The following is a 459477-nucleotide window of genomic DNA, read 5'->3' as shown; positions in this document are numbered from 1 at the left end:
TGGGAGGGAAGCAAGCGCGGCGGCGGATTGCACTTGCAGACGCACAGATCGTCGCTCAACGCACCTTCCCTGCCATCGGGTCCTCTCATCGATATGCGCGCGCCATCGCACACAATGTGTCCCGTCGACTGACAGACAGGACACCAGACCTCATCGCGCTCGTATGCTTGCTCGCGATCGCCAATTCGGTCGTTCGAATCTCCACCTAACACGGTTCCGTTCGATGTTGTCGTGTCGCCTTTCAGAATGTCGTACCGTCTGACCATGACGTGATCTCCTTACCAGCGGCGTAATTCGTCGTTCGTCGCACAATGCAGTTATGCGGCGCGTTGAGAAAGTCACACGCCGGCATCGTTGGAATTGATATTTCTCACAACGGAAAAACAAGGGCCACGCTCTCCGCCAGTGATAAAAAGCTGTGACGAACCATCGTGAGCCACCGCCTTGGCAGCGCACGCCACGCCAAACCAGACCGCAGCCTTGCCTGCGTGACCGATCATGAAATCAAGGTTCGCCAGTTTCGCGGCGATACCTGCCTTGACCAGAACTGCGGTTACCTCATTCCCCGTGGCGGCACCAAGTCCGCCTTGCCAGATGCGGCTGACGTCTGCGGCTTCCAGCCTTCCCCATCGCAACGCGCGACTGAGGGCGACGTCCAGCGAACAGTCGTATGTCTCGTTCGGTCGATGCGCGAGAGCAATCGACGCAAGCTTGAACCTGCTGCGCACGTCTTCCGGCGTGACCAGGATCGCAACAGCAGCCTCCGCGCACCCTTCCGGCGGGAGTGCTTGAAGCAACGGGTTCAGTTGCACGAACACAAGCAGACGGGCCTCTTGATCCGATCCCTGGTTGCTTCGATCGAGCCACGTGTCGAAATACATCAGTTCGGGTGGCTCAGGCAGGACTTCGGCCTTGAGTAGCCGGAGATCGGACTTCCGCCACTGCTTGTCCCATGCATCCGATGCCTCGGCGGTGTTCGCCATTTCCGGCAGCACTAACCCGACCGCCAACTTCAGGTCCGACGGCAACGCGCGGACCGCTTCGGCAACGTCAGTGATTAACGCGCCAAATACGCTCTCGAGCACGTTCAGATATCGCTCGCTATCAGTCTTGAATGGCTTCCCCTCTTTGTCGGCGTGGGGCTCCTCGAACCAGCGGGCGGTCACAGGTGGCGTATCGGGTTTCGGTGTGGTCCGTGGCTCAAGCTTGACGGACCCAGCCAGCAATTTGTCGAATTCGTTTTCCTTCGCGTCGCTGGAGAACCTGTACGCCGCAGCGACGACGGCAAGCGGCCGGCTCGCCTGCTCGAATACGCCATTCACATACCTCGTGCAAGCCTTGTTCCATTCGATGACGTCCGATCGACGACCCTCGTAAACGCTATAGCGCCGCAGCACGACAAAAGTCGCGACTCCGACCGGATACGCCGTAATGCATGTCCAGAACCAAGGGGTCTGCGTCGGCTCACCTTCGGGCCAGAGAAGCAGCACGGTGAATATTCCGGCAACCACGATGACGCAAAACACGATGGCCCAGACGACGCGTGACGGTGGATCGTCAGGTTCCGGTTTTTCGGGCGGCAACTTGTCGAAATCAACGGCCATCTTCGACCTGCTTTCCGAGAGATTCCAGCGCCATCAGGACATCGCGGCGGGACAATGTCTTCATACGGCCCCCGGACGCAGACGAATGGAATCCACGACCGCATCCCACAATTCCAGCGCCTCACCATCGTTGGCGAACGATTCCTTGTTGGTGGGGTAGGCGCTTTCGCCAACGCGAAGCGAGGCGTTCAGGTTTGGTTCGGCCAGCGAGTACGCCTTGCCTGGTGCTTCCCATTTGAAGCCGTAGGTGCGTTTGCCATCTTGTGTGCCGGCCACCAGAATCTCGTCGGCTTCGATCGGGCCGACGGGTCGTGCGCGGTTACGCAACTGGCCAACACCTGCCACCGCCCCCAGTAGCGCAGGCAGAATGCCGCCCGCGCGGGCTCGCAAGCCGGGCCCGACGCTCTCTTGCGCATAGGCCGTCAGTCGGAGCCAGACATCGGGCTTGTCGGGTAGCCGGATGTTCAGTTCCCAGCTTTCGAGGTTGAAATCCCTATCGACCAACATGACGTCATCGGCGACGAAGCCGATGCCTGCCAGTAGCTCACCTGACGCGATTTCCCGCCATTCGCGGGACAGGTCTTGACGTAAGGCTAGCGCAGTGGCCCTCCGGTCCGGCGACACCTCTCCCGAGTACTTCACGCTTTTTGATCCAACCCTAAAGTAGGTATCGAAGCGGTACAGTATGTTTCCCGTCGGGCGATTCCATGAGATTAGCGTCACCGAGCCGTTGGCATGCGTCACCCGATCGATGAACATGCTGTCCCCAGTATTGCGCTGGAATTCGTGCAGTTGCCGTTCCAGTTCTCGCTTCTGTTCTAATTCTCGCTCCTGTTCCGATACAGGTACCGCGATCTGCCGCCACGCACGCTCTTCCTGCTGATGCCGCAGTTCCCACAGTTTCCGTTCGAATTTCCGTTCCTGGTCCTGTTCGTGTTTCGAGGTATGCCGGGTCGCGCGCAGTTGCCGCTCCCGTCCCGAGATCAGATGATCAAAGTCGGCCTGCGTTTTGATTTCGGGCAGCAGCTCAATCTTCACCTCGTTGTACTTGTACGTCTCGACTGTAGCTGCCTCAGCTGGCAGATCCACCAGATGCCGCCCGATTGCGCACGTTCTCCAGCCTTGTTTCATGCCGACTCCTTTTGGTGCCGGCGGTCACCGGAGCAATGCATTTCATTCCGCTTCTCGCAAGGCGACAGGAACACTACCCCGGTCAAGTACCGCATGGCTTCGGCCACCGTCATGGCATGCGGCGCTCCAAACGTGATGCAAGGTGCCAACATGACAACCGGCGCGGCAACCAGCGCCATCAGGACATCGCGGCGGGACAGCGTCGTCATACAGCCCCCGGGCGCAGGCAAATGGAATCCACCACGGCATCCCACAACTCCAGCGCCTCACCATCGTCAGCAAAGGATTCTTTGTTGGTCGGGTAGACGCTTTCACCAACACGCAGCGATGCGTTCAGGTTCGGTTCAGCCAGCGAGTACGCCTTGCCCGGCGCTTCCCATTTGAAGCCGTAGGTACGTTTGCCGTCTTGCGTGCCGGCCACCAGAATCTCGTCGGCTTCGATCGGGCCGACAGGTCGTGCGCGGTTGCGCAGTTGGCCCACACCCGCCACCGCTCCTAGCAGTGCCGGCAGAATACCCCCCGCGCGGACGCGCAAACCGGGCCCTACGCTCTCTTGCGCATAGGCAGTCAGCCGGAACCAAGCATCGGGCTTATTGGGCAGCTTGATGTTCAATTCCCAGCTTTCGAGGTTGAACCGCTTCGCTGCCAGGATCGTGTCCCCGGTCACGAAGCCAATACCTTCCGGCAGTTCGCCGGGCGGGATTTCTCGCCATTCACTGGACAGGTTTTGACGGGTGGCCAACGCAGTTGCCTTGCGGTCCGGCGACACCTCTCCCGAGTATTTCAGGCACTTAGATCCTGCCCGAAAATAAGTGTCGAACTTGTAGTATTCATAGTCCAGGTCCGGATCACTCCACGATATCAGAGTAACCGAACCATTGGCATTCGGTACCCGCTCGACAAACATATTCCCACGCGAAATGTGCTTTGTAGAACGAAGTTCAATTTCCTTACGAGAAATCAAATCGTCGAAACTCGCCCGCGTCGTGATCTCGAGTAGCGGCTCAATCTTCACCTCGTTGTATTTGTACGTCTCGACAGTGGTCGCCTCAGCAGGCAGATCCACCAGATGCCGCCCGATGGCGTGAGTGCTCCAACCTTGTTTCATGCCGACTCCTTTGTGTGCCAGCGGTCGGCGGAGCAATGTGCTTCAATCCGCCTCTGGCAAGGCGACGGGAACACTTCCTCGCACACGTACCGCATGACTTCGCCTACCGTCATTGCACGCGGCGCGCCAAGCAAGATGCGCGGTGTCAGGATGACTACCGGCGCTGCAATGAGCGCTATCAGGATTTCGCGGCGGGACAGTGTCTTCATACGGCCCCCGGGCGCAGGCGAATGGAATCCACCACGGCATCCCATAACTCCAGCGCCTCACCGTCGTTCGCGAACGATTCCTTGTTGGTGGGGTAAGCGCTTTCGCCCACGCGCAACGAGGCGTTCAGGTTCGGTTCGGCCAGCGAGTACGCCTTGCCCGGCGCTTCCCATTTGAAACCATAGGTGCGTTTGCCATCTTGCGTGCCAGCTACCAGGATCTCGTCGGCTTCGATCGGACCGACGGGTCTGGCACGGTTACGCAACTGGCCCATCCCCACCACCGCCCCCAGCAACGCTGGCAGAATGCCGCCGGCGCGGGCGCGCAGGCCGGGTTCTACGTTCTTTTGTGCATATGAGGTTAACCGGAGCGAGACGTCGGGCTTGTTCGCGAGCCGGATGATCATCTCCCAGCTTTCGCGGTTGAAATCCTTGTCGACCAATATAGCGCTCCCGGCCACAAAGCCGATACCTTCCGGCAATTCGCCGGATGGGACTTCTCGCCATTCTCGGGAGAGTTCTTGACGTAAGGCCAGCGCAGAGGTTTTACGGTCCGGCGACACCTCTCCCGAATACTTTAGGCCTTTTGAGCCTGCCCAGAAATAGGTATCAAATTTATAGTATTCATAGTCCAAGTCCGGATCACTCCACGATATCAGCGTGACCGAACCATTGGCATGCAGTACCCGCTCGACGAACATGTTGCCGCGCGAAATATGCTTTGTATAACGAAGCTCATTCTCCTTACGAGAAATAAGATAGTCAAAGCTCGCCTGTGTCGTGATTTCGTGTAGCGGCTCAATCCCCACCTTGTTGTATTTGTACGTCTCGAAAATCGTCGCATCAGTTGGCACATCAACCAGATGTCGTCCAATTGCGCGAGTTCTCCAGTCTTGTTTCATGCAGACTCCTTTTTATGCCATCGGGCTTGCTGAGCGATCTTGACGATGGCGTACATGGTGGCGTACAGCGATCGCCCGTGCTCGTCGCCATAGCTGCCCTGATGGTCATAACCGAAATGCTCGTTACGTTGACCGGGGTTGCCTTGCCCGTGGACGAAACTCATAGCAATTCCGGCCTTGCCCGGCGCTGCGCCGGAATACACCGGCACGGTGCCATCCCCGGGGCAGTCGGGTTGGCTGATGGTGAGTTTGATGCCTGATGAAGTCACGAGCGTGCCATCGCCCTTGTCACTAGCAATGCCCGTTCCGGCAACATCAAGACTATCCAGGGCACGTCCTTCCCATGACACCTCGCCCCAACTGAAGCGGTCCTTGCTTGCCAGCAATCCCGTACCAAGAAGGCCCCCCGCCCCCTTCTCAGTCTCACGCCTGCCCTGCGCGCCGTAGTGGGCGTAAGTCGGGAATGCGTACTTTCCCTGAACTCCCACATGAAACTCGCGGACTTTTGCGATGACTTTGTTCATTGCATTCCGTAAGGATCCGTCCTCAGATTTTGAACTATCCGCTGATTTCGCCTCTGCTTTCTTCTCCCCCGGATTCATCAACCCCAGGTTCCCCTCCGGCACCAACCCATACCACGCGGACGAGCAATAAATCTCGTTGTAAGGGTCGCCGTTCCGCGGCAGCGCAAAAATCTCTTTCCCACTCCCCTTGTCCCGCACCTTGAGCCACGGCTTGCCGTCGTTGTAATCCGCTGTCGGTAGCAGTTCGAGGCCCCCCGGTGCTTGCGAGAGAATCGCAACGACATCTGCCGCATTGCGCCCGAGGAACAGCTTTTCCCCACCCTCAAAACCCGACCGCATGCGCTTATAGGTGGCGGGCGCACCCGTGGCGGGCTGCACGCCGTGCGAGACGCCGAGCACCTTGTCGCATTTGTGCAGTTCCGTGAGCGCGCGGCTGACCAGCCCGCCCATCGAATGGGTGACGACGATCACTTTTTCCGCCATCGGCCGGCTGGGCGCCGGGCGCTCGTTGTAGCAGTACGACCCACCCTTGCCGTCAGGCGTGTCATGGACAACGACGCCTTTGCCTTCGTTGTAGAACGGCAGGATGGTTTGCTCGATCAAATCCTTGATGGCAGCACCGGAATCCCGATTGCTTTGCAGCCAGTTGTACCCGCCTGCCCAGACGTCAAACTGGTAGTTGGCAGCATGCAGGATCTCTTCACGCGTGAGGGCGTCGCCTTCTTTTGCGCCCCATTCTGTGGGTGCGTCCTGGCCGGCTTCGGCAGCCCATTTACGGAGGTCGGCCTCGCACCGCTGGAAGTCATACCGGGACAAATCGTTCAGCAGATGCTGAAGCTTTGCCATGAACGGGTGGTAGCTCGAGCGCATCAACGCGCCCCAACCACGCGCGACCAGCACGCTCTTCGGCAGGCCGCTCTCGCCACCATCGATCGGCCCACTGGGGTCGATCTCTACCGAATCCGTCACCAGGTCAGCGGCACGTTCATTGGTATTCTTGAAAAGATAGATGAACAACTGTGCGATCAAGTCCGCCGCGCCGCGCAAATCGAGATTGGGCGGCTGCCAGGCGCTGGCCTTGCCTACTTTCTTGCGCAAGTTAGTGCCCATGATCCCGGGCAGGAAAAGGACAGGGATGACATAAGGCTTCGCAAGCACGATCTTCTCGCGCTGATCCTCCGTGGAAGTCAGCGTCGCCATGCTGTACTGGTCACCGTTCTCGTCGACCATGCTGTGATGCAGAACGGGAGTGGCATCTGTCATGATGTTCTTCCGAAACAGGGATTGACGGGTTCAGTCCAACACGCGAATACGAACGTGCTCAGTGAAAAGGCTCTTCTGATGTGGCGTCTTGCCAAACTCGTCAGTCAACACCTTGAGCACACTGCCATCGTCCCGCTTGATCTCGGCGCTTGCATTGGCAAGCGGCTCTCCAGTCGAAGGATTCCGGACAACATAGGTATCGGCGAATTTCGCGTGCTTCCACGTATTCATCGATTCGGCGAGTGAACTCGGTCCATGGCGGCCAAAGGCGGCAGATTTGATGGTTCGATGACCTCGGGTGCCATCCTCGATGCCCGTTGCGGAAATCCGAATGTACGAACCGCCGCATTTGAGGATCAGTTCTTCCTTGGCTTCCACCGTGACGCGGCCATTAGCGCTGGTGATGCGCATATCCTTGTCCGACATCAGGTGCATCTCATCGCTCTGCGCTTGTATCTCCACTTTTCCCCGGGCGGCAAAGAGCCTCAGCCCGAGCTTTTGCGCAAAGAGAGATACCAGTTCGCCAGCAGCGACCGTGAAGCGCTTCATGACGCCAAAATCGGCGTTTCCACCGGCAGTTGCGAACAGGTGGTTGTTCGCCGTCAACTGGAGATCAGTTCCGGAGGTAAGGCCCATGCCATCCGGCGCGCTCACGAGTACACCGGATTTTTTCAATTCCTTGAGCGTTCCGTCGAGCAGCGCACGTTGGCGCTCGTAGTCTGCCGCCACGGCCCGCGCTGCACTCGCTGCATCACCGAGCGAGCGCATCTGTTGCAGCGCCAAATCGAGCAATCCTTGCGCGCCCTGCATGGCAAGCTGTTGACCGCTGTCGCCAGATTGAGCTTCAGCAGTGACCAGAACACCCTTTTCGCCTCGAACCGTGGCGTGCCCACCCGTGCGAAGTTCCGCACCCTGGCCGCGTTCCTTTCGGTTCTCGTCGACCAGGTGCCCGAGATTGAGCTCGCTGACCTGATGCGGTGTAGTCAGGTGAATGTGCTCGACACCCTCCTTGTCCTCCATCCGCATCTCGTTCTGCCCCGCGGTGCGGATGAGATTCCGAGTGTGATTGAGGTTGTTGACGAGGTCGGGATGCAAACTGTCGTGCATGGCCCCGATAATCACGGGCCGGTTCGGATCGCCCCCCGTGTGGATGATCGCCACCTCGGCACCATCAATCAGCGGGAAGTGGTGGCCATAGTTGTCGCCACTGTACGGTTTCGCGAACCGCACTGGCCGACTCGTACCGCCAGGACTCCACTCGTCCAGGTCGAACGGCAGCTTGATCACGTACCAGCCCTGTTCGGTCAAGTACGCATACTTGTAATTGCTGGGCGATGTGATACGCGCCGGCAAAATTCCGTCGATCACCGGGCGCCGAATCAACGCCGTCGGCGTGCGCCACACCCGATCGGACGGAATCCCCTCGAACGACACCCAGTACGACTCGTTACGCCCGCCGTGCGACTCGACCGACGTCACGAATATCCCATGCTTCGCATCGGCCGGCTTCGGATCGACCCGCATCACCTCGCCTGCTTCGAGCGCGAACGGATTGCCCGTACCCTTGAAGGCGATCTGGCTGGCCAGATACGCGTCGTGCCTCAGGCGCGCAACGCGCTTGCCTTCCTCCGGCGTCTCGTAGTGCTCGCCCCAGCGATAATCGATGGCGTTGGTCGTCTTGTCGTCGGGCGCAACGCTTTCGTCCACCAGCAGCGACACGCCCGCCTGCCGATGGTTGTAATCGTGCAGGCGCACCGCCTCCGGCACGCGCCGAGTTTCGCGCCCGATCGTCTTGATCGCATCCGCGCCGACACTTTCGAGCCCCGAGTCGCGGCGATACGGAACCGTACGCTGCTTGCGCGCATACGCATCCAGATCATCGCCGAACACGACCACCGCGCGATCCTTCTTCTGCTCCCAGCGAAACCAGATCCCTTCCTCCGCACAGATGCGCTGGATGAAGGCAAATGTCGTCTCGTGATACTGCGTCACGTACTCGCGGCGTTTGTACTGCCCGCGCAACTGGAACACGAAGTCGACGCCCGCGCGGTAGCCGTAATGCCGCAGCGTATCGGTAACGATCTCCTCGACCGACTGTTTCTGGAACAGCCGGCTGGTTACACCGCGATTGAGGTCCGCCAGCATCGGCTCCAGCACCACCCGATAGCGTGTCTCGTCGGCCGAAGTCTCGAACTCGTCGAACTTCGTGATGATCCCGTGAACCGTATACACCGGCGGCTTCTTGCTGAACTGCGCCGCATTCTCCCCGAACATCTTCCTCAGATAGTCCATGTTCGGGTCGATCGGATCGACGATGAACTTGGCCGGTCGCCCAAGCACCTGGTCCATCGGAATGCCGGCCACCGGGCTCGTGAATTCAATCTCGTACCTGTACGGCTCGCTGACCTGGTCGAGTCCAGTGAATTTCAGGATCGAGAACGGCGCCGGGTGCGGCGCCAGCTTCAATTCATAAGCCTGCGAGGGCAAAATCATCGCCATGGAATCCTCTCGTGTGCGCGAACGCAATGCACCGCCGGGGCAACCATCAACACCCCGGCGGCGCATGCGACAGACGTCAGATCAGCTCTTCGCCTTCGGCATCTGCGAAACGAGCGACAGCCCGATGTCCATCCCTTCCACCTGGAAGTGCGGCACGATGAACAGCTTGATGCGGAAGAAGCCCGGGTTGTCCTCGATGTCCTCGACCGTCACCTTCGCCTCGCGCAGCGGATGCGACGCCTGCAGTTCGTCGCCCGGGTCCTTCATCTCGGTCACGAGCCCCTTGATCCAGTTGTTCAGCTCGAGTTCGAGCAGACGACGGTCCTTGGTCGTGCCGATGTTTTCGCGCTGGATCAGCTTCAGGTAGTGCGCGATGCGCGACAGCAGGAAGATGTACGGCAGACGCGCATTGATGCGGCTGTTCGCGGTCGCCTCCTTGGTCTCGTACAGCGCAGGCTTCTGCGTCGAGTTCGCCGAAAAGAAGCACGCGAAGTCGTGGTTCTTGTAGAACGACAGCGGAATGAACCCCAGATTCGCAAATTCGAACTCGCGCGTTTCCGGAATCAGCACCTCGGTCGGAATCTTCGGCTGATAGCCGGTGCCGAGGTCGTACAGGTGAACCGGCAGATCCTCGACCTTGCCGCCCGCCTGCGGCCCGCGAATCTGCACGCACCAGCCGTTGCTCACGAAGCTGCGCACCATGTTCGCCGCGAACGCGAACGATGCGTTCATCCACAAGTACTTGTCGTGATCGGGGCCCTTGACGGCTTCCTCGTAGTTGAACGCCCGCACCGGCGCCGTATCCTTGCCGTACGGCAGACGGCCGAGCACGCGCGGCATCGTCAGGCCCACGTAACGCGCATCGTCGGTATCGCGGAAGCTCTTCCACTTGATGTACTCGGCCCGGTCGAAGTAGTTGCCGATGTCCTGAATCGCCGCGACTTCTTCCATCGACTGCTTGCCGAAGAACGCCGGACCGACCGAGCCGATGAACGGCATGTGCGCGGCAGCGGCAACCTTCGAGATATTGCGCAGCAGCGCAACGTCCATCGGCGAGTTGTTGAATTCGAAATCGCTGATCATCGCGCTGATCGGCTGACCGCCGGGCGTGTCGTACTCCTCGATGTACGTCAAACGGTACAGGCCGCTCTGAATCAGCTCCGGCGTATCCTCGAAGTCACGCTGCAACGCGTCCTTCGACACATCCAGCACCTCGATCCTGGCGTTCTTGCGGAAATCGGTGCGGCTCACCAGCATCTTCAGGCCGCGCCAGCGCGCTTCGAGCGCCTGGAACTCCGGTGTATGCATCACGGCATCGAGCTGGCGGCTGATCTGCCGGTCGATCTGGCCGATATGGAAGTCGAGCAGCGACTTGTCGAGCCGGTCGACCGGCTGGCTCGCGCCGGCAACGAGCTCGAGGAACGCGCCCATGCCACGCGCGATCCGCTCGTCGGCGGACGCCTCGGACAGCATGTCGTTGTCGCGGAACGCCTCGAGCGGACGCGCCTCGCTGACGGGCTTCAGGTTGATCTTGCTGCACAGCGATGCATACACGCTGTCGATGTCCCCGTGCGGGGCGTCGAGCACGACGGTCTCGGTCGCGCCGGTCTGCTGCGTTTCAGTGGATTTCATTTCGTGTCCTGTCTGCGATCGAATCGCAACCTGTTTTCGGAATGCGGTGAAGGCGCGCTTGGCCCAGCTCCGCTCACGCATGCCCTTCCGGTTGCGTGGCGGCGGTGGCGATCTGCGACAGTTCACCGCGCAGCTTGTCAGACAGCCGCTTGTCCTTCAGCACCTTCTCGAATTCGCGGCGGAACGTGCCGTTGTCGAGGAGGTTCGATTTCAGGTCGCGCAGCAGGTTGCGCATCGCAAGCAGTGCCTGCAGTTCAGGAATCTGTCGTGCGACCTGCTCGGGCTCGAAGTCCTTCATCGAGCGGAACGACAGATTGACCGGCAACTCCGATCCGTCGCCCGCCAGCGTGTTGTCCGCGGCGATCTTCAGGTCCGGCGCATAATCGGCGAGCACCGCGTCGAAGTTGTTCTTGTCGATGTTGACCTTCTTCCGCTCGGCAAGCGGCGCCTGCTCGCGGCCGGCGCTGAAGTCGCCCGCGACGAGCAGCTTCAGCGGCAGCTCGACCTTCTTCTGCGCGCCGCCGGTGTGCAGGTCCAACGTGATCGAAACCCGGCTCTTCGGGATCTCTCTCTGAAAGCTATCCAATTCGTTCTCCTTATCTCATGATGCTTGAAGATTCCGCAATGCACGTCCATGGTACGTGGCCAGCAGATGCCCAGTCGCTCGCGACGCCGATGTCCTCGGCCCCACGGTGCTCATTGCGAAAGACTGACTCGGATACCCCGTAGCACTGCATCCGATTCACGGATTCAGGAAATTACCACGACACATTACATGCAGTAAACATCAATCCATCAATTCACATTAATTCAACAATTAAGACAAGTCATAACATCAAGCACATACTCCAGAAATTTTCTCAAAAACCACTCACAAACCAGCCTACCCTGCCGCCCACCCCCACTGACACAGATGCAAACATCACACACAACACCATGATTTTCATGACATATTTCACTTAATCCCTGCCACGAAACAGCACCACATTCTCAAAACTTATTGCGACAATATCTCAATAAATATTCCGCATACAAACCTCGATTATCGCCACCCGCAATATCTCAAAATAGACCCATCTCAACAAAACATGAATTTCCACAAAATTAGGTATACGAAATCAACATCTAGACCATAGAATCTCCTGACCATAATTCCTAAATTTCGATAGACCACACCATGCGGATCGAAAAACCGCTCTGGCATGAAGGGCTGATCCTGACGCAACAGCATTTCCAGCAGCAGGACCGCTGGGCTGCGTTCGCATTGCGCCAGCTCGCAAATTCCGTCGTTTCGTCTCCGTGGGGAACGCTTGGCGTCGATATCGACGAAGACGCACTATCGTCAGGACGCCTGAAGCTGACGCGGCTCCAGTTGCGCCTGCCGGACGGCACCCCCATCGACACGACCGTCGCCGACACGTTGCCTCCCGCACGGGATCTGACTCATGGAATACCTTCCGACGCGCAGAGCGTCGTCGTGCTCGCGGCGCTGGCGCTGCCCGACGCCAACGGCGGCAACTGCCGCTTTGACGAGACCACGCTGGCCCGGCCGAAACGGGCGTATCGCGAGTTCGTCAAGGTGATCGATCTCAACGGCGGCGGCGAATCCGAAATCGCCGCGGAACGCCACGCCGTACGTCTGCTGTTCGATTTCGAGCCGCACGACGACGATACGGTGTGCGCGATTGCGCAGCTGACACGCACGATGAACGGCCAGTTCCAGATCGATCGCCGCTTCGTGCCGCCTTGCCTCACGCTGTCCGCACATGCGCTTCACGTCGAACGAATCCAACGCCTCGCCGATATCCTGAGCGCCAAAAGCGCCGCGCTCGGCGCGCGCCGCAGCGAACGGATCGAACAAGTGGCCGAGTACGGCGTCGCGGACGTCCAGCTCTTCTGGCTCCTGCATTGCATTCACAACGCGTGGCCGCAACTCCGCTTTCTCGCATCGCATCCGAGCCAGCCGACCGACCGTCTTTATCAGGTTCTGTCTCAGCTCGCGGGCACGCTGATTACGTTCTCGACGGGCACACAGCTCACCGACATTCCAGCCTATGACCACGCCAAGGCCGACGAGGTGTTCACGAAACTCGAGATGCTGATCCGCGACCTGCTCGATGCGATCATTCCATCACGTGTCGTCTCGATCGGCCTGACGCACACGAGCCCGACGACGTGGCTCGGTCAAGTTCTCGACGAACGCCTCGCCGAGGACGCGGCGGATTGGTATCTGTCCGTCAATGCCGTCTTGCCCGCATTCGAACTCGTCGAACAATTCCCGCGCCTGTGCAAGGTCGGCGCCCCCGACGACGTCGAGCACATCGTCAATTCCGCCGTCGCGGGCATTCCGCTCAAGGCGGTCCAGCGCGTCCCGGGCGCCATTCCGGTTCGGCTCGACAATCACTATTTCGCGCTCGATCCGGCGGCGCCGGCACTTGCGAGAATGCTCGCCGCACGCGCCTGCCAGATCTATTTGCCCGCGTCGATCCCCGACGCATCGATCGAACTCTACGCGGTGCTGCGCTCATGAACACCATCATTTCCACGCGCGCCCAGGCAGCGCTGCTCGAGCGCGAGCCGGGCGCCGGCCACGCAACCGGCACGTCGATTCGCGCATTGCTGCGCGACACGGCCCTGCTCGTAACTCATTTGTCGAACGAAGGGCAGGTCCAGGACGTCGGCGAATTGCGCCAACGCTGCCTTCAGCTCGTCGCGCAATTCTCGGCCGCGCTGGATGCACTTGGCATCGCCCCGGACGTACGTGACGATGCCGCAATCGCCCAATGCGGCCTGATCGACGAGGCTGCCCTGCGGCACCTGCCTCCCAGCGACCGCGCGCAGTGGGAACCGAAACCCTTGCAGGTGGAACGGTACGGTATTCATGATGCAGGCGATCGCGTGTACGAGCGAATCGAATACCGGATGCGCGAGGCCGCACCCAATGTCGAATTGCTCGAATGCTACGCCGCCATTCTTGGCGTCGGATTCCGGGGCCGCTATGCGTCTCCGGCTGGAGCAACGGCGGCATCACATGACGGCGAAGCGAAGCGTCAGGCCGTGATTGCGGCGCTCGCCGAGCAGATCGACCGGCTGCGTCCGGCAGCGCCTTCGCCGTTCCTGACCGACCGATCCACGACGCGGCTGATCGACCGGCTAAAGCGGCTTTCACCCTGGGCGATCGCGGGCATCGCCTGCGCCGCTGCCGCACTGACATGGCTCGTCTGGCACCAGGTCCTCGATGCGCAACTGGCGCACCTCATTCAGCAGGCGAAACGGCCGTGAGTTCCGATCCGTACGCTCGCCCCGGCACGCCAGGCCCGGGGGCGACGCTTAAAGGGCTCGGATATCCGCTGCGCACCGTCGTCACGTTAACCGCCGTACTGGCGCTCACGATCATATGGCTCGTCCTGCCGATCGACCGTGGCGTGGCGTGGGGATTGACTACAGTCGTCATCGCGGCTTCGCTTCTGGTCGGTTGGCTGCACATGCGCAAGCTGGCGCGCTTGCGCGAGCAACACGCACATGTGTTGACCCAACTCGGCCCCGCAACGGTTGACCTCCCGGTGAGCCTCAGAACCAGAATGCCGGTCGCGCTGGTCGTCGGCGACGGTCTGGCTGCGCTCTTCGATCGCGAAAACACCATCACGCGCTACGTGCATGTCGGCAACGGCGCCATCTGGTTGCGCGTGGATCAACCGCAGGACCTGCCGCGGCTCGCCGTCGCGATCCGTCAATGGCGCGATGGACATGCGCCCGATTGCGTCGTGCTGTCGGTCGCTCCCGCAATGCATGCGAACAGCGATGTCCTGGCACAAAGGTTGCGCGTCGTCCGTCAGGCGGCGGCCGATGCGTCGAAGGCGCTGGGTACGGCGTTGCCCGGCTACGTCGCGACCTATCAGCTGCTGACGGACGATCCGGCGACGAGCCCGATGCAGTCCGACAATACCGCGGCTCAGTGGTACGGCACGTCAGCCGCGTCGCCCATCGTCGACGCGCACTGCTTCGACACGGCGATCGAAGCCGCCGAATCGGAGGTGATCCATTCCGGCGGCACCAGTGCGACGGCCGCGCGCGCCGCCGGTCTGGCCGCCCTCGTCGTCTGGACGCAGCGAAACGTGTTCGATGTGCTGGCCGACTTGCGGCAGCCGGCGCCGGTATGGCGCCTGTTCGGCGCGGGCTGGATCGATTGCGGGCCGGCCACCGGCCCCGGCAAGCCGTGGGAGCGCGATGTCCGGACGCACATCGCCATCGTGCCGCGCGCCATTCCCGGCTCGACGGCGCCGTGGCCGCTTCCCCAGCCGTTGATCGAAGCCGCGCCGCGACGGGCGTGGCGTTCGCCGCGAACCGCAGCCGTCGGACACGCGTTCGCGATCGTCGCGTGTGCTGCCACCGTCGCCATCTGGGGAGCCGCGAAAAACAACGAAGCGCTGGCGGCCCGCGTCGGCGAGCACCTCGCACGCTACAACGCGATTTCCGCAACCCACGACGCGGCAAAACGCGATGCGCTACGGGCACTGGTCGCGGATCGCGATCAACTGGATCGCTACGCGCGTACCGGGGTGCCGCTCCGGCTGTCGTTCGGCATGTATCACGGCCACGACCTGCTTGCGCCGCTCAACGAGGCCATCGCGTCCTATGAGCCGCCCCCACCGCCACCGTCCGTCGTGACGCTGGACAGCATGTCGCTGTTCGACAGCGGCAAGGCGGCACTGAAATCCGATTCGACACGCGCGATGGTGGGTGCGCTTGAACTGATCAAGGCTCATCCGGGCAAGCGGATTCTCGTCGCCGGGCATACCGATGATGTCGGCAAGCCGGATCGCAACCAGAAACTCTCGATCGATCGCGCGGCCGCCGTGCGGGACTGGCTCGTCGACGCATCCGGCATTGCGCCGACCCAGTTCGCGATTCAGGGCTACGGCGATACCCGGCCTGTCGCGGATAACGCGACACCGGAAGGCCGGGCGAAAAACCGTCGCGTGGAAATCACGCTCGTGCCCGACGCTCCGGCGAAGATGCCTTCGGGAAATCCGGCGAGATAACAGCGTAGTTGGGTTCCCGAGGCGAGCACCTCGGGTTTGGCAGCGCCGGACTCCGATTCCGGCGATTCGTAGTACGAACAAGGAGTGAACAAATGGCAATTCCGGCCTACATGTGGCTCAAAGACGACGGCGGCGCGGACATCAAGGGTTCGGTGACCGTGCAGGACCGTGAGGGCAGCGTGGAGCTTGTCGCGTTCGATCACGGCGTCCACATCCCGACCGACGGCAACACCGGCAAGCTGACCGGCACGCGCGTCCACAAGCCGATCACGCTGACGAAGGAGACGGACGCGTCGACGCCGTACCTGTACAAGGCCGTCACGAGCGGCCAGACGCTGAAGTCGGTCGAGATCAAGTGGTACAAGATCGACGACGCGGGCAAGGAGAAGGAGTACTTCAACACGAAGCTCGACAATGTGAAGATCGTCGCGGTGAAGCCCAAGATGCTCGACATCAAGAACCCCGACTTCGAGAAGCACAATCACCTCGAGGACGTCGAGCTGCGCTACGAAACCATCACGTGGTCGTACAAGGACGGCAACATCATCCACAAGGACACCTGGAACGAACGCTCCTGATGTCCTGACCGACAGGCGGAAACCGGCTGCGGCGCAACCGGATTCCGCCGGGGGCGGTCGGCAGATTCGCACTGACCCGGCCGCCGAAAGCGGGCGCCAATGAACGCCCGCCCTTTCCTCTTCTTTTCCAGCCCTCGACATGACGCTGCGCGACGACCGAACGCCCGCCCTCCGGGACGCCACTCACCTCCTTCGCCGCCTCAATCCCCATTGCGCGCAGGCGCTTGAAGCCGCCGCGAGCCTTTGCCAGACACGACTCGCGGACGAGATCGCCGTCGAGCATTGGTTGCTGAAGCTGCTGGAAGCGGACGACGGGGACATCCCCGCAGTCCTTCGGCACTACGATCTCGACATCGACACCGTTTGGGATGCACTGATCCAGGTGATCGATCGCGTGCCGCGCACGTTGCGCGGCAAGCCCGCGTTGTCGCGACAGCTCGCCGCCGTCGTCGAGGACGCGTGGGCGCACGCATCGTCCGACGATCCGGACGGCACGATCCGCTCCGGCCATCTGCTGCAAGCCGTCGTCGATGCGCCACATGTGCTGCGCACGCAACGCGCGTGGCCGCTGCTGTCGCTTTCCAGAGCCCAGATTCGCCGCACGCTGCCGCGTTTGGGCCGGCGGTCCAGCGAGAACGAAACTGAAGACACTGCGCCACCGCAAGGCGATGCTGCTCATGCGGCTCAGGTAGCCGGCCAGCAGGCGCCAACCGCCGACGCACCGGTCAAGCATGTTCCGCAGCGTTCGATCGACGGCGAGGCACTCGCACGCTTTGCGCTCGACCTGACGGAAAAGGCCAGGAACGGAGACATCGATCCCGTATTCGGGCGTGACCGCGAAATCCGGCAAATGATCGACGTGCTGGCACGCCGCCGCAAGAACAATCCGATCCTCGTCGGCGAACCGGGCGTCGGCAAGACGGCGCTCGTCGAAGGGCTTGCGTTGCGGGTGGTCGAAGGCAGCGTTCCGGAGACGATTCGGGACACGCGCATCCTGACGCTGGACCTCGGATTGTTGCAGGCGGGCGCGGGCGTCAAGGGCGAATTCGAACAACGGCTGAAGAACGTGATCGACGAAGTGCGCGCGTCCGCCACGCCGATCCTGCTGTTCATCGACGAGGCACACACGCTGATCGGCGCCGGCAACGCGGCCGGCGGCGCCGACGCCGCAAATCTGCTCAAGCCGGCGCTCGCGCGCGGCGAACTTCGCACGATCGCGGCGACCACGTGGGCCGAATACAAGGAATATTTCGAACGCGATGCGGCGCTCGAACGGCGCTTTCAGGTCGTCAAGGTCGACGAGCCGGACGACCACACTGCGTGCCTGATGCTGCGCGGGCTTGCCGACCGATACGCACGCCATCACGACGTCCATATCCGCGACGAGGCGATCGTCGCAGCCGTCAGGTTGTCGCGCCGCTATATCCCGGCCCGGCAACTGCCGGACAAAGCCGTCGACCTGATCGACACGGCGGCGGCACGCGTGCGCATGGGTCTCGACGTGCCCCCGACCGAGCTGCAGCATGTGCGCGCAACGCTGGCAGCGCTCGCACTGGAGCGCGCCGCGATCGATGCCGACACACGCGCAGGGCTCCCGGACGCGACGGCCCGACGCGAATCGATCGACGCAACGCACGATGCCATGCACGCCAGCGCCGACGCCCTGGAACGCCAGTACGCGTGCGAGCGAGAACTCGTCGAATCACTGCGCGCCATCCGTCGCGCCGGGAATGCGCAATCCGATCCCGGGCCGATCGCGACAACGCTCCAGTCACTGTCGACCGTTCAAGGCAAGGCCCCGATGATCTTTCCAGACGTCGATGCACAGGCGATCGCGCGCGTCGTCGCCGAATGGACCGGCGTGCCGGTCGGCAACCTGGTCGAAGACGAACTGCGCAGCCTGCTCACGCTCGAATCCGCGCTGGCTGCGCGCGTGGTCGCCCAGGACGATGCGATCGCCGAGCTGGCGGAAAGCCTGCGCACGGCAAAGGCCGGGCTGAAAAGCGAGCACGCGCCGCTCGGCGTGTTTCTGCTCGCCGGCCCGTCCGGCGTCGGCAAGACCGAGACGGCACTGGCGCTGGCCGACCTGCTGTTCGGCGGCGAAGCCGCGCTGACGACCATCAACATGTCCGAATACCAGGAAGCGCACACGGTATCGCAACTGAAAGGCTCGCCGCCCGGTTATGTCGGCTACGGGCGCGGCGGCATCCTGACGGAAGCCGTACGTCAGCGGCCCTACAGCGTCGTCCTGCTCGACGAGGTCGAAAAAGCGCATCGCGACGTGCTCGACCTGTTCTACCAGGTGTTCGACCGCGGCATGATGCGCGACGGCGAAGGGCGCGAAATCGATTTCCGCAACTGCGTGATCGTGATGACGTCCAACTTGGGCAGTGCGCAGATCGACGATGCGACGGCCGTCGATCCCGAAATCGCGCAAACGGCGCTGGGCGAAGCCATTCATCCGCAATTGCTCGCACGCTTCCAGCCCGCGCTGCTCGCACGCTTCCAGACGCTGGTGTATCGGCCGCTCGACGCTACGGCGCTTGCGTCTATCGTGCGGATCAAGCTCGCCAAGGTTGCCGAACGCCTGCATCGGCAACACGCCGTGACGCTGACGTGCGCGGACGACCTGATCGATTCGATCGCGCAGCATTGCGTATCGCGCGAGTCCGGCGCACGCAACGTCGATGCGTTCATCAACCAGCGCATTCTGCCGACCGTTTCGCGTGAACTGCTGACGCGCATGGCGTCAGGCATCACGCCGCAGGCAATCGGCCTTGCTGCGGACACGGACGGCAGGATGACGATCGATTTCGTCGATGCGCCGTTGCCGGTCGATGTCGACCTTCCGTCACGGCACTCCGCATGACCGCCGGCCCGTCCCTCTACGACGTGCTGCTCGGCCAGATCGGCGGCGAGCCGATCGACGCGTACGACGACAGGACGCTCGAATGCCTGAGCGTCCAGCAGAACGTGCGACGCATCCTGAATACGCGCGCCGGCGCGCTCAAGCATCTGCCCGACTATGGGCTGCCCGACCTGACCAACATCTACAAGGCGCTCCCGGCATCGGCACACGTCCTCAAGCAGCAGATGGAAGCCACGCTCTTGAGATACGAGCCGCGAATCCGCTCGATCGACGTCGAGATCATCGACAACCAGGACCCGGGAATCCTGGTCAGCTTCGAGATGACGTGCCATCTGAAGAACGCGGGCCTCGTCCGGTTCGGCACGTACTTCGAGCCGCCAGGGCGCCTGCGTGTCGAGCGGCGCCTCCGCGACCGGCATTGATCGGGCCTCAGCGCCCCGCCCCATCCACATGCGCCGCGAATCCCACCCTTTCCGGCGCGATATCGTCCTTCAGCGTCAATGCCGGAATCTCGTAGTCGCCCGCGTTCTGACGGCGGAACGGAATCGGCGGCGTCGCCCACAGACTGTCGAGACGTTCGCCGAGCGCGTCGCGCGCCTGCGCAAAGCGCGCATCGTCCATCTTCCCCGACCGGTGGATCAGGAACGGCGGCAGCACGTCGAACCCGGGGTAATACAGGATCCCGTGCTGGATCGGAAACAGCACGTCGTCGATCGGCCCGTTGATGCCGCGCGGGCTGTAGTGCGATTCCCAGCCGCCCGTCGTGACGACCAGCATCGCGCGCTTGCCCGCGAGCGACCCTTCGCCGTACCGGACGCCCCAACGCGTGTCCGAGTGCTCGCCGACGCCATACGCGAACCCGTACGCATACACGCGCTCCACCCAGCCCTTCAGGATCGCCGGCATCGAGAACCACCACATCGGAAACTGCAGGATCACCGCATCGGCCCACTTCAGCTTCGCCTGCTCGCGCGCGATGTCGTCGCGTTGCGTCCCTTGCGCGAATGCGCGCTTCGAGTCGAGCGACGGGTCGAATCGCGCGCCGGACGGCCGGTCGGTGACGTCGTCCGCATCGAGCGTCGCCTTCCAGTTCATCGCATACAGGTCGGACACCTGCACCGCATGGCCGGCAGCCTCAAGACGCTGCACGGCGAAATCCCGCAGCGCGCCGTTCAGCGACCGCGGCTCGGGATGGGCGTAGACAATCAGCATATTCATCAGTTGCTCCGAGAAGCCCCGCCATTTCCCCCAAGGGGACTTCCTTCGGGGCGCATGGCGGGGAGGAAAGGAGTGCTCTTGACAGGCCGCTTCTTCCGCGGGTTAGGATGGCCGGCATGATCCTTGTCTATCGCTACCGGGTGAAATCGCTCAACGGACTCCTGAACAAACAGAGCCGTGCAGTGAACTACGTCTGGAACTTCTGCAATGACACGCAGAAGCACGCGCTCAAGTGGGGCAAGAAGTGGCCGACGGGGTTCGACCTGAACGTGCTGACAACCGGCAGCAGCAAGGCACTCAGCATCCACTCCGGCACGGTCAACGCCGCGTGCGAGCAATACGCGAAGTCGCGCAGCCAGCACCGTCGCCCTTATCTGCGCTATCGCGGCCGGAAATCGCTGGGCTGGGTACCCCTGAAGGGCCGCGACCTGAAGCGCGAGGGCGACGCGTTTCGCTTTGCTGGCAATACCTTCCGTGTCTTCAACAGTCGCCCGCTTCCTGAAGGCAAGATCAAGGACGGCACCAACTTCGCGCAGGATGCGCGCGGCAACTGGTTCCTGAATATCGTGGTCGAAATGCCCGAGGTTGCGGCGCGTCCGATCCGTTCCGGCGTCGGCATCGATCTCGGCCTGAAAGACTTCGCCACACTGTCGACCGGCGAGAAGCTGCCCAATGACCGGTTCGGCCGGCGTGCGGCCGACACGCTGGCGAAGGCGCAGCGGGCGCGCAAGCACAAGCGGCATATCGCGAAGCTGCACGCCAAGGTGGCCAACGCCCGCGCCGATTTCCAGCACAAGCTCGCACTCGATCTGGTGCGACGCTTCGATTACATCGCGGTCGGCAACGTGTCGGCCGTGAAACTCGCCAGAACCAGGATGGCGAAGAGCGTCTACGACGCAGCCTGGTCGTCCTTCCGGGACAAGCTCCGTTACAAGGCGATGGCGCACGGAGCCACGTTCGAGGAAGTGGACGAAAGCGGTTCGACCCAGTCCTGTTCGTCGTGCGGGTCGAAAGACAGCACGACGCGGCCGAAAGGTATCGCGGGACTGCGAATAAGAGAGTGGACCTGCAGTGGCTGTGGTGTCGTGCATGATCGTGATACCAATGCTGCGTTGAACATTCTCCGATGCGGACGTGCATCGCCAGTTGTGGAAATCGCCCGCCTTTAGGCGGGCGAGGACGTCAAGACCAGACACTCCGTTGCTTGAATGTCGGCAGGATGCCGCGCCGGCAGGTATATTGGAAATGAATTTCCGGAATTCCAGGTATAGCGATGAACAATCTCAGACGACTGGACCTGAACCTGCTCGTCACGCTCGACGTGCTGCTGTCAGAGCACAACGTCACGCGCGCGGCCGAGAAGCTGAGCATGTCGCAGCCGTCGGTCAGCGTGCAGTTGCAGAAGCTGCGCGACGTGTTCGGCGATCCGCTGCTGCTGCCCGGCCCGCGCGGGATGCGACCGACCGCGCGCGCCGAGGCGCTGCGCGAACCGCTGCGGGAAGCGCTCGACGCGGTCGAGCGCGCGGTCCTGCCCGCCACGCCGTTCGATCCCGCGACCGCGACGCACACCTGGAACGTGGCCGCCACCGACTACGGCGAATCGACGATCGTGCTGCCGGCGCTGCGCACGCTGCGGTCCGCCGCGCCCGGCACGCGGCTCGCGGTCGTCGAGCTCGCGCCGCCGCGCATCGAAAAACAGGCGGAACGCAGCGAGATCGACCTGGCGTTCCACACGACCGAAGGTTCGCCGGCGGGCATGCGGCGCCTGCCGCTGTTCGTCGAACGCTACGTGCTCGTCGGCCGCGCCGGGCATCCGAAGCTCAGGCGTCGGCCCACGCTCGCGCAGTTCGGCACGCTCGAGCACGTGATCGTGTCGCCCGACGGCGGCGGCTTCGTCGGCGTGACGGACGACGCGCTCGCGAAGCACGGCGCCGCGCGCCGCGTCGTGCTGTCCGTGCCGCATTTCCTGTTCGTGATGTCGGCCGTCGCGAACACCGATCTCGTCGCGATGCTGCCCGAGCGTCTCGTGCGCGACGCACCCGCGCTGCGGATCGTCGACGCGCCCATCGAGGTGCCCGGCTATGAAATGTCGATGCTGTGGCACGAACGCTCGCATCGCGATCCGGCGCACCGGTGGCTGCGCGAAACGATCGCGGCGTCGGTCTGAAGCCGGACGCATTGCCGGCAGCCGTCGCCAGTCGCCCCAACGAATTCGTGTGATTCAGGGCTTGAAACCAATCGAATCACTGTATATATTTACAGTGCTTTTGGCCATATGACCCGATTTCAATCACTTTCGACGAACGGACTTTGTGAGGCGACCATGTTCCAGCCATCCGCTTTCGATCCCGAACAACCCGGCTTCAATCCCGTCCACTTCGAGCGCGCCGCGCAGCGGGCGGCCGTCGACCTGCAACGCGTCGTCGGCGGGCCCGCGCAGCGCGCGCTCGGCCTGCGCCGGCGCACCCACCCGGCCGCGGTCCGCACGCTCAGCTGGCAGGCGCTGCTCGACGTCGAGGACCTGGCGTTCTCCAATGCGGGGTTTCTGAACCGGAACGATCCGGCGGTGGTCGACGCGTTCATCCGGCTGCGCGACAGCCGGATGGTGGCCGTGGATGTCGAGGAACCAGTCGACTGGCGCCGCGACGACGACGACCTGCCGGCCGTCTACCTGATCGTGCGGGCCATGCTCGAGGCCGAAGCGGAGGAACGGGCCGAAGCCGCGTAACCGGAAACAGCGCGGTCACAGCCGGCTCACAGCCCGGTCACAGCCGTGCCGCCAGCCGCGCGCCCTGGTCGATCGCGCGCTTCGCGTCGAGCTCGGCGGCCAGTTCCGCGCCGCCGATCAGGTGCACCGTGCGCCCCGCCGCCTGCAGCGGCTCGACGAGCGCACGCTGCGGCTCCTGGCCGGCGCACAGCACGATCGTGTCGACCTCGATCAGCTCCGGATCGGTGCGCTTCTCGCCGTACGACACGTGCAGCCCGCGCGCATCGATCCGCTCGTAGTTCACGCCGCCGATCATCTTCACCTGCTTCATCTTCAGCGTCGCGCGGTGGATCCAGCCGGTCGTCTTGCCGAGCCCCTTGCCGAGCGGCGCGGCCTTGCGCTGCAGCAGCGTCACCTCGCGGGCCGGCGGCGCGACCTGCGCACGCGTCACGCCGCCGCGCGTCGCGGCCGGATCGGTCACGCCCCACTCCGCCTTCCATTCGTCGAGATCGAGCGCAGGCGACACGCCGTCCTGCACCAGGAACTCGGCGACGTCGAAGCCGATCCCGCCCGCGCCGACCACCGCGACCCGCTTGCCGACCGGCCGGTTGCCCGCGAGCACGTCGATGTAGCTGAGCACGTTCGGCCCGTCCTGCCCCGGAATCTTCGGATTGCGCGGCGACACGCCGGTTGCGAGCACGATCTCGTCGTAGCCGCCCGCGATCAGGTCGTTCGCGTCGACACGCCGGTTCAGGTGCAGCGCCACGCCCGTCAGCTCGATCTGGCGGCGGTAATAGCGCAGCGCTTCATGGAATTCCTCCTTGCCCGGAATCCGCTTCGCCATGTTGAACTGGCCGCCGATGTCCGCTGCCGCGTCGAACAGGTCGACGCGATGGCCGCGCTGCGCGAGCACGGTCGAGCACGCGAGCCCGGCCGGCCCCGCGCCGACCACCGCGATGCGCTTCGCCTTCGGCGTCGGCGCGTATTTCAGTTCCGTTTCGTGGCACGCGCGCGGGTTCAGCAGGCATGACGCGATCTTGTTCTTGAACGCATGGTCGAGGCACGCCTGGTTGCAGCCGATGCAGGTGTTGATCTCGTCGGCGCGGCCCCGGGCGGCCTTGTTCACGAACTCGGCATCGGCAAGCAGCGGGCGCGCCATCGACACCATGTCCGCGCAGCCGTCCGCGAGGATCTGCTCGGCGACTTCCGGCCGGTTGATCCGGTTGGTCGTCACGAGCGGAATGCCGACCTCGCCCTTCATCTTCTTCGTCACCCACGCGAACGCGCCGCGCGGCACCGACGTCCCGATCGTCGGCACGCGCGCTTCGTGCCAGCCGATCCCCGTGTTGATGATCGTCGCGCCCGCGCGCTCGACCGCCTTCGCGAGCTGCACGACCTCGCTCCAGTCGCTGCCGTCCGGGATCAGGTCGAGCATCGACAGCCGGTAGATCAGGATGAAGTCGCGGCCGACCGCCTCGCGGGTACGCTCGATGATCTCGATCGGCAGGCGGATGCGGTTCTCGTACGAGCCGCCCCACGCGTCGGTGCGCTTGTTCGTATGCATCGAGATGAACTGGTTGATCAGGTAGCCCTCGGAGCCCATGATCTCGACGCCGTCGTAGCCCGCTTCGCGCGCGAGCTTCGCGCAGCGCACGAACGCGCCGATTTGCCGCTCGACGCCGCGCGCGGTCAGTTCATGCGGGGCGAACGGCGAGATCGGCGACTTGATCTTCGACGGCGCAACCGCGAACGGGTGATAGCCGTAGCGGCCGGTATGGAGGATCTGCAACGCGATCTTGCCGCCCTCGGTGTGCACGGCGTCGGTAATCGCGCGGTGCCGGCGCGCGGCCGACGACGTCATCAGCGTGCCGCCGAACGGCTTGGTCCAGCCGGCCACGTTCGGCGCAAAGCCGCCGGTGACCATCAGGCCGACGCCGCCGCGCGCGCGTTCCGCGAAGTATTCGGCGAGCCGCAGCAGCGTCTTGCGGCTGTCCTCGAGGCCCGTGTGCATCGAGCCCATCAGCACGCGGTTCTTCAGCGTCGTGAAACCGAGGTCGAGCGGGGCAAGCAGGTGGGGAAACGGTGTCGTCATGATGGCGTGGCCGGAAAAGCGGTGAGCATCATCGTAGGGCGCGCACCACGTTGAACGTGAGGGGGCAAACAGCCATAATGCTTGTCATTTCCGGCCAAATAGACATGACTTCCCCGCTTGCCAAGGACCGCCTCGGGCTGCGCCGGCCGACGATTCCGGTCGCCTATCCGCGCCTGCTGCTGCAGGTGCTCGACGCGCGCGGCGTCGACCTCGCCGCGGTGCGCGCCGGCACGGGCCTGCGCGACGCAGTGCTGGCCGAACCGGACGCGCGCGTCGCGCCGTCGCAATGGGGGCGGCTCGTGCTGAACGCGATCGAAATCGGCGGCGATCCGGGTATCGGTCTCGCGTTCGGGCTGCAGCTCAAGCCGACCGTGCACGGCTTTCTCGGCTACGCGACGCTGACCGCGCGGGACATCCGCGCGTCGCTGCAGGTGACGATCCGCTACTTCCGGATGCGCAACCGCCAATATCGTCTGACCTATGCCGAGGATGAAAACGGCGCGACGCTCGAACTGCACGGCGTGCAGGCGAGCCCCGTGCTGCAGCATCACGTGATGTTCGAATTCGTGCTGACCGGGCTCGCGCGGAACATCGCGCAGCTGTCCGGGCGCGCGTCGCCGGACATCGCGCTGCGGTTCGCGTGGCCGGAGCCCGCCTACTTCGCCCGTTACCGCGACCAGTTGCCGCCGGTGCGCTTCGGCTGCGCGGCGAATGCGCTGCGGATCGCGCGCGACGTGCTGGACTGGCCGCTGCCGCTGGCCGACGAGGTCGCGCACCGGCAGGCGCTGGTGCAGGTCGAGCGGGAATACGCGCAGGTCCGGCAGGAGGAAGGCGATCTCGTCGAGCGCGTGCGGGCGGAGCTGGCGCGCGCGGCGGGCGGCTATCCGGGGCCGGAGACGCTCGCGCAGCAGTTGCTCGTGTCGACGCGCACGTTCAGGCGGCGGCTCGAGGAAGCCGGCGCGAGCTACCGGCAATTGCTCGACGAGGCGCGCTATCGGGATGCGAAGCAGTTGCTCGCGGCGTCGGATCTCGACCTGAAGACGATCGCCGAGCGCCTGCAGTTCACCGACCCGGCGAATTTCACGCGCGCGTTTCGGCGCTGGGCCGGGCAGACGCCGAGCGCGTATCGGGAGGCGGCCGCCGGGCTGACCGGCGCGGCCCGGCATCGCGAACGCGAAGGCGCGTGAGACGTTGATCGCGGCGACCCAGCGCTATCTATTCATACCGTGTACTGATCGGCCACGAACCGCGACCTCGGCAAACGCCGGCCGGCTAATCTCGGCGCGCGGCGTCGCCGAGGCTGATCGTCGCGCCGCCGATTCCGCCGGCCGCCTCGATCCGCAACGGCCCCGACGCGCGGACGATCGCGTCGTACACGTGCTCCGCGACACACACGACGGGCACCTCGATCGCATACAGCTCGGCGGCGACGATCGCGCCGATCGAGATGATCAGGTCCCGCTCCTTCAGGACGATGCCGACGGGCCCCGTGCCATTCCGAACGGCTTCCGCAAGCACGCTGCTGCTCGAACTGGATCCCTTCGCATGCGCCATCACCATGACCCTGCCGGCGAGGCTCGCGCCAGCGAGCGGATGGCCACGGTCGATGATCCGCCCCTCGACCGAATCGTAGCCGCCCCAGAAACTGAGCGGCTTGTCGAGCACGAGCGTGTCCGCGAACGCATTCCCTGCGACGAGCGTATCGCCTGTCAGCACCGTGCCCGTCGCACCCGAACCGCCACCCACTGTTTCAGTCATCGAATCGCACCTTTCCTTCGAACGCGGACCTGACACACTCGCTCATGCTGCCGTACGCCACCGTCACGCCGATGTTCGCGGGTGCATACGACGCCCATTTCCCGGAATTGGTCATGACCAGTCCGGACAGCTGCTTCATCACGGGCGTGATGTACGTGCACGTATCGACGACGATCTGGACGCCGCGCGCCTCGAAGCGGCTCGCGAGGCCAAGCTCGCCCAGCTCCCACAGGATGAAGCGGCTCGTATTCACGTAGAAATCGCATGCCGGCTTGCCGTCGAAACGGTCGAGCAATTCGTCGAGCCGGCGGAATTCCGCCAGCGAGAAATGCGGCGTGCCGAGCGCCACCGCGACGAGTGCGTCGCCCGCCTTACCCTGGTTCAGCGTGCGACGGATCTCGTCGAGATCGGCCATCGACACGTCGACCGTTCGCTGCGGCGCGCGTCCATGCAGCGCGGCGTCCAGCGTCGGCGCCTCGGGCGTCACGCCGACCGCGTGGAACAGCGCAACGGCCCCGCTCGACGCGGCTGCCGCGCCGAGCGCCTTCAGTTCGTCCTCGCTGGTGTCCGCCGGCAGGCCGACGATCACGGGCACGATCGCGCCCGCGACCTTGCCCACCAGCAGGCCAAGCGCGGCGAAGTAGATGTCGCGCGACGGCAGACGGCTGAAGTCGGGCGCCGTGAACACGATCCGTCCGGCCCGGTTCGCGTCGACGTGCAGGCCCGCGTACGGCGCGCGGCCCGTGATCGCGGCGGCGAGATCGAGAAAGTCGCCGTACCGGCTCGTGCGCGCACCGAGCACCGAATTCGCGAACACGATCGCATTGGATTCGGCCCACGCGATCTGCTGGCCCAGCGCGGGACGGTTCTTCAGCTGATACGGGGCGCACGTGAAGCTGGATTCGCAGCCGAGCAGCAGATGGGCGTCCATCAGGCGCTGCGCATCGCGCTGGATCGCACGGTCGCCGTGGTACAGCTCGGGATGGATCAGGTCGAGCGACCCGACGTTCAGCGTCGTCGGCACCGCGACTTTCACGCCCGTCGCGACGAAATAGTCGACGAAGTCGAGACTCGTCCGGCCGTGATACAGGCAGCCGTCGATATGCGCGGACGTGATGTCGATGAGATGCGGCGCGGCCATGACCTCGGCCGTGCGCGAGACGATCCGCATCGCACGCGCGACGCCCTCGCCGAAATCCCCATGCAACATCGCCTGATCGCGATCGCTCAATTGCAACATCGGGTTGCTCCTCCTGACTCGCTCGACCGTTCCGGCCTGTGTCACGCGTAGGAGGAATCTACAACTGGCAATGAAATATGTCCAGGCCGGTCTATGACCGGCCACCCATTCAGACCAAATCACCAGTTCGGCCGGCTGACTCGCCCGAAACAGGTGGAAACCCGGCATCAATGGCTCGAATTAGGTTCCAGTTGATTGGAGTGCGATCGCACCCGATGGACGCGGCAGCGATGAAAGCCGGGAAAACCGGCAGGGCCATGCCTGTGCCTTGTCGCCGGATGTCGAACGGGTCGCAAGGACCAATCTGCGCGGGTCGAGCTTGCGCCGCGCGTTTCGCCTACCGCTTCCCCGTCAGGGTGAACAGTTCGTCGCGCAACGCCTGCGCGCGGCCTCGGCCGAACTGCGCCTCGAATTCGTCCTGCGCAGCCTGCCATGCGCGCTTCGCGTGCCCGAACGTGCGCTGCCCGAGTTTCGTCAGGTTCAGCGCATGCGCGCGCGCGTCGTGCTCGGACGCGCCCGTCTCGACGAGCCCGTCGCGCTGCAGCGGCTTCAGCGCGCGCAGCAGCGTCGTGCGGTCCATCACCAGCGCGTCGGCCAGGTCGCTCATCAGCACGTCGGGCCGGCGCGACAGGATCGCCATGATCGAAAACTGCGCCGGCGTGACGCCGAGCGGGCTCAGGTGGCGTTCGTAGATCTGCGTGACGAACCGCGTCGCCTGACGCAGCGCGAAGCAGTTGCACGCACCGGCAATCTGAATATCGTCCATGCGTTGCAATCTATATGTGCATATGCATAAAGTCAACGTATACTCCGCCGTACGGGTTCCGCCTTCGACCCCGAGGACACGCACATGGACTACTTCGACAAGCTGCGGATTTTCCGGTCGGTGGTGGAACTGCGCAGCTTCACCCGCGCCGCCGACGTGCATGGACTCGCCCGCCCGGTCGTATCGCGCGCGATCGCCGAGCTGGAGGCGCGCTTCGGCAGCCGCCTGCTGCACCGCACGACGCGGCAGGTGTCGCTGACCGAGACGGCCGAGCGCCTCTACGAGCGCTGCGCGGCCGTGCTCGACGAGCTCGACGCGCTCGAGGCGGAAGCCCAGACGCAGACCCGCGAGCCGGATGGCCTGCTGCGGCTCGTCGCGCACACGACCGTCGCGCTGAACCGCCTCGTGCCGCTGATCGCCGGCTTCAAGGCCGCGCATCCGAAAGTGCGCCTCGACGTGACGCTGACCGAGCGCCCGGTCGACCTGGTCGGCGAAGGCTACGACATCGGCATCGTCGTGCCCTACATGCTGACGAGCGAGACGACCGTCGTGCGGCTGCTCGAGCGGATTCCCGTCGTGATCGTCGCGACGCCGCGCTATCTGGAACACCACCCCCGCCCGGCCACGCCCGCCGACCTCGCCGACCACCTGTTCGTGTCGCTGTCGCCGACGCTGCGACGCCCGGCGCTGACGTTTCGCGTCGGCGGCGACACACTGACCGTGCCGTTCCGCTTCGACGTCGCGTCCAACAGCCCCGTGTTCAACCGGGAAATGGTGCTGCGCGACTTCGGGATCGGCGTGGTGCCGCGCGCGCTGGTCGAGCCGGAGCTCGCGTCCGGCGCGCTCGTGCGGCTGCTCGAGGACGCCGATCTCGTCGACGCGTTCGTCGAGATCAAGCTGGCCTACGCGAACCGCGCGCTGCTGCCGGCGAAGGTCAAGGCGTTCATCGCCTATGCGGCGGCCTATGGCAACGCCGGAGCGCCGTCTCTTCCAACCGATTGATACAACCGGCGCACCAATCTGATTGCGCCCCGCGCATCGCTTCGCGCCGCCCCGCTCACTAACATGTGCACATGCACAAGTACACGCTCACCGATGACGACTGTTTCGCTGTCCGGCAGGCCGCCCGCCGGATCTCGCAGTTCTACGAGCGTTACCTGTCGCAGGCGGGCGTCACCGCGTCGCAGTACAGCATCCTCGCGCTGCTGCGCGAACGCCCCGGCCTGACGATGGCGGCGCTGTCGGCCGTGCTGGTCATCGAGCGCACCGCGCTGCTGCGCGCGCTCAAGCCGCTCGTCGGCGCGGCGCTGGTCACGGGCCGCTACGCGGGCGACGGCCGGCGGCTGACCTTCGCGCTGACCGGCGACGGCGAAGCGAAGATCGCGCAGGCGCATGCGCACTGGCTCGAAGCGCAGGAAACGTTCGAACAACGGTTCGGCCCGTCGGAAGCGGCGCGGCTGAGAGACGAACTGTTCCGGATCACGCACAACATCCCGGAGCGTTGAGGCAATCCCCCGATCGACGCGCCGCGCCGGTCGTTTCAAAAAGTGCATATACATAGGTGAATCGATGGATACGACCCAGACTCCTGTTTCCCGAGAAGCGGCGCCGGCGCAAGCCGTCGCGCGGCAGCGCCGGCGCGTGCCGTGGATGACCGTCGCGGTGCTGGCCGTCGTCGCCGTCGTCGCGTCGGCGGCGCTCTACTGGGATCTCGTGCTGCGCTTCGAGCAGAGCACCGACGATGCATATGTCGGCGGCAACGTCACGGTGCTCGCGCCGAAGGTGAACGGCTTCGTCGACGAGATCCTCGTGACCGACAACCAGCGCGTGAAGGCCGGCGACGTGCTGGTGCGGCTCGACGCCCGCGACTACGACGCGAAGCTCGCGCAGGCGACGGCCGACGTCGACGGCGCGCGCGCCGCGGTGACCGAGCTCGAAGCGAAGCAGCAGCTGCAGTACGCGGTGATCGGCCAACAAACAGCGGAGAAAGGCGCGTCGGCCGCCGAACTGACGCGCGCGGCGTCCGACAGGGTGCGTTACCGCGAACTCGTGAAGTCCGACGCCGTGTCGAACCAGATCGTCGAGCGCGCCGACGCCGACTATTCGAAGGCGAGCGCCGCGGTCGACCGCAGCGACGCCGCGCTGCTCGCCGCGAAGCGGCAGCTCGACGTGCTGGGCGCGCAGCTCGCCGACGCCCGCGCGCGCGTAAACACCACGCTCGCCGCGCAGCGGGTCGCGGCGCTCAACGTCGAATACACGACGATCCGCTCGCCGGTCGACGGCTACGTCGGCAACCGCACCGGCCGGGTCGGGATGCTCGCGGGCGTCGGCGTGCCGCTGCTGACGATCGTGCCCGCGTCGGGCCTGTGGATCGACGCGAACTTCAAGGAAGACCAGCTGAAGAAGATGCGTCCGGGCGACCGCGTCGACGTGTCGCTCGACGCGTCGAGCCAACGCGTGCACGGCCGCGTCGAAAGCCTCGCGCCCGCGACCGGCGCGACCTTCAGCGTGCTGCCGCCGGAGAACGCGACCGGCAACTTCACGAAGATCGTCCAGCGCGTGCCGGTGCGCGTGCATCTCGATGCGCAGCCGGGCCTCGAGAACGTGCTGCGTCCCGGCCTGTCCGCGGTCGTGACCGTGCATACGGCGCGCGCGGACTGAGCGGCATGCCGAGCGAAATACGGAGCGGATCATGACTACAGGCTTTATCGGCGACCCGGCGTCGCAACCGATGCGGCAGCGCGTGTTCGCGTTCGCGCTGATGTGCGTCGGGTTCTTCATGGCGACGCTCGACATCCAGATCGTCGCGTCGTCGCTGCGCGACATCGGCGGCGGGCTGTCCGCGAGCCAGGACGAACTGTCGTGGGTGCAGACCGCGTACCTGATCGCGGAGATCCTCGTGATCCCGATGTCGGGCTGGCTGTCGAAGGTGCTGTCGACGCGCTGGCTGTTCGTCGCGTCCGCGGTCGGCTTCACGATCACCAGCATGCTGTGCGGCCTCGCGTGGGACATCAACTCGATGATCCTGTTTCGCGGGCTGCAGGGCGCGCTCGGCGCGGCGATGATCCCGACCGTGTTCACGACCGCATTCGTGCTGTTTCCCGGCAAGCAGCGGCTGGTCGCGTCGACGACCATCGGCGCGCTCGCATCGCTCGCGCCGGCGATCGGCCCGGTGATCGGCGGCTGGATCACCGACCAGTGGTCGTGGCACTGGCTGTTCTACCTGAACCTCGTGCCGGGCATCGTCGTGGCCGCGCTGGTGCCGCGCTACGTGCATATCGACCAGCCCGACCTCGGCCTGCTCAAGCGCGGCGACTATCTCGGCATCGCGCTGATGTCCGGCTTCCTCGGCTGCCTCGAATACGTGCTCGAGGAAGGCCCGCGCAAGAACTGGTTCGGCGACGACGTCATCGTGCTGTGCACGTGGATCTCGGCGATCTGCGGCTTCCTGTTCCTCGTCCACGCGCTGACCGCGAAGGACCCGATCGTCGACCTGCGCGCGCTCGTCGTGCGCAACTTCGGGATCGGCAGCCTGCTGTCGTTCGTGACCGGGATCGGCATCTTCGTGTCGGTGTTCCTGACGCCGCTGTTCCTCGCGCAGGTGCGCGGCTTCAGCTCGCTGCAGATCGGCATCGCGCTGCTGTCGGTCGGCGCGTTCCAGATGCTCGCGCTCGGCGCCTACGCGTTCGCGGCGCGCTTCTTCAGCATGCGCGTGCTGCTGGTGTTCGGGCTCGTCTGCTTCGGCCTCGGCATCTACCTGTACACGCCGATCACGCACGACTGGGGCTGGCGCGAACTGCTGCTGCCGCAGGCGCTGCGCGGCATCGGCCAGCAGTTCAGCGTACCGCCGATCGTGACGATGGCGCTCGGCTCGCTGCCGCAGTCGCGGCTGAAATCCGCCAGCGGCCTGTTCAACCTGATGCGCAACCTCGGCGGCGCGATCGGCATCGCGGTCAGCGCAACGATGCTCAACGACCGGCTGAATTTCCACTACCTGCGCCTGAACGAGCACGTGAGCGCCGGCCAGCCGCAGGTCGCGGCCCTGCTCGACGGGCAGACCGCGCACTGGACGGCCGTCGCCGGCGACACGCTGAACGCCGCGCAGGCCGGCCTCGCGAACCTGCATCGGCTCATCTATCGCGAAGCGCTGACGCTCACTTACGCCGATGCGTTCTACGCGCTCGCGTTGTGTTTCCTCGTCGCGCTGGTCGCGGTGCTGTTTTCCAAACCCATTTCCACGAGCGCGCCGCCGCCGGACGCGCACTGAGGTGATCACCATGAAAAAGCTTCTCGTCGCCCTCGCCGTCAGCGCGCTCGCTGCCGGTTGCGCGGTGCAGCCCGCGCAGCACCCCGCGCTGCACGAATCGGTCGGATCGCTCGCGCCGCACGCGTGGGACACGGACGTGCCGCGCGCGGACGTCGATGCCGCGACGTGGTGGGCGCAGTTCCACGACCCGGTGCTCGACGAACTGATCGCCACCGTGCTCGACGCCAACCTCGACCTGCAGGCGGCCGCCGAGCGCGTGAAGCAGGCGCAGGCACTGACGGTGCAAAAGCGCTCAGTGCTGTTGCCGGAACTGGACGCGAACGCGCACGGCGCTTACGCGCGCCAGAACACGCCGCCGCCGCTCGGCTACGTGAAGCAGGCCGGCGCGGGCCTCGCGCTGAGCTGGTCGCCGGACGTGTTCGGCGGCGAACGGCTCGACCTGCTCGCCGCGCAAGCCGAACTCGTCGGCCAGAAACACGCGGAAGACGCGATGCGGCTCGCGCTCGCGGCGGACACCGCGTCGGCCTACGTCGACCTGCGGTGGGCGCAGCAGGAACTGCGGATCCTGCGAGACAACGCGCAGATCCGCCAGCGCGCGCTCGACCTCACGCGCAAGCGCCAGGCGTTCGGGCTGTCGACCGAACTCGACGTCACGCGTGCGCAGAACCAGCTCGACGCGCTCGAAGCGCGGATTCCGCCGACGCAGGCGCAGGTCTCGCACCAGCTCAACCTGATCGCCGTGTATTCGGGGCGCACGCCGGAGTCGGTCGACAAGCTCGTGCTCACGCAGGCCGGCGACATCCCGGCGCCGCCAGACGGCTCGCCCGCCACGCTGCCGTCGCAGGCGCTGCTGCGCCGCCCCGACGTGCTGACCGCCTACGCGCGCGTCGAGCAGCGCGCGGCCCAGGTCGGCGTCGCGAAGGCCGAGCGCTATCCGAAGTTCTCGCTGAACCTGACCGACGGCCTCCTCGCCGCGTCCTATCTCGGCCTGCCGACGCTGACCGACAACCTGTTCAGTGCGGCGCTGAGCGCGACGAGCCCGATCTTCAATGCCGGGCGCATCACCGCCGACATCGCGCAGAGCGAAAGCCGCATGCGCGAATCGGAGCTCGGCTTGCGGCAGACGATGCTGCAGGCGCTGCGCGAGGTCGAGGACGCGCGTGCGGATCTCGTCAGCACGACCGCCGCGACGCAGCGCCTGAACAGCGCGCTTGCCGCGTCGGACAAGGCGCTCGGTCTCGCGAACCAGCTCTACAAAGGCGGCGCGACGGATTTCCTGGACGTGCTGTCGGCGCAGGAGGTGTATCTGCGCGATTCGGACGCGCTCAATCAGGTGCGGCGCGAGCACGCGCTGTCGGCGGTCGCGCTGTATCGGTCGCTGGGCGGCGGGTGGAGCCGGAACGATGCGGCGGACGGCGCGAAGGCTGACGCCGTGGCCACGAACTGAGCGAGGCGGGAGAAGATCGCCGCGCAGGACGAGCGGCGAGACGGGAAGCAACGGGCCGGACCGGTCCGTTGCGCACGGCCGCGCCGGTTACAGCGACGGACGCTTCAGCTTCACCCATTGCTGCACGGACGGCCGCTCCCACTGCGCGCGCGCATAGTCCGCCAGGCGCTGCGGCACCGGATCGTCGTTCATCACGAGGCGGTTCAGCATCAGGGCGAGGTCGACGTCCGCGATGCACCAGTCGCCGAACAGGTTTGCGGCGCCCGGCGCGAGCAGCTTGTCGGCGGCCGCGAACAGCTTCTGCGCGGCGGCCTGCGCGAGATTCGACAGCGGTTCGCCCGACGGGCGATAGAACAGCACTTCGGTCGAGCGCTCGGTGCGGATCGGCATCAGGTCGCTGCGCAGCCACGCCTGCACCTGCCGCGCCCGCGCGCGCTGGCGGAGATCGGCCGGATACACGCGCGGCGCGGGAAACGCTTCGTCCAGGTACTCGGTGATCGCCGACGATTCCGACAACGCGAAGTCGTCGTCCACGAGCGTCGGCACGCGCTGCGTCAGCGACGTCGCCGCGTAGTCCGGCGCGAAGTGCGCGCGATTGCCGAGGTCGACCGTGACCAGTTCGAAAGGCAGTGATTTTTCCTGAAGCGCGACGTAGACCGACATCGCGTAGGGGCTCGTGTATTGCGCGTCGACGTAAAGACGAAGATTACCGCTCTGCACTGCGCTCTCCTTGTTCATTTTCATGGGGACCCGGGCGCGTGCGATGGGCCGCCGCGACCGAGGAAGCGAAAAGCCGGCAGGATGGTGCAACCAGCCTGCCGCAGTGTAGCAATCCGCAGGCGAGCGCGTGCGACGGTTGGCGACCTGAACGCCCGCTACGCGGGCCACCGGTAGCCGAGCACGGTGTCGAGCGGATACGCGAGCGCGCGCACTTCTTCGAGCTGGTTGCCGCCGAACAGGTAGACGTTCTCGTCGTCGTGACGCAGATAGAAGCCGACGTGCCCTTTCCAGCTCGCGGGATCGTCGCGCGTCAGCGCGGCCGGTCGCGACGCAATCCAGAGCGGCGACGCAGCCGCGTATGACGTCGGTGGTGGTGACGCAGCCGGGTGCGGAGTCACGGCCAAACGTTACGACTCAACCGGGAACGGCGGCGCAATCCGGAACTGTCGCGCAACAAGGAGCGGTGCGCGCGACCGCGCCGTCGGTGACGACAACACGCTCGGTTGATTCGTCAGGCGTCACCGCAATCACCGAGACAACGGTTACGCCCGGCACCACCGGCGGTGTGGCAACGCCCGGTCAGTAACGGACGGACGTCACATCAAAGGGCCGCGAACTTCGCGGCCCCACGGTGCTTGTTGACCACAACGGAAATTCGGACCGTTGCGTCAGCAGGGTTACGGACTATCCGCTCGCCGATTCGGATCATCGCGGCGGCAGCGGCCTTTCGTTTGCGCGCGATAGTCGGTAGATTGCCGGCCTATATAGGTAGTCCTTAAGTGTTCGTGCGAGGCAAATTTCAGCCAAGGCCCTGTCAGAAGAAGGAGACCCAAACGACCGCTGTCGAAGGCGCGTCAAGAAGCAATCGCTCGACAGCGATCGGCCAAAACACTCAACCTACTGTCTTTTCAGGATCCACATAGTACCTGTGCCAGGGCGGTACAAATCGAGGTGGTCCTGCCGGCCACTGTGGTCATAGTCGAATGCGAACGCGCGATCGGCCGGAGACTTCAAATCGTAGCCACCAATTCCGCTCCCGGGATCGCCCTGGCGATACACGGGCGCAAACTCTCCATGAACGTGCCTGAGAATCCAGATCGTCCCTGTACCGGGTCGATACAGCGCGAGATGATTCGGTTTGCCTCTGCTGTCATAGTCGAACGCGAACACGCGGTCGGCAGGCGATTTCAGGTCGTAGCCGCCAATTCCGTTGCCGGGGTCGCCCTGGTGATACACGGGCGCAAAGGTCCCGTGCGTGTTCTTGAGGATCCAGATCGTCCCGGTGCCGGGCCGATACAGCACGAGATGATCCAGCTTGCCGCTGCCGTCATAATCGAACGGGAACACTTGATCGGCCGGAGACTTCAAATCGTAGCCGCCAATTCCGCTCCCGGAATCGCCCTGGTGATACACGGGCGCAAAGGCTCCCTGTGTGTTCTTGAGAATCCAGATCGTCCCGGTACCGGGTCGATACAGCGCGAGATGATCCAGTTTTCCGCTGCTGTCATAGTCGAACGCGAACGCGCGGTCGGCAGGCGATTTCAGGTCGTAGCCGCCGATTCCGTTGCCGGGGTCGCCCTGGTGATACACGGGCGCAAAGGCTCCCTGCGTGTTCTTGAGGATCCAGATCGTCCCGGTACCGGGACGATACAGCACGAGATGATCCAGCTTGCCGCTGCCGTCATAATCGAACGGGAACGCTTGATCGGCGGGAGACTTCAAATCGTAACCACCAATTCCGCTCCCGGGATCGCCCTGGTGATACACGGGCGCAAACTCTCCGTGCGTGTTCTTGAGAATCCAGATCGTCCCGGTGCCGGGCCGATACAGCGCGAGATGGTCCAGTTTTCCGCTGCTGTCATAGTCGAACGCGAACGCGTGGTCGGCAGGAGACTTCAGGTCGTAGCCGCCAATTCCGTTGCCGGGATCGCCTTGGGCGAAAACAGGCGTGTACGTGTTCGCGAGCGTATCAGGGGGGACAATTTGAGTGGGCTGAGTCGTCATACGTTTCTCCTTTAAGGTTGTCGGAGAACTGTTCATTGCGGGGGGTGCAGTGGCAGCCCTTTGGTAACCTGACACCAACACAGCAACTGCAACTGACTGCTTCTTGCACGGCGATTGTCGACGCCACGGAGCCCCGGACGACAATCCACCGATTCACAAGCCTCTTCGTGGCGAGAAATGCCTAAGAAATCTAGTACATCCAGAAACCAATATAAAGAATGCAGTGCTAAAAAATCACTATTGAGATTTACCATATCCAACACAATCAATTCAGTGCGAGCGCGATCTACGTCCATCACGCTGAAGGGGAACCGGGTTGATGGTCATGATGGGCGAAGCTACGCGCACGCAGGCGCGCGCCGGTCGCCTGCCCCCGGCAGGCACGAGGTCGCCGAGGCTGCCAGGGTGGTCAGCGTGGCGCAACAAACCGCATGCATTTTGAAAGCCTGCTCGACGAAGGTGGCATCAACGTCCTTCGCATTATCGCCACCGGGCGGCCGGCATGTTCGGGCTGGGCATGCCGCCGTACAGTGAATCGAAGCCCTTGCGGGACAAACGACCTTCGAAGACGTTCCGGTTCACTCGCGCCAACCCGGCGCCTCATCTTTTCCACCGTTACCGTCGCGACGCCAATCCCAAGAATCATTTCGATAAATCGAGCAATCTGCGCATCACGTCACCCCGCAATTTCTCCGCACCGCAAGACCCATATTTTTCTTGCGGAAACAAATTCCGTTTGCTTTATTTATCCATATCAAAAACATGAATAGACGCTACGGGATATGACGGAGACCTTACTACTGTAATTGCGCGTGGCGAATGAGTGCCGATCCGCCGCGGCCTTTCCCGCGATTCGAATGCGTCGCGCCTTTTTCCCGAGGGCGCGTGGCGCCGTCGCGCACGTCCGCGTTACTCATGGAGGTGGTCGCAAAACCGCCGGGGCCTGCCTATGCCCTGCCGGGCGATGCATTTCAAAATGCCTGCCCACATGGAGACAAAACGAATCTGATTGGACGTGAGCTCCGATTGTCCGCCGCGTCGACCGCACACGTTCAGAACCTGGCAGTCATACCGCAACGCTGCTTACAAAAGAGAGAGAGGCCGAGTCATGAAAAGCGCAACTGGAGTCCGGGTCCGCCGGTCGATCGAATCGCTGCAGGCCGAGTACCTGAGCGGCAACAAGAAGCCGCTCGAGGACCTGATGCGAGCGTGGAAAGGCATCAAGGAACTCCCGCCTGACGATCCGAACTCGTTCTTCATGATCGGCGGCTTCCACGGTGAGCCTTTCCGGGGCGCAGGCTGGGGATCGCCCTCTTACTGGGGCGGCTATTGCAATCATCGCAACGTGCTGTTTCCGACCTGGCATCGCGTTTACCTGCTGAGGCTGGAAGAGGCTTTGCGGAGCATCCCGGGCTGCGAACAGGTCATGTTGCCCTACTGGGACGAAACCAGCGACGAGTCGATCAAGAACGGCGTTCCGTGGGCGCTGACCAAGAAGGACGTCGAGCTCGACGGACAAACGATTCCCAACCCGCTGCGTTCCTTCGTTTTCAACAAGGGCATCACCGACAACATCAACGGCGACAATCCCAACTACGGCAAGCCCGTCGACTACGAAACGGTTCGCTATCCGTTGTCGGGGCTAGTCGGCTCTCCGGAAGACCGGGCCGCCACGGAGCGACACAACGCCCAATTCCCGAACTATCAGGAAAACGTGGAACTGCTCGACCGGAACGTCGTGAACTGGCTCACGTCCGCAATCATCGTGGACGGCAAGTTGATTTCGAACAACGTGAAGGGCCAATACGAGGCGTGCCTGGATGCTCCCAACTACACGGTGTTTTCCAATACCACGTCCGAGACACAGTGGAATGACGATCTTGCCAGCGGGGAAACAAAGATCGTTTCGCTCGAAAAACCGCACAACCACATTCATCTTGCCGTCGGCGGGTACGACGTGCCGACTGGCCCGAACGCCGGCCATGACTCGCCGATCAAGGGCGCCAACGGCGACATGGGCGAAAACGATACGGCGGGCCTCGACCCGATCTTCTATTTCCACCATTGCTTCGTGGACCGCGTGTTCTGGCTGTGGCAGAAGCGTCACGGCTTCACCCAGCACCTCGACGTCATTGCCGAGTATCCCGGAACCAACTCCGTGGACAGCCAGGGGCCGACACCGGGAACGGTACCCAACTCGTGGCTGACGCTGGAATCGCCGCTCGATCCGTTCAAGAAAAGCGAAAACGGCAAGCAACGCGCCTACACATCGCTCGACTGCATCAACATCGAGGAACAGTTGGGCTACACCTACGGCCCCGGCTCGCTGGAAGACCTGCCGAAACGCCAACTGGCGGCGGCCGTGCCGGCCGGCAACAGCAGCAAGGTTCTTCGCGTATCCGGGATCAACCGTGCGCCGATCCGCGGGTCGTTCCTGGTGGCCGCCCATGTCGTCCTGGACGGCAAGCGGTACCTCCTCGGCACGGAAGCCGTCCTGAGCCGCTGGAGCGTCCAGTATTGCGCCAACTGCCAGACCCATCTCGAAGTGAAGGCGTTCTTCCCGCTGCACCAGTTCAAGGAAGCGTCGGTGAAGGATGCCAGCTACGAGGTCGAGGTCCATACCCGTGACGATGTATTCGGCCAGGGACAATCCTTTGCCGCCGCAGCGCCCAAACCGGGTCAGCAACGGTTCCGGGTCGAGGTCCGCTAGCCGCGTCAGGCGATGAACCGGCGCCATCTGCCCGGCGCCGGTTCGGCGGGAAATTTAAGCGCAGTGGATGTGACCGGGAGAAACTGGCATGAGCTACGCACCTGAAACCGGCAGTCTGGTCGGCTTGTGGACCTATCGAAGCCTGCTGAACGATCCTGACCTGGCGACGCCGTTCAATGACCTTGAATTCGGCCGCGCCAATATCGAAATCGAGCCGGCGCCGATGGGCGTTCTCAGGGGACGCATATTCGGACCGGGGTGGCAACTGCAGCTCAGCGGCTCAATCGGCTACGGCGATCCCTGGACCGTGCGCTTCCAGGGGCAGGGCGTCGTCAGCGGCGAGGAGTGGGTATACGACTACGTCGGATACCTGAGTGCGCCCTGGCCGAACGGCGTCGACCAGCGTCCGGCGCTGACCGGCTCGATCGTGCGCGCCGTCCCGCACGCGAGCGGCAACGGCGGCGTCTCGCCGGCCGGCGTGGTGTGCTCCTGGTATGCGGTCCTGAACGATCCCGCCTGAACGGCCATGGCGCCTCCGACCGTTCCGCCAGCGGACCGGGCCGGGCGACAGTTCAACATGCCGGATGCGATCCGCGCGGTCGGGCGTATCGCCGTCGCTTTACTGTCCGCGCGGCTGCGCGACACGATGTCGTTCGCACTCCTTGGGTATGTCGCCTGCGATTTGCCGACCCGGTTGCATGGCTCGTATTCCAGCTGGATCTGGAATGTCGGCGGTGCGATTGCATGCGCCATCGCGGGATATCTGCACGGAAGCGGGCCGCCCGGCCGGTGCGCCCGCCGGTCGATGCGCTTGTGTATTGCCGCTATCGGCGCCGGATTGACGCTCGATTCGATACGCACGCCCATCGATACGATCCTCGATGTGTGCGGCGGCGCGCTCGATACGGGCGTCGTGTGGCATACGCTGACGCTGCATCTGCGTTGGCTCCCGATGTCGACGTCCGCGATGCTGGGTGTGGTACTCCTGCACCACGCTGGCCACCTCGACGTGATTCGGCTCGACAACCTGCGCGTTGCAGCCAAGGCCCTGGCCCGGATCGAGATTGCGGCGATGTTGCTCGCCATGACCACCGGCATGGCCGCGACCCAGGCAGCGGCGTTCAGTCTCGGGCTGCGCTGGGACGCAAGTGGCGTCGCTTTCGCGATGATGGCCAGCATGTTGGCATTCTATGAACTGAGCCATCGGGCAGCCCGTGTGGCGGAACGCATCCGGAACAAACGTCGCCCGAACGTGCTGCGCTCCTCGTAAGCGCGGGTATAACCGCCCCGATGGTCCGGGCGCGCACGAATACGCCCCGCCCGCGCCCGGATCGCGCCCCGCCAGCATCACTTCACCCAAACGCTCCCCGCGTCAGATCCCTGTCGAATTCCGCGGTCCACGCCGTGCCGTGCCCGATCCTGTATCCCTTCTCCTTGTGCGTCGAGCAGCACACGACGGTCACGTAACCCTCCAACGGATAGACCTCGTCCACGATCTCCGGCGCACCGGTTTCCTGAAGCGTGAAGTCGGACTCGCCGAGGTGATGGCGATGCAAGACCGCGACGAAATCGGCCCTTTCGTCTGGAGCAATGACTGACATCTCGCGTCCCTCCTTGCGGAACGATCGATGAACGATCGACGCTTTCAAGCTAGCACACATCCATCGGCGCTGCGGTGCGATAACGCGCGCATTCCGGAGCCTGGCGCACGGCAGCATGAATGCCGGAAGACTGATCCGGGGTCCGAAGCACGTTCGGAAACCAGCGGAATATTGCGCCGCAACGAACGCAAATCCGACATCGCGCCGCGCGCCTGCTCGCTTGCCGCAACTGGCAGACCACCTGATTTTCGCGAATAATGGCCGCACATCCACTACTGGACGATTGCGGTCATGGACTACCTTCCCGAAGCCATCCGCACCGTCGCTCTGGTCGGGCATGCCGGATGCGGAAAGACATCGCTTGCCGAGGCGCTGCTGCACCAGGGCGGCGCGCTTCATGCGCCCGGCAGCGTGAACAACGGCACCGCCCTGTGCGATTTCGACCCGCTCGAACGCAAATACCACCACTCGCTCAGTTCCGCCGTCGCCCAGCTCCACTATCAGGACACCCGCATCTATCTGCTCGATACGCCGGGCTATCCCGACTTCGCCGGCCTGTCGATCAGCGCGCTGCCGGCCGTCGAGACGGCGGCGATCGTGATCAACGCCCGCACCGGCATCGAAATGACCGCCCGCCGGATGATGGCGTACGCACAGCAGCGCAAGCTCTGCCGGATGATCGTCGTGAACGGCATCGACGGAGAAAAGGTCGACCTGCCTGGGCTGCTGGCGGAGATCCAGGAGCTGTTCGGCAAGACCTGCCTGCCCATCAACCTGCCCGCGCGAGGCGGCAGCGAAGTGGTGGACTGCTTCTTCAACCCCGCGGGCGAGGCCGACTTCCATTCGGTGGAAGCGGCGCACAACGCGCTCGTCGATCAGGTGATCGAACTGGATCCCGCGTTGATGGAGCTGTATCTGGAACAGGGCGAAGCGATCCGTCCGGAACAGCTGCACGAGCCGTTCGAGCGCGCGTTGCGCGAGGGCCACCTGGTGCCGGTCTGCTTCACGTCGGCGGCCACCGGCGCGGGCATCGCGCAGTTGCTCGACGTGTTCGTGCGCCTGCTGCCCAACGTCACCGAAGGCAATCCGCCGCTCTTCTATCGCGAAGTCGACGGACAGCTGAAAACCGTGCATGCGGAGCCCGTCGCCGACAAGCACGTGCTCGCGCACGTGTTCAAGATCGTGATGGATCCCTACATCGGCAAGATGGCCGTGTTCCGCATCCACCAGGGCACGGTCGCGCGCGACAGCCAGCTCTACATCGGCAACGGGCGCCAGCCGTTCAAGGTCGCGCGGCTGCTGATGCTGCACGGCAAGGAGCACACGGATGTGCTGCGGGCGGGCCCCGGCAATATCTGCGCGGTGACCAAAGCCGACGACATCGGCTTCGACGACGTGCTGCACGACGCCCCCGAAGACGGCAACGTGCACCTCACGCCGCTCGATTTCCCCACGCCGATCTACGGCCTTGCGATCGAACCGGCGCGCCGCGGCAACGAACAGCGTCTGTGGGAGGTGCTGCAAAAGCTCGCGGCCGAAGACCCGTGCCTGATGATCGGGCACCCCGTCGGCGCCAACGAGACCGTCGTGCGCGGGCTCGGCGAGCTGCACCTGCGCTTCATGCTGGAGCGCCTCACCGACCAATACAAGCTGGATGTCGTGACGCGGCCGCCGACCATCGCGTGGCGCGAAACCATCGGCGGCAAGGCGGAAGGCCACTACCGCCACAAGAAGCAGACCGGCGGCGCCGGCCAGTTCGGCGAAGTCATGCTGCGCGTGGAGCCGTTGCCGCGCGGCGCCGGGTTCGAGTTCGTCGACGTCGTCAAGGGCGGCGCCATTCCCACGCAGTTCATCCCGGCGGTGGAGAAAGGCATCCTGCAGGTGATCGACAGCGGGCCGCTGGCCGGCTTCCCGATGCAGGACGTGCGCGTCACCGTGTTCGACGGCAAGAGCCATCCGGTCGACTCGAAGGAAGTGGCGTTCGTCACCGCCGGGCGCAAGGCCTTCATCGACGCGGTGCTGAAAGCGCAGCCGATGGTGCTCGAACCGATCGTCGACATCGAGGTGATGACGCCGGAAGCGGCGATGGGCGACATCATCGGCGACTTGTCCGCGCGGCGCGGACAGGTGCACGGCACGCGCACGGCCGGCGGCCACGCGATGGTCGTCGCGGGAAAGGTGCCGCTTGCCGAGCTCAACGAGTACCAGTCGCGCCTGAATGCGCTGGCGGGCGGGCATGGCAGCTACAGCATCCAGCTGAGCCACTACGATCCCGTGCCGTCCGCCCAGCAGGAGCGGCTCGCGGCGCAGCACAAGAACCGGGGGGACAGCGCCGAGTGAGTCTCGCGGCAGCCGGAGAAGCCGGCGCGCGGCGTCACCGGTTCGCCTGAACGGAGCCAAGCGCCTCCAGCAACGCCTTGGCCTCTCGCAAATCGGCGGTGTCGAACCCCTCGGTGAACCCGCCGTAGACCTCGGACAGCACTTGCCGGGCCTCGTCGGTCCGGCCCGCGCGCTGCCACAGTCGGGCCAGGCTCGACGCGGCGCGCAATGCCAGCGAGCGGGCGCCTTGCTTGCGCGCCACCGCGAGCGCGCGGCGGAAACACGCTTCGGCTGCGTCGTCGCCGCCGCTCGGCTCGCCGAGCAGCATGATCCCCTTGAGCCGATGCAGCTCCGCCTCGAAGCAGCGCTCCTCGGCCCGCTCCACGATCGCCAGCGCGTCGTCGATCATCCGCAGGCCGGTTTCCCGGTCGCCGGCGCGCCGGTGGCTGTCGGCAAGCAAGGCCAGGAAGTACGAGCGCTGATCCTCGCCGCCGGCGGCGCGGTCGGCGGCGAGCCCCTCGCTCATCTGCGCGATCCCCGCCTGCAGGCTGTCCCTTTCGGTCAGCGACCAGCCCCGGAAAATCGTTCCCCATGCGAGCCAGTACGGCAAGCCGTGCTCGGTCGCGAGTGCGATGAGCGCGTCCGCATGCTCGCGGGCCAGCGACGACTCACGCCGCAGCTGATGCAATTCCGCCGCATAAGCGAGCGTGAACGCGAGGGTCGGGCCGTACGCGAGCTTCTGCGCGAGGGCGAGCGCCTCCAGGCTGCGCTTGAGCGCCCTATCCGGGTAGCCCTGCAGCCACAAGGTCAGCGTCAGGAAGTTCAGCGCCCGGATGCCGGGGTCCACGCCGTGCGCGAAGACATGGGCCTGGTGCTGCTCGGGATCGTAGATCGCCAGCGCCTGTTCCTGATGGGTGCGCGCGGTGTCCAGATTCCCCTGCAGGAACAGGCACGCGCCCAGTGCGCCATGCGCCTCCATCAGCAAGGCCGGGTCCGCCGCCTGCCGCGCCACGTCGAGCATCTGCTTGCCCAGTTCGCGAGCGGTCGCGTACTCCGCGCGCGTCAGGTGGTGGATCCTCAGACCGAGCTGCGCCGCGAAGCGCTGCGACGTGTCGCCCGTCTGCTCGCACAACGCCAGCGCGCGCGTATAGGTCGCGGCCACCTCCGGTGCGCCGTAGCCGCGCACGTCCATCAGGGCCGGCCCCAGCGCGAGCAGCAAGGTCAGCTCCCGATGCGCGCGCGCAGGCGTGTCGGGCAGGCGTTCGAGCAGTTCCAGCGCCGCGCCGAGGTGCTGCATCGCATCCGGATGGGCCGCGTGGCGCAGCGCCTGTTGCGCGGCCTGGTGCAGATACTCGACGGCCTTCGGGATATTGCCGCTCAGGCTGTAGTGATGCGCGAGCTCGCTGCAGTAGTCCGTGATGCGGGTCGGGAACAGCGCCTCGATCGCCTGCGCGGTGCGCTCGTGCAGCGCGCTGCGCCGCTGCGTGAGCAGCGAATGGCCGGCGACTTCCTGCGTCAGCGCGTGCTTGAACGAATACTCGACCTCCGGAAACGCCGGCCGCTCGTAGATGAATTCCGCCGCTTCGAGATGAGCGAGCAGCTCGCGCAGCGCGTCGTCGGCATAGGCGACGCGGCCGTCGCAAATGCGCCGGATCAGGCTGTACGGAAACTCCTTGCCGATCACCGCGAGCGTCTGCAGCAGCTCCTTTTCGGCGACCGGGAGCCGGTCGATACGGGCGGCAAGCACACCCTGCACGGTGGTCGGAATATGCAGCGCGGCCGGCGTCCGCCCGAGCCGGTAGCGGCCCGGATCGCCGAGCAGCGATTGCTCCTCGGCGAGCGTCTGCACGACCTCTTCCATGAAGAACGGATTGCCTTCCGTCTTCTCCAGGATCAGCTGCTCCAGCGGCGCGAGGGTGGGATCGTCGCCGAGCAGCGCCGCGAGCAGCCCCCGGGCCTCGGTCGAGCCCAGCGGCTCGAGCCGCAACTGGCTGCCATGGGTCGCGTGCGTCCACGCCGGCTGGTACTCCGGCCGGTAGTTCACGAGCAGCAGGATGCGGGTAGCCGGCACGCGTTCGCTCAGGTGCGCGAGGAACGCCTCCGTCTCGCGGTCCAGCCATTGCAGGTCCTCGAACAGCAACTCGACCGGCTGGTCGCGGCTCTCGCGCGCCAGCAGCTGCGTGATCGCGTCGAAGGTGCGCTCGCGGCGGATGCGCGGATCCATCTCCGCCAGCGCCGCGCCCGGCTCGCCGATGCCGAGCAGGTAGAGCAGATAGGGCACGAGATCCTCGAAGTTGCGTTCGAGCGTCAGCACCTTGCCCATCACTTTTTCGCGGCAGCGCCGTTCGTCGTCCTGCGCGGTGATCTGGAAATAGTTCTTCAGCAGCTCGATCAGCGGCAGGTACGCGAAGGCCTTGCCGTGCGACACCGAGAAAGTCTCGAGCAGCAGGCAGCCGCGCCGCGTGCGCTCCTTGAATTCGTGGAACAGCCGCGATTTGCCGACGCCGGCCTCGCCGCGCACGCCGACGATCTGCCCGCGGCCCGCCCTCACCTCGTCCAGCGACCGGTTCAGGTGCGCCAGTTCCGCCTCGCGGCCCACGAACCTGGCGAGGCCCCGGTGCGCGGCCAGTTGCAGCCGCGTGCGCAGCGCGCCGAGACCCAGCACCTCGTACACCGACAGCGGCTCGGGAATGCCTTTGACCCGGGTGGCGCCCAGCGCCTTGAACTCGAAATAGCCTTCGGCCAGCTTGTGGGTCGACTCGCTGACGAGGACCGACGACGGCGTCGCGATGCCTTCCATGCGCGATGCGATGTGGATCGTGTGCCCGACCGGATCGTAATCGGTGTGCAGGTCGTCGGTGCGGATCGAGCGCACGACGACTTCGCCGGTATGCACGCCGACGCGAATCTGCAGCGGAATGCCGCTCTCCAGACGAATGCGGTCGCCGTGGCTGCGCATCGCCTGCTGCATCCGCAGCGCCGCGAACAGCGCGCGTTGCGGATGGTCTTCATGGGCGATCGGCGCGCCGAACAGCGCGAGGATGCCGTCGCCGAGCGATTTCGCGACGTAGCCTTCGTAGTAGTGGACGGCTTCCATCATCAACGCGACGACCGGTTCGATCAGCCGATGCGCTTCTTCCGGGTCGAGATCGTGGATCAATGCGGTGGAGCCGGCCATGTCCGCGAACAGCGCGGTGACGGTCTTGCGCTCGCCGGCGGTTTCGCCGCGCGCTTCCATCGCCGCCTGTTCGGCGCGGATGCGCTCCGCAAGATGGTGCGGCGTGTAATGGACCGGCGCCGGAGACGGCCCGGCTTCCGGGCTCGGACGCGGCGACGGCGCGTCGCGCCCATCGGGCGCATCGGCCAGCGGCGCGCCGCACGCATTGCAGAAGCGGGCGGAAGGGCTCGCCTCGTGGCCGCAGCGCGGGCACGCGCGCGACAGCCCGGCGCCGCATGCTTCGCAGAATCTGGCCCCGGGGAGGTTCTCGAATCCGCAGTTTGCGCAGTGCATGCCACCCTTCTCCTGCCGAGCGCCGGCATCCGGTCATTATGCGCCGGGTCCCCTTGCAGCAAAACTCGGGGCGCTCACTCGGCGCCGATCGTTGTTACCGGCACCCAGCGTCCGCCCTTCACCTGATAAAGCGTCGACGTCGGATGCTCGAGATCGCCGTTGGCGTCGAACGCGATCTTCCCCGTGATGCCTTCGTAGCGCGTGGCGCGCAGCGCCGGCAGGTACTCGGCCGGCTTCGCCGAATTCGCCTGCTGCATTGCATGGACGACCACCCACACACAGTCGTATGCGAACGGGGCGTACGTGAGCATGTCCACGCCGAAGCGCTTCCTGAACTTGCGCGCGAACGCCTGGCCTTGCGGCAGCGTGTCGATCGGCCGCCCGTATTCCCACGCCATCGCGCCTTCGGCCGCCGAGCCGGCCACGTTGATGAAGATGCTGTCCGCGATGCCGCCGCTGCCGACGAACCGGACGCGCATCCCGAGTTGGCGCATCCGCTTGACGATGAGCGCCGCCTGGTTGTCCAGGCCGCCGAAGTACAGCAGGTCCGCGTTCGCCGCCTTGATGTTGGTGAGCTGCGCATTGAACTCGACGGCCTTGTCGTTCGTGAATTCGGTCGCGACGATGCGGCCGCCGGCGGCCAGGACCGCCTTCCTGAACTCCTCCACCGCACCCTGGCCGAACGCGGTCCGGTCGTCCATCACCGCAATGCGCTGTGCCTTCGTGACGGTTACCGCATAGGTGCCGGCAACACCGGAATTCTGCGCGTCGGTCGCGATGATGCGGAACACCGTCTTCAGGCCCTGGCGCGTGATGGCCGGATTCGTCGCCGCCGGGTCGATCAGCGGGATGCCGGCCTTCGCGAAGATCGGCGCGGACGGCAGCGCGACGCCGGAGTTGTAGTAGCCGACGACCGCGGCGACGCCGTCGTCGACCAGCTTCTGCGCGACCTGCACGCCGATGCGCGGATCGCCCTGGTCGTCGACCGGATCGAGCTCGAAACGCACGTCCTGCCCGCCGAGCTTGATGTGCTGCGCGTTCGCTTCCTCGACCGCCAGGCGGACGCCGTTCTCGAGGTCCTTGCCGTTGGAAGCGCTGACGCCGGTAAGCGGGCTGGACACGCCGATCCTGACGACCTGCTGGCCGTATGACGTGCCGCAAGCGAAGGACAGCGCGGCGGCGCACAGGCCCATGGCGAGCCAGCTTCGACGAAATCCGCGCATGGGTGCACTCCCGATGAACAAGCGAGGCGCCTGCAAACCGGAAACGGCGTCAGGCGCCAACACGCGCCGCTGTCGTTGACAACCAATTCCGCGCGCATCACTACACTCCATCGAACGATGTCGTCACGTGCGGCGCAGCCGGTGTTTACCCTCGCCAGCCCTGCTCGCCATCGCTGACGTAAAAAGCCGATCCCCCAGCCACGCCAAGCATGGCCCCCGCCGTTGCGTCACAATGAAGCGCGCATGGATCTCGCTCGATACCAGCAGGCACGCCGCAACCGCGATGCGCATGCCTGCTTTCCCGGGGGAAACAATGGACGACGTTATTTACGCGACGGATGGCGCAGTCTGCACGATCACCCTCAACCGGCCGGAGCGGCGCAACGCCGTCGACGGCCCGACCGCCCGGCAACTCAGCGACGCGTTTGAACGGTTCGAGGCCGACGACGCACTCGGGGTCGCGATCCTGACGGGCGCCGGGGGCAACTTCTGTGCCGGCGCCGACCTGAAGGCGGCCAGCGATCCCGCGTTGCGCAACCGGGTCGACGATTCGGGAGACGGCCCCGGTCCGATGGGACCGACCCGCATGGCCTTGTCGAAGCCGCTGATCGCGGCCGTATCCGGCTACGCGGTCGCAGGCGGGCTGGAGCTCGCGCTGCTGGCCGATATCCGCGTTGTCGAGGAAGACGCGATCTTCGGCGTGTTCTGCCGGCGCTGGGGCGTGCCGCTGATCGACGGCGGGACGGTCAGACTGCCGCGCATCGTCGGCATGGGGCACGCGATGGACATGATCCTGACCGGACGCCCCGTCGACGCGTCGGAAGCCAGGCGCATGGGACTCGCCAACTATGTTGCCCCGAAAGGTGACGGGCTGGCGCATGCGACGCGCCTCGCGCAGCAGATCGCGCAATTCCCACGCCAGTGCCTGCTCGCGGACCGGCGCTCCGCATACGATCAATGGGATTTGCCGCTGGCGGACGCGCTGCGTCAGGAGGGCGCCCGGGGCGCGCCGGTCGTGTTCGCGGAGGGCGTGGCCGGCGCCGCGCGCTTCAGCGCCGGCGAGGGGCGTCACGGAACATTTTCCGACTGAGGCGCTTCCGTCGTTTGCACAGATTCATTCGGAAAACGTAGCAAGTTTTCCAATGAAGCCGTCTACGCGCGTTGACACGCATCGCAGCACAGGGAGGCGGACATGCTGGAAATCGCAAAAGGAAACCTCGCGGCTGCGATGAACCTCGTTCCAGCATCACGGCTCGCGTCGTGTTTCGTCGCAGCGCTGGCAAGCGCGGTGCTCGCCGCGGGTTCATCGCACGCGCAGCCGACGTCGTTCGATTCGTACGCCGTTCCCGCCGGCACCGCACCGCACGACGTCGCCCCGGCGCCCGACGGCAGCGTATGGTTCACCGCGCAGGCGCAAGGCTCGGTCGGACGGCTGGACCCGCGCGGCGGCAAGACCGATTGGGTGCCGCTCGGCGACGGCTCGGCGCCGCACGGCGTGATCGTCGGTCCCGATCGGGCCGCATGGATCACCGACGGCGGCCTGAACGCGATCGTGCGCGTCGATCCGGAGACGCTTGCCGTCACGCGCTTTCCGTTGCCGAAGGACCGGCCGGACGCCAATCTGAACACCGCGGTCTTCGACAAGCATGGGCATCTGTGGTTTACCGGGCAGAGCGGCGTGTACGGCGAGCTCGACCCGGCGAGCGCCAGGATGCGCGTCTTCGATGCGCCGCGCGGGCGCGGCCCCTACGGCATCTGCGTAACGCCCGACGGCAGCCTGTACTTCGCATCGCTGGCCGGCAACTATCTCGGCCGCATCGATCCCGCCAGCGGCGCGGCGCAGGTCATCGCGCCGCCGACGCCGAATCAGGGCGCGCGCCGCGTCTGGTCGGATTCGAAGGGGCGCGTGTGGGTGAGCGAGTGGCATGCCGGCAAGGTCGGCATGTTCGACCCGGCGACGCATCGATGGCGCGAATGGCCGCTGCCCGGGCGCGAACCGCATGCGTACGCGATCTTCGTCGACGACCGGGACATCGTCTGGCTCAGCGAATGGAGCGCCAACGCGCTCGTGCGCTTCGACCCGCGCGCCGAACGGTTCGACGTCCTGACGCTGCCGCGCGCGCATGCGAACGTGCGGCAGATGATGGGCCGCCCGGGAGAGGTCTGGCTGTCGGAGTCGGGCACCGATCATCTGCTGCGGTATCGGTCAGGCGCGGCCAATGCGGGTGGCAACTGACGGCGGACGGCGGCACATCCTGGGTGCGACGGCGGGCGGGCCGATCGGTCATGCGATCGAATCGAGTGCGTCAATGAGTTCATTGACGGCCGCGTAATATGCCCGCGCACCAGGCTCAGAGGTCGGCGTGTCCTCCATGAACTGCCTGCATCGGCCGATCAATAGCCGGATCGGCTCGGAATTTTCACTCAGCCAGCAGCCAATGATGTGATTGACCGAGCTCGACAGCGGGTACATGCGCGCATCCCGGCGATACAAGCGGAGCGGCAGAAACTCCCTGTCATTGAGTTTTCGTATCACTGCGTTCATGCGCTCGCGGTGCATCCCTGAAGCTTTGGTCATAAGCATATTGCCTTGAGAAAGCGGACAGTCTGGCGATGGATGCGCGATTGTCGACGTTCACCGCCCCGTCAGTTTCCGGAAGATATCCTGCAACAGGCGCTCGTGCTGCTCCAGCGCATCGTCGAGCGTACTTGCCGCATAGCCCTGATTGTCCTGCGCATCCGCCATGCCGGCGACGCGCGTCACGAACAGCAGCGCCTCCCCGCTCGTCGCGTCCGACACCCCTCGGAAGCGAGTCGTGACCGTCACCCCGGATTCGTCCAGCACGGTGCGACGGAAGACGAGCTCATTCTCGGACATCCAGCGCGACCACGCATCGTGGTCGAACACTTCGACCGGCGTGTCCTTCGCATCGAGGATGTAAAGGCGTCGCCCATTGGGCGGAACGGATCGGGAGGTCATCGTTCAATGCGCAGGCGCGATCAGCAAGCCGATCGCATCTCGCCACCACGTATCGTCGACCAGGCCGATCCAGTCGTTATGCTCGGCCGACTTCACGACGATCAGTTGCTTCGGATCGGCGAGCGCGTCGTAGAGCGCCTCGCCGAAACGCGCGGGGACGATGCTGTCGCGCTCCGCCACCACGACCAGCACGGGACGGCCGAACGACGCCAAATGGGCGACGCTGTCATACCGGTCGCGCAGCAGCCACTTCACGGGCGCCCACGGATAGTGATGCGCCGCGACGTGCTCGAGCGTATCCCACGGCGTGATGAGCATCAGGCCGGCGATGCTGTCGCGTTCGCGCGAGCCCGCCGCGGCAACCACGCCGGCCCCGAGCGATTCGCCGACGCCCAGCAGCGGCGCGCCGTAGAGGCGATGCGCCATCGCGATCGTCTGCTGCGCGTCGGCGACCAGCGTCGCTTCGCGTGGCGCGCCGTCGCGCGGCCCATAGCCCGGATACTCGGCAAGGATCACGCGCCATCCCATTCGAGTGAGCGCAGCGGCGTAGTACGAACGGTGCCCCGCATGCCCGGCGTTGCCATGAAAGACCACGACCGTGCCACGCGCGGTTCCCGCCGGCTCGGCCACCAGTCCGCGAAAATCCTCCGCCGACGGCCACGCGCGCAGTCCGTCGGACACGACGTCGTCGATGGCGGCTTTCTCCGGGAAATAGATCAGGCGATCCTGCATCAGCACGACTCCCGCAAAGACGATCAGACACGCAACAGCGAGACGCAGGAGGGTTCCGGTGAGTTTCATCGCATTGATGCCTGATCCATCCGTCATCCGCCGGCGAATTCGCAATTCGCTCCAATCCTTTCCGCTACGCTGTGCGAAATTGCGTCATGGATGCCGTCGCGCCGCCGCTCAAGCATACGCCAGCAGGCCCGATGACGCGCGGCGCGCCGGGACGCGAGCGCCATCATCGGCTTCCATCACCCCTCCCCGACAAGGACCTCATGATCTGGCTGGCCAATGCGGTTCTGGTGCTGCATGCGATGCTCGTGCTGTTCATCGTCGGCGGGCTGGTCGCGATCTGGGTGGGCGCCGGATTCAAGCGCGCGTGGGTGCGCAACCGCACGTTCCGGATCGTGCATCTTGCGGCCATCGGCATCGTCGCGGCGCTGGCGGCGCTCGACGTGCCCTGCCCGCTCACCGTCATGGAGGACTGGCTGCGCACCGGACAGGCCGGCCAGCAAGGCTTCCTGCAGCACTGGGTGCGCGCGCTGATCTTTTACGACCTGCCGGGCTGGATGTTCGCGGTTGCCTACGTCGCGTTTCTGGCGATCGTCGTGGTCACCTGGCGGCGCATTCCGCCGCGGGCGTAATCCCGCGACGGCCCGGGCAAAGCCCCCATGCCGTCAAGCCCATGACGCCGCATCACACCTTCGGTCCATTTCCCGCCGGGCCTGCCGTCGATATCTTGCTCGTGTCGACATCAACCCGGAGGGGAATCATGCAATTCGTTTATCGCGGCGAAGACAACGCGCACGCAGGCAAGCCGGGCCGTACGCCCGCGGACGTCAGGAAGGCGGGCGGCTTCACGCCCTGGCAGGCACGAACGCTCGCCGATGCAAGAAAGAACCTCGTCACGCTCGTTCAGGCCGGCACGCTCGCGCAACAGGCGCAAAGCTGGTGTCTCTACAAAAACAAGGAGAACGGGTGGTTCTTCAGCACCGGCACGGACACGCAAACGGCCTACGACCACTACGACTTCTTTTATCGCCTCACGACGACCGGTCTGCAGAAAGCCGAATGGGGCGTGATGGGCGCCGGCGTCAACGTCAAGGGAATGAGCCTCTACCTGAACGGGACGTCGCTCGACAACTCGACGCTGCTCGCGGTCGTCTGGTCGGTGCGCCCGACGGAGCTGCTCGTGATGACGCCCGTGCCGGTGCCGGCCATCGAGGTGAAGGCCGCCGATCAGTGGAAGCCGCTGTCGGGCTATTGAGCGCGCCGTCAATACTGCACGAGTATCGTCACCCGTCGATTCATCGCCCGCGCCGCCGCGTCGTCCCCGGCCACCAGCGGCAGGTTGTCCGCGCGGCCGATCGCGGCGAGCCGATGCGGCTCGACGCCGCGCTCGACCAGATACCGCACGACGGCCCCCGCCCGCGCCGACGACAATTCCCAGTTGGATTCATACTTCGCGGTCGAGATCGGCACGCTGTCCGTATGGCCCTCGACGAGGATGTTGGTCGCCGGATGGGTCTTCAGCACGCCCGCGATCCGCGTCAGCACGCCGGACGCATCCGGCAGCAGCCGCGCGTCGCCGACGTTGAACAGGATCTTCGCGTTGATGCCGATTTCAACGCCGTGCGCGGCATTCACCACGGTCACCTGCCCCTGCTCCTTCAGCGACTTCAGCAGCGCGGACCACGCCTGCGCGGCGTCGGCGTGCGCCGACGCATTCGTCTTCCCGGCCGCCTGCCGCGCCAGCGCCTGGAACCGCACGTCGAGCGCGCTGTACTTCGCGAGCTGCAGCGCATACAGCGCGAGAAACAGCACCATCAGCGTGGTGACGAGGTCCGCGTAGGAGATCAGCCAGCGGCCGGACTGCGCGCCTTCGCCGCCGTCCCCGTCGTGATCGTCGGCGTCGGCCGCGCGGCGCTTGCTACCGGATTGCGCGTACATGGCTTGAATCCGTTTTCGTCACGCGAGCGACTCGGCCGCGCGGCCGCGAATGTCGCCGGTCAGGCGCGTCTCGATCGTATGCGGCGACTCCTTGCGCGAGATCGCCAGCAGCCCGTCGAGATAGAGCTTGCGAAACCGCAGCTCGCTGTCCACCTGCGCGCGCAGCTTGCCGTACAGCGGCAGGAACACGAGGTTCGCGAGCGCCAGCCCGTACAGCGTCGCGACGAACGCCACCGCGATCCCCGGCCCGAGCTGCGCGGGTTCGAGAATATGGCTCGTCACCTGGATCAGCCCCATCACCGAGCCGAGGATGCCGAACGTCGGCGCATAGCCGCCCGCCTGCTGCCAGACGCGCGCCGCCGCCACGTGGCTGCGTTCGTAGGCATCGAGCTCGCGCTGCAACGCGTCTTCGAGCACCGCGGTCGACACCCCGTTCGCCAGCAGTTCGAGGCCGCGCCGCGCGAACGGATGAATCCCGCTGACGTCCATCGATTCGAACGCGAGCAGGCCGTTCAGCTTCGCGCGGTCGCCCCACTCCAGCAGGTCCGTCAGGCTCTGCCGATCGACCTGCCGCGCCTGCACGAACGCGAGCCGCAGCTGCTTCACCGCATCGAAGAAGCGCGCCCACGTGTTCTGGATCATCACCGCGCCGAGCGTGCCGCCGAGCACGATGACGAACGCCTCGAACTGGAACAGCGTCGCGAAATGCCCGCCCTCGAGCGAAAAGCCGAATACGATGGCCGCGCCACCGAACACCACGCCGAACAGCGTCAACAGATCCATGGCTCTCTCCGGCCGGCGCTCACGCCGCCTGATCGGGCAGGGTCGCCGCGACGGCGGCCGGCGCCTTGAGCGCGCGCACGGCATCCAGCAGGCGCTGCTCGATATCGGCGACTTCGACCGGGTCGATCTTGATGTCGCGGCGCATGACCCACGACACCTCGTTGCGCCGCGTCTCGGTCATCACCGAGAACAAGCGGTCGACCACCGCCTGATCGTCCGCGCTCGCGAGCAGCTTCGCGAGGTCGTACGTATCGAACGCGCTGACGACCTCGAACAGCGTGCGCTGATCGACCCAGGCCAGGTCCTCCAGCGCGTTGAGCTCGCCGCCGCGCCGGACGTTGCGGCGCGTAAAGTACGCGACGCCCTTCTGCTCGACGTAATTGAGCACCTTCGACTTGCGGAACGCGAACACTTCGTCCGCGATCTCGCCGTGAGACAGCTTGTTGAGCAGCAGCTTCTTCTCGACGCCGATCAGCGATTCGAGATCGGCGAGCTCGATCAGCTCGAGTTCGCTGCTGATCGACAGGTCGAGCTCGTGATCCGCGACCTGCTGCGCGCGGTCGGTGATGCGGGCGGCGTCGAAGGTCACGACCTGGCGCGCGTCGGCGGACGCCGCGTAATCGGCGGACCCGCCGCTCAGCTGCTCCGCCTGCGCGGCTTCGATCGTGACGAGATTGAGCTTCTCCATGCGCTTGAGCATCGCCATCACGTGCGGACGCGAATGCCCGGCGATCGCGCGGCATTTCCGGATCACGTCGGCGAGCGGCACCGACGCCTGCTCGGCATACGACTGCATCGGCCGGCGCGCCCACGCGTCGTCGCCGCCGCGGCGCTCCCCGCCCGCCATCAGCGCAAGCACGTGCGCATAGGACAGCACGCCGGGCAGGAAATCCGCGTGCGTGTAGGTCGCGAGCTGGTCGTCCTTGCGCTTCACGCGGCGGATCATCGTGCGCACGATATGGCGAAGCAGCGCCGACACGCGCCCGATTTCCTCGTCCAGCATCTCCGCCGGCACGACGGTCAGCTGGCAGAACGAGAGCGCCTTCGCGGTGTTGCCGCGCGGCTCGGCCGCGAGCAACGCGCTCTCGCCGAAGAACTCGCCCCTTCCCAGTGTCGCGACGACGACCTTCTTCTCGTCGCAACGGGTCGACAGTTCGACCTTGCCGTCCGCGATCAGATAGATGACCGCCTCTCCCCCGAAACCTTCCGAATAGATGACTTCGCCGGGCGCCGCTGTGCGTGTCCACGACTGTTGACGATTCACGATGTTCCCCTGCTGCGCTTACTTTGTTTTCGGCTGCGCGTCACGCTTCATGCGTGATCATCGCGCCGTTCCCCGTGCTCCCGTTTACGACACGGGATGCACGGTTCTTTAACGTCTGCGCCGCGGTTCCGGAGGCGGCCTTTGACCTGAATCGTTTGCGCTGCGGATACGGCGCGCTTCATCCGGGAAAACGACAGGGCGCCGCGCGTCTCGTGAATCGGCCGCGCCTGGCCTGATCCTTACTCTTTGCCTTCAACGCGCGATCGCGCGCCCTTCACTCGTGCAATCCCCACGACACCAGCACCGCGTGGATGTTTCGCGCGTATTCGTCCCGCAAGTGCGGCGTTTCCGAGTGATACGCGCCGATCGCCTGCCAGGTGTTCCCGTAGCGGACCATCTTGCGCTTCAGCATCCACGCGGCGACGTAGATGTTCACGCACGCGTCCTTCAGCGCGCCCGGCGGCACGCCGTAGCGGCGCAGCTCGCCGAAGTGCACCGAGTTGATCTGGGTCTGGCCGACGTCGATGCTGCCGTCCGCATTGCGATGCACGGCGCCCGGGTCGCCCTTCGATTCGTACCACGCAATCGCGCGCAGGATCTTCGGGTTGACACCCTGGTAGCCGGCCGCGCGCTCGAAGCAGGCATCGCCGGGCGCGGCATCGTCCGCGCGCGCCGGCGTGATGAAAAGCACGCTCGGCAACATCGCGAACGTGCCGATCATCACGCGCCAGCCGATTCGATTCCGCCACTTCATTGCGCCATCGCCAGCGCAGCCGCGCCGGCCCCCGTCGTGCGCCGATCGCGCGTGCTCCTCGCCAGCGCGTCGTCGAGCTTCTTGTCCACGGCGGCAAGCGCCGCGCGCGATTCCTCGGTCACGACGAGATGCACCTGGAATTCCGGTGCGCGCTTCACGGGCGGCGGCGCATGGCGCAGTTTCTTCGCGTGACGCCCGCCCGCCGTCGCGGGCGCCGGCACGTCGTCGTCGCCGCCCGCTCCCGGCGGCAGCGACGCGAACGGCGGCAGCGGCGGAAACACCTGGTTGGACGCGGCGGGCGCCGGCGGCGCGCCGTCGGCGGGCGGCGCCGCGAACGCGGCGCCGCACACGAGCATGAGCATGGCCGCGCAGATCGACTGTCGTAGCATCGCGAGATCTCCCGTTATTGCGTCGGACCGACCTGAACGCTGTACGGCCGGCAACTGCCGGCCGCCACGTTCTCGACGCGCACCGACGCCGCGTGCTGCGTCGCGATGCCGTGCCGGATCGACTGGTTCAGGTAGCCGAAATCCTGCGGCAGCGCGGCCACGCGTATCGTCATCGGCTGCGGCTGCTTCGACGCCAGCGCGCCAACTTTCGCGAGCACGGCGGTCAGTTGCGGATCGCGGGCGCCGAGCGCATCGGCAGGGATGACGAAATCGACGAGCGGCGTCGACGAGGTGGAGGCGTCGTTGTGCGCATTCGCGTCCTGACGTCCGGATTGAAGTTGGGCGCAGCCGGCCGACGCAACGGCGGCAGCGGCAAAGACAAGCATGACGAACGGCTTCACGTGTTTCTCTTGCGGTCACTGGACCTGCGTTATCGGCAACGCGCCTGCAAGATTTACCCCTGGCGCGCGCGAGGCCCGGTGTGACGGGCGATCACGCCGCGCGTCGATTCTTCCGATTTAAGCGGGCTGTGGTCAGACGCCATTCATCCGATATTTGAACGCGTCGCACGCGTTCCCAGTCGCGCGCCGCACACGCTCCGGCGCTCAAAACTCCATGTCCAGCTCGTCGATATCGTGCTGTTCCGCCTTCGCCGCGTCGATCCATTCCGCGACGAACGGCTGCGCGAGCACGCGCATGCAGTACTCGGCGATGTCGGGCTCGAGCTTCACGTCGTAGGTCAGGAAGCGCGTGACGACCGGCGCGTACATCGCGTCGGCGACGCTGATCTCGCCGCCGAACAGCCACGGCCCGCGATACTGCGCGAGGCACTCGCGCCAGATGGTCACGATGCGTTCGATGTCGTGCTGCGCGCGCGACCAGATGCGGAAATCCGGGAAATGCCCACGCAGGTTCATCGGCAGCGCGGAACGCAACGCGCTGAACCCCGAATGCATCTCGCCGCAGATCGAGCGGCAATGGGCGCGCGCATGCCCGTCCTGCGGCAGCAACCGCGCGTCGGGGCAGATCTCGTTCAGGTACTCCGCGATCGCGAGCGTGTCCCACACCTGGATGCCTTCGTGCGTCAGGCACGGCACCAGGATCGACGGCGACAGCAGCAGCAGTTCGGCGCGCGACGCGGCATCGATCGGCGCCATCACGGTCTCGAACGGCAGGCCGCTCAGCTTCGCGAGCAGCCAGCCGCGCATCGACCACGACGAATAGTTCCGGCTGCTGATGGTCAGCGTCGTTTCTCCTGCGGATTTCATGTCTCGTCCCCTATGAATGCCTGCCGTGCGCGTGCACCGAAAACGACCGGCGCCGCGCCTCCACCGCACCATCGCCGTGCGCCGGATTCGCCGGTCTGGCGCAACGGCATTCGGTCTCCGCGCACGTTGCATCGCTGAAACATTTTGCGCTGCGCCGCACGCGACCTTCGGGCCGAGCGCCCGCCTGCATGCCGCTGTGCCCCATCAGGGCGTGCAACGTGCGTGCCAGCCGCCGACTGGCACACGGCTTGCCTCGTTCGACGGACAGCGGCACGAGGCGCGACGGTCATGAACTTGCTTGCCTACCCTTGCTATCAGTGGTTTGCCGAATGCACGCGGCCCGCGCGCGCCTGGGCCGCCTGCCTGCGCGCGTCGATGTCGATGTGGCCCCCGTCCACGTCGACGCCATCCGGCCGCACGCTCGACGCGTGGTGCGAGCTGCTCGAATGCTGCGCGTTCTCGCACCGCCGCCCGCCGTTCGGCATCGACGCGGTCGACGTCGACGGCGCAACGGTGCCGATCGTCGAGCACGCGGCGGCCGGCACGCCGTTCGGCACGCTGCTGCACTTTCGCAAGACGCTGCCGGTCGCGCGGCAACCGCGCGTGCTGATCGTCGCGCCGATGTCCGGGCATTTCGCGACACTGCTGCGCGGCACGGCGCGCACGATGCTCGCCGATCACGACGTGTACATCACCGACTGGCACAACCCGCGCGACATCCCGCTGCGGGCCGGACGCTTCGGCTTCGACGAATACGTGCGGCACCTGATCGATTTCATCCGCCACATCGGCCCGGACGCGCACGTGCTGGCGATCTGCCAGCCGACCGTCGCCGCGCTCGCGGCCGTCGCGCTGATGGCGGCCGGCGGCGATCCGGCCCAGCCCGCGAGCCTGACGCTGATGGCCGGCCCGATCGATTGCCGCGTGAATCCGACCAAGGTCAACGAGCTTGCGACGAGCCGTCCGATCGACTGGTTCGCACGCCACCTGATCAGCGTCGTGCCGTCGGGTTTTCCGGGTGCGCAGCGGCGCGTGTATCCGGGGTTCGTGCAGGTCGGCGCGTTCATGTCGATGAATCCGGATCGCCACGCAGCGTCGTTCTCCGATCTGTATTACGAACGCGCGAAGGGCGACGCCGCGAAGGCCGATGCGTTGCGGCACTTCTACGACGAGTATTTCGCGACCGCCGATCTCACCGCGGAGTTCTATCTGGAAACCGTCGAAAAGGTGTTCCAGCAGTACGCGCTCGCGCGCGGCGAGCTGACGGTCGGCGGGCAGCTCGTCGAGCCTGCCGCGATCCACCGCACTGCGTTGCTGACGATCGAGGGGGAGAAGGACGATATCTGCGCGGTCGGCCAGACGGTCGCCGCGCAGGAGCTGTGTTCGGGGCTGCCGCCGTACCTGAAGACGCATCACGTGCAGACGGGCGTCGGACACTACGGCGTGTTCAACGGCAGCCGCTGGGAAACGCAGGTCTATCCGATCGTGCGCGCGACGATCCATGACAACGAGCCGTACGATCGCACGGCGGACACGACAGGCGCCGGCGCGGGCACGCGATATGTGACGCTGCATGCGCTGCTCGAAGCGCGGGCCGCCGGCAACAGCGAAGCGACGGGCCTGCTGTCGCCTCACTGACGCACGGCGGCGGCGGACGGCGCGCCCGCCATCCACGCGCGATCAGGACCGCTTGTCTAGCTTCACGATCGTCAGCGTGCCGTTGACGTCTTCGACACGCACCCTGACCTTGTCGCCCGCCTTGACCTGGGCGATCATCGCCGCGTCCTTTGCCTTGAACGCCATCGTCATCGGCGGCATGCCGACATTGTTCAGCGCGCCATGCTTCAGCGTGATCATGCCGGTCGACGGGTCGATCTTCCTCACTTCCGCATCGGTCAGCGCATCGGCCGACGGCGCCTTCATCGTCGACGACATCGACGACATGGAAGACATGTCCATGCCCGCCATGTCGCTGCCGGCGAACGCCGGCATGGCAAGGACGGAAGCGAGGGTAGCGAATGCAGCAAGCGGTTTCTTCATCGGATCTCTCCAGTTGGTTGAACCGGCACGTTCGTGCCGGGGGAAACGACATCGGGGAAACGGGCGGCGCCGGCCTGCCTTGCGCGACGGCGCTGCAGCAGGAACCACGCGGCGGGAATGACGAACATCGACAGGAGCGGCGCCGTCACCATCCCGCCGACCATCGGCGCGGCGATGCGCTGCATGACCTCCGAACCGGCGCCGTGCCCGACCATGATCGGAACGAGGCCGGCCAGCACGACGGCCACCGTCATCGCCTTCGGCCGCACGCGCAGCACGGCCCCTTCGCGTATCGCGTCGAACAGCAGCGCTTCGGTCAGGGGCGCGCCGGCCTCGAGCCGGCGATCGAGCGCGTCCTTCAGGTACAGCAGCATCACGACGCCGAACTCGGCCGCCACGCCGGCGAGCGCGATGAACCCGACCGCCGTCGCGACGGATACCGCGTGGCCGAGGAGCCAGATGAGCCAGAAGCCGCCGACCAGCGCGAACGGCACGGTCGACATCAGCAGCAGCGCGTCGGCGGCCGAATCGAAGGTCAGGAACAGCAACACGAAGATGACGACGAGCGTCACGGGAATCACCATCCTCAGCCGCGCCGCCGCGCGCTCCAGGTACTCGAACTGGCCCGACCACGCAATCGCGTAACCGGGCGGCAGCTGAACCCGACGCGCGACGGCCTGCTGCATCGCGGTGACGGCCGACTGCAGGTCGGTGTCGCGGATATCGACGTACACGTAGCCGGACAGCCGCGCGTTTTCGCTGCGGATCATCGGCGGTCCGTCGGCGATCGCGATGTGCGCGACGTCGCCGAGCCGGATCTGCGCGCCCCGCTCCGTGACGACCGGCAACTGCCTCAGCTTCTCGAGCGAATCGCGGATTTCGCGCGGATAGCGCACGTTGATCGGAAAGCGCTCGCGACCGTCGATCACCTCGCCGACGTTCTCGCCTCCCACCGCCGACGACACGACCGCCTGGACGTCCGCGACCGCAAGCCCGTAGCGCGCCGCGGCGAGCCGGTCGACGTCGACGTCGATATAGCGGCCGCCGTTCAGCCGCTCCGCGAGTGCGGACGTCACGCCGGGCACCGGCTTCACCGCCGCTTCGACCTGCGTGGCGATACGGTCGATCTGCGTCAGGTCCGGTCCGGAAATCTTGATCCCGACCGGCGTCTTGATGCCGGTCGACAACATGTCCAGCCGGTTGCGGATCGGCGGCACCCAGACGTTCGAGAGGCCCGGCACCTTCACCGTCCGGTCGAGTTCGTCGACCAGCTTCCCGGGCGTCATCCCCGGCCGCCACTGATCGCGCGGCTTGAACCGGATGGTCGTCTCGAACATCTCGAGCGGCGCCGGGTCGGTCGCCGTATCGGCCCGCCCCGACTTGCCGAACACGGTGGCGACCTCGGGCACGGTCTTGATGAGCCGGTCGGTCTGCTGCAGCAGCTCGCTCGCCTTCTCCGCGGAAATGCCGGGGAGCGCGGTCGGCATGTACAGCAGGTCGCCTTCGTCGAGCGGCGGCATGAATTCGCCGCCGAGCCGGCTGATCGGCACCATGGTCAGCACCAGCGCGGCGACGGCGAGACCGATGGCCGCCCACGGGCGGCGCAGCGTTGCCTCGAGCAGCGGCCGGTACAGCCGGATCAGCGCGCGATTGATCGGATTCGCATGCTCGTGCGGAATCCTGCCGCGGATCAGGTAACCCATCAGCACGGGCACGAGCGTGACCGACAAGCCGGCGGCCGCCGCGATCGTGTAGGTCTTCGTGAACGCGAGCGGCGCGAACAGCTTGCCCTCCTGCCCTTCCAGCGAAAACACCGGAATGAACGACAACGTGATGATGAGCAGCGAGAAGAACAGCGCGGGGCCCACCTCGGCGGCGGACGTCGCGATGAGTTCCCAGCGCTGCGCCGCCGTCATCCGCGCATCCGGATGCGCATGCTCGAACGCCTCGAGGTGCTTGTGCGCGTTCTCGATCATCACGATGGCCGCGTCGATCATCGCGCCGATCGCGATCGCGATGCCGCCGAGCGACATCAGGTTCGCATTCACGCCCTGGTAGCGCATCACGATGAACGCTGCCAGCACGCCGAGCGGCAACGACAGGATCGCGACGAACGCACTGCGCAGGTGGAACAGGAACACCGCGCAGACCAGCCCGACGATCACGAACTCCTCGACGAGCTTGTCCTTCAGGTTGCCGACCGCGCGCTCGATCAGCTGCGAACGGTCGTAGGTCGTAACCACCTCGACGCCGGGCGGCAGCGACCGCCGGAGATCGGCCAGCTTCGCCTTCACCGCGTCGATGGTGGTCAGCGCGTTCTTGCCCGAACGCATCACGATCACGCCGCCGGCGACTTCGCCCTGGCCGTTCAGCTCCGCGATGCCGCGCCGCATTTCCGGCCCGATCTGGATGCGCGCGACGTCGCCGAGCAGCACCGGCGTGCCGGCATCGTTCGTGCGCAGCACGACGTTGCGGAAATCGTCGAGCGTGCGCAGATAGCCGGACGAACGCACCATGTACTCCGACTCGGCCAGTTCGACGACCGAGCCGCCGGAAGCCCGGTTCGCCTTGCCGAGCGCATCGGCCACCGCGGCCTGCGTGATCCCGTACGCGCGCAGCCGGTCCGGATCGAGCACGACCTGGTACTGGCGCACCATGCCGCCGATGCTGGCCACCTCGGAGACGTCCGGCACCGACTTCAGCTCGAACTTCAGGAACCAGTCGTTCAGCGCGCGCAACTGGCCGAGATCGTGCCGCCCGGACCGGTCGACGAGCGCGTACTCGTACACCCAGCCGACCCCGGTCGCATCGGGCCCGAGCGACACCGTCGCGCCCTGCGGCAGGCGGCTCTGCACCTGGTTCAGGTATTCGAGCACGCGCGAGCGCGCCCAGTACGCGTCGGTCCTGTCGTCGAACAGCACGTAGACGAACGCATCGCCGAACGACGAATACGCGCGGATCGTCTTCGCACCCGGCACGCCGAGCAGCGTGGTCGTCAGCGGGTACGTCACCTGGTCTTCGACCACCTGCGGCGACTGGCCCGGATACGACGCCTTGACGATGACCTGCGTGTCCGACAGGTCCGGCAGCGCGTCGAGCGGCGTTTCCTTCAGCGAGTAGACGCCCCAGGCGGTGACCAGCACGGTCGCGAGCAGCACCAGGAAGCGGTTGCGAATGGACCAGCGAATGAGTCGCGCGATCATTGCACACCTCCGGCCGGTTCCACCTTCGTCAGCTGGTAGCCGTCATCCGCTTGCGTGAAGACGAAGTGCACCGTCTGCCCGACCTTCACGTCCGGAAACGCGGCGGGCGCGGGCTTGCCGAACGCCATCGTCATCGCCCCCCAGCCGAGCGCCGGGACGGGCTGATGGGACAACGTGATATCCGTGGCGGTCACTTTCTCGACCTTGCCGGTCGTCTCGTAGGATTGTGCGGCTGCGGTCGGAGTCGGGGCCGCCGTCGCCGCACCCGCGCCGGTGCCGCCCGTCAGCCGGGGCAACACCGCTTTCAGGCTGGCCTCGGAATCGATGAGGAACTGCCCCGACGCGACCACCGTGTCGCCTTCGTTCAGCCCGTCGAGCACTTCGGTGTCGTTGCCGACGTCCTGACCCGTGCGAACCTCGGCCGGCTGCAGACGACCGTCAGCGTTCCTGACGATGACGACCGAGCGCTTGCCCGTGGTGATGACCGCTTCGGACGGCACGAGCAGCCGCGATATCGCGTTCCGGCCTGCGACGTGAACGCGCATCAGCATGCCGGGCGTCAGTTGCAGCGCTGCATTGTCGAGTTCCAGGCGCGCCTGCAGCGTGCGGCTGCTGGTGCTGATGCCCGGCAGGATTTCGCGGATGCGTCCCGTGAAGTGCCGGGTCGCGTCGCCCGCGAACGTCGCGTCGACGGCCATCCCCGGTTGCACGCTCAGCGCGAGCGCCTCCGGGACCTCGACGATCAGCCACAGCGTCGAGAGGCCTGCGATCTTCGCCAAAGTCTGCCCGGGCGCAACCATCGCGCCGTCCCGGACGTTCAGCTCGCTGACGACGCCCGTCTCCGGCGCGGTCAGCACGACGTGCGTCTGCGCGCGGCCGGTCCGGTCGAGGCTCGCGATCACGCCGTCGGGAATCGACAGCGCGCGCATCCGCGCCCGCGACGCATCGAGCAGGCCGCCATCCATCCCGCCGCGCTTGAGCGCGAGGTATTCCTCCTGCGGCGCGAGCCAGTCCGGCACGAAGAGCGACGCGATCGGCGCGCCCTTCGCGATTCGCTGCATCGGCGCGCGTGCATACAGCCGGTCGATGTACCCGGTCACGCGCGACTGCACGACATCCGCCCGCGACTCGTCGAACTGCGTGGTGCCCACCGCGTCGAATCCGGCTGCCGTCTGTTGCCGGCGCACGGTCGCGTAGCGGATGCCGAGATCCTGCTGCAGGCCCGCGTCGATCCGGATGCCCGGCGCACCGCCGACGTCATCCGCGTAGACCGGTTCGAGCGGCATGTTCATGAAAGGCGACTTGCCCGGCTGGTCGAAGTGCTGGTTCGGCACCATCGGATCGTGCCAGTACAGCACCTTGCGCCCGGTCTTCGGATCGACCTTGTCGCCCGAAGCGCCGGCGCTGGCGGCAACCGCCACCGCGTGGCCCGACGTGTGGCGAACGCCCGCGAAATAGCCGGCGCCGAGCAGCGCTGCGCCGGCGAACGCCGTCAGGACGGCGCGCGCCAGTGGTTTCTTGTTCATCGTGTTCTCCGTCACTGAGCGGCGGCCATCGTCGACGGCACGACCTGGTATTCGAGCTGGGCCCAGGTCCGCGACACGTCGCGCCTGAGGTCGAGCACCTGCAACTGCGCGTCCAGCTGCGCACGCCGCGCGGCGAATGCTTCCGCGAGCGAGCCGGTGCCGGCCCGGTAGGCCGCATTCGCGAGCTGCACGCGCCGGTCGGCGGCAGGCAGCAACGCGTCGCCCAGGTTCGCGATGCGCTCGCGGCCGCTCGCGAGCGTTGCGGATTGCACGCGGATGTCGGCCTGGACCTGCTGCAGCGCGTCTTCGTACATGAGGCGCGCCTTGGTGGCCAGTTCGGCTTTCTCGGCGACGTCGCGGTTCTGGCGGTTCTTGCGATCGAGCGGCAACGGGATCGTCACGCCCACGGACACCATGTTCGAATACGCGCCGCCGCGCTGCTGGTACGCGATTTCCCACGTCCAGTTCGGGCTGCGCTCGCTGTCGGCGACCGCGGTGTCCGCTTCGGCGACCGCGACGTCGTCCGCCGCGGCGACGAGCGCCGGCTGCGACACGCGCAGTGCGTCCGGCGGCAGCGACGACACGAACGATTCGGGCGCGGGCGGCTCGCCGGTCACATCGGACACGGGAACCGTCGTCCACCGGGACAGGCCGATGAGCGCGGTCTGATAGTTCTGCCGAGCGTTCAGCACCTGGTCCCGCGTCTGCGCGAGCATCGCCTGCGCCTGCACCACGTCGGCCGCGCTCGCCTTCGCCCCGCGATACGACGCCTGCGTGGCGGCCAGCTCGTGGTTCATGTGGTCGAGCAGCGCCTGTTGCAGCGCGAGCGCCTTCTTCGCGTAGACCGCGTTCAGCCACGCCGATGCGGTTTGCTGGCGCACGTTCGCGAGCTGCACCAGATAGCCGGCGCGCTCGCGGCCGGTCTTCTCGCCGGCGAGCGCGGAGCGCAACCGCCGCTTTTCCCCCGATACCCACTCCTGCTCGATGCCGATGCGGCGCATCGTCATGAAGTCCTGGCCGACGGTGAAGCGCTGCGGGCCGTTGATCGGCAGGTTGTCGATGCCCGCCTTGAGCATCGGGTCGGGCAACTGACCCGCGCTGACGGCGGCCTCGGCACTGGCGCGCACGGACGCCTGTGCGGCGGCCATCGACGCGGAGCGGTCAGTCGCCGACTGCAGCGCGGCGTCGAGCGTGAACGGCGAGGGTGATGGTGACGGCTGGGCATGCGCGATGCCCGCGGCAAGCAGCGCGGCGCAAAGCGTGCGCGCGCGCCAACGGGCACGCCGACCCAGCGGCGTGCCGAAATGGAATGACATGTTCTAACCCCAACGGCGGAGTCGCAAAGGGACCCCACGTCCTGGCATAGGACGAACCTCACCGCGCATGCGGTGAACCTGTCGGATCGGGATTAGATGGCGCGCGGAGGTCGCCACAACCCGTTCGGTTCACGGACCGAAAGGGACTGGGCGTAATGGAACACGACCGGGCTCGCGAACGCGGCCGGGCGGCTGATCTCTGCCTTGGCGGCAGGATGGTAGAGGCTGCCGAACTGGCATTGGGCGGTGGACTTGCAGAACGCGCCCTTGGCTTTTGCCTTGTCCATCGACGTCGATTTCATCGAATCGCAGCCGGGCATGTCGGCGGACATCCCGGCATCGCCTTCCATGGACATCGTGTGCTGCATCGGGCAAGCGCCCGTCAAGCCGCTCGCAGCCAGCCCACTGACGGGCAGCACCGCGCAAAGCAGCAAGAGGATGATGGTCCGAAGCAGTTTCATGGCGCGGATTATAGCGCGATGACCTTACTGTTTTTCGCTTTTTGCAACGTCCAGCGCGATACAGGAAAAAGTTGGGTTGGCCACCTTGAAACGCAATATTGGGCGGCTTCACGTGGAAAAACGGCGGAAGCAGCATGCTCGTCGCGACGCCCTTTCTTGAAAGGAGAAAGAAAGACGAGCACCATGTGTTCCGCTGTGCGGGGTGATCGCGTCGCGTAGTGAAAACGACCGCCTGCAAGCTCACCTGAAGCAGGATACCAGCGCCTAAAAGCAGGCAGCAGCCTCGGAGGAGGCTTTCGTTGGGCAATGGTATAAAATCGCGCGCGTAGTAACAGACGCTATCCGAGAGCGATGTAATAAAAATGAAAGGCTGACAATGGACGTTCAGGACCTCTCCGCCGCATTGCGTGGCGGCTTGATTCAGCACAACCGGCTACTAAAGCTTGATACTCCGCTTGGCACGAATGCCTTGGTAGTACAGCGAGCAGTCGGGCGATCGAAAATTGGCCGATATTACACATTCACACTGGATGTGCTGTCATCGAATACTGATATCGAGTTGAAGAAGCTGATTGCCCAACCGGTGACATTGTGGATTCAACAAGCTAACGGGGACTACCGGCCGATTCATGGGTACGTTTATACCGCACGTCGGCTTGGCGCCGACGGCGGACTGACGACTTACCAAATCACGCTCAGTGCATGGATGCATGTTCTGAAATTCCGTCATGATCAAAAGATCTGGATCGACAGGACGGTCGAAGACATTGTGTCCGACGTGCTGAATGAGCATCCGGAAGCACGCGGCCATTTCAGGTTTGCCCTGTCGCAGCCGTTGCCGAACCGGTCCTTCACGCGCCAGAGCGAGACCGACTGGAATTTTGTTCACCGTCTGTTCGAGAGCGAAGGATTGTTCTGCTACTGGGAGCAGGCAAACGATGGCGCGTCGCACACGCTCGTCATCACGGATCGCGCCGACCAATTTCCAAAACTGTCGCCCGAAGCAGTCCCGTTCTATCGTGCCGGCACGCAAACGGAAGTCGACGCGCTCACCCACTGGTCCGGTTCGCGAACGCTGCAAAGCACCACTCTGACGACCCGCACATTCGACTACAAGAATCCGGCCGCGTGGTCGAATCCGAAGGGCACGACGATGCCGACGGTCGGAAATCAAGGCGACCTTCCCGATCAGCTCGAGGTCTACGAATACACGGGACCTTATACGTACCTCGATCAGACGCGCGGCGACCAGTTGTCGAAGATGCGCATCGAGGAGTGGGAGTCGCGTGCCAAGCGCTTCGTCGGGATCGGCGGGATACGTGCGCTCGACGCTGGGCGGCAGTTCACGCTGACGGGACATCCGGTCCATGATGGCGATTCGCCCTCGCAACGGGAATTCGCCACGATCGAAGTCTCGTGGTGGATTGAGAACAACTTGCCGGCAACGCGTGCGTCGACCTTCCCTCATAGTCTCCAGCGGGAAATCACGGAAGCGCGCGCAACGCGATCAACCGACTCGGCGTTTCAGGTGCCGCATGACGACGGCTCTGTCGGCTTCTTTCTGGTCGAAGTCGAAGCACAGCGCACATCGGTTCCGTACCGCACACCGTTTGAGCACCCGAAGCCGGAGATGCAACTAGAGACGGCCATCGTTGTCGGCCCGAAAGGCGAGGAAGTTTATACCGATGATTTGAATCGAATTCGGGTCATGTTCATCTGGGATCGTATCAGGCCAAACGATCAGGGAGCGTCCTGCTGGATTCGGGTCGCCCAGTCCGATACAGGTGCCGGCTACGGCGGCGTGCATATTCCACGAGTGGGTGAAGAAGTTCTGGTTGCTCATCTTGCGGGCGATTGCGATAAGCCAATCGTCATTGCGCGCGTGTACAACGGAGCCAACAAGCCACAGTGGCACAGCAACGGCATCCTGTCCGGCTTCCGCTCGAAGGAGTATTCAGGTAACGGGTACAACCATCTCGTGATGGACGATGCGACGGGACAGAACCGCATGCAGCTGATGAGCAGCAGTGGGAACAGTCTGCTGCATCTTGGTTATCTGATCGATCAAAGTGGAAATACGCGTGGAAGCTATCTTGGCAGCGGCTTTGATTTGAAGACGGACCAATACGGGGCAGTGCGCGCAAATCGAGGGCTTTATGTCAGTACGCACCCGAAGCAGGTCAACAGCCAGGCTCTGGACGTACGAGAAACGCAGCAGCAACTCGTAAACGCCGAAAGTCTGATGGAAACCATGTCGGATGTCGGCACTCAACATCATGCTGAAAGCCTGAAAGCGGGCCACGACGCGCTCAAGGCATTCACCGACTCGACCCAGCAGAGCGATGCGGGAAGCGCCTCCGGCGGACGGACGGCTGGCGGGGGAATGGGCAACGCAAACGTGTTCAAGGAACCGGTGATGTTGTTCGGCAGCCCAGCCGGCATCGGAATGTCGACTCAACAATCGGCGCAGATTTACGCCGATCGGCACGTCAATGTCGTAAGCGGGCAGAACACGCATATCGCGGCAGGCAAGTCGCTGATCGCAAGCGTGGCCGAGAAGCTTAGTCTGTTTGTGCAGAACGCCGGCGTGAAGCTGTTTGCGGGCAAGGGCAAGGTGGAAATCCAGGCGCACGAGGACAATATCGAACTCACGGCGCAGAAGACGGTAAAGGTGCTGTCGTCGACCGAAAAGGTCGAAGTCGCGGCGGGCAAGGAGATTCTGCTGACGGCCGGGGGAGCCTACATCCACATCAAGGATGGCAACATCGAAATTCACGCCCCCGGAAAGATCGATATCAAGGGTAGTCAGCACATCTTTGCCGGACCAGCGCAGGCCTCATACCCGTTGCCGCAACTTCCAACCGGCGAGGCGGTGAAGCAGTATAGCCTGCGCTTTGCTTCCTTCGGCGACGATGCGCTGTGGAAAGATATCGGCTGGGGCGGGCATTCGTTCAGGATTCTTGACGATGAAGGAAAGGTGCTTGCGCAAGGCAATGTGCCGGAGAACGGCCGCTTGCCCCGCGTCATGACGGAAACGCCAACGCCGTTGCGTCTCGAGGTTGGAGACGCGGCGTGGCAGAACCATGATTTGCCGCCAAGGACGTCGGCACCTGCGTCCGGACACGCAGTTGAAGACGAATCACCAGCCGAATCGCTGACAGGTGAGTACTTCGACGTCTTGCAGCACGACGCGGGCACGTTCTTCAAGACGGAGGCCGTACGCGACCTGCTGTCGGCCGACGTGCTCAAGACGCTTTCAAATCTTGAGGAGTGACCATGCAAGTTCGGGGAATTATGTGCCTGCTGGCCGCAGCGTGCCTGTCCATGCCGCTAAGCAGCCTGGCTGCCTACAAGGCCGGCCCGCATCAGTGGGACGTCAAAGGTGGCAATCTGGTATTAATGTCCGGGGTGATGACAGACCATGCAGTCGAGGCATATTTCAATTACACGTTCTACTTCAACAATGTGATCGACAAGACGGTCTATCAAGTTCCCATCCTGAAAGGACGGGACCAACGGAAGTTCGACTTGACCGTCATTGGCTCCGGGGATGGCGAAATCAGTGCGCAGGACGTGAAGGTCGTCACCCGTCGTGACTCGATCTATCTGCTCGTTGGCGAGAAGGGTGGCGACAACGCACCATATGGTGCAGGCCCCGTCGACGTACGTGTCTACAGGCTTGTCGAAGGCAACGACGGAGAGTGGGCGTATTACTTTAATCCGACCAGAACTGACCACTTTCCGGCGAAAAGCAACTACACGGTCGAGCGAGCCATGACCGAGACCGAAAAGCGAATTGCGAACGGGGAATAGCATGCCGAAGCTCACAAGTGCGGTATACCATCTGGATGTCAAGACGGCTGAGTTCGTTGCAGACAACGGCGATCACTTGTTGCGCAGTGGCGGCACGGTCGCATGGCGCTTCAATAATCCCGGCAATATGCGTCCGCCCTCCAAGCGCGTCATCACGACAAATATCGGAAAGGCCACGATGTCCGACGGCGGCGAGTTCCTGATCTTTCCGGACTACGATACCGGTCGAGCAGAACTCAAGCGATTGCTCCGCGATCCTGATTCGTACGCGCCACGAACGATCGCTGAAGCGATCCCAAAATTTGCACCGAAGAAGGACCGGAACAATCCGGAGAAGTACATCAAGCTCGTCGAGAAAATCGCTGGCGTCAGTCGCGACAGTAAGCTTGCCGATTTGACGGATGATCAGTTGGCCAAGGTGATGAACAGCATCGAGACCATCGAGGGCTATCACTACCTTTCGGAAACGCGTTCGGAAAAGTGGGTCAAGGCCGCGACAGTGACGTTGTCCGACGGTGCGCGCCCGCTCAGTCGCCAGCCGGTTGTCGTCCGGCAAAACGGCAAGGAGACCAAGCACGTTACCGACGAGGCGGGAAGGCTCCCTGCGATCCCGCATAGCGGGGGCAAGATTGAAATCCTCGCTGCCGATGTGCGCGACAAACTGGAAACCATTTCCAGCATCGCCCAGCAGGATGCATCCAAGGCATATCTGTTCGTTCGCCGTCTGTTCGTTGCCGAAGCGTCGACCGCGCCGCATGCACCACGCCAGCCAGTCGACAAGCCGGCTCGTACGTCGTTCACTTATCGGATCGAGCCTGGCGACACACTGTCCAAGATCGCGCAACGATTCAAGACCACGGTCGCGGCGTTGAAAGCCGACAATCATCTGAAGAGCGACTTGATTATCGTTGGCAAGACATTGCAGATCTACAGCGGCGGGCATACCGGCACGCCGAATTCGGGCAAAGACGGTCATAGCGCCGCGCCTAATCCCCATCATCAGAAGCAACCGAAGCCTGCTGACCATCGAGTTGCAACCGCTGCACCGACGGCGGCAGACTCGGCTCACGTGAATTCCCGCCGGGCGATGGATCGCCCCCCCCGCGAAGCGGCGGCCGCGCCGTCGGTTCAATCCAAGGTGGACACGTCCCCCGTCGGGCTGGCAGGCTCCGGCGATGTGCCGGCGAAACCGAACGACGGTGCTGTTGCCGACGCTGGCCATGCGCCTGCAGTCCAGTCAGCGAGCGATGCCGCGGCGAGTACACCCGCCGGTGACAAGGCGACTTCAACCGCGAAAACGGATTCTAAGCCCACTGCCGCGACGCCGGCACGCAGCCAGGATGGCCAGGGACGGCCACTCGGGCTCGTCACGCTGGCTCAACCACGCGCAACCTGGATGCCGATTGCGATTCGGGAGGCCGAGCGATGGGGAGGCGTCGACGAGAGCGAAATTACCAAGACCATGAATTATCACGATTACGTCGATCATAAAAACTGGTTTCATACCTTGGTGGGTGAAACGAATGCCTGGTGCTCGGCATTCGTGAACTGGACCATGAAGGAAGACGGCCGAGCGATGCTGGCGAATCGAGCTGATCGCCACCGTGCGCGCGGCTTCATTCGGGACCCGGAAAATTTCCCTCAAATCGAGAAACCGATTTTTGGGGCAATCGCGGTCAGGCGAAATTTGCATCACGTCATGTTCATTTACGGCGTCAATCCGAAGAACGGCAATATGGTCGTGTTAGGCGGCAATCAGGGCGGAACGAAAGATGGCTCCTTTGGCGGGACCATCGATTTTACGGAGTTCGCGAAAAACGATTTTCACGGCTACTACGTCCCCGTGACTTACCTCGATTTCGCAAAAGAGGAAATCAAGCGCGGCGCCGAGTTGCCGCAGGTCACAGCGCATGAAATGAACAAACTGCACAAAATCAAGGAGCCGAAAGGTGCTGGGACTCGTTAAGCATGCACGGTGGATCTACGCGTTGACCCTGATGAGTGGCGTGTTCGCCGGCAACGCAGCGCACGCAGCCTCGATTGATGCCGAGAAATGCATCTCGCAAGATGACGTGAAGGAAATCGACAAGGCATTTTTTGCCGACTTCCCGAATGCAGATGCAATGAAAAGCTATGCAGGCCAGCACAAATTCGAAATAGTCACCAACGTTGCAGACGGGATCAAGCTGCAGAAGGAGGCGGCATCGAATGATGCGAAGGTCGGCTGGCTGGCCAGTTTCCTGAGAGACCGGCACGACTTTTTTTCGGATTTCTCCAGGTTCGAGCGCCCATCCTATACGTACATGCGGAATGGCATGTCGTCGGTAGACAATTTGCGCACCACGCAGAAATTCCCCAGGAATCAGTGCGTACAAGAGGTCAGTTACAACATGCGGGCAGGGGCATGCATTCGAGGCCAGAAGCTGCAATCGTTGTCGCTCACCTTCGTCAAGGATGATCGGCCATTGCATTTCGCCGGCGTGGAGCTTTACTTCATGGCTTGTCCGGCGCAATGATGCCCCAGGAGAGTCGATCGCCGGATCGTTGGCTAGGGTTGATGGTCGAGGGGCAGCGTAGCTGCCCCTCGCATCGTCCGGCTTGCGGCGAGACTTTCACTCGCCGGCTCACCCCCTACTTCAACCGCCCCGACAAAAACTGCCCCAGCCGCTCGCTCTTCGGATTGACGAGAATCTCCTGCGGATGCCCTTGCTCCTCGATCTTCCCCTGATGCAGGAAGATCACGTGATTCGACACGTTGCGCGCAAACCCCATCTCGTGCGTGACGACGACCATCGTCCGCCCTTCCTCGGCAAGCGCCTGCATCACCTTCAGCACTTCGCTGACGAGTTCCGGATCGAGCGCCGACGTCGGCTCGTCGAACAGCATCACCTCGGGCTCCATCGCGAGCGCCCGCGCAATCGCCACGCGCTGCTGCTGCCCGCCCGACAGGTGCGACGGATACATCCCTTCGACCCGCGCCGGCAGCCCGACCTTCTCGAGATACTTGCGCGCGCGCGACACGGCCTCGTCCTTGCCGAGCCCGAGCACGGCCATCGGCGCCTCGATCACGTTCTCCAGCACCGTCATGTGCGCCCACAGGTTGAAATGCTGGAACACCATCGACAGCTTCGTGCGCATCCGCTGCAGCTGCTTCTGGTCGGCGACGCGCAGCGAGCCGGCCTTGTCGCGCGCGGTCTGGATCGGCTCGCTGCCGATCGTGATCTGCCCCGAGCACGGCTGCTCGAGAAAGTTGATGCAGCGCAGAAACGTGCTCTTGCCCGAGCCGCTCGACCCGATGATGCTGATCACGTCGCCGGCCTTCGCCTTCATCGAGACGCCCTTCAACACCTCGTTGTCGCCGAACTTCTTGTGCAGGTCCTCAACGATGAGCTTGTACATGCGTGTGTTTCCTTTCGAATGCTTGAATGCGTCAATGGCCGCGTGGCGACAGGAACGCGAGCCAGCGCGCCTCGAGCTTGCGGAACGCCCAGATGAGCGCGAAGACGACCACCGCGTACAGCGCGGCCGCGATGCCGTACGCGTGGAACGACATGTACGTCGCCGAGTTGACGTCGCGCGTGACCTTCAGGATGTCCGGCACGGTCGCGGTGAACGCGAGCGTCGTCGCGTGCAGCATCAGGATCACTTCGTTGCTGTAGCTCGGCAGCGAGCGGCGCAGCGCGGACGGCAGGATGATGCGCGCATAGAGCTTGAAGCGTGACATCCCGTAGGCGAGGCCGGCCTCGATCTCGCCCGCCGACGTCGCCTTGATCGCGCCCGCGAAGATCTCCGTCGCATACGCGCATTCGTTCAGCACGAACGCGAGCAGCGTGCAGTTCATCGCATTGCGGAAGAACGCGTCGAGCAGCACGTGGTCATGCACGACCTGCAGGCTGTAGATGCCCGTGTAGCACATCAGCAGCTGCACGTAGAGCGGCGTGCCGCGAAACACGTACGTGTAGAACCACACCGGCCCCGACACCCAGCGGTTGCTCGACGCGCGCGCAATCGCGAGCGGCACCGCGAGCAGGAAGCCGAGCCCGATCGACACGACGAGCAGCCACAGCGTGATCGCGAGCCCGCTGAAGCGGTAGCCGTCGGTGTACAGATAGCTTTGCCAGTACTGGCTGATGAGTGCGATCACAGTGCGAGCCTCCGGACGCCGGCCGAATAACGCTTCTCGAGGTGGTGCAGCACGACGTTCGACACCGTCGTGATCGCGAGGTAGATCGCGCCTGCCGCAAGCGTGAAGAAAAAGAAGTTCAGCGTGCTCTTGCCCGCATCCTGCGATGCCTTCACGACGTCGGCGAGGCCGATGATCGACACCAGCGCGGTCGCCTTCACGAGCACCTGCCAGTTGTTGCCGATGCCCGGCAGCGCGAAGCGCATCATCTGCGGGAACAGGATGCGGCGAAACACGCGCCAGCCGCTCATCCCGTACGCGAAGCCCGCTTCGAGCTGGCCGCGCGGCACCGCGAGGAACGCGCCGCGGAACGTCTCGGTGAAGTACGCGCCGTAGATGAAGCCGAGCGTCACGACGCCGGCCGCGAACGGGTCGATGTCGATCTGGTCCCAGCCGAGCAGGTCGGTCACGTTGTTCAGCAGGATCTGGATCCCGTAGAACAGGAGCAGCATCAGCACGAGGTCGGGCACCGCGCGGATCAGCGTCGTGTAGAAGGTGCCGACCGCCGCGCACGCGCGGTTCGTCGACAGTTTCGCGGCCGCGCCGGCGAGCCCCAGCACGAGCGACGCGGCGAGCGACAGCACGGCGAGCTTCACGGTCTCGACCGTACCGGCCCACAGCAGCGGGCCAAATCCTTGGAAAATCATGGGAGCGTATCCGGAAAGGCGCGCGGCGCGGCTCTCGCGAGCCGTGCCGCAGGGCGTTCAGCTGCCGTAGACGTCGAACGCGAAGTACTTCTTCTCGAGCTTCTTGTAGGTGCCGTCCTTCAGCATGTCGGCGATCGCGTGGTCGATCTTCGCCTTCAGGTCGGCGTCTTCCTTGCGCAGGCCGATGCCCGCGCCGTTGCCGAGCGTCTTCGGATCGTCGATGTCGCCGCCGGCGAACTGGAAGCCCGCGCCGCGCGGCGTCTTCAGGAAGCCGATGTCGGCCTGCACCGCATCCTGCAGCGCGGCGTCGAGGCGGCCGGAGATCAGGTCCTGGTAGACGCCGTCCTGGTTCTGGTACGGCACGACCTGCACGCCCTTCGGCGCCCAGTAGGTCTTCGCGTAGGTTTCCTGGATCGTGCCCTGCTCGACGCCGACCGACTTGCCCTTCAGCGCTTCGGCGCTCGGCTGCACCGCCGAGCCCTTCTTCGCGACGAGGCGCGTCGGCGTGTTGAACAGCTTGTCGGAGAACGCGATCTGCTCGGCGCGCGCCGGCGTCATCGACATCGACGACAGCACGCCGTCGAACTTCTTCGCCTTCAGCGCGGGAATCATCCCGTCGAAGTCGTTCTCGATCCACACGCACTTCGCCTTCAGGCGCGCACAGATTTCATTGCCGAGATCGACGTCGAAGCCGACCACCTTGCCGTCGACGCCTTTCGATTCGAAAGGCGGATAGCTGGCGTCGACGCCGAAGCGGATCGTCGACCAATCCTTGGCGTGGGCCCCGACCGCGATGCACGCAAGGGCAACACTGAGCGCGAGTTTCTTCATGACGTTCCTGTGAGAGGCGAACTGAACGACGGGCCCGCAGCCGGGCGGGCGACGCCCGCTCTGCCGGCGCGGCGCTGCCGCCGCGAACCCGACCCAACCGGCACACCGTGACCGGCCGCCGAAGTTGTACATACAACTTTGCCGCCTACCCCCATCCGTCAGCAATCCGTGTTTATCTCTAATTGTCGGCGGATTGTTTTTCGCGAGCCGAATTTCCTTGTAATTCAATTAATTACGCATTACGGATGGCTTAAGATCGGCTTTCCGGAATGACGTCGCCCGGCGGGCGGCGGCAACGTACTTGTCTATACCTCGTCGAGCGACCAGGCGCGGCGGCTCAGGCCCCGGTTTCCGCCTGCGGCACAGCGCCGACAGCCTCCAGCCCGACCAGCCGGTAGCCGAACTGCAATTCGGTGAGCAGGTAACGGGGCGTCGCCGGCGTCGCCTCGAGCTTCTGCCGCAGGTTCGTCATGTAGACCCGCACGTAGTGCGCCCGGTCCGCGTCGTGAACGCCCCAGACCTCCGCGAGCAGCTGCCGCGCGGCGATCACGCCGCCGCGTCCGCGAATCAGCGCGGCGAGCAGCCGGAACTCGAGCCGGGTCAGGTGCACCGGCTCGCCGTCGCGGACGACTTCGTGCTTGCCGAGATCGACGACCACGCCGCCGAATCGCACGATCGACGACGACTGTCCGTCGGTCGACACGAACGCCGCGCGGCGCAGCTGCGCGCGGGCGCGCGCGAGCAGCTCGGGCACGCCGAACGGCTTCGCGAGGTAATCGTCCGCGCCCGCATCGAGCGCGGCGACCTTCTCCACTTCCTGCTGCCGCGCGGACAGCACGATCACCGGCACCGTCGACCAGCCGCGCAGTTCGCGGATGAACGCCTTGCCGTCGTCGTCGGGCAAGCCGAGGTCGACGATCACGAGGTCGGGCTTGCTGCTCGCCGCATACATGCGCGCCTCCCTGACGGTCGACGCCTCGCAGGCATCCATGCCCTCCTGTTCCAGCGCCATCCTGACGAAGCGGCGGATGTCGGCCTCGTCCTCGACGATAAGCACGCGTGATTTGATCAAGTTCGACTCTCGTGTTCGATAACGGGCGGCACACCCAACGGCAAGCGGATCTCGAACCGCGCGCCATGCGGTTCGAGCGGCACCGCGCGGATCGATCCGCCGTGCGCGTTGACGATGCTGCGGCACAGCGCGAGCCCGAGCCCGACGCCGGCGATCGACGCTGCCTTGCGGCCGCGCTCGAACGGCTCGAACAGCCGCTCGGCATCGCACGCGGCAAAACCGGGGCCGTCGTCCTCGACGCACACGGCCAGCGCGTCGCCGGACACGCTGGCGCACACCGTCACCGACGCGTCGGCGCCCGCAAACTTCGCGGCATTGTCGAGCAGGTTCATCAGCACGCGCTCGATCAGCAGCGCATCGACGTCGATCAACGGCAGGTCGGCCGGCAGGTCCGCCCGCACGTCGCGGCCGGCCAGCACGCAGGCGGAATGCGCGAGCGCGCTGCCGACGATCTCGTCGAGCATGTGCCATTCGCGGTTCAGCCGCACGCCTTCGCTCTGCATGCGCGCGAGATCGAGCAGGTTCACGACGAGACCACGCAGGGCCTCGGCCTGATCGCGGATCGCCCGCGCGAGCGCGGCCGGCTGCCCCGGCGCGAGCCGCTCCGGCTGCTCGAGCGTCTCGGCCAGCCCGCGGATCGCGGTCAGCGGCGTCTTCAGGTCGTGCGACACGGCGGCCAGCAGCGCATTGCGCAGCCGCTCGCCTTCCATCCTGACCATCGTGTGCTGCGCGACGCCGACATAATGCACGCGCTCCAGCGCCATCGCGATCGACGAGCCCAGCGCATCGAGCAGGCGCCGGTCGTCCGGCTCCGCCGGAATCGGCTGCGCGCCGGCGAGCAGCGCGAGCACGCCGCGCACCCGCATCGGCGCCTTCAACGGCAGGTAAAGCGCCACCGCGCTGTCGAGCGTCGGCGTGCCGCGGCCGACCGCCTGCGCGTGGTCGTACGCCCGGCGGGCCGCCGACGGATCGACGAACCATGCGTCGCGCGCGATCCGCAGCCGGTCGTCCGCGTCGGGCAGCACGAGCGCGACGTGCACGCCGAGCAGCCGCGCGATCGTGCCGGTGCAGACCGACACGATCTGTTCGGTCTCGATCGCCGCCGACAGGTCGCGTGCGACGCGCGCGAGCGTCGCCGAGCGCTTCTCGTTCGCGCGCGCGGCGCGCGCCTCCGCGCGCAGGCGCGCCGCGAGCTGGCCGATCGCGAGCGCCACCGCGAGCATCAACGCGAACGTGAACACGTACTGCGTATCGGACACCGCGAACGACCAGCGCGGCTCGACGAAGAAGAAGTCGAAGCAGCCGACGCACAGGAACGCCGCCCACGCGCCCGCGACGCGGCCGAGCCGCAGCGAGACGAACACGACCGTCATCAGGAACAGCATCACGACATTCGACAGGTCGAACACGCGCAGCAGCGCGCTCGCCACGATGGTCGCCAATCCGCAGATGAGCGTGGCCCACGCGAGCGGCGCGAGAAACGGCGACGCCCGGTCGTGCAGGCGCGGACGCAAGCGCGCGCGCGTGCCGTTGTCGGGCAGGTCCGGCCCGCCGCCCGGATCGGCCCAGGCGATCCGGGCCGCATCGCCGACGCAAGCGTCGAAGATGGTCTTCCATCGGCCGCGGCCCGCGCGCGCCGGCGCCCAGGCGGCGGTCGCACGCAGGTCGTTGGTGTGTCGTTGCGGTTCGTTCACGTTCATTCACCACCCCGGCAAGTCAAATGCGCGCCGGCCCCGCGCGCGCCGAACGAGGCGCAACGCGGGGCCGGACGCGCGCCGCTCAGACGAACGGCGTCAGCAGCATGTCGATCAGCTTGATGCCGATGAACGGCGCGACCACGCCGCCCACCCCGTAGATCATCAGGTTGCGCCACAGCAGCCGTTCCGCCGGCTCGGCCCGGTACTTCACGCCCTTCAGCGCGAGCGGAATCAGCGCGACGATGATCAGCGCATTGAAGATCACCGCCGACAGGATCGCCGACGTCGGGCTGTGCAGCCGCATCACGTTCAGCGCGCCGAGCGCCGGATAGGTGGCCACGAACGCCGCCGGGATGATCGCGAAGTACTTCGCGAGATCGTTGGCCACGCTGAACGTCGTCAGCGCGCCGCGCGTCATGATCATCTGCTTGCCGACCTCGACCACCTGCATCAGCTTCGTCGGGCTGCTGTCCAGGTCGACCATGTTGGCCGCTTCCTTGGCCGCCTGCGTGCCGCTGTGCATCGCCACCGCCACGTCGGCCTGGGCCAGCGCCGGCGCGTCGTTGGTGCCGTCGCCCGTCATCGCGACCAGGTGGCCCTTCGCCTGGTGCTCGCGAATGAGGCGCAGCTTGTCTTCCGGCGTCGCTTCCGCGAGGAAGTCGTCGACGCCCGCCTCCGCCGCGATCGCCGCCGCCGTCAGCCGGTTGTCGCCGGTGATCATCACGGTCTTCACGCCGACCTTGCGCAGCTCGGCGAAGCGCGCCTTGATGCCGTGCTTGACGATGTCCTTCAGCTCGATCGTACCCAGCACCCGGCTGCCGTCGGCGACCACGAGCGGCGTGCCGCCGCGGCGCGCGATGTCGCTGACGGACGCTTCGACCTCGCCCGGAAACACGCCGCCGAGCGCGTCGACGTGCGCGCGAATCGCGGACGCCGCGCCCTTGCGCACCTGGCGATCGCCGATGTCGAGCCCGCTCATCCGGGTGCGTGCGCTGAACGGCACCGTGATACTGCCGTCGACCCCGCGCACATGCAAGCCGAAGCGCTGCTTCGCGAGCGCGACGATCGAGCGCCCTTCCGGCGTCTCGTCCGCGAGCGACGACAACTGCGCGGCTTCCGCGAGCGTGCGCTCGTCCACGCCGGACGCCGGGCGGAACTGCACCGCCTCGCGGTTGCCGAGCGTGATCGTGCCGGTCTTGTCGAGCAGCAGCACGTCGACGTCGCCCGCCGCCTCGATCGCGCGGCCCGACGTGGCGAGCACGTTCGCGCGCATCATGCGGCTCATCCCCGCGATGCCGATCGCCGACAGCAGCGCGCCGATCGTCGTCGGAATCAGGCAGACCAGCAGCGCGATCAGCACGGTCAGGCTCACGGCCGAGCCCGACGCATTGAGCAGCACGCTGAACTGCGAGAACGGCAGCAGCGTCACGCACACGAGCAGGAAGATGATCGTCAGCGCGACCAGCAGGATCGACAGCGCGATCTCGTTCGGCGTCTTGCCGCGCTTCGCGCCCTCGACCATCGCGATCATGCGGTCGAGGAACGCCTCGCCCGGATTCGCGGTGATCTTCACGACGATCCAGTCGGACAGCACGCGCGTGCCGCCCGTCACCGACGAGAAATCGCCGCCCGATTCGCGGATCACCGGCGCCGATTCGCCGGTGATCGCCGATTCGTCGACCGACGCGACGCCGTCGATCACTTCGCCGTCGGCCGGAATCGTGTCGCCGGCCTCGACGAGCACGATGCTGCCCGCGGCCAGTTCGTCACTCGGCACGCGATGGGTCGTGCTGCCGTAGCGCTTCGGCTCGTCGAGCACCTTCGCATAGACGCGCTTGCGCGCCGCGCGCAGCGCCTCGGCCTGCGCCTTGCCGCGCCCTTCGGCCAGCGCCTCGGCCGCGTTCGCGAACAGCACCGTGAACCACAGCCAGCACGCGACGCCGAAGATGAAGCCGGCCGGCGCGTCGCCGGAACCCGTCAGCGCCTGCAGCCACAGCACCGTCGTGACGATGCTGCCCAGGTAGACGACGAACATCACCGGGTTCTTCCACTGCACCTGCGGCGCGAGCTTCCTGAACGCCTCGCGCAGCACCGCGGTCCAGCGCATCGGCGCGATGCCGCCGATCGGGGCGGCCGCCTGATTGATCGAGGTTTCGATATGGGACATGAATGGACTCCTTTGCCTTCCCTTAGCGCGCGCCGGCCGCTTTGCCGAGCGCGCGGTCGAGCGCCATGTTCAGCTCGAGCACGCGGACGCGCGGCTCGCCGAGCACCGCGAGCTGGCGCGGCGCGGCGACCCGGTCGACGAGCGCCGTCACCTGGTCGGGCGCGACGCCGCGCGCTTGCGCGACCCGCGCCGCCTGCAGCCGCGCATTCGCGATCGAGATTTCCGGATCGAGCCCGGACGCGGACGCCGTCACCGCATCGACCGGCACCGGCGCGTCGTGCGCGAGCCCGTTCTCCTGCCGGTATGCCCGCACGCGCGCCGCGATGTCGGCGAGCAGCTTCTTGCTGGCCGCGCCCTGGTTGCTCGCGCCGCTGCCGGCCGCGTTGTACGGCTGGTCGACGGTCTTCGCCGGATCGGCGGGGTCCGTGCCGACCGTCGCGCTCGGGCGCGGATGGAAATACTCGGGGCGCGTGAACGGCTGCCCGATCACCGCCGATCCGACCGTCGCGCCATCGCGCACGACCAGGCTGCCGCGCGCCTGCGACGGGAACAGCACGTTCGCGACGCCGGTCGTGACCAGCGGGTACGCGAGGCCCGTCACGAGCATGAACAGCACCGACGATGCGATCACGGGCCTGACGAGGCCGCCGGCGGCGGCCATGAACGACGACCCGGATGCCGGCGCGGCGGCCGGCGCCGCGTGGCGATTGCTTTGAGACATGATGATTTCCTCAGAACAGTTGGCCGCTCGTCATCAGCAGATGCTCGACGATCGGGCCCAGCGCGAGCGCCGGCAGGAACGTGAGGCCGCCGACGACGAGGATCACGAAGATCAGCAGGCCGGCGAACAGGCCCGTCGACGTGGACAGCGTGCCGGCGCTTTCCGGAATGCTTTTCTTCGCGGCGAGGCAGCCGGCGACGGCCAGCATCGGCAGCAGCGTCAGATAGCGGCCGATCAGCATCGCGAAGCCGATCGTCGTGTTGAAGAACGGCGTGTTCGCGTTCAGGCCCGCGAACGCGGAGCCGTTGTTGGCGGTGCCCGACGTGTACGCGTACAGCACCTCGCTGAAGCCGTGCGGCCCGAGGTTGGCGAGACTGTCCATCGTCGAGTGCATCATCGCGGCGACGGCCGTGAAGCCGAGGATGCTGAACGGATGCGCGAGCACCGCGAGCATCACGAGCTTCATTTCGCGGGCCTCGATCTTCTTGCCGAGAAACTCCGGCGTGCGCCCGATCATCATGCCGACGAGGAACACCGTCAGGATCGCGAACGTGAACAGGTTGATCAGCCCGACGCCGTCGCCGCCGAACACGTTGTTCAGCATCATCTGCGCGATCGGCACGAGGCCGCCGAGCGGCGTCAGCGAGTCGTGCATCGCATCGACCGAGCCCGTCGTCGCGGCCGTCGTGACGGTCGCGAACAGGCTCGTCTGCGCGATGCCGAAGCGCATCTCCTTGCCTTCCATGTTGCCGCCCGGCTGGTCGGCGCTCATGACCTGATCGACGCCCAGCCCCGTGAGCAGCGGATTGCCGTGCTGCTCGGCCTGGTAGATCACCGCCAGGAAGCCGACGAACATCACGACGAACGCGCCGAGGATCACCCAGCCCTGGCGGCGCCGGCCGATCATGCTGCCGAGCGCATAGGTCAGCGCCGACGGAATCAGCAGCATGCTCAGCATGTGCAGCGTGTTGGTGAGCGGCGTCGGGTTCTCGAACGGATGCGCGGCGTTCATGCTGAAGAAGCCGCCGCCGTTGGTGCCGATGTGCTTGATCGACTCGAGGCTCGCGACCGGGCCCGTCACGATCTGCTGGCGCGCCCCTTCGAGCGTGGTCGCCCACGCGTCCGACGCCAGCGTCTGCGGCATGCCTTGCCACACGTACACCAGCGCCATCACGAAGCACAGCGGCAGCAGCACGCGATAGGTCACGCGCGTGAAGTCCACCCAGTAGTTGCCGATGTCCGCCGCGTTCTTGCGGCTCAGGCCGCGGATGAAGCCGCCCGCGGCGGCGACGCCGGTCGCCGCGCTGACCGTCATCAGGAACGTGATGACCGCCATCTGCGAGAAGTTCGACAGGCTGCTTTCGCCGGCATAGGCCTGCCAGTTGGTGTTCGTGATGAACGACGCGGCCGTGTTGAACGCGAGATCGGGGCTCTGCGACGCGCGCTGCAGCGAATCGAACGGCAGCAGGTCCTGCACGCGCAGCAGCAGATACCCGAGCAGCATCATGCCCGCGTTGCTGAGCAGCAGCACCATCCCGTAACGCTTCCACGACATCGTCTCGGCCGGGTCGACGCCCAGCAGCGCGTAAGTGCGCCGCTCGGCCCACGCATGGCGCGGGCTGGTGAACGCGTGCGTCAGCCATTTCCCGACGACGGGCACCAGTGCCAGCATGATCGCCAGGACGATCACAAATTGAATGAGGTTATTGAACATGTCGACGCTCGCTCAAATCCTGTCCAGGCCGTTGATGAAACCGGCCGTCAACACGAAGAACACGAGCGTGAACAGCAAGAAAAGCAGATCGCTCATAAGGTTCACCGATATTTTTCCAATTTCCGTTGCAATGCTCGAATCAATACCGTTCCGGCTTGATCAACGCATGAAACAGATAGATGAAGAGCGCGACCGAAATGCCCCCCGAAATCCACAACATCGCTTTCCCCTTTTGTTTTGCTTGCGCGGAAAACCCGCGGCACCGTCAACGTCGCCGGCCCGCACCGCTGCGGCGGCGCTTCAGGCCGGACGACGGCCACCCCATGCTCGGCGGGAGAATGGGATGCGACAGTGTAGGAATCCGCGCATCAAAGCGGTGTTCAATTTCCTTTCGTGAAGTAAAAAACCTGTAAAAACGCGAAGCGTGCATTTCATGGGTGACATCGGGCGATGCGCGCCGCTTTTATGTGATTTTTTCAAGCGCGCCGTCAGTCTATACACCGTATCTCCATCGCCATTCCTAGAATGGGCGCCATGTTCCAGACGGGATCTCCGTAACGCGGGCTGTGATGCGGCGCGGGGATGAATGCATGAAATCGCCCAGATCCGAAGCCATCTCGATCACGCTTGCGCACCTTCTCCCTTCGCGGCCGGCCGCATCCGGCCAGCGCATCGCGCCGCGGCCGCGCAGGCGCATCTCGGACTACCCGGTGCTGCTGTCGATCCGGGTCGAGACCGGGAACCTGGCCGCGGCGCGCCGCACGCTGCACGACGCGCTCGGCCCCGCGCTGAGCATCTACACGGCGGAGATCAATCGCCAGACCGGCCGCGCGTGCCTGCAGGTCGAGCTTGCGAGGTCGCTCGTGTCGCAGGTCATGTCGTCGGTCATCCGGCTGCTGCCCGAGGCCGAGCTGGGCGAGATCCGCCCGTCGCGGCGTTAGCCGGCGCGCGGAACGCCGGCGTCGCGCGCGCCGCGCATCACGCGCGGCACTTTTTTTACCGGTTCAGACGCGCGCCATCGGCGCGATGCGGAGCGGCCCGGATTCGACCGGACCGCGCCGACGCCGATCGCGCGCGTCATTCGTAGCACGCCCGTTGATACGGGTCTTTCCAGGAAGTCCAACAATGAAAAAAGAAGTCGTCGGCGCCCTCTCGGTCGCCGTGCTCAGCGTCACCGCACACGCACAAAGCAGCGTCACCCTCTACGGGATGCTGGATGCCGGCATCGCGTACGTGAACAACCAGTCGGGCAAGAGCGTCTGGCAGCAAGGCAGCGGACTGCTGTCGAACACGGTGTTCGGCCTGAACGGCGCGGAAGATCTCGGTGGCGGCCTGCACGCGATCTTCCGCCTCGAGAGCGGATTCAACCTGAACAACGGCACGCAGTCCTACAAGGATTCGATGTTCGGCCGCCGCGCGTACGTCGGCCTGCAGGACGACCGTTACGGCACGCTGACCCTCGGCCGGCAATACGACGCCGTCGTCGACTATCTCGGCCCGCTCGCGATGTCGAACAACGGCGACGGCAACAACCTTGCCGCGCACCCGTTCGACAACGACAACGTCGACGATTCGTTCTACATCAACAATGCGGTCAAGTACACGAGCCCGACGATCGCCGGGTTTCAGTTCGCCGGCCTGTACGGCTTCAGCAACCAGCCCGGCTTTGCGAACAACCGCGCGTACAGCGCCGGCCTGTCGTATGCGAACGGTCCGGTCAACTTCGGCGCCGCGTACCTGCAGCTCAATCGCGGCGGCCTGACCACGGGCGGCGCACTGTCGACCAACGACAACGCGAACTTTCCGTCGGCCCGCCAGCGCGTGATGGGCGCGGGCGGCAGCTACGCGTTCGACCGGCTGACGGTCGGCGCGCTGTGGACGCATTCGATGTTCGACCGGACGGCCGCCTCGTCGCTGCCGGGCGCGCTGAACGCGCTGCGCTTCGACAACTACGAAGTCAACGCCCGTTATGCGCTGAATTCCGCAGTGTCGTTCGCCGGCGCCTATACGTTTACCGACGGCCGCTTCGACGACGCCGCCGGCAGCCATCGCCCGAAATGGCATCAGGTATCGCTGATGGCCGACTACGCGCTGAGCAAGCGCACCGACGTGTACGCGGAAACGGTGTACCAGCACCAGTCCGGCGTTGCATCGGGCACGACGCTCGGAGTCGCGAGCATCAACGGGCTGGGCGCGTCGTCGACGAACACGCAGGTCGCGGCGACCGTCGGCATGCGGCACCGGTTCTGACGGCTTACACCACGTTCGGGCGGGCGGACGGGAAGCCGCCCGCCTCGCCCTTCGACAACGCCGCGCCGCTCAATGCAGGTCGGCCTTGAACCGCGTCCACAGCCGCCCTTGCAGACGGCTGAGCGCCGGCGCCTCCGCCAGCGGCGTAAACAGCGTCTTGCGCGTCGCCTCGTCCGGATAGATCGTCGGGTTCGCGACCAGCTTCGGATCCATGTCCTTCAGCGCATCCCGGTTCGCGTTCGCATAGCGTTTCGCGTTGGAAATCTTCGCAACGACATCGGGCCGGAGAATGTAGTCGATGAACCGGTGCGCATTGTCCGGATGCCGGGCAGACTTCGGAATCGCCATGCTGTCGAACCACATCAGCGTGCCGATGCTCGGAATGTCGTAGACGATGTCGCGCTTGCCGTTCAGCTCCTTCGCCTTGTCCGCGGCGAGACTCACCGCGCCGGAATAGCCGACCAGCACGCACAGCTCGCCGTCGATCAGTTCGTGCGCATCGGACGAATTGAAGAACACGCCGATCGACGGCCGCACCTTCATCAGCATCGTCTCCGCCGCCGTATAGTCAGCGGCCGATGCATGCACAGGATCGCGCCCGATGTAGCGCAGCGCGAGCGGCAGCACCATGCTCGCCGCATCCGGCAAGCCGATCCTGCACTTCGCGGCAATGCGCGACGCGATCGCCGGGTCGAACACGAGATCCAGGCTGTTCTTCGGCAGATCCTTGCCGAGGATCGCCACGATCTTCGCGCGATCGTAGCCGACGCCCACGGTGCCCCACATGTACGGCACCCCGTAGCGGTTGCCGGGGTCCGACTGCGCGGCGAGCTTCAGCACCGCGGGATCGAGATGCACGAGGTTCGGCAGCCGGCGCTTGTCCAGCTCGCGATACGCACCGGCCTGGATCTGCCGCGCCATGAAATCGTTCGTCGGCCACACGAGGTCATACCCGCTGTCGCCCGTCATCAGCTTCGCCTGCAGCGTCTCGTCGCTGTCGTAGGTGTCGTAGCGCACCTTGATGCCCGTTTCCTTCTCGAACGTGCTCAGCGTGTCCGGCGCGAAGTAGTCGCTCCAGTTGTACAGGTTGAGCACCTTCTCTTCCGCCGCCGACGCGTGCTGCACGATCAGGCACACGCCGGCCGCGAGCGCGGCCAGCATGCGAATCGTGATCTTCATGTCGTTATCCTCATCGGCAGCACGACGCGACGCCGTCGCTCGTCAGCAGGGCCCGGTACATCTCCGGGCGACGATCGCGGAAGCATCCCCACGACTGCCGCTCATCGCGAATCGCGTCGAGATCGAACGTGTGCAGCAGGATGGTTTCGTCCGTGCGGTTCGCTTCCGCCACTTTCGCGCCGGTGGGGTCGGCGATGAAGCTGGAGCCGTAGAACTCGCTGGTGAGCCCCGGTTGCAGGTCGTTGCCGTTGCCTGCGCCGGTTTCGCGGCCGATCCGGTTGGCCGCCACGAGCGGCACCAGGTTCGCCGCCGCATGCCCCTGCATCGTGCGCTGCCAGTGGCCGGCCGAATCGAAATCGCGGCTGAACGGCTCGGAGCCGATGATGGTCGGGAAGCACAGCAGCTCCGCGCCCATCAGCGCCAGGCTGCGCGCGGTTTCCGGATACCACTGGTCCCAGCAGATGCCGATGCCGATCCTGCCGAAGCGCGTGTCCCACACCCGGAAGCCGGTGTCGCCCGGCGTGAAGTAAAACTTCTCCGTATAGCCCGGGCCGTCGGGGATGTGCGTCTTCCGGTACACGCCCAGCACGCGGCCGTCGGCATCGGCCACCGCGATCGAGTTGTACGCGGCGTTGCCCGCACGCTCGAAGAAGCCGATCGGCAGCACGACGCCGAGCTCGCCCGCCAGCTTCGCGAAATGCGCGATCCGCGCATTGCCGGCGAACGGTTCCGCGAGCCGCAGATGGCGCACGTTCTGGTCGATGCAGAAATACGGCATCATGAAAAGCTCCGGGCACACGACGACCTGCGCACCTTGCCGCGCCGCATCGCGAATGAGCCGCTCGGCGGTGGCCATGTTGTCTTCGAAGGTCCAGCTTCCGGACGCCATTTGCACCGCGGCGACGGTGATCGATCGGGATGTCATCGGTTCGTTCTCCTGTGGGATGCGTCGTGGCTCATGCGCGTGCGGGCGCGACGGCCGGCTGCTGCTGCGTCGAGCAATGAACGCTGCCGCCGCCCATCGACCACGCGGTGATCGGCAGCAGCTCGACGCGCCGCCCGGGGAACGCCTGCTCGAACACCGCCCGCGCGGCGGCATCCTGCTCGACGCCGAACGCCGTCGAGATTACCGCGCCGTTGACGAGGATGTAGTTCGCGTAGCAATCGCAATAGCGCTCGGAGCCGTAGCGGTCGGTCACGATCGGCGACGGCAGGTCGAGCAGCTCGAAACGGCGTCCGGCCGCGTCGCTCGCAAGTTCCAGCGCGCGGCGGTTTTCCCGCATCACGCGGTAGTAGTCGCCCTGCCCGGGGCTCGCCGTCTGGCACAGCATCTTCCCGGGCGCGATGAACGACGCGATGCCGTCGACGTGCCCGTTGGTCTCCACTTCGTCGGGATTGCCCGGCAGCCAGACGATCTTCGCCACGCCGAGCATGCGGCGCAGTTCCGCCTCGATCTCGGCGCGGCTCAGGTGCGGATTGCGGTTCGGGTGCAGCAGGCAGCTTTCGGTCGTCACGAGCGTCCCCTGCCCGTCCACGTAGAACGCGCCGCCTTCCAGCACCATGTGCGAATTGAAGATCCGCGCACCTGCCGCGCGCGCGATGTCCTGGCCCAGTTGCTGGCAGCCGTCGTAGGGCTGGTACTTCTCGCCCCAGCAGTTGAAGCGGAACACCGCGGCCCCAAGCTGGCCGCGTTCGCCTTGCAGGAAGATCGGCCCGCAATCGCGCAGCCAGTTGTCCTCGGCGGCGACGGGAAACACCTCGACGCTGCTGCCGACCCGCTCGCGCGCCGCATCGGCGAGGTCCGCGTGCGCGGCCACGATGCAGCGCTGATAACGCGCGATGGTCTGCGCGACCAGCGCGAACTCCCGGCACACCTGCTCGTAGAAATCGCCCCACAGCGCCTCGCGGTCCCGCAGCACGGGCCAGCCGAGCCAGGTGGCGTCCATGCGCTCCCATTCGGCCGGCATGCGGTAACCGGATTGACGGGCGTCGAAACGGCTCATCGGTCTGTCTCCTCGTGGATGGATGACCCCATTGTGCTAGCATCGAAACCTGATGAAAATTGATCTTTCCTGTATCAATCAATCTATTTCTTTCATATCTCCATGCAACGCATCCCGTCGTTGAAGCTGCTGATCGGTTTCGAGGCAGCCGCGCGCCTCGGCAATTTCTCGCGCGCGGCCGACGAGCTGCACCTGTCGCAGTCGGCGATCAGCCATCAGATCCAGCAGCTCGAGGAACAGTTGGGGCAACCGCTGTTTCGCCGGGTCGGCCGCGGCGTGGAACTGACGGTCGGCGGCGACGTGCTGCTGCGCACCGTGCAGCGCTCGCTCGACACGCTGCGCAGCGGGCTCGGGCGCATCGGCACCTACCTGACGCCCGGCCTCGTCGTGATCGTCTGCCCCGCGCCGCTGCTGCACGGCTGGCTGCAGCCGCGTCTCGCGCGGATGCGGCAGGACATTCCCGAGCTGTGCCCGCTGCTGTCGACCGACGAAACTGCGCGCTACGTCGACGAGATCGACGTCGACATCACGATCGGGCAGCGCCCGCTCATGCAGCCCGGGCTGCTCGAAATACCGTTCCTGCAGGACGAGCGCGTGACCGTGTGCGCGCCCGAGCTGGCGGCGCGGCTCGACGCGCTGCCGCTCGATCGGCATCCCCTGCATGCGGGGCTCGTCTGTCTCGAGGAAGACATCGTCCGCGAAGCGTCGGCGGCGATCCTGCGCGAGCAGCTCGCCACGTTCGAGGTGAAGACGATCCATGACGACCAGCGCCTCGCGCTCGACGCCGCGCTGCGCGGGCACGGCATCGCGTGCCTGCCGAGCCTGCTCGTCGAGGACAGCGTCAAGCAGGGATCCTTGAAGGTCCTGGCCGGCTATCCGCGCCTGCCCGGCGCGTCGTGGTGGATTTCGCGGGTAGCCGGGACGCCGCGCTCGCAGACGGTGGCCGACGTGTTCGGCTGGCTGTGCCGGCAGGGCAATCGCGACGGTCAGGACGGCGCATAGGACGCGATCCCGAAATCATGGCTTGCGCGTTCCCGGGTTCACGGGTCCGGCGCAGGGTGCCATCGGCCATGAATGACGTAAATTTCCACGTATTGCGCCAATCGATCAGGTTTTTTCATATCCCGGCAGGGGCACGTCAGCCGCCGCCTGCGCGATCCCCCGCATGGACGCGCGCCGCATTAACGGGGATCATTCACGGTGAATCGGGCGGACGGCGCCGCAAACCCGGTACACTCCGCCCGGGCTCGCGCACCGGCCCGGCATGCGGGGCCTGCGGCCGCCGCCTCTTGAACAGCGATGCAATGACCACACCGATCTATCAGGAAATCAAGGATTTCATCCTGGCGCGGATCCACGCCGGCGAATGGGCGGAGGGCGACCAGGTGCCGTCGGAGAACGAACTCGCGCGCGAATTCAACGTCGCGCGGATGACCGTCAACCGCGCGCTGCGCGAGCTGACCGCCGAGCAGGTGCTGACGCGCACGCGCGGCTCCGGCACCTTCGTCGCGACGCCGAAATACGAGTCGACGCTCGTCGCGATCCGCAGCATCTCGGACGAGGTCGCCGCGCGCGGCCATGGCTATCGCGCGCAGGTGCTGCTGGTCGGCGCGACGGTCGCCGATGCGAAGCTCGGCGACGAAATGCAGCTCGACGCCGGCAAGCCGATCTTCCATTCGCGCGTGCTGCACTTCGAGAACGACACGCCCGTGCAGCTCGAGGAGCGCTGGGTCAATCCGGCCTGCGCGCCCGACTACGCGCTGCAGGACTTCACGACGACCACGCCGAACCAGTACCTGACGCGCGTCGCGCCGCTGCAGCGCGTCGAATACCGGATCGAGGCCGCGATGCCCGATGCGGAAACGCGCCGCCTGCTGACGATGGACGAGCGCGAGCCGTGCCTGATGCTGCATCGGCGCACATGGTCGCAAGGCGTCGTCGCGTCGACGGTCAATCTGTGGCATCCGGGCAGCCGGTATCGCTTCACCGGGCATTTCTGACGCGGGCCCAAGCCCGCCCGCTCGCGCCCCATCGCTCGATCCCGGCCACTGCCTGCCGCAATCCGTGCTCTTGCGCCATGCGCCGGCCCAGTTCGGCGGCGCGCGCCTTCGTGTCGTCACGCTGCGCAAACGCGATGCCTTGCGCAAGCTCGGCGGCCTGCAGCCGCTTGCCCGCCACCGGCGCGCCGGCCACGCCGAGCCGCTGAAGCCGGTTCGCCCAGAAGAACTGGTCGCCCGCGAACGGCACCACCACCGACGGCACGCCCGCGCACGCCGCCGAGTGCGTGGTGCCCGATCCGCCGTGATGAATCACCATCGACGTGCGCGGAAACAGCCAGCGATGCGGCGTGTCGCCGACGACGAACACGTGCTTCGGCAGCGCGGACGCGTCGATCCCGCTCCACCCCGGATAGAACAGCGCGCGGTGGCCGTCGAGCGCGGTCACCAGTGCCTCCGTCAGCGCCGCGCGATCGAAGCCCGCCATGCTGCCGAAGCCGACGTAGACCGGCGGCTCGCCCGCGGCGAGAAACGCGTCGAGCGACGGCGGCGGCGTCCACGCCGGATCGTCGACGCTCCATTGCCCGCACGCGCACGCGTTATCCGGCCAGTCGGCGGGGCCGGACAGCAGCGCCGGCGACACGCCGTACAGCATCGGATGCCCGCTCCAGACGCGCTTGCGCGGCGGCAACCCGCAGACGCTCGCGCGCGCCGCGTTGGTCGCGCGCCGGAACGCCTGCCACAGCAGCGCATTCACGAGCCGGTGGCTCGCGCGGTTGAGCCAGCGCGGCAGCTTGTCCGGCGGCAGGAACGGCGACGGGAAGCCGGCGGTGGGCGTGATCGGAATGAGCCCTGCGCCGATCGCGGGAACGCCGCGATACTCGGCGACCGACAGGCCGACGAACGCCGCGAGCCCCGACACGACGATCGCGTCGCAGCCCGCCGACGCGTCGGCGACTTCGCGCATCCACGCGGCGGTGTTCGCATTCGCGATCGACGCGAGCGCCTTCGACGTGTCGTTGAAGCCGCCGCGACCGTTCACCGCATCGGACAACGCCTCGCCCGGCGCGAGCGCGCGGCGGATGTCGCCCGACAGCGCGGCCGACGGCACGCCGAGCGCAGCGGCCGAGCCGAGCGTCGCGGCGTCGGCGAGCAGCCGCACCTCGTGGCCGGCGTCGAGCAGCGCACGGCCGAGCGCCGCGAGCGGGCGCGTATCGCCCTCGGTGCCGTAGGTGACGATGACGAGCTTCATGCGTGAACCCCTTGTCCGCGACGCGCCGGAATGGCGCCTTAAAAGTGTACGTCGTATACTAATGCAATCCGTTCACTTTCCGTAAAGACCTTCGCCATGACCTCCATCGCCGATGATCCGGGCCGCCGCGCGCGCAAGCGCATCCAGATGCTCGCGCATCTCGCCGCGACCGCCGCGCGCCTGTTCGACGCGCACGGCTACGAAGCGGTCACGATGGAGCAGATCGCGACGGAGGCCGACGTCGCGAAGCGCACGCTGTACAACCACTTTCCGACGAAGGAAGCGGTGCTCGCGCACTGGCTCGAAGGCGAACTGGAACGCGACCTCGCGCATCTGCAACGCGACGTCGCGCGACGCAAGACCTTCGCATCGCGCATCGCGTGCGTGCTCGATGCGTCTGCGGCATGGTGCGAGCAGCATCCGGTCTATCTGCTCGCGTACCTGCGGCATCGCTTCCTGAGCATCGGCGTAGCGGAAGCGGAAAGCGGCAGCGACATCGTGCTCGTGTGGACACAGCTGATCGTCGCCGGCCAGCAGGCCGGCGAACTGAACGGCACGCTCTGCGCCGATCAGCTCGCGACGTGGTTCCATCACCTGTATCTCGCGGCGATGCTGCGCTGGCTGAACGTGCCGGGGCTGTCGCTGAAGCGCGAGTTCCAGGCGGTCGCCCGGCTGTTCATCGAAGGCGCGGAAGCAAAAGCGTAAGCGGCGCGGCAACACTGCCGATGTACGGCAACCGTAAGCCAGCGTAGCCGTTGCGATACACCCCATGCCAAATTTTCCGCGCAGCAGTATGCTGATGACGTACGGCTGCGCACAGTGCACCGGGCCCACCCTTCAGGCGCACGTTGCCGCGCCGCCGTCGCGATCGCAAACCTGTTTGCAAGGAGGATTCGTGATGGCCGCCACGCATCATTTCCACCTCGAACTACGGCACGCCAGCGTGCCGACCTACTTCGTCAGCTACCTGTTTCCCGCCCTGCTGTTCGTCTACGAACTGTTGCGCGTCGGCCAGTGGATCCGCGATCACGGGATGCACTTCGCCGGTTTCAAGGAGATGGGCTACGAATACCTGCTGATGCTGCTGTTCGTCGGACTGCAGATCGTCATCGAAGCGCTGTACCTGCTCGGCGCGGCGATGCGCAAGGACCGCGATTTCGAGCATCGGCTGCCGAACGTGATCCTCGGCATCGGCTGTTCGATCGCGCTGCTCGCGATCGATCTCGCGATTCAGCTCGCGTTCTGATCGCCCGCTGCCCGCCGCAGGAACGGGCGCACAAGCGCCCTGGCGGTGCGGCACGCGCCCGCATTCCTGCAACGCTCCGGCCACGGGCAGGACCTAACGGGCCGGGCGCGAAATCACCAGGATCGACAACGCCGCATCCGGATCGTCGATCATGCCGGTTGCGGGAAGCGCCGCACCGTCGCGCGCGGTAAGGCCACATACCAGCGATATCAGCGGTTGTCCGCCCATCCAGTCGGGGCTCGGCTGCGACAGGCTCACTTTCACAGGCGTTCGGTTCATGAAGGAAACGGGTACGACGTATCGCTGAACCAGAATCTGGCCGGCACCCGCCTCCATTGCGCGCAGCCGTTGCGTCACGCGCGCGACGTCGCCGCAGTGCTGCTCGACCAGACGGGCAAAGCGCGCACTCGTCACCTCTTCCAGACTGAACTGCGGCAGCGCCTGATAGCGGATCGTCAATGCGCCCGTCGAATCGGGCGGTGTCGGAATGACCCAGGAGTACGACACAAATCCTTCCCAATCGCGGCCATCGTCCAGCTTCATGCCCAGTTGCGGCTTGATGCGGGCAAGCTTCGCGGGATCGCTCGCTTCACTCGGCAGCGTATCCAGGCCCGCCGCCCTGACATCACCGGTCATATCCTTGCCGAGAAAAAACGCGCGCCGCTCGGTGACGAGCGGAACCGCCTTTCCGTCGAAGGCCACCGTCAGATCGGCAAAACGCTTGTCGTCATGCTCCTCACCGGCGCCGAGGCGATGAAACAAAGGCGTGTACGCGTAATAGCCGCTCGTCGCCCAGGCATGCGTTTCATTGCGCAAGCGCGCCGAAACGGTGACCGTTTTCCTGTCCAGCGACACATCGATATCGGATGGCCGGACGTTGCGCTGCATCGCGCCGATCGTCAGCGGCACCGCATCCTCGAACTCGAATGCAGATGCGCCAGTCGCCGCCATCATCGCAACCGCCCCAATGAGCAATCGTTTCGCGTGCTTCATTCTTTGCAATGTCGTTGTATTTTTTCTGCTCACACGCCATGTCGCGTCAGAAAATCCTTCACCGCGTCGAGCACGTCGGCCGTGCGCTCGCGGTGCGGCACGTGTCCGCATTCCTTCAGCATCATGACGGACGACGGGCCGGCCGCGCGCGACGCGATGCGGTTCGGGTGCACGGACGAGCCGTATTCGTCCTGCGAACCGTGGATCGCCAGCGTCGGGCAGCGCACGTGCGGCAGCACGTCGTCGAGGCTCCAGTCGCGGAACGACTCCGACAGCCACGTATCGATCCACGCGCGCAGCACCCATTCGGCCTTGTCGCCGTGATAGCGCGCGAGGCGGTCGAGCTGGCCGGGCTCGGCGAACTGGCGTTCAGACGCTCGAATGCCCGCCAGCGTGCGTTCCTCGACGAACGCCTGCGCCGCGATGGTCACGAGCGCGCGGCATCGGTCGGGATAGGCCGCCGCGCACCCCACCGCCATCCCGCCGCCGACGCTGTGGCCGAACGCGACGAACGACGCGACGCCGAGCTGCTCGCGCAGCGCGCGAAATGCGTGGTCCGCCTCGTCGCGCACGAACGTCGCGGTCAAACGCGCCGGATGCGGATCGGACCGCCCGAAGCCGAGCCGGTCGTATGCGATCACGTCGCGCCGCGTCGCCTGCGCGAGCTGCTCCGGAAAGTCCCGCCACAGCCCGACGCTGCCGAGCGAATCGTGCAGCAGCACGATCGGGCACGCGGCCGCATCGGCCGCCGGCGCGCCGCGCCAGCGTTTCGCGAAGAGACGCCCTTGCGGCGTCTCGATCCAGGTCTCCTCGTGTGCGGTATGCGTCATGTCGATTGTCGTTTGCGTGAAAGCGGCCGGACCCGCCCGGCCGCGCCGGATGCCGGCCATGTTGGCGCGGCGATGCGCATCGCGTCAAGCGTGCGCGCCGGCCAGGGTCTGTTCACGCTCATGCGTGAACAGACCCTACTCCTGCTGCGGCGGCAGGTACGCGATCTTCGCCTCGTCGTACAGCCGGTAGATCAGCGCCTGCATCGCGCGGATGTCCTCCGATTCGTCGAGCATCCGCATGCTCATGATGATCGGCGACACGAGGTTCGGATCGTCGAGCGGCTTGTAGCTGACGTCGTCGCGTTTCAGCCCGTACACGCTGTGCGGCACGACCGACACGCCCTCGCCCATCGCAACGAGGCCGAGCGCGATCTGCAGCTCGCGCGTCTCGTAGATGCGCCGCGGCTTCAGCGCGCGGTCGTGGAACGCGGCCAGCACCTGGTCCGCGTAGCTCGGCCGGGGCGCCTTCGGGAAGATGATCAGCGTGTCGTTGACGAGGTCGTGCAGCGACAGCACCTCCTTCGCGCTTTCGAGTGGATGGCCGAGCGGCAGCGCGACGATCATCCGCTCCTCGCGCAGCACGACGCGCCGCACGCTCGGGTCTTCGTGACGGATCCGGCCGAACCCGACATCGATCCGCCCCTCCTTCAGCGCCTTGATCTGGTCCATCGTCGACATCTCGTGCAGGCTCAGCTCGACGGCCGGGTATTCGTCGCGATAGCGCCGGATGATCTTCGGCAGCATCCCGTACAGCGTCGAGCCGACGAAGCCGATCGACAGGCTGCGCTCGATCTTGCCGACGCGCTTGGTCATCGATTCCAGCTCGGCCGTCTGCGCGAGCAGCTGCACCGCGTGCGAATAAAAGAAGCGCCCGGCATCGGTCAGCTTCAGCGGCCGCGCGTTGCGCTCGAACAGCGGCACGCCGAGCATCTCCTCGAGCTGCTGGATCTGGCGGCTCAGCGGCGGCTGCGCGATGTGCAGCCGCTCCGCCGCCCGCGTGAAATTCCGTTCCTCGGCCACCGCGACGAAGTAACGAAGGTGCCGCAACTCCATTTCAATACCTCTTGGATATGAAACTGATACTAAATCAGTGTTGGACGACGCATTTCGCGCGCAACTATCCTTCAACTGCCTGCTCGGAACCCCACAACTATACCCCCAGGGCATCAACGCTCCAATCGGTCCGGGTCGGCGAAAGTCAGAGGAAATGCGCGCATCCCGCCGGATCGCGGCCCATCAGAGCCAGGAGAAGACCATGACCCACAGTGACATCGAAGCCCTCGTCGAAGGGTTCATCGTCGGCGCCGCGCGCGGCGAAGCCGATCCCCGCATCCGGCAGGTCGTGGTCCGCCTGACCGCCGACCTGTTCAAGGCGATCGAGGACCTCGACCTGACGCCGTCCGAGGTGTGGAAAGGCATCGAATACCTGTCCGAAGCCGGCGCGACGCAGGAGCTCGGCCTGCTCGCCGCGGGCCTCGGCCTCGAGCGCTTCCTCGACATCCGCATGGACGAGGCCGACGCGCGGGCCGGCCTGACGGGCGGCACGCCGCGCACGATCGAAGGCCCGCTGTACGTGGCCGGCGCGCCGGCGAGCATCGGCTTCGCGCGCCTCGACGACGGCGCGAACGAAGCGGACGGCGACGTGCTGTTCATGCAGGGCACCGTGTACGGCGAGCACGGCGCGCCGCTCGCGGGCGCGAAGGTCGAGGTCTGGCACGCGAACCTGCTGGGCAACTACTCGTTCTTCGACAGGACGCAAAGCGCGTTCAACCTGCGCCGCACGATCGTCACCGACGCGCAGGGCCGCTACCGCTTCCGCAGCATCGTGCCGGTCGGCTACGGCTGCCCGCCCGACGGCGCCACGCAGCGCCTGCTCGACCGGCTCGGCCGCCACGGCCGCCGCCCCGCGCACATCCACTTCTTCGTGTCCGCGCCCGGCCATCGCAAGCTGACCACGCAGATCAACATCGACGGCGATGCGTACCTGTGGGACGACTTCGCGTTCGCGAGCCGCGACGGCCTCGTGCCGACCATCGAGCGCGTGAGCGCGCCGGCCGAACTCGCGCGCCACGACGTCGACCGGCCGTTCGCGTCGATCGATTTCGATTTCCGGCTGCACGGCGAGCACGCCGCCGCGCCGGACGCCGAAGTGACGCGCGTGCGCGCCGCCGCCTGACCCGCTTCGATGGCGCGCGCCGGGAACGCGCGCGCCGAGCCTGACCGCTTTGCATGGGACCGCAGCCCGTGCCGCGGCCAATATGGAGACACCCGATGATCCCGATCTACCCGAAACGCGCACCCGCCGTGCGCACGCTCGACGACTTCCTCATCGAGGACAAGGCGCGCGGCGACTATCGCCTGCATCGCAGCGCCTTCACCGACGAAGCGCTGTTCGAGCTGGAAATGAAGCACATCTTCGAAGGCAACTGGATCTACCTCGCGCACGAGAGCCAGATTCCGAACGTCAACGATTACTACACGACCCACATCGGCCGCCAGCCGGTCTTCATCGCGCGCAACCGCCAGGGTGAGCTGAACGCGTTCGTCAACGCCTGCACGCACCGCGGCGCGATGCTGTGCCGCCACAAGCGCGGCAACAAGGCGACCTATACGTGCCCGTTCCACGGCTGGACCTTCAACAACAGCGGCAAGCTGCTGAAAGTGAAGGACCCGGAAGACGCCGGCTATCCGGAGTGCTTCAACAAGGAAGGCTCGCACGATCTGAAAAAGGTCGCGCGCTTCGAAAGCTATCGCGGCTTCCTGTTCGGCAGCCTGAACCCCGACGTGCCGCCGTTGCAGGACCACCTCGGCGAAGCCGCGCGGATCATCGACATGATCGTCGACCAGTCCGCCGACGGGCTCGAAGTGCTGCGCGGCGCGTCGACCTATACGTATGAAGGCAACTGGAAGCTGACCGCCGAGAACGGGGCGGACGGCTACCACGTGTCGGCCGTGCACTGGAACTACGCGGCGACGACGAACCATCGCAAAGAGCAGAACGCGCGCGAGGACACGATCCGCGCGATGGACGCCGGCAGCTGGGGCCGTCAGGGCGGCGGCTTCTACGCGTTCGAACGCGGCCACATGCTGCTGTGGACGCGCTGGTCGAACCCGGAGGACCGCCCGAACTTCAACCGCCGCGACGAATTCGCCGCGCGCTGCGGCAGCGAGCGCGCCGACTGGATGATCCAGCACTCGCGGAACCTGTGCCTGTACCCGAACGTGTACCTGATGGACCAGTTCGGCTCGCAGATCCGCGTGCTGCGCCCGCTGTCGGTGAACCGCACCGAAGTGACGATCTACTGCATCGCGCCGAAGGGCGAGGACGCCGACGCGCGCGCGCGCCGCATTCGCCAGTACGAAGACTTCTTCAACGTCAGCGGGATGGCGACGCCCGACGATCTCGAGGAATTCCGCGCGTGCCAGCAAGGCTACGCGGGCAGCGCGGTCGCGTGGAACGACATGTGCCGCGGCTCGACGCACTGGATCGACGGCCCGGACGACGCCGCGCGCAAGATCGGCCTGACCCCGGTGATGAGCGGCGTGAAGACGGAAGACGAAGGGCTCTACACGGTGCAGCACCGCTACTGGGCCGACACGATGAGACTCGCCCTCGAAGCCGAAAGGAGCCACGTATGAACCCGATTTCGATCGCCGACGTCCAGGCGTTCCTGTACCGCGAAAGCCGCCTGCTCGACGACGAGCAATGGGACGACTGGCTCGCCTGCTACCACCCGGACGCGCAGTTCTGGATGCCGTCGTGGGACGACGACGACGCGCTCGTCACCGACCCGCAGCGCGAGATCTCGCTGATCTATTACCCGAGCCGGCAAGGCCTCGAGGATCGCGTGTTCCGCATCAAGACCGAGCGCTCGAGCGCGACGATGCCCGACACGCGCACAAGCCACAACATCGCGAACGTCGAGCTGGAAAAGCACGAAGACGGCGTCTGCACGGTGCGCTTCAACTGGCACACGCTGAGCTTTCGCTACAAGACCGTGTCGACCTATTTCGGCATGTCGCGCTACGTGATCGATTTCAGCGGCGCCGCGCCGCGGATCCTGAACAAGTACGTCGTGCTGAAGAACGACTACATCAACCAGGTGATCGACATCTATCACATCTGATGAGGAAGATTGCCTTTCTGGGGCCCCGAGTAAGCGCTAAAGCGCCAACTCGGGCCGACTATCAGGCATGGGACCCGAGTAAGCGCTGAAGCGCTGACTCGGGTCGACACGAGACGATCATGGAACACACCATCGCGCTTCAATTCGAAGACGGCGTGACCCGCTTCATCGCGTGCCGCGACGGCGAAAAGCTGTCCGACGCCGCGTACCGCCAGCAGATCAACATCCCGCTCGACTGCCGCGACGGCGCATGCGGCACCTGCCGCTGTCATTGCGAATCGGGCCGCTACGACCTGCCCGAGGCGAGCTACATCGAAGATGCGCTGACCGCCGACGAAGCGTCGCAAGGCTACGTGCTCGCGTGCCAGACGCGCCCGCGCGGCGACTGCGTGATCCGCGTGCCGGCGTCGTCGACCGCCTGCAAGACCGGCGCCGCGCGCCACGAAGGCACGCTCGCGGCGGTCGACCGGCTGTCGGACTCGACGATCCATTTCGCGATCGACCTCGACGCGCCCGACCAGCTCGGCTTCCTCGCCGGGCAATACGTGAACGTCGAGATTCCCGGCACGACGTCGTCGCGCTCGTATTCGTTCAGCTCGCAGCCGGGTGCGTCGCGCGTGTCGTTCATCGTGCGCAACGTGCCCGGCGGCCGGATGAGCGGCTATCTCGCGCAGGACGCCGCGCCCGGCCAGCGGATCGCGTTCTCCGGGCCGCACGGCAGCTTCTATCTGCGCGACGCGGCGCGGCCCGCGCTGTTCCTCGCGGGCGGCACCGGCATCGCGCCGTTCCTGTCGATGCTCGACGTCTGCGCGGCGCGCACGAACGCGCAGGCGGTGCGGATGGTGTACGGCGTGACGAACGACGCCGACCTCGTCGCGCTCGACCAGCTCGACGACGTCACGCGCCGCCTGCCCGGCTTCGAATACCGGACCTGCGTCGCCGACGCCGGCAGCGCGCATCCGCGCAAGGGCTACGTCACCGCGCACGTCGATCCGGCGTGGCTCAACGACGGCGACGTCGACCTCTACCTGTGCGGCCCGGTGCCGATGGTCGACGCGGTGCAGGCGTGGCTGCGCGAGTGCAGCGTGACGCCGGCCAACCTGTATTTCGAAAAATTCTCGTCGAGCAACGCCGCATGAACGCGCCCCATCCGAACCGCTTCGCGGACAAGGTCGTCGTCGTCACCGGCGCGGGCCAGGGAATCGGCCGCGGCGTCGCGCTGCGCGCCGCGCAGGAAGGCGCGGCGCTCGTGCTCGTCGACCGCGCGCCGACCGTGCGCGACGTCGCGGCCGATATTGAAAAGGAAGGCGGCCGCGCAATTGCCGTGCTCGCCGATCTGGAAACGGCCGAAGGCGCCGCGCAGATGGCGCAGGCCGCGCTCGACGCGTTCGGCCGGATCGACGTGCTGGTCAACAACGTCGGCGGCACGATCTGGGCGAAGCCGTTCGACGCGTACGAGCCGCGCCAGATCGAGGCGGAGATCCGCCGCTCGCTGTTCCCGACACTGTGGTGCTGCCACGCGGTGCTGCCGGGGATGATCGCGCGCAAGCGCGGCGCGATCGTCAACGTGTCGTCGATCGCGACGCGCAGCATCCACCGGATTCCGTACGCGGCCGCGAAAGGCGGCGTCAACGCGCTGACCGCGAGCCTCGCGTTCGAGCAGGCGCACCACGGCATCCGCGTGAACGCGGTCGCGACCGGCGGCACCGAAGCGCCGCCGCGCATCGTGCCGCGCAATACCGAGCCGCCGAGCGAACAGGAGACGCGCTGGTATCAGGCGATCGTCGACCAGACGGTCGCGTCGAGCCCGATGCATCGCTACGGCACGATCGACGAGCAGGTCGGCGCGATCCTGTTCCTCGCGTCGGACGAGGCGTCGTACATCACCGGGTCGGTGCTGCCGGTGGGGGGCGGGGACCAGGGGTGACGCCCGCTGTCCGCTTCCGCGCACAAAAAAACGGGAAGCCCGCAGGCTTCCCGTTCATTCGTTCATGCGCCGGTCGGCAGCCCCGTGCTCAGACTTCCGTCGCAAACAGCGCATCGCGCTGATCGGCGTTCAGCGTATCGAGCGGCACGCTCGTCTGCTGGTAGCAGATCATCGCGCCATAGAGTTCCGCGAGACAGTCGCTGCCGGCATCGAGCGCGTAGCCGTCCTCGCCGTCCGGAGCCGGCGGGTACACTTCGCGCCACGCATTGATCGCGGCCTCGATTCGCACGATGGACACGGCGTCGGCCGTCCGCTCGGCAGGTGATGCGCTCATGAATTCCTCTTGATTGCGCGTCCCGCGCGCCGTGATGGGTCGGGCAATATAACCGGCTTTGACCCCGGACCGAAAGATACCCGCGAAAAAAAACGGGAAGCGCGAGGCTTCCCCGCGGTTTCCCGTTTTGTCGCCGGCGTGCGGCGCTACCGCGCCGCGCGCATCACGCGGCGGTTTCCGGCGTCGACACCGGCTGCATGCTCCGCTGCCCGTCCCGGTTCGCGTCCACCCACGGCGCGATCTCCATGTCCTCGAAGCGGACGAAGCGGCTCTTGTTGATGAGCCGGTAGCCCGCCCACACCACGAGGAACAGCGGGATGCCGACGTAGGTCGCGACGACGCTCATCCAGTCGATCCTGTTCGCGAGGAACGCCTGGTAGTCCTGGCCGAGCGCGATCACGATGCACAGCACGAACGCGAACAGCGGCCCGAACGGGAACCACTTCGACTCGTACGGCAGCTGGTCGAGCGCATAGCCCTGCGCGACGTAGCCCTTGCGGAACCGGTAATGGCTGACCGCGATGCCGAGCCACGCGATGAAGCCCGTCATCCCCGACGTGTTCAGCAGCCACATGTAGACCGTCTTGTCGCCGTACAGCGAGGTCAGGAAGCACAGCGCGCCGACCGCCGTCGTCGCGTACAGCGCATTGCGCGGCACGCCGCCCGGCGACAGCTTCGCGAACAGCTTCGGCGCGCGGCCTTCGGTCGCGAGGGTGTACAGCATCCGCGTCGACGCGTACATCCCCGAGTTGCCGGCCGACAGCACCGCGGTCAGGATCACCGCATTCATCACGCCCGCCGCGAACGCGAGGCCTGCATGACGGAACACCAGCGTGAACGGGCTCACGCCGATGTCGGTCACGTCGCTCTTCAGCAGGTTCGGGTCGGTGTAAGGGACCAGCACGCCGATCACGAAGATCGCGAGCACGTAGAACAGCAGGATCCGCCAGAACACCTGGCGCACCGCGCGCGGGATCGTCGTGCGCGGGTTCTCCGATTCGCCGGCCGCGACGCCGATCAGCTCGGTGCCCTGGAACGAGAAGCCCGCGATCATCGCGACGCCCATCATCGCCGGCAGGCCGCCCGCGAACGGCGCGTCGCCGATCGTGAGGTTGCTCCAGCCGTTGTGCGGCGCGCCCTTCAGAATGCCGAAGATCATCAGCAGGCCGACGCCGATGAACGCGAGCACGGTCACGACCTTGATCAGCGCGAACCAGTATTCGGCCTCGCCGAAGCCGCGCACGGTAAGCGCGTTGAGCAGGAACATCACGGCGAGGAACGCCGCACTCCACCAGACCCCGGGCACGTCAGGGAACCAGTAGTGCATCACGAGCTGCGCGGCCACCAGTTCGACCGCGATCGTCACCGCCCAGTTGTACCAGTAGTTCCAGCCGAGCGCGAAGCCGAAGCCCTCGTCGACGTACTTCGCGCCGTAGGTCGCGAACGAGCCCGACACCGGCATGAACGCCGCCATCTCGCCGAGGCTCGTCATCAGGAAATAGACCATCAGGCCGATCAGCATGTACGCGACCATCGCGCCGCCGGGGCCGGCCTGCGAGATCGACGCGCCGGACGCGACGAACAGGCCGGTGCCGATCGAGCCGCCGATCGCGATCATCGTCAGGTGGCGCGCCTTCAGCGCGCGGTGAAGCTTGGGTGGGTTCGCGGACGAACCGGGTTGGTCGGGATTCGGAAGTGCGGACATAAAACGGACGAACGTTGAGCGGGCCGGCGCCCGTGCGAAATCGAGGCGCAATGCGCCCCCTGGCCTGCATTCGATGCAGCCCCCGGCTGCGCGTCGCGCGCCGGGGACCTGCGGCGAAGCGCGGATTCTACCTGATTCGTCAGGGGGACAGCGCACGCGGCGCACATCCGGCGCAACACGCGGCCTTTGCAGAATCAAGGAGTTGGAGGCTGCCCGCGGCCGGCACGGCCGATCGCCGCCCGATCCGAAACCGACAGAATGTCAATTAATCAGAAAATAATACAAACAGATTCCGAATAATCAGACAAAATGACGGCTTGCGAGAGGCTGATTCAAATCAGATTGCCACTGCGGGCCTGGTAAGGTAATGACAGGTAACCGGGTCGGATTGCATTTAAAGCATGAACGGATTTGACGAGATGGCAAGAATGTCAAAGTTCGCGAGATAATATGAATTATCTTGAAATAATCGTGCGGAATCATCTGAACCATGCATCTTCCGCCGCCTTACGCCCGCCAGGATGATGCAACTCCCGCTGCTGCCCGCGTTGCGCCGCCACATCTCGTCGACGGCCGCATGGATTTTGTCGCCCGCCGGCGTCATCGTCCTGGGCGTCGTCCTGCTGTTGTTCAGCTGGAGCTTGTGCGCGTCGTTCTTGATCGACACCCGCCGCGACGCCTACCGTCATGCGATCGAAAACGCCCGCAACCTGATGCTGCTCATCGAGCGCGACATCGCCCGGAATATCGAGCTGTACGATCTGTCGCTGCAGAACGTCGTCGACGGCGTCGCCGATCCGGCCGTGATGGCGCTGCCGCCGTCCATGCGTAACCGGGTGCTGTTCGACCGCGCGGCGACCGGCACTTATCTCGGCTCGATTTTCGTGATGGACCCGCAGGGCAACATCGTGATCGATTCCCGCGCGGGGCAAGCCCGGCAAGGCAACTTTGCCGACCGCGACTATTTCATCGCGCAGCGCGACGGGCCGAACCACGGCCTGTACATCAGCAAGCCTTACGCGTCCCGGCTGCGCAACGGCGCGCTGACGATCGCGCTCAGCCGCCGGATCGAACGACCCGACGGCTCGTTCGGCGGCATCGTCGTCGGCACGCTGAGCATCGACTACTTCCGCGCGCTGCTCGACGGTATCGCGGTCGGCAAGCGGGGCACCGCGGCGATCATCGAGGACAACGGCGCGCTCGTGTGCCGCCTGCCGTTCGACCCGGCCCTCGTCGGCCGCGACCTGCACACCGGACCGTTGTTCATCGCGGCGATGGCGCATCACGAAGGCGTGCTGAACGGCACGGCCGCTATCGACGGCGTGCGGCGCTACTTCGTATACCGGCACCTGACCGGCCTGCCGCTGATCGTCAACGTCGCGCCCGCCGAGGACGACATCTATGCGCCGTGGCGCGAGCGCGCGATCTGGATCGGGGTGCTGATGGCCGCCTTCACCGCGATCATCGCGGCGGGCTCGCTGCTGCTGTCGCGCGAGCTGAAGCGCCGGCAGGTCGCCGAAGCGAAGCTGTACCGCCTCGCGCATACGGACGCGCTGACCGGCCTCGACAACCGCGGCCGGTTCGACGCCGTGCTTGCGCAGGAAGCGCAGCGCGCGACCCGCAGCGGCCGGCCGCTGTCCGTGCTGTTCATCGACGTCGACCACTTCAAGTCGTTCAACGACTACTACGGCCACCAGGCGGGCGACAACGTGCTGCGCCAGGTCGCGCAGTGCGCGTTGCGCTGCCTGCGGCGCCCGAGCGATCACGTCGCGCGCTACGGCGGCGAGGAATTCGTGGTCACGCTGCCCGACACCGATGTGCGCGGCGCGGCGACCGTCGCGGAAGCGATCCGCCGCGCGATCGCCGGGCTCGACGTCGAACACGTGATGAGCCCCTACGGGCTCGTGACCGTCAGCATCGGCACCGCGACCACCACGCGCGAGCGCGCGCTGAGCGCCGCGACGCTGCTGAAGCTCGCCGACGAAGCGCTGTACGAGGCGAAATCCAGCGGGCGCAACCGCGTGTGGGACACCGCGCGAAGCCGGACCGCAGCGTGACGGGCGGCCCGCCGCCCGCATCCCGACGTGGACAGCCTGCGCGCGTTGGGCTAGCGTTACGTCTCCGATCGCAGCCGCAATATCGCGCCGGACGCCGGCCGGGCTTGGGTCGGCGCGCTCGTTCGTCACCTCGCTTTCCGTCATGACCACCCTGCCCCACACCCGGCTGCCGGCACTCATCCGCAACACGCTCCGTCCGCTGCTGGACCCGTATCGTCGTTACCGGCACGCGAAGCTGATCCACGCCGCGCGCGTCGCGCTCGCGATCCTCGTGTCGATCGGCCTGTCCACCAGCCTGCGGATTCCGCACGGCGAATGGTCGACGATCACCGTGCTGATCGTCGTCGGCGGCCTGCAGCATCACGGCAACATCCGCAAGAAGGCCGCCGAGCGCGCGCTCGGCACGTCGATCGGCGCGCTCGCCGGGCTGCTGCTGATCCTGCTGCACTCGGCCGTCCATGCGCCGCTCGCGATCTACGCGGTCATGGCGATCGCCTGCGGATTCTGCGCGTATCACGCGATCGGCAAGGCCGGCTATATCGCGCTGCTGTCGGCGATCACGATGGTGATCGTCGCCGGGCACGGCGACAACGAGATCGTCGACGGCCTGTGGCGCGCGGTGAACGTGCTGGTCGGCATCATGATCGCGCTGGCGTTCTCGTTCGCGTTGCCGCTCTACGCGACCTACTCGTGGCGCTACAAGCTCGCCGACGCGCTGCGCGCCTGCGCCGCCGTGCACGCGCGGATCGTGGGCGACCGGCAGGTCAGCGACGAAGCGCACCTGAAGGAGATGGCCGCGCTCAGCGCGCTGCTCGTGCAGCTGCGTTCGCTGATGCCGTCCGTGTCGAAGGAATGCGAGATCTCGATGCAGCAGCTCGAGGCGATCCAGCGCAACCTGCGGCTCTGCATCAGCTACCTCGAGATCCTCGCGAGCGTGCTGCCGGCCCGCGACGATACGGCCGCCCGTGAATACATGCGCGTCGCGATGAAGGCGATGAACCGGAACATCCGCGACCGGCTGGTCGGCGCGAGCCGCGCGCTGAAGTTCGGCACGCCGAGCCGGCTCGGCGGCACGCGGCGGCGCCCGGACGCGCCGCACGACGCGCCGCCGCCGCAACTCTCCGGGTATGTGTCGATTTCGGCGAAGCTGGCCGGGGAAGTGGATCAGTTGCGGGAGCGGCTGCTGGATACCGCGCGGTCGTGGAATATCTGAGACCGGACTGCAGCTGCGGAGCGTTGACGTTGGCGTTGACGCACCCGTTTGGTGCATTGGCGCCTGCATGCGCCGGGCGCCGGCCGTCCGCCACCGGTCCGGCCCTTGAACTGGCGTCGAGCTGTGCGCTGCCACGGGGCCCCTCGGCGGCGCACAAGGCCGCTGCGGCAGGCCGGGCGCGGCTGCCGGCCCGAAATCACCCCTTGCCCCAAGTTCCCGGACAGCCGATACTCGCATATTCCGCGAAATACAACCCCTCCGGACTTCAATCCACGGTATTCCTATGAGCACGATTCTCGAAAGCCTCCCGACCGGCCAGAAGGTTGGTATCGCCTTCTCCGGCGGCCTGGACACCAGCGCCGCGCTGCACTGGATGAAACTCAAGGGCGCCGTCCCGTACGCGTACACGGCGAACCTCGGCCAGCCCGACGAAGACGATTACGATTCGATCCCGCAGCGCGCGATCGAGTACGGTGCGGCAGGCGCTCGACTGATCGACTGCCGGGCGCAGCTCGTGGCCGAGGGCATCGCGGCGCTGCAGAGCGGCGCGTTCCACATCACGACGGCCGGCGTCACGTACTTCAACACGACGCCGATCGGCCGCGCAGTGACGGGCACGATGCTGGTCGCCGCGATGAAGGAAGACGGCGTCAACATCTGGGGCGACGGCAGCACGTACAAGGGCAACGACATCGAGCGCTTCTACCGCTACGGCCTGCTCGTGAACCCGGACCTGAAGATCTACAAGCCGTGGCTCGACCAGACCTTCATCGACGAGCTCGGCGGCCGCGCGGAAATGTCCGAATTCATGCGCCAGGCGGGCTTCGCATACAAGATGTCGGCGGAGAAGGCGTATTCGACCGACTCGAACCTGCTCGGCGCGACGCACGAGGCGAAGGATCTGGAAAGCCTCGAGAGCGGCATCAAGATCGTGAACCCGATCATGGGCGTCGCGTTCTGGCGCGATGACGTGAAGATCGCCGCGGAAGAAGTGACGGTGCGGTTCGAGGCGGGCCAGCCGGTCGCGCTGAACGGCGTCGAGTTCAAGGACCAGGTCGAGCTGCTGCTCGAGGCGAACCGCATCGGCGGCCGTCACGGGCTCGGGATGAGCGACCAGATCGAGAACCGGATCATCGAGGCGAAGAGCCGCGGGATTTATGAAGCTCCGGGGCTCGCGCTGCTTTATATCGCTTATGAGCGTCTCGTGACCGGCATCCACAACGAAGACACGATCGAGCAGTACCGCGAGAATGGTCGTCGTCTCGGCCGCCTGCTGTATCAGGGCCGCTGGTTCGACCCGCAGGCGATCATGCTGCGTGAAACGGCGCAGCGCTGGGTCGCGCGCGCGGTCACCGGCGAAGTGAAGATCGAACTGCGTCGCGGGAACGATTATTCGATTCTCAGCACGAAGTCGCCGAACCTCACGTATCACCCGGAGCGTCTGTCGATGGAGAAGGTCGCGTCGACGTTCTCGCCGAAGGATCGGATCGGGCAGTTGACGATGCGCAATCTCGACATCACCGATACGCGCGACAAGCTGCGTGTTTATACGCAGGTCGGGCTGCTGGCTGCGGGTGAATCGTCGGCGCTGCCGCAGATCAAGAACGACGAGAAGTAAGTCGTTTCATTCGCTCGCGGGCCGTTTTGATTTATGAGGCGGCCGCGAGCGGATGGGATCGTCACCAGCCGCTCAGGCGCGGCGCCGTGAGGATGAAGACATCGTGTCTCGCGCGCTCGGCACGAATGAACTGAATCGCGGCCAGGTTGTTTTTCTCTGATGTATGAGCATCGATGGGCGGGTCGATCCCGTCCCAGATGCAATCCACTCTCGCCTCGAATCCGGGCGAGTGCCAGACTCCCCCTTCCACGCGGGCAATCACCCTACCCCGTTCTGCCGCTTGTTCGCAGACTGCGATTGCGGCGTCGGCGGTCAGTTTCATCACGATGCTTCCGTTCAATGCGGAGAAGTCGGCCGGAGAGTCGTAGCGGCGTTGATGATCGATATCCGCCATTACAAGTCAGCCGGATCCCGAGAGAGCCTGTCCGCCGCCTTGATCAAATCCGGAATTCTAAATTTCCCACTCATTTTAATAATATTATTCTTCGCTGATTCCAAATCAATCCCCGCAGCGGTGACAAATAGCGGCTTCGAACTATCTCCGCGTAGTATTTCTGCATCTTCTGGGGTTCCGAGGAATTTCGTCTTTGCAACCCCAATTACCGGAACCTTGCCGTCAAGGTGCTGCCACAACCTCATGCCGAGCCCTGGACGCTCATCGGCGCCAAGCGTCACATAGCCATCGACGACGATGCATTCAAGCGGATATTCAACATGCTTCAACAACTCGAGGATGCACGGCAACTCTCGCAAATAGAACTTACCGGGAATGTAGCTCGTCAGACCATCTACCTTAGCGGTCAGCCTCTCGATCACCACATTGCTTTCCCAAGATTCGAAAATCACACCTGCGGCACACGCGCTGTCGCCGGAGTAGCACACATCAGTAATTAAAATCACATTACCTCACGCCAATCAAAAAAAATCCTGACAATTCCGAGGCGACCGCGAGCGGCTCATAGCGTCACCGCTCAGGTGCTTTGTCCTGAGCGCGTCGAGATCATCAACGCTGGGACGATGCGCCAACTGCACCTGCCAGAACTGGTCAATCGAGAAACGATTTGTTTGCCGCTCCACCAGTGCGATCGCGTCACCGGGTTGAATGGTCCCCGGGCAAATCACGCGGTAGTACCTCATGATCCAGTTCGCCGATTTTCGAGGAGAACGGCTTATGCTACTCGGATGAGCGAGTCGCGGCGCCGGTCAACTCCACTTACGGATGAATGCAAGAGATCACCATGAACTACGTCGTCACCAAACCGCATCGAAGTGAGTATCCGAATCCCATCTGCGTCAAAAAGGGCGATCCGTTCGTCATTGGCGAGAAGTACCAAGGCCCCGAGGGCTGGGACGACTGGTTTTTCTGCACCACGCCCGGTCAGGCGGGTGGCTGGGTGCCGCTGCAAGTTATCGACAGACTCCCCGACGGCACAGGCCGTGCGCTGGAAGACTACACGGCTCGGGAACTGGATGTGGATACCGGCGAAATGCTGATCGGGTCCAGGACATTGAATGGATGGGTCTGGTGCGAACGCCTGTCTCGCGACGAAGCGGGATGGGTTCCGTTGCGGAATCTGCAGGCTGACGCGGAGTGAGAGGGGTGCCGGCGAAGTCCATCGTGTGACGTTTTGTCCGGGACTACGAGGCAACTCCAGGCACAAGGACTTCCCACGCGAGCGGAATCGCCTGCTCCAGATACCATCGCCAGTAGGCTCGACGACGCTCCATTCCGCCTTTGCCCTCCCAAATCGCACTACCCGAAGCGGCCAGCGAACCGTAGAAGCTCGCATCCCATTCGTCGGGCGGCACGTTTAGCTCGTTCTCCCCAACCAGATCGAAGTTGGTATCGTACAGAACCGTGTTGATCGCCGAGAACACTGCCATTCCGGCATATGTCGAAACATAAGCCGCCTCTCCGTGCTCGAGCAGGTCAACCACCTTCACGTGAAAGTCTCCGCATTCCTGTTGCAGCCGATCCAGCGGGTATTTTCCTGAAAGTGCCATCAAGCCTTTCGCCACCATCGCCCGTGCTTCTGCCACGACATCCCGGTAAGGATCGATCCGCTCTAGCACCTCCATCGCGCATACGATCGCGAGCCGCGCGCGGCGCAGATACCCGGCATCGACATGCTCGGCAGAGGACAATGCTTCGATGAGTTGAAGCATCTTTCTTCGCTCGGTCGCGGGGAGCTCACCATTTCGATCGATCAGGCTCGATGCGTCGGCGATCGCGGCTGCCAGTTGTCGAGGAATGGCCATATGTATCAAGTTCAGTTCGCCGGTTGCTGAAACATCACCGGCAGCTCACGTTGCAGTGCGATGACGACGAGCGCATGAATGCGATCCAGCACGTAATCGCCATTGACGTCGAGGAACGATTCGAACGCGTTCCGCGGCACGACGCCCCGCCTTGCCGCCACACTCACCTGCCACTCGGAAGCAAACGGAAGCGACGCCATCTGCCGCATGCACTCGCCGATTTCTTCGAGTTCCAGCTTCAGTCGTTTGCATACTGTAGCGACACAAGTCGTCGAAATCCGCGTATGAGCCGACTTCGACACCGTCTATTTCGTCACCGTCATCAAAGACGCAACGATAGAGTCCCATCAGCGGCTCTCTCGAAAGATGTGGCGTCGCATGGCGTCATCGATTCAGCACCAGCGGATACCATTGATGATCCGCCAGTTCGTCGGGCTGCACGCAACGCGAGAAGGTATGCCGGTCGCGAGTGGCCGAGGACACGTCGCGTGATTCGCCGGGTTCGTTCCATTCGGATTCACAATCCTCGCAGAAGACAAAGAGAGAATGACCATCCTTCTCGACAGCCACCAGGACTCTGCCCTGCCCGCAGACCGGACACGATTCGTTTACAACCGCGCAATGCACATAAGCCATGGTCAAAGCGCCCTGGACACTCACTATTTCGCAGTCCGACAAACCATCCATTCCACTCCCTGCCGATACAGCTGATTTCTCGGTTCACGCGCATACGACGCAGGGCCACTCCACCTCAACGCACCGTCGCGACCAGATTCGCGCCGATATCCGCGGCCCGCCGCTTCTCGTCGTCTCCCAATCGCTGCGCAACCCGCTCTTCGATGATCGCCGTCGCGGCGCCATACTTCCGGAATTCGGGTACGGCATCAAAACTCCTGCGAGCCCGTGCAATCCACGCGGCACCGAGCGCCCTGTCTCTCGGTACGCCATTGCCGACCAGAAACCGCATGCCGACGGCGTACTGCATGAAAGGATCCCCCAACAGGGCCACACTCAGGCACGACAGGCCATCCCAGCTGCGATCGGCAGCACCGCTCCACAGGGTCGAGGTCGCATCGGCAGGCACCAGCCATCGCGTCTCGTTGGGCGGAAGCCGCAGTTCGTCTCCCGCCGCCACGCCGCGCAACGCAAGCGCGATCTCCGACACCTCCGAGCCGCGTCCGGCAGCGCGCCGGTGCCAGTCCAGCGCGGTTGCCTCGTCGCGCCGCACACCCGCTCCGGTTTCGTACAACAACGCAAGATCGCTTTCAGCCCACTGCGACCCGGCGCTCGCCGCCTTTTCAATCCAGGCATGGGCCTCGGCCAGGTCGCGCCCCACGCCGCGACCGTAGAGATACGCGATACCCGCCATCCGCTTCGCCTCGGCGCTCTCCGGCGCGGCACGCAGCGCCCATGAAAACGCTTCGTATTCGTCGGTTCGCCCTCCCAAGCCGACCGACAGATGCCAGGCGAGCGACGCCTGGGCAGACACATCACCCTGTTCCGCCGCCCGGCGAAACCAGTACATTGCGGCATCGAAATCCACCGGCACGCCGTCGCCCAGATCGTACGCATCGCCCAGCATCGACTGATAGGTCCGCTCGCCGCGATCGGCGAGCTTCCACTGCCAATAGGCGCGTTCGTCGGCTGCAACAAGGTTGACGGCGGCTGATGCAAGCACGCGCATCGCACCGACATTGCCTTTGTCTGCGGCCATTCGGCACCAGCGCGTTGCTTCGGGTCGCCGACTCGACTTGCTGCCTTCGTCCGCATACGTGGCACACAGCCAGGCCTGTGACGCCGGGTCGCCCAGTTTCGCGCCACGCGAAAACCAGTCGAGCGCGGCCTTCGGATCGGGCCCGCCCGATTTGCCGCGCCAGTATGCATAGCCGAGCGCGGAATAAGCCTCGGGAACCTGCCGGCTCGCGAGCGCCTCCAGCCATTGAAGGCCCGTCTTGCCGGCATGGGACATCCGCTGTTCGGCCAGATAGGCGCCCAGCCACACGCCGGCGGTCGGGTCGCCGGCGTCCGCCGCAAGCTTCAGGTAGTGCAGCGCGGCTTGCTCGTCGCGTGGCACCGCGGTACCGGCCAGATACTGAAAGCCGATCCACCGTGCTGTCTCGACATTGCCGCGATCCGCGGCAAACCGGAGCCATTGCATCGCGCGCGGTCGATCCACCGGCGTGCCCTGGCCCTGCCATGCCATGTTCGCGGCCATCAATGCCGCGGCAACGCTGCCGCGCTCCGCGCCGCGGCTGGCAAGCTGAAACGCCTTGTGAAAATTCGCGGGCTCCCCTTCGCCGCGAAACGCATAACGGGCGAGATTGAGCGACGCGATCCCATAGCCTTGTGCGTCGGCCTTTTCATACCATGCCCTGGCAGCGGCGCGGTCCGGCTTCGTACCGGTGCCGTTCTCCAGCATCACGCCGAGATCGTTCTGGGCGACGACCAGCCCCGCATCCGCGGCGCCCTGCATCCAGCCAAGCGCCGCCTCGAGGTCGACCGGGCCGCCGCGACCGTCGCGATAGTCGTTCGAGAGCGCGAAACGCGCCCACGTGTCGCCGCCGATGGCCGCTTCCTGATACCAGACGCGCGCCTTGGCATCGTCCCGCGCGACGCCTGTTCCGCTTTCGTACAGTTCGCCGAGCCTGCGCTGCGCATACACGGAGCCACGCTCGGCCGCGGCCGACATCAGGCTGAAGCCTCGATGCTCGTCCCGCGGCCGGCCGATGCCCGTCAGATAGAGATTGCCCAGCGCCACCCACGCGTCGACGTTGTCCTGTGCGGCAGCCATGCGCAACCACGCCGCCCCTTTGTCGGCGTCCCGCGGCACGCCATCGCCGCGCACGAGCATCAAGCCGAGAAGGACCTGCGCACTCGCATCGCCGCCTGCCGCGCCTCGCGACAGCCAGGCCGCCGCGACAGCGGGATCGCGCGACACCCCGCGCCCGGTCAGGGCGAGCTTCCCCGCATTGGTTGCGCCGTTGACGGACCCTCCGTCGGCTGCCGCAACGAAGTACCGGTAGGCGGCGACATCGTCGACCGGCTGCCCCTGCCCGTTTGCGCTCATCTGGCCGAGCAGGTTCGCCGACTCGGCGTCGCCGTCGCGCGCCGCCGACGCGAAAAGCGCCTGCGCTCGTGCATAGTCCTGCGGCAACACGGCGCCATCGCGATAAAGATTGCCGAGCGCCCGCCGTGCCAGCACCGAACCGTCGCCCGCGGCCGACATCAGGATCGCCTCGCCCCGAGCCAGGTCCGGCCGGGCGGCGTAGCCGTACAGCATCATCTCGCCGTAAATGGCCCTGGCAGTCAGGTTGCCGGCCGCCGCTTCCTTCCTGCAGGTGTCGCGCCGCGCCTCAGGCTTGTCGAGCGGCGAAACACTCCAGGACGGGCCTCTCATCGTCAGCACGCAAGGCGTCGTGTCGTCGACGAGCGGCAGCGGAAATGCCTGCGTCGTCGCGCCATCCATACGCGGCATCAGCGGCACCGCCGGGACAGCCTCGGGCCACCCTGCCAACGCGGCAATCAACCCGACGACGCCAACCGACCGCTTCAACGCATGACGAACGCACTCGGTGGGTTGACGGCCCGCCGTCGCGCCGCCTGCCAACGCGCTGCCCCCGACAGGATCATCCACGCATGACGCTCGCGCATTCGTACGCATGCGCGGTCGATGTTCACCCGTCACCGTCATGGCTTCACGATCGTGACGTTCTTGATGACGACGTCGGTCCGCCCTTCTTCGCCGTCGAACGCCCTGCTCAGCGTGACGCCGTAATCGCTCAGCCAGGTGGCGCGGACACGGGTCGTCGTGCCGTCCTTCCCGATCTCGCTGCACGCCAGGTCGACGGCATCCCCCGTCAATGTGTGAAAGATCGTCGACGCCGGCACCGTCATTCCGACTTCACAGCGCCTCGACAATTCACCCTTGCGCGACGGCTGAGGAATGGGTATCTCGATCCGCTTTCCCTTCACCATCGGCTGGTTCGCGATCGCGATTGCCGTGTCGTCCTTCAGCGTACGGAGCATGGTCGTGTCGCTCCCCACGCTCTGGTAAAACATGTCCGCAATGCCGAAGCTCAACGTGAAGTCCGACCATGTCGTCTTTCCGGACTTGTCTTGCGACGTCACGAGCTCGGCAACGACACCGTTATTGCGCCGATTGACATAGGTATCGGTGATCAGAAAGGCGGCTTCCGGCGCCGACTTGTTCACCCACTCCGCATCCACGATCAAACGCGAAAAGGGCAACGGACGGCTGCCGTCGGGCGGCAGGCGACGCCGGATGGAATCCGGCAGGCGGCGCTCGTCGAACACGTCGTCCAGGTATGCGGCCGGATCGCCGAGCACGCTTTCGCTTGCCTGCTTGCCGCCACCGATCCTCTTGAAGAATTCGTAGGTTGCGCGCCGCCGCTGCGGCTCCGGCAGCGCGACCACTGCGTCGATGAGGAACGCGAACAACGCGCAATTATCCGATTCGTGGCCCTTCGAAAGCGATTCAGGCAACGCCACTGAATTGAGGCGCGCGTCCGCATCGAGCAATTCGGCTACGGTGTAATGCTCTTCCACGCCGGCCTGCCCAGATCGTTGCGTCAAGATGACCTCGATCATCTCCAGCGCGCTCCGGAGTCCTTTCGGTGAAAGGGTTTTCGCGAGCCCCCCAAGATCGTCTCGTCCCGGCTGCTTTATCTTGCAGTCGTCCCGAGACTCGCTTGCGACTACTTTCATCGATCGCAACATCTTCAACCGGTTCTCCGAAGAAAACGTGACGCTCCCCAGCGGATTGGGGCTAGCGTCGAGTGTGCTCAGATTTGCGCTAAATTCCGGAACTAGCGCGATCTTGATCAACCACTGCACGAGGATGCGCCCGTTTTCGGAATCCGGATCCACCTCGAGGCCCGTAACAAATGCACGAGCCCGCGCGCCAAGCTGCGCCATGGCAGCGTCCGGGATGGCAGGAGTGGACGACGCAGGCGCCGGCGACTGCGCTTGCCCGCTTTGTGCGCCGAGTCCATATGCCGTTGCCGTTGCAAGCAACAACAACGCCCCGCAGAGTCCAGCCTTGATGTTCATGTTTATTGAAATCCAATTGCATGTGAACGAACAGATCGCGCTTTCGAATGTGGCGTCTGCCTGGAAATTCAGGAATGAGGGTCCTGCATGGCGTCTTGCTCAACGCCGCCCTTGGCGGAATTCACCGGATCGGATTCGTGCGCGTGACCTGAATGACGAGCGTCCGCGTGCCGATGCCGGCGGAGACTGCCCGACACGACAACGAACCTGCCGTGGCCAGGCAAAAGAAGAACAGGCGCAGGCCCCTGGCGCCTGCGCGCCGATTCGCGTTGCGGCGTGCCATCGTCTGGTCATGCGCGCGGCTGCGTCGGCCGCGCGCCCCTCGGTTGTTTGGTCGTGTGGTTTGTTGTTGCTTTGATGCTTTTTAAACTTCTGCTGAACTCTAACGGCGCCGGACGAATTTTCTTTAGGGATGTTTACTGAAAATATTTCTTTCGGAATTCACACCCCTATAATTACCTTTTGCTTACAGCACATCACTCATGCCCCCCCTGACCGTCATCCACCTGAACGGCCCGATCAACAGCGGCAAAACAACGATCGGCGTCGCGCTCGCGCACATGCTGCCCGACGCCCGCTTCATCGACGGCGACGATCACGACGCCCCTGAGGACGCGCCATTCGACGTGCAATGGGCAATCGCACTGGAGCGCATCGTTCGCTGCATCGCGGATGAGCGCAAACGTTTTCTGGTCATCGCGTATCCGATCGGCGACGTGGAGTTCGAACGGCTGCGCGCCGCGTGCGACGCACGTTCGGCGCGTCTGTTCGTCGTGACGCTGGCGCCGCCGGAAACGGTCGCAATGTCGGACCGGGGCGAGCGCGCGCTGACGGATTGGGAGCGGGAAAGAATCGCGGAGATGTATCGCGAGGGTTACGCGTCGCGGCCGTTCAGCGATTGTCTGGTCGATACATCACGGTTGTCGGCGCAAGGGTGCGCGGCGGATATCGCACGACGCGTTGCCGCGCCGGACTGATGAACGCGGCCGAACGCACAAGCGAGGAAGGTCGTTTGCGCGCGGCCGAGGCCCGTTCATTTGAAGCCGGGGCGTGACACGCGCGCCACCGCAGCTTCCTCTTCCCCTATTTCCTCAGGCGCACGACGTAGATGCCGGGATCTTGCGCGCTGACGCTCAAGGAATAGTTCGGCGGATTCACATACGATGCGCCCTGGACCAGCGGCTTATAGACCGTAGGCCCGCCCGAGTGGTCCGCAAGCTCGATCACGGGCGGGTTCGGGTTGGGAACGATGCTGGTCGTGAAATTCAGCGTCAGTGTCGACGACGTCATCGAATGAAGATCGCCCTGGGGGACCTCGATACCATAGATATAGTCTCCGGTCGCGCCAGCCGACGACGGGTCCATCTTGCCCAGGCACACAGTCAGGTCGCTCGTGATGCCCTGCGCTGGCGTCTTGATCGTCAGCGTCGCGATGCCATCGTCAGTCGTCAGGTTGATGTTCGCGTTCGAGATGCTGCTTTTCGTGATCTGCAGCCTCTTGTAGCCGGACGTGCAGGGGGCAAGGGCTGTCGAGCTCGAGGTGGTTTGCGAGGTCGACCCGGTCGAGCTGCTGGTTGCCGAGCTTCCGCCACCGCCGTCCCCGCCGCCACATGCGGCCAGCAGTACGACCGCCCCCATCATGCTCGCCAGAGCAAGTTGTTTATTCATCATTTTCCCTCTTAATTGTTAAATACACCTAACAGACAACATCACTTCGCCTGATCGACTTGGCTTCAATCGCCCGGCGTGATCCGTGCATAAAAGCGCGGCAGCGACTCCCGCCGCACAAAGTGTCCAGACCCGAGGGAACCGGACACGATCAAACCGCCTAGAACTGTGCAGTCACCTGGAATCCAAGCGTGACACGCGCAGTCGGGAAACCGGACGGCTTGTAGACCGGCGTGCCCGCAAAGAGGTCATACGCATACGCACCGAAACGCGTGCCGACGCTGCCCTTGACGCCGATCACCGCACCGGCCAGTTGCGTGCCGACGAGCGCGATCGGCTGCGGTCCCCATACGCGGCCGTAATCCAGCCCTGCATACACCGCTTGTCCAGTCTGGCCGATCGGCATCTGCAGTTCGTTGCGCCAGTAGAGCCCGCGCGCCGCCGCCAGCATCGTTTCGCCATCGAAGCCGCGTACCGTGTAGCGGCTGCCGATCGTCAGGTCATCGATGTAGTACAGCGTGTTTCCGGTGTATTGGCCGTGGAACGTTCCCACGTAGCGGAACGGCTGCTTGCCGATCGCGAACGGCACCGACAGGTTCGCGTCGAGCACGGCCATCTTGAAGCGATAGGTCGGGCCACCGACTGCCGCCAGTGTGTCGGCCTGCGCACCGAACCCGCCTACGCCCTGACGATACGCAAGCGAGCCGTCGAACTGCGCACCGTCGAAGTAATGGCGGTCGGTCAGGCCGATTTCGATGATCGTGTTGTTGCGGCGCTGCTGCGAAATTTCCGTGTCCTCGATGAAGCTCTGGCCGAAACGGCGCGACAGCCGGAAATACCCGCCGAGCACGTCGTTCTGGCTGCGCGCGAGCACACGGGCCAGTTTGAAATCGACCGTCTTCGAATTGCCGCTTGCGACGAACGTCTGGTTCACGCCGGCAATCTGCTGATAGTAGCTGTTCGTGTACGCGGACAGCGTGGCGGTCCAGTAGCCCCATGGAATCGAATAGAAACCGTTCCAGCCGTGCGAGCCCAGGCGCTTGTCGCCGAACTCGAGGTCCTGGCTGACGCCGATATTGAAGATGTCGTTCAGGCCGAGCGGGTTGTCGATGCCGACCGACAGGTTGCCTTGCAGCTTGCCCGTGGCGCGCGTGCCGGCGTTGTCGATCGATGCGACGACCGTCCACGGCTTGCCGCGCTTCACATCGAGCACCACGTCGCTTTCACCCGGCAGGTCGGCCGGAACGATTTGCATCGAGACATCCTGGCTCGATACGCGTTTCATTTGCTCCAGACCTTGTTCGAGGTCGCGCAGGTTCAGCAGTTCGCCGTCGCCGGTCGGGAATGCGGTTTTCCATGTGCCGCGCAGCTTTTCATCGGCGAAGCGCACATGACGGATTACGCCGGGAATCAGCGAGAGTTTGAGCGCGCCGCTCGACAGGTCTTGCTCGGGGACGAGCACGCGCGTGGTGACGTAGCCGCGCGCCAGAATGGCCTGAGACAGCCCCTTGACCAGCACGTCGACGCCTTGCTTGCCGACGCATTGCCCGGCGTAGTGGCTCAGCCATTCGCGTGCGAACGCGAAGCGATCCATCGGCAGCGCGGACGCGCCTTGAGCCTTCGCTGTGTCAGGCAACGAACTTGGCACCTCGAGCGAGAAGCGGTCGATGCGGAAGCACGGCGTTTCAGTGGGAAGCGCCGGATACGCTTCGATGTGCGGCACTTCCGAGCGCACCGAGGGCGCGTGTACGGTCGCGTCGCGCTGTTGTGCGTCGCGTTGCTGCTGTGCCTGTCGGTCCTGTTCTGCGTTCGCCCTAGCGGCGGCGGCTTGGTCGGCAGGTGTCGGCGCCTGTTGGGCCTGTACCCCGAGCGATACCAAGGCTGCGATCGGCAGAGCCGCCAGCCGGTTAGTTATTTTCATTTGTTACTTATCCCTGATTCTGCCTGTGTACTGGATGTTTCATCAGCCTGGCGCCCCACCGAAACACTTATTCTCCCTTTATTTTCTTGAGAAAATCCGGGGCGATCCATACCTCCCCAACATCGTTCGGATCAAGCCTCACATCATCCACGGAGAATGGTCGCAACATATCCAAGAATTGAGAAATATTCAGCGCCACCTTGGCAAAAGCGTTTTCGCCCGGGATTTCGTGGTCGAAAAAATAGATACTTCCAAACTCATTCCCCTTCATTGACATGCAAACGTAGTTCCCGCCAGATGCATGCGCAATTGGCACGAACTGCGTCGGGCCGGTCTGTTCCACGAGAGATTTCTCATAAAGCACCTTGTCAAATGGAACAAACTGACTCACTCCCGCGTTATTTCCGCCTGGAATATCAAAGATCTTACCTTGAATAAAGGCACCGTTCATCCTACCAAGGAGACTCAAGTACTCTTGGGGCAGCCTCACCCCCAACGCCGCCTCGACACGCAATATTTCATCGGATGACGGCGCAGACAAAATATCACGAGGAATAAGATTAGCCCCCCTCATCCAAAAATCCCAGAAACGACCAAGCCATTAATCATATTTAAAATTCAGAGATTCCACCAATTCGACCCGGCGCCACCGATCGCACATACGATATTAAATCCATCCAGCCTTGGACTATTTCCTTGACATGTCTGCCCGATCGAAACCTTTACTTGCTACTAGCGCCCATCGTATCCGCCCCAACTATTCTCCAGCTGCTGCCACGCCCCGCGATTCAAATTTGAACCCATCGGAACAATATTCAACCTCCCCCAGGCCCATTCAACATCGACGCGATCAAATGCCCGCCACCGTCCCACCATCACCCTCACGCCCTGCCTTGCTGATGGCCGTTTCTATCTTTAGTCAAACTCACATTACGCGTGCAAGTTGCTGCTGCGCCTGCCGATCCTGTTCTGCGTTCGCACGCGCGACGGCAGCTTGGCCGGCAAGCGTGGGGGCCTGCTGCGCCTGCACCTCGGGCGATACCAAGGCTGTGATCGAAAAGACCGCCAACCGTTTCTTGACTTTCATTGTATGGTTGGCTCCCTGATTTTTCTCGAATCACGAAATCCCAATCTTTAAAATTTAATATACCTGGGAAATTTTTTTTACGAAATCATTAGCCGTTGACGATACGACCTTTCCGTTAATCCCGACAACGACTTCGTCACCGGAAAATTTCACGCTCGCACCAGATGGCAGCGCCAAAAATGGAATTATTTTCCGACATTTAATTGCCATCTCGAATAACGAACGAAATTCCAAGCCTGCGTTGACGTTGCGCCCGGAAGTAAGCACCCATCCGGAATTTGAGGCGTCCTCGGCCTCTCGAATCATCGAAAAGTCATTTTGCACGGTGAATTCCGATGAGACGAGTGCAGCCTGTCTAAGGGACGGGTATTCCGGCTCAACTTCCAGCTGCGTGCACAGTTCTTTTTGCACGATGAGGTGACGATAGGTCGTGTTGGCTCCACGAATCCAAGAAATCGGTATCGTAGAAAATTCAGGCTCCCAAACCTCCAATTTCTCATTGTTGCCCGACTTTAACATCACGATCAACCAACCAATTTGAACCGTCTCGCCCTCTTCGAAAACCACTCCACGGCAAATTTGATCTTCAAAATAATTCAAGATCGCCTGCGCGCCAAATTCCAAATCATCGTCCATCGACACCGTAATGTCAGGATGACCATACTTTCCTTTAAAATCACGACCAAAATCCTTCACGATCCTACCTCTTGAGCATTGAATTAAGTTTGTCGGCAAGGTATTGCCTCACCACTTCCGCCTGAGCCGCATTGTTTGCAACATAGTCTGAATTCAATGGCTGACCTTTGTACGTCGTCCACTCGCCCGGCATTTTTGCACCCTTCGAAGAGTTGAATGTACCTGGCAGCCCCTGCGTGTTAATAGGATCGTTGAGCAAAGAACTTTGCTGCTCGGGCGTCAATTGGTCAAATCCAGGCTGTTGCTTGATCCAGTTCTTCGGAATGAAGTGATCCGCTGCCAACGTGTCCTTTGTCGCCACCGTCTTGTTTGTCAACGGGTCAACATACGTTCCACTCGCATTCGCGTTTGCACGCATGGTCGAATTTGGGGTCACCACCGCAGCTAACCCCGACCCGATACTCGGAGAAGCGCCTATTCCTAGTTCGGCGATCAGTTGCGACCCCTGCAACGACTTAAGCGCGTCCATGCCTGCATAGCGAGTGTAGCTCTGAAGCGCGGAGGTACGTAAGGAAAGCAGGTTCGTGTCGGACGACTTGAGGTTGAGCAGTTCGTCCATCTCCGCGGCCGACAAGCTGCCGGTGTTCCGGAGTTTTTGTTGCAGTTGATTCTCGCGACCAGCGTACTCGACTTGCTGTTCGCGAAGGTCGGTCAACACGGCTTTGCAAGTGTCCGCGCTCGCACAGTCCTTGACCTTCGCCTCATTGGCGTTCCAGAGCTGCGCATACTGCTGCTTGACCTTCTGGTTGCACGCGGCTGGGTCCGCCGCCGTCGAACAACTGACCTTCGCCAACGCACGTGCCGTTTGCTGAGGCTGGGTAAGGAAATTGTTTTCGACTTCCGTTTGAGCGGCGGTCGTCGCAGTCGCCGCATTCATACCACCGGCAGCAGCAACGCCAGCGACGATACTTGAAATCAAGTTGCCTTTAGCCTGCTTCTCCGTCGCCGTTTCGTTCGGACTGTCGGCAAACAAATTGCTCAACAGACTCGACGTAGCCGCCCCCATCGCACCAGCGCCACAGCTCTGGCTGCTCGCCGCCGCGCCTGCACACGCAACGATCGCGTGCATGGCCGCGTGCAGGGGACTCCCTTCGGTTACCGCGCCCGTCGCAACCAGGTTGCCGATATAGGATGCACTCTGTTGTTGCAGATAGTTCACCACGCCGGCCTGGACAAACTGCCCGGCGCCACCCGTGACGTTACCGCCCGCAGCCGCCGTCAGCGCAGACAACACCTGACGGTAGCTTCCTCCCGGTCCCCAATCCGCCGTCAACTGATTGGCTTTCTGCTCCGCAGCGGCATGCTGTTCCGGTGTCAAATCAAGATTCTTCGACGCCTTTCTCGCGGCATCCGCTTCCTTCATCCGGTTGTCTACGAACGTGCCAACCTGGTTGATGAACTGGCTCGTGATGTCGAACCCGGCTTGAACCTTGTCTTTGTCGAAGATCGGTGCGAGCGCACCGCCCGTGTTCGACGTATCACGATTGACGCTTGCAACCGTGTCATCGGCGGTCTTGCCGGTGAGCTGCTGTTGCCCGGCGCTGTCGGTAATCTTGATCGTGCCACCGCTGATCCCGCTACGCGTGGTCGAACTCGCATCACCCGAAGCGCTCAACGCAACCGGAGGCGTGGCCGAGAATCCACCGCGATTCGGAAGGTCCGTGCCGGCGACCGGATTGACGTTGTCCGCCGTGCCTTTCTGATTCTTCCCGATCGTGCCGCCGTAGCCCCCCGAAATCCCGACCGACGATGCATCGTACGATGCGTGATTCTGAATATCGCTAGACGTGAGCGTCGCGGTCGACAGGCTGTTCATGCCATCCTCAACAGACTTGTCGCTACTCGCGATCACTCCGCCCTTGAGGTCGGTGTTGCCCTTGACATCGACCTGATAGCCGCCATCGCCCGCCTTGATGCCCGACTCTTCAGCAACCGCGGCGTAGTCACTGTGCATCTTCTGCTGACTGATGTTGCCGGAGACGCTGGACGACCCGGCGCAAATCGGCGGCACGCAGACGCTGACCGACACGCCCGCACTTTGCTGCTTGGAGTCGTAGTGGTCTGTATTCTGTAAGCTCTCGATATTCAGATTGCCGCCCACATCGGCGATGACCTGCTTACCGGACGCAACGGCCCCCTTGAGATTCGTATCGCCGCCCGATTCGATCGTCAGCGTATGGCCGGCCGTCACGTGTGTATTCGACCACGTGGTCGAATCGCCGTTTGCGTTACCCCGATTGCCTGCCACGCCGGCTGTGAACGCAATACCATTCTGCTGGCCAAAACCAATCGATACGCCGACCCCGAAACTGCCGCCGCTGTTGGTTGAATGCAGGCTGCTCGTGCTCTCCGCAGCTTGCAGGTTCACCTTGCCGTCCGCCTTCAGCTTCGTGTCGTTGCCGGCCGAAATCGTGCTGCCGATCACGTCGATGTTGCTGTCCGCGCCTGCGCCCGTCGCCGTGATCGATACATTTCGACCAGCCGATACCGTACTGCCGCCTGCCGTGCTCGCCTGCGCTTGCGATTGACTGTCGCTCTTGCTCGCACCGAGAGAAATATTGATGCCAACCGACTTCGCGGTCGTCGCCGGATCGCCGCCACCCGTAGCGTCGTAGGCGTTTTTCGCGGCAAGCCCGGTCGTCGCGGCGGCCAACGCCGTCAGACGCGCATCGCCCTTGGTCTTCCCTGCTGCCTCAACCATCTGTTTGCCGGTTTGCACTGCCGCGAGCACCGGGCTCGACAAGCCCACCGTCACACCGGCCTGTCGGTATTGCTGCTGCTGGGCCTGACTCATCGTGTCGTAGGCCGAATCCAGCCTGACGCGCTTGCCCGTCACGGCCACATCGTTACCCGCGTGAAGAATCGCGGCCGTGCCGTTCACGTTGTTGCCGGCCTCGATCGACAGGTTCCCGTTGAGCGAACCGATCGAACTTGCATTGTTCGTCAAGGTAGAGGATTGCTGACGATCCGTCATCGACCGCGAACCAATCGTCACCGACATGCCACCGTTCGACAGTAGCCCGGTTTCCTTCTTCTCGTAGTAGGTTGACGATTGGATCGTGTCTTGCGAAGTCTTGATGTTGACATCGCGCGCCGCCTTCAGCGAAACGTCGTCCGTGGCAGCGATTGCACTGCCGGTCACGTTGATGTCGCGACCGCTCGCGATCGTCACGCCATCCGCGGAAATCGTGCTGGCCAGGTTATAGGTGGCAATCTGATCGACGCCGCTTGCGACCTTTGATCCGCTCAGGACACCACTATGGCTATGCGTCTCATGCGAATTCAGCACGTGCGTTTCGGTCGCCGATTCGACGCTCACGTCACCCGCAGCAAGAAGGGAGACCGTGCCTTTATCCAGGCCAATCGAGCTTCCCTTGACAGTAATGTCCTTGCCCGACGCGATCGCCAGGTTCTGTCCGCTGGTCAGCGTCGTTCCCGTCAACGCCTGATCCGACGTATGCAGCGTTTCCGCATAGCTGCCGTGACTGTCGCTGCCTGAACTGTTGCTGTTCACCGTCGAGGTCGCGCTCGCCGTGCCGAGTGTGACGTTGCCCCTGGCCGCGATCGTCCCGCCGCCGCCCAGGTCGATGTGTGCGCCTTTCGCCGAGAAATCGCCGCCGACGTTGATGTCGGAAATACCGCCGACCTTGACCGTACTGCCGACCGCGCTGTTGATGTCCGTATTCGACACGCCATTCGCGCGCTGCACGATCTTGTGCTCGCCGGTCTGTTGCGTGCCGAGCGTCCAGTTGCCGCCGATATCGGTGCCGAGGTTGCCGCCGACGGTCAGATTTCCTGCGTTCTGCTGGAAGTTGCCGCCTGTCTTGATCGCTGCATCACCCGTCACGTCCACTTGTGCGGTCGGCCCGAGCGTCGTCGTGATACTCGTTGCGCCATCGCGGCTCACCCGTTTATCCGTCTTCGTCGCGGTATCGAGAATCAGGTCGCCGCCCGCATCCACGTTCAGGCTGCCGGCCTTGACCTTGGCCGACGTCAAGTCGACATTGCCGGCCGTCGTCAGCGACATGAGGCCGCCGCTTTGCAGCGCGCCGAACGCGTTGTCGATCTGCTTGCCCTGAATCGACAGCGTATTGTCCGCCTTGATCGTGCCGCTGTTCGTGAACGACTGCGCGTCCTTCAAATCGATGTCGGTCGCGGTGATCAGCGGGCCATTGATGTTCTGCTGATTGGCCTTCGCGAGATAGACGACCGGCACCAGCACCGGCTGGCCGTCGACCACCCGCGTTTCCATCATGATGACGTTGCCGGTCAGCTTCGACACCTGATCGCCCGTCAGGCTCGCGCCGATCGGCAGATCAAGTTGCTTGTCCAGCGCCGCGCCTGCCTCCAGAAGCGATTGGTACATCGCCTGGAGATCCGTGTACGGACCCAGCACCGCACGGCCGGTCAGCGCCGTGACCTGATTGCGTACCAGCTGCTGTTCGTAGAAGCCATCACCCAAACGCTTCGGAATGTGGGTGAGATCGACGCCGATCTGCCCAAAAAAGTAATCGCTCGACAGGAAATTCTTCTGGTTCGTGAACGCAGGGTTCGTCTCGATCACGTAACTCGCGTTCGGCGCGGTATCCGGCTTGAACAGCCCCCCTTGCGGAATCGTCAGGTTGTTCAGCACGTTCAACGCCGTCGCGCTGGCGATGAGCGGATCGACTTTGGTGGACGCGCCGCCATGTACCGACGAAGCCGCCGACTTCGCGCCGCTCGCATTGCCGCTCAGGCCACCGAACGTCAGCCCCGGCACCGCTTGCCCCGGAAGCAGTCCGAGCGACGGAATCGACGCGTTGGCCGCCGTGTTGTTGATGCTGATGCCGGTTCCGGAAATCGTGCCGTTCACGCCCAGGGTCGAGTCGTAGCTCGGCAACGCATACGTCTTGACCGACGCCGGCGCCGCCTGCGTATATCCGCCCGGACGCCCCGTCACGAACGGGGCATTGCCGAACGGCAACTGCCAGTTGTATTCGGTGTTGTCGTAGTTGTTGTAGTGATATTGCCCGGAGTACGACACGGTAACGCTCGGCGCCTGCTGGCCGGTGGCGGCCCAGCCGTTACCGTCGTAATGCTGCGGCATCGCGATATTGCCGACGGCTGTGATGTTGCTCCAGTAGTTTTGCAGGTTGCCGACCGACGACGCGTTGATGTTGCCGCCCGACACGATTTGCGCGGCCGGGCTGATGCCCGTCACGGTCGTCGCGGTCGCGCTGTCCGCGTAGTAGGTCGTGTACTGATATGTACTGTTCCACTGGCCGCCGTGAGGCGGATCGGTATACACCCCCCCGATGCTGTTCGGGTCCTTGACGCCGATCTGCCCGGTCTGGCCTTTGATGGGAACGCCGAACTGCGCCAGCGTCGCCGGATCGATCGAGCCGGTCGAGGTCGTCATCACGCGACGCGTGTTCGTCACCTTGTCGGCATGCAGCTCCATGTCGCCGCCAGACTGGATCAGCGCAGACACGTTGTTGACCAGCGCCGCATTCGTGTAATTGCCGCCGGCATCCTTGCCGCCCGCCAACACGACCTTGCCCATGCCGAAGATCGCCGTCTGGGCCATCGTGTCGGTCGCCGTCGCGTCGTCGCGGTTCTCGATGTCGTTGGCGAGAATTTCGAGCGTGCCGTTGCTGTCCGAGCCGCCGATCAGCGCGGTCGGCCCGAGGTTCGACACCGTACCCGTTGCATTGAGCGACGTGCTGCCGCCCACGATCGCACCCGTGTTGGTCAGATTGACAGATTGCGTACGCAGCAGTCCGCCCGCCGACAACGCGCCCGAGTTGACGATGTTGCCGGCATTGACGCTCAGGTTGTTGACCGACTGCACGTTGCCGCTGTTGTCGAACGTGCCCAGCAGCGTAAAGGCAAGGTCATGGCCGACGTTGAACTGGTAGCCGGGCGTCACCGAAAAGTCACCCTGCAGGTTTACGTTCGCATCGTGAGTTGCGCCGTACGTGCCGCCGCCTTGCAGCGTCGCAGCCGTTACCGTGAGGTCGTGCGTCGAGCTGATTTGCCCGTTCGTGTTCGTGATCGCGCCGGTCATCGTCACGTTCACATCGCCGCTCGAATTGGCGATGTTGCCGATCTGCCCGCCGCTGTTGTCCAACGTGCTGCCCTGGACGTGCAGCGCCGCGCCGCTCAGTTGCCCGCCTTGCGTGTTGGAAATCGATGCCGCGCTGACCGTCACGTCGCCGTTACCGGTGATCGCGCCCATGCCCGACACGCCGCCCGCGTGGCTGTTGGTGATCTGGCTGCCGCCTCGCACGGTCATCGCGCCCGCGCCGAGATCGACGATCGATCCGTCCGCATTGCTGATCGAACCGGATTGAATGGCGAGCGTGCTCGCATCACCCGGCGTCGACTGGCCGGCTTGAAGGTGGCCGCCCTGGTTCGCCAGAGCGCCGCCGTTGGTCAGCGACAGCGACGCCCCCGAACGCACCAGCCCCTGCGCGTTGTTCACGTCGCCCGCGATCGTTCCGGTCATCCCGCCCTGCGCCGCGAGAATACCGCTCGAGTTGTCCCAACTGCTCGCGTCGACAACCGCTTGCCCCTTGGTGACGATGGTGCCCGATGCGTTGTTCAGCGCGCTCGCGCCATTGGCCGGTGCGATCTTCAACGTACCCGTCCCGGCATGCGTAATCGTCCCGCCGGCATTGTTCAACTGGGCCGGGGTGAGGGTGAGGTCCCGGCTGTTGGTCTGGATCGTACCGCCCGCGGAGTTGTCCAGCGTGCCGCTGACATTGACGCTCATTGCCGACGACCCATATTGCGTGATCGTGCCGCCATGGTTCGTCAGGTTCGGCGTGGTCAGCACGAGCTGATTGGTTTCGAGCTTGCCCCCGCTGTTATCCAGCGTCGAATCGGCGGTAACTGACAGGTTCGGCGCAACGATCAAACCGCTCTGGTTCGTCATCGAGCCCGTGTGAATCGTCGCATTCGTGATCGCGCCGATCCGGCCGCCGTCGTTCGTCAGCGTGCCGCTGGTCAAGCCAAGATCCGTATCGGAAGACAGCTTGCCGTTCTTGTTGTTCAGCACGCCGCCGACCGTGGCCGACAAGCCGGTTTGACCGTTGATCGAACCCGATGTGTTGTTCAGCGCGCCGGTTTGGGCCACGACGCGCCCATTGCTCGTGATCGTGCCGCCGACGTTCGAAACCGAACCTGTTCCGCTACCGAGCGTCAGCGTGCCGGCGCCCGCATGGGTCAGCGTGCCGCCGTCGTTCACCAGCGTCGCGGGAGCGAGCGTCAGGTCGGTACTGTTGGTTTGCAGCGTGCCGCCGCTGGAATTGTCGACGGTGCCGCTGACGTTGACGGCCATCGCAGCAGCCCCGGTCTGCGTGATCGTGCCGCCATGGTTCACAAGGCCGGTCGCGTTCAACGACACCTGATTCGCCTGGACGGTCCCGGCGCTGTTGTCCAGGATCGTGCCGGTCAGCGTCGCCGTCTGCCCTGCGATCGTGCCGCCGCTGTTGGTCAGGTGCGCGCCGGCATTGACCGTCGCGTTCTGCGAGGCCTTGAGCGTCCCCCGGCCGTTGTCGACCGATTGACCGGAAACGCCGAGATTCGCGCCGGCCGTGATCGCGCCGTGGTTGACGACATTCCCGCCTTGCACGGTCACGTTGCCGTTGCCGCCGATCACGCCGCCTTGCGCGCCGTTCGCCGTCGTGCCGGCCACGTTCGCGAGCTGGCCGCTCGTCGTGACCGACAGGCCGTCGCTGTTGAGCGACACGACGCGACCGCCGGTGTTGTCCAGCGACGTGCCGGACACGGTCATGCCGGCAGCGCTTTGCACCGTGCCTTGATTGTTCGCGATGGTGCCGCCGCGCAGCGCCAGCGTGCTTTTCGATACCAATGAGCCGGACTGGTTGGCGAATTGCCCGGAGGTGGCCGTCACCGACAGCGGCCCCTGCGACGACACCTTGCCGCCCTGGTTCGATACGCTGCCGGCCGTTACCGTGGTGCTGCCCTGGCTCGACAGTTCGCCATGATCGTTGACGACCGCGCCCGCGGCGTTCGCAGTGACCGCCCCTTGGGCGCTCGTCGTCGCGTTCGCGAGATTCACGTCTCCGGTCGTCGCGGTCAGCGACAGGTTGCCGTTCGCGGCCGTCGTGCTGCCGGCGAGGTTCACGCCGTCGCCCTTCGCCGTGACGTTCCCGCCCGCAACGTTCTTGCCGGTCGCGCTCAACGTGCCCGTTGTCGTGAGCTGCAGGTCGCCGGCTTGCGTGACGGCGCCGTCGCTGTTCACGCCCGCGCCGAGCGTACCCGTCGAGTTCAGCGCACCCGCGTTCACGCCCGCGTTATGCTGCGCGGCCAGCGTGCCGGTATTCACCACATCCGCGCCCGTATTCAGGGATACCGACTGCTGACTGTAGGTCGTGCCGCTGTTTTCGACACCGCCGGCCGCCGAAACCGCGATGTTGCCGAGCGCGCTCGTCTTGCCCGACAGCACCAGGCGGCCCTGAGTCGTCAGCGTCAGGCCCGCCGCGTCCGCCGCGATCGTGCCGGCATTGCGCACCCCTACGCCGCCTTCGGTGCCGACCAGGAAAATCCGGTTCGAGTACATGCCGCCGAGCTGGCCGACGTCGATCGCGACGGCCGGCGCTGCGCCGGCGCCCTGAATCGGGGTTGCCTGGAGCGTGTCGTGATTGACCTGATTCGCGCCCGCGACGACGTTCAGATTGTTCGCGTAAATCGCCGCGTTGGCGTGCACGGCTCTGGCGATCACGTCAACCTGGTCGATATTCGATGCATTGAGGCCTGCGCCTTGCACGGTAATCAGGCCGCGATTGACATTGAAGCCCGCCAGTGAACCGTCCGCGTTCAACGTCGGTGTCCCGGTGGTCAAAATTGCGCGCGAGGTATTGATGAATCCACCGCCGTCCACCACCAATCCGGACGGATTCGAAATGATCACTTCGGCGCGTTGGCCTGCGACCTCGACGAAACCGCGCAATTGCGATGGATTGCTGCTGTTGACTTCATTGACGATGATCCGCGCCGCCGTGTTCGGGGCGAAGTTCGGGTTGCCGTTGATATAGCCCGCTTGCTGCGTGTTCGTGATGACCGGCGAATTGTTCAACAAGACGCCGGGCTTCTGGACGTCGAACTGGGAATAGCTATTCAAGGAAACGCCGCTGTTGCTCGGGGCGTTGATATTGACCTGCGGCAATCCGTTCGGAGTCTGAACGACCTTCGGCGCGTTCGCGCCCGCCCCCACGACCTGGGCATGCGCCCACATCGGCGTGACGCCGGCTGCCATCAGCACGGCAAAGGCCGCATGACGCAGCGCGAACCGCGCCGGCGCGAACGGCGCTCCGCCGCCGGCCATGCGCACGGTTTCCCCCCGGCCTGTTTTGCCTGATGCAACCGCGGTTTCTTCAACCGCGACCAGCATGCCGCGCACGCGGCTGAAGACAAGGCGATATTGGTTTTTATTCATGACTGTCGGAAACGGTCTCTTCGCACGAAGCTTGTAATGCGGTAAAACCCGCAACACGTAATAGACCGTAATCCGCAGAACACATGTGTTAACAACTGTCAGTACTTCTACCAACAGTTGTCAGATAGCTCGCACAACGACTCGATTCACTCGTCCGGCTTGGTAATCGATAAAAATCGCCTGATATGACGCGCATATCGGATGGCCGAATCTCGCCGCCAATGCCCAAAATACCTAAAGCCCGCGCGAAGCGGGCTTAAGCGTGGTTTTTTGTTTCCGGAGCCTTTCTGCATGTCCTCAGGATGCGCGACATTTCCTGTCCGTCGCGCGCCGTCCGGTTCCAGCCGATGCCTCTCCCCATCGTCCCGCAACCATCAGCGATGCTGCCGCACCCCCGACACCGCCTCCCGCTGCGCCCCCTTCCGGCTCAACAGCAGCGTGACGACCGCCGACACCGCGAGCGTCCCCGCGACCACATACAACCCGGCCGCATACCCGCCCGTCACGTTCTTCAGCCAGCCGATCGCGAACGGCCCGACGAACCCGCCGAGGTTGCCGATCGAATTGATCATCGCGATGCCCGCGGCCGCGCCGGCGCCCGACAGGAACGTGCTCGGCATCGCCCACAGCGGCGCCTTCGCGGCGCTGATGCCGATGTTGACGACGACGAGCGCGAGCACGGTCAGGAGCGCGGTGCCCGCCTGCCCCGCGAAGATGAAGCCGACACACGCCAGCACGCACGGAATCACGACGTGCCAGGTGCGCTCCTCGGTGCGATCCGAGTGCCGCGCCCAGAGGATCATCGCGACGACCGCCGCGATACTCGGAATGCCGGTGAGCAGGCCCGTCTGCAGCGCGCTGAAGCCGAACTGCCTGACCATCAGCGGCGCCCACAGCCCGAGCGTATACAACCCGGCCGACGTGCCGAAGTAGATCAGCGCGAGCGCCAGCACGCGCGGATCGCGCAGCGCCTGCCACGCGCCGGCCGTATGGCCCGCATGCGTGTGACGCGCGTCCGCCTCCGACTTCAGCTTCGCAATCAGCCAGTCGCGCTCGTCGGGCTGCAGCCATGCGGCCTTCGACGGCGAATCGGTCAGGAACGCCAGCACGACGAAGCCGAGCAGCACGGCGGGCAGCGCCTCGATGACATACAGCAGTTGCCAGTCCGCAAGCCCGAACATCGGCGGCAGCTGCATGATCGCGCCCGACAGCGGCGAGCCGATCGCCGTCGAGATCGGCGCGGCGGCCATGAACCACGCGGCGGCCACCGCGCGCTGCTTCGCGGGGAACCACAGGCTCAGGTACAGGATGATGCCGGGAAAGAACCCCGCCTCGGCGACGCCGAGCAGGAAGCGCAGCACGTAGAAGCTGGTCGGGCCGGCCGCGAACGCGGACACGGCCGACACGATGCCCCACGTGATCATCACGCGCGCGATCCAGATTCGCGCGCCGACGCGATGGAGAATCAGGTTGGACGGCACCTCGAACAGGAAGTAGCCGATGAAGAACAGGCCGCCGCCGAGCCCGAACGCGGTCGGCGACAGGCCGATCGCCTTGTTCATCGTCATCGCGGCGAAGCCGACGTTGACCCGGTCGAGGAAGCTGACGAAATACAGCAGCATCACGAATGGAATGATGCGCCACATCAGTTTCCGCGCGACGCGGGATTCCAGGTTGGCTTGCATGTGTCTCCTCCTTCGAGGGTCGAGCCTGGGCTCTGTCTGTCAAAACCCGACGCCTGCCGGTTGCAGGTGCGTCGTTGCCCGGCTCGCGTCGCGTGCGCGAGTCGCGGGCGGAAGGTTCGCGCGCGACGTGGGTGAGACGCCGCCGCCGCGCGCTGCCGCTTAGGCCGCGACCTCGACTTTCCCGACAAGCTCGCAGACCGCCGCGGTCACCTGCGCGGTGGTCGCCTTGCCGCCGAGATCGCCGGTGTGCAGCGACGGGTCCGCGGTCACGGTTTCGATCGCGTGCATCACGCGCGCGGCCGCGTCCGTTTCGCCGAGATGCTCGAGCAGCATCACGACCGACCAGAACGTGCCGATCGGATTCGCAAGACCCTTGCCCATGATGTCGAACGCGGAGCCGTGGATCGGCTCGAACATCGACGGATAGCGGCGCTCCGGATCGATGTTGCCGGTCGGCGCGATGCCGAGGCTGCCGGCGAGCGCGGCGGCGAGGTCGCTCAGGATGTCGGCGTGCAGGTTCGTCGCGACGATCGTGTCGAGCGTCGCCGGACGGTTCACCATCCGCGCGGTGGCCGCGTCGACGAGTTCCTTGTCCCACGTCACGTCGGGGAAGTCCTTCGCAACCTGCTTCGCGATCTCGTCCCACATCACCATCGCGTGACGCTGCGCGTTGCTCTTCGTGATGACCGTCAGCCGCTTGCGCGGCCGCGATTGCGCAAGCCGGAACGCGAAGCGCATGATGCGCTCGACGCCCGCGCGCGTGAGGATCGACACGTCGGTCGCCGCTTCGAGCGGATGGCCCTGGTGCACGCGGCCGCCGACGCCCGAATACTCGCCTTCCGAGTTCTCGCGGACGATCACCCAGTCCAGGTCTTCGGGCTTGCAGCGCTTCAGCGGCGCGTCGATGCCGGGCAGGATGCGCGTCGGGCGCACGTTCGCGTACTGGTCGAGCCCCTGGCAGATCTTCAGGCGCAAGCCCCACAGCGTCACGTGGTCGGGCACGTCCGGGTCGCCCGCCGAGCCGAACAGGATCGCGTCCTTGCCGCGCAGCGCGTCCAGCCCGTCGGCGGGCATCATCACGCCGTGCGCGCGGTAGTAGTCGGCGCCCCAGTCGAAATTCTCGAACTCGAACGCAAAGCGCCGGCTGCCGCGCGCAAGCGCCTCCAGCACCTGCTTGCCGGCCGGCACCACCTCCTTGCCGATGCCGTCGCCGGGAATCGTCGCGATACGGTACGTCTTCATGTCTCCATCCTCGAATGATCGTGATCGTGGACGCACTGTACTCAACTTGAAGCGCGGCAACCGGTGCTAAACTCAAAGCATCTTTAACCTGAATTCACAAGTGAAGCGATGGCGGATGCGGTCCAGCCGGCCGATCTCGGCTTCTTTTCCACGCTCGCCGCGTCGGGCAGCCTGAGCGCCGCCGCGCGCGAGCTCGGCCTCACCGCGGCGGCGGTCAGCAAGCGGCTTACGCTGATGGAGCAGCGCGCGGGCGTGACGCTCGTGAACCGCACGACGCGGCGGATGATGCTGACGCCCGAAGGCGAGGTCTACCTGGAATACGCGCGCCGAATCCTCGACCAGATGGACGAGCTCGGCGAACTGCTCGGCAATGCGAAGAAGACGCCGAAGGGGCTCTTGCGCGTGAACGCGACGCTCGGCTTCGGGCGCAGCCACGTCGGGCCGGCGATCTCGCGCTTCGTCGCGCGCTATCCGGAAGTCGCGGTGCAACTGCAGCTGTCGGTGATGCCGCCGCCGCTCACCGACGACGCGTTCGACGTTTGCATCCGCTTCGGCGAGCCGCCCGATACGCGGGTCGTCGCGCGGCGGCTCGCGCCGAACCGGCGGCTCCTGTGCGCGGCGCCCGCGTACCTCGCGAAGCACGGCACGCCGGCCACGCCGCGTGACCTGACGCGACACAACTGCATCGGCATCCGCCAGGGCGACGAAGGGTATGGCGTGTGGCGGCTGACGAGCGGCCGCGGCGCGGCGCGCAAGACGGAAGCGGTGCGCATCAACGGCAACCTGACCACGAACGACGGGGAGATCGCCGTCAAATGGGCGCTCGACGGGCACGGGGTCCTGATGCGCGCGGAGTGGGACATCGACGACTATCTCGCCGACGGCCGCCTCGTCGTCGTGCTGCCCGACTACGAGACGACGGGCGCGGACATCTATGCGGTCTATGCGCAGCGTCATCAGATGTCCACACGGATTCGCGCGTTCGTCGAGTTTCTCGCGGCCGAGCTCGGGCGGTTGCAAAAGGCGTAGGCCGGCGTCGCACGGCGCCGCGGCGAACGGACTACAATGCGCCGATCCGTCGTCCCGACGCCGCGCCCCGGAGCCGCCATGTTCGACCTGACCACGCTGACCACCTTCATCGCCGTCGTGCTGGGCCTGTTCCTGATTCCCGGCCCCGCGGTGCTGCTCGTGCTGAGCCGCTCCGCGCAGGGCGGCCGCAAGACCGGCATCCTGACCGGCCTCGGCGTCGCGAGCGGCGATTTCGTCCACACGCTGTTCGCGGCCGTCGGATTGTCCACGCTGTTGATGACGTCGGCGCTCGCGTTCAACGTCGTCAAGCTGGTCGGCGCGGCCTACCTGATCTATCTCGGCGTGCGCGCGGTGCTCGAGAAGCCTGCCGATCCGTCGCTGCCGAAGGTGCCGTCCGTCACGCCGCTCGAAGCGTATCTGCAGGCCATTCCCGCCGAAGTGCTGAATCCGAAAACCGCGCTGTTCTTTCTCGCGTTCATGCCGCAATTCGTACATCCGGAGCGCGGCTCGACGTTCGTGCAGTTCGCGGTGCTCGGGCTGATCTTCGTCGCGCTCAGCTCGCTCTATACGACGCTGATCGCGCTGTCGGTCCGCCCGCTCGGCCGTCTCGTGAAGCGGCTGTCGTGGCTCACGCGCTGGCAGGGCAAGATCGTCGGCGTGATCTTCATTTCCCTCGGGCTGAAGGTCGCCGCGCAGCAGCGGTGACGGCGGACGCCGCGGCCGATCCGGCCGCCCGCCGAATTCCTGTGATCCCGCGTACGATGCGGGACCAACGACAACAACAATCGACATGTCCCCATCCCCCGATGCGCGCCGCAAACGGCTCACCCGCCGCTTCGTCCAGACGATCGCCGTCGTGGCCGCGCTGGCGCTCCTCTTGTGGCGCGTGCTGTCGCCTCCCGGTCCGAAACCGCGCGACGTGCAGGCCCCTCCTGGCGCGTCGCACATCACGATCGCGCTCACCGATCTGTACATGCCGTTTCTCTCGCCGGATGAAAACGCCGACCTGCGCAGCCGGCTGCCGGACCACGTCGAAGTCGTCGCGCATTACGTGCGCACCACCACCCGCTACAGCCTGTTCTCGTGCAGCCCCGGCATCGCCTGCCTGCCGGACCCACAGTGGGACCAGCAAGTCGATGACGAGATCCTGCGTCTTCCCGCGCAGGTCACGCCGCGCGCCGGGGACGCGGCGCGCACCATCAGCTTCGACCTGCCGCACCGGCTCGACGGCGGCTACTCGATCTCGTGGTTCCTGGTCGACCTGTCGCTCGACGCGCTGACGCGCCAGCCCGGCTACCGCGCGCTCGTCAGGAAGACCGACACGCCCGACTACAAGCCGCTCGATCCGATGGCGCCCAGTCTCGAATACGGCGTCGGCTTCGAGGACCATGACCTCGGCGTTGCGCCGCGCTACGCGCAGGACTGCCTCGACGCGCTGCTGCCGGTCAACGTGCCCGAGATCGCGATCCCGATCGTGACGGCGCTCACGACCAGCTCGCCGCGCATGTCGCTGTCCGTCAGGAACGCGCGCTGCCCGCTGTCCGACGTCGACGGCGACTTCCACACGACGGCCGGCGTCAGGATCGGCGCCGCCCCCGGCCGGCTGCCGCCGGGCCGGATCGCCGCCGCGCAGGCGAAGCTGGATCTGGACGGCACGCACGGCGTCACGCGCCTGTACGGCTCGATCCGGCCGACGCCGGCTATGACGCGCTGGTATCGGCGCAACGAGGCCGGCATCGACGGATCCCTGATCGAATTCGGCCCGTACCGGCGGCTGGAGCTGCGCACGCGCTTCGACAACGCCTATCCGGTGAAGCAGACGCTGCCGATCCGGACCGAGACGTGGACCTTCTTCGACGATGCGCTCGTCGGCTACACCGCCGACATCGACTACTACATCGACACGGCAGCAGGCCACTCGGTCCTGTTCCGGATGCAGTGGGAGCAGTACTTCCGCGATGGCCGGACCGTGTGGACGCAAACGACGACCCGGCCCTGCGACGACGTGCTCTGCGACACCTCCGTGATGGGCGACCAGGAAGCGGAGGCAATCAGCCACGACGTGCTGGCCGCCAGCCGGAAAGCGCTCGGCGAGCTGCAGGGTGCGATGGCGAAGCCGTACGATGCGCTGCAGGCGGACGCGCGCGCGTATCTTCAGTTGCGCAGCGCCTTGAAGCCGGACGACACGCATTGACGCGAGCCGGCTGCGCGCGATGGCTTCAGCCGGCGACGCCCTGATCGCCCCCTTGCCTCAGGCTCAACTCGATCAACCGCTCGTAGATATCCTGCTGCCCGGCCGGCAACACCGGCCGCAGCGTTTCCCGGCGCTTGTCCGCGCCGAACAGGCGCTCCACCGCCCAGCCCACCAGATACAGCGCGGCAAGACAGCCGCCCGCCGTCGCGACGTTGCCGGTGCTCATGAACGGCCGCTCGTCCGGCTCCACGCCGGTCGCGCGCAGCGCCTCGCGTGCTTCGGGATGCGTCGATGCGCGCTGCTCCGGCAGGAGTCCCAACTTCGCCAGGATGAACGCGCCCGCGCAGATGGAACCGATCAGCTGACGGCTCGGGTCGAGCCGGAATGCGCCGATGAACGCGCTGTCCGCGATCGCGGCCGGCACGCCTTCCTTGCCGCTCGCGAACAGCACGACATCGGCGTCGTTCGCGTCGGCCAGCGCGCCGTGCGTCTTGACCGACAAGCCATGCGCCGAGCGCAGTTCGTCATGCCGGCCGACGATCCTGACCTGCCAATCGTCGCGATTGCGGCCGAGGATGTCCCACATCAGGAACAGGTCGATGTCGGTGAATTGGTCGAACGCGACCAGTGCGATGTGCTTCATGGGCGGCTCCAGGGATGCGTGCCGGTGACCGGCGTGAACGGGAACATCAGGAAAGCCGCACTCTAGCGAGACAGGCGCTACCATACACAGCCTGTACGTTTTCGAGGTAAAGCGAATGCTGACGCGTGACCACTGGATTGCCGCCGGATTCGACGCGCTCGACCGCGACGGGCATGCGGGCGTTTCCGCCGAACGGCTGGCGCGGCGCCTGAACGTCACGCGCGGGTCGTTCTACCACCACTTCCGAAACCGCGAAGCGTTCGTTCGCGCGCTGCTCGACGAATGGGAATCGGACTGCACCGGCCGCAGGCTCGCGCATGCGGCGCAAGGCCACAGCCTGGAAGACGTGCTGGGACGCTACCTGACGATCGCCGCGGAACGGCGGCCCGAACGCGACATCGCGATTCGCGCATGGGCGCGCCGCGATCCGCTCGTGGCCGAATACCAGGCCCGGGTCGACAGCGCGCGGCTGTCGTTCGCCATTTCGATGTGCCGCGCGCGGATCGACGGCCCGGCCGATGCGGACCTCGTCGGGCGCGTCGCGCACCTGTGCCTGATCGGCGGTCAGCATGCCGGTGCGCGCAACCAGGCGGCAGACTTCGCCCGGCTCGCGCAACAGGCGCTTGCGATGTTGCGTCGCTAGGGACAGGCGCCCGTCTATCGTCCGACGCTTGCCAACTGACCTGCGGTCATGACGCGCGGGTCGTCGCGCGTGAGCTGCTCGCCGTAATAGGGGATGCTCGCCTGCCCGTCGAGCAGCAGCGGCGTCGCCCGCCTGCCGAGCAGCAGACGTTCGACCGCTTCGTCAAAGCTGTATCCGCACAGATAAACGCCGTCGACAACGCAATTCGTCGAGAAGATGCGGCCATGCGCGTCTGCATAGAATTCGTGATACCCGCGATCGTCCTCGCCGACCCCGATCATCGTGGTGCGCAGCGCCTGTTCCCACACGAGAATCTGCTCGTCCTTCCGCGCGAGGGCGTGAAACGCCAGGCCGGTTCGAGCGCACGTCTCGCCTGTGGCATCGTCAGGCTCCACGCTGACGGTCAAGCCGTCGAACTCGCGCAGAATCGCGGCGCCGGGATGTTCGCGGGCGGCCGCGTCTGCGCCGCCCTCGTCAACCGGGCGCCATCCGGCATGGACGAATAGCGGTCTGACAGACGAAGGAACGTGGATCATGGCGATTCCGGAGGGATCAGGGACAAAGGCAGTGCGGACGAACGGTATCAGATTCGCTATCCGGCGCAAATACCGAATCGTCGTGCGGATCGACGGCGCACCACCGCGCACGGCCATCCGCTCCGCTCAACGAAGCGCATCGAACGCCCGCCGCACCCCATCCCAATCGAGCCCGAACCGCGCGAGATACTTGCGCAGCCGGTCCGCATCGTTCGGCTGCTTCTTGCTTTGCCGCGACACCGCGAACAGCGTGCGCCCCGCCTCCGACAGGCTCGCCGACACCCGACACACATCGAGCACGCGCTCGAGCTGCACGCGGTCGAACAGGTCGAGCTCGGCAGCGTGCTCGCCCAACACCGTGCCGGCGAGATCCCCCGCGTCATCCGCCGCCGACCACGTGCGCGCAAGCCGTTCGACCTCCTGCTCGGCGATCGTCTCGGTGATGCGCCCCGCATCCGCGAGCGTCGCCATCCGCGTGACCGATGCCGACAGCTCGCGGAAATTGCCCGCCCACGCGGCGCGCGGCGACGCGGCAAACGCCAGATAGCGCCGCTTCGCCTCGACGTTGAAGCGCACCTGCTCGCCCTGCTCGCGGCCGAAGCGGTCGAGCTCGAAATCGAGGTTCGGCTCGATGTCCTCGCGACGTTCGGCGAGACCGGGCAATTCGTAGGTCCACAGGTTGATCCGCGCGTACAGGTCCTCGCGGAACGTGCCCGCCGCCACCATCTGCCGCAGGTCGCGGTGCGTGCCCGCGATCAGCTCGAAATCGCTGGTCGCCTCGGCATCCGCGCCGACCGGCAGGAAGCGCTTCTCCTCGATCGCCTTCAGCAGCATCGCCTGCTCGTCGAGGCCGAGCTCGCCGATCTCATCGAGGAACAGCAAGCCGCCGTCCGCCGCGCGCAACAGGCCCGCGCGCGCATGTTGCGCGCCGGTGAACGCGCCCTTCACGTGCCCGAACAGCGTGGACATCGCGGCGTCGCCGCGCAGCGTCGCGCAATTGATCTCGATGAACGGCCCGGCGAGCCGATGCCGGCCGCGCTTCAATTCATACACGCGCTTCGCGAGGAACGACTTGCCCGCGCCGGTCGGCCCGACGAGCAGCATCGGCGCGCGCGAGCGCACCGCCACGCGTTCGAGCTGTTCGATCAGCGCGTTGAAGCGCGCGTTGCGCGTCGCGATGCCCGCCTTCAGGAACGACACCGTCTCGTCGCGCTCGTGCGTGAAGCGCTGCGCGATCCGGTTGTAGCGCGACAGGTCGAGATCGATCACCGACACCGTGCCGGGCCCGCTCGGCCCTTCGTCGGTCTGCTGCGGCGGCCCGGTCTGCACGAGGCGCGCGGGCAGGTAGCGCGACTCCGCGAGCAGGAACCAGCAGATCTGCGCGACGTGCGTGCCGGTCGTGATGTGGATCAGGTAATCCTCGCGGTCGAGATCGAACGGGTAAGCGCGTGCGAAGTCGTGCAGCGTCGCGTAGACCTCCTCGAAATCCCACGGATCGTGGATCGCCATCGGCGTGAGCCGCACGTCGGTGTGCGGCGCCACCTGCGCGAGATCCTCCTGCACGCGTTTCGCGAGGCGCTCGTAGCTCGGCGGATGCAGCAGCTCGAGCCGGTCGATCGGCAGGTCCGGCTGCTCGCACAGCGAAACGGTCGGCCGCCACTTGCGCCAGCGGCGATGCGCGCGGCCACCCTGGTCGAGCACGGTGCCGAGGAAACCGATCGCGACAGTCTTGCGCATGTTTATCCAGATTTATAAGAGACGATCGGATCGTATCAGAATTTCCGGATATCGCTGTCGACGGAGAACGCGGGCGCCTCCACGCCGGATAAAAATTTCCCCTTTCCATTCAATGCCCTGCAAATTTTTTCGGCCGCTGGCGCGCTCGCTGGCACGCTCCTCGCTCTATATCTCGAGCCGGATGTCCCGCTGGCCCGCGAGCCAGGGTTCACAAGCCCTGCTGGTGCGCCGCCGCCGAACCCTGTTCGTCGCGGCTGCGCATGCCGCCATGGACAGACGACGGCAAAGAGGCGCGCTGAGTGCGTGAGCCCGGGTTCGATTCCCGGGGCGTCTACCTGTTCGGTAGCTCATTCGGGTTAGAGCAGTCGGTGAGAGCCGACGTGCAGCGGGTTCGACTCCCGCTCGAACGCTGTCCGCGAGGACAGTCTCGTTGATGAAGCAGTACCCGCCGGCACGGGCCGCAAGGCCCGCCGCGCGTCGGACCGGTCGCGGTTCCGCGCGAACGGCCGGGCGGCCGGACGGCCCGCGCGAACGCGCACGACGACGCCATGCAGCACGCGTCGCCGCGCGCGCCAGTGCGGCGCCTCCGCCCCGCCCGCCCGTTCGCGCCGCACCCCGATCCGTGCGATGCGCGTTTGCCGGCGGACCAAGAAGAAAAGGACAAGAATGAATATGTGGAAGCGTCATGTGGTGAAAAAGAACGAACGCGCGCTGCTGATGAGCGAGGGCGATTTCGTGAAGGTGCTCGAACCGGGCGTGTTCAAGGCCTTTGATCCGTTCAATCGTCTGACGGTGCAGACCGCGCGCCTCGACGCGCCGCTCGCCGACGAGACGCTCGCCGATTACCTGCGCCACGACGCGCAGGACGTGCTGGCGCGCCACTTCGTCGCGATGGATCTCGCCGACGACGAGGCAGGCCTGCGCTATGAGAACGACGTGCTCGTCGAGATCGTGCCGCCGGGTACCCGCCGCCTGTACTGGCGCGGCCGGATCGAGCACCGCCTCGAGCGGATCGATCTCGCGCAGGGCGTCACGCTGCCGGCCGCACTGGCGAAGCGCCTGACGCAGCCGGCGCTGCACGCGCGCGGCGTCGCGGGGCTCGCGGGCGTGCTGCTGGCCCAGGTGCCGGCCTACCATGTCGGCGTGCTGAAGATCGACGGCAAGATCGAGCGCTTGCTGGACGCTGGCCTGTCCGCGTTCTGGCGCTTCAATCGCGACGTGGCGGTCGAGCTCGTCGATCTGCGGCTGCAGGCGCTGGAGGTCGGCGGGAAGGAAAGCGACGCGCTCGCCAACTACCTGCGCCACGACGCGCAGGACGTGCTGGCGCGCGACTTCGTCGCGATGGATCTCGCCGACGACGAGGCTGGCCTGCGCTACGAGGACGACGTGCTCGTCGAGATCGTGCCGCCTGGCACGCGCCGGCTGTACTGGCGCGGCCTGATCGAGCACCGCCTCGAGCGGATCGATCTCGCGCAGGGCGGCACGCTGCCGGCCGCACTGGCGCAGCGCCTGACTCAGCCGGCGCTGCACGCGCGCGGCGTCGCGGGGCTCGCGGGCGTGCTGCTGGCGCAGGTGCCGGCCTACCATGTCGGCGTGCTGAAGATCGACGGCAAGATCGAGCACTTGCTGGACGCCGGCCTGTCCGCGTTCTGGCGCTTCAATCGCGACGTGGCCGTCGAGCTCGTCGACCTGCGGCTGCAGGGGCTCGAGGTCGGCGGGCAGGAAATCCTGACGCGCGACAAGGTCGCGCTGCGGCTGAACTTGTCGGCGACCTGGTGCTACGCGGACGTGTTGCGCGCATACGAGCAACTGCAGAAGCCGGTCGAGCACCTGTACCGCGAGCTGCAGTTCGCGCTGCGAGCCGCCGTCGGCACGCGCACGCTGGACGAACTGCTCGAGGACAAGCAGGCGATCGACGAGGTCGTGATCGCGCAGGTGAGCGCGCGGCTCGCCGATTCGGGGGTCGACGTGCGCAGCGTCGGTGTGAAGGATATCGTGCTGCCGGGCGACATGAAGACGATCCTCGCGCAGGTCGTCGAGGCCGAGAAGGCCGCGCAGGCGAACGTGATCCGCCGCCGCGAGGAAACCGCGGCGACCCGTGCGCTGCTGAACACCGCGAAGGTGATGGAAGAGAATCCGACCGCGCTGCGGCTCAAGGAGCTGGAAACGCTCGAGCGGATCGCGGAACGGATCGACCGCATCTCGGTGTTCGGCGGTCTCGACCAGGTGCTGAACGGCCTCGTCAACATCAAGGCCGCGCAATGAACGCGGCGGCGCGGCGCAGGAGCGCCGCGCCAACCATAACGAAACTGGGTGAAGCAATGAGTGAACTGGATTATCAAGTGATGGAACTGGCGCACGGCAAGCCGGTGAAGATGTGGACGACCGGCGTCGCCGTCGAAGAGGACGCGCGCGAACAGCTGCGCAATACCGCGCGGATGCCGTTCATCTTCAGGCACGTTGCCGTGATGCCGGACGTGCACCTCGGCAAGGGCTCGACGATCGGCAGCGTGATTCCGACGAAGGGCGCGATCATCCCGGCCGCGGTCGGCGTCGACATCGGCTGCGGGATGATGGCCGCGCGCACGACGCTGACCGCGTCGGACCTGCCGGACTCGCTCGCGGGCCTGCGCAGCGCGATCGAACGCGCGGTGCCGCACGGCCGCGCGCCGGGCCGGCGCGATCCGGGCGCGTGGGGCAATCGCACGCCGCAGCGGGTCGACGACATGTGGAAGGAACTGCAGCCGGGGTTCCAGCGGATCGTCGACAAGTATCCGAAGCTGGAGAAGACCAACAACTACGTGCACCTCGGCACGCTCGGCACCGGCAACCACTTCATCGAGGTGTGCCTCGACGAGAACGACAGCGTGTGGTTCATGCTGCACAGCGGCTCGCGCGGCGTCGGCAACGCGATCGGCAGCCTGTTCATCGAGCTCGCGCAGGCCGACATGCGGCAGCACATCGCGAACCTGCCGGATCGCAACCTCGCGTACTTCAACGAGGGCAGCCGGCATTTCGACGACTACGTCGAGGCGGTCGGCTGGGCGCAGGACTACGCGCGGCACAACCGGCAGGCGATGATGGACGCGGTGATCGAGGCGGCGCGCGGCGTGATCGCCAAGCCGTTCGGCGTCGACGAGCACGCGGTGAACTGCCACCACAACTACGTGCAGAAGGAACGCCACTTCGGCGAGGACGTGCTCGTGACCCGCAAGGGCGCGGTGTCCGCGCAGAAGGGGCAGCTCGGGATCATTCCGGGCTCGATGGGCGCGAAGAGCTTCATCGTGCGCGGGCTCGGCAATCCGGAAAGCTTCTGTTCGTGCAGCCACGGCGCCGGACGGGCGATGAGCCGGACCGAGGCGAAGCGCCGCTTCACGGTCGAGGACCAGGTGAAGGCGACGCAAGGCGTCGAATGCCGGAAGGACGCGGGCGTCGTCGACGAGATTCCGATGGCCTACAAGGACATCGACGCCGTGATGGCCGCCCAGCGCAGCCTCGTCGAAGTGGTGCACACGCTGCGTCAGGTGGTGTGCGTGAAGGGTTAGCGCGGCGCGCGGCCGAAGGCCGGGCGGCCGCGCACGATACGAGAGAAGAAAAATGAAACGGGAAGAAGCAATGAAAACCGTGCGCAGCGCGCATCCGGTCGAGCCTGCCGTGCGCGAGCGCGTGCTGGCGGAACTCGACGACGTCGAGCGCCGTCACGACGTGAAGGTGTTGTTTGCCTGCGAATCGGGCAGCCGCGGCTGGGGGTTTGCGTCGCCGGACAGCGACTACGACGTGCGCTTCGTGTACGTGCACCGGCGCGACTGGTATCTGCGCGTCGAGCCGCAACGCGACGTGATCGAACGCCCGCTCGACGACGAGCTCGACGTGAGCGGGTGGGAGTTGCGCAAGGCGCTGCAGTTGCTGCACCGCTCGAATCCGACGCTGCTCGAATGGCTCGATTCGCCGGTCGTGTATCGCGAGGATGCGCTGCTGGCGTCGCGGCTCAGGGCGCTCGCCGGCGCGTTCTTTTCGCCGCTGCGCGGGCGGCATCATTACCTGTCGATGGCGAAGAAGAACTTTCGCGGCTATCTGCAGGGCGATACGGTGCGCTACAAGAAATACCTGTACGTGCTGCGGCCGCTGCTCGCCGTGCGCTGGATCGACCTGGGGCTCGGGATGCCGCCGATGCGGTTCGCGGAGCTCGTCGCACGGACGGTGCATGAGCCGGCGGTGCTGGCGGAACTCGATGCGCTGCTGGAACTGAAGATGCGGGCCGGCGAAGGCGAATATGGGCCGCGGCGACCCGCGATCCACGCGCTCGTCGAGTCGATGCTGGCCGACGCCGAACACGATCGCGAATACAAGCGGCCGTGGGGAGAAGTCGGGATGCTCGATGCGTTCCTGCTCGATGTGCTCGAGCGCGGGTGAGGGATGGACGGCGTGGCGCGAATCGGCGTCACGCCGTTTTTTCTTGCGGCGGCCGGCATCGGCGTCGCCCCATCTCACTCCCCCACAATCGAGATCGCAAACCCGTCCCACCCCTTCAACCCGACGGTTTGCACGGCCGTCGTCGTGACGCGCGGTTGCGCGGCGAGGAACCGGAACCCGTCGCGCACGCCGACGACATCGGAGTCCTGGTTGTCCGGCTCCACCACCCTGCCGCGCCTTACGACGTTGTCGACGACGATCACCGTGCCCGGACGCGACAGCTTCAGCGCCGCATCGAGATAGACCGCGTTGCTCTCCTTGTCCGCGTCGATGAAGGTGAAGTCGAACGGCTCCGTGCCCGCTTCGACGAGCTGCGCGAGGCTGTCCTTCGCGCTGCCGACGACGACAGACACGGCGTCCGCAAACCCGGCGCGCGCGATGTTCCGCGTCGCGACCTTCGCATGCTCGGGATTCAGCTCGAGCGTCACGAGCCTGCCGCCCGGCGGCAGCGCGCGCGCGAGCCAGATCGTGCTGTAGCCGCCGAGCGTGCCGACTTCGAGAATGCGCCGCGCGCCGCGGATCGTCGCGAGCAGCTGCAGCAGCTTGCCCTGGTTCGGCGCGACGTTGATCGCCGGCAAGCCGGCCGCGTCGCTCGCCGCCAGCGCGGCATCGAGCGCATCGTCCGACGGCACGAGCGTCGCGGAGAAATACGCATCCACCTGCGTCCACTGATCCTGATCCATTGCGCACCCTTCGTCATTGGAAAAAGGCATTCTATGCCGCACGCGTCAATAAGCAACGAACCAATCGTTCTAAGACCATCAAGCATCCGCTCCTATAATCGCCCGACGGCGGGCGCGGATGGCCGCCCCTCGATCCATCACAACAACAAGCGGAGCACACCATGACCGACAGGGCCTCTTCCAGCTGGCGTCTCGAAACCATCGCCGTACACGGCGGCTATCGTCCCGACCCGACCACGCGCGCGGTCGCGGTGCCGATCTACCAGACCGTCGCGTACGCGTTCGACGACACGCAGCACGGCGCGGACCTGTTCGACCTGAAGGTGCAGGGCAACATCTACACGCGGATCATGAACCCGACGACGGACGTGCTCGAGCAGCGCATCGCGGCGCTCGAGGGCGGCGTCGGCGCGCTGGCGCTCGCATCGGGGCAGGCGGCCGTCACCTATTCGATCCAGACGATCGCCGAAGCCGGCGACAACATCGTGTCCGCCAGCACGCTGTACGGCGGCACCTACAACCTGTTCGCGCACACGCTGCCGCAATACGGCATCACCACGCGCTTCGCCGATCCGCGCGACCCCGCGTCGTTCGACGCGCTGATCGACGCGCGCACGAAGGCGATCTTCGCGGAATCGGTCGGCAACCCGCTCGGCAACATCACCGACATCGCCGCGCTCGCGGAGATCGCGCACCGTCGCGGCATCCCGCTGATCGTCGACAACACGGTGCCGTCGCCGTACCTGCTGCGGCCCTTCGAGCACGGCGCGGACATCGTCGTGCACTCGCTGACGAAATACCTCGGCGGGCACGGCACGAGCCTCGGCGGCGCGATCGTCGATTCGGGCAAGTTCCCGTGGGCGGAGCATGCGGACCGCTTCAAGCGCCTGAACGAGCCCGACGTCAGCTACCACGGCGTCGTCTATACCGAAGCGTTCGGCCCGGCCGCGTATATCGGCCGCGCGCGCGTCGTGCCGCTGCGCAACATGGGTGCGGCAATCTCGCCGTTCAACGCGTTCCAGATCCTGCAGGGCATCGAGACGCTCGCGCTGCGCCTCGAGCGCATCAGCGACAACACGCTGCAGATCGCGCAGCATCTCGCGCGCCACGAGAACGTCGAATGGGTGAGCTACGCGGGGCTGCCCGACCACCCCGACCATCCGCTCGTCGCGCGCTATCTGTCCGGGCGCGGGCCGGGGCTCCTGACGTTCGGCGTGAAAGGCGGCCGCGCGGGCGGCGCGAAATTCCAGGATGCGCTGAAGCTGTTCACGCGGCTCGTCAACATCGGCGACACGAAGTCGCTCGCGACGCATCCGGCATCGACGACGCATCGGCAGCTCTCGCCGGCCGAACTCGCGAAGGCGGGCGTGAAGGAGGAAACGGTGCGGCTGTCGATCGGCATCGAGCACATCGACGACCTGATCGCCGATCTCGATCAGGCGCTCGCGCAGCTTTGACGGTGTCGCGCGTGCGGACGGGGCGCTACCATGTCGTGGCGCCCGCCGGATACGCTTCGACGATGCGAAATCCGTTGCCGGGCGCGACGCCTTCCCTGCGCAGGGCCGACCACAAATCGATCGCATGTTCGCGCGACTTGCGGCTGCCGTCGTCGGTCAGGATGTTCATCGCGACGACCTCGTCGCGCGTGGTCAACTGCAATTGCTCGGTGAGCTTGCGCGATTGATGCGCAGCGGCGCGGACGTCGCCCAGCTCGATCCGGCGACCGACGCCGGAATCGGCCGGCACGAACGTCAGCCGGCCGTCCTCGATTCCGCATGATCCCCGCGTGAACATCGCGCTCCCGGCTCCCGGCGCCACGGCCGCGAACTCGCAGCGCATGCGTTCGCTCGCGCGATCGCGGGCGTCGCGTGCCGTCTCGTGGGACAGCAGGCGTTCCGGCCAGCCGTCGGCCATCGCGACAGACGACGACAGGCATGCCGCGACCACGATCCATCTTGCGAAACTTCGCATGGCGATCTCCGAAATCAGCGCACCGTAACGCGGGCGTCGTGCGCATCGAACATCGGCGCCGGTTCGCCGCCGTGGACGGTGGCGCGGTGAATCTCCCGATTGCGCTCGACGAGCGCGGGGCTCGCCGGGTAGTCGTTCTTCGTGCTCGGGATCACGCCATCGTGCCGAGCCTGCAGGAGCTCCTGAAGGACCTCCTGCCGAGTCTTCGATTGCGCGGCCGCGCCTTCGGAAAATGCCGCGATCGAAAGCGACGCGGCGGCAATGGCGATCGTGAGTCGCAGGCGTTTCATGTTGTTCGCTCCTTGCAGGATGTCGATGAAAGAGCCTTCACTATGATCGGCAAGCGGTGCGAGCTCGTGACCGTCACATGACGCTTCCGTCACCCAGCGCATACACATGAAAAAAATGTCATCTACGAATCAGGTTCGCGCAGCGTCCGGTGATTAGGATCGGCTTTGGTGCGGGTGATCTCCGTCCCTGAACCACGCGACGCATGGCGTTGCCGCAAGGCACGACCACGCATTCAGCCCGGACACGCGATGTGTCCGGGCTTCTTTTCATGCATGGCCGCGACAGCGGCAATCATTGCGCCGCGCGGCGTTGCGGAAAAACGCACGGATGCGTCTTGACGTGCAGATTGGGATTGCCGCAGCGATGTCCCGCGTAGTCGACCTGTTCGCCGGGCGCCAGATCCCTGACCACAGCCTTCCTTTCGCCGACGGACGAGGCAACGCCGCCACCGGATACGCATGCGGCAAGCAGCGGAATGATCAGGACTGCGATAACGGAAAGACGGCGATCGATGTGATTCACTTTGCGGGTCGGAATTGAAGTAGTAGCAGGACCGTCCGCTTTACGGAGCGTAATCGCGAACGGCACGGATGCCACGGGTGCCGACGCATCGGTTCGTGGCCCCCTTCATCTTCGTCCCCGCGCACATCGCATCGATGACGCGGACATGACGATTGCGTCATGTCGCCCGAGCAGCGCCTCGCGCCGCCGCGTGCCCGAATCTGACGCATTTCTCATCTTCCGATCATGGTCGCGCACGGCCGGCTGCGCATACTGGCTCCACGGCTCGCCAACCGGCGGCCACGTTCAAGGAGAACGCAATGAAAGCAGCAAGGATGGCAGCACTCTTCGTCGCCGCGGCGCTGTCGCTCGGCATCGCGGCCCAGTCCGCCCAGGCGCAGGGCAAGACCCGTGCGCAAGTCGTCGACGAACTGAAGCAGGCACAGCACGACGGCGTCGTGCCGACGAGCAAGACCCAGTATCCGCCGACCACCGACATCGTCACGCGCAACAAGGAACTGCACGGCATCTCGGTCCATGCAGGCGAAGCGTCGCCGCAGGCCGACCGCCACGACAACCTGGCCGGGCGCTGACATCGCGCCAGCCCCGTGGCGAACCGCGCACCCGCATGGCGAACGCGCGGGTGCACGCCCGTGACGTCACGCGCGGGACAGCTTCGCCACGGCCGGCCGGTGCGGAAAGCGCAGCCAGAACGTCGTGCGCCTGGCCAGCTCGCTGTCGACGCCGCACTCACCGCCGTGGTTGTCCATGATCGACCGGACGATCGCGAGGCCGAGCCCCGTCCCCGATGCGGAATTGTGCCGGGACGGATCGACGCGATAGAACCGCTCGAAAATGCGCGCGACATGCTGCGCGTCGATGCCGGGCCCCGTGTCGGACACGGCGATCGTCGTCGCGCCCTCCGTTCCCACGCAGTCGATCTCGATCACGCTCCCGCGCGGCGCGTAAGCCAGCGCGTTGGACAGCAGGTTGCTCAACGCGCGCTGGTACAGCGTCAGGTCCGCGTCCACCCATGCGTGCCCGTGGACCCTGACCGACACGCCGGCATCCTCGGCGAGCGGTTCGTAGTAGCCCGCGACGCGCTCCGCCTCCACGGCCGCGTCGAGGCGGCGCACGTCGATCGACGTGCCGGCCTGCTCCGAACGCGCGAGAAAGAGCATGTCCTCGATCATTCTCGACAGCCGCTGATATTCGTCGATGCCGGATTCGATCACGCTGCGGTACTCGTCCGCGCTGCGCGGCTGCGACAGCGCGACCTGCGCGGCCGCCTGCAGGTTGGTGAGCGGCGTGCGCATGTCGTGCGCGAGGTTCGACGAGAACTGGCTCAGGCGCGTGAACGACTCGTCGAGCCGCGCCAGCATCCCGTTGAACGCGTGCTCCAGTTCCTTCAGTTCGCCGGCGGCGTCGAGTTCCGGCAGCGGATGGGCGAGCCGGCTGGTCGACATCTGTTCCGCGCGGGCCGCGAAGCGGCGCAGCGGGCTCAATCCCAGCGCGGCGATGCCGTACGCGATCGCGGCGGCCAGCACGACGCCGAATACCTCGATCACGACGATCGTGTACGCATGCGCGCGCAGCAACTGGAGGTCCGCGCGCCGATCGTACTGAACCACGACGCGCACGACGGGCGCGTCCGCGCCGGCGAGCGGCGCGGACGCGACGAGATAGCTCAGCGTCGAGCGCGGCGCAACAAAGGCGGCGGGCAGGTGGCGCGCCTCCAGCGACAGGAGCGGCGCATAGGCGCTGAACCCGCCGGTGCCGACGAGGCGATTGCCGGCCGCGTCGTAGATGGCCAGCGCCATGTTCGGGTGACCGTGCAGCTGGTCGACCCACACGTCCTTGTTCCCGGCGACGTCGGCCGTCGTCCGCGCATCGGCCAGGTGCGTGCGCAATGCCGCGACGATCCCGCCCACCTGCTCCGCGGCCGACGTCTCGATGCGGTTGCGCAGCGCCTCGTAGAGCGCGACGCCGCTCGACGCGAGGATCACGGACGTCGACAGGATGATCAGCGCGGTCAGGCGCCCGCGCAGCGAGCGCGGCAGCACGTGCCGGATCATCGGTTCGCGCCGTCGCGCGCTTCGAGCACGTAGCCCATGCCGCGCACCGTGTGAATCAGCTTGGGTTCGTAGGCGTCGTCGATCTTGGAGCGAAGCCGGCGGATCGCCGCGTCCACGACGTTGGTATCGCTGTTGAAATTCATGTCCCACACCTGCGACGCGATCGTCGCGCGCGGCAGGATCTCGCCCTCCCGCCGCATCAGCAGCCACAGCAACGCAAATTCCTTGGCGGTCAGCAGGATCGTGTCCCCCTGCCGGGTCGCCTTGCGGCGCGTCAGGTCGAGCTCGAGATCCGCCACGCGCAACGTGTTCGATTCGCGCGGCTGCCCGCGGCGCAGAATCGACTTGATGCGCGCGGTCAGCTCGACGAAATCGAACGGCTTCGCGAGATAGTCGTCCGCGCCGAGCTCGAGGCCCTTCACGCGGTCGCCGACGTCGTCCATCGCGGTGAGGAACAGCACCGGCGTCGACTTGCTGCGGCGCAGGTTCTGCAGCAGCGTCCAGCCGTCCTGGCCGGGCAGCATCACGTCGAGCACGAGCAGGTCGTAGTCTTCCGTTTCGGCCTGGTGCAGGCCGGTGATGCCGTCCTCCACCCAATCGACGACATACCCGGCCTCGGTCAGCCCCTTGCGGAGATAGGCCCCGGTCTTCGGTTCGTCTTCGACAATCAAAATCCGCATTACACATTACCCTTGAAGAGGCCCAGCCGTCTCAGCATCCGCATCGGCGCGCCGGCGCCGGCGCCGAGCCCGGCCCTGAACGCCGTTCGCCACGACACCGCGTGACTGACGCGATACAGCACCGGCAGCACCAGCAGCGTCAGCGCGGTCGACGACAGGATACCGCCGATCACGACGGTGGCCAGCGGCCGCTGCACTTCGGCGCCCGTGCCGGTCGCGAACGCCATCGGCAGGAAGCCCAGCGACGCGACGAGCGCGGTCATCAGCACGGGCCGCAGCCGCGTCAGCGCGCCTTCCCGCACCGCGGCATCGAGCGGCGCGCCTTCGTCGCGCAGGTTGCGGATGAACGAGATCATCACGAGACCGTTCAGCACGGCCACGCCGGACAGCGCGATGAAGCCCACCGCCGCGGTGATCGACAGCGGAATGCCGCGCAGCCACAGCGAGACGACCCCGCCGCTCAGCGCGAACGGAATGCCGGTGAACACCAGCAAGCCGTCCTTCACATTATTGAACATCACGAAAAGCAGGACAAACACCATGAACAGCGCGAGCGGCACGACCAGCTTCAGGCGCTCGCTCGCGCTCTGCAACTGCTCGAACTGCCCGCCCCACGACACCCAGTAGCCGGCGGGAATCCGGACGTCCTGCTGCAACTGCTCGCGCGCGGCAGCGACGAACGAGCCGACGTCGCGACCCCGGACGTTCGCGCTGACGACGACGCGCCGCTTGCCGTCCTCGCGGCTGATCTGGTTCGGACCGGGCGCGACCTCGATCGTCGCCAGCTCCGCGAGCGGCACGTACGGCGCCTGCACCGCCGCGCCGCTTGTGCCGACCGCCGCTCGCGCGGGCAGCGCGATCGGCAGCCGCTTGATCGCTTCGATGTCCGAACGCAACTCGTCGGGCAGGCGCACGACGATGTCGAAGCGCCGGTCGCCCTGGAACAGCGTGCCGGCCTTCTGTCCGCCGACCGCCGCGGCCACCGTGTCCTGCAGGTCCGCGACCGTCACGCCGTAGCGCGCGAGCTTGTCCCGGTCGAGGTTGATCGTGAGCACCGGCAGGCCGGTGGTCTGCTCGACCTTCACCTCCGACGCGCCGGACACCTTCTGCAACACGGCCGCGATCTGCTCGCCCGTCTGGTTGAGCACCGCCATGTCGTCGCCGAAGATCTTCACGGCGACGTCGCTGCGCACGCCGGAAATCAGCTCGTTGAAGCGCAGCTGAATCGGCTGCGAGAACTCGTAGGCGTTGCCCGGCAGTTCGGCGAGCGCCTCCTCGATTTCCGCGATGAGCCGCTCGCGCGGCTTCCTCGGGTCCGGCCATTGCTCCACGGGCTTGAGCATGATGTAGCCGTCCGACAGGTTCGGCGGCATCGGATCGGCGGCGATTTCCGCGGTGCCGGTGCGCGCGAACACGCGCTCAATCTCCGGGAAGCGCCGCTTGAGCGTCTTCTCGATCGACTTCTGCATGTCGACCGACTGCGACAGGCTCGTGCCGGGAATCCTCAGCGCGGCGACCGCGAGGTCGCCCTCGTTCAGGCTCGGGATGAACTCGCTGCCCAGACGCGTCGCGAGGCCGAGCGTGACCGCGACGATCGCCGCCGCGCCCAGCATGACCCGCGCCGGCCGCACCATGAACGCGGCCAGCACCGGCTCGTAGGCGCGCCGCGCCCAGCCCATCAGGCGGTTCTCCTTCTCTTCGACGCGCTCGCCGATGAACAGCGCGACGGCCGCCGGAATGAACGTGACCGTCAGCACCATCGCGGCCGCGAGCGCCATCACGACCGTGACGGCCATCGGGTGGAACATCTTCCCTTCGACGCCGGTCAGCGCAAAGATCGGCAGATACACGACCATGATGATCAACTGGCCGAAGATCAGCGCGCGACGCGCTTCCTGCGACGCGCCGAACACTTGCGCGAACCGCTCGTCCCGCGTCAGCGGACGGCCCGCGAGCGCCTGCGCATGCGCGAGCCGCCGCACGCAGTTCTCGACGATGACCACCGCGCCGTCGACGATGATGCCGAAGTCGAGCGCGCCGAGGCTCATCAGGTTCGCGCTCACCTTCGCGTTCACCATCCCGGTGAAGGTCATCAGCATCGACAGCGGAATCACGAGCGCGGTGATCAGCGCCGCGCGCAGGTTGCCGAGGAACAGGAACAGCACGGCGATCACGAGGATCGCGCCTTCCAGCAGGTTCTTCTTCACCGTCGCGACGGCTTTTTCGACGAGCACGGTGCGGTCGTAGACCGGAATCGCCTTCACGCCCGCGGGCAGCGTCCGGTTCACGTCGGTCATCTTCGCCGCGACCGCCTTCGCGACCGAGCGGCTGTTCTCGCCCATCAGCATGAACACCGTGCCGAGCACGACCTCCTCGCCGTTCGACGTCGCCGCGCCGGTGCGCAGCTCGCGGCCGATGTCGACCTGCCCGACGTCCTTCATCCTGACCGGCACGCCGCCGACGTTCGTCAGCACGACGTTCGCGATATCGTCGACCGAACGCGCCTGGCCGGGCACGCGCACGAGGTATTGCTCGCCGCGTTTTTCGATGTAGCCGGCGCCGACGTTGTCGTTGTTGCGCTCGAGCGCGCGCGCGACGTCCGCGAGCGTCAGCCCGTAGGACATCAGCTTGGTCGGGTTCGGCGCGACGCGGAATTCCTTCACGTAGCCGCCGATCGAGTTGACTTCGGTCACACCCGGCACGTTGCGCAGCTGCGGCTTGACGACCCAGTCCTGCAGCTCGCGCAGGTCCGCGGGCGTATAGCGCGTACCGTCGGGCTTGCGCGCGGCGGCGTCCGCCTCGACGGTCCACAGGTAGATTTCGCCGAGACCGGTCGACGTCGGCCCCATCGTCGGCGTGACGCCGGGCGGCAGCTTGTCCTTCGCTTCCTGGATCCGCTCGTTGACGAGCTGCCGCGCGAAGTAGATGTCGGTGCCGTCCTTGAAGATGACGGTCACCTGCGACAGGCCGTAGCGGGAAATGGAGCGCGTCTGCTCGAGGCCGGGAAGCCCCGCCATCGCGGTCTCGACCGCGTAGGTGATGCGCTGCTCCGCTTCCAGCGGCGAATAGCCGGGCGCCGGCGTGTTGATCTGGACCTGGACGTTCGTGATGTCGGGTACGGCGTCGATCGGCAGCTTCTGATAGCTGAAGATGCCGAGCGCGGCCACGGCGGCGATCGCCAGCATCACGAGCCAGCGGTGCGCAATCGCAAAGCGAATCAGGCGCTCAAACATTGCAATGGTCCTCTGAAACCGAAAACGGCCGCTTACTCATGTTCCGCGCTGCCCTTGCCGAGCTCCGCCTTGAGCACGAAGCTGTTCGATGCCACATACTCCTGACCGGGCTTGAGCCCCTTGAGCACTTCGGCGGACTGCTCGTCGCGGCGCCCGATCTCGACGGCCTGCGCGACAAAGCCCTTCGGCGAGCGCACGAACACGGCGGGCGCACCGTCGATGTCCTGCAGCGCGTCGCTCGCGACGGCCAGCGGCACGCTTTGCCGGCCCGCGTCGACCGACACGTTGACGAACAGGCCGGGCCGCCACACGCCGTCGGGATTCGGCAGCACGACGCGCGCCGGCGCGGTGCGCGTCTGTTCGCCCAGCAGCGCGCCCACATAGGCGATCGGGCCGCTCGAGCGAGATTCGAACGCGGCGGCGCTGACGGTCGCGTCGCGGCCGACCCGCACGTCGCTCAGCCGCTGCGCCGGCACGGCCATCTCGGCCCACACCGACGACAGGTCCGACACGACGAACATGCTTGCGTCGGCGGCGATCGCTTCGCCCGGCGTCGCGTGCTTCTCGACGACGGTGCCGGCGAACGGCGCGCGCAGTTCGTAGCGGTTCAACGCCTTCGCGCCGGCCGGCGCGTTCAGCGCGGCCAGTTTCTGCCGGGCGTTCTGCACCGCGATCTCGGCTTCGCGCAGTTGCACCTGCGCCTGCTGGTAATCCTGTTCCGCCGAAATGCGCTCCTGCCACAGCGTCTTTTCCCGTTCGTAGGTGATGCGGGCCGCGGACAGGCGGCGCTCGGCCGTCAGCAGTTCGCTGCGCCGGTCCGCGAGGTCCGTGCTGGCGATCACGGCCAGCACCTGCCCCTTCGCGACGTTCTGCCCGAGCGCTACCGCAACCTGCTCGACGATCCCGGCCACGCGCGGCACGACATGCGCGGTACGGTCCTCGTTGAACTTGATCTCGCCCGGCAGCTGGAACGGCGTGGCGATCTGCGCCGGCCCGGCCTTGGCGAGACCGATCCGCGACGCGTCGATCTGCCCGTCGCTCAGCGCGACCACGCCGTCCGCCCGCGAGAACGGGAACGCGGCCATGCCGCCGGGCCACTTCACGTCGATCGTCGCGTCGAACACGTGCGGCTTCCGGATCGGCTGCGCGGACGTGAATTTCCGGCCCGACGTGTCGAACCGCACGGCTTCGCGCGAACCGTCGTGCCGGACCAGCGTGCCGGACACGGACACGCCGTCGCCGGCCGGCTTGCCGTCGACGAACGGATAGACGACGAGGCGCGCATCGCCGGGCCTTTCCGTCATCACGATCTCGACGGACAGCTTGCCGTTCTTCAGCACGACGCCGCCGTATTGTCCGGCTGCTTCGGAGGCTGGCGCGACGCCGGGCGCGGATGCCGGTTCTGCCCCGCCGCGGGCGATGGCGACGGCTGCGACGATGACGCCGGCGACGGCCACCGTGATGACGAGGATTTTTCTGCGCGACATGAGGGTCCTTCAGGGTGAGGTGGGCGGCGTTTGCGCGGCGCTCGTCAGCGGCGTGCCGACGAGCCGGTCGATGTCGGCGCGGGCGGCGTGCGCATCGGCGAGCGAGCGCACGTACTGCGATTGCCCCTGGAACAGGGTCCGCTGCGCATCAAGCACGTCGAGGAAGCTGAACTTCCCGAGTTCGTAGCCGCGCGACATCGCGTCGAGCGCGACGCGCGCGGCGGGGAGAATGTCGGTTTTCAGGCGCTGCGCTTCCTGCGCGGCGGCTTCGTAGTTCGCATAGGCCTGCGTCAGGTCGAGCCGCAGGCGCGCGCGCTCGCGATCGAGATCGGCGTTCGCGCGTTCCGCCTTGTGCGTCGCTTCGAGCAGCGCGCCCTTGTTGGTGTCGAACAGCGGAATGGGAATGGCGATGCCGACGACGGCCTGGTTGTCGGGCACGCCCCCCGTTACGACCCGCTTCATGCCCGCGCTGACGGTGACGTCGGGAATGCGCTTCGCGCGTTCCAGCGACACGGCTGCGTTCGAGCGCAGCATTTCCGCGCGGGCGACCCGGGCAAGCGGCGCGTCGGCCAGCCGCTCGACGAGCGCGGCGAGCGGCGCCACGGCCGGCACGGCTTCGAGGTCGCCGGCGGCGACGCGCGCTTCGGTGCGCACGCTGCCCGTCACCGCATTCAGCTTTTCCCGCGCGATCTCGACGCGGCTTCGCGCGGTCGCGACTTCGATCTGCACGGCCGCCGCGGCGACCTGCGCCTTGGTCGCCTCGACCGGCGAGACCTTGCCCGCCCGCGCGCGGCGGCCCGCGAGATCGGCCGAGCGCGCGGCGAGCGCGGCCGATTCTTCCGTCACCTGCAGTTGCCGCTGCGCGGCGAGCAGCCCGTAGAACGCGCTGGTCACGTCGGCCCGCACGGCGGCGCCCTGTTCGTCGAGCGTCGCGACGGCGGCCTCGCGGCCGTACGCGGCGACGTCGAGCCGCGCGCGGCGCTTGCCGCCCAGCTCGATGGTCTGGTTGACCAGCGCGGTCGTGGTGCGCTCGTTGCCGCCGAAGCCTTCCTGCAGCAACGACAGTTCGGGATTGGGCCGCACGCCGGCCTGCATCAGCGCGCCGACGGACGCGTTCGAATCGGCGCGCGCGCCGCGCAGCGCCGGGTTGTTGCGGGCCGCGATGCCGAGCGCGTCGGCGAGCGTCAACGGTGGCGGGGAGGCGACGGCGCCGGTGACTTCGCCGGCTGGCGCTTGAATCAGGGAAGGCTGGGCATGAGCCGAAGCGGCCGCCGCAAGGACGGCGAGCGCAGCCAGGTTACGCATGAGCATGTTCGAGTCTGCATTGACAGTTTCGCGACCGATGCTACGGTCCTGCCGCTGTGCAAACATGATGCGAACATGATATTTCCGTCATTTTTGGCGCGCGTCGTGCTGCGCGGCCAGCGAATGCGACGCGTCGCGGCGGTCGTGAGCAGCGCGCTGCTCGGCGGGATCATGGCGCGCTGGACCGACGCCGCGCTACCGTTCGTCGACGCGTCGCTGACCGCGTTCAGCCTCATCGCGCAAATTGGGCCAGCGAACACGGCTATGCACTCAACCTCGCCGAACGGGCGCTTGCTCACCCTGTCGCGAACAAGCTAACGGCGAGTGTGATGCACGCAGCGAGCGACGCCAAGTGCAACAAGTTTCGGTAACGTGCTCGATTGCAAGAGAAAAAGCCCCGCTGTTGCAGGGCTTAGGCCGCATCGAGATTACTTGATCGCCTTGCTTGTGGGCGTCACACGTGGATCATCGCAAAGCCACGCACAACTGCCCTTACATATCGGTGTCAACTCGACCACGATTTGATGGATAGTGAGCATGCCATCGGGGTGCTTAACCACCATCTCGTCCGTGAACGTCTTCTTGTCAATCAATATGTTCCCGCTCTTAATGCCAAGCTGCTGCAAATATGCCTTGACATTCTCGGCGCGAACCTCCTTCAACCACTCCACACGCTCTTCGCCTTTATATGCCCCCACAATCACAACCGCTTGAATCTCCACATCAGGCCATTTTTTCGCTTCAATCACAATATTCGCAATTGCGAGCCTGTCCGCATTGGAAATATCAGCAGTATTGAACGGTAATTGAGCCTGCACTTCCTCCCCGACTGTACAGGCGACAGCTGGTCTGTGAAGAAAAGCGGACACTGCGACCGCCAGTGTCAAGAAAAAAAATCGGAAACCCCGTGACATGATCATTGAATAATAATCCTATCAAATGTTGCAATATATCCGGTTATACTATCCGCGTTCCTGATCGCACAATCCGAATTATTCATTGCAAACACCCTCATCCCAATCTCAGTATCCCCATAAATAATATCATCCGAATTAAACGTGTCAACGTAATGAGTACACTCATGAATCAAAACCTTAACTTTTGCAGCATGGAATAGCTCCCCATTTGAATCAGAACAGAATTTTGAGTAGATTGCTATAACTCGCTCTTTGGAGTTTGGCTTACATACCGCAGCACGATTTGAGCCGGTATCGGGCACAACGGCACATGACAGATTTCTGTTGAGGTCACTATCCCAGCGAACAATTTTCTCTGGAACAAGCTCTTGCATGGCTTTCAGCAATCGTGGAAGGCCCGCGATTAGGGTACTTCTGATCTCTTCATCTGCACGCCCGAAGTAAGTTTTGGCGCGGTCCTGCTCGTTTCTGTCCCATCGCGCAACCGCCGCGATACGATCCTTAATCAGCGCAATACCCGCATCGCGAGCACGCATCACTATATCGGCGAATTGCTTATTATTCATATTCGGACATATCGGCGCCGTGTTTACACCAACATAAACCTTCGAGCCGGGTGTTGTGTTCGTCATAGCTGAATCGTGAACAAGTTCGTAACCGTCATTGGGCATGTTCGTTTCTCACAATTTCAAGATGAAGCGATTCGGTGTTAGTCGTCGCAACGCGTTGTGTGTGGCCCGTAGCATCTGTGACGCCGCTGAAAACATGCCCGGATGCGGTGCGAATCCGATAGCGGATATTGGTTAGAGGCTGTCCGCTATCGGCATCGCGCAAAACGTATTGCTCGTCATGCATGGCGAGCGGCGCGCTTTCAGTAACCTTCCGCATCATCGGCTGCGTTTCCGCCTGTGCGTTGCCTCCGTCCGAATAGAAGAACGTCGTGGACGGCGTGGCCCGGACACGATTCCTCCGGCACGGACATAGCACCCAGTCCCAATCCTTGACCATGGCTTTTCCATCATCCAGCCATGTATCGGCACCGCCGCGAATCGGAAAAAGTCCTTTACAGTTCCCACACGTCGCTTCGTCTCCGTCTCGGGCGAACCGCTGGCCTTGCTCGTCAAACTGCGTTGACGAGCCGCCTACGACACAGCCGCCGGTCGTTGTGGGCGCGCCTTTGACTACCAGTTGCTCAAACATGAGCGCGATAGATATGAAGTTGAAGGCCTTCCGCGCCGGTCGTGGTGACACGCTGTGTGGCCCGTGGCGTCCGTGACGCCGCTGAACACTTTTCCGGATGCGGTACGGATTCGGTATTGCACAAGCGCCAGTGGTCGGCCGGTGTCGACGTCGCACAGAACGAATTGTTCGTCGTGTTCGACCCGCCCCGCCGCCGCCGAACGCAGGGCACTTTGACCTGTCAGCGTCGCCGCTTGCTCGGCCGTGAAAATCATTCTCATGTTGCGCTCGGCGTAGAAGACCGGCGGCGGGTTGCAGCCGCACACGTTAGTGTCGCCGCTCAATGCCCATTGCTTGCCGTTGGGGCCGGTGCCGGGCCGGCGCGGCCCTTTCGGCGCGATGAACCCCTCCCGCTTGCAAGCCGTGCAGTAGGTTTTCATGTAGAGCGTGGCGATATGTACCCTCGGCGGCGGGTTCGAGCAGGTCACGGTATCGAGACCTTCGGTGATGACCGCACTGCCGGCGCGGTCGCCTTTGGCGAGAAAATATCGGATCATGCCGTCGCCCCTTTAGCCGGTCACGGTCGCCAGCTTCACCACCGTGAACGTATCGGCGAAGCCCCTGCCCTCGCGTTCCGGGCTATCGGTGATCGCGTCGCCATTGTCGAGTTCGCTCCCGACGAAAGCGAGCGGCGCGAAGTCTGGGTAATCCGCGATGCCCAGGCCGCTGATGATTCGGGCGGTCGGGCCGTCCGCATAGTGGACAACGTTTCCCACGACAGCAGACTTGCCGAGCGCGTCGCCCATGTCCCACGTGCCGGTTGCTTCGCGCAACACGCCGCCCCGAGCGGTCGTCGCCCCTTTCACGGCCAGCCGGTAGCGCGGGCAGGCGGGTGGCGGCACGTAGGCCGAATCGAACAAGCCGGGAATCGGCTGGTCGTCGCTTACCCGAATGCCGGCTCCGTCTTGTAACGTTTGCGTGATGACGTCGCCGTTGCTCAGTCGCGAGCCGACCAGCGCGAACGGCTTATTCTCCGACGTGGCAGCCAACCCCGCCCCGTCGATGATGACGGCTTCGCTGCCGTCAGCGTATTTAACGATGTCGCCAACGCGGGCCAGCAACAGTCCGCGATAACTCGTCTTGCCCGCGACTTCGGCGACCCACCCGCCGCGCTCGGTACGTGAGCCGACGGTCGCGAAAAGATGGGAAAGTACGCTTGCTTCTTTTTCGTTCGTCATCCTGAACCCCTTTCCGGTTAAGCGGGCGAAATGTGCCCCTTACCAACCTAACGCCAACCCGACAGGATGATCAATCGTCCGTGTACGAAAATGCACTAACGATTTTAAGTTATCCGAATCAATGTCACGCAATGTGAACTGGTACACCGTGACGGGCCTGATTGCCGGGTATCAGGCGGTGTGGTGTCGGCTGGTTGTATCGACAACTGAAGCTCGCCCGGATTGTGCGGGCGGCGGATGACGTATTGAAGTCGTGCGGAACGGCGTAGCGCAAAGACAGGGCCAGCCGTCCGGGGAGCGTAGCGCGCCGCACACGTCGCCGTGCCGAACGCACCACTCAGGCTTGCGCGTTCCGCACCCGCCGCCGACGCACCAACCAATCGAGCAACTGCCTTCCATCGCGTTCGCCGAACCATCGCGCATGCCCGATCAAATAGCCGTCGTACGCGACATCCACCGTCGCGGGCGAACCGACGATGCCGTCGAAATACGCGACCTCGGACAGCGCGAACTCGGCATGCACGATCGGCAGCAGCGCCACCAGCGCCGCATACGCGTCGTTGTTGAGCGGCGCGAGTGACTCATATCCATCGAGCAGCGCGTCGATCTGCGCGTATTCGACCTTGCGCGCGTCAGCCGGCGCCATCCAGTCGATCGCGTTGCGCTCGATCGCGAGCGCGACGTCATACACCGCGCAGGTGCGATCCGACAGCCCGAAATCGAGCACCGTGCGCACCTGCGCGCCGGGCTCCCCGTCGCTCCACAGCAGGTTCGACGCGTGCCAGTCGCCGTGGGTCCACAGCGGCCGCAATGCCGGCAGCAACGGCGCAAGACGCGCGTGGTACGGGCCGATCGCGTCCGCGATTTCGTCGCGCCAGTTGCGCGCGGCCAGCGCGCGCACGAGCAGCGGCTGCGCGGCAACCCAGCGCTCGAGCGCGCCGGGCAGATCGGCCGACGACAGCACCCTGAAGCTCGACAGCAGCAGCCGCACCGGCCGGGCCGGCGCATCGAAGCCGGCCGCCGCATGATGCAGGCGCGCAAGCGCTTGCCCCGCCGCGTAAGCATGCGACGGATGCGTGAACGGCTTCCACGACATCACGCCGCGATACGCATCGCATCCGGGCGCCACCGCATGCACCTCGTAGGTCCAGTCGCCGAGCGTCACGGCGGTCGCGCCATCATGGTCCGCCAGGATGTCGGGAACCGAAATGCCGCGGTCGCGCAGATGCGCGATGAAACGATGTTCTTCCTCGAGCCCCGCGACGTCGCGGATGCTCACGTGATGACGCTTGACGAACAGCGCGCGGCCGCGCGCCGTATGAACCAGCACGGCCGCCGAGAACGGCCGCGGGCTGTGCCACACGAGCTGCGCCGGCGGCCCTGCGTCGTCGATCCGCGCGAGGATCGCGGCCACCTCGTCACGCGTGATCAGCGGCCAGTCGCGTTCGGCCTGCTCGCCGTCGACGCCGAACTGCGGCGGCGCGATCGCATCGGCCTCCGCGTGGGCCACCCGCGCGGTCGACTCGGTCGGATTGGACATCGGCGACAGGCCTCCGGAAACGTATCAGCTCGCCGCCGCGCGCACCGCAGCGGCCGTGTTGCGCCAGTCGCGCCAGCCGATCACCGCGAGCCCGATGAACAGCGCGTAGAGCCCCGCGGTCAGGTACAGCCCCTTGACGACGAACATCCCGACATAGACCACGTTGACCACGATCCACAGGCCCCACGACGCGATGTAGCGCCGCGCCGTCCAGTATTGCGCGACGAGGCTGAACGCGGTCAGCGACGCGTCGACGAACGGCAGCGCGGCGTCGGTCCAGCGCGCCATGATCCCGCCGAGCAGCGCGCTGCCCACGACCGCCGCGATCAGGTCGGGCAGCACCTTCGCCGGCGTGACCCCGCTGACCGGCACGACGGCGCCGTGCGACGCAGCGCCGTCCACGCGCTGCGCGAGCCAGCGCCGCCAGCCGTACACCTGCAGCACCGCGAACGCGCCCTGCAGCAGCATGTCCGAATAAAGCTTCGCGTCGAAGAAGATCCAGCCGTACAGCGCGACCGACGCGAGCCCCACGGGCCAGCACAGCATGCGCCGCTTCGCGGTCAGCCAGATCGCGAGCGCGCTGACGATCACGCCGGCGATTTCAAGGGTGGACATCGTTCGTTCTCTCCAGTGTAGGTCGGATCGCGATCAGAAATCGTAAGTCAGCGACACGCGCGCGGTACGCGGCGCGCCGGGGAACAGGTAGGCGTCGCCCTGCTGCTCGCCCGCATCCCGCCAGTAGAACTTGTTGAACAGGTTGTCGACCGACACGCGCAGCACCGTCCGGTGTCCGCCGATCTTCGTCGCATACCGCGCGCCGAGATTGAACACGAACCACGCCGGCACGCGCGCCGTGCCCTCCTCGTTCGCATTGCGGCTCGCGCTGTAATCGACGCCGCCGAGCAGCGCGAGACCGGCGACGCCGGGCACCGCATAGTCCGCATACAGCGACGCGCGCAGCGCCGGGACGTTGATGACCTGGTGCCCTTCGTAGGCCGGCGAACCCGAATCGTAAGCGCGCGCGCGAATCGCCGCCACGGTCGCGGTCAGCGACAGCCGCTGCGTGAGCCGTCCGGCCGCGCCGAGCTCGATCCCCTGGTGCCGCTGCGTGCCGCGCTGCACGAACGTGTAGCTGCCGTTCGACGCGTCGGGCTGCGCGAACTGGAACGGCTTGCTGATCGAGAATACCGCGGCCGTGAGGCTCAGCCGGTCGAGCCAGTCATATTTCGCGCCGACCTCGATCTGATGCGATTCGACGGGCGGCAGGAACGCATATGCGTTGCTTGCGCGCACCGGCGCCTGGTCGCCGAGCGACAGCGCCTTGCTGTACGACGCATAGAGCGACAGCGCGTTCACCGGCTTGTAGACCAGTGCGACCTGCGGCAAGAACACCGAGCGGTCGGTGCGGGTTTGCGGACCGTCGAGGCTGCTCCAGCTCCGCTGCCGCAGCAGCACCTCCTTGCCGCCCGCGAGCACCTGCCAGTGGTCGCCGAAGCTGATCCGGTCGGCGCCGAACACCGCGTACTGCCACGCGTCGAGCCGCGGATACGACGGACCGGCCACGTTTTGCGACGGCGCAAACGTGAGGTCCGGGCCGTAGATGTTCTCGCTCCCCACATAGTCGTAGACGGCATCCGCCATGTGCACGACGCGCCGCTGCACGCTCGCGCCGACCGTCAGCTCGTGACGCACCGGTCCGGTAGAAAACTTACCGGTCGTTACCGCGCGCACGTCGTCGTTGCGTCGGTACTCGCCCGGGCTCCGGAAGTCGTACACGTCGAAATCCCCATTCCTGCCGAAGAAGAACGGTGACGCCCCACCGGGCGCGCAACCCGCCGACGAACAGCCATACGCGAACGCGCTGTTGTCGTCGATCATCGTGCGGCTGCGGCCCGCGGCGACGTAGGCCTTCCAGTCGTCGTTGAACTGGTAGTCGAAGCGCGCGTTGAGGTTCAGCGCATCGGTGGTCAGCGGTTTCGCCCACGGCTGCGTGCCGAGCGCCTTCGACGTCGACTTGACGGACGGCACGACCGTGCCGCCAAGCAGCTGATACCCCGGCGCGGAACGCTGGATCCACTGCTGGAATTCCGCATTGAGCTGCAGGCTCGCGCGCGGGCTGATGTCCCAGTCGGCGGCGATCGATCCGAACGTGCGGCGCCCGTTCGTGCCGTCGATGTACGAATGCATGTTCTCCTTCGCCGCATTGATCCGGATGCCGAACTGGTTGCCGGGGCCGAAGCGCTGGCCGAGGTCCACGGCGGCCGACGTCGATCCCCTGCTGTCGACGCCCGTCGTCACGCTCGCGACGTTCGCGGACCGCTTGGTCACGAAGTTGATCACGCCGCCCGGCGCGACGACGCCGCTGTCGATGCCCGCGAGCCCTTTCAGGATCTCGACGCGCTCCTTGTTCTCGAGCGGCACGTTCTGCTCGCCCGACACCGTCAGGCCGTCGATGCGGATCGCGCTCGCGAGATCGACCGGAAAGCCGCGAATCGAAAAGCCTTCGAAGTAGCCGACCGGCGCGTACGCGTTGCTGACCGACGCGTCGTTGCGGACGACGTCGCTCAGCCGCTTCGCCTGCTGGTCGTCCAGCAGCGCGCGGGTGACGACGCTGACCGACGCGGGCGTATCGCGCAGCGGCGCGTCGTCATACCCGGCAACCGACGCGGTGCGTGCGCGCAACGCATTGTCGCGCGCGCCGCTCACGCTGATGGCCGGCAGCGTGCCGCCGCCGGATGCCGCATCGGCGTCCGAAGCCGGCGCCGGCGCATCGACGGAAGCCGCGCCTGCCTGCGCGGCGAAAAGCGTGATGCCGAGACCCACGCTGACACACGCGCGCCGCCGGAGTGCCGGCGACGCTCTTCTTCTGTTCACAGTCATCTTTCTGGATTCGAAACTCGCCGCTCAACCTGTCGCACGCGCTTGGCCGGCGGCATGACGACCTGTCGGCCGAACGCGCCCGATCACGCAAGACGGGCGCGGGCTCGCGCGGAAACGCGCGACGGCCCCGGATGTCGTCGTCGACCGATGCGGTGCACGCGTATCGGAAGCCGGTCCGCGGCGGGCCCGGGCGTGACGCGTGCGGCGACGCGCGAGCGCCGGCGTGCCCCGCCAGCCCATTGGGCGGCGGAAGCGGCACGGCGACCCGGGCGCGCCACGCGTTGCGGCGCGCATTTTACCCCGCGGCGGCGTACCGGCGGCGGAATCGGGCAGGAAGAGTGGGAAGCGGAACAGGAAGCGCCATCGATCGACGGCGCGCATCGCCACGACGGAATCGTCGATGGCTGGCAAGCGGGCAGCGGCCGTTCAGGCGCTCACGGCGGCGGCCCGTGCAGGGCGCCCGTGCCCGGCGCATCGTCGCGCCGGCATCGGGCAGTCGACGCAATCGTGCTTGTATGTTCAAGCCTGACCGGTACGGTAAAGTCTGGGAGCAACCAGACTGAACCGTGTAGTTTGATTCGCGCTTGGGCCAATGAGCCCGTTTCTGAGTACAGAACGCACGGTTGCCGTGCTGGTCTTCCCGAAACCCGAACGGTTACCCGCCCCGATCTGATCGAGGGCGCATGCACAAGCAAGGGATCTGAAGATCATGTCTGCTTCCTCAGTAATGGTGGGTATCGACGTAGCCAAGGAGCACGTCGATATTGCGGTATTGGGCGCCGAACGCATTGCGCAGCGATGGGCTAACGATGCCGAGGCACATTCGGCCCTGGCAGCGGCCCTGCAACCCCTGAACGTGGCTCTGGTCGTCATGGAAGCCACGGGCGGCTACGAAGCGGCGCTTGCGTGTGCGTTGCAGGCGGCAGGCTTGCCGGTCGCCGTGATCAACCCGCGTCAGGCGCGCGACTTTGCCAAGTCGATGGGGCGTCTGGCCAAGACCGATACGATCGATGCTCACATGCTGGCGGAGTTCGCATCGGTACTGGTTCGTCGCAAGGATCTGGCCAACTTCATTCGACCGCTGGCCGACACCCAGCAACAAGCGCTGGCCGCCATGGTCACACGCCGTCGTCAGTTGCTCGGCATGTTGCTGTCCGAGCGGCAGCGTTTGCAGCTGGCCATTCCGGTCGTACGCCCGAGCATAGAAGCCATGATCGACGCCATCCGCAAGCAGCTTGATGATGTCGACGCCCAGATGGTTACCCACGTCCGCGCGCACTACAGCGCACTCGACGAACTGCTGCGCTCGGCAAGCGGTATCGGCCCAGTGGCCAGTGCTACCTTGATCGCAGAACTGCCCGAACTTGGCCGGCTCAATCGCCGCCAGATCGCTGCGTTGGTTGGCGTCGCTCCGATGGCATGGGACTCGGGAACTACCCGGGGGCACAGGCGCATTCAAGGCGGACGGTTCGATATCCGTCGCGTCCTGTACATGGCAGCGCTCACCGCTTCGCGACGCAACCCCGCTATTGCCGCTTTTTATCAACGACTGATCGCCGCAGGCAAACCGCCCAAGGTCGCGCTGGTTGCCTGCATGCGCAAGCTCCTGACCGTGCTCAACGCCATGGTCAAAACCAGCACACCTTGGGACAGTTCGCTTCATTCCGCTTGACTCGCTAGACGGTTACTCAGAAGCCTTGCATCGTCGACGTCGGATCGGCCACCAGGTGCACGACGCCGTAGATGACCGCCCCGACGAGCGCGGCGAGAATGATCGCCACGAACGGCAGCAGCGTGAAGTTGACGTTCGCGAGATCCGCGGCATGCTCCTTGCTGTTGCGCACGCCGAAGAAGCTCCACAGGACCAGACGGATCATGCCGAGCAGTTTCATGGCTTTGCTCCTTTCACTTTCATCGTATCGGTTGCCGTTATGGTCGATCCGATCCCCCAATGAAAACAGAAGCAGTTGCGAACGCTTTTCGGGCAGCACATGGCGCGCGGCCCGCCGGTCCGTCACGCGGTGCGAGCCGCGAACTGCGGCGCCCGTTCGACCGGCGACCAGCGAAACGGCATCACTGCGGCGCTGCGCCGCACCTCCTGCACGCGATACCGCACGACTCGCTGCGCGCCTTCGAACGACGCGACGAGCGGCCCGTCCCAGACGATCTCCGCGCGCGCGGCGACATGCACCAGGTCGCCGCGCTCGAAATCGACGAACAGCAAGCCCGCGCGCGGTTCGAGCAGCAGGTTGCCGAGCGTATTGAACAGCCGGTTGCCGCTGAAATCGGGCGTGGTCAGCGTGGCGGCGTCGTCGACGCGCACGAAGCCCGGCATCCCGCCGCGATGCGATACGTCCACGCCGCGCGCCGCGCCCGCTTCCGCCGACAGGTTCGCGCTCGCGACGAAGAACGTATCCGCCTGCGCCAGCAGCGCGCGATCGGCGTCGCTCAGCCGGTCCGAACGTTCGAGCCGCGGCGACGGCGCATCGCCGCGCGGGTCGAACGCCGGCGTGCGGCTCTGGATGTATTTCGCGCAGTTGCCGAAGCTCTGCTCCACCGCGACCGTCAGCACGTGATCGCCGTCGATGGCCTGCACGACGCCGTTGACGCGATTGCGCCGCCGCGTGTCGAACTGGATGCCGAGCCCGCCGAGCTGCGCGCCCGGCCGCCACGCATCGGCCAACGGATCGCCCGGCAGGGCGTCGCCCGCGATCCGCAGCGTGTGCGCGTCGGGCGACGTCGCGAAGCCCGGCGCGCCGACGCGCAGCGTCGCCCACGGCTGGCCCGCCGAATCGACGCCGCCGAGCACGAAGAACGGCAACTGCGCGAAGAACGCCCGATGCTGATCGGGCATGAAACGCCGGATGCCGCGCAGCCCGACGGCGCTCGCGGCGTCGGCCACGCCCGCGCGCTGCTGCACGGCGAGTTCGCCCGCATGAAACGGCGACACATCCAGTTCCCAGCCCGGCAAGGCGACGGTCGGCGCAGTCATCATTTGCTCTCCTGAAGGAAGCGGCCCGGCGCGCTATGCGGCGAGCAGGCCCGCGCGGGTCGGCGGCATGCCGACGAAACCGGGCAACGCCTCGACGCGCGCGAGCCATGCGCGCAGATGCGGATACGGATTGAGCGACACGCCGCCTTCCGGCGCGTGCGCGACGTACGTGTAGGCCGCGATGTCGGCGATGGTCGGCTGCGCGCCGGCCGCGAACGGCCGCTTCGCGAACTCCGCGTCGATCACGTCGAACAGCCTGACGGCGATGCGCTTCGCCAGCGCGTGATCGAGCGGCGCGCCGAACACGGTGACGAGCCGCGCCGCGGCCGGGCCCGCTGCGATCGGCCCCGCCGCGAGCGACAGCCAGCGCTGCACGGCCGCCGCGCCGGCCGGATCGTCGGGCAGCCAGTGCGCGTCGCCGTAGCGCTTCGCGAGATAGACGAGGATCGCGTTCGAGTCGGACAGCACGACGCCGCCGTCGTCGATCACGGGCACCTGCCCGAACGGGTTCAGCGCGAGGAAGGCCGGCCCGCGCTGCTCGCCCGCGGCGAGATCCACGTCGACGATCTCGAACGGCACGCCGAGCAGCGACAGGAACAGGCGCACGCGGTGCGCGTGACCGGACAGCGGAAACGAGTAGACGCGGATCGGAACGGACGGCTTCTCGGCAACAGGCATGGGAACACTCCGGCAAAGGGCGTCGCCGCGAACCGGCAACGAACGGCCCCAGCGTAGCGCGCGCCCTCTGTCGCCAGAAGAGGGATAATCGCGGAAACATCATCCTCTTTGACAGGACAATCGGCGATGGCGGACCTGCGCGACGTAAACCTGAACCGGCTCGCGATTTTCGTGGCGGTGGTCGAGGCGGGTTCGCTGACGGCGGCGGCCGAGCGGCTCGGGCTCGCGAAAACGGTGGTCAGCACGCACATGCAGCGGCTCGAATCAGAAGTGGGCGCGAACCTGCTGGTGCGCACCACGCGGCGGCTCGCCGTGACCGACGCGGGGCGCGCGTTCTACGACGCGTGCCGCGACATCATGCGCGCGACCGAAAGCGCGCTCGACGCGGTGTCGTCGGAGACGGGGCCGCTGCGCGGCACGCTGCGCGTGAGCGCGCCGATCGACTATGGCGCGCAGGTCGTCGCGCCCGCGATCGTCGCGCTGCGCGATGCGCATCCGGCGCTCGACGTCGAGCTGATCGCGAACGACCGCCTCGTCGACCTCGTCGCCGACAACATCGACGTCGCGGTCCGCATCGGCCGTCTCGCGGATTCGAACTATCGCGCGGTGCAACTCGGCGAATACGAGAAATGGCCGGTCGCGAGCCCGGCGTTCGTCGCGCGCTGGGGCTTGCCGCGCGATCCGGCGGCGCTCGCGGCGCTGCCGTTCGTGATGCTGTCGACGCTGCCGCGCCCGCAGACGTTCGAGCTCGAGAATGGGCGAGGCGGCAAGGCGTCGGTGCGCTGCACCGCGCACGTCGTGTCGAACACCGCGACCGCGTGCCGTGCGATCGCGCTCGCGGGCGGCGGCTTCGGGCTGCTGACCGACTTCTCGATCGCCGACGACGTCGCCGCGGGCCGGCTCGTGCGCCTGCTGCCCGGGTGGCGCTCGCCGCCGGCCGGGATTCACGCGATCTTTCCGTCGACGCGGCTGCCGTCGCCGAAGGTGCGGGCGTTCATCGACGCAATGCGGGAGAGGATCGGCGAGGCGCCGGCGCGGGCAACACGGGCGCGTGCGACAAGGTCGAAGCGTGCTGCCGTGTGAATCGTGCCGCATGTGTGCGGCATTCCATCGCGACGCGGCAGCGTCACCACCCGCTACCCCGCCGCCCGCAACGTCCCGAGCAGCACCTTCCTGCAGCTCGCGATCATCTGCGCTTCCGGATCGCGGTACTGGGTCAGCAGCCACGCCGCGCCGACGTTCGTCATCGCACCGACGAGCGCAAGCCCGATCAGCCGCTGCTCGGTGCGCTCCGCCGCCGTGACCGCCTCGCCCGGCCCGCCGATCGCCATGATCAGCTTGCCGAACTCGACGAGCACGCGCTGATACGTCGCGTCGGTATCCAGGCTCACGCCCATCACCTCGAGCAGCAGCACGCGCGCCGCGCACGGGTCGCGCAGGAACCCGAAGAACGCCGCGAGCCCCGCGTCGACACGTGCGTCCAGATCGCCGCCGCGCGCGGCGACCGCTTGCGCAACCGCGTCGCGCAACTGCTCCGCGTGATGCAGGTAGGTGCGGCGCAGCAAATCCTCGGTGCTGTCGAACGCCGCATAGAAATAGCGGTCGTTCAGCTTCGCTTCCTGGCAGATCGACCGCACGGTCGCCTTCCTGAAACCGACCGTGCCGAACACGCGCGTCGCCGCGCGGATCAATGCGTCGCGCCGCTCCGCCGCGCGCACCTCGGGCGCCACGCCACCGTACGCGCGGCCCCGTTTCTGCGTTTCGAGTGCTTTCTCCATTCCGCTATTTGACATCAGGACACCCGAAAACTAAAGTGGTGACACACAACACCACAATAAGCACACCGCCGGCGCAGTGCAAGCGGACATCGGAGGAACGACGGATGAAGGGGTTTTCCGGGAAGGTCGCCGCGATCACCGGCGCCGGTTCGGGCATGGGCCGCAGTCTCGCGGTCGAGCTTGCGCGACGCGGCTGCGAGGTCGCGTTGAGCGACGTCAACGACGTCGGGCTCGCGGGCACCGCGGCCGCCTGCGCGCGGCACGGCGTGCGCGTGACGACGCAACGGCTCGACGTCGCCGACCGCGGCGCGGTGTTCGCATGGGCCGACTTCGTGCGCCAGTCGCACGGCAAGGTCAACCTGATCTTCAACAACGCGGGCGTGTCGCTCGCGGCCAGCGCGGAAACCGCATGCATCGACGACCTCGAATGGATCGTCGGGATCAACTTCTGGGGCGTCGTGCATGGCACGCAGGCGTTCCTGCCCCATCTGCGCGCATCCGGCGACGGCCACGTCGTCAACACGTCGAGCCTGTTCGGCCTGATCGCGATGCCGACCCAAAGCGCGTACAACGCGACCAAGTTCGCGGTGCGCGGCTTCACCGAGGCGCTGCGGATGGAACTGGAACTCGACGGCGCGCCCGTCAGCGCGACCTGCGTGCACCCGGGTGGCGTCGCGACCGGCATCGTCGATGCGTCGCGCGTCGACGCGAGCATTCATGCGCTGACCGGCCAGGACGACGCGACCCACCGCCGCCAGGCGAACCGCCTGATCAATGCGACGACGGCCGACGACGCCGCGCGGCAGATCCTCGCCGGCGTCGAGCGCAATGCGCGCCGCGTGCTCGTCGGCGCCGACGCGCGCCGCCTCGACAGGATCGCGCGCCTCCTCGGCGCGGCCTACCAGATGCTGATGATCCGCCACGTGCGCCGTGCCCGCGCACGCAACCTCCAGCGCGCGCATCCGGGCGCCGCGCTCCCGACCACGCCGACCAAGGACCCCGCATGACTTCGACGACGACCGACCGCCGCGCCGCGCCGCCCGCCTTCGACCGCCGCGCGCCCGCCGGCGGCACGCACCGCGACGGCGCCGATCTCGACGTGCTGATCGTCGGCGCCGGCCTGTCCGGCATCGGCGCGGCCTATCACCTGCAGCGGCGCTGCCCGTTCGCGCGCGTCGCGATCCTCGAGGCGCGCGACGCGATCGGCGGCACCTGGGACCTGTTTCGCTATCCGGGCGTCCGTTCGGATTCCGACATGTTCACGCTCGGCTACAGCTTTCGGCCGTGGCACAGCGACAACGCGATCTCGGATGGCCAGACGATCCTCGACTACATCCGCGACACCGCGCGCACCCACGGGATCGACAAGACGATCCGCTACGGCCACAAGGTCGTCGGCGCGGACTGGGATTCGAACCACGCGCGCTGGACGGTGCGCGTCGAACGCGGCGGCGGTGACGACGAAGCCGAGACGCTCGTGCTGACCTGCCGCTTCCTGTACATGTGCAGCGGCTACTACGACTACGACGCGGGCTACCTGCCCGACTGGCCCGGCAAGGACACGTTCGGCGGCGATCTCGTGCATCCGCAGCACTGGCCGAAGAACCTGTCGTACGCGGACCGCCGCGTGATCGTGATCGGCAGCGGCGCGACCGCGGTGACGCTCGTGCCGTCGATGGCAGCCGTTGCCCGGCACGTGACGATGCTGCAGCGCTCACCGACCTACATCGTGTCGCTGCCCGCGCGCGACAGGATCGCCAACGCGCTGCGCCGCGTGCTGCCGGCGCGGCTCGCGCACCGGCTCGTGCGCATCAAGAACGTGCTGCTGACGATGTATCTCTACAATCTCGCGCGCCGCAAGCCTGACCAGACGAAGAAATTCATCATCCGCGCGGCCGGCAAGCAGGTCGGCCCCGGCTTCGACGTCGCGAAGCACCTGACGCCGCGCTACAAGCCGTGGGACCAGCGCGTGTGCCTCGTGCCGAACGGCGACCTGTTCAAGGCGATCCGCGCGGGCCGCGCGTCGATCGTCACCGACGAGATCGAGCGCTTCACGCGGACCGGCGTCATGCTGAAGAGCGGCCAGCGGCTCGACGCGGACGTGATCGTCACCGCGACCGGGCTGAAGGTGAAGATGCTCGGCGGCGCGCAGGTCACGGTCGACGGCCGCGCGGTTGACCTGCCGCAGACGGTGTCGTACAAGGGGATGATGTACAGCGATGTGCCGAACCTCGCGTCGTCGTTCGGCTACACGAATGCGTCGTGGACGCTGAAGGCCGAGCTGATCGCGCGCTACGTCTGCCGCCTGCTCAACCACATGCGCGCGAACGGCTACGACACGTGCGTGCCGCGCCTCGCGCCGGGCGACCTCGGCAACGTGCCGGCGGTGAACCTCAGCTCCGGCTACATCCAGCGCGCGGCCGGCATCCTGCCGAAACAGGGGGAGAAGAAGCCTTGGAAATTCCACCAGAACTACGTGCTCGATCTCGCGTCGCTGAAGTTCAGCACGCTCGCCGATTCGGCGATGCAGTTCGAACGCCGCGCGAAGCCCGACGCGGCCGCCGCATCCGTCCCGCAAACCGCGCTTGAAACCTGACGAGGCCGACATGAGCCATACGATCCATCTGATCCAGCAGGCGCTGATCGCCGTCGTGGCCGTGTGCGCGGCGCTCGCGGCGTTCACGTGGTATGTCGCGCACCGCGTGACGCGCGCGTTCCGGCCCGAAGGCCGGTTCGTCGACATCGGCGGCGATCGCATCCATTACGTCGAGTACGGCAACGGCCCGCCGATCGTGTTCGTCCACGGGCTTGCGGGGCAACTGCGCAATTTCGCGTACCTGCCGCTGCAGCGGCTCGCGGAACGCCATCGCGTGATCCTGATCGACCGGCCGGGCGCCGGGCATTCGCTGCGCGGCGCACGCTCGCAGGCGAACATCTTCGCGCAGGCGCGCATGGTCGCCGCGTTCATCGACGCGCTGCAGCTCGACAAGCCGGGGCTCGTCGGGCATTCGCTCGGCGGCGCGATTTCGCTCGCGGTCGGCCTCAACCATCCGGAGCACGTGAGCCGCCTCGCGCTGATCGCGCCGCTCACGCATCCGGAGTCCGAGCCGCCGGGGCCGTTCCGCCCGCTGCTGATTCCATCGAAGCGCGTGCGCCGCTTCGTGTCGTGGACCTTCGCGATTCCACTGACGATCCTGACCGGCCGCAAGGCGGTCGTCGCGGTGTTCGCGCCGGAAGCGGTGCCGAAGGATTTCCCGGTCAAGGGCGGCGGGCTGCTCGGGCTGCGGCCGCGCAGTTTCTATGCGACGTCGTCGGACCTGATCGCGGTGCCCGACGACCTGCCCGCGATGGAGCGCCGCTATGCGGAGCTCGCGCTGCCGGTCGACGTGCTGTACGGCCGCGACGACCGCATCCTGAACTGGCGCAGTCACGGCGAGGCGCTCGCGCAGAAGTCGCCGCGCGTGCGGCTGCGGGTGGTCGACGGCGGCCACATGCTGCCGGTCACGATTCCGGACGCGACGGCCGAGTGGCTGGCCGAAGTGGCCGCGGCGCCGGTCGAAGCGCACGCGCCGGTCGCGCAGGCCGGGCGCTGACGTCCTGACGTCGCCGCGCGTCGGCGCGCGGCGACGCGTTCAGTCCTCGTTGCCGGGCAGCGTCAGGCCGAGTTCCGCGATCACCTCGCGCGCGCTGCGGAATGCTTCGACCGCCGCCGGCGCGCCCGCGTACAGCGCGCTGTGCAGCAGCACCTCGCGAATCTCGACGAGGCTTGCGCCGTTGTTGAGCGCGCCGCGCACGTGGCCCTTCAGCTCGGTGCTGCGGCCCAGCGCGGCCAGCATCGCGCACGTGCACAGGCTGCGCGTCTTCAGATCGATGCCGCCGCGCTGCCACGTGCTGCCCCACGCGTGCTCGTTCAGCCAGTCCTGCAGCGGCCGCGAAAATCCGTCGAGATCGCGCATCGCCCGCTCGACGAAGGCCTCGCCCATCACGTCGGTGCGACGCGCCTTGCCCTGTTCCCTGTCCTGTTCGCTCATCTCTCTGTCCTGTTCGTTCGGATTCCGTTTTGGATTTCATTTCGGATTGCTTCGGTTGCGCCGCCGGTTGCCGGTTCGCGCGGGTTTGCCCGCCGGGCGGCGCGATCCGCTCATGTTCGCGAGGCGCGGGCATTTCGTCAAAGACGCGGGCCTCGGTCGGGCGGGCCGCCGCGCCAGTAAGCTTGTCAACGCGCATGCGCCGCCGGACGCCGACGCTACGTAACGTTTCCACGCGCGTTACGGCGCGTTGCGGGAACATCGCGCAGCCCATTGCGCCACCGCTCCGCGAAAACGCCATTACTCAGGACAAAAAGCCTCAAACGTCGGACTTCCCGCAAGAAAAATCCGCCACCCGCCGCGCAAACTGCGATGGCGCGGAAATTGCAGTTCTGGCCGGGACAAACACCAATCGTTGAGGCCAACATGCAGAAATACTTCACAAGAACGACGCTCTCGCTCGCCATCTCGTCGCTGCTCGCGCTGTCAGGCTGCAGTTCGGTCGACGGACCGACCACGTCTACCGCGCTCAAGCCGAGCTCGTCGGGATCGTCGGGCACATCGGGGTCGTCAGGGACTTCCGGTAGTTCGGGTAGTTCGGGTAGTTCGGGTAGTTCGGGTAGTTCGGGTAGTTCGGGTAGTTCGGGTAGTTCGGGGACTTCGGGCACTTCGGGCACTTCGGGCACTTCGGGCACTTCGGGCACTTCGGGCACTTCGGGCACTTCGGGGACTTCGGGCACTTCCGGTACGTCTGGCACCTCCGGCACGTCAGGCACCTCCGGCACGTCGGGTACCTCCGGCACGTCGGGTACCTCCGGCACGTCAGGCACCTCCGGTACGTCGGGCACCTCCGGCACGTCGGGCACCTCCGGTACGTCAGGCACCTCCGGTACGTCTGGTACCTCCGGCACGTCGGGTACCTCCGGCACGTCGGGCACCTCCGGTACGTCAGGCACCTCCGGCACGTCAGGCACCTCCGGCACGTCAGGCACCTCCGGCACGTCAGGCACCTCCGGCACGTCAGGCACCTCCGGCACGTCGGGCACCTCCGGCGCCACCCCGCTCGGCAGCATCTTCCAGCAGACCGGCACCCTCGTCACGTCGCTCGGCACGACCGTCGCGAACGGCGGTACGCAAGTGGGCGGCGTGTCGAACAATCCGGCTGCCACCAGCGTCGGCAATGCGGTCACGAGCCTCGGCAACGGCGTCCAGTCCCTCGGCAACGGCGTCGCGGTCGGCCTCGGCTCGATCGGCGTGTCGGCGAATCCGCTCGGCCCGACGCTGACGTCGACGACCGGCCTGCTGAGCGGCACCGGCGCAGCCGTCAACAACGTCGGCAACGCGGTGACGAGCCTCGGCGCCGGCCCGCTGTCGCCGCTCGCGCCGGTCACGACGACCGTCGGCGGCCTCGTCAACACGGTCGGCAGCGTCATCAACACGGCAGCGTCCGGCCTCAACACCACGATCAACACCACACCGATCCAGCAGCTCGAGACGCAGGTCGGCAGCCTCATCAACCCGATCACGAACACGCTGACCGGCAGCGTCCAGACGCCCGGCACCACGCAGAACGTCGGCGCCACGACCGGCGCCGGCACGCCGGTCGGCAACCTGCTGACCACGGTCGGCACCGGCCTCGGCACGGCCGGCGCGCAGATCGGCGGCGCGACGACCAACCCGGCAGGCGCCGATCTCGGCAACGTCGTGACGCAACTCGGCAACACGGTCGCGAGCGTCGGCGGCCTGCTCGGCGGCAGTACGGGCAGCTCCAGCAGCGGTTTGGGCGGCACGGGCGGGACCAGCGGCAGCGGCCCGCTCGCACCCGTGACGAACCTGCTCGGCTCGCTCGGTTCCATCGGCGGGACAAGTGGCACCGGCAGCGGAACCGGCGGCACCGGCGCAAGCGGTCCTCTCGCACCGGTGACCAACCTGCTCGGTTCGATCGGCGGAAGCAGCACCGGCGCCGGCGGCCTGCTGGCGCCGGTCACGAACCTCGTCAATTCGCTGACGCCGCTCGGCGCGAGCCTCACCGGCACGGTCACCGCGCCGGGCGGTGGCGTGACCGGCAACCTGACCGGCGCGCTGACGAACGGACCGGTCGGCACGCTTGCCGGTTCGCTGACGTCGCCGGCCGGCGCCACCGGCGCCGGCGTCACGGCGAGTCCGGGCGGCGTGATCACGACGATGACGACCCCGGGCGGCAGCGGCACCAGCACCGCGACAGGCGGCCTGACCGGCGGCACGGCAGGCACGACCAACCTGCTCGCGCCGGTGACGAACTTGGTCGGCGGCCTGCTCGGCGGCGCCGTACCGAAGTAATCGACCCGCAGGACCAGGTGGCCGGGCACACAACATTCCAAACCCCGGCCGCCCGCCGGCGCCGCTCACGTTGCGGCGTCGGCATCATCCATACGAGGACCATATGAACTCGACGCTCGAAGGCCTCTCCGCCTTACAAGACCGGCCGCCCCGCTCCGCCACTCCGTTGCGCGCCGGCCTGCTCGGCGTCACGGCCGGCCTCTTCGCGCTGTGGATCACACGCGACCAGCCCGCCCTCGACGGCGCCACGCGCGCGGTCATCGCCAGTCTCGCGATCATCGGCACGATCGCGCTGCACGAACTCCTCATCTCGCGCGTCTACCTGCGGCCGAGCGCCGGCCTGTCACGGCAGGCCGTGCGGCCGCTCGGCGTCGCCCGCGTCGCGGTGCGTCTCGGCGCGCTCGCGTCGGTCTACGCGGGCATCGGCATGCTGTACTGGCTGCTGCCCGAGTATCACGGCGCGTTCTACCTGCCGTTCTGGTCGCTGCTGCGCGCGCTCGCGCCCTACGTGATCGTCGCCGCGCCGGTCTATTTCGCGTGGATGGACCGCCATCAGCGCGAGACCGACGACGCTTACCTGCTGTGGGGGCGCTTCCTGTTCCGCGGCGAGCAGCCCGCGAGCTGGCAGCCGGTGCGCGAGATGCTCGCCGGGTGGATGGTCAAGGCGTTCTTCCTGCCGCTGATGACCGTCTACCTGTCGAAGGACGCCGACCACCTGAGCGCATCGCTCGCGAACGCGATGCATGCGCCGATGTCGCTCGCGCTGTTCGTGTTCATGTACGACCTGTCGTTCACGATGGACCTGATGTTCGGCACCGTCGGCTACCTGTGCACGTTCCGCATCCTCGACAGCCACGTGCGCACCGTCGAGCCGACGACGCTCGGCTGGCTCGCCGCGCTGATCTGCTACCAGCCGTTCTGGTCGCTGATCTCGAACAACTACATCCGCTACGAAGGCTCGCTGTTCTGGGACAACTGGCTGCTCTCCGCGCCGGCGATCCGCGTGGTCTGGGGTGCGACGATCATCGCGCTGCTGCTGTGCTACGCGCTGTCGACGATCTCGTTCGGCCTGCGTTTCTCGAACCTGACCCACCGCGGGATCATCACGTCCGGCCCTTACCGCTTCACGAAGCATCCGGCCTACATCGCGAAGAACCTGTCGTACTGGATGATCTCGGTGCCGTTCGTCGAGCCGCTCGGCTGGCAGGTCGCGCTCGCGCATTGCGCGGCGCTGGTCGCGGTCAACCTGATCTACTTCCTGCGCGCGAAGACCGAGGAGCGCCACCTGATGCGCGATCCGGACTATCGCGCGTATGCGGCATGGGTCGCCGAGCACGGGTTGTTCGCGCGGATCCGGCGGGTGTTCGGGCAGCAGCGCGCCGGTTGATTTGCCGCCGGCCTGGCCGGAACACCGTCTCGCAAAGCGGTCGCCTGCGCTGCTTTCGTCGGGTGCAAAACGGCAGGCCGCCTGCGGATCAGGACGCAGGCGCTTTGCGCGCTCAATTCATCTCAAAAATGGTCTGCTTGCGGCCAATTGTCGCGAAATACGGTCAAATGACGCCTTTTACATAAAGCGGGATTGCCGGATGCGCGATGACCGCGTATGGTGCGGGCCGTCCGTGTGCGTGTCGGCTCGCCCGGGTGCTTGGGCCGCTTGCATCGTTCGGACATTCCGACCGTCGCCCTGCGCGACGGCCGTGCGGGCTCCGGCCCGCCGTTCATCGTCTCCGCGACGCCGCCTGCCGGCGCCGCGCATTCATGAGGAAAGAGGCGTGATGCACAAAGTCCTGATCCTGATCGCTCTCTGCGTCGCGGGCCTCGCCGCGATCGCTGCCGGTTTCCAGCACATCCCCAGCTGATTGGCGGCCCCGGCTCGCTTGCCGAGCCGCGGGGCCGCTTCCTCCGTTTTCCATCGCCATGACCCATTCATTCGACACGCTCGACACGATCTCCCTTTGCCATGCGCATCGACGTACAGCATTGCCAGAACACCATCGACGATGAGCTGGATACGCTCCACGCTCGTCTCCATCAACCGGGCCACCGCCTGCACGGCCTGCCGGCCGTCGCGCTCGGCGCATCGGGCCTGATCGTCCGCCATCGCGAGGCAGACGGTGAATATTTCCTCTACGTCGAAGATCCGGCGACCCGGCAGCTCGCCGGGTATACGGTGTTCAATCGACTGCCCGAAATTCCGCGCCGCGCGGATCGATACCTGCGCGCGCCTCATTCCAAATTTCGCGCTTCGTTCCAGCGCAAGGGGCTTGCGACCACGCTGTATCGGTGGGGGCTCGATGCCGGGCTGTGCCTGATCAGCGGCGCGCGGCAGTCGGTTGGAGCGGCAAGGCTGTGGACGATGCTCGCGCGGGAGTACCGGCACGGGTTCGTCGATATCGAAGGGCGGGAATTGCGTTATCTCGGCGAATGCGTGTCCGATGACGTGCATGGTGCGTTGCATACGCGGCGGTTGTTGCTTGGGAGGGGGTGGACGATGGGAGAATTTGCGGAGGCAGTCGACATGACCGACGGGCCAACCATGGCGCGCGATCACTCACGTTGCGCTTCGACGCGCTGGCCAGAGTGGCCGGTTCGCGTGCCTCCAAAGGTCGACGCCCCGGACGCTCAATCCATCTTGCCGGGAGCCAACACAATCGTGGCCAGACAAGCAGGGTTGCGCTCCTTGAAGCCAAACGAGAGCGTGCCCCATGGCTGACGCGAGGAATGCACGGTCTCTTCTTCAAGCGAGTGCCCATGAGGGGAGTCCGTAATTGGAACCTCGCCGTAATGAGCGCGCAGGGCATCGATACCGATGCAGTCTCCATCGAGACTCAGCACCAGAAAGCCCGGAAAGCGCCGCCTCACGCTGAACCGCAGGTCGATTTCCGTGATCCGGGTGTCGCCGGCAAGCTGCACAGGGCCGTCGCTGCCCAGGAACACCGCGGAGTCGTTGCGACCGCTGTCACTCAGGCTGGTGCGGAGAGTGGACTCCACCACCGCCATTCGCCAATGGGAGCTGGCGAACGAGCGCGTCGAGCGTTTGCCACACCGTCAGTGCGGGTGGGGTCGCGACCGGTTGCGGTGTGCCTGACTCAGGCGTCGCACTCGGTGTGGCGAGCGGAATCGCCAGACCCAGCGCCAGGAGCACGCGCCGGGTACGAAGCGCAATACGAAATGGATGTGCCACGCCTGTAGATCGAGCCAGGTAGCCAGGTGCCGAGCGTTCCACAACGTCGCTTTACGACACCTCGCCCCACGGATCATAGATGTAGTTGTTATCTATCGGAATGAACTCGACGCCCTTCAACGCCACCCTCTCCGCCTCCCCCTTGAATTTCTCATTACAAACAAGCTCCATTATCTCGACGCTTCGAAACAAGGTTGATGCACAATCATCGCGAGGAACAAATCGCTTGATCCAACTGTACATTGGAGTACCGGGAAAAAGATTGTTCTCAGCAATCCCTCCTGTTTCCATATCCCGATCTTCCGAAAATTCAGAGTTACTTCGGTCAAGCAACGCAACGTGTTCCGCCGGGAGAAATATCGAATAGCGCTTATCCCCAACATCTTTACCATCGTACGTGATCCGCAATGGGATTTCACGATAACGAACCTTCATCGCATTACACACCTGCAAAAACTGCTCCGACACAAAATTTGTCTGACTTCCATAAAAATCAAAATCAACCGAAGCCTTAGAGTCGGCAAGCTGATATATGTAATCGTGCTCCACTGCCACGCTGAATGGATCGCCAACATACATTGGCCACTCCCACTCATCGCGATTTACCGCTCCGGACAAGAGGTGCGGGCACCCAAACTCACCCGGGCGATATTTAACGACATAGAATCGAGCATCCATTAAAGCAGCCTTTTCGATTACCAAATCAAGCGCCCCCCAAACCGATCCTCTCTCGCGTCATATGTTCAATGCGCCAAACACCAACAATGAGTTGCATATAACAGCGCCGCACAGCGAACAATCTGCCGAATTTTCAGCTCAGCTTTCCACGTGGAATCATTTGACACCCAATCCAGTTGAAATTCCGCGGCCACGACAGGATCGTAAAACCGGACCGGCTCATATGCAGTCCGGGTATATCATCAGCATGCTGCCGCACGTACCTAACGGCTACTCGTTATGTCTCCACGCCAACCGTCGATCCCGCAGCCCGACTTTCCCTGATTCCAAACATCGTCCGGCCGAGGCGATCGTTCCCGCCTTGGCCACCATGCACGATTACGCTGCATCAAACGATGTCGCCCTACGTTTGATCAATCACTGCTTTTTCAGTAGCGGAGTTAGCCATTTCTTGATTTGAGCATCTCGCTGCGGCGTATACGGAGGAAGCTCTTCAGCCTCCCGTTTCGATATTTCAACCTGATTACCGAATAAATCAATTTTCCAATACTGAGCTCCGCCATATGAAAAATATGCATTCACCCCCTCAGACGGAGAAAATCCTGACTCATGCCCAACAATGCGCCAGTCGCAATCAGGTTTTCTATCAAATACCCAATACGAATCAACTATCACCGGCCCAGCAAGCATCTCGGCATTCTCAATTTGGCCCGCAGCAACTTCGTGCTCAGACAAATTCAAATCAAAAAACTCAACCCCATGACCAATATCAAGCTTAGACAATATTCTCCCAACAGCATAAGATGACTCACTCAACGCCATCAAGAATATATCCCCAACCTTAAGAGATCGAATTGGAGTTCTCGGCTTCTTATCCCACCCATGCAACTTGATCGAACCCATTATTAACATCCACCTTTGAGTTGACTACTCTTCGCCTTGCAATGCTCCTCAAAATATGCTTGTCGGCACGCTTCCCGCGTCGTGCTCGCATGATCAAAGGAGTTAATCTTGTTGCCACGATTGGTCGCGGAGATCGGTTCACCAACGGTCGCGGTCTTAGTTTTGTAGTGCTCGAATATGCCTGCTCGTAACCACGCGACTGCCCATAGGTGACGTTTCGTTCCAACGGCCTCATTTCATCCTCAATACCCAATCTTCCAGACGCTGCATGTTCAACTTGCCGCCGCATGAGATCATCCGTTATGCCGACGTAGTAACACTTCGTTGCCCCCGGTTCATAAAGTCCATAAACATGATACCCGGGGGCAGTCTCATGAATCCAACTAAGCGGATCAAAATACCTAGTCGGATTAGGCGCATAGGCATATAAATTGTTGCCCCCCGACAACCCAATCGGATCCTGATTAACAAACCGCCCCACATCCGGGTCATAAAACCGGAACGTGTTGTAATGCAGCCCCGTACGGTCATCAGCATACTGCCCCGCATACCGCAACGGCTGGTCGGTGCGCGGCGCCGCCAGCTGCCGATCCCCAGCCTCGACCTTCCCCCACGCCGAATACCGCCCGGCCCACGCGACCTCGCCCGCCTCGTCCGTCACCTCCAGCGGCGCGCCGACCAGATCCGTATGGAAATGGTAGACCCGTGCCGCGTGTTTCGCCTTCTCGATCGCAACCGCGGCAATCGCATCCGCGATCACCGCGTCGACGCGCGCTGCCGGCGTATACGGCGCATCCGGGCTGTAACCATAGCTGCTGACGCCGGTTTCGCGAATCTCCTGCGCGAGCCTCAACCCTTCCCACACGAACCGCTTGCGCTCGGCGCGCAACTCCACGCCGCGATGATCGAAGCAGGTTTCGGTCTTCGCCGTCCGCCGTCCAAGTGGGTCATACTCAAATTCGGTGGGAACTTGATGCTGGGCTGCGCCTGATCAGCGGTGCGCGGCAGTCGGCAAGGGCGGCAAGGCTGTAGACAATGCTTGCGCGGGATTATCAACATGGCTTCGTCGATATCGAGGGCGAGCGTTGCACTATCTCGGTAAGTCCGTGCCAGACAACGTCCATGATGCGTCGCATACGCGACGGTTGATGCTTGGGACCGGGTGGACGGTCGCGGATTTCGCGGTTGTGGCGGGGATGATGGATGCGCCGGCGAGTGTGGCCGGCCGCGATGTGCTCGCTCGACGGCCTAGCCGGCATGGCCCGTGGATGAGTCCCAGTGCGGCGGCACAACAGGCACGCGCCCGTCCGGTGTTCCCTGACGCGTGACGGCGGCGTCAGTACCACGCATACATGAATGTCACAGGGCGCTCGGATGCCACTCGGTGATCAGGAACGGGTTGCCGCTTGCGTCCCGTAACGAGATCGTTTTCCCAAGCGGACACTCGAGCGGATTTGCGCCCGCCATGACATCGGGAACGAGCCCGCCTTTCTGGAACGCAACTGCTGAAAGACGTGCAAATTTTCCACGTTTATCTTTCGATACTTCCTGCATGGCCACCGTTTTCTCACCGTGGCCCCAAGGTATAGCATCGATATGTTGTCAAATCCAAAGCCGTCATATTCTGCATGTGGCCAATCTCAGTCTGGTAGATCGCGGACCAACCTCAGACAAGCTTGCCCGTCTTCGAGCGCCGATGATGGCGAGCGCATCGCGGATACGCACCACACCCATTCTTCATCCTGCCAAGGCCAGAAATAGGCGCCGCCACCACGGACAACGTAGCTGCCGTCAAGCAATGGCGCACCGTCCGCAAGGCTTGTAGCAAATTTCTCTTGACACCATTCCGGATTTGACATGCCATAAAGGCCAAAATTATTGCACGTCAAAGCATCAAGATTCTCAAAGTCAGAATTAATAAGGCGCTCCAATTCATCTTCTGGCGGCAGCTTATCTCCGAATGAAAATAGAGTTTTAGTACCAGCTCGGCACAGATACTCCCACTCCGATTCTCGCGGAAGACGACATCCCATTGCACCCGAAAAATTCAGCGCATCAGATCGATCAAAATACGCGGGAAAATAAGAATCTCCCACCAAATCTTCACGCACGCTTTTGTTAAGCACAGGCGTAATCGATACCAGCAAATCAGGAATCGTCTTCCTTTGAATTGGCCGCATCTCGTCGATATTAAGCTGCAAGACGCTTGACAACACTCGCGCCGATTGCTCCTCCCCCTCCGAAAACCCCATGCTGTACGTTCCACCTGGGACGTACTGAAAAACAATGCCACTGGACTCGTGAACAAATCTCGGCCAATCGTGCACCACCGAATTTATTTTACGAAACTGACCACCCAGCTTCTCTTCGATATCTTTCATGCAAACACCCCTTAACACCCGTACTTATGAACTTTCCCGGTTGTCTTGTTCTCGTATGTAATCTCGACTCCGTGCTCGTGCGCAAATCGACTCATTTTTGCAGAACACCCCCGGCCACCAGGATTGCAAGGATCCTTTGTTCCACGAAAATGTAGTTTATCGCCCGCCTGGACACTATCCTTCAATTTCTCAAGAACTTTAGCCTCAGTATGAACATCGAGTTGCTGAGTAAACGTAAGTCGCCCTGGCTTAGGGTTATCTGACCCGCTGAATTCAATGCCTTCCATGTACTGCCCGGTCGAAGGCCGCTGCCACATCCATTCCAGAAAGTGACCGGGTGTTCTTGCCAGCCCAAGGGCGTCAGTCCAGATCGTCGGATTAGGCGCATACGAGTACAAATTCTCTCCGCCCCATAACCCAATCGGATCCTGATTAACGAACCGCCCCACATCCGGGTCATAAAACCGGAACGTGTTGTAATGCAGCCCCGTACTGTCATCAGCATACTGCCCCGCATACCGCAACGGCTGCTCGGTGCGCGGCGCCGCCAGCTGCCGATCGCCAGCCTCGACCTTCCCCCACGCCGAATACCGCCCGGCCCAGGCGACCTCTCCCGCCTCGTCCGTCACCTCCAGCGGCGCGCCGACCAGATCCGTATGGAAATGGTAGACCCGTGCCGCGTGTTTCGCCTTGTCGATCGCAACCGCGGCAACAGCGTCCGCGATCACCGCGTCGACGCGCGCTGCCGGCGTATACGGCGCATCCGGGCTGTAAACATAGCTGCTGACGCCGGTTTCGCGAATCTCCTGCGCGAGCCTCAACCCTTCCCACACGAACCGCTTGCGCTCCGCACGCAGTTCCACGCCACGAAGATCGAAGCAGGTTTCGGTCTTCGCAGTCCGCCGGCCAAGCGGGTCATATTCGAACCGCGCCTCGACCGCCCCGCTCGCATCCTCCGTCCGAACCACGATCAACCGATCCTGCCCATCGTAGCTAAACCGCTGCGTCCGGTTCGGCCCCTGCCGCTTCGTCGCAAGATTGCCGAACGCGTCATAAGCAAACCGCAAGTCCTGCCACATCCGCAGCCGGTTGCCTTCCACATACCCGCGGCTGCGACGCTGCCCGTCATCCAGCAGATTACCGGCCGCATCCCATGCGAATTCCTCGAGATGCCGGTCCGCCGTGCGGTACTGCCGCATCAACTGGCCCGCCCGGTCATAGCCGTATTGCGTGCTGCCCCGCAGGCTGTCGCTCATCTCCGTCAGCTCGCCGACCGCGTCGTAGCCATAGTTGCGCCACAACTGCCCACGCATCCGGCCAGTCGTCTCCGGCGACAACCCGGCCGCCTGCCACAGCTTGCGTCCCAGCAAGTCATAACCCGACCGTTCGACCAGACGCCCTTGCGTCCGCAAGATCTCGCGATGCAGGTCGTCCCGTTCGAAATCGCTGACCACCTGGTCGCCGCAGCGAATCTGGTGCACGTGGCCCGAGCCGTACCGCAGCATCTGCAGCGTCTGCCCATGCGGCAACGAAAGCGTCGATACGTTGTCCAGCTCGTCCAGCGCGTACCCGACCGTGCCGTTCACGCCATGCTCGGCAAACAGCCGCCCGCCCTTGTCGTATTCGAACCTGACCGCATCCGGTTCGATACCGAGCGCGACACCCGCATCGGTCGGCATCCGCTCGACTGAAAGCAGCCGGTCTCCCGCGTCACGCTCATAGCGGGTCACGTCGGTCGGCGTGTGCTGCGCCGTCAGATTCCCCATCAAGTCGCGCTCGAAGCGAAGCACCCGAATCGCGTCCGCGTCACGACGATTCGCATCGTCGGCCGCCCCGACGATCGTCAGCTCCCGCAGCCCGCCGGCATCGTCATAGACGAAGCGCCGCTTCACGCCATCCGGCCGCGTCTCGGACAGCAAACGCCCGCCCGCGTCATAGGCAAACGCATAGCGCGCATGATCGTTCAGCAGCTCGAACAGCCGCCCTTCGGCATCGTAGCGATACTCGAGCCGGCGCCCCGCCGGATCGATCGCTTCGCGCAACTGGCCGCGCGCATTGCGGATCGATTGACGGATGCGTCCGCCCAATCCGACATGCCGCACGACGAGCCCGGCCGCATCGTATTCGAAGGACTCCTCGCTGCCGTCAGGATAGGCGATGCGCACCGGCTCGCCGGTCGGCCGCATCGCGTACGACACGCGCTGTCGCAATGCGTTTTCCGTCGCGACTGGCAATCCGAACGCGTCGAACTCGCTGCGCGTCGTCTTCCCCGAGCAATCCGTATAGGCGACGAGCTGACCGAGCCGGTTCCACGCCAGCACCTTGCGCCCGCCGCGCGCATCGACATGCGCGGCGGGTTGCGACGTCAGTCCATCGGGATACTCGTACCGGTTGGTCCGGCCAAGCGGATCGCGGCTGAGCACCAGGCGCCCCTGACGGTCGTACTCCGCCTGCCAGACGCCGCCGTCCGGCGCGGTGATTTCCACCGGACGCAGGCTGTTGCCGTCGTACCGCGTGCGCGTCGTGCGCCCGAGCGGATCGGTCTCGGCCACGATGCGCCCCGCGTCGTCGTATTCCAGCGCAACCTTGCGCTCGCCCGGCAACAGGAACGCGGTCGGCATGCCGGCGTCGTTGTACTCGATCCGGTATTGCGCGCCGTCGAGGTCCGCGCATTCGACGATCTGGAACTGCGCGTCGTAACGCCAGCGCGCCGTGCGTCCGTCGAGATGGCGAACGCGGCTTTCGCGCGCGTCGAGATCGTATTCGAACGTCCAGTGCTCGCCCTCGCTGGTCTGCGTCGCAACGACGCGCGGCTGCCCGCCGAGCGCCGCCCACTTGTAGCTCGACACGAATCCCAGCGCGTTCGTGTGGCTCGTCATCAAGCCGTCGGCGTACGTAAAGCGGCGCACGACCGCGCCGTTCGCGTCCGTCACCGACGCCATCTGCCCGTTGTCGTCGTATCCATACGCGACGATGGGACGGCGCTCGTCACCATGGACGAGCGCGATCGTCGCGAGACGCCCGTGGACGGCCTCGTAATCGAGCACCGCCTGAATGCCGCCGCACGTGAGGATCTCGCGCACGCGCCCGTGACTGTCGCGCTCGAACTGCATCCACTGCCCGGCCTGGTCTTCGATGCGGTGCACCCACGCAACCCGGTCCGTGTCGGGATCGAGCCGCCCGAAGTCGTAATACGTTTCGCCGACGTCGTGCAGCACGTAACGGCCATCGGGCGTGCAGGTCAGATAGCGCTGCTCGCTCTCGCTGAACGACGACTGCCCCTTGCGAACCAGCGGAAACCCGCTTTCGCGGCCCTGCGCGTCCGTGTACCAGAGCCGTCCGTCGCGCGCCTGCAGCCGCAGGTCCCACGGCAGCACCCAGCCGCGGCCGAGCGTTCCGGCATGGTCGAGGCCGCTCGAATAGAAGCGCTTGATCGCGACCGGCAGCGGGCTCGGAATGACGTAATCGGTTTCCGATTCGGCGAGCAGGATCTTGCGCCCGGTCGTGACGTCGACAGGATTGCCGAACATCCCGCCAATCGCACGATTGATCACGGGACCGGCCACGTAGCGCCCCACGGCCTCGCCGAGCACGAAGCCGCCGATGAACTTCGCCGCGCACGGCAGGACCGCGCGCGACAGTCCGCCGGCGGCCTTCACGAGCCCTGCGAGCCCGCCGACCAGCCCCGCCAGCGCGAATGCCCAGTCGACCGTGGTACGGAGCCACGGCGGCACCTCGTCGTCTACCGGCAGGTAGGTTTCCGTGCCGCCGTGAATGAAGGTGTCGTGCGAACCATCGCCGATCGACGCGCCGCACGTGATCTTGTCGTCCTTGCGCGCGGCGGGCCGCCCGTTGATGAAGACGTTGGTCGACCCCTGCGCGACGAGCGGCACCGGATTGTGCTTGTCGCAAGCCGTGCCGCTCAGCGTGGCGTACGCGGCGGGTTTGCCGTTGATGAAGACGTTGGCGGAGCCGGTGATGATCGCACCAGACGGAGAACTGAACATCTTCCCTATCGCTTCTCCTAGCGACAGGATCGCGCTGGCGCCGACGCCGGCGGCCAAGCCCGCCAGCAGCGCCACGCCGAAGCCGCACGTGAAGGTCGCGAACGCGACCGCGGCGATCAGCGCGACGCCGATGACGGCGCCGATCAGGAAACCCGCGAGCGCGCTGGTGTGCTCGATCGGATCGGTGACGCGTGCGGCCTCGAACATGGTGTGCGTTCCTCGTCAGGCCTGCCCGGCAGCGCCGGTTTCGTCCGCCGGCCGATAGCCGTCGAGCCATGTGCGCCACAGCGTCTCCAGCTCGTCGTTGAAGGCCCTGGCGCTCGAGGCGGTGAAGATCAGCACGCGGCCCGGCGCAACGATGAACGCCGCCTGCCGCTGGAACACGACACGCGTACCGTTGCGGTGGCTCGCGTCGATGCGCTCGCCGGCGAGCACCTGGTGGTCATCCGGGCCGAGCCGTTCGGCCTGCCGCCCGATCAATTTGTGCCCTTGCAGCCGCGACTTGAGCAGCGCGAGCTGCCGGTCGACGTACGGCGCGAGCGCCTCGCCGTCCTTCAGCCAGTCGCGCGCGACGCTCAGGTTCGGCTGGTTCGCCGGATCGGCCGGCACGAGCAGGTTGGTGGTGCGGTCTTCGAATCCTTCGGGCAGCGTGATGCTGCCTTCGTGGATCCGGATGCGGTTGTCTGGATCGGTCATGCTGGTTATCCGATGAAACTCGATGAATGGATCGGTCTTGACGCCGGCTCGTCGGTCGAGAAAGGCGGACGCCGGCGGCAGTACGTCAATTTGCGGGCCGCCGTGGCAGCTTCAGTCGTGTGATGCGTGAATGCCCGGTGCTGTCGGTGTCCGTTGCGTCGCGTCGCGGCACGGAACACCGCATGGAGCGCCGGGCTCAGTTTTGCTGTTTGGGCTTGAACGAGACGGAAGCGACACAGGCAGGATTGCGCTCCTCGAAGCTGAACGACAGTTGCCCCCAGGGCAACTGCGCCGAATGCGTCGTTGCCTCGTCGAGCGACCGGCCGCGCGGAACGTCGGTGATTTCGAGGTGACCGTAGCGTCCGCGTACCGCATCGAGTCCGACGCACGGCCCGCCCAACTCCAGCACCATGAATCCCGGATGCTCGCCCTGGCGCTTGATGCGCAAATCCACGCTCTTGATGACCACGCCGTCCGACAGCGTGACAGGCGTGCTCTTGAAGAACTGGAACACGTCATTCCCCTCTTCGTCGGTCTCGGTCAATCGGGTCGACAACGTCTGTTCGATCTTGGTCTTCGAGAACGGGACCTGCTGCGCCAGCGCGTCGATCGCTTGCCACAGGGTCGCCTTTGGTTGCGTCATGTGCGAATTCCGCAGGTTTTTCCCATTGGCCCTGCCGCATCCGGCGAGCCAGATCGCCACGCCAAGCGTCATCAGCACCCGTCGCAAGTGATTCATGGAGCGCCGGACTCAGTTTTGCTTTTTGGGATCGAACGCGACAAAGGCGAGACAGCCGGGATTGCGCTCCAGGAAGCCGAACGCCAGTTCCCCCCAGGGCAGCTTCGCCGCATGCGTCGTGGATTCGTCGAGCGAACGACCGCGCGGAACGTCGACGATTTCGAGGTGACTATAGCGTCCGCGCACGGCATCGAGTCCGACGCACGTGCCGCCCAGCCGCAGCACCATGAATCCCGGGTGCTCGCCCTGGCGCTTGATGCGCAAATCCACGTTCTCGATAACCACGCCGTCCGACAGCGTGACCGGCGTGCTCTTGAAGAAGTGGAACACCTTGTTCCCCTCCCGTTCGATCTCGGTCAAGCGGGTCGGCAGCGTCTGTTCGATCCTGGCCTTCGAGAACGGGACCTGCTGCGCCAGCGCGTCGATCGCTTGCCACAGGGTCATCTTTGATTGCGTCATGTGTGAATCCTGTACGTTTTTTCCATCGGCCCGGCTGCATCCGGCAAGCCAGATCACCACGCCAAGCGTCATCAGAACCCGTCGCAAGTTATTTCTTGGGCGGGAAATTCTTGTCATACCAGCCTCCGTAATACTCCGCATAAGGTTGCTTCGTGTTCGACGTGATTTCGCCCCTGCCGAATTGCGCGCCGATCGCCTGCCGGGCGGCGTCGGCGTTGCCATCCTTCAGGAACTGGTCGTATGCCTTGTTGTACGCCGCGTGGTTGGCGCTGTTGCCGGCAATGCCGATATCCGCGCCGCCGTTCGCGAGAATTTCGCGCCTGGCCTTGATGTTATTCAGCGTTGCCGCGCCTTCGTCCGCCAGTGTGCCATTGACGTACGCGGCTTTCGACGAATAGTCCGGCGTAAACCCGTAGGTCGCGTGCCCGGCTTCGTGCGCCAGGGTTTGCGTGGCTTCCGCTACCTTGCCCTTGAGGTTGCCGTCGAACGTGACGGTCTTGTTGCGGCGATCCGCAAACGAACCGCCGCCCGGCGCGCCATAATCGAATGACCAACCGTCGTCCTGGAGCTTCTTCAGGTCGCCCTGCAGACCCGGCGATTTCGCGGCAAGCCGATCGACGTCGTGACCGAGCCCCGTCTCCACCGGGGGGGCAGCCGATCCCACAGCAGCGCCGGCCGCGCCTGCGCCTGCCGCCCCGCCTTCCGCCGTTGCGGCGCCTGCGCCGCCGGCTCCACTGGCTGCCGGCGCCGACGGCCCCGACGACGCGCCCTGGTTCAGGTGAATGACCGGACCGTCGAGGTAGATGCCGCTCGCATCGATGCGGACCGTGGACGCCCCGTGCGTCAGCGTGATGCCGCCCGGCGTCAGGATCACGACGCTGTCGCCGACGCGATGCTCGATGCCGTCGCTCGCCAGGTGGCTCTGCATGCCGGGCCCGGCCTTGCTCGCGACCGCGTTGGTGTTGATCACGTTGGCGGTCGACGATCGCGTGAGCGCGACCATCTCGGTCATGTTGCCCTGCGCGACATGCTTCGTCTCATCCCCCTTCAGCACCGACACCTTGCGCGCGCCGCCTTCGACCGTATGCGATTCGTTATCCTTGACGACGGTGTTCATGTCCTTCTGCGCATGCATGAAGAACTCCTGCGAGCCGTCGACGTCGGAGAACCGCAGCTCGTTCGAGCCCTGCCCCTTGTGCGTCTGGCTCTTGAGCCCCATCGTCTGGCCGCTGCTGCCGTGATACGGGTTGCCCGATTCGCCGTTGAACACGCGGCCGACGACGACCGGGTTGTCCGGATCGCCCTCGTTGAACGCGACGATCACCTCCTGCCCGATGCGGGGAATCGCGGAGCCGCCCCACCCCTTGCCGGCCCACGGCTGCGACACGCGCACCCACATCGAGTCCGAGCCGTCGCGCTTGCCGCGGCGATCCCACAGGAAATGCAGCTTCACGCGGCTGCCGTCGGTATGGATTTCCTCGCCCTTCGGCCCGACCACGATCGCCGATTGCGTGCCGTGCATCGACGGCTTGCGGGTGCGCCGCTCCGGCCGGAACGGAATGTCGAACGGCAGGCACGTGAACGTGTTGTGATAAGGCAGTTCGGCGCCCTGGCGCGTGTAGTCGTTGACCGCCTGATGGCGCACGCGCAGGATCACGAACTCCTTGCCGCTGTAGGTGGACGACGCGTGGTTGGCGAGCGTGAAGCGGCCGTTCGTCGTCATCCCGCGCGCATAGCCGCCGCCGTTGAAACGCCGCGCCTGCGCCTCTTCGGCTTCCATCGCATAGCGCGCATAGCGCTCGCCGTCCTCGCCGTGGTCGTACAGCGAGTGGAACTGATAACGTTCGGTCGACTGAATGTTGTCGTGCTTGAGATTGACGGTCGGCACCTCGACGTGCATCAGCGACGACGACGGCTGGTTGTAGTTGAAATCGCGGAACGTGATCTTGCCGACCCGGAAGCTGAACGCCTCGTCCCAGCGATCGATGCCGTTCAGTTCGCTGGCCGCGCTGTCCGCGTAGTACGAGATCGACTCGGCTTGCGGGATCGGACGGAACAGCGAATTGCTGTCGCCGATCACGAGGACATGCTTGTCCTTCTCGAAGCGGAACGTCCAGACGAGCCCTTCCTGCTCCATCAGCCGCGCGCAGAAATGGTAGTACGACTCGTCGTACATCACGATGTATTCGAGCGGCGACTGCTGGCCGCGGATGTCGAATTCAAAATCCGCGAAGCCCATTTCCTGGAAGATCCCGCGCAGGAGGTCCTGCGGCGTCTGGTTCTGGAAGATCCGGCAGTCCGTCGAACGCGTGAGGAACCAGAGCCACGGCACGACCGACATCTCGTAGCGCGTGACCGTGCCGGAGTTGCCGACCTTGCCGAACGACGCGACGTAGCCGTCGAAGTAGCGGCGCTCGTCGGTCTCGGTCGACGCGGCCACGATCTTCGTCAAGCTGAAATTCTTGCTCTGCGGATCCAGCACGATCTTCACGCGCTGGCCGACGATCTGCTCGTGCCCGATGTTGTTCCGGTGGGACAACAGGTCGAGGTGGATCTCCGGCAGCTGGTTCACGTGCTCGTCGATCACGGCGGCGTTGACGAGCAGCACGTCCTCGCCCAGCGGCGTTTCGAGCGTGACGTAGCGGTTTTCCTGGGTCAGTTGCGGGCGTGCGCCCGCCAGGCCGTTGAGCGCGTCGGCGATCGATTCGGGGGTCTTGCCCAGCATCGCCATCCCGGTCTGCGCGAGCCGGACGGCGCTTGCCGCGCCGCCGAGCAGTCCCGCGCCCGGCATGCCCGTCAGCGCGCCGAGCTGCCCCGCCATGCCGGCGATCGAACCCAGACTCGCCAGGCCGCCCGCCGAGGCCGGGACGGCGCCGCCAGCAATCCCGCCGGCGCCCCTGTTTTCCGCGAAACTCATGATTACCCTCTTTGTTATCGGGCGAGCCGTATGCGTGACCCGCGATGCGCCCGTTTGTCACGGTCTCTCAGCCGCCGAACGTGCCGCCAAATATAACAAATCGAAAGAAAATTCATAAGCATCCGCCGGCATTTGACGTTCTTTTAAATCGCCGCGGAGATTCGCAAGTCAAACGGAACCGGTTCCGGGATATCGTCGGCGTCATGGTGAAATCAATCGGCAAATAAATACCGATCGAAATCAAAATGCATCCAGCATCAAAGTCATATTTACCGATTCATGAAACCTCGCATTCGGAATCACCTCGATTCAATTCGGTGATTCGGACGCAATTTATCGATAAATCGGAAATGACGGTCCGGTGCTCCGGCGGTCGTCCCGCCATCACACCGATGCGATAATCCGCCCGGTCCCCACACAACCCAGCCTGCCTTCGTCGCCCTCCCGGCGCTCACCGATGCCGATCGAATCTCGACCCCCAACTTCCCGGCGCATGGAGATCGTCGCGCTGTGCGGCAGCCTGCGCGCCGGCTCCTTCAACGCGGCGCTGCTCGATGCCTCGGCCGCCGTTGCGCCGCCGGACATGCAGATCGCCCGGTTCCGGCGTCTTGGGCAGTTCCCGCTTTTCAATCCCGACGTCGAACATCCGACGCCCGAGCCGGTTCGTGACCTCATCGACCGGTTGAACGCGGCCGACGGGGTGCTGATCGCAAGTCCGGAGTATGCGCACGGCGTGACCGGCGTAATGAAGAACGCGCTGGACTGGGTGGTCGGATGCGAAGCGTTCGTGCACAAGCCGGTGGCAGTGCTCAACGCGTCGCCTCGCGCGACGCACGCCGACGCGGCGCTGAAGGAAACGCTGTCGGTGATGTCCGCTCGCGTCGTGAACGAAGCCTCGATCGCGATCCCGATCCTCGGCAGCCGGCTCGACGCGGCGGACATCGCCGCGCATCCGCCGTTCGCCGACGCGCTGGCGCGCGCGTTGCACGCATTTCGCGCGGCGATCATGCAGCCCGTCGCTCCGGGCTGAGCGCCCAGCGCTACCGCGCCTTGCTCCGCGCGCCCTTCTTCACGCCCTTCGCGCGCGGCGCTTCCTTCTCCGCCTGCACGCCGCCGCCGGTGAAGTCTTCGAGCCACGCCAGCGCGTCTACATACGACAGGAATTGCTGCAGATAGCCGGGCGACAAGTCGCGCATCAGCGACAGCGACCGGTGCACGAGGCTGCTCGAATTGAGCGGGCCGGCATTGCGCGGCACCTGGTCGAGCGCCTGACGATACTGCTGCTCGGTGCGGACCTTCGACCAGGTTTCCCGGAAGTAGTCGATCAGCGCCGGGTCGACCCCGGCCCGGTCCGCCTGCGCATCGCGCGCGATGTGCGTCACCAGCCCCGCGAGCGCGCCGCGCGTCGGCGTCGCCTGCGCCACGTCGTCCGCTGCGGCCGCGTGGGCACCGGCGCGCTCGACATCGTCGGCGTACCCAGCCAGCAGCGTCGCGAGCCGCGCGTCCAGCAGGCGCCGCGCGTCGCCGTCATGGCCGGCCGCGCGCCGCTCCAGCGCATCGATCCGGTGAAAGCGCACCGGGTCCAGCCGATCGGCGCCGGATGCGCGCCACGCATCGAGCATCGCGCGGGCGCGCGTCGCGTCACGGTTCACGACGGCCACCGTTCGACGCCGACTTGCGCGGCACCGGCGCGATTTCCACGCGGCGGTTCTTCGCGCGTCCCGCGTCGTCCGCGTTCGAGCTGACCGGCTGCTCGGAGCCGAACGCGGCAGCGAACACCGACGCTGCGGGTACGCCCGCGTCGATGAACGCGCGCGTCACGGTCAGCGCGCGCTTCGCCGACAGTTCCCAGTTGTCCGCGAACAGGCGGTTGCCGGCGTGCACCTGCTGGTCGTCGGCGAAGCCGCTGATCATCAGGATCTCGTCGCGATTCTTCAGGTACGCGGCGAGCGGGCCGGCCAGCGTCTTCAGCAGATCGTGGCCTTCGGGCTGCAGCTGGTCGGAGTTCAGCGCGAACAGCACGTTGCCGGCGATGCCGATGCGGCCGTTCACAAGCGTCACGCGGCCGGCCGCGAGCGGCCCCGCGAGCGCCTGTTCGAGCGTCTTGCGCTGCTGCGCTTCCTGCTGGCGCTGCTTGATCGCCTCCTCGAGCTTCGACGTGAGCTGCAGCTGCATGCCGATCACGCCGACGAGGATCAGCACGAACGCGCCGAGCAGCACCGACATCAGGTCGGCGAACGCGGGCCAGACCGGCGCGGCCGATTCCGCGCCGCCGTCGATTTCGTCGTGCATGCGTTACGCTCCGACGGACGCGCGCCGGCCGGCGAGCTGCTGCAGGTCCTCGACGATCTGCTTCTGCGACATCATGCTCAGGTCGACCACTTCCCGCGCCTGTGCGACGTAGTACTCGAGCTGCTCGTCGCTGCGCGCGAGCGATTTCTCCAGCGCGGCCTCGATGCGCTGCAGATGGGTCAGCAGCTTGTCGTTCGATTCGCCGAACACCTGCACGGCCATCCCGAACGCGTCGCCGAGGCTCGCGACTTCGACCGCGCCCGCGGTCACCTGCGCGGCGACTGCATCGAGCTTGCGGGTTTCGGCATCGACCGTGTCGTTGAAGCGCGCGCCGACGCGGTCCAGCAGGTCGGCCGACGTACGCACGAGCGCGTCGACCGCGCCGCGCTGTTCCGTCGACGCGTGGTTGACCGCGTCGAGCAGCGTCTCCAGCGTGGCCAGCAGGCGGCTGCGCTCGTCGAGCATCGCGGTGTCGCGCACCATGCTGTCGGACAGGCGCTGGCGCAGCTCGGCGACGACCTCGGCCGCGGCCTTCGGCGCCTCCGACGCGGCCTGCACGAGCCGGGAGATCTCGGCGATCGTGTCGCTCGCGTGCGCCTGCGCCTGCGCGGTGATGTCGTTCGCGGTGCGCGCGAGCGTGTCGCAGATGTCCTGCTGGCGGCTCGCGGCCTGCGCGCTCGTCTGCGCCCATTCGTCGCGCAGCTTCGCCGCCATCTCTGCAAGCGATGCGCTCCACGTCGCGAGACGCTGTTCGTCGCGCGACGCCAGTTCCGTCTGCAGGTTCGCGTGCGACTCGCGCATCGTGCTCAGCAGCGATGCCGAATGCTGTTCGAACGTCGTGGTCTGCGCGCCGATGTCGGTCGCCGTTTGCGCGAGCGCGTCGCAGATCGCCTGCTGGCGGCCCGTGTGGTTCGCGCTCGTCTGCGCCCACTCATCGCTGAGCTTCGCCGCCATCTCTGCAAGCGACGCGCTCCATACCGCGAGACGCTGCTCGTCGCGCGACGCCAGTTCCGTCTGCAGGTTTGCGTGCGAATCGCGCATCGTGTTCAGCAGCGATGCCGAATGCTGTTCGAACGTCGTGGTCTGCGCGCCGATATCGGTCGCCGTTTGCGCCAACGCGTCGCAGATCGCCTGCTGACGGCCCGTGTGGTTCGCGCTCGTCTGCGCCCACTCATCGCTGAGCTTCGCCGCCATCTCTGCAAGCGATGCGCTCCATGCCGCGAGACGCTGTTCGTCGCGCGACGCCAGTTCCGTCTGCAGGTTCGCGTGCGACTCGCGCATCGTGTTCAGCAGCGATGCCGAATGCTGTTCGAACGTCGTGGTCTGCGCGCCGATATCGGTCGCCGTTTGCGCGAGCGCGTCGCAGATCGCCTGCTGGCGGCCCGTGTGGTTCGCGCTCGTCTGCGCCCACTCATCGCTGAGCTTCGCCGCCATCGCCGCAAGCGATGCGCTCCACGTCGCGAGACGCTGCTCGTCGCGCGACGCAAGTTCGGCTTGCAGGTTCGCGTGCGAATCGCGCATCGTGTTCAGCAGCGATGCCGAATGCTGTTCGAACGTCGTGGTCTGCGCGCCGATGTCGGTTGCCGTTTGCGCGAGCGCATCGCAAATCGCCTGCTGGCGGTTCGCGTGATGTGCGCTCGTCTGCGCGAGGTCGTCGCGCAGCGCGGCGGCCATTGCCGCGAGCGATTCGCGCCACGCGGCCAGCCGCTGTTCGTCGCGCGACGCGAGCTCGCCCTGCAGGCCCGTGTGCGACTCGCCGATCGTGCGCAGCAGCGACGCCGAATGCTGCTCGAACGTCGCGGCGGCTGTTTCCAGCGCGCGTGCGTTGTGTCCGGCCAGCGTTTCGCCGACTTGCTCCTGCTTCGCGAGCGTATGCTGCCAGCCGTCCGCCATGCGCTGCTCGGTCGCTTCGAGGCGCGTTGCAACGCCGTCGAGCAGATCGGTCGAACGCTGCGCGAACGTGTCGGTGAACTGTCCGAGCGCGGCATGCAGATGGCCGGCCGCGGCCTCGCTCGAGCGCCGGTGATCGTCGAGCGCTCGGTTCCAGATGCCGGTCACGTTGGCGGTGGTCGCCTCGAAGCCGCTCGACAGGCCGTCCAGCTGCCGCTCGACCGCGTGCGTGACGACGTCGCGCAGCACGGTCATTTCGCGCGCGAGACCCGCCATCGTCGTTTCCATCACCGGCTGCAGCGCCGCGCCGGCCACGCGCGCACTCTCGGCGGCGCTGTCCCGCAGCGACTGGCCGACCGACGACGCGAGCCGCGCATAAGCCTGCTCCGTCCGGTCGAAGAACGCCTGCTGGCTCGCGACCTGCTGTTCGTGAAGCGCCGCGCTGCGGGTGTCGATCGCGGTCATCATCGTCTGCAGCCGCTCGACCAGCGCCGGCATCACGTCGGCCTGCTTCTGCAGGAGCCGGAACGACTCCTCGCGCTGATGCGCGTGCGAATGGACCCGCAGGGTCGTCGCGATCTTCGCGTCGAGCTGCTGCGACGCGTCGAGCCGGTCGCGGCGCGCCAGCGCGGACAGCAGCCCGAGCATCGCCGAGGTCGCGACGCCGGCGATCGACGTGCCGAACGCATAGCCGAGGCCCTTGACCGGCGCGATCAGCGACGCGCGGATCGCGTCGAGATCGGTCGCGCTTTCCAGCGCGGCCCCGGTGCCCTTCAGCGTCACGACCATCCCGAGCAGCGTGCCGAGCATCCCCAGCAGCACGAGCAGGCCGACCAGGTACGGCGTCAGCGACGGCCCCGGCAGCGCCGCGCGGGCGCCCTCGATGCGCGCGCGCACCGCGCCGCGCAGGCTCGGGTGCAGCGTGTCGAGCCACGCGTCGAGCACCGGCGGCGGCCCGGACAGGCCCTTGACGGCGCCGGCGAGCGTCGCGCTCGCCTGGCGGTAGCGCAGCAGCTCGGCCGCACCCGCGAGATAGCACGCGGCGATCAGCAGCGTGACGACCGCCGCCGGCGGATTCGACCCGACATAACCGGCGCCGATCCAGCACACCGCGACCAGGCCGGCCAAAAATACAACGAGATCAATACGAATTCTGGACATAACGTCTTGTTAGCTGGCGCGAAGGGCCGCGAGCAGCCCATCCACCGTTTGAAACCGGATTTCGAGTTCGGCGAGCAGCACGCTCTGCATGTCCATGCGGAACACGTCCAGCCAGGCGCCGGGCGTGACGGCCGGCTGCCCAGGGGTTTCCGGATGTTCCGGGGCTTCCGCGTCGGCGAGCGCCTGCTGCTCCGCGGCGCGCAACCGCGCGAAGTGCGCGCCGAGCAGCGCCGGCACGGTGGCCAGCAGGCTGCGTTCGCGCGCGCCGAGCACCCGCTCCATGATCGCGTCGAGCGTCGCGAGCCGCGCCATGCCGGGCGTGCGCGCCGCCAGCGCGACCCGCAGGCGGCCGCGCAGGTTGCCGATCGCCGTCTCCATCTCCTGCTGCAGGGTCAGATAACGCTGCCGGAAATCCGCGTAGTCGGCCGTCTCGCCCGTCGGCGGCGCCGGCCGCGCGCCGTTGCGGCGGCTCGCGCCGGCCGGGCGGGCGACCATCATCGCCTGCGCCAGCGCGTGACGCACGCGCGCGCATTCGCGCTCCGCGTCGCCGCCGGCCGGGCGCGCGCCGCCGGCCGCGACCGCGGGCGGGCTGCCGCTCAGCGCCGAGGACAGCGAAATCGCGTCCGTCCAGCCGAGCCATTGGCTCAGCCGGTCGGCGAGCGTCTGCCGGGATTCGGGCACGTCGGCGTCCGCCAGCCGCGCGAGCAGGCGAACGAGCGTCGGGCCGCTCAATGCCGTGCGCTGGGGGGCTTGCACCATGCTGCTACCGTCAAAAAAGGCAGCAGTTTACACGTCGCGGGCCGGTCGGCCGACGGATTGCGGTCGGCGAGCCGGCCGCCGGAGGGGGTGCGGCGGCGCGAACGCCCGCCGGACAAGGCCGGCAGCACGATCGGCCGCTTCCGGCCTGCCCCCCGCCCTTCAAGAAAATCGCGTGACAGGCCGATATCACTGAGCAGCGGGCCCGGCCCGCGCCACTTCTTCGCCGGTGCGCGTCGACGGACGCGCACCCGACCCGATCACACACGATGCCCACCGATTTCGTCACGCGCCTCCTCGACCGCTTCCGCAAGCCGCCCACCCAACAGATCTTCGCCGAACGGCTGATGGCCGCGCTGCGCGCGGCCGGCGACACGCGGGCGTGGACCTACGAAAGCGAGCGGAGCCGCCTCGTGCAGCCGGACGTCCCGTCGAACGTCGTCAACCTGCACAACCTGTTCCGGGACTACACCGACGCGAAGCCGGCCGATCGGGACGCGACGCTGAAGCGCCAGGCGCGCGCGATGATCCAGCACGCCATTCCGTCCCGCCTGGCGGACGCGAAGGCGAAGCTGCGGCCGGTGATCCGCAGCGCGACCGAGCGCGGCGTGATCCATCTGCAGATGGAAACCCGCCCGGAGCTCGCGTTCCGGCCGCTGTGCGAGAACCTCGAGATCGGCATCGCGTACGACGGCGAGTTCAGCGTGTCGCGGCTGACGACGACCAAGCTGCAGGAATGGGGAATCACGTTCGACGAGGCCTACGACATCGCGATCGACAACCTGCGCGCCGAGTCGTCACGCCCGTGGGTCGCGCTGCAGAACGGCGTGTTCCTCGCGCAGTTCGGCGACTACTACGACGCGGCGCGGCTGTTGCTGACCGACCTGCTGTACCGGCAGCCGATCGCCGGCGCGCCGGTCGTCATGGCGCCGAACCGGGGCGTGCTGCTGCTCACCGGCGATCGCAACCCGGCGGGATTCGACACGATGCTGCAGGTGGCCGAACAGGCGCTCGCGCAGCCGCGCCCGCTGCCGCCGCTGATGCTCCGCTGGGACGGCGCGCTCTGGCGGCGGTTCGTGCCGGAAGGGTTCGCGTCGCGGTTGCAGCAATTGCGGGTCAGCGAGCTCGCCGGCGACTACCGTGACCAGCAGACCCTGATGGACGAGGCCCACGCGCGCGACGGGCTCGAGGTGTTCGTCGCGCAGTACAGTGCGTACCGGCGGCCAAGCGGCGAATTGTTCAGCATGAGCGTATGGACCGAAGGCGTGCATTCGCTGCTGCCCGACACCGACAGCGTGATGCTGTTCCGGCCGCGGACGCAGCAGTCCGCCTCCGTGCCGATGGCCGAGCTGCTGCGCCTCTGCGGCGACCTGATGACGGCCACCGCGCATCGTCCGGTGCGCTACGAGGTCAAGGCCTTCCCGGACGACGCGCGGTTCCGCACGCTGATGGAGAAATACCCGAAGCCTTGAGCGCCGCCGGCGCGTCAGATCCCCGCGTTCCGCGCCGTCAGGATCAGCCGCAGCCCGAGCGCCGAAATCGCGCCGGCCGCGACGCGGTCGACCCATTTCTTCGCGCGCAGGTACCACTCGCGCGGCCGGCGGGTCGAGAAGCACAGCGCGACGATCGTGTACCAGCCGCACTCGACGGCGAACACGAGCGGCGGCAGCACGAGATAGGCCCACAGCGGCGGGTGCTGCGGGAGCAGCGCGGCGAAGATGCTGGCATACCAGATCGCCGTCTTCGGGTTGCTGAGCTGGGTGGTGAGGCCCGTCCAGAACGACCTGCGCGTGTTGCCGGCGCGGGCCGCGGCCGGATCGGCGACCGCGATCGGGTGCGCCGCGCCGCGCCAGATCCGCGACGCCATGAAGATCAGGTACGCGCCGCCCGCGACCTTGAGCGCGACATACAGCCATTCGACCGTCTGCAGCAGCGTATAGAGGCCGGCCAGCGCCACCGCGCCGAACACGATGCCGCCCACGCCCATGCCGAGCGCGGTCGCGAGACCGTCGCGGCGCGACAGGCCGATCGAGTTGCGCCCGACGAGCACGAAACTGGGCCCGGGAATCATCGCGCCGAGCCAGAGCGCGACCAGGATGCCGAAAACGGCGGCCATTGCGGTCATCAGTGTCTCCTCGAATCCTCGAAAATGGCGGCCCCGTCGACCGGAGCCCGGCCGGCCCGCCATGAACGGGCCGAACGGCGATTCTGGCACGCTTCCCGCTACGCCGGTAGAGGGTTCGCCGCCCGCCCGAACCGCTCGCGGGCACCCGCCGGCAGGTCTACCATAGGCGGACGCCGGGGTCGCAAAGCCGGCCCCGGCGGCACGCGCGTTGCGCATGCAACGCCCGCCCCCGCCTCATCACGCGGCAGCAGCGAAGGAGGACGCCATGACCCAGCACTTCGACGCGATCATCATCGGCACCGGGCAGGCAGGCCCGCCGCTCGCCGCCCGGCTGTCCGGCGCGGGCATGAGCGTCGCCATCGTCGAGCGGGGCCGGTTCGGCGGCACCTGCGTGAACACCGGCTGCATCCCGACCAAGACGCTGATCGCCAGCGCGTATGCCGCGCATCTCGCGCGGCGGGCCGGCGAATACGGCGTGACGATCGGCGGACCGGTCACGGTCGACATGCCGCAAGTGAAGGCGCGCAAGGACCAGATCTCCGCGCGCTCCAGCCACGGCGTCGAACAGTGGGTGCGCGGGCTGGAGCGCGCGACGGTGCTGCAGGGCCATGCGCGCTTCGAGAGCGCCCGCACGGTGCGCGTCGGCGACGCGCTGCTGGAAGCGGAGCGGATCTTCATCAACGTCGGCGGGCGGGCGCTGGTGCCGCCGATGCCGGGCCTCGACCAGGTGTCCTATCTCACCAACTCGACGATGATGGACGTCGACTTCCTGCCGGAGCACCTGGTCGTCGTCGGCGGCAGCTACGTCGGGCTCGAATTCGGCCAGATGTACCGGCGCTTCGGCTCGCGCGTGACGATCGTCGAGAAAGGCCCGCGCCTGGTCCGCCGCGAGGACGAGGACGTGTCGCACGCGGTGCGGGAGATCCTCGAGAACGAAGGCATCGACGTGCAGCTCGACGCGAACTGCCTGAGCGCGCGGCGCGACGGCAACCATGTCGTCGTCGGGCTCGACTGCGCGTCCGGCGCGCGCGAGGTCGCGGGCTCGCATCTGCTGCTCGCCGTCGGACGCGTGCCGAACACCGACGATCTCGGGCTGGCGCACGCCGGCGTCGAGACCGACGCGCACGGCTATATCAAGGTCGACGAGCAGCTGCGCACCAGCGTGCCCGGCATCTGGGCGCTGGGCGACTGCAACGGGCGCGGCGCGTTCACGCATACGTCCTACAACGACTACGAGATCGTCGCGGCCAACCTGCTCGACAACGATCCGCGCAAGGTGTCGGACCGCATCGCCGCGTACGCGATGTTCATCGACCCGCCGCTCGGCCGCGTCGGGATGACGCTCGCCGACGCGCTGCAGACGGGACGCCGGCTGCTGGTCGGCACGCGGCCGATGACGCGCGTCGGGCGCGCGGTCGAGAAAGGCGAGAGCCAGGGCTTCATGAAGGTGATCGTCGATGCGGACAGCCACGCGATCCTCGGCGCGTCGATTCTCGGCGTGACGGGCGACGAAGTCGTGCATGCGCTGCTCGACGTGATGGCCGCGAACGCGCCGTACACGACGATCAGCCGCGCGATGCACATTCACCCGACGGTGTCGGAGCTGGTGCCGACGTTGCTGCAGGATCTGCACCCGGTGAACTGAGCGTCGCGCCTGCCGCCGCGCGTATGCGAAGATGGCCGTTCGCCACGGAATTCGGGAACGCCCATGGATCGTCTGCAAGCGATGCAGATCTACGTGCAGATCGTCGAGCGCGGCAGCTTCACGCAGGCCGCCGACGCGCTCCAGCTGCACCGCCCGGCCGTCACGAAGGCCGTGCAGCAGCTCGAGCAGGCGCTCGGCATCCGGCTGCTCAACCGCAGCACGCGTCGCGTCAGCATGACCGCCGAGGGCGAGACGTTCTACGCGCGCTGCGTTCAGCTGCTCGCGAGCGTCGACGATGCGTTCGCGTCGTTCCCGCGGCAACGCAGCGCGCCGAAGGGACGGCTGCGGATCGACATCGCGGTGGCGCTCGCGAAGTCGGTCGTGATCCCGGCGCTCGCGGATTTCCAGCAGCGCTATCCGCAGATCGACGTGGTGCTCGGCGCGAGCGATCAGCCGGCCGACCTGATCGGCGAAGGCATCGACTGCGTCGTCCGGGTCGGCGCGCTGAAGGATTCGAGCATGATCGCGCGCACGGTGGGCGCGGTCCCGATGGTCACGTGCGCGTCCCCCGCCTATGTGTCGAGTCACGGCCTGCCGCGCACGCTCGACGACCTGCGCGCGCATCGGGCGGTCAACTTCTTCACCGGGCGCAACCGCAAGGTGATGGAGTGGGCGTTCCGCCCGGCCGACGACGTCGTCACGCTGAAGCTGGCAAGCGGCATCCTGACCAACAATTCGGAAGCGCTGCTGTCGTGCGGCCTCGCCGGCCTCGGGATCGTGCAGGCGCTGCGGCCCGCGCTGCAGCCCTACATCGACGCCGGCCAGTTGATCGAGGTGCTGCCCGGCATCGCGAGCGTGCCGAAGCCGGTGTCGGTGCTGTACCCGAACCGCGCGCATCTGCCGGACAAGGTGCGGGTGTGCGTCGACTGGCTCGCCGAGCTGTTCGCGCGCCGGTATCCGGCCTGAGGCGGGTCCACGCCGATTATTATTCGTCGAATAACAATCAGTCATTCGATCGCGCGTTTATCCCGCGCGATCCACGCCCTACAGTGCTTCTTCGTCAATCGCGAAACCACGCAGCCGTGCTGCGACCCAGCGTTCCGCTCGTTCAACGAAGGAGAGATCCATGTCCCGTGTCATTCGTTTTCATCGCATCGGCGGCCCCGACGTGCTGCAGATCGACGACGTCGACGTGCGCGCCCCCGGCGCCGGCGAAGTCCAGATCCGCGTGAAGGCCATCGGCCTCAACCGCGCGGAAGTGATGTACCGCACCGGCAGCTACACGATCGAGCCACGCTTTCCCGCAACGCTCGGCTACGAGGCGTCGGGCGTCGTGGCGGCGGTCGGCCCCGGCGTGACGGATGTTGCCGAAGGCGACGCGGTGAGCGTCGTGCCGGCGTTTTCGTTCGCCGAATACGGGATGTACGGCGAGCAGGTCAACGTGCCGGCGCGCGCGCTCGTGCGGCACCCGGCCAGCCTCTCGTTCGAGGAAGCCGCCGCGACGTGGATGATGTACGTGACGGCCTATGGCGCGTTGATCGAGCTCGGCCGGTTGCAGCGCGGCGAGGCCGTGCTGATCGGCGCGGCGTCGAGCAGCGTCGGGCTGGCGGCGATCCAGATCGCGAACCATATCGGCGCGGTGCCGATTGCGCTGACCCGCAGCGAACGCAAGCGCCAGGCGCTCGTCGCTGCCGGCGCGGCGCACGTGATCGCCGGCGGCGGGCCCGAACTGACGCGGGACGTATTGCGCGTGACCGGCGGCGAAGGCGCGCGGCTCGCGTTCGATCCGGTCGGCGGGCCCGATGCGGCGCACCCGTTGCGCGCGCTGCGCGCGCACGGCACGTTCTTCCAGTACGGCGCGCTCGACACGCGCGACATCGTCGTGCCCGTGATGGACCTGCTCGCCCGCCACCTGACGCTGCGCGGCTACGAGCTGTTCGAGATCACCGGCGACGCGGAGCGGCTCGAACGCGCGAAGCGCTTCATCACGGACGGCCTCGCGGCCGGCGCGCTGAAGCCGTCGATCGATCGCACGTTCGCGTTCGACGAAATCGCCGACGCGCACCGGTACATGGAAGCGGGCGCGCAGGTCGGGAAGATCGTCGTGACGGTGTGAGCATGGCGGCGCGCGCCCGCGTTCGGGCGCGCGGCGGTCATGCGCAACGGGCCGGCCGGTTAGAATTCGCGGCGTCCACCCTCACGACAACAACGATGACGATCCGAGAACACACCCCCGAAGACAATCCCGCGCTGCTGGACATCTGGCACCGCGCCGTGCAGGCCACGCACACGTTCCTCACCGAACGGGACATCGCCGAGCTCTACCCGCAGGTTCGCGATCTCTACCTGCCGAACGTCACGGTATGGGTCGCCGAAGCCGGCGACGGCCGCGTCGCCGGCTTCATCGGCGTGAACGACGCGCAGGTCGAGATGCTGTTCGTCGATCCCGAGCGCTTCGGCCAGCGCATCGGCACGCGCCTGCTCGACCATGTCCGCGCGCAGCATGCGCAGCTGACGGTCGACGTCAACGAGCAGAACCCGAGCGCGCATGCGTTCTATCGCCGCTACGGGTTCCGGGACGTCGGACGCTCGGCGACGGATTCCGCCGGCAGGCCGTTTCCGCTGATTCACATGGCGTACTGATTCATCCGCGAGCCGGCGCTGCGGGACGGCGTTCCGAATTCAATCGCTCGAAACGATTCGCTCGATTGAAATCATGATCGGCAATTCCAATTGCCTATTCGGATTCCGTTTCCATTAATTTATTAAACCTGTCCGGCTCACTCATCCCGCCCGCGCGATGCCAAGCCTGATAACACGGGAAATCCAGCGTGTTTAGCGCATCTCAGGTAAAAACAATGCACGCGATTGCATTCGGCAAAAGCGTCAATTAATATCGAATCCGCTTGTAAGGCATCGACAATAAATGTCGCGCAGGCAACGGCGGCCAACCCGCCGTGTTTCCGTGTTGAAGGTCTCATATACATCAGATAGGAGAACTGACATGCAGGAAAATCAGCAAATCGACTTGCTCGAGTGGATGCAGGAAGACACGCATCCGGAAGCGGTCGACATGATGGTCGCGGACGCCGTGGTGCCGTTCGGCACCGCGCTCTGGCCGCTGTAAGCGCGCCATTCGACCTGGCGGAAGGGCGCCGTCCCTTCCGCCGCTTCCGGAGACACGCATGCTGAACCTGCACCGCGCGCTCGGCTGTCATCCCGCGCTGCGCGACAAGCTCGCGCGCGCAGAACTGGGAAAGCTGCTGGTCGCCTACGACGCGCGCAATCGCGAGATCGCGTTGCGCGCGTTTTCCACGCTGCCCGCGTCGCTCGACGCGACGATCCTCTGCCTCGAAACCACCGCGCCCGACGAGATCGTCGCGGCGGTCGGCCGCGCCGACCTGTTCGTCTTGCTCTACGATTCATCCACGCTGCCGACGCCGTCGCCGAGCGGCCCGCCGTTCCTCGCGGCGATCCGGCCGACGCTGGTCGAGCACTGGAGCAAGTCGGTGCTGTTCAAGGACTACGGCCCGCATCTCGACGAGGCGTTCGCGGAATCGCTCGACGACATCGCGGCGCGCAACGACCGGCTGATCGAGGCCGCCGCACGGGCGTCGCAGATCCACTTCGTCGATGAGCGCGGCAACCGGCTGACGGGCTCGCTCGCGCCGGACCAGAAATGGACCAGCGTGGACGGGATGGGCAACCTCGACGTCGTGCCCGGCGAGATCGCGACGCACGTGACCGACCTGCGCGGCTCGATCGTGTTCAGCGGCACCTTCCTCGGCACCGTGCCGTTCGCGGTCAAGTACAAGGTCGTCGAGCGGCTCGCGACGCTGCATATCGAGGGCAGCACGATCGTCGATTTCGACAGCGAGCATCCGGAGTTCCGGCGCGATTTCGCGTCGTACCTGGACCGGCACGAGAATCACCGCCGGGTCGAGGAATTCGGCATCGGCACGAATCTCGGCATCAAGGGCCTGTACGGCCGCAACGCGGGTTTCGAGGAGCGCCATCCGGGCCTGCATCTCGGCCTCGGCGGCGGCGCGCAAGGCAGCCACCATCTCGACCTGATCTTCGCGAAGGGCACGCTGGCGTTCGACGACCGGATCGTGTTCGACGGCGCCTTCGCGGTGTGACGCCAGCGCGGCGCAGCGTTACGCGTGTTCCCCCAGCCACTTGTACATCACGAGGCTGTCAACGAGCCCGAGCCGCGCGTGGCGATACGCGCGCGGCAGGCGCCCGACGATCTCGAACCCGAGCTTCTGCCACAGCGCGACCGCGACTTCGTTCGTCGACACCACCGAATTGAACTGCATCGCGAGAAAGCCGCGTTCGCGCGCGACCTCCTGCGAGTGTTCGCACATCCGGCGCGCGACGCCGCGCCCGCGCGCCGCTTCGCTCACCATGTAGCCGCAGTTGCAGACATGGCTGCCCGGCCCCGCCGCATTCGCCTTCAGGTAGTACGAGCCGAGCAGCACGCCGTCCTCTTCCGCGACCCAGGTGCACAGCGGCGCGTCGAGCCACAGCGCGCGCGCGGCGTCCTCGGTCGACGCGGGATCGAATGCGTAGGTTTCCTGCGCGGCAACCACCGCGCGGTAGGTCGGCCAGAAGCGGGCGAAATCGTCGGCGGTCATCGGTCGAAGCGTGATCATGCGGGTCCTTGGGAATCGGCAGGTTGGCTCTGATGCAGCACCTGCGATTCTAGGCCCGTTCGACGCTGTCCGGTGTCGACGCTTCGCCCGCCCGTCAAAAGCAGGCGCCGCGCACCCGGCGGATGCGCGGCGCCCGTGCGATGGCGCTCAGATGATCGACACGCCGGCGGCGGGCACGTACATGAAGCAGTAGAACGTGTACGCGATGACGATGTCGTTCGGATTGCCCTGGATCAGCGGCCCCTGGTTCACCGTCCAGTCGGCGGTGGGCGGCCACGCGATCGGCTGGCCCGCGAAGTCGAAGTTCGTCACCTGGTCGCCGCCGTCCTTCTGCGACCACGAGTCGAATTGCGACGTCGAGTCGCAGCGCACCCAGTGGTAGTCGCCCGGCCAGCCGACCGACGGATCGCCCGGCGAGATCAGCAGCGCGACGTAATGCCCGACGCCGCCCTGCGCGCGCACGTGCTGGACCAGGTCCGCCTGCGTCGACGAGCCCAGGTTGACGAGCCCGTCGAGCTGCGCGCCCTTGACCACGTCGGGCCCCGTCGGCGGCGACGTGAGGAAGTAGCCGTGCATCCGCCCCGGCTGCGCGAACGAGTTCGACGCGATGTTCGCCGAGTAGTTGTAGCAGTTGTTGTTCACCTGGAACTTGTAGGACATGAAGCATCCGTCGCAGTTGGCCGCGGGATCGTAGGCGATCGACGTGCCGACCACGGTGGGCGCGTATTGCGGCACCCGCCTGCCGCCCGGCACGGTCACGTAGTGCGGTGCGATCTGCTGGCCGGCGGCGGCTTCCATTCCCGGGGCGAGCACCGCGTAGCGCGGATCGTCCTCGTGAGTCATCCCGCTCAGCCGGTAGCGTGCATAAGGTTTCATCAACATCGTCTGCCTCCTTGGGTTGAGTGAAGCGCCGCCCCGGCTCAGTGGACGGGCCGCGTTGTCACGGCCGCCGTCTCGGGCGGCGTGATTTCTCCCGCCAGGCTCTGCTGCATCGTCTTGCGGATGTCGGCGGGCGCCATGCCGACGCTGAGCAGACTGACGAGCTTGGCGAGGGATGCTTCGGGCACCATGTCGTACGCGCTGATCGCGCCGGCCTGCGCGAGCCCCGAGCCGGTCTCGTACGCGTCGATGTTGACCGAGCCGGCCAGCACCTGCGTGTTGTCCATCAGCACGACGCCCGCTTCGTTCGCGTTCGACAGCACCTGCAGGAAGTCGGCCTTCGACGGGCCGTTGCCCTCGCCGAACGCCTCGATCACGACGCCCTTCACCGCGGGTTCGCTGCGATTGATCATCGCGTTCGCGACCGACGCGCCGATGCCCGGGTACAGCGTCATCACGATCGCCGCGAAGCTGCGCACCGCCTGCGCCTGACTCGCCAGCCGGGTCCGCGCGGCCGCGAGGTTCGCGGGATTGTCAAGCGACGTGCTCCAGTCCGGCGGCGGCAGCAGCAGCGCCGTATCGATCGAGATCTGCGCGGCCACGGTCGCCAGCGGCGGGAAATTCGGCGACGAGAATGCCGCGAACTGGTTCGCGTTGACCTTGACCGACCGGTTGCCGCGCAGCAGCAGCGAATCGAAGTACAGCAGGCTCTCCGGAATCTGCGTCGTGCCGGCGAGCACGATCGCGCCGACCAGGTTGGTCAGCGCGTCGTTGAGGGTCATCGCGAGCGGCACCTGCGAGCCGGTGAACACGACGGGCTTCGAGAGGCCCGGCAGCAGGAACGACATCGCGGCCGCGCTGAACGCCATCGTGTCGGTGCCGTGCAGCACGACGAAGCCGTCGTAGTCGTTGTAGACCGCGGCAAGCGATTGCGCGATCGTGATCCAGTCGGACGGCGTCATGTTCGAGCTGTCGAGCGGCGTGTCGAACCACGCGACCGTATAGCCGAGGCCCGGATAGCCGGCCACCTGTCCGCCTTCGAGCCCCGGCATCGACTCGATCAGCGCCTTGAACTGCGGCCCCGGCATCGGCGCGAGCGGCGTACCGTCGCAGCCGATCGTGCCGCCCGTATAGAGCACATAGACATGGCTCATCGTTGCCCTCCTTCAGGTTTGCGTAAAGTCGCCGGTCACGCGCCGCGCGTCGCCCGCCGCCTCGCGGGCCGGAATGCCGGCCGCCGGAGCGCCGGCCGCCGGAATGCCGAGCCGCCCGCGCTTGCGCCGCACGAACAGCCGCAGGTCGTGGAACAGGTTGCGGTCGCGGTTGCGGTACTGCCGCCCCACCGGCGGCTGAGGCGCGCGCGGCAGCGGCACGCCCGCGCGCAGCCCGTCGAGCAGCTCGACGAGCCGGTGGATGGCCGCCTTCTCCGCGCGGCAGTAGAGCTTTTCGGCGGTGTCGTCCGGATACAGCGGCGGCGTCACCTGCGCGATGATGTCGCCGGTATCGACCCCGCTGTCGACGAAGTGGATCGTCGAGCCGATCCGGTCGAGCGCGCGGTCGTAGAGCGCGAAGAAGAAGCAGTGATTGCCGCGGTACCACGGCAGGAAGCCGCCGTGGATGTTGATCGTCGTGCCGGTCGCGGCCAGCGTGCGGCGCGACAGGATGCTCGTGCAGATCACCACGGTCACGTCGGGCGCGGTCGCCTCCAGCAGCTCGACGACTTCGTCGCGATTGATCCAGTCGACCGTCAGGCTCGGCGGCACCGGCCATTCGGGCGCGTCGGGCGGGAGCGCGAAGTACGCGCGGCGGTACGCGTTCAGCCCGACCAGCGTGCGGCGCCAGCGGTGATACGCGAGCGCCGCCCAGTCGATCCAGCGCCTGCGGCGCCACAGCCGCTGGTGCTGGCAGTCGGACGGCTCGACCACCAGCGCGGCGAGCCCGAAGCGGCGATGCAGCTCGGCGGCGAGATAGCGATGGTGCGCGTCGTCCGACGCGAGCAGCGCGATTCGCAACGGCGATGCGGGTTGGGCCATGATCAGTCTCCCCCCAGCGCGCGGCGCAGCGACAGCGGCCGCATGTCGGTCCACACCTCGCGAATGTGCGCGAGGCACGCGGCCCGGTCGCCTTCGAAGCCGGTCCCGCTCCACCCGGGCGGCACGGCCGCGTGGGCCGGCCAGAGCGAATATTGCTGCTCGTCGTTGACCACGACCAGGTAGCGCGTCGGATCTTCGTCGTCGTCCCGTGTCATCAGTAGCCTCCTTGAGTGTCGGGCCCGGCCGTCTCGCCGAGCAGTGCCCCGAGTTCGGCGGGCGTCGCGCGCGCCAGCTCGGCGTCGATGATCGCGACGGCCAGTTCGGCGACGGTCGGCGCCTCGAACAGCAGGCGCAGCGGCAATTCGACGCCGAGCCGCGCGCGAATCCGGGCGGCGACCCGGGTCGCGAGCAGCGAATGGCCGCCCAGCTCGAAGAAGTTGTCGTGCAGGCCGATCCGCTCGACCTTGAGCACCTCGCTCCAGATCGCGGCCAGCATCGCTTCGAGGGGCGTGCCCGGACGCGCGTCCGGCTGCGCCGCCCCGGCCGCGGGCTCGGGGGCCGGCAGCGCCGCGCGGTCGATCTTGCCGCTCGGCGTGAGCGGCATCGCGTCGACCGGCACGAACAGCGCCGGCACCATCGACTCGGGCAGCCGCGTGCGGCAATGACGCCGCAGCGCGCTCACGTCGAACGCGACGTCGTTGCCGCGCGCGGCGATCACGTACGCGATCACGCGGCGGCCGCCCGCGGGATCCGGCCCGTCGACCACCACCGCCTCGCGCAGGCCCGGCGCTTCGCGCAGCACGGCTTCCACTTCGCCCGGCTCGACCCGCACGCCCCGCACCTTGATCTGCCGGTCGCGCCGGCCGAGAAACTCGAGCGAGGCGTCGGCGCGCCGCCGTGCAAGGTCGCCGGTGCGGTACATCCGCGCGCCCGGCGACGGCGAGAACGGATCGGGCACGAAGCTCGCCGCGGTCTGGTCCGGCTGGCCCAGGTAGCCGCGCGCGGGCAGGCAACCGCCGATGCACAGCTCGCCGGGCAGTCCGTCGGGCACCAGCGCGCCGTGCCGGTCGAGCAGATAGAGCCGCGCGCCCGCGATCGCGCGGCCGATCGGCGGCAGCTCCGGCCACGCATCCGGCGCGCCGTCGAGCGTCCACTCGGACGCGACGTGGGTTTCCGTCGGGCCATACTGGTTGCGCAGCGTCGCGATGCGATGGCGGCGCACGAACGCCGCGAGCTGCGGCGACACCTGCAGCTGCTCCCCGGCGGTGACGATCTCGCGCAGCGCCAGCGCGGGTGACTGCGGATCCTCGGCCGCAGTCGCGGCCAGCGCCTGGAGCGCCGCGGCCGGCGCGAAGATCCGCTCGATGCGGTCGGCCGCGAGGCGGCGCAGCAGCGCCGCCGGATCGCGCCGCTCCTCCTCGCTCGCGAGCACGAGCGTCGCGCCCGCGCAGAGCGTCGAGAAGATCTCCTGCGCGGATACGTCGAAGTTCAGCGACGTGAACTGCAGCACGCGCGCGGGCGCGGGCGCGGTGTCGTGCTGCCACGCGATCAGGTTCGCGAGCGGGCCGTGCGGCATCGCCACGCCCTTCGGGCGTCCGGTCGAGCCCGACGTGTAGAGCAGGTACGCGAGCCCGTCGCGTTGCGCGGCGGCGAGCGCCGGGCGCGACGGCGGCGCGTCCGCGTCCACCGGCACGAGCGCGGGCGCCGCGAACGACGGCGTCGCGCCGGCCGTGATCACGGCCGCGAGCCGCGCATCCGCGCAGATCGCCGCGAGCCGCTGCTCCGGGTAGACGGGATCGAGCGGCACGTAGCAGGCGCCCGCCTTCAGCACCGCGAGCACCGCCACCAGCTGCTCGATCGAGCGGCCGATATAAATGCCGACCGGCACGTCCGGGCCCGCGCCGCGCGCCGCCAGCGCCTGCGCGAGGCGCTCGGCGCGGCTCTCCAGCTCGCCGTAGGTCAGCGTGCGCCCGCCCTGCCGCAGCGCGATCGCGTCGGGCGTGCGCGCGGCCTGCGCCTCGACGCGCCGATGCACGAGCGGCGGCGCGTCCTCGGCCGCCCACGGCGACGCGGCGGCGGCCAGCACCGCGTCGCGCTCGCGTGCGTCCATCAGCGGCAGGCTGCCGGCCGCCTGTTCCGGCGCCGCGAGCGCGGCGCCGAGCAGCGTCGTGAAGTGGCGCGCGAGCCGCTCGATCGTCGGCGCGTCGAACAGGTCGGTCGCGTATTCGACGATGCCGCGCAGCCGGCCGCCCACCTCGATCATCGACAGATGCAGGTCGAACTTGGCCGTGCCGATGCCGACCTCGCGATAGTCGCGCCCGTCGTCCGCCGCGTCCGCCGCGTCCACCGGCTGGCTGCCGGGATCGTCGAACGCGTTCAGCACGAACATCACCTGGAACAGCGGGTTGTGGTTCAGCGCGCGCTGCGGCCGCAGCGCCTCGACGAGCCGCTCGAACGGCAGGTCCTGATGCGCGTAGGCGGCGAGCGTCGTCTCGCGCACCGTCGCGAGCAGGTCGCGGAAGCCGCGCGCGTCGTCGACCTGGCTGCGCAGCACGAGCGTGTTGGCGAAGAAGCCGATCAGCCCTTCCAGCTCGACGCGGGTCCGGTTCGCGATCGGCGTGCCGACGACGACGTCGTGCTGCCCGCTGTAGCGCGCGAGCAGCAGCTTGAACGCCGCCAGCAGCACCATGAAGGGCGTCGCGCCTTCGCGCTGCGCGAACGCGCGCACCGAGCGCGTCGTCGCCGCGTCGAGCGAGAAATTGTGCAGCGCGCCGCGATAGCTCGGCACCGCCGGGCGCGGCCGCGCGCACGGCAGGTCCAGCGGCGCCGACGGCGCGCCGTCGAGCTGCGTCCGCCAGAACGCGAGCTGCTGGTCGAGCACGTCGCCGGCGAGCCAGTCGCGCTGCCAGATCACGAAGTCCGCGTACTGGATCGGCAGCGGCGCGAACGGCGCCGGCCGGCCCGCGGCGAAGGCCGCGTACAGCGTGCTGAACTCGCGGTGCAGCACGCGCATCGACCAGCCGTCGGCGATGATGTGATGGATCGTCAGCACGAGCAGGTGCTCGTCGGGCGCGAGCCGGATCACGCGCAGGCGCAGCAGCGGCGCCGCGCCGAGATCGAACGGGCGCGCCGCCTCGTCGATCGCGAGCTGCTGCGCGGCCGCCGCGCGCTCGCCCTCGGGCAACGCGGACAGGTCGGTCAGCGCGAGCGGCAGCGCGACGGCCGGCTCGACGATCTGCACCGGGTGGCCGTCCTCGACGTCGAAATGCGTGCGCAGCGTCTCGTGCCGCGCGAGCAGCGCCGCCAGCGCACGCTCGAGCGCATCGTGGGCGAGCGCGCCGCGCCACGGCACGATGTCGTACATGTTGTAGATCGCCTGCCCCGGCTGCAGCTGTTCGAGGAACCACAGCCGCTCCTGCGCGAACGACAGCGGAAAGACGAACACGTCCTGCTCGGCGGCGTCGAGTTCCTGCGGCACGGCCGTGTCGAGCGGGCTCATTGCGCGTCACTCCGCGTCGCGGCGGAACGGCGCGCACGATAGATCGCGCGCGGCACGCTGACCAGCTCGGGGCCGGACGCCGGTGGCGCGCCGTTCGCACGGAGCTCGTCGACCGCGCGCGCCAGATCGGCGAGCGTCGGCATCTCGAAGATCGTGCGCAGCGACATCTCCGCGCCCAGCTCGTCGCGCAGCCGCGAAATCACCTGCGTCGCCAGCAGCGAATGGCCGCCGATGTCGAAGAAGTGATCCGTGCGCGCGATCCGCTCGATGCCCAGGATCCTGCCCCAGATGGCCGCCACCGCGCGCTCCGTGTCGCTGCTCGGCGGCTCGCCCGCGCCGCCGGTCGCCGTCCGCCCGCCGGGTGCGGGAAGTGCCGCGCGGTCGAGCTTGCCGTTCGCGTTGACGGGAATCGCATCGAGCGCCACGAAATGCGCGGGCACCATGTATTCCGGCAGCCGCTGCTTGCAATGGCGGCGCAGCGTGTCGTCGTCCGGCGGCGCGGCCGGATCGGCCGCGACCACGTAGGCGACGAGTTGGCGATCGACGGCATCGCCGCGGCAGACGGTCACCGTGGTCCGCACCGCCGGGTGCGCGCGCAGCGCCTCGTCCACCTCGCTCGGCTCGATCCGGTAGCCGCGAATCTTCACCTGCCCGTCGGCGCGGCCCAGGAATTCGAGCGTGCCGTCGGCGCGCAGCCGCGCGAGATCCCCGCTGCGATAGAGCCGCGCGCCCGGCTCGCCGCCGAACGGATCGGGGACGAAGCGCTCGGCCGTCAGGTCCGGCCGCCCGACGTAGCCGCGGGCCACGCATGCGCCGCCGATCAGGACCTCGCCCACCGTGCCCGTCGGCGCGAGCCGGCCCGCGGGATCGACGACGTACAGCGTCGCATGCGGCAGCGCGGGCGCGATCGACAACGGCTCGCCGTCGGCCGGCGGCGCGGCGAGCGTCTGGATCGAGCAGAACACCGTGGTCTCGGTCGGGCCGTAGGTGTGCATGAAGACCGGGATCTGCGACGCCAGCATCGCGGCGCGCACCTTCGCCGCGTCCACCCGGTCGCCGCCGACCAGCAGCAGCCGCGCGCCGAGATACGCGTCGGGGCGATGCGCGACGGTCTGGCCGAACAGCGCCGCGGTCTGGTACAGCACGCTGATCCGTTGTTCGGCGAGCGTCGCGGCGAGCTGGTCCGGAATCAGCAGCGCATCGCGACCGATGCCGACGAGGCACGCGCCCGCGGTCAGCGCGCCCCAGCATTCGAACGCCATCACGTCGAAGGCGGGGCTGGAGGTTTGCGCGACGCGGTCGTCGGCCGCTATCCGGGCGGGCCGCATCGCGTCGAGCAGCCACAGCAGCTGGCGGTGCTCGATCATCACGCCCTTGGGCTTGCCGGTCGAGCCGGACGTGAAGATGATCTGCGCGAGCTGCGCGGGCGCGTTGCGCTGCTTCAGCGGCTGCGCCGAGCGCATCGCGATCGCCGCGGCCTGCTCGTCGAGGTCGAGCAGCGTGACGCCCGGCATCGGCGGCACCTCGCGGCCGCCGGCGGCGATCACGAGCTCGACGTTCGCGTCGGCGAGCATCGACGCGAGCCGCTCGGGCGGGTTGCGCGTGTCGAGCGCGACGAACGCGCCGCCGGCCTTCCACACCGCGAGCATCGCGACGACCAGCGCGGCCGAGCGGTCGAGCCAGAGCCCGACGCGCGTGTCGACGCCGACGCCGCGTGCGCGCAGCAGCCGGGCCAGCCGGTTCGCGCGCGTCTCGAGTTCGCCGTAGCCGAGCGTCGCGTCCGCGAATTCGAGGGCCGGCGCGTCGGGCGCGCCAACCGCCTGGCGCGCGACGAGCGCATCGATGGTCGGGCCGACCGCGAGCGGCTCGGCCGGCTCGGCGAGCCCCGTCAGCAACCGCGCACGCTCGTCCGCGCCGATCAGGTCGAGGCCGTCGACCGGTGCATCCGGCTCGGCGGCGATCGCGCGGATCAGGTTCGCGAAGTGAGCGGCCATCGTCGCGACGGTCGCCGGGTCGAACAGGTCGCTCGCGTATTCGATCACGCCGGACAGCGTATCGCCGGCTTCCGCGAGCGCGAAGGTGAGGTCGAACTTGGCCGTGCCGCCCGTCAGCACCTCGGGCGGCGCGGCGTCGGCCGCGCCTTCGGCCGCCGCCTGCCCCTTCGCGGCGCCGGTGGCCGCCTGGAACAGCAGCATCACCTGGAACAGCGGGTTGTGGCCGAGCGTGCGCTCGGGCTGCAGTTCCTCGACGAGGCGCTCGAACGGCAAGTCCTGATGCGCATAGGCGGCCAGCGTGGTTTCCCGCACGCCTGCCAGCAGCGTGCGGAACGACGCGCCTGCATCGATTCGCGTGCGCAGCACCAGCGTATTCACGAAGAAGCCGATCAGGTCCTCGAACTCGGCGCGCGTGCGGCCCGCGATCGGCGTGCCGACCACGATGTCGTGCTGGCCGCTGTAGCGGGCGAGGAACAGCTTCACCGCCGCGGTGACCGCCATGAACAGCGTGCCGCCTTCGGCCTGTGCAAGCGCGCGCAGCGCCGACGTCGACGCCGCGTCGATCGTGAACGGCAGCAGCCCGCCGCGGTAGCTCTGCACCGCCGGCCGCGGCCGGTCCGACGGCAGCGTCAGCACCGCCGGCGCGCCGGCCAGCTGCTCGCGCCAGTAACCCAGCTGCGACGCCAGCGTCTCGCCCTGCAGCCAGTCACGCTGCCAGACCGCGAAGTCCGCGTACTGGATCGCCAGCGGCCGCAGCGGCGACGCCCGCCCCTCGTCAAACGCCGCGTACAGCGCCCCCAGCTCGCGGTACAGCACCCGCATCGACCAGCCGTCCGACACGATGTGATGCAGCGTCAGCAGGACCACGTGATCCGCGTCGCCCAGCCGCACCAGCCGCGCGCGCAGCAGCGGCGCCGCCCCCAGGTCGAACGGCCGCGCCGCCTCTTCCGCCGCGATCGCCTGCGCCGCCGCCTCGCGCTCGCTTGCCGGCAGGCCCTGCAGATCGCTGATCACGAACGGCACCGACGCTTCGCCCGCGATGCGCTGCACCGGCTTGCCGTCCTGCGCCTCGAAATGCGTGCGCAGCGTCTCGTGACGCCGCACGATCTCGTTCAGCGCCCGCTCCAGCACCGGCGCGCGCAACGGCGCACGGAGCCGCAGCACGAGCGGAACGTTGTACAGCGCGCCGTTCGGATGCAGCTGGTCGAAGAACCACAGCCGCTCCTGCGCGAACGACAGCGGCGCCGTGCGGACCTCGGCGGGCGTCGGCGCCGGCCCCGCGAGCAGGCGTGCGAGCAGCGCGCGCTTGTCCGCCGCCGTCATGCCGTCGAGCGTGGCCGGATCGACGGCGGCCAACGCCGCGCCGCCGGCCGGCTGCCGGCGCAGCGCCGCATCGATCGCGTCGTCCGCCGCGCGGGCGTCACCGCTCGCCGCCAGCACGCGCAGCAGGTCGTCCAGTTCCGGCCCGCCCGCCGCGCCGCTCGGCGCGGCGGACAGCGTGCGGTCGACGATCGCCGCGAGGCCCGCGACGGTCGGCGTTTCGAAGACCGTGCGCAGCGGCAGTTCGAGGCCGAAGCGGTCGCGCAGTCGCGACACGAGCTGCGTCGCCAGCAGCGAATGCCCGCCGATCTCGAAGAAGCTGCGCTGGATGTCGATGCGCTCGGTCTCCAGCAGCTCGGCCCAGATCGCCGCGACGCTTGCTTCGGTCGCGGTGCGCGGCAGCGCCTGCGCGGAGACGTCCTCGACCGGGGCCGGTGCGGCCGCGAGCGCCGCGCGATCGACCTTGCCGTTCGGCGTGAGCGGCAGCGCGGCATGCACGTAGAACGCCGACGGCACCATGTAGCCGGGCAGGCGTTCGCGCAGGTAGTGCCGCACCGCTTCGACGTCGAGCGCCGCGTCGGCGGACGCGAGATGCGCGTCAAGCCGCCGCTGCGCGCCGTCGCCGTGCGCGACGACCGCCGCATCGCCAACACCCGGCGCGGTGCTCAGCACCGCCTCGATTTCGCCGAGCTCGATGCGGAAGCCGCGGATCTTGACCTGCTCGTCGGTGCGCCCGAGGAAATCGAGCGTGCCGTCCGCGCGCAGGCGCACGAGATCGCCGGACCGATAGAGCCGCGCCCCCGGCTCGCCGGAGAACGGGTCGGGCACGAAACGCTCGGCGGTGAGGTCGGGACGGCCGAGATAGCCGCGCGCGAGCCCATCGCCGCCGATGTAGAGTTCGCCGGCGACGCCCGGCGGCACCGGCTCGCCGTACGGATCGAGCACGTAGAGCCGCGTGTTGATGCACGGCCGCCCGATCGGCATGCGCCCGGTGGCCGGATCGTAGCCGCCCGTCGACACCCAGATCGCGGTCTCGCTGGGACCATAGCCGTTGACGACGCGCCGCCCGGCGCTGGCGGCCCAGCGCGCGGCCACCGCCGGCTCGACCGCCTCGCCGGCCATCATCAGCATGGCAAATTCCGGCAGGTCCGCGTCCGGCGTGATCGCGCACGCGGCGGGCGGCAGCACGGCCGCCGTGATGCGCCGCTCGCGCAGCAGCGCGGCGAGCGGCGCGCCCGGCGCGCGCGCGTCGGCCGGCGCGATGTGCAGGCAGGCGCCGGCCGACCATGCGAGCAGCATCTCGAAGATCGACGCGTCGAAGCCGACTGCCGCAAAGGACAGCACGCGATCGGCGGGCGTGAGCCGCAGCAGCGCACGCTGGTTGAACACGACGCGCGCCAGCCCCTGGTGCGTAACGGCGACGCCCTTCGGCGTGCCGGTTGAGCCGGACGTGAAAATCACGTACGCGCACTGCGCAGGCAGCGGTTGCGGCCGGTACGCGAATGCGCCGGCGACGGACGCCGTTTGCGCCGGGTCGACCAGCGCGATGCCCTCGGGAATCCAGTCATGCCCGTCGCGGGGATCGCCGAGCACGATCCGCAGCGACGCTTCCGTCGCCATGTGCGCGAGACGCCGGCACGGCAGCGCGGGGTCCAGCGGCACATACGCGGCGCCGGCCTGCAGCACGCCGAGGAACGCGACCGCGAACGCCGCGGACGGCCGCAGGCAGACGCCGACCCGGTCTTCCGCGCCGATGCCGCGCGCGGCGAGCGCGACGGCGACGCCTTGCGCGCGCCGCATCAGCTCCCGGTAACTGAGCCGGCCGTCGTGCGCGTCGATCGCGGGATGATCGGGGAACGCCGCGGCGAGCTGCGCGATCAGTTCGGTCACCGGCAGATCGGGGGCATACGGATGGCGCGGGCCGTTCCAGTCGTGAAGCAGCGCATGCCGCTCCGCCGCGGACAACAGCGGCAGCCGCCGGACCGGCAGGTCCGGCTGCCTGACGATCGCCGCGAGCAGGGTCTGGAATTGCGCGGCCATGCCGGCGATGGTCGCGTCGTCGAACAGGTCGCGGCTGAACTCGAACACCGCGCCGAGCCCCGCGCCGTGGTCCGTGATCGCGAGCGACAGATCGAAGCGCGCCAGCCCGTTGCGCGGCGCCGCCGGATCGGCGGGCTGCGCCGTGCCGGCGCCGGCCCCGGTCCGCGATTCGCCGTCGGTCTGCAATGCGAACAGCACCTGGAACAGCGGGTTGTACGCGAGGCTGCGTTCGGGCTGCAGTTCCTCGACGAGGCGCTCGAACGGCAGGTCCTGATGCGCAAAGGCGGCCAGCGTCGTTTCCCGCACGCCTGCCAGCAGCGTGCGGAACGATGCGCCCGCATCGATTCGCGTGCGCAGCACCAGCGTGTTCACGAAGAAGCCGATCAGATCCTCCAGCTCTTCGCGCGTGCGGTTCGCGATCGGCGTGCCGACCACGATGTCGTGCTGGCCGCTGATCCGCGCCAGCAGCACGGCAAAGGCGCCGAGCAGCACCATGAACAGCGTGCCGCCCTCGGCCTGCGCGAGCGCGCGCAGCGCCGACGTCGACGCCGCGTCGATCGTGAACGGCAGCAGCCCGCCGCGGTAGCTCTGCACCGCCGGCCGCGGCCGGTCCGACGGCAGCGTCAGCACCGCCGGCGCGCCGGCCAGCTGCTCGCGCCAGTAACCCAGCTGCGACGCCAGCGTCTCGCCCTGCAGCCAGTCCCGCTGCCAGACCGCGAAGTCCGCGTACTGGATCGCCAGCGGCCGCAGCGGCGACGCCCGCCCTTCGTCGAACGCCGCGTACAGCGCCCCCAGCTCGCGGTACAGCACCCGCATCGACCAGCCGTCCGACACGATGTGATGCAGCGTCAGCAGGACCACGTGATCCGCGTCGCCCAGCCGCACCAGCCGCGCGCGCAGCAGCGGCGCCGTCCCCAGGTCGAACGGCCGCGCCGCCTCTTCCGCCGCGATCGCCTGCGCCGCCGCCTCGCGCTCGCTCGCCGGCAGGCCCTGCAGATCGCTGATCACGAACGGCACCGACGCTTCACCCGCGATGCGCTGCACCGGCTTGCCGTCCTGCGACTCGAAATGCGTGCGCAGCGTCTCGTGACGCCGCACGATCTCGTTCAGCGCCCGCTCCAGCACCGGCGCGCGCAGCGGCGCACGGAGCCGCAGCACGAGCGGAACGTTGTACAGCGCGCCGTTCGGATGCAGCTGGTCGAAGAACCACAGCCGCTCCTGCGCGAACGACAGCGGCGCCGCATCCGTCGTCTCCCGGCGAGGGATCGCCTCCAGTCCCGTGCCCTCCCTATCGATCAACCGCTGTTCGAGCGCGTGACGCTGCCCGGTCGTGAGCGCGGCCAGCCGCACGCCGCCCTCCGAAGAGGAATCCTTATTGTCTGTCATCGTTCAGTCAACACTCCGGCGAAACGGACCCGGTCGAATGTCTCAGGGCCGCAGGCTTGCGAAATAACCCGCCCATGCAATGCTCTCGCCGAACGCGGAGAGCTCACGGGGCTCGATGCTGTGGATGTCGGGACGGGACCAGATGTCCCTCACTTCGTCGATGTAACGCGAATAGGCAAACGCGATCTTCGCCATCTGCCGCTCGGGCGCGCCGAGCTCGCGCACGGTCTGCAGATACTGGACCATCACCTCGCAGCGCTCGAGCTCCTGGCCGGGCGAAGACAGGACCGCGAGCCGGCGCTGCAGCTCATGGTCGGCTTCCGCGATCGCCTGGCGGATCTCGACCGAGTTCCACGCGGCGGCCAGCTTGTCGTACAGGTTGCGGTACGACGACGCGAACGCATCGTGGAACGAAGCCGGCCCTCCCGCGCCGGGAAGCGCCCCATGCGCGACCGAATCCGGCATGGCCTTGCCGTTGCCGTTGTACGGCCCGGGCACTGCGCCCTCCCCATCCGGCGACGGACTACGATGGTTTCCGGTTTTATCGCCCATATCGCCTTCCCCGTCGGACATGATTTCGCCTCCTTTGTCGGCGCACGTAATTCGATGCTTATGTATAGTACGCCCTCGATTTTCTGCAACCATTTAATTTAAATGTGACCGCATGAAAATGTCACATTCCGGCGGTTTAAGAATTTCAACGAAGATCGTTGACCGACTCGAAACGATGCGCCGATTTGTGCCCGTTTCCAGCTCAACCGATGCTGCACTGCCGCGCCAGACGGCCCATGGTCCGCACGCATCGATTGCCTTGACTCTTTGCTTTCGTATAGTACTATTCGCGTCATTCGCGTTTTTCTGATTAATTTTCTCCGAAAATGCGCGATATCAATAATCGAATCGAATACAAGCTAAAATCGACAATCACGAATACGGAGACGCGCCACCGGAAATTCACCGGCAAACCAATAATCGCACCCATCAAATCGATTCTCTTATTGGGGAGTTGTCGAATGTACGCCGACAGGCCGAGCGAACTGATGGTCGGAGACGCGTTTATCCGTCTCCGCGGCATCGTCCCGAAAGGGGCGGTGCACTTGAAAATCGAAGGTTTCACTTCCGGGGGCTCGATCAAGTCCAAAACCGCGCGCCACATGCTCGACCAGTTCGAGGCGCGCGGGAATGCGCATCGCGGCCAGCGCTTCATCGAAAGTTCGTCGGGCAACCTCGGGCTCGCGCTCAGCATGATCGCCGCCGAACGCGGCTACCGGTTCACCTGCGTCTGCGATCCCAATCTTTCACCGCAGACGCACAAGCTGATGCTGGCGTTCGGCGCGAAGGTCGTGGTCGTGACCGAGCGCGACCAGAACGGCGGCTTCCTCGGCACGCGCATCGCATACATCCGGCGGCAGCTCGAGGAAGATCCCGGCCTCGTCTGGCTCAACCAGTACACGAGCGCCGACAACGCGGGCGCGCACCTGCGCTTCACCGGCCCCGAGATCTTCTCGGCCTTTCCGCGCATCGACTTCCTGTTCGTCGGCGCCGGCACCACCGGCACGCTCGGCGGTCTCTCGCGCTACGCGCGCCAGCATTCGCCGCAGACCCGCATCATCGCGGTCGATTCGGTCGGCTCGGTGACCTTCGGCATGCCGTCGGGCAAGCGCTACATCTCGGGGCTCGGCACCAGTTGCCGTCCGCCGATCGCGGACCACTGCGAGATGGATGCGCTCGAGATGATCGAGGAAGCGGACACCATCGTGATGTGCCGCCGGCTCGCCGCGCAAGGGCTGCTCGTCGGCGGCTCGACCGGCACCGTGCTCTGCGCGGTCGAGCGCTGGGCCGGGAACATGCCGCCCGATGCGGTGATCGTGGCGATCTCGCCCGATCTCGGCGACCGCTACGTCGACACGATCTACGACAACGCCTGGGTCGAGGCGCGCTTCGCGGGCCTGCTCGAACGCTGCCGCATGACGATCTCCGATGCCCCTCTCCTCTGGGAGCGCCACCATGGCTGACACCTTCTCGCTCGATCGCGCGTCGACGCCGGCTGGCGTCGACGCCGGCACGGACCCGTTCGCGTTCTCGATCGTCGCGGGCGACACCGTGCGCGACCTCATCGCCGCGTCGTTTCCGGCGGTGGTGGACATCGTCCGCGACACGTATCTCGCGCATGCCGACGGCATCGCGCACAATCCGCCGAGCCATTTCCTGCGCTTCGCGGACCGTCCGCGCGACCGCATCATCGCGCTGCCCGCCGACCTCGGCGCCGAGGCCGGACTCGCGGGCATCAAGTGGATCGCGAGCTGGCCCGAAAACGTCGAGCGCGCGATCCCGCGCGCGTCGGCCCTGCTCGTGCTCAACCGGCGCGACACCGGCTATCCGCTCTGCGTGATGGAAGCGTCGATCATCAGCGCGGCGCGCACCGCGGCGTCGGCCGTGCTCGGCCTGCAACGGCTCGGCGCCGGCCGGCTGCCGCCGCACCCGCGGATCGGCGTGGTCGGCTGCGGCGTCATCGCGCGCTACATCGTCGACATGATCCTCGCGCAAGGCATCACGCCGGCCAGCATCGCCGCGTACGACCTCAGCCTCGACGACGCGCAGCGCCTGCTGGACCACGTCGGCCCGCACGCGGCGCCCGAGCCCGCGTCGTCCGTCGAAAGGCTGGTGCGCGGCAGCGACGTGGTCGTGTTCGCGACGACCGCGGCGCGCCCGCACGTGCTCGAACCCGGCTGGTTCGCGCATGCACCGGTGGTGCTGAACATTTCGCTGCGCGATCTCGCGCCGGACATCATCCTCGCGGCCGACAACGTGCTCGACGATATCGATCATTGCCTGCAGGCGGATACGTCGCCGCATCTCGCCGAACAGCGCGTCGGCCATCGCCGCTTCGTCACCGGGACGATCGCCGAGGCGATCCGGGGCACGCTGCGCTTCGACCCGGCGCGGCCGGTGATCTATTCGCCGTTCGGCATGGGCATCCTCGACCTCGCGGTCGGTCACCATGTATACGCGGCCGCGCGGCGCGCGGGACGGGTCGTCAACGTGCCGGGGTTCTTCGCCGAGCGCGCGCGCTGGTGAGCTTGCGCGACGCGCGCCGCGCCGCTCAATCCTTGCCGGGCTGCCCGTCGCGCAACCGCCACAGGCCGAGCGGATTGCCGTCCTGCAACGCCGCCGGCAGCAGCTCCGGCGGCAAAGCCTGGTAGCACACCGGCCGCAGGAAGCGCTCGATCGCGAGCGTGCCGACCGACGTCGTGCGCGAATCCGACGTCGCCGGGAACGGCCCGCCATGCACCATCGCATGCGCGACCTCGACGCCGGTCGGATAGCCGTTCGCGAGTATCCGCCCGGCCTTGCGCTCGAGCGTCGGCAGCAGGCGGCGCGCGAGCGCGTAGTCGTCAGGCTCGAGATGCAGCGTCGCGGTCAGTTGCCCTTCGACATGCTCGGCGAGGTCGATCATCTCGTCGAGGTCGCGGCACGTGACGATCAGCGACGTCGGCCCGAAAATCTCGTCCTCGAGCCGCGGATTCGACACGAACGCGGGCTGCGTCGTCGCGAACAGCGCGGGCACGGCCGCCGCTTGCGCACCGGTCGGCGCGCCTTGCGCGACCGCGCTCACGCCGTCCGCCGCCGCGCGCTGCGAGACGCCGCGCGCGTAGGCTTGCGCAATGCCCGTCGTCAGCATCGTCTGCGCGCCCTTCCGGCCGAGCGCCTGCGCGGCCGCGTCGATGAACGCCGGCGTGTGCGGCCCGTCGAGCACGACCACGAGCCCCGGATTCGTGCAGAACTGGCCGACGCCGAGCGTCAGCGATTCGACGAAGCCGCGCGCGATCTCGCCGCCGCGCGCCGCGAGCGCGCCGGGCAGCACGAAGAACGGATTGATGCTGCTCATTTCCGCGTAGACCGGAATCGGCTCGCGCCGCTGCGCGGCGATGTGCATCAGCGCGAGCCCGCCGCCGCGCGAGCCGGTGAAACCGACCGCCTTGATCGCCGGATGCGCGACGAGCGCCTCGCCGATCGCGTTGCCCGCGCCGAGCACGAGCGAGAACACGCCTTCCGGCAGGCCGCACGCGGCCACCGCCTGCTGGATCGCGCGCCCGACGAGCTCCGACGTGCCGAGATGCGCGGGGTGCGCCTTCACGACCACCGGGCAGCCGGCCGCGAACGCCGACGCGGTATCGCCGCCCGCGACCGAGAACGCGAGCGGGAAATTGCTCGCGCCGAACACCGCGACCGGGCCGACCGGAATCTTCTGCAGACGCAGGTCGGGACGCGGCAGCGGCTGCCGGTCCGGCAGCGCCGCATCGAGCGTCGCGTCGAGCCAGCGGCCGTCGCGCACCAGCGCCGCGAACAGCCGGAGCTGGCCGACCGTGCGCGCGCGCTCGCCTTCGAGCCGGGCGACCGGCAGTGCCGATTCCTGATGCGCACGCGCGATCAGCGCGTCGCCGAGCGCGACGAGATGGTCCGCGATCGTGTCGAGCAAACGCGCGCGCACGTCGAGCGGCATCGCGCGAAACGGATCGAACGCGGCCGCCGCGAGCCTGCATGCACGATCCACGTCCGCCGCGTCGCCCGCGCCGAACTCGGGTTCCAGCTCGACGCCGCGCGCCGGATCGAACGCGCGCAGCGTCCCTGCCGTGCCGCGCACCGACGCGGCGCCGATCAACATCTCTCCAGTGATCTGCATCATTCACCTGCCTGCTTTCGCTGTTCGTCCATGCCGATCCGGTAGATCCGGATCGCGTTGTCGTGCCAGATCGCGCGCCGCGCCGCGTCGTCGAGGTCCGCCATCGCGGCCGCGAAGGTGCGCAGCAACGCGGAATACGTGACCCGCAGCCCCGCCACCGGGAAATTGCTCGCAAACATGCAGCGCTCCCGGCCGAAGATCGCGATCGCGTCGCGGATGATCCGCCGGTTTTCCGCGTCGTTCCACGCGGCATCGCGCAAGCCGAATTCGGACAGCTTCACCGACACGCGCGGCAGCGCGGCCAGCGCTTCCATCCCGCTCCGCCAGCGCACAAGCCCCGCGTCCGAGCGGTCCCACGGCAGTCCCGCGTGTTCGAGCACCACGTCGATGCCCGGCGCCTGCGCGAGCGTCGCGGCCGCCTCGCCGAGATGCCAGAACGGCACCCGCAGATCCCAGCTCAGGCCGTGCGCGGCGAGCCGTTCAAGCGCGGCGGGCCAGCGCGGATCACGCAATGTGCAGGGGCCGTCGGCCGTTGCATCCGCCGCCGGCGCGGTGCGCGGCTTGAAGCGCACGCCGCGCACCCGCGGCCATGCGGCCTGTTCGGCGAGCCGTTGCGCGGCATCGTCGGCGAGCAGGTCGACCCACGCGATGACCGCCGACGGCAGCCCGTGCGCGGCCGCGACGTCGTGCAGCCAGCGCGTCTCGGCGAGCGCCTCGTCGTGCGCGCGCTCGGCCTCGACGTGCACGCTCGCGACGAGCGGCGCGCCTTGCGCCGCCCGCCGGTAGTCGTCCACGTCGAAATCGCGGCACAGCGCCGCGTAGTCGCCGAGAATGAAGCGCGACGGATCGTACCGATCCTGCAGCCACGGATAGCGCGCGCCCGCATCGAGCCGCCACAGGTGGTGATGCGCGTCGACGAGCGCATCGGGCATGCAGTCCCGGGTGCGCTCCCGGCTCATGTCAGCGTCCGCCGGCGAGCACATACGACGCATCCGGTTCGCGCAGCGTCGGCATCGCGCCGACGAAACGCCACGCGTCGAGATCGAGCTCGCGCACGTAGTCGTCCTGGAACGACACGTAGGCCACGCGACGCGACGGATGGAACGACAGCGCGGTCGGGTTCGCTGGCAATGCGACGCGCTCGATCTCCTCGAGCTGCTGCGCATCGAACACCGAGATCGACTGCTCGCCCGAGTTGGTCAGCAGCAGCAGGTCACGGCCGTCCGGGCCACTCGTCCGGTAGATGCGGTTCGGATCGCTGCGCGTCTTCACGCGGCGCCCGCACGTCATCGTGTCGGTGTCGATCTCGACCAGCGTGTCGTCGCCGCGGTTCGCGACGTAGAGCGTGCGCTCGTCGCTCGACAGCGCGTTGCCTTCGGGGCGCGGCCCCGGCATCACCGCACGCGGCGCCACCGTCGCGTCGCGCGGATGGAACTGCGTGACCGTGTTCGACAGCAGGTGCACGCCGTAAGCGCGGCTCGCGTCGCGCGTCAGCGTGACGAGGTGCGTCTTCACGCCGCCGGACGGCACCGCTAGGTTCGGCACCGCCTGCTCCGCCGGACGATCGAACACGAGCAGCATGTCGTGCGCCTCGCTCATCGCATACAGGCGGCCTTCGCGGTCGCTCGCCATCCCGTGCGGCCGGTAGTACGGCCACAGGTCGAGCATGCGCGTTTGCGTGCGTTCGACGAGGTCGATCTCGGCGATCCGGTGATCGCCTTCGTGGCCGCGCGTCCACGCGGTCTCGATCCCGAAGATGCCGACATACGCGTAGCGGTTGTTCACATCGACGGTGAATTCATGCGGGAAGTTCGGCAGCACGATGTGCTTGAGCGCGGTCCGCGTTTCGAGGTCGTAGAAGCTGAAGGTATGCGCGCATTTCTGGACCAGCAGCAGGATGTCGTTCATGGTGAGTCTCCGTCCTTCGATCTTGCCGCCGCGGCGCGTGGACGGCGCCGCGGCGAAACCAAACTCTTGTCGTGCCGGTTCAACGCCGGTTCACGCCTCGCAGCGCCTGGGCAGCGTGAACGTCAGCAGCCCGGCCACCGCGAGCGCGCCCGCGAGGCTGTACACGCCGGCCGCCGTGCTCACGTGCTGGGTCAGCACGCCGACCGCGTACGGGCCGCAGAACCCGCCGAGATTGCCGAGCGCGTTGATCAGGCCGCGCGCGCTGCCGGCCGTCTCGACGCTGCACAGCTTCGGCGGAATCGCCCAGAACACGCCGGCCGCCGCCTGCAGGAAAAAGCCGCAGCCGATCAGGAATGCATACGACACCGCCATCGTCGCCTGGAACCGCACCGACAGGAACAGGCAGGCGGAGAAGCCGAGCAGCGGCAGCACGATGAACAGCCGCCGCCGGCCGGTCTTGTCCGACAAATACGACGTCGCGCTCATCCCGAGCATCGTGCCGACGTACGGCAGGATCGCCAGCATCCCGACCTGCGCCATCCCGCCGTGGGTGAGGTTTTTCAGGAGCGTGGGCAACCACAGCGTATAGCCGTAGATGCCGACCTGGTAGCAGAAGTTGATCAGCACGAGCCGCCAGATCGTTCCGTCGCGCAGCAGCGCGCCGAACGACGCCGCGGTCTTCTGCTCGCCGCCTCGCGCGGCCTCGCGCTCGGCGCGCAGCGCATCGGCGATGTACGCCTTCTCGCGCGGCGAGATCCAGCGCGCGGTCTCCGGGCTGTCGTCCGCGAACGGCAGCCAGATCGCGAGGAACGCGAGCGACACGAGCCCCGCGCCGTAGAACAGGTGGCGCCAGTCGTAGGTTGCGAGGATGTAGCCGGACAGCGGCGCGGTGATCATCCCGGCGAGCGGCACGAACATGATGACCATCGCGTTCGCGCGCCCGCGCTCGCGATCGGGAAACCAGTTGCTGACCATCGTCAGCACGACGGGCAGCATCCCGCCTTCGGCGACGCCGAGCAGGAAGCGCAGCGTCAGCAGCTGCCACGCGTCGGTGACGAGCCCCGTCAGCGCGGACAGCGCGGCCCAGCTCACGAGCGACCACGCGATGAACTTCTTGCCGCCGCCGAGCGCCGCGAGCCGGCCGCCGGGAATCTGCAGGAACAGGTAGCCGAAGAAGAAGATGCCGCCCGCGAGGCCGGCCATGCTCGCGCCGATGCCGAGGTCGGCGTTCATCCCGCCGGGCATCGCGAACGCGATGTTCACGCGGTCCATGTACGAGATGATGCACGCCATCAGGAGCGGCGGAATCACGCGCAGCCAGCGGCGGCGCGGAACGGGGGCGGCGACGTCGGCGTCGTAGGCCGGGCTCGCCTGGTTCAGGGTGGTCATGGTGTCTCCAATATTTTGCTGGGCTTGAACGCGGTCTTCTCGTGGACCTTTCGTCGCCGTGTCGTGTCGTTTTGCTGCGCGCCTATCGCCCCCAGCGCAGCACGAGCGGATCGAGCCGCCGCGCCGCGTCGAGCAGCCCCGCGCGCGTGTCCGGATGTAGGTCGGGCCACGGCGCGCGCGGCCTGTCGCACGCGATCACGCCGCCGGCCTTCATCAGCGCCTTCGCCGCGAGGAAGCCCGCCTGCCGGTTCTCGTAGTTGATCAGCGGCAGCCAGCGCGCATACTGCTCGCACGCGTCGTCGCGCCGCCCGGCGAAATACGCGTCGGTGATCCGGCGAATCCCGTCCGGGTAGCCACCGCCCGTCATCGCGCCCGTCGCGCCCGCATCGAGATCGGCGAGCAGCGTGATGCCCTCCTCGCCGTCCCACGGCCCTTCGATCGCGTCGCCGCCGATGCGGATCAGCTCGCGCAGCTTCGCCGCCGCGCCGGGCGTCTCGATCTTGAAGTACGACACCGCGTCGATCTCGCGCGCGAGCCTCGCGAGGCAGTCGACCGACAGCGTCGTGCCGCTCGCCGGCGCGTCCTGAATCATCAGCGGAATGTCGAGCCCGTCGCTCACGTCGCGGAAGAACGCATGGATCGACGCCTCCGGCACGCGGAACGTCGCGCCGTGATACGGCGGCATCACCATCACCATCGACGCGCCCATCGCCTGCGCGCGCCGGTTGCGTTCGGCGCAGATCCGCGCGCTGAAATGCGACGTGGTGACGATCACCGGCACGCGGCCGGCGACGTGCTCGAGCACGGTGCGGGTCAAGAGGTCGCGTTCGTCGTCGCCGAGCGCGAACTGCTCCGAGTAGTTCGCGAGGATGCAGATGCCGTGCGAGCCCGCGTCGATCATGAAGTCGATCGCGCGGCGCTGGCCGTCGAGGTCGAGCGCGCCCGCCTCGGTGAAGATCGTCGGCGCCACCGGAAAGACGCCCTGGTAACGTGCGCGCATGGTCACTCCACGATGTCGAACTGGTCGAGGAACTCGGTCTTCAGCGTGAGGCCGAGGCCCGGCACGTCGTCGCGCAGCTGCAGGAAGCCGTTCTCGGCCACCGGCTCGCCGTCGAAGATGTAATAGAACAGCTCGTTGCCGACCTCGACGTCGAACATCGGGAAGTACTCGCTCATCGGCGACGCGAGCGTGCTCATCGTCAGGTGGTAGTTGTGCATCTGGCCCGCGTGCGGGATCACCGGCACGCTGTACGCCTCGCACAGCGCATTGATCTTGTGCGCCATCGTGATGCCGCCGACGCGGTTCGTGTCGTACTGGACGACCGACACCGCCTTGCGATCGAGCAGCTGCTTGAAGCCGTACAGCGAGAACTCATGCTCGCCGCCGGAGATCGGGATGCTCGTCAGCCGGTTCAGCTCCGCGTAGCCGTCGATGTCGTCGGCGATCACCGGCTCCTCGAGCCAGCGCGGCTGGTATTGCTCGAGCTTCGGCAGGATGCGCTTCGCGTACTCGAGGTTCCAGCCCATGTAGCACTCGAGCATCAGGTCGTTGTCGTAGCCGATCACCTCGCGGATCGCCGCAACCGACTTCAGGTTCTCGACGACGCCCTGCTGCCCGTGCGCGGGCCCGTAGCCGAAGCGCATCTTGAACGCGCGGAAGCCTTCGTCGAGATAGCGCTGCGCTTCCGCCTGCATCTCGTTCAGGTCGGTGCGGTACAGCTTCGAGTAGTAGCAGGGAATCTTCTCCTTCGTGCGGCCGCCGAGCAGCTTGAACACCGGCTTGCCGACGCTCTTGCCGAGGATGTCCCAGATCGCGATGTCGACCGCCGAGATCGCCGCCATGCCGACGCCCTTGCGGCCCCACGCGTGAGTCGCGCGGTACATCCGCTGGTTCAGGTATTCGTAGTCCCACGGGTCCTGGCCGATCACGAGCGGCGCGAGGTACTGGTCGACGATCGCCTTCGCGACGTGCGGCGCGAGCGCGACGTTGCCGAGGCCGACGATGCCGTCGTCGGTCTCGACCTCGACGACCGTCCATGAATGGAAGCGGAACGTGCTCATCGTTTCCTGCGGCGCGTACAGCAGGTCCATCGCGTTCGAGCAGAAATTGCCCTGCGGCGGCACGGTCTTGCCTTTCCACTGGTACACGCGTGCGCGCACAGCCTTGATCTTCATTGCGTCGTCTCCTGGTATCCGGTTTCGGTTCTGGTGTGTCAAGTGGCGGGCGGCCGTCACGCCGATGTCGTGTGCTGCCGGTGCGCGGTGCCCATCCGGCATGCGATCTGCAGCGCCTGCCAGGTCGCGCCGACGTCGGCCGCGCCGCGTCCCGCGATGTCGTACGCGGTGCCGTGCGCGGGCGTCGTGATCGGCACCGGCAGCCCGCCCTGCACGGTCACGCCGCGCGAGAAGCCGAGCAGCTTGATCGCGATCTGCCCCTGGTCGTGGTACATCGTGACGATCGCCTGGTAGTCGCCCGCCTGCGCCTTCAGGAAGATCGTGTCGGCCGGGAACGGGCCGTGGAACGGCGCGTCGGTCGGCCAGTCGCGCGCCTGCAGCGCGCGCACCGCCGGCGCGATCACGTCGATCTCCTCGCGGCCGCACATGCCGCCGTCGCCGCCGTGCGGGTTGAACGCCGCGATCGCGACCTTCGGCACGGCGACGCCGTTCGCCAGCAGCGACCGGTAGATCAGTTCGGAGGCCTGTTCGATCCGCTCGACGGACAGGTAGCGCGCGGCATCCTTCAGCGGAATGTGCGACGAGATCCGTGCGGTCCACAGTTCGCCGAGCGTGTTGAATTCGCAGAAGTAGCCGGTCACGCCGAGGTAGTCGGCGAAGTGATGCAGTTCGTCGTCGTGTGCGAGGCCGCCGAGCTTCATCGCGTGCTTGTTGAGCGGCGCGAAGCAGATGGCGTCGACGTCGCCGGCCAGCGCCGCGTCCATGCAGCGGTTCAGCACGTCGAGCACCGAGCGGCCGCCTGCCGGGCCGGCCTGGCCGAGCGTCACCTGCGCGGGGTCGACGGTGTCGACCGCGACGAACGCGGGCCGCGCGGCGGACGGCCGGTCGCGCACGTCGGCGAGCGACGCGACCGGCTCGACGTCGACCTGCACGCCCGCGGTGCGCTGGCCGGCTTCCCACAGCCAGCGGTCGCCGATCAGCACGAGATTGGCGTGCGTTACTGCATCGGCGCGCGCGAGCAGCTTCGCGATCAGCTCGGGGCCGATGCCGGCCGGGTCGCCGAGCGTCAGCGCGACGACGGGCAATGCCGGGGCGGCCGCGCGGGCCGGAATCGCCGAATTCGTCTGCATATTTGTCTCCTGTCTCTGGCTCTGGCCGGAAAGCGGCCGTTCGTCATGTGGGGTTCATGCTAGGTAGACGGGACACGCCGGTAAATTGAAAACTCTTGATGAATTGATAACCTGAGGTAATCGAATTGGGTTCGATCGACAGGAAGGATTCGACGCCGCAACTGCTGAACCGGCTGCGGATGCGCCAGGTCGCGCTGCTGTTGGCGGTGGAGGAATGCTCGACGCTGCGCGCGGCGGCCGACCGGCTCGGCCTCACGCAGCCGGCCGCAACCAAGATGCTGCGCGAGCTCGAGGACGCGCTCGGCCAGCCGCTGTACGAGCGCGTCGGGCGCGGGCTCGTGCTGAACCCGGCCGGCGAGCGGGTGCTCGGCTACTTCCGCGGGATCCGCGGCAGCATGGAGGCGCTCAACCGCGAGCTGGCCGAACTGCAGCTCGGCAGCGCCGGGCGGCTCGCGATCGGCAGCATCATGGCCGCGACGCCCGGGCGGCTCACCGAGGCGCTGGTGCAGCTGAAGTCGCGCTATCCGCTGCTCGCGATCGACATCGCGGTCGACACCAGCGACAAGCTGATGCCGCAGCTACAGGAAGGCGTGCTCGAAGTGGTGATCGGGCGCAACGTCGGCGCCGACTGCGAATTCCGCGCGGTCGACGACGAAGCGCTCGCGATCGTCGCCGGCCGCGACCATCCGCTCGTCGGCGGCGGGCCGGTCGAGTTCGCGGCGCTGCTTGACTATGCGTGGATCCTGCAGCCGACCGGCAGCCCCGCGCGCGAGGTCGTCGAGCGCGAGTTCCGGATGCACCACCGGCCGATGCCGCGCGGGCTGGTCGAGACCGGCTCGATCCTGACGACGATGAGCCTCGTCGACCGCTCGCAGATGCTCGGCGTGATTCCGCGCACGGTCGCCGAATTGAATGCCGAGCACGGGATGGTCGCGATCGTCGACTACACGCTCGCGCAGAAGCTGCCGTCGTACGGGAGTCTCGTGCGGCGCGATCGGCCGCTGTCGGTGCCGGCGCAGCAGTTTCTGGCGTTGTTTCATCGGGAGGCGGGGCTCGATGAGGCAGGCGATGCGCATCCCTAAGCACCTTGCCGCAATGCGACACCATCTTGCCAAATCCGTCCGGTGATTTTTTTCCGCCACACACGACCGGCATGATGTGCCGTCGGCATCGATGCGATGCCGCGGCGGCACCTCAACCCTGACTGGCGGAAACCATCATGAAAACAATCAAGACGCTTGCCCTGCTCTGTTGTGTCGGCATCCAGTGCGCGACGCTCGCCCATGCGGACGAACCGAAGAAGGTCGCGTTCGTCGACACCGGCAACACCGGACGCAGCGTGATGGCGGAGGCCATCGCTGGCCAACTGATCGCGCAGCGCCATGCGCACATCGCGGTAATCTCGCGCGCGGTCGACGAAGACCCGTACGACGAGAAGCCCGAAGAAAACGGCGTGGTCCTGATGAAGCAGCGCGGCATCGACACGGCCGCGCACCGCTCGATGCAGCTCAATGCGAACGACGTCAAGCATTCCGACGTGATCCTGACGATGACCGACAAGCACAAGGAGAAAGTGCTCGCGCTGTATCCGGCGGCGGCGGGCAAGGTGTACACGCTCGCCGAATACGCGACCGGCAAGCACGAGGACGTGCCGGATGCATGGGGCAAGCCGATGGCGTTCTACGAGACGGTGACCGCGCAGCTCGACACGTTCATCCCGCCCGCGCTCGACAAGGTTGCGGCGAGCGCGCCGGCGAAGCAGTAGCGGATGCGGCGGCGGTCGCATTCGACCCGAACGGATGCGCCGCCGATCAATATCCCGAGATATCGCTAAATGCAGCGACGAACGCGTCGGGGCACCATCGCACCCTTTCAGTCCCCAGTGCCTTGTGAACTTGGCGCGGCGGCCCCTTGCTCGCGAGCAAGCCGATCCAACAGCGCCTGAACATCCCGGCGCATGCCGGGCAGATCGTTCTTGATGGTTTCCCAAACAATGTCGAGATCCACTTTGAAGTAGTCGTGGGCGACTACGCTCCTCATCTCATAGCAGCCTTGCCACGGCACTTCCGGGTGTTCGTCTGCAAACGCCCGATGATGCTTGCGCACCTTGTTGCTCGCTTCGCCAATAACCTCGATGTTGCGAATCACCGCATCGACGACAAGCATGTTCGCAACAAATCCCGCCTTGTCCATGGGGCCGACATATGCTCCGATTCGATCGATTGCTTCGACCATGTGACCGAGATAATCGGGCAGGCGCTGCTCCTTCCCTTTCATATGGGCTGGGCCTCCGCCACCACGGTTGCGCGAAAACTGTCGGGCAATGCATTCGGCGTCAACACATCGACTCGAACGCCGAGAAGTTCCGACAACCGGTAGCGGATGGTTCCAACGTTGAGCAGCGTCATGCCGGGCTGCGGCTCCACGAGAAGATCCAGATCGCTTTCATCGGTGTCATCGCCATGCAATACGGACCCGAATACGCGCGCGTTCGACGCGCGATTGGCTTCGACAATCCTGCGAATCTCGACGCGGTGTGCGTTCAGTGCAACGGACGGCCTCACAAGCATCTCTCCTACAGTGAATTCCGGGCATTCCCGTAAGCAACGAAGCCATTCTAGCGGTTAGTCGTGGTGCGCACGCCGGCCTCGTTGCGCCAAACCCGCGTGCACATTATTCAGCGCCCCTCAGCCGCCCTTTCTCTCACCTGACACGCCACTGCGAAACGCCCCCGGCGCCACCCCATACCACCGCTTGAACGCCTGCGAGAAACTCGACAGGTCGCTGAACCCGAGCCGCTCCGCCACCTCGGTCAGCGTCAGCCGCTCGTCGCCGAGCAGCGCTTCGGCCATCGCGCCGCGCGACTCGGCGAGCAGCGCGCGGAACGTCGTGCCCTCGTCCTGCAGCCGCCGCTTCAGCGTGCGTGCGCTGGTATTCATCAGCCGCGCCATGTCCTCGAGCGAAAACGGCGGCGTGCCCGGCGTCGCGGTCAGGTAATCGCGGATCATCGCCGCGGTGCCGACATGCGCGCGCCGCGCTTCCAGCAGGCGACGGCACATCTGCTCGCACATCGACACCGTAATCGGATTCGCCTGCGGCAGCGGCCGGTCGAGATACGTGCGCGCGAACGCAAGGCTGTTCGACCGCGCGCCGAACGTCGGCTCGACGCCGGCGATCCGCGGCACGGCAGCGGCCGGCGCCGCGCCGCGCGCCGCCGCCGGACGTTCGGCCTGCAACGTGAAGCGCGACAACCTGAAATCCGCGCCGCCCATTTCCTGCAGCAGCACGACCGCCGCGGTCATGTCGCGCTCCACGAGGAACCGGCTCAGCTCGCCGGCCAGCTCGGGCGCGCCGAAATTCAGCACGCAGCCGTCGTCCTCCTCGCGGTACGTGATCACCGTGTACGCATAGGTGAGCGGCAGAAAGCGCATCGCCAGCGCGAGCGCGTCGCGCGCGGTGGCGCTCGCGATCAGCCCATAGCCCCATACGCCGTAGGCCGAGAAGTGATAGCGCAGCCCGACCTCGAAGCCGAGGCCCGGCGGATGTCCGAGCAGCCGCAGCAGGTTGTCGGTCACCCGCAGTTCCTGGGCGGCCGTCACCTCCGCGTTCGGGTCGTCGAGCTGCGCGGCCGACAGCCCCGTGCCGGCCAGCAGTTTCGCGTGCGGCAAGCCGCGCTCGCCGCCGAAATCGACCAGCAGCCGCGCGCCGGCCGGACTCCGGGTGAAATCCTGGAAGCTCATGCGGAGAAACCCTCGAAGCGCCGATTTGGCCCAAATACTAAAACAATTGTCCCGTCGCAGCATTGGTGTTTTCCCACGCGGCACGCACCATCGGCGTCATCCAGTCGTCATCCGAACGACTTCATCGATTGCCAGGAGGAGACACCATGCACCCGAACCCGCCGACCGATTTCGCCGCGCGCGGCGCGTGACCCGCCGATCTTCCGGAGACAAATCCATGACCCAGGTATTCGACTACATCGTCGTCGGCGGCGGCTCGGGCGGCTGCGTCGTCGCGGGGCGCCTGACCGAGGACCCGGACGTCACCGTCTGCGTGCTCGAGGCCGGCAACCGCGGCGACGGCACGCTCGTCAACGTGCCGACCGGCGCCGTCGCGATGATGCCGACCCGCATCAACAACTGGGCGTTCGAGACCGTGCCGCAGCCGGGGCTCGGCGGACGCCGCGGCTACCAGCCGCGCGGCAAGGCGCTCGGCGGCTCGTCCGCGATCAACGCGATGGTCTACATCCGCGGCCACCGCAGCGACTACGACCACTGGGCCGCGCTCGGCAACGCAGGCTGGGGCTACGACGACGTGCTGCCGTACTTCCGGCTCAGCGAGCACAACGAACGCTTCGACGATGCATGGCACGGCCGCGACGGCCCGCTGTGGGTCAGCGACCTGCGCACCGGCAACCCGTTTCACGCGCGCTACCTGGATGCGGCCCGCCAGGCCGGCCTGCCGCTGACCGACGATTTCAACGGCGCGCAGCAGGAAGGCATCGGCCTCTACCAGGTCACGCAGAAGCACGGCGAACGCTGGAGCGCGGCGCGCGCATACCTGCTGCCGCACGTCGGACGCCGCGACAACCTCACGGTTCAAACGCACGCGCAGGTGCTGCGCATCGTGTTCGACGGCACGCGCGCGGTCGGGGTCGAGGTGCGGCAGCACGGCGAGGTCCGCACGCTGCGCGCGCGGCGCGAGGTCGTGCTGGCCGCGGGCGCGTTCCAGACACCGCAGCTGCTGATGCTGTCCGGTGTCGGCCCGACGGCCGAACTCGAACGTTTCGGCATCCGCACGCTCGTCGACCTGCCAGGCGTCGGCCGCAACCTGCAGGACCATCCCGATTTCATCTTCGGCTACCGCACGCGCAGCGTCGACACGATGGGCGTGTCGGCGCGCGGCGGCCTGCGCATGCTGCGCGAGCTGCTGCGCTTCCGGCGCGAACGGCGCGGGATGCTGACGTCGAATTTCGCGGAAGGCGGCGGCTTCCTGAAGACGCACGCCGCGCTCGATGCGCCCGACATCCAGCTGCATTTCGTCGTCGCGCTCGTCGACGACCATGCGCGGCGCCTGCATGCCGGCCACGGGATGTCGTGCCACGTGTGCCTGCTGCGGCCGCGCAGCCGCGGCTCGGTCACGCTGCAGAGCGGCGATCCGCTCGCCGCGCCGCGCATCGATCCGGCGTTCTTCGACGATCCGCGCGATCTCGACGACATGGTCGCGGGCTTCAAGCTGACTCGCCGGCTGATGCAGGCGCCCGCGCTCGCCGCCTGGATCACGCACGACATGTTCACCGCGAACGCGACGACCGACGACGCAATCCGCGACGTGCTGCGGCGGCGCACGGATACCGTGTACCACCCGGTCGGCACGTGCCGGATGGGACATGACGCGCTCGCCGTCGTCGATCCGCAACTGCGCGTGCGGGGGCTGCAGGGGCTGCGGATCGTCGATGCGTCGGTGATGCCGACGCTGATCGGCGGCAACACCAACGCGCCGACGATCATGATCGCCGAGAAGGCGGTCGACCTGATGCGCGGGGTCAGCCGCGTGCAGGAGCGGCCGCATGCCGACGCGCAGGCTGCGATGAATGCAGCGGTACGGGCCGTCGCAAAGACCATCGCCGAACCCGAAGCCGATCTCCACCCCGGCGCCGTTCACGCGCCGGCTTCCGCCCAACCGAAGGAGACCCGCGATGCGATCGTCTGATTTCGCCGCCCTCGACGACACCACCCCGCCGCTCGCCGCCATCGTCGTCGGCGCGGGCTTCGCCGGCATCGGCATGGCGATCGCGCTGCGGCGCGCCGGCGTGCACGACTTCGTGATCCTCGAGCGCACGCACGACGTCGGCGGCGTCTGGCGCGACAACAGCTATCCGGGCGCCGCGTGCGACGTGCCCTCGCATTTGTACTCGTTCTCGTTCGAGCCGAATCCCGGCTGGTCGCGCATGTTCGCGCGGCAGCCGGAAATCCACGCGTACCTGCGGCACTGCGCGCGCAAGTACGGCCTCGCGCGGCACCTGCGCTTCGGCGCGGAAGTCGCGCACGCGCGCTACGACGAGCCGAACGCGCTGTGGCGCGTCACGCTGACGGACGGCACGACGCTGAGCGCCGCGCTGCTCGTCAGCGGCACCGGGCAGTTGAGCCGTCCCGCGCTGCCGAACCTGCCCGGCATGGAGACCTTCCGCGGCCGCGCGTTCCATTCCGCGCACTGGGACCACGGCTATCCGCTTGCCGGCAAGCGCGTCGCGGTGGTCGGCACGGGCGCGTCGGCGATCCAGTTCGTGCCGGCGATCGCCGATGCCGTGAAGACGCTGACGGTGTTCCAGCGCTCGCCCGCGTACCTGATGCCGCGCCCGGATCGCGCCTACCGGCCGTGGGAGCGGGCGCTGTTCCGGCGGCTGCCGTGGGCGATGAAGCTGCATCGCGCAGCGATCTACGTCCGCTACGAATCGCGCGCGCTCGCGTTCACGCGCTTCAACGGGCTGATGAAGTTCGCGGTCGGCCGGCCGTTCTTCAAGCTGCTCGCGCGGCAGGTGCCCGACGCGGCGCTGCGCGAGCAGCTCACGCCCGACTACCCGATCGGCTGCAAGCGGCTCCTGCTGTCGAACGACTATCTGGCCACGATGAGCAAGGACAACGTCGAACTCGTCACGCAAGGCATCCGCCGCGTGACCGAGCACGGCATCGAGACCGCCGACGGCACGCATCACCCGGTCGACGCGATCGTCTACGGCACCGGCTTCGCGGCGACCGAATTCCTGTCGCCGATGCGCATCACCGGCCGCGACGGGCTCGACCTGAACGACGCGTGGCGGCGCGGTGCGCAGGCGTATCTCGGGATGACCGTGCCGGGCTTTCCGAATTTCTTCATGCTGTACGGCCCGAACACCAATCTCGGCCACAACTCGATCGTCTACATGCTCGAGAGCCAGATCGCGCACGTGATGCGCTGCGTGCGCGCGATGCGGCGCGCGGGCGCGACCGCGATCGACGTCGACGCGCAGCGCTACCGGCGGTTCAACGTGCAGGTCCAGCAGCGCCTCGCGGGCTCGGTGTGGAGCGGCTGCAAGAGCTGGTATGTCGACGCGTCCGGCCACAACAGCACCAACTGGCCCGGCTTCACGCTGTCGTACCGCTGGCTCACGCGCTTCTCCGGGCTCGCCGCGTATCGCTTCTCGACCGCGCTGCCGGGGGCGGCCGGACGCGCGGGCGGCATCGCCGTCGCCGCGCCGAACGGCGCGCTGGAAGCGCTGAACGCGGGCTTCCTGCGCGGCTTCCTGCGGGTCGGCTTCCGCTCGCTGATCGGGCCGCCGTTCGGCGTCGGGCTCCAGCGGCGCGTCGTCGGGCTGCTGTCGCCGCTGATGCCGGGCATCGGCGGCGTGATCCGCTATCGCGCCTCGGCCGGCGGCGTGCCGACCGAAGTGATTGCACCGAAGCGCGGCGACGCCGGCGGCGCGATCCTCTATCTGCACGGCGGCGCCTTCTGCCTCGGCGGGCCCGGCACGCACCGCGGCGTGACGACGCGGCTCGCCGACGAAGCGGGGATGGCGGTGTGGACGCCCGATTACCGGCTCGCGCCCGAACATCCTCACCCCGCCGCGCTCGACGATGCGCTGGCCGCGTATGCGGCGTTGCGCGCGCAGGGCTACGCGCCGGCGCGCATCGTCGTCGCCGGCGATTCGGCGGGCGGCGCGCTCGCGCTGGCGCTCGCGATCACGTTGCGCGACCGGGGCGAGCCCGCACCGGCCGCGCTGCTGCTGATCTCGCCCGTCACCGACGCGGCGCTCGGCGGCGACACGCTGGCGTCGCGTCGCGGCGACGATCCGATGATCCGGCGCGGCTGGCTCGAACAGGGGTTGCGCTGGTATCACGGCGCCGGCGCGGCCGCGACGCGCGGCCCGCTCGACGTCGACCTGCGCGGCCTGCCGCCGATGCTGATCCAGGCCGGCGACCAGGAAGTGCTGCTGTCGGACGCGCAGCGGCTCGCGGCGCACGCGCTCGCGTGCGGCGTGCCGTGCCGTCTCGAGGTCCACGCGGCGCGCTGGCACGTGTTCCACCTGCAGTCGTTCTACCTGCGCTCGGCGCGCGAGGCGCTGCGCACGCTCGCGGGATTCGCGCGGGAACGGGTGGTCGCGGTGTCGTGACGACGACATGACCACGTTGCCCGTTCGGCCAATAGCGTGCCGTCAGTAGCGGATGAAAGAATCGATCTCGTCCGGGTAACGGGTTTCACTGCTTGAGACTCCGAACGAAAGGCGCTGCATGCCCTCGGGCTGCGGCGTCTTTTTCTTTGCGGCTCGCTATGCGCCCTCCGTCAATTCGCCCGGCAAGCCGCGACATCCACTCCGCTTTCATTTCTCTTTTTGTAGTTTATAAGTTACAGTGCCACCTGTCGTCGAACTCCTTCGCTATCGATGCGATGACGGCCACGAGCCGCTTACCGAATGGCTGGTTGCCGTGCGCGACAAGGTCGCCCAGGCGCGGATTCGCGTTCGCCTGCGTCAGGTCCAGATGGGCAACTTCGGCGATTGCAGGCCGGTCGGCGAAGGCGTGATCGAGCTGCGCGTCCATGTCGGCGCCGGATACCGCGCGTATTGCGGCCGGCACGGCGACACGCTGGTGCTGCTGTTGAGCGGCGGCGACAAGGACAGCCAGGCGGCCGACATCCGGTACGCGAAGGCACTCTGGTCAGAATGGAAACGGAGGCAGGGATGAGCAAACTCAAAGGCGCGGTGCCGCACCACGACGCGGAACTCGCCGAACTGCGCGCGGACCGCGAACTCGCCGTCGAATACCTGAAGGCGGCCATGGCATCGCTCGACGATCCCGACAACCGCGCAGGCGGCCTGCTCGCGCTGCGCACCGTCGCCGAAGCCTATGGCGGCCTCGGCGCCGTCGCGGCGCAGGCCGGCATCAGCCGCGAAGCGCTCTATCGCGCGCTGTCGCCCAACGGCAACCCGACGCTGAAAACCCTGATCGCCGTGCTCAAGACGGTCGGCCTGCGCCTGTCCGTCGAACCGGAACAGCACCCGCGCACGTAAGCGACACACGCACGATCACGGCATCACCATCCACACCAGCAGCACGTCCGCGGGCGCCGAGCTGGCACCCGCCGGCGGATGCACGATCTTCGCGTCGACCGCGAGCGCCTGCGCGATGTCCGCGGCGCCGTCGATCGTCGCGCTGCTCACGATCGTCATCAGCCCCACCGGACGGTGCAGCGTTTCGCGATACAGCGCGCCGTACCACAGCGCCCGCGTGCCCTGCGCATCCTGCAGCACGTACGGATAGCGCCACAGCCGCAGCACGAGCCGGCGGCTCGGCTGCCCGGGCTCGACGCGCACGAACACGCGCCGCGTGTCCACGCCCTGCGAATAGCGCGGCAGCACCGGCAGCGCGTCGGCCGGCGTCTGCGGCAGCAGCCAGCGCAGCGCGGTCTGCCCGGACCACGGCGTCGCGCGCTGCCAGCCGGCCTGCGCGAGATGCCGGTCGAGCGTGTCGGACGACGCGCACCACTGCAGCGGCAGGAATTCCTCGCGATCGCCGCTGATCTCGGTGCGCCGCGCCGGCACGGACTGCCAGCCGCCGTCCATCCACTGATCGACCGTCATCGCGACCACCCGCGCATGCGCGCGCTGGTCCCGGTCGGCCCGCCACGCCGCCGGAATCGTCCACACGCCGGCCGTCGCGAGCACCACGACGACGGCGACGAGCGCGCCCTTCGGCTGGACCTCGTCGCGCACGTGCCCGAACGCATAGACGCCGGCGAGCAACGCGAACCACGCGAGCCCGAGGCTCCAGCCGCCGAGCAGCCCGGACAGCCACGCATTGCCGAGATACAGCCGCGCGAAGCCGCCGAGCACGATCCACAGCATGATCGCCATCGCGACGCCGTTGCGCCACAGCACCGCGCGCCCGCGCGTCAGCACCCAGCCCATGCAGCCGCTCACGAGGATCGCGAACGCCGCGTCGGCGTCCGGCAGCGGCGCATGCGCGCCGCCGGGCGCGAAGGTTGCTGGCGTGCCGCCGTTCGGTGCGACGCCGAACGGCGGCACGAGCACGACCGCGACGCCGACCGCCGCGATCCACCACGCGGCCGTCAGCCAGCAGCGGTGGATCATCAGCCAGACCAGGAACGCGGCCGCGACGATCAGGCCGACGTCGCGGCCGTTCAGCACCACGACCGCACGCATCGCCGCGTCGACCGGCGGCGTGCGCAGGTTCTGCAGGAACGCGTATAGCGCGGTGTCGGCGCGCATCAGCGGATCGTTCGCGATGACGTCCTCCACGACGCCGGCGAACAGCCAGACGCTGCCGACGAACAGGAGCGCGAGCATCGGGACCGCGCCGGGCAGCCGGCGCACGCGGGCGGTCAGCCTGCGCAGCCGCACGGCGATGGCCGGCCAGCGATGCGCGCACGCGCGCACGACTGCGGCCGCCGCGCGGCGCAACAGCGGCACGCCGCGCCGCAGCGCGACCCGCACGCCGAACCACACGGCCGCGACCAGCGCGGCGACGACCAGCAGGATCGCGGCGACCCGCGTGCTGACCGCGTCGGCCAGCGCGGCCGACGCACCGAACGCGATGCCCGGCGCGACATGCACCGGCGCCCACACGAGCGCCGACGCGATGTTCGTCGGATAGAACGAGCGGCGCGGCAGGGACGCACAGCCGACGACGACCGGCACGACCGCACGCACCGGCGCGAGGAAGCGCGCGAGCGCGATGCTCTTCATGCCGTGGCGCAGCACGAACTGCTCGCCGCGTTCGTACGACGCGGCGAGCCCCCTGCGCGCCCACCACTTGCGGACCTCGCTGCGGTAACGCCGGCCGAGCTCGTAGCTGATCCCGTCGCCGACCACCGCGCCGGCGGCCGCGACGCCGATCGTGATCCAGCCGTCGAGCGCGCCCGCGCCGATCAGCGCGCCCGCCGCGAACATCACCGCGCCGGCCGGCACCACCGTGCCGATCAGCGCGATCGCTTCGGCGCACGCGGTCGCGAACACGATGACGAGCACGAGCGCCGGATGCGCGCCGACGGCGCCGAGCCACGCATGGATCGTTGCGCTCATCGCCGGTCCTGTCGGGAGGCGGCCCCGCCGCACGCGCGCCGGCGGCGCGGGGCATCCGCCGCCGTTGCGGCTGTCCGGGTCATGACGGTGTGCACGCCGTCGCGCCGTGCCGGTGCGTCAGCCGATCTCGTGCCGCCGCGCATCCGCCTCGAGCGGCGCGGCGTCATAGCCGAGCGTCGCGATCTCGTGCAGATAGCGCGCGAGAAACGCGCCGATCGACCCGGCGGCTTCGTACTGGTGCACATGGCGGAATTCGTGGGTGAGAAGCCGGCGCGTGTCGTGCCCCTGCAGCACGAACACCGCGTGACCGAGCGTCAGGCCGGTCGTGCCCGGCGACAGCAGCCCGGCTTCGCGTGCGATCGCGGCGAGCGCCGGCTCGTCGGGAAACGGCAGCTGCGCGGCGCTGACGACGCGGATCCGCTCCGGCTGCGCGACGCCGACCGTGCGCGCATCGGCGGCGAGCGCCGGCGTCAGCGGCGCGCCCTGCGCGAGCCCGCGGGCCGCCTGCGCTTCCGCCCACGCGACGGCGGCGGGCAATGCGCTCGGCAGGATGGCGGCAAGATCGATCATCGACGGCTCTCCTCGGAGGATGGGGTCGGCATCGGACCAGTGTAGCCCCGAATCGACACGGGCCGCGACACCTGACGCCGGCGCCGCCGAAGGAGGTGCACGGGCGGCGCCACATCAAATGGCCCGGCATTTCATCAGATGATTAAACCACCACCACGCGCCGATTATTTAGTCCTGGTACCGATTTCGTGTGCTGCGTCGCAGAAAATTTCTCCGACGAGTACCGTTTTCCGGTCAGGCGGAATATATTGATCGGAAGAACGGCCGGCGCACCGGCGTCGCGCGCCCCGGCCGTCAGGCAATGCCGTCTGCACGACACGCGCCATCGTGCGCCGAAGCGTCATCCCGCCAAGAGGACCGCTCCATGATCAAGGTGATACTGGCCGACGACCACGCAGTCATGCGAGACGGGCTGCGTCACATACTCGAGACGGCCGGCGGCTTCGAAATCGTCGGCGAAGCCTGCGACGGCCCGACCACGCTCGCGCTGGCCGAACGCGGCGCGGCCGACGTGCTGCTGCTCGACCTCTCGATGCCCGCGCCGACCGGCATCGAGCTCCTCAAGCTGATCAAGATCCACGCGCCGACGCTGCGCACGCTCGTGCTCACGATGCACACGGAGGAGCAGTACGCGGCGCGCGCGTTCAAGGCCGGCGCGACCGGCTACCTGACGAAGGACAGCGCAACCGCCGAGCTGGTCGCGGCGGTCGGCAAGGTGGCGTCGGGCGGCGTCTACGTGAGCCCGTCGGCGGCGGAAAGCCTGGCCCGGACCCTGCATGCGCCGGTCGAGACACCGCTGCACGAACGGCTGTCCGCGCGCGAATTCGACGTGATGCGCCGCATCGTCGCGGGCCAGACCATCGCGCAAATCGCGAGCGTGCTCGGCCTCAGCGCGAAGACGGTCAGCACTTACAAAATGCGCATTCTCGAGAAGATGGACCTGCCGCACGACGCGGCGCTGATCCGCTATGCGGTGCGCCACGGCCTCGGCATCGACCTGGACGACGCATGACGCACGCCGTGACGCCCAAACCCGGCCCCACGCGGCCGGACGACCCGCCGGCCCCGACGCAGGCCGCGACGCGCGACGCCGATACGGATACGTCGCACATGTTCATGTCGTCGCTGCGGCCGGAGCGGCGCGAGCGCCAGCTCGCGCTCGCGACCGTGATCCTCTCGGCGGCGATCTTCGTCGCGCTGGCGCCGTTCGCAAAGATGCGGCTCGCGCAGGAATGGGGGTTCATCCCGGTCTATCAGACGGCGATCCTCGTCAACGACATGGTGACGGCCGGCCTGCTGCTCGGCCAGTACGCGATCCTGCGCGAGCGGGCGCTGCTGGCGCTCGCGGCCGGCTACCTGTTCACGGGCTTCATGGCCGGCGTGCACATGCTGACCTTCCCGGGCCTGTTCGCGCCGACCGGCCTGCTGCACGCGGGCGAACAGACGACCGCGTGGCTCTACATGTTCTGGCACGGCGGCTTCCCGCTCGTGGTCGCGTGCTATGCGCTGCTGCGCGACGCCCCGCGCACGCCGCCGCAGCCGGCCCGTCACGCGGCGATCCCGATCGCGGGCTGCGTCGTCGCGACCGTGCTGGCGACCGTCGCGCTCACCCTGCTCGCGACCGCGGGCCACGACTACCTGCCGCGCATGATGCACGGCAACCTGATGGTCGAGCCGCTGTTGAGCCCGGTCGTGGCCGTCTGGACGCTGAACCTGTTCGCGCTCGGGTTGATGTGGCGGCGCCGTCGCCGCCACTCGGTGCTCGATCTGTGGGTGACGATCGTGACGGTCGCGTGGCTGTTCGACATCGCGCTGTCGGCGATGCTGAATCATGGCCGTTTCGATCTCGGTTTCTACGCGGGGCGCTCGTACGGGCTCATCGCCTCGAGCCTCGTGCTGTTCGCGCTGCTGTTCGAGAACGGCCGGCTGCATGCGCGCACGGCGCGCGCGCTCACCGGCGAGCGGCACGAGCATCAGCTCGTGCTGCAAAAGACCGCGGAGCTGAACGACGCGAACGAACGCCTCGAGCAGCGCGTCGCCGCGCGCACCGCGCAGTTGAGCGCGTCGAACCGCGACCTGCGGCGCGAGGTCGAGGAACGCGTGCGCGCGGAGCGGGCCTTGCAGGCGTCGCGCGAGGAACTGCGGGAGATCTCGGCGATCAGCGCGAGCGCGCGCGAGGCGGAGCAGCGCCGCATCGCGCGCGAGCTGCACGACGAACTCGCGCAGACGCTCGCGACGCTGAAGAACGATCTCGAATGGCTGATCGACAGCGTGCCGCAAGACGATGCGCAGCTCGCGCGCAAGATCGCGGCGATGCACGGGCTCGCGCGCGGCGCGGTGGCCGCGACGCGGCGCATCGCGTCGGATCTCCGACCGCTGATGCTCGACGATCTCGGCTTCGCCCCGGCGATGCAGTGGCTCGTGCAGAACTTCCGGCAGCGGCACGGCATCGGCTGCACGCTGCACGTCGACCCGCCCGAGCAGAACCTCGCGGAACCGTATGCGACGGCCGTGTTCCGCATCGCGCAGGAAGCGCTGGCGAACGTCGCGCGCCATGCGGCCGCCTCGCAGGTGGACGTGGAGCTCGCGTGCGGCGACGACGACATCGTGCTGACGATCCGCGACGACGGCGCCGGCTTCGATCCCGGCGACCCGCGCAAGCCCAGCTCGTTCGGGCTGGTCGGGCTGCGCGAGCGCGCGTATCTGGTCGGCGGAACGTTGCGCATCGATACCGCGCGCGGCAAGGGCACGACCGTGTCGGTGCAGATTCCGCTGGACGGGACGCAGGTGGCGTTCGCGACCGGCGAACGACACGCGGGCCACGCGGAATAGCGCACGATGGTCGGGATGCCGGCGCGGCGCTACGATCCGGCGCCATCGCCCTGCCTCGTCGGCCCGACATCGATGCGATCAAGACCCTGCTGTCGAACGCGCAGGTGTCGACCAACTTCTCGATCGCAGGGCGCAAGATCGTGCTGCGTTGACCCCGCCCCGCGCGCTCACGCCTGCGCCGCGACCATCCCGCGCTCCGAGCGCGTCCACGCGACCAGCGCGCCGATCCCGAGCAGCGCGAGGCACACGATCGGCACGATCATCGGCCCGAACGCGGTGCCCGTCACCTTGCCCGCGAACGGCATCAGGTTCTGGCTGAAGAAGCCGCCGAGGTTGCCGATCGAGTTGATCGCCGCGACGCTCGCCGCCGCGCGCGCGCCGGTGAAGTAGCGCGGCGGCATCGACCAGAAGCACGGATACAGCAGCGGGATGCACGCGCCGCCGAGCACGAGCGCGACGAAGCGCAGCGGCGTCGACGGCAGCACGAGGCTCAGCAGGAAGCCGAGCGCGCCGAGCGCCGCGACGATCGCGATCGTGCGCAGGATGCTCTTCGCGCGGCGCAGCTTCGCCGGCAGCCAGAGCAGCAGCAGCACCGCGAGCGCCCACGGCAGCATGCTGAGGAAACCGTTCACGCCGCTCGACACGCCGAACGACTTCACGAGCGTCGGCAGCCAGTACGTGACGCCGTACAGCGACGTCGACATCAGCATGTAGGTGGCCGCGAACAGCATCACGCGCGGATCGAGCAGCGCCTTCCACGGCTGCCCGTGCTCGGCCTGCGCGGGCTTCTCGCGTTCGAGCGCGGCAGCGACGACCTGCTTCTCGCGCGCGTCGAGGAAGCGCGCGTCGCGATACGACGCGGGCAGCACGCGAAACACGACGATCGCGACCGCCACCGCCGGGATGCCCGTCGCGACGAACACCCACTGCCAGCCCGCGAGCCCCCACACGCCGTTCAGGCTCAGCAGCCAGCCGCCGACCAGCGAGCCGAGCATGTTCGCGAGCGCGCTGCCGAGCGTGAAGATGCCGAGCACCTTCGCGCGATAGCTCTGCGGAAACCACAGCGTCAGGTAATAGATGACGCCCGGATAAAAGCCCGCCTCGGCGATGCCGAGCGCGAAGCGCAGCCCGCAGAACACCGGCATCGACGTCGTGAAGCCCATCGCCACCGTGATCAGCCCCCACGTCAGCATGATGCGCGCGAGCCACACGCGCGCGCCGTAGCGATGCAGCGCGAGCGTGCTCGGCACCTCGAACAGCAGGTAGCCGATGAAGAACAGCGACGACGCAAGACCGAACGCGGCCTCCGTCATTCCGAGGCTGTGCACCATCTGCAGCTTCGCGAAGCCGACGTTCTGCCGGTCGATGAACGCGATCAGGAACATCACGACGAGGATGGGCAGCAGGCGCCGCGCCATCTTCGACATGACGTGCCGCTCCTCGGCTAACGCGAGGTCCAGGGTTTCGGTGGCGTTCACTGCGTGCTCCTCCGGGGTATCGGTTGTGTGTTGGGGGGGGTGCGCCTACGACGACCGGAAGCCGTCGAGCATCGGCGCGAACATCTCCTGCCACGTGCGCGGCTTCGCCTTGATCGTGCCGGCCATGTAGAGAAAATCGACGTAGTCCATCAGCTGGTTCGGCCGCACCGAAAAACGCGTCTCGGGCGCGGCGAGCATCTGCATCACGTCGTCGTGCGACACGCCGACGCCCGACGCCGACGCGTAGATCGCCGCCGCCGCGCGCGGGTCCTGCGCGATCAGCCGGTTCGCGTCGTCGAGCGCGCCGAGGAACGCGGCGGCAAGCGCGGGTTCCGCGTCGACGAGCCGCTTCGGCGCGAACACGACGTCGAGCGTCAGCGGGCCAAGCACGTCGATCGAGCTGACGACGCGATGGATGCCCGGCTGCCGGAGTTCGAGCGTCGAGAACGGCGGCGACGTGAAGTGCGCGGTGACGCCGTTCTCGTGCCGGATCAGCGCCTGCATCGCCTGCGGATGCGGCAGGTTCACGGTGATCGAATCGAGCTGCGCGAAATGTTTCTGGCCCAGCAGCTTGCCCGCCACCATCTGCAGCACGACCGCCGACAGCGACGTGCGGATGCCCGGCACCGCGATCCGGTCTGACGAAGTGAAGTCGCGCAGCGACGCGAGCCCGGGCCGGTTCGCGTTCAGCGACAGCGACGTCGTCGACAGCCCGCTGATGCCGATCACCTCGACGTTGGGAATCCCGCGCGCCCGCGCCCACAGCTCGATGAAGCCCGGTGCGCCGGCGCCCGCGAAGTCGAGCGTGCCGGCCATCATCGCGTCGTTGACCGAGTTGCCGCCGTCGAGCAGCACCCAGTCGACGCTGACGTCGCGCACGCCGTGGCGCGCCGCGTGCCGCTCGAACAGCCGCTGCCGCTCCATCACGAGCAGCGGCAGGTACAGCACGCCGTAGCCTTTCGAGATCCGCACCGTGCGCGGCTTCGGCAGCACGAGCGACGGCGCGAGCGCCGCGCCGAGCCCGGCGGCGACGAATGCGCGGCGACGCAGCGACGGCGTCATGCGCGCGCTCCCGCTTCGCTCGTTGCCTGCTGCATGTTGCCGTCTCCTCTGGTATTAATGCCGTCTCTGCAATCTCCGGCTGTGCACAGAGTATCGAGCGAGTCTGAGAAAATGCTGACATCCCCTCCCCGGGAATACCCGTAACCCAGTGAATCGGCAGGACGGCAACATGCGCATTCTCGTCGTAGAGGACGACGCCGAAATCGGTGCGGCGATCCGCAGCCGCCTGACGCGGCTCGGCCACGCGGTGGACCTCGAAACCGACGGCGCGACGGCGGACAGCCTGCTGCGCGTCGAGCGCTTCGATCTCGTCGTGCTCGACGTGATGCTGCCCGCGATGGACGGCTTCGCGATCCTGCGCCACCTGCGCGCGTCGGGCAGCACGACGCCGGTGCTGCTCGTCACCGCGCGCTCGGCGATCGACGACCGCGTGAGCGGCCTCGGGCTCGGCGCGGACGACTACCTCGTGAAGCCGTTCGACTATCGCGAACTGGACGCGCGCGTGCAGGCGCTCCTGCGCCGCAACAGCGGCCATGCGAACGACGTGCTGACGCTCAGCGGCCTCGCGATCGACCGCAGCAGCCGCCTCGCCGAACTCGACGGCAAGCCGCTGTCGCTGTCGCGCCAGGAGTTCGCGCTGCTCGAGATTCTCGCGAGCCGGCCGCAGCGGATCTTTTCGAAGGAAGAGCTGCTGAACCAGCTGTTCAGCTTCGGCAACGAGCCGACCGCGAACGCGGTCGAGCAATACGTGACGCGCGTGCGCAGGAAGCTGCAGGGCAGCTCGGTCGAGATCCGCACCGCGCGCGGGATGGGGTACCAGATTGCCGCGCATTGACTGGTTTCCGAAGACGCTGTTCGGGCGCACGCTGCTGTTCATCGCGCTCGTCGTCGCGTCGGGCGCGCTCGCGCTTGCCGCGATCGCGCGCTATTACGCGGGCGTCGCCGCCGAGCGCGCGTACGATCAGTTGCTCGCCGGCGCCGCGATCCAGGTCGCGGAAGACCTCTACGTGCAGGGCGGCGTGCTCGCGCTGAATCCGCCGGTCGCCGCGCTGTCGACGCTGTCGCGCTACGACCTCGTCTACTACAAGGTCGTCGATTCGCGCGGCGTCGTCGTGGCCGGCTACAACGATCTCGCGAGCCCCGCGACCCTCGCCGCCGCGCAGCAGGGCCCCGCGTTCGCGAACGGCGCGTACCAGCGCCAGCGCATCCGGATGGCGACCATCGCGCGCTACATGCCCGAGGAGCGCACGCCCGGCTGGGCGCTCGTCACCGTCGCGCAGACGACGAACGCGCGCCAGCAGCTGACGAACGACATGAGCTTCAAGGTGTGGACGCTGATCCTGCTGATGAGCGTGCTCGCGATCGGCGCGAGCGGCCTCGCGATCCGGCGCGGCCTGCGCCCGCTCGCGCAGATCGAGACGATCATCGCCGCGCGCGATCCCGCCGACCTGCGGCCGGTGGCCGTCGACACGCCGAGCGAGATCGACGCGATCATCGGCGCGATCAATGGGCTGATGCGCCGTCTCGCCGAGCGGATCGCGGCGATGCAGCGCTTCATCGCCGACGCCGCGCACCAGATGCGCACGCCGCTCGCGCGGCTCGATGCGCAGATCGAGCTGCTCGGCAGCGAAACCGATCCGGCGCGCCACGCGGCGCGGCTCGACGCGCTGCGCGCAACCTGCGCCGACGTCGGCCGGCTGACCGGCCAGCTGCTGAATCACGCGATGGTGATCCATCGCACCGAGGTCGTGCCGCTGCAGCCGGTCGAACTGGTCGGGATTGCCAAGGAAGTGCTCGGCCGCACGATCCCGCTCGCCGACGCGCGCGACGTGGCGGTCGCGTTCGACAGCGATGCGCCGCAGGCGTGGATCGACGGCGACGCGATCAGCCTGCAGGAAGCGCTGTCGAACGTGCTGCACAATGCGTTGCTGCACGGCCATGCGGACGACATCGCGGTGTCGGTCACCACCGCCGGCGATGCGGTGACATTGACCGTCACCGACAACGGCCGCGGCATTCCGCGCGAGCACTGGGACGCGGCATTGCAGCCGTTCGTGCGGATCGCGCCGGACGGCAGCGAACGGCGCACGGGTTCGGGGCTCGGCCTCGCGATCGTGCAGGAAGTGATGAAGGCGCATGGCGGGCGGGTCGGGTTCGCGTTTCCGCCGGCGGGCGGGTTTGCGGTGGTGCTGACGTTTCCGCGCTCGCAGCGCGTCGCGGGCCAACCCGATCCCGCCATGACGCGCGATCGCCCGAGGGCCTGACGCCGCGACGCGCCGGCCCAACCGCCCGCCATCCTCGGGCCGGGCGTCGTCAGCCCCCGCTCACCGCCAACGCCCGGCGTAATCCTCGACAAACCGCTCGAACGAAACCGGCGCCCGTCCCAGCAGCGTTTGCACGTCGGCGCTCACCGCCGCCGCATGGCCGGCCGCGATCAGCCTGCTCAGGCTCATCAGCGTGTCGATCGACCACGCATCCACGCCCGCGTCGCGCATCGACGCGATTGCCGCCTCATCCGACACCGCCACATAGTCGACCTTGCGCCCGAGCGCCGCGCCGACGCGCGCCGTCACGTCGGCGTTCGACAGCGCTTCGCCGCCGGTCAGGTCGTAAGTCCTGCCGGCATGTTCGGCCGGGCGCTGCAGGATCGCCGCGTTGACGGCCGCGATATCGCGCACGTCGACGAACGACACCTTGCCGTCGCCCTGCGGGAGATACAGCGCGCCCGCGCGGATCATGTCCGCATAGAAGGTCACGAAGTTCTGCATGAAGCAGTTCGGTCGGGTGATCGTGTACGCGATCCCCGCTTCCGTCACGATCCGGTCGATTTCGCCCTGCACGCGCGCGATCGCGACCATGCTCGCCGGATCGGCGCCCGCGCCCGACGAGCGGACGATGTGTCGGACCCCGGCCGCCTTGGCCGCGGCGACCGCGTTGCCCGCGAGCGTCACCATGTCGGCCTGCAGCGGCAGCAGCAGGAACAGCGTGTCGATGCCGTCGAACGCGCTCGCGAGGTTCGCAGTGTCGGCGAAATCGGCATGGCGGGTTTCGACGCCTTCGACCGCCTTGCCGCTCGCCGAACCGGCGATCACGTGCGCGCCCGTCGCTTTCAGTTGCGCGACGAGTTCGCGGCCGATCGTGCCGGTCGCGCCGGTTACGAGGATGGGGTTGGGCATGATGTGTCTCCTGATAAGACAGCGTATCCGCATTTCGCGGTTGATGAATGCTGCGACGCAACGGTCCTGCGCGCGGATATGGCTGCGCCGATTTTTCCGAGGAAGTGAGGAGTGTTACGGCTGTCCGCCGTGTTTGCGTGTCGGCGCGGGCAAACTTCCTCGTAATGACTGAGAATTCAGCACTCAATTCTCGGAGTTATGCCATGGCAAAGCCACCAGTTATAGAGCCCCATCAGCTTCGACACGCGCTCAAAGTAGCCGCTCGCTGTGACGGGACAAAGTCCCGTTCGCGACGTGGCGCTTCTGCTCCTTTTCTACGGTACAGGCCTGATGCCGAACGAGGCGGCAAAGCTGCTTGTTTCGGATTACCTGGAGGCGAACGGAGCGGTGCGCGTCGAGTCAGCTGTGCGCGCCGAAATTGCCTTCAACGGCAAGGTTCGACCGTTGGTGCGGGCGAACACTAGGACTTGCCAGGCGATTGACGACTACCTTGCGTACCGGCTCGTGGCACGACATGGCGTCACGATCACTCCGGCAGCGTATCGAGGGCTGGACCCGCGGGGACCGCCATTCAGGGCGAGCGACGGCGAACCGTTCACCTTCACGCGGCGCGTAACAGGCAGCGGCGCGGTGAGCTATTCGTGCGAAACCCTGACGGAAATTGTCCGGCGCCTACATCAGCAAGCAGGCATCGAGGGCGGCAACGCGTCGGCCGCGCGACGCACATTCGCTGTCCGCCTCCCTCGTGACGGTCGCTCGTTGAAACTCATCCAGGAACTGATCGGAGTTTCGAGCCTGTCTGCCGTTAAGAACCTCATCGATGGCGATCCAGTGCGCCTGTCAGCGATCGTAAGACGGGTGATTTGAAAGTGTCGATTCGCGTGTCGAACACCCATTCTGCCCTTGCGCCCCAATATTCCTTACCTTAAAGTAAGGAATATTGGAGGTGTCATCATGACAGCAGCAACTATCACTTCAAAGGGCCAGGTCACGATCCCCGTGGACGTGCGCAATCAACTTGGTCTGCAGGCTGGCGACCGGATCGAATTCAGCCTCAACGAGACAACCGGCCGGTATGAGGTTTACCCGGCCACGCGCCCGCTGGCGTCCCTCAAGGGCATCGTGAAGAAGCCCGCGAAACCCGTGTCGATCGAGGACATGAACCGGGCCATCGCGGAGCAGGGGGCATCCGCGCGATGATCGGACTGGATACGAACGTGCTGGTCCGTTACTTCGCACAGGACGACGCCGTGCAGTCGAAGAAGGCGACGGCGCTGATGGAGTCCCTGTCGGCCGAACGGCCGGGGTATGTTTCGCAGGTCGCCTTGGTCGAGGTCGTCTGGGTGCTCGCACGCTGCTATGGCGTCGAGCGCGAACAGATGAATGACATCATCGACTCCATGATCGGCACCAAAGAACTGGTCGTTGAAGGTGCTGACACGGTGCGAAAAGCCCTTCGCGTTTTCGTCGCGTCTGCGAAGGCGGATTTCGCGGATTGCCTGATCGAGCGGTCGGGGCATGTGGCCGAGTGCGAGTACACAGCTACTTTCGACGTGACCGCTTCGAAGGTCGCTGGCATGCACTTGATCAAGTAATCACGGCGCGAGCCGATAAACGGGAAGTACCCGGCACTCGAGTGCCCGGCAAGTCGGCCTGTAGCTGACTCGATAACAACGGTTATAACTACACGAGGACCAAAATGCGCCTTTTGCTTGCCCTGATTCTGCCGTGGCTCCAGTTCTTCACAATCGGCCGGCCTTTTGCAGGAATCATCTGCCTGCTGCTTCAGATCACACTGATCGGGTGGATTCCAGCCGCAATTTGGTCTGTCTATGCCCTGAGCCAGTACAAGACGGACAAGAAGATCGAACGCGCCCTCACGAACCGCGGCTGACTTAGGAAAGCAGCGTATGAGAAGCGAGCCAGCGATCGGCCCATGCCCGGGCTGCGGCGGTGAAACCGAAATTGGGGTGTTTATCCATGCGGGCACAGGGTACGTTCAGCACGTGAAGTGCGGATTTAAGGGACCCGAATTGATGCGCCGTGACGGAGTGTCGGACGACGATCTTTTGGCGGCACTAGTACGGACGTGGAACAACCTCAAGTGTTGAATCGGAAAAATTGGCGCGTGAGCGCCCCACGCCAGCCGGGTCGTCGGGCTTGCATATAACGAAGGAGAAGAACGTGTCGCAGACGCCGTTTTCGCCGGACCGCTACCGTTTCCTCGTTGCCGAGAACCTGCAGAATGTACATGGTTGTCCTAGCATCGTCGTGGACTTGCTGCTGGACGAATATGATGACGTAGTCACTGCATGCCGGGAGAGTGGCGTCGCGGCGATTACGCCCGCAAAGCTCTTGTATGCCGAGTGGAAGGTTTTCAGGTCGTAGGGCGATTGGCCTAGTAGGTCGGGGAAAGCAAAATGAGAGAAAGAGAGTTCACCGTCAAGCACCGCGCGGGCACCGCGAACAGGGTCACCTGCCCTCATTGCCACAGCAAGGTGTCGTACGGAGCATCGGTGTGCATTGGTTGCAAGGCGGAGGTGAAATATGGGAACCCGCTTGGGGCAGCCGGCCTCGCTCTGATTGCAGCTCTCTTTGCTGGCTTTCTCGTGCAGCGGATTTTGCCGCGATCGTTGGGAGCGGCTTCTGTTCTGGCATTCGTGGCGGTATTTGTGTGGGTTTTCGTCGTGCTGCGCAAAAAATTCGTCAACGATGTGCGCTTCAGTCGACGATACCGGGCCTGATTAACAACAGAATGCCTCTGGTCGCGAAATTTATATCGGATAACGCCAGCCTGGCCGGTGCCAAGAAAAAACACTATGACTATTCAAGCGCAAGACAACAAATTCGACGGCTTGCCGGAGGGCAACCCATCACCGATCTATATCGAGGATGACAACCTTTACGTAAGCGCAACGGAGTGGGACCGCTTGTGTCGGGAGCAGAGCACGAGTCCGCTCGTAAGCGTTCTGAGCAACATGCGTGTGTTTCTTTCGCGCGGTAGGTCTGTCAGGTTGATTGGCGCGGATGGCCGCATTGAAGTCAGCGCCGACCGAGCAAGCGAATTCCAGGCAATCCTGGACAACGCGAATCGCCGACGCGCCAGTTTCGGGTTGGCGCCGGCTATCCCACTCGATTGATCGGAAAACTCGGCTGGACCGGCGTAAGGAAAGGACCCCGCTGCGGCTCGGGGCAAGTACAGCGGGGGGCAAGGTATGACGCAGACCCAAAGCATCGTATGTGATGGATCGCGAGCTGAGAATCAGACAACTCTGAAAAGCGAGGGCGGGATTGGAAGCCAAATCGTTAAACGTTGACGCATTTAGAGGGAGGCATGCTACACATTCGGTTCTCCGGGAGCGAATCGTCGAGCACGTGTTCATAGGCGACGCGATGCGGCGTCTTTGGCAGCTCGGCGTGACGGACGTGGAGGTCCTGCGTGCGGAGTTCGACGCAAGCGGCTATGACCTAGTCATGTGCTGCGGCGACGTGATGCGGCACGTCCAGTTCAAAGCATCATTGGTCGATGGCTCGCGTGGGAACATCACCGTCAACCGGCGGCTAGCGACTAGCCCAAGCGGATGCGTGATCTGGCTCGGTGTTACGGACGATCTTGAAATAAAAGAGTACCGCTGGTTTGGCTCGGAGCCCGGCCAGCGACTGCCGGACCTTACCAATCTCAGGCTTGCGCGTCATACACGTGGAAACGCACAAGGTGAAAAGGCCGAGAGGCCGAATCAGCGGATACTCACGAAGGGCGCGTTCGAGATTCTTCGCAGTCTGGACGAGGTGCTCGAACGCCTGTTCGCGATCGAGCGAACGGCATAGGAAAACGCCGGCCTGGCCGGTGCCAAGGAAAAACGCGCACGCACGGCTCACGCCGCCGAAGGTCCGAGCGTTCATCGATTTTCTGACGGAATCGTTCGCGCAAAGCGCGTGGCGTGCGCGTATCGACGCATTCGACTGACCGGCGCCGGTTTCGCCCCCACCCTCGCGCGCGTCACGCCTTGTGCGTCGACAGCAGGATGCTCGTCTCCGAATTCGCGATCCCGTCGATCAGCCGGATCGCCCCGAGCACGCGATCGAAGTTCTCGAGCGAATCCGCATGCAGCTCCGCGATCAGATCCCAGCGCCCATTGGTGCTATGAATCGTCGCGACGCTCGGATGCCCGCGCAGCACCTTGATCACTTCCGCCGCGCGGTTGCCCTGCACCGCGATCGACATCAGCGCGCGGATCCGGTGGCGTTCGGCCGCGGGCTTCAGCCGCACCGTGTAACCGACGATCACCCCGTGCTTCTCCATCCGCATCAGCCGGTTCTGCACGGTCGCGCGCGCGACGCGCAGCTGCTTCGCGAGCGCGACGACGGACAGCCGCGCGTTGTCGCGCAACAGTGCAATGAGCTGACGGTCGACGTCGTCCAGCGTAATCATTGGGTGTGCCTTTCGTTCCGGATGTGAGCCAGCCGCAAGCCTGCCGCGCGCCGCCCCGATTGACCAGCGGGAACTGGTCAGATTGCTCTATCTGGCTGGCAATGTGCCAAGTTTATCGATGAATCTGCCACTTTTGCTGGCTTTTTGTTGGCTGGCCTCCCGGAAATAATGTCTTCATCGAGCGGCCCGTCACGCCGCGGCCCAATTATTCAAGGAGACAGACCCATGACCCGCTTCCTCGACGTTCCCGCCACCGCCCGGCTGATCGCCCGGACCGGCGTCACGCGCTTCCTGAACGAGCTCGTCGACACGCTGCGCGCCGACTTCCTGCGCTGGGCCGACTTCGACAAGTCGCCGCGCGTCGCCTGCCATTCGCGCGACGGCGTGATCGAGCTGATGCCGGTCGCCAACGCGTCGCTGTTCGCGTTCAAGTACGTGAACGGCCACCCCGTCAACGCGGCGCGCGGGATGCACACGGTAATGGCGTTCGGCGCGCTCGCGGAGGTCGACACCGGCTACCCGCTGCTGCTCGCCGAGCTCACGCTGACGACCGCGCTGCGCACCGCCGCGACGTCGGTGCTGGCCGCGAAGGCGCTCGCGCGGCCGGACGCGCGCACGATGGCGCTGATCGGCAACGGCGCGCAGAGCGAATTCCAGGCGATCGCGTTCCATACGCTGCTCGGCATCGACGAAATCCGCGTGTTCGACGTCGATCCCCACGCAACCGACAAGCTCGTGCGCAATCTCGCCGCGTACCCGGCGCTGCGCATCGTGCGCGCCGCGTCGACCGCCGACGCCGTGCGCGGCGCGGACATCGTGACGACCGTCACCGCCGACAAGGCGTACGCGACGATCATCACCCCCGACATGATCGAGGCGGGCATGCACCTGAACGCGGTGGGCGGCGATTGCCCGGGCAAGACCGAGCTGCATGCGGACGTGCTGCGCGCGGGCCGCGTGTTCGTCGAATTCGAGCCGCAGTCGCGCGTCGAGGGCGACATCCAGCAGCTGCCGGCCGACTTCCCGGTCACCGAGCTGTGGCGCGTGCTGCAGGGCGAGACCACCGGCCGCGACAGCGCCGGCCAGATCACCGTGTTCGACTCGGTCGGCTTCGCGCTGGAAGACTATTCCGCGCTGCGCTACCTGCATTCGCTCGCGCAGCAGCACAACGCGGGCGTCGAGATCGCGCTGATCCCGCCGGCCGTCGATCCGAAGAACCTGTTCGCGCTGATCGACGATCCGTCCGCGATCGCGCAGCGCCACGCGGCCTTCGTCGCCGACGCCGTCGCCGCGTTCGCGCGCTGACCCGAGCCGGTGCGGCCGGCACGCCGCACCGCCCTTTGCCTTTCCCCCGCTTGCGATGAACCTCGTATCGATTCAGGCGCCGGCCGCCGTCGTGATGATCCGGCCGCACCATTTCCAGCCGAACCCGCAAACCTCCGCCGACAACGCGTTCCAGCGCAGCGCCGCCGCAGGCGGCGACCGCGACGCGCGCGCGGTGTCCGCCGCCGCGCGCGACGAAGTCGGCGCCGCCGCGCAGCGGCTCGCCGATGCCGGCGTGCGCGTGCACGTGTTCGACGACCACGGCGAGCACGACACGCCGGATTCCGTGTTCCCGAACAACTGGTTCTCGACGCATCCGGGCGGCCACGTCGCGCTGTATCCGATGACGTGTCCGAACCGCCGCCGCGAGCGGCGCGCGGACGTGATCGAGATGCTGAAGACGGAATACCGCGTGCAGGACGTGATCGACTACTCGGGCCTCGAATACGACGACGTGTTCCTCGAAGGCACCGGCGCGATGGTGCTCGACCACGTCGCGCGCATCGCGTACACGGCGCGCTCGCGCCGCGCCGATCCGGTCGCGCTCGAACGCTTCTGCACGCACTTCAACTTCGAGCCGATCTGCTTCGACACGGCCGACGCGGACGGCCGGCCGATCTATCACACGAACGTGATGATGAGCGTCGCGACGGAGTTCGCGATGGTCGGGCTCGACCTGATCCGCGATCCGGCCCGCCGCGACGAGATCCGGCGCCGGCTGGCCGAGACGGGCCGCACGGTGGTCGCGCTCGAACCGTCGCAGATCGCGGACTTCGCCGGCAATGCGCTCGAACTGTCCGGACGCGACGGACGCGTGCTTGCGCTGTCGCGGCGGGCGTTCGATTGCCTGACGCCTGACCAGCGCACGACAATCGAACGCTCGGCGCAACTGCTGCCGCTCGACGTGCCAACGATCGAGCTGGCCGGTGGGTCGGTGCGCTGCATGCTGGCGGGGATTCATCTGGCGCGCCGGCTGGGCTGATGTTTCGTTGAAGTCGAAGGTCAACGCGCGGGACACGACACGCGTTGCGAGATCGGCCCGAACGCGCCGAAAGCAATCCCGTTGATGGGCGATGCGGACAGGGAACGGGCAACGTACGACGCGGCACTACGCCGCCGCACGTTCCCGTGGTTTCAATCGAGGATTCATTCGGGCACCTGAACGCCCGTCATTCCCCGATCAGCTTCAACCCCGCCGGCAACGACTCGCCGAACACCCGCACCGTGTCGTCGACGTCGAACGCAACCACCTCGCGCACCATGTCGATCCACTTCGCCGACGCGTTCGCCGACGCGAGCCGCCGGATCACCGCGTCGCGCACGTCGGGCGGCAGGTCGCGCGAGCGGTCGCCCGTCATCCGCGCAATCTGCGCGGCCGCAAACGCGGCCGGCTCGACCTGTTTCCAGTCGAGCGCGAACAGCGCGTCGAGCAGGCGGCCGGCGACATCGGCCGGCACGACGCCATGCGCGCTGCCGTAGAACGGCTCGCGCGCGCCGACGCGGCCGAGCGCCCACGCACCGAGCGCGCTGTCGGACGGCTTCTGCAGCAATGCGATCAGCCGCTCGGCGAGCTCGATCTTGCGTTCGACCGGCAGCCGCTCGAGCGACGCGGACAGGCGCGTCATGTCGGCCGGGCCGACCTTGGCCGGATCGAACGGCAGCTTGCGCCGCTTGCCGTCGGCCGGCTCGAGAAACGCGATCGCGTCGCGGATCTGCGTCTGCGCATCCTCGTCGAGCCCGCCCGCCGCGCGCCGCCACAGCGTCCACCACTCCGACCAGACCTGCCCGTCGTTCACGTACTGGATGCCGTCGTCGAACAGCGGCCACAGCTGCTCGATGCGCCATGCATCGAGCGGATGGCCGACGCCCGGGCGCACGCAGTAGCCGGCGAGGTTCAGCCACGCGCGTTCGTGATCGGCCGAACGCCGCCGCCGGCGCGCCCGCGCGAGCAGCGCATCGAACAGCTCGCGCGCGAGCGCGACGTCCCACTCGTCACGCGGGCCGAGCAGTTGCTCGAGCTGCGCGCGCAGCCGGCGCGTGTCCTTCGGCGTGACGTCCGCCGAGCGGCCGCCGAACGAGCGGTCGATCAGTTCGATCGCCTGATCGAGTCGGGGATGCCGCGCGGACATATCCGTGTCGCCTCGAGTCGCCGCGTCGCCGCGCAATTGAAATTCGAGCCGCCAGCGCTGCGCCGCGTCATCCGTCGCGATGCAGTGCATTTCGAGCGTGCCGACTTCGGTCAGCGACGCCGTGAGCTTCACCGGCGTCTCGCGCGCGTCGCGCGCATCCTGCCGCCCGACCACCGTCGCGATCGGCGGCAGCCGGACGAAATCGCCGTCGTCGAGCGTGACCAGATCGCCGGGCCGGTACGCCGTGTCGGCGACCGTCGACACGAGGTGGAAACGCACCGGCGCCCCAAGCTGCAACGCGAACGTGCGGTCTTCCAGACGGATCTCGTGGCCCTCTTCGGCGCCGCGCGGCAGCAGGCAGACGCCGCGCTCTTCCGACCCGCCGTCGTCGAGCACGAGGAAGTAGCTGCGCGGCGAGCCGCCGCCGATGCGCGGCGCGTGCCCCGCGCGCGCGAGACCGTACGCGACCGCGCCGCGCGCGACCGCGATGTCCGGCTGCGTGTTCTGCAAGACGTTGAGCGGCTGGCCGCGCCACGCGCCGAGCGTCTGCGCGAGACGGCCGGCGAGCGCGCCCGCGCGGAACACGCCGCCGTTGAGCAGCAGCGTGTCGGGCAGCGGGCCTTCCGCGTGCCGCGCAAGAAACGCGGCGACGTGCCGCGTGACGGCCGCGTCGCTCGCGTACGGCAGGCCGAACTCGACGATCGCGCCGCGCGCGCGGCGCGGCAGCTCGTCGGCCGCCACCTGCGGGAAGAACCCGTCGACGACGATCTGCTCGACCTCCTGCCGCGTCAGCTCCGCCGAGCGCGCGCCGCCGATCAGGCGGCTGCCCGCGCCGAGCAGCGTGACCGTGACCGCGTCGGGCGCATCGTCGCCGAGCAGGCGCTCCTTCGCCGCGCGGCAGCGCTCGACGAGCTGCGACAGGCTCGCGGCCGACAGCCGCGCGCCGGGCTCGGTCAGGCGCGTCTCGACGAGCCGCGCGAGCGCGAGGTCCATGTTGTCGCCGCCGAGCATCAGGTGATTGCCGACGCCGATCCGCGTGAGCGCGGGCTCGCCGTCGTCGCCGAGCGCGACGTCGACCAGCGTGAGGTCGGTCGTGCCGCCGCCGACGTCGCAGATCAGCACGCGCCGCGCGCCGGCAAGCGTGTCGCGCAGCGACGCGCGGTGGCGGTACAGCCAGTCGTAGAACGCGGCCTGCGGTTCTTCGAGCAGCCGCAGCGCCGGCAGCCGCGCGAGACGCGCGGCCTCGAGCGTCAGCGCGCGCGCGCCGTCGTCGAACGATGCGGGCACCGTGAGGATCACGTCCTGCGCGGCGAGCGGCGCAGCGGGGAAATGCGCGTCCCATGCGTCGCGCACGTGCGCGAGATAGCTCGCGCTCGCGTCGACCGGCGACACCTTGTCGACGCCGTCAGTCGCGCCCCACGGCAGGATCGGCGCGAGCCGGTCGACCGACGCGTGCGACAGCCAGCTTTTCGCGCTGGCGACGAGCCGGCCCGGCACCTGCGCGCCGAGCATGCGCGCGTAGCGGCCGATCACGGCCGGCGGTGCGCCGGCCGCGTTTGCCGCAACAGCCGGCTGCCACGGCAGCCGCAGGCTGTCCGGCGCGAGCTCGCCCGCCGCCGGGTGATAACGCACCGACGGCAGCAGCGGCTGCGCGCCGACCTCGCCGGGGCCGACGAGCTGCTCGACGTCGAACACGCGGATCGCATCCGACCCGTTCTCGACGTAAGCGACGACCGTATTGCTCGTGCCGAGGTCGATGCCGACCGTATAGCGCTTCATCGCGCTCAGGCCGCGCCGCGCACGTCGAACTCGACCTTCCAGCGCTCGTCGGTGCCGCTCGGGATCGCCTCGAGTTCGAGCGTGCCGGCCTCGGTCACGCGCGCGTGCAGCTTCACGGGCACGATCTCGCCGACCGTGCGGCCGTCGGCCGGCAGCGTCGCCTGGATCTCGTCGAGTTCCTGCAGCTCCTCCGGCGACCAGTAGTCGAGCAGCGTGCCGACCTGGTCCTGGCGGCGCACCGACGAGCCGAAGAAGCGGAAATGCACGGGCTCGCCGACGACGAGGCCGAACTCCTGCGGCGGCAGCGCCGCGCTGGTGCCTTCCTCCATGCCGAACGGCGCGACGCACAACGCCTGCACCGGCGGCTCGAGCCCCGGCACCGCCGGCATCGCCGATTCGATCGCGACGTAGTACGCGCGCGCCGTGCCGCCGCGAATCCGCACGCCGCGGCCGCGCTTCACGTAGCCGTAGTACGCCGCGCCGCGCGCGACCGCGAGGTCGAGGTCCGCGCCTTCGAGCAGGCGCGCCGGCGGCGCGCCTTCGGCCGCAAGCCAGCTGTTGAGCGTATCGAGCACGCGCTGCGTCAGCAGCGTCGACTTGAACACGCCGCCGTTGAACAGCACCGCCGTCGGATGCAGGAACGTCGCGCCCGCCGGCAGCGTGCGCTGCACGCCTTCGAGCGTGTCGAGCGCCGCGACCTGGCGGCCGAGGAACGCCGCGAGGTGGCGCGTGATGCCTGCGTCCTGCGCATACGGCAGGCCGAGCTGCGTGAGGCCGACGCGCGCGCGGCTGATCGGGCGCGCGGCCGCGTCGACCTGCGGGAAGAAGCCTTCGAGGATCGTCTGCGTGAGTTCCGCGCGGGTCAGCTCGGTGCGGATCGAGCCGCCGATCAGCTTCGAGCCGCGGCTCGGCACCACGAGCGGCACCGCGTCGGTCGACGGGTCGGACAGCAGCGTCTCCTTCGCGGCGCGGCACGCGTACGTGAGCGCGCGCAGCTGCCACGGATCGGCCTGCGTGCCCTGCGTCGCGAGCTTGCGCGCGACGACGTGCGCGAGTGCGAGGTCCATGTTGTCGCCGCCGAGCAGGATGTGCTCGCCGACCGCGACGCGATGCAGCTCGAGATTGCCTTCACGCTCGACGACCGCGATCAGCGACAGGTCGGTCGTGCCGCCGCCGACGTCGACGCACAGGATCAGGTCGCCGACCTGCACCTGCTTGCGCCAGCCGCCCGCGCTCTTCTGGATCCAGCTGTAGAGCGCCGCCTGCGGCTCCTCGAGCAGCGTCATCCGCGCATAGCCGGCGGCCCGTGCGGCCTCGGCCGTCAGCTCGCGCGCGGCCGGGTCGAACGACGCGGGGATCGTGACCGTCACGTCCTGGTCCGCGAACGGCGCGTCCGGATGCGCGTGGTCCCACGCTTCGCGCAGGTGCGTCAGGTAGCGGATCGAGCTTTCGAGCGGCGACACGCGCGCCACCTCGGGCGGCGCATCGCTCGGCAGGATCGCCGCGCGGCGGTCGACGCCCGGATGGCACAGCCAGCTCTTCGCGCTCGACACGAGGCGGATCGGCGTGCCGGCGCCGCGGCTGCGCGCCATCTCGCCGACCGCGAAGTTGCGCGACGTGGTCCACGGCAGCGTCAGGTCGCCTTGCGTCAGCTCGCTTTCATGCGGCAGGTAGAGGAACGACGGCAGCAGGTCGCGCGATTCGAGCGCGCCGGGCGCGGTCAGCTGCGCGATCGGCAGCACCTGCTGCGCGATCGTCTCGCCGTCGCTGGCCGCCGTGTCGACGTACGACAGCGCGCAGTGGGTCGTGCCGAGGTCGATGCCGATCGAATAACGGGAATCGCTCACAGTTCCACCTCCGCCGGGGCGATCACGGAGGCGTCGTGGCTGCCGGTCAGCTTCGGCAGGCGCACGTCGGCGACGCGCCAGCCGCGATGGCTGACGGTGCCGCTGAACGGCGCCGCGCCGACCACGTTGCCGGTCACGCGCACGGCCGTCGCGTCGAACCCGGCGGGCAGCGTCACGCGGCTGCCTTCGGCCTCGTCGCGCACCGGCACGATCGTGAAGTGCTCGCGCAGCGCGGCGCGGCAGCCGTCGTGCACGAGGCGCGCGGCCGCGCCGATGTCGGCGTCCGCGTAGCCGGCGATGTCTTCCTCGACGAAATCGATGAAGCGCGCGTCGCGCTGCAGCAGGCCGAGCAGTTGCAGCGCGGCCTGCGGGCTCGCTTCGCGCAGCTCGGGCGCGGGCGCTTTCACCGGCGCGGCGGCCGGGACCGGCGTCGGCGCGGGCGCGGGCGCGGCGGCCGGGGCCGGTTGCGCGGCGACGGGCGCGCCGTCGCGCACGCGCAGCACGCCGGCGGCGAACTCGCGGTTGCCGAGCACGGAGAAGAACGTGCCGACGGCAAGCGACAGCCGGCCGAAGAAGGACAGGTTGGATTCGGGCATGTGGCTTGGACTCCTGTGGGCTCGCGCGCGGCGAGCAATCGTGCCTGGGCGCCGGGCGCCGGCGCGCGAAATGCGCACGGCCGCCGCCCGGAGCATGAATCTGGGCCCCCTCGCGGGGTGCGGAAAACCCGTATTTTGCCCTGTGGCGGACGAATGGTGCGGAAGTTGGGGGACGGATCGGGTCCGCGACCGCGCGAATGGCGTGTCGCGTGCCGCATACGTGCCCGCAACGCGGGTGTCAGCGGGTTGTTCGCCGGCGCTGCCCCGCACCGCATCCGGCCGCACCCGTCCTTGCCTCGCGCAAACGGTCATCGATACACAACTTTAGCTTCGCCACATGAATATCTGACACCGTCTTTACAGCCGTTCCCCTAGGATTTCCTGCACCTGCATCACAAGAACGGAGGAATCCGCATGCGAACACCCGGTGCCGCGGGCAACGGCCGACCCGGCTTCATCGAAGCGACGGGAGGCCGACAATGACCCGGCTGACGCGAATCTGCCCGCCCGAGAACATCCTGCTCGATGCGTTGATCGAAAGCCCGAACCAGCTGTTCGAGCACGCCGCCCGGCACATTCAGGGCCGCTACGGCTTTTCCGCGGAGCGCATCAGGGCCGGGCTGATCGAGCGGGAGCAGCTCGGCTCGACGGGCCTGGGCCAGGGCGTGGCGATACCTCATGCCCGCGTCGGCGGCGTCGGGTCTGCCGTCGGGCTCTTCATCCGCGCGATGTATCCGTTTTCCTTCAACGCCCCCGACAGACGGCCCGTGGACGAATTCATCCTGCTGGTCATGCCGGAAGAAGACAACCGCGAGCATCTGGAATTGCTGGCCGATGCCGCCCGCCTCTTCGGCGAGCGTCACTTCAGGCTGGCCGCGCGCGCGGCGCAGGCGCCCAACGACGTTCGCAGGCTGATGCAGGGCATGCGTTGACGTCGCGTCTTATGCGTAACACGCAGCCATCCCGCCAATTCACCGAGTGCTCTCCATGTCCACCGACCCTGAAAGCAAGCCCCCTTCCACCTCGCAGGTGGCCAAACTGGCTCGCGCGCTTCCGTTCATGCAGGCCCTGCACGAGCAAACTGTCGTCATCGTCTATGCCGGCCCCGCCGTGCTGACCCCGCGCTCCCGCCTGTCCTTCTCGCAGGACGTCGCGCTGCTTGCTCTGACCGGCGTCCGCCCCGTCGTCGTCCACGGCGGGCTGCCCCACATCCGGACGTCCTCGCAGCCCGGGCTGCCCGAAGCGCGCGCCGTTCACGCAGCCCGCGCCGTGCTGGCCGAGGTCAACCTCGAACTGGTTCGCCTGATCGGCAGCCACGGCGTCAAGGCCCTCGGCGTGACGGGCCAGGACAGCGGCCTGATGATCGCCGCGGCCGAGTCGGACCCTGCGCTCATGAGTCCGGTCACGCAGTTCGACGAAGCCGCGTTCGGCGCGTTGCGGGAGAACGGGCGCGTGCCCGTGGTCATGCCCCTTGCACCGGACGACGGCGGCCAGGACCGGTTGCTGCGCCCGGAGCGGCTCGGCAGCGTCATCGCGCAGCGCACCGGCGCGGTGACGCTCGTGATGATGGTCGAGCGCGCGGTCCTGCGCGAACTGGGCGGTGACGCGAGCCTGTACGGCCTCACGGAACTGGCGCAATGGCTGGCCGATCATCCGCGTTCCGTTGCGGCGCCTCATGTTCGCGAGGCGCTCGACGCGCTGGCGCACGGCGTGCAGAACGTCCACCTGGCCGATATCGCGCAGCCCGAGTCGCTGGTCGACGCGCTGCTCACGGAAGAAGGGTCGGGCGTCGTGCTGTGCCGTCGCGGCAACGCGGACCTGCTGCTGGAAACCCGGCGCTATTTCGCCGATACGGCGTACGCGCTGCGCCGCGATTTCAGCGTCGAGCGCAAGACGATCGTGCGCTTTTGACGCTGCGGCGTCGCCGGCTCGCATTGCTTGCGGGCGAGAAACGCATGCCTCGCGCCCGCAAGCACGTCGCTACGACGCCGCCCCCAACCGCTTCGGCACGCCCGTGACGATCGTCGCGACCGCGGCGGCCAGCACGACGGCCGCCCCGACGAACACCCCCGCTGCGCCGTTCGCATCGAACACCACGCCGCCCGCCGCCGCGCCGGTCGCGATCGCGAGCTGCACCGCCGCGACGATCAACCCGCCCGCGGTCTCCGCCTCATCCGGCACCGTGCGCGTCACCCACGTCGACCACGCGACCGGCACGCCGCCGAACGCCATTCCCCACAGGGCGACCAGCACCGCATCGACGAGCGGCGCACGGCCGAGCGCGACCAGCGCGACGCCAAGCACGACCATCGACGCGGGCATCGCGATCAGCATCGGCCGCAACCGGTGCTCGAGCACGCGGCCGGCGAGCGACGTGCCGACGAAGTTCGCGATGCCGTAGCCGAGCAGGATCGCCGACAGCCCGTTCACGCCGACGCCCGCGACCTGCTCGAGAAACGGCCGCAGGTACGTGAAGAACGCGAAATGCCCGGTGAACACGAGCGTCGTCGCGAACATCCCGAGGCCGACCGTCGGCCGCCGCAGCACGTCGACCAGCGTGCGCAGCCGCGTCGTGCCGGACGGCGCCATGCCCGGCAGCGTCGCGACCTGCGCCGCCAGCGCGACGACGCCGAGCGCGGCCGCGATCAGGAACACGTTGCGCCAGCCGATCAGGTGACCGAAATAGCTGCCGAGCGGCGCGGCCGCGATCGTCGCGACGGCCACGCCGCTGAAGATGATCGACAGCGCGCGCGGCACCATCGCGGTCGGCACGAGCCGCATCGCGGTCGCGGTGGACATGGTCCAGAAGCCGCCGAGCGCGATGCCGAGCAGCACGCGGCCGATCAGGATCGTCGTCAGGTTCGTCGCGAACGCGACGGCGAGATTCGACACGATCAGCAGCACCGAGAACGCGAGCAGCACGCGCCGCCGGTCGATGGTGCGGGTCGCGGCGGCGATCAGCAGGCTCGTCACGAGCGCGACCGTCGCGGTCGCCGTGACCGCCTGCCCGGCGACGCCTTCCGTCACGCCGAGGCTCTCCGCCATCGGCGTGAGCAGGCTCGCCGGCAGGAATTCCGCCGTGACGAGCCCGAACACGCCGAGCGTCATCGCGAAGACCGCGCCCCACGCGGGCTCGCCGGGTGCCGCCGTCGTGCCGGCGGGCTGGATGCTGGGATTCATGCGTCGTTCCATTCCGTAAAGAGGTGCCAATGACGGCGTATCGTAAGGAATGACGGCAGGACGGTCTATGACATACAATCCGCCAATATTGATCGATCGTCCGAAACCGATGGCAGACCCGCAGATCGCCGCCCCGTCCGCGGCGCCCGCATCCGACGCGCACGACCTCGTCAGCGAACTGCTGCTCGGGATGCGCCTGAGCGGCGTCCAATACCGCCGCATCCAGGTCGCGCGGCCGTTCGGCGTGCGCTTCGACAACGCGCGCGGCCGCGCGCAGTTCCACTTCGTCGGGCGCGGGCCGGTGCTGCTGCGCGCGTCGGGCGGCGCGACCTACCGGCTCGAGGCCGGCGACGCGATCCTGCTGCCGCACGGCGGCGCGCATGCGCTGGTGTCGGAACCGGACGCGCCGTGCCGGGAAATCGACGGCTTCGAGACCGCGAAGCTCTGCGACACGGTTGCGTCGGTCGACGCGGCAAAGCACGCCGCCGGCGACGCGGATACCGGCGACGCGCTGATCTTCAGCGGCTGCATGGAGCTCGATCTCGGCGGCATGCAGCCGCTCGTCGCGACGATGCCCGAGGTGATGCTGGTCGGCACGCTGCTCGCCCGCTACCCGGAGCTCCGGACGATGCTCGACGCGATGGAGCGCGAGTCGTGCACCGAGCGCGCGGGGTTCGCGGGCATCCTCGCGCGGCTCGCGGACGTGGTCGCCGCGTTCATCGTGCGCGGCTGGGTCGAATGCGGGTGCGGCGCCGCGACCGGCTGGGTGCAGGCGTTGCGCGATCCGAAGCTCGGCCGCGCGATCGTCGCGCTGCATCGCGACCCGGGCCGCAACTGGAGCGTCGCCGAACTCGCGGCCGAAGCCGGCGTGTCGCGCTCGGTGTTCGCCGAGCGGTTTCTCGCGGCGACCGGGATGACGCCCGTGCGCTACCTGACCGAGCTGCGGATGCGGCTCGCCTCGCAATGGATCGTGCGCGATCGCGAACCGATCGAGACGGTTGCGTATCGTCTCGGCTACGGCTCGCTCGCGGCATTCAGCCGCGCGTTCAAGCGCATCGTCGGGCGACCGCCGGGCGCGCTGCGTGGCGACGGGGAAACCGGCGCCGGCGCAAGCACCGACCGGTAGCGCGGCATCCATCGCCCGCCGCCGCGCGACGCGTTCCACGCGTTCAGCTGCTGCGCTCGTCGAGCCTGTCGATCAACGCCGTCGCGCACTGCACGGCCAGCTCCGCGCTGCGCTGCGCATCGACCGTCGCGCCGGCCGCCAGCGTGCCCTGCACGATCCGGCCCAGCAGGTCCTTCGACAGATCGGCAATCTCGTAGTCTCGTTCGGTCATGATTCGCCTCCAGCGCGCCGGCCCCGGCGGACGGCGCGCGTCCATGATGCCGGCGCACGCCCGAAGCCGCGCCGGCCCGCTGCCGCGCAGACGCTCAGCGCGCCTGCGCCCGCACGACGATCTGCGCCTGCGTATCCCGCTCGATCCGTTCGAGCGACGCGCGCATCGCCGCGTAATCGTCCGGCGTGCACACCTGCCGGTCGAAATGCGCGCGCAGCCGCCGCGTGACCTGCACGACGCGCGCGCTGGCGTCGAACACATAGTGCGACGCGAAATCGACGAAGCGATCCCGCACCGCCGTGTCGGCCGGCACGTCGGTCACGGCGACGCCGGCCGGCAGCGCGACCTGCGCGGTCTCGTCGAAATCCCCGCCGATGCAGACCCACGCCTGGGTGCGCACCGGCTCCGCGAGCCAGCTCTGCACCTGCGTCGCGATCCCGCCGGTCAGGCTCGACAGCGCCGGCACCGCGGTCGTGCCGTCCGGCCACACGACGTGGTCGAGCGCGCCCGTCATCGTCACGGCGAACGGCCCGCCGGTCGCCGCCAGGTCGGTCGTGACGAGCTCCGCCGTGCCGCGCAGCCCGCTTTGCCGCAGGCGCTCGACGGCAAGCTGCCGCACGCGCTCGCGCGTCGCGCGGCGGAACACGTTGCGCTCGAGTTCGGCGGTCCAGCCGTCGTCCTCGATGTACGACTGGTAGCGCTGCGCGTCGATCCGCGCGGCGTCGATCACAAGGCGCGCGGTGCGCGTGCGCGGCTGCGTCGCCGGCGTGCGCGCCAGCACGCCGGTGTCGACGAGCAGCGCCGGGCGGTCCATCACGATCGGCGGCAGGTAGCCGAACGCGATGCCGCCGGTGGTCGTGTCGGCGTACAGCCCGAGGTCGGGCAGCCACGTGATCGCGTGATTGATCGCGCCGCCGCCGTAGCCCGGCACCGACGGCAGCGTATAGACGGAGCCGAGGTTGAGCAGCACCGGCTCGCTGCGGATGCCGACTGCCGCGAGCAGCGCGCCGAACAGCGCGACATGATCCTTGCAGTCGCCGTAGCGGTTGCGCAGGATGTCGGTCACGCGGTGCGGCGCGGCGGCGGTCTCGCCGAGAAACAGCGCGACGTAGCGCACGTTCGCCTGCACCCACGCGTACAGGATGCGCGCCTTGTCGCGCGGGGCGGACGCGTTGGCGGTGAGCGCGCGCGCAAGCTGCACGACCGCGGGATCGTCCGCGCTCGGGTCCACCGCCGCGTTGCGGTAGCGCGCGGCGAACGCGGCATAGTCGGGCAGCGTCGACACCATCAGCCGGTCGCCGTCGCTCGGATAGCCGATTGCGCCGAGCTCGATCCGGTCGTACGGACCGTGGCGGTATTCGAATACGTAGCGCGTGCGGCCGTTCGCGGTCACCGGCGGCAGCGCGACGTAGCCGCGCGCGTCGGCATGGAGCGGCATGTCGGCCGGCACGTCGAAGACCAGCCGCTGGTAGTCGACCGGGTCGCGCGACGGCTCGACGAAGTAACCGAAATAACCGGGATTGAGCGGCTTGGTCCGCACCTTGCGGAACGCGACGCGCGTGCGCGAGCCGGCTTCGACGCCGGGGAACACGACCGTGCGCAGCACGCCGTCCTGGAACGTCGGCGCGCCGGCCGAGCGCGGCTCCTGCACGTCGCGGATCGCATCGGGGCCGACCGGATGCGCGACGCCGTCACGATCGAGCGTCTCGGCCGCGAGCAGGTCGACCTGCTCGAGGTCCTTGTCGAACCACACGTAGCGCTGCGCGATCGCGTCGATGCCGTTCGCATTGTTCGCGCGCAGCGTCGCGTCGTCGTGCTCCTCGAGCGAGCCGTCGCGCTGGATCACGAATTCGTGGACGTCGCGCTCGAGCGTCGTGGGCGGCGTGTCGTCGACGCGGGCCGCGGCCGCGTCAGGCGCGGACGGCGACGCGTGCGCGCCGCACGTCGTCAGGCAGAAACACGCAACGCCGAGCAGGCGGACCGGAATGCGCATCGGATCGAACCTCGCGGCACGGTGGCCGGTGAGACCGCGGCCGAACGGCCGCCTTCGCCGACAGACTACGCCAATCGGCCCGCCGCCGCAGCGCCGCGGCATCGGGCTGCAGCCGGCCCCGACGCCGTTTATCCCGGGGTCGAACCGGAATTCGCGCAGCGCCGCCGGGGCCGCTTTCCCGCCGGTCATCCGCGTCATTTCGTGGCATATACTGCAAAGATGACCCGTCAAGCACGAAACCTGCCGCGATGCACCGGCAGCGGCGGCGAGGCGCGGGCGAGGAGGCGATCATGGCGATCATCAACAGCGACTATGAAGTCGGCTTTCTTGTCGTCACTTTCATGTTGCTGGGCGTCGTGCTGATCGGCGCGCTGCTGATCAGGCTGCACCTGGGGCGCTGGCATCCGAGGCTGATCGGCGCCGCGATCGGCGCGCTGATCGGCATTGCGCTGGTCGAAGCGGTGCCGATGCTGACGTGAACGCGGGCGTCGGCCCGCGCGATGCACGGACTGGCCTGACGATGCATCGACGCGGCGCGGCGCACGCGAATCGTCGATCCTTCCAGCTGGAGGCAGCATGGAACACAGCATCGTGCAAATCATCGTGCTTCTCGTGATCCTGGCGCTCGCGCTGCTGTTCGTCATCGAACGGCGCAGCCGCGACCGGATCCGCGAGCGGCTGCTGCACCGATCCTCGCGGCGGTCGCATCGGTCGCATACGCATCATCATCACCGGTGATCCGGCATGCCGGAATCCTGAACGAACAGCGCTTTCACCCGCCCGTAGCAGCGCCGCATAAAAATCGGCCGGCGAACCGTGCGTCATGCGACGCCGGGCCGTCGGCCTTTCAGCGGAGGTCGATCATCATGGCGGCCATGCCGGCCGCCGCCTCCATGCTTCGGCGCGCCTGCCGCGTTACCGGCAGTCGCCCACCCGCTTGCCGCGCCAGGTCCACGCCGTCGTGTACGGGCCGCCCTGCACGGTCTGCCCGCGGCCCTGCCCCTTCAGGTCGTAGCTCGTCGGCGTGACCGTGCCGGTCACCTTGGCCGTGCCGCGGCCCTGTGCGTTCGCGCACGACAGCCCGACCTGCAGCGCCGAGCCCGCATAGTCCCAGTTCGTGATCGTGCAATCGATCTTGTCGCGCTTCATCCGGTATTCCATCGTCTTGCGGATGTTCTTCGCATCCGCGTCCGTCAGGCACTGGTCGGGCGCCTGCGTGGCCGGCAGCGGCTTGCCGTTCAACGTGTAGGCGACTTCGTCGTGCCACATGCCGGGCGACACGGTCTGGGCGATGGACGACACGGCGAAGCCGGCGAGCGCGGCGGCGATCAGGAGTCTCATGGTTTCGAAGCGGCGGGTGGACACGCGGCGGCACATGCGGCCGCCGGTATCGGGTTGAAGAACGGTTACTGCTGGACGAGCTCGACGCGACGGTTCTGCGCGCGGCCGGCGTCGTCGGTGTTGGACGCCACCGGCGACAGCGATGCGACGCCCTTCGCGACGAGGCGCGCCGGTGCGACGCGATAGGTCGTCGCCAGCGCCTGCGCGACCGCTTCGGCGCGCTTCTGCGACAGGTCCGCGTTGCGCGCGAACGCGCCTTGATTGTCGGTATGGCCGACGATGTACACCTTCAGCGCCGGGTTGGCCGTCAGCAGCTTCGCCATCTCGTCGAGCTGCGGCTTCGATTCCGGCTTGACCTGCGCCTTGTCGGTATCGAAGTAGATGCCGTACAGCGCGACCTTGCCGGTCACCGCGAGCCCCTTCTGCAGCGCGCTCGAATCCATCACCTTGACCTGCCCGGTCTGCATCGGCTTCACCTCGACGACTTCCTCGTACACGAGCGTGCGCTTGTTCGACGCGGAATCGTCCATGACGTGCAGGAACACATACGCATCGCCGGACGGACGCGGCAGCTTCGCGAGGATCGTGCGATGCTTGCCGCCGAAGCTGGCGCCGCCGCCGCCCGCCTGCCGCATGCGGCCCGAATTGATCACGAGGCTCTGGAGCTCGCCGCCGCACTGCTCCGCCGTGCAGCGGAACAGGATCTGGAAGCCGCCCTTCTGCAGCGCGTCGAGATAGTTGCGCTCGACTTCCAGCGTCGACCTGTCGCTGCTGATCGAGTACGAGATCCGCGTGACCTTGCCTTCCAGATTCAGGCCCTTGGCGGTCTTCACGTCGTCGACCGGCTGGTTCGGCAGGAACGCCTCGTCGAACTGCGCCTGCGAATAGGCATTGATGGTCGCCCCCGCGAAGCGCGTGAGCAGCGGATGGTCTTTCGAGCCCGGCTCGTCGCCGGCGGCGGCGCTCGCCAGCGACGAAAGCGACAGCAGCGCGGCGGCGAACAGCGCGGTGCGGCCACGGCGCGCGACTTGGAATACGGACGACGCTGCGTTCTTCATTGAGCCCCTCGGAAAGGATTTGTCGTTCTGTTGATGGCGACGAAGCGCGCGCATCTTACCAAATCTTTCCGCGAAATCGGGCCAAAAGTTTCGAATACTGAACGTTCTGACGCGCCGCGTCATGTTGAATCGTTTTCACGCTTGCGCGAACGTCTTCCGTGCGTTTCGCTACCCGACGTTCATCGGCAGCAGCACCATCTGCTTGCCCTCGACGTGCAGCCGCGCCTGCAGCTCGACGGGCGTCTGGTTGTGCAGCCAGGCGGTCAGGAAATTCACGCGCTTGAAGATCAGCTTGCTCGCGAAGCACACGCTGTTCGGAAACTCGTCGAGCGTCGCCGACGCGAGGTTCATGAATTCGAGCACCGGATTCGTGCCGAACCCGATCCGGTAATCGGCCGCGATGCCGTTGCGCCGGCAATGCGCGACGTAATAGTCGAGCGACTCGGTGATCGTGTGCCGGAGCCGCTCGAGATGCTCGTGCCCGTCGTACGCCTTCGCGTCGACTTCGCCCACCGCGAGGAAGATCACGTTGCGGAAGTGTCCCGGGAACAGCCGGTTCACCCACAGCAGCGCATGCATGCTCGCGCCGCGATGCTTGCCGACCAGCAGCACCGCGGTCGGCTGCGACGGATCGGGCTTGCCCGGCGCCGTCGCCTCGTCGACGACCGGCGGCGCACCGGAGAACAGCGCATCCTCCTTCGCGAGCTGCGTGCGCGTATCCGCGTAGTGCCGATTGATCATGAAGCACAGCGCGATCACCGCGCTCGTCACGAGCACCGTCAGCCAGCCGCCGGCGGTGAACTTCTCGATCAGCGTGATCACGAGCACGGTCGACGTGACGACCAGCCCGAGCGCGGTCAGCAGGAAATGCTTGTACCAGCCGCGGTCCGTGCGGCGCTGGCGCCACCAGTAGGTGCTCATGCCGAGCAGCGACATGCTGAACGTCAGGAACACGTTGATGCTGTACAGCACGACCAGCACGTCGACGTTGCCGTGCGTCCACAGCAGGATCAGAAGGCTCGACAGGCCGACGACGATGATCCCGTTCTGCCGCACGAGGCGCGTCGACAGGTCGCGGAAATGGCGCGGCACCCACGAGTCGGACGCCATGTTCGACAGCACCGCCGGGCCGTCGAGAAAGCCGGTCTGCGCGCCGACCAGCAGCAGCCCCGCCTCGAACGCGAGCACGGCCGCGAGCAGCGCGTGCCGCGCGAACGCCGAGCCGAGGCCCAGATGGTCGATCACGCTGCCGAACACGACCGCGTTGAGCGTCTGTCCTTCGACCGGCTTCGCGTGCCACAGCATGTACAGCAGGATGATCCCGCCCGCGGTGAACGCGAGCGACGTCGCCATGTACCACATCGTCACCTTGCCGCTCGGCACGCGCGGCTCGGCCAGCATGTTCACGTTGTTCGACACCGCCTCGAGGCCGGTATACGTGCCGCCGCCGAGCGAGAACGCGCGCATCAGCAGCGCGAGCATCACGAACGTGCCGAGCGACTGCGACATCCCGTGCGCCTCGTGCACCGCGTCGGGCACGATCGACGCGAGATTCTCGCCGTGCACCGCGACGCCGTACACGATCAGCCCGAAGTGCAGCACGACGAAGCCGACGAAAATCGGCAACAGCACCATGATCGATTCCCGCATGCCGCGGAAGTTGAGCCCCGTCATCAAGATGATGAGGACGATCTCGATCGTGAGCTTGAACGCCTGCGCGCTGACCGGCAGCAGGCTGAAGAACGCGTCGACCCCGCTCGCGAGCGACGTCGCGACCGTCAGCACGTAGTCGACGAGCAGCGCCGCGCCGGACACGAGCCCGGGCTTCGGCCCGAGCAGCGCGGTCGCGACGCGGTAGCCGCCGCCGCCGGTCGGGAACAGTTCGATCACCTGGTTGTAGCCGATCGCGATGATGAAGACCGTCGCGGCGGTCGCGAGCGCGAGGAACAGTGCGAGCGGGTGGTGCTGGCCGAGCGCGAGGAACGCCTCTTCCGGGCCGTAGCACGACGACGACAGGCCGTCGGCGCCGAGCCCGACCCACGCGAGCAGCGGCGTCACCGCGATCGCATGGCGCGTGCGTGGATCGAGCGGATCGAGGGGTTTGCCGACGAGCGTCTGCCAGACCTTCTGGAGTGAGGCCATGATCCCTCCGGAACGCGCCGCGCGCGAGCGTCACTTGTTCAAAAGTAAATGAGTTCCGGTAGGGCCGCCAGTCGGCGTATTCCATGACGCGGCTTCGAATGTCGGCCGGTTTCTTTCAGAACGCCGACGTCCGGCAGACAGTTTGGCGCGCGTCATGCCGTTCGGCCATGACGGCGCGGCGATCGGGGCGGGATGACGCGGGGTCGCGCCGGGAGGATCCGCGCGCAACCGGCAAGCGCGGCATCCAGCGCGTCGCGTCAGCCCGCCTCCCCCAGCGCGCGGGCGAGCAGCCGCGACACGCCCGTGAAGGCCGGATGCGGCGCGGTGATCACGTAGGTCGGAATCCTCGCGAGATAGCCGGCGAAGCGGCCCTTCGCCTCGAAGCGGGCGCGAAACGGCGACGCGTCGAAGCGCGCGCCGAGGCGCGGCACGACGCCCCCGCCTATATAGATGCCGCCGGTCGCGCCGAGGGTCAGCGCCAGGTTGCCCGCGAAACTGCCGAGCATGCCGCAGAAGCAGTCGAGCGTCGCGATGCAGCGCACGTCGCCGGCCAGCGCCCGGTCGATGATCGCGGCGGTGTCGGCTTCGCTCGCGCCGTCGGCAAGGCCGTCGCGCTCGGCGAGCGCCGCGTGAATCACCGCAATCCCGGGCCCCGCCGCGAGCCGCTCGAACGACACGTGCGGCCATAAGGTCCGCGCGTAGCGCAGCACCGCATCCTCGCGCGCGTCGGCCGGCGCGAACGACACGTGCCCGCCTTCGCCCGACAGCGGCACCCACGCGTCGCCCGCGCGCACGAGCGCGGAGACGCCCAGCCCGGTGCCGGCGCCGAGCACGCCGAGCGCGCCGACGGGTTGCGCATGACCGCCGCCCACCTGCCGCCGCTGCTCCTCGGACAAATGCGGCACGGCCATCGCGAGCGCCGCGAAGTCGTTGACCACGTGCAGCGTGTCGAAGCCGAGCGCGCGGCGCGTCGCGTCGATCGAGAAGCGCCAGTCGTGATTCGTCATGCTGACGAGGTCGCCGTCCACCGGATTGGCGATCGCGATCGCCGCATGCCGCACCCGTGCGCCGCCGGCGTCGCGCAGGAACGCGCGTATGGCATCGGCGACGCCCGCATGGTCGCCGCAGCGGTAGACGCGCACATCGCCGATCTCGCCGCGCGCGGTCGCGAGCGCGAAGCGCGCGTGCGTGCCGCCGATATCCGCCAGCAGGCGGGGTTCGGCGGCGGGCACCGCGCGCCGCGCGACGGCATCATCGTTGAGGGTCGCGTCGCTCATCGTTTCTCCAATCGCATATCGGTGATATTGAGCGTCCCGGTCATGGCACCTCCGTGCCGCGCGCCGCGTGCAGCAGCGCGAACCAGTGCTCGCGCGCAAGCGGCAGCCGCGTCGCCGCGACCGCGTCGCGCAGCGCCGCGATCCGGCTCGACCCGACGATCGGCAGCGGCCGGCACGGCAGCGCGAGCAGCCACGCGAACAGCACCGTCGTCGCCGGCACGCCGAGCGCGCCGCCGATCCGTTCGGCGCAGGCGCGCACGCGCGTCGCGGCGGGCGACGCGTCGGTCAGCAGCCGCCCGCCCGCGAGCGGCGACCACAGCATCGGCGGGCAGCGCCAGCGCTGCGCCTGGTCGAACGTGCCGTCATCGAGCGGCGCGAGATGCAGCAGCGAGCATTCGACCTGGTTCGTCGCGAGCGACATCCCGTTGGCGACCATCCGGTCCTGCAGCAGCGCCGCCTGCGCCGGCGTAAAGTTCGAGATCCCGAATGACCTCACCTTGCCGTCGCGCCGCAGCGCCGCGAACGTCGCGGCGACTTCGTCGGCATCCATCAGCGGATCGGGACGATGCAGCAGCAGCAGGTCGAGCCGATCGGTGCGCAGCGCGCGCAGCGACTGCTCGACCGACGCGACGACGTGCGCGGCCCGCGTGTCGTAATGCTTGAGCCGGTGTTCGGGCCCGGGCCGGTTGGCGGACACGAGCCGGATCCCGCACTTCGTCACGATCTGCATCCGCTCGCGCAGCTGCGGCGCCTCCGCGAGCACGTCGCCGAACAGGCCCTCGGCCGTGTAGTCGCCGTAGATGTCCGCATGGTCGAAGCTCGTCACGCCGAGTTCGAGCGCCGCCTCGATCAGCGCGCGGCGCTCGCCGCGCGACAGCCGCCAGTCGGCGATGCGCCACATCCCGAACACGATGCGCGAGAACGGCATCGCATCGGTTCCCATCGCGATCGTCGTGCAAGGTTCATTCGTCATGATCACCACCACCATTCGACTTGCGCGCCGACCGTCGACCCGCTGCGTGACGTCCCGAAGACGCCGGTCGTCGACAGCGGATCGCCGGGCGCCGCCGCGTCCTGCGCCGCCTTGTTCCAGCGCGCATACGTGTAGAACACGCGGAACTCCGGCCGCGACCAGAACGAACGGTCCATCGCGAGCGTCAGCGCGACGCTCGCCTTCAACAGCGTGCGGGTCGGGCCGCCGGACGGCGTCACGCGGTCGTGGCCGAGGTCGCCCTGCAGCTTCACGTGCTGCGTGAACGCGTACACCGGCCGCACGCCCATCGACACCCAGGTCTGCGAGCCGCCCGACGGCGCGATGTCGCGCTGCCAGATGCCGACCACCTGCCCGCCGAAGTCGCGCGTCGCCTGCCAGTCGAACGCGTCGAGCACGCGGATGCTCTTGTAGCGGTTGTCGTTCGTCAGCGTGCCCGTATAGCCGAGGCCGGTGCCCGGGCCGACGCCGTACTGGAACGCAAGCTTGTTCTTGCCGCCGAGCAGGTTGGTCTGCACGTGCTGGACCGTGACCGACCAGCCGCTGTGCGCGTCCTGCATCACGCCGCTCGCGTTCAGCACCGGCGCGCGCGCCGGCAGGTACGACAGCCCGAACTGCAGCTCGCCGCCGGGGTTCGGATGCACGCCGGACAGCTGCAGGTCGTGGCGCGTCGCGTAGTTCGGCTGGTCGATGTAGTCCTCGCGGAACAGCGCATAGCTGAGCTTCAGCCCGCCGCCGATCGGCACGTTCTCGATGCCCGCGCCGAGGCCGCTCGGGTTCCAGTAGTAGAAGTCGTTCATGTGGACGTCGTTGCGCCGGTAGTAGATGCGCCCGAACCAGATCCGCATGTCGTCGAGCCCCGGAAAGTGGGTCAGCTGCACGTATGACTGCGGCAGGCGCACGCGTCCATGATTGCCGTCGAAGGTCGGCGTGCGGTCGAGATCGTTCACGAGGCTCGCCATCCCCACCGCCGACAACTGCATGCCGTTTGCGAACCTGTAGAGCGTCTGGTCGATCTCCAGTTCGCTGTAGACCTGGCATTCGTTGCCGAGCCGGTACTTGCTCTGCGCTCCCGGCAACTGGAAGCAGGCCTGCGAATGGCTGTCGCTCGTTCCGACGCCGGCCCGCAGGTAGCCGTGGAACTGCGTCCACGGCGTGAGCTGGTTCCAGGCCGACGACGGCGTCGGCGTGACCACGTTGGCGGGGTTCGTGTCGGCCGGCACGACGCCGGTTGCCTGTGAGATGCCACCGGGCGCGCTGTCGGCGGCGATGGTCGTCGCCGGGTCTGGCGCCGCGTGCAGCGCCGCCGACGCGACGGCCAGCGAGAAAGCCGCGGCGAGCCGCGTGAGCCTGAACGGGGTGCGCGCAATGCGGCCTGCTTCATCGATCATGAACGTGTCTCCAAACCATGTTGTCGCGCCGCGTGCGATGCGCGGCGTCGTTGAATAGATGCGTGTGATGCGTCGTCCGTGTTGCCGCCCGCAGGCCGGCGCGGTGGACGATCCGCGCGCCGGCCCGGCGTCAGCCGGCCACGTCGAGATCGAGCACCGGCGGCGCGTCGGCGGCCGAAGGCCCGCTCCCGTGGATGCGAATCGGCTCGCCCGCGGCCGCGCTCGCATAGATCGCGTCGAGGATCTCCATCACGATCAGCCCCTCCTCGCCCGGCGCGGGATGCGGGACATCGCACAGGATCGCTTCCGCGTAGTCGTACATCGCCGAATGCGCGCCGTCCGCGGGCGGATTCAGGCGCATGTCGAACTGCGCGCCGTTCTGCTCGATGAAGATGTGCGCGTCGAACGTGTAGCCTTCGTTCAGGTTCTTCTGCAGCAGCCCCGCGCGCGTGCCGAGCAGGCGCGTTTCCATCAGCTCCGCTTCCTGGATGTTGGTCGCCCACGACGCCTCGAGCGCGAGCGTCGCGCCGTTGTCGAAGCGGATCAGCGCGGCCGCGAGATCCTCGACGTCGAAGGCCTTGCACGCGCGCGTCGCGAGTTCGCGCGCGATCGGATCGTAGGTGCTGCCCATCACCCACACCGGCTTCGGATAACCCATCAGCCACAGCGCGAGATCGAGCCGGTGCACGCCGAGATCGATCAGCGGCCCGCCGCCCGCGAGCGCCTTGGTGCCGAACCAGCCGCCGAAGCCGGGCATCCCGCGCCGGCGGTGCCAGACCGTGCGGCCGAAGTAGAAGTCGCCGAACACCCCGCCGTCGACCTGCGTCTTCAGCGCGCGCGACTGCGCGCTGAAGCGGTACGAGAAATTGATCATCAGCCGCTTGCCGGCGCGCTGCGCGGCGATCAGCATGTCGCGGCCCTCGTCCGCGTTCAGCGCCATCGGCTTCTCGCACAGCACGTGGCAGCCGGCGTCGAACGCGGCAAGCGTCAGCTCGCGATGGAACTTGTTCGGCGTGCACACGCTGACGACGTCCAGCTTTTCCTCTGCGAGCATCGCATCCGCCGACGCGTAGCGCGCGTCGATGCCGAACGCGTCGCCGACCTTCGCGAGCCGCTTCGCATCGGGATCGGCGATCGCGACCACGTCGACATCCGGATGCTCGCGCCACCCTTCGATATGCTTGCGGCCGATCCCGAGCCCGATCACGCCGACCCGCAGCCGGCGCCCGCGCGCAATTGCCGCCGCTTCCGGCAGTTCCACCTTGTAGTCGTCGTTCATGCGAGGTCTCCCGCGGTTTGCTGGATGCCGACCTGCGAGAACTGCGTGCTCTTCTCGCTGAGCTTCTCGAGCGGCGGCGAATTCGGGCAGCGGTCCGCGAGGTTCACGCGCGGCGCGGCCCACTGCACCGCGTTCGCGATCACGCGCTGCACGTTGCGGTCGTGATAGGTCGGATACGCTTCGTGCCCGGGGCGGAAATAGAAGATCCGGCCGTGGCCGCGCTCCCAGCAGCAGCCCGAACGGAACACCTCGCCGCCCTCGAACCACGAGATGAACACGGTCGCGTCCGGCTGCGGGATGTCGAAGCGCTCGCCGTACATCTCCTCGTGCTGCAGCTCGAAGTACTCGCCGAGCCCGGCCGCGATCGGATGCGACGGCTCGACCACCCACAGCCGCTCCTTCTCGGCCGCCTCGCGCCATTTCAGCGAGCAGTTCGTGCCGAGCAGGCGGCGGAAGATCTTCGAGAAGTGCCCTGAATGCAGCACGATCAGGCCCATCCCTTCGAGCACGCGGCGCTGCACGCGCTCGACGATCTCGTCGGAGACCTTCGCGTGCGCCTTGTGCCCCCACCAGACCAGCACGTCGCACGCGGCGAGCCGCGCTTCGCTGAGGCCGTGCTCCGGCTGGTCGAGCGTCGCGGTGCCGATCTCGAGCGGCAGCGCGCCATGGCCGAGCGCGGGCGTCTCGGCGAGCGCGCTCGCGATCACCTGGTGCAGGCCGTCCGGGTAGATTGCGCGCACGCCCGCGTCCTCCCGCTCGTGCTCGAACTCGTTCCAGACGATCACTGAAAGCTTTTTGTTTTGCATGACTATCCTTTATCGGTGGGTTGGCGCCAATTCGACAGCGGCCGTGCGCCCTGGCCGCCTGAAACCTGCAAACCGGTGTGCCGCGCTCAGGCGGTCGCGAGCGCCGGCACGGCGGCGTCGCGCAGCATGCGCGCGGCCGCGCGGCCGTCCGGGTGAAACAGATGCAGCGCGCCGGCCGGCAGCTCGACGCGCAGGCGATCGCCGATCCGCGCATCTCCGGCGTCCGTCTTCGCGACGATCGGCTGCGCGCTGAGCGGCGTATCGAGGTACAGGTAGGTGTGCTCGCCCATCTGCTCGACGTGCGCGACTTCGCCCGTCACGCCGCCCGCGCCGACCCGCACGTGCTCGGGGCGAATGCCGAGCGTCACGCCGGCGCCCGCGTCGAGGCCTTCGCCGCACACGCTCGCGCTCAACGCGTGCTCGCGGGCCAGCGCGCGGACTTCGGCGGCGTCGGCCGACACGACGGCCGCCGGCAGGAAGTTCATCGCGGGCGACCCGATGAAGCCGGCGACGAACTGGCTCGCCGGACGGTGATACAGGTCGAGCGGCGTGCCGATCTGCGCGATGCTGGCGACCCCGTGGCGTCCTTCGAGCGGCCGCAGCAGCACGATCTTGTCGGCGAGCGTCATCGCCTCGACCTGGTCATGCGTCACGTAGATCATGCTGGTGCTGTCGAGGCTGCGGTGCAGCTTCGCGATCTCGACGCGGGTCTTCACGCGCAGCGCGGCGTCGAGGTTCGACAACGGTTCGTCGAACAGGAACACCTTCGGCTTGCGGACGATCGCGCGGCCGATCGCGACGCGCTGCCGCTGGCCGCCGGACAGCGCGCCGGGCTTGCGTTCGAGCAGCTCGCCCAGGCGCAGCGATTCCGATGCGAGCCGCACCCGCCGGTCGATCTCGTCCTTCGGCAAGCGCAGGTGCCGCAGGCCGAACGCCATGTTCTCGTAGACGGACATGTGCGGATAAAGCGCGTAGCTCTGGAACACCATCGCGATGTCGCGCTGCGCGGGCGCGAACGTGTTCACGCAGCGTCCGTCGATCCACACGTCGCCCGCGCTCTGCTCGTCGAGGCCGGCGACGATCCGCAGCAACGTCGACTTGCCGCAGCCCGACGGGCCGATGAACACGCAGAACTCGCCGGGTTCGACCGTGAGATTCACGTCGCTGAGGATGGGGGTCGCGCCGAACTGCTTGTTGAGACCGCTCAACCTGATCTGACTCATGTTTCTTCTCCTGATCCTGACGACGGGCCCTAACCCTTGACTGCGCCGGCGGTGAGGCCGGAGACGATTTGCCGCTGGCACACCATCACGAGCAGCACGAGCGGCACCGTGACGATCACCGACGCGGCCATGATGGTTCCCCACGGCAGCTCGTAACTGCTCGCGCCCGAGATCATCGTGATCGCGACGGGCACGGTGCGCTCGTCCGACGAGATCGTGAAGGTCAGCGCAAACAGGAACTCGTTCCATGCCGACACGAACGCGAGCAGCGACGTTGCGGCAAGCGCCGGGCGCAGCAGCGGCAGGAAGATCCGGAAGATCAGCGTGAACACGCCGACGCCGTCGACGAGCGCCGCTTCCTCCAGCTCGCGCGGCAGCTCGCGCATGAACGTGACGAGGATCCAGATCGTGAACGGCAGCGTGAAGATCAGGTCCGACAGCACGAGCGCGCCGAGGTGGTCGTACAGGCCGAGCGCGCGCACCAGCTCGAACAGGCCCGACAGGATCGCGACCTGCGGAAACATCGACACGCCGAGGATGCACATCATCAGCACGCCGCGCCCTCGGAACGACACGCGGCCGAGCGCATACGCGGCCAGCACCGACACCGCGAGCGACAGCGCGACCGCGCCGCCCGCGACGAGCGCCGAGTTCAGCAGGTACGCGCCGAACGGCTGGTCGTTGAACAGCTGGCGATAGTTGTCGAACGACGGGCTGGCCGGGAACAGCGACGTATCGAACAGCGCGTCGCCGTGCTTGACCGACGTGCCGATCATGTAGACGAACGGGAACAGCGCGATCACCAGCACGAGCGCCGACAGCAGCCCGTGGATCGCGATCTCGATCGGATGCTTCTTCATCTCAAGCCTCCTGCATGCGGCGGCGGCTGACCGCCATGTAGCCGACGGTGAACAGCACGATCGTGACGAACAGCAGCATCGCCGACGCCGACCCGAAGCCGACCTGCTGGAAATCGATCAGCTGTTCGCGCACGTACACCGACATGCTTTTCGTGACCCGGCTGTTCGACGTCATCACGTAGATCAGGTCGAACACGCGCAGCGCGTCGAGCGAGCGGAAGATCATCGCGACCAGCACGCCGGGCAGGATCAGCGGCAGCGTCACCGAGCGGAACACGCGCCAGCGCGGCACGCCGTCGACGCGCGCGGCCTCGTAGCAGTCGCGCGGCACCGTCTGCAGCGCGGCGAGCATCAGCAGCGCCATGAACGGCGTCGTCTTCCACACGTCGACGAGCACGATGGTCGGGAACACGAGCTGCGCGTCGGCGGTGAACGCGAGCGGCTCGCGGATCGCGCCGATCGCCATCAGCATCGCGTTGACGATGCCGAACTGGTCGTTGAGCATCCAGCTCCAGATCTTGGCCGACACGACGGTCGGGATCGCCCACGGCACCAGCACCGCGGCGCGCAGCAGCGTGCGCAGCCGCGACGGCACGTCGAGCAGCAGCGCGACGCCGAGGCCCGCGCCGGTCTCGAACAGCACCGACACGACCGCGAACAGCACGGTATTGCCGACCGCCTGCCACCACGCCGGATCACGCAGCACGCCCGCCGCGCCGAGATAGTTGTCGAGGCCGACGAAATGGCGCTGCGACAGGTCGGCGAGCTGCTCGTCGGTCAGGCTGAACCACGCGGTGCGCACGAGCGGCCAGCCGGCGATCGCCGCCAGCGCCAGCAGCGCGGGCGCGACCAGCAGCCATGCCTGGCGCCGGCGGGCCTGCGCGAGCCCCGTGCCGGCCCACGCGAGCGCCCGCTCAAATGGAGGAGTACTACTGATCTGGATGCTTCCGGTTCTCATGCGATGTCTCCTGCCGGGCCGGCGCCATCAGGCGGCCGGCCGTAACGATCGAGGCTGGGCGGTCGCGCTCAGCGCCAGTTGCCGCCGGGCGCGAGCCGGTTCAACGAAGCGGCGAGCCGCGCGAGCGCGCCCGATGCGGTGTCGCTGCCGGCGAGCACGTCGTGCGCGGCGTTCCAGAACTGGTTGCTGACCTGGTTGTACTTCGCGCCGGTGACCGTCGACGGCCGCGCGACCGCACTGGTGAAGGTCGGCAGCAGATCGGCCATGAACGGGTTGGCCTGCAGGATGTCCTTGTCCCGGTAGAGCGCCGGCATCGTCGGGTTGTACGAGCCCTGCACCGCGCGCATCTTCTGCACCTCGGCGCTCCCCAGGTACATCACGAGATCGGCGGCCAGCTTCGGGTTCGGCGAATAGCGCGACACGGCGAGCTGCCAGCCGCCGAGCGCGGCGGCCGGCCGGCCGTCGGCGCCCCCCTTCGGCAGCGGCGCGATGCCGACCTTGCCCTTGATCGGGCTGCCCGCGCGGTTCGCGATCGCCCACGCATACGGCCAGTTGCGCATGAACACCGCGTTGCCGGCCTGGAACACGCCGCGCGCCTCCTCTTCGCCGTAGTTCAGCACCGCCTTCGGGCTGATCGTGCCGACCCATTTCGCCGACTGTTCGAGCGCCTTGATCGCGCCCGGGTTGTCGATCGTCACGCGGCCCTTGTCGTCGACCACCGTGCCGCCGTTGTAGCTGCTGACCCATTCGAGCGCATCGCAGGTCAGCCCTTCGTATGCGCGCCCCTGCCACACGTAGCCCCACACCTTCTCGCTGCCGGCGGCGCGCTCGCTCGCCTGGATCTTGCGCGCGGTCGCGTCGAGCTCGTCCCACGTCGCGGGCACCTTCATCCGGTACTTGTCGAGCAGGTCCTTGCGGTAGTACAGCAGGCCCGTATCGATGAACCACGGCATCGCGACGAGCTTGCCGTTCACGGTGTCGTTCGCGACGATGCTGGGGAACGACTGGCTCTCGAGCCCCTTGCTGTACGGCTTCAGGTCGATCAGGTGGTTCGCGAGGATGCCCGGCCAGACCGTGTCGATCTGCATCACGTCGATCTTGTCCGAGCCGCTGCCGAGCAGCTGCTGGTACAGCGCGAGCGTCTCGCTCGAGTTGTTGGGCATGCTGATGAACTCGACCTCGTTGCCGGTCTTCTCGGCCCAGCGCTTCGCCGAAACCTGACAGATGTCCTGGTCGACGCCCGCCGCGCCGCACGCAATCCGCAGCGTGGCCGCACCGGCCGTGGCGGCCGTCATCGCGAGCGTCATCGTCAGCAATCCAGCCTTGAGCTTCATCATCGGGAGTGTCTCCAGTGTCGTTCGAATCGTGCACCCCGGCGTCGCGAGCGCGTCGCCGGGGGCCGTGGGTGTATGAGACTCCAGTCCCGTTAATCGAAAATTTCGGAAATCCGACCCGCCATTAACAATCGAAACAATCGGCGTGACGGATCAGGCGAGGAGCGCGGCGAGCGCCGCCAGGTCGAACGGCTTCGGCACGAACGGCAGGTCCGCGCGCCAGTCCGGATGGGCTTGATGGATCTCGGCCGGCAGGCCCGACGTGAGCGCCACGCGCTGCGCCGGCCAGCGTTCGGCGAGCCGCGCGGCGAACGCGATGCCGCTGCCGCCCGCGCCGAGCGAGATGTCCGACAGCACGAGCGTGACCGGGCCATGCTCGGCCAGCCAGCCGAGCGCCGCGTCGCCGGTCGCGACCGCGTCGGCCTGCGCGCCGAGCGCCGCGAACTGGCTGAGCGCCGTGTCGCGCACCTCGGGATCGTCGTCGACCACCAGCACGCGCGCGCCGGCCCGCACGGCGGCGGACGCGGCAGGCGCGGCGAGCGCCGCACCGCGTCGCTCGGGCGCCGTGCTTTCGGGCAGCCACAGCTCGACGCGCGTCCCGCGGCCGACTTCGCTGTGGATGTGCAGGTCGCCGCCGCTCTGGCGCACGAAGCCGTACACGCTGCTGAGGCCGAGCCCGCTGCCCTCGCCCGCCGCCTTGGTCGTGAAGAACGGCTCGATCACCTTGTCGAGCAGCAGCGGCGCGATCCCGCAGCCAGTATCGGTCACGCTCAGCACGATCGCGGGCGGCGCGGCCGCGCCGTCGGCCGCCGGTTCGCGGCGCGCGGCCAGCGTCAGCATGCCGCCGTCCGGCATCGCGGCGGCGCTGTTGAGCGTCAGGTTCAGCACCGCGTTCTCGAGCTGGCCGCGATCGACGTTCACCCACAGCGGCTCCGCGGCCGGCTCCAGCACGACGGTCACGCGCTGGCCGGCCGAATACTCGACGAGATCGAGCATCTCCGCGAGCATCGCCCGCACCGACACGCGCTCGGCCTGCAACGGCTGGCGGCGCGCGAACGCGAGCAGCCGCCGCGTGAGGCGCGACGCGCGCTCGGCCGCGCGGCGCGCCCGCTCGGCCATCGTCTGCGCGTCCTGCTGCCCGTCGAGGCGCGGCAGCAGCAGCTCCAGGTTGCCGAGGATCGCGACCAGGAAGTTGTTGAAATCGTGCGCGACGCCGCCCGTGAGCTGCCCCAGCACGTCCATCTTCTGCGCCTGGCGCAGCTCCGCCTCGACCGCGCGCCGGCTCGTCAGGTCGCGGCACACCGCGACCCAGCCGCCGTCCGGGAGCGGCTGGCAGTGGAATTCGAGAATCCGCCGGTCGCGCAGGTGCAGTTCGGCCGACGCCGCGATGCGCGCGCCGTCCGACGTGCGGGTCGCGGTCTCGCGCGACACCTGGCGCCAGCGCGCGGGCGGGTCGACGGCGCGCCGCAGCGTCGCCAGCGTCAGGCCCGCGTGCAGCGCGGCGGCGTCGATCCCGAGCAGCGTCGCGAAGGTCGGGTTCCACGCGATCAGGCCGCCGTGCGCGTCGTGCACGGACACGCCGTCGTTCATCGAGTTGAGCACGGACTCCTGCAGGCGGCGCTGCGCCTCGAGCCCTTGCGTCAACTGCTCCTTCTCGATCAGGTTGGTGCGGAACACCTCGAACGCGCGCGCCAGCTCGCCGATTTCGTCCGGCCGGTGCGTCGACGGCATCCGGTCCGACGTCACCCCCTTCGCGAGGCGCGCCATCACGCGCGTCATCGCCTGCAGCTTGCGCAGGATGCGGCTCGCGTAGGCGACGCCGAGCAGCGCGACCGCGACGCCCGCGACCGCCAGCAGCAACAGCCCCGACTGGCTCGACACCGCGACCTTGCGCACCTTGTCGCTGCGCTCGCTCGCGATCTGCCGCAGCCGCTCGACGTAGCGCGCGGACTTGCCGCTCAGGTGATCCGCGTGGCCGCGCAGCAGCGTGACGAGGTAGCCCGTCTGCGTCTCGCTCGCAAGAAACTCGCGGCGCACCGCGAACACGCTGCGCGCGCCGCCGTCGAGCCGCTGCAGCGCGTCGGCGAGCGCGGGCTGGCGGCGGTCCTCGCCGCGTTCGCGCACGCGCAGCCACAGCGCCTCGTTGTCGCTTTCGGCGCTGCCGAGCTCCGCCGCGTTCGCCGCCTGCAGCGCGCCGGCCGTGCGCGCCCAGATCTCGAGCAGCGTCGGCGCGCGCTGCGCGATCAGGCTCTTGTCGCGCGCGATGCGCTCGCCGATGCGGTCGTTCTCCACGCGCAGCTCGCCCAGCTCCTCCTTGAGCTGCCGCTGCCGGCCCGACACGACCAGCAGCCGCGCGAGATCCTGGTCGATCGCGTCGAGGTCGTCGGTCACCGCGAGCCGCTCGCCCGCCTTCGCGGCCGGGCCGGGCTGCATGCCGAAGCCCGGCGACAGGCGCCGGATGTCGCCGAGCAGGCCGCGCAGCAGCTCGGTGTCGTTGTGCAGCAGGTCCGGCGAATCGGTCAGCATCATGCTCGGCGCGACCGCCGCGAGCTGCGCGACCTTGTCCGACAGCTCGAGCGCGCGGGCGATCTCCGGCACCACGTTCGCCTCGTATTCGTCGAGCGCGTTCTGGTTCGCGCGCATGCCGAGCACGCCGACCACGACGACCGCGAGCGTGATGCCGAACAGCAGCAGGAACGTCGCGGTCAGCTTGGTCCGCACGCTCCACGGCGGCAACAGCCTGAAAGTTGCACGCATCGCGTCACACGCGCACGACCGGCACCGCGAACACGTAGCCGACGCCGCGCTGCGTGCGGATATAGGTCGGCTGCTCCGGGTTCGGCTCGATCTTGCGGCGCAGCCGCAGGATCAGCACGTCGATCGTGCGATCGTAGACGTCGATGCCGAAGCCGCGCGTGTGCTCGAGCAGCTGGTCGCGCGACCAGACGCGCGACGGCTGCTGCACCATCGCGGCGAGCAGTTCGAACTCGCCCTGCGTCAGCGCGCAGGCGCCGCCGTCGTGGGTCAGCGTGCGCGCGGCGAGGTCCATCGTCCAGCCGTCGAAGCAGAAGCGCGGGCCGCCCCCGTTCGGCGCGGGACGCGGCATCGACAGCTCGGTCGTGCGCCGCAGCTGCGCGCGCACCCGCGCGATCAGCTCGCGCCCCGAGAACGGCTTCGTGACGAAATCGTCGGCCGCGGTCTCGAGGCCGAGCACGCGGTCCGTCTCGTCGCCGAGGCCGCTGATCATGATGATCGACACGTCCGAGCGCCGCCGCAGCTCGCGCGCGATCGTCAGGCCGTCCTCGCCGCGCAGCTTCAGGTCGAGAATGACGAGCGCGTGCGGCGCGGCCGCCAGCCGCTGCTGCATCTGCGCGGCGCTGTCGACCGCCGACACGTCGAATCCGGCCTCTTCCAGCACGCCCGTCAGCCAGGCGCGCACTTCCGGATCGTCGTCCAGTACCAGGATCCGATGTTTTTCTGACATGCGTGTTCTCCTCCATGCCGGTCGCGCGCGCCGATTCGCGCGGCGGCCGGTTGTCGACCGGCGCCATCCGCCGGTATCGGGCCGGCCGCCGTCGCGTGCGCGGTCCGGCCGGAAGCGAATGTTGGCCGATACCGGGCGACCCTGGCAAGCGCCGGCAGCGGCGACGCCCGCGACGGCGGCCGGACGGCGCGGTGGCGGGCCCCGCCACGCCGATGCGCGGGAGCGCGGCGATCGGTGAATACCCTGCCCCGGCGCTCGATGTCCGGTCGCGTCAGCCGATGCGTGCCGACGCATCGCGAATCGCCGGCCGTCGACCGCCCCTGTGATCCGGCCTCGCGAGCGAGTCGGGCCGCTCGCTCATCGCGCCGTCCGGCCAACCGCGTCGCGTCGACAGGCCAATCCCTCTGCATGACGAACGACACCGTCGTTGCATTCGACGCCGAATGCGGTATCCGGACGCCATTCGCTCGTGCACTCGCGCATAGCCGATCGTAATTCGGTCGTAAAAACGCCCGCCCTGTATCGCAGGCGAGCGGGATCCCCGGAAAAGATTCCCATGCGAAATATCGGCATTGCCGTCCGGCATGCCGCGCCGCTCCCCCTTGTCGACGCGCTCCCGCGCCGCGCCATAGATTCCGCAGACGAAACGTTCCCGCGCCGTCGATTCGCGCGATCTCCGCCGGAAATTCGCAATGAATCTCGCGCCGCGCATGACGCCGCATTCGCGCGTCCATTGGTCCGCACACACCCGAAATGCCGTTGCTTTCATCCTCGAAAAACACGCGTTCAAGCGATGCACCCGACGTATCCGCCGAATTGGTGCGCGCAACAATGGTGATGCCGCGCGACCGTGGGCCATGCGGCCGTCTCGCCATTCGCATGGATCGGTTACGCGGTGTTTGACCAACGCCAATTAACTTTCTAATCGAGGACACATCCATGCAACTCCAATCACACCCCGCATGCCGGCCGTTCCACGAAGCCGGTGACTTGACGCAACTCGTGGCCTACTACGAAGAAGGCCGCAACGTCATGTGGATGATGCTTCGCTCCGAACCGCGGCCGTGCTTCAATCAACAACTCGTGACCGACATCATCCATCTCGCGCGCGTCGCACGGGAAACCGGGCTGCCATTCGACTTCTGGGTGACGGGCTCGCTCGTCCCCGAGCTGTTCAACGTCGGAGGCGACCTGAGCTTCTTCGTCGACGCGATCCGCAGCGGCAGGCGCGACCAGCTGGTCGCGTATGCGCGCTCCTGCATCGACGGCGTCTACGAGATCTACACGGGCTTCGGCACCGGCGCGATCTCGATCGCGATGATCGAGGGCAGCGCGCTCGGCGGCGGCTTCGAGGCCGCGCTCGCGCACCACTACGTGCTCGCGCAGAAAGGCGTGAAGCTCGGCTTCCCCGAGATCGCGTTCAACCTGTTCCCGGGGATGGGCGGCTATTCGCTCGTCGCGCGCAAGGCGCACCGGCGCCTCGCGGAGGAGTTGATCGCGAACGGCGAGCCGCACGTCGCCGAATGGTACGCGGATCACGGCCTGGTGGACCAGACGTTCGACGCGGGCGACGCGTTTCTCGCGACGCGCACCTTCATCGACGTGCTGCGGCCGAAGCTGAACGGCGTGCGTGCGATGCTGCGTGCGCGTCAGCGCGTGTTCCCGCTGTCGCGGTCCGAACTGATGGACATCACGGAGGACTGGGTGCGGGCGGCGTTCACGATCGAGCCGAAGGATCTCGCGTACATGGAACGCCTCGTGATGCTGCAGAACCGGCGCGTGTCGAAGCTGCGCACGGTGTGATGCCGGCCGCCGTCGCCTGACGGCCCGGCATGACGGGAAAGTTCAGGCGATGAGCCTGAACTTTCTCTTTTCGGTGAGCCACTGCTCGAACGCCTGCGCGGCCATCGGCCTCGCGAAGTAGAAGCCCTGCGCCTGGTCGACGTCGATCTGCTTGAGAAAGTCCGCTTCGGCGCGCGTCTCGACGCCTTCGGCCACCACCGAGAAATTCAGCGCGCGGGCCAGCGCCACCACCGAGCGCACCAGCGCCTGCGAACGCGGATTGCGGTCGATGCCGGTGATGAAGCTGCGGTCGAGCTTGATCGTATCGAGCGGCAGGCGCGACAGCTGCGACAGCGACGAATAGCCGGTGCCGAAATCGTCGAGGTGAATCTCCGCGCCGAGCAGGCGGAACTGCTTCATCAATGCGAGCGCCGCGCCTTCGTCCTCGATGAAGCAGCTCTCGGTCAGCTCGATGTCGAGCAGGCCCGGCTTCAGGCCCGCATCGTCGAGAATCGTCGCGAACTGGTGCACGATGTTCAGGTCCTGCAGCTGCCGCGCGGACACGTTGATCGCGATGCGCGTCTCGAGCCCCCGCTCCTTCCACGCGGCCGCCTGCTCCGCCGCGGTGCGCATCACCCAGCGCCCGAGCGGCGCGATCAGCCCGGATTCCTCCGCGAACTGGATGAACTCGATCGGCGCGACGAGCCCGCGGTCCGGCGACTGCCAGCGGACCAGCGCCTCGACGCCGTGCACGTCGCCCGTCGCGATGTCGACGATCGGCTGGTAATGCAGCACGAACTGCTCGTCCTCGAGCGCCTTGCGCAGGTTCGTGTCGAGCCACATGTACTTCGCGACCTTCTGGTTCATGTCCACCGAGAACACGCGATACGTGTGCTTGCCGGCTTCCTTCGCGACGTACATCGCGGTGTCGGCGCTGCGGATCAGCGTCTCCAGCGTGTCGCCGTGCTGCGGATACATCGCGATGCCGATCGAGCAGCTCGTATACACCTCCATCAGCCCGAGGTGGATCGGCGTGCGCAGCCGCTCGAGGATCACCTGCGCGGTCGCCTCCAGCAGCGGGCGCGTGCCGCGCGAGAACAGCACGAGGAATTCGTCGCCGCCGAGGCGCGCCAGCGTCGCGCCGTCCGGCAGGCAACTGCCGATGATCGTCGACACGTCCTTCAGCAGCCGGTCGCCGGTGATGTGCCCGTAGTGATCGTTGACGCGCTTGAAGTTGTCGAGATCGAGGAACAGGATGCCGACCTGGAGCAGGTTTTCGCCGGGGTCGCCGGCCAGCACGGCCTTGATCCGCTCGCTGATCGCATGGCGGTTCGGCAGGCCGGTGAGCACGTCGGTGTTCGCGAGCTCGATGAGCCGCTGCTGCGCCTTGCGCTCCTCGGTGATGTCGATGCCCGAGCAGATCAGGAACTGCTCGTCGACGCCGCTGCCGCTCTGCACGAACTTGTTGCGGAACTGGAACAGGCGCGGGCCGTTGATGGTGTTGATGTAGCGCTCGACCGAGAACGGCTTGTTGCTCGAGAAGAAGCCGCTGATGTTGGTGCGCGATTGCGCGCCCTGGTCCTCGCTCATGAACAGCTCGAACGCGCTGCGGCCGACCACGTCGACTTCGCGCCGGCCGGTCACTTCCTCGCACAGGCGGTTGAAGCGCTGCACGACGCCGTTGCGATCGAGAATCACGACGAGCGAATTGACTTCGGAGACGACCTGCTCCGCAAATGCGAGGCCGTGCGCGAGATCGCGCGCGACCGACTCGGTGTCCGAATACGCGCACGCGGTGCCGGCCCACTCGGCCGTCGTGAGCTTCTTGCCGACGAGGTGGAGGCTGACCGGATCGCCGAACAGCTTGATGTCGAGCACGAGGTGGGAGGTCACGCCGGTCAGCGCGCGGATTCGCCCGGCCTGCTCGGCGCTCAGCGCCACGCTGACGTTGGTCATGCCGCGGACGGCGGCCAGGTCGAGCGCATTGCTGTCGCTGCCCAGACGCCAGCACGGGCTGCGCGTGCCGAAGTGCGCCTCGAGTACCGCGCTTTCGTTTTCGTCATCCATGGACGAGCCCCGACCAAAAAAACGCTCAGTTTAGACGAGGCGCTCCCGGCCAATCACATGCGCGGACGGCCGTAACGGCGTGCCCGGCGGTTCGATTGGGGTCACGGCCCTCGCCCCGTTTTTTGCTCCAGACAATTCCGAACCCGCGTGCGCGCGAGTCGTGCGCGGGTTCTGCCAGACGAATGATGGGCTCATCTTATCAAATGACGGACGGGATTTGCACACACACAATTCTCACGGAGTGTCAAGCAAGCGGCCGCCGTGTCGGCATTGGCAACATTGGCCTGCGGCGCGTCGGAAAACGACATGTCAGGGCCTGCGAAAGCGGGTTGCACCCGTGCGTCGAACACCGGTTGCGCTGCGCGCAGCGTGGCTTCGCCGGTATTTCATGGTCGTTCGAACCGGTTCCGCGACGAATGCGCGATCAGGGTCGGAACGCTTCGGCGACGCGTTGCGCCGAAAAGACATTCCGTCCCTGTCATCCACGGTCATCGGCTTTATTCAGGAATGTTTCGCAATCTCGACGGCGGTAAGACGACGCATTGCTTCACCGGCGACCGCACTTGCATCGCGCCGCGAAACATTCCGGACTGCCGGGCATGCCTGCGCGCCGATTGAATGAACCGCTTGCTTCATTGCAGGCAAGCCCGTCGAAACGCACGGTCATTCGGCATCGATCGCGCCGTACCCGCCGCCGCCCGGCGTCTCGACGACGAACACGTCGCCCGGCGCCATCTGCGCGCGGCCGATGTGGTCGAGCGTCACGACGGTGCCGTCCGCGCGCTCGATCGCATTGCGGCCGAGCGCGCCCGATGCGCCGCCCGCCGCACCGAACGGCGCGTGAATGCGGTTGTTCGACAGGATCGACGCGGTCATCGGCTCGATGAAGCGGATCCGGCGGATCGCGCCGTTCCCGCCCGCCCAGCGTCCGCCGCCGCCCGACCCGGCCCGGATGCGGTGCGAATCGAGCCGCACCGGATAGCGCCATTCGAGCACCTCGGGATCGGTCAGCCGCGAATTGGTCATGTGCGTCTGCACCGCGTCGGCGCCCGCGAAACCGTTTCCGGCGCCGCTGCCGCCCGCGATCGTCTCGTAGTACTGGTATTGCGCGTTGCCGAACGTGAAGTTGTTCATCGTTCCCAGGCTCGATGCGACGCGAGCAGCACGCGCGTTTTCGCGTCGCGCAGCACGCCGGCCGGCACGCGCTGCCAGTTGTCGATCAGCACGCCCTCTTCGTCGATGCGGGTCGAATCGGTCAGTGCCGCCGATGTCCGCGTGCTGGCCGCGCGAGCCGACGATGATCGTCACGATGCATCCGCCCGCTCCCGTCGAGTCAGGCGCCTCTATCTTCAGGCGCGTCGGCAACCACCGCGCGCGCCGATTTTCAGAAGCGCCGCGCGCTGCGGCGTTGATATCGGCGCTCCGTTGACACACTACTCAGATAACGTTTCCATAACGAAACGTTAAGCAATCGGACTGCCGCTATGATCGCAGTACGAAGTATTCCCCCGATCATTCCGCATATCGACGAATGATCGCATTAATATATTTATTACTCGCTCACGCTTGGCAATTTAGTCCCCTACGCGACATTCTTGATATGCCGTTATCTTGCGTCGCGACACCTCCCCCTCAAGCAACGCATACTTACCCACACGCCATACACATTGTCAATAGCAAACGTGACTACTGTTTTAAGGTTCGAGTCAAAGTACGATGCGAGTCATCATATTCATGCCACGCCTCGCCGATGAATTTGACCTACGTATCACCATTGTCATCTGGTTCCGTTGCCAGTCGGATATTGCGCACGTTCTCGGGGCTGTTCAACGAGTTGGAATTCGGCCGTCCGAAGATTCTCCCGATATGTGATTGGCCGGCGTCGAACACGCCCATCCTGGAAGATTTGGCGAGTGGGCATCTCGACGGCGCAGCAGTGACAACGGATGGCTCTGCGAGGAAAGGGCCAGTTGCCGAGCCCAACCTACCCGCGCGGCTCGACGACAGCCGCGTGATCACGCTCGCCATCGTTAAGGCCCCGCGTACAGGATTGTGGACAAGGAGTCCGACCTTGACGAGCCGCGATCTATCCGGGATGCATATCGCGGTGCCCGATGACGAAACCGGCTCATTCCTCCGCGCACGTGGCGCGACCATTCAGGTTGTGTCGAGTTTGTCTCTCGACGCAGGAGAAGTACCCTCCGGGATCGATGGAGCCGTCCATTCCGGAGATGGCGAAACAGGCGTTCGATTGGCCCGGAATTTTCGCGGGTTTCACGCGCTTGGCATTGGGCAACCGGACATTCATCTCATCACAAGCGCACGTTCTCTGGCACGCGTTGGTTCGTCTGGCGCAAACGCGATCATTGCAGCCGGCGCGCACGTCGCAACGCAATGCCTTCACTTGCACGCGTCATCGGAGCGGCAGACGTGGGCAATGCTGCACGAACTTGGCGTACATGTCGTGACATGTCCTTCCCCTCCACTGCTTGGAGCATTGCACGACGCCACATCGGTGTTTCATACCTAGCTTTCCGACCAGGACAAACCTGCGACGCTCCTGCATTGCCCTCCGAACGTGCGTCGATTTCAAGTTCGACGATATATCAAGGCCATGAGTGTTCCTCGATTTGTTGCTGCTTCCGATTGTTCCCACGGATCATTATCCATCGAGGCGATCAGATCACCGGCCGATCGGCCCCTTGACGAGTTGGCGATTTCCGTTCGCTCGGACCAATCCATTCGTCTTCGCTTAACCACACGCCAAGAGGAATCACCGATGTCAACCGCCGTTTTGGGGTCCCGCTTACCCAATATTGAAGGATCGATCTTCGCCGCCATGACGCGGGCAGCCAATAAACACGGAGCAGTTAACGTGTCGCAGGGGTTCCCCGACTTCCAGCCGGATTCTCGCTTGCTCGATGCACTCGCCGATGCCGTAAAAGGCAACTTCAATCAATATGGACTTCCAGAGGGATCCGAGGCGTTGCGGCAGTCGGTCTCCCAGATGTTGGGCTCGCTTTATGGTGTCGATACTGATTTGGAATCCGAAATTACAATTACGGCAGGCGCGACACAGGCAATATTTGCCGCCGTTGCCGGCTTGGTGAGATCGGGCGACGAAGTCATCTTCATGTCGCCCGCGTACGAATCCTATGTTCCTGCGATCCTGCTGGCAGGCGCGGAACCGGTATGCATCGAGCTCGCCGCCCCCACATTCCGGATTGACTGGAACGAGGTGCGGCGGCGCATCACGCCTCGCACGCGCATGATCATCGTCAATTCCCCGCACAATCCGAGCGGCAAGTGCTGGACACGCGAAGACGTCCGGAACCTCGCCGAGATCGCTGACCGACACAATATTTTTGTTTTAAGCGACGAGGTGTACCACAACATCGTATTTCCGCCGTTCGAACACGTCACCGCGTTGTCCGAGTCCGCGTTGCGCGAGCGCAGCGTAGTGGTCGGATCGCTCGGGAAAACCATGCACGTGACCGGATGGCGCATCGGCTATGCCGTGGGTTCACCGAAGCTCACCCGCGAGATCCGCAAGATTCTCCAATTCAACACGTATGCCGCCCCGACGCCGCTCCAGCAAGCGATGTCCGCGGTGCTGGACGATGCATGGTATCAGTCGCTGCCTCAGTTTTTTTGCCGCAAGCGCGATCGCCTGCTGGCCGCGCTGGAACATTCTCGATTTTCATTCGAGCCGACCGAGGGCGGGTATTTCCAGATGCTGGATTACTCGGATATCTCATCGCTGCCGGACTCGGAATTCGCCCACGAACTCGTGGTTCGTCATGGGTTGGCCGTGCTGCCGATTTCGGGTTTCGGTCCGCAGTACGCGCATGCGAAATTGATCCGCGTGTGTTTCGCGAAATCGGAAGAAACACTTGATGCGGCAGCTTCGATCCTCCAGCAAGTTTGAGCGAACGCGCACCATGAAATTTACCTGCCAAAATGCGGCCCGCATCCCCGTCACCGTCCCGCCCACCGATCTGGTCATAGCAGGATGGACCGGCCGCGATCCCGAGAACGTTCGTCGGCACATCGACGAATTGGAAGCAATCGGCATCGCCGGGCCGACAGCTACACCGACCTTCTACCGCGTGGCACCGTCACTGCTCACGACGGAAAGTCGAATTGATGTCGTTGGGCCAAATTCAACCGGCGAGGCCGAGTACTGCATCTTTTCCGCAAACGGGCGCGAGTACATCACGGTCGGGAGCGATCACACCGACCGTGAACTCGAACGATTCGACGTCACCCTTTCGAAGCAAGTTTGCGCCAAACCGGTTTCGACTCAATGCTGGCCTATGGACGAGGTCGACGCGCATTGGGACCAACTGATCCTGCAAAGCCATGCGACTCAGGCAGGGAGTGCCCGCCTATATCAGCGCGCGACACTCGACGCGTTGCTGCCGCCTCGCGAGTTGTTGGCGAGGATGCGAAGCCCGCTCCAGGAGGGTGGTTTTCTCTTCGGCGGAACGATCTCGGTGATAGGTGAATTGCAAGGCGCGGAATCGTTCCGTGTCGAATTGATCGATCCGGTTTTGAACCGGGTGCTTGCCTGCGAATATCGAATCAACATCCTGACGGAGGTTTGAAATCATGCTGAAAGAACATCTCGAATTTACGACGCTCGATCTCGACCGTGGCTGGTGCGTCCCGCCCGGCTATCCCGCCGGCATCGAAGAGAAGGTCATCTGCGGGTCGTTATCCTCAGAACACGGCACGGGCTGCCGAACCCGCCTGCTTCGATTCGCGCCGGGCGTCTATACAACAGCGCCGTTCGTCCACGAATACTGGGAGGAAGTCTATCTCCTTGAAGGGGACCTGACGGTCGGCAACGACGAATTTGGGAACGGCGGCACGTCGTTCGGTCGGCACACCTACGCATGTCGCCCGCCTGGCGCCTTTCACGGTCCGTTCAAGTCCGAAAACGGTTGCATGCTGCTCGAAATCCATTATTACGCACACGATCGCGCGATCACTTCATAACACCCTACCTATCCGTGTGTTTGCCATGCAAAGAAACTTGGACCTTGCAACCGGCGGTGACGGCCGAAGTCGAAGCGGAAACCAGGATCACTGGCGGATCGTTTGCGCGTGGATCACCATGTACGTGGTCGGTGCCGACCTGTTCGTCATCTCGCCGCTTCTCCCGCTGATAACGACCGAGCTTCACACAAGTACCAGTCGCGCAGGATGGCTTGTGAGTTCATTTTCCATCGCCTACGCGCTCACTTCGCCGTTTATCGGCAAACTGAGCGATAAGCATGGGCGCCGCGTTTCAATATGCTGTGGGCTAGTCGTATTCGCCGTCGCCAACCTCGCTACGGCCTGCGCGACGAACTTCGCGATGTCCGTATCGAGCCGGATCCTGGCAGGTATCGCAGTCTCTGCGATCACGCCGTCCATTTATGCGGCAATGGGCGACCAGGCGCCGGAAGGACGCCGTGCTCATTGGCTTTCGATCGCGGTGTCAGGCTTGCTGACGGCCCTCTGGACCAGCGCCCCCTTGGGGGCCCTCCTCGCTCACGCGATGCCCTGGCGGCTCGTATTCGTTCTGCTCTCCGCCTCGGCACTCTTGCTGGCCTGGCCCAATTTGATCCTCTGGCCAGCTCCGTTGCCTCACCCATTGGCAACGCCCACACGTCGACTGCCATTACGCGTGGCGCTATCCGCAGTGTCACCAATGATTGCGTGGGGCGCCGCACTCTACGGATTCTATACATATCTCGGCGTGGGACTGGACGAGAACCCGGACATTTCAGCATCGCTTACCTCGCTCTGTTTCGTCGGATGGGGCGTCGGCGCGATTCTCGGCAATCACGTGGGCGGATGGGCCGCCGACAGAATAGGACCCAATCGCACAGCAACCTGGAGCCTCATCGGCATGATGCTCTGCATGGGGGCGCTCGGGTTCGGCTTGCATCACGATCAAGGCGCTTGGCTCGTCATTGGACTGTTTGGCCTCGCAGTACTTTCATATCCGTTTCAGCCGGCCCAGCAAAGCCGTTTGGCCCATTCGACGGCGCTCCACAAGTCTTCGCTATTAGCCTGGAACAGCAGCGCGCTCTACGCCGGCATGACGATCGGTTCCGTCGTTTATGGATATGCGATCAAACAGTGGCTGTTCCCAGCCCTTCCGTACGTCGGCATGGTCATCGCCGGCATCGCCATCCTTTTGTCACTGTTATCCCAGCATGCCTGCAAGTCATGATCATTTCATTACGGAACTGAACGAGAAGGTGCTGACGTGGTATCGGGATCGCGGTATCAAGCGTTTCGAAAATCCTCAAGGCGTGCTGCATGCCGGCATTGCGCTCGCGTGCAACCACATCAGGAAAGTCATGCTGTTGACGGGTTTTTCAGTCGACATGGATTCCGATACCGGGCTCCCGTTGCCGGAAACCGATGGGCCTCCGGGCACGGCCGCCCTTGCGCGCGCATTACAGCAGGTCGGCAAAGCCGTGACCATCGTGACGGACAAGGCTAACGAAGCCCCCACACGTGCAGCGCTCTCGGCATTGGATGAAGGTGCAGCCCAACATACTCGATTTGTCACCTTCGACGAGAAACAAGGACCGAATGCCGAAAGGTTCGCTCGTCTCTTGCTCGACCAGCATCACCCCGACGCAGTGGTGTCGATCGAGTTGCCAGGGCGCAATCACATGTTGGACGGCACGCGACGCAACATGCGCGGCAAGGTAGTCGACGACTTCAATGGAGCGGTGGACGAACTGTTGATTCAGGCAAATCGAATCGATGTCCTTACAATTGGTATCGGGGATGGCGGCAACGAGGCCGGCATGGGCGCATTGCTCGGCATTCCGCTTGCCATGGATGGTTCCAAAATGGCGTCGGCTGTTCCCGCCAGGCACGCGGTCACCGCATGGAATTCCAACCTTGGAGCAGAAGCGCTCGCAGCAATCATTCTTCAGCTGCACGGTAAGCTCGATGCATTGCATACGCCCGAGGATCAAACAGCGATGATCAAGGCGGCAATGAATGCAGGCGCCGTCGATGGAGTGACCCGAGGCAACGGAATCGACGAGGCATTCGCGAATGGCGTGTCAGGTGTCGACGGCCATTCATGCTTCATCCACAACAGAATGCTCCGACTTCTGCGCTTCATCGTGCAAACCAGATTGTCCGTGGACTATACGCTGGCGCACGGGAGTAACGACACGCATCTCGAAACGGCGGTTGGCTTGCCTTTCCGTTGACTGCGATCAACCGCACGCGGCGTTCACCAGCAAGCGATAAGTCAGCCTGTCCGGCAATGAAAGGAGCGCTCGCTTTATGAGACTGCTTCGTCAAGGTCGGCCGGGTTCTCCTCCCCAGCGTTCCTTACGACCTCAATTGTGTTTAAGACACGATTTCTCAAGTGCATCCTGTTCATTCCCCTGACCGGCGCCGTCGTGCTTGGCGCGTCGTGGGCCGGGGTATCCATGCGTCTTGCAGCCGAGCGCACCGAGGTTCTTGCGAGCAGTCGGGAAAAGACGGCCGTCCTGGTGAATGCGCTGGTGCAACATGCCGGCACGGCAATTCACGATGCCGATGTGATCGCACTGCTTGTCAAGCATGAATTCGAACTCAATGAGAAAATCGTCAACCTCGCCGCCCTGCAGTCCGACGGGTTCTTTTCCAGAGCGAACGCCGCACAGGTGTCGATCGTCGACGCGAACGGCCGGATCTTGCAGAGCACGATGCCATACGCCGGCGGCATGTTCATCACCGATCGCCATCACTTCGCCGTCCACCGGAAACCCGATGTCCAAGGGCTGTACATCAGCCCACCGGTGCTAGGTCGGGTGTCGGGAGCGTGGACCATCCAGATGACACGCCGGCTGGAGTCGCCTGACGGTCGCTTTGCTGGAATTGTCGTCGTTTCGGAGGAACGGAAATACTTGTTGCAACGGTACGCGAACGTCGCGTCGCTGGGCCCGAACGGTCTCGCATCGATTTTCCTGGATGATGGGACGGCGCTGTCGGGAATACCCGCGCCGCCATCGACGCCTGACGACCGGTGTCGCGCAACTTACGAAGACGATGCGTCGATTTCAGCGTGCCGGAGAATCCCCGGATATCCGCTCTATGCCAAGGTCACACTCAGCAAGCTCGATGAACTCGCGCAATACACCCGGATGAAGCGGGTGTATATCGTGAATGCGGCCATTCTATCGGCATTTTTTTCGTTATTCGTGACCACGATCGCACTCTTGGTCTATCGCCTGTCCAACAGCCGGCAGCGACTCAAGGTACTGTCGGAAACCGATGCGCTCACCGGGCTCCTGAACCGGCACGGCGTGCTCGCCAGCCTCGAGCATCAACTGGAGACGGCGGTTCGGCCGTTCCATGTGGCCGTCATGTACCTCGATCTCTGCGACATGAAACGGGTGAACGACGCGCTTGGCCACGAAGCGGGTGACCAGGTACTCAAGAAAATCGCGCTGAGATTGAATCAAGCGTTGCCGAGCGTCGTCATCGGCAGGTTCGGCGGCGATGAGTTCATCGTGATGTTCGCGGCGCCGGGCGCGGCCAGTATCGACGCCCTCATACGCGAGACGCTCGCAAGGATCGCCAGCGTCTTCGACATGCCGGTCACGCTGCGCGGCAACGTGCTGGCCGTGAGCGCAAGCATCGGCGTCTCGGTCCGGGAAGCCGATTCTGCCAGTGCGTCGCTTTTGATTCGCGAAGCGGATGAGTCGATGTACTCCGCCAAACAAGAAGCATTATTTACCGGAAAGACGACATGGCGGTTCTACTCCGACGCCATGCGCCGGTCAAGCCAGCAGGCGCTTGAATCGGATCAGCATCTCCGGTTGGCTATCAAGGAGAATCAACTTCAACTCGGCTTTACGCCGATTCGGGAGTTTGGCGGCAAGGCCGTCGTCGGCTTCCGTATCGTCGTCGCCGTCGAGAGCCGGTTGGGCCGGCTCGCACCGGTTCTGGCTTTACACACGGTCAACCAGCAGAACGGACTCCTTGGCCCAACCACGGAATTCGCGTTCTGCGAGTCGTGCGACACGCTCTCGCGCTGGCAAGACCAGGGAATTCAATGTCCGCTCCTTATCTATGGGCTCACCAATGAACAATTCCTGTCGATCGATTGCGCGTCGATGTTGCATCGCGCCGGCCGGCAATACCCGAAAGTCCTCCATCGGCTCGTTCTCGAAATACCGGAAGCCGCGCTCGACGAACATTCCGCTCTCGCGATCGAGCGTATAGAAGCGCTCTCGCGAACCGGCGCCCAATTAATCATTGCGGGCTTTTCAGGTCGATTCTCGTCGTACACGTGGCTCGAGAATTCCCCGTTCAACGGCGTCGTCATCGAACCCCGCGTTTGGCCTGCTGATATATTGCGTATAACGATCGATGAGCTTGGTCGACGGAACAAGTTCATCCTGCTGGAATCGGCAGTACCGATCGCCGATATCGTCAGTCTCTGGTCCGCATACGTCGATTCCGAAGCATTCATGCGCGCAACGCAGGCAACAGAGTTGTCAATATCCGAGGCCCGCATTGGGAGCGATGAGTCGAGACCATGACAATCATGGAGAAGACGCTATATGAGGCTGAGGTAATCGTCGGCAAGGAACGGATTTCACTTCGGTTGATCTCGTTCAATGTGGCCACGGTACTCGAACGCAAACTCGTCCATGCGGACGGCACTTCGTTTGTCCACTCGTTGCTCCTCGACACCGAGGCAGTACTCTTCGACTACCAGACCGCCGATCCGTACTTCATGCAGCTGGAGCGACATTACAGTTTCGTGCGAGAAAAGATTCGCCAAGTGGCGATCAGATAACGAGTCGGACATGATAATCAGAGACCAACGAGGGCGTGATGCAGAGACAACTGGACGACGCGTTGATGCTGATTACCGACCTTTCCGGGTGCAACTCCGATCCGGAGACTTTATCTCGGCTAAAGAAAGTATTCTCGATTCTCGGCATCCCATCATTCCTGTTCGTCACCTTTCAACTCGATGACGAAGCCAGAGCTTCCGACTACCGCTTTCTGGTCGGCTGCAATCCGGAATGGATCCAGATTTACCAACATCGTCATTGGTACAGCAACGATCCGTATCTGCAGTATGGGAGAACGCACACCTCGCCCGCGCCCGGCAGCAAGATTGCCATTGCGAGCGCCGGACAGCGCGAAATGATCGAGACGGCGCGCCGCTACGGTCTACGGAGCACGCTGACTTTACCGGCACATGCACGGAGCACCGCGTTGATCGGCGTATTGCTCGCATCGACCGATGTGGACGCCGAAGCCGGTGGAGAAGAACTGCTGATGCGTTGGCGATCGCTGCTTCGTGCCACAGCGCTCGAATTGCTCGACGGGCGGATTTCCATCAACCGCCGTGCGGCCGCGGCGAAGTATGCCCTTGATGAACGAGAGGTGAGCGCGCTGCGACTGGTGCTTGCCGCCGAGCCCGCCCAAGAGGTTGCCCGGACTATCGGTCTGTCCGTTGCAACGGTCTACGCCATGTACAGCCGCATCAATGAGAAGTTTGGCGTACCGCGAATCAACGAGGCGGCGCGAAGAGCGGAGCGCTATGGTCTCCTGTGACGACCGGGTGGCATCAATCAACGTCTCGGAACCAACGAACCAAGGGCCGTTCCCGTCGGACGCGTGGCGGCGGCGGTACGGCGCGGACAAGCGGCTTGCCCGCCTGTTCCCGCAGGACGCTGAAGGCGTGAACCCGTCGTCGACCGCCTGCTCGAGCTGCCGGGCCTCGACCATGAAAAGGGGATCGACGCGCAGCCGTCGGCGGACAACGACATCTTTCCGATATGGGAGCGCTTGCCGCGCAACGACGGTCAGCCGGATGCGGCGGAGCGGACCGATCAGGTATCCGCACCGGATCGAACACGCCGTGCGCGCGACGCCGATCAGGCAATCTGACCGACGGCCCGCTTCACGAGCTCGCCGTCGCCATACTCCTGGAGCACCTTCGCGATGACGACCCGGTAGCCGTCGAGCCAGCGCGCCTGCTTCGACTTCGCTTCGAGGTGCGCCGGATTCCGGATCAGTTGCTGCAGCGCCTCCTCCGACTCCCAGTAGTAGACGTTCTGGATCAGCCCCGTGCCGGGCATCTCCCAGCTCTCTTCCCCCAGATAGCCGGGAATCGCCCGCGCCATGTCGGCGATCTGCCGATCGAGGCGATGGAATTCGTCGTCGAACTGCCCGGCACGGAAAATGAAGGTAGACGAGTACACGGGGCTTGCTCGGGAGACGGTTGAAAGAACCGCGAGTGTACGACATCCGCGGTCGTCCCGATCCTGACGCGTCGCCCGTCGGCCGCGCCCGCCGAGACTACCGCTCAGGCCGCCCCCTGCAACGCGGGCATCACGATCTCCTGGACGATTCGCCCGCCGGCCGGCGTGCTCCAGTCGCCGGTCAGCTCCGCGATCACCTGGTTGGTGCTCGTCAGCGTGACGCCGCCCCGCTCCATCCGGCGCAGCGCCATGTCGTCGCCCGTCGCGCTCGGCGAGCCGCCGGCATCCGCCACGACCTGCACGTCGTAGCCGCGCCAGACGAGGGTCAGCGCCGGAAACACCGTGCACACATCGTTGGTCACGCCCGCGATGACGATCCTGCGGCGGCCGGTCGCCTCGACGGCCGCGGCGAAGTGCGGGTCGTCCATCGCGTTGATGATGCCGGCGCGCCTGACGCGCGCGGCGAACGCGGCCGGCAGGATGGTCTCGAGCTCGGGCAGCAGCGGCCCTTGCGCGAGCGACTCCATGCTGGACGTCAGCACGACGGGCAGCCCGAGGATCGCCGCCGTTTTCGCGAGCATCAGCGCGTTGCGCTTCATCTCGTCGAACGGTATCGACTTCACCCAGCTCATCGTGCCGACCTGATGGTCGATCAGCAGCAGCGCGGCATCGTCCGCGGTAAATCGTTCGAATGACATGAGGGTTCTCCAGTCGATGCGTGGCCGCTCATGCAGGCCTCACGCAGCCTCGTCCGCCACATCCAGCGCCGGGTAATCGATGTAGCCCTTCGCGTCCGGCGGCGCGAAGAACGTCGTGCGGTCCGGCTCGTTGAGCGACGCGCGCCGGCGGAACCGTTCGGGCAGGTCCGGGTTCGCGAGGAACGCGCTGCCGAACACGGTGGCGTCGGCGCGGTGCGCCGTCAGCGCCGCCTCGGCGCTGTCGCGATTCAGCCCGCCGCCCATCAGGTATGCGCCGTCGAAGCGCGGACGCAGCAGCGCGTGATAGTCGACGCCGGCGCCGAACAGCGAGACGTGCAGATAGGCCAGGCCGAGGCCGCGCAGCTGGTCGACCAGATACGCATAGGTTTCCTGAGGATTCGCGTCGGTGATGCTGTTGTAGTTCATCTCCGGCGAGATCTTGATGCCGACGCGGTCGGCGCCGGCTTCGTCCACCATCGCGGCGAGCGCCTCCAGCACGAAGCGTGCGCGGCCTTCGACCGAACCGCCGTACGCGTCCTCGCGCCGGTTGCTGCCGGACGACAGGAACTGCTCGGGCAGGTAGCCGGACGCCGCATGCAGCTCGACGCCGTCGAACCCGGCATCGAGCGCGAGGCGCGTGGCCCGGCGGTATTCGTCGACGACGCCCGCGATCTCGTCGACGCTCAGCGCGCGCGGCGTCACGAAATCGACCTGCCCGACGGGCGTCCATGCCTGGCCGTCGGGGCGGATCGCCGACGGCGCGACGGGCAGCACGCCCTCCGGCAGCAGCGACGGATGCGAAATGCGGCCGCAGTGCATCAGCTGCATGAAGATCCGCCCGCCGCGCGCGTGCACCGCGTCGGTCACGCGCTTCCACGCCGCGACCTGCGCATCGGTGTCGATGCCCGGCGTGTGCACGTAGCCCTTGCCCATCGCGGACGGAAACACGCCCTCGGTCACGATCAGGCCGGCGCTTGCGCGCTGCGCGTAATAGGTGGCGGTGATGTCGGCGGGCACGCCGTCGGCGGTGGCCCGCGAGCGGGTCATCGGCGCCATTACGACGCGGTTGGGCAACACATAGCGTCCGACGCGGACGGGATCGAAAAAGCGGCTCATGGTGACCTCCGGTTGACTGTGACGCGCGCCGGACGGCGGCGCGACGAACGATGGAGGCAGTCTGAACCAAACCACTGATGGGATAAATCCGTCAGAATGGAATTGATTGATCCATTCATGGAGCACCGAACATGGAACTGCTGAACGACATGGCGCTGTTCGTCGACGTCGTGAACGCGATGAGCTTCCGCCGGGCGGCGGAACTCACGGGCGTGCCGAACTCGACCGTGTCCCGGCGCATCAGCGCGCTCGAAAAGGCGATCGGCTTGCGGCTGCTGCATCGCACGACCCGCAGGATCGAGCTGACCGAAGCCGGGCAGCTCTACTACGAACGGTGCCGGCGGATCGTCGAGGAAGCGCGGCTCGCGCACGAGCAGCTCGGCGAGATGCTGGCGCAGCCCACGGGCGTGCTGCGCGCGTCGCTGCCGGTGGATTTCGCGATGGTGTTCCTCGCGCCGCTCGTCGTCGAATTCGCGCGCCGCTACCCCGGCATCCGCTTCGAGTTCGACCTCACGCCGCGCCGGGTCGATCTCGTCGCCGAGCCGTTCGACATCGCGATCCGGATGGGCGAGCAGCCGGATTCGACGCTGATCGCGCGGCTGCTCGCGCGCATCCCGGCCCGCCTCTATGCGTCGCCGCGCTATCTCGAACAGGCGGGCGAACCGGCGCATCCCGCCGAGCTCGCGCGGCACGCGTGCGTCGGCTTTCCGAAGCCGGGCGTCTGGACGTTGAGCCGCGGGACGGAATCCGTCGATGTCGCGATCGGCGGGCGCTTCGCGGTCAACAGCATCGGCATGTTCCGGCGGCTGGCGGAGCTGGACCAGGGCGTGATCCTCGTGGCCGAGGAACTGGTGACCGAGGAGCTGGCAAGCGGTCGCCTGCGCCCCGTGCTGCCGGACTGGCAAGGCACGCCGGTGCCGGTGTACGCGCTCACCGCGACGCGCCTGCTGCCGGCCAAGACGCAGCGCTTCATCGAGTTTCTTCAGGAACAGTTCGGCAACCGGAAAACCAAAGCCGACACGTCACGCGCCTGAGCCGAGTGTCGACCGGGCCGCGCGCAGCGCCCCGGTTACCCGTGCGCGCCGTCGACGGACGAACTCTTCGCCAGCACACGCGGGATCTCGTCGACGAGCGCATCGATCGCCACCCGCACCTTCGACGGCACCTGCCGCGCGTTCGGCCGCACCGCGAACACTTCCGCGCTCCCCACGCTGTCGCTGTCCATCACGAGCGCGAGGCGGCCGTCGCGCAGATACGGCGCCATCAGCCAGCACGGCAGCCACGCGAGCCCCGCGCCGGCCGCGGCGGCGTCCGCGATCGCCTGCAGGTCGTCGAAGCGCAGGCGGGCGCTCACGCGATGCTCGCGCGCGTCGCCGTCCGCGCCGACGATCCGCCACGGCGCAACCTGCCCGCCGCGCGCGTACGCGATGCCGACGTGCGACGCGAGATCCGCAAAACCCGATGGACGGCCGTGTTGCGCCAGATAGGCAGGCGACGCGCAGATGCCCATCTGCTGCATGCCGAGCGGGCGGCAAACCAGCGAGGTCGTGTCGACGAGCGGGCCGACGCGCACCGCGACGTCGAAGCCGTCGTCGACGAGGTCCGTGATGCGATCGCTGAACGACATCTCGACTTCGAGCCGCGGATGACGCTCGACCAGCCGCCGCATGACCGGCGCGACGCACTGCCGGCCGAACAGCACCGGCGCGCTGATACGCAGGCGCCCGGACGGCTCGCGGCGGCCCGCGTCGAGCGCGGCCTCCGTCTCGCCGAGCTCGGCCAGCACGCGGCGGCATTGCTCGTAGTACACGAGCCCTTCGTCGGTCAGGCTCAGGCGGCGCGTCGTGCGCTGCAGCAGCCGCACGCCGAGCCGCCGCTCGAGCCGCGCGACGATCTTCGCGACGGCCGAGCGCGTCACGCCGATCCGCAGCGCCGCCGCCGCGAAGCTGCCCGCTTCCACGACGTCGACGAACTCGGCAATGCCGCCCAGGCGATCTTCCATGCTCTTTTTCTCCTTATCGATTCGTTGCCGTGCTGGCGACAGTCAGTAGCCGAACTCTCTCCAATGCATCCTTGCGGGCAACATTATCATGACCCCGTCAACCACGAACAGGAGTCGACATGCAGGCATGGCAAGTGAAACCCGGCACCGGCATCGCCGGATTGCAGCGCATCGACGCACCGCGCCGTCCGGCGGGCCCGAATGACGTCGTCGTGAAGATCCATTCGGCGTCGCTGAACTTTCGCGACCTGATGTTCGCGCGCGGCGACTACCTCGGCATCGGCGACGCGCCGCTGATCCCGGTGGCCGACGGCGCGGGCGAGGTCGTCGAAACCGGCCGCGACGTCACGCGCTTCAAGCCCGGCGATCGCGTGATCAACACGTACTTCCCGAAGTGGGTCGACGGGCCGCCCACGCCGTCGAAGGTCACGGGATCGCCCGGCGCGCAGTTCGACGGCGTGCTCGCCGAGTATTTCGTCTCGGACGAAAACGCGCTGGTCGCGATCCCCGCGCATCTCGACTACGACGAAGCGTCGACGCTGTCGTGCGCGGGCATCACCGCGTGGAATGCACTGTTCGCCGACGGCGCCGCGGCGCCCGGCTCGACCGTCGTGCTGCTCGGCACGGGCGGCGTGTCGATCGTCGCGCTGCAGCTCGCGCAGGCGGCCGGACTGCGCACGATCATCACGTCGTCGAGCGACGCGAAGCTCGAACGCGCGCGCCAGCTCGGCGCCGATGCGACGATCAACTATCGCGCGACGCCCGAATGGCAGGACGAAGTGCTGCGGCTCACCGGCGGCGCGGGCGCGGACATCGTGGTCGAGGTCGGCGGGCGGGACACGCTGCCGCGCTCGATCGCCGCGACGAAACTGGGCGGCGTCGTGTCGTTGATCGGCGGGCTCAGCAGCTTCGCGGGGCCGGAGCTCAGCCTGCTGTCGCTGATCGGCGGCATCCGGCGGCTGCAGGGCATCATGGTCGGCAGCCGCGCGACGCTCGATGCGGTGGCCGGGCTCGTCGACGCGCGCGGCATCAAGCCGGTCGTCGATCGCGTGTTCGGCTTCGACGAAACGCCGGACGCGTATGCGTACCTGAAGTCTGGGCAGCACTTCGGGAAGGTCGTGATCCGGGTCGCCGGGTAACGCGCAGCGCCGGGCCTCGCGCGGCTCGGCGCCGACTCGTTCGCTCAGAACCTGTGGCGGATTCCCGCATGCACCATCAGTTGCCTCGACGTCGACGACAGATCGGCCGCGCCCGCAATACCGGCCTGGTCGAGCGACGAACCGGTCGCGTCGCCCGCGACCTTCTGGTACGCGCCCATCACGTACACGTCCGTGCGCTTCGACAGGTTGTAGTCGGCCATCAGCCCGACCGAATGGATCTTCGGCTTCACGCTGCCCGTCGTCGCGTCGTAGCGAACCGTCGTGTACACATATTGCGCGCCGACGAAGAACGCGGGCGTGAACTGGTACTTGCCGTTCACTTCGAAGTTCTGGTACTTGATCGATGCCACCATCCCGCCGGCGAGCGGTCCCGTCACCGGCTGAATCGTCTCGTCGCCGGACAGGTAGCCGAGGTTCGCCGTCGGCCGGCTCACGTTGCTGTTCGTGTACGCGAACCCGACCGTCGCGGAGCCCGCCGTGTAGCTGACGCCCGCGCCGAAGATCCGCAGCCGCGACGACACGAAGTTCGCGTCGGCCCCGACCGATCCCGCACCCGCGATCGCGCCGCCCGGCGTCGCGCCGGGCCCGTCCGCGTTCAGGAACGCCGCGCCGACGAGCAGCCCGCCCTGCTCGTACTGCGCGCCGACGCTCCATTGCCGGTTGTTCGCGAAGCCCGCGTCGTTGCTGAAACCGTACGCGCCGCCGAACGAGAACCCGGCAAAATCCGGGCTCGCGTACTTGAGCGCGTTGTTCACGCGGAACGTGTTGCCCGTATTGTCGTTGTCGAGCGGATGCGAGAACGGATACACGCCCCAGCTGCCGTTCGCGGTCGTCGGCGCGAGGTAGTCGACGACGGAATCGTATTGCCGGCCGAGCGTCAACGTGCCGAAGCGCGTGCTGCCGAGCCCGACGTACGCCTGCCGGCCGAACATGCGGCCGCCCTGCGCAAGCGTGCCGTTGTTGACGTTGAAGCCGTTCTCGATCTGGAACAGCGCGCTGTAGCCGCCGCCGAGATCCTCGCTGCCCTTCAGGCCCCAGCGGCTGCCCTGCGCGAATCCGCTCGCCATCTGCCACACGCTGTGGCCGCCGGCGTTGTTCGTATAGTCGATGCCGACATCGACGAGGCCGTACAGCGTGACGCTGCTCTGCGCGAACGCGGGCGCCGCGCACAGCGCCGGCACGATGACGTAAAGCGATCTCCAATTCATTTGCCATCCTGATTGATTTTGTGCCGCGCCGGCTGTTTTCGGCGCGTCGGTCGCGCGGCTTACTTCGCGCCGTAGATATCGAAGTCGAAGTACTTCCGGTTGATGCGCGCGTACGTGCCGTTCGCGAGAATCGCCGCGAGCGCATGGTTGAACGCGTCGCGCAGCTCGACGTCCTGCTTGCGCAACCCGAGCCCGTCGCCCTGGCCGAAGTACTTCGGGTCGTCGATCGGCGCGCCCGCGAACATGAAGTCCTTGCCTTGTGGCTTCTTCAGGAACCCGTCGCTCGCGGCGATCGACGCCTGGAACGCCGCGTCGAGCCGGCCCGTCACGAGATCGGCGTACACCTGGTCCTGGTTCGGGTACGACACGATCTGCACGCCGGCCGCCTGCCAGTTCGCGATCGCATAGTCGGCCTGGGCCGAGCCCTGCTCGACGCCGATGCGCTTGCCCTTCAGCGATCCGGCGCTCGGCAGCAGCGGCGAACCCTTGTGCACGACGAGACGCGCGGGCGCGTTCGAGATGCGGTTCGTGAACGCGATCTGCTGCATCCGCTTCGGCGTGATCGTCATCGACGACGCGATCACGTCGAACTTGCGCGCGAGCAGGCCGGGAATCATCCCGTCGAAGCTCGACTCCACCCACACGCAGCGGGCGCGCAACTCGGCGCACAGCGCGTTCGTGATGTCGATGCCGAAGCCCGCCAGCGTGCCGTCGGGCAGCTTGTATTCGAGCGGCGGGTAAGTCGGATCGACCGCGAGACGAATCTCCCTGCCTGCCCAGTCGCCGCCTGCGTGCGCCGCTCCCGCCGCGAGCGCTATCGCGGCTGCCGCCATCCACTTCTTCATTGCCTGTCTCCTTGTGTGTACTTGATGTATGAATCGAAATCGTCGTGCCATGTCAGCCGAGAAACCGCTCCGCGAGCGCAACCCAGTAGCTCGCGCCGGTCGCGAGAATCGCGTCGTTGAAGTCGTAGCCGGGGTTGTGCAGCGCGCATCCGGCCGTGCCGTCGCCGTTGCCGTTGCCGATCGACAGGTAGCTGCCCGGGCACGCGTTCAGCATGAACGCGAAATCCTCGCTCGCGGCGATCGGCTGCAGTTGCTCGATCACTGCGCCGTCGCCGCCCCAGTCGCGCGCGACCTGCCGCGCGAAGGCCGTTTCGTCCGCGTGATTGACGAGCACCGGGTAGCCGAGGCGGTAGTCGATCTCGGCCGTCGCGCCGTAGCTTGCCGCCTGGCCGTGCACGGTCTCGCGGATGCGTCGTTCGAGCAGCGCGCGCACGTCGGGCGACAGCGCGCGCACGCTGAGTTCGAGATCCGCGTGCGGCGGAATCACGTTCGACGCCGTGCCCGCGTGAATCGAGCCGGCCGTGATGATCGCAAGCGCCTGCGGGTTCACGTTGCGCGACACGATCGTCTGCAGCGCCATCACGATCGATGCGCAGACGACCACCGGGTCCACGGTTGCGTGCGGCGCCGCGCCGTGCCCGCCACGCCCGGTCACGCGCACGCGCACCTCGTCGGCCGACGCCATGAACGGGCCGTCGCAGAAGCCAAGCTTGCCCGCCGGCAAGCCCGGCACGTTGTGCATCGCGAACACCGCGTCGCACGGAAAGCGCGCGAACAGGCCGTCTTCGATCATCCGCTGCGCGCCGCCGAGCCCTTCCTCGGCCGGCTGGAAAATCAGGTTCAGCGTGCCGCGGAACCGTTCGCGTTCCGCCAGGCAGCGCGCGGCCGCGAGCAGCATCGCCGTGTGGCCGTCGTGGCCGCACGCGTGCATCACGCCGTCGATCCGGCTCGCGTACGGCAGCCCGGTCGTCTCGCGGATCGGCAGCGCGTCCATGTCCGCGCGCAGGCCGAGCCGGCGGCCCGCGCCGCGCGTCAGCGTGCCGACCACGCCGGTGCCGCCGAGGCCGCGCGTCACCCGATAACCCCACGTTGTCAGGCAGTCAGCGACGAGCCCGCTCGTCGCGCGCTCCTCGAAGCCGAGCTCCGGATGCGCATGCAGCCGGCGCCGCAGCGCGATCATTTCCGCTTCGATTGCCGCCATCTCGGGCGGAATGCGTGTCGAATCCAATTTTCCCGCTCCCCGGTTCCGTATCGCCGCCGATCGCCGGATGGCTGATCGTTGGCCGGATCGTATGCAGCGAAAATGCCGGCGAACAGCCCCGGTTTCGTTATGATGACAACCTCTCGTTGTCGGAGTCGTGATCATGAAGCTGCATCAGCTGCAGGCGCTCGTCGCGAGCGCGGAGGCCGGAAGCATTCGCGGCGCGGCGCGCGTGCTGGGCCTGTCGCAGGCCGCCGTCACGCGGGCGCTGCGCGAACTGGAGGCAAGCGAACGCCTGCCGCTGCTCGTGCGCGCGCCGGAAGGGATCGGCTTCACCGAATACGGCAAGGCGCTGCTCACGCACGCGAAGCTCGTGCTCAAGCAGCTCGAACATGCGCAAAGCGATCTCGCCCGGATGCGCGGCCGCGTCGAAGGGCGGTTGAGCGTCGGCGTCACGCCGTGGCTCACGCTGACGTTTCTCGCCGAGACGGTGCTGCTGTTTCGCGAGCGGATGCCCGACGTGCGCCTGGAACTGTATGAAGGATTGATGGCCGTCGCGCAGCCGCTGCTGCGCGACGGCAGCATGGATTTCGCGCTCGGGCAGGTGCAGCCGGGCGTGGCCGCGCAGGAATTCGCGTGCGAGCCGGTGCTGACCTACGAGACGTCGGTGATGGTGCGCGCCGGCCACCCACGCGAGCGCGTCCGCTCGATCCACGACCTGCTCGACCAGGACTGGGTGCTGAATTTCGCGCCGGACGGACAGGCCGCGCTCGTCGATTACCTGTTCACGCGCCACGGCGCACAGATCGACGAGCGGCGCATCGTCCGCGCGCAATCGGTCGCGATGCTGCAGACGATGCTCGAACAGGCGGACATGTGCACGTGGTGCCCGACGATCCTGAGCGTCGTGCCGCCGTTCGGCGAGCGGATGCGCGCGCTGTCGCTGAAGGAACGCTTCGAGCCGCGCGAGCTCGGCATCGTCACGCGCCGCAGCAGCACGCAGAGCGACGCGGCGCGCTGCTTCATCGACTGCCTGCTGCAGGTGATCCGGCGTCACGCGCGCTCCGCGCGCAAGGAAGACCTCGCGCTGTTCCGCACGCTGACGCTGCTGATCTGACGCGGCGCGCTTCCATCCGAGCTTTCATCTGCATGTCCATCCGCGCCTGCCGGCTCGCCGCCGCGCGCCGCCCGCCCCAATTCACGCCCGCGCAAATGCATTTCGCAATCCGTTATTGGATCGCGCCGGCACGCGTTCCTATACTCGTCAGCACTCTCCGATGAAGAGTGCCAACCACATTCGACAGGACGCACTGATGAGCCTACGCCCCTTGCACGATCGAGTCATCGTGAAGCGACTCGACCAGGAAACCACCACCGCTTCCGGCATCGTGATTCCCGACAGCGCCGCGGAGAAGCCCGACCAGGGCGAAGTGATCGCGGTCGGCCCCGGCCGCCGGGACAACGACGGCCAGCGCATCGTGCCCGACCTGAAGGTCGGCGAGCGCGTGCTGTTCGGCAAGTACGCGGGCCAGACGGTCAAGGTGGACGGCAGCGAACTCCTCGTGCTGCGCGAGGAAGACATCGTCGCCGTCGTCAATCAATAAAGGAGCGCAATCATGGCAGCGAAGGAAATCATTTTCAGCGACGTCGCGCGCGCGAAACTGACCGAAGGCGTCAACATCCTCGCGAACGCGGTGAAGGTCACGCTTGGGCCCAAAGGCCGCAACGTCGTGCTCGAGCGCAGCTTCGGCGCGCCGGTCGTCACGAAGGACGGCGTGTCCGTCGCGAAGGAAATCGAGCTCGCCGACAAGCTGCAGAACATCGGCGCGCAGCTCGTGAAGGAAGTCGCGTCGCGTACCAGCGACGCGGCCGGCGACGGCACGACGACCGCCACCGTGCTCGCGCAGGCGATCGTGCGCGAAGGCCAGAAGTACGTCGCGGCCGGGCTCAATCCGCTCGACCTGAAGCGCGGCATCGACAAGGCCGTCGCGGCCGCCGTCGAAGAACTGAAGAAGATCAGCAAGCCGACCACGACGAGCAAGGAAATCGCGCAGGTCGCGACGATCTCGGCGAACGGCGAGGAATCGATCGGCCAGCGCATCGCCGAGGCGATCGACCGCGTCGGCAAGGAAGGCGTGATCACCGTCGAGGACGGCAAGTCGCTCGCCGACGAGCTCGACGTCGTCGAAGGGCTGCAGTTCGATCGCGGCTACCTGTCGCCGTATTTCATCAACAACCCGGACAAGCAGATCGCCGAGATCGAGAGTCCGTACATCCTGCTGCACGACAAGAAGATCTCGAACATCCGCGAGCTGCTGCCGGTGCTCGAACAGGTCGCGAAGTCCGGCCGGCCGCTCTTGATCATCGCCGAGGACGTCGAAGGCGAAGCGCTCGCGACGCTGGTCGTGAACAACATCCGCGGCATCCTGAAGACCGTCGCGGTCAAGGCGCCGGGCTTCGGCGACCGCCGCAAGGCGCTGCTCGAGGACATCGCGATCCTGACCGGCGGCCAGGTGATCGCCGAGGAAACCGGCCTCACGCTCGAGAAGGCGACGCTCGCGGAACTCGGGCAGGCGAAGCGCATCGAGGTCGGCAAGGAGAACACGACGGTGATCGACGGCGCCGGCGATGCGGCGAGCATCCAGGCGCGCGTGAAGCAGATCCGCGTGCAGATCGACGAGGCGACGTCGGACTACGACCGCGAGAAGCTGCAGGAACGCGTGGCGAAGCTGGCCGGCGGCGTCGCGGTCATCAAGGTCGGCGGCGCGACCGAGATCGAGGTGAAGGAGAAGAAGGACCGCGTCGACGACGCGCTGCATGCGACGCGCGCGGCTGTCGAGGAAGGCATCGTGCCGGGCGGCGGCGTCGCGCTGATCCGCGTGAAGCAGGCGATCCGCGAGCTGACCGGCGCGAACGCCGACCAGCACGCCGGCATCAAGATCGTGCTGCGCGCGCTCGAGGAGCCGCTGCGCCAGATCGTCACGAACGCGGGCGAGGAAGCGAGCGTCGTGGTCGCGAAGGTGGCGGAAGGATCGGGCAACTTCGGCTACAACGCGCAGACGGGCGAATACGGCGATCTCGTCGAATCGGGCGTGCTCGATCCGACCAAGGTCACGCGTACTGCGCTGCAGAATGCGGCGTCGGTCGCGGGGTTGTTGCTGACGACGGATGCGACCGTGCATGAGGTGCCGAAGGAAGCGGGGCCGGGGGTGGGAGCGCCGGAAGCAAGTGCGGGTGGCCCGGGCTTTGGATTCTGATCGAGAGGAGCCGCGTGCCGGTGTACCGGCGCGATTGATTCCGCAAAGCAACGAACAACGCGTAGCGACTCATGTCGCTACGCGTTGTTTTTTGGTCGCGCGCTGCGTCGCCTCGGCATAGGCCCCAGCAGGCCATTTCAATCGAGCCCGATCGTGACGGATCGCTTTACCGGTGGCACCCCGGCTGGGCGCGAATGGTGTCCCGTCCCATCGCGCAGCTTTGTGCGAGAACATGCTTGTCGGGCGCCGATCGCCAGCGGGCACGCGCCTGCTCCAATTCCTTGGGCAAGGCCTCGCGCAGTAGCTTGCCGGCCTCCGGGTGGCCAACGCGCTCGTAGCCGGCAGCCTGGGCTTCGGTGCACTCGCGCTGGGCTTGTTCGGCCTCGATACATTCTTTTGGCAGATCAGTGTCCTTGACCGCCGTTTGGTCGCCGACCTCTCGGGTGGCAACTTCCTGAGTGGCAACCTCTTCTTTTTTTGTGCAGGCGCCCAGCAGTGCCGCCAGGGCCAGCGACAGGCATACGGCTCGCAAGCGATTGGAATACATCGGTTCTCCTTGGTTGAGTGTCGGGTTTGAAGCCAGTTCAGGTTCGCGGTGACCTTCCCTCTGTTATTCGCATTCCATAGGCCCCGGATTATGCGGCCGTCCCTTTCGTCTGCCGAGCCTTGAGCCAGTCTTGCATGAACCGGATCGGCGATACGAAGCCGAGCGACGAATGATGACGACTGCGGTTATAAAACGCCAAACATAATAACGAATATCGAAAGGCGATTTCACATCCGGCAATTCCACACTCTTGTCACATTTCACGTCTTGCACGGATGGATTTGAGTTTCCAGTATCACCGCCGTTAACGTCCTCTAGACGGCGCCCCTGTAACGCTCGCGAGTTTCGCGCGCGTCAACATCGATTTCGAACAGATCGATCAAGGCGACCGCAACAATTTCAGCAACTTCGTGCAGGTGCTGGGCCGAGCGCTGCATGCGCAAGGGCTCAAGCTCATCGTCAGCCTACCCGCGTTCTCGACGGCCGACGAGACGGACTCGGCCAACTACGGCTATGACTTGCGCGCGCTCGGCGCCGGTGCGGATTACCTGCAGATCATGACCTACGACGAGACGATCCCGGCCTGGAACCCGGGTCCGGTCGCAGGCTCCGACTGGATTGAAAACGACCTCGACTATGCCGTCTCGCTGGTGTCAGCGGACAAGATCCTGAGCGGCCTGCCGTCGTACGGCTACGACTGGCGTGCGCCCCATTCCGGTACGCAGCGCTCTTGGGCCGATACCGATGCACTCGTCAAGCAGTATGGCGTGACGCCAAGCTACGTCGGCTCGAACGATTCGGTGACGTTTCGCTATGCAGCCGACGACGGCAGCGGCACGCACACGGTGTGGACCGAAAACGCGCGCAGCGTGCAGCTGAAGGCGAGCCTCGTCAATGCATACGGTCTGGCCGGGACGTCGATGTATGCGCTGGGATGGAGAATGCCTGCTTCTGGCAGGCATTGAAGGCAGGCCTTGCCCAGCAATAACGCTGCCCCCGTTGCTTGATCCGCGAACGCGACCCGACAACGGGTAACGGTCGCGCGGTCAAGCGAGCCGGCGGCACGCGGCCGTTCCGCCGCTTCAATGCTGCACCCCCCACCGCCGCACAGTCAGCCGTTCGAGCGTATCGAACACCAGATGCTCGACCAACAGCCCGATCACGATCACCGCCGCGAGCCCCGCGAACACGCGATCCGTATACAGCTCGTTGCGGTTCTGGAAGATGTACCAGCCGAGCCCACCCTGCCCGGCGCTCGCGCCGAACACGAGTTCGGCGGCGATCAGCGTGCGCCACGCGAACGCCCAGCCGACGCGCAGGCCCGCGAGGATCGACGGCAGCGCCGCAGGCACGAGGATCAGCGCGACCTGGCGCAGCCCCGTCAGCCCGTAGTTGCGGCCGGCCATCCGCAGCGTCGCGGGCACGCCGAGAAAGCCCGTGTACATGTTCAGCGCGAGCGGCCACAGCACCGCGTGCACGAGCACGAACAGCAGGCTGCCGGTGCCGAGGCCGAACCACAGCAACGCGATCGGCAGCAGCGCGATCGACGGCAGCGGGTTGAACATCGACGTCAGCATCGACAGCAGGTCGCGGCCGATACGCGTCGACACCGCGACCGACGTCAGCGCGAACGCGAGCGCGACGCCGAGCGCATAGCCGCGCAGCAGCACCGACAGCGAGATGCCCGTCTTCACGAGCAGTTCGCCCGACGCGATGCCCTGCGCGAACGCGACGCACGTCGCGCCGAAGGTCGGCACGAGCAGGTCGTTGGCGACGAGCCGCGCGGTGATTTCCCATGCGCCGATCAGCACCAGCGCGATCAGCGCGCGACGAAACCAGCCGGCATCCAGCACGCGACGCATGAGCGTCACGGGAACCGCGCGTTCGACGTCGAGCGGCGCCTGCAACGGCAATTCGTATTCCGCGCGCACCGGCGGCAGCGGCGGCAAGGTCGGATGCAGCGTGCTCATCGTTCGGTATCCTGCACGTGTTCCGCATCCGTCTCGAACAGCAGCCGGTGAATGCGCGCGACGCTGTCGCGGAAATCGGCGCGGCCGACGCTGTCCTGCGAATACGCGTGACTGTTGAGTTCCGCACGCACACGGCCCGGGTGCGGCGACAGCAGCAGAATCCGGTTGCCGACGACGAGCGCCTCCTCGATCGAATGCGTGACGAACAGCAGCGTGAACCGCACGTCGTCCCACAGCCGCAGCAGCTCCTCCTGCATCTTGCGGCGCGTCAGCGCGTCGAGCGCGGCGAACGGTTCGTCCATCAGCAGCACGCGCGGCTGCATCGCGAGCGCGCGGGCAATCGCGACGCGCTGCTTCATGCCGCCGGACAGCGTGTGCGGATACGCGTCGGCGAACGCGGCCAGGCCGACCTTGTCGAGATAGTGCAGCGCGCGCTCGCGTGCTTCCGCGCGCGGCAGCTTCTTCGCGACGCGCAGCGGAAACGCGACGTTCTCGGCGACCGTCTTCCACGGCGGCAGCTGATCGAATTCCTGAAACACGACGACGCGGTCGGCGCCGGGCCCGCGCACCGGCTCGCCGCCGAGCGCGATCGTGCCGGACGCCGGCTCGATGAAACCCGCGATCGCCTTCAGCAGCGTCGACTTGCCGCAACCCGACGGCCCGAGCAGCACGAAGCGGTCGCCGCCGTACACGTCGAAGCTCACCTGATGCGTCGCGCGGACGATGCGCGCGTGGCTGCGGTATTCGAGACTGACGCGGTCGATCGCGAGCAGGCGCTCGCTGTGCGCGGACGGCGCGGCGGCGTCCGGTGCGGAACGAGCGTTGGAAGGCGCTTCGGCCGCCGCCCGTGCGACGGGCGACGAACCATGACGCGCTGCCACGGGCAGCGCCCAGCTACTGGACGTGGTGACGTTCACGATGACGCATCCTGCAAGTAAAACGTCACCATACGGTCGGCCGGTGCACGCACCAACCAATCATTGCGCATATTCAAACCATCGCGGCGCATAAACGTCGATTGCGCCGCCCGAACGGCCGCCGTTCAGCTCCCGCCCGCCGTCGCGGGATCGTCGAAGAAGTAGTCGCGCCACGATTTCGGCTCGTTGCGGATCGCGCCGATCCGATACATGAACTGCGCGAGCTTGAACGTGTTCTGCGGCGCGGTCCTGAACTGCACCTGCGGATTGCGCACGATCTTCAGCAGCAGCGCGCGGTCGATCTTCGAGCCGTTCACGCGAATATAGGCGTCCGCCGCGCGCTCGGGGTCGGCCGCGATCACGCGCGCAGCCTCCGCCAGCGCCGCGACGAATGCGCGATAGGTCTTCGGATTGTCGTTGCGGAATTTCTCGGTCGCGTAGAGCACGGTCGCCGAGCTCGGGCCGCCCAGCACGTCGTACGAATTCAGCACGATGTGCGCGTTCGGATTGCCTGCCAGCTCCTGTTCCTGGAACGGCGGATTGGCGAAGTGGGCGGTGATCACGCTGCCGTTCGCAAGAATCGCGGCGGTCGCGTCGGGGTGCGGAATCGCCTGCGTGAAGCCGTCGAGCTTCGCGTATTGCTTGTCGCCCCACTGCTTCGCGACCGCATACTGCAGCACGCGCGACTGCACGGACACGCCGACGGCCGGCACCGCGATGCGGTCCTTCGCGGTGAAGTCGGCGAGCGTCTTCACGTTCGGATTGTTGCTGACGAGGTAGTACGGCAGGTTGCCGAGGGACGCGACGCCCTTCACGTTCTGCCGGCCATGCGTGCGGTCCCACACCGTCAGCAGCGGGCCGACGCCCGCGCCCGCGATGTCGACCGCGCCGGACAGCAGCGCGTCGTTCACGGCCGCGCCGCCCGACAGGCGCACCCAGTCGACCTTGATGTCGAGGCCGGCCTTGCGGCCTTCCTTCTCGATCAGTTGCTGGTCGCGCGCGACGTTCAGCATCAGGTAGACGACGCCGAACTGCTCGGCGATGCGGATCTGCCCTTCGGCGAGCGCGGGCCGCGCGGCCCCGAGGCCCGCGACGGCGAGCGCCGCGGCAAGCGTGGTGACGGCCGCACGGCGTGCGGACAGCGTCGTGCGGCCCAGCGCCGCGCGAATCGAAAACGACATCGGAACTCCGATCGGAAGGGTGAAGGCAGGAGCGGGGGCGGAAAGCGGCGCGGCGCTCAGAACGGCGCGTCGCCTTCGATCGTCGTGCGATACAGCTTGCGGCGCAGGTGGTCCGGCGTGCCGGCCGCGAGATGCATCAGCGAACGGTTGTCCCAGAACACGAGGTCGTGGTCGCGCCACGCGTGCCGGTACACATGCTCGGCGCGCACGCTGTGCGCGAACAGTTCGTCGAGCAGCGCGCGGCTTTCGTCGTCGGGCAGGCCGACGATGCGCGTCGTGAAGTGCTCGCTGACGAACAGCGCCTTGCGGCCCGTCTCCGGGTGCGTGCGCACGACCGGATGCACGACCGGCTTCACCTGCGCGATCTGCTCGGCGGACAGGTTCGGCCGCCACGGGTTGCGCGCCTGCAGTTCCGCATAGCGCGCGAGATACGTATGCTCTGCGCGCAGCCCTTCGGCCGCGCGGCGCAGGTGCGCGGGCAGGGTGTCCCACGCGAGGTGCATGTTCGCGAACAGCGTGTCGCCGCCTGCGGACGGCAGCTCCTGCGCGTGCAGCAGCGAGCCGAGGCTCGGCTTTTCCTTGTACGACAGGTCCGAGTGCCAGAAGTGGCCGGCGTCGCCGAGACCGATCGGCTGGCCGTTCTCGACGATGTTCGACACGACCAGCACTTCGGGATGCCCGGCCAGCGCGAACTGATGCAGCACGTGGATCTGCAGCGGGCCGAAGCGGCGGCTGAACGCGATGTGCTGCTCCGGCGTGATGCGCTGGTCGCGGAACACCAGCACGTGATGGTCGAGATGCGCGCGATGGATGCGGGAGAAATCAACATCGTCGAGCGGCATCGACAGGTCGAGGCCGATCACCTCCGCGCCCAGCGGCCCGTCGAACGCGCGAATCTCGAAGTGTTGCGACGTCGCGCGTGGCGACGGCTCAGCGGTGTGGGTGGCGATGATGGTCATGAAGCAGGCCCCGTCGAATGCGATGAAAACGCGAATCTACGATCGCAGCTCGCGGCCCGTCAACGAAGCATATTCGATACGTTTATCTGCTGAACTGATATGGATGACTGCTCGAGCATCCGCGACGGATGGAATCGGAAACGGCCGCGCAATGCACGCGGCCGCTCCCGTCCCGCGACGTCAACCGCGCCGGCGCGACGCCAGTTTCCTGACGACCGACACCAGCGCATCGACTTCGTCGCACGTGTTGTAGAACGCGAGCGACGGCCGCACGGTCGCCTCGAGTCCGAAGCGACGCAGGATCGGCTGTGCGCAGTGATGCCCGGAGCGCACCGCGATCCCTTCCTCGTCGAGCGCGCGGCCCACCTCTTCGGTCGCGTAGCCCTTCAGCACGAACGACAGCACGCTCGCCTTGTCGCGCGCGGTGCCGACGAGCCGCACGCCCGGCACCGGCGCGAGCGCGCTCGTCGCATACGCGAGCAGGTCGTGCTCGTAGCGCGCGATGCGCTCGATGCCGACGCGGCTCACGTAGTCGAGCGCAGCGCCCAGCCCCACCGCGTCCGCGATGTTGCCGGTGCCCGCCTCGAAGCGGTTCGGCGGCGGCTGGAACACGGTGCGCTCGAACGTGACGTCCGCGATCATGTTGCCGCCGCCTTGCCACGGCGGCATGTCGTCGAGGATCGCGCGCTTCGCGTAGACGACGCCGATGCCCGTCGGGCCGTAGATCTTGTGGCCCGAGAACACGAAGAAGTCCGCGTCGAGCGCCTGCACGTCGACCCGCAGGTGCGAGATCGACTGCGCGCCGTCGACGAGCGCCTTCGCGCCCGCGCGATGCGCGAGCGCGACGATCTCCTGCACCGGCACGACCGTGCCGAGCGCGTTCGACACCTGCGTGACGGCCACGAGCTTCGTGCGCTCGCTCAGCAGCTTGCGGTATTCGTCGAGCAACACCTGGCCCGAGTCGTCGACCGGAATCACGCGCAGCCTCGCGCCCGTCTGCGCGGCGAGCTGCTGCCACGGCACGATGTTCGCGTGATGCTCGAGATGCGACACGACGATCTCGTCACCCTCGCCGACGTTCTGCACGCCCCACGTCTTCGCGATCAGGTTGATCGCCTCGGTCGTGCCGCGCACGAACACGATCTCGTCCGGCGACGCCGCGCCGATGAAGCGCCGCACCGTGTCGCGCGCGTGCTCGTACGCGTCAGTCGCGCGCCCCGCGAGCGCATGCGCGGCGCGATGGATGTTCGAGTTCTCGTGCGCGTAGAAGTACGCGAGCCGGTCGATCACCGCCTGCGGCTTGTGCGTCGTCGCCGCGTTGTCGAGCCAGATCAGCGGCTTGCCGTTCACGCGCTCCCGCAGGATCGGGAAATCGCGGCGGATCGCGTTCACGTCGAACGGCGGCTGCGCGCCGCCCGTGAGCACATGCGGCTCGGCAGCGCGTGCATCGTCGATGAAGTAGCGCGCGGGCGCGTCGTGCGGTGCGGACTGCGCCGGTGCATGACGACTCGACGCAAGCAGCTCGCGCAGCGCATCGTCGCCGGGCAGCCCGAACGCTTCGGGCGACGCGAGGCCGTTCGACGGCACGACGATGTCGTGCGGCGTCGCCTGCCAGCCTTGCAGCGTACCGTCGGTGAAGTAATACGGCGAGGCGCTCGCCTGCGGCACGCCGAGCGCCGCGCCGCCGACGCGCGGTTCGAGCGCGGGCGCGATCGACACGACGCTGTCGGGCAGGCCGTTCTGCGCGGCGGCATGCGGCGCAAGCGCCGGCGCGCGGTTGCCGAGCGACAGCACATGCGTCGGCGCGGACGGCGCGAGGTTTGTGCCAGCGATCTTGCCTTGCGCGTCATCCTGCAGCACGAGGCCCGGCACGCCGGTGCCCGTGCCGCCCGGCCCCGCAAGCGGCGAGCCGGCCGGCGCCGGGTTGCTCACCGACGCGAGGATCGGCGCCGCCGCCGGCAGCGCCGACGGCACGCCGCCCACCGCGCCGCTGCCCGTCGACAGTGCCGGCGCGGCCGCCTGCCCCGGCGGCGTCGCGAAGAACTCGGACGCGAGCCGCGCGAGCGTCGCCGGGTCGGGCAGGCCGGCCGGCAGCGGCGCGTGCGGCAGGCTGCTGCCCGGCAGTCCTGAATTAACGGTAGGTGTCGGGGTAGTCATGGTACTTGCCGATTTCGACGTCTTCGAGGACAGCCAGCGCGTCCGGCGAATGGACCGCAAGCGAGCAATACAGCGAGATCAGGTACGACGCGATCGCCTGGTTGTTGATCCCCATGAAGCGCACCGACAGCCCGGGCCCCTGCTCGCCCGCGATGCCCGGCTGGTAGAGGCCGACCACGCCCTGCCGCTTGTCGCCAACGCGCAAGAGCAGGATCTTGGTCTTGCCGTCCGCGACCGGCACCTTGTCCGACGGAATCAGCGGAATGCCGCGCCATGTGAGGAACTGCGAGCCGAACAGGCTGACCGTCGGCGGCGGCACGCCGCGCCGCGTGCATTCGCGGCCGAACGCCGCGATCGCGAGCGGATGCGTGAGGAAGAACGCGGGCTCCTTCCACACCTTGGTCAGCAGCTCGTCGAGATCGTCCGGCGTCGGCGCGCCCGTCAGCGGGAACACGCGCTGCTCGTCGGCGACGTTCGCGAGCAGGCCGTAGTCGGGGTTGTTGATCAGTTGGCTTTCCTGCAGTTCCTTGATCGTTTCGATCGTCAGGCGAAGTTGTTCCTTGATCTGGTCGTGCGGGCTGCTGTAGAGATCGGAGATCCGCGTATGCACGTCGAGCACCGTGCTCACCGCGTTCAGGAAATACTCGCGCGGCTGCTCCTCGTAAGGCACGAACGTGCGCGGCAGCGCGCCCTCGTCTTCGCGTGCCGTGCACGCGGCCCGCACCGCCTCGGGATTCTTCACCTGATTCAGGCGATAGATGCCGGCCTCGACGGGCACCCATTGCAACAGGTGAGTGAGCCATCGCGGCGTGATCGTGGAAAGCTGGGGAACGGTCTTGGTGGCATTGGCAAGTTGCCGTGCTGCGTTATCGCCGAGCGCTGTCTGGCCGCTCACTATCGTCGACATAGGTGACTCCGGGGGCTATGAAACCAAAACAGAAATGCTTGTCGCGGAAAAAAACATTATCGAGACGTCGTGCGGGCCGCTCAACATGCTATAGCCGCCAATTCAAAACGACATCGTCAGCAAAGCTCGGGATCGTTGATTCGCGACCATTTTTTTTGCTGCTCAGGCGCGGCGCGCCGCCTCCCACCGATTGACAGGACAGCGTCACGGAATCCTAATATTCAACTCCGAAACCAGAACCAAGGGGCCATGATGAGTACACCTCCGTCCATCATTCCGTGGAACGATGTCTTCGAGCGTTTCAAGAAAATTCTCGACTTCGCGAAGGACGCCACCGATCTGGCGGCCAAATCGTCGATCCTGCTGTTGATCATTCCCGGGCTTTCGCTGTGGGTCTATCTCGATCGAATCGGCTGGTATTCGCTGTTTCTCGATTCGGTTTCGTCGACGTCCGGTTTGCTGGCATTGCTGATCGGCACGCTGCTGCTGGTATCCGCGCTGCTGTTCATCCTGTGCGTTCCGTCGATCTTTTTGCTGTTCTTCATGTCGCTCAACAACGACCTGCGCGTGCTGTCCAAGAGCTCGTCTGTCGTGATTCTCCTGACCGTGCTATTCTGGATGGCGCTGGTATTCGCCGGATCGATCTGGTTCAAGAGCCTGTCGATTCCGCTCATCCTGTTCGCGACGTTCGCCTTCTGCGCCGCAGCCGCGCTCATCGGATGGCGCATCGACGGCACCTCCAGCGGCCAGGGCAAGTGGAAGACCACCGGGAAATCCATCGCGCTGTCCGCAATCGTGACCATCGCCACCATTTCGAGCAGCGCCGCCTTCCTGGCCATCGAGTCGTTCGCGGGCGACATGAGCACGGACGCCAAGGCGTATCCGGCGCTCATCGTCCTTCTGCCCCTCACCCTCGCGGGCTTCCTCCCGGGATTGATGGCGATCAGTTCGGTCGCCCGCAACAAGCCGATGACGACGGCCGTCAAGTACGTCGCAGTCGGCGTCGGCCTCGTGCTCTATGCGCTGATCATGTGGTCCTTTACGTCCTTCTCCACCGGCATCGCCACCCGAACGCTCGAAAAAACCGGGGTCTACAGCGTGGCGCCTCAGGACTTCGAACTGCTCAAGGCGGACGCCCGGGCGAGCCTCGATCACGTCGGCATTGCCGTCACGTCGTCAGGCCTGCCGATCGTCCACGCGTACGTCCGCTACGCGTTCGGCGACATTCGCCTGCTGTGCGCCGACCCATTCGTTCCCGGCGTCACCGATGCGCCGGACAACAAATTCTCGAACGACGTGGCCGAGAACAAGAAGGCCCGGGACAAGGCGCGCGAAGCCGGACGAAACTGCGTGATGCTCAAGAAGGACGACATCCGCCCGATCGGCCTGAAGCAGCCGGTCTGAGCCGTCGCGCGCACGACGCTCAAGGCGATACCGCCGCAGGCGGATCGCCTGCCGCGCCGCCGGGCGCGAGCAGCAGGCGCGCGATCGACACGTCGAACGCACGCGCGATCTTGTCGACGGTGACGAGCGACGCGATCGCCTCGCCGCGCTCGATCTCGCCGACATACGAGCGGTTCAGCCCCGCATGCTCGGCGAGCTGCTCCTGCGACCACGTGCGCGCCTCGCGCAGCTTGCGCACCGTCGCGCCGAAGCGCTGGATCAGCTCGCTCATGACGCCGCCTGCGCAACCGGCGCCGACGCGGCCAGCGCGGCCGCCGCGCGCGACGCCTGCGTCGCTTCGCTGCGCAGCACGGCCTGGGTGACGTTCGCGCCCGGCGGCACGTCCTGCGTGAGCCACACGTTGCCGCCGATCACCGCGCCGCGCCCGATCGTCACACGGCCGAGGATCGTCGCGCCCGCGTAGATCACGACGTCGTCCTCAACGATCGGATGGCGTGCGAGGCCCTTCTCCAGATGGCCGGCGGCATCGCGCGGGAAGCGCTTGGCGCCGAGCGTGACCGCCTGGTAGACGCGCACGCGCTCGCCGATGATCGCCGTCTCGCCGATCACGACGCCCGTGCCGTGGTCGATGAAGAAGCCGCCGCCGATGCGCGCGCCGGGATGGATGTCGATGCCGGTCTCCGCGTGCGCCTGCTCGGCGATGATGCGCGCGAGCAGCGGCAACCCGAGCCGGTACAGTTCGTGCGCGAGCCGGTGATGAATCATCGCGAGCACGCCCGGGTAGCACAGCAGCACCTCGTCGACACTGCCGGCCGCCGGATCGCCGTGAAACGCCGCGAGCACGTCGCTGTCGAGCAGGCGGCGGATCTCCGGTAGCCGCGCGGCGAACGCCTGCACGGCCGCCGACGCCGGATCGTCGACCGGCGCATGAGCGTTGCGCTGGCGCGCCGCGTAGCGCAGCTCCAGCGTCACTTGTGCGAGCAACGCGTTCAGCGCCGCGTCGAGCGCATGGGCCACGTAGAAGTTCTCGCTTTCCTGGCGCAGGTCGGGCGGGCCGAGCCGCATCGGGAACAGCACGCCTTTCAGCGCGCCGACGATCTGCGCGAGCGCCTCGCGCGCTGGCAGGTCGCGCCCGCCGGGCTCGAGCGAGCGCCGCTGTTTCTCGCGCCACGCGCGGCGCACGTCCTGCAGCGATCGGACGATGTCGTCGATTTCGAATGCGGCCACTGTTGCTTCTCCCCGTTCCCCGCCCGCCTATGCATCAGTCCTGCGCCCACGGCAGGCCGCGAAAGCGCCAGCCGTTCTGGCCGCCGCGGCGCTGCTTCGCGTCCAGGTCGCCCTCGAATCCTTCGAGGACGTTGAACACCTGCGTGAAACCCGCTTTCGCCGCCGCTTCCGCGGCCTGCGCCGAACGGTTACCGCTGCGGCACAGCAGCAGGACCCGCGCGTCCTTGCCGGTCTTCGCTTCCAGCTCGCGCACGAAGCGCGGGTTGCGCGTCAGGCTCGTGCCCGTCGCCCAAGGCACGTGCAGCGAGTCCGGCACGTGGCCGACGAATTTGCGTTCCTCCGCGGTGCGCACGTCGACCAGCAACGCGTCGCCGGCCTTGAACAAGGCCCACGCGACTTCCGGGGCCACGCCGCCCGCGTAGGGCGTGCCGGCCGCCGTGGCCGCCGCGCGGGCGTCTTCGAGCGCCTGTTGCGCAGCGGTTCGTTCTTCCAATGCAAACGTCATGACGCTTCCTTGTCGATTCGTTCGATCCGATAAACCGGGAAAGGCGGCCGGTGCAGCTTGCCTGCTGTCTATAGCCGTCAGTGCCACTATGCGAGCGCGGCACGCGAAGCAGAACCAATAAAAACTCATTTCCAAATCAGGGCCGCGCGAAATGCAAACGCGAACGCCCGCTATCGTGCGGGCGGCCAGGTCGGGTTCGGCGAGGGAAGTGATGGAGCACGCCGGCGCTGCGATGCCGAGGTGTCGATGCGGGATTCAGATGGAGGATCGTCGATACGCAGTGCGTCGCAAAACGAGGTCGATGGGCCGCCGCGCCCCGCGCGCGGCGGCGCCGCGTTCGCTCAGTGCGCGTCCTGACGCACGCGCTGCGCGGCCGCGATGATCGCGTCGGCCACGGCCTTCGGCTGGCTCAGCATCGCGACATGGCTGCCGTTCACGCGCGTCACCGTCGCGCCGATGCGCTTCGCCATCGTTTCCTGCAGCGTCGGGTCGATCATCCGGTCCTGCGTCGCGACGACGTAGGACGACGGCTTCGCGTGCCACGCGGCCTGCGCGACCTTCTCGTCGATGCAGCCGCCGAACCACGGCCCCTGCGTCGCCGCCACGATGCGCTGCTGCACCGGCGGCAGATCGGGCGCGAAGTCCTGCGCGATAGCCTGGTCCGACAGCCGTGCGAAGCCGGCCGCGTCCTTGCGCAGCTCGCCCGCCCACGCCGGCGGCGGCAGGCCCTGCGTGACGTCCGCGATCGATTGGCCATTGTCGGGCGCGAACGCCGCGACGTAGACGAGCGACTTCACCTTGTCGTCGTTGCCGGCTTCGCTGATCACGACGCCGGCCCACGAATGGCCGACCAGCACGACCGGCCCCTGCTGCAGGTCGATCACGCGTTTGGCCGCGGCCGCGTCGTCGGCGAGCGAGCTCAGCGGGTTCTGCACGGACACGACGTGCAGGCCGCGCGCCTCGAGCAGCGGAATCACCCGGTTCCAGCTCGAACCGTCGGCGAACGCGCCGTGTACCAGGACGACATTGGTGCCCTTCAGGTCGGCCTGCGGCGCGGCATGGGCCGCCGCTGTGCCGAACAGTCCGCCGAGCACCGCGGCGGATACCAGAACCCGTTTCATCGAACGAATCATCGTCATGCTCCTTTCTGTCGTGTTGTTCACGTGAAGTCCTGCGATTGCCGCCGCGCTGTCGGGATGTGGCGAAGGCGGCGGCACGGCAACGGATCAGGAATGCGCGTAGAGGTCATCGGACGGGATTGCGTCGTGGTGCACGGCGCGCGCCTGCGTCATGTCGCGATGCCGGACCGGCGACGGCGTTTCGGCCACGTTGTCGCCGGCCGACTTCGACGGGCCGTTCTGGTCGGACTGTGCGACCCGCAGCGTGGCGGCGGCAACGTCGTCCGGGTAGTGCGGTTCGCTGCGGGCCGGGTTGTAGCCGGCCTGCTCCAGTCGAACCAGTTCGGCGCGCACGTCGGCGCGCGTGAGGCCGTGTCCGGCATCCGCGAAGGACAGCGCGGGGACGATGGCCAGTGCGGCAGCGGCAAGGATTCGGGCGGTGTTCATGAGCGTTCTCCTGAAAGGAAGTGGGCAGATCGATCATTCGGTATCCGATGCAAGGTTGCATCTCGAACGTTTTCTGCATGTCGACAGTAGAACCCGCCAACGTATCCGGCATGTTTCCGGAACAGCGGCCGGGTGCATGCCAGTTTTTCCAGGACGGCTGTAGATACAGTGCGATACAAAATCGTGCGCTGCGCCGAGACGGCAAAAGAGCGTTCATCGCGGCCTTCCGGGGAACGCGGGGCAGACCGTCGGCGTTCGGCCATCAGGCGACACTTTGGCGCAGTTGCCGAATGGCTCAATTCGAGGTTTTTCCGTAAAATACGCCTTTGCCTGGGTTTCAGCCAACTGGTTCGCTATGCATCGAATTGGATTCTTCGTCTGCCATGGGCACGATGTTCTTGATCTCGGCGGACCACTTTCGGCCTTTAATCAAGTGGCGACAGCCGCTGGCCATACCCCCTATGATCTTCATGTCATCTCGCAGCCTGGGGGCCCGGTTCTCGGCAATTCGGGCCTTCCGATCGAGACAAGGCCGATCGGGAGGCGCACGTTTGACACCGTCGTTTTCGTGGGCGGTGATATCGATCCGATGCAGGCATCGGAGAACATCGCCGCTGCCAGGAAATTGAGCGCCAAAGCCTTGCGGGTGGCAAGCGTGTGTACAGGGGCATTCTTGCTTGCGGAAACCGGCTTGCTGGACGGCCGGAGAGCCACGACGCACTGGCAATACGCGGCTCGATTGCAGTCGCGCTTCCCGCTCACCAAGGTCGAGGGCGATAGTATCTATATAGCGGACGGCCGCATTTGGACGTCGGCGGGCATCGCCTCCGGAATAGATCTGGCGCTCGCCATGATCGAAAGAGACATGGGGCCGGAAATTGCGCGCGCTGTCTCCAGGCTTCTAGTCGTTCCGTATCGTCGACCGGGAGGCCAGTCCCAATTCTCTGCGATGTCGCAAATGGAGCCGGAATCGGATCGTATCCGCATCGCGCTGAATTTTGCCAGAGAACATTTGGCTGAAGCGCTACCTGTCGAACGACTCGCCGATGCGGCGAGATTAAGTCTGCGACAGTTTGGACGAGCCTTTCGTCGAGAAACCGGTGAGACGCCTGCCAAGGCGGTCGAGCGTTTGCGCGTTGAAGCTGCGCGGCTGCGCCTGCAGGATGGTAGCGAACCCATCGAACAGATTGCGCTGGCCGTGGGATTCACGGATCCGGAGCGGATGCGGCGGGCATTTGTCAAATTGCACGGACACCCGCCGCAATCGATCCGGCGCCAGAGCAGATTGAGCGGTAAGGGCTGATCGATAGACGGCCCATCAGCTCACCCTGGGCCGGCCGACTTACTGGTGTTTCGGCACGTGATTATCGACTTCTCATCGGACGCTCAACGGCCGTCGGATTTTAGGGGAGCGTAATCATTCCACATGTCTCGATGCAACTTCCAGGCACCGTCCTGCTTCAGGAAGATGAGGATCTGCTTGCCGCGGTATTTGAGCTTTCCACCGTGGTCGCGGATTTCCGCATCCGAAACCTCCGTCACGCTCTGATCATTACCGTAGAACTCGTAATTGCTGAACGATACGGTACCAGGCGCTGATCCGGCATATCCCTTGGCGAAGTACTCGACGATCGCGCTGCTCCCCGTCACTTTGTCACCGCCGGGCGGCAAGAGTGTGCCATCGTTGGTATAGAGGCGGCCTATCGCCTCGTAGTCCCCTCGCCCAAAGGCTTCTGCCCATCGCGCGTTCTCGGCCTTGATGGCCGCAGCGGGCGGATGTTGCAGACCGCCGGCAGTTGCCGGCGCCGCAAAGGCAAAAAAGGAGACGCAGGCTGCGAGAGCCGCAGTACAAAAACGAATCTGTTGCATCTTATGACTTCCGATCGTGGCTTGAATTGAAGAGGGCTGCACCCGTGTGCAGGTGGAGCAGGCTATGTCGGTGCGGCCTTCGTCATGGCCCGCACGTGGCCTCGCCAACATTGCCTGCAAGCTTTTCAGCGAACGCCAGGGATTCGTGCGAGACCTCTGGATGCGCCGGGCAATTCTTTGTCGACCATCGCGATTACCTCCGGACGCGCATCTCGAGGATGACCGGAATGTAATGGCGGAGCGGGATCATATTCGATCGCGAGTTGTGTGAATTCCGCGGCCTGTCGGCCGCGTAGCTTCGTCGCAACGCGAAGTGCGAAGTCGATGCCCGCTGTCACGCCACCGCCGCTCATGAACCGGCCGTGGTCGTCTTCCACGAAGCGATCCGGAACGGGGATGGCGCCATATTCAGACAGCTTGTTGACGAACGCCCAATGACAGGCACTTCGCTTACCTTTGAGAACGCCCGTTGCGGCGAGCACGAGCGATCCGTTGCAAACCGACGTAATGTGTTTGGCGCTTTCAGCCAGACGCCGAATCTGAGCTTGATACTCCGGGCGCATCGGCACCGACAAATCAGACCCGCCGGGAACCAGGATCAGGTCAGTTTTCTCGATATCGGCCAACCGTTCGGTCTTGCCATAGACGACCCCGAATTCAAGCGTCACGTTGCCCCCATTGAGACTCGCGTAGCGAACGTTCGTATTCGGTAGCCGGTGAAAAATCTCGCTGGGGCCAGCGAAATCAAGAAGCGTACCGCCATCGTAATTCACGATCAGAATATTGAGGGGATCACTCGGAGCGAGCTCCCCCTTGTTGTCTGCCTGCGCAAAAACAGGGGTGGCGTGACCAAGCAAGGCTCCGCCCCCCATGACGGCGCCGAGCGTGGCGACGCTTCCAAACTTGAGGACATCGCGGCGGGAATGACCTGCTTTGGTGAGTTTCTCGCTAGAGGCGTTTTTTTTTCTATGGTCGGTCAAGTTAATCTCTCCTTGCACTTGGCCCCCCTCTGCAAGCACAACCAGGTTGGCCGGATTGAAAAAACACCACGACGAAAAGCGTGGCGGACATGAGATCAAGAGGTGGATGAGCCGGGATGACGTGTCGGGCTCTGGAATCGGGAATCGCAGGCTTAAAGCTGCGAGGCACCGCCATCGACGATCAGTTCGGTGCCGACGACGTAGGACGATTCGTCGCTAGCGAGATAGAGTGCCGCGTAGGCAACGTCCTCGGCCTTGCCCATGTAGCCCACCGGAATAGCTTCGGCGAACTCGGCCTTACGGTCGCGAACCCATTCGTCGGGCATGCCCCACTTGCTGATCAGAGGCGTGTTCATCGCGCCGGGGGCGATCGCGTTAAAGCGGATTTTCCGGCCGAGAAATTCGTAGGACCAGCTACGGGCCAGCGATCGCACGGCGGCCTTCGCCGCCGCAGTCAACGAGATGCCATGCTTGCCGGTCTGCGCGACGAACGATGTATTGAGAATGACTGAGGCGCCCTCCCGCAAGTCCGGCAGCACCGCCTGAAGCGTGATCACCACGCCCTTGACGTTGATGTCCATGATCTCGTCATAGAGTTGGTCGTCGATGTCGTTGAGTGCGGACGGGAAAGCCCAGCCGGCGTTGGCGAACACGACATCCAAGCCGCCGAACTTCTCTTTTACCTGCGCGGCAATCGCTCGCATGTCCTTGATCGAACGTACGTCGCCCTTGAGAACGACCGCATTCTCGCCAAGCTCGGCCTTCACACGCTCAAATACGGCATCATCGCGACCCGTGACCGCCACTCGGGCGCCCTCTGCGATGAACAGCCTGGCGGTTGCAAGACCGATGCCGCTGGTACCACCCGTGATCAAAACCGACTTGTTCTTGAGCCTCATCTTCGATTCCTTTCCAAGTTGTGATTGATCAGGCCGAAAGCTCAAAACGCAATCGCGTTTGTGCGCTGTTCCCTGCTTGATCTTCCACGCGAAGTATGGAACTTGAAGCGAATGGCGCAAAGGTCGTATATCCCTCAAAAAACGCCAACCAATCCGAACGGGTGACTAACGCACCTCGGCGTTCAGTGGCTGCATCGCACGTCGGTACAGTTCCCGTGCAGCCTCACTAACGAGAGAAACGCATGGAGCAGGCTCACGCGGCGATCGAGCGCGCGGGGATCGCGATGCAGATGTTCGAGGTCGCCCTGGTGTCGAACCACGAAGGCTTCAAGATGATCATCGGCCCCGCATATCTTCAGGCGATGGGCGGGATGATCGAAGAGGGGCGGTACGACAACGCGACGGCGAAGGCGCCAGACTTCGATACACCAGCTGAGCGATTTCATCAATTCGTTGCATCGACGGGTTGAATCCGCCGTCGGCCAGCGACGCCCACGGAAATCCACGAAGATGGCATGAACGTGCCGCAAGCGGCACGCCCTTCGTTCGCACATCGCGTCACGGCGTCACGGCGCGAGCCGCGTGAACACGTAATCGCGGTCCTTCACCCGCGCCTGATGACACGCGAAGCAGGTCTGATGCTGACCGATATCCGCCGGCACGCCGTTGATGAAGCGCCCGAAGCCCCAGCCGCCGGTCGCCGCGTAGCGGCGCGAGTCCTTCACCATCACCTGCACGGTCGTCGCCTGCCCCGGCACCGTCGCCGGCGGGAATGCCTCCGACTGCTTGCGCTTGTACGCCAGCTTGACGAGGATCGTGCCGTCCGGAAACGGCAGCGTCGCCTGCTCGAGCGCGCGGATCGCGACCGGATTGCCGAGCACCACGCGCAATTCGTCGAGCGGCGCGGCTTCCTCGGCCGGCGCGACCATTTCCCATTTCCGGTAGCCGGGTGGAATCGTCACGCCGTAGATCGGCGACGCGGCCGGCTTCTGCTGCTCCGCGAACGCGGCCGGGCCGCTCGCCGACAGAGCGCCGAGCAGCAACGCGCCCGCGACGACCACGCGGCCCGCCACGCGCCGCCGGATGTCCGTTCCCGCCCGCATCACAGATGCTCCACTTGCAGGATCGCATCGGCGAACGCCTGCGGCGCCTCCTGCGGCAGGTTGTGGCCGATGCCGCCGCTGATCGTCCGATGCTGGTATTTGCCGGTGAACTTCTTCGCGTACGCGGCCGGCTCCGGATGCGGCGCGCCGTTCGCGTCGCCCTCCATCGTGATCGTCGGCACCGTGATCGCGGGCCCGGCCGCGAGACGGCGCTCGATGTCGTCGTATTGCGCGTCGCCCTTCGCGAGCCCGAGACGCCAGCGGTAGTTGTGGATCACGACGGCCACATGATCCGGATTCCGGAACGATTCTGCCGAGCGCGCATAGGTCGCGTCGTCGAACTGCCATTTCGGCGACGCGAGCTGCCAGATCAGCTTGTTGAACGCGTCGCGGTTCTCCGTGTAGCCGAGCGCGCCGCGCTCGGTCGAGAAATAGAACTGATACCACCACTGGAATTCGGCCTGCGGCGGCAGCGGCTTGCGGTTCGCCTCCTGGCTGCCGATCAGGTAGCCGCTCACCGACACCAGCGCCTTCACGCGCTGCGGCCACAGCGCCGCGATGATGTCGGCCGTGCGCGCGCCCCAGTCGTAGCCGCCGAACACGGCCTGGTCGATCTTCAGCGCGTCCATCAGCGCGACGATGTCGACGGCCGTCACCGCCTGCTGGCCGTTGCGCGGCGTGTCGGCCGAGCGGAACGTCGTCGAGCCGTAGCCGCGCAGGTACGGGACGATCACGCGATAGCTGGCCGCCGCGAGCAGCGGCGCGACTTCGGCGTAGCTGTGGATGTCGTAGGGCCAGCCGTGCAGCAGGAACACGACGGGGCCGTGCTTCGGCCCCACGTCCGCATACCCGACGTTGAGCACGCCCGCGTCGATCTGGTGGATCGCGCCGAACGACGCGCCGCCGGCTGCGCGCTTCGTCGTCGACGCAGCGGTCGGCGTTTCCGCGCGGGCGAGGTTGCCGAATCCCAGATCCGCCAGGCTCAGGCCGGCCAGCGTCGTGCCCAGGATCAGGCGGCGTCGGGTGTTCACGGTGTCAGGCATGACTCGTTCTCCATTGTGGGTCGCTGAGGAAAGTGCCCGCTGCGACGGCGCGGGCGCACTGGAAACTTCGTTCGCGAAACCGGCGCCGATGAGCCGGCGCCGTCTCGCGAATCGCTTCACCGACGTTATATCCGAACGGGTCGAATGCTTTGTATCTCAACGTATCCGGGTTCGGTTACGACACAAGGCGATGCAAAAATCCCTGCGAAACGGCGCGCTTCAAGGGGCGCGCCGCCCTTCCGGACGCGGCTACGCGCGGCGCAGCGGCCGAAACCCCGCGCGCACTTCCTGCGCAAACAGCTCGGGCTCCTCCCATGCCGCGAAATGCCCGCCCTTGCCGACTTCATTGAAATAAATCAGGTTGTGATAGCAGCGCTCGGCCCAGCTGCGCGGTGCCTGGTAGATCTCGCCGGGAAACACCGTGATGGCCGCCGGCAGCGCGATGTCCACCGCGTTGAAGTTGTTCGAATGATCTTCCCAGTAGATCTGCGCCGCGGACGTCGCCGTGTTCGTCAGCCAGTAGAGCGAGATGTCGTCGAGAATCTCGTCGCGTGGAATCGAGCGCTCGGGAACACCGTCGCTGTACGTCCATTGCGAGATCTTGTCGACCATCCATGCCGCCTGCCCCGAGGGCGAATCAGCCAGCGCATACCCGACCGTCTGCGGGCGCGTCACCATCATTGCCGAGTAGCCGCAGTTGTCGCGGTAGAACGTCGCGAGCTTCTCGTAGGCGGCCTGTTCCTTCAGCGACAGCCCGGCCGGCGCGGGGGCGTCGGTCGCGAGCAGCGTCGCGATGTCGGGCGGCACCGTGGCCGGCATGTTCACGTGAATCCCGGCGAGCCCCTTCACGCGCTGCATCGCCATCCGGTGCGAAATCACCGACCCGCAATCGCCGCCCTGCGACACGAAGCGCGTGTAGCCGAGGCGCGCCATCAGTTCGCCCCACGCGCGCGCGATGTGGTCCGAACCCCACCCCGTCTTCGTCGGCCGGCCCGAGAAGCCGAAGCCCGGCAGCGACGGCACGACGACGTGAAACGCATCGTCGGCGCTCGCGCAGTGCGCGGTCGGATCGGTCAGCGGGCCGATCGCCTTCAGCAGCTCGAAGATCGAGCCGGGCCAGCCATGCGTCATGATCAGCGGCATCGCGTTCTCGTGCCGCGACCGGACGTGGATGAAGTGGATGTCGAGGCCGTCGATTTCCGTGATGAACATCGGAAAACCGTTCAGGCGCGCTTCACCCTTGCGCCAGTCGTAGCCGGCGCCCCAGTACCGGACGAGCTGCTGCATGCGCGCGAGCCGCACGCCCTGCGATTCGTCGGCCACCGTCTCGCGGCCCGGCCAGCGCGTCGCGGCAATGCGGCGGCGCAGGTCGGCGAGCGCTTCGTCGGGAATGTGCGCGGTGAACGGGCGAATGCCGCCGCCGCTCGTCGCGGCGTGAAGTGCAGTGGGAAGCATCGCGGACACGCCCGCGGCCACGGAACTGGCCAGCAGGTGGCGCCGCATCGGCGAAAACCGTGTTGAAGACATGGATTGCATCCTCCTTTCCGAAATTGGACATGCCGCGCAATCGAGACGGCGGCGCAGGCAATTGGAAAGGTCTGATGTATCCGGGATTTGTCTGATTTGTACGGCTTTGTAGCAGGCAGCCCGGCGCAACCACCGTCAGGTTTGGGGCGTTGCCTTTCGACACAGCGCAGCCGCGTCGATGTTGGCATATCAGAAACGTATGCAACCGATGCCAACTATATATTTATCGCCTAAGTCGTCTCCCCCTAGGATATCGACATCGACTCGCTGATATTTTCATAAGGACACCGATATCAATGCTCGACTTTCCGCCGGCATTTTTTTTGGCAGTTGAGCCCACCGCCGGGCTGGCGACGCTGAATCCACGCTCGCCCACTTTTCTATTCTTTCAGGATAACGACATGAAATCGCTCATTTGTTTCTCGCTGGCTGCTGCCGCGCTTGCCGTCGCCACCGCAAGCTTCGCGCAAACGACCTCGGCGCCGTTGACCCGTGCCGAGGTCATGGCTGACCTGGTGCGCGTCGAGCAGGCGGGCTACCAGCCCGCGGCAGGCGACGATCCGCACTATCCCGACGACATCCAGGCGGCCGAAGCGAGGGTCGCGGCGCAGGCCACCGCGCAGCAACGTGATGCGGTTCAGGCCCGTCGCTGACGGGAAGCGCGGGCGAGCCGCGCCGGGATATCCGAGTCGGCACGCAGCGTGCGCCGCGACCTGGCTCGGGCGCTGCCGCCTGCCGTCACCGCGTGCGCTTGAACAAGTCAGTGGCGAGCTCGCGAAACGCGCGCGCGCTCGGGCTCAAACTCCCCCCCTTCCGCCAGATCATGCAGAGATTGCGCTCGATCTTCAGGTCCTTGACGGGCAGTTGCACAAGCGCGCCGGACGAGAGTTCTTCGGTCACGGTGCTGCGCGAGACCCAGGCGATCGCATTGCCGAGCCGCACCAGCTGCTTGATCGCCTCGGCGCTGCCGACCGACAGCTTCGGCGCCAACGTCAAGCCGCGCTGCGCATAGGCTTGCTCGACGACCGTTCGCGTTCCTGAACCGGGTTCACGCATGACCAGCTCGGCTTGTCCGATTGCATCGGCGGTCAATTGACGTTTGCGGGCCAGCGGATGCGTCGGTGCGGTGACCGCGATCAGTGCGTCTCGGCCGATGACGGCCGCATCGAATGCCGTGTGGTCGTAAGGCCCTTCGATCATGCCGATCTGGCGCTCGTTTGCGAGGACGGCGCTTTCGATGTTTTCGCTGTTCGAAATCCTGAGATCGACCGTGATGCCCGGATAGCGCGTGCGGAATTCGTTCAACACGGCCGGCAGCAGATACACGCCGATCGTCCGGCTCGAACCAATGCGGAGCTGGCCTCTCGTGAGGCCGGCGAACTCGCCGACTGCCGCTTCGGCCACATCGGCCAACGCAAAAATTTGCGCGGCATATTCCGCGAGGAGCCGGCCCGCTTCCGTGGGCCGCATGCCGCGCGGCATGCGGTCGAACAGCGTCGCGCCCAACCGTTCCTCGAGCTCGCGAATCTCGCGGGTGAGCGCGGGCTGGCTGACGTGCAGTCTCTCCGATGCCGCCGTGACGCTGCCGGTTTCGACGACCGCGTAGAACGCGGCCAAGTGGGTGAAGTTCATCGACGTATATGAAAGTGATATATGACGCATCTCAACGATGTATTTTTATTATACAAAGCCGCTCCCTAGAATCCAGTCAGACAGTTCCTCGACACGGGAGAATCGAATGACCAAGATCAACTTGACAGTGCGCGCGCCGCGCGGCCTGTCCGAACGCGTCAGGCAATTCACGCCGAACTGGTTTGCGGTGACGATGGGAAACGGCATCGTGTCGCTGGTGCTCGCCGGACTGCCGTTGCACTTCGGCGGACAGCGCGCGCTGGCGTCGGCGCTGTGGGCGGTCGATATCGTGCTGTATCTCGCCTTTGCGGCGATGCTGACGGCGCGGGCGATCCGGTTCCCCGAAACGATCCGGCCGCTGCTGCGCCATCCGGTCCAGTCGATGTTTCTCGGTGCGGTGCCGATGGGGCTCGTGCCGATCATCAACGGCATCGTCCTGTTCACCGGCGGGCATGCCGAGGCCCATGCGCTTGCGTACGCATTGTGGTGCGTCGATGCGCTGCTGTCGGTCGTCGTTGCGATCGGCGTGCCGTTCATGATGTTCACCGAGCAGGGGCATGCGTTCGAGCGCGTGACCGCGGTCCTGCTGCTGCCGATCGTCGCCCCGGAAGTGGCGGCGTCGAGCGCGGCCACCCTCGCGCCGCATTTCGTCGGCACGCAGGCCCGTCTGCTGATCGGCGCGGGGTACGTGCTGTGGGCGATCTCGGTACCGCTTGCGTTCGCAATCCTGACGATCGTGTTCTTCCGGCTCGTCATCCACAAATTGCCGCACCGCGACCTCGGTCCGTCGAGCTGGTTGACGCTCGGCCCGATCGGCACCGGAGCGCTCGGTCTGCTGACGCTCGGCCAGGCCGCGCCGGTTGCGTTCGCCGGTACGCCGTTGGCCAGCGTGGCGGTGCTGGCGCGGGATCTCGGCCTTGCCGGCGCGCTCCTGCTCTGGGGCGCCGGTCTCTGGTGGCTGGCCTGCGCCGTGCTCTTCACGATGCGCTATTGCCGCGAAGGGCTGCCCTTCAATCTCGGCTGGTGGGGTTTCACGTTTCCGCTGGGTGTTTATACCGCCGCGTCGCTAAGCCTGTACCACGCAACGGGTTTTGGTGGATTCGCCGTGTTCGGCACGTCTCTCGCCCTGTTGCTCGGCGGATTGTGGGCCATGGTGATGGTGCGGACGTGCCGGGGGATGCTGCGCGGCGGCCTGTTCCATGCGCCTTGCCTGGCGCCGATTTCCAAATAATCGAGGTAGATCATGTTCATCGGGTTTATTCCATTTCTGTCCGCCACCGTGGCGCTCGTGCTGTCCTTGCTGGGACGCGACAGAGCAGCCAGTGCGACCTGGTGGCTGACCACGTTGCTCGTTGCGGCATGGGCCATTCACCATGGGGCGCATCACATTCCGCAGTTCGCCACCTACGGGTCCTGGTAAGAGGTCAAAAAATGAAAGCCAATCGCCTGATCGATTTGTTGGCGCTATACGGCGTCAATGCGGTGCTGCTCGTCGCGTTCTATTTTCAGTTTGCGCACGGCGAACTGCCGTGTTCGCTCTGCAATCTCCAGCGGGTCGCCTTCATGCTGCTCGGCGCGGGACTGCTGTTGAACGTATGGAGCAGCAATCCTTCACCTGCCAATTACGCGCTGAGCGCAGTCGGCGCGTTGGTCGGCAGCCTGATCGGTCTGATGCAGATGTTCCTGCACGTGCTGCCCGGCACGCCGCCCTATGGCGGTGCGATTCTGGGCATGCACATGTACACCGCATCCTATGTCGCACTGACCGCAAGCATCCTCTATTGCGTGCTGATGCTGGCCTTCCAGACGCGCCTGCAGACGATCCGCATCGGTGCGCCGCGGTCCGGCGAAGCGGGCCGGTCGCCGTTCGTCAAGCTCGCGGTCTGGCTGTTCGCGGCCCTGGTGATCGGGAACCTGGTATCGGTGTTTGTCGAAACGGGCTTCCATGCGCTCTACAGCGATCCGCAGCACTATCACTTGCTGTACTGCGGCGATCCGGAAGCCCCGGTCGGTGCTGGTTCGATGAGCTGTCGATAATGACGATCGGGGGTTGCGCCGACGGCCTCCGGTGCATAACGCATGTCGACGGCAGGCGGCCCGGCGCGGCCGCCGCCGGATTGGCGCTCAGAGCGCCTTCACGATCGCGCCGTCGACGCGGATGTTCTGCCCGGTGATGTAGCCCGCGCCATCGGACAGCAGGAACGCGACCGTCTTCGCGATCTCCCCGGTCTTGCCGAAGCGGCCCGCGGGAATGCGCGCGACGACCTCCGGCGTTTCCGGCCAGCTGTCGACGAAGCCCGGCAGCACCGCGTTCATCCGGATGTGCTCGGCCGCGTAGCGCTCCGCGTAGAGACGCGTCCACGCGCTCAACGCTGCGCGCAGCGCGGACGACACCGGCATCGGCTGCTCGGGCGCATCCGCCGCGAAGCTCGAGATGTTCACCACCGCGCCGCCGCCCTGCGCCTGGAAGATCGGCGTCACGCGCCGCATCACGCGCACGACGTTCAGCAGGATCAGGTCCAGCCCCGCATGCCAGTTGTCGTCGGTAATCGACAGCAGGTCGCCCTTCGGCGGATGCCCGGTGTTGTTCACGACCGCGTCGATGCGGCCATACCGCGCGATCGTCTCGCGCACGAGCCGTTCGATGTCGGCGTCGTCGGTCACGGAGCCCTGGAGGCCGAAGCCGCCCAGCTCGTCACCCAGCGCGACCGCGCTGCCGGACGGCGACATCAGCGCGACGCGGTAGCCCGTCGCCGCCAGTTCGCGCGCGATCGCCGCGCCCATGCCCTTGCCCGCCGCCGTGATCAGTGCCACTTTTTCTACAGTCACGATATGCCCCTCGTTCCAATCAAGCCGCCGCGCAGCCGCCAACCGGCGCGCCATGGTGGTAATGTAGGCGCATCGACCGCCACTGTCGAACCAGTATTTCTGCCCTTTGACGATAGATTTTCTACAGCCTGACGATGCCTCCCCGCCGCCTGTCCCGCTTGCCGCCGCTGAACGCGCTGCGCGCGTTCGAAGTGTCCGCGCGCCACCTGAACTTCCGCGCCGCGGCGGACGAGATCGGCGTCACGCAGGGCGCGGTCGCGCAGCAGGTGCGGCATCTGGAGGACGTGCTCGGCCTGCGGCTGTTCGAGCGGCTGCCGCGCGGCCTCGCGCTGACGCACGACGGCGCCGCGTATTTCTCCGACGTGCAGCGCGCGCTGAACGCGATCGCCGACGCGACCGACAAGCTCGTCAAGCGCCGCGGGACGCTGACGGTCAGCACGACGCCGTCGTTCGCGTCGAAATGGCTGATCCCGCGGCTCGCGCATTTCACCGATGCGCACCCCGACCTCGACGTGCGCGTGATCGCCGACCCGCAGCTCGCGACGTTCCGCCACGACGGCGTCGACCTTGCGATTCGCTACGGCAAGCCGCCGTTCGGCAAGAGCCTCGCCGCGCACCTGCTGTTCCCGCTCGACATCTACGCGGTGTGCAGCCCGTCGCTGCTGGCCACGCCCGCGCCGCCGCGCGCACTCGCGGGCCACGTGCTGCTGCACGACGCGCACGATCTGTGGCCGGAGTTTCTCGCCGCGCTGCCGGAACCCGTCGACGTCGATCCGCACAAGGGGCTGCGCTTCAACCAGACGTTGCTCGCGATCGACGCGGCGGTCGCCGGCCAGGGCATCGCGCTCGCGACCGATCCGCTCGTCGAGCGCGACATCGCCGCCGGCCGGCTGTGCAAGCCGTTCGAATTCGCGTTTCCGCTGTCGGTCGGGTTCTATCTCGTGTATCCGGGCGAGCGTCGCGACGACGGCGATCTCGCGGTGATGCGCGACTGGCTGATCGCGCAGGCGGCGCAGGACGGGCGGACTTGAGCCCGGATGGTGAGCGCGCTCGCTCGCTTGTGTCAGGGCGCGACCCAGCGGCCGTCATAGCCGCCCGCATGCAGGTCGAATACCGCGCGGCGATGTCCGCCTGAAGCGGCGAGATCGAGGAAATCGACGCGCGCCGCCGTCACGTGGATCACGCAGAAATTCGCGTAGCCGTCGTCTGCCGTCACCGGGTCCGCGTCGGCCGGCGGATGCGCAACGGCGGGCGACTCGACCGGCGTACCGGGCGGCAGCGGCGCGCGGTACAGCAGCAGCGTATGCGGACGGCTCGATTGCCAGACCGCGCGCCGCTCCGCTTCATCCGCGCAGATCGATGCGATGCCTTCGACGCGGATCTGCACGAGCCCGTCGAGATCGACGCCGACCAGCGCGATGCGCGGATCGCGACGCAGCTCTGCAACCTTCTCCGAGCGCACATCGGTGTGGAACGACAGCACGTGGCCCGCGCGGCGCACCTGGCGCAGCACGAGCGTGCGCACTTTCGGCGCGCCGTCGAGGCCGAGCGTCGCGGCCTGCAGCATCGTGAACGGCGAGCGCTTCGCGCCGACGCCCGACTCGAGGCAGGTCCAGAGGCGGTCGTAGGTAGATTGAAGCGAATCGGTGGTGGAGTCGGGCATGGTCGGTACGCAGTGTCGATCGCGCAAGCTTAACCGTTCCGGCTGCGACCGGGCGCTCAGTTGTAGCCGAGCACGACCGGCGCCATGTCGGACGCCTCCGCGTGTTCGACGCCGAATCGCCCGAGCACTTCGGCGACGTATTCGGGGCCGGCGCTGATCTGCGACGACAGGTGCGCGACCGGCCGGATGTCGGCCATGCCCGGTGCTTCATCCATCCATGCGGTTGCGTTGACGGTCGTGTTCATCGATTGGTCTCCTTATCTTCAAGCGGCCAGCGCCGCGCCATACGCGCGCGCGAGCCGCGCGACGCCTTCCCGGATCGCGTCGACGTCCGGCGCGGCGTACGACAGGCGCAGCGATGCGTCGTCGACGTTGTCCGCGAAGAACGCGTTGCCGGGTACGAAAACGATCTTGTTCGCGATCGCGTGCTGCAGCAGCTGCGCCGACGGCACCGCGCCGATCCGCGCCCACACGAACATCCCGCCTTCCGGACGATGGAATTCGATCGCATCGCCGAGCCCGTCGCGCAGTGCATCGCACATCGCCGCGCATTTGCGCTTGTAGGCATCGGCGATGCGCGGCAGGTGACGTTCGAGCGCGCCGTCGGCGAGATACTCGGCGGCGGTCGCCTGCGTCCACGGCGCGCTGCACAGATCGACCGTCTGTTTCGCGATCACGCAGCGCCGCGCGATCTCGGCGGGCGCGATCGTCCAGCCGACCCGCAGGCCCGGCGCGACGATCTTCGACAGGCTCGCGAAATGCACGATCCAGTCGCGCGCGCCGTCCACTTCGCCGGCGAGCGCCAGCATCGACGGCAGCGCTTCGCCCGCGAAGCGCAGGTCGGCGTAGGGGTCGTCCTCGACGATCAGGAAGCGGTACCGCACCGCGAGGCGCAGCAGCGTCAGGCGGCGCTCGCGCGACAGCGTCGCGCCGGTCGGGTTCGCGAACGTCGGCACCGTGTACAGCAGCTTCGGCTGCGCGATCGTGCCCGATGCCAGCAGCGCGTCGAGGCGATCGACGTCGAGGCCGTCGCCGTCGACCGGGATCGTGACGATGCGCGCCTGCTGCAGGCGCAGCGCCTGCAGCGTCGCCGGGTAGGCCGGCTGCTCGGTCAGCACGACGTCGCCCGGCGCGACCATCACGCGCAGCAGCAGGTCGAGGCCCTGCTGCGAACCGGTCGTGACGAGCAGTTCGGCGGGCGTGCAGGTCACGCTACGGCGCGCCATCAACGCGATCAGTTGCTGCTTCAGTTCGGCGAGGCCGTCGGTCGGGCCGTATTGCAGGCAGCGGGTCGGCTGCGCATAGGCGCGCGCGGCGGCCGCGTTCAGGCCGTCGACGTCGAACAGGTCGCTGGCCGGGTAGCCGCCCGCGAAGGAAATCATCCCGGGCTCGCCGAGATACTTGAACAGCTCGCGGATCGGCGAGCCGGCGGGGTGCTGGAACGGGGGTGTGAACGCGTACATGTCGTCGTGGGCTCGGTGGCGAATGGCGGCCGTCGGTGCGCTTTCGACGCGCCGGTGGCAAAATTCAAGCCCAGATTGTCGGCAGCCGTTAAGGCTGCCGCAAACGATATCTATGCACTATGTCTTGCGGTTTGGTCATCAAATGGGGAGCGGCGGGAATCGTTGGAAAGCCCATGCTCTGCCGTTCATCGAGTCCATCCGATTGTTTCGCCATGCGCATTGCAGCTTCAAGGCCCTCGCGACCATGACAGTTGTTAAAGGTGACGGCCGACACGCAGCGCAACATCCGAAGCAAGGGCCAGGGCGATAACGCCCCGGTGGTCAGTCGCGTTCGTGCCAAAACCGGCAATCCAGCGGCAAGGACCGCACGAAGCGGTCCTTGTTGTTTATGCAGTTTCCGCTCGTTCGACAGGCTGATGGTATGGCTGCTCTCGCTGCGCAAGCTGGCTGTAGTCAGGCGTGATGTTGATTTGCCGGGTCTTGTGATTGATGTCGAGGAAGACGCGATCCCCCGGTTCGAATCCGAACAGCTTGAAGTGCGCATCGATGACGCTCATCCACGGCATGTACGGCCAGCCACTCTTGGGCCGGTCAGGCGTGCTGCGGAGGATCATCGCAAGCACGGTGCTCGGCTTGCGCGGTTTACGCTTCTTTGGACGTGACTTACTATTAGCGTCAGCCATGATTAACTCCTCTGGAGAGTTGGTTGTGGTCAGCGGGTCGTATGGGTTGCCGCCCATACGGCCCGCGCTTTTTTGCTGCCGTGAATTCCCTTCTCGCCCCTTCGCTGCGTCTTGTCGAAGTCGAGCAAGACGATTTTTCCGACCACGGGCGCAAAGGGTTCTCAATTCAACATCCGACGGTCGAGAAGCAAAGCTTCGGAACCAGTTTAGCTGCGCTGGCATCTCAGAAACGCGGCGTTGATCGGGATTGGCTGAAGGGTATAGGGACGGGCGCGACACAAGACTGATGTTGCGAATTCCGGCCACAAGGCGACAGCGTCTTCCAGAGAAACGAGTGGCGAGACAGGATGGCCAAAAGTCGCGTCGAACCAAATGGGTCCAATCCATACGGCGTTTCCATGTCGAGCCCTTTTTGTCTGCTTATGTTTAGTATCGACAAGAGGAGAAAAAACTCTATAAACAGTGCATGACATGCTGTCGCAATTGCCTGCCTTTTGGCAAGCTAGTCCGCTTGATTCTGATAATCTCGCTTTCTCATAAAAAATACCTGAGGGCCACATGTCGAAAAACATCTATGCGTATGGTCAACACCGGGACTTGAAGCCGGTCGATTTATTCTTTTCAATCGCAGTCGATCAGACGCAGAAGCGGCTCGGATTCGATGACCTTGCAGCCGCGTCGGCAGTTTTACTTGGCCAAGCGGATGTCCCGGCGCCAGGCAAGTTTGCCGGTGCAACCAAGGGAACATCAGTCGCGTCGATGGCTGCCCGGAAGCTGCTGCCCATCCAACTACGCGTACGTCTGCCGATGATCATGACGGTGGGCGTAAGGGGCGTGCGCATGGCGTTCACGCGAAACCTTGGGGCGTGGGTAGGTCGGACAATCCCTGTTGTTGGAGAGGTATTTCTTGCTGTCGACGCCAGTATGATCATGTTGAATACGGTGCGGGCCTACAACGCCATTGCCAAACCAGAAGACAGAGTGTTCTAACGATGACAAACGATACGTGGAATCGGCTCGAGGTGTTTGCGCGTGAGGAACTGGGGCGCCCGTTGTTCGGCGGTCAGCTCAAACTTGAGCCATCATCGCGACTCGAAGATGACCTAGGTCTTACCGGCCTTGATGCCGTCGAATTCATCGACAAATGGGCGACTACGTTCGGCGTGCAAGCAGACGGATTTCCTTACGATCGTTATTTCGGCCCGGAGGGGCAGGAATTGCTCAGTTCGTTTCTTGGGCTGTTCTCGAAGAAGTATCGGCGGCCAGAGCGTGTTCCATTGACCCTCGGGATGTTGGCGGAGGCGATGACGATCGGTCGGTGGGATACCGAGGCAATTGAACGCGCCGCCTGATACAGCACGACGTACCATCGTTGAAGTGGTTTGTGTCGCGATGTGCAGCCTTAGGGAAGCGCTGATCATTGGACCAGCTGTGCAAGTTGCTGGCCGAGACATCCCGACGGACGCGGCCCGATCCGTGCGCCGGACTCCGGGCTTCGGTCCGCCGACGGCGAAACCCGATCGCACGCAATATCGCGACCGGCCCGCCATGTCTACTCCGCCCGTCTTTGCTTCAGCGCCTGCACGATCCAGTAGCTCATCAGGCAAAGCACGACGAACGCGGCAAACGGCGGTTTCACCGACGCCAGCATCACCCACACGATATACATCCAGCCTCGAAAGACCGAAGGCAGAATCGCCGCCAGTTGCCCCCAGCGCATCGTGCCCAGCAGGCTGCCGGCAACGATCAGCAATGCGTACATGCTCCACGTCGGCTCGGCCCAGGCGGAACTGAAATCGGCCAGTTCCATGCCCATCAGCATGAACGCGGTTGCCGCGCCGGCAGCGCACCAGACAAGTATCGCCGCGAAACGCAAGCCGCGCCGCCGCTCGACGATCGCACGCAGCTCGCCTTCCACGAAGCCCGCGAAGATACCGTACAGCACGCCCTGCGCGATCGGCACCTGCCACGGTCCGCTCGCGACGCGCACGTAGTATCCGAAGAACCCGAATCCAGACGCCGCACAGGCGCAAAGGGCCGCGAGGCCCAGCAGCCGCGGCCAGCCATGCACGGCGACGGCCCAGACGGTTGCGGCGGCCAGCGCCAACAGCGCGACCGACGTCACGATGCCGATTCGTGCATCCGCATAGGCCGCGCAACTCGCCGCGACCCAGAGTGCGATCCAGCCATACCGGACGACGGCACGCTCGCGCGCAACGCGACGCCAGCGCGCCGACAGCGTCGGCGCGCCGAACTCGGCAACGCCATAGACGAGCATCGTCAATAGCGCGGCCGCACCCATGATCGACCCTTGCAGCCCGCCCCACGCCGGGGCGGCGCCCAGCACGCCCATCCTGGCCAACCCGCCGGCTAACAGCAGCCCGCACCACAGGCCAAGCACCGGCACCGTGACGCACAGCCGGATCACCTTCGTCCGCCGCATGCACGCGCCTCGCCAGAACGCGATCCGCTCGCCGTCGAACCGCAGGTTCCGGGCATTGACGAAGTGCGCCTGCAGCGCGAACAGCAGCGCCTCCATCTCGCGATGGCGCTTGCGGTCGGCGAGCAGCAGCAGCGCTCGGGTCATGGCCGGCTGCGGACGCTCCAGCAAGTCGACGGCCACCGGGAAATGCCGTCGGGCTTCCGCATGCTCTTCGTCCGCGAAGATCCTGGACAGCGCCTGGCGCGCGAGGAACGCATTGCGCTGCATCAGATGTCCGGCGCCTTCCCGCCATATCGCTGCGGCTGTCGGCCGGAATGTCGTCGCGCAGGCAGTACATCAGCGCCGCCCATTCGAGCTCGTCGCGCAGCGCGATACTGACCGCCGACGCGAACAGCGCCGTGATCGCACGCCGCGACGTCACGTTGCCGGGATCGGCGGAAAACGCGTCCCAGATCCGGGCGGCCTCGGCGGCCGGATCCGGCGCCTGAGCCGGCGGCGGCATCGACTGCATCGGCAGCGCCTGCGCGGCGGCCTGCCCGACGGCGTCGGCGTCGATACGCTGCGCAATGTCCTCGGGTTGCCGATCCGGCTGCGGGCCATCCGTTTCGACCAGCGCGACCGTCTCGTCGGCGGCCGCGTTGCGAGCCAGCAGCAACGCATGCTCGTAGGCGCCGCGCAATGCCTGAAACGCTTCAGGATCCTCGTCTGCCCGGCGCTGCTTCAATGCCCGTGCATACGCGCGGCGCACCGCACGCTCGTCCGAGCCCTCGTCGATCTCGAGGACACTCCAGGGCCATGCATTCATGCGGACTCCCGGCTCAAAGGGTGAATTGCGCTTCGATCTGGTCGAGCACGGTGCTCAACTCCCGCCGCACCCGGGGAATCTCGTCGGTCGCCTGCCGTTCGAGCAGCGCCTGGAAACGCGCGATCTGCGCCGCGAGATAGCGGCGCGGCTCGCCGAGCAATTCCTCGTAGATCCGGTCGGCCCGCGCCAGCACGGTGCGATTCTCGATCTGCTCGCGCGGGTGGATCTTCAGCGACGCCAGGGCCGCGAAGCAGCGTGCGATTTCGTCGGCGGACATGACGCCCGGGTTCTCCTCGATGACGATCGTCCGCGTCACGCCGTCCGGAAATGCAGTTGCCTGAACTTCGAGCACGCCGCTCACGTCGTACGTGAAGCGGACGTTTGCGCCGGCCTGGCCGGCCGGCTTGAGCGGCACCTCGAGTTTCAGTTCGCCGAGCGCGATGTTGTCGCGGGTCAGGCGCGCTTCGCCTTGAAACACCTTGATGCTCAGGAACTGCTGGCGATCGCGGATCGTCACGATCTGCTGTTCGCGGCTCACCGGAACGATCGTATTGCGCTCGATGATCGGCAGGAAGTGGCCGCCGGAAAAATCGTCCGCGCCGATCTGGATCGACGTGTCGATGCCGAGGCTGTACGGCGCGACGTCGGTCATCACCATTTCGTCGAGCGCGGCATGACGGCCGACAAGCCCCGCCTGCACCGCAGCCCCCAGCGCGACGACCTCGTCCGGATTCAGATGGCCCGCCGGCAGGCGGGAGAACATCCGCGACACGAGCCGGCGAACCGCCGGCATGCGAGTCGCGCCGCCGACCAGGATGATCTCGTCGAGCTCGCCGAGCGGAATCTTCGCGTCCCGGAGCGCGCGCTCGACCGGCTTGCGCAGTTTGTCCAGCAGCGGCTCGAACGCACGATCGACCTCCTCGGCCCCGACCTCGACCGCATGATCGACCTCGTCGACACGCAGCTCCAGCGTGACGCGCCCGTTGTCGCTCTGGGTCAGGCGCCGCTTCGCGCCCTCGACCTGACGCCACAGCCGCTGCGTGTCGGCCGCCGAGAGCGCGCTCGGCTCGATCCCGCGCTTGCGGCAGAACAGCTCGCACAGCGCCTGCGTGAAGTCGTCGCCGCCCAGGAAGTTGTCGCCCGTACTGGCGCGCACCTCCATCACACCTTCGAAGAAATCGAGCACCGACACGTCGAACGTGCCGCCGCCCAGGTCGAAGATCAGGAATTTCCGTTCGCCGTCGCGCTGATGCACGCTGTACGCAAGCGCCGCGGCCGTCGGCTCGTTGACGAGCCGCAACACCTTGAGGCCGGCCAGCTCGCCCGCGATCCTGGTCGCCTTGCGCTGGGCGTCGTTGAAGTAGGCCGGCACCGCGATCACGGCTTCCGTCACCGGCTCATTCAACCATGCCTCGGCGTCGGCCTTCAGCGACTTCAGGATCAGCGACGACAGTTCCTCCGGCCGGAAGAAGCGATCGGCCAGATGAAGTTTCCGCTCCGTGCCCATGTAGCGCTTGAAACTGGCTGCGGTGCGTTCCGGATGCGTGCTGCGGCGCTCGAGCGCGGGCCGGCCGACCAGCATCGAACCGTCCGCATCGACCGATACGCACGACGGCGTGAGGGCATCGCCGAGCGCATTCGGAATGAGTTCGGCCCGGTCCTCCCGCCAGACGGCGATCAGGCTGTTGGTTGTGCCCAGGTCGATTCCAACGATGTGAGACATGTGACGGTTCCCCGGATTCGTGCAGGTGCGCGTGTCGGCCCGGCCCGGGTGGTCATCCGGCCGTGCGACTGGCTTCTGATTGTTTGCGTAACCCTGTGTATCGGCAGCGTGGCCGGCAATCTTGAGTGCGAGTACCGGCTCGAAGCGCCGGCGCCCCCGAATCAATTTTGAAAATCGGGGAAACGTGCGTTGCCCCTAAACCCGAACTGTTTGCTGCCGTTAATGAACATTACAAAATACATTCATAATCGCGGTGGCTGGCTTCGCGTTGTCCGTCCTGTGCCGCCGCCAATGCCGAGGGTTCCATGACGATCAAGGCCACCAACTATTCCAGCAGCGCCTACGCTTACCCCGCTCGCGAGCGTGAAGGTTCCAAGAACTCAGACGGCTCGACGAGCGCGGAGCGTTCCCTCCGGGACTTGCTCAAGCGGAATGAGCAGGTTCGTGTGGCATTGAGCGACATTGGGCGGTCGTCGGCGCAAAGCGCGAAGGAGTATGCGCGCAAGCGCCTGGAAGAGCTTGAGGACATGCTGCGACAGCTGGCAATGTTGGGGCTGTCGCCCAAGCAGCTCGCGGAGATGATCAAAGAGGTGAAAGGCCTCGTCGAGCAATACCAGGCTGCGGGAAAGGCGCTGGGTGGCGACATGTCCGTTGATTCCCCAACCGTGTCGGGAGACGCCGCGAACGCGAACGGCATGGCGGCGGCGAGTGACGCCGCATCAGGGGCCGCCGCAGGCGTCAATGCCGCGTCGCCGGAGGCTTCGGCGGCAGTGACGGGAACGGCGAGCGGGAATCCAGCGATCGGTGGCGACGCCATCTCGCCGCAGGGCGCGCCTTCGCAAGCGGGTGTTGGCCGCGAGGGCAGCCCCGCAAGCGCTTATCTTGCGATGGCCGGCAACCTTTCCCGTGCCGGCGATGTCGATACTGCCGACGCCCGTTTCATGGCGCACGCGAAAAGTCTGCTGGAACAACTCAAATCCATGCTGAAGCATGCGCATGAGTAAGGCTGTATTAGCCGGAACTTGATCTGACAGGTAGTCGGGCCGATAGAGAAGAGACGATCAATGGGGAATGAGTTTCTCCCAGGCGTTTTCCTTGTTCAGCGCGGCAAGCTGTTCCACGCACGTATCACAGCCGCCAGAAGCTCTTGACGTTGCTGTCTCGTCATATCTCGCTTCGGCATTAGCTCAGGGCCGATGTGGCGGCAAACATCGCATTGCACGTACGAGGTGCCGGGATGTAGTGCCGCCGAAATTTGCTCGCGCTCGTTGCATTTAGGGCACGGCGCAAGCGTTGGAATCTCAATGCTCATCGTTTTCCTTGGTTTCCTCAGTCACATCCGAAAACCCGGCGGCGGCGGAGCCGTATCCGGTGCGGGGGCGTGACGCAGCCCGAGCACGTCGAGATACGTGTCGAGCGAGCGCTGCACTGATTCGGCGACTAGGCGCGTGATGTCGCCGTAATCGCCGCTGACGCAGGCTTTGTCGAGCGAGTCGTAGTAGGCAAGCCGATCCTCTTTGCGGATGATCGCGGGCGGATAGCCCGCCTTCATCAACTCGAAGTTGAGCAGCAGCCGTCCCGTTCGCCCGTTGCCATCGATGAACGGGTGGATCTTCACGAATCGCGTGTGTAGCTCCGCCGCCCGCTCGACCGAATGCATGCCTCCGGCCTTCTCGCACCAGTCGATCAGCGCGGCCATATCGGCAGGCAGATGCATGAAGTCAGGCGGCGTCGTGCTCGCGCCCGCGATCACGACGTTCTCGCGGCAATACCGGCCCGCCTCTTCAGCGTCGATGCCTTTCAGCACGAGACTGTGGATGTTGCGGATCTGCCATTCCGACAGCACTTCCGCCTTCGACACGATGTCTTCGACATAGACAATCGCATCGCGATGGTTCGTCGCCTCGAAGTGCTCGCGAAGGGACTTGCCACCGACCGTGATGCCTTCGAGCACCACCTTCGTCTCACGCAGCGTCAGCGTGTTGCCCTCGATCGCGTTCGAGTGATACGTCCATTCCAGCAACAGCTTTTCGCGCAGCGAGGCAACCGTGTGCTGCGGCAGCGGGCGCGCAGCGTCAAGCGTCGCCTTGTCGGCGTCGATCGTGTTCAGCAGCGCGGCGGTTTGATTCGGCATTTGCCCCTCAAAGCGAGGTTAATTGAGGGAAAATATATATCCCCAATGGGGATAATCAAGACGACTTTCGCTTCTTCTGCCATTGCAGGATTTCAAGCACGTACGATCGGCCCATATCGGGCATTGTGCGTGCGTCAGAGGAGCCGTCCGGCAGAAGCCACTTGTCCAGCGTGCGAACGGCGATACTCAGCCGCGCCGCGAACTCCGCCCGCGTCATGCCCAGCCGATCCATCGCCACGCGCAACAGTTCCTGCTGGGGGAGTGCCACGAGATCTTCCTTCATTGTCAAGCGTCTCTTTATCGGTCAAATTCATTTGCAATTTTATATCCCCATCGGGGACAACAATCAACCGTCTTCGAATACCTCACCGAGATCGGCCATTGCGTGGCGCAGGGCCTTCTTTGACGCCTCCAGATAAGGGGCCGCATGATCGACGTGGAAATGGCCCAGCAAAGCGGGATCGCCGCCCTGCAAAAGTTCGCCGAGCGCTTGCAGGATTACTGGCACGGAATCGTGGCCCGCTGCCGCCATCCGCTCAATACCAGCGTCGTCGAAGGCATCAACAACACCATCAAGGTCATCAAACGTCGGGCTTACGGGTACCGCGACGAGGAGTACTTCTTCCTCAAGATCCGCGCCGCGTTCCCCGAGATTCCGCGATGAACAGAAAAAAAGCCCGACAAAGTCGGGCCAATCGGTGACACAAGGAGAGATCCGTCCACCACACAGGACGGCCACGCCGCTCGCACTACCACAACTACACGACGTTCTTTTCGACGATCGGCCGGTTCTCGAGCACGCGTTCCCAGCCGAGCGACGACAGGTCGAGCGTCGCGTAACGCCCGCCGAGGATCAGCTCGCTGACGCCGCGCCCCGTCGCCGGCCCCTGCTGCAGCCCGTGCCCGCTATACCCGTTCGCGAACACGCAGTTATCGAGATCCGGGTGATACCCGATGATCGCGTTGTGATCGAACACGTTGTACTCGTAATAGCCGGACCAGCAGTTCTCCACGCGCAGCGCCTCGAATTCCGGCACGCGATGCGCGAGCGTCGGCCAGATCACGTCGTCGAACAAGTCGTGATCGACCTCGTCGAGCGGCAGGTCGTCTGGATCCTTGTCCGGGCTCGGTGACGTGCCGCAAATATAGGTCTTGCCCTCCGGCCGGAAATACACGCCGGTCGGGTCGATCAGCAGCGGGCACGCGGCCAGCTTCGCCGGCGACGACACGTTGAAGATGCTCCGGCGCCGCGCGTACACGGGAATGTCGATGCCCATCACCGCGGACAGCGTGCGCGTCCACGCGCCGGCCGCGTTGACCAGCGTGTCGCACGCATAGCGCTCGCCATTGCTCGCGACGACGTGCGTGACCTTGCGGCCGTCGCGCACGACGCCCGTCACGTCCGCCGGCACGTAGCGCGCGCCGAGCGCCTGCGCCTTCTTGCGCAGCGCCTGCACGAGCCCGTAGCCGTCGAACCAGCCTTCACCGCTGACCCCGTAGGCGCCCGACGCGAGATCGTCGACGTTCAGCCACGGGAACGTCGCCTTCAGCGCGTCGCGATCCATCAGGCGGATGTCCGCGCCGAGACGCGTCTGCAGCGCGTGGTTCTCGCGCAGCGTCGCGTCGCCGGCCGGCGTCGCGAGAAACAGGTAGCCGCCCTCGTGCAGGTCGATCGACGGCCGGTGTCCGTCGACTTCGAGCCGCTCGCCGAGGGTGCGCAGGAATTCGATGCCGTACAGCGACATCTCGATCGACAGCGGCGTCGAGAACTGCTGCCGGATCGACGCGGCCGACAGCGCCGACGACGATCTCGCATAGGTCGGATCGCGTTCGATCACGGTCACGGCGACCGTCGGATCGGACGCGCGCAGGAAGTAGGCGATCGAGCTGCCGATGACGCCGCCGCCGACGATTACGACTTGAGAACTCACGACTGACTCCAGAATGCAGATTGCAGATGAATGGCCGATGAAAACCCTGGGTGCGCCGGACTGCCGATGCTATTTCAGCATGGACGGTGGCGCCAGAAAAGCACCACTCGACTCGTCACGCCCGACCTCCAGCCACGCTCAATTCGCCGACTTCGTCGTCACCGGCTGCCACGCGGCGTTCTTCACTTCATACAGCGTCGAGCTCGGATTCTTCAGGTCGCCGGTGTCCGTGAACGCGATCGTACCGGTGATGCCGTCGTAGCTCGTGCGCTTCAGCGCGCCGTTGAAATCCGCGGGCTTCGCCGAATTCGCCTTCTCCATCGCCTTGATCGCGATCCACGTCGCGTCGTACGCGAACGGCGCATACGCGAGCATGTCGACGCCGTACTTCTGCCTGAACTTCGTCTCGAACGTCTTGCCCTTCTCCAGGCGCGACAGCGGCTGGCCATACTCCCACACCGATGCGCCTTCCGCCGCGCCGCCGGCGAGCCGGATGAAGTTCGCGTTCATCACGCCGCCGCCGGCGAGGAACTGCGCCTTGATGCCGAGCTGGCGCATCCGCTTGACGAGCATCGCCGCCTGCGCGTCGAGGCCGCCGAAGAACACGAGGTCGGCGTTGACGCTCTTGATCTTCGTGAGCTGCGCGCTGAAATCGACCGCCTTGTCGTTGGTGAACTCGCGGGCGACGATCGCGCCGCCGTTCGCCTTCACCGCCTTCTCGAACTCGTCGGCTTCGCCCTGGCCGAACGCGGTGCGGTCGTCGATGATCGCGATGCGCTTCGCCTTCGTGACCGTTGCCGCATACGCGCCCGCGTTGCCTGCATTCTGCGTGTCGGTCGCGATCACGCGATACACGGTGCCGAGGCCCGCGCGCGTGATCTCGGGATTGGTCGCGGACGGCGTGATCATCGGAATGCCCGCCTTCGCGTAGATCTTCGACGCGGGCAGCGTCGTGCCCGAATTGAAGTGGCCGATCACGACCGCGACCTGCGCGTCCGCCAGCTGCTGCGCGGCCTGCACGCCGGCGCGCGGATCGCTCTGGTCGTCCTGCGACGCGACGACGAACTTCACCGGCTTGCCGCCGATCGTCGGGCGCGCCGCGTTCGCCTCGTCGACCGCCATGCGCACGCCGTTCTCGATGTCCTTGCCGTACGCGGCGCCGCCGCCCGTCAGCGGACCGGCGACGCCGACCTTGACGACCGCCTCCTGCGCCTGGGCCGCGCCGGCCGGGAGCGCGAGGATCGCCGCGGCCAGCGCCGCACCGGAAAGAGAGCGAATTCGGAACTTCATCGGAGCATTCCTTCGTTCTGGGGGGATGGCGGATGCGCAGCGCGGCTCCGTCTCCGGGAGCCTTTCACCGCGAAAGAGGTGAGCCGATTGTGGGTAGCCAATACCCGCGCAGCAAACGAAATATCGGAACTATGTTGTGAGCAATAGTCATCAAGTCGCGGCGAACGCGCGATCCGGCAGGCGACAAGCGTCAGCCGCTCAGGCGCTAGAATAGCCGCTTGTTTCATGCACCGCAGCCACCGAGAGGAACCGCCATGCCCCGCACCAACAGCCGGTCCGTCAGCATCGCGCCGGACTCCGGCAAGCCCGTCCTGTCCAAGGGGCAGAAGGCATTCAACGCACTGATCAAGCAAATCGAGAAGCGCCGCAAGCGCCTGTCGGCATGGGAGCACGTCATGCCCGCGTTCCAGAAGCGATATGTGGACGAGCTGTTGCCGCTCGAACGCGCGTGGACGGAGCTGCGCACCACGATGGCTTTCCGGCTCGACGAGGCAAGCGGCCGGAAAGGCTTGACCAAGGCCGAGCAACGCACGATCTCGACGCTGATCGCCAGCCTCGCCGGCGACCTGCTCGACGGAAACGCCGACGCACAGTTGAAGGCCATCTACAACCGGCATGGCGGAACCGACTACGACGTCGAAATCGCCGCCGAATTCGCGACGATGAAGGCCGAGCTGGAAGCGATGCTCGGCGTCGAGCTCGACGACGATCTCGACTTGAGCGCGCATGACGAAGTCCTGCAACACGTTCGGGCGAAGCTGGAACAACAGCAGGCTCGGGAAGAGGCCAACAGGCGGGCGCGGGAAGCGCGGCGGGCCGAACGGCAAAAATCGGCGAAGCAGCTTGCCAAGGAGTCGCAGCAACAAGCTGAACAGGTCGAGCTGAGCCAGTCGATCCGTGACGTCTATCGCAAGCTCGCCAGCGCGCTGCATCCCGATCGGGAGCCCGATCCGCTGGAGCGCGAGCGCAAGACTGCGCTGATGCAGCGCGTGAACCACGCTTACGACAAGAACGATCTGCTGAAACTGCTGGAACTGCAGCTCGAACTCGAGCACATCGACCAGCACGCGATCAACCAGATCAGCGAAGATCGCCTGAAGCACTACAACAAGATACTCAAGGAGCAAGTCGCCGAACTCGACCAGGAAATCCGGCACGTGGAATCCCACCTCAGGTTCGCCTACGGGCTTTCTCCGTACGTCGAAGTCTCTCCCGACACGGTGTTGCTCAATCTCGCGCGTGAAATCGTCGGGCGCGAGCAGGACATTCGCCATCTGAAGGAAGAGATGCCACTGTTCGACGACGTCGGGAGCCTGAAACGTTGGCTCAAGGAGCTGAAACGTCAGCAGTCGGCCTTCGCGACCGACGCGATGCCGTACTGACGCGCGGACGTCGACGCCCGGCCCGGCGTCGACGCCCGCGTCACACCCCGAGCGCCCGCTTCGCGAGCTGCGCGATATGCAGCGGCGTGCGGCCCGCGCCCTGCTCGATCTGCTCGCGGCAGCTGAAGCCGTTGGTGACGACGATCGCGTCCGCGCTCGCCTGCCGCACGAGCGGCAGCAGCTTGCCTTCGCCGATCTTCATCGACAGGTCGTAATGGTCCTCGTTGAAGCCGAACGATCCCGACATCCCGCAGCAGCCCGTGTCGAGCAGCTTCCAGCGCACGCCGAGCTTGTCGAGCAGCGCGGTTTCACCCTTCATCCCGAACAGCGACTTCTGATGGCAGTGCCCGTGGACGATCACGTCCGCGTCGAGCCGCGGCCATGCGAAATCCGCCTGCGCGACGAAATCGGAGAACAGGAGCGTCTGCGCGGCGAGGCGCTTCGCGAGCGGCTCGTCCGGAAGCTGCTTCAGCAGTTCGTCCTTGAACACCGACAGGCAGCCGGGTTCGAGCCCGACGACCGGCACGCCCGCGCCGATCTCGTCGGCCAGTTCGTCGACCGCGGTGCGCAGCAGCGCGCGCGCCTCGTCGAGCAGGCCGTAGTCGTATAGCGGCCGGCCGCAGCACAGGCGCTTTTGCGGCAACGTCACGTCGTAGCCGAGCGCGGTCAGCACGTCGACCGCGGCCGCTGCGATGTCGGGCGAGAAATGCTCGTTGAACGTATCAACCCACAGAATCACCCGGTTGCGAGCCGGCGACGCGCCCGTGCGTTGCCCGATCCCGCGCCGCTTCGCGATCGCCCGGAACGGACGCGGCGCGAACGCCGGCAGTGCCCGCTGCGGCGCGATGCCAGCGATCCACTTGCCGATACGCGCCAAGGGCGGGGTCGAGGTCATAAAATTCGTAAGCCGAGGAAAACGGCTCGCAAGCGGCGCCCATTGTCCGATCCTCCCCATGAACATCGCCTGCCGCGGCCGGCGATGCGTTTCGTAGTAGTGCGACATGAATTCCGCCTTGTACGACGCCATGTCGGTATGCGTCGGACAATCGGACTTGCAGCCCTTGCACCCGAGGCACGCATCGAGCGCTTCCTTGACCTCGGCGCTGTTCCAGCCGTCCTTGATCACGTCGCCCTGCAGCATCTCCCAGAACAGGTGCGCGCGGCCGCGCGTCGAGTACTTCTCCTCGCGCGTCGCGCGATAGCTTGGGCACATCGTGCCGCCGTCGAGCGAGCGGCACTTGCCCATGCCGATGCAGCGCTCGATCGCGCGCTGCATCCCATCGCCCTCGGGGCTCGTGAACGTGAGCTTCGTCTGCAGCGTCACCGGCTTGTATGCGGGGCCGAGCCGCAGGTTCTCGTCGGCGCGGTACGCGTTGATCACCTTGCCCGGATTCAGCCGGTTCGCCGGATCCCAGATCGCCTTGAACTCGGCCATCGCCTGCATCAGCTCCGGGCCGTACATGATCGGCAGGAATTCGGCCTTCGCCTGGCCGTCGCCGTGCTCGCCGGACAGCGAGCCGCCGAAGTCGACCACGAGCTGCGCCGCTTCGCGCAGGAAGCCGCGCCACACCTGCACGCCTTCCGCGCTGCGCAGGTCGAACGTGATCCGCGCGTGCACGCAGCCGTCGCCGAAATGGCCGTACAGGCAGGTCTCGTAGCCGTAGCGGTCGACGAGCGCCTGAAACGCGCGCAGATAGTCGCCGAGCCGCAGCGGATCGACGGCCGCATCCTCCCAGCCGGCGACCGGATCGGGCTTGCCCGGATCGACCGACAGCGCGACGGCCGACGCGCCGGTTTCGCGGATCGACCAGATCTTCTGCTGCTTCGCCTTCTCCTCGACGACGAAGCCGCTCACGTCCGGACCCGCGCCGCCGCCGTTGAAATAAGCCTCCGCCTCGCGCGCCTGCGCGAGCGCCGCGTCGACGGTGTCCGCGCCGAACTCCAGCACGACCCACGCGTCGCCCGGCGGCAGCAGCGCGATTTCGTCGGCCTTCAGCCCGCGCGCCTGCAGCCCGCGGATGATCGCGCGGTCGAGGCCTTCGATCGCGATCGGCGCGAAGCGGTTGTAATGCGGCACCGCGTCCGCCGCGGTGAAGATGTCGGTAAAGCCGAGCACGAGCAGCACGCGGCACGACGGGCTGTGCACGAGCCGCACCAACGCCCGCAACGTGATCGCGCAGGTGCCTTCGGTGCCGACCAGCGCGCGCGCGACGTTGAAGCCGTTCTCCGGCAAGAGCTGGTCGAGGTTGAAGCCGGACACGCGCCGCTTGATCTGCGGAAACTCATTGCGGATGCGCTCCGCGTAGCGGTCGCGCAGGTCGCGCAAGCGGCGGTAGATCTCGCCGCGCCGGCCGCCTGCCGCGATGATCGCGTCGAGCTCGGGCTCGGGCGTCGGGCCGACCCAGAAGCGCGCGCCGTCGTACGTGAGGATCTCGAGGGCCTCGACGTTCTCGACCGTCTTGCCGGCCATCACCGAATGCGCGCCGCACGAGTTGTTCGCGATCATCCCGCCGAGCGTGCAGCGGCTGTGCGTCGCCGGGTCCGGCGCGAACGTGAGGCCATGCGCCTCGGCCGCGTCGCGCAGCGTGTCGCAGACGACACCCGGCTCGACGATCGCCGTCTGCGCATCCGGATCGACCGACACGACGCGGTTGAAGTACTTGCTCGCGTCGGCGACGACCGCGACGTTCACGCCCTGCCCGTTCTGCGACGTGCCGCCGCCGCGCGTCAGGAACGGCACGTCGAAGCGCCGGCACACGCCGAGCGCTGCAACGAGATCGTCCGCGTCGGCCGGCACCACGACGCCGAGCGGCACCTGCCGGTAGTTCGACGCATCCGACGCATAGAGCGCCTTCGTGCCGGCATCGAAGCGCACCTCGCCGCGCATCGCGGTGCGCAGGTCGGCGGCGAGCGTGTCGAGCAGTTCCTGCCCGAGTTCGATCGGAGTCGCGCGCTTCACGATTATTTCGCGGCGTTCGCGGTCATCTTGAAGATGCCCTGCGCGTTGCCGGCATCGAAGCGCAGGTCGGTCACCCAGCGGCGCTGCGCCTGGTCGAACGTGCGCTTGCGCGTGATGAATTCGTAGAACGAGCCGGGCACGCTGCGCTTGACCAGCGCGCCGTCGCGCGTCCTGAACTCGCGCTCGACCACGTCCGCGCGATACGCGGTCTGGAACACGCGGCCCGAACGCGAACGCTCGACTTCCGGCTTCATCGGCCGGCCCTTCGCCTTCTCGTCGTCGGACAGCCGGAACACGTCGGCGACGCGGTCGGTCGCATGGTTGAACGCGTTGCCTTCGGTCGCGATCCACGCCATTTCCGCCGATTCGAGCAGCAGCGTGTCGTAGTCGAGATCGCGCGGCAGGTCGTGCTGGCGCGCGAACGCGCCGACGATCTCCGGCAGCAGCGCGTGCGCGGCGTCGAGCGGCAGCCAGCCTTCGCGCTCGATCTCCCACAGCAGCGTGACGGCGGCCGGCGACAGCGGATCGCGCGACGAGCTCACGACGTTCGTCACCGCCTGCTGGAATGCCTGAGAGAAGCGCTCCGGATGCAGCTCGCTGACGAAGAACTGCGCGATCTCGTCGGGCGCATCCTCGTGCGCGTACGCGCGGCCCGTCATGCCGAGCTTGTCGAGCGGATAGCGGCCGTTCAGGCGGAAGCCGAGCGGGCGCAGGATGCGCGTGAACGCCGCCTCGCCCGGCGGCAGCGCGCCGGTGTGCGGCCAGCGCACCGTGCGCAGCGCGCCGTGATCGAAATACACCGAGCCGCCGTTGCCGATCGCGTCGGCCGTGTACGCGCGGCCGTTCGGCGAGCGTTCGAGCAGCCCCTCGAACAGCGCCATGTTCATCGCCTGCGCGATTTCCGCGCGCGTCACGACGCCGTCTTCCCATTCCTCGAGGATGGCCGGCATGTTCAGGGTCGCGAACAGGGCGTCGGTTTTCGCCTGTCCCAGCAGCTTCGTCAGCAAGCTCTCGATATTCGGATTGCGCATCTTCTGTCTCTTCGGGGGGACCGGCCGGCAACGGTGCCGGCGACTCGTCGGCCAGCCGCCCGATGGACGCCCGGCCTTGCGTGGGATGCATTATTCAAATGGTTGCAGGCGGGCGTAAAGCGAGATTAAATTGACACGTAATGAGTTTTTGGAACAATCGACGGCAGGTTGCCCGGTGTCCCGCCCCGTGCGATGCCGGCCCGTTCGTCAGACGAAACGACCCTCATGCGCAAATTCAAGATTCCGAACATGGGCGCGCTCGTGGCCTTCGAAGCCGCCGCGCGCCACGAGAGCTTCACGCACGCGGCGAAGGAGCTGTTCCTGACCGAAAGCGCGGTGTCGCGGCAGATCGCGACGCTCGAGGCGAGCCTCGGCGTGCGGCTGTTCGCGCGCGTGAAGCAGCGCGTGGTGCTGACCCGCGCGGGCAAGCTGTACGGCACCCAGGTGCGCCGCGCGCTCGAGACGCTCGACCGCGACACGCTGTCGATCATCGCGCACGGCAGCGGCGGCGGCTATCTGGAGCTCGCGGTGCTGCCGACGTTCGCGTCGCACTGGCTGATCCCGCGCATCAAGCACTTCTACGACCGCACGCCCGACGTGCGCGTGAACATGGGCAGCCGCACCGACCTGTTCTCGTTCGAGGACACCCACTTCGAGGCGGCGATCCATTACGGCAAACCGACCTGGCCCGGCACCTCGGCCGATTACCTGTTCGGCGAGGAAGTCGTGCCGATCTGCTCGCCGGCGCTGCTCGACGGGCCGGTGCGGCACGCGCAGGACCTGCTCGCGTACCCGCTGCTGCACTCGACGACGCGCCCGGGCGCATGGGCGCAATGGTTCGAGACGCTTGGCGTCGAGGACACCCGCACGATGCACGGCGTGCGCTACGAGCTGCATACGATGCTGATCAGCGCTGCGGCGGCCGGACTCGGCATCGCGCTCGTGCCGAAGTTCTTCGTCGAGGGGCAGCTGCAGCAGCTCGGCCTGGTCATGCCGATCGACGCGGCGACGGTCGAGGATTCCGCGTACTACCTCGTCTACCCGACCGAATTCAGCCACAGCAAGCCGCTGGAGCTGTTCAGGGCGTGGCTGCTCGAACAGGCGAGCGCGTATGCGGCGCCGGAGCAGGACGGGTTGGAAGAGGGGAACGGATACCTGGACGACGACGACGTCGAATGACGGACGGGCGGGCGGCCGCGTGTCCGGCACGCGCCGGACCGGATCGCTCCGGCCCGGCGCACCGGCCCGCCAGACCCGGTACGGGCGTCGTGGCGGATGTTCTTATAGTTGATCCTCGTAAGCTCTCAGGTTCTCGTCATTATTCTCGACGCTCTCGCGTGCGCTCATTATCTGCCTAATCCGGACGAAGTAAAACGTTTGCGACCCGTGTCGGCGCACCCGACCCGGTCCAATTCCGCCACGTCATGCGCCCCCTTCACCAAGACCGCCCCGGGCCGGGTGCCGGCGGCCTTCGCGACGTCCGAAAATCTGGGACCACGCCAGCGTAGTCGGCGGCGGCACCGGGCCGGTGACAGCCTCGTGGTGCCCGAACAGCTGGACGCCATGCCACACCCGGTTTTGCGTCGCCGCGATCCGGACCCGTGCCGTAAAAACGGCCAGGCCCGCGCCGCACGTGGACAAATAGACGCGCCCCGGCGCCGCGCCCCCAGCCATGCACGCATGCACAGTGGCGAGAAACACCGATTCATCGACATCCACCGCGCCGGCATTGGCGTTCCCGATTTCGGTATTGTTGCCATGCGCGATGACAATGATGGTCGCACCGCCGGGAATATTGAGCCCGCCGTGGCTCACCTGCGCCCAGGCGTAGCGGGTGACCGCATTCCCCCAAGCCACATGCAACTGCGTTTGCCGGATATCGGCGTCGGTCGACATTTCGAGTACGTACACCATGATTGCGCCCTCACTGTTGGTTGTATTGGGTGTGGATCGAGACAACGTGAGTCCTCGCCAGACCCAGGGCCATCCCGGGTCCGCGCGCAATCAGGAACAATAGACCAAACGTCGGGGCTGGCGGCCCGTGCGTTTCGTGGGCGCCGCGGCGCGACGGCCCGCCGGGGGGTTCTCCCCCCCGTTCCGGCGATTGCATTCAGATCGGCGTTCCGGTTTAATGGAACTGGTTCCATTCCCGTTTCGCCGGCGCTGCGCGTGACGCCCCGTCGCGCGCGCGTCATGATGGCGATTCAGGATCGAGGACCACCATCAGGATTCCGCATCGTCCGTTCATCACGGACACCCTCAGTCAAGCGAGACCGTCATGCCCGATTCCGCCGCCCTGCAGCAGCTGTTCCCCGCTTACGAAGACATCCCCGCCGAATTCCGGCTGAAATCGCCGATCCACCAGCGCGTGTCGCTCGTCGACGGCGCGCTGAAACCGTGGGACGGCGCGACCAAGACGGTGCTGTCGCCGGTGTGCGCGCGGCAGCCGGACGGCAGCGTCGAGCAGCTCGAGATCGGCAGCTACCCGGTGATGGGCGAGCCGGAAAGCGACGCGGCGCTCGACGCCGCGGTGCGCGCGTACGACGCCGGCCGCGGCGAATGGCCGACGATGAAGGTCGAGCAGCGCATCGCGTGCATGCAGGACTTCATCAAGCGGATGGTCGCGCAGCGCGAGCTGGTCGTGAACCTGATCATGTGGGAAATCGGCAAGAGCCTCGCCGATTCGCAGAAGGAGTTCGACCGCACCGTCACCTACATGCTGCAGACGATCGATGCGCTGAAGGAGCTCGACAACGCGAACTCGCGCTTCGTGATCGCCGAGGGCACGATCGGGCAGATCCGCCGCACGCCGCTCGGCGTCGTGCTGTGCATGGGGCCGTACAACTACCCGCTGAACGAGACCTTCGCGACGCTGATCCCCGCGCTGCTGATGGGCAACACCGTCGTGTTCAAGCCGCCCCAGTACGGCACGCTGCTGTTCGAACCGCTGCTCGAAGCGTTCCGCGACGCGTTCCCGAAGGGCGTGATCAACACGATCTACGCGCCGGGCGCGGTGGTCGTGCCGCACATGCTCGCGTCTGGCAAGATCAACGTGCTCGCGCTGATCGGGTCGAGCAAGGTCGCCGATCACCTGAAGAAGCAGCATCCGAAGTCGCACCGGCTGCGCGCGATTCTCGGGCTCGACGCGAAGAACGCCGCGATCGTGCTGCCCGATGCGGATCTCGACCTGACGGTCAAGGAATGCCTGCTCGGCGCGCTGTCGTTCAACGGGCAGCGCTGCACCGCGCTGAAGATGCTGCTCGTGCATCGCTCGATCGTCGACGAATTCCTGAAGCGCTTCACCGCCGCGCTCGCGCAGATGAAGATCGGCATGCCGTGGGAGAAAGGCGTCGGCATCACGCCGCTGCCGGGCATGCACCGCACCGCGTACATGACCGACGCGATCGACGACGCGAAGGCGAAAGGCGCGCAGGTCGTGAACGAGTCGGGCGGCGTGTTCAGCAAGACGCTGTTCTATCCGGCCGTCGTGTACCCGGTGTCGGAAGGGATGAAGCTGTATCGGGAGGAACAGTTCGGGCCGATCATTCCGGTCGCGCCGTTCGACGACGTCGAGACCGCGCTCGACTATGTGACGACGTCGGACCACGGGCAGCAGGTCAGCATCTTCGGCTCGGACCCGGCGCAGATCGGCGCGCTCGTCGATCCGCTCGTGAACCAGGTGTGCCGCGTGAACATCAACTGCCAGTGCCAGCGCGGCCCGGACGTGTTCCCGTTCGCCGGTCGCAAGGATTCGGCGGAGGGCACGCTGTCGGTGACCGATGCGCTGCGCGCGTTCTCGATCCGCTCGATGGTCGCCGCGAAGCAGACCGACAGCGGCAAGCAGCTGCTCGATGCGATCGTGTCCGATCACCATTCGAAGTTCGTGAACACCGGGTTCATTTTCTGATCCGGTGCGGGCGGCGGGTGGCGCGCCGCCCGGCTTCAGTCGATTTCCGCATCGACCGAAACGACGCAAGCGCCGCGCCGGCATCGCGCGGTCACCCGTGTTCCGCGACGACCTCGTTCAGCCACGGCCGCAACCCGCCCAGCGTAAATCCGCCGTCGACCAGGATGCTTTGCCCCGTCACGAAGCGGGCGTCGTCGGACAGCAGCCACGCGACGACGTCGGCGACGTCCTCGGGCCGGCCGATGCGCCGCAGCGGCGTATGCAGCAGGAACGGCCGCATCGCGCGCGCATCGCCCAGCGCAGCTTCCGACATCGGCGTCGCGATGACGCCGGGGCTGACGTTGTTGACGCGAATCCCGTTCGCGCCCACTTCCAGCGCGACCGTCCGCATCAGCGCATCGAGCGCCGCCTTGCTGGCCGCGTAACCCGCGATGCCCGGCAACGCGCCGTGCGCCGTCCACGACGACGTATTCACGATCGCTCCGCCGACGCCGGCGGCCAGCATCGCTTCGAGTTCGACCTTCATGCAGGCCGCCACGCCGCGCAGATTGGTCGCGATCACGGCGTCGAATGCGTCGAGCGTCGTTTCGTGCAGCGGCCCGAACCCGCCGAGCATGCCCGCGTTGTTCCACGCCATGTTCAGGCCGCCGAACGTGTCGACCGCGCGCGCGACCAGGCGTTGAACCTGAGCGGCATCGGTCACGTCGGTCGGCACCGCGAGCGCCTGCCCGCCGGCCGCTGTGATCGTCTGCGCCACCGCGTCGATTTCGCCGGCGCGCCGCCCGGCGATCACCACGTTTGCGCCCTCGCGCGCCAGGCGCAGTGCCGCGGCCTTCCCCATGCCGGTGCCGCCGCCGGTGATCAGTATCGTGCGCCCCGCGAAGCGCGCCGGGTGTCGGGAATCGGAATGGGTATGGGAAGTCGTCATCGGGTATCTCCGGGGTCGGGCCGGCAGCGCATGCCGCCATGCAGGTCGAGAGGAGCGGCCAGTATGATTAGAAATATTTTCGAGATAATCTCGTCGGCAATTGATTCAGATTGCAGCCAGAGTGTGAAATGGACCTCCTGACCAGCATGGAAGTATTCGTCCGGGCCGTCGACGCCGGCAGCCTGAGCGCCGCGGCCGCCGCATGCGGGATATCCGCGACGATGGCCGGCAATCACCTGCGCGCGCTGGAAGGCCGAACCGGCATGAAGCTGCTCAACCGCACGACGCGCCGCCTCGCGCTGACCGAGTTCGGCGAGTCCTACTACGTGCGCTGCCAGGAGATCCTGCGGCTGGTGTCCGACGCGGACCGGCATGCGCAGCATCGCCACACGCTGCCGAGCGGCAAGTTGCGGGTGACGGCGCCGGTCTCGTTCGGCAACACGGTGCTCGTTCCCGCGTTGTCCGACTACCTCGCGCAGTACCCGGACATCGACGTCGAGCTGACGCTCAGCGATCGCACGATGGACCTGCTGGACGACGGCTTCGATGCCGCCATCCGCATCGGGACGCTCGCCGATGCGCGGCTGGTCGCGCGTCCGCTGGCGCCGTACCGGATGATGGTGTGCGCGTCGCCCGCGTATCTCGCGGCGCACGGCACGCCGACGCATCCCGACGAACTGGCGCGGCACACGTGCGTGTCGTTCGCGGTTTCAGCGCCAGGGGCGTGGAAGTTCAGGCAGGGAGAGCAGACCTTTATCGCGAAGCCATCCGGCAGGCTGACCATCAATCAGGGCGAGGGGCTGCGCAATGCGGCGCTGTGCGGGATGGGCATCGTGATGCAGCCCGCGGTGCTGCTGGAAGCCGACGTCGACGCGGGCCGGCTGGTGCCGTTGCTCGGCGAGTACGAAATGCCGAGCCGCCCGATGCACATCGTCTATCTGCCGGACCATCGATCGCCGAAGCTGCGCAGTTTCGTCGAGTTTGCGTTGCAGCGGTTCGGCGGATAGACAGAGCGGTCGTCGAACGATCCTCGATCCGGCCGAATCCGCGACCACGCACCGCTATTGACCGGCCCATCCGCGAAACGCTAGGATGGCCGTCATGCCCAGTCACGCGACACTCCCCCTTTCTCCGGTGCGCGCATGTTGTCGAAACATGCCGGGGGGAACCTGCGTCTAGCGCATCGCTATACGTCGCCGCATCATTTCCTTCTGGCCGCCCGTTGCAAAACCGGCGGCCTTTTCGTTTTCGCGCGCTAACTTCGAGCCGGAGAAACACGATGCCACTTGCGCTGTACGACACCTGGTCACGCACCCTGCGCCCGTTCGCGGCGATACGCGACGATCATGTCGGCCTGTATTGCTGCGGCCCCACCGTCTACGACCATGCGCATATCGGCAACCTGCGAACCTACGTGTTCGAGGACATCCTGCGTCGCGCGCTGGCCCGGAACGGGTATGCCGTCCGGCATGTTGTGAACATCACCGACGTCGGCCACCTGACCTCGGATGCCGACGAAGGCGAAGACAAGATGGAAAAGGGCAGCCGGCGGACGGGCCAATCGGCATGGTCGATTGCCGCGCACTACACCGACGCCTTCAAGGCGGACTGGCGTGCGCTCAACCTGCTGGAGCCGTCGATATGGTGCCGTGCGACGGATCACATCGCGGAGCAGATCGCCTTTATTGAGGAAATCGAACGATCCGGCTACGTTTATCGGACCGACGACGGCCTCTATTTCGACACCAGCAAGCAAGACGACTACGGCTTTCTCGCGCGGCTCGATCGCGCCGGCCTGCAGGCCGGCAAGCGGGTCGCGGTCGGCGCGAAGCGGAACGCGACGGATTTTGCGTTGTGGAAGTTCAGTCCGGCCGGGGTCACGCGCCAGATGGAATGGGACAGCCCGTGGGGACGGGGATTTCCGGGCTGGCACATCGAGTGCTCGGCGATGTCCGCGAAGTATCTGGGCGTCTGGTTCGACATCCACTGCGGCGGTGAAGACCATGTCGCCGTGCATCACAGCAACGAGATTGCGCAAACCGAAGCGGCCCACGGCACGCGGCTCGCGAACTTCTGGATGCACGGGCATTTTCTGACGCTGGACGCGACGAAGATGTCGAAGTCGAGCGGCGATTTCATGCGCCTGCAAACCTTGCGCGACCGGAACGTCGATCCGCTCGCGTACCGTTACCTGTGCCTGACCGCCCATTACCGGAGCAAGCTGAATTTCAACTGGACGTCTCTCGATGCTGCGCAGACGGCGTTGAATCGCCTCAGGCAACTCTATTCCGGCTGGCCCGACGGCGGCAGCGCCGATCCGGCGTTCGTCGCGCGATTCGATGCCGAGGTCGATCAGGACCTGAACATGCCGCGCGCGCTGGCGGTGCTGTGGGAGCTCGTCAAAAGCAACCTGCCGACCGCCACCCTGAAGGCGACGGTGGAAAACTTCGACGCCGTGCTGGGACTCAAGCTGCGCGATTGGCGGCCGACCGCATCCGACGTTCCGGAAGAAGTCCGTGCATTGCTTGGCGAGCGCGAGCGGGCCCGAGCCGAAAAGAACTGGGCACGAGCCGATGAAATCCGCGAGACGTTGAAAGCGCGAGGCTGGCAAGTCGAAGACGGCAAGGACCGACAACGCGTGACCGGACTCGCCGCGAACGTCACGCATGTCGGGCCGGAATGAGCCGGCCCGGGCGTCGGGCCGGCCGCATCGCACCGCGTCTCACGCAAAACGCCCGCCGCCGTCGACATGCAGGATTTCGGCGTTCACATAGCCATTGCCCAACAGGAACGCAATCGCTTCGCCGAGTTCCTCCGGCCGCCCGACGCGGCCAACCGGCAACGTGGCCGCCGCGTGGGCAAAGATCGCATCGCGGCTCTCCGGACCGAACGCATCGAACAACGGCGTATCCACGAACCCCGGCGAAACGACGTTGACCCGGATCGGCTTGAGTTCGAGCGCAAGCGAGCGCGCGAGCGCCTCGACGCCGCTCACCGCGGCGGCGATGACCGCCGTGCCCTCCCCTGACGGACGGTCGGAAAGCTGCCCGCTCGTCAGGACGATCGACGCCGTCGGCGGCATCAGCGGCAACGCGGCCCGGATCGCATGCACCGGCCCCGCGATGCGCTCGTGAATCGCGGTCAGCAACTGGTCCGGATCGGTGTCGGCCAGCTTGCCGGCGATGAAGCTGCCCGCGGTGATCACCAGATGGTCGACGCGGGTCATCTCGGCGAACACCGCGGCGACCGCCTGCTTGTCGACGATGTCGGCCACCGCCGTGCGCGCGCCGCCGATCGTTCGTGCGGCGGCTTCGAGTTTCGCGGGCGTCCGGCCGACGAGCGTGAGGTCGGCGCCGCGCGCCTTGGCTGCCGCCGCTGCTGCCAGGCCGATTCCCGAGCTTCCGCCGAACACGACGACGTGCGCGCCGCCGAGCGACGATTGCGTGGCTGATTGCATGGCTTTCCTGTCGAAAGAAGTGAAGGTGAAGCAACGTTACGTCATGCCAATCCTCGATGGAATGCGCGAAAATCGCATACGGCCTATTCCACAGGGGAATGACTTGGATTCGCTTCAATCGATGTGGCTGTACACGCGCGCCGTCGAACTGGGCAGTTTCTCGGCGGTCGCCCGCGAAGAAAGGATCGGCCAGCCGACGATGAGCAAGGTCGTCTCCGCGATGGAGAAGCACCTCGGCGTCCGACTGCTGCAACGGACCACCACGAGCCTGACGCCGACCGACGAAGGCCGGCGCTTTTACGAGCGCTGCAAGCAGATGCTCGAAACCTATGCGGACGCCGTCGCCGACGTGCGCGGACAGGCGCAGCGGCCGGTCGGCAAGCTGACGGTCAGCGCGCCGATGGGGCTCGGCGAATTGCGCCTCAACGCGCTCGTGCTCGAATTCCTGGCGCAATATCCGGAGATCGAGGTCGAGCTGAACCTGACCGATCGCATCATCGACCTGGTCGAGGAAGGCATCGACGCCGCGATCCGCATCGGCAACACCCTGCCCCCGGATGCCGTCGCCCGCAAGGTCGCGTGGTCGCCGCGCGTGCTGGTCGCGACGCCCGACTACCTGGCGCGCGCGCCGCGAATCCGCAGGCCGGAGGACTTGCTCAGGCATCCGTTCGTCGGCTATGCGCGCGCGCCCGTCGGCGCGCAGCTCGAACTCAGCAAGGGCGCCGAGACCATCGTCGTCCCGACCAACGGGCGCTACCGCGTCAACAACTCGGTCGCGCTGCGCGAATGCTATCTCGCAGGCATCGGCCTGGGCAGTGCGCCGGCGTGGGTCGTCCAGGACCTGATCGATGCGGGGCGGCTGGTCAGGGTGCTGCCCAAGTGGGCGACTCCGCCGCATTCGGTTCACCTGATCACGCCGTCGCGCCGATATCCGCCGCTCAGGGCGCGCGTGTTCCTGCAGTTCATGGCCGAGCGCATTCCGACGCTGCCGGGGTTTCATGCGTCGGGGGCTTGAAGCCAGCAACCGTGAGACGATACGGCCTGTCGAACGTCACCCCTGCGGAGAATCGGCTTGAAACAAGAACAAGTGATTGCAGCATTAGGTCGGGCAAGCGCGCCCATGGCGATTTACGTTACCGGCAAGGGGACTCGGTTTCCGTGGGGAACCGCAAGCGGCCTGGCCGATGCATCGGCCAGCCGGCCGCTGGGCGTCGACACGCCGCTGCGGGTCGCCAGCAATACGAAGATGTTCGTCGCAGCCGCCGTGCTGAGACTTTGGGAGCAAGGCCGCATCGATATCGATGCGTCGATCGCCGCCGCCGCGACGCCGGACCTCGTTGCCGTGCTGCAGGCAGGCGGCTATCGCACCGAATCGATCACCGTGCGCCAGCTGATGAACCACAGCGCAGGCTTGTACGATCACGGCGACGACCCGCGCTTCATTCCGGCGGTGCTCGCCGATCCGTCCCATCACTGGACCCGCGACGAGCAGGTCCGCCTGTCGACCGGGTATGCCGGCCCGCAGAGCGAACCCGGCTCGCGGTTCCAGTACTCCGATACCGGATACGTGGTGCTCGGCGACCTCGTCGAGCGCGCGACCGGCGAAACGCTTGCCGCGGTGGTTCGAAAGGAACTGCGCTTCGACGCGCGGGCGTTGCGATCGACATGGTGGGAGCTGTTCGAGCAACCGCCGTCGCATGTCGAGCCGCGTGCGCGCCAGTTTCTCGGCGATCGCGACATGACGGACGTCAACGCGACCATGGACCTCTATGGCGGAGGCGGATTGGTGATGTCGGCGCGCGACCTCGCATCATTTGCCGCCGATCTGTTCGAAGGCCGGGTGTTCGACAACCCGCAGACGCTGGCCGAGATGCTCAAGGCCGGATCGCACGAAGGCGCCGATGCATACCGGCTCGGGGTGTTCGTCGGCGAGATCGGCGGCGCCGTGTGCTACTCGCATGCCGGCTTCTGGGGAACCGTCGTCTACTACATGCCCCAACACGGCATTGCCGTATCGGGCGTCACCACGGTTCGCGGTGCGCGGCCCGAGCTCGTGTCGATCATCGAAACCGCGATCGGCGAGTGGGTCCGCTGAGCCGTTCCGTTCTCCGAATCACCTATTCGCGCCGCTCCATCGGCTCCCCGACGACGAATCCGCCGCCCTGGAAACGCTGGGCCGGATCGTCGAAGTCGGTGCTCGGCGCGGTGAGCGCGAAGCGCCCGGCGAACTGCTCGGAACTGTCGCGCGGACGAAAGCCGAGGAAGCCCGCCTTGGTGTTGTCCCACCACTTGACGGGATTGTCCGACACGCCGTACACGACCACGTGCCCGACGCGGTTCGTCAGCAGCGAACAGCGCACGAGCTCGATGAAGTCGCGATAGCTCAGATAGGTGACGAGCATGCGCGGATTCTTCGGCGCCTCGAACGACGAACCGATCCGCAGGCACACCGTCTCGATGCCGAAGCGGTCGAAGTAGTAGCGCGACAGCGCCTCGCCGAAGCACTTCGTCACGCCGTACAGGCTGTCCGGACGCTGCGGCGAATCGGCGTCGAGCACTTCCGTCACCGGATGAAACCCGATCGCGTGATTCGAGCTCGCGAACACGATCCGCTTCACGCCGTGCTTGCGCGCCGCTTCGTACAGGTTGTACGTGCCGCGGATGTTCGCTTCGAGCAGGTCGTCGAACGGCGCGTCGACCGAAATGCCGCCGAGATGCACGATCGCATCAGCGCCGTCGACGAGCGCCGTGACGGCCTGCCGGTCCGCGAGGTCGACGACCTGGACCTCCTCGTGCGCGGCCGCGTCGCCCAGCGGCGCGACGTCGCTGACGCGCACGACGTCGGCCCAGTCGGCCAGCGCGCCGCGCAACTGGCAGCCCAGATTGCCGGCCGCGCCCGTCAGCAGCAGGCGCCGGAACGGCTTGCCCGCTTCGGTGGTTGAGGCGTTCATCGAATCTCCTTGAAACTGGCTTGATTGGAAAACGTTTTCCAACTATAAGTTTGATGCGGGCGCGACGTCAATGACCCAAGCCGCCGCCCGGCTTGCGCGTTGCGCCGATACCCGGCACCCGGCCGTGCGCCGGCTTTTTCTGCCACAATCCCGAGCTCAGCGAAGAAAACGTTACCCTCCGCATGAAAAAAGTTTCCCCGACGATTCGCGACGTCGCCGCCGAAGCGGGCGTGTCGGTCGCGACGGTGTCGAAGTACGTGAACGGCGCGCAGCGCTTCTCGCCGGCGGTCGAGGCGCGGCTCAAGGCCGCGATCGACAAGCTCGGCTATCGCTCGAACCCGCTCGCCCGCTCGATGATCACGGGGCGCACGCGCACCATCGGCCTCGTCATCCTCGACATCAGCAATCCGCACTTCACGAACGTCGTGAAAGGCGCGAACCGGGTCGCGCTCCAGCACGACTACACGCTGCTGCTCGTCGACACCGACGAGAACCAGGCCCGCGAGCGCGCGCTGATCGAGGCGCTCGCACCGCGCGTCGACGGGCTGATCGTCAGCTCGCGCCTGCCCGACGAGGGCCTGCGCTGGATGCTCGAGCTCCACAAGCCGCTCGTGCTGCTGCGGCGCAGCCCGGACCTGCCGATTCCCGGCGTCGGCATCGACAGCCGGCTGTCGACCTACATGCTCGCGCGCCACCTGCTGAATCTCGGCCACCGGCACATCGCGTACCTCGGCTTCGGGCAGGCGCGCATCAACGACGAACGCATCCAGGGCGCGCGCGACTGCCTCGCGGAAGCGGGGCTCACGCTCGACGTGCACGACGCGCATGCGCCGACCGCCGAGGCCGGCGAACGCGCGTGCTCGCGCGTGATGCTCGGGCCGCAGCGCCCGCAGGCCGTGATCTGCTACAACGACCTGATCGCGCTCGGCTTCATGAAGGAAGCCGCGTCGCTCGGCTTCAGGCTGCCGCAGGACGTATCGGTCGCGGGCATCGACAACGTGCCTTATGGCGAGTACGCATCGCCCGCGCTGACCACCGTCGACATCCAGAGCGAGAAGATGGGCGAGCTCGCGATGCAGAAGCTGATCGACGCGCTCGCGGGCCATGCGGACGCCGGCTACTCGACGTTCGAGCCACGGCTGATCGTCAGGGGCTCGACGGCCGCGTGCCGCTGAACGCGGCTGCGCGCAGCCGCGAACGCCCCGGGTTGCGACATCACGCATCGAGCTTTGCGGGCGCCATGCGCGGCGTGAGCGCATGCATGACCGCGAGCGCCAGCAGGTAGGCGAGCGCGCCGATCGCGAACAGCACCCAGTAGTGGCCCGTGCGCTGCAGCACCTGGCCGATCACCTCGGAGAACAGCACGCCGCCGATCGAGCCGGCCATCCCGCCGATGCCGACCACCGCCCCCACCGCGCGGCGCGGAAACAGGTCCGACGCGGTCGTGAACAGGTTCGCCGACCAGCCCTGGTGCGCGGCGGCGGCGAGGCCGACGATCAGCACCGCGGCCCACAGGCTCTGGACCTGCGAGACGAACGCGATCGGCAGCACGCAGCATGCGCAGATCAGCATCGCGGTCTTGCGCGCGGCGTTCACGCTCCACCCGGAGCTCAGCATCGTCGACGAGATCCAGCCGCCGCCGATGCTGCCGACGGTCGTGAGCGCATAGATGCAGACGAGCGGCAGGCCGATGTGCTGCATGTCCATCCCGCGCGACTCGTTGAGCCACTTCGGCAGCCAGAACAGATAGAACCACCAGACGGGATCGGTCAGGAACTTGCCGATCAGGAACGCCCACGTTTCGCGCTTGCGCAGCAGCATGCCCCAGCCGGGCGCGCCGGCGTTCGCGTTGGCGGCGTCGAGCGCTTCCGCTTCGTCGCGCGGCTCGTCGAACGCCCGGCTGAGCGCCTGCGGGTCGGCGGGACGGTAGAACACGAGCCACACGACCAGCCAGAGCAGGCCGACCGCGCCGATGATCACGAACGCCGCACGCCAGCCGTAGGAGACCGCGATCGCCGGGATGATCGCCGGCGCGAACACCGCGCCGATGTTCGCCCCCGAGTTGAAGATGCCGGTCGCGAGCGCGCGCTCGCGGCGCGGGAACCATTCGGCCGTGGTCTTGATGGCCGCCGGGAAATTGCCGCCCTCGCCGATGCCGAGCAGCGCGCGCACGAACGCGAAGCCCGTCACCGAACCGACGGCCGCATGCAGCATCGCGGCGATGCTCCAGAACAGCATCGCCAGCGCATACGACACGCGCGTGCCGAGCCAGTCCACCACGCGGCCGAAGCCCAGCAGGCCGATCGCATAGAACGCGGAAAACGCCATCACGATGCGGCCGTACTGGACCTGGGTCCAGCCGATGTCGTGCTGGAGCATCGGCGCGAGCAGGCCGAGGATCTGCCGGTCCATGTAGTTGATGACGGTGGCCAGGAACAGCAGCCCGCACACGGCCCAGCGGTAGCGGCTCGCGACGCGCGCGACGCCGACGACGGCAGATTGCATGAATGTCTCCGTTGCGCGCCGCCGCTCGTCGTGCCGCGCGCTTGTTCATTGCCGGCGACGAGCACCGGGGCGGGTGTGCCGCGGGTCTCGCACGCGGCGCCACGTTTCGCCATCGCTTTGGAAAACGTTTTTCAAAGAATAGGGAGTTTTCTGACGTCTGACCAGTGCGGGATTTCTATGAGTCATCTCTAAACGAGCGGTGTGAAGATACGACTCAGGTTCAGGTCTGAGTTAATCGTTTTTTACCCGTGCCGTGGTTCGTCGCCGGGACGCGCGGCCGCGATGGTTTACATTCGTCGCTTGAACCTCGATCCGGACACCTGCAATGACACCCGGCAACCTGATATCGAGCCCGCTGGGCGACATCCTCGTGCGCGTGGAAGACGGCTGCCTGACGGGCCTCTTCTTCGTCGGGCAAAAGTATTTCCCGTCGATCGCGATCGCGAACAACGATCTGCCCGTGTCACCGGTCGCGCAGCAGGCGCGGGAAGAAATCGCCGAGTACTTCGCCGGCGCGCGCACGACCTTCTCCGTGCCGCTGCATCTGCGCGGCACCGAATTCCAGCGGCGCGTGTGGAAGGAATTGCTGGCGATCCCGTTCGGCGCACTCGCCTCCTACGGCGAGCTGACGCAGCGCATCGGCCTGCCCGTCAGCGCCGCGCGCGCAGTGGGCGGCGCGGTCGGGCGCAATCCGGTGTCGATCATCGTGCCGTGCCATCGCATCCTCGGCGCGACGGGCGGCCTCACCGGCTATGCGGGCGGCATCGACAGGAAGCGCGCGCTGCTGTCGCTCGAAAGCGCCGGCCGCCGGTCCGCCGCCGACCATCCTGCGCAATACACGCTGGCGCTTTGATTGGCGCGCTTGGGACGGCGCCGCGTGCGTCCCGTCAGCCCGCCATGACGATGCGCCGCGACGCCCGTTTCGCGAACGCGCCGGGCGTGACGTGGAATTTCTGCTGGAACAGCCCGATGAACGACGACGTCGAGTCGTAGCCCAGTCGCGCCGCCACCGCGCCGACCGCCTCGCCGCCCTCGAGCAGCGGCAACGCCGCCAGCAGACGCACGGCCTGCCGCCATTCGGTGAACGACAGCCCCGTGTCGTGACGGAACAGGCGCGACAGCGTGCGGCGCGTCGCGCCGACCTGCTGCCCCCACGCGTCGAGGCTGCGCGCGTCGCCGGGGTCGGCGTGCAGCGCGCGGGCGATCTTCAGCAGGCGCGGATCGCGCGGCAGCGGCACGGTCAGCGGCGCCGGCCGCAGGCGCTGGATGCGATCGGCGATCAGGCAGACGAGCGCGCCGTCCGGGCCGGCTTCGTCGTAGTTCACCGGCAGTTCCGCGGTCGCGACGACCAGTTCCCGCAGCAGCGGCGTCATGCACAGAATCCGGCATGCGTCGTCGAAGCCGTCGCCGACGATCGCCTCGTCCAGATACAGGCTGTGGAACGCGACGCAGTCGCGCGTCGCGACCGCGTGCGGCACATGCGGCGGAATCCACATCGCATAGTGCGGCGGCAGCAGATGGCGCCCGTGCGGCGTGTCGACCTCGATCACGCCCGCCGTCGCATACATCAGCTGCGCCCACGGATGGCAGTGCGCCTCGACGCTGACGTGCCCCGGGATCTCGAATGCGCGGACGAACAGCGGCCTCGGCAGCCGCGTCATCGCCGGCACCGGCGGGACAGCATAGGGTTGGGCCGATTGTCCTGCCAGCAGCATAAGACGTCCTCCGAATGCCATTCCGTGCACGGGCGCGGTGATACCTTGACGCACCTTCACCCGACACGGCATGTGTTCATGAGCGCGCACACTACCACCAATCGCAAAACCGTCACCTCGATCCGCGCGACGAAAGGCGCCGGCAGCCTCGTCTCGCTGACCGCCTATTCGACGCCGATGGCCAGGCTCGTCGACGCCTTCGCGGACGTCATCATCGTCGGCGATTCCGTCGGCATGGTGCTGTACGGCATGCCGAGCACGCTCGGCGTCACGCTGGACATGATGATCGCGCACGGCGCGGCCGTCGTGCGCGGCGCGCAACAGGCGTGCGTCGTCGTCGACCTGCCGTTCGCGACGTATCAGGAATCGCCCGCGCAGGCGTTCCGTTCCGCCGCGCGCCTGCTCGCCGAGACCGGCGCGCAAGCCGTGAAGCTCGAAGGCGGCGCGGAGATGGCCGACACGATCCGCTTCCTGACCGAGCGCGGCGTGCCCGTCATGGCGCACATCGGACTCATGCCGCAACAGGCGAACGCGACCGGCGGCTTCAAGGCGCAGGGGCTGGAGCCGCGCGCGGCCGAACGCATCTTCGATGCGGCGCGCGCGGTCGAAGCCGCCGGCGCGTTCAGCGTCGTCATCGAGGGCACCGCCGAAGCGCTCGCGCGCCACATCACGGCCGCGCTCGCGATTCCGACGATCGGCATCGGCGCGTCGCCCACATGCGACGGCCAGGTGCTCGTGACCGAGGACATGATCGGCGGCTTCGACGCCTATACGCCCCGCTTCGTGAAGCGCTACGCGGATGTGAACGCCGTGATGCGCGACGCGATCGCGCAATACGCGCACGACGTTCGGCACAACGCGTTTCCCGACGCGCAGCATTGCTTCGGGGTCGGCAAGCCGCTGCAGTTGCACGGCGCGACGGACGACGCGCGCGCCGCGTGATCCCGACGCATGCGTCGGCGGCGAGCGTCACGCCCGCCGGCGCAGCGCATGCGCGACCGGCGCATTCGCCTCGAACTTCGCGCGATGCGTCGAGAAGAACGTCCGCACGTTGCGCACGTTCGACGCCTCGGTAAACAGCCGTCTCGCGAACGCGTCGTAGTCGGCGACGTCCGCGAGATCGGCGATCACGACGAAATCCGGCCCCGGCGACACGCGGTAGCACTGCGTGACCGCCGGTTCCGCGCACACGTATTGCTCGAACGCGTCGTAGTCCTCCGCCGTCTGCCGGTCGAGGCTGATCTCGATGATCGCGGTGACCGCCGAGCCGATCATCTGCTGATCGAGGATCGCGATCTGGCGCCGGATCACCCCCGCGTCCCGCAGCCGGCGCACCCGGCGCAGGCAGGTCGGCGGCGACGACAGCGCGCGCTCGGCCAGCTCCAGGTTCGACACCGACGCATCGTCCTGCAGGATCGCGAGGATGCGGAGATCGAGATCGTCGAGGGTCACGCTGGCCAAGGGGCCTCCCGTTCTTTCAGGCTGAAATTTAATTTCAGCATGATACGCGACGATCCTCTCGTTTCACCATTACCATATTTTTGAAATTTAATTCCATTTCATCGCCTCTACCATCGCTGTCATTGATCGAAACAGCACCTTCTACGGAGCGCGATATGTGTGGAATCGTCGGGGCGGTGGCCCAGCGGGACATCCTGCCGAATCTCGTCGATGGCCTGAAGCGGCTCGAATACCGCGGCTACGACTCGTGCGGCGTCGTCGTGTACCGCGACCGGGCGCTCGCGCGGGCGCGCAGCGTCGACCGCGTCGCCAACCTGCGGCGCGAGATTGCCGAGCGCGCGCTGTCCGGCTACACCGGCATTGCGCACACGCGCTGGGCGACCCACGGCGCGCCGGTCACGCTCAACGCGCATCCGCATTTCTCGCCGGGCGACGACGACGCGCGCATCGCGCTGTCGCACAACGGCATCATCGAGAACTGCGACGCGCTGCGCGCGGAGCTCGAAGCGCACGGCTACGTGTTCGCGAGCCAGACCGACAGCGAGGCGATCGCGCACCTGATCGATCACCTGTACGACGGCGACCTGTTCGATGCGGTCCGGCGCGCGGTCACGCGCCTGCGCGGCAGCTACGCGATCGCGGTGATGTGCCGCGACGAGCCGCACCGCATCGTCGGCGCGCGCAACGGCATGCCGCTCGTGGTCGGCGCCGGCGACGGCGAGAATTTCCTCGCGTCCGACGCGATCGCGCTGGCCGGCATCACGGACCGGATCGCCTATCTGGAGAACGGCGACGTCGCCGACGTCCAGCTGCATCGCTACTGGATCGTCGATGCGAACGGCCAGCGCGTGGAGCGCGCCGTGCAGCGCGTCGCCGCGCACAGCGGCGCGGCGGACCTCGGGTCGTACCGCTACTACATGCAGAAGGAGATCTTCGAGCAGCCGCAAGCGGTGGCCGATACGCTGCTCGACGTCACGTCGATCATGCCGGAGCTGTTCGGCGACCACGCGTGGCGCGTGCTGAACGACGTCGATTCGGTGCTGCTGCTCGCGTGCGGCGGCAGCTATCACGCGGCGCTGACCGCGAAGTACTGGATCGAGAGCCTCGCGAAAGTGCCGGCCAGCGTCGAGATCGCCAGCGAGTTCCGCTATCGCGACAGCGTGCCGAACCCGAAGACGCTCGTCGTCGCCGTGTCGCAAAGCGGCGAGACGGCCGACGTGCTGGGCGCCGTGCATGCGGCCAAGCAGACGGGCATGCTGCATACGCTCGCGATCTGCAATGTGGCCACCAGCGCGCTGATGCGCGAATGCGCGTTGCAGTTCGTCACGCGCGCGGGCATCGAGATCGGTGTGGCGTCGACGAAGGCGTTCACCACGCAGCTGGTCGCGCTGTTCCTGCTCGCGCTGTCGCTCGCGCAGGTGCGCGGCCGGTTGAGCGACGACGACGAGAAGCAGCATCTGCGTGCGCTGCGTCATCTTCCGGATGCGATCGCGAAGGTGCTGGCGCTCGAACCGCAGATCACCGGGTGGTCGGAACTGCTCGCGCGCCGGGACAACATGCTGTTCCTCGGACGCGGGATGCATTACCCGATCGCGCTGGAAGGCGCGCTGAAGATGAAGGAGATTTCGTACATTCACGCGGAGGCTTATCCGGCGGGGGAGCTCAAGCATGGGCCGCTTGCGCTCGTCAGCAACGAGATGCCGGTCATTGCCGTCGCGCCGAACGACATGCTGCTGGAGAAGCTGCGGTCGAACATGCATGAGGTCAGCGCACGTAACGGCAGGCTGTTCGTGTTCGCCGATGTCGATTGCGGGTTGGCGCCGGGTGAAGGAATCGATGTGATTCGGCTCAATGAGTACTACGGGCCGCTTTCTCCGATCCTGCATACGGTGCCGATGCAACTGCTCGCGTATCACGCGGCGATTGCGCGAGGGACGGATATTGATAAGCCGAGGAATCTCGCGAAGTCGGTGACGGTGGAGTGAGCAACCGACTTTCGTGTCAGGGCAGCTGTTCGCGAGAAATGAAAGCGTTCCCGGAGGGAGTCTCCTTTGGCGGAGTGGCCCGCCCCGTAAGGCGGGGAACGCTTCCAGAGGGCAGATCGAAAGCTGCACCAGTGAACTTCCGAAATCGTCATCAAAACGATAGCGAAACCGCTCCCCGCAAATTCATGTACGACTGCGGCACGCACGAAGCCAAAAAAACTGCAACATCGATCCCAGCACAAAAACACCCAGCCACGCGGCGAGTGATCCGCGCACGATTGGAGATTCGGGGCCATTCGCGAGGGGATGACCAACCGGCAGTCGTGTCAGCGTCTCGTTGATCCCGGGGACCAACAGCAGAAAGAAGCTGAACGTGAATGCGACCTGGGATAGGTACAGCCGCGCACGCCCCAGGACTTCGATTCGCGGGACGAGCAGTCCGCCCGATGTTGCGAGCAGCGCCAGGATGCCGAGTGCGTGCCCGACATTGAAGCCGCCGGTACTGGACAAACCAAACGACGTGAACACGGATACCACCATCCCTGCCAGGTAAATCCTGGCGGACCGGGTAGTGCTATCGATCTTTTGATATCTGGCGAAGCTATAGAGACCTGCGGCGACCGTCACCAGGCTGACAATGGTGTGACCCGCGCCCAAAGGGGAAATGGGATGAGGCATAGGACGATGACTCCTTCTGAAGGTGTGGCCCCGGATCGCCGTGGCGCTGGCGACACGGGAGAACGCAAGGGGTCGATCAATACTCGCAAAGTAGCGAGCTAGTTAGTCGGTTCAACAATTCGAAGCATGCGTCCGCTTCAAGCTTCCAGGGAATACCAGGCGACGTCGTTGTCGTCGACCACACACTTCACGACGCGCTTGGCAATGAGGTAGTTCATGCAGGCCACCGCTTCGCCGGTCGCGAGACTCAGTTGCTGCGCATCCTGTTCCCCGATGGGGCGGCCGAACAGAGGGGCGAACGCGTCGACGATCCGTTGGGGCCCGGCCGCCAACGATTGGCGCAGTCGATCCAGGGCGCGGTCCTGTCCGGATTTGAGCGATGCCAGGCGTTCATGCAAACCGTAGAAGGGCTCGTTGTGAGAAGGCAGCACAAGCACATCATTGGGCACGCCGTTCATCAGCTTGCCGAGCGACTCGTACCACTCCTGCAGCGGATTGGCTTGCGGCTCGCTGGCGAACACCGACACATTCGACGAAATCTTCGGTAGCACCTGATCGCCGGAGATCAGCAGCTTCAGATCGGAGCAGTACAGGCAGACATGCTCAGGCGAGTGGCCACCGGTTGTGATGATCCGCCAGTCGTGCTCGCCCAGCCGAACCTGGTGGCCGTCCTGCAGTCGCCGATAGCTCTCAGGCAGCGCATGAATATGCTTGCCGAAGCTGCCGAAGCGGCTGCGATAGCCCTCGATGGCAGGCTCCGACCACCCCGCGCGCCGATGAAACAGCACGCCGTCACGAGGGGCCTCGCGGTTCGTGTCGGCATGCACGACCCGGCAGGACAGGTATTCGAGGCGGCTCATGTGCAGCGGTACGCCTGTGCGACGCGTGAACCAGCCTGCCAGACCGATGTGATCCGGGTGCATGTGCGTGGCGTACACGCCTTGGAGCGGCCTTGCCAGAGGCCCCTGCGCCATTAACGCCAACCAGTCGGCCACGGTGTCAGGAGAGTTCAGGCCGGTGTCCACCAGCACCCATCCGTCGGGGGTGTCTATGGCCCATACGTTGATGTGATCGAGCTTGAACGGCATGGACAGCCGGATCCAGCGCACACCGGTGGCGACCTCGACTGTGTGGCGCGGCAATGGAGGGTCGAATGGGTACAGAAGTGCCATGGCGTCGATCGAGGGAGTCAAATTCCCATGAGTCCACCCGTCCAGAGTGTGGCTTGACCACTCACGTAGCCGGACTCGGGAGTACAGAGCAGAGAGACCGCACCGACGCCGTTCGGCGCGCCCGGTGCGTCACCATGGGATCGTCATGCATAGTGTCAAGGGGGCATCATGCAACGTGGTTCGATACTAGACAGAGAGTCGTGCGCACACTGGTCCGTGGAGCCAATTCGCCGGTCCGCGCAGCATCCGGGATTTCCCTCTGGACGGCGCTGCGGCGCACGCCTAAGCTTTCCCGAAGCATGCAAGCCCCTCCTTTTATGCCTTCCCCCGTCGTCGCCCCCGATCAGCCGAGCGTCATTGCAGGCTACGCGCTGGCGATTGCGCGCGCGCTCGAGCACAACGGCGTGGACGCGCGCCGTGTGCTGCGCGCGGTCGGGCTCACGGAAGCCGTGAGCAACGACCCTTTGCAGCGCCTTGCGTCGAGCCAGGTCACCACGCTCTACCGAGCCTGCGTCGAGGTCACACATGACCCGTACTTCGGCCTGACCGTCGGGCGCTTCATCCACGTGTCGAACATCCACGCGGTCGGCTATGCGCTGATGGCCAGTCGCACCCTGCTGGACTTTTGCCTGCGGCTGGAGCGCTACTTCGCGATCGTCTCGCAGTCCGCCGCAGTGCGCGTCGAGCGCAACGCGCAGGAGGTTGCACTGCGCTTCGGTCATCAGACGAACCTGTGCGGCGAGACCGAAGACGCCTTCACCACGTTCCTGCTGCGCTTCATGCGCCTGTTGTACCGGCAGGATTTTTCGCCACTGCACGTGGAGCTGCACCACGCCTGTCCGAGCGAGGGGCCGAAGCCGTACACCCAAGCCTTCGGCGTGGCGCCGACTTTCGGTCATGACGAATCCGCGCTCATCTTCACAGCCGCGGCGATGGAAGATCCGTTGTCGGGCGCCTGCGCCGAGCTCGCTCAGTACAACGACGAGATCGCCACCGAATACCTTGCCAAGCTGGACCATGCGGACGTGACCGCGCGCGTGCGCGCCAAGATCATCAAGATGCTGCCCGCGGGCGACTGCACGCGCCGCAAGCTCGCGCAGGATCTGTGCATGAGTCAGGCGACGCTGCAACTGAAGCTCGCGCAGCGCGGCACGAGCTTCCAGGACCTGCTCGGCGAGACGCGCCGCGAGCTGGCACTGGGCTACCTCGCGCAGCGCAGCCTGTCGGTGACCGAAATCACCTTCCTGCTCGGCTTCACTGACACGAGCAATTTCGCGCGCGCCTTCAAGCGCTGGACGGGCACGTCGCCAACGCTTTACCGGGCCAAGCTGCTACGGCGCGACGCGGCGGATTAGCGCGTGCGCGCCACACAGGTTGCACCGAGAAGCACACACTGATGCGAGCGATCTGGTTCATGACAGGGCCTGCCTTTAACAAGGCGGCCCTGTCATGCTAGAAAGCGTGACGGATGCCCAGCATGGCCGCTGTCGTGCTCACGCCCGGCGCCACGGGCTGGCCAAACGTTATTGGCTGGGTCATCGTTCCCCGGTTGTTCACGTGCCCCACCTGGCCGTAGACGAGCGTCGCTTTCGACAGACTGTACTCCGCGCCGACGGCAACCTCGGTCGACTTGTTGGCCGAGTTGTTGCGGTCCTTCAGGTAGTACACGCCACTGGTCACCTTGAAGGCAGGCGAGAACTGGTAGCCGAGGCCGGCCGAATACAGGTCGAGGCTGACCAAGTCAGAATGCGCCGGATTCCTGCCGTTCGAATACGATGCGGAAATCGAGAACGCGCGGTACGTGTATAGCGCGCCCACGTAGAAAAGGCGGTTATTGGCAAGTCCGGTGGGTACAGTCTTCGGGCCGGGATTCGTATCGTGGCCAATGTAGTAGCCAGCCGCAAAACGAAGGCCATAGTTCGAGTATTTCAGTACGACGGACTCCCGCGTGCCTCCCTGGAAGCTGCCCGGTACACCTCCGGGTGCATACTCGAGTGCCGCGGACAGGCCGGCGAACTTCGGCGATTCATAGACAATCGCATTGCTGTCGTACAGCGCGCCAATCGGCGCGTTGGTGCTGATGCCCTGCCAGCCGGCAGCCTGGTTCATGCCGAGCCACCCAGTCAGCGTGCTGCCGAAATAGTGAGCCCCCCGCACGTCCGTATCGGCCATTGCATAGGCAATCGGCACGATCTGTCGACCGAAGTTTAGTGTACCGAATGGTCCCGACACGCCTACGGTCGCGATCTGGTTGAACTGTGCCACCGCGCCCGGCGTATCGGCCAGGTTGAACTTGCCGGTGCCGCTGTCGAACTCACCTTGCAGTTTGAAATTGACGTGATACCCGCCACCGATGTCCTCCGATCCCTTGAGTCCCCAGGCGCTCGCATAGATACCGCCGTCCTTGTAGCGATAGACCTTGCCAAGGTTCGGCGCCTTCGGGCTCAACGTGGCCGCCGACGTGCTTTGATACAACACCCCGGAATCGATGACACCATACAGCGTCACCGACGACTGTGCGTGTACTGCACCACCTGTTGCCGCTAGAACGGCCGCAGCTATCCATTTCAGTTTCATTGCGTCTCCGGTTCTTTTGCTTTGAAGCGGCCTGTTGCGACCGCCGTACGTACTGAACACTTCAGATGCTTCGCCTCAACGCCAACTTCGCTCGGCGTAGACCTCCTGGCCTTGCTTTTTAACTAGTTCGGTTTGCTAAATTAATCAGAGTTTCCCATCTACTATCCGTGTAAACGGAAGCACCCGAAAACCCACGTGACGACACCAATCGGGATCTCCGTTCCGGCCAAAGTAATCCGGCGAGTCAGCTGGTTGCGCTTCATGCCGTCGTCCACGCAGCAAATCCGGAGCGCGACCAGCAAAACGCGGAACGTGCTGGCAGCGACAGCGACGAGGCCCAAAACAGCCTTGACGAGGACACGTATTGGAACTCGCCACATGCGCATCAGCAGCAGCATCCCCGTGCAATGCAATTCAGCCCCTTGGCCAAAACACTATTCCTGCGCGGCAGCGGTCGCCGGTCATTTGCGATCAACATTCGGTCTTCGGGATGGAATGAGTCCGGACGCGAAAAACGTCTGTTGTGCGGGCCCTTTACGCACCGCCAAACGGTTTTTGCACGATCAGCTTGTTGGTCACGGAGGTCACCCCCGGAACGCCCTTCACGATCTCCGCAACCTCATTGACCTGCGAAGCGTCCGTGACTGTGCCGTTCAGCGTCACCGCGCCGCCTCTTACGACGATGCTGATATTGCCGGCGCTGATCTTCTTGTGCTTGGCGATGGCGGCATACACCTGCCGGCGCAGCGCGCGATTGGCTTTCCTTGCGCTGACCGGCGCCGCTGCGCTTTCCACAGCGGATGCAGCCGGCATGCCGGTAGGTGCACTGGCCGTCTGGCCCGGCTGCGACCATGCGTTGCCGGACGCGGCCAGAATCAATGCGGCAATCGCCAACGCGCGCGCCTGAATACTTTTCATCGAATGCTCCAGTTGTTATGAAGGACGGAATCAAAACGGCATGACCATGAGTCGACTCCTGCTTACATGTCACATGGAACTGCCTAGCTGACCCTGCGCTTCATGTTCTGCCAGTACCTTTCCTTGACCACGCGCCGCAGCACCTTGCCGACCACCGAGGTCGGCAATTGCTCGACGAACACGAGCGACTTCGGGGCCTTGTAGCTGCCGAGCTTTTCCTTCGCGTGCGCGATCAGTTCGGCGGCCTCGACCGAGGTGCCGGGACGCAGCAGCACTTCCGCATGCACGGCCTCGCCCCACTCGGGATGGGGAACGCCAACCACGGCGCACATCATGACGGCCGGATGGGAGGCCAGCGCCGCTTCGACTTCGATCGCATAGACGTTGAAGCCGCCACTGATGATCATGTCTTTCAGACGGTCGACGATGTGCAGGTAGCCGTCCTCGTCGATGTAGCCGAGGTCGCCCGATCTCCAGGCCCCGTCGGCAAACTCGGCGGCCGTCGTTTCCGGATTGTTGTAGTACCCCTTGATGACGGCTCGGCTGCGGATGCGGATTTCGCCGAACTGGCCCATCGGCAGCGGTTTGCCCCGCTCGTCGGTCACATAAACTTCGACGCCCGGCGTCGGCCGGCCGGCCGAAGACAGGCGCTCGCTGCCGCCCTCGGTCTTCTGTCCGATCTCGTGCTCGGCCTTGTCGAGCGTCGACACGAACATCGGGACTTCGGTGGCGGCATAGACCTGCGCGAAGATGGGCCCGAAGCACGCGATCAGTTCTTCGAGCTTGGCGGGACTCATCGGTGCGGCGCCATAGATCAGGGTGTTCAGCGAAGAGAAATCGCGTGGGTCGGCGCGCTGCAATTCGAGCAGACGGTACAGCACGGTCGGCACCAGGAACGAATGTGTCACGCGCTGCTGTTCGACCGTTTGCCGCCATTGCTCGAGATCGAGCTGATTGAGCGTCAGGTTGGCGCCGCCGGCATAGAAAGTCGGTACGAAACCGACCAGCGTGCCATGCGAGAGCGGCGCCACATGCAACATGCGTGTGCGGTCGTTGAAGCCGAAATCCGGGTTGCCGAAGCCGCCGTCGCGGCAAGCCATCAGATTGTCGATCGAGTACATCGCGCATTTCCCCTGGCCAGTCGTGCCGCCGGTGAAGCGCAACATGAAGATGTGCTCGTCATCGTCCAGCTCGACGTTGGCGTCAAGCTCAGAGGCTGCGTCGACCAGGCTCCAGAACGCGCGCACACCGGGGCGCGTGGCCTGTTCCGGCGTCGGGTCGTCCATGACGACGATCTCGCAGCCCGCCGCACGCAACATTGCGTAGTAGCCATCGAGCAGGCGCGTTTCGATAAATACGACCTTCGGCTTGACCAGTTCGATCTGACGCGCATGCTCTTCCGACGCGTCGCGCAGGTTGGTCATGACCACCGTGCCCTCCTGCTTGAGGACGGTCGGCAGCATCATCAGGCTCAGGTTGTCGTTTTCCAGGATGAGCAGGAACTTGTCGCCTTTGCCGACCCCGAGCGCGTTGCGCAGCGCATCGGCAATGCGGTTGGTCAACAGGTGGTAATCGCGGTAGCTGTAGCTGCGACCGCGCTCCACATTGACGATCGCTTGCCGGTCGCGAAAGCGCAGCGTCATCAAGCGCATGATGCGGCAAAAGTTCATCTTCATGGATTTGTCTCCTTCGTTCTTTTGCCCTCCCTCTTCTTTAGAGGAAGGGCGGCCCTGTCGCCGGCGCAGTGCGTTCAGCGCGCGCGCAGGCGTGACGCTGCGTCCAGGCGGATCGTGTGCGCGTTGAGGTAGGCGTTCTCGATGATGAAAGCGCAGCAGTGCGCGAACTCGCGCATGTCGCCAAGGCGCCTCGGGGCTTCGATCTGCGTCTTCAACGCAGCGACGATCTTTTCGTCGAGCGTCTGCACCATCGGCGTCAGGAACAGGCCGGGCGCAATGGCGTTGACACGAATGCCGACGTCACCGAGCTCCCGCGCCGCCGGCATGTTCATGCCTAGCAGCGCCGCCTTGGAGGCGGCATAGGCGACTTGACCGATCTGCGCCTCGTACGCGGCACCCGACGAGATGTTGATGACCACGCCGCGCTCCTCGCCTGCTTACGGTTCGTTCCTGACCATCTGCTCGGCGCATTTCGACATGACGTTGAACACGCCGTTGACGTTGACCGCCGTCACCTGCGCGAACTTGGCCAGCGGCGTGGCCTTGCCTTCCTTGCCCAGCACCTTGCACGGCGTGGGCAGCGCCGCGCAATTGATGCAGACGTGAACCGTGCCGAAGCGGGCAGTCACGGCGGCCACCGCGTTCTGCACCGATTCCTCGCTGGCGACGTCGGTTTGCACGAACATCGCGTGTTCGGCGCCGACCTCCTCGACCGCCTTGGCGCCGGCCTCGGCGTTCAGATCGAAGATGGCGACGCGCGCGCCTTTTTCCTGTACCAGGTAGCGTGCTGTGGCGAGGCCGAGGCCCGAAGCGCCGCCGGTAATGACGATGACTTTTCCTTCAATACGCATGATTTTTCCTGTGGCTATGATTCTTAGAACGCCGGCACGCCGGTCAACGCGCGGCCGATAATGAGTTGCTGAATCTGGGTCGTGCCTTCCGGAATCGGTGCGATGATCGCCTCGCGCGCGAGCTTCTCGACGAGGAATTCGGTCGTGACACCGTTACCCCCGTGGATCTGCACCGCATCGCGGGCGATTTTCACGGCTGCCTCGCAGGCGAAATACTTGGCCATCGCCGCTTCCATCTCGGCCGGCACGCCGGCTTCGATCATCGACGCTGCGCGGTAGGTCAAAAGGCGCGCAGCGTCCACGTTGGTCGCCATCTCGGCCAGCATCGCCGAGATCAACTGGTGACCCGCGATGACCTTGCCGTGCTGACGGCGCTCCTTTGCATAACGAACCGCTTCTTCAAGCGCGCGGCGAGCGATGCCCAACCCCTGGGCGGCGACGAATACGCGCGACCGCTCGAACAGCGAGAGCGTATTGCGCAGCCCCTCGCCTTCGTTGCCGATCATGTTGGAGGCCGGCACGCGCACATCGGTCAGGAAGATCTGCGCGGTGGACTGGCTGTTGAAGCCGATCTTGTGGATGCCGCGTACTTCGTACGGATGTTCCTTGCGGTCGAGCAGGAAATGGGTCAGCCCCTTGCGCGGATCGTCGCTGGTGCGGCAGGTGCAGATCAGGAAGTCCGAGTACTCGCCATTGCTGATCCAGGTCTTTTCGCCGTTGATGATGAAATGGTCGCCATCGCGGCGTGCACGCGTTTTGATCTCCAGCACGTTGGAGCCGACGTCGGGTTCCGAAATACCCATCGAGACGAAACTGTCTCCGCTCAACAGGCCGGGCAGGTAGCGTTCACGCAGATGCGGGGGCGCGACCTTCTCGAGCAGCACGACGCCGAACGAGTTGATCAGCACCGGCACCGACAGGTCGGCCGAGGTGGTCGCCACCTCCTCGAACAGCATCAGCGACGTCAGCCAATCCAGGCCCATGCCGCCGTTGGCTTCGCTCGCGATGCCCGACACCAGCCCGAATTCCGTCAGCCGGCGCATGATGTCGGCCATCTTGTCGCGCGGCACGAACTTGTCGCGATATTGCTTGCTGAAGATCGGATCGATCTCGGCATTGAGGAAGCGCTTCAGTCCGTCGACGGCTGCCTGCTGCTCTTCGGTGCGGAATACGTGTCCCATCGTGGACTCCTTATTGTTTCGCCAGGATGTTGACGCCGACCACGGCCTCTTCGATGCCGTACAGGCCACCGCCGTTTTCCTGGATGGCGATGCGTGCGCCTTGAACCTGGCGTTGTCCGGCTTCGCCGCGCAACTGCGTCACCAGTTCGTGAATCTGGCCGAGACCGGTCGCGCCGATCGGATGGCCTTTCGATTCGAGGCCGCCGGACGGGTTGATCGGGATGCGTCCGCCGACCGTAAAGTCGCCGCGTTCGGCCGCGGGGCCGCCCTCGCCGAATGGCACCAGCATCAGCGATTCGGCGTTGAGGATCTCGCCGATCGCCGACGCATCGTGCACTTCGGCAACGTCAACGTCCTGCGGCGTCACGCCGGCTTGTTCGTAGGCTTTCTTCGCCGCCAGGTGGGCGATGATTTTGTGCGGCTCGTCGACACTGCGCGTCATGCCGGTCTGAATGACACTGGCCAGCACGCGCACTGCCCGGGCGGCATCGCCCTGCAGGCGCTTCAGGCCGGCGGCGGTACACAGCACGGCGGCGGCGGCGCCGTCGCTGATCGGCGAGCACATGGCCGTCGTCAGCGGGTAGGTGATCGGCGGCGAAGCCAGCACCTGTTCGATCGTCATGGGCTGCTGGAATTGCGCCAGCGGGTTATGCACCGAGTGCTGGTGGTTCTTGGCCGCGACCGCGGCGATCTGGTGCTGCGTGGTGCCATAGCGCTTCATATGGTTGCGAGCGATGGCCGCATAGACATCCATGAACACGCTGTAGGGACGGTCGGACATGGTGCCGGGCGGGGGCTCGACGCCTTCGCCCAATGCCAGCAGCGTCTTCTTGTTTTCCTCGACAGTCGAGACGTCCCAGCCGCCGTCGAACGCAGCAAACATCTTGGCCTTGTCGGCGATGTTCATCTTTTCCGCGCCGACGGCCAGCGCGACGTCGCAGGTCCCGGCCCGCAGCGCCTGCACCGCCAGGTTGAATGCCGAAGCGCCGGAGGCACAGGCGTTTTCGACGGTGAACACCGGAATGCCTGCGATGCCGAGGCGGCGCATGGCGATCGGCCCCGGAATTGCGGTCTGCCCCTGGAACTGGCCATTGGTCAGCGTCGCATAGAATGCCGAGCCGATGTCGGCGGCCTCTGCGCCGGCATCTTTCAAAGCCAGGGCGACGGCCTCGCCGACCATGTCGTACACGCTGCGATCAAGCAAGCGTCCGAACGGCGTCATGCCGACACCGGCAACATAGATAGTGTTCATATAATTCCAGACAGAGGAATGAGAAAGGCAGGATGACGAAATTGGGTGGCCTTAACGGCCCTGGAATCGCGGCGCGCGCTTTTCGGCGAATGCCTGCAACCCCTCCTGCAGGTCGAAGCTGCGCAGATGGCGGCGCAACATGACTTGCTCATGCAGCAAGGCGTCGTCCCGCCCCTTGTCGGCGGAGGCGCGCGCGACTTCCTTCATGCGCCGCAACACGATAGGACTCTTACCGGCAATCTGGCCGGCCAGCTTCATCCCAGCCTCGGCCAGTTCGCCGTCGGGATGCACTTCGGATACGAAACCGTAAGCCTTCATCTCGGCCGCCGAAAGCGTCTTGCCGGTCAACAGCAGATACATGGCGATGTTCTGAGGAATCAGGCGCGGCAGAACCGCTGCGCCGCCGGCGCCGGGATAGACGCCAAAGTTTGCATGGGCGTCCCCGATGGCAGCGCTTTCGGCGGCGATGACGATGTCGGCGCACATGGCCAGCTCCAGGCCGCCGGCCATGGTGACACCGTTCAGTGCGGCGATCACCGGCTTGGGGAAATTGCGCAGGCGTACAAGCGTTGCGCTGGCATGGTCGAGGAAATCCGCTTCGCCGGCCTCTGCCTTCTGGCTTGCCAGCACCTCCTTCAAGTCCGCGCCGGCGCAGAATGCGGGACCGGCGCCGGTCAAGACCAGCACGCGAATGTCATCGTCGGCGGCGATCTGGGTCAGTCGGCGGTCCAGCTCGGCCAGCAGCGCCCTGTTCATCGCGTTCATCGCCTTGGGGCGATTCAGCGTCAAGCGCGCAACCGCGCCAGTTGTTTCAAACAGCAAGGTTTCTTCGGTCATAACGTCTCCGGGTTATTTAGGAATGTTGTCGTGGCGGAGAGGCGCAGGCCTGTCCGCGGCAGTAAGTCATCATAGGAAGGGGGAAATGACCGCGCGGCTCTTTGGAACGAAAAGTACATTCCGCAAAGCGATCCGCGGCGACCATTCGTGGAACATGCCGGTGAGCAGTGACTGTGGAGGGATGGTTGTCGTTCCAGCACGGACGACTGGCGGCCGCGGTGAGCGTGCCTTGACCGGTTCGGCGGGCGTGTAGAATCGACAGCACCACCGCCTGTCAACATCGCCGCGCCTTGAAATCCGTCCGCCAACCATCCCGCGTCACAACGCAAGAAGCGACGACCATAGGGGGATACTGCACGGCAATCGCCAAGACTCTGGAAGCCGGCGGAATGGACAGCGAGCGCATTTTTCGCTCCGTCGGCGTGCAACCCCACATGGTGAACGGCCCTATGGTCCGGCTGCCTGTCGCCACCCTGACCAGGCTATACCGTGCGTGCGTGGAGGCCACCAACAATCCGTATTTCGGCCTGTCGGTCGCCCGGCACATCCATATCTCCAATTTGCATGCGCTCGGCTACGCGCTTGCCGCCAGCAGCACGCTGCTCGACTTCTGTCACCGGCTGGAGCGGCACTTCCGGCTGGTGTCGCAGGCGGCAACCGTTCGTGTCATTGAAGAAGGCGACACGATTGCCGTGCGCGCCACCGATATCAAGATCGAGGTCTGCGGCGAAACCGAAGACGCATTCGTCGGTTTCCTGGTGCAAACGATGCGCATGTTGTACAAGCCGGGGTTCAACCCGCTGTCCGTGGAATTCCATCGTCCAATGCCGCGTGAGGGCGACGAGCCGTACCGCGCGTTGATGCGGGCACCGGTCAGTTTTTCGAATCAGGCCATTACGCTGACGTTCGACAGGCATGAGTTGACGCAGCCGCTCGGCGGAGCCTGCCCGGAATTGGCGCAAGTCAACGACAACATCGCGAATCAATATCTTGCACGACTCGACAAGCGCGACGTGGTGACCGGCGTCACGCAGAAGATCATCGAATTGCTGCCCTCCGGCGACTGCAGCAGGGAGAAGGTAGCCGAAGCGTTATGCGTGAGCCCCGCTACTTTGCAGGTGCGGTTGGCGCAGCGCGGCACCAATTTCCTGCAGATCATGGACGATACGCGTCGGGAACTGGCTTGCAATTACATCCAGCAGCGAACGAGCTCCGTCACCGAAATCGCCTTCTTGCTCGGATTCACCAGCACCAGCAATTTCGCCCGCGCATTCAAGCGATGGACCGGCATATCACCGACGCGATTCCGGGATGATCCACCTGCGTAGGAGGTCAAGGGTTCTGTCACCGGAGAAGCGTTCCGGTACCGCCAGGTCCGCGCCTAGCGACAGAAGGCCGACGATGTTCCCGTTCACCGAGTCGCGAACACGGATAGCGGCTCAATTCCCGGCGCAGGGCAACTGGAAGAAAATGCGATCGCCGGATCCGGCGATCGCCAGGCCGCCTGCATCGAGCCAATTCTAGAAACGCAGGCGGGACGCAAGCGTCGAGACTTGCGTCAAAACGGGGTACGCCAACGGCGGCTCAAGTGGATCGCCGATAACCGACGCCACGTTGGTGTCGGCGCTCACAAACGGGCGTCAACTCGTCTCTTCTTCCTGCGAGCCAGGCTTCTCACATCCTTCCTGCCCACCGCCGATTTCATCTGATTGTTCACGAAACAAATCAGAACGACAAAACAGTTTCAAAAAATCAAAATAATATCAAAGGCAACGGGGTCAAACCTCCTCACAAAACCCCATTAAAATCCGCCACCACGGCAAGGCTTGATTGATTTTCCACCGACGGCACCTGTAAGACATCCGTGAAAATTACTGATACAGTAGCCCCGCGCACATGCCGGATTGGACCGTGAATCGCATTTCCCAGAAACTATCTCGGCAATTTTTATTAAATTTGTTCACAATGCGCCGGACCCTCCTCGCACCTCACCGGGCTACGCCATGAAATGCGACAGTGCAATTGCCAGCCTCATAGAAAACTTCCCGACCTCGGCGAGCCTGAAGGAAGCAGACACCGGCAGATACATTGTAAATAATCTGCATAACTCGCTTCAATTTGGAATAAAAAATCCAAAGGACCTCTTGGGCTTGACGATACAAGACATCAGATTCAATCAGCCCGACTGGGGAACGCAATATGCAAAGTCGATTGAGCGACTGGATTTTTCCGCGCGCGAAAAGAAATCCCATGTAATCGGCAGGCACCAATTTCTCGACGACGGCGGAGAGGCGCAGGTCGAGGAAATGGTCAAATTCCCGGTACTGGGAACTCGCAAGAAAATACTCGGGATCGTCACCTATCGGCACGACATTACACGGACCCTCCCGCCAATCAATGTCTATCTGCTGAACAGGAAGTTTTACAACACTGCAACATCGATCGAACGAACACTCACCTATTTCAAGGTCCATCAGTACTTCATCAACCCGCTGACGGACGCGCAAGTTCGCGTTTTTCTTCTAAGGTCCGAGCGGCTCAGCACCAAGGAAATCTCGCGGTTCCTCCGCATCTCGGACAGAACGGTGGAGTGCCATTTCGCCGCGCTGCGCAACAAGGTCATAGACGGAAACCTTCCCTACGTCCTGTCTCTCGTGAAGGAAAGCGTTTCATGCGATCAAGATTTGACCCAGTCCTGAAAATAGCGCTCACGGCCAATCTTTTTGAATGGTATGAATTTTCCCTTACCGCCTTCATGGCACTGGAAATCGGCCGACTATTCTTTCCTCCCGCAAGCGACAAACTGGCGCTGGCGCTGAGCTTTTCGGTGTTCGCCAGCAGCTACCTGGCGCGCCCGTTCGGCAGCCTGTTTTTCGGCGCCTTGGGCAATCGATACGGCACCGGCACGGCACTCAAATTCAGCATGCTGGGAATGGCAACGCCAGCGTCACTGATCGCATTCCTGCCGACCTATCAGGCGGCCGGCTACCTTGCGACCTTCCTGCTGCTGACATTGAAAGTGCTGCAGGGTTTTTGCGCCGGCGGCGAAATGCCATTAAGCGGATATTTCGTGTCGCTTAACGCAAACGATCGGAATCGCGGGCCCTATTGCGCCTTCGTTGTGGTGAGCGGATTCATCGGCATGCTGTTGGCGTCAGGCACCACGTTCGGCCTGCCGTATTTCGCCAAGGCGCTGCACCCTCTCGCGGGCCAGTCGACTGCGGGGTACTGGTCCGAATCGTGGCGCTGGCCGTTTTTGCTCTGCATCCCCCTGTCGCTGTCGATTTACTCGCTCAGGTCGTCGGTAAGCAAGGGCCCGAGCGTGCAGGCGCTCCGCCCTTCCCTCCGGAAGCCGGCTTTGCCGTTGGCCCAGGCTTTCATCCTGGTTGCGTTCATGGAAGTTGTCATCTACGCGTTGCTGGTGTGGATGCCGAACTATCTACACAGCTATCTTGGCGCTTCCCGCTTCGATGCGCATTTTTCAAATGTCGTCACTTTGATCGTCTTCTCTGCGGCAACGATCGGCGCAGGCTATGGTGCTCGCGTCACAAGCGCGTCCACGCTCGTCCTGGCCGGGATCGTTTCGCTGGTCTTCAGCAGCTATCCGCTGTTCCGCGTGTTGCAAACCGGCGATCCCGTTTTGCAATTGCTTGCGCAGGCCGCCTTGGCCATCATGGCCGGCTGCATCGTCGGTGTCATTTTTATCGTTCTGGCCGATCTGTTCAAAGAAAGTTGGGGGGACGTCGGCATGGCCAGCACCTACTCGTTTGCCACTGCGATTTTTGGCGGGACCGCGCCCGTCGTGTGCGCCTACTTGATCGAAGTCACGCATCTGGTGACCGCGCCCGCAATCTATATTCTGGTGATGGGTTTGCTGGCCGCGCCCGTTGCGTACAGCCTGGCTGCGACACAACGAGGCCAGATGCGTTTCCGCACATCCGACTGATCTCAGACAACGATACCGGCATCCCTTGTCCTTCATCACTGACCTTCAAGCCCAATGCAGCATTCAACCAAGTTTCCGTTGACCTATCTGGTCACGCCGGAACCCTCGGCCGACAAACCGTTGGCCAGTTTTCTCGCGGATCTGGAACGTGCGCTGAAAGCGGGCATCCGCCTGGTTCAGCTCCGCGCGAAAACCGTGACTGCATCGCAGTACGCCTGGCTGGCCGAGCAAGCGTTGACGTGTTGCCGGCGCTACGATGCACGGCTGCTGTTGAACGCGCCAACTGAAGTGGTGGAGGCGCTGCAGGCGGACGGCATACATCTCACCAGCACGCGCCTGATGGCGTGCTCGAGCAGACCCTTGCCCGCCGGATTCCTGGTTTCCGCTGCGTGTCACGACGCCAACCAAATTCGGCATGCAAATCAGATCGGGGCCGACTTGTTGACCATCTCACCCGTTCTGCCGACTGCGACGCATACCACCGCTGAACCGCTTGGCTGGCCGCGCTTTCGCGAACTCGCGGCGCTGACGTCGATTCCGGTCTATGCGTTGGGCGGAATGTCCGTCGACACATTGGCAGAAGCCCGCAACGCAGGTGCGTATGGTATCGCTGCAATTCGCGCGCTTTGGGGAGCGGTTGTCGAAAAATCGTAAGCGCGGCTTTCGATCATCGACTCCACGAATGTCGTCAGCGCCTGACAGACGCCTCTCCCGATCTACCTGGCCCTGACTTTCAACTTCACCTGAAGCAAGGTCAGCGCACCGAGCACGAACACGGCGACGGTCCACGCGCCGTCATGGTGCAACAGCACGGCGGCGGTCGCGGCGATGCCCGCCAGCCCTTGCTGCAGGAAACCGCACAAGGCCATCGCATGCGCGCCGTACTCATGCGCATCGCTGACGGCGGTCGCCATGCTGTTGGGGAACAGCACCGCCTGGCCAAAAATCGTCAGGCAATACAGCGCGATGAAGATCCACAGTCCGGCGAAATGATCCAGCAGACCGCCCAGCCAGGACGCCAGCATCAGCGTGGTCGCGAGCGCGAGCAGCGTCGCGCCGGCATGCATCAGCCGCACGCCGCCCAGCCGGCTCACGAGGCGATTGACCAGCATCGCGCCGCTGAAATACGCGACGCCGATCAACAGGCCGATACTGCCGAAGCCCGTCACGTCCAGCCGAAAATGCTCCTGGAACACGAAAGGGCTCACTTCCTGCAGGGTCACGGTCGTCGCGAATCCCAACCCTCCCGCGCACGCGGGCCACAGAAAGCCCGGGCGCCGCAGCACGGCCCGGTAGGTGCCGGCCATGCCCGACGTGACGGCGGTGCGGCGTCCCGCCTTCAAGGGCAGCGAATACGAGATGCCGATCGCCAGCGCGGCGGTGACGGCCATCAGCACGAAACCCGCTTGCCAATGGCTGTACCGGCCGATCAGCCCGCCGATGAACTGGCCGCCGCCCAGTGCCGTGATGAACGCGATCGACAGCACGGAGAGCCGTCGCGCCAGTTCGTCTCCGCGCCAGTTGTCCCGCACGACGATTCTGGCGATGATCGCCGCGCCGCCGCCCGCGATGCCCTGAATGGCGCGCAATGCCAGCAGCGCCACAGCGGACGTGCAGCTTGCGAGCAGCAGACTGCTGGCCGCGAACAGCAGCAGGGAAATCAGCAACGGGCCGCGCCGGCCCCAGCGTTCCGCGGCGGCGCCCCAGAACAGGACGGGCAGCGCCGCGCCGATCACATAGGCGGAGATGGACAGCTCGGCCGCGCCCTGAGTCATCTTCAGGTCGCGCATCACGATGGGCAAGGACGGCAGATAAACCGTCGTCGCCATCTGCGCCATGAATACGATCTGGCACGCCAGCGCCATCGCGCGAAAAGCCGATGCGGTGCTTTCCAGCGATGCATCGGCAGTGAGAGCGGGTTTGTCACTCATGGGCGACCTTGAATGGGTTGAGACGCGTGGCGAACCGCCTGACATCTCCCCGCTGCATGTTCGCCCGGATCATGATCCTGAGTGCGTCACGGCCTTTCGCAATCGCGGGGAAGAAGATCGCGGTGAACGAATGCATGGATTTTCCGGAGATGACCAGCCGGTACCGATCCACACTCGCAAGAGATGAAATTCACGTTGCGATATGGCTATTCATCGAACCCGTTGGCCGCAGGCAGGAAATCGATTTTAATCAGAATCGCCAGACCCGCACTCGGAAAACAAAGCAAAAAAATCCTCGCCCCATAGAAGGATTATTCTATTTGCGCGACTCGCCCCGATATCCGGGCATCGGCAAACGCGCAAGCGGGTCGCTCCCGCTTCCTGGCCCGCCGTGCTAGTGACGAGCGCTACTTTCAATCGGCAAGAATCACCGCTTCAGCGCGTGTTACCGTTGTCGAAACGCTGAAGCGTGACGACAAAGCCCGCCCGATCATGAACCCACCCATCACGCTGCGCGCGGCAACGCCGGCTGACATACCGTTCCTCTTGAGCCTTCGCAAGCTCACGATGACCGCGCATCTGCAAAGAGCCGGCGTACCCACCGACGACGACACGCACCACCGCCGCATCCAGGCGAACTTCGAGGACGCGAAGATCATCTGCGACGGTGCCGAGAGCATCGGGCTTCTCAAATTGAGTCGAGCGACGGACGAGTGGCACCTCCACCAGATCCAGGTATTGCCCGCACATCAAGGCAAAGGCATCGGCAACGCGCTGCTGCGCGACGTATTGGCTGAAGCGACGTGCGCAGGCGTACCCGTCTCGCTGAGCGTTCTCCAAGGAAATCCGGCGCGGCACCTCTACGAGCATCTCGGTTTCAGGGTCATCACGGAAACGCCCATCGACGCGAAGCTGACGTGGCATCCGTGATGCGCCGCGTCAGCGCGCTCGCAGGAGCGACGGCGGCACGCCCAGCAGCCGCAGAAAGCTGCGGCGCATGTTCTCGGCGTCGCCGAAGCCGCATTCGTTCGCGACGCGCTGCAGCGACGACGCCCCGCTTTCGAGCGCGGCGCGCGCCGCTTCCACGCGCAGCTTTTCCACCGCCTTCGCGGGCGTGAGGCCGGTTTCTTCCTGGAACGCCCGCGCGAAATGACGCGGACTCATGCAGGCGTGCTCGGCCATATCGCTGACGCGATGACGCGCGCCGAGGTTGCGGCGCACGTGATCGAGCAGCGGCTTGAAGCGGCCGCGCGCGCAGTCCATCTCGATCAGCGAGGAGAACTGTGACTGCCCGCCGGGCCGCCGGTAATAGACGACAAGCTGACGCGCCACCGCACGCGCGACACGCTCCCCCAGATCCTCGCCGATCAGCGCGAGCGCCAGGTCGATGCCGGCGCTGATGCCCGCGCTGGTCCAGAACGGGCCGTCGTTCACATAGATATGGTCGGGCTCCAGGTGAACCTGCGGGAACGCGCGGGCGAACTGTTCGCTGCGGGACCAGTGCGTGGTGGCGCGCCGGTTGTCCAGCACGCCGGCCGCGGCCAGCAGCAGGCTGCCCGTGCAGACGCTCGTCACGCGCGCGCCGCGCTTCGCGCAGCGCTGCACGAAGCGATGCAGGCGCGCGTCGTCCATCAGCGCGTCCACGCCGTCGCCGCCGGCGATGAGCAGCGTGTCGACCGCGCTTGCCGCAGGCAGTCCTTCGGCTGCCCAGCTCACGCCTGACGAGCTGCGCACGAGGCCGGCTTGCGCGGCGATGGTGCGCAGCGCGTAGTGGCCCTTGCGATAGCAGCCGGCGACTTCGAACGCGGCCACGGGCCCGGCCGCGTCGAGCAGCTGGAAGTCGGGAAAGATGAGCACGGCGATGCGGTGAGGCATGGCAGAAAAAGCGGGATCGGCGACATTGCTGCCAAAACGATAAAGCGCGACGCTGTGGGGTGTCAATCCACCCAAAGGAGATTCACGACATGACCGCTGCACCCTACGTCGTCGTTTTCGCGCTGTTCGACAATGTGACGCAACTCGATTTCGCCGGCCCCTACGAGGTGTTCCTGCAGCTGCCCGGCGCGCAATGCGTGATGGCTTCGTCCCGCGGCGGGACGATCGTCGCCGACGGCGGCCTCACGATTGCGAACGTCAAGCGGCTGGCCGACATCCCGCATGCGGATCTCGTGTGCGTGCCGGGCGGCCTGAGCGTGGTCGACGCGCTGGAAGACGCCGATTACTTGCGCGAGCTGCGCCGGCTCGCGGAGGGTGCGCAATATGTGACGTCGGTATGCACGGGATCGGTGCTGCTTGGGGCGGCGGGGCTGTTGCGCGGCAAGCGGGCGGCCTGTCACTGGTCGTGGCGCGACCTGCTGCCGCCGTTCGGCGCGATCGTCGATGAAGCGCGCGTGGTGCGCGACGGCAACGTGATCACCGGCGGCGGTGTGACGGCCGGCATCGACATGGCCTTGTCGGTGATGGCGGAGATTGCCGGCGCGGCGCTCGCACAGTCGGTGCAGCTTTGCGTCGAGTACGCACCGGCGCCGCCGTTCGATTGCGGGCGGCCCGAGCGTGCGGCGCCCGAGCTCCTGGAGGCGGTGACGGCGCGACTGGACCGGATGAGGACCGATCGCTACGCCGCGGTGCAGCGGGCGGCGCAAGCGCTCTGACGCAAAACCGACCGCGCTTTCCGTGCGCGGGGTCGGGCGCGTTCCATTGCTGAGCGGGCCCGCCAACGCACATACGGGAGACGCGTATGCCACGCATCCGTCACCGTCGCGAACAGTGACCTCCCGGCGCATCAATGTTGCGCCGCCCACACCGGTTCACGCAGGCTGTAGAGTTCCTTGTTGCGCGCAATGGTTTCAGGGCCCGGCGGATAGTCGTGGTTGCTGGTCGGCAGCAGACCGTCGTGATACGCGCGAATCAGCTCCTGACGAACCTGCTCGCGGGTCCTACCCTGTACGACTGAATTCCCGGACGGGCCAACCGGCGCAACGGCAGCGGCGCTGTTGGCGCCGGGTGCGGTACTTGCCGCGTATGCATTGGGGTAATCGTGACCGCCGTCCGCGAAGGCGGATGTGGCGGCGGTTGCTGCGAAAACCATGGCGACGACAGTTCGAATGTTCACGTGATCTCTCCGGTTCGAAACCAGGAATCGCGACGGGCGACTCCAATGGCTTGCATTCTGGAGAGCGAGCCCTGAATGGCCCGTGACGCAAGCATGACCGTTCGGTCATGCCGTGTCGAACCCGGCACGTGACAAGGCTCAGTAGATGCCTCCCGCCTTCAATGCATCCGCGGTCATGTGTGCGCCAAGCGCAACCAGCATCACGCCCATCGCCCAGCGTTGAACCAGCAGGAGTCCCGGGCGGCTGGCGAGGAACGCCGCCATGCCGCCGGAGCAGACTGCCACGAAGCCGTTGACCGATGCGAACGCGACAATCAACGACGAACCGAGCACGAGCGACTGCCTGAGAACGCTGCCGTCCTGATGGTTGATGAATTGCGGCAGGAGTGACAGGAAGATCATCGCGAGCTTCGGGTTCAACAGACTCGTCGTGGCGCCCATCGCGAAGAGCCGGCGAGGCTGTTCCCGTGGCAGATCGCGAACCTCCAGCGGAGAACGGCCGCCAGGCTTCACGGCCTGCCACGCCAGATAGAACAGATACACGGCGCCCACCGCGCCCAGGACACTGCCTGCATAAGGCACGCTCAAGAAAAATGCCGTGATGCCGAACGCTGCGCCGAACATGTAGAAGAGGTATCCGAGCATGACGCCCGCAAGCGAAATGAGCCCGGCCGTGCGCCCTTGGGCAATCGAGCGCGACATCACGTAGACCATGTTCGGGCCCGGTGTCACGGCAAGCATTCCGGCGACCGTCAGAAATCCGTAAAGCGATGCCGTACCGTGCATTGTCGCGCCCCCCAAGTGATCATCGATCGTAGTATCGGTTTGATGCATACTCGAGTAAAACGAATTAAACTGAATTGATTGATCAGATTTTCTGACGAAAATGAAGAAGCTCGATCTGGACGTACTCGAGATGCTCGTGGCGATTGCCGATACGGGATCGTTTGCGCGAGGTGCGGAGTCCGTGCATCGGTCGCCGTCGGCGGTCAGCATGCAAATCAAGGCGCTTGAAGAAGCGCTGGGAAAACCGCTTTTCGTGCGAAGCACCCGTAACGTGACGATTACCGCGGAAGGCAAGACGCTCCTGGACTATGGCCGTCGCATGCTTGCGATGCGGGATGAGGCATGGGCGTCGGTCGTTCGTCCCGAGATGAAGGGCCGCGTCACCATCGGCGTTCCCGATGACTACGCGTCGTCGCTGCTGCCACAGGTTCTGGGAAAGTTCGCGGCGGCGCATCCGCGTGTCGAAATTCGGGTCATCGGCATGCCCAGCAGCGCGCTCGTGCCATTGCTCAAGGACAACACGCTGGACCTCGCCTGCATCACGAAAACGCGGGGCGTCGCGGGCGAATTCATCCGGTTCGAGCCGATGGTGTGGGCAGGGTCGCCCACAAGAAAGGTGTGGAAGGAGCGCCCGCTTCCGATCGCCGTTTTTGCGCATGGCAGTACGGCGCGTGCCCATGCCATCAGCGCGCTGCAGCGGGAAAACATCAAATATCGGATGTCCTACGAAAGCCCGAGCCTGATGGGCCTGATCAGCATGGTCGAAGCAGGGCTCGCGATAGCGCCCCTCGCAAAATGCAGCGTGCCGGGGCACCTCGTTCAGCTATCGCAGAACGAAGGGTTGCCGCCGCTGGATGACCTCGAGGTCGTCCTTGCCCGCAGTGCCCGGTCCGGCCGGCCGCCCTGTGATTTTCTCGCTGGGCAGATTCTGGCTGAACTGAGGGTTTGAGCCGGCCGCTACCACTAAGGAATCTACCTACGGTGCCGATAATACCCGGGAGCGCAGGCGCCTGATCCCGCATATATCGATAACGTGATGAAACAAGCTCTCCTTTCGCTGATTCTCTTTCTGTTCGCCTCGGCGGCACATGCCGGACTGGATATCACGGCATACAGTGGACTGACGATTGTCGAATCGCCTCATCTGTCATCCGATGGGATGCCTCAAGGAGAGAATCAAGTCATTCTCGATCCAGGTAGCTTCCCTGATCGTTTTCGCGGACTCGAAAGCGGAAAGGTGTATCAGTTCAAATCGTCTTTCGACTTCAGGGCCGGCTCCTATTCCGGCTACAACGCGTGGCGGAACGAACTGGCCAAGCTCGCCGGATATCAGCCGACCATGTCCGTCCGGAATAAAGTGGCCGAATCGAGATACGACGAGACGGTATGGAAACTCGACCACGGACCGTTTTGGGAGTTGATCGCTTTCTCTGACGCAGAAGGCACGATTGGTCCGGATGTCTGCAGAAAGGTCTACCAGGATTTCGTCCAGTACCGTAATCAGGCGGCACAAGTGCCTGACGCTTACTTTTACGAGTCTTATGGTGACTGGATGAAGGCCTTTGAGATGTGCGCGAACAACGGCGCAATCGTCTTTCACTAGATTTGTCGAAGCTGATGCGGAAAATCCCGGTCGCCCGGCACGAGAAAAAAACTTGCACGACATTCATATACAACGGGGTCGAGGATGAACCGGTTACCGGCACACATGCCAAGTAGCATCACCAATGCAACCTGTGACGGGGTTACGTACCACATCCGCCGCGAACTGGGCTCCGTACGCGTCGTCGCCCCACGGAGGGTTTCGAACGCGAAGCGCCGTTCGGGAGCAGCAGCATGACGTTCCGATCCCTGATCGATGCGCTGTTGGGACGCAAGAAGCATGAACAGTCGGCCGCCCTGCTTCAGCAGGCCGCAGTCGGCCCGAAACTGAGCGAGCAGTTCGAACTTCCTGCCCAATGGGTCTTGCAGCAGGAAGATGAGCGCATCGCCATCTTCAGCAACGCAGCGGGTGACGTACTCACGATCAACTTCTTTATGGCCCGGCCCGACATAGGCGCGCCCATCGACGACGTCGACGCGCTGCGCGCGTTTTACCGTCGCACATCCGAGGCTAACGGTCTCGCCTTTGTCGAGACGGAGCTGGCGCAACTGACCACCTTGAGCGCCGTGCGCACGCTGTTCAAGGCGCGAATGGACCAGATACGCGGTTTCGCCTTTATCGGCGCTTACACGCTGCCCTTTGCCGATCGCTCTTATGTGATCAAGGTACAAGGCGCCGAGCAGGGCGTCACCGGCATGCGCGAAGCGGCCGTCATGGTTCTGATGGGGCCACCGGAAATAGACGATGCCACGGGCGAGTTGATCGGATGGGCTCAGGATCCCTACGACTCGAGCCATCGCGCCGAGTTCATGCGCAACCCGGCCGACGATCAGAAATATGATGCCCAGTTTCCCGACCATCCGCTGAGCAAGGTTCGGCGCTATCTGGCAGAACTTGAAACCGGCGTACGTGTCGATCCGGCCATTCGTGGACTTCAACCCTTCTCCTACCCGGCGCAACGGTACTGAAGCGACGAATCCACGAAGAACCGAAAAAGAGCCCGGCCAAACGGCCGGGCCTGAAAGGGATGGTCGCCGCATGCCAATGCCGCAGCGTCATGGACGAACCACCCGCGTGGACGGATACGGCAATCGGCTGGCTTACGTCGCGCCCGGCAGCGGACTCGATACGAGCACGGCCGCGACCAGCAGCACGCCGGCCAGCACGAGCGACTCGACCTTGAGCACCGCGCCGAACCGGCGCAGCGCGCCTGCCGGCGAAGCCGCGGCAGGATGCTTCAACGCAGTCAGCAGCTTCGGCATCTCGAAGAACCGGTTGTGCCCCCCGAGCGCCGCGGCAATCAGCACCAGCGCGAGCTTGAGCAGCAGAATCTGCCCATATGTCGACGCCAGCAGGTTCGAAGGCGCGTTGACGCCCCGCCATCCGTTGTATGCGCCCGTACTGAACAGGACGATCAACGCGTAAGTGGATGCGTCGGAGAGCGACTGCACGAACGACGCACCGTTCCGGTATTCGCTTCCCGGCGCGCGAATCAAAGGCGGCATCACCGCATACGTCGTCACCAGCACGAGGCCGACCCACGCGCTGATGGCCAGCAGATGCAGCCAATCCACCCAGACCGGCACGCTGAACAGCCCCGTATCCACCGGATGCCCGCCATTGCTGCGCGCCAGCGCGACACCCGCCAGCGCAATCCACATCGCGAACGAAACGCGCGACGCGCTTCGTGACGGCAGAAACGACAGCACGACGATGCACAGCGTGAAGCCGGCGCCGACCAGCCACGCGTGCCCGAAGCCGGTTCCCGCGAGCATCGACCACACGGCGGGGCCTGCTTCGAACAGCGACGACTCGCTCATCAGCGCACAGTGCGCCCAGAACGACAGCATGCTCGCCAGCAGCGACGCGACGGATGCGATGCGCATCGTCGCGACGAGACGCCGGCCCATGTCCTCCTGCCAGCCGGATTCGCCGCGCGCGAGCCAGCGGTTGCCGAGCAGCGCCCCGACGACGACGGCGAAGCCGACGTTCTGCACGGCGACCGCGACCAGCCGCAAGATGCCGAGGAACCCGTCGTTCATCACTTCACCTTGAACGCGTAGGTGCCCTTGGTCTTGTGCGCATCCGCGGTCATCACGGCCCACTGGACCGTGTACGTGCCCGACGCCAGCTTCGGCACCGCGACCGTCATGACGCGCGGCGTGGACGCGTCGATCTTGGCCTTCTCCTTCGTCACGGCGGTGCCGCTTGCGTCGGATACCTTGACCGAACTGAAGGTCGGTTCGAGGTCTTCGTTGAAGGCAAGGCGCAACACATCGGGCGCGACGTCGACCGTGCTGCCCGATGCGGGCACCGCGCTTTCCAGCTTGCCGTGCGCCAGCGCGGCGACCGGCGCGAGCGCCATCGCGCCGGCCGCGGCCAGCCCGGCGAAATGCTTGAGGGTGAGTGTCTTCATGGTGTGGTTCGTCTCGTCAGGTCAGGATGGGGCGCCGCACAATCGCGGCGCCCCGCATGCCGTCACTGCTTCTGCAGCTTCGTGACGGTGAGCGCGCCACTCACTTCCTCGGCGACGAAATCGATCTTGTCGCCGGCCTTCACCTGCGACAGCATCGCCGGGTCCTTGACCTTGAAGACCATCGTCATCGCGTCCATGCCGAGGTTCTCGAGCGGGCCGTGCTTGATGGTCAGCTTGCCGGCGGCCGCATCGATCTTCTTGACTTCACCGTGCGACAAGCTGTTGTTCGCGTCGGCGCCCTGCTTCGCACCGCCGCTCATGTTCATGTTGCCCATCTCGCCTGCCGCATGCGACGCGGCCGAGAACGCGAGGGCACAGCCCATCGCAATCGAAACAAGTGCTTTCTTCATCGTGCTTTCTCCAGGGTTGAGGTGATGAAACGGTCGGCCGGGTCGGCCCGGCCTTGTCATGCAATTCAGCTGTCCGGCAGTTCGCCGGTGTATTCGTAGGCGACGGTTCCCTTCGGGTGCCTGAACCAGCCCGGATCGCGGAAGTCGTTTCGGCCCAGCCCTTGCCGGACCTTGACGACGGTGAACATGCCGCCCATTTCCAGCGGCCCGAACGGACCGGTGCCGGTCATCATCGGCAGCGTGTTGTCGGGCAGCGGCATCTCCATCTCGCCCATCGCGCCGCCGGTGCTGCCCATCGCCATGTAGTCGGGCACCAGCTTGTTGATGCGCTTCGCGAGATCCTTCTGCGGCACGCCGATGAGGTTCGGCACCTGATGGCCCATCGCATTCATCGTGTGATGCGACTTGTGGCAGTGGAACGCCCAGTCGCCGGGATGGTTCGCGGTGAACTCGATCGCGCGCATCTGGCCCACCGCGACGTCGGCCGTCACCTCCGGCCAGCGCGCGGCAGGCGGAATCCACCCGCCGTCCGTGCCGGCCACCTCGAAGCTGTAGCCGTGCAGGTGGATCGGGTGATTCGTCATCGTCAGGTTGCCGAACCGGATGCGCACGCGGTCGCCCGCGCGCACCGGCAGCGGGTCGATGCCCGGGAACACGCGCGAGTTGAACGTCCACATGTTGAAGTCCGTCATCTCGTTGACGCGCGGCGTGTAGCTGCCCGGGTCGATGTCGTAGGCCGCCAGCAGGAACACGAAGTCCCGGTCGACCGGCATCACGCCGCGGTCCTTCGGGTGCACGATGAACATGCCCATCATCCCCATCGCCATCTGCACCATCTCGTCGCCGTGCGGGTGATACATGAACGTGCCGTGCTTCTCCAACTCGAACTCGTAGACGAACGTCTTGCCGGGCGGGATGTGCGGCTGAGTGAGCCCCCCCACGCCGTCCATCCCGCAGGGCAGCAGCATGCCGTGCCAGTGCACGGTCGTATGCTCGGGCAGCCGGTTCGTCACGAAGATGCGAACCTTGTCGCCCTCGACCGCCTCGATGGTCGGGCCCGGCGATTGCCCGTTGTAGCCCCACAGGTTCGCCTTCATCCCGGGCGCCATCTCGCGCACGACCGGCTCGGCCGTCAGGTGGAATTCCTTCCAGCCGTTCTTCATGCGCCACGGCAGGGTCCAGCCGTTGAGCGTCGAGACCGGCGTATACGGGCGTCCGTTGGGCGGCACGAGCGGCGGCTGCGTCGCCGCCTTCGTCATCGTCGGTGCTTCAGGGAGCGACGCGGCGCCCGCCTTGCTGACCATCGCGGCGCCAAGGAGCGCGGCCCCGGAGCCGCTGAGAAATTGTCGACGGGACACCATGTTATTGACCTTCCGAATGCGTTGCCGGCGCCGGTTGCGCCATGGGAGCCGAAGTCGGCTGGGCTGCGCCCGCTCGCGGCAGATGGCCGCCGACTGCCTGCTGGAGATCGGTCTCCGCGAGCCAGTAGTCCTTCAGCGAGTCGATATAGCTGTTGACCGCGCCGACCTGTTCGCGCGAATCCGCGAGCAGCTCGAAGACGCTGGCGAGCATGCCGTTGTAGCGGAGCAGCAGCTCGTCCGAGATGGTCTTGCGCAGCGGCACGACCTCGTCGCGGTAGTGCTTCGCGATGTCGTAGCTGGACACGTATGCCGAGTACGACTCGCGGACCTCCGAGCGCGCATCGATCGCGGTCCGGGCGAGCTGGTTTGCCGAGCGCATGTAGATCGCCTCGGCGCGGGCAACCTTGGCGCCGCCCCAGTCGAACACCGGAATCTCGATGCTGATCTCGTAGCCGCGCTCATGCCCCTTGTCGGTTTCGTAGTTGTTCAGATACCCGACATCGAGCGCATTGACGAAGCGCGTCGCCTTGGTGAGCCCCAGCGACGACGCGACGCCCTGGGTTTGCAGCTTCGCCGCCTGGATGTCCAGGCGATTCTGCATCGCGTAGCTTTCGAGGTCCTTAAGATCCGGGCGGGCCTTCGGCAAGTCCGGCAGACGGTCGGGAAGCGTGTACTGCGCGCCGGCGCCCCACAAGCCCATCGTGCGCGTCAGCTTCTCGCGCGCGGCGACGGCCTGCTGGCGCGTCCTGGCGAGCTGCGCGGCCGAATCGGCATAGAACGCCTGCTCGCGCGCGTAGTCGAGCTTGCTGAAGTTGCCCGCCTGGCGCATGCGCGATGCCAGTTCGGCGCCGGCGTCCGCGGAATCCTTCACCTGCTCCGCGTACTTGGCCGCCTGTTCGGCCGCCACCGCGTTGACGTACGCGCGACGCGCGTCGGCGGCGACCTTGAGCATGCCGTCCGCGGTCTCCAGCTTCGTCTGCTCGAAGCGGCGCCCCTCGATGCGCGCGGCGAACGGCAACGTCAGGAGGCCGAGGACGTTCGCCGAAAACGTGCGGCCGATGCTCAGGTCGCCGTTTCCTGCGCGGGTCCGGCTGAACGTGAACCCGGGATTCGGGAGCCGGCCGGCCTGCACCAGGTCGGCTTCGGACAAGCCCAGCTCCGCGTAGGATGCCTGAAGGCCGCGGTTGTTCAGCAGCGCGACCTGCACGGCGTCGTCCATCGTGAGCGGCCCGGCGAGCAGCTCCTGCGTCCGCTTCGCCGCGGCATTCCGGTCGTCGTCCGTCCTGACGACGACCGCGTCCTTGCCGAGCCGCTCCCTGGCAGTGGAGGACACCGTATCGAACCCGCCGTCCTTGGAAAACGTGGTGCAGCCGGCAAGCAACGCCATCACCGCGATGCCCGCCCCCATTCGAGCAGAAAGGAATCGTTGCATCATTTGGCGGCTTCCTCATGCTTCGCGTGGTTCGAATGGTCGTCGGCCGGTTTGGCCGGCGCGCCGCCGTGCTTCATGCCGCCTTTGGCCGGTTTGTCGAGGACGGCCTTGTTCAGTTGCAGCCACGTCGGCCCGTCGCCGTCGCGGTAAGGCTGATATCCGTCGAACGCGGACGGAACGGTCATCGCCGGCACCGGGGCCGCTGCGTCGGTCGGATCAGGAAAGGTTGTTGCGGCATGCGCGAGCGACGGCAAGGTAGCCGCCGCGCCGAGCAGCGCTGCAAAGATCAGTCGCATAAGTGCTCTCGTCATGAATCAGCTGGCACGCGCGTATCAGCGCGCCAGGTCGAATGGCGTGGCGCGGTTCATCGACCGCGACGGCGAACTAGACGGGCAGGCGGCGAGGCGGCCGCTCGACGCCGTCGGTCAGGAACGACACGACGCCGGCAGGCGGCGGAATGGGGTGGGCGACGCGAGCGGCGTCCGGTGCGGCGGCGACTGCGGGCGCGGCCGGCAATCCCGTTTCGATGCAGCAGGACGCGCAGATCGAACACGCACGCGCCTGGTGTGCGTCGCCGTGATGCCTGGGGCGATGCGCGTCGTCCGCGCGCGCCATGCGTGGCATGTCGCGGTGGTATTCTGGCGCGGCCTGTTCCGGGTGCCGGGGCGCATCGTCCGGCGCGACGGCGCATTGCGTCGAGACGGCCGCAAACGACTGGACCGGAAGGCTCAGCGCCAGCATGACAACGATGAAGAGTGTGCGCCAGTACGACATGGAAGCGGAATCCGGCCAGCGGCAATCGAGTGAGTCGGGTCAGAAGAACGTGGGACGCAGCTTATCGCCGCGCGCGTGACGCGGGCATGGCCATAAAATGACCGAAATTTCATGCAGGCACGTGGTCCGGACCGTCGACGGCCGGCGCTTCATGAAAAATTTGTCATCCAGCCGTCATGCCCGACGCGGCCGCGCCGCCCTAAGCTCGGCCCCTGGACCGACCCGCCCGAACACAGTCTCAGCACGTACCCCTTTGCAATGCGCATACTCATAGTCGAAGACGAGCCGAAAATGGCGTCGTATCTCCGGAAGGGATTGATGGAGGCGAGCTATACGGTCGACGTGGCCGAGAATGGCCAGGACGGCCTGTTCCTGGCGCTGCACGAGAACTTCGACCTGATCGTGCTGGACGTCATGCTGCCCGGCATCGACGGCTTCGAGGTGCTCAAGCGCCTGCGTGAGCAGAAGCAGACGCCGGTGCTCCTGCTGACGGCCCGCGAAGCGATTGAAGACAAGGTGACCGGCCTCGAATTGGGCGCGGACGACTACCTGCCCAAGCCGTTTGCCTACGCCGAGTTCCTGGCCCGCATTCGCGCGCTGCTGCGGCGCGCACCGCGCAACGTCCGGGACATCCTGCACGTCGCCGACCTCGAGGTGGACCTCATCAGGCGGCGGGTGAAGCGCGGCGACACGCGAATCGACCTGACCGCGCAGGAGTTTGCATTGCTGCAGCTCCTCGCCGAACGCGAAGGCGAAGTGCTCACCCGCACCTTCATCACGTCCCAGATATGGGACATGAACTTCGACAGCGACACCAACGTCGTGGACGCCGCGGTCAAGCGCCTGCGCGCGAAAATCGACAACGCCTACGAAAAGAAGCTCATCCACACGATACGCGGGATGGGCTACGTGCTCGAGGATCGCTCGTGACCGGCGGGCCGGCGCCGTACTCGCTGCTTCGGCGGCTGACGCTCGCATTCGCGCTGGTCGCGGGGCTCGTGTTCGCGTTGACCGGCACCTACCTGTACCGGTCGTTGTCGGCGGAACTGCAGCGGCGCGACGACATCGAGATCGGCGGCAAGCTGAACCAGTTCCTGCAGCTCGCGCGCGCGAGCGGCTCGACCGAAGCCATCCGCACGAACCCGGCCGTCGTGCACGAGGTCCTGCTGTCCCATCCCGGGGTCTATCTGGGCATCTACGACAGCCGCAACACGCTGCTGGTCGAGCACACCGACAAGCCGGACGTGAAGCTCGACACGCTCGTCACCGGCCGGCATCCGGTCCGTCGGCCCTTTACCTGCTCGCCCGACGGCGTCGGGCCGTCGCGCTGCATCGTCGCCGAAGTCACGCTGCCGTCCGGCGAAGCCATTCGGGTGGCGCTGGTACGCACGGCGACCGACCGGCAATCGCTGCTCGAAAGCTATCGGGTCGATATCTGGGTCGCGGTCGCCGTCGGCGCGATCCTGGTCGGCGCGCTCGGCTATGCGGTCGCGCGCCGCGGCCTGCGTCCGGTCGAGAGCCTGGGCCGGCAGACCTCCCGCATCGAGGCGCACAACCTGAACGAGCGGCTCGACATCGGCGGCGGCCCGATCGAGCTGCGCGAACTCGCCCTTTCCGTGAATCGCATGCTCGACCGTCTCGAGCGCGCGTTCGTCCGCCTGTCGCAGTTCTCGTCGGACCTCGCGCATGACATGCGCACGCCGCTGGCCAACGTGATCAGCTCGTCGCAGGTCACGTTGTCCAGGCCCAGGACGTCCGACGAATACGAGGCGCTGATCGATTCGAACATCGAGGAATGCGAGCGCCTCCAGCGCATGATCGAGAACATGCTGTTCCTCGCGCGCACCGACAATGCGCAACAACACCTGAAGCTGTCGGACCTCGACGCGGCGACCGAGCTGGGCCGGCTGGCCTCGTACTTCCAGGGCATCGCCGACGAAAAGAGCATCGGCATCGTGGTCGAAGGCGACGTCCGGGTGGCGGCGGATGCCACGCTGTTTCGCCGCGCGGTCAGCAACCTCGTGTCGAACGCGCTCGATCACGCGCTGCCCGGCTCGACGATCGAACTGGCTGCGTTTTCGTCCGCGGGGTTTTCCGTCGTCAAGGTGACGAATCGCGGACGCCCGATCGCGCCGGAGCACATCGACCGCATTTTCGAGCGCTTCTATCGCGTCGACGCGTCGCGGCACGGTTCATCCAGAAATGCGGGCCTGGGGCTCGCCATCGTCAAATCGATCATGGAACTGCACCGCGGCAACGTCGAGGCGGTGAGCAACGACGCAGGCACGACCTTCATCCTGCGCTTTCCCGTTCCGACCGCGGCCTGAACCGTTCGTTACTCGCTTCGCCGTGCGGCGCGTGAGATCCGCGCCGCACGGCGAAACCATTCTGCCGGCGATCAGCGGCCGCCCGGCAGCGCGATGTCGACCAGCACCGGATCGTGATCCGACGAGCGGTACGCGTCGGGCGCGTAGTAGGTCCGCTGCTGCTCGGCGCTCTTGTACGCGAGCGGGTACTGCAGCGCGACCGGCTCGTCCGCGTTGATGTGCCATTCGTGCACGGCCTTCACGTGCGCCGCGAGCGGCAGCGACGCGAGCGCGTGATCGAGATAGCCCGCTTCGCCGTTGTAGACGTAGCTGTACGCATCGGCGCCGACCCAGCGCGACACGAGGTTCCGGTAGCCGCGCGACTCGAGCAGGCGGATCGGGTCTTCATGCGTGTAGCTGTTGAAATCGCCGATCAGCAGCACGCCCTGGCTCGACGCGCCGGTCGGCGTGCCGGCGAGCCAGTCGGCGAGCTTGGCCGCCGCGCGCGTGCGCGTCGCGTTCCAGCAGCCCTGGCCGTCGCCCTGGTCGAGATCGTCGCTCGCCGCGTCCGGGCAGTTCTTCGATTTCAGATGGTTGACCGCGACCGTCAGCGCATGCTTGCCGCCGACGCGCCGGAACGTCTGCGCGAGCGGCTGGCGGTTCTTGTCGTCGATCGCGAGCGTCGCCGCGCGGCCGACCGGTTCGACCTTGCGACTGTCGTAGATCAGCGCGACCGCGATCGCGTCGCCGCCGAGCCGCGCCGTGCCCGGATCGACGACGCGCCAGTCGGCGCCGAGCTTCGCCGCGAGCTGACGCACCGCGCTCAGTTCGCCGTAGCCGTTGTTCTGGATTTCCATCAGGCCGATCACGTCGGCGTCGAGCGCCTTCAGCGCGCTGACGATCTTCGCGTCCTGGCGCACGAACTCCTGATAGGTCTTCGCGCCGCGGTTGGCCGGATCGTCGAAGCCGCCGCCCAGGCCATTGCCGTTGAAATAATTGAGGACATTGAACGACGCGACGCGCAGGTTCGCGTGCCGGTCGCGCGCGGGCGCCGCGATGCGCGGATTCGCGCGCGCATCGAACGCCGGCGCGGCGGCGCCGGGCACCGGCTGCAGGCGCCATGCGCCGTAGCGCATCTCGAGCACGCCTTCGACGTTGCTGACCGTGTAGCCCGCGCGCAGCGTGTTCGCGGCGGAGAGCCCGGGCGCCGGATACGGGACGGTCGCCGGGTTCTGCTTGTTCGAGCCGTCGTCGAGGACCAGCCGGTTGCGCGCGTTCGCGTCGATTTGCGCCTGCGCCTGCGCGGGCGGCACGACGCTCGTCGGCGTGCGCAGGCGGCCGTTGCTGAGCAGCACGCTGCCGTAGCGGCCGAGCTCGTAGGTGTCGGTGACGTTCAGCTTCTGCGGCAAACGCACCAGCATCCCTTCATACGCGGCGAACGTGTTCACGTTGTCGACGGGCAGCGTGAGCGTCGCGGGCGTGACCGACTGGCCGTTCGCGCACACCGCGATGCCGCCCGCCAGCGTGAGCTGCGTCTGCCCGTATTTCTCCTCGACCTTGCCCGTCACGTGGACGAGATCGCCCGCCTTCGCGCGCGCTTTGGGCGCATAGACGAACAGCCCTTCGGAGACGCCCGGCTGGTTGCGGCGCTGCGCATCGGCCTGCTGGACGAAGAAGCCGCCGAAGCCGTCGGCGCCGCCGAACTCGGCGGTGACCACCGCTTCGATCGACACGTTCTGGCCGGCGAGCGGCGACGGCGCGCCCGGCCCCTGGATCTCGGCGATCGGCGTCGCGCTGCCGCCGCAGGTCGCGCTGACGGGCGCGGCGGTGGCCGCGAGCGCCGGCGCGGCGGCAAGGGCGGGCAGGAGCAACAGGAGGGCAGACACGGGAATCGGAGCACGCATGACGGAGAGTCCGGTTGTGAGGGTGCCGAAAGCTTAGCGGTGCTTGGTGACAGTTTTTGGTAAGACAAAGAATGGCGTATGTAATGTTGCCGAACGCTCCGGACGGCCTGACGCGTGGCGGCCGCTCCGGATCGCCGGGAGGCCGTGCGCAGCCGCCTCGGCCCGAGGGCAGGCGCTCTCGCGCCGTTCCTTGCGCGATCCCCGAGCCGAAACCCGCGTCGCCAATTACTACGAAAAATTACATGTGCTATCGTTCGGCCCACTTGTGCCGTTGGTCGCTCGCGACTCGCGCGCGCGTCGCTACGCCGGCCTGTTGGCCCCAGATAAATCACGCCCGGTCCGCCGGCGAACTCCAGACTCATGCAGATCCAGAACGCCCGCCGCTGGGCGCCACGCGGGCCACGGCGATGGGTTGCCGCACTCGCCGCGCTGGGCCTGGCGAGCGGTGTGCGCCTCCTGTTGCACCCGCTGCTCGGTCCTGTCATGCCGGGCACCGCTTTCAGCGTCGCCGCCGTGCTGATCGAGTACTACTTCGGCCTTGCGCCCGCGCTGACCGTATTGCTGGCCGGCCTGTGCATCGCCGACTACCTGTTCGTGCCGCCTTATGGCGTGTTCGGCGTCATCGATCGCTCCGACATCCTGTTCGTGGTGTCGTACCCGCTGATCGCGCTCGTGCTGATCACCCTGATCGAGCGCCTGAGGCGCGCGCAATTCCGCGCGGAACTGATCGCCTCCGTCGCGCAGTCGCGCTACGAGATGCTGCTGCGCCACGACAACGAACGCTTGCTCGCGCGCCGCGCGATCGATGAAACGCACCGGCTGCTGCATCACCTGTCGCAGTACCACCGGACCTTCGTGCTGATGCAGGCGCTCGAACACAACCCCGCATGGAGCGGCGGCCCGAGCGGCCCGACGAGCGGCGCTCATGCCGCGCTGCCGCCGCCGGCGGAAATCGCGCCCGGCCCCCGCTTCGACGACGTCGACCCGGACGATCTCTGCCGCCTGTCGAAGACCCTCTCGGCCGGCCGGCACCGCGTGCGGTTGCGCCGGTCCGCCGCGCGTGCGACGGGCGACGCGGCGGGCGACGGCGCCAGGCGGTTCGTCGACTGCGTCTGCGAACGCTTCACGACGCACGCGGGCGATTTCCTCGTGCTGCGCATCGACGACTGACGCAAGGCTCGCACATGTCAATCTCCGCCAGAACGGTCTTCAACGAAGGCGAAGGCGATGGCCACGCCGTGCTGATGCTGCACGGGCTGTCCAGCTCCCCGCTGGAATTCCGCTATCTCGCGCGCTTCCTGAACGACGAGGGCTTCACGACGTGCGCGCCGGTGCTGGACGGCTATAGCGCCGGCACGCCGGAACAGGCGATGGAGCAATGGCTCGACGCCGCGACGCGCGAATACGACGCGCTCGCCGCACGCTACGAACGCGTGTCGATCTGCGGACTGTCGATCGGCGCGGCGCTGGCGCTGGCGCTCGCGCATCGCCGTCCGCAGGCGCAGGCCGTCGCGCTGCTGTCGCTCACCCTCGCGTACGACGGCTGGGCGATCCCGTGGTATCGCTTCCTGCTGAACTGGGCGTATTACTCGCCGCTGCGCTACCGCTACCGGTATCGCGAATCGGCGCCTTACGGCCTGCGCAACGAGGCGCTGCGCGCGAAGATCGCGCGTGCGATGAGCCGCGACAACTTCAGCGAAATCGGTCCGTCGACGATCTCGCTCCCCGCCCTGCACCAGGCCAGCCGGCTTGCGGCTTGCGTGCGCCCGAAAGTGCGCGCGATCCGCAACGACTGCCTGATCATCCATGCCATCGACGACGAAACATCGAGCCCGCGCAATGCGCGCTTCATTGCTTCGTCGATCGGGGCCAGCTTCCTGCGAACCATCTGGCTCGACGACTCGTATCACATGATCACTTCCGACAACGAACGCGAAATCGTCGCGCGGGAAACCGCGCTGTTCCTGCGCGAAAGCGAAATGGCAAGCCGCACGGGCGACGCCGGCGCCAAGCCGGTCGTCTCGAAGGCGCTGGCGCGCCGCCTGCGGCAACTGGCGACGCTGGGCAAGGGGCAGACGTCGTGATGAAGCTGCCTGCGTTCCTCACCGCAAAACGGGCCGCGCTGCTGGCGGCGGGATTGTCGCTGACCGTCTGCGCGCTCGACGCCTCGGCCGCCGACGCGGCGGCCCAGCCCGCCGGCAAATGGAAGATCGCGTTCGGGCCGGGCCTGTTCGTCTCGCCGCAATACCCGGGCTCGCGGGACTTGCGCGTGTTCCCCTATCCCGCGCTCGACATTTCCTACGACGACCGCATCTTCTCGCAAGGCCCCGACGTGCTGGGCGTGAACGTGATACGCGGCGACGACTATCACGTCGGCGCAGCCATCACCCTCGATTTCGTGTCGCGCCACGAGAGCGACGATCCGCACCTGCACGGGCTCGGCAACGTGAACGCCGGCCCGAAGCTGAAGCTCTTCGCCGACTACACGGTCTGGATGTTCACGGGCTCCGTCGCGATGTATCAGGACATCGCCGGACACCACCAGGGCAAGACCGTGCTCACCGATCTCTATGCGTCGCTGCCCGTCGGCGGCTGGCTGTTCTCCGCCGGGCCCGGCTTCACGTGGGCGGACGCCACCTATACGCGCACGTTCTTCGGCGTGTCGAACCAGCAGAGCGCGGCGTCGGGGCTGCCTGTCTACAACACGGGCGCGGGCATCCGCGACGTGCACCTGAACGGCTACGTCAGCTACGACTTCTCGAAGCACTGGGTCGGCTCGGTCGCGGTGACGCTCGGGCGCTTGCAGCACCATGCCGCGTCGAGCCCGATCACCGAGCGCAGGACCGAGCTCAATACGCTCGCGTCGGTCAACTATCGCTTCTGATCGGGAAGGGTTTCGCGGCGGAATGGGCTCGTCCGATGCGCATCGGACGAGCGCGCACCCGCATCACGCTCTTCGACGAACACTTTCATGCATCTTCTAGCAACAGCAGTCGCTTCGCCATTCTGCGAGCATTACCAGATGGCGTACCTCTACTGCAGCGACGTGCAAAGCGGCTACTGCTTCTCGCTGTCACGCTTTCCCGACGACGCATCGATCGAAATCATGGTCGTCGACCAACGCACCTACAAGGTGGACGATCTGGATTCCGTACGGTTCACCGGCCATTCGATCCACGTCGTTATCGACGCTCGGACGGCAGGGCACCTCGACAACGCAACCCGATACGACATCACGCTCGTACCCGGCGAATACGATGCGGACGCGATTCGCGCCGCGCTGGAAAAAATCTTCGAGGGAAAGGCCGGGTATCGTGCGCACGGTGGCGAATCCTGACGCCACACGTTGATTCGCGCCGCCGCTCAGCGCCTGGCCTTCGACCTGTTCAGCGCCACCGCATCGCGCACGAGCGTCTTCAACGCGCGTTCGTCGATCGTTTCCCCTTCGCGGAAATCGATCGCGCGCCGCGTGTTCCCTTCGAGACTGGAATTGAACAGGCCGGCGGGATCCTGCAATGCCGCCCCTTTCGCGAAGGTCATCTTCACGACGCTCTTGTAGGTCTCGCCGGTGCAGATGATGCCGCCATCCGACCACACCGGCACCCCGCGCCACTTCCACTCCTCGACGACGTCGGGATCAGCTTCCTTGACGAGCGCCCTCAGCCGGCCGAGCATCTCGCCGCGCCAGTCGCCCAATTCCTCGATTCTCGCGTCGATAAGTTGCGAAGGTGACTGGCCGTTCTCCTGCTGCGACTCGCTTTTCTTCATGCGCGCTTCTCCTTGGACGTGAATGCCGAAATTGCCGTACGGAACCCGCTTCGTTTCGCGTCGTGAAGGCCGATGTCAATCCGGTCGCGCCAGCACATGCTCCAGCGCCGCGAGGAATTTCTGCCAGCCGTATTTCGCACCTTGGTACGCCTGTTCCTGATCCTGCCGGAATCCCGACTGCTCCATCCGCAGGAGGGTCCCGGTTTTCGTCGGGGTGAGCGTCCAGGTCACGACGCTGTCGAGGCCGTAGGCGGCCCACGTATAAGACAGCGTCCGGTGCGGCTCGACCGCGAGCACCCGGCAATCGACCGCGCCCCAGTCCGCGCTCAGGCTGAAGCGGTGATCGACAACGGGCTCGAAGTCGTTCCGCATCAGCCACTCCGCGAGCAGATGCGGCTGCGTGAGCGTGCGCCAGATTTTCTCCGGCGGATACGGCACCTCCCGTTCGACAACGACGGAGCGCGTTTCTGTCTCGGCATTGCTCATTGATCCATCCTCCGGAGCAGGTCTTCAAGCCGGTCGAACCGGCCCTGCCAGAAGCCGGTCATCCGGCTCGTCCAGTCGATCAGCGGGGCCAGCGCGCCGAGTTGCGCGCTGTAATGCGTCTGCCGGCCCGCGTGACGGTCACGCACCAGGCCGGCCTCCTTCAGGACACCGAGATGCTTCGACACGGCCGGCTGCGAAATCCCGGCCCGCGCCGTCAGTGCGCCGACCGTCTGCTCGCCCTCGCGACACAAGCGCTCGAAGATCGCCCGCCGGGTCGGGTCGGCGAGCGTTCTGAAGAGCACATCGTGATCGTTCTGCATGTCGAATTCATAACTCCCGGGTTATGGATTGAATATAGTCGAGGATCGGCGTGCGTCAAGCGGGAATGTCGAAACGTCTTCCGCCTCGGCCACCGCGAGCAGAAACGACTCGATCGCCGCCACCAGCGCGAGCGGGGTTTCGTTCATCGGATAGTGGCCGGCGTTCGCCAGCACCTCGACCGTGGCCAGCGGATACCGCCGCAGGTAGGTCTCCGCCATCAGCGCCGCATTGAACGTCGGATCGTGCTCGCCCACCAGCACCTTCACCGGATGCCGCCCGACAATCTCGTCGCTGAAGTCCGTATCGGCCCATGCGTGGAAGTAGGCGGCAAACGCTTCCGGCGACGAATGCGCTGCCGAATACGCCGCTTTCCATTCGACCCACGACGACGGCAAGCGGCCGCCGGTGCTGCGGTCGATGATGGTTCGCCGATTGCCCGGATGCGCGGCGGCGCCTTCGAACAGCGCACGCTTTGCGGCGTCGAACGCGATGCCGCCGCACGGAACAGGCGCGACCGGCACCAGCGAACGCACGCGCTCGGGCGCGCATGCGGCAATCTTCTCGATCGCCATGGCGCCCATCGAATGACCGACGAGGCTGAAGGTGCGAAAGCCAAGCGCATCCGCGAGCGCAAGCGCATCGGCGGCAATCTCGTCGATCGTGTAAGCGCCGCGCGTGTCGCGGCTGTCGCCATAGCCTCGATAATCGACGAATACGTAGGAAAACCGATCTCTCGAAAGCCAGGCTTCGATCGGCTCGAACGAGCGCGCGTCGCCGAACCAGCCGTGCAGCACGAGAACAGCATGAGGACCGTTCCCCACGCGATGAAAGGAATTGGGCATATCGACTCCGGAAGAATCACGATCAGGCGTCCGGCGACTGGTTCGACTGCGTCGTCGCGTCACGCGTGAAACGGATCGTAGGCCGCTCGATCAAGGCCCGCCTTCGACGTCAGGCCATTCGCTATAGAATCCGGGCCATGCGAAATACCCTGCTCGATCCCTACGAGAACATCCCGCGCAGCGTGGTGGTGACCGCGAACGACTATCCGGCCGGCCTGACGTTCCCGACGCACGCGCATCGACGCGGGCAGTTCGCGTTCGCATCGCGCGGCGCAATCAGCATGGCCACCCCGCAGGGCCGCTGGCTTGTGCCGCCGCAGCGGGCCTGCTGGGTCCCGGCCGGCGTCGTGCATGAAATGACGATGAGCGGCCCGGTCACGATGCTCAATACCTTCGTGTCGGACGACGCGGCGCATGCGGCGGGACTGCCCGACCATTGCTGCGTGTACGGCGTATCGCCGTTGCTGAAGCAGTTGCTCGACGGCGCGATCGACCTCCCGGCGCTGTACGACGTCGACGGGCGCGCCGGCAAGCTGATGGCCTTGCTCGTCGCGGAAATGGCGGCCATGCCGCGCCTGTCGCTACATGCGCCGTTGCCGGACGATCCGCGGCTGGCACGCGTGTGCCGGCAACTGTTCGAAGCGCCGTCGATCGCAATCGCTCTCGACACGGTGGCGGCCGACGCCGGGATGAGCCGACGCACCTTCACGCGCCTCTTCCGCGACCAGACCGGCGTGAGCTTCGCCGCATGGCGGCAGCAGGTCTGCCTGCTCGCGGCGGTCGCGCGCCTGAGCGAGGGGCAGCCGGTGACCCGGGTCGCGCTCGACCTCGGCTACGCGAGCCCGAGCGCGTTCACGTCCGCGTTTCGGCGCGTGCTTGGCGAAACGCCGAGCCGGTATCTGGAAGTTCAGCGGCACGATGCGCCGACGGCAGGCCGAAACTGATTCACCGACACGGCGCCTAGGTCAGCAGCCCGTCCGCCGCCAGCACGTGCTGCACCGACGCCCGGCTCCTGACCCGCTCGTACCATGCCTCGAGATGACGATACGCGCCGAGGTCGATATCCGCGTTGTACACCGACCGCATCCACGCGGCCTTGCCCCAGCCCGTCAGCGCGAACAGATACGTGTCCGCGATCGTGAACGCGTCGCCCAGCAGGAAGGTTCGCCCCGCCAGTTGCCGGTCGGTCCACGCAAAGCGGCTGTCGAGCTTTCTTCGCGCGGGCTCCACGTACTTGCCGGCCAGGCCCGCATACAGCAGCGGGATGAATCCCTTGTGGATTTCCGCCGTCAGGAAATTGAGCCACTCGAGCAGCCGATAGCGTTCCATCGTGCCGTGCGCCGGCGCGAGCCCCGCTTCCGGCCGCTGGTCGGCCAGGAACTGGGCGATGACGGGCCCTTCCCGCAGGCACGTGCCGTCGTCGAGTTCGAGCAGCGGCACGTAGCCGAGCTCGGCGACGTCGTAGTAGTCGCGGCCGTCTTCGATCACGTGCTTGCGGGGATCGACCTCGACGATGTCGATGTCCAGCCCGAGCTCGCGGAGCACGACAAGAATGGCCTGCGAACAGCTGCCGGGGGCGTGGTAGAGCTTCATGGCGTTCCTTGAGGTTTCGATATGCGACGATGCGGGCGCTAATATCACGCATCGAAACACCGATGAGAAGACGGCAGTAGTTTGTGCCGTAGCCACAAAAATTTAACTGACCGAGCCAGCTGCATGAAAACGAGTGCGACCGGATGTTCCGTTGAAGAAGCGATGCGCCTGCTGGGCGGGCGCTGGCGATTGCTGCTGGTGTCGTACCTGCTCGACGGGCCGAAACGCTTCAGCGACCTGCGCCGCGACGTGCCGGGCATCTCGCAGCGGATGTTGACCCTCGATCTCCGGGCGCTCGAAGAGGCCGGGCTCGTCCGGCGAACCGTGTATCCGGAAGTGCCGGTCAAGGTCGAATACGACCTGACCGCCGACGGCGACCGGCTGCGGCCCGTCGTCGAAGTCATGCGCGACTTCGGTCTGTGGCTGAAGGCGCGCGACGCCGAAGCCGCGCACGCGGACTCGGCATGACGACGGCGCACCGGCTGACGCACGCCCACACACTCGATCACGAAGCCCGATGAAACGCTCCTTTCCGCCCCTGCCATTCCTGCACTTCGCCGCGGCCTGCCTCGCCTGCTGCACGCTGCCCGTCGCCGTGCACGCCGCCGAGCCGCTGCTGACGTTCAAGGTCGACCACGACGTGACCGCCCGCATCGAGCGCGCCGACGGCGAGCATTTCACCGTCCGCTTCCTGCCGAGCGGCGCTACGCAGACGCTGGACGTCGGCGTCACCGACGAAGAAGGGCGCTACGATTTCGACACCGCCGACTACAACTTCGATGGCCATCAGGACCTCGCGGTCACCGCGCCGAGCGGCATGGTCAACTTCAGCTACCGGATCTACCTGTACGACGCGGCGCGCCAACGTTTCGTGCCGCTGCGCATGCCGGCGGACGACCTGCCGCACGGCCAGTGCGGCGAACTGACCGACGTCGTCCCGAAGCCGAAGGAGCGTACGCTGTACAGCTCCTGTCGCGGCGGTCCGCTCTGGTACACCGACGCCTATCGCTACGACGGCAACGGTCGGCTGTATCTCTACCGGGCCAACGAAGCGATGCCGGACGACGTGAGCGCGCTGCTCGACGATGCCCCCGGCGTGGGGCCCGCATCGATGCTCGCGACCTACGACGCGCGCGGCCGCCGGGTCGCGCGCCGCCCTGACGCGTACGGCGGCGGCAAGGTCACGTTCAAGGTGCGCGTGGCGCGGTTGCCGCTGCACGATGCGATGACGGATGCGCCGACCCGGCGCAATGTCGTCGCGGGCGACACGCTGGAGATGATCGACGTCAGTCCCGACGCTCGCTGGCTGAAGGTGCGGTATCGCAATCCGCGCGCGGGCGTCGTGTCGGGCTGGATCAGCGTGCGGGAAGCGACGGGCGGCTGACGCGACGCGTCGGCGCTTCCCGCATATTGGAAGCGCGGCATACACTCGAGCCCTTGCGCGCGAGCGCGCCATGACGAACCGGCTCGCCGCGATCCCGTCAACCACACGGCCCAGAGACATGAACCAGAGCGACCGCGCCTGTATCGAGAAAGTGGAAGCGCTATCCGTCGACGAACTGAATGCATGCGACTTCTCGCTGGACATTGCGCACGAACTGAACGCGCCGTATCAGGACCTTCTCGATTGCCGCCCTGTTCCGCTCCGTCGAAAGGACTACGGCTTCGATCCCGCCGGATGGGCGCAGGAAGCCGCCGGCCGCAACGCGCTGTTTCAGGCGACGGCGCGCGGACGGCTCGCCGGATTCGTCGCGATCTCGGAAAGCTGGAACGGCATGGCGGAAATCGCCGAGATCGCGGTCGATCGCGCGCATCGCGGGCGAGGGATCGGGCCATTGCTGCTGTCAGCCGCGACAACGTGGGCGATCAGCGAGCGATTCGATTTCATGCGGCTGGAGACCCAGGCCGACAACGTACCGGCATGCCGCGCGTATGCGCGTGCGGGCTTCGTGCTCGGCGGTCATGATCGCTTCCTGTACGCAGGCAGCGAGAACGACGGCGAGATCGCGCTGTTCTGGTACAAGGACCTGCGCAACGAAGCAACCGGGCGAGCCTGACGTTCTTGCAGACAGCGCATCCGACAGGCCGACCGGACGATGCGATCCGGATCGGCCGACGACGCTCAGAGTTCCTTCACCATGAACACGCGCGCGGTCCCGGCCGGCTGGCACGGCACTTCGCCGAATGCGCGGTAGCCGTGCTTCTCGTAGAACGCAGGCGCCTGGAACGTGATCGTGTACAGCACCGCGCGCGCGCAGCCGCGCTGCTTCGCCTCCGCTTCCGCCGCGTGCAGCAGCTTGCTGCCGAGGCCGTCCTTGCGCAGCGATTCGGGCACGTACAACAGGTCGATGAAGAACAGCCCCAGCGAGGTCCGGCCGACCAGCCCGCCGAGGACTTCCCCGGTCTTCGGGTCGGTCAGGTACACGTCGAGCGCCGTGTTGTCGGGCTGGCCGGTAATCGCGTCGTTGTATTCGTTGAGCTTGCGGCTGATCAGGTCCCGGGCCGTCGGCTGTCCGACAGCGGCCAATTGGATTGCGACGTCTGATTGTGCGGTCATGTGAATGAATGGTTCGGCGAAAGAATGTCGGGCCGTTCGATGCGGCCCCCTCGGAAACTGCCGCGCCATTCTGCCAGATGCGACGGCCCGACACAGGTACTTCCATTGGCCAAGATCTTGATTAAGGCCCCTCTGATTTCGAGAACCTACATCGTGCAGAGCGGACGGAGGTATTTCAACGGCCTGAAAGGTGACAGTCTCAATTCAACGTTTCAGCCGCCCCGCATGATGATGGGCAGGAGCGGCATTTCAGCATGCCTGCCAAAGCAAGCGACTTCAGCTTCTTGATCTAAAATGATGCAATATTTTCCTCATCATCGGGACCTCGAAGTATCGATACACAAACGACGCGCATGAGACCGACAGTATAAGTGCGACAGCAATAAGCGCACTTCCCTCCGGCAGACCGAACTTTTTCCCGGATAACAAATTCAAGAAGAAAAATAGCACCAGAAAGTGAACCATATAAAATGCATAGGAGATCTCCCCCAGCCATACAGAGGTCTCCCCGTTCAGCACGGTTTTCCTGGCCTCCAAATCGTCACGTGCAATTGAGACGATCAACAAGCTGACAGGAATAATGTAAACAACACTCAGACCGAATTGGAACGGGACAAACATCGCCCCGATATATGTTGCAAAAAGCAAGGCGAGCGAAGCGGTTTTCGAAAGCATGGGCGCCCGCCCATTCATCAGCAACCGCGCGACAAACATTCCCGAAATGAATTCGAACAGGCGCGGCGGCGGCAATATATATGAAGCCCAAAAATGTCGCTGCGAGATTTGGAACGCTCCCATCATGTGATTCGGCTCGACCCAAATGTAAATACAAGCCTGCACGAGCAAGGACGCCGCCGTCGCGATTATCAGCCCCCACATGTCGAACTTTTCCGGTATTGCCTTCATCGCTTTAAACAACACCGGGAACATCATATAAAAAAAGGCCTCGATGCAAAGCGACCAACTGGGCCTGTTTGCCACGAAGAAAAATTTGACGTCATCTACCCAAGTGTTTACCAACAGAAGGTTTGACGACCACAGCTTGTATTCCCCCACCCCCACCGCGCCGACCACGAACGCAATCGCCCAAGTCAGACAGTGAGTCGGATAAATCTTCGCGAAGCGTCGCAGGTAAAAGTCGCCAACGGTGTCGTTATCCTTGGCGGACCACACCATAATGAATCCGCTGAGTATGAAGAAGTATGAAACACCCAGCCAGCCTGCTTTACTGACAATAGCGGCAAACACGTGCCGAGTGGTCGGGTCTGAATATGGAGCGAGGTCGCTGGGCAGGGAGGCGTGAAACAAAAATACCAAGAATGCAGCCCAGAATCTACTGCCTGTGAGCGAGGGCAGTTTCGGGCGGGTTGGCGGCCTGACCGCCGTTATTGATCGATCGACCTCCAATTCGCCGAGATCGCTGCTCACAACGCCGACATCCATTTCTCTGGCAATTGCCGAACTCATCGTACTCCTCCGCTACCGTGCATTGAATTTTCGTACTTTGGTGAAAAACATATACACACAGATTGCTTTCCCGCCGCTGCCGGTTGGGGCTCGAAGTGGAAGCCGAGTGCTGCGGCACGGCGCTGCTGTTGCTGCTCCTCGGAGCGCTGCCGTCCCTGTTCGACAAAGGCCTCACCGCAGGTGAGCATGAGGGACACCATGCACGCGAGTTTGTGGGCCGCCGCCGTATTGGCGCGCGGCTTGTCCATATGGGTACACAGCCGCCGGTAGAACGCGCCAAGTGCCGAATCGTTGCGCGAGAGGGCCATGGCCGCCATCTTCAACGCCTGCCTTGCCCGGTTGGCCGGACGCTTCGCCACCCGAAGACAGCACCTTGCCGCCACTGATCTTCATGCCGGGGCATGGCCCCAGCCACGAACAGAAATGCTTGACGCTGGCAAAGCGGCCCAGGTCCGCGCCGATCCCGGATAGCAACGTCATCACGGTACCCACGCCCAGACCGTTGATGGGAGTCAGACCGACACCGGCCCAGTTCGCCAGTCGCTGGCACTCTTCAAACTCGATCCGAAGCTCACTTCCTGCCGTTGGCACAACGCCCACTTCGATCCGGGTTTGGCTATGTTCGTCGAGCAGCCGGTGCAGGCGGGCGACCGTCCGTACCACGCTCTCAGGATGGAGCCGGACCAAGACGCGTCGTTCAGGCGACGCGTATCCGGATTTTCAGTCTGCAATACAGACCCACCGACTTTAGTCGGTGGTTGTTTAGTTATTCGGCATAAGCAAGCTCATATGCTGACTTGTATTTACCGATCCGGCCGAAACCTTGCTCCCCAAAATGCATGCCGCCGACTATGAGTCGGTCCGAGCTGACCATATCGAGCAAGCGCGTGCGTGTCGCCGCCGCCAACGGAGCATCCTTGTCCAACGCGATCGAAACATCCGGCCTGAGCAGCTGAATATTCGGAAAATGAACGATGTCGCCCCAAATGAGAAGATTATCTTTGCTGCCTTCGATCCTGTATCCAGTGTGGCCTGGCGTGTGGCCTTCCAGCGGAATCGAAAAAATCCCGGGAAGCGCCTCTCCCTCTTCGATCAATCGAATGTTTCGCTGATACTTTTTGAATACGTCTCTGGCAAAAAGAAAATTCCCTTTTGCTCGTTCGCTTGCTTCGCTCAGATTCTGATCGTCTTCCAGGTAATGAAACTCGTCACTGCTTATCATCAGTTCCGCATTCGTGAAGATTGGCTCGCCGTCAGGGGTCAGCAATCCGCCGATGTGGTCGGGATGGGCATGAGTGAGGAGAACCGCATCGATACCGCCGGGCTCAACGCCTAGCGCGGCCAGATTGGTTACGAGCCGGCCTCCCCAGCCCTTGATCCCTCCGGCACCGCTGTCGATAAGTATGTTCTTTCCATTCCGACGCACCAGAAATGTATTTATATGGACAGCGGTAAGATCCTTTACTCCCGCATTGCACTGAATTTTCTCGGCTTCGGCTGCATGGATATTCAAGAGCATCCCGAAGTCGAGCTTAAGATAGCCATCGCTAACAGCTGTAACCGATACGTCGCCGAGATCTCTGGTCGGAAAAGTCGCGTTCATAATTTCCCCCTCAGTTCTTCGCATGAATACTGTCATTCTCGTAGGAAAAGCACCGAATTCGCGCCACCACCCCCACCCTCTCTCTAATCAGCAAATCAATCTCACTCACGAAGTCATTTAGCACCGGCGCCGTACGGAATACCTCTTTTCTCAGCTTTACCTCAATATATATCGGCGTTCCAAACCCTATTTCCGAATACACGTAACATACATGAACATTGCTCTCCTTTGCCCTCAGAACCTCCACACACAGATCTTTAAAAGAGGACGACAACTCTGAAGCAATATCAGGTTTCAGACGATTACTTTCAGATATGAAGACAGTGATGTTTGGCATCTCGCATCGATCCTTTGCGCATCCGCTCGGTCACAAAGACCTCTTCTACGCCTCTTTGACAGTCGTCAGTCGGATGCTTCTGATGATGTCCGGATTCACGACCGTCCCGGTATCGGGAGCGCCTCGGCGAAGTTTGTCGATCAACTCCATTCCACTCGTTACTTTTCCAAACGCGGTATATCTTCGATCCAGAAAAGTAGCATCTGAGAATGTAATAAAAAACTGATGGCAAGCACTGTGCGGATTCCGCGATCTGGCCATTCCAACGGTTCCCCGCTCGAACGCGAGATTATTGAATTCCGCCGTCATCTTTGGCAACGACACAAAGTCCACGCCGGTTTCTTTTCGAGGGTCGCCCGTCTGTGCCATAAACCCGTCTACGACACGGGAAAATGGCACGCCGTCATAGAATTTTGCACGCACCAGTGATCTGATGCGATTCACGTGATTCGGCGCCATGTCGGAATACAGCTTAATGGTCACCAGCCCGGTACCCAGCGCCATCTCGATACGGTCGCCTGCATTTTCCGACCAATTCTGTGATATAGGAAGCGCTGCACCGGCACACAGCCCCAAGGATCCACCGATAAACGACCGACGATTCATAAACGTTCACTCCGACCATAAAGTAGGATCCGCGCAGCCTCGATCTGAGCAACCGCACTCACGCGGCCCTCCTGTTTCTCACTTCCTGCTTTCGTCCGTGACACTGATTTTTTTATTCTCGATAAACGAAATTATTTCGTCCGTGAGAACGTCAGGCCGCTCAAAATTCGGCAAATGAGCCGCCCCTGGTATGATGTGCAGTTCTGCATTTCTCTTTTCAGCCAGGCGTTGTGCGTAATCCAGCGGCGTGAGTTTATCTTCGCTCCCTAGTATTACGACGGCTCTCACGCCCGGTATATTCATGGTTGTCAGATCCGAATTGGCGATGGCCAAGGAGCAACCAGCGAATCCTTCGACAGACGTTCGATGAAGCATCTGCTTCATGCCGTCCGCATCTGGCGTGTTGACAAATCCTGGCGTAACCCAACGGCTGAGAATCTCCCGTTCCAAATGTTCGATTCCGTGGTTGAATACATCTTCCGCGCGTGCGCGCCAAAGCGCCGGCGGAGCGGCATTGACAAGAGCCGTATCAATAATAATCATTCCACGGACCCGCTTGGGCACCTTGAATGCGAGCCATTGCGCTATCGTTCCTCCAATCGAAACTCCCGCAACGTAGAACTCTTTTATCTGAAGTCGATCCAGGACCGCCAATACGTCGTCTGCGAGATCCGACATTGAAAACGGCTCGGCGTCGACAGCGCTTAATCCGTGGCCCCTGATGTCCAGTCGAACGACTCGATAACGTTGTGTTAAACGCGCCATTTGCGGGTCCCAAAGATGCAGGTCTGTTCCAAGGGAGTGGAGGAGCACCAGCGTGGGCGCGTCAGACGGCCCCTGAATGTCGACATGCTGAGTTAATTTAAGTGGCCGAATAAACATTTAGGACCCCACCATCCTCATTTTGCCGCTTACTTTCTCGTCGGCTGCCACATGACGTGACACGCAATCCGGCACCCCCATCAGCCATTCGAGCTCGGGAGTACCGCCCATAAAAACATAGGCTTCTGAAAGCCCTTGGCGATATCGATATCGCCGCAAAGCTTATATCCGCTGCATCGACCGAACGGAGATAACCATTCTTATTGATCGCAATGCGCCTTTAACTACGAAGCCCACGTTCGAGAATATCGGGATCCGTACCTGGCCGCTAACAGATAATTTCGATGTTGCTATCGAAATCGTCGATGCCTGAAGTTCTCGACTCCACCGAATTCGACGGCTTTCCAGGCGGCATCTCCCCCCGTCGGTCGAGACCTCGACCACCCAGCCTTCGTCGTTGAGTCCCGCCTTCGGATAATCGACCACGCTGGCTTCGTTTTCGACGATCAGCACCTTCATGTGCTCTCCCCCTGGCAGTGCGCGGAACTGTCAGGATCCGGTACTGCTCGCTTCCTGTTGCGACGCTTGCGCGACGCCGACTTCGCCCGCGCTCCAACCGCCGCCGAGCGCCTTGGCCAGGTACGCCACGAGCGCAGCGAGCTGGCCGCGGATCTGAACTTCCTGGCGCTCGCTGGTCAGCAACTGCTGCTGCGCGCTGACCACGTCGATATACGCGGTCAGGCCGCCCGCGTAGCGGTCCTGTGCGAGGCCGGCCAGCGTGCGCGCACTGGCACTCGCGGCTGCGGCCTGTTGCAGGGCGCCATCGAGCACGGATAGCCCCGTGACCGCATTTTGCACTTCCTGGAACGCGGTCAATACGGTCTGCCGGTAGTTTGCCTGGGCTGCGGCGTAATTGGCCTTCGCGTAAGCGACGCCGGCCGCGAGCCGGCCGCCTTCGAACAACGGCTGGGTCAGGGACGCGCCGACCGACCAGAGCAGACTCGACGCGGTGAACAAGCTGCCGAAGCGGGTGGCGTCCCAGCCGATGCCGGGCGAGAGCGTCAGGTCGGGGAAATACGCAGCGCGCGCGACGCCGATCTGCGCGTTGGCGGCGGCCATTGCCCGCTCGGCCGACGCGACGTCGGGCCGGCGCTGCAACAGGTCGCTCGGCAGTCCGGCCGGCAGGCGTGGCGCTTTGAGGGTTTCGACCTTGGGGGCGATCGAGAACGAAGGCGCGGGCGTGCCGACCAAGGTTGCGATGGCGTGTTCGTACTGCGCGCGCTGGTTCAGCAGCAATTGCGCCTGTGTGCGGGTGGCGTCGAGCTGGGCTTTTTGCTGCTGCAGTTCGAGCCCGGATGCCGCGCCGAGTTCATGCTGTGCCGTAACGAAATCGAGCGCTTTCTGTTGCAGTGCGACGGAGCGGTTCAGCACGTCGAGTTCCGCGTCGGTCTCGCGCAGCGCCAGGTATTGCGTGGCGAGATCGGCGCTCATCACGAGGCGCGCATTGGCCAGGTCGTCCCGGGCCTGCTCGGTGTTGGCCCGCGCCGCCTCGACGGTACGCCGCACCTTGCCGAACAGATCGAGTTCGTAACTGACGGTGGCGCCGATCCCGACGTTGTTCTGGACGGTCGACGCGTTCGGCGTGTTGTAGTTCGTGAGCGGCCGGTCCGCTGAAATCTTGTAGCGTGAGGCGTCGGCCGCCAAGCCGACGCTCGGCAGTTCGGCCGAGGCGACCGAGGCGAGCGTGGCGCGCGCGGCGTAGTAGCGGGCGGTGACGATCTGCACGGTCTCGTTGCCGGCCAACGCGCGAGTTTCCAGATCGTCGAGCAGCGGATCGTCGAACGCTTTCCACCAGTCCGGCGCAAGCGACGCATGCGACGGCGCCGCCGGGCGCCAATAGGCGTCGGCCGGGTCGACTTGCCAGGTCGCGGGAGACGCGACCAGCGGCCGTTGATAGTTCGGGCCGACGGTGCAGCCTGCGAGCACGATCAAGCTACCGGCGAGCATGGCCGCCTTGATCGGCAGGCAACCCGCATGCGCGCGCAACAGGAGGGACGCACTCACGCACGGCCTCCGGAAGCAAGCGCGGCAACGTGCGCGGCGGACGCGCCTGACGCAGGGGGGGCGGGGGCTTCGACATTCACCTTGTCGCCTCCGGCCAGCCCGTCGCTCGGATCGAGCACGACGCGGTCGCCGGGGTTCACGCCGGTGGCGATTTCGAGGGTCTTGCCGAGCGTGCGCGCAATCGTGACCGGCTGCAGGCGCACCCGTCCGTTCGCATCGACCACCGCGACGCTCGCTCCCTCGGAGCGGAACAGCAGCGTATTGGACGGAAGCGTCAGCCGCGCGGCGCTGGTCATCGGCAGGCTGGCGGTCACGTAGGCTCCCGGCATCAATTTGCCGTCGGCGTTCGGCAGCGTGATTTCGATCTGCAGTGTGCGCGTGACAATGTCGATGGCCTGCGCCGTGTGCGTGACGACGCCGTCGAAGGTCTGTCCAGCCAGTTCGGGCTGGGTCACGCTGACGTGTTGCCCGAGCGCAACCTGCTGCGCGTACGTCTGCGGTACCTGTACATATAGGCGCAATTTATCGGCCTGGACGACAGTGAACAGCGCGCGGCCCGTGCCGCTGTTGCCGGCATTGACGAGATCGCCGACATCGACGTTGCGCTGAGTCACGATGCCGTTCACCGGCGCGGTGATGTTCTGGAAGCCTTTCAGTTCGCTCAGGCGTTTGACGTTGGCGTCGGCCGCGGCGAGGTTGGCGAGATTCTGGTCGTAGGCGCCCTGGCGGTCGTCCAGTTCCTGCTGCGAGACGGCATCGCGCGCGCGCAGCTGCTGGGCGCGGTTGTACGAGGTTCGCGCCAGCGCCAGCGTGGCGGAGGCCTGCTGCCGCTGGGCCTGTGCCTGCGTGAGCTCGTGGTCGAGTTCGGGCGTGTCGAGTTCGGCTAGTACCCCGCCTTGCTTCACCTGCGCGCCGATGTCGGCATTCCAGCGCCGTACGTAGCCGCTGGCGCGCGCGTAGATCGGTGCTTCCACGTAGCCGCGCAAGGTGCCGGGCAGTTCCAGGTGGCCGCCGTTGGCGGCGAGGCTGGGTTCGACCACGCGCACGTATACCTGCTGGTTTTGCGTCACGAGCTGGTCGAGATGGCGCGCATTGAGCAGATTGGCGACGACCGAGCGGGCCGCGAGCAGGACCAGCACGACGGCGAACCCGACGAGCGCGAGGCGGGCCCGCCTGGCGACCAGTATGCGCGACGGCAGATCGAGCCCGGCTTGGTCGGTATGTATGCCAACGGAACTGTGATGTTTGTCTTCCATGTGCTCAACCAGGATTCGAATGGATCAATGGATCAATCAATGCGTATCGGAGAAGGCGCCGCCGGAGGGCTGCTGCCGCGCGCGCCGTTGCGCAAGGCGCTGATGCACGCCGGCGAAAACGAGCGGGACGAACAGCAGCGTGGAGGCGGTCGCGAACAGCAGGCCGCCGATCACCGCGCGGCCGAGCGGCGCGTTCTGCTCGGCGCCTTCGCCGAGGCCGAGCGCCATCGGCACCATACCGATGATCATCGCGAGCGCGGTCATCAGCACCGGGCGGATGCGGGTCGCGCCGGCCTCTAGCGCGGCGGTCAGCGGCGGCGCGCCGGCCTCGAGCCGCTGGCGCGCGAACGCCACCACAAGAATGCTATTTGCGGTGGCCACGCCCATCGTCATGATCGCGCCGGTCAGGGCCGGCACGCTCAGGTGCGTGCCGGTCACGAACAGCATCCAGGCGATGCCGGCAAGCGCGGCGGGCATCGCGCTGATGATGATCAGCGGGTCGAGCCACGACTGGAAGTTCACGACGATCAGCAGGTAGACCAGCACGATGGCCATGGCCACGCCCGCGCCGAGGCCGATGTACGAACTGCGCATGGTTTCGGTCTGACCGCGCAGGGCCAGCTGCGTGCCCCGCGGCAGCGTAGGTTTGGCCTGCGCGATGATGTCGTCGATACGCGAAGCGACCGAGCCAAGGTCGCGGTTCTCGACGCTGACGTAGACATCGACCACGGGCCGGATGTTGTAGTGCGAGACGATGGCGGGCTCGGCGCGCTGGCGAACGGTGACGAGGTTGCCGAGCAGCTGGAGCGGCTGACTGGGCTGGCCGTTCGAGATCGGTGTATTGAGCAGATCGTCCATCGACGCGATCTGGTACTGCGGAGTCTGGATCGCCAGCGGGTATTCCACCCCTGTCTTCGGATTGACCCAGAACGAAGGCGAGGTCTGCGAACTGCCCGACAGGGCGATCAGCATGTCCTGCGCCACGTTCTGCGCGGACATGCCGAGCTGCTGGATCTTGGTGCGGTCCATCTCGGCGGCCAGCGTCGGCGCGTCATTGCGCTGCAGTACATGCACGTCCACCGTGCCGGGGATCGCGCGCACCTGCTTCATCAGGCGGTTGGCGATCTGCATGTCGCTGGCGAGATCGTTGCCCTGCACTTGCAGGTCGATCGCGGCGGGCTGCCCGAAGTTCAGGATCTGCGTGACGATGTCGGACGGCTGGAAGAAAAATTCGACGCCGGGGAAGCGCTGCGGGAGAACTTTGCGCAACGCATCGATATAGCCGCGCGCGGCCGAGCGATCGCCCTTGAGCGAGATCATGAATTCGCCGTCGAGCGTGCCGATCGTGCCCGAGTTGCTGTACGCCAGGTTGATGCCGCTGACGGGCAGGCCGAGATTGTCGACGATGGTGTCGAGCTGGTTCGCCGGGATCTGCTGGTGGATCACCTGTTTCACGCGATCGGCGAGGCGCGCGGTCTCCTCGATCCGGTACCCGGTCGGCGCGCGCATGTGCATGCGGATGTCGCCCGAATCCACGCTCGGGAAAAAGTCCTGACCGAGCACGAAGACGAGGCCCGTCGACAGCACGCAGAAGCCGAGAAACGCGGCGGCAAACGCCCTGCGCCGCACCAGCAGCATGCCGAGCAGCACGATGTAACCGCCGCGCAGACGCTCGAAGCTCGCGTTGAAGCGCCGGTGCAGCCGGTCGAAGGTCGACTGTCCGCGGTGCTCGAGCGCTTCGGCGTGGCCTTTGAACAGCAGTAGCGCGAGCGTCGGCACCAGCGTGCGCGAGAGCACGTAGGAGGCGAGCATCGCGAACACCACGGCTTCGGCAAGCGGCACGAACAGGTAGCGCGCCACGCCGGTCAGGAAGAACATGGGCACGAACACGATACAGATACAGAGTGTCGAGACCAGCGCCGGCACGGCGATTTCGCCGGCGCCGTCGAGGATCGATTCGTAGAGCGGCGTGCCCAGGTGCAGGTGCCGTTCGATGTTCTCGATCGTCACGGTCGCGTCGTCGACCAGGATCCCGACGGCGAGCGCGAGGCCGCCCAGCGTCATGATATTGATGGTCGCGCCGAGGGCCGAGAGCGCGAGCAGGGAGCTGAAGATCGACAGCGGAATCGATATGGCGATGATCAGCGTGCTGCGCCAATTGCCGAGGAACAGCAGAATCAAGGCGGCCGTCAGCGCGGCGGCGATCAGCGCTTCGCGGACCACGCCCTGGATCGCCGCTTCCACGAAGATGGACTGGTCGAACAGTTGCGTGATCTTGAGATCGGCCGGCAGCATGGTCTGCACCGTAGGCAGCAAGGCCTTGAGGTTGTTGACCACCTGCAGGGTGGAGGCGTCGCCGTTCTTGAGAATCGCCATCAACACGCCGCGTTTGTCGTCCTTGCTCACGACGTTGGTTTGCGGCGAAAAGCCGTCGCGCACGTGCGCGACGTCGCCGAGATAGATGGTCGCGCCGTTCTGCGTACGCACCGGCAGGCGATTGAGGGCCTCGATCGTGTCGGGCGAGGCATTGGTGGTGACGTTGAATTCGGTCTGGCCGATCTTGGCGGTGCCGGTCGGCAACACCAGGTTCTGCGCGTTGACGGCGTTGACGATGGCGGCCGGCGTCAGGCCCTTGGCTTGCATCGCGCGCGTGTCGAGATCGATCGACACCACGCGCGTGCGGCCGCCGGATGGATAGGGCACTTGTGCGCCCGGAATCGTGATCAGTTGCGGCCGCAGGAAGTTCATCGCGAGGTCGGCGAGCGACTGCTCGGTCATCGACGCGCTCGACAGGCCGAGCTGAATCACGGGGATGCTCGATGCCGAATAGCTGATGATCAAGGGCGGCGTGGTACCGGGCGGCATCTGGCGCACGATGTACTGCGCCACCGAGACGGTCTGCGCGATCGCCGTTTGCACGTTGGCGCCGGGCTGCAGGAATATCTTGATCATGGAAACCCCGGAATAGGTCTGGGATTCCAGATGCTGAATATTGTTGACGGTGGTGGTCAGGGTCCGTTCATGCACTGAGGTGAACCGGTCCGACATCTCCTTCGCCGACATCCCGCTGTAGTTCCAGATTACGCTGATCACGGGGATATCGACGGACGGCAGTACGTCGGTCGGCGTTTTCAGAATCGCGAGCGGCGTGGCCAGCAGGATCATGATGGCCAGCACGATGAACGTGTAGGGGCGCCTGAGCGCGAGATTGACGATCCACATGAATGGCGGCGGGGGGTATAAGTACCTTCAGGATTCGGAAAATAGCGAGAGATGAGCATGCTGATGTCGCACCGGCGAGGGCGAACACATCAGTCACAAATGTGTGCCGGACTCACCTGACGGACAGCTCACGAACGCAATGACCACTGCCGCCGGCACCAACTGATTGCCCTGTGGTTCGGGCGGCGGACAGGACGCCTGACGCGGTAACCGCCCTGTCTTTCTTTACGCTGGAGAACATTTCTTTGTAGTGGAAATTCGATTGCCTCATGAAGCCCTTCATCTACGCCACGACACTTCAAGTGCAGCGCATACGGAATTGCCCGCTTATCCGGATCGCAATAACTTTGCTTAAACTCCGAGCGAGGTTATCGGACAGGCCTTGGACGCTAGATTATGGTGCGTCGCATTGCATCGCCAACGGATAATATCGATATAGGTATCGAAAGTATCGATGACCCAATAAAACTGGGTGGTTCTGTCGCAAATAAGGGCGGCCTGGGATGGCGACGGAACCTACAGCTTGCGACCTAAGGCATCCTGAGCAACTTGATGCGCAACATCGCCGACCATCCTTGTCGCCGATCCGCTGTATCGCGACGCGCTGCGCGGCTACGTGAAGCGGGCCTGCACGCTGACCGTGCCCGCCGGTGCAGGCAGGCACGGTCAGCGGTCGTTCAGCGGCCGACCGACGTAGCCGTCCTGCCCGAGCCGGTCTGCCCGCTGGCCGTCGAACCATAGGCCGACGTTCGCGTGCGGTCGGCGGCGACGCGTTCCGCCGCCTCCTGCAGGTCCCCCGGGTAGAGCGACGCGTCGGCGCTCATAGCCGGGCGATAGCCTGCCTGTTCGTACCGAACCAGATCGTCGGCTACCTGAGCGCGCGACAGCGGCTCGCTGGTCTGCGAAAACGCGACAGCGGGCGCGACGAGTGCGATCGAAAGCAGGGCTTTGTTTTTCCACATCATGATGCTCTCTCCTTGAGACTGATTGAAGAAGATGAAACGTCAGGGTTCTGTCGCAACAAGGAAGGTCGGCGATGCCGGCCATCAAGATGATTAGGACGTCTTATATCACCAGCGAGTAAAATTGCTCGGCAGGCGACTGATTGTTACTATCCGCCTTCGGTCCTCCCTTTCCGATCATGCGCATCAGCTCGATGCCCCCGAGCAGAATCTTCGCTCAGTGAAACACCTTGATGCCCATCATCGGACGGGCGGTCGCTTGATCGCTCGATCATCCTGTTCGACGTTGGTGTTGCCGTCCTTGTCGACGGCCCGATACAGGTACTTCCATTGGCCACTGATCTTGATGTCGGTTCCGTCACCTGCCCAGCCCCCCCTTATTGCGACAGAACCCGGCCGCCTGCTCCCCCGCGATCTTGCCGAACACGGCGCCGCGCATCACCGAGGTAGCGCCGGTGTAAGTCTGGTAATACAGGCCCGCGGCCTCTCCCGCGGCGTAAAGCCCGGCGATGGTTCGACCGTCGCAATCGATGACCTCGGCTCGACGGTTCGTCTTCACGCCGCCATAGGTGAAGCAGATGCCTGAGATGACCGGATAGGCAAAGAACGGCGGCGTTTCGATGGGCCGCGCCCAGTTTGATTTCCTCGGGAACACGCCGACGGTCGCCAGCCCATCGATCTCCAGCGGCCTGAAGGTTCCAGCGGGGCACGCGGCGTTGTAGGCGTCGATGGTCGCGGCGAAGCGCTCGCGAGGAAGCGCCAGCTTGTCGCCGAGCGCCTCGATCGAATCCGCCTGGATTGGCGGCCGATCGGTGCGAATGCTGCGCTCCCAGTTCGGCACGTCGGCGATCGATGCATCGAAGACACTCCAGGCGATGCCGCCCGGCTGCGCGCCGATGGCGCGGGAAATAGGATCGTAGTGAACGTCGACGGGCCCCGGCGCTTCATCGACGAATCGATCCGCGTGCTGATTGACGAGGATGCCGTATGGAAAATTCATCACGAGCGCCTCCGGCCGCTTCGAGCGGGGATCGAGCGGTTCGGCATGGTACGAGCTGAAATCCCCTGCCGTGGCCGCGCCGATCTCGAGCGCCATGCGAATGCCTTCGCCCCGGTTCTGATAGCCACCGCGCGCCACCGGCCGCACGTAACGCGCCACCCCGCCGAGATAGCGCGCAAGCATTTCCGGATTGCCTTCGAAGCCCCCGGAGCACAGCGCCACGGCGGAGCTTCTGAACAAGACGTCTCCATGCTTCCCCACACTGGAAAGATGGAACGCTTCGTCGCGCTCTCGCGAAAGCGCGCGTGCGCTCGTCTCGTAGAAGATCTCGACGCCGGCTTGCAGGGCATGCGCGCGCAACGCCTCGATCAACGCCAACCCCCCTCCGACCGGCATCAGTCGGGGCGCGGCCGCCGTGATGAAATAGGTCGGTAGAAGGTCGAAGCGCACGCCGAACGTCTTGAGCCACTTGACCGTCTCGGGCGCCCTGCCGGCCAGTTCCGCGATCAATTCCGGATCCGGCATGCCGTGCGCCCTCACGAACGGCGGCCTCAGATGATCGGGCTGGACCATCTGCTCGACGATATACGGATCCAGGTGGTCGCCGGCGTTCTCGGCGAGACGCGCCTCCAGATCCGCGCTGACCTCGTCCTCCGACGACATGCGGAAGTAAGCCTCCGTCCAGCGTGTGTTGCCGCCGAACTCGTCTTCCGTCGAGCGCTCCAGCACGGCGACGCGCGCCCCCGCCGCCGCGGCCGCGACCGCCACGGACAGGCCCGAGATGCCGGCGCCCACCACGGTCACGTCGAATGACCGATGAGATGTTTCAGTCATGATGTCTCCTTCCGTTGCGCCATCGCCGCTCGAATCCCGATCGACACAGCGGGCGCCGTGTCCGTTATCGATGAAGACGCAGCATGCTCGCGAGCGACGACAGTGCTGCTATGGCGCAGGCCAGCCCGAACACATAGCCGGCGAAATGCAAGCCCGCATGACCGGTCAGGCCATTCAGCAGCGCAATGACCACCGCAACCAACGCCGCCCCGATGGATTGCCCGGCCGTCCTGGCGGTCGACAGCACGCCGGAGGCCGTGACGGTTCGATTCGCCTCCACGTTCGAAAACATCTCCTTGTTGTTCGGCGGCAGGAACAGTCCATACCCGATCCCGCAAGTCGCCACGCGCCACAGGAAATCGGCGACCGTGGCGGTCTCCGGCAGCATGACAAGAGAGCCCAGGCCCAGGCAGAAAATCACAACGCCGACCGTGGATATCTGGGTTGGGTTGAAACGATTCGACAGCCGGCCGGCAATCGGCGCGCAGATCGCGACGGCAATCGGCCATGGCGTGAAGATGAACGCCGATTCGAGTACCGAGTAGGCGTAGACGTGTTGCAACACGAACGGCAGCCCGACGAGCGCCATCCCCTGCGACACGAACATCGTGATGGACGAGACCACCGCGAAGGAATAACGGCGGGACCGGAAAATATCAAATGGCAGGAGCGGGCTCTTCGACCGCGTCTGCGCCTTGATGAACACGCAGAGCAACACGACGGACGCGGCCCCGCCGAGCAGAACCGTGCGGTCGTCCCATCGCCCGATCTGATCGACGGAGATCGCCATCAGGCCGAACGCCGCGGCCGACGTGACCGCGCCGATCCAGTCGAAGCCTTTCTCCTTGTAGGTATCGGTCCCCAGGGACATGAACGAGAACGCAATGGCGATCGCCCCCAGCGGGATGTTGATGTAGAACAGCCACGGCCACGACAGATAGGAGATGATCAGGCCGCCCAACGCGGGGCCGATCGCCGTACCGACCGCGAACGCCAGCGCATTCAGTCCGAATATCGTTCCCAATGCACTCGGTGGAAAGATCACCCGATAGAGCCCCAGCCCGACACTGATCATCACCGCATAGCTCACCCCCTGGAGTACTCTCATGGCGACCAGCATGCCAAAGGTCGGAGAGAGGCTGCAACCGAGCGACGACAGCGTAAACAGCACCATGCCTGCCGTGTAGAAGCGCCGTTCCCCGATCCTTGAACCCAGCGACGCGCAAATCAGCATCGTCGCCGCGCTGGCAACCTGATAGCCGTTGGTCACCCAGATGACAGAGGCCGAATCGACCCGCAATGCCTCCGAAATGGAGGGCAACGCGATATTGACGATGGAACTGTCGAGGGCCGCCATCAAGACGCCAATCAAAATGGCCGCGGCCGCCAGATAGCGCCTCGGTATCTCAAATCCTTGCTCTGCCGCATTGGTCACCGACGACATATCCTGATCTTCCTATATTGACTGCGAATTACGCGCGGATGCTTTCCGGCTCGACGCTCGGTCCTTCGAGATAGGCCAGCAGTCCTAGCGTCAGGACTTCCTCGGGACGGGCGACGACGGGGAACCGGGGCACGCTCCATTGCCCCTTGCTCCCGTTGATACGAATGCTCCTCAGGAAGCAGTAGGTCGTCAGCACATAGAACTTCTTCTGCATGTGCTCATCTACCCACGGAAGCAGGCCGGAGATCCTGCCGATCTCTGGAATCTCGCTGAGAATGTTGCCGTAGTCCGGCTTTCTCAGCACGAACATGAGCGCATCCGACATCGGCACCACCTTGACAGCGTCTTCCGTCTCGGCCGCCAGCTCGTGCCAGAAGGAAAAGGCAAATCTCGAGAAGCCGAAATACGGATCGATGCCGCGCACCGAGAAATCAGGATCGATGAAACTGACCTGGGACCGGCCCTCGTTGTACAGCACGTTGCCGAAGTGAAAATTGAAGTGGGCCTTCTCGACCGCGCTGAACGTCTCGGTGCGGGCCAGCACAAGCGCTTTTTCAAAGACATCGCGCCCGGTCATGTTGAAGCGGGTACCGTTGAGCAGGATCTGCTTGTCGAACAGGTCATGCGCGAACCGGATGCCTTCCCACTCCTCCAGCAACCTGGCAGGCATGTCGTTGGCAAGCGTCGCCTGGCCATTCATCTCCATGCCAATGGCCTTCTGGATGCCACCCAGCGCGTGATGAACAATCATCCTGCGCTGAGCCAGCGGCCGCTGGTCGTCGAACACGATCTCCGACAGCGGAAGCGCATCCTTTTTCTCGAGGATGTAGAACTGCCGCCCCGCGGCCAGCCCGTCGTGCAGGACCGGAACCATGAATTCCGGATAGATGTTGTGCAATGCCCGGATCTGATCGACTTCCGCTTTCAATTTCCCGTTGAACGTCTCGGAACTCGCCGTCTTCACGACAAAGCCGGAGCTCAGAAGATCCACCGTGTGAGAACCCGTCATCTTTCAATCCTCCCGAAGGTTGCAATTGGCTGGCCAAGAGCAATGCTGCGCGCCACGGCCCGAACGACGGCCGAGTAGCCGACCGTGTTGTTGACGAACGACTGGATGATGATTTCACTCAACCCCTGATTCGCCAGATACCCTGGCCGGAGAATCAGCAGGTGGTTGGCGTCCGCCACGATCGTGGCGCACCTGCGCTCGTAGGCATATGCACGGCTGCCCAGCGGCGTCCGGGATGCCTTGACGACATACCCGCGCTTCTCACTCACGCGCGCGATCGCCGCCTCGAGGAGACCCGCGTTCAACTGTCCGCCGTCGTTCACGACGAAACGGTTGATCTGATACCCCGGCGCATGCACGGGGGCTCGCAACGATACGGTGTTCACCAGCGGCGCCCACGGCATCACCTTGTGCTGGCTCTTCGCGATTTGGGAAAAGCTCGGGCGCAGATTGTCGCGGGCGTCCTGCATGCGCCCTTCGAACGAGCGCGTGCCGAGCACGCCGTTGGGGGTATCGGGATGCACGATATCCGTCTCGACCGCCACGATATGCTTGGCGTTGCGATCGATGGCCTTCAGCGCCTCGACCACAACGCGCAACGACGCATGCATGCCGTTCGTCTGGCAGGAACCCAGGCAATACATGCCCGTGTCGACCACCGTACGGTGGATCGTGCCGATTTCATCGCTCGACAGGTCCGCCAGGCACCCGTAGAGGCTCGGAAGATCGTCCGCCTCCGCCACCCCCAGCACCACGCTGGCCAGTTCCTTCATGTTGCGGGCGACCGGGCTGTCATCGGCGATGTCCAGCTTGCTGGTCGCGATGAAGCCCAGGTCGAAGTGCTCGGCCACGGGGGGACGTTCCTTGCCCAGGTCGCCGAAATAGAAGCGGACTTCGCGCCCCTCGATCCGGAGCGTATCGTCACTCACGACGTCGACACTGGACTGGATACCGGGCAGCGCCATGGCGAGGCGGGCGACGATGCCGTCGATCGGACGCAGCTCGGGATAATGCTTGTCAACAGGAGGAGGATTGGTGACGACCGCCTTGATCGCGAAACCATCCTTTTCCGGATCATTTTGAATCAGGAGATTCGCCCCGATCTCCGCACCGCAACCAGCGAGAATTGCCGCTTTCAATTGTTCACCTCGTGCTAACTGAATTGAATATGTCCTGGGTGCCGCCTAGTCGCAGGAGAACATCTTCAGCAGGTCCACCACGGACATGCGATCGAGCTTCGATCCTGAAGTCACGGCATCGGCCAGCATGTCCGCCCTGTCGCGAAGCGGGCTTTCCGACAGATTCAGGTGGAATTTCGCGAGCAGCGCGTCGAAGCATTCATCCCGGCGCCGAACATGGCCAAGCGGATATTCGATGGTCTCCGACAGCTCTTCCGTCATCCCGTCGCACTTCAGATAGAGCGCGTTGGGTATCGCGCGTTTCTCGGGGTCGTAGTAGCTCTCGGTAAAGGAGGCGCGTTCGGTGCAGGAAATCTTCAGTCTCAATGCATCCAGCTGCGAGTCGGACGCGAGCGGCTCGTGAAAGTCCTTGATCGTCAGGTTTCCGGTGCGAAGCGCAACGGCGATCATGTACTGGAGACAATGATCGCGATCGGCCGAATTCTTCAGCGGACCCGACTTGTCGATGATCTGCACGGCCGGGCGCGTGGTTTCCACCCGCACATATTCAATACGGTCGGGAGAAAAGCCCGCCGCGGCCAGCCGGTCCCGAAGCCGGATAGCAGCCTCCACGGCCGTTTGCGCGTGGTACTCCGCGGGATTGGGAACCTTGAACAGGATATTCTTGATCACGAAATCCGACAGATCGCGCGACAGGTTGAACGGCTGGCCCCGAAGCACCGCGTCGTTGAATCCCCACCGCGGCGCGGTCAGCGCCGTCGGATACCCCATTTCGCCGGTTTGCGCGAACAACGCCAGCTGCATGCCACGTGCCGTCGCGTCCCCAGCGGCCCAGGACTTGCGCGTGCCCGCGTTAGGCGCATGCCGGTAGGTTCTGAGCGAATGGCCATCAATGATGGCGTTGGACAGCGCGCTCAGCGCCTGCTCCTTCGACAAGCCAAGGATCTGGGCCGAGGCGATCGCGGACGCCACCTTCACCAGCACGACGTGATCGATGCCCAGCGCGTTGAAGCAGTTCGTCAGGCACAGCACGCCATGAATCTCATACGCGCGGATCATCGTATTCAGCACGGTCGTCATATCGACGGCCTGTTTCTCATCGTGCGTCAGGCTGCGCCACGCGGCGGCCGACAGGATCGCCCCCAGGTTGTCGGACGGATGTCCCCATTCCTGGGCAAGCCAGGTGTCGTTGAACTCCAGCCAGCGGATCATCGAACCGATGTGAAAGGCCGCCTCGATCGGCCCGAGTCGCAGCGCCGTACCGATGACAGGCACGCCGCGACTGCTCTTGCTGAACTGCGCACTGCTCATCAGCCTCGTACAGTCGTGATCGGTCGACGCGGCAATCGCGCAACCGATCGAATCCAGCAGGCAAAAGCGCGCCAAGCGCAGCGTCTCGTCGTCGAACGTGGCCTGGCCATACGCATAGTCGACCAGCTCACGCATCACCTCATCAAATTCTGCATTCGCCATGCTTTACCTCGGAAAGTTAGAATAATTTTTCAATCGAACAAAATCTGGAACAATCGCTGCTTTTTATTTTAAGAATTGCAATTCAACGACCTATTACGGTGCAACAACACGCTCAAGAAGCCGGTTGGCGTGACGAATCGACGCTTTGGCACAACAAAGGTGCATGCACTATGAAACTTTGCCGCAAACTGTTGATTTTCAAGCAATCAACGGCAAGTTCGCGATGCACCTCAATCGGCACGTCAATTTCATTGATGCAATCGTATGTTGCAGCGCAAGCAACAACCAGTGAATAATATCGACACAGCCATCGATGATATCGATGGCTAGAATGAATACCCGCTGACGCGGCATTCTCCGTCAGTCCACATTAAAAGCACCGAGGCGACGGCGCCAATCCTGACTGCAGCCATGTGTCATGACGGTAGGCGCCGTCTCGCGCGCGAGGATTTCACGTGAACACCAGCGAACTTCTTGCCTTTGTCACCGTTGTGGAAACTGGGAACATCACCCAGGCAGCCGCCCGTCTGAATCGGGTGCAATCGAGCATTTCCCATCGCATCAGGAATCTGGAGGATGCGCTTGACGTCACCTTGCTGGACCGGCGCACCGATGGGATCACGCCCACTGCGCAAGGGAAAATACTCTACGACTATGCGCTCAGGATCATGGACCTCGTGGGCGATTGCAAAGCGAAAATTGCCCACTCCAAGGGCAGCCAGTCGAGCATCCGAATTGGACTGATCGAGTGCCTGCCGCCCTACATCGTCAACTCGCTGATAGATTTAAGTCACGATGTCGATCAGGACATCGATATTTCGATTGGAAACACAATCAACCTGGTCAACGCTTATGAAAATAATGAATTCGACATGGTCATCGTCGGCTCAGGATTTTCTGCCGCGCGTCATGCCCGGGTGCCGTTATTCTCGAGCGAGCTGGTTGTCATCAGCGAGAAAAAGTCGCCTGCCATCGATAGAATTTCCGTCCTCGATGGGGAAATTTTTTTGCTTAGCAGCAAAAAAGCCGCCTCGACGAGAAACTTCGATCTCCTGTTCCGGGAGGGCGGCATTACGCCCAGGCGGGTAGTCGAGTGCGGGTCCTATCCGATCCTGTTCTCGAGCGTGTCCGCCGGGAAGGGAATCTCGTTGGTGCTGCGTTGTTCAATCGGCCGAGACGTCCGCGACGAGATAAAGATCCATGATCTGCGCGGCCGGTTCAATAAGTTCCAGGTCGAGCTTTTGTATCGGACAGACCGCCCCAACCTGGACAGCTCCAAGCTCAGGAAGATGATCACGTCGGTTTTTCACGATCCGCGGCTGCTCGACGTCGGATACTGAATCGTCCGGCGGCGCGTCGTTCAGCGCGTCGCCGGACGTCTCGCGCCCCTCCGGATCAGCGACGACGGCCAGGAGGAAACTTTCCCGCCGGCGCCAAGGTAGCGCTCCCAGGCGCGCGGATCGCCTGTCTGAGTCGCACGTTCTTTCAGACGGAAGGCACTTGCGGCAATCAATCTCTTTCCAGCCAAGCCGTGAATTGCAGTGCCTGAGTGTCACGCTATTTCTTGCCTGAAACCAGATCCCAGTACATCCAGGTAGAAAATTCGCACCGCCATTAAACAATATCCCCCCATTTGGAATCATCGCCCTATCCCAAGCTTCCATGATTTCTCATTTTAAGAAATCAAAGAGTGCATCACGCCTCGCGCATTTTTGCAGAAGAATAACCGCACCATAACAAACAGATATCACCCGCATTTGCGACAAGCGTCGAAATAGGGTTCTGTCGAAATAAGGACGGTCGGCGGCGCGGGGTATCAGGATGATCAGGATGCCTTAGATCGCCAGCGAGTAAGATTGATTTGTCGAAGTAGGGCCGGGCAGCGAGCTTGTCCTGGTGGGCACGCAGCAGAAAGTCGCTTGCGTTTGCGGAACGCCTTCGCCAGCTTTTCCGTCACCTTCCCAGGCCACCCTTATTGCGACAGAACCAACCGGTGCGCGCGGCACTCGACGCCCTCGGCCTCGACGGCCAGACCGGCCGCCTTCCGTTCGGGAAAGCCGTCCTCGAGACGGACGGCCTTGAAGCCCTTGGCCCGCAACGCGGCCAACGTGCTGCTCGGCATCAGCCAGGGCTTCGCGCGGTCGATGACCGTGATCATGAAGGTGGATCTCGCGGGGCCGAAGGGGCGCGGCCTCGCGGTCGGGCTCAACGAGTTCGCGGGCTATTTCGCGGTGGGCCTGACCGCGTTCCTGACCGGCTACCTGGCAAGCCGCCACGGCCTGCGGCCGGCGCCGATCTATCTCGGGATCGGCTATGCGATCGCCGGCCTCACGCTGTCGGTGTTCGTCGTGCGCCTGGAGGCCGGCCAGCCGGGCCAGCCTGACGAGGTGCCGTCGCTGTCGTTCCGTGACGTGTTCCTGCTCACGTCGTTCAATGATCGCAACCTGTTCGCCGCGTCGCAGGCCGGCCTGATCAACAACCTCAACGACGGCATGAGCTGGGGCATCTTCCCGCTGTTCTTCGCGGGGCTCGGGCTCGGCTTCGAACGGATCGGCATCCTCAAGGCGGTCTACCCGATCGTGTGGGGCGTATGCCAGGCCGCGACCGGCCCGTTGAGCGACCGGTGGGGCCGCAAGGGGCTGATCGTCACCGGCATGTGGGTGCAGGCGGCAGGCCTGTTCATGACCGCGCTGACCGGCCGGTTCGGGTGGTGACTCGCCGCGAGCGTGCTGTTCGGCCTCGGCACGGCGATGGTCTCTCCGAGCCTGATCGCGGCGATCTCCGATGCATCGGCCCCCCGCTGGCGCGCGCGCTCGCTGAGCGTCTACCGCTTCTGGCGCGATCTCGGCTATGCGATCGGCGCGCTGTCGGCGGGCCTCATCGCCGATCGCTTCAGATTCGCGGACGCGATCCTGACGATCGGCGCCGTCACGTTCCTGTCGGGCGTCGTGGTGGCGCTCGTGATGCGCGAGCGCCGCTGAGCGCGGGCCGCGTCGGCGCTGCGGCTCAGTTGTAGCCGAGGATCGCGGCCGTCGCGACGTCCGGCCGATCGGTCGTGCCGCCGACGAGCGACGCAGTCGGCTCCTGCAGCACCGCCTGATACGACGACACGCGCGTGTCGTCGGCGTCGCTCGCGTCGTCCCATGCCGGCTCCGCGACGTCGTCGATGTTCGAGAAGAACCCCGGTTGCATGTGCGAAAAAGTCATCTCCATTCCTTATGTTTTCGTTGATGTTCTAAACCACTTGCTTCATCTTCGACGCACGCGGCGGCTCGCCGTCGCGGCCGGCATCCGCGTGCGCCATCTGCGCGCGGGTGCGCCGCGTGATGTGGATCACCGCGAGCACGACCGGCGCGATCAGCAACCCTTCCGCCAGCTCGGGATCGACCGGCAGGCTCAGCACGTGCAGCGCCTTGAACGCCGCCGCCGCGAGCGACAGCACGTAGTACGAGATCGCGGCGACGGACAGCCCTTCCACCGCATGCTGCAGATGCAGCTGGTTGCGCGCGGTGCGCTCCATGCCGGCGAGCAGCCGCGTGACGTCCTTTTCCTGTGCGAGATTGACGCGGGTGCGCAGCAGGTCGACCGCGCGCGCGATGCGATCGGCGATCTGCTCGCGACGCGCCCACACGCTGCGGCATGTCTCCATCGCGGGCGCGAAGCGCCGCTCCATGAATTCCGCGATCGTCGGCATCCCCTCGATGCGCTCCTCGCGCAGTTCCTGGATGCGCGCGAGCACGAGCTTCTCGTACGCGCGCGACGCGCTGAAGCGCCCGCCGGACCCCGACAGCGATTCGACGCGCACCGCCAGGTGCGTGAGCTCGACCAGCAGCGCCGCGTCGTCGCCCTGCGCGCCGTGCGCGTCCATCCGCTGCATCAGCGCCTGCAGCGACGCGTGGATCTCGTCGAGATCGCGGCTCATCCGCCGCGCGACCGGCAGCGCGAGCAGCGCCATCATTCGGTAGGTTTCGATTTCATAGAGACGCTGCAGCAGGCGGCCGCCCTGCTCTTCGCGGAAGTCGTCGTCGATGACGAGAAAGCGCATGAAGCCGTCTTGCCGCACGTGCCAGTCGCAGAACACCTGGCCGCCGCCGAGCACGTTGCCACCGACCATCATCGGCCCGTCGAACCAGCGCCGCACGTCGCGGCACGCGAGCCGCGCGGCATCGCCCGACAGCAGCTCCATGCGCACCGCGACGAAGCGGATCCCGGCCAGCCGCGCGAACCACGCGGCCGGGATGCCCTCGATCGCGAGATCGTCGAAATAGCCCGTATCGCGGCGCGGCGCGACGAACGTGAAGGTCGAGAACTCGGTGTGACGTTCCCACTTCAGGTGCCAGCCGCTCGGCGACTGCACCGCGTAGTGCGTCGCGCCTTCGTGCGGCGCGGCGATGCCGGCGTCATGGCACAGCGCGTGCAGCAGCGTGTCGTGGATCGCCGGTTCGCCATCCGAATAGATCGCGTAATGGGTCAGCGATACGGATTCGGCCAGCCGCAGGAACGGCCGGGCGTGCAATTCCGCGGCCAGTGCGGCGCGCAACGGATGGTCCATCATCGATACACCACGTTTTCCTCGTTCAACCCCGCGGGTTCGGCATGCCGGTGCCGGGCCAGGCCCGACGAAGCCGCGGCAGCGGAATCGCTTGTGTGATCGCACTATGGCATGCACGTAGCGACAATAAAAACGCATAATGTTGATCGTTACATTCAGTTTTCCTGATACCAATGAAGATGCTCGATCACGACGTGCTCGCCACCGTCGTCGCGGTCGCCGAGACCGGCAACATGACCCGGGCCGCCGAAGCCGTGAACCGCTCGCAATCCGCCGTCAGCATGCAGATCAAGAGCCTCGAGGACGCGCTGGGGCGGCCGCTGTTCATGCGCCGGCCGCGCAGCATCGTGCTGACGCGCGAGGGCGAGGTGCTGCTGGGCTTCGCGCGGCGCATGCTGGCGCTGCGCGACGAGGCGTGGGCCGCCGTGGTGCGGCCGGAGGTGACCGGCAAGGTGGTGATCGGCGTGCCGGACGACTATGCGTCGTCGCTTCTTCCCTCAGTGCTTAAGAAATTCTCGGCGTCGTATCCGAAGGTCGAGATCCAGGTGATCGGGCTGCCGAGCAGCGCGCTCGCGCCGCTGCTCAAGGACGGCACCGTCGATCTCGTGTGCGGCACGCGCGTGAAGGGCCTGTCCGGCGATTTCGTGCGTCACGAGCCGATGGCGTGGGCCGCGATGACCAACGGGCCGCGCGTGTGGGAGGAGCGGCCGCTGCCGATCGCGGTGTTCATGCCCGGCAGCGTCGCGCGCGAGAACGCGATCCGCAGCCTCGAACGCGCGAAGGTGCCGTACCGCACCTCGTATGAAAGCCCGAGCCTGCTCGGGCTGATCAGCATGGTGGAAGCGGGGCTCGCAGTCGCGCCGCTCGCGCGCTGCGCGATTCCCGCGCAACTGACGGTGCTCGGCCGCTCGCACGGGCTGCCCGACCTGCCGCCGCTCGAGATGATCCTCGCGCGCAGCACGAAATCGAAGCGCCCGCCGTGCGACTTCCTCGCCGAGCAGATCATGGAGGATCTGCAGCGGCAGACGGGGCAGGCCGGCGACGCGTAAGCGCGAGCGCGAGTGCGCGGGCGAACGGTGCGCCGGCCGCCGCCGCGGTCACGCCCGCTTCCGCAGCGCGGCCGCGTTCACTTCTTTCTCGGATCGTCCGCCGGGTTCACATACACGATCCCCCACGGCCCGATCACGTTCAGCTGGACCACGGTTTCTTCGCTGGTCCACGCGAAGTGGTGCATCCTGGCCGGCATCACGATCATGCTGCCGGGCCCGAGCGGTCGCGATTTCTCCGGGTCGAGGGTGTCGCCCATCCCGTAGTTGAGCATGCCGGACAGCACCGTGACCCGTTCGACGTTCGGATGCCAGTGCGGCGCCACCTTCGCATTGGCCGGAAATCTGACGCGTGCGACGATCGGCCCCTTCTTGTCCATCTTTCCTTCGAGAACCGCGATCTGTGCGCCAGGCACCAGCGGAAGATCGGCCCATTTGAGCTCGTCGGGCGTCACGATCATCACGTGGCCTGCCGACTGCGTCCATCCCGTCGGCGGAGCGGCCAGACAGGCCGCGACAACCAGCACGGCAATCGAGAATTGTCTGCTTTTCATTCTGCTCTCCTTGTGACGGCCACGTACCAGGACTTCGCCGTTTCCCGCACCGACGCTGCCGTTCGGCAGCGAATGGCAGTTCGACGCGAAGCTGTATCGAACATAGGAGAGCCACGACAAGATGCCAATGAGACAAACCCGGAAAGGCCGGGTCGGGATGATCTGAAGAATGGAATGCGTGTGCGTGTCGCGATTCCCGTCCGGATCGCGCAATGGTGCGGGCACCGTGAATGACGTCGTGCGTGCCGCAGGCGGACAGGCCTCGGCACGCACGCTCGCGATTCCGCGCGTTCGTTATGCGAGCGTCACGCGGCCGGCTTCATGGCGAGAAGCGCAGACTCCCCTTTCAACGTGGCGACTTTGCCGACCGTGTCGACGCATGCGCGCGCAAGCTCCGCGCCCTTCACGACGAAGTGCTCGTGGAAGAAGTTGACGTGTTCGCCCGAGCCGTGAAAATGATGCGGGGTCAACACCGCCGACAGCACGACGACTTCGGTTTCGAGCTGGACCTGCATCAGCCCGGAAATCACGGCTTGAGCGACGAACTCATGGCGGTAGATGCCGCCATCGACGACCAGCCCGGCACAGGCGATGGCCGCATACTTGCCCGTTTTCGCGAGCAGCTTTGCGTGCAACGGAATCTCGAAAGCACCCGCCACTTCGAAGAAGTCGCAGTCCGAACCCATGTTCGCATCGCTCAGTTCCGAGACAAACGCGGCTCGACACTGGTCCACGATCTCCTTGTGCCAGCAAGACTGGATGAAAGCGATACGACGGGAAGCGGTTTGGGAAAGGCTGGAAATCTGGGTCATGAGCTGATCCTGTGTTTGAGTTAAACGGGCGCACAGGGACGAGCCGCGTACCTTGCGTACGCAACCAACCCCGCTCTCTCTCATCCGGACTTTAACCGTCGGCCCCGGAATCACACCGGGTCTGCTGACCTTGCCATCGGGAAATCCTTGGCAAGCGCTCGCGGGCTACACGCAACTGCCGTGATTACCGCCGGTGGGGAATTTCACCCCGCCCTGAGAACGTTCGCGGCATGACTGCCGCGCGAGGAATCTACCACAATCTCAGCACGGAATTGGTCGGGGCCGAGTTGGCGGGGATATCGAGCGTGCCGACATGAGCCGGCTTCATGGATCCTTCGCACCGCCTGCGTGCTACGCTTGCCGCATCATCGTGAGCGATGTCCGGCCGAAATCGATATGGAACGGCAACTCGGTGTGCAATGCACGCATTCCGCCGTTCTCGAGCGCGTAGCCGGCAGACATCAACCACGCGCCGGCCTGTTCGGTTTCTTCCGGAAACAGCCGTTTCCATGCATCGTGGGCAGCTTCCGATCGCCGCGAATAAAGGAGTGCGATTGCCCGCTCGCGTCCCGTTCCGTCGCAGGCCTGTTCGTGTTCAAGTTGGCGTCGCCAGTCCGACACGGTCGCCGAATCGAGCGCCCGCCATGCGGCATCCCGCTGGTACAGGCGACGCCCTTGCCGGGCGCGTGCCAGATTCAGCAGTCGATCCCAGTCATCGGCGAAAATGGACGGCGACTGCAGCCCGGCGGCGTCCAGCACGTCCGCCAGCACCTCGCTCCAGTGTCCGTCGCGGCTCATTCGCCACGCGTCGCATGCGACCTTGTCGAAAGACGCATCATCCATCAGGTCGAGCGCCGTGTGTATGAACGTCGTGGACTGCAATGCGCGATCGAGCGCGCCCATGACGAGATCCACGAGCGCGCCGGAATCCGGACGCCTCAGTTGCAAGGTCTGTTGCATCGAGTCGCTGCCGACCAAGCCAAGGCGGTCGAAGTCGTCCAGGATGGTTTTTGCGGTCAGCATGAGTTCTCTACAGCGAGCGTTCGGTGGTTGGCGTTCGGTCAGGCATCGGCGACCTGATTCGCCGTCAATGCCTTGCCCAGAAAGTTCGCCACGCGCGTCAGCACGCTGAGCAATTCGAACGCGACCTCGGCCGTCCACGCGTCGCTGAAGTCGAAGTGCGCGGCCTCGACGTTGCGAAACCACGCGTTGGGCCCCGGCTCGTCGCGCAACACGCAAACGGCCGACACCTGGAAATATCCCGAGCCGCGAGCGGGCATCCCCGTTTCGAGGACGAAGCCCAGCAGGGACGCCAGGCGAAAACGGAAGCATTCGTCGCGCCACCGGAAGCCGGCCCACTCGGCGTCGCGCGAACGGAACATGAAGAAGTGCGCATCGTCGTCGGTCGACGCGACCCATTGCCACGACGCGAATCCATTGAATTCGGCATCGTTCGTCATCGACGCCGGCGAGCCCATCGGCCCCACTTCGATTTCGGTGATCGAGCCGAACACCTTCTTCAATCCCGCGAACATTTCTCCATTGAGACGTCCGCCGAAGCTCTCCCACTCGCTGATGGCGCGCGTGCGAATGTGCGGACGCAGCCCGATGTGCTCGAACACGGCCCGGTCGCCCAGCAACCCGGAAAGGCGGTTGTCGTCGGCGGGGTCGTCGGCGTGGCGGCCGCCGAGCGGATACGGCAGATCCTCGGCCGGCATGCGCTTGTCGGTGGTCCGGGGGAGCGGTCGGCCCGGCGGCACGGTCAGGTTGGAACTCATCTGGCGAAGGTGGTCGGCGTAGTGTCGGGATCGATGTGCGCATGCCGGCCGAACCGGCCGTGCGGCATCCATGCTTGAACGCGCAAGCCGCCGGCGGGAAGCGCCGGTACCGCGCGCCGACATACTGCCAGAAAACCGACGCAGCCGGCGGCGATAGCGAACGCGAAACGCGCGGCCTGCCTGATCACGGCATCGCGTCGCACGTCGGTCATAATGATCCGGATGTTTCCCCGCGATGCACTCCCGATTCGATGACCAAACGAAAAGAAGAAATCAAGCGCTGGCACGCGATCACTTTCATGTCGCTCATCATGGGGCCCTTCGTGATCATGATGGCCGGCATGTGGTTCACGGACAATTGCCACCCCGGCGGCTGGCCCGGCTCCACGGCTTGTGTCGCCGTGCCTGCCATTGCCTTCGCGGTGCTGGCCGCCTATGTGTCTCCCGACATGCGCAAGGCCGGCAGCATCAAGGAGTTGCTCCTGTGCATGTTCATGGTCGGCGGCTGGGGCATGGTGTTCGGTCTGTTCGCGCTGTCGATGCTGGTCAGGGTGACCGCGCATTCGCCCCGATCCTTCGAAGCCGGCTTCACGCCGGGAGACAGTGCAAAAGGCTGCCGATACCGTATTCGATTCGACGACGACGCGCTCGGGAAGCCGATCGTGCTCTGCAATCGCGATCTGGGTTTGCCGAACGCGTACGTATCCGGGGTGATCAAGGTCAAGGAGCTGGTCGGCCCGTACGGTGTCCGGCTCGTCGACGTGTCGGTCATCAGATCGACCGCTGGCAACGGGTAACGTCGTCACGCCAATCCGTGAAGATGGCATGAACGCGCCCCGTCCCACAGGCGCGAAACATGCATTCGGTTTTGACGAAAGCCCCCGCGAAACAGGTGTTCCCCGTGTCTCCCGCCGCACGCGAACAAGGGTTTGTCTGGTTGGCTTTCGCAGCCCGCCTGCACTAGCCTCGTGAAGTCTGCTGCCGCATCGTTCGGGCGGCGGGAGTGACGTTGTGGTGACGTCGTGCACATGACAGTCCTGCGTCGGCGCGTGGCCTCGCTGCCGATGTTGCATCGCACTCGATCGCGCCGCGTCGATGCCGCCAGAGAGCCATCCTTTGGCCTGCCGTCGATGTGCATCGGGGTGAATCTGCAAGCCTGATCATGGAGACGCACCGTGAAGCGCATGCCATTTCGCCACATCCGTGCCATCACCTATGCAAGCGTGCTGCTCTTTCAAGCCGAGGCGCACGCGCAGTCGCTCGACGCCCAGTCGACTCAGGAGAACATCTCCGCGCTGCGCCGGGAAGTCGATCACCATCTGCAGGAACTGGACGCGCTCAAGCGCAAACTGGCCGATGAAGAAGCGAATCTCTCGCGCCTGAGCCGGGCGCTCGACGCCCGCGAGCTTGCGGTCAAACGTGGCGCGGGTAACGGCGACGCCGGTGGCACGGCGCCGCAGACCGACGCCGCAACGGCAGCCGGCGCCCCCGGCCCCGATCCCGGCTCCGGCAACGTGCAATCCGTCTCCCCCCCTGCGCCGAGCCAGCCGGTCGGCCAGGCGCCCGTGCCGGACACCGCGCCGCCGCCCGTCGCGCCGATCTTCGATCAGCCCGGCGTGCTGACGCCCAAGCACAAGTTCGTCGTCGAGCCGTCGTTCCAGTTCAGCTATTCATCGTCGAACCGCGTCGCACTCGTCGGCTACACGATCATCCCGGCGCTGCTGATCGGCCTGATCGACGTGCGGGAAGTCAAGACGACCACGCTGACGGCCGCGGTCGCAGCGCGCTACGGGATCACCAACCGGATGGAAGTCGAAGTCCGCATCCCCTACGTGTACTCGACGAACGACACGGTCAGCCGCGAGATCTTCACCGGTTCCGCCCAGGACAACACGTTCAACAGCCACGGCAACGGGCTCGGCGACGTCGAAATGACGCTGCGCTACCAGTTCAACAACGGCGGGCCCGACAAGTTCTATTACATCGGCTGGCTCCGCTTCAAGACCGCCACCGGCAAGAGCCCGTTCGACGTCGTCACCGACTGCGTCACGCGCTGCGTCGGCAACACTACCGGCACCGGCCTGCCGCTCGAGCAGCCGACCGGCTCCGGCTTCTACGCGATCCAGCCGGGCCTCACCTGGCTCTTTCCGTCCGATCCGGTGGTGTTCTTCGGCAACTTCAGCTATCTGCACAGCTTCGGCCGCGACAACTTGAGTCTCACGATCCTCAACGGGCAGAAGGCCTTCGTCGGCAGCGTGCAGCCCGGCGACATCTGGGGCTTCAACATCGGCATGGGCCTCGCGCTGAACGAGAAGGCGTCGGTCAGCCTCGGCTACGACCAGAGCATCGTGCTGCCCACGAAGGAGAACGGCCAGACGGTGCCGGGCTCGGTGCGCGTGATCCTCGGCACGCTGCTGATCGGCTACTCGTACCGGCTGTCGCCGAAGACCACGCTGAACCTGTCGATCGGCGCGGGCCTCACGCGCGACACGCCGGACGTGGCCATGACGCTGCGCGTGCCGATTGCGTTCTGAGGCGGCCGTGCGACGCGCGCCGGCCCCCCGGCATGCGGCCGCCAGTTCATCTGCCCGCTCATCTGCCAGGCAATGCGCCGGTCAGCGCATTGTTGAGCGTCGACATGATGTTCAGGTTCTTGAACATCGACAGCGTGTTGACGGACGTATTGATCGTGGTCAGCGCCTGGATGTGCTGGTTGTTCAACGTATTCTGGATCACCGCGCCGGTCAGCGCCGGCAGCGCGGCGGGCTGCGCGGCATTGCCGGAGCCGACCTGGATCAGCGCGCCCACGTTCGCGGCCGCCAGCGCCTGCGCCTGCTGCGCGGTGATCTGGCTGACGTCCGGAATGTTGAAGTTGGTCGTCGTGACCAGGTTGCCGTTCACGAACGCGACACGCGATATGCCGAACGAAACCTGCAGGCCGCCCGGCAGATCGAAGCCGCCTCGCATCGCGTCGAGGCGCGCGTCGCTGAGCGCGACAGCGCCGCCCGCCGGCCAGTTCCGCCCGTGCTGCGCTTGACTGTCCTGCGCTTGACCGGGCGCCGACGCCGCCGGCCCGGATGCCGGCCACGCCCCGCTCGCCTGCACGACGCATTCGCCGATCGCGGCCGGCGCTGCGTCCTGCATCGCCTCCGCGCCCATCGACGTCATCCCGCCGCACGCCATCGCGGCGATCACAGCGATCCTCCTGGTCTCGGATCTCATGACGGTCCTCAAAAGTCGCTCGGTCCGTGCTTCGGCATCACGACGTTGTACAGGCCATCGCGGTTGATGCCGGTGTAGAGCGGCGCGCTGGGCGCGACGCGCCAGTCGCGCGGGTCGTTGAACACCGCAAGTTCGGGCTTGTTGTGGATCACGAAAATCACATGGTCTTCCCACTTCTGCTCGAAACTCGCCAGCGAAATCGGCCGCGTGCCGGTGGCCGGATCGCCGACGAGCACACGCCCGTTGCGCAGCCCCTTCACGACCACGAAATGGTGATAGCCGTGCTCGGTGATCAGCACGATCGCCGGCGTGTGCGTCCTGGCGAGCGTCTGCAGCGGCAGCTCGTAGCCGTCCGCGACGAAGCCGTGCGCCTCGAGAAAGCGCCGGATGTCGAGCAGCGAGAATCCCTGCCGGCGAATCTTCTCCTGATTACCGTTCTCCCACATCTGGGCGAACGCGGTCTGCTCGGTCATCGGATAGTCGTACTGGTAAGTCAGCAGCGTCGCGACGGCGGCCGACCCGCAGCTGAAGTCGAACTGCTGCTTCACGGTGCGCTTGAAACGCGCTTCCTTGAGACTCGTGACGTGCATCGCGAAGCCGGCGCCGGCCGGATCGACGACGGTCATCTCGTCCGCCTGCGCAGCCGCGCCCGCCAGCGCGCACGCGAGCGCCGCCATCCACACCGCGGCAGCCTGTCTCATCGCTCAGTTCCCGAAGCGTACGTTGAGCACCGTTGCGTTCTGAATCAGCACGTTGGCGCCGGTATTCTGGATCACCGTCGGCAACCCGCTCGAATTGGCGAACGAGCCGTCGACAATCGAATTCGAGCCCGTCGACACCCGGTTCGCGACGTTGTCGGAAACCGCGCCGGTCAAGTAGTTCTGGCCGATCAGCGCATCGCCGCCCCGATGCTCGTCGAGCTGGCCAGGCGTCATCGCGACCCCGAAGTCGTCCGCGTGCGCGGTCGCAGGCGGTGCGGCGACCACGGCCGGAACGGGCGCGGCCAGGTCCGAGAGCGCCACCGGTGTGCTGGGTTCGGACGTTGACGCAGCGCTGACGGCTGCGTCCCCATTGGTTCGCGACGCGTCCGGCGCCGCCCGGGCCGTCAGGCCCGCCAACAGCGCCGCAGGCAATAGCAGCAGCGAAAATGCGTTGCGGATTCGCATGGCTGTCTCCTTGGGCCCTGCGCGGATCGGCTCGAACCCGACGCGCAGGGAGCGGAATCTGCGTGACCGTCGATCGACGGAAATCAGGCCGGCATGGGCCGGCAACGGCAAGGCGGCCATTCGGCCATCCCGCCGTCGCCGGCCGTCCTGTCCGTCCGGCGAGGGCACGCAAGCCGCGGGATCGCCTGCACCCCGCGGCCATGCGTACGTTTCGCCGGGGCCGACCGGCCGTTCTAACGTCCGACGGTCAGGTTCGCCTGCACGGTCACGGCCTGCTGCACCAGCGACGCCAAGCCGCTGTTCTGGTTGGCGACCATGATGCCTGCCGCGGACTGACCGACGCTCGCCATCGCGTTGGACATGTTGAACGTCCCCGCGTTGACCGCATTGGCTCCGCCTGCGCCACCCGCGCCGCCGACTGCGCCGTTGCCGACGCCGCCGTTGCCGGTGCCGCCCGCGCCGCCCGCGCCGCCCATCGCACCTACCGCGCCGCTACCGGCGGTCGCGCTGCCGTTGCTGGCCGTCGTCGAGGCGCCACCGTTGGCCGCGCTGCCGCCCGTGCCCGCGCCGCCTGCCGCGCCGTTGCCCGCAACCGCCGCCGCCGTGCCGCCCGCACCGCCCGAAGACGTGCCGGCGCCGCCCGTGCCCGTGCCGGCTCCGCCCGCAGCCGTCGCCGCGCCTGACGACCCTGCGCCGCCCGAGCCGCTGCCGCTGCCCGTGCCGGTACCTGTACCGGTGCCTGTGCCGCTGCCGGTCGACGCCGTTGCGCTTCCGCTGCCATGATTCCTGGCCCATGCGGAACCGGGATCGGCTGTGCCTGTGCCGCCGCCCCAGCCGGTGCCGCTGCCCTTGCCCGGGCCGCCGACGCCGACCGAAGCCGCGAGTGCGCCGCCACCCGTGCCTGAGCCTGAGCCGCCGCTCGCCGTGGCGTAGCCGCCTCCCCCGCCGGTGGCCCCGGATGCGCCGCCGTTTCCGCCTCCGCCACCGTTGCCGGTGCCGGCCGTCGCACTGCCGTTGCTGGCCCTGCCCGCCGACGCACTGCCGTTATGCGCGCTGCCGCCGCTGCCGCCGGCGCCGCCGGCGCCGCCGTTACCGCCGATGCCGCCCTTGCCGCCGGCGCCATACCCGTTGCCGCCCTTGCCGCCGCTTCCGCCGGCCGCGCTGCCCGAGTTGGTCGCCTGGTTGCCGATGCCCCAGACCTGGACGTTGCTGACGTAGCCGTCGAGCTTGCTGAGCGCGACGACCTTGGTGCTGTTGTAGGAATCCTGATAGACGCTCGCGCCGGGCGAGACTTCGTTCGCATTGGACCCGGTGGTCGAGGTCTGAGTCGAGCCTACCGTGTTGGTCATCGTGTTCGATCCGTCATCGGCCTTCTGGCTGCATGTCGAACTGCTATCGCTGCTGCACGGGTTGGCCATCGCGTAGCCGCTGCATCCTAAGGCGAGGACTGCAGCGGACGCCAATAAAGTTTTGCGCATGAAATCCTCCTGAAGTAACGAGGGGCGGCTTGGCCGACTGCGCCAATCCGGACCACGTCACGCATTGGCGGTGCCAATCACGCAAGTGACTGAATGCAAAGAGAAAGTTGGATTTTTCGCGCGAATTGGCCCGATTCGCCCGATTTCGGCGTGCGATTTATGTTTCAAGTTTGAAACGCGCCGCTCGGCACGCCTGCGGAACAGCCCCGATGCGCGGATGAATTCTCGTTTGCATTCAAGTACATGCCGGGGTTTTCCATACCGCTGCGACGAACTCGAAACGTTTCACCTTTGGCACGGTCGTTTCGTGCCTCCGGGTTCACCCGTAGCATCGGATATTCGATTGCGATCGCAGATGCCTGTCCAGCAAGGACTTCCGGCCAGATTCGTTCCGCAAGGGCGGCAAAGGCCGCGCGCAGGGGCCATTCAGAAACGTATCAACTGCGATCGCGTGTTTTTTTTCTTCGAATCCTGTTTGCGTCAAGCGCTGGCGGGTTCGATCCGGCGGCTCAGTTCACGCCTGTGCGCTTCTCGACGAACCGCCGCACGTAGTCATCCGCCGGCCGCGACAGGATGTCGTCCGGCGTGCCGACCTGCACGAGCGTGCCGTCGCGCAGGATCGCGATCCGGTTGCCGATCCGCAGCGCCTCGTCGAGATCGTGCGTGATGAACACGATGGTCTTGTTCAGCGTCGCCTGCAGCTCGAGCAACTGGTCCTGCATCTCGGTGCGGATCAGCGGATCGAGCGCGGAGAACGCCTCGTCCATCAGCAGCACGTCGGTGTCCGCGGCCAGCGCACGCGCCAGGCCTACGCGCTGCCGCATGCCGCCCGACAGCTCGTCCGGGTAATGGTCGGCGTAACCGTCGAGCCCGACCTTCGACAGCCAGTTGCGCGCGGCATCGAGCGCGTCGTGTCGCTTCTCGCCGCGCGTGCGCAGCGCATACGCTGCGTTGTCGAGCACGGTCTGGTGCGGCAGCAGCCCGAAGTTCTGGAACACCATGCTGACCTTGTAGCGCCGCAGCTCGCGCAGCCCGTGCGGGTCGAGCCTGATGACGTCGCTGCCGTCGATCACGATCTCGCCGGCCGTCGGTTCGATCAGCCGGTTGAAGTGCCGCACCAGCGTCGACTTGCCCGAGCCGGACAGCCCCATGATCACGAAGATCTCGCCGGTCGCGATGCTGAGGCTCACGTCGTTGAGCCCGACGTTGCAGCCCGTTTCGGCCAGCACGTCGGCCTTGCGCCGGCCGGCGCGCAGCAGGTCGAGCACGCGTGCGTGCGCGGCTTCCGGGCCGAACAGTTTGTAGACGTGCTTGACGTCGATGGTCGCCATATCTGCCTCCGGTCCTAGGACGATTGCGCCGGTTGATTCGAGTCGACGCCGGACGACGACGCCTTGCGCGGCAGCCGGTACGGCACGCGCGACGCCCCCTTCTGCCGCCGCTGCTGCGCGAGCCGCCGGCGCGCGCGGCGCTCCTGGCCGAAGCCCTGGCTGATCCGGTCGATCACGATCGCGAGGATCACGATCGCGATGCCGGCCTGCGTGCCCTTGCCGACGTCCATCGTCTGGATGCCTGCGAGCACGTCCTCGCCGAGCCCGCGCGAGCCGATCATCGATGCGATCACGACCATCGACAGCGCCATCATCGTCGTCTGGTTGATGCCCGCCATGATGCTCGGCCGCGCCAGCGGCAGCTGCACGTTGACGAGCAGCTGCCAGCGCGTCGTGCCGAACGCGCGCGCGGCCTCGGTCACGTCGGGATCGACCTGGCGGATGCCGAGGTCGGTCAGGCGGATCAGCGGCGGCAGCGCGTAGATGATCGTCGCGAGAATCGCGGGCACCTTGCCGAGGCCGAACAGCATCAGCACCGGAATCAGGTAGACGAAGCTCGGCAGCGTCTGCATCACGTCGAGCACCGGCAGCAGCATCCGGCGCAGCAACGGGCTGCGCGACGCGAGAATCCCGGCCGGCACGCCGAGCACGACCGACAGCACCGTCGCGACGAGCATCAGCGCGAGCGTCTGCATCAGCTTGTCCCACAGGCCGAAGCAGCCGATCGCGTAGAGCAGCAGCATGAACAGCGCGCCGAGGCTCGCGCGGCGCGTCGCGTTCCAGGCGATCGCGCCGACCGCGAGCAGCACGAGCCACGGCAGCGCCGCGCGCAGCGCGCCTTCGAGCGGCACGAGCAGGTAGCGCAGCATCAACACGCTGAAATGATGAAAACTGTCGCCGTACCGCGCGACGAATGTCTCGAGCGCGCTGTTGACCCAGTCGGCGATCGACAGTTGCAGGAAGAAGCCGTTCATATCCAGTCTCCGACGCGCCGCAAGGGCGCGCGAGCGTTACGCACCCTTCAGGCCGCCGGCGATCTTCTGCGCGACGTCGTTCGGCACCCACTGCTTCCACATGTCCGGATGGGTGCGCAGGAACTGCGTCGCCATCGCTGCGCCATCGATCTTCTTCGTCGTCATGTCGAGGATCGTCTGGTTCAGGAAGTCCATCGGGAAGCGGACCTTCTCGAACATCGCGACGAGCTCGGGGTTCGCGTCGGCGAACGGCTTCGACACGCCGACCGTCAGGTGCGACACCATGTACGACGACGCGCACTGGTGCGTGCTGCTCTCGTCGCGCAGCGTCTTCCAGCAGGCTTCGTTATAGGCAGGCATCTTCAGCGCGACGAACTTGTACTTCGCCATCAGCGCGGCCGGCCCCCAGTAATAGAACACGATCGGCGCGCCGCGCTGGTACGCGGACGCGATCGCCGCGTCGAGCGCGGCGCCGGTGCCCGGGTGGAAGTTCGTATACGACTGGTCGAGCTTCAGCACGCGCAACAGGCGCGAGTTCACGCGTTCGCAGTCCCAGCCCGTCGGGCAGTTCAGGAAGCGGCCCTTGTCCGGCTCCTCCTCATCCGCGAACACCTGCTTGAACTTCGGCAGGTCGCCGACCGACGCGTGCCCCGGCGCGACCGGCTTGATGTTGCGGGCCGGATCGCCCTTGACCACGTATTCCGGCACGAACCAGCCTTCCTTCGTGCCGCCCGGCAGCGTGTCGCCGATCAGCTTCACCGCGCCCGACGCGACCGCCTTCGCGGTGATCTCGCTGCGGCCCGTCCACTGTTCGGCCCAGATCTGCAGATCGTTGCGCGCGAGCGCGGTTTCCGTCGCGGCGGTGCTGCCCGGCACGACGTCGGTCTTGCAGCCGTAGCCCTTCTCCATGATCTGGCGCAGCACTTCGGTCGCGAACGACCCACTTTCCCACGTGATTCCCGCGAAATGGACCGTCTTGCCGTCCCCGCACGCGCCGCCGGCCGCGTGAGCCGCGGGCGCCGACAGGATCGCCGCGGCGGCGAGAAGGACTGTCTTCAGTCGTCGAATCTGCATGATGGGTCGTCTCCGGTAATGTCGTTTGTGCGCCGCGCTATCCGGCGCAGCGGCGTGCATCTGCGGCCAGGCTGCATGTTTCGATCACCAAAATGTTTGTGGAAGCGAGTAATTCCGATCATTGCGATCGGCTGCGCCAATCGATCCCCGTCATGCGGGCAGCCCCATCGGCGATGCCGATTCCATCCATCGAAA

The 459477-nt window shown here is 65.9% G+C and carries 412 protein-coding genes, 1 tRNA gene, 15 pseudogenes and 1 riboswitch (1 of these 429 only partly in view); of the genes and pseudogenes, 165 read left to right on the top strand and 263 right to left on the bottom strand.

Annotation, left to right across the window (positions count from 1 at the left end; translation table 11 throughout):
* The 10 genes from B7P44_RS21725 to tssB all read right to left on the bottom strand — a co-directional run.
* On the bottom strand, positions 1 to 266 hold the 5' portion of the coding sequence (locus tag B7P44_RS21725) for a PAAR domain-containing protein (protein WP_084908076.1). It extends 25 nt beyond the left edge of the window; the window shows 266 of its 291 coding nt (coding positions 1-266); its start codon is at positions 264 to 266; its stop codon lies beyond the left edge, outside the window.
* Positions 267 to 338: 72 nt separating this feature from the next.
* The gene (locus tag B7P44_RS21720) at positions 339 to 1604 is read right to left on the bottom strand and encodes a KPHS_23130 family T6SS system protein (RefSeq protein WP_084908075.1); all 1266 of its coding nucleotides are present in this window, start codon (positions 1602 to 1604) and stop codon (positions 339 to 341) included.
* A 60-nt stretch (positions 1605 to 1664) separates the two neighbouring features.
* On the bottom strand, positions 1665 to 2735 hold the full coding sequence (locus B7P44_RS37205; RefSeq protein WP_157915377.1) for a T6SS immunity protein Tli4 family protein: 1071 nt from the start codon (positions 2733 to 2735) through the stop codon (positions 1665 to 1667).
* Positions 2732 to 2944 (bottom strand): hypothetical protein, encoded by a 213-nt coding sequence (locus B7P44_RS21710; protein ID WP_084908074.1) that lies wholly within the window; start codon positions 2942 to 2944, stop codon positions 2732 to 2734. Before B7P44_RS21710 ends, B7P44_RS37205 begins: the two co-directional genes overlap by 4 nt.
* On the bottom strand, positions 2941 to 3843 hold the full coding sequence (locus tag B7P44_RS37200) for a T6SS immunity protein Tli4 family protein (RefSeq protein WP_157915376.1): 903 nt from the start codon (positions 3841 to 3843) through the stop codon (positions 2941 to 2943). Before B7P44_RS37200 ends, B7P44_RS21710 begins: the two co-directional genes overlap by 4 nt.
* A gap of 205 nt (positions 3844 to 4048) precedes the next feature.
* Positions 4049 to 4951, bottom strand: a complete 903-nt coding sequence (locus B7P44_RS37195) for a T6SS immunity protein Tli4 family protein (protein WP_157915375.1) — start codon at positions 4949 to 4951, stop codon at positions 4049 to 4051.
* Positions 4948 to 6738 (bottom strand): lipase family alpha/beta hydrolase, encoded by a 1791-nt coding sequence (locus B7P44_RS21690; RefSeq protein ID WP_084908072.1) that lies wholly within the window; start codon positions 6736 to 6738, stop codon positions 4948 to 4950. Before B7P44_RS21690 ends, B7P44_RS37195 begins: the two co-directional genes overlap by 4 nt.
* A 30-nt stretch (positions 6739 to 6768) precedes the next feature.
* Positions 6769 to 9237, bottom strand: coding sequence for a type VI secretion system Vgr family protein (locus tag B7P44_RS21685; protein ID WP_084908071.1), 2469 nt, complete (start codon positions 9235 to 9237; stop codon positions 6769 to 6771).
* Positions 9238 to 9318: 81 nt separating this feature from the next.
* Positions 9319 to 10869, bottom strand: coding sequence for a type VI secretion system contractile sheath large subunit (gene tssC / locus B7P44_RS21680; RefSeq protein ID WP_042587270.1), 1551 nt, complete (start codon positions 10867 to 10869; stop codon positions 9319 to 9321).
* Positions 10870 to 10942: 73 nt separating this feature from the next.
* Positions 10943 to 11455, bottom strand: a complete 513-nt coding sequence (tssB, locus tag B7P44_RS21675) for a type VI secretion system contractile sheath small subunit (RefSeq protein ID WP_084908070.1) — start codon at positions 11453 to 11455, stop codon at positions 10943 to 10945.
* A gap of 591 nt (positions 11456 to 12046) precedes the next feature.
* On the opposite strand from tssB, the gene tssK reads away from it, so the two are divergent.
* The 6 genes from tssK (at position 12047) to tssE (ending at position 19780) form a co-directional block, all read left to right on the top strand.
* Positions 12047 to 13399: a type VI secretion system baseplate subunit TssK gene (gene tssK / locus B7P44_RS21670; protein WP_084908069.1), complete on the top strand. Its 1353-nt coding sequence runs from the start codon at positions 12047 to 12049 to the stop codon at positions 13397 to 13399.
* A complete protein-coding gene (locus tag B7P44_RS21665) occupies positions 13396 to 14151 on the top strand; it encodes a DotU family type IV/VI secretion system protein (protein ID WP_084908068.1) in 756 nt (251 codons plus the stop codon). Before tssK ends, B7P44_RS21665 begins: the two co-directional genes overlap by 4 nt.
* Entirely contained in the window at positions 14148 to 15911 is a 1764-nt protein-coding gene (locus tag B7P44_RS21660; protein WP_231716808.1) for an OmpA family protein, read from the top strand. Before B7P44_RS21665 ends, B7P44_RS21660 begins: the two co-directional genes overlap by 4 nt.
* Before the next feature lie 92 nt (positions 15912 to 16003).
* Positions 16004 to 16489 carry an Hcp family type VI secretion system effector gene (locus B7P44_RS21655; RefSeq protein ID WP_084908066.1) on the top strand — a complete coding sequence of 162 codons (486 nt, stop codon included), beginning with the start codon at positions 16004 to 16006 and terminating at the stop codon, positions 16487 to 16489.
* Between the two features lie 139 nt (positions 16490 to 16628).
* Positions 16629 to 19358 (top strand): type VI secretion system ATPase TssH, encoded by a 2730-nt coding sequence (gene tssH / locus B7P44_RS21650; RefSeq protein ID WP_084908065.1) that lies wholly within the window; start codon positions 16629 to 16631, stop codon positions 19356 to 19358.
* Complete coding sequence (gene tssE / locus B7P44_RS21645; RefSeq protein WP_084908064.1) at positions 19355 to 19780, top strand: type VI secretion system baseplate subunit TssE; 426 nt, start codon at positions 19355 to 19357, stop codon at positions 19778 to 19780. Before tssH ends, tssE begins: the two co-directional genes overlap by 4 nt.
* A gap of 7 nt (positions 19781 to 19787) precedes the next feature.
* Here the strand turns inward: tssE and B7P44_RS21640 are convergent, their stop codons facing one another.
* The gene (locus tag B7P44_RS21640; RefSeq protein ID WP_084908063.1) at positions 19788 to 20576 is read right to left on the bottom strand and encodes an NAD(P)H-dependent oxidoreductase; all 789 of its coding nucleotides are present in this window, start codon (positions 20574 to 20576) and stop codon (positions 19788 to 19790) included.
* Between the two features lie 116 nt (positions 20577 to 20692).
* On the opposite strand from B7P44_RS21640, the gene B7P44_RS21635 reads away from it, so the two are divergent.
* From B7P44_RS21635 to B7P44_RS21625, 3 genes are all read left to right on the top strand, one after another.
* A complete protein-coding gene (locus B7P44_RS21635; RefSeq protein ID WP_084909951.1) occupies positions 20693 to 21745 on the top strand; it encodes an RNA-guided endonuclease InsQ/TnpB family protein in 1053 nt (350 codons plus the stop codon).
* 104 nt (positions 21746 to 21849) lie between these two features.
* The gene (locus tag B7P44_RS21630) at positions 21850 to 22743 is read left to right on the top strand and encodes a LysR family transcriptional regulator (protein ID WP_084908062.1); all 894 of its coding nucleotides are present in this window, start codon (positions 21850 to 21852) and stop codon (positions 22741 to 22743) included.
* A gap of 156 nt (positions 22744 to 22899) precedes the next feature.
* Positions 22900 to 23304, top strand: coding sequence for a DUF2471 family protein (locus B7P44_RS21625; RefSeq protein ID WP_084908061.1), 405 nt, complete (start codon positions 22900 to 22902; stop codon positions 23302 to 23304).
* A gap of 37 nt (positions 23305 to 23341) precedes the next feature.
* Here the strand turns inward: B7P44_RS21625 and B7P44_RS21620 are convergent, their stop codons facing one another.
* Positions 23342 to 25375, bottom strand: coding sequence for an NADPH-dependent 2,4-dienoyl-CoA reductase (locus B7P44_RS21620; RefSeq protein WP_084908060.1), 2034 nt, complete (start codon positions 25373 to 25375; stop codon positions 23342 to 23344).
* Positions 25376 to 25452: 77 nt separating this feature from the next.
* On the opposite strand from B7P44_RS21620, the gene B7P44_RS21615 reads away from it, so the two are divergent.
* Positions 25453 to 26562, top strand: a complete 1110-nt coding sequence (locus B7P44_RS21615; protein WP_084908059.1) for an AraC family transcriptional regulator — start codon at positions 25453 to 25455, stop codon at positions 26560 to 26562.
* Positions 26563 to 26647: 85 nt separating this feature from the next.
* Here B7P44_RS21615 and B7P44_RS21610 read toward each other — a convergent pair whose 3' ends face one another.
* The 3 genes from B7P44_RS21610 to B7P44_RS21600 form a co-directional block, all read right to left on the bottom strand.
* Positions 26648 to 27133 carry an aconitase X swivel domain-containing protein gene (locus B7P44_RS21610; RefSeq protein WP_084908058.1) on the bottom strand — a complete coding sequence of 162 codons (486 nt, stop codon included), beginning with the start codon at positions 27131 to 27133 and terminating at the stop codon, positions 26648 to 26650.
* Positions 27126 to 28373, bottom strand: a complete 1248-nt coding sequence (locus B7P44_RS21605; protein WP_084908057.1) for an aconitase X — start codon at positions 28371 to 28373, stop codon at positions 27126 to 27128. Before B7P44_RS21605 ends, B7P44_RS21610 begins: the two co-directional genes overlap by 8 nt.
* 337 nt (positions 28374 to 28710) lie before the next feature.
* A complete protein-coding gene (locus B7P44_RS21600) occupies positions 28711 to 29139 on the bottom strand; it encodes a MarR family winged helix-turn-helix transcriptional regulator (protein WP_084908056.1) in 429 nt (142 codons plus the stop codon).
* A gap of 84 nt (positions 29140 to 29223) precedes the next feature.
* Between B7P44_RS21600 and B7P44_RS21595 the strand changes: the two genes are divergently transcribed.
* The 5 genes from B7P44_RS21595 to B7P44_RS21575 all read left to right on the top strand — a co-directional run bounded on the left by B7P44_RS21595 (position 29224) and on the right by B7P44_RS21575 (position 34853).
* Positions 29224 to 30141, top strand: a complete 918-nt coding sequence (locus B7P44_RS21595) for a LysR family transcriptional regulator (RefSeq protein WP_084908055.1) — start codon at positions 29224 to 29226, stop codon at positions 30139 to 30141.
* Between the two features lie 71 nt (positions 30142 to 30212).
* Positions 30213 to 30644 (top strand): MarR family winged helix-turn-helix transcriptional regulator, encoded by a 432-nt coding sequence (locus B7P44_RS21590; RefSeq protein ID WP_084908054.1) that lies wholly within the window; start codon positions 30213 to 30215, stop codon positions 30642 to 30644.
* Positions 30645 to 30708: 64 nt separating this feature from the next.
* A complete protein-coding gene (locus tag B7P44_RS21585) occupies positions 30709 to 31800 on the top strand; it encodes an HlyD family secretion protein (RefSeq protein WP_084908053.1) in 1092 nt (363 codons plus the stop codon).
* Positions 31801 to 31831: 31 nt separating this feature from the next.
* Entirely contained in the window at positions 31832 to 33406 is a 1575-nt protein-coding gene (locus B7P44_RS21580; RefSeq protein WP_084908052.1) for a DHA2 family efflux MFS transporter permease subunit, read from the top strand.
* 10 nt (positions 33407 to 33416) lie between these two features.
* Positions 33417 to 34853, top strand: a complete 1437-nt coding sequence (locus B7P44_RS21575; protein WP_084909950.1) for an efflux transporter outer membrane subunit — start codon at positions 33417 to 33419, stop codon at positions 34851 to 34853.
* An 87-nt stretch (positions 34854 to 34940) separates the two neighbouring features.
* On the opposite strand, the gene yfcF is transcribed toward B7P44_RS21575, so the two are convergent.
* The 3 genes and pseudogenes from yfcF to B7P44_RS21560 all read right to left on the bottom strand — a co-directional run bounded on the left by yfcF (position 34941) and on the right by B7P44_RS21560 (position 37577).
* Complete coding sequence (gene yfcF, locus B7P44_RS21570) at positions 34941 to 35573, bottom strand: glutathione transferase (RefSeq protein WP_084909949.1); 633 nt, start codon at positions 35571 to 35573, stop codon at positions 34941 to 34943.
* Between the two features lie 155 nt (positions 35574 to 35728).
* Positions 35729 to 35893 (bottom strand): annotated as a pseudogene (locus B7P44_RS21565) (TIGR02594 family protein); the annotation flags it as partial.
* A 577-nt stretch (positions 35894 to 36470) separates the two neighbouring features.
* Positions 36471 to 37577 carry a hypothetical protein gene (locus B7P44_RS21560; protein WP_084908051.1) on the bottom strand — a complete coding sequence of 369 codons (1107 nt, stop codon included), beginning with the start codon at positions 37575 to 37577 and terminating at the stop codon, positions 36471 to 36473.
* Positions 37578 to 38685: 1108 nt separating this feature from the next.
* Between B7P44_RS21560 and B7P44_RS21555 the strand changes: the two genes are divergently transcribed.
* The 3 genes from B7P44_RS21555 (at position 38686) to B7P44_RS21545 (ending at position 41557) form a co-directional block, all read left to right on the top strand.
* On the top strand, positions 38686 to 40287 hold the full coding sequence (locus B7P44_RS21555; RefSeq protein WP_084908050.1) for a tyrosinase family protein: 1602 nt from the start codon (positions 38686 to 38688) through the stop codon (positions 40285 to 40287).
* 88 nt (positions 40288 to 40375) lie between these two features.
* Positions 40376 to 40807, top strand: coding sequence for a hypothetical protein (locus B7P44_RS21550; RefSeq protein WP_084908049.1), 432 nt, complete (start codon positions 40376 to 40378; stop codon positions 40805 to 40807).
* 57 nt (positions 40808 to 40864) lie between these two features.
* Positions 40865 to 41557 carry a hypothetical protein gene (locus B7P44_RS21545; protein ID WP_084908048.1) on the top strand — a complete coding sequence of 231 codons (693 nt, stop codon included), beginning with the start codon at positions 40865 to 40867 and terminating at the stop codon, positions 41555 to 41557.
* Positions 41558 to 41639: 82 nt separating this feature from the next.
* Here B7P44_RS21545 and B7P44_RS21540 read toward each other — a convergent pair whose 3' ends face one another.
* On the bottom strand, positions 41640 to 41888 hold the full coding sequence (locus B7P44_RS21540; protein WP_084908047.1) for a hypothetical protein: 249 nt from the start codon (positions 41886 to 41888) through the stop codon (positions 41640 to 41642).
* 291 nt (positions 41889 to 42179) lie between these two features.
* Between B7P44_RS21540 and fusA the strand changes: the two genes are divergently transcribed.
* Positions 42180 to 44228, top strand: coding sequence for an elongation factor G (gene fusA, locus B7P44_RS21535; protein ID WP_084908046.1), 2049 nt, complete (start codon positions 42180 to 42182; stop codon positions 44226 to 44228).
* Between the two features lie 34 nt (positions 44229 to 44262).
* Here fusA and B7P44_RS21530 read toward each other — a convergent pair whose 3' ends face one another.
* Positions 44263 to 47718: an adenylate/guanylate cyclase domain-containing protein gene (locus B7P44_RS21530; protein ID WP_084908045.1), complete on the bottom strand. Its 3456-nt coding sequence runs from the start codon at positions 47716 to 47718 to the stop codon at positions 44263 to 44265.
* Between the two features lie 74 nt (positions 47719 to 47792).
* Complete coding sequence (locus B7P44_RS21525) at positions 47793 to 48911, bottom strand: branched-chain amino acid ABC transporter substrate-binding protein (RefSeq protein ID WP_088511504.1); 1119 nt, start codon at positions 48909 to 48911, stop codon at positions 47793 to 47795.
* Positions 48912 to 49254: 343 nt separating this feature from the next.
* Between B7P44_RS21525 and B7P44_RS21520 the strand changes: the two genes are divergently transcribed.
* Together B7P44_RS21520 and B7P44_RS21515 are read left to right on the top strand one after the other, a co-directional pair.
* Positions 49255 to 50031 carry a crotonase/enoyl-CoA hydratase family protein gene (locus B7P44_RS21520; protein WP_084908043.1) on the top strand — a complete coding sequence of 259 codons (777 nt, stop codon included), beginning with the start codon at positions 49255 to 49257 and terminating at the stop codon, positions 50029 to 50031.
* A 138-nt stretch (positions 50032 to 50169) separates the two neighbouring features.
* The gene (locus tag B7P44_RS21515) at positions 50170 to 51177 is read left to right on the top strand and encodes a Vgb family protein (protein ID WP_231716839.1); all 1008 of its coding nucleotides are present in this window, start codon (positions 50170 to 50172) and stop codon (positions 51175 to 51177) included.
* Positions 51178 to 51225: 48 nt separating this feature from the next.
* Here B7P44_RS21515 and B7P44_RS21510 read toward each other — a convergent pair whose 3' ends face one another.
* The 3 genes from B7P44_RS21510 to B7P44_RS21500 are packed head-to-tail and all read right to left on the bottom strand — an operon-like array spanning position 51226 to position 52722.
* A complete protein-coding gene (locus B7P44_RS21510; RefSeq protein ID WP_133117875.1) occupies positions 51226 to 51519 on the bottom strand; it encodes a hypothetical protein in 294 nt (97 codons plus the stop codon).
* Positions 51520 to 51576: 57 nt separating this feature from the next.
* On the bottom strand, positions 51577 to 51921 hold the full coding sequence (locus B7P44_RS21505) for a hypothetical protein (protein ID WP_084908040.1): 345 nt from the start codon (positions 51919 to 51921) through the stop codon (positions 51577 to 51579).
* A gap of 3 nt (positions 51922 to 51924) precedes the next feature.
* Positions 51925 to 52722 carry an alpha/beta hydrolase gene (locus tag B7P44_RS21500; protein WP_084908039.1) on the bottom strand — a complete coding sequence of 266 codons (798 nt, stop codon included), beginning with the start codon at positions 52720 to 52722 and terminating at the stop codon, positions 51925 to 51927.
* Positions 52723 to 52922: 200 nt separating this feature from the next.
* Here B7P44_RS21500 and B7P44_RS21495 point away from each other — a divergent pair, with 200 nt between their 5' ends.
* Together B7P44_RS21495 and B7P44_RS21490 are read left to right on the top strand one after the other, a co-directional pair.
* Positions 52923 to 53291 carry a DUF2784 domain-containing protein gene (locus B7P44_RS21495; protein ID WP_084909948.1) on the top strand — a complete coding sequence of 123 codons (369 nt, stop codon included), beginning with the start codon at positions 52923 to 52925 and terminating at the stop codon, positions 53289 to 53291.
* Between the two features lie 128 nt (positions 53292 to 53419).
* Complete coding sequence (locus tag B7P44_RS21490; RefSeq protein WP_084908038.1) at positions 53420 to 53914, top strand: hypothetical protein; 495 nt, start codon at positions 53420 to 53422, stop codon at positions 53912 to 53914.
* 8 nt (positions 53915 to 53922) lie between these two features.
* On the opposite strand, the gene B7P44_RS21485 is transcribed toward B7P44_RS21490, so the two are convergent.
* The 7 genes from B7P44_RS21485 to B7P44_RS21455 all read right to left on the bottom strand — a co-directional run bounded on the left by B7P44_RS21485 (position 53923) and on the right by B7P44_RS21455 (position 59055).
* A complete protein-coding gene (locus tag B7P44_RS21485; protein ID WP_084908037.1) occupies positions 53923 to 54597 on the bottom strand; it encodes an OmpA/MotB family protein in 675 nt (224 codons plus the stop codon).
* Between the two features lie 18 nt (positions 54598 to 54615).
* Positions 54616 to 55380 (bottom strand): flagellar motor protein, encoded by a 765-nt coding sequence (locus B7P44_RS21480; protein ID WP_084908036.1) that lies wholly within the window; start codon positions 55378 to 55380, stop codon positions 54616 to 54618.
* A gap of 19 nt (positions 55381 to 55399) precedes the next feature.
* Positions 55400 to 56644, bottom strand: coding sequence for a cyclic nucleotide-binding domain-containing protein (locus B7P44_RS21475; RefSeq protein WP_084908035.1), 1245 nt, complete (start codon positions 56642 to 56644; stop codon positions 55400 to 55402).
* A 274-nt stretch (positions 56645 to 56918) separates the two neighbouring features.
* The gene (locus B7P44_RS21470; protein WP_231716838.1) at positions 56919 to 57347 is read right to left on the bottom strand and encodes a lytic transglycosylase domain-containing protein; all 429 of its coding nucleotides are present in this window, start codon (positions 57345 to 57347) and stop codon (positions 56919 to 56921) included.
* Between the two features lie 47 nt (positions 57348 to 57394).
* Positions 57395 to 57787 carry a hypothetical protein gene (locus tag B7P44_RS21465; protein WP_084908033.1) on the bottom strand — a complete coding sequence of 131 codons (393 nt, stop codon included), beginning with the start codon at positions 57785 to 57787 and terminating at the stop codon, positions 57395 to 57397.
* 14 nt (positions 57788 to 57801) lie between these two features.
* The gene (locus B7P44_RS21460) at positions 57802 to 58188 is read right to left on the bottom strand and encodes a hypothetical protein (RefSeq protein ID WP_231716807.1); all 387 of its coding nucleotides are present in this window, start codon (positions 58186 to 58188) and stop codon (positions 57802 to 57804) included.
* Positions 58189 to 58392: 204 nt separating this feature from the next.
* On the bottom strand, positions 58393 to 59055 hold the full coding sequence (locus B7P44_RS21455; protein ID WP_084908031.1) for a glutathione S-transferase family protein: 663 nt from the start codon (positions 59053 to 59055) through the stop codon (positions 58393 to 58395).
* A gap of 288 nt (positions 59056 to 59343) precedes the next feature.
* Here B7P44_RS21455 and B7P44_RS21450 point away from each other — a divergent pair, with 288 nt between their 5' ends.
* Complete coding sequence (locus tag B7P44_RS21450) at positions 59344 to 60693, top strand: polyhydroxyalkanoate depolymerase (RefSeq protein WP_084908030.1); 1350 nt, start codon at positions 59344 to 59346, stop codon at positions 60691 to 60693.
* A 42-nt stretch (positions 60694 to 60735) separates the two neighbouring features.
* Here B7P44_RS21450 and B7P44_RS21445 read toward each other — a convergent pair whose 3' ends face one another.
* The 5 genes from B7P44_RS21445 to B7P44_RS21425 form a co-directional block, all read right to left on the bottom strand.
* Positions 60736 to 61095, bottom strand: a complete 360-nt coding sequence (locus B7P44_RS21445) for a copper-binding protein (protein WP_084908029.1) — start codon at positions 61093 to 61095, stop codon at positions 60736 to 60738.
* On the bottom strand, positions 61092 to 64298 hold the full coding sequence (locus tag B7P44_RS21440) for an efflux RND transporter permease subunit (protein WP_084908028.1): 3207 nt from the start codon (positions 64296 to 64298) through the stop codon (positions 61092 to 61094). The genes B7P44_RS21445 and B7P44_RS21440 overlap by 4 nt, the downstream gene beginning before the upstream one ends.
* Entirely contained in the window at positions 64295 to 65824 is a 1530-nt protein-coding gene (locus B7P44_RS21435) for an efflux RND transporter periplasmic adaptor subunit (protein ID WP_084909947.1), read from the bottom strand. Before B7P44_RS21435 ends, B7P44_RS21440 begins: the two co-directional genes overlap by 4 nt.
* An 11-nt stretch (positions 65825 to 65835) precedes the next feature.
* Complete coding sequence (locus B7P44_RS21430) at positions 65836 to 67140, bottom strand: TolC family protein (protein ID WP_084908027.1); 1305 nt, start codon at positions 67138 to 67140, stop codon at positions 65836 to 65838.
* Between the two features lie 92 nt (positions 67141 to 67232).
* Positions 67233 to 67601: a hypothetical protein gene (locus B7P44_RS21425; RefSeq protein WP_084908026.1), complete on the bottom strand. Its 369-nt coding sequence runs from the start codon at positions 67599 to 67601 to the stop codon at positions 67233 to 67235.
* Positions 67602 to 67977: 376 nt separating this feature from the next.
* Between B7P44_RS21425 and B7P44_RS21420 the strand changes: the two genes are divergently transcribed.
* Genes B7P44_RS21420 through B7P44_RS21405 form a run of 4 tightly spaced genes read left to right on the top strand, consistent with a single transcriptional unit; the run spans position 67978 to position 73930 of the window.
* The gene (locus B7P44_RS21420) at positions 67978 to 70875 is read left to right on the top strand and encodes a type VI secretion system Vgr family protein (protein WP_084908025.1); all 2898 of its coding nucleotides are present in this window, start codon (positions 67978 to 67980) and stop codon (positions 70873 to 70875) included.
* A gap of 2 nt (positions 70876 to 70877) precedes the next feature.
* A complete protein-coding gene (locus B7P44_RS21415; protein ID WP_084908024.1) occupies positions 70878 to 71414 on the top strand; it encodes a hypothetical protein in 537 nt (178 codons plus the stop codon).
* A 1-nt stretch (position 71415) separates the two neighbouring features.
* Entirely contained in the window at positions 71416 to 73380 is a 1965-nt protein-coding gene (locus B7P44_RS21410; protein WP_084908023.1) for a LysM peptidoglycan-binding domain-containing protein, read from the top strand.
* Positions 73364 to 73930, top strand: coding sequence for a hypothetical protein (locus B7P44_RS21405; RefSeq protein ID WP_084908022.1), 567 nt, complete (start codon positions 73364 to 73366; stop codon positions 73928 to 73930). Before B7P44_RS21410 ends, B7P44_RS21405 begins: the two co-directional genes overlap by 17 nt.
* A gap of 115 nt (positions 73931 to 74045) precedes the next feature.
* Here the strand turns inward: B7P44_RS21405 and B7P44_RS21400 are convergent, their stop codons facing one another.
* From B7P44_RS21400 to kdpA, 9 genes are all read right to left on the bottom strand, one after another.
* Complete coding sequence (locus tag B7P44_RS21400; RefSeq protein ID WP_084908021.1) at positions 74046 to 74813, bottom strand: ABC transporter ATP-binding protein; 768 nt, start codon at positions 74811 to 74813, stop codon at positions 74046 to 74048.
* Positions 74814 to 74844: 31 nt separating this feature from the next.
* Complete coding sequence (locus B7P44_RS21395; protein WP_084908020.1) at positions 74845 to 75558, bottom strand: ABC transporter permease; 714 nt, start codon at positions 75556 to 75558, stop codon at positions 74845 to 74847.
* Positions 75555 to 76244, bottom strand: coding sequence for an ABC transporter permease (locus tag B7P44_RS21390; protein ID WP_084908019.1), 690 nt, complete (start codon positions 76242 to 76244; stop codon positions 75555 to 75557). Before B7P44_RS21390 ends, B7P44_RS21395 begins: the two co-directional genes overlap by 4 nt.
* A gap of 57 nt (positions 76245 to 76301) precedes the next feature.
* The gene (locus B7P44_RS21385; protein WP_084908018.1) at positions 76302 to 77075 is read right to left on the bottom strand and encodes an ABC transporter substrate-binding protein; all 774 of its coding nucleotides are present in this window, start codon (positions 77073 to 77075) and stop codon (positions 76302 to 76304) included.
* 337 nt (positions 77076 to 77412) lie between these two features.
* The gene (locus tag B7P44_RS21380) at positions 77413 to 78147 is read right to left on the bottom strand and encodes a response regulator (protein ID WP_084908017.1); all 735 of its coding nucleotides are present in this window, start codon (positions 78145 to 78147) and stop codon (positions 77413 to 77415) included.
* Positions 78144 to 79847: a DUF4118 domain-containing protein gene (locus B7P44_RS21375; protein WP_084908016.1), complete on the bottom strand. Its 1704-nt coding sequence runs from the start codon at positions 79845 to 79847 to the stop codon at positions 78144 to 78146. Before B7P44_RS21375 ends, B7P44_RS21380 begins: the two co-directional genes overlap by 4 nt.
* 79 nt (positions 79848 to 79926) lie before the next feature.
* On the bottom strand, positions 79927 to 81951 hold the full coding sequence (kdpB, locus tag B7P44_RS21370; protein ID WP_084909946.1) for a potassium-transporting ATPase subunit KdpB: 2025 nt from the start codon (positions 81949 to 81951) through the stop codon (positions 79927 to 79929).
* An 82-nt stretch (positions 81952 to 82033) separates the two neighbouring features.
* The gene (kdpC, locus tag B7P44_RS21365; RefSeq protein WP_084908015.1) at positions 82034 to 82732 is read right to left on the bottom strand and encodes a potassium-transporting ATPase subunit KdpC; all 699 of its coding nucleotides are present in this window, start codon (positions 82730 to 82732) and stop codon (positions 82034 to 82036) included.
* 10 nt (positions 82733 to 82742) lie between these two features.
* Positions 82743 to 84446 carry a potassium-transporting ATPase subunit KdpA gene (gene kdpA, locus B7P44_RS21360; protein ID WP_084908014.1) on the bottom strand — a complete coding sequence of 568 codons (1704 nt, stop codon included), beginning with the start codon at positions 84444 to 84446 and terminating at the stop codon, positions 82743 to 82745.
* Between kdpA and B7P44_RS38045 the strand changes: the two genes are divergently transcribed.
* Positions 84445 to 84843 carry a hypothetical protein gene (locus B7P44_RS38045; protein WP_231716806.1) on the top strand — a complete coding sequence of 133 codons (399 nt, stop codon included), beginning with the start codon at positions 84445 to 84447 and terminating at the stop codon, positions 84841 to 84843. The genes kdpA and B7P44_RS38045 overlap by 2 nt on opposite strands.
* 193 nt (positions 84844 to 85036) lie before the next feature.
* On the top strand, positions 85037 to 85387 hold the full coding sequence (locus B7P44_RS21350) for a hypothetical protein (protein ID WP_231716805.1): 351 nt from the start codon (positions 85037 to 85039) through the stop codon (positions 85385 to 85387).
* Here the strand turns inward: B7P44_RS21350 and B7P44_RS36555 are convergent.
* On the bottom strand, positions 85384 to 85527 hold the full coding sequence (locus B7P44_RS36555) for a hypothetical protein (protein WP_157721089.1): 144 nt from the start codon (positions 85525 to 85527) through the stop codon (positions 85384 to 85386). The genes B7P44_RS21350 and B7P44_RS36555 overlap by 4 nt on opposite strands.
* Positions 85528 to 85571: 44 nt before the next feature.
* Here B7P44_RS36555 and B7P44_RS21345 point away from each other — a divergent pair, with 44 nt between their 5' ends.
* Positions 85572 to 86696 carry a porin gene (locus B7P44_RS21345; RefSeq protein WP_084908013.1) on the top strand — a complete coding sequence of 375 codons (1125 nt, stop codon included), beginning with the start codon at positions 85572 to 85574 and terminating at the stop codon, positions 86694 to 86696.
* A 69-nt stretch (positions 86697 to 86765) separates the two neighbouring features.
* Here B7P44_RS21345 and B7P44_RS21340 read toward each other — a convergent pair whose 3' ends face one another.
* The 3 genes from B7P44_RS21340 to B7P44_RS21330 are packed head-to-tail and all read right to left on the bottom strand — an operon-like array spanning position 86766 to position 89878.
* Entirely contained in the window at positions 86766 to 87857 is a 1092-nt protein-coding gene (locus B7P44_RS21340) for an extracellular solute-binding protein (protein ID WP_088511572.1), read from the bottom strand.
* Between the two features lie 28 nt (positions 87858 to 87885).
* Positions 87886 to 88800, bottom strand: a complete 915-nt coding sequence (gene aguB / locus B7P44_RS21335; protein ID WP_084908011.1) for an N-carbamoylputrescine amidase — start codon at positions 88798 to 88800, stop codon at positions 87886 to 87888.
* 31 nt (positions 88801 to 88831) lie between these two features.
* A complete protein-coding gene (locus B7P44_RS21330) occupies positions 88832 to 89878 on the bottom strand; it encodes an agmatine deiminase family protein (protein WP_084908010.1) in 1047 nt (348 codons plus the stop codon).
* 102 nt (positions 89879 to 89980) lie between these two features.
* Between B7P44_RS21330 and B7P44_RS21325 the strand changes: the two genes are divergently transcribed.
* Positions 89981 to 90880, top strand: a complete 900-nt coding sequence (locus B7P44_RS21325; protein ID WP_084908009.1) for a LysR family transcriptional regulator — start codon at positions 89981 to 89983, stop codon at positions 90878 to 90880.
* A 302-nt stretch (positions 90881 to 91182) separates the two neighbouring features.
* Positions 91183 to 91878 (top strand): histidine utilization transcriptional repressor HutC, encoded by a 696-nt coding sequence (gene hutC, locus B7P44_RS21320; RefSeq protein ID WP_084908008.1) that lies wholly within the window; start codon positions 91183 to 91185, stop codon positions 91876 to 91878.
* Here hutC and B7P44_RS21315 read toward each other — a convergent pair.
* Positions 91862 to 93127, bottom strand: coding sequence for a glycosyltransferase (locus B7P44_RS21315; protein WP_084908007.1), 1266 nt, complete (start codon positions 93125 to 93127; stop codon positions 91862 to 91864). The two genes, hutC and B7P44_RS21315, sit on opposite strands and share 17 nt — an antisense overlap.
* A gap of 96 nt (positions 93128 to 93223) precedes the next feature.
* Between B7P44_RS21315 and B7P44_RS21310 the strand changes: the two genes are divergently transcribed.
* Positions 93224 to 93832 carry a TetR/AcrR family transcriptional regulator gene (locus B7P44_RS21310; protein WP_084908006.1) on the top strand — a complete coding sequence of 203 codons (609 nt, stop codon included), beginning with the start codon at positions 93224 to 93226 and terminating at the stop codon, positions 93830 to 93832.
* 193 nt (positions 93833 to 94025) lie between these two features.
* The gene (locus B7P44_RS21305; protein WP_084908005.1) at positions 94026 to 94373 is read left to right on the top strand and encodes a hypothetical protein; all 348 of its coding nucleotides are present in this window, start codon (positions 94026 to 94028) and stop codon (positions 94371 to 94373) included.
* Positions 94374 to 94466: 93 nt separating this feature from the next.
* On the opposite strand, the gene B7P44_RS21300 is transcribed toward B7P44_RS21305, so the two are convergent.
* The 3 genes from B7P44_RS21300 to B7P44_RS21290 all read right to left on the bottom strand — a co-directional run bounded on the left by B7P44_RS21300 (position 94467) and on the right by B7P44_RS21290 (position 97249).
* Complete coding sequence (locus tag B7P44_RS21300; RefSeq protein ID WP_133117869.1) at positions 94467 to 95366, bottom strand: hypothetical protein; 900 nt, start codon at positions 95364 to 95366, stop codon at positions 94467 to 94469.
* Positions 95367 to 95395: 29 nt separating this feature from the next.
* Positions 95396 to 96196 (bottom strand): alpha/beta fold hydrolase, encoded by an 801-nt coding sequence (locus B7P44_RS21295; RefSeq protein WP_084908003.1) that lies wholly within the window; start codon positions 96194 to 96196, stop codon positions 95396 to 95398.
* Between the two features lie 135 nt (positions 96197 to 96331).
* Positions 96332 to 97249, bottom strand: a complete 918-nt coding sequence (locus tag B7P44_RS21290) for a LysR family transcriptional regulator (RefSeq protein ID WP_084908002.1) — start codon at positions 97247 to 97249, stop codon at positions 96332 to 96334.
* A gap of 202 nt (positions 97250 to 97451) precedes the next feature.
* Here B7P44_RS21290 and catA point away from each other — a divergent pair, with 202 nt between their 5' ends.
* From catA to B7P44_RS21265, 5 genes are all read left to right on the top strand, one after another.
* Positions 97452 to 98372 carry a catechol 1,2-dioxygenase gene (gene catA / locus B7P44_RS21285; protein ID WP_084909944.1) on the top strand — a complete coding sequence of 307 codons (921 nt, stop codon included), beginning with the start codon at positions 97452 to 97454 and terminating at the stop codon, positions 98370 to 98372.
* A gap of 95 nt (positions 98373 to 98467) precedes the next feature.
* Positions 98468 to 99835 (top strand): benzoate 1,2-dioxygenase large subunit, encoded by a 1368-nt coding sequence (gene benA / locus B7P44_RS21280; RefSeq protein WP_084908001.1) that lies wholly within the window; start codon positions 98468 to 98470, stop codon positions 99833 to 99835.
* Positions 99832 to 100323 carry a benzoate 1,2-dioxygenase small subunit gene (gene benB / locus B7P44_RS21275; RefSeq protein ID WP_084908000.1) on the top strand — a complete coding sequence of 164 codons (492 nt, stop codon included), beginning with the start codon at positions 99832 to 99834 and terminating at the stop codon, positions 100321 to 100323. The genes benA and benB overlap by 4 nt, the downstream gene beginning before the upstream one ends.
* Before the next feature lie 119 nt (positions 100324 to 100442).
* The gene (gene benC / locus B7P44_RS21270) at positions 100443 to 101462 is read left to right on the top strand and encodes a benzoate 1,2-dioxygenase electron transfer component BenC (protein WP_084907999.1); all 1020 of its coding nucleotides are present in this window, start codon (positions 100443 to 100445) and stop codon (positions 101460 to 101462) included.
* The gene (locus B7P44_RS21265; RefSeq protein ID WP_084907998.1) at positions 101459 to 102250 is read left to right on the top strand and encodes a 1,6-dihydroxycyclohexa-2,4-diene-1-carboxylate dehydrogenase; all 792 of its coding nucleotides are present in this window, start codon (positions 101459 to 101461) and stop codon (positions 102248 to 102250) included. Before benC ends, B7P44_RS21265 begins: the two co-directional genes overlap by 4 nt.
* Before the next feature lie 88 nt (positions 102251 to 102338).
* Here the strand turns inward: B7P44_RS21265 and B7P44_RS21260 are convergent, their stop codons facing one another.
* Together B7P44_RS21260 and B7P44_RS21255 are read right to left on the bottom strand one after the other, a co-directional pair.
* Entirely contained in the window at positions 102339 to 102584 is a 246-nt protein-coding gene (locus tag B7P44_RS21260) for a DUF3717 domain-containing protein (protein ID WP_084907997.1), read from the bottom strand.
* A 163-nt stretch (positions 102585 to 102747) separates the two neighbouring features.
* Positions 102748 to 104289 (bottom strand): amino acid permease, encoded by a 1542-nt coding sequence (locus B7P44_RS21255; RefSeq protein ID WP_084907995.1) that lies wholly within the window; start codon positions 104287 to 104289, stop codon positions 102748 to 102750.
* Between the two features lie 521 nt (positions 104290 to 104810).
* Between B7P44_RS21255 and B7P44_RS21250 the strand changes: the two genes are divergently transcribed.
* The 3 genes from B7P44_RS21250 (at position 104811) to argG (ending at position 109177) form a co-directional block, all read left to right on the top strand.
* Positions 104811 to 106346 (top strand): sensor domain-containing diguanylate cyclase, encoded by a 1536-nt coding sequence (locus B7P44_RS21250; protein ID WP_084907994.1) that lies wholly within the window; start codon positions 104811 to 104813, stop codon positions 106344 to 106346.
* 142 nt (positions 106347 to 106488) lie between these two features.
* Entirely contained in the window at positions 106489 to 107559 is a 1071-nt protein-coding gene (locus B7P44_RS21245; RefSeq protein ID WP_084907992.1) for an FUSC family protein, read from the top strand.
* Between the two features lie 283 nt (positions 107560 to 107842).
* Positions 107843 to 109177, top strand: coding sequence for an argininosuccinate synthase (gene argG / locus B7P44_RS21240; protein ID WP_084907991.1), 1335 nt, complete (start codon positions 107843 to 107845; stop codon positions 109175 to 109177).
* Positions 109178 to 109238: 61 nt separating this feature from the next.
* On the opposite strand, the gene B7P44_RS21235 is transcribed toward argG, so the two are convergent.
* The 3 genes from B7P44_RS21235 to B7P44_RS37375 are packed head-to-tail and all read right to left on the bottom strand — an operon-like array spanning position 109239 to position 110314.
* On the bottom strand, positions 109239 to 109571 hold the full coding sequence (locus B7P44_RS21235) for a colicin immunity protein (RefSeq protein ID WP_084907989.1): 333 nt from the start codon (positions 109569 to 109571) through the stop codon (positions 109239 to 109241).
* On the bottom strand, positions 109571 to 110077 hold the full coding sequence (locus tag B7P44_RS21230) for an endonuclease V (protein ID WP_084907988.1): 507 nt from the start codon (positions 110075 to 110077) through the stop codon (positions 109571 to 109573). The genes B7P44_RS21235 and B7P44_RS21230 overlap by 1 nt, the downstream gene beginning before the upstream one ends.
* Positions 110078 to 110092: 15 nt before the next feature.
* Positions 110093 to 110314, bottom strand: coding sequence for a hypothetical protein (locus B7P44_RS37375; RefSeq protein ID WP_084907986.1), 222 nt, complete (start codon positions 110312 to 110314; stop codon positions 110093 to 110095).
* Positions 110315 to 110415: 101 nt separating this feature from the next.
* Here B7P44_RS37375 and B7P44_RS21220 point away from each other — a divergent pair, with 101 nt between their 5' ends.
* Entirely contained in the window at positions 110416 to 110772 is a 357-nt protein-coding gene (locus tag B7P44_RS21220; protein WP_231716804.1) for an SH3 domain-containing protein, read from the top strand.
* Positions 110773 to 110815: 43 nt separating this feature from the next.
* On the opposite strand, the gene B7P44_RS21215 is transcribed toward B7P44_RS21220, so the two are convergent.
* From B7P44_RS21215 to B7P44_RS21200, 5 genes are all read right to left on the bottom strand, one after another.
* The gene (locus tag B7P44_RS21215) at positions 110816 to 111436 is read right to left on the bottom strand and encodes an Imm5 family immunity protein (RefSeq protein WP_084907981.1); all 621 of its coding nucleotides are present in this window, start codon (positions 111434 to 111436) and stop codon (positions 110816 to 110818) included.
* A gap of 11 nt (positions 111437 to 111447) precedes the next feature.
* On the bottom strand, positions 111448 to 111738 hold the full coding sequence (locus B7P44_RS21210; RefSeq protein ID WP_205128723.1) for a hypothetical protein: 291 nt from the start codon (positions 111736 to 111738) through the stop codon (positions 111448 to 111450).
* An 82-nt stretch (positions 111739 to 111820) separates the two neighbouring features.
* Positions 111821 to 112123, bottom strand: a complete 303-nt coding sequence (locus B7P44_RS36545; RefSeq protein WP_133117868.1) for a hypothetical protein — start codon at positions 112121 to 112123, stop codon at positions 111821 to 111823.
* A gap of 64 nt (positions 112124 to 112187) precedes the next feature.
* Positions 112188 to 115070, bottom strand: a complete 2883-nt coding sequence (locus tag B7P44_RS21205) for a tetratricopeptide repeat protein (RefSeq protein ID WP_231716803.1) — start codon at positions 115068 to 115070, stop codon at positions 112188 to 112190.
* A 53-nt stretch (positions 115071 to 115123) separates the two neighbouring features.
* Positions 115124 to 116506: a hypothetical protein gene (locus tag B7P44_RS21200; RefSeq protein ID WP_133117867.1), complete on the bottom strand. Its 1383-nt coding sequence runs from the start codon at positions 116504 to 116506 to the stop codon at positions 115124 to 115126.
* Between B7P44_RS21200 and B7P44_RS36540 the strand changes: the two genes are divergently transcribed.
* Both B7P44_RS36540 and B7P44_RS21195 read left to right on the top strand, forming a co-directional pair.
* Complete coding sequence (locus tag B7P44_RS36540; RefSeq protein ID WP_133117866.1) at positions 116496 to 116864, top strand: hypothetical protein; 369 nt, start codon at positions 116496 to 116498, stop codon at positions 116862 to 116864. The two genes, B7P44_RS21200 and B7P44_RS36540, sit on opposite strands and share 11 nt — an antisense overlap.
* Positions 116865 to 116988: 124 nt before the next feature.
* Positions 116989 to 117483, top strand: a complete 495-nt coding sequence (locus tag B7P44_RS21195; protein ID WP_084907975.1) for a nucleoside/nucleotide kinase family protein — start codon at positions 116989 to 116991, stop codon at positions 117481 to 117483.
* A gap of 106 nt (positions 117484 to 117589) precedes the next feature.
* On the opposite strand, the gene B7P44_RS21190 is transcribed toward B7P44_RS21195, so the two are convergent.
* The 8 genes from B7P44_RS21190 to B7P44_RS21165 all read right to left on the bottom strand — a co-directional run bounded on the left by B7P44_RS21190 (position 117590) and on the right by B7P44_RS21165 (position 134247).
* On the bottom strand, positions 117590 to 118177 hold the full coding sequence (locus B7P44_RS21190; protein WP_231716802.1) for a hypothetical protein: 588 nt from the start codon (positions 118175 to 118177) through the stop codon (positions 117590 to 117592).
* A 157-nt stretch (positions 118178 to 118334) separates the two neighbouring features.
* Positions 118335 to 120095 (bottom strand): ShlB/FhaC/HecB family hemolysin secretion/activation protein, encoded by a 1761-nt coding sequence (locus tag B7P44_RS21185; RefSeq protein ID WP_084907973.1) that lies wholly within the window; start codon positions 120093 to 120095, stop codon positions 118335 to 118337.
* A 67-nt stretch (positions 120096 to 120162) separates the two neighbouring features.
* The gene (locus B7P44_RS21180; protein WP_084907971.1) at positions 120163 to 120669 is read right to left on the bottom strand and encodes an SMI1/KNR4 family protein; all 507 of its coding nucleotides are present in this window, start codon (positions 120667 to 120669) and stop codon (positions 120163 to 120165) included.
* A gap of 351 nt (positions 120670 to 121020) precedes the next feature.
* Positions 121021 to 121182, bottom strand: coding sequence for a hypothetical protein (locus B7P44_RS37190; RefSeq protein ID WP_167389819.1), 162 nt, complete (start codon positions 121180 to 121182; stop codon positions 121021 to 121023).
* Between the two features lie 54 nt (positions 121183 to 121236).
* A complete protein-coding gene (locus tag B7P44_RS36535) occupies positions 121237 to 121878 on the bottom strand; it encodes an immunity protein Imm33 domain-containing protein (protein ID WP_133117865.1) in 642 nt (213 codons plus the stop codon).
* A gap of 4 nt (positions 121879 to 121882) precedes the next feature.
* Positions 121883 to 131320 carry a hemagglutinin repeat-containing protein gene (locus tag B7P44_RS21175; protein WP_084907969.1) on the bottom strand — a complete coding sequence of 3146 codons (9438 nt, stop codon included), beginning with the start codon at positions 131318 to 131320 and terminating at the stop codon, positions 121883 to 121885.
* A 374-nt stretch (positions 131321 to 131694) separates the two neighbouring features.
* On the bottom strand, positions 131695 to 133005 hold the full coding sequence (locus B7P44_RS21170) for an MFS transporter (RefSeq protein ID WP_084907968.1): 1311 nt from the start codon (positions 133003 to 133005) through the stop codon (positions 131695 to 131697).
* A 159-nt stretch (positions 133006 to 133164) separates the two neighbouring features.
* A complete protein-coding gene (locus tag B7P44_RS21165) occupies positions 133165 to 134247 on the bottom strand; it encodes a tartrate dehydrogenase (protein ID WP_084907966.1) in 1083 nt (360 codons plus the stop codon).
* Positions 134248 to 134355: 108 nt separating this feature from the next.
* On the opposite strand from B7P44_RS21165, the gene B7P44_RS21160 reads away from it, so the two are divergent.
* The 3 genes from B7P44_RS21160 (at position 134356) to B7P44_RS21150 (ending at position 137470) form a co-directional block, all read left to right on the top strand.
* On the top strand, positions 134356 to 135276 hold the full coding sequence (locus tag B7P44_RS21160) for a LysR family transcriptional regulator (RefSeq protein ID WP_084907964.1): 921 nt from the start codon (positions 134356 to 134358) through the stop codon (positions 135274 to 135276).
* Between the two features lie 78 nt (positions 135277 to 135354).
* Positions 135355 to 135981 (top strand): LysE family translocator, encoded by a 627-nt coding sequence (locus tag B7P44_RS21155; protein WP_084907962.1) that lies wholly within the window; start codon positions 135355 to 135357, stop codon positions 135979 to 135981.
* Positions 135982 to 136066: 85 nt separating this feature from the next.
* Positions 136067 to 137470 (top strand): hypothetical protein, encoded by a 1404-nt coding sequence (locus B7P44_RS21150; protein ID WP_084907959.1) that lies wholly within the window; start codon positions 136067 to 136069, stop codon positions 137468 to 137470.
* Positions 137471 to 137495: 25 nt separating this feature from the next.
* On the opposite strand, the gene B7P44_RS21145 is transcribed toward B7P44_RS21150, so the two are convergent.
* Positions 137496 to 138113 (bottom strand): DJ-1/PfpI family protein, encoded by a 618-nt coding sequence (locus B7P44_RS21145; protein ID WP_084907957.1) that lies wholly within the window; start codon positions 138111 to 138113, stop codon positions 137496 to 137498.
* 115 nt (positions 138114 to 138228) lie between these two features.
* Between B7P44_RS21145 and B7P44_RS21140 the strand changes: the two genes are divergently transcribed.
* Positions 138229 to 138756: a TetR/AcrR family transcriptional regulator gene (locus tag B7P44_RS21140; protein WP_084907955.1), complete on the top strand. Its 528-nt coding sequence runs from the start codon at positions 138229 to 138231 to the stop codon at positions 138754 to 138756.
* Between the two features lie 14 nt (positions 138757 to 138770).
* Here B7P44_RS21140 and B7P44_RS21135 read toward each other — a convergent pair whose 3' ends face one another.
* Complete coding sequence (locus B7P44_RS21135) at positions 138771 to 139409, bottom strand: SUKH-3 domain-containing protein (RefSeq protein WP_231716801.1); 639 nt, start codon at positions 139407 to 139409, stop codon at positions 138771 to 138773.
* Positions 139410 to 139418: 9 nt separating this feature from the next.
* Positions 139419 to 141029: an RNA repair transcriptional activator RtcR gene (gene rtcR, locus B7P44_RS21130; RefSeq protein WP_084907951.1), complete on the bottom strand. Its 1611-nt coding sequence runs from the start codon at positions 141027 to 141029 to the stop codon at positions 139419 to 139421.
* A 336-nt stretch (positions 141030 to 141365) separates the two neighbouring features.
* Between rtcR and B7P44_RS36530 the strand changes: the two genes are divergently transcribed.
* From B7P44_RS36530 to B7P44_RS21115, 4 genes and pseudogenes are all read left to right on the top strand, one after another.
* Positions 141366 to 141439 (top strand) — tRNA-OTHER (locus B7P44_RS36530).
* Positions 141440 to 142307: 868 nt separating this feature from the next.
* Positions 142308 to 143294 (top strand): annotated as a pseudogene (locus B7P44_RS21125) (slipin family protein); the annotation flags it as partial.
* Positions 143295 to 143350: 56 nt separating this feature from the next.
* Positions 143351 to 144574 (top strand): RtcB family protein, encoded by a 1224-nt coding sequence (locus B7P44_RS21120; RefSeq protein WP_167389818.1) that lies wholly within the window; start codon positions 143351 to 143353, stop codon positions 144572 to 144574.
* 52 nt (positions 144575 to 144626) lie between these two features.
* Positions 144627 to 145442: a nucleotidyltransferase domain-containing protein gene (locus B7P44_RS21115; protein ID WP_084907947.1), complete on the top strand. Its 816-nt coding sequence runs from the start codon at positions 144627 to 144629 to the stop codon at positions 145440 to 145442.
* Positions 145443 to 145516: 74 nt separating this feature from the next.
* On the opposite strand, the gene B7P44_RS21110 is transcribed toward B7P44_RS21115, so the two are convergent.
* Positions 145517 to 146185, bottom strand: a complete 669-nt coding sequence (locus B7P44_RS21110) for an O-methyltransferase (protein WP_084907945.1) — start codon at positions 146183 to 146185, stop codon at positions 145517 to 145519.
* A 161-nt stretch (positions 146186 to 146346) separates the two neighbouring features.
* Here B7P44_RS21110 and B7P44_RS21105 point away from each other — a divergent pair, with 161 nt between their 5' ends.
* Positions 146347 to 147642, top strand: a complete 1296-nt coding sequence (locus B7P44_RS21105; protein WP_084907943.1) for an O-acetylhomoserine aminocarboxypropyltransferase/cysteine synthase family protein — start codon at positions 146347 to 146349, stop codon at positions 147640 to 147642.
* Between the two features lie 25 nt (positions 147643 to 147667).
* On the opposite strand, the gene B7P44_RS21100 is transcribed toward B7P44_RS21105, so the two are convergent.
* From B7P44_RS21100 to B7P44_RS21090, 3 genes are all read right to left on the bottom strand, one after another.
* A complete protein-coding gene (locus B7P44_RS21100; RefSeq protein ID WP_231716800.1) occupies positions 147668 to 148099 on the bottom strand; it encodes a hypothetical protein in 432 nt (143 codons plus the stop codon).
* A gap of 71 nt (positions 148100 to 148170) precedes the next feature.
* The gene (locus tag B7P44_RS21095; protein WP_407924035.1) at positions 148171 to 148548 is read right to left on the bottom strand and encodes a DUF4148 domain-containing protein; all 378 of its coding nucleotides are present in this window, start codon (positions 148546 to 148548) and stop codon (positions 148171 to 148173) included.
* Between the two features lie 190 nt (positions 148549 to 148738).
* Complete coding sequence (locus tag B7P44_RS21090) at positions 148739 to 148969, bottom strand: hypothetical protein (RefSeq protein ID WP_084907938.1); 231 nt, start codon at positions 148967 to 148969, stop codon at positions 148739 to 148741.
* Positions 148970 to 149268: 299 nt separating this feature from the next.
* Between B7P44_RS21090 and B7P44_RS21085 the strand changes: the two genes are divergently transcribed.
* Positions 149269 to 149541, top strand: a complete 273-nt coding sequence (locus tag B7P44_RS21085) for a DUF4148 domain-containing protein (RefSeq protein WP_084907936.1) — start codon at positions 149269 to 149271, stop codon at positions 149539 to 149541.
* A 66-nt stretch (positions 149542 to 149607) separates the two neighbouring features.
* On the opposite strand, the gene B7P44_RS21080 is transcribed toward B7P44_RS21085, so the two are convergent.
* From B7P44_RS21080 to B7P44_RS21060, 5 genes are read right to left on the bottom strand one after another with little or no spacing between them, the layout of a single operon-like run.
* The gene (locus B7P44_RS21080) at positions 149608 to 151023 is read right to left on the bottom strand and encodes a heavy metal sensor histidine kinase (RefSeq protein ID WP_084907934.1); all 1416 of its coding nucleotides are present in this window, start codon (positions 151021 to 151023) and stop codon (positions 149608 to 149610) included.
* Entirely contained in the window at positions 151020 to 151703 is a 684-nt protein-coding gene (irlR, locus tag B7P44_RS21075) for a heavy metal response regulator transcription factor IrlR (protein WP_084907932.1), read from the bottom strand. Before irlR ends, B7P44_RS21080 begins: the two co-directional genes overlap by 4 nt.
* Positions 151703 to 154936 (bottom strand): efflux RND transporter permease subunit, encoded by a 3234-nt coding sequence (locus tag B7P44_RS21070; RefSeq protein WP_084907930.1) that lies wholly within the window; start codon positions 154934 to 154936, stop codon positions 151703 to 151705. Before B7P44_RS21070 ends, irlR begins: the two co-directional genes overlap by 1 nt.
* 32 nt (positions 154937 to 154968) lie before the next feature.
* Entirely contained in the window at positions 154969 to 156423 is a 1455-nt protein-coding gene (locus B7P44_RS21065) for an efflux RND transporter periplasmic adaptor subunit (RefSeq protein WP_084907928.1), read from the bottom strand.
* A gap of 9 nt (positions 156424 to 156432) precedes the next feature.
* Entirely contained in the window at positions 156433 to 157734 is a 1302-nt protein-coding gene (locus tag B7P44_RS21060) for a TolC family protein (protein ID WP_084907925.1), read from the bottom strand.
* A gap of 126 nt (positions 157735 to 157860) precedes the next feature.
* Between B7P44_RS21060 and B7P44_RS35970 the strand changes: the two are divergent.
* A pseudogene (locus B7P44_RS35970) lies at positions 157861 to 157971 on the top strand (nicotinamide riboside transporter PnuC); the annotation flags it as partial.
* Between the two features lie 185 nt (positions 157972 to 158156).
* Here the strand turns inward: B7P44_RS35970 and B7P44_RS21050 are convergent.
* The 8 genes from B7P44_RS21050 to B7P44_RS21015 form a co-directional block, all read right to left on the bottom strand.
* Positions 158157 to 158615, bottom strand: a complete 459-nt coding sequence (locus B7P44_RS21050) for an OmpA family protein (protein ID WP_231716799.1) — start codon at positions 158613 to 158615, stop codon at positions 158157 to 158159.
* Positions 158616 to 158644: 29 nt separating this feature from the next.
* On the bottom strand, positions 158645 to 159277 hold the full coding sequence (locus B7P44_RS21045) for a M35 family metalloendopeptidase (RefSeq protein WP_231716798.1): 633 nt from the start codon (positions 159275 to 159277) through the stop codon (positions 158645 to 158647).
* Between the two features lie 28 nt (positions 159278 to 159305).
* Positions 159306 to 159845: a PAAR domain-containing protein gene (locus B7P44_RS21040; protein WP_084907919.1), complete on the bottom strand. Its 540-nt coding sequence runs from the start codon at positions 159843 to 159845 to the stop codon at positions 159306 to 159308.
* Complete coding sequence (locus B7P44_RS21035) at positions 159827 to 160381, bottom strand: PAAR domain-containing protein (RefSeq protein ID WP_231716797.1); 555 nt, start codon at positions 160379 to 160381, stop codon at positions 159827 to 159829. Before B7P44_RS21035 ends, B7P44_RS21040 begins: the two co-directional genes overlap by 19 nt.
* 12 nt (positions 160382 to 160393) lie before the next feature.
* Positions 160394 to 161062 carry a PAAR domain-containing protein gene (locus tag B7P44_RS21030; RefSeq protein WP_084907917.1) on the bottom strand — a complete coding sequence of 223 codons (669 nt, stop codon included), beginning with the start codon at positions 161060 to 161062 and terminating at the stop codon, positions 160394 to 160396.
* A gap of 337 nt (positions 161063 to 161399) precedes the next feature.
* Positions 161400 to 162602: a phosphotransferase enzyme family protein gene (locus B7P44_RS21025; protein WP_084907915.1), complete on the bottom strand. Its 1203-nt coding sequence runs from the start codon at positions 162600 to 162602 to the stop codon at positions 161400 to 161402.
* Between the two features lie 24 nt (positions 162603 to 162626).
* Positions 162627 to 163217, bottom strand: coding sequence for a nicotinamide riboside transporter PnuC (pnuC, locus tag B7P44_RS21020; RefSeq protein WP_084907913.1), 591 nt, complete (start codon positions 163215 to 163217; stop codon positions 162627 to 162629).
* Between the two features lie 33 nt (positions 163218 to 163250).
* Complete coding sequence (locus B7P44_RS21015) at positions 163251 to 165482, bottom strand: TonB-dependent siderophore receptor (protein WP_084907911.1); 2232 nt, start codon at positions 165480 to 165482, stop codon at positions 163251 to 163253.
* A 709-nt stretch (positions 165483 to 166191) separates the two neighbouring features.
* On the opposite strand from B7P44_RS21015, the gene B7P44_RS21010 reads away from it, so the two are divergent.
* Positions 166192 to 167154: an IS110 family RNA-guided transposase gene (locus B7P44_RS21010; protein WP_084901415.1), complete on the top strand. Its 963-nt coding sequence runs from the start codon at positions 166192 to 166194 to the stop codon at positions 167152 to 167154.
* 16 nt (positions 167155 to 167170) lie between these two features.
* On the opposite strand, the gene B7P44_RS21005 is transcribed toward B7P44_RS21010, so the two are convergent.
* The 3 genes and pseudogenes from B7P44_RS21005 to B7P44_RS20995 all read right to left on the bottom strand — a co-directional run bounded on the left by B7P44_RS21005 (position 167171) and on the right by B7P44_RS20995 (position 169152).
* Positions 167171 to 167374: a DUF2970 domain-containing protein gene (locus B7P44_RS21005; protein ID WP_084907909.1), complete on the bottom strand. Its 204-nt coding sequence runs from the start codon at positions 167372 to 167374 to the stop codon at positions 167171 to 167173.
* A 134-nt stretch (positions 167375 to 167508) separates the two neighbouring features.
* Positions 167509 to 168474: pseudogene (locus tag B7P44_RS21000) on the bottom strand (pyridoxamine 5'-phosphate oxidase family protein); the annotation flags it as partial.
* A gap of 33 nt (positions 168475 to 168507) precedes the next feature.
* Positions 168508 to 169152 carry a glutathione S-transferase family protein gene (locus tag B7P44_RS20995; RefSeq protein WP_084907907.1) on the bottom strand — a complete coding sequence of 215 codons (645 nt, stop codon included), beginning with the start codon at positions 169150 to 169152 and terminating at the stop codon, positions 168508 to 168510.
* 126 nt (positions 169153 to 169278) lie between these two features.
* Between B7P44_RS20995 and B7P44_RS20990 the strand changes: the two genes are divergently transcribed.
* Positions 169279 to 170235: a LysR family transcriptional regulator gene (locus B7P44_RS20990; RefSeq protein ID WP_084907905.1), complete on the top strand. Its 957-nt coding sequence runs from the start codon at positions 169279 to 169281 to the stop codon at positions 170233 to 170235.
* Between the two features lie 53 nt (positions 170236 to 170288).
* Here B7P44_RS20990 and B7P44_RS20985 read toward each other — a convergent pair whose 3' ends face one another.
* The gene (locus B7P44_RS20985) at positions 170289 to 170945 is read right to left on the bottom strand and encodes a TetR/AcrR family transcriptional regulator (RefSeq protein ID WP_084907903.1); all 657 of its coding nucleotides are present in this window, start codon (positions 170943 to 170945) and stop codon (positions 170289 to 170291) included.
* 89 nt (positions 170946 to 171034) lie between these two features.
* On the opposite strand from B7P44_RS20985, the gene B7P44_RS20980 reads away from it, so the two are divergent.
* The 3 genes from B7P44_RS20980 to B7P44_RS20970 are packed head-to-tail and all read left to right on the top strand — an operon-like array spanning position 171035 to position 174523.
* Complete coding sequence (locus tag B7P44_RS20980) at positions 171035 to 171937, top strand: SDR family NAD(P)-dependent oxidoreductase (RefSeq protein WP_084907901.1); 903 nt, start codon at positions 171035 to 171037, stop codon at positions 171935 to 171937.
* The gene (locus B7P44_RS20975; protein WP_084907899.1) at positions 171934 to 173526 is read left to right on the top strand and encodes a flavin-containing monooxygenase; all 1593 of its coding nucleotides are present in this window, start codon (positions 171934 to 171936) and stop codon (positions 173524 to 173526) included. The genes B7P44_RS20980 and B7P44_RS20975 overlap by 4 nt, the downstream gene beginning before the upstream one ends.
* Before the next feature lie 10 nt (positions 173527 to 173536).
* Positions 173537 to 174523: an alpha/beta fold hydrolase gene (locus B7P44_RS20970; RefSeq protein WP_084907898.1), complete on the top strand. Its 987-nt coding sequence runs from the start codon at positions 173537 to 173539 to the stop codon at positions 174521 to 174523.
* Between the two features lie 39 nt (positions 174524 to 174562).
* On the opposite strand, the gene B7P44_RS20965 is transcribed toward B7P44_RS20970, so the two are convergent.
* Positions 174563 to 174961, bottom strand: a complete 399-nt coding sequence (locus B7P44_RS20965) for a carboxymuconolactone decarboxylase family protein (protein ID WP_084907896.1) — start codon at positions 174959 to 174961, stop codon at positions 174563 to 174565.
* 423 nt (positions 174962 to 175384) lie between these two features.
* Between B7P44_RS20965 and B7P44_RS37970 the strand changes: the two genes are divergently transcribed.
* The 3 genes from B7P44_RS37970 to B7P44_RS20950 all read left to right on the top strand — a co-directional run bounded on the left by B7P44_RS37970 (position 175385) and on the right by B7P44_RS20950 (position 179990).
* Complete coding sequence (locus B7P44_RS37970) at positions 175385 to 177277, top strand: collagen-like triple helix repeat-containing protein (protein WP_084907894.1); 1893 nt, start codon at positions 175385 to 175387, stop codon at positions 177275 to 177277.
* A gap of 103 nt (positions 177278 to 177380) precedes the next feature.
* Positions 177381 to 178664 (top strand): isoprenylcysteine carboxylmethyltransferase family protein, encoded by a 1284-nt coding sequence (locus B7P44_RS20955; RefSeq protein WP_084907893.1) that lies wholly within the window; start codon positions 177381 to 177383, stop codon positions 178662 to 178664.
* 573 nt (positions 178665 to 179237) lie between these two features.
* Positions 179238 to 179990, top strand: a complete 753-nt coding sequence (locus tag B7P44_RS20950; RefSeq protein WP_084907891.1) for a histone acetyltransferase — start codon at positions 179238 to 179240, stop codon at positions 179988 to 179990.
* 522 nt (positions 179991 to 180512) lie between these two features.
* Here B7P44_RS20950 and B7P44_RS36520 read toward each other — a convergent pair.
* From B7P44_RS36520 to B7P44_RS20905, 10 genes and pseudogenes are all read right to left on the bottom strand, one after another.
* Complete coding sequence (locus B7P44_RS36520; protein WP_133117864.1) at positions 180513 to 181139, bottom strand: Imm43 family immunity protein; 627 nt, start codon at positions 181137 to 181139, stop codon at positions 180513 to 180515.
* A 417-nt stretch (positions 181140 to 181556) separates the two neighbouring features.
* Entirely contained in the window at positions 181557 to 182042 is a 486-nt protein-coding gene (locus B7P44_RS20940) for an Imm26 family immunity protein (RefSeq protein ID WP_157721088.1), read from the bottom strand.
* 379 nt (positions 182043 to 182421) lie between these two features.
* Positions 182422 to 183012: pseudogene (locus B7P44_RS37370) on the bottom strand (RHS repeat-associated core domain-containing protein); the annotation flags it as partial.
* A 389-nt stretch (positions 183013 to 183401) separates the two neighbouring features.
* A complete protein-coding gene (locus tag B7P44_RS36515) occupies positions 183402 to 183596 on the bottom strand; it encodes a hypothetical protein (RefSeq protein ID WP_133117863.1) in 195 nt (64 codons plus the stop codon).
* Positions 183597 to 183682: 86 nt separating this feature from the next.
* Positions 183683 to 184423, bottom strand: coding sequence for a formylglycine-generating enzyme family protein (locus B7P44_RS20930; RefSeq protein WP_084907887.1), 741 nt, complete (start codon positions 184421 to 184423; stop codon positions 183683 to 183685).
* Positions 184424 to 184434: 11 nt separating this feature from the next.
* Positions 184435 to 188637: an RHS repeat-associated core domain-containing protein gene (locus tag B7P44_RS20925; RefSeq protein ID WP_133117862.1), complete on the bottom strand. Its 4203-nt coding sequence runs from the start codon at positions 188635 to 188637 to the stop codon at positions 184435 to 184437.
* A 15-nt stretch (positions 188638 to 188652) separates the two neighbouring features.
* Positions 188653 to 189126: a DUF1795 domain-containing protein gene (locus B7P44_RS20920; RefSeq protein WP_084907886.1), complete on the bottom strand. Its 474-nt coding sequence runs from the start codon at positions 189124 to 189126 to the stop codon at positions 188653 to 188655.
* 196 nt (positions 189127 to 189322) lie between these two features.
* Entirely contained in the window at positions 189323 to 189769 is a 447-nt protein-coding gene (locus B7P44_RS20915; RefSeq protein WP_084907884.1) for a hypothetical protein, read from the bottom strand.
* Between the two features lie 108 nt (positions 189770 to 189877).
* The gene (locus B7P44_RS20910) at positions 189878 to 190396 is read right to left on the bottom strand and encodes a hypothetical protein (protein ID WP_321970404.1); all 519 of its coding nucleotides are present in this window, start codon (positions 190394 to 190396) and stop codon (positions 189878 to 189880) included.
* Positions 190397 to 190412: 16 nt separating this feature from the next.
* Positions 190413 to 193241 (bottom strand): type VI secretion system Vgr family protein, encoded by a 2829-nt coding sequence (locus B7P44_RS20905; RefSeq protein ID WP_084907880.1) that lies wholly within the window; start codon positions 193239 to 193241, stop codon positions 190413 to 190415.
* A 457-nt stretch (positions 193242 to 193698) separates the two neighbouring features.
* On the opposite strand from B7P44_RS20905, the gene B7P44_RS20900 reads away from it, so the two are divergent.
* Positions 193699 to 194271, top strand: a complete 573-nt coding sequence (locus B7P44_RS20900; RefSeq protein ID WP_084907879.1) for an NADPH-dependent FMN reductase — start codon at positions 193699 to 193701, stop codon at positions 194269 to 194271.
* 10 nt (positions 194272 to 194281) lie between these two features.
* Here the strand turns inward: B7P44_RS20900 and B7P44_RS20895 are convergent, their stop codons facing one another.
* The 4 genes from B7P44_RS20895 to B7P44_RS20880 are packed head-to-tail and all read right to left on the bottom strand — an operon-like array spanning position 194282 to position 199343.
* The gene (locus B7P44_RS20895; RefSeq protein WP_088511502.1) at positions 194282 to 194893 is read right to left on the bottom strand and encodes a DUF2894 domain-containing protein; all 612 of its coding nucleotides are present in this window, start codon (positions 194891 to 194893) and stop codon (positions 194282 to 194284) included.
* Positions 194883 to 195533, bottom strand: a complete 651-nt coding sequence (locus tag B7P44_RS20890) for an OmpA family protein (RefSeq protein WP_084907877.1) — start codon at positions 195531 to 195533, stop codon at positions 194883 to 194885. Before B7P44_RS20890 ends, B7P44_RS20895 begins: the two co-directional genes overlap by 11 nt.
* 3 nt (positions 195534 to 195536) lie before the next feature.
* Positions 195537 to 198584: a DUF802 domain-containing protein gene (locus tag B7P44_RS20885; protein ID WP_084907875.1), complete on the bottom strand. Its 3048-nt coding sequence runs from the start codon at positions 198582 to 198584 to the stop codon at positions 195537 to 195539.
* A 9-nt stretch (positions 198585 to 198593) separates the two neighbouring features.
* Positions 198594 to 199343 (bottom strand): DUF3348 domain-containing protein, encoded by a 750-nt coding sequence (locus B7P44_RS20880; protein WP_084907873.1) that lies wholly within the window; start codon positions 199341 to 199343, stop codon positions 198594 to 198596.
* A 266-nt stretch (positions 199344 to 199609) separates the two neighbouring features.
* Between B7P44_RS20880 and B7P44_RS20875 the strand changes: the two genes are divergently transcribed.
* A complete protein-coding gene (locus B7P44_RS20875; RefSeq protein WP_084907871.1) occupies positions 199610 to 200812 on the top strand; it encodes a DUF1444 family protein in 1203 nt (400 codons plus the stop codon).
* A gap of 14 nt (positions 200813 to 200826) precedes the next feature.
* Here B7P44_RS20875 and B7P44_RS20870 read toward each other — a convergent pair whose 3' ends face one another.
* Positions 200827 to 201465: a LysE family translocator gene (locus tag B7P44_RS20870; protein ID WP_084907869.1), complete on the bottom strand. Its 639-nt coding sequence runs from the start codon at positions 201463 to 201465 to the stop codon at positions 200827 to 200829.
* Positions 201466 to 201730: 265 nt separating this feature from the next.
* Here B7P44_RS20870 and B7P44_RS20865 point away from each other — a divergent pair, with 265 nt between their 5' ends.
* The 6 genes from B7P44_RS20865 (at position 201731) to B7P44_RS20845 (ending at position 207249) form a co-directional block, all read left to right on the top strand.
* Entirely contained in the window at positions 201731 to 203110 is a 1380-nt protein-coding gene (locus tag B7P44_RS20865) for an FAD-containing oxidoreductase (protein WP_084907867.1), read from the top strand.
* Between the two features lie 63 nt (positions 203111 to 203173).
* Positions 203174 to 204076 carry a LysR family transcriptional regulator gene (locus tag B7P44_RS20860; RefSeq protein ID WP_084907865.1) on the top strand — a complete coding sequence of 301 codons (903 nt, stop codon included), beginning with the start codon at positions 203174 to 203176 and terminating at the stop codon, positions 204074 to 204076.
* Positions 204077 to 204236: 160 nt separating this feature from the next.
* Positions 204237 to 205226, top strand: coding sequence for a zinc-dependent alcohol dehydrogenase family protein (locus B7P44_RS20855; RefSeq protein ID WP_084907863.1), 990 nt, complete (start codon positions 204237 to 204239; stop codon positions 205224 to 205226).
* Positions 205227 to 205321: 95 nt separating this feature from the next.
* Positions 205322 to 205753, top strand: coding sequence for an acetyltransferase (locus B7P44_RS20850; protein ID WP_084907861.1), 432 nt, complete (start codon positions 205322 to 205324; stop codon positions 205751 to 205753).
* A gap of 361 nt (positions 205754 to 206114) precedes the next feature.
* A complete protein-coding gene (locus tag B7P44_RS37745; protein WP_042587152.1) occupies positions 206115 to 206237 on the top strand; it encodes a hypothetical protein in 123 nt (40 codons plus the stop codon).
* Between the two features lie 58 nt (positions 206238 to 206295).
* The gene (locus tag B7P44_RS20845) at positions 206296 to 207249 is read left to right on the top strand and encodes a M29 family metallopeptidase (RefSeq protein ID WP_084907859.1); all 954 of its coding nucleotides are present in this window, start codon (positions 206296 to 206298) and stop codon (positions 207247 to 207249) included.
* Positions 207250 to 207267: 18 nt separating this feature from the next.
* Here the strand turns inward: B7P44_RS20845 and B7P44_RS20840 are convergent, their stop codons facing one another.
* From B7P44_RS20840 to B7P44_RS20805, 8 genes are all read right to left on the bottom strand, one after another.
* A complete protein-coding gene (locus B7P44_RS20840) occupies positions 207268 to 207765 on the bottom strand; it encodes a GNAT family N-acetyltransferase (protein ID WP_084907857.1) in 498 nt (165 codons plus the stop codon).
* Between the two features lie 147 nt (positions 207766 to 207912).
* Positions 207913 to 208647 carry a hypothetical protein gene (locus B7P44_RS20835; protein WP_084907855.1) on the bottom strand — a complete coding sequence of 245 codons (735 nt, stop codon included), beginning with the start codon at positions 208645 to 208647 and terminating at the stop codon, positions 207913 to 207915.
* A gap of 38 nt (positions 208648 to 208685) precedes the next feature.
* A complete protein-coding gene (locus tag B7P44_RS20830; protein ID WP_084907853.1) occupies positions 208686 to 209798 on the bottom strand; it encodes an asparaginase domain-containing protein in 1113 nt (370 codons plus the stop codon).
* 12 nt (positions 209799 to 209810) lie between these two features.
* Positions 209811 to 210677 carry a formyl transferase gene (locus B7P44_RS20825; protein ID WP_084907852.1) on the bottom strand — a complete coding sequence of 289 codons (867 nt, stop codon included), beginning with the start codon at positions 210675 to 210677 and terminating at the stop codon, positions 209811 to 209813.
* 2 nt (positions 210678 to 210679) lie between these two features.
* Complete coding sequence (locus B7P44_RS20820; protein ID WP_084907850.1) at positions 210680 to 210892, bottom strand: MbtH family protein; 213 nt, start codon at positions 210890 to 210892, stop codon at positions 210680 to 210682.
* Positions 210892 to 214176: a non-ribosomal peptide synthetase gene (locus tag B7P44_RS20815; protein WP_084907849.1), complete on the bottom strand. Its 3285-nt coding sequence runs from the start codon at positions 214174 to 214176 to the stop codon at positions 210892 to 210894. The genes B7P44_RS20820 and B7P44_RS20815 overlap by 1 nt, the downstream gene beginning before the upstream one ends.
* Positions 214173 to 220916, bottom strand: a complete 6744-nt coding sequence (locus B7P44_RS20810) for a non-ribosomal peptide synthetase (protein ID WP_084907847.1) — start codon at positions 220914 to 220916, stop codon at positions 214173 to 214175. The genes B7P44_RS20815 and B7P44_RS20810 overlap by 4 nt, the downstream gene beginning before the upstream one ends.
* A gap of 42 nt (positions 220917 to 220958) precedes the next feature.
* The gene (locus B7P44_RS20805; protein ID WP_167389817.1) at positions 220959 to 221489 is read right to left on the bottom strand and encodes a hypothetical protein; all 531 of its coding nucleotides are present in this window, start codon (positions 221487 to 221489) and stop codon (positions 220959 to 220961) included.
* 440 nt (positions 221490 to 221929) lie between these two features.
* Here B7P44_RS20805 and sbnA point away from each other — a divergent pair, with 440 nt between their 5' ends.
* Together sbnA and sbnB are read left to right on the top strand one after the other, a co-directional pair.
* Positions 221930 to 222931 carry a 2,3-diaminopropionate biosynthesis protein SbnA gene (sbnA, locus tag B7P44_RS20800; protein ID WP_084907843.1) on the top strand — a complete coding sequence of 334 codons (1002 nt, stop codon included), beginning with the start codon at positions 221930 to 221932 and terminating at the stop codon, positions 222929 to 222931.
* A complete protein-coding gene (gene sbnB, locus B7P44_RS20795) occupies positions 222924 to 223994 on the top strand; it encodes a 2,3-diaminopropionate biosynthesis protein SbnB (protein WP_084907841.1) in 1071 nt (356 codons plus the stop codon). Before sbnA ends, sbnB begins: the two co-directional genes overlap by 8 nt.
* 25 nt (positions 223995 to 224019) lie before the next feature.
* On the opposite strand, the gene B7P44_RS20790 is transcribed toward sbnB, so the two are convergent.
* From B7P44_RS20790 to B7P44_RS20760, 7 genes are all read right to left on the bottom strand, one after another.
* Positions 224020 to 225600, bottom strand: coding sequence for an aldehyde dehydrogenase (NADP(+)) (locus B7P44_RS20790; protein WP_084909937.1), 1581 nt, complete (start codon positions 225598 to 225600; stop codon positions 224020 to 224022).
* Entirely contained in the window at positions 225600 to 226583 is a 984-nt protein-coding gene (locus tag B7P44_RS20785; protein WP_084907839.1) for an amidohydrolase family protein, read from the bottom strand. Before B7P44_RS20785 ends, B7P44_RS20790 begins: the two co-directional genes overlap by 1 nt.
* Entirely contained in the window at positions 226561 to 227508 is a 948-nt protein-coding gene (locus B7P44_RS20780; protein ID WP_084907837.1) for a YncE family protein, read from the bottom strand. Before B7P44_RS20780 ends, B7P44_RS20785 begins: the two co-directional genes overlap by 23 nt.
* 90 nt (positions 227509 to 227598) lie before the next feature.
* On the bottom strand, positions 227599 to 228897 hold the full coding sequence (locus tag B7P44_RS20775) for an MFS transporter (RefSeq protein WP_084907835.1): 1299 nt from the start codon (positions 228895 to 228897) through the stop codon (positions 227599 to 227601).
* Positions 228898 to 228979: 82 nt separating this feature from the next.
* Positions 228980 to 229897, bottom strand: coding sequence for a dihydrodipicolinate synthase family protein (locus B7P44_RS20770; RefSeq protein WP_084907833.1), 918 nt, complete (start codon positions 229895 to 229897; stop codon positions 228980 to 228982).
* A 2-nt stretch (positions 229898 to 229899) separates the two neighbouring features.
* Complete coding sequence (locus B7P44_RS20765; protein WP_084907831.1) at positions 229900 to 231072, bottom strand: L-rhamnonate dehydratase; 1173 nt, start codon at positions 231070 to 231072, stop codon at positions 229900 to 229902.
* 56 nt (positions 231073 to 231128) lie between these two features.
* A complete protein-coding gene (locus B7P44_RS20760; RefSeq protein ID WP_084907829.1) occupies positions 231129 to 232202 on the bottom strand; it encodes a 4-hydroxythreonine-4-phosphate dehydrogenase PdxA in 1074 nt (357 codons plus the stop codon).
* A gap of 125 nt (positions 232203 to 232327) precedes the next feature.
* Between B7P44_RS20760 and B7P44_RS20755 the strand changes: the two genes are divergently transcribed.
* Both B7P44_RS20755 and B7P44_RS20750 read left to right on the top strand, forming a co-directional pair.
* Positions 232328 to 233284, top strand: a complete 957-nt coding sequence (locus B7P44_RS20755) for a LysR family transcriptional regulator (RefSeq protein ID WP_084907828.1) — start codon at positions 232328 to 232330, stop codon at positions 233282 to 233284.
* Positions 233285 to 233421: 137 nt separating this feature from the next.
* Complete coding sequence (locus B7P44_RS20750) at positions 233422 to 233967, top strand: arsenate reductase/protein-tyrosine-phosphatase family protein (RefSeq protein WP_084907827.1); 546 nt, start codon at positions 233422 to 233424, stop codon at positions 233965 to 233967.
* A 107-nt stretch (positions 233968 to 234074) separates the two neighbouring features.
* Here the strand turns inward: B7P44_RS20750 and B7P44_RS20745 are convergent, their stop codons facing one another.
* The 3 genes from B7P44_RS20745 to B7P44_RS20735 form a co-directional block, all read right to left on the bottom strand.
* A complete protein-coding gene (locus B7P44_RS20745) occupies positions 234075 to 234479 on the bottom strand; it encodes a HepT-like ribonuclease domain-containing protein (protein ID WP_084907826.1) in 405 nt (134 codons plus the stop codon).
* The gene (locus B7P44_RS20740) at positions 234476 to 234772 is read right to left on the bottom strand and encodes a nucleotidyltransferase family protein (RefSeq protein WP_193834297.1); all 297 of its coding nucleotides are present in this window, start codon (positions 234770 to 234772) and stop codon (positions 234476 to 234478) included. Before B7P44_RS20740 ends, B7P44_RS20745 begins: the two co-directional genes overlap by 4 nt.
* Positions 234773 to 234889: 117 nt before the next feature.
* Positions 234890 to 235942: an AraC family transcriptional regulator gene (locus B7P44_RS20735; protein WP_205128722.1), complete on the bottom strand. Its 1053-nt coding sequence runs from the start codon at positions 235940 to 235942 to the stop codon at positions 234890 to 234892.
* Between the two features lie 217 nt (positions 235943 to 236159).
* On the opposite strand from B7P44_RS20735, the gene B7P44_RS20730 reads away from it, so the two are divergent.
* The 4 genes from B7P44_RS20730 to B7P44_RS20715 all read left to right on the top strand — a co-directional run bounded on the left by B7P44_RS20730 (position 236160) and on the right by B7P44_RS20715 (position 241248).
* The gene (locus tag B7P44_RS20730; RefSeq protein WP_084907823.1) at positions 236160 to 237914 is read left to right on the top strand and encodes a GMC family oxidoreductase; all 1755 of its coding nucleotides are present in this window, start codon (positions 236160 to 236162) and stop codon (positions 237912 to 237914) included.
* A complete protein-coding gene (locus B7P44_RS20725) occupies positions 237901 to 240351 on the top strand; it encodes an alpha/beta hydrolase fold domain-containing protein (protein ID WP_084907821.1) in 2451 nt (816 codons plus the stop codon). Before B7P44_RS20730 ends, B7P44_RS20725 begins: the two co-directional genes overlap by 14 nt.
* Before the next feature lie 238 nt (positions 240352 to 240589).
* Complete coding sequence (locus B7P44_RS20720; protein ID WP_084907819.1) at positions 240590 to 240922, top strand: type II toxin-antitoxin system RelE/ParE family toxin; 333 nt, start codon at positions 240590 to 240592, stop codon at positions 240920 to 240922.
* Positions 240919 to 241248, top strand: coding sequence for an addiction module antidote protein (locus B7P44_RS20715; protein ID WP_084907817.1), 330 nt, complete (start codon positions 240919 to 240921; stop codon positions 241246 to 241248). The genes B7P44_RS20720 and B7P44_RS20715 overlap by 4 nt, the downstream gene beginning before the upstream one ends.
* A gap of 15 nt (positions 241249 to 241263) precedes the next feature.
* Here the strand turns inward: B7P44_RS20715 and B7P44_RS20710 are convergent, their stop codons facing one another.
* Positions 241264 to 243279, bottom strand: coding sequence for an LssY C-terminal domain-containing protein (locus B7P44_RS20710; RefSeq protein ID WP_084907815.1), 2016 nt, complete (start codon positions 243277 to 243279; stop codon positions 241264 to 241266).
* A gap of 117 nt (positions 243280 to 243396) precedes the next feature.
* The gene (locus tag B7P44_RS20705; RefSeq protein WP_084907813.1) at positions 243397 to 243849 is read right to left on the bottom strand and encodes a hypothetical protein; all 453 of its coding nucleotides are present in this window, start codon (positions 243847 to 243849) and stop codon (positions 243397 to 243399) included.
* Positions 243850 to 244213: 364 nt separating this feature from the next.
* On the opposite strand from B7P44_RS20705, the gene B7P44_RS20700 reads away from it, so the two are divergent.
* Both B7P44_RS20700 and B7P44_RS20695 read left to right on the top strand, forming a co-directional pair.
* Positions 244214 to 244861, top strand: a complete 648-nt coding sequence (locus B7P44_RS20700) for a response regulator (RefSeq protein WP_084907811.1) — start codon at positions 244214 to 244216, stop codon at positions 244859 to 244861.
* Positions 244858 to 246681 (top strand): sensor histidine kinase, encoded by a 1824-nt coding sequence (locus B7P44_RS20695; RefSeq protein WP_084907809.1) that lies wholly within the window; start codon positions 244858 to 244860, stop codon positions 246679 to 246681. The genes B7P44_RS20700 and B7P44_RS20695 overlap by 4 nt, the downstream gene beginning before the upstream one ends.
* 167 nt (positions 246682 to 246848) lie before the next feature.
* On the opposite strand, the gene B7P44_RS20690 is transcribed toward B7P44_RS20695, so the two are convergent.
* Positions 246849 to 248159, bottom strand: coding sequence for an MFS transporter (locus B7P44_RS20690; RefSeq protein ID WP_084907808.1), 1311 nt, complete (start codon positions 248157 to 248159; stop codon positions 246849 to 246851).
* A 45-nt stretch (positions 248160 to 248204) separates the two neighbouring features.
* On the bottom strand, positions 248205 to 249221 hold the full coding sequence (locus tag B7P44_RS20685; RefSeq protein WP_084907807.1) for an ABC transporter substrate-binding protein: 1017 nt from the start codon (positions 249219 to 249221) through the stop codon (positions 248205 to 248207).
* Between the two features lie 169 nt (positions 249222 to 249390).
* Between B7P44_RS20685 and B7P44_RS20680 the strand changes: the two genes are divergently transcribed.
* Complete coding sequence (locus B7P44_RS20680; protein WP_084909935.1) at positions 249391 to 250056, top strand: response regulator transcription factor; 666 nt, start codon at positions 249391 to 249393, stop codon at positions 250054 to 250056.
* On the top strand, positions 250043 to 251485 hold the full coding sequence (locus B7P44_RS20675; protein WP_084907806.1) for a sensor histidine kinase: 1443 nt from the start codon (positions 250043 to 250045) through the stop codon (positions 251483 to 251485). Before B7P44_RS20680 ends, B7P44_RS20675 begins: the two co-directional genes overlap by 14 nt.
* Positions 251486 to 251545: 60 nt before the next feature.
* Here B7P44_RS20675 and B7P44_RS20670 read toward each other — a convergent pair whose 3' ends face one another.
* Complete coding sequence (locus B7P44_RS20670) at positions 251546 to 252397, bottom strand: SDR family oxidoreductase (protein ID WP_084907805.1); 852 nt, start codon at positions 252395 to 252397, stop codon at positions 251546 to 251548.
* A gap of 294 nt (positions 252398 to 252691) precedes the next feature.
* On the opposite strand from B7P44_RS20670, the gene B7P44_RS20665 reads away from it, so the two are divergent.
* The 8 genes from B7P44_RS20665 to B7P44_RS20635 all read left to right on the top strand — a co-directional run bounded on the left by B7P44_RS20665 (position 252692) and on the right by B7P44_RS20635 (position 256225).
* Positions 252692 to 253264 (top strand): tyrosine-type recombinase/integrase, encoded by a 573-nt coding sequence (locus tag B7P44_RS20665; RefSeq protein ID WP_231716795.1) that lies wholly within the window; start codon positions 252692 to 252694, stop codon positions 253262 to 253264.
* 87 nt (positions 253265 to 253351) lie between these two features.
* Positions 253352 to 253597: an AbrB/MazE/SpoVT family DNA-binding domain-containing protein gene (locus tag B7P44_RS20660; protein ID WP_084907804.1), complete on the top strand. Its 246-nt coding sequence runs from the start codon at positions 253352 to 253354 to the stop codon at positions 253595 to 253597.
* On the top strand, positions 253594 to 253992 hold the full coding sequence (locus B7P44_RS20655) for a type II toxin-antitoxin system VapC family toxin (RefSeq protein ID WP_084907803.1): 399 nt from the start codon (positions 253594 to 253596) through the stop codon (positions 253990 to 253992). Before B7P44_RS20660 ends, B7P44_RS20655 begins: the two co-directional genes overlap by 4 nt.
* 104 nt (positions 253993 to 254096) lie before the next feature.
* Positions 254097 to 254291 (top strand): YqaE/Pmp3 family membrane protein, encoded by a 195-nt coding sequence (locus B7P44_RS20650; protein WP_084907802.1) that lies wholly within the window; start codon positions 254097 to 254099, stop codon positions 254289 to 254291.
* A 290-nt stretch (positions 254292 to 254581) separates the two neighbouring features.
* Positions 254582 to 254785, top strand: a complete 204-nt coding sequence (locus tag B7P44_RS20645) for a hypothetical protein (RefSeq protein ID WP_133117860.1) — start codon at positions 254582 to 254584, stop codon at positions 254783 to 254785.
* Between the two features lie 32 nt (positions 254786 to 254817).
* The gene (locus tag B7P44_RS36510) at positions 254818 to 255141 is read left to right on the top strand and encodes a hypothetical protein (RefSeq protein WP_133117859.1); all 324 of its coding nucleotides are present in this window, start codon (positions 254818 to 254820) and stop codon (positions 255139 to 255141) included.
* Between the two features lie 75 nt (positions 255142 to 255216).
* Entirely contained in the window at positions 255217 to 255537 is a 321-nt protein-coding gene (locus B7P44_RS20640; protein WP_084907799.1) for a hypothetical protein, read from the top strand.
* A 253-nt stretch (positions 255538 to 255790) separates the two neighbouring features.
* Positions 255791 to 256225: a hypothetical protein gene (locus tag B7P44_RS20635; protein ID WP_231716794.1), complete on the top strand. Its 435-nt coding sequence runs from the start codon at positions 255791 to 255793 to the stop codon at positions 256223 to 256225.
* 172 nt (positions 256226 to 256397) lie between these two features.
* On the opposite strand, the gene B7P44_RS20630 is transcribed toward B7P44_RS20635, so the two are convergent.
* Positions 256398 to 256829: an Lrp/AsnC family transcriptional regulator gene (locus B7P44_RS20630; RefSeq protein ID WP_084907795.1), complete on the bottom strand. Its 432-nt coding sequence runs from the start codon at positions 256827 to 256829 to the stop codon at positions 256398 to 256400.
* Between the two features lie 225 nt (positions 256830 to 257054).
* Between B7P44_RS20630 and B7P44_RS20625 the strand changes: the two genes are divergently transcribed.
* Positions 257055 to 258134 (top strand): ornithine cyclodeaminase, encoded by a 1080-nt coding sequence (locus B7P44_RS20625; protein ID WP_084907793.1) that lies wholly within the window; start codon positions 257055 to 257057, stop codon positions 258132 to 258134.
* A 55-nt stretch (positions 258135 to 258189) separates the two neighbouring features.
* Positions 258190 to 259134 carry a citrulline utilization hydrolase CtlX gene (gene ctlX, locus B7P44_RS20620; RefSeq protein ID WP_084907791.1) on the top strand — a complete coding sequence of 315 codons (945 nt, stop codon included), beginning with the start codon at positions 258190 to 258192 and terminating at the stop codon, positions 259132 to 259134.
* A 187-nt stretch (positions 259135 to 259321) separates the two neighbouring features.
* Here the strand turns inward: ctlX and B7P44_RS20615 are convergent, their stop codons facing one another.
* Genes B7P44_RS20615 through B7P44_RS20605 form a run of 3 tightly spaced genes read right to left on the bottom strand, consistent with a single transcriptional unit; the run spans position 259322 to position 264503 of the window.
* A complete protein-coding gene (locus tag B7P44_RS20615) occupies positions 259322 to 262060 on the bottom strand; it encodes an Hsp70 family protein (RefSeq protein WP_084907789.1) in 2739 nt (912 codons plus the stop codon).
* Between the two features lie 5 nt (positions 262061 to 262065).
* Positions 262066 to 263907 carry an Hsp70 family protein gene (locus B7P44_RS20610; protein WP_084907786.1) on the bottom strand — a complete coding sequence of 614 codons (1842 nt, stop codon included), beginning with the start codon at positions 263905 to 263907 and terminating at the stop codon, positions 262066 to 262068.
* Positions 263904 to 264503 (bottom strand): DUF2760 domain-containing protein, encoded by a 600-nt coding sequence (locus tag B7P44_RS20605; protein WP_084907784.1) that lies wholly within the window; start codon positions 264501 to 264503, stop codon positions 263904 to 263906. Before B7P44_RS20605 ends, B7P44_RS20610 begins: the two co-directional genes overlap by 4 nt.
* 479 nt (positions 264504 to 264982) lie before the next feature.
* On the opposite strand from B7P44_RS20605, the gene B7P44_RS20600 reads away from it, so the two are divergent.
* Together B7P44_RS20600 and B7P44_RS20595 are read left to right on the top strand one after the other, a co-directional pair.
* Entirely contained in the window at positions 264983 to 265435 is a 453-nt protein-coding gene (locus B7P44_RS20600; protein WP_084907782.1) for a PTS sugar transporter subunit IIA, read from the top strand.
* 55 nt (positions 265436 to 265490) lie between these two features.
* Positions 265491 to 266414: an amino acid kinase family protein gene (locus B7P44_RS20595; RefSeq protein ID WP_084907776.1), complete on the top strand. Its 924-nt coding sequence runs from the start codon at positions 265491 to 265493 to the stop codon at positions 266412 to 266414.
* A gap of 69 nt (positions 266415 to 266483) precedes the next feature.
* Here B7P44_RS20595 and B7P44_RS20590 read toward each other — a convergent pair whose 3' ends face one another.
* On the bottom strand, positions 266484 to 267683 hold the full coding sequence (locus B7P44_RS20590; RefSeq protein WP_084909934.1) for an MFS transporter: 1200 nt from the start codon (positions 267681 to 267683) through the stop codon (positions 266484 to 266486).
* Positions 267684 to 267750: 67 nt separating this feature from the next.
* Between B7P44_RS20590 and B7P44_RS20585 the strand changes: the two genes are divergently transcribed.
* Complete coding sequence (locus B7P44_RS20585; RefSeq protein ID WP_084907774.1) at positions 267751 to 268809, top strand: AraC family transcriptional regulator; 1059 nt, start codon at positions 267751 to 267753, stop codon at positions 268807 to 268809.
* Between the two features lie 43 nt (positions 268810 to 268852).
* Here the strand turns inward: B7P44_RS20585 and B7P44_RS37185 are convergent, their stop codons facing one another.
* Both B7P44_RS37185 and B7P44_RS20575 read right to left on the bottom strand, forming a co-directional pair.
* Positions 268853 to 269020: a hypothetical protein gene (locus B7P44_RS37185; RefSeq protein WP_167389816.1), complete on the bottom strand. Its 168-nt coding sequence runs from the start codon at positions 269018 to 269020 to the stop codon at positions 268853 to 268855.
* A gap of 94 nt (positions 269021 to 269114) precedes the next feature.
* Entirely contained in the window at positions 269115 to 271013 is a 1899-nt protein-coding gene (locus tag B7P44_RS20575) for a DUF3857 domain-containing transglutaminase family protein (RefSeq protein WP_084909933.1), read from the bottom strand.
* A 290-nt stretch (positions 271014 to 271303) separates the two neighbouring features.
* On the opposite strand from B7P44_RS20575, the gene B7P44_RS20570 reads away from it, so the two are divergent.
* Both B7P44_RS20570 and B7P44_RS37180 read left to right on the top strand, forming a co-directional pair.
* Positions 271304 to 271492 carry a hypothetical protein gene (locus B7P44_RS20570; protein ID WP_084909932.1) on the top strand — a complete coding sequence of 63 codons (189 nt, stop codon included), beginning with the start codon at positions 271304 to 271306 and terminating at the stop codon, positions 271490 to 271492.
* A 97-nt stretch (positions 271493 to 271589) separates the two neighbouring features.
* Positions 271590 to 271751, top strand: coding sequence for a hypothetical protein (locus tag B7P44_RS37180; RefSeq protein ID WP_167389815.1), 162 nt, complete (start codon positions 271590 to 271592; stop codon positions 271749 to 271751).
* A gap of 177 nt (positions 271752 to 271928) precedes the next feature.
* On the opposite strand, the gene B7P44_RS20565 is transcribed toward B7P44_RS37180, so the two are convergent.
* The 14 genes and pseudogenes from B7P44_RS20565 to B7P44_RS20495 all read right to left on the bottom strand — a co-directional run bounded on the left by B7P44_RS20565 (position 271929) and on the right by B7P44_RS20495 (position 289157).
* Entirely contained in the window at positions 271929 to 272354 is a 426-nt protein-coding gene (locus tag B7P44_RS20565) for a DUF3617 domain-containing protein (RefSeq protein WP_084909931.1), read from the bottom strand.
* Between the two features lie 65 nt (positions 272355 to 272419).
* Positions 272420 to 273412 (bottom strand): OmpA family protein, encoded by a 993-nt coding sequence (locus tag B7P44_RS20560; protein ID WP_084907771.1) that lies wholly within the window; start codon positions 273410 to 273412, stop codon positions 272420 to 272422.
* A 168-nt stretch (positions 273413 to 273580) separates the two neighbouring features.
* Positions 273581 to 275554, bottom strand: coding sequence for an APC family permease (locus B7P44_RS20555; protein WP_084907769.1), 1974 nt, complete (start codon positions 275552 to 275554; stop codon positions 273581 to 273583).
* Positions 275555 to 275826: 272 nt separating this feature from the next.
* Positions 275827 to 276831: pseudogene (locus B7P44_RS20550) on the bottom strand (glucokinase); the annotation flags it as partial.
* Between the two features lie 40 nt (positions 276832 to 276871).
* Positions 276872 to 277819, bottom strand: coding sequence for an aldo/keto reductase (locus tag B7P44_RS20545; protein ID WP_084907764.1), 948 nt, complete (start codon positions 277817 to 277819; stop codon positions 276872 to 276874).
* A complete protein-coding gene (locus B7P44_RS20540) occupies positions 277807 to 279213 on the bottom strand; it encodes a maltoporin (RefSeq protein WP_193834295.1) in 1407 nt (468 codons plus the stop codon). Before B7P44_RS20540 ends, B7P44_RS20545 begins: the two co-directional genes overlap by 13 nt.
* Before the next feature lie 130 nt (positions 279214 to 279343).
* Positions 279344 to 280492: a Gfo/Idh/MocA family protein gene (locus tag B7P44_RS20530; RefSeq protein WP_084907759.1), complete on the bottom strand. Its 1149-nt coding sequence runs from the start codon at positions 280490 to 280492 to the stop codon at positions 279344 to 279346.
* Positions 280489 to 281298 carry a ThuA domain-containing protein gene (locus tag B7P44_RS20525; protein ID WP_084907758.1) on the bottom strand — a complete coding sequence of 270 codons (810 nt, stop codon included), beginning with the start codon at positions 281296 to 281298 and terminating at the stop codon, positions 280489 to 280491. Before B7P44_RS20525 ends, B7P44_RS20530 begins: the two co-directional genes overlap by 4 nt.
* A gap of 86 nt (positions 281299 to 281384) precedes the next feature.
* On the bottom strand, positions 281385 to 282521 hold the full coding sequence (locus B7P44_RS20520) for an ABC transporter ATP-binding protein (protein ID WP_084907757.1): 1137 nt from the start codon (positions 282519 to 282521) through the stop codon (positions 281385 to 281387).
* A gap of 29 nt (positions 282522 to 282550) precedes the next feature.
* Positions 282551 to 283381 (bottom strand): carbohydrate ABC transporter permease, encoded by an 831-nt coding sequence (locus tag B7P44_RS20515; protein WP_084907756.1) that lies wholly within the window; start codon positions 283379 to 283381, stop codon positions 282551 to 282553.
* Position 283382: 1 nt separating this feature from the next.
* A complete protein-coding gene (locus tag B7P44_RS20510; protein WP_084907755.1) occupies positions 283383 to 284339 on the bottom strand; it encodes a carbohydrate ABC transporter permease in 957 nt (318 codons plus the stop codon).
* A 68-nt stretch (positions 284340 to 284407) separates the two neighbouring features.
* On the bottom strand, positions 284408 to 285676 hold the full coding sequence (locus tag B7P44_RS20505) for an ABC transporter substrate-binding protein (protein ID WP_084907754.1): 1269 nt from the start codon (positions 285674 to 285676) through the stop codon (positions 284408 to 284410).
* 150 nt (positions 285677 to 285826) lie between these two features.
* Positions 285827 to 288430 carry an ATP-binding protein gene (locus tag B7P44_RS20500; RefSeq protein WP_084907753.1) on the bottom strand — a complete coding sequence of 868 codons (2604 nt, stop codon included), beginning with the start codon at positions 288428 to 288430 and terminating at the stop codon, positions 285827 to 285829.
* A 4-nt stretch (positions 288431 to 288434) separates the two neighbouring features.
* On the bottom strand, positions 288435 to 289157 hold the full coding sequence (locus B7P44_RS20495) for a winged helix-turn-helix domain-containing protein (RefSeq protein WP_084907747.1): 723 nt from the start codon (positions 289155 to 289157) through the stop codon (positions 288435 to 288437).
* A gap of 939 nt (positions 289158 to 290096) precedes the next feature.
* Here B7P44_RS20495 and B7P44_RS20490 point away from each other — a divergent pair.
* Complete coding sequence (locus tag B7P44_RS20490; RefSeq protein WP_084907745.1) at positions 290097 to 290960, top strand: crotonase/enoyl-CoA hydratase family protein; 864 nt, start codon at positions 290097 to 290099, stop codon at positions 290958 to 290960.
* A gap of 42 nt (positions 290961 to 291002) precedes the next feature.
* Here the strand turns inward: B7P44_RS20490 and pdeR are convergent, their stop codons facing one another.
* Positions 291003 to 293006, bottom strand: a complete 2004-nt coding sequence (gene pdeR / locus B7P44_RS20485; RefSeq protein WP_084907743.1) for a cyclic di-GMP phosphodiesterase — start codon at positions 293004 to 293006, stop codon at positions 291003 to 291005.
* Positions 293007 to 293669: 663 nt separating this feature from the next.
* Positions 293670 to 294161, bottom strand: a pseudogene (locus B7P44_RS20480) (hydantoinase B/oxoprolinase family protein); the annotation flags it as partial.
* Positions 294162 to 294756: 595 nt separating this feature from the next.
* Here B7P44_RS20480 and B7P44_RS36505 point away from each other — a divergent pair.
* The 9 genes from B7P44_RS36505 (at position 294757) to B7P44_RS20440 (ending at position 303593) form a co-directional block, all read left to right on the top strand.
* Complete coding sequence (locus tag B7P44_RS36505) at positions 294757 to 295536, top strand: type 2 periplasmic-binding domain-containing protein (protein WP_133117858.1); 780 nt, start codon at positions 294757 to 294759, stop codon at positions 295534 to 295536.
* Positions 295537 to 295785: 249 nt separating this feature from the next.
* Positions 295786 to 296934, top strand: a complete 1149-nt coding sequence (locus B7P44_RS20475; RefSeq protein WP_157721087.1) for a methionine aminotransferase — start codon at positions 295786 to 295788, stop codon at positions 296932 to 296934.
* Positions 296935 to 296947: 13 nt separating this feature from the next.
* Positions 296948 to 297613: a DUF2848 domain-containing protein gene (locus B7P44_RS20470; protein ID WP_084907739.1), complete on the top strand. Its 666-nt coding sequence runs from the start codon at positions 296948 to 296950 to the stop codon at positions 297611 to 297613.
* Between the two features lie 4 nt (positions 297614 to 297617).
* Positions 297618 to 298007 carry a cupin domain-containing protein gene (locus B7P44_RS20465; RefSeq protein ID WP_084907738.1) on the top strand — a complete coding sequence of 130 codons (390 nt, stop codon included), beginning with the start codon at positions 297618 to 297620 and terminating at the stop codon, positions 298005 to 298007.
* 37 nt (positions 298008 to 298044) lie between these two features.
* The gene (locus B7P44_RS20460) at positions 298045 to 299232 is read left to right on the top strand and encodes an MFS transporter (protein WP_157721086.1); all 1188 of its coding nucleotides are present in this window, start codon (positions 298045 to 298047) and stop codon (positions 299230 to 299232) included.
* On the top strand, positions 299216 to 300238 hold the full coding sequence (locus B7P44_RS20455) for a glutamate cyclase domain-containing protein (RefSeq protein WP_157721085.1): 1023 nt from the start codon (positions 299216 to 299218) through the stop codon (positions 300236 to 300238). The genes B7P44_RS20460 and B7P44_RS20455 overlap by 17 nt, the downstream gene beginning before the upstream one ends.
* 138 nt (positions 300239 to 300376) lie before the next feature.
* Positions 300377 to 302563 carry a diguanylate cyclase domain-containing protein gene (locus B7P44_RS20450; RefSeq protein ID WP_084907735.1) on the top strand — a complete coding sequence of 729 codons (2187 nt, stop codon included), beginning with the start codon at positions 300377 to 300379 and terminating at the stop codon, positions 302561 to 302563.
* Between the two features lie 5 nt (positions 302564 to 302568).
* Positions 302569 to 302823, top strand: a complete 255-nt coding sequence (locus B7P44_RS20445) for a hypothetical protein (RefSeq protein WP_133117857.1) — start codon at positions 302569 to 302571, stop codon at positions 302821 to 302823.
* 38 nt (positions 302824 to 302861) lie between these two features.
* The gene (locus B7P44_RS20440) at positions 302862 to 303593 is read left to right on the top strand and encodes a helix-turn-helix transcriptional regulator (protein ID WP_084907733.1); all 732 of its coding nucleotides are present in this window, start codon (positions 302862 to 302864) and stop codon (positions 303591 to 303593) included.
* A gap of 323 nt (positions 303594 to 303916) precedes the next feature.
* Here B7P44_RS20440 and B7P44_RS20435 read toward each other — a convergent pair whose 3' ends face one another.
* The 3 genes from B7P44_RS20435 to B7P44_RS20425 all read right to left on the bottom strand — a co-directional run bounded on the left by B7P44_RS20435 (position 303917) and on the right by B7P44_RS20425 (position 306057).
* Positions 303917 to 304243, bottom strand: a complete 327-nt coding sequence (locus B7P44_RS20435) for an antibiotic biosynthesis monooxygenase family protein (RefSeq protein WP_084907732.1) — start codon at positions 304241 to 304243, stop codon at positions 303917 to 303919.
* 104 nt (positions 304244 to 304347) lie between these two features.
* Entirely contained in the window at positions 304348 to 304941 is a 594-nt protein-coding gene (locus B7P44_RS20430; protein ID WP_084907731.1) for an isochorismatase family protein, read from the bottom strand.
* 39 nt (positions 304942 to 304980) lie between these two features.
* Complete coding sequence (locus B7P44_RS20425; RefSeq protein ID WP_084907730.1) at positions 304981 to 306057, bottom strand: alkene reductase; 1077 nt, start codon at positions 306055 to 306057, stop codon at positions 304981 to 304983.
* Between the two features lie 131 nt (positions 306058 to 306188).
* Here B7P44_RS20425 and B7P44_RS20420 point away from each other — a divergent pair, with 131 nt between their 5' ends.
* Positions 306189 to 307091 (top strand): LysR family transcriptional regulator, encoded by a 903-nt coding sequence (locus tag B7P44_RS20420; protein ID WP_084907729.1) that lies wholly within the window; start codon positions 306189 to 306191, stop codon positions 307089 to 307091.
* Positions 307092 to 307126: 35 nt separating this feature from the next.
* Here B7P44_RS20420 and B7P44_RS20415 read toward each other — a convergent pair whose 3' ends face one another.
* Positions 307127 to 308059, bottom strand: coding sequence for a LysR family transcriptional regulator (locus B7P44_RS20415; protein WP_084907720.1), 933 nt, complete (start codon positions 308057 to 308059; stop codon positions 307127 to 307129).
* A gap of 119 nt (positions 308060 to 308178) precedes the next feature.
* On the opposite strand from B7P44_RS20415, the gene B7P44_RS20410 reads away from it, so the two are divergent.
* On the top strand, positions 308179 to 309198 hold the full coding sequence (locus tag B7P44_RS20410; RefSeq protein WP_084907718.1) for a zinc-dependent alcohol dehydrogenase family protein: 1020 nt from the start codon (positions 308179 to 308181) through the stop codon (positions 309196 to 309198).
* Between the two features lie 44 nt (positions 309199 to 309242).
* On the opposite strand, the gene B7P44_RS20405 is transcribed toward B7P44_RS20410, so the two are convergent.
* The 3 genes from B7P44_RS20405 to B7P44_RS20395 are packed head-to-tail and all read right to left on the bottom strand — an operon-like array spanning position 309243 to position 312500.
* Positions 309243 to 310427 (bottom strand): porin, encoded by a 1185-nt coding sequence (locus B7P44_RS20405; protein WP_084907716.1) that lies wholly within the window; start codon positions 310425 to 310427, stop codon positions 309243 to 309245.
* A gap of 59 nt (positions 310428 to 310486) precedes the next feature.
* Complete coding sequence (locus tag B7P44_RS20400; RefSeq protein WP_084907714.1) at positions 310487 to 311272, bottom strand: ABC transporter substrate-binding protein; 786 nt, start codon at positions 311270 to 311272, stop codon at positions 310487 to 310489.
* 52 nt (positions 311273 to 311324) lie between these two features.
* Positions 311325 to 312500, bottom strand: a complete 1176-nt coding sequence (locus tag B7P44_RS20395) for a M20 aminoacylase family protein (protein WP_084907713.1) — start codon at positions 312498 to 312500, stop codon at positions 311325 to 311327.
* Between the two features lie 136 nt (positions 312501 to 312636).
* Between B7P44_RS20395 and B7P44_RS20390 the strand changes: the two genes are divergently transcribed.
* From B7P44_RS20390 to groL, 3 genes are all read left to right on the top strand, one after another.
* Complete coding sequence (locus B7P44_RS20390; protein WP_084909930.1) at positions 312637 to 313590, top strand: LysR substrate-binding domain-containing protein; 954 nt, start codon at positions 312637 to 312639, stop codon at positions 313588 to 313590.
* Positions 313591 to 313786: 196 nt separating this feature from the next.
* Positions 313787 to 314077, top strand: coding sequence for a co-chaperone GroES (locus B7P44_RS20385; RefSeq protein ID WP_010098917.1), 291 nt, complete (start codon positions 313787 to 313789; stop codon positions 314075 to 314077).
* Positions 314078 to 314089: 12 nt separating this feature from the next.
* Positions 314090 to 315730, top strand: coding sequence for a chaperonin GroEL (gene groL, locus B7P44_RS20380; protein ID WP_084907710.1), 1641 nt, complete (start codon positions 314090 to 314092; stop codon positions 315728 to 315730).
* Positions 315731 to 315896: 166 nt separating this feature from the next.
* Here the strand turns inward: groL and B7P44_RS20375 are convergent, their stop codons facing one another.
* A complete protein-coding gene (locus B7P44_RS20375) occupies positions 315897 to 316277 on the bottom strand; it encodes a hypothetical protein (protein ID WP_084907707.1) in 381 nt (126 codons plus the stop codon).
* Between the two features lie 356 nt (positions 316278 to 316633).
* On the opposite strand from B7P44_RS20375, the pseudogene B7P44_RS20370 reads away from it, so the two are divergent.
* A pseudogene (locus tag B7P44_RS20370) lies at positions 316634 to 317242 on the top strand (glycosyl hydrolase family 18 protein); the annotation flags it as partial.
* 117 nt (positions 317243 to 317359) lie between these two features.
* Here B7P44_RS20370 and B7P44_RS20365 read toward each other — a convergent pair.
* The 6 genes from B7P44_RS20365 to B7P44_RS20340 all read right to left on the bottom strand — a co-directional run bounded on the left by B7P44_RS20365 (position 317360) and on the right by B7P44_RS20340 (position 324368).
* Positions 317360 to 318247 carry an ABC transporter permease gene (locus B7P44_RS20365; protein ID WP_084907703.1) on the bottom strand — a complete coding sequence of 296 codons (888 nt, stop codon included), beginning with the start codon at positions 318245 to 318247 and terminating at the stop codon, positions 317360 to 317362.
* Positions 318244 to 319164 carry an ABC transporter ATP-binding protein gene (locus tag B7P44_RS20360; RefSeq protein WP_084907701.1) on the bottom strand — a complete coding sequence of 307 codons (921 nt, stop codon included), beginning with the start codon at positions 319162 to 319164 and terminating at the stop codon, positions 318244 to 318246. Before B7P44_RS20360 ends, B7P44_RS20365 begins: the two co-directional genes overlap by 4 nt.
* 125 nt (positions 319165 to 319289) lie before the next feature.
* On the bottom strand, positions 319290 to 320345 hold the full coding sequence (locus B7P44_RS20355) for an ABC transporter substrate-binding protein (protein WP_084907699.1): 1056 nt from the start codon (positions 320343 to 320345) through the stop codon (positions 319290 to 319292).
* A gap of 56 nt (positions 320346 to 320401) precedes the next feature.
* Positions 320402 to 321304: a TauD/TfdA dioxygenase family protein gene (locus tag B7P44_RS20350; RefSeq protein WP_084907697.1), complete on the bottom strand. Its 903-nt coding sequence runs from the start codon at positions 321302 to 321304 to the stop codon at positions 320402 to 320404.
* 180 nt (positions 321305 to 321484) lie between these two features.
* Positions 321485 to 323461, bottom strand: coding sequence for a family 2A encapsulin nanocompartment cargo protein cysteine desulfurase (locus B7P44_RS20345; RefSeq protein ID WP_084907695.1), 1977 nt, complete (start codon positions 323459 to 323461; stop codon positions 321485 to 321487).
* Positions 323436 to 324368 (bottom strand): family 2A encapsulin nanocompartment shell protein, encoded by a 933-nt coding sequence (locus tag B7P44_RS20340; RefSeq protein WP_084907693.1) that lies wholly within the window; start codon positions 324366 to 324368, stop codon positions 323436 to 323438. The genes B7P44_RS20345 and B7P44_RS20340 overlap by 26 nt, the downstream gene beginning before the upstream one ends.
* Before the next feature lie 249 nt (positions 324369 to 324617).
* On the opposite strand from B7P44_RS20340, the gene B7P44_RS20335 reads away from it, so the two are divergent.
* A complete protein-coding gene (locus B7P44_RS20335; protein ID WP_084907691.1) occupies positions 324618 to 325772 on the top strand; it encodes a hypothetical protein in 1155 nt (384 codons plus the stop codon).
* A 19-nt stretch (positions 325773 to 325791) separates the two neighbouring features.
* Here the strand turns inward: B7P44_RS20335 and B7P44_RS20330 are convergent, their stop codons facing one another.
* From B7P44_RS20330 to B7P44_RS20310, 5 genes are all read right to left on the bottom strand, one after another.
* On the bottom strand, positions 325792 to 326043 hold the full coding sequence (locus B7P44_RS20330) for a helix-turn-helix domain-containing protein (protein ID WP_084907688.1): 252 nt from the start codon (positions 326041 to 326043) through the stop codon (positions 325792 to 325794).
* A complete protein-coding gene (epsC, locus tag B7P44_RS20325; RefSeq protein ID WP_084907686.1) occupies positions 326040 to 326999 on the bottom strand; it encodes a serine O-acetyltransferase EpsC in 960 nt (319 codons plus the stop codon). Before epsC ends, B7P44_RS20330 begins: the two co-directional genes overlap by 4 nt.
* Positions 327000 to 327033: 34 nt before the next feature.
* On the bottom strand, positions 327034 to 327504 hold the full coding sequence (locus B7P44_RS20320; RefSeq protein ID WP_084907684.1) for a rhodanese-like domain-containing protein: 471 nt from the start codon (positions 327502 to 327504) through the stop codon (positions 327034 to 327036).
* Positions 327505 to 327845: 341 nt separating this feature from the next.
* Positions 327846 to 328637, bottom strand: coding sequence for an alpha/beta fold hydrolase (locus B7P44_RS20315; RefSeq protein WP_084909929.1), 792 nt, complete (start codon positions 328635 to 328637; stop codon positions 327846 to 327848).
* A 93-nt stretch (positions 328638 to 328730) separates the two neighbouring features.
* Positions 328731 to 329069 (bottom strand): DUF4148 domain-containing protein, encoded by a 339-nt coding sequence (locus tag B7P44_RS20310; protein WP_084907682.1) that lies wholly within the window; start codon positions 329067 to 329069, stop codon positions 328731 to 328733.
* A 355-nt stretch (positions 329070 to 329424) separates the two neighbouring features.
* Between B7P44_RS20310 and B7P44_RS20305 the strand changes: the two genes are divergently transcribed.
* Positions 329425 to 330372: a GlxA family transcriptional regulator gene (locus B7P44_RS20305; protein ID WP_084907680.1), complete on the top strand. Its 948-nt coding sequence runs from the start codon at positions 329425 to 329427 to the stop codon at positions 330370 to 330372.
* 83 nt (positions 330373 to 330455) lie between these two features.
* Here B7P44_RS20305 and B7P44_RS20300 read toward each other — a convergent pair whose 3' ends face one another.
* From B7P44_RS20300 to B7P44_RS20290, 3 genes are all read right to left on the bottom strand, one after another.
* A complete protein-coding gene (locus B7P44_RS20300) occupies positions 330456 to 330938 on the bottom strand; it encodes a YybH family protein (protein ID WP_084907678.1) in 483 nt (160 codons plus the stop codon).
* A gap of 125 nt (positions 330939 to 331063) precedes the next feature.
* A complete protein-coding gene (locus B7P44_RS20295; RefSeq protein ID WP_084909928.1) occupies positions 331064 to 331918 on the bottom strand; it encodes a DJ-1/PfpI family protein in 855 nt (284 codons plus the stop codon).
* 152 nt (positions 331919 to 332070) lie between these two features.
* Complete coding sequence (locus tag B7P44_RS20290) at positions 332071 to 332817, bottom strand: SDR family oxidoreductase (protein WP_084907676.1); 747 nt, start codon at positions 332815 to 332817, stop codon at positions 332071 to 332073.
* Between the two features lie 242 nt (positions 332818 to 333059).
* On the opposite strand from B7P44_RS20290, the gene B7P44_RS20285 reads away from it, so the two are divergent.
* Positions 333060 to 333287, top strand: coding sequence for a hypothetical protein (locus tag B7P44_RS20285; protein ID WP_084907674.1), 228 nt, complete (start codon positions 333060 to 333062; stop codon positions 333285 to 333287).
* 96 nt (positions 333288 to 333383) lie between these two features.
* On the opposite strand, the gene B7P44_RS20280 is transcribed toward B7P44_RS20285, so the two are convergent.
* The 3 genes from B7P44_RS20280 to B7P44_RS20265 form a co-directional block, all read right to left on the bottom strand.
* Complete coding sequence (locus B7P44_RS20280; RefSeq protein ID WP_084907672.1) at positions 333384 to 333920, bottom strand: cytochrome P460 family protein; 537 nt, start codon at positions 333918 to 333920, stop codon at positions 333384 to 333386.
* Positions 333920 to 334963: an alpha/beta fold hydrolase gene (locus B7P44_RS20275; RefSeq protein WP_084907670.1), complete on the bottom strand. Its 1044-nt coding sequence runs from the start codon at positions 334961 to 334963 to the stop codon at positions 333920 to 333922. The genes B7P44_RS20280 and B7P44_RS20275 overlap by 1 nt, the downstream gene beginning before the upstream one ends.
* 249 nt (positions 334964 to 335212) lie before the next feature.
* Entirely contained in the window at positions 335213 to 336490 is a 1278-nt protein-coding gene (locus tag B7P44_RS20265) for an epoxide hydrolase family protein (RefSeq protein ID WP_084907666.1), read from the bottom strand.
* Between the two features lie 401 nt (positions 336491 to 336891).
* Here B7P44_RS20265 and B7P44_RS20260 point away from each other — a divergent pair.
* Positions 336892 to 337113: pseudogene (locus tag B7P44_RS20260) on the top strand (DUF4148 domain-containing protein); the annotation flags it as partial.
* Positions 337114 to 337228: 115 nt separating this feature from the next.
* On the opposite strand, the gene B7P44_RS20255 reads toward B7P44_RS20260, so the two are convergent.
* Positions 337229 to 338122 (bottom strand): LysR family transcriptional regulator, encoded by an 894-nt coding sequence (locus B7P44_RS20255; protein WP_084907663.1) that lies wholly within the window; start codon positions 338120 to 338122, stop codon positions 337229 to 337231.
* A gap of 106 nt (positions 338123 to 338228) precedes the next feature.
* On the opposite strand from B7P44_RS20255, the gene B7P44_RS20250 reads away from it, so the two are divergent.
* Genes B7P44_RS20250 through B7P44_RS20245 form a run of 3 tightly spaced genes read left to right on the top strand, consistent with a single transcriptional unit; the run spans position 338229 to position 340159 of the window.
* Positions 338229 to 339353, top strand: a complete 1125-nt coding sequence (locus B7P44_RS20250; RefSeq protein WP_084907661.1) for a TDT family transporter — start codon at positions 338229 to 338231, stop codon at positions 339351 to 339353.
* A 12-nt stretch (positions 339354 to 339365) separates the two neighbouring features.
* Positions 339366 to 339542: a DUF5993 family protein gene (locus B7P44_RS36500; protein WP_157721084.1), complete on the top strand. Its 177-nt coding sequence runs from the start codon at positions 339366 to 339368 to the stop codon at positions 339540 to 339542.
* An 11-nt stretch (positions 339543 to 339553) separates the two neighbouring features.
* Positions 339554 to 340159 carry a disulfide bond formation protein B gene (locus tag B7P44_RS20245; RefSeq protein ID WP_157721083.1) on the top strand — a complete coding sequence of 202 codons (606 nt, stop codon included), beginning with the start codon at positions 339554 to 339556 and terminating at the stop codon, positions 340157 to 340159.
* An 87-nt stretch (positions 340160 to 340246) separates the two neighbouring features.
* On the opposite strand, the gene B7P44_RS20240 is transcribed toward B7P44_RS20245, so the two are convergent.
* Positions 340247 to 340951: an SDR family oxidoreductase gene (locus B7P44_RS20240; protein WP_084909926.1), complete on the bottom strand. Its 705-nt coding sequence runs from the start codon at positions 340949 to 340951 to the stop codon at positions 340247 to 340249.
* Between the two features lie 134 nt (positions 340952 to 341085).
* Here B7P44_RS20240 and gcvA point away from each other — a divergent pair, with 134 nt between their 5' ends.
* Complete coding sequence (gene gcvA / locus B7P44_RS20235; RefSeq protein ID WP_084907656.1) at positions 341086 to 341982, top strand: transcriptional regulator GcvA; 897 nt, start codon at positions 341086 to 341088, stop codon at positions 341980 to 341982.
* A gap of 32 nt (positions 341983 to 342014) precedes the next feature.
* On the opposite strand, the gene B7P44_RS20230 is transcribed toward gcvA, so the two are convergent.
* The 4 genes from B7P44_RS20230 to B7P44_RS20215 form a co-directional block, all read right to left on the bottom strand.
* Positions 342015 to 342614, bottom strand: a complete 600-nt coding sequence (locus B7P44_RS20230; RefSeq protein WP_084907654.1) for a pyridoxamine 5'-phosphate oxidase family protein — start codon at positions 342612 to 342614, stop codon at positions 342015 to 342017.
* A gap of 56 nt (positions 342615 to 342670) precedes the next feature.
* Complete coding sequence (locus tag B7P44_RS20225) at positions 342671 to 342859, bottom strand: hypothetical protein (protein ID WP_084907652.1); 189 nt, start codon at positions 342857 to 342859, stop codon at positions 342671 to 342673.
* Between the two features lie 18 nt (positions 342860 to 342877).
* Positions 342878 to 344077 carry an aminotransferase-like domain-containing protein gene (locus B7P44_RS20220; protein ID WP_084907650.1) on the bottom strand — a complete coding sequence of 400 codons (1200 nt, stop codon included), beginning with the start codon at positions 344075 to 344077 and terminating at the stop codon, positions 342878 to 342880.
* Positions 344078 to 344463: 386 nt separating this feature from the next.
* Positions 344464 to 344760, bottom strand: coding sequence for a hypothetical protein (locus B7P44_RS20215; protein ID WP_167389814.1), 297 nt, complete (start codon positions 344758 to 344760; stop codon positions 344464 to 344466).
* A gap of 558 nt (positions 344761 to 345318) precedes the next feature.
* Here B7P44_RS20215 and B7P44_RS20205 point away from each other — a divergent pair.
* Together B7P44_RS20205 and B7P44_RS20200 are read left to right on the top strand one after the other, a co-directional pair.
* Positions 345319 to 345750: an STM2901 family protein gene (locus tag B7P44_RS20205; protein WP_084907646.1), complete on the top strand. Its 432-nt coding sequence runs from the start codon at positions 345319 to 345321 to the stop codon at positions 345748 to 345750.
* A gap of 2 nt (positions 345751 to 345752) precedes the next feature.
* The gene (locus B7P44_RS20200) at positions 345753 to 346112 is read left to right on the top strand and encodes a DUF1493 family protein (protein ID WP_084907644.1); all 360 of its coding nucleotides are present in this window, start codon (positions 345753 to 345755) and stop codon (positions 346110 to 346112) included.
* Between the two features lie 200 nt (positions 346113 to 346312).
* On the opposite strand, the gene B7P44_RS20195 is transcribed toward B7P44_RS20200, so the two are convergent.
* A complete protein-coding gene (locus B7P44_RS20195; protein ID WP_084907642.1) occupies positions 346313 to 347470 on the bottom strand; it encodes a hypothetical protein in 1158 nt (385 codons plus the stop codon).
* On the opposite strand from B7P44_RS20195, the gene B7P44_RS36495 reads away from it, so the two are divergent.
* Complete coding sequence (locus B7P44_RS36495; RefSeq protein ID WP_133117854.1) at positions 347460 to 348032, top strand: hypothetical protein; 573 nt, start codon at positions 347460 to 347462, stop codon at positions 348030 to 348032. The two genes, B7P44_RS20195 and B7P44_RS36495, sit on opposite strands and share 11 nt — an antisense overlap.
* Here B7P44_RS36495 and B7P44_RS20190 read toward each other — a convergent pair.
* A complete protein-coding gene (locus B7P44_RS20190; protein ID WP_084907640.1) occupies positions 348022 to 349731 on the bottom strand; it encodes a molecular chaperone HscC in 1710 nt (569 codons plus the stop codon). The genes B7P44_RS36495 and B7P44_RS20190 overlap by 11 nt on opposite strands.
* A gap of 305 nt (positions 349732 to 350036) precedes the next feature.
* On the opposite strand from B7P44_RS20190, the gene B7P44_RS20185 reads away from it, so the two are divergent.
* Positions 350037 to 350735, top strand: coding sequence for a hypothetical protein (locus B7P44_RS20185; protein WP_084907638.1), 699 nt, complete (start codon positions 350037 to 350039; stop codon positions 350733 to 350735).
* Positions 350736 to 350830: 95 nt separating this feature from the next.
* Here the strand turns inward: B7P44_RS20185 and B7P44_RS37965 are convergent, their stop codons facing one another.
* From B7P44_RS37965 to B7P44_RS20175, 3 genes are read right to left on the bottom strand one after another with little or no spacing between them, the layout of a single operon-like run.
* Positions 350831 to 351043 (bottom strand): Lar family restriction alleviation protein, encoded by a 213-nt coding sequence (locus B7P44_RS37965; RefSeq protein ID WP_133117853.1) that lies wholly within the window; start codon positions 351041 to 351043, stop codon positions 350831 to 350833.
* A 21-nt stretch (positions 351044 to 351064) separates the two neighbouring features.
* Positions 351065 to 351865 carry a Fic family protein gene (locus B7P44_RS20180; RefSeq protein WP_084907637.1) on the bottom strand — a complete coding sequence of 267 codons (801 nt, stop codon included), beginning with the start codon at positions 351863 to 351865 and terminating at the stop codon, positions 351065 to 351067.
* Positions 351866 to 351920: 55 nt separating this feature from the next.
* Complete coding sequence (locus B7P44_RS20175; protein WP_084907635.1) at positions 351921 to 352148, bottom strand: transcriptional regulator; 228 nt, start codon at positions 352146 to 352148, stop codon at positions 351921 to 351923.
* A 156-nt stretch (positions 352149 to 352304) separates the two neighbouring features.
* Between B7P44_RS20175 and B7P44_RS20170 the strand changes: the two are divergent.
* Positions 352305 to 352529, top strand: a pseudogene (locus B7P44_RS20170) (transposase); the annotation flags it as partial.
* A gap of 94 nt (positions 352530 to 352623) precedes the next feature.
* Here the strand turns inward: B7P44_RS20170 and B7P44_RS20165 are convergent.
* Together B7P44_RS20165 and B7P44_RS20160 are read right to left on the bottom strand one after the other, a co-directional pair.
* Positions 352624 to 353796: an NAD(P)/FAD-dependent oxidoreductase gene (locus B7P44_RS20165; protein WP_084907633.1), complete on the bottom strand. Its 1173-nt coding sequence runs from the start codon at positions 353794 to 353796 to the stop codon at positions 352624 to 352626.
* A 138-nt stretch (positions 353797 to 353934) separates the two neighbouring features.
* Entirely contained in the window at positions 353935 to 355086 is a 1152-nt protein-coding gene (locus tag B7P44_RS20160; RefSeq protein WP_084907631.1) for a branched-chain amino acid ABC transporter substrate-binding protein, read from the bottom strand.
* 254 nt (positions 355087 to 355340) lie between these two features.
* On the opposite strand from B7P44_RS20160, the gene B7P44_RS20155 reads away from it, so the two are divergent.
* On the top strand, positions 355341 to 356468 hold the full coding sequence (locus B7P44_RS20155; protein WP_084907629.1) for a J domain-containing protein: 1128 nt from the start codon (positions 355341 to 355343) through the stop codon (positions 356466 to 356468).
* A 40-nt stretch (positions 356469 to 356508) separates the two neighbouring features.
* Here B7P44_RS20155 and B7P44_RS20150 read toward each other — a convergent pair whose 3' ends face one another.
* Both B7P44_RS20150 and B7P44_RS20145 read right to left on the bottom strand, forming a co-directional pair.
* Positions 356509 to 359427 carry an FAD-binding and (Fe-S)-binding domain-containing protein gene (locus tag B7P44_RS20150; protein ID WP_084907627.1) on the bottom strand — a complete coding sequence of 973 codons (2919 nt, stop codon included), beginning with the start codon at positions 359425 to 359427 and terminating at the stop codon, positions 356509 to 356511.
* A gap of 2 nt (positions 359428 to 359429) precedes the next feature.
* Positions 359430 to 360458, bottom strand: coding sequence for a DUF1338 domain-containing protein (locus B7P44_RS20145; protein WP_084907625.1), 1029 nt, complete (start codon positions 360456 to 360458; stop codon positions 359430 to 359432).
* Positions 360459 to 360683: 225 nt separating this feature from the next.
* Between B7P44_RS20145 and B7P44_RS20140 the strand changes: the two genes are divergently transcribed.
* A complete protein-coding gene (locus tag B7P44_RS20140) occupies positions 360684 to 361637 on the top strand; it encodes a LysR family transcriptional regulator (RefSeq protein WP_084907623.1) in 954 nt (317 codons plus the stop codon).
* Between the two features lie 243 nt (positions 361638 to 361880).
* Here the strand turns inward: B7P44_RS20140 and B7P44_RS20135 are convergent, their stop codons facing one another.
* Positions 361881 to 362372 (bottom strand): hypothetical protein, encoded by a 492-nt coding sequence (locus B7P44_RS20135; protein ID WP_084907621.1) that lies wholly within the window; start codon positions 362370 to 362372, stop codon positions 361881 to 361883.
* Positions 362373 to 362736: 364 nt separating this feature from the next.
* Here B7P44_RS20135 and B7P44_RS20130 point away from each other — a divergent pair, with 364 nt between their 5' ends.
* Complete coding sequence (locus tag B7P44_RS20130) at positions 362737 to 364365, top strand: NADP-dependent glyceraldehyde-3-phosphate dehydrogenase (protein ID WP_084907619.1); 1629 nt, start codon at positions 362737 to 362739, stop codon at positions 364363 to 364365.
* Positions 364366 to 364456: 91 nt separating this feature from the next.
* Here B7P44_RS20130 and B7P44_RS20125 read toward each other — a convergent pair whose 3' ends face one another.
* A complete protein-coding gene (locus B7P44_RS20125) occupies positions 364457 to 365293 on the bottom strand; it encodes an SDR family NAD(P)-dependent oxidoreductase (RefSeq protein WP_084907617.1) in 837 nt (278 codons plus the stop codon).
* A 128-nt stretch (positions 365294 to 365421) separates the two neighbouring features.
* Here B7P44_RS20125 and B7P44_RS20120 point away from each other — a divergent pair, with 128 nt between their 5' ends.
* On the top strand, positions 365422 to 366300 hold the full coding sequence (locus B7P44_RS20120; protein WP_084907615.1) for a LysR family transcriptional regulator: 879 nt from the start codon (positions 365422 to 365424) through the stop codon (positions 366298 to 366300).
* A 272-nt stretch (positions 366301 to 366572) separates the two neighbouring features.
* Entirely contained in the window at positions 366573 to 367976 is a 1404-nt protein-coding gene (cysS, locus tag B7P44_RS20115; RefSeq protein WP_084907613.1) for a cysteine--tRNA ligase, read from the top strand.
* Between the two features lie 39 nt (positions 367977 to 368015).
* Here the strand turns inward: cysS and B7P44_RS20110 are convergent, their stop codons facing one another.
* On the bottom strand, positions 368016 to 368750 hold the full coding sequence (locus B7P44_RS20110) for an SDR family oxidoreductase (RefSeq protein WP_084907611.1): 735 nt from the start codon (positions 368748 to 368750) through the stop codon (positions 368016 to 368018).
* A 103-nt stretch (positions 368751 to 368853) separates the two neighbouring features.
* Between B7P44_RS20110 and B7P44_RS20105 the strand changes: the two genes are divergently transcribed.
* A complete protein-coding gene (locus B7P44_RS20105) occupies positions 368854 to 369765 on the top strand; it encodes a LysR family transcriptional regulator (RefSeq protein WP_084907609.1) in 912 nt (303 codons plus the stop codon).
* A gap of 72 nt (positions 369766 to 369837) precedes the next feature.
* Entirely contained in the window at positions 369838 to 370845 is a 1008-nt protein-coding gene (locus tag B7P44_RS20100; protein ID WP_265341359.1) for a serine hydrolase domain-containing protein, read from the top strand.
* A 22-nt stretch (positions 370846 to 370867) separates the two neighbouring features.
* Here B7P44_RS20100 and B7P44_RS20095 read toward each other — a convergent pair whose 3' ends face one another.
* Entirely contained in the window at positions 370868 to 371701 is an 834-nt protein-coding gene (locus B7P44_RS20095) for an NAD-dependent epimerase/dehydratase family protein (protein WP_084907605.1), read from the bottom strand.
* Between the two features lie 182 nt (positions 371702 to 371883).
* On the opposite strand from B7P44_RS20095, the gene B7P44_RS20090 reads away from it, so the two are divergent.
* Positions 371884 to 372876, top strand: coding sequence for a LacI family DNA-binding transcriptional regulator (locus B7P44_RS20090; protein ID WP_231716792.1), 993 nt, complete (start codon positions 371884 to 371886; stop codon positions 372874 to 372876).
* A gap of 40 nt (positions 372877 to 372916) precedes the next feature.
* On the opposite strand, the gene B7P44_RS20085 is transcribed toward B7P44_RS20090, so the two are convergent.
* Positions 372917 to 374206 (bottom strand): MFS transporter, encoded by a 1290-nt coding sequence (locus tag B7P44_RS20085; protein WP_084907603.1) that lies wholly within the window; start codon positions 374204 to 374206, stop codon positions 372917 to 372919.
* Between the two features lie 325 nt (positions 374207 to 374531).
* On the opposite strand from B7P44_RS20085, the gene B7P44_RS20080 reads away from it, so the two are divergent.
* A complete protein-coding gene (locus B7P44_RS20080; RefSeq protein ID WP_084907601.1) occupies positions 374532 to 375059 on the top strand; it encodes a methylated-DNA--[protein]-cysteine S-methyltransferase in 528 nt (175 codons plus the stop codon).
* Between the two features lie 34 nt (positions 375060 to 375093).
* Here B7P44_RS20080 and B7P44_RS20075 read toward each other — a convergent pair whose 3' ends face one another.
* A complete protein-coding gene (locus tag B7P44_RS20075; protein ID WP_084907599.1) occupies positions 375094 to 375921 on the bottom strand; it encodes an AraC family transcriptional regulator in 828 nt (275 codons plus the stop codon).
* Between the two features lie 78 nt (positions 375922 to 375999).
* Between B7P44_RS20075 and panB the strand changes: the two genes are divergently transcribed.
* A complete protein-coding gene (gene panB / locus B7P44_RS20070) occupies positions 376000 to 376863 on the top strand; it encodes a 3-methyl-2-oxobutanoate hydroxymethyltransferase (RefSeq protein WP_084907597.1) in 864 nt (287 codons plus the stop codon).
* A gap of 27 nt (positions 376864 to 376890) precedes the next feature.
* On the opposite strand, the gene B7P44_RS20065 is transcribed toward panB, so the two are convergent.
* Complete coding sequence (locus tag B7P44_RS20065; protein ID WP_084907595.1) at positions 376891 to 377382, bottom strand: Lrp/AsnC family transcriptional regulator; 492 nt, start codon at positions 377380 to 377382, stop codon at positions 376891 to 376893.
* A gap of 155 nt (positions 377383 to 377537) precedes the next feature.
* Here B7P44_RS20065 and glmS point away from each other — a divergent pair, with 155 nt between their 5' ends.
* Positions 377538 to 379367 carry a glutamine--fructose-6-phosphate transaminase (isomerizing) gene (gene glmS, locus B7P44_RS20060; protein WP_084907593.1) on the top strand — a complete coding sequence of 610 codons (1830 nt, stop codon included), beginning with the start codon at positions 377538 to 377540 and terminating at the stop codon, positions 379365 to 379367.
* A gap of 183 nt (positions 379368 to 379550) precedes the next feature.
* On the opposite strand, the gene B7P44_RS20055 is transcribed toward glmS, so the two are convergent.
* Positions 379551 to 380045, bottom strand: a complete 495-nt coding sequence (locus B7P44_RS20055; protein WP_084907591.1) for a hypothetical protein — start codon at positions 380043 to 380045, stop codon at positions 379551 to 379553.
* 137 nt (positions 380046 to 380182) lie between these two features.
* A complete protein-coding gene (locus B7P44_RS20050; RefSeq protein ID WP_084907589.1) occupies positions 380183 to 381217 on the bottom strand; it encodes an MBL fold metallo-hydrolase in 1035 nt (344 codons plus the stop codon).
* Between the two features lie 299 nt (positions 381218 to 381516).
* Between B7P44_RS20050 and B7P44_RS20045 the strand changes: the two genes are divergently transcribed.
* The gene (locus B7P44_RS20045; RefSeq protein ID WP_084907587.1) at positions 381517 to 382572 is read left to right on the top strand and encodes an AraC family transcriptional regulator; all 1056 of its coding nucleotides are present in this window, start codon (positions 381517 to 381519) and stop codon (positions 382570 to 382572) included.
* 97 nt (positions 382573 to 382669) lie between these two features.
* Here B7P44_RS20045 and B7P44_RS20040 read toward each other — a convergent pair whose 3' ends face one another.
* The 8 genes and pseudogenes from B7P44_RS20040 to B7P44_RS20005 form a co-directional block, all read right to left on the bottom strand.
* Complete coding sequence (locus B7P44_RS20040) at positions 382670 to 383794, bottom strand: porin (protein WP_084907584.1); 1125 nt, start codon at positions 383792 to 383794, stop codon at positions 382670 to 382672.
* Positions 383795 to 383955: 161 nt separating this feature from the next.
* Positions 383956 to 384192: a hypothetical protein gene (locus B7P44_RS20035; protein ID WP_084907582.1), complete on the bottom strand. Its 237-nt coding sequence runs from the start codon at positions 384190 to 384192 to the stop codon at positions 383956 to 383958.
* Between the two features lie 136 nt (positions 384193 to 384328).
* On the bottom strand, positions 384329 to 384712 hold the full coding sequence (locus B7P44_RS20030) for a BON domain-containing protein (protein WP_084907581.1): 384 nt from the start codon (positions 384710 to 384712) through the stop codon (positions 384329 to 384331).
* Positions 384713 to 384795: 83 nt separating this feature from the next.
* Positions 384796 to 386388: a class I adenylate-forming enzyme family protein gene (locus tag B7P44_RS20025; protein ID WP_167389813.1), complete on the bottom strand. Its 1593-nt coding sequence runs from the start codon at positions 386386 to 386388 to the stop codon at positions 384796 to 384798.
* Between the two features lie 74 nt (positions 386389 to 386462).
* Positions 386463 to 387239: pseudogene (locus B7P44_RS20020) on the bottom strand (SDR family NAD(P)-dependent oxidoreductase).
* 23 nt (positions 387240 to 387262) lie between these two features.
* Positions 387263 to 388420, bottom strand: a complete 1158-nt coding sequence (locus tag B7P44_RS20015) for an acyl-CoA dehydrogenase family protein (RefSeq protein ID WP_084907579.1) — start codon at positions 388418 to 388420, stop codon at positions 387263 to 387265.
* A gap of 10 nt (positions 388421 to 388430) precedes the next feature.
* A complete protein-coding gene (locus tag B7P44_RS20010) occupies positions 388431 to 389672 on the bottom strand; it encodes a thiolase family protein (protein WP_084907577.1) in 1242 nt (413 codons plus the stop codon).
* A gap of 51 nt (positions 389673 to 389723) precedes the next feature.
* A complete protein-coding gene (locus B7P44_RS20005) occupies positions 389724 to 390509 on the bottom strand; it encodes an enoyl-CoA hydratase/isomerase family protein (protein ID WP_084907575.1) in 786 nt (261 codons plus the stop codon).
* A gap of 389 nt (positions 390510 to 390898) precedes the next feature.
* Here B7P44_RS20005 and B7P44_RS20000 point away from each other — a divergent pair, with 389 nt between their 5' ends.
* The 4 genes from B7P44_RS20000 (at position 390899) to B7P44_RS19985 (ending at position 395109) form a co-directional block, all read left to right on the top strand.
* Complete coding sequence (locus B7P44_RS20000; RefSeq protein WP_231716791.1) at positions 390899 to 391837, top strand: AraC family transcriptional regulator; 939 nt, start codon at positions 390899 to 390901, stop codon at positions 391835 to 391837.
* Between the two features lie 576 nt (positions 391838 to 392413).
* The gene (locus tag B7P44_RS19995; protein WP_231716790.1) at positions 392414 to 393208 is read left to right on the top strand and encodes a helix-turn-helix transcriptional regulator; all 795 of its coding nucleotides are present in this window, start codon (positions 392414 to 392416) and stop codon (positions 393206 to 393208) included.
* Entirely contained in the window at positions 393181 to 394455 is a 1275-nt protein-coding gene (locus tag B7P44_RS19990) for an MFS transporter (protein WP_084907569.1), read from the top strand. Before B7P44_RS19995 ends, B7P44_RS19990 begins: the two co-directional genes overlap by 28 nt.
* A gap of 54 nt (positions 394456 to 394509) precedes the next feature.
* Positions 394510 to 395109, top strand: a complete 600-nt coding sequence (locus tag B7P44_RS19985; protein WP_084907567.1) for a thiamine phosphate synthase — start codon at positions 394510 to 394512, stop codon at positions 395107 to 395109.
* 62 nt (positions 395110 to 395171) lie between these two features.
* Here B7P44_RS19985 and B7P44_RS19980 read toward each other — a convergent pair whose 3' ends face one another.
* Both B7P44_RS19980 and B7P44_RS19975 read right to left on the bottom strand, forming a co-directional pair.
* The gene (locus B7P44_RS19980; RefSeq protein ID WP_231716789.1) at positions 395172 to 396386 is read right to left on the bottom strand and encodes an MFS transporter; all 1215 of its coding nucleotides are present in this window, start codon (positions 396384 to 396386) and stop codon (positions 395172 to 395174) included.
* Positions 396379 to 396522 (bottom strand): hypothetical protein, encoded by a 144-nt coding sequence (locus B7P44_RS19975; protein WP_157721082.1) that lies wholly within the window; start codon positions 396520 to 396522, stop codon positions 396379 to 396381. Before B7P44_RS19975 ends, B7P44_RS19980 begins: the two co-directional genes overlap by 8 nt.
* 356 nt (positions 396523 to 396878) lie before the next feature.
* On the opposite strand from B7P44_RS19975, the gene B7P44_RS19970 reads away from it, so the two are divergent.
* Complete coding sequence (locus B7P44_RS19970) at positions 396879 to 397316, top strand: GNAT family N-acetyltransferase (protein WP_084907560.1); 438 nt, start codon at positions 396879 to 396881, stop codon at positions 397314 to 397316.
* A 9-nt stretch (positions 397317 to 397325) separates the two neighbouring features.
* Here B7P44_RS19970 and B7P44_RS19965 read toward each other — a convergent pair whose 3' ends face one another.
* Positions 397326 to 398261: a GlxA family transcriptional regulator gene (locus tag B7P44_RS19965; protein WP_084907558.1), complete on the bottom strand. Its 936-nt coding sequence runs from the start codon at positions 398259 to 398261 to the stop codon at positions 397326 to 397328.
* An 89-nt stretch (positions 398262 to 398350) separates the two neighbouring features.
* Between B7P44_RS19965 and B7P44_RS19960 the strand changes: the two genes are divergently transcribed.
* Positions 398351 to 399037 carry a DJ-1/PfpI family protein gene (locus tag B7P44_RS19960; protein WP_084907556.1) on the top strand — a complete coding sequence of 229 codons (687 nt, stop codon included), beginning with the start codon at positions 398351 to 398353 and terminating at the stop codon, positions 399035 to 399037.
* 131 nt (positions 399038 to 399168) lie between these two features.
* Here the strand turns inward: B7P44_RS19960 and B7P44_RS19955 are convergent, their stop codons facing one another.
* Complete coding sequence (locus B7P44_RS19955; protein ID WP_133117852.1) at positions 399169 to 399498, bottom strand: DUF4148 domain-containing protein; 330 nt, start codon at positions 399496 to 399498, stop codon at positions 399169 to 399171.
* A gap of 138 nt (positions 399499 to 399636) precedes the next feature.
* Positions 399637 to 400284 (bottom strand): LysE family translocator, encoded by a 648-nt coding sequence (locus tag B7P44_RS19950; RefSeq protein WP_084907551.1) that lies wholly within the window; start codon positions 400282 to 400284, stop codon positions 399637 to 399639.
* Between the two features lie 100 nt (positions 400285 to 400384).
* Between B7P44_RS19950 and B7P44_RS19945 the strand changes: the two genes are divergently transcribed.
* The 3 genes from B7P44_RS19945 to B7P44_RS19935 all read left to right on the top strand — a co-directional run bounded on the left by B7P44_RS19945 (position 400385) and on the right by B7P44_RS19935 (position 402855).
* Positions 400385 to 401233, top strand: a complete 849-nt coding sequence (locus B7P44_RS19945) for a LysR substrate-binding domain-containing protein (RefSeq protein ID WP_084907549.1) — start codon at positions 400385 to 400387, stop codon at positions 401231 to 401233.
* 87 nt (positions 401234 to 401320) lie between these two features.
* The gene (locus B7P44_RS36485; RefSeq protein ID WP_133117851.1) at positions 401321 to 401887 is read left to right on the top strand and encodes a hypothetical protein; all 567 of its coding nucleotides are present in this window, start codon (positions 401321 to 401323) and stop codon (positions 401885 to 401887) included.
* A gap of 233 nt (positions 401888 to 402120) precedes the next feature.
* Complete coding sequence (locus tag B7P44_RS19935) at positions 402121 to 402855, top strand: hypothetical protein (RefSeq protein WP_084907545.1); 735 nt, start codon at positions 402121 to 402123, stop codon at positions 402853 to 402855.
* Between the two features lie 132 nt (positions 402856 to 402987).
* Here B7P44_RS19935 and B7P44_RS19930 read toward each other — a convergent pair whose 3' ends face one another.
* The 7 genes from B7P44_RS19930 to B7P44_RS19900 form a co-directional block, all read right to left on the bottom strand.
* The gene (locus tag B7P44_RS19930; protein WP_084907543.1) at positions 402988 to 403929 is read right to left on the bottom strand and encodes a CopD family protein; all 942 of its coding nucleotides are present in this window, start codon (positions 403927 to 403929) and stop codon (positions 402988 to 402990) included.
* Positions 403929 to 404303 carry a copper homeostasis periplasmic binding protein CopC gene (gene copC, locus B7P44_RS19925; RefSeq protein WP_084907542.1) on the bottom strand — a complete coding sequence of 125 codons (375 nt, stop codon included), beginning with the start codon at positions 404301 to 404303 and terminating at the stop codon, positions 403929 to 403931. The genes B7P44_RS19930 and copC overlap by 1 nt, the downstream gene beginning before the upstream one ends.
* A gap of 62 nt (positions 404304 to 404365) precedes the next feature.
* A complete protein-coding gene (locus B7P44_RS19920; protein ID WP_084907540.1) occupies positions 404366 to 404713 on the bottom strand; it encodes a copper-binding protein in 348 nt (115 codons plus the stop codon).
* A 65-nt stretch (positions 404714 to 404778) separates the two neighbouring features.
* Positions 404779 to 406074, bottom strand: coding sequence for a copper oxidase (locus tag B7P44_RS19915; RefSeq protein WP_084907537.1), 1296 nt, complete (start codon positions 406072 to 406074; stop codon positions 404779 to 404781).
* A gap of 1 nt (position 406075) precedes the next feature.
* The gene (locus B7P44_RS19910; protein WP_193834294.1) at positions 406076 to 407509 is read right to left on the bottom strand and encodes a TolC family protein; all 1434 of its coding nucleotides are present in this window, start codon (positions 407507 to 407509) and stop codon (positions 406076 to 406078) included.
* Entirely contained in the window at positions 407506 to 407802 is a 297-nt protein-coding gene (locus B7P44_RS19905; protein ID WP_084907535.1) for a hypothetical protein, read from the bottom strand. Before B7P44_RS19905 ends, B7P44_RS19910 begins: the two co-directional genes overlap by 4 nt.
* 88 nt (positions 407803 to 407890) lie before the next feature.
* The gene (locus tag B7P44_RS19900) at positions 407891 to 408280 is read right to left on the bottom strand and encodes a hypothetical protein (protein WP_084907533.1); all 390 of its coding nucleotides are present in this window, start codon (positions 408278 to 408280) and stop codon (positions 407891 to 407893) included.
* Positions 408281 to 408538: 258 nt separating this feature from the next.
* Between B7P44_RS19900 and B7P44_RS19895 the strand changes: the two genes are divergently transcribed.
* Both B7P44_RS19895 and B7P44_RS19890 read left to right on the top strand, forming a co-directional pair.
* Complete coding sequence (locus tag B7P44_RS19895; protein WP_084907531.1) at positions 408539 to 409210, top strand: heavy metal response regulator transcription factor; 672 nt, start codon at positions 408539 to 408541, stop codon at positions 409208 to 409210.
* On the top strand, positions 409207 to 410607 hold the full coding sequence (locus B7P44_RS19890) for a heavy metal sensor histidine kinase (protein WP_084907529.1): 1401 nt from the start codon (positions 409207 to 409209) through the stop codon (positions 410605 to 410607). Before B7P44_RS19895 ends, B7P44_RS19890 begins: the two co-directional genes overlap by 4 nt.
* A 71-nt stretch (positions 410608 to 410678) precedes the next feature.
* Here the strand turns inward: B7P44_RS19890 and B7P44_RS19885 are convergent, their stop codons facing one another.
* Positions 410679 to 412490 carry an ExeM/NucH family extracellular endonuclease gene (locus B7P44_RS19885; protein WP_084907527.1) on the bottom strand — a complete coding sequence of 604 codons (1812 nt, stop codon included), beginning with the start codon at positions 412488 to 412490 and terminating at the stop codon, positions 410679 to 410681.
* A 360-nt stretch (positions 412491 to 412850) separates the two neighbouring features.
* Between B7P44_RS19885 and B7P44_RS19880 the strand changes: the two genes are divergently transcribed.
* The 4 genes from B7P44_RS19880 to B7P44_RS19865 all read left to right on the top strand — a co-directional run bounded on the left by B7P44_RS19880 (position 412851) and on the right by B7P44_RS19865 (position 415827).
* Positions 412851 to 413660 (top strand): DUF4118 domain-containing protein, encoded by an 810-nt coding sequence (locus tag B7P44_RS19880; RefSeq protein WP_084907525.1) that lies wholly within the window; start codon positions 412851 to 412853, stop codon positions 413658 to 413660.
* 14 nt (positions 413661 to 413674) lie between these two features.
* Complete coding sequence (locus tag B7P44_RS19875) at positions 413675 to 414574, top strand: alpha/beta hydrolase (RefSeq protein WP_084907523.1); 900 nt, start codon at positions 413675 to 413677, stop codon at positions 414572 to 414574.
* On the top strand, positions 414574 to 415374 hold the full coding sequence (locus tag B7P44_RS19870) for a MipA/OmpV family protein (RefSeq protein WP_084907520.1): 801 nt from the start codon (positions 414574 to 414576) through the stop codon (positions 415372 to 415374). The genes B7P44_RS19875 and B7P44_RS19870 overlap by 1 nt, the downstream gene beginning before the upstream one ends.
* Before the next feature lie 87 nt (positions 415375 to 415461).
* Positions 415462 to 415827 (top strand): hypothetical protein, encoded by a 366-nt coding sequence (locus B7P44_RS19865; RefSeq protein ID WP_084907518.1) that lies wholly within the window; start codon positions 415462 to 415464, stop codon positions 415825 to 415827.
* A gap of 26 nt (positions 415828 to 415853) precedes the next feature.
* Here the strand turns inward: B7P44_RS19865 and B7P44_RS19860 are convergent, their stop codons facing one another.
* The 4 genes from B7P44_RS19860 to B7P44_RS19845 form a co-directional block, all read right to left on the bottom strand.
* Positions 415854 to 416258 carry a DUF1801 domain-containing protein gene (locus tag B7P44_RS19860; protein WP_084907516.1) on the bottom strand — a complete coding sequence of 135 codons (405 nt, stop codon included), beginning with the start codon at positions 416256 to 416258 and terminating at the stop codon, positions 415854 to 415856.
* Positions 416259 to 416333: 75 nt separating this feature from the next.
* Positions 416334 to 416744 (bottom strand): SRPBCC family protein, encoded by a 411-nt coding sequence (locus B7P44_RS19855; protein ID WP_084907514.1) that lies wholly within the window; start codon positions 416742 to 416744, stop codon positions 416334 to 416336.
* Positions 416741 to 417064: an ArsR/SmtB family transcription factor gene (locus B7P44_RS19850; protein WP_084907512.1), complete on the bottom strand. Its 324-nt coding sequence runs from the start codon at positions 417062 to 417064 to the stop codon at positions 416741 to 416743. The genes B7P44_RS19855 and B7P44_RS19850 overlap by 4 nt, the downstream gene beginning before the upstream one ends.
* A 21-nt stretch (positions 417065 to 417085) precedes the next feature.
* On the bottom strand, positions 417086 to 417907 hold the full coding sequence (locus tag B7P44_RS19845; RefSeq protein WP_084907510.1) for an alpha/beta fold hydrolase: 822 nt from the start codon (positions 417905 to 417907) through the stop codon (positions 417086 to 417088).
* 137 nt (positions 417908 to 418044) lie between these two features.
* Here B7P44_RS19845 and B7P44_RS19840 point away from each other — a divergent pair, with 137 nt between their 5' ends.
* A complete protein-coding gene (locus B7P44_RS19840; RefSeq protein WP_084907508.1) occupies positions 418045 to 418851 on the top strand; it encodes an AraC family transcriptional regulator in 807 nt (268 codons plus the stop codon).
* A 16-nt stretch (positions 418852 to 418867) separates the two neighbouring features.
* Here B7P44_RS19840 and B7P44_RS19835 read toward each other — a convergent pair whose 3' ends face one another.
* Positions 418868 to 419500: a glutathione binding-like protein gene (locus tag B7P44_RS19835; protein WP_084907506.1), complete on the bottom strand. Its 633-nt coding sequence runs from the start codon at positions 419498 to 419500 to the stop codon at positions 418868 to 418870.
* Between the two features lie 123 nt (positions 419501 to 419623).
* Between B7P44_RS19835 and B7P44_RS19830 the strand changes: the two genes are divergently transcribed.
* From B7P44_RS19830 to B7P44_RS19820, 3 genes are all read left to right on the top strand, one after another.
* Complete coding sequence (locus tag B7P44_RS19830; RefSeq protein WP_084907504.1) at positions 419624 to 419968, top strand: winged helix-turn-helix transcriptional regulator; 345 nt, start codon at positions 419624 to 419626, stop codon at positions 419966 to 419968.
* 49 nt (positions 419969 to 420017) lie between these two features.
* On the top strand, positions 420018 to 420884 hold the full coding sequence (locus B7P44_RS19825; RefSeq protein WP_084907502.1) for an FG-GAP repeat protein: 867 nt from the start codon (positions 420018 to 420020) through the stop codon (positions 420882 to 420884).
* 118 nt (positions 420885 to 421002) lie between these two features.
* Positions 421003 to 421557, top strand: coding sequence for a GNAT family N-acetyltransferase (locus B7P44_RS19820; RefSeq protein WP_084907500.1), 555 nt, complete (start codon positions 421003 to 421005; stop codon positions 421555 to 421557).
* Between the two features lie 65 nt (positions 421558 to 421622).
* Here the strand turns inward: B7P44_RS19820 and B7P44_RS19815 are convergent, their stop codons facing one another.
* The 17 genes and pseudogenes from B7P44_RS19815 to B7P44_RS19730 form a co-directional block, all read right to left on the bottom strand.
* Positions 421623 to 422057, bottom strand: coding sequence for a GNAT family N-acetyltransferase (locus B7P44_RS19815; protein WP_084907498.1), 435 nt, complete (start codon positions 422055 to 422057; stop codon positions 421623 to 421625).
* A 276-nt stretch (positions 422058 to 422333) separates the two neighbouring features.
* Entirely contained in the window at positions 422334 to 423524 is a 1191-nt protein-coding gene (locus B7P44_RS19810) for an acyltransferase family protein (protein WP_084907496.1), read from the bottom strand.
* A gap of 71 nt (positions 423525 to 423595) precedes the next feature.
* A pseudogene (locus B7P44_RS19805) lies at positions 423596 to 424172 on the bottom strand (transposase); the annotation flags it as partial.
* A 118-nt stretch (positions 424173 to 424290) separates the two neighbouring features.
* The gene (locus B7P44_RS19800; RefSeq protein ID WP_231716788.1) at positions 424291 to 425151 is read right to left on the bottom strand and encodes an MBL fold metallo-hydrolase; all 861 of its coding nucleotides are present in this window, start codon (positions 425149 to 425151) and stop codon (positions 424291 to 424293) included.
* A gap of 358 nt (positions 425152 to 425509) precedes the next feature.
* Positions 425510 to 426070 (bottom strand): peptidylprolyl isomerase, encoded by a 561-nt coding sequence (locus B7P44_RS19790; RefSeq protein WP_084907490.1) that lies wholly within the window; start codon positions 426068 to 426070, stop codon positions 425510 to 425512.
* Positions 426071 to 426148: 78 nt separating this feature from the next.
* On the bottom strand, positions 426149 to 426952 hold the full coding sequence (locus B7P44_RS19785) for an alpha/beta fold hydrolase (RefSeq protein WP_084907488.1): 804 nt from the start codon (positions 426950 to 426952) through the stop codon (positions 426149 to 426151).
* 329 nt (positions 426953 to 427281) lie between these two features.
* Positions 427282 to 427411, bottom strand: a pseudogene (locus tag B7P44_RS36480) (DNA-binding response regulator); the annotation flags it as partial.
* Positions 427412 to 427441: 30 nt separating this feature from the next.
* On the bottom strand, positions 427442 to 428899 hold the full coding sequence (locus tag B7P44_RS19775; protein WP_084909921.1) for an efflux transporter outer membrane subunit: 1458 nt from the start codon (positions 428897 to 428899) through the stop codon (positions 427442 to 427444).
* A gap of 53 nt (positions 428900 to 428952) precedes the next feature.
* On the bottom strand, positions 428953 to 430212 hold the full coding sequence (locus B7P44_RS19770; protein WP_084907484.1) for an efflux RND transporter periplasmic adaptor subunit: 1260 nt from the start codon (positions 430210 to 430212) through the stop codon (positions 428953 to 428955).
* 36 nt (positions 430213 to 430248) lie between these two features.
* The gene (locus tag B7P44_RS19765) at positions 430249 to 433434 is read right to left on the bottom strand and encodes an efflux RND transporter permease subunit (RefSeq protein ID WP_084907482.1); all 3186 of its coding nucleotides are present in this window, start codon (positions 433432 to 433434) and stop codon (positions 430249 to 430251) included.
* A 677-nt stretch (positions 433435 to 434111) separates the two neighbouring features.
* Positions 434112 to 434399, bottom strand: coding sequence for a DUF4148 domain-containing protein (locus tag B7P44_RS19760; protein ID WP_084907480.1), 288 nt, complete (start codon positions 434397 to 434399; stop codon positions 434112 to 434114).
* Positions 434400 to 434687: 288 nt separating this feature from the next.
* Positions 434688 to 434813, bottom strand: a pseudogene (locus tag B7P44_RS37960) (DDE-type integrase/transposase/recombinase); the annotation flags it as partial.
* On the bottom strand, positions 434755 to 436230 hold the full coding sequence (locus B7P44_RS19750; RefSeq protein WP_084907478.1) for an FAD-dependent oxidoreductase: 1476 nt from the start codon (positions 436228 to 436230) through the stop codon (positions 434755 to 434757). The pseudogene B7P44_RS37960 and the gene B7P44_RS19750, both read right to left, overlap by 59 nt.
* Before the next feature lie 64 nt (positions 436231 to 436294).
* Positions 436295 to 437674, bottom strand: coding sequence for an MFS transporter (locus tag B7P44_RS19745; RefSeq protein WP_084907476.1), 1380 nt, complete (start codon positions 437672 to 437674; stop codon positions 436295 to 436297).
* Positions 437675 to 437702: 28 nt separating this feature from the next.
* Complete coding sequence (locus tag B7P44_RS19740) at positions 437703 to 438683, bottom strand: aminoglycoside phosphotransferase family protein (protein ID WP_084907474.1); 981 nt, start codon at positions 438681 to 438683, stop codon at positions 437703 to 437705.
* Positions 438680 to 439822, bottom strand: a complete 1143-nt coding sequence (locus tag B7P44_RS19735) for a hypothetical protein (protein ID WP_084907471.1) — start codon at positions 439820 to 439822, stop codon at positions 438680 to 438682. The genes B7P44_RS19740 and B7P44_RS19735 overlap by 4 nt, the downstream gene beginning before the upstream one ends.
* A 45-nt stretch (positions 439823 to 439867) precedes the next feature.
* Positions 439868 to 441295 carry a bifunctional 2-methylcitrate dehydratase/aconitate hydratase gene (locus B7P44_RS19730; RefSeq protein WP_084907470.1) on the bottom strand — a complete coding sequence of 476 codons (1428 nt, stop codon included), beginning with the start codon at positions 441293 to 441295 and terminating at the stop codon, positions 439868 to 439870.
* Positions 441296 to 441750: 455 nt separating this feature from the next.
* On the opposite strand from B7P44_RS19730, the gene B7P44_RS19725 reads away from it, so the two are divergent.
* Positions 441751 to 442635 (top strand): LysR family transcriptional regulator, encoded by an 885-nt coding sequence (locus tag B7P44_RS19725; RefSeq protein WP_084907467.1) that lies wholly within the window; start codon positions 441751 to 441753, stop codon positions 442633 to 442635.
* 632 nt (positions 442636 to 443267) lie between these two features.
* On the opposite strand, the gene B7P44_RS37170 is transcribed toward B7P44_RS19725, so the two are convergent.
* Positions 443268 to 443453: a hypothetical protein gene (locus B7P44_RS37170; protein WP_162296924.1), complete on the bottom strand. Its 186-nt coding sequence runs from the start codon at positions 443451 to 443453 to the stop codon at positions 443268 to 443270.
* Here B7P44_RS37170 and B7P44_RS19720 point away from each other — a divergent pair.
* Positions 443395 to 444276, top strand: a pseudogene (locus tag B7P44_RS19720) (MFS transporter); the annotation flags it as partial. The gene B7P44_RS37170 and the pseudogene B7P44_RS19720 sit on opposite strands and share 59 nt — an antisense overlap.
* Positions 444277 to 444301: 25 nt before the next feature.
* Here the strand turns inward: B7P44_RS19720 and B7P44_RS19715 are convergent.
* Both B7P44_RS19715 and B7P44_RS19710 read right to left on the bottom strand, forming a co-directional pair.
* A complete protein-coding gene (locus B7P44_RS19715; protein ID WP_084909919.1) occupies positions 444302 to 444502 on the bottom strand; it encodes a hypothetical protein in 201 nt (66 codons plus the stop codon).
* Between the two features lie 28 nt (positions 444503 to 444530).
* Positions 444531 to 445850, bottom strand: a complete 1320-nt coding sequence (locus tag B7P44_RS19710; protein WP_084907465.1) for a DUF3422 family protein — start codon at positions 445848 to 445850, stop codon at positions 444531 to 444533.
* Between the two features lie 170 nt (positions 445851 to 446020).
* Here B7P44_RS19710 and B7P44_RS19705 point away from each other — a divergent pair, with 170 nt between their 5' ends.
* Positions 446021 to 446896: a LysR family transcriptional regulator gene (locus tag B7P44_RS19705; RefSeq protein WP_010097423.1), complete on the top strand. Its 876-nt coding sequence runs from the start codon at positions 446021 to 446023 to the stop codon at positions 446894 to 446896.
* A gap of 77 nt (positions 446897 to 446973) precedes the next feature.
* Here B7P44_RS19705 and B7P44_RS37545 read toward each other — a convergent pair whose 3' ends face one another.
* From B7P44_RS37545 to B7P44_RS19685, 4 genes are all read right to left on the bottom strand, one after another.
* Positions 446974 to 447720 (bottom strand): cupin domain-containing protein, encoded by a 747-nt coding sequence (locus tag B7P44_RS37545; protein WP_231716787.1) that lies wholly within the window; start codon positions 447718 to 447720, stop codon positions 446974 to 446976.
* Positions 447721 to 447752: 32 nt separating this feature from the next.
* Positions 447753 to 448259, bottom strand: a complete 507-nt coding sequence (locus B7P44_RS19695; RefSeq protein ID WP_084907463.1) for a 6,7-dimethyl-8-ribityllumazine synthase — start codon at positions 448257 to 448259, stop codon at positions 447753 to 447755.
* 68 nt (positions 448260 to 448327) lie between these two features.
* A riboswitch (FMN riboswitch) is annotated at positions 448328 to 448484 on the bottom strand.
* A gap of 126 nt (positions 448485 to 448610) precedes the next feature.
* The gene (locus B7P44_RS19690; RefSeq protein ID WP_084907461.1) at positions 448611 to 449282 is read right to left on the bottom strand and encodes a hypothetical protein; all 672 of its coding nucleotides are present in this window, start codon (positions 449280 to 449282) and stop codon (positions 448611 to 448613) included.
* A gap of 38 nt (positions 449283 to 449320) precedes the next feature.
* Positions 449321 to 450037: a hypothetical protein gene (locus B7P44_RS19685; protein WP_084907459.1), complete on the bottom strand. Its 717-nt coding sequence runs from the start codon at positions 450035 to 450037 to the stop codon at positions 449321 to 449323.
* 41 nt (positions 450038 to 450078) lie between these two features.
* On the opposite strand from B7P44_RS19685, the gene B7P44_RS19680 reads away from it, so the two are divergent.
* Both B7P44_RS19680 and B7P44_RS19675 read left to right on the top strand, forming a co-directional pair.
* A complete protein-coding gene (locus tag B7P44_RS19680) occupies positions 450079 to 450834 on the top strand; it encodes a hypothetical protein (RefSeq protein ID WP_084907457.1) in 756 nt (251 codons plus the stop codon).
* Between the two features lie 378 nt (positions 450835 to 451212).
* Positions 451213 to 452571, top strand: a complete 1359-nt coding sequence (locus B7P44_RS19675; protein WP_084907455.1) for an acetate kinase — start codon at positions 451213 to 451215, stop codon at positions 452569 to 452571.
* Between the two features lie 58 nt (positions 452572 to 452629).
* Here the strand turns inward: B7P44_RS19675 and B7P44_RS19670 are convergent, their stop codons facing one another.
* The 7 genes from B7P44_RS19670 to B7P44_RS19640 form a co-directional block, all read right to left on the bottom strand.
* On the bottom strand, positions 452630 to 453232 hold the full coding sequence (locus B7P44_RS19670) for a hypothetical protein (protein ID WP_231716786.1): 603 nt from the start codon (positions 453230 to 453232) through the stop codon (positions 452630 to 452632).
* A 35-nt stretch (positions 453233 to 453267) separates the two neighbouring features.
* On the bottom strand, positions 453268 to 453960 hold the full coding sequence (locus B7P44_RS19665) for a C39 family peptidase (protein WP_084907453.1): 693 nt from the start codon (positions 453958 to 453960) through the stop codon (positions 453268 to 453270).
* Positions 453961 to 453963: 3 nt separating this feature from the next.
* On the bottom strand, positions 453964 to 454545 hold the full coding sequence (locus B7P44_RS37540) for a hypothetical protein (protein ID WP_231716785.1): 582 nt from the start codon (positions 454543 to 454545) through the stop codon (positions 453964 to 453966).
* A 113-nt stretch (positions 454546 to 454658) separates the two neighbouring features.
* Complete coding sequence (locus tag B7P44_RS19655) at positions 454659 to 455903, bottom strand: hypothetical protein (protein ID WP_084907451.1); 1245 nt, start codon at positions 455901 to 455903, stop codon at positions 454659 to 454661.
* 509 nt (positions 455904 to 456412) lie between these two features.
* Positions 456413 to 457234 carry a quaternary amine ABC transporter ATP-binding protein gene (locus B7P44_RS19650; protein ID WP_084907449.1) on the bottom strand — a complete coding sequence of 274 codons (822 nt, stop codon included), beginning with the start codon at positions 457232 to 457234 and terminating at the stop codon, positions 456413 to 456415.
* 14 nt (positions 457235 to 457248) lie between these two features.
* The gene (locus B7P44_RS19645) at positions 457249 to 458208 is read right to left on the bottom strand and encodes an ABC transporter permease (protein WP_084907447.1); all 960 of its coding nucleotides are present in this window, start codon (positions 458206 to 458208) and stop codon (positions 457249 to 457251) included.
* A 36-nt stretch (positions 458209 to 458244) separates the two neighbouring features.
* Positions 458245 to 459282, bottom strand: a complete 1038-nt coding sequence (locus tag B7P44_RS19640) for an ABC transporter substrate-binding protein (RefSeq protein ID WP_084907445.1) — start codon at positions 459280 to 459282, stop codon at positions 458245 to 458247.
* Between the last annotated feature and the right edge of the window lie 195 nt (positions 459283 to 459477).

Source organism: Burkholderia ubonensis subsp. mesacidophila (genome assembly GCF_002097715.1).
Taxonomy (GTDB): Bacteria; Pseudomonadota; Gammaproteobacteria; order Burkholderiales; family Burkholderiaceae; genus Burkholderia; species Burkholderia mesacidophila.
The sequence above is the reverse complement of the archived record's forward strand: the minus strand, read 5'-3'. Positions and strand labels throughout refer to the sequence as shown.

Coding starts and splice junctions, on each gene's coding strand:
- B7P44_RS21720 (WP_084908075.1), bottom strand. CDS start 1,604: ATGGCCGTTGATTTCGACAAGTTGCCGCCCGAAAAACCGGAACCTGAC.
- B7P44_RS37205 (WP_157915377.1), bottom strand. CDS start 2,735: ATGAAACAAGGCTGGAGAACGTGCGCAATCGGGCGGCATCTGGTGGAT.
- B7P44_RS21710 (WP_084908074.1), bottom strand. CDS start 2,944: ATGACGACGCTGTCCCGCCGCGATGTCCTGATGGCGCTGGTTGCCGCG.
- B7P44_RS37200 (WP_157915376.1), bottom strand. CDS start 3,843: ATGAAACAAGGTTGGAGCACTCACGCCATCGGGCGGCATCTGGTGGAT.
- B7P44_RS37195 (WP_157915375.1), bottom strand. CDS start 4,951: ATGAAACAAGACTGGAGAACTCGCGCAATTGGACGACATCTGGTTGAT.
- B7P44_RS21690 (WP_084908072.1), bottom strand. CDS start 6,738: ATGACAGATGCCACTCCCGTTCTGCATCACAGCATGGTCGACGAGAAC.
- B7P44_RS21685 (WP_084908071.1), bottom strand. CDS start 9,237: ATGGCGATGATTTTGCCCTCGCAGGCTTATGAATTGAAGCTGGCGCCG.
- tssC (WP_042587270.1), bottom strand. CDS start 10,869: ATGAAATCCACTGAAACGCAGCAGACCGGCGCGACCGAGACCGTCGTG.
- tssK (WP_084908069.1), top strand. CDS start 12,047: ATGCGGATCGAAAAACCGCTCTGGCATGAAGGGCTGATCCTGACGCAA.
- B7P44_RS21665 (WP_084908068.1), top strand. CDS start 13,396: ATGAACACCATCATTTCCACGCGCGCCCAGGCAGCGCTGCTCGAGCGC.
- B7P44_RS21655 (WP_084908066.1), top strand. CDS start 16,004: ATGGCAATTCCGGCCTACATGTGGCTCAAAGACGACGGCGGCGCGGAC.
- tssH (WP_084908065.1), top strand. CDS start 16,629: ATGACGCTGCGCGACGACCGAACGCCCGCCCTCCGGGACGCCACTCAC.
- tssE (WP_084908064.1), top strand. CDS start 19,355: ATGACCGCCGGCCCGTCCCTCTACGACGTGCTGCTCGGCCAGATCGGC.
- B7P44_RS21640 (WP_084908063.1), bottom strand. CDS start 20,576: ATGAATATGCTGATTGTCTACGCCCATCCCGAGCCGCGGTCGCTGAAC.
- B7P44_RS21635 (WP_084909951.1), top strand. CDS start 20,693: ATGATCCTTGTCTATCGCTACCGGGTGAAATCGCTCAACGGACTCCTG.
- B7P44_RS21630 (WP_084908062.1), top strand. CDS start 21,850: ATGAACAATCTCAGACGACTGGACCTGAACCTGCTCGTCACGCTCGAC.
- B7P44_RS21625 (WP_084908061.1), top strand. CDS start 22,900: ATGTTCCAGCCATCCGCTTTCGATCCCGAACAACCCGGCTTCAATCCC.
- B7P44_RS21620 (WP_084908060.1), bottom strand. CDS start 25,375: ATGACGACACCGTTTCCCCACCTGCTTGCCCCGCTCGACCTCGGTTTC.
- B7P44_RS21615 (WP_084908059.1), top strand. CDS start 25,453: ATGCTTGTCATTTCCGGCCAAATAGACATGACTTCCCCGCTTGCCAAG.
- B7P44_RS21610 (WP_084908058.1), bottom strand. CDS start 27,133: ATGACTGAAACAGTGGGTGGCGGTTCGGGTGCGACGGGCACGGTGCTG.
- B7P44_RS21605 (WP_084908057.1), bottom strand. CDS start 28,373: ATGTTGCAATTGAGCGATCGCGATCAGGCGATGTTGCATGGGGATTTC.
- B7P44_RS21600 (WP_084908056.1), bottom strand. CDS start 29,139: ATGGACGATATTCAGATTGCCGGTGCGTGCAACTGCTTCGCGCTGCGT.
- B7P44_RS21595 (WP_084908055.1), top strand. CDS start 29,224: ATGGACTACTTCGACAAGCTGCGGATTTTCCGGTCGGTGGTGGAACTG.
- B7P44_RS21590 (WP_084908054.1), top strand. CDS start 30,213: ATGCACAAGTACACGCTCACCGATGACGACTGTTTCGCTGTCCGGCAG.
- B7P44_RS21585 (WP_084908053.1), top strand. CDS start 30,709: ATGGATACGACCCAGACTCCTGTTTCCCGAGAAGCGGCGCCGGCGCAA.
- B7P44_RS21580 (WP_084908052.1), top strand. CDS start 31,832: ATGACTACAGGCTTTATCGGCGACCCGGCGTCGCAACCGATGCGGCAG.
- B7P44_RS21575 (WP_084909950.1), top strand. CDS start 33,417: ATGAAAAAGCTTCTCGTCGCCCTCGCCGTCAGCGCGCTCGCTGCCGGT.
- B7P44_RS21560 (WP_084908051.1), bottom strand. CDS start 37,577: ATGACGACTCAGCCCACTCAAATTGTCCCCCCTGATACGCTCGCGAAC.
- B7P44_RS21555 (WP_084908050.1), top strand. CDS start 38,686: ATGAAAAGCGCAACTGGAGTCCGGGTCCGCCGGTCGATCGAATCGCTG.
- B7P44_RS21550 (WP_084908049.1), top strand. CDS start 40,376: ATGAGCTACGCACCTGAAACCGGCAGTCTGGTCGGCTTGTGGACCTAT.
- B7P44_RS21545 (WP_084908048.1), top strand. CDS start 40,865: ATGCCGGATGCGATCCGCGCGGTCGGGCGTATCGCCGTCGCTTTACTG.
- B7P44_RS21540 (WP_084908047.1), bottom strand. CDS start 41,888: ATGTCAGTCATTGCTCCAGACGAAAGGGCCGATTTCGTCGCGGTCTTG.
- fusA (WP_084908046.1), top strand. CDS start 42,180: ATGGACTACCTTCCCGAAGCCATCCGCACCGTCGCTCTGGTCGGGCAT.
- B7P44_RS21530 (WP_084908045.1), bottom strand. CDS start 47,718: ATGCACTGCGCAAACTGCGGATTCGAGAACCTCCCCGGGGCCAGATTC.
- B7P44_RS21525 (WP_088511504.1), bottom strand. CDS start 48,911: ATGGGCCTGTGCGCCGCCGCGCTGTCCTTCGCTTGCGGCACGTCATAC.
- B7P44_RS21520 (WP_084908043.1), top strand. CDS start 49,255: ATGGACGACGTTATTTACGCGACGGATGGCGCAGTCTGCACGATCACC.
- B7P44_RS21515 (WP_231716839.1), top strand. CDS start 50,170: ATGAACCTCGTTCCAGCATCACGGCTCGCGTCGTGTTTCGTCGCAGCG.
- B7P44_RS21510 (WP_133117875.1), bottom strand. CDS start 51,519: ATGACCAAAGCTTCAGGGATGCACCGCGAGCGCATGAACGCAGTGATA.
- B7P44_RS21505 (WP_084908040.1), bottom strand. CDS start 51,921: ATGACCTCCCGATCCGTTCCGCCCAATGGGCGACGCCTTTACATCCTC.
- B7P44_RS21500 (WP_084908039.1), bottom strand. CDS start 52,722: ATGAAACTCACCGGAACCCTCCTGCGTCTCGCTGTTGCGTGTCTGATC.
- B7P44_RS21495 (WP_084909948.1), top strand. CDS start 52,923: ATGATCTGGCTGGCCAATGCGGTTCTGGTGCTGCATGCGATGCTCGTG.
- B7P44_RS21490 (WP_084908038.1), top strand. CDS start 53,420: ATGCAATTCGTTTATCGCGGCGAAGACAACGCGCACGCAGGCAAGCCG.
- B7P44_RS21485 (WP_084908037.1), bottom strand. CDS start 54,597: ATGTACGCGCAATCCGGTAGCAAGCGCCGCGCGGCCGACGCCGACGAT.
- B7P44_RS21480 (WP_084908036.1), bottom strand. CDS start 55,380: ATGGATCTGTTGACGCTGTTCGGCGTGGTGTTCGGTGGCGCGGCCATC.
- B7P44_RS21470 (WP_231716838.1), bottom strand. CDS start 57,347: ATGTTGCCGAGCGTGCTTTTCATCACGCCGGCGCGCGCGGACGATGCC.
- B7P44_RS21465 (WP_084908033.1), bottom strand. CDS start 57,787: ATGCTACGACAGTCGATCTGCGCGGCCATGCTCATGCTCGTGTGCGGC.
- B7P44_RS21455 (WP_084908031.1), bottom strand. CDS start 59,055: ATGAAATCCGCAGGAGAAACGACGCTGACCATCAGCAGCCGGAACTAT.
- B7P44_RS21450 (WP_084908030.1), top strand. CDS start 59,344: ATGAACTTGCTTGCCTACCCTTGCTATCAGTGGTTTGCCGAATGCACG.
- B7P44_RS21445 (WP_084908029.1), bottom strand. CDS start 61,095: ATGAAGAAACCGCTTGCTGCATTCGCTACCCTCGCTTCCGTCCTTGCC.
- B7P44_RS21440 (WP_084908028.1), bottom strand. CDS start 64,298: ATGATCGCGCGACTCATTCGCTGGTCCATTCGCAACCGCTTCCTGGTG.
- B7P44_RS21435 (WP_084909947.1), bottom strand. CDS start 65,824: ATGAACAAGAAACCACTGGCGCGCGCCGTCCTGACGGCGTTCGCCGGC.
- B7P44_RS21430 (WP_084908027.1), bottom strand. CDS start 67,140: ATGTCATTCCATTTCGGCACGCCGCTGGGTCGGCGTGCCCGTTGGCGC.
- B7P44_RS21425 (WP_084908026.1), bottom strand. CDS start 67,601: ATGAAACTGCTTCGGACCATCATCCTCTTGCTGCTTTGCGCGGTGCTG.
- B7P44_RS21420 (WP_084908025.1), top strand. CDS start 67,978: ATGGACGTTCAGGACCTCTCCGCCGCATTGCGTGGCGGCTTGATTCAG.
- B7P44_RS21415 (WP_084908024.1), top strand. CDS start 70,878: ATGCAAGTTCGGGGAATTATGTGCCTGCTGGCCGCAGCGTGCCTGTCC.
- B7P44_RS21410 (WP_084908023.1), top strand. CDS start 71,416: ATGCCGAAGCTCACAAGTGCGGTATACCATCTGGATGTCAAGACGGCT.
- B7P44_RS21400 (WP_084908021.1), bottom strand. CDS start 74,813: ATGTACAAGCTCATCGTTGAGGACCTGCACAAGAAGTTCGGCGACAAC.
- B7P44_RS21390 (WP_084908019.1), bottom strand. CDS start 76,244: ATGATTTTCCAAGGATTTGGCCCGCTGCTGTGGGCCGGTACGGTCGAG.
- B7P44_RS21385 (WP_084908018.1), bottom strand. CDS start 77,075: ATGAAGAAACTCGCGCTCAGTGTTGCCCTTGCGTGCATCGCGGTCGGG.
- B7P44_RS21375 (WP_084908016.1), bottom strand. CDS start 79,847: ATGAACGTGAACGAACCGCAACGACACACCAACGACCTGCGTGCGACC.
- kdpB (WP_084909946.1), bottom strand. CDS start 81,951: ATGCGCTGGACCGCGGTGCTGCGCGAGGCGTTCAGGAAGCTCGCGCCG.
- kdpC (WP_084908015.1), bottom strand. CDS start 82,732: ATGTCTCAAAGCAATCGCCACGCGGCGCCGGCCGCCGCGCCGGCATCC.
- B7P44_RS38045 (WP_231716806.1), top strand. CDS start 84,445: ATGTCGACGCTCGCTCAAATCCTGTCCAGGCCGTTGATGAAACCGGCC.
- kdpA (WP_084908014.1), bottom strand. CDS start 84,446: ATGTTCAATAACCTCATTCAATTTGTGATCGTCCTGGCGATCATGCTG.
- B7P44_RS21350 (WP_231716805.1), top strand. CDS start 85,037: ATGAAATCGCCCAGATCCGAAGCCATCTCGATCACGCTTGCGCACCTT.
- B7P44_RS36555 (WP_157721089.1), bottom strand. CDS start 85,527: ATGACGCGCGCGATCGGCGTCGGCGCGGTCCGGTCGAATCCGGGCCGC.
- B7P44_RS21345 (WP_084908013.1), top strand. CDS start 85,572: ATGAAAAAAGAAGTCGTCGGCGCCCTCTCGGTCGCCGTGCTCAGCGTC.
- B7P44_RS21340 (WP_088511572.1), bottom strand. CDS start 87,857: ATGCTGGCCGCGCTCGCGGCCGGCGTGTGCCTGATCGTGCAGCACGCG.
- aguB (WP_084908011.1), bottom strand. CDS start 88,800: ATGACATCCCGATCGATCACCGTCGCCGCGGTGCAAATGGCGTCCGGA.
- B7P44_RS21330 (WP_084908010.1), bottom strand. CDS start 89,878: ATGAGCCGTTTCGACGCCCGTCAATCCGGTTACCGCATGCCGGCCGAA.
- B7P44_RS21325 (WP_084908009.1), top strand. CDS start 89,981: ATGCAACGCATCCCGTCGTTGAAGCTGCTGATCGGTTTCGAGGCAGCC.
- hutC (WP_084908008.1), top strand. CDS start 91,183: ATGACCACACCGATCTATCAGGAAATCAAGGATTTCATCCTGGCGCGG.
- B7P44_RS21315 (WP_084908007.1), bottom strand. CDS start 93,127: ATGAAGCTCGTCATCGTCACCTACGGCACCGAGGGCGATACGCGCCCG.
- B7P44_RS21310 (WP_084908006.1), top strand. CDS start 93,224: ATGACCTCCATCGCCGATGATCCGGGCCGCCGCGCGCGCAAGCGCATC.
- B7P44_RS21305 (WP_084908005.1), top strand. CDS start 94,026: ATGGCCGCCACGCATCATTTCCACCTCGAACTACGGCACGCCAGCGTG.
- B7P44_RS21300 (WP_133117869.1), bottom strand. CDS start 95,366: ATGAAGCACGCGAAACGATTGCTCATTGGGGCGGTTGCGATGATGGCG.
- B7P44_RS21295 (WP_084908003.1), bottom strand. CDS start 96,196: ATGACGCATACCGCACACGAGGAGACCTGGATCGAGACGCCGCAAGGG.
- B7P44_RS21290 (WP_084908002.1), bottom strand. CDS start 97,249: ATGGAGTTGCGGCACCTTCGTTACTTCGTCGCGGTGGCCGAGGAACGG.
- catA (WP_084909944.1), top strand. CDS start 97,452: ATGACCCACAGTGACATCGAAGCCCTCGTCGAAGGGTTCATCGTCGGC.
- benA (WP_084908001.1), top strand. CDS start 98,468: ATGATCCCGATCTACCCGAAACGCGCACCCGCCGTGCGCACGCTCGAC.
- benB (WP_084908000.1), top strand. CDS start 99,832: ATGAACCCGATTTCGATCGCCGACGTCCAGGCGTTCCTGTACCGCGAA.
- benC (WP_084907999.1), top strand. CDS start 100,443: ATGGAACACACCATCGCGCTTCAATTCGAAGACGGCGTGACCCGCTTC.
- B7P44_RS21265 (WP_084907998.1), top strand. CDS start 101,459: ATGAACGCGCCCCATCCGAACCGCTTCGCGGACAAGGTCGTCGTCGTC.
- B7P44_RS21260 (WP_084907997.1), bottom strand. CDS start 102,584: ATGAGCGCATCACCTGCCGAGCGGACGGCCGACGCCGTGTCCATCGTG.
- B7P44_RS21255 (WP_084907995.1), bottom strand. CDS start 104,289: ATGTCCGCACTTCCGAATCCCGACCAACCCGGTTCGTCCGCGAACCCA.
- B7P44_RS21250 (WP_084907994.1), top strand. CDS start 104,811: ATGATGCAACTCCCGCTGCTGCCCGCGTTGCGCCGCCACATCTCGTCG.
- B7P44_RS21245 (WP_084907992.1), top strand. CDS start 106,489: ATGACCACCCTGCCCCACACCCGGCTGCCGGCACTCATCCGCAACACG.
- argG (WP_084907991.1), top strand. CDS start 107,843: ATGAGCACGATTCTCGAAAGCCTCCCGACCGGCCAGAAGGTTGGTATC.
- B7P44_RS21235 (WP_084907989.1), bottom strand. CDS start 109,571: ATGGCGGATATCGATCATCAACGCCGCTACGACTCTCCGGCCGACTTC.
- B7P44_RS37375 (WP_084907986.1), bottom strand. CDS start 110,314: ATGAGGTACTACCGCGTGATTTGCCCGGGGACCATTCAACCCGGTGAC.
- B7P44_RS21220 (WP_231716804.1), top strand. CDS start 110,416: ATGAACTACGTCGTCACCAAACCGCATCGAAGTGAGTATCCGAATCCC.
- B7P44_RS21215 (WP_084907981.1), bottom strand. CDS start 111,436: ATGGCCATTCCTCGACAACTGGCAGCCGCGATCGCCGACGCATCGAGC.
- B7P44_RS36545 (WP_133117868.1), bottom strand. CDS start 112,123: ATGGATGGTTTGTCGGACTGCGAAATAGTGAGTGTCCAGGGCGCTTTG.
- B7P44_RS21200 (WP_133117867.1), bottom strand. CDS start 116,506: ATGAACATCAAGGCTGGACTCTGCGGGGCGTTGTTGTTGCTTGCAACG.
- B7P44_RS21195 (WP_084907975.1), top strand. CDS start 116,989: ATGCCCCCCCTGACCGTCATCCACCTGAACGGCCCGATCAACAGCGGC.
- B7P44_RS21190 (WP_231716802.1), bottom strand. CDS start 118,177: ATGATGAATAAACAACTTGCTCTGGCGAGCATGATGGGGGCGGTCGTA.
- B7P44_RS21185 (WP_084907973.1), bottom strand. CDS start 120,095: ATGAAAATAACTAACCGGCTGGCGGCTCTGCCGATCGCAGCCTTGGTA.
- B7P44_RS21180 (WP_084907971.1), bottom strand. CDS start 120,669: ATGAGGGGGGCTAATCTTATTCCTCGTGATATTTTGTCTGCGCCGTCA.
- B7P44_RS37190 (WP_167389819.1), bottom strand. CDS start 121,182: ATGAAAGTCAAGAAACGGTTGGCGGTCTTTTCGATCACAGCCTTGGTA.
- B7P44_RS21175 (WP_084907969.1), bottom strand. CDS start 131,320: ATGAATAAAAACCAATATCGCCTTGTCTTCAGCCGCGTGCGCGGCATG.
- B7P44_RS21170 (WP_084907968.1), bottom strand. CDS start 133,005: ATGCAAGCCAACCTGGAATCCCGCGTCGCGCGGAAACTGATGTGGCGC.
- B7P44_RS21165 (WP_084907966.1), bottom strand. CDS start 134,247: ATGAAGACGTACCGTATCGCGACGATTCCCGGCGACGGCATCGGCAAG.
- B7P44_RS21160 (WP_084907964.1), top strand. CDS start 134,356: ATGGCGGATGCGGTCCAGCCGGCCGATCTCGGCTTCTTTTCCACGCTC.
- B7P44_RS21155 (WP_084907962.1), top strand. CDS start 135,355: ATGTTCGACCTGACCACGCTGACCACCTTCATCGCCGTCGTGCTGGGC.
- B7P44_RS21150 (WP_084907959.1), top strand. CDS start 136,067: ATGTCCCCATCCCCCGATGCGCGCCGCAAACGGCTCACCCGCCGCTTC.
- B7P44_RS21145 (WP_084907957.1), bottom strand. CDS start 138,113: ATGAAGCACATCGCACTGGTCGCGTTCGACCAATTCACCGACATCGAC.
- B7P44_RS21140 (WP_084907955.1), top strand. CDS start 138,229: ATGCTGACGCGTGACCACTGGATTGCCGCCGGATTCGACGCGCTCGAC.
- B7P44_RS21135 (WP_231716801.1), bottom strand. CDS start 139,409: ATGGCCGTGCGCGGTGGTGCGCCGTCGATCCGCACGACGATTCGGTAT.
- rtcR (WP_084907951.1), bottom strand. CDS start 141,029: ATGCGCAAGACTGTCGCGATCGGTTTCCTCGGCACCGTGCTCGACCAG.
- B7P44_RS21120 (WP_167389818.1), top strand. CDS start 143,351: ATGAGTGAACTGGATTATCAAGTGATGGAACTGGCGCACGGCAAGCCG.
- B7P44_RS21115 (WP_084907947.1), top strand. CDS start 144,627: ATGAAACGGGAAGAAGCAATGAAAACCGTGCGCAGCGCGCATCCGGTC.
- B7P44_RS21110 (WP_084907945.1), bottom strand. CDS start 146,185: ATGGATCAGGATCAGTGGACGCAGGTGGATGCGTATTTCTCCGCGACG.
- B7P44_RS21105 (WP_084907943.1), top strand. CDS start 146,347: ATGACCGACAGGGCCTCTTCCAGCTGGCGTCTCGAAACCATCGCCGTA.
- B7P44_RS21100 (WP_231716800.1), bottom strand. CDS start 148,099: ATGGCCGACGGCTGGCCGGAACGCCTGCTGTCCCACGAGACGGCACGC.
- B7P44_RS21095 (WP_407924035.1), bottom strand. CDS start 148,548: ATGCGCTGGGTGACGGAAGCGTCATGTGACGGTCACGAGCTCGCACCG.
- B7P44_RS21085 (WP_084907936.1), top strand. CDS start 149,269: ATGAAAGCAGCAAGGATGGCAGCACTCTTCGTCGCCGCGGCGCTGTCG.
- B7P44_RS21080 (WP_084907934.1), bottom strand. CDS start 151,023: ATGATCCGGCACGTGCTGCCGCGCTCGCTGCGCGGGCGCCTGACCGCG.
- irlR (WP_084907932.1), bottom strand. CDS start 151,703: ATGCGGATTTTGATTGTCGAAGACGAACCGAAGACCGGGGCCTATCTC.
- B7P44_RS21070 (WP_084907930.1), bottom strand. CDS start 154,936: ATGTTTGAGCGCCTGATTCGCTTTGCGATTGCGCACCGCTGGCTCGTG.
- B7P44_RS21065 (WP_084907928.1), bottom strand. CDS start 156,423: ATGTCGCGCAGAAAAATCCTCGTCATCACGGTGGCCGTCGCCGGCGTC.
- B7P44_RS21060 (WP_084907925.1), bottom strand. CDS start 157,734: ATGCTCATGCGTAACCTGGCTGCGCTCGCCGTCCTTGCGGCGGCCGCT.
- B7P44_RS21045 (WP_231716798.1), bottom strand. CDS start 159,277: ATGACGAACACAACACCCGGCTCGAAGGTTTATGTTGGTGTAAACACG.
- B7P44_RS21040 (WP_084907919.1), bottom strand. CDS start 159,845: ATGTTTGAGCAACTGGTAGTCAAAGGCGCGCCCACAACGACCGGCGGC.
- B7P44_RS21035 (WP_231716797.1), bottom strand. CDS start 160,381: ATGATCCGATATTTTCTCGCCAAAGGCGACCGCGCCGGCAGTGCGGTC.
- B7P44_RS21030 (WP_084907917.1), bottom strand. CDS start 161,062: ATGACGAACGAAAAAGAAGCAAGCGTACTTTCCCATCTTTTCGCGACC.
- B7P44_RS21025 (WP_084907915.1), bottom strand. CDS start 162,602: ATGTCCAATCCGACCGAGTCGACCGCGCGGGTGGCCCACGCGGAGGCC.
- pnuC (WP_084907913.1), bottom strand. CDS start 163,217: ATGTCCACCCTTGAAATCGCCGGCGTGATCGTCAGCGCGCTCGCGATC.
- B7P44_RS21015 (WP_084907911.1), bottom strand. CDS start 165,482: ATGACTGTGAACAGAAGAAGAGCGTCGCCGGCACTCCGGCGGCGCGCG.
- B7P44_RS21010 (WP_084901415.1), top strand. CDS start 166,192: ATGTCTGCTTCCTCAGTAATGGTGGGTATCGACGTAGCCAAGGAGCAC.
- B7P44_RS21005 (WP_084907909.1), bottom strand. CDS start 167,374: ATGAAACTGCTCGGCATGATCCGTCTGGTCCTGTGGAGCTTCTTCGGC.
- B7P44_RS20995 (WP_084907907.1), bottom strand. CDS start 169,152: ATGCCTGTTGCCGAGAAGCCGTCCGTTCCGATCCGCGTCTACTCGTTT.
- B7P44_RS20990 (WP_084907905.1), top strand. CDS start 169,279: ATGGCGGACCTGCGCGACGTAAACCTGAACCGGCTCGCGATTTTCGTG.
- B7P44_RS20985 (WP_084907903.1), bottom strand. CDS start 170,945: ATGTCAAATAGCGGAATGGAGAAAGCACTCGAAACGCAGAAACGGGGC.
- B7P44_RS20980 (WP_084907901.1), top strand. CDS start 171,035: ATGAAGGGGTTTTCCGGGAAGGTCGCCGCGATCACCGGCGCCGGTTCG.
- B7P44_RS20975 (WP_084907899.1), top strand. CDS start 171,934: ATGACTTCGACGACGACCGACCGCCGCGCCGCGCCGCCCGCCTTCGAC.
- B7P44_RS20970 (WP_084907898.1), top strand. CDS start 173,537: ATGAGCCATACGATCCATCTGATCCAGCAGGCGCTGATCGCCGTCGTG.
- B7P44_RS20965 (WP_084907896.1), bottom strand. CDS start 174,961: ATGAGCGAACAGGACAGGGAACAGGGCAAGGCGCGTCGCACCGACGTG.
- B7P44_RS37970 (WP_084907894.1), top strand. CDS start 175,385: ATGCAGAAATACTTCACAAGAACGACGCTCTCGCTCGCCATCTCGTCG.
- B7P44_RS20955 (WP_084907893.1), top strand. CDS start 177,381: ATGAACTCGACGCTCGAAGGCCTCTCCGCCTTACAAGACCGGCCGCCC.
- B7P44_RS20950 (WP_084907891.1), top strand. CDS start 179,238: ATGCGCATCGACGTACAGCATTGCCAGAACACCATCGACGATGAGCTG.
- B7P44_RS36520 (WP_133117864.1), bottom strand. CDS start 181,139: ATGGATGCTCGATTCTATGTCGTTAAATATCGCCCGGGTGAGTTTGGG.
- B7P44_RS20940 (WP_157721088.1), bottom strand. CDS start 182,042: ATGGGTTCGATCAAGTTGCATGGGTGGGATAAGAAGCCGAGAACTCCA.
- B7P44_RS36515 (WP_133117863.1), bottom strand. CDS start 183,596: ATGCAGGAAGTATCGAAAGATAAACGTGGAAAATTTGCACGTCTTTCA.
- B7P44_RS20930 (WP_084907887.1), bottom strand. CDS start 184,423: ATGAAAGATATCGAAGAGAAGCTGGGTGGTCAGTTTCGTAAAATAAAT.
- B7P44_RS20925 (WP_133117862.1), bottom strand. CDS start 188,637: ATGTTCGAGGCCGCACGCGTCACCGATCCGATCGAGCACACCAGCGCG.
- B7P44_RS20920 (WP_084907886.1), bottom strand. CDS start 189,126: ATGACCGATCCAGACAACCGCATCCGGATCCACGAAGGCAGCATCACG.
- B7P44_RS20915 (WP_084907884.1), bottom strand. CDS start 189,769: ATGACGCAACCAAAGGCGACCCTGTGGCAAGCGATCGACGCGCTGGCG.
- B7P44_RS20910 (WP_321970404.1), bottom strand. CDS start 190,396: ATGACGCTTGGCGTGGTGATCTGGCTTGCCGGATGCAGCCGGGCCGAT.
- B7P44_RS20905 (WP_084907880.1), bottom strand. CDS start 193,241: ATGAGTTTCGCGGAAAACAGGGGCGCCGGCGGGATTGCTGGCGGCGCC.
- B7P44_RS20900 (WP_084907879.1), top strand. CDS start 193,699: ATGCCGATCGAATCTCGACCCCCAACTTCCCGGCGCATGGAGATCGTC.
- B7P44_RS20890 (WP_084907877.1), bottom strand. CDS start 195,533: ATGCACGACGAAATCGACGGCGGCGCGGAATCGGCCGCGCCGGTCTGG.
- B7P44_RS20885 (WP_084907875.1), bottom strand. CDS start 198,584: ATGTCCAGAATTCGTATTGATCTCGTTGTATTTTTGGCCGGCCTGGTC.
- B7P44_RS20880 (WP_084907873.1), bottom strand. CDS start 199,343: ATGGTGCAAGCCCCCCAGCGCACGGCATTGAGCGGCCCGACGCTCGTT.
- B7P44_RS20875 (WP_084907871.1), top strand. CDS start 199,610: ATGCCCACCGATTTCGTCACGCGCCTCCTCGACCGCTTCCGCAAGCCG.
- B7P44_RS20870 (WP_084907869.1), bottom strand. CDS start 201,465: ATGACCGCAATGGCCGCCGTTTTCGGCATCCTGGTCGCGCTCTGGCTC.
- B7P44_RS20865 (WP_084907867.1), top strand. CDS start 201,731: ATGACCCAGCACTTCGACGCGATCATCATCGGCACCGGGCAGGCAGGC.
- B7P44_RS20860 (WP_084907865.1), top strand. CDS start 203,174: ATGGATCGTCTGCAAGCGATGCAGATCTACGTGCAGATCGTCGAGCGC.
- B7P44_RS20855 (WP_084907863.1), top strand. CDS start 204,237: ATGTCCCGTGTCATTCGTTTTCATCGCATCGGCGGCCCCGACGTGCTG.
- B7P44_RS20850 (WP_084907861.1), top strand. CDS start 205,322: ATGACGATCCGAGAACACACCCCCGAAGACAATCCCGCGCTGCTGGAC.
- B7P44_RS37745 (WP_042587152.1), top strand. CDS start 206,115: ATGCAGGAAAATCAGCAAATCGACTTGCTCGAGTGGATGCAGGAAGAC.
- B7P44_RS20845 (WP_084907859.1), top strand. CDS start 206,296: ATGCTGAACCTGCACCGCGCGCTCGGCTGTCATCCCGCGCTGCGCGAC.
- B7P44_RS20840 (WP_084907857.1), bottom strand. CDS start 207,765: ATGATCACGCTTCGACCGATGACCGCCGACGATTTCGCCCGCTTCTGG.
- B7P44_RS20835 (WP_084907855.1), bottom strand. CDS start 208,647: ATGTTGATGAAACCTTATGCACGCTACCGGCTGAGCGGGATGACTCAC.
- B7P44_RS20830 (WP_084907853.1), bottom strand. CDS start 209,798: ATGAGCCATGTCTATGTGCTCTATACGGGCGGCACGATCGGCTGCGAC.
- B7P44_RS20825 (WP_084907852.1), bottom strand. CDS start 210,677: ATGGCCCAACCCGCATCGCCGTTGCGAATCGCGCTGCTCGCGTCGGAC.
- B7P44_RS20820 (WP_084907850.1), bottom strand. CDS start 210,892: ATGACACGGGACGACGACGAAGATCCGACGCGCTACCTGGTCGTGGTC.
- B7P44_RS20815 (WP_084907849.1), bottom strand. CDS start 214,176: ATGAGCCCGCTCGACACGGCCGTGCCGCAGGAACTCGACGCCGCCGAG.
- B7P44_RS20810 (WP_084907847.1), bottom strand. CDS start 220,916: ATGACAGACAATAAGGATTCCTCTTCGGAGGGCGGCGTGCGGCTGGCC.
- B7P44_RS20805 (WP_167389817.1), bottom strand. CDS start 221,489: ATGTCCGACGGGGAAGGCGATATGGGCGATAAAACCGGAAACCATCGT.
- sbnA (WP_084907843.1), top strand. CDS start 221,930: ATGTACGCCGACAGGCCGAGCGAACTGATGGTCGGAGACGCGTTTATC.
- sbnB (WP_084907841.1), top strand. CDS start 222,924: ATGGCTGACACCTTCTCGCTCGATCGCGCGTCGACGCCGGCTGGCGTC.
- B7P44_RS20790 (WP_084909937.1), bottom strand. CDS start 225,600: ATGCAGATCACTGGAGAGATGTTGATCGGCGCCGCGTCGGTGCGCGGC.
- B7P44_RS20785 (WP_084907839.1), bottom strand. CDS start 226,583: ATGTGCTCGCCGGCGGACGCTGACATGAGCCGGGAGCGCACCCGGGAC.
- B7P44_RS20780 (WP_084907837.1), bottom strand. CDS start 227,508: ATGAACGACATCCTGCTGCTGGTCCAGAAATGCGCGCATACCTTCAGC.
- B7P44_RS20775 (WP_084907835.1), bottom strand. CDS start 228,897: ATGACCACCCTGAACCAGGCGAGCCCGGCCTACGACGCCGACGTCGCC.
- B7P44_RS20770 (WP_084907833.1), bottom strand. CDS start 229,897: ATGCGCGCACGTTACCAGGGCGTCTTTCCGGTGGCGCCGACGATCTTC.
- B7P44_RS20765 (WP_084907831.1), bottom strand. CDS start 231,072: ATGAAGATCAAGGCTGTGCGCGCACGCGTGTACCAGTGGAAAGGCAAG.
- B7P44_RS20760 (WP_084907829.1), bottom strand. CDS start 232,202: ATGCAGACGAATTCGGCGATTCCGGCCCGCGCGGCCGCCCCGGCATTG.
- B7P44_RS20750 (WP_084907827.1), top strand. CDS start 233,422: ATGAAAACAATCAAGACGCTTGCCCTGCTCTGTTGTGTCGGCATCCAG.
- B7P44_RS20745 (WP_084907826.1), bottom strand. CDS start 234,479: ATGAAAGGGAAGGAGCAGCGCCTGCCCGATTATCTCGGTCACATGGTC.
- B7P44_RS20740 (WP_193834297.1), bottom strand. CDS start 234,772: ATGCTTGTGAGGCCGTCCGTTGCACTGAACGCACACCGCGTCGAGATT.
- B7P44_RS20735 (WP_205128722.1), bottom strand. CDS start 235,942: ATGAGCTTCCAGGATTTCACCCGGAGTCCGGCCGGCGCGCGGCTGCTG.
- B7P44_RS20730 (WP_084907823.1), top strand. CDS start 236,160: ATGACCCAGGTATTCGACTACATCGTCGTCGGCGGCGGCTCGGGCGGC.
- B7P44_RS20725 (WP_084907821.1), top strand. CDS start 237,901: ATGCGATCGTCTGATTTCGCCGCCCTCGACGACACCACCCCGCCGCTC.
- B7P44_RS20715 (WP_084907817.1), top strand. CDS start 240,919: ATGAGCAAACTCAAAGGCGCGGTGCCGCACCACGACGCGGAACTCGCC.
- B7P44_RS20710 (WP_084907815.1), bottom strand. CDS start 243,279: ATGAGCGCAACGATCCATGCGTGGCTCGGCGCCGTCGGCGCGCATCCG.
- B7P44_RS20705 (WP_084907813.1), bottom strand. CDS start 243,849: ATGATCGATCTTGCCGCCATCCTGCCGAGCGCATTGCCCGCCGCCGTC.
- B7P44_RS20700 (WP_084907811.1), top strand. CDS start 244,214: ATGATCAAGGTGATACTGGCCGACGACCACGCAGTCATGCGAGACGGG.
- B7P44_RS20695 (WP_084907809.1), top strand. CDS start 244,858: ATGACGCACGCCGTGACGCCCAAACCCGGCCCCACGCGGCCGGACGAC.
- B7P44_RS20685 (WP_084907807.1), bottom strand. CDS start 249,221: ATGACGCCGTCGCTGCGTCGCCGCGCATTCGTCGCCGCCGGGCTCGGC.
- B7P44_RS20680 (WP_084909935.1), top strand. CDS start 249,391: ATGCGCATTCTCGTCGTAGAGGACGACGCCGAAATCGGTGCGGCGATC.
- B7P44_RS20670 (WP_084907805.1), bottom strand. CDS start 252,397: ATGCCCAACCCCATCCTCGTAACCGGCGCGACCGGCACGATCGGCCGC.
- B7P44_RS20660 (WP_084907804.1), top strand. CDS start 253,352: ATGACAGCAGCAACTATCACTTCAAAGGGCCAGGTCACGATCCCCGTG.
- B7P44_RS20655 (WP_084907803.1), top strand. CDS start 253,594: ATGATCGGACTGGATACGAACGTGCTGGTCCGTTACTTCGCACAGGAC.
- B7P44_RS20650 (WP_084907802.1), top strand. CDS start 254,097: ATGCGCCTTTTGCTTGCCCTGATTCTGCCGTGGCTCCAGTTCTTCACA.
- B7P44_RS36510 (WP_133117859.1), top strand. CDS start 254,818: ATGAGAGAAAGAGAGTTCACCGTCAAGCACCGCGCGGGCACCGCGAAC.
- B7P44_RS20640 (WP_084907799.1), top strand. CDS start 255,217: ATGACTATTCAAGCGCAAGACAACAAATTCGACGGCTTGCCGGAGGGC.
- B7P44_RS20635 (WP_231716794.1), top strand. CDS start 255,791: ATGCGGCGTCTTTGGCAGCTCGGCGTGACGGACGTGGAGGTCCTGCGT.
- B7P44_RS20630 (WP_084907795.1), bottom strand. CDS start 256,829: ATGATTACGCTGGACGACGTCGACCGTCAGCTCATTGCACTGTTGCGC.
- B7P44_RS20625 (WP_084907793.1), top strand. CDS start 257,055: ATGACCCGCTTCCTCGACGTTCCCGCCACCGCCCGGCTGATCGCCCGG.
- ctlX (WP_084907791.1), top strand. CDS start 258,190: ATGAACCTCGTATCGATTCAGGCGCCGGCCGCCGTCGTGATGATCCGG.
- B7P44_RS20615 (WP_084907789.1), bottom strand. CDS start 262,060: ATGAAGCGCTATACGGTCGGCATCGACCTCGGCACGAGCAATACGGTC.
- B7P44_RS20605 (WP_084907784.1), bottom strand. CDS start 264,503: ATGCCCGAATCCAACCTGTCCTTCTTCGGCCGGCTGTCGCTTGCCGTC.
- B7P44_RS20600 (WP_084907782.1), top strand. CDS start 264,983: ATGACCCGGCTGACGCGAATCTGCCCGCCCGAGAACATCCTGCTCGAT.
- B7P44_RS20595 (WP_084907776.1), top strand. CDS start 265,491: ATGTCCACCGACCCTGAAAGCAAGCCCCCTTCCACCTCGCAGGTGGCC.
- B7P44_RS20590 (WP_084909934.1), bottom strand. CDS start 267,683: ATGAATCCCAGCATCCAGCCCGCCGGCACGACGGCGGCACCCGGCGAG.
- B7P44_RS20585 (WP_084907774.1), top strand. CDS start 267,751: ATGACATACAATCCGCCAATATTGATCGATCGTCCGAAACCGATGGCA.
- B7P44_RS37185 (WP_167389816.1), bottom strand. CDS start 269,020: ATGACCGAACGAGACTACGAGATTGCCGATCTGTCGAAGGACCTGCTG.
- B7P44_RS20575 (WP_084909933.1), bottom strand. CDS start 271,013: ATGCGCATTCCGGTCCGCCTGCTCGGCGTTGCGTGTTTCTGCCTGACG.
- B7P44_RS20570 (WP_084909932.1), top strand. CDS start 271,304: ATGGCGATCATCAACAGCGACTATGAAGTCGGCTTTCTTGTCGTCACT.
- B7P44_RS37180 (WP_167389815.1), top strand. CDS start 271,590: ATGGAACACAGCATCGTGCAAATCATCGTGCTTCTCGTGATCCTGGCG.
- B7P44_RS20565 (WP_084909931.1), bottom strand. CDS start 272,354: ATGAGACTCCTGATCGCCGCCGCGCTCGCCGGCTTCGCCGTGTCGTCC.
- B7P44_RS20560 (WP_084907771.1), bottom strand. CDS start 273,412: ATGAAGAACGCAGCGTCGTCCGTATTCCAAGTCGCGCGCCGTGGCCGC.
- B7P44_RS20555 (WP_084907769.1), bottom strand. CDS start 275,554: ATGGCCTCACTCCAGAAGGTCTGGCAGACGCTCGTCGGCAAACCCCTC.
- B7P44_RS20545 (WP_084907764.1), bottom strand. CDS start 277,819: ATGGTGGTGGTGATCATGACGAATGAACCTTGCACGACGATCGCGATG.
- B7P44_RS20540 (WP_193834295.1), bottom strand. CDS start 279,213: ATGATCGATGAAGCAGGCCGCATTGCGCGCACCCCGTTCAGGCTCACG.
- B7P44_RS20530 (WP_084907759.1), bottom strand. CDS start 280,492: ATGAACGACGACTACAAGGTGGAACTGCCGGAAGCGGCGGCAATTGCG.
- B7P44_RS20525 (WP_084907758.1), bottom strand. CDS start 281,298: ATGCAAAACAAAAAGCTTTCAGTGATCGTCTGGAACGAGTTCGAGCAC.
- B7P44_RS20520 (WP_084907757.1), bottom strand. CDS start 282,521: ATGAGTCAGATCAGGTTGAGCGGTCTCAACAAGCAGTTCGGCGCGACC.
- B7P44_RS20515 (WP_084907756.1), bottom strand. CDS start 283,381: ATGAAGAAGCATCCGATCGAGATCGCGATCCACGGGCTGCTGTCGGCG.
- B7P44_RS20510 (WP_084907755.1), bottom strand. CDS start 284,339: ATGAGAACCGGAAGCATCCAGATCAGTAGTACTCCTCCATTTGAGCGG.
- B7P44_RS20505 (WP_084907754.1), bottom strand. CDS start 285,676: ATGATGAAGCTCAAGGCTGGATTGCTGACGATGACGCTCGCGATGACG.
- B7P44_RS20500 (WP_084907753.1), bottom strand. CDS start 288,430: ATGCGTGCAACTTTCAGGCTGTTGCCGCCGTGGAGCGTGCGGACCAAG.
- B7P44_RS20495 (WP_084907747.1), bottom strand. CDS start 289,157: ATGTCAGAAAAACATCGGATCCTGGTACTGGACGACGATCCGGAAGTG.
- B7P44_RS20490 (WP_084907745.1), top strand. CDS start 290,097: ATGCAACTCCAATCACACCCCGCATGCCGGCCGTTCCACGAAGCCGGT.
- pdeR (WP_084907743.1), bottom strand. CDS start 293,006: ATGGATGACGAAAACGAAAGCGCGGTACTCGAGGCGCACTTCGGCACG.
- B7P44_RS36505 (WP_133117858.1), top strand. CDS start 294,757: ATGAATTTGACCTACGTATCACCATTGTCATCTGGTTCCGTTGCCAGT.
- B7P44_RS20475 (WP_157721087.1), top strand. CDS start 295,786: ATGTCAACCGCCGTTTTGGGGTCCCGCTTACCCAATATTGAAGGATCG.
- B7P44_RS20470 (WP_084907739.1), top strand. CDS start 296,948: ATGAAATTTACCTGCCAAAATGCGGCCCGCATCCCCGTCACCGTCCCG.
- B7P44_RS20465 (WP_084907738.1), top strand. CDS start 297,618: ATGCTGAAAGAACATCTCGAATTTACGACGCTCGATCTCGACCGTGGC.
- B7P44_RS20455 (WP_157721085.1), top strand. CDS start 299,216: ATGCCTGCAAGTCATGATCATTTCATTACGGAACTGAACGAGAAGGTG.
- B7P44_RS20445 (WP_133117857.1), top strand. CDS start 302,569: ATGGAGAAGACGCTATATGAGGCTGAGGTAATCGTCGGCAAGGAACGG.
- B7P44_RS20440 (WP_084907733.1), top strand. CDS start 302,862: ATGCAGAGACAACTGGACGACGCGTTGATGCTGATTACCGACCTTTCC.
- B7P44_RS20430 (WP_084907731.1), bottom strand. CDS start 304,941: ATGTCATTCGAACGATTTACCGCGGACGATGCCGCGCTGCTGCTGATC.
- B7P44_RS20425 (WP_084907730.1), bottom strand. CDS start 306,057: ATGAGCCGCTTTTTCGATCCCGTCCGCGTCGGACGCTATGTGTTGCCC.
- B7P44_RS20420 (WP_084907729.1), top strand. CDS start 306,189: ATGGAACTGCTGAACGACATGGCGCTGTTCGTCGACGTCGTGAACGCG.
- B7P44_RS20415 (WP_084907720.1), bottom strand. CDS start 308,059: ATGGAAGATCGCCTGGGCGGCATTGCCGAGTTCGTCGACGTCGTGGAA.
- B7P44_RS20410 (WP_084907718.1), top strand. CDS start 308,179: ATGCAGGCATGGCAAGTGAAACCCGGCACCGGCATCGCCGGATTGCAG.
- B7P44_RS20405 (WP_084907716.1), bottom strand. CDS start 310,427: ATGAATTGGAGATCGCTTTACGTCATCGTGCCGGCGCTGTGCGCGGCG.
- B7P44_RS20400 (WP_084907714.1), bottom strand. CDS start 311,272: ATGAAGAAGTGGATGGCGGCAGCCGCGATAGCGCTCGCGGCGGGAGCG.
- B7P44_RS20390 (WP_084909930.1), top strand. CDS start 312,637: ATGAAGCTGCATCAGCTGCAGGCGCTCGTCGCGAGCGCGGAGGCCGGA.
- B7P44_RS20385 (WP_010098917.1), top strand. CDS start 313,787: ATGAGCCTACGCCCCTTGCACGATCGAGTCATCGTGAAGCGACTCGAC.
- groL (WP_084907710.1), top strand. CDS start 314,090: ATGGCAGCGAAGGAAATCATTTTCAGCGACGTCGCGCGCGCGAAACTG.
- B7P44_RS20375 (WP_084907707.1), bottom strand. CDS start 316,277: ATGTATTCCAATCGCTTGCGAGCCGTATGCCTGTCGCTGGCCCTGGCG.
- B7P44_RS20365 (WP_084907703.1), bottom strand. CDS start 318,247: ATGAGCACGCTGCATCCGACCTTGCCGCCGCTGCCGCCGGTGCGCGCG.
- B7P44_RS20355 (WP_084907699.1), bottom strand. CDS start 320,345: ATGTCGTTTTCGATTCGCGCGGCGCTGGGCCGCACGACGCTGTCCGCA.
- B7P44_RS20350 (WP_084907697.1), bottom strand. CDS start 321,304: ATGACCATCATCGCCACCCACACCGCTGAGCCGTCGCCACGCGCGACG.
- B7P44_RS20345 (WP_084907695.1), bottom strand. CDS start 323,461: ATGACTACCCCGACACCTACCGTTAATTCAGGACTGCCGGGCAGCAGC.
- B7P44_RS20340 (WP_084907693.1), bottom strand. CDS start 324,368: ATGTCGACGATAGTGAGCGGCCAGACAGCGCTCGGCGATAACGCAGCA.
- B7P44_RS20335 (WP_084907691.1), top strand. CDS start 324,618: ATGATGAGTACACCTCCGTCCATCATTCCGTGGAACGATGTCTTCGAG.
- B7P44_RS20330 (WP_084907688.1), bottom strand. CDS start 326,043: ATGAGCGAGCTGATCCAGCGCTTCGGCGCGACGGTGCGCAAGCTGCGC.
- B7P44_RS20320 (WP_084907684.1), bottom strand. CDS start 327,504: ATGACGTTTGCATTGGAAGAACGAACCGCTGCGCAACAGGCGCTCGAA.
- B7P44_RS20315 (WP_084909929.1), bottom strand. CDS start 328,637: ATGATTCGTTCGATGAAACGGGTTCTGGTATCCGCCGCGGTGCTCGGC.
- B7P44_RS20310 (WP_084907682.1), bottom strand. CDS start 329,069: ATGAACACCGCCCGAATCCTTGCCGCTGCCGCACTGGCCATCGTCCCC.
- B7P44_RS20305 (WP_084907680.1), top strand. CDS start 329,425: ATGCATCGAATTGGATTCTTCGTCTGCCATGGGCACGATGTTCTTGAT.
- B7P44_RS20300 (WP_084907678.1), bottom strand. CDS start 330,938: ATGCAACAGATTCGTTTTTGTACTGCGGCTCTCGCAGCCTGCGTCTCC.
- B7P44_RS20290 (WP_084907676.1), bottom strand. CDS start 332,817: ATGAGGCTCAAGAACAAGTCGGTTTTGATCACGGGTGGTACCAGCGGC.
- B7P44_RS20285 (WP_084907674.1), top strand. CDS start 333,060: ATGGAGCAGGCTCACGCGGCGATCGAGCGCGCGGGGATCGCGATGCAG.
- B7P44_RS20280 (WP_084907672.1), bottom strand. CDS start 333,920: ATGCGGGCGGGAACGGACATCCGGCGGCGCGTGGCGGGCCGCGTGGTC.
- B7P44_RS20275 (WP_084907670.1), bottom strand. CDS start 334,963: ATGCCTGACACCGTGAACACCCGACGCCGCCTGATCCTGGGCACGACG.
- B7P44_RS20265 (WP_084907666.1), bottom strand. CDS start 336,490: ATGTCTTCAACACGGTTTTCGCCGATGCGGCGCCACCTGCTGGCCAGT.
- B7P44_RS20255 (WP_084907663.1), bottom strand. CDS start 338,122: ATGAACTTCACCCACTTGGCCGCGTTCTACGCGGTCGTCGAAACCGGC.
- B7P44_RS20250 (WP_084907661.1), top strand. CDS start 338,229: ATGACCAAGATCAACTTGACAGTGCGCGCGCCGCGCGGCCTGTCCGAA.
- B7P44_RS36500 (WP_157721084.1), top strand. CDS start 339,366: ATGTTCATCGGGTTTATTCCATTTCTGTCCGCCACCGTGGCGCTCGTG.
- B7P44_RS20245 (WP_157721083.1), top strand. CDS start 339,554: ATGAAAGCCAATCGCCTGATCGATTTGTTGGCGCTATACGGCGTCAAT.
- gcvA (WP_084907656.1), top strand. CDS start 341,086: ATGCCTCCCCGCCGCCTGTCCCGCTTGCCGCCGCTGAACGCGCTGCGC.
- B7P44_RS20230 (WP_084907654.1), bottom strand. CDS start 342,614: ATGCCCGACTCCACCACCGATTCGCTTCAATCTACCTACGACCGCCTC.
- B7P44_RS20225 (WP_084907652.1), bottom strand. CDS start 342,859: ATGAACACGACCGTCAACGCAACCGCATGGATGGATGAAGCACCGGGC.
- B7P44_RS20220 (WP_084907650.1), bottom strand. CDS start 344,077: ATGTACGCGTTCACACCCCCGTTCCAGCACCCCGCCGGCTCGCCGATC.
- B7P44_RS20215 (WP_167389814.1), bottom strand. CDS start 344,760: ATGGCTGACGCTAATAGTAAGTCACGTCCAAAGAAGCGTAAACCGCGC.
- B7P44_RS20205 (WP_084907646.1), top strand. CDS start 345,319: ATGTCGAAAAACATCTATGCGTATGGTCAACACCGGGACTTGAAGCCG.
- B7P44_RS20200 (WP_084907644.1), top strand. CDS start 345,753: ATGACAAACGATACGTGGAATCGGCTCGAGGTGTTTGCGCGTGAGGAA.
- B7P44_RS20195 (WP_084907642.1), bottom strand. CDS start 347,470: ATGCAGCGCAATGCGTTCCTCGCGCGCCAGGCGCTGTCCAGGATCTTC.
- B7P44_RS20190 (WP_084907640.1), bottom strand. CDS start 349,731: ATGTCTCACATCGTTGGAATCGACCTGGGCACAACCAACAGCCTGATC.
- B7P44_RS20185 (WP_084907638.1), top strand. CDS start 350,037: ATGACGATCAAGGCCACCAACTATTCCAGCAGCGCCTACGCTTACCCC.
- B7P44_RS37965 (WP_133117853.1), bottom strand. CDS start 351,043: ATGAGCATTGAGATTCCAACGCTTGCGCCGTGCCCTAAATGCAACGAG.
- B7P44_RS20180 (WP_084907637.1), bottom strand. CDS start 351,865: ATGCCGAATCAAACCGCCGCGCTGCTGAACACGATCGACGCCGACAAG.
- B7P44_RS20175 (WP_084907635.1), bottom strand. CDS start 352,148: ATGAAGGAAGATCTCGTGGCACTCCCCCAGCAGGAACTGTTGCGCGTG.
- B7P44_RS20160 (WP_084907631.1), bottom strand. CDS start 355,086: ATGAAGTTCCGAATTCGCTCTCTTTCCGGTGCGGCGCTGGCCGCGGCG.
- B7P44_RS20155 (WP_084907629.1), top strand. CDS start 355,341: ATGCCCCGCACCAACAGCCGGTCCGTCAGCATCGCGCCGGACTCCGGC.
- B7P44_RS20145 (WP_084907625.1), bottom strand. CDS start 360,458: ATGCGCAATCCGAATATCGAGAGCTTGCTGACGAAGCTGCTGGGACAG.
- B7P44_RS20140 (WP_084907623.1), top strand. CDS start 360,684: ATGCGCAAATTCAAGATTCCGAACATGGGCGCGCTCGTGGCCTTCGAA.
- B7P44_RS20135 (WP_084907621.1), bottom strand. CDS start 362,372: ATGGTGTACGTACTCGAAATGTCGACCGACGCCGATATCCGGCAAACG.
- B7P44_RS20130 (WP_084907619.1), top strand. CDS start 362,737: ATGCCCGATTCCGCCGCCCTGCAGCAGCTGTTCCCCGCTTACGAAGAC.
- B7P44_RS20125 (WP_084907617.1), bottom strand. CDS start 365,293: ATGACGACTTCCCATACCCATTCCGATTCCCGACACCCGGCGCGCTTC.
- B7P44_RS20120 (WP_084907615.1), top strand. CDS start 365,422: ATGGACCTCCTGACCAGCATGGAAGTATTCGTCCGGGCCGTCGACGCC.
- cysS (WP_084907613.1), top strand. CDS start 366,573: ATGCCACTTGCGCTGTACGACACCTGGTCACGCACCCTGCGCCCGTTC.
- B7P44_RS20110 (WP_084907611.1), bottom strand. CDS start 368,750: ATGCAATCAGCCACGCAATCGTCGCTCGGCGGCGCGCACGTCGTCGTG.
- B7P44_RS20095 (WP_084907605.1), bottom strand. CDS start 371,701: ATGAACGCCTCAACCACCGAAGCGGGCAAGCCGTTCCGGCGCCTGCTG.
- B7P44_RS20090 (WP_231716792.1), top strand. CDS start 371,884: ATGAAAAAAGTTTCCCCGACGATTCGCGACGTCGCCGCCGAAGCGGGC.
- B7P44_RS20085 (WP_084907603.1), bottom strand. CDS start 374,206: ATGCAATCTGCCGTCGTCGGCGTCGCGCGCGTCGCGAGCCGCTACCGC.
- B7P44_RS20080 (WP_084907601.1), top strand. CDS start 374,532: ATGACACCCGGCAACCTGATATCGAGCCCGCTGGGCGACATCCTCGTG.
- B7P44_RS20075 (WP_084907599.1), bottom strand. CDS start 375,921: ATGCTGCTGGCAGGACAATCGGCCCAACCCTATGCTGTCCCGCCGGTG.
- panB (WP_084907597.1), top strand. CDS start 376,000: ATGAGCGCGCACACTACCACCAATCGCAAAACCGTCACCTCGATCCGC.
- glmS (WP_084907593.1), top strand. CDS start 377,538: ATGTGTGGAATCGTCGGGGCGGTGGCCCAGCGGGACATCCTGCCGAAT.
- B7P44_RS20055 (WP_084907591.1), bottom strand. CDS start 380,045: ATGCCTCATCCCATTTCCCCTTTGGGCGCGGGTCACACCATTGTCAGC.
- B7P44_RS20050 (WP_084907589.1), bottom strand. CDS start 381,217: ATGGCACTTCTGTACCCATTCGACCCTCCATTGCCGCGCCACACAGTC.
- B7P44_RS20045 (WP_084907587.1), top strand. CDS start 381,517: ATGCAAGCCCCTCCTTTTATGCCTTCCCCCGTCGTCGCCCCCGATCAG.
- B7P44_RS20040 (WP_084907584.1), bottom strand. CDS start 383,794: ATGAAACTGAAATGGATAGCTGCGGCCGTTCTAGCGGCAACAGGTGGT.
- B7P44_RS20035 (WP_084907582.1), bottom strand. CDS start 384,192: ATGCTGCTGCTGATGCGCATGTGGCGAGTTCCAATACGTGTCCTCGTC.
- B7P44_RS20030 (WP_084907581.1), bottom strand. CDS start 384,712: ATGAAAAGTATTCAGGCGCGCGCGTTGGCGATTGCCGCATTGATTCTG.
- B7P44_RS20025 (WP_167389813.1), bottom strand. CDS start 386,388: ATGAAGATGAACTTTTGCCGCATCATGCGCTTGATGACGCTGCGCTTT.
- B7P44_RS20015 (WP_084907579.1), bottom strand. CDS start 388,420: ATGGGACACGTATTCCGCACCGAAGAGCAGCAGGCAGCCGTCGACGGA.
- B7P44_RS20010 (WP_084907577.1), bottom strand. CDS start 389,672: ATGAACACTATCTATGTTGCCGGTGTCGGCATGACGCCGTTCGGACGC.
- B7P44_RS20005 (WP_084907575.1), bottom strand. CDS start 390,509: ATGACCGAAGAAACCTTGCTGTTTGAAACAACTGGCGCGGTTGCGCGC.
- B7P44_RS20000 (WP_231716791.1), top strand. CDS start 390,899: ATGGACAGCGAGCGCATTTTTCGCTCCGTCGGCGTGCAACCCCACATG.
- B7P44_RS19990 (WP_084907569.1), top strand. CDS start 393,181: ATGCGATCAAGATTTGACCCAGTCCTGAAAATAGCGCTCACGGCCAAT.
- B7P44_RS19985 (WP_084907567.1), top strand. CDS start 394,510: ATGCAGCATTCAACCAAGTTTCCGTTGACCTATCTGGTCACGCCGGAA.
- B7P44_RS19980 (WP_231716789.1), bottom strand. CDS start 396,386: ATGAGTGACAAACCCGCTCTCACTGCCGATGCATCGCTGGAAAGCACC.
- B7P44_RS19975 (WP_157721082.1), bottom strand. CDS start 396,522: ATGCATTCGTTCACCGCGATCTTCTTCCCCGCGATTGCGAAAGGCCGT.
- B7P44_RS19970 (WP_084907560.1), top strand. CDS start 396,879: ATGAACCCACCCATCACGCTGCGCGCGGCAACGCCGGCTGACATACCG.
- B7P44_RS19965 (WP_084907558.1), bottom strand. CDS start 398,261: ATGCCTCACCGCATCGCCGTGCTCATCTTTCCCGACTTCCAGCTGCTC.
- B7P44_RS19960 (WP_084907556.1), top strand. CDS start 398,351: ATGACCGCTGCACCCTACGTCGTCGTTTTCGCGCTGTTCGACAATGTG.
- B7P44_RS19950 (WP_084907551.1), bottom strand. CDS start 400,284: ATGCACGGTACGGCATCGCTTTACGGATTTCTGACGGTCGCCGGAATG.
- B7P44_RS19945 (WP_084907549.1), top strand. CDS start 400,385: ATGAAGAAGCTCGATCTGGACGTACTCGAGATGCTCGTGGCGATTGCC.
- B7P44_RS36485 (WP_133117851.1), top strand. CDS start 401,321: ATGAAACAAGCTCTCCTTTCGCTGATTCTCTTTCTGTTCGCCTCGGCG.
- B7P44_RS19935 (WP_084907545.1), top strand. CDS start 402,121: ATGACGTTCCGATCCCTGATCGATGCGCTGTTGGGACGCAAGAAGCAT.
- B7P44_RS19930 (WP_084907543.1), bottom strand. CDS start 403,929: ATGAACGACGGGTTCCTCGGCATCTTGCGGCTGGTCGCGGTCGCCGTG.
- copC (WP_084907542.1), bottom strand. CDS start 404,303: ATGAAGACACTCACCCTCAAGCATTTCGCCGGGCTGGCCGCGGCCGGC.
- B7P44_RS19920 (WP_084907540.1), bottom strand. CDS start 404,713: ATGAAGAAAGCACTTGTTTCGATTGCGATGGGCTGTGCCCTCGCGTTC.
- B7P44_RS19915 (WP_084907537.1), bottom strand. CDS start 406,074: ATGGTGTCCCGTCGACAATTTCTCAGCGGCTCCGGGGCCGCGCTCCTT.
- B7P44_RS19910 (WP_193834294.1), bottom strand. CDS start 407,509: ATGATGCAACGATTCCTTTCTGCTCGAATGGGGGCGGGCATCGCGGTG.
- B7P44_RS19905 (WP_084907535.1), bottom strand. CDS start 407,802: ATGCGACTGATCTTTGCAGCGCTGCTCGGCGCGGCGGCTACCTTGCCG.
- B7P44_RS19900 (WP_084907533.1), bottom strand. CDS start 408,280: ATGTCGTACTGGCGCACACTCTTCATCGTTGTCATGCTGGCGCTGAGC.
- B7P44_RS19895 (WP_084907531.1), top strand. CDS start 408,539: ATGCGCATACTCATAGTCGAAGACGAGCCGAAAATGGCGTCGTATCTC.
- B7P44_RS19885 (WP_084907527.1), bottom strand. CDS start 412,490: ATGCGTGCTCCGATTCCCGTGTCTGCCCTCCTGTTGCTCCTGCCCGCC.
- B7P44_RS19880 (WP_084907525.1), top strand. CDS start 412,851: ATGCAGATCCAGAACGCCCGCCGCTGGGCGCCACGCGGGCCACGGCGA.
- B7P44_RS19875 (WP_084907523.1), top strand. CDS start 413,675: ATGTCAATCTCCGCCAGAACGGTCTTCAACGAAGGCGAAGGCGATGGC.
- B7P44_RS19870 (WP_084907520.1), top strand. CDS start 414,574: ATGAAGCTGCCTGCGTTCCTCACCGCAAAACGGGCCGCGCTGCTGGCG.
- B7P44_RS19865 (WP_084907518.1), top strand. CDS start 415,462: ATGCATCTTCTAGCAACAGCAGTCGCTTCGCCATTCTGCGAGCATTAC.
- B7P44_RS19860 (WP_084907516.1), bottom strand. CDS start 416,258: ATGAAGAAAAGCGAGTCGCAGCAGGAGAACGGCCAGTCACCTTCGCAA.
- B7P44_RS19855 (WP_084907514.1), bottom strand. CDS start 416,744: ATGAGCAATGCCGAGACAGAAACGCGCTCCGTCGTTGTCGAACGGGAG.
- B7P44_RS19850 (WP_084907512.1), bottom strand. CDS start 417,064: ATGCAGAACGATCACGATGTGCTCTTCAGAACGCTCGCCGACCCGACC.
- B7P44_RS19845 (WP_084907510.1), bottom strand. CDS start 417,907: ATGCCCAATTCCTTTCATCGCGTGGGGAACGGTCCTCATGCTGTTCTC.
- B7P44_RS19840 (WP_084907508.1), top strand. CDS start 418,045: ATGCGAAATACCCTGCTCGATCCCTACGAGAACATCCCGCGCAGCGTG.
- B7P44_RS19835 (WP_084907506.1), bottom strand. CDS start 419,500: ATGAAGCTCTACCACGCCCCCGGCAGCTGTTCGCAGGCCATTCTTGTC.
- B7P44_RS19830 (WP_084907504.1), top strand. CDS start 419,624: ATGAAAACGAGTGCGACCGGATGTTCCGTTGAAGAAGCGATGCGCCTG.
- B7P44_RS19825 (WP_084907502.1), top strand. CDS start 420,018: ATGAAACGCTCCTTTCCGCCCCTGCCATTCCTGCACTTCGCCGCGGCC.
- B7P44_RS19820 (WP_084907500.1), top strand. CDS start 421,003: ATGAACCAGAGCGACCGCGCCTGTATCGAGAAAGTGGAAGCGCTATCC.
- B7P44_RS19815 (WP_084907498.1), bottom strand. CDS start 422,057: ATGACCGCACAATCAGACGTCGCAATCCAATTGGCCGCTGTCGGACAG.
- B7P44_RS19810 (WP_084907496.1), bottom strand. CDS start 423,524: ATGAGTTCGGCAATTGCCAGAGAAATGGATGTCGGCGTTGTGAGCAGC.
- B7P44_RS19800 (WP_231716788.1), bottom strand. CDS start 425,151: ATGCGAAGAACTGAGGGGGAAATTATGAACGCGACTTTTCCGACCAGA.
- B7P44_RS19790 (WP_084907490.1), bottom strand. CDS start 426,070: ATGAATCGTCGGTCGTTTATCGGTGGATCCTTGGGGCTGTGTGCCGGT.
- B7P44_RS19785 (WP_084907488.1), bottom strand. CDS start 426,952: ATGTTTATTCGGCCACTTAAATTAACTCAGCATGTCGACATTCAGGGG.
- B7P44_RS19775 (WP_084909921.1), bottom strand. CDS start 428,899: ATGCTCGCCGGTAGCTTGATCGTGCTCGCAGGCTGCACCGTCGGCCCG.
- B7P44_RS19770 (WP_084907484.1), bottom strand. CDS start 430,212: ATGGAAGACAAACATCACAGTTCCGTTGGCATACATACCGACCAAGCC.
- B7P44_RS19765 (WP_084907482.1), bottom strand. CDS start 433,434: ATGTGGATCGTCAATCTCGCGCTCAGGCGCCCCTACACGTTCATCGTG.
- B7P44_RS19760 (WP_084907480.1), bottom strand. CDS start 434,399: ATGATGTGGAAAAACAAAGCCCTGCTTTCGATCGCACTCGTCGCGCCC.
- B7P44_RS19750 (WP_084907478.1), bottom strand. CDS start 436,230: ATGACTGAAACATCTCATCGGTCATTCGACGTGACCGTGGTGGGCGCC.
- B7P44_RS19745 (WP_084907476.1), bottom strand. CDS start 437,674: ATGTCGTCGGTGACCAATGCGGCAGAGCAAGGATTTGAGATACCGAGG.
- B7P44_RS19740 (WP_084907474.1), bottom strand. CDS start 438,683: ATGACGGGTTCTCACACGGTGGATCTTCTGAGCTCCGGCTTTGTCGTG.
- B7P44_RS19730 (WP_084907470.1), bottom strand. CDS start 441,295: ATGGCGAATGCAGAATTTGATGAGGTGATGCGTGAGCTGGTCGACTAT.
- B7P44_RS37170 (WP_162296924.1), bottom strand. CDS start 443,453: ATGATCACGGTCATCGACCGCGCGAAGCCCTGGCTGATGCCGAGCAGC.
- B7P44_RS19715 (WP_084909919.1), bottom strand. CDS start 444,502: ATGACTTTTTCGCACATGCAACCGGGGTTCTTCTCGAACATCGACGAC.
- B7P44_RS19710 (WP_084907465.1), bottom strand. CDS start 445,850: ATGATGGACCATCCGTTGCGCGCCGCACTGGCCGCGGAATTGCACGCC.
- B7P44_RS19705 (WP_010097423.1), top strand. CDS start 446,021: ATGAAGATGCTCGATCACGACGTGCTCGCCACCGTCGTCGCGGTCGCC.
- B7P44_RS19695 (WP_084907463.1), bottom strand. CDS start 448,259: ATGACCCAGATTTCCAGCCTTTCCCAAACCGCTTCCCGTCGTATCGCT.
- B7P44_RS19690 (WP_084907461.1), bottom strand. CDS start 449,282: ATGCTGACCGCAAAAACCATCCTGGACGACTTCGACCGCCTTGGCTTG.
- B7P44_RS19685 (WP_084907459.1), bottom strand. CDS start 450,037: ATGAGTTCCAACCTGACCGTGCCGCCGGGCCGACCGCTCCCCCGGACC.
- B7P44_RS19680 (WP_084907457.1), top strand. CDS start 450,079: ATGCCGGCCGAACCGGCCGTGCGGCATCCATGCTTGAACGCGCAAGCC.
- B7P44_RS19665 (WP_084907453.1), bottom strand. CDS start 453,960: ATGAGACAGGCTGCCGCGGTGTGGATGGCGGCGCTCGCGTGCGCGCTG.
- B7P44_RS37540 (WP_231716785.1), bottom strand. CDS start 454,545: ATGGCCGCCTTGCCGTTGCCGGCCCATGCCGGCCTGATTTCCGTCGAT.
- B7P44_RS19655 (WP_084907451.1), bottom strand. CDS start 455,903: ATGCGCAAAACTTTATTGGCGTCCGCTGCAGTCCTCGCCTTAGGATGC.
- B7P44_RS19650 (WP_084907449.1), bottom strand. CDS start 457,234: ATGGCGACCATCGACGTCAAGCACGTCTACAAACTGTTCGGCCCGGAA.
- B7P44_RS19645 (WP_084907447.1), bottom strand. CDS start 458,208: ATGAACGGCTTCTTCCTGCAACTGTCGATCGCCGACTGGGTCAACAGC.
- B7P44_RS19640 (WP_084907445.1), bottom strand. CDS start 459,282: ATGCAGATTCGACGACTGAAGACAGTCCTTCTCGCCGCCGCGGCGATC.